The 447,812-nt window shown below is 61.9% G+C and carries 438 protein-coding genes, 10 tRNA genes and 2 riboswitches (2 of these 450 only partly in view); of the genes, 287 read left to right on the forward strand and 161 right to left on the reverse strand.

Features of this window, described 5'->3' with window-relative positions; translation table 11 throughout:
• The 3 genes from KI612_RS01310 to KI612_RS01320 form a co-directional block, all read right to left on the reverse strand.
• Window positions 1-3,273: the 5' portion of an indolepyruvate ferredoxin oxidoreductase family protein gene (locus KI612_RS01310; RefSeq protein ID WP_226442049.1), read on the reverse strand. It extends 204 nt beyond the left edge of the window; 3,273 of the gene's 3,477 nt are visible here — the first part of the coding sequence; the start codon lies at window positions 3,271-3,273; its stop codon lies off the left edge, out of view.
• A gap of 121 nt (window positions 3,274-3,394) precedes the next feature.
• Entirely contained in the window at window positions 3,395-5,260 is a 1,866-nt protein-coding gene (locus KI612_RS01315; protein WP_226442050.1) for a HAMP domain-containing sensor histidine kinase, read from the reverse strand.
• Between the two features lie 39 nt (window positions 5,261-5,299).
• Window positions 5,300-6,688, reverse strand: a complete 1,389-nt coding sequence (locus KI612_RS01320) for an FAD-binding oxidoreductase (protein WP_226442051.1) — start codon at window positions 6,686-6,688, stop codon at window positions 5,300-5,302.
• Window positions 6,689-6,808: 120 nt separating this feature from the next.
• On the opposite strand from KI612_RS01320, the gene KI612_RS01325 reads away from it, so the two are divergent.
• From KI612_RS01325 to siaD, 9 genes are all read left to right on the forward strand, one after another.
• A complete protein-coding gene (locus KI612_RS01325) occupies window positions 6,809-8,194 on the forward strand; it encodes a branched-chain amino acid ABC transporter substrate-binding protein (protein ID WP_226442052.1) in 1,386 nt (461 codons plus the stop codon).
• 69 nt (window positions 8,195-8,263) lie between these two features.
• Window positions 8,264-9,187, forward strand: coding sequence for a branched-chain amino acid ABC transporter permease (locus KI612_RS01330; RefSeq protein ID WP_226442053.1), 924 nt, complete (start codon window positions 8,264-8,266; stop codon window positions 9,185-9,187).
• A complete protein-coding gene (locus tag KI612_RS01335; RefSeq protein ID WP_226442054.1) occupies window positions 9,184-10,245 on the forward strand; it encodes an ABC transporter permease subunit in 1,062 nt (353 codons plus the stop codon). The genes KI612_RS01330 and KI612_RS01335 overlap by 4 nt, the downstream gene beginning before the upstream one ends.
• Window positions 10,242-11,003, forward strand: a complete 762-nt coding sequence (locus KI612_RS01340; protein ID WP_226442055.1) for an ABC transporter ATP-binding protein — start codon at window positions 10,242-10,244, stop codon at window positions 11,001-11,003. The genes KI612_RS01335 and KI612_RS01340 overlap by 4 nt, the downstream gene beginning before the upstream one ends.
• Complete coding sequence (locus KI612_RS01345; RefSeq protein ID WP_226442056.1) at window positions 10,996-11,700, forward strand: ABC transporter ATP-binding protein; 705 nt, start codon at window positions 10,996-10,998, stop codon at window positions 11,698-11,700. The genes KI612_RS01340 and KI612_RS01345 overlap by 8 nt, the downstream gene beginning before the upstream one ends.
• A gap of 85 nt (window positions 11,701-11,785) precedes the next feature.
• On the forward strand, window positions 11,786-13,780 hold the full coding sequence (siaA, locus tag KI612_RS01350; protein ID WP_226442057.1) for a biofilm regulation protein phosphatase SiaA: 1,995 nt from the start codon (window positions 11,786-11,788) through the stop codon (window positions 13,778-13,780).
• 12 nt (window positions 13,781-13,792) lie between these two features.
• Window positions 13,793-14,335, forward strand: a complete 543-nt coding sequence (siaB, locus tag KI612_RS01355) for a biofilm regulation protein kinase SiaB (RefSeq protein WP_226442058.1) — start codon at window positions 13,793-13,795, stop codon at window positions 14,333-14,335.
• A 23-nt stretch (window positions 14,336-14,358) separates the two neighbouring features.
• Window positions 14,359-14,736 (forward strand): biofilm regulation phosphoprotein SiaC, encoded by a 378-nt coding sequence (gene siaC, locus KI612_RS01360; RefSeq protein WP_226442059.1) that lies wholly within the window; start codon window positions 14,359-14,361, stop codon window positions 14,734-14,736.
• Entirely contained in the window at window positions 14,729-15,535 is an 807-nt protein-coding gene (siaD, locus tag KI612_RS01365; RefSeq protein WP_226442060.1) for a biofilm regulation diguanylate cyclase SiaD, read from the forward strand. The genes siaC and siaD overlap by 8 nt, the downstream gene beginning before the upstream one ends.
• Window positions 15,536-15,614: 79 nt before the next feature.
• Here the strand turns inward: siaD and fdhE are convergent, their stop codons facing one another.
• From fdhE to fdnG, 5 genes are all read right to left on the reverse strand, one after another.
• A complete protein-coding gene (fdhE, locus tag KI612_RS01370; RefSeq protein WP_226442061.1) occupies window positions 15,615-16,505 on the reverse strand; it encodes a formate dehydrogenase accessory protein FdhE in 891 nt (296 codons plus the stop codon).
• Between the two features lie 20 nt (window positions 16,506-16,525).
• Window positions 16,526-17,407 (reverse strand): formate dehydrogenase accessory sulfurtransferase FdhD, encoded by an 882-nt coding sequence (fdhD, locus tag KI612_RS01375; RefSeq protein WP_226442062.1) that lies wholly within the window; start codon window positions 17,405-17,407, stop codon window positions 16,526-16,528.
• 73 nt (window positions 17,408-17,480) lie between these two features.
• Window positions 17,481-18,101: a formate dehydrogenase subunit gamma gene (locus KI612_RS01380; protein ID WP_226442063.1), complete on the reverse strand. Its 621-nt coding sequence runs from the start codon at window positions 18,099-18,101 to the stop codon at window positions 17,481-17,483.
• Window positions 18,098-18,985, reverse strand: a complete 888-nt coding sequence (gene fdxH, locus KI612_RS01385) for a formate dehydrogenase subunit beta (protein ID WP_226442064.1) — start codon at window positions 18,983-18,985, stop codon at window positions 18,098-18,100. The genes KI612_RS01380 and fdxH overlap by 4 nt, the downstream gene beginning before the upstream one ends.
• 12 nt (window positions 18,986-18,997) lie before the next feature.
• Complete coding sequence (gene fdnG, locus KI612_RS01390) at window positions 18,998-22,045, reverse strand: formate dehydrogenase-N subunit alpha (protein WP_226444092.1); 3,048 nt, start codon at window positions 22,043-22,045, stop codon at window positions 18,998-19,000.
• Window positions 22,046-22,432: 387 nt separating this feature from the next.
• On the opposite strand from fdnG, the gene KI612_RS01395 reads away from it, so the two are divergent.
• Together KI612_RS01395 and KI612_RS01400 are read left to right on the forward strand one after the other, a co-directional pair.
• A complete protein-coding gene (locus KI612_RS01395; RefSeq protein WP_226442065.1) occupies window positions 22,433-23,791 on the forward strand; it encodes a sigma-54-dependent transcriptional regulator in 1,359 nt (452 codons plus the stop codon).
• Window positions 23,791-25,782 (forward strand): sensor histidine kinase, encoded by a 1,992-nt coding sequence (locus tag KI612_RS01400; RefSeq protein WP_226442066.1) that lies wholly within the window; start codon window positions 23,791-23,793, stop codon window positions 25,780-25,782. The genes KI612_RS01395 and KI612_RS01400 overlap by 1 nt, the downstream gene beginning before the upstream one ends.
• A gap of 21 nt (window positions 25,783-25,803) precedes the next feature.
• Here the strand turns inward: KI612_RS01400 and KI612_RS01405 are convergent, their stop codons facing one another.
• Window positions 25,804-26,820, reverse strand: a complete 1,017-nt coding sequence (locus tag KI612_RS01405; RefSeq protein WP_226442067.1) for a CDP-6-deoxy-delta-3,4-glucoseen reductase — start codon at window positions 26,818-26,820, stop codon at window positions 25,804-25,806.
• A gap of 33 nt (window positions 26,821-26,853) precedes the next feature.
• Between KI612_RS01405 and KI612_RS01410 the strand changes: the two genes are divergently transcribed.
• The 7 genes from KI612_RS01410 to KI612_RS01440 all read left to right on the forward strand — a co-directional run bounded on the left by KI612_RS01410 (window position 26,854) and on the right by KI612_RS01440 (window position 32,056).
• A complete protein-coding gene (locus tag KI612_RS01410; RefSeq protein WP_226444094.1) occupies window positions 26,854-27,738 on the forward strand; it encodes an SDR family oxidoreductase in 885 nt (294 codons plus the stop codon).
• The gene (locus tag KI612_RS01415) at window positions 27,732-28,148 is read left to right on the forward strand and encodes a CopD family protein (RefSeq protein WP_226442068.1); all 417 of its coding nucleotides are present in this window, start codon (window positions 27,732-27,734) and stop codon (window positions 28,146-28,148) included. The genes KI612_RS01410 and KI612_RS01415 overlap by 7 nt, the downstream gene beginning before the upstream one ends.
• Window positions 28,145-29,293, forward strand: a complete 1,149-nt coding sequence (locus KI612_RS01420) for a THUMP domain-containing class I SAM-dependent RNA methyltransferase (protein ID WP_226444096.1) — start codon at window positions 28,145-28,147, stop codon at window positions 29,291-29,293. The genes KI612_RS01415 and KI612_RS01420 overlap by 4 nt, the downstream gene beginning before the upstream one ends.
• 105 nt (window positions 29,294-29,398) lie before the next feature.
• Window positions 29,399-30,694 carry an acetyl-CoA hydrolase/transferase family protein gene (locus tag KI612_RS01425; protein WP_226442069.1) on the forward strand — a complete coding sequence of 432 codons (1,296 nt, stop codon included), beginning with the start codon at window positions 29,399-29,401 and terminating at the stop codon, window positions 30,692-30,694.
• 16 nt (window positions 30,695-30,710) lie between these two features.
• Entirely contained in the window at window positions 30,711-31,037 is a 327-nt protein-coding gene (locus KI612_RS01430) for a hypothetical protein (protein WP_226442070.1), read from the forward strand.
• Window positions 31,038-31,149: 112 nt separating this feature from the next.
• Window positions 31,150-31,497, forward strand: a complete 348-nt coding sequence (locus KI612_RS01435; protein WP_226442071.1) for a hypothetical protein — start codon at window positions 31,150-31,152, stop codon at window positions 31,495-31,497.
• Between the two features lie 28 nt (window positions 31,498-31,525).
• A complete protein-coding gene (locus KI612_RS01440) occupies window positions 31,526-32,056 on the forward strand; it encodes a glycine zipper family protein (RefSeq protein ID WP_226442072.1) in 531 nt (176 codons plus the stop codon).
• Between the two features lie 22 nt (window positions 32,057-32,078).
• On the opposite strand, the gene lipA is transcribed toward KI612_RS01440, so the two are convergent.
• The 6 genes from lipA to KI612_RS01470 are packed head-to-tail and all read right to left on the reverse strand — an operon-like array spanning window position 32,079 to window position 36,907.
• Window positions 32,079-33,050, reverse strand: a complete 972-nt coding sequence (gene lipA, locus KI612_RS01445; protein ID WP_226442073.1) for a lipoyl synthase — start codon at window positions 33,048-33,050, stop codon at window positions 32,079-32,081.
• Entirely contained in the window at window positions 33,043-33,660 is a 618-nt protein-coding gene (gene lipB, locus KI612_RS01450) for a lipoyl(octanoyl) transferase LipB (RefSeq protein ID WP_226442074.1), read from the reverse strand. The genes lipA and lipB overlap by 8 nt, the downstream gene beginning before the upstream one ends.
• 6 nt (window positions 33,661-33,666) lie before the next feature.
• The gene (locus KI612_RS01455) at window positions 33,667-33,936 is read right to left on the reverse strand and encodes an HP0495 family protein (protein ID WP_226442075.1); all 270 of its coding nucleotides are present in this window, start codon (window positions 33,934-33,936) and stop codon (window positions 33,667-33,669) included.
• A 1-nt stretch (window position 33,937) separates the two neighbouring features.
• Window positions 33,938-34,825, reverse strand: coding sequence for a D-amino acid aminotransferase (locus tag KI612_RS01460; protein WP_226442076.1), 888 nt, complete (start codon window positions 34,823-34,825; stop codon window positions 33,938-33,940).
• Between the two features lie 4 nt (window positions 34,826-34,829).
• On the reverse strand, window positions 34,830-35,969 hold the full coding sequence (locus tag KI612_RS01465) for a D-alanyl-D-alanine carboxypeptidase family protein (protein ID WP_226442077.1): 1,140 nt from the start codon (window positions 35,967-35,969) through the stop codon (window positions 34,830-34,832).
• 35 nt (window positions 35,970-36,004) lie between these two features.
• Window positions 36,005-36,907 carry a LysR family transcriptional regulator gene (locus KI612_RS01470; protein WP_319002974.1) on the reverse strand — a complete coding sequence of 301 codons (903 nt, stop codon included), beginning with the start codon at window positions 36,905-36,907 and terminating at the stop codon, window positions 36,005-36,007.
• 110 nt (window positions 36,908-37,017) lie between these two features.
• On the opposite strand from KI612_RS01470, the gene htpX reads away from it, so the two are divergent.
• From htpX to KI612_RS01495, 5 genes are read left to right on the forward strand one after another with little or no spacing between them, the layout of a single operon-like run.
• Entirely contained in the window at window positions 37,018-37,893 is an 876-nt protein-coding gene (gene htpX, locus KI612_RS01475) for a protease HtpX (protein ID WP_226442078.1), read from the forward strand.
• Window positions 37,894-37,934: 41 nt separating this feature from the next.
• Window positions 37,935-39,173: a TolC family protein gene (locus tag KI612_RS01480; protein WP_226442079.1), complete on the forward strand. Its 1,239-nt coding sequence runs from the start codon at window positions 37,935-37,937 to the stop codon at window positions 39,171-39,173.
• Complete coding sequence (locus tag KI612_RS01485; RefSeq protein WP_226442080.1) at window positions 39,170-40,309, forward strand: efflux RND transporter periplasmic adaptor subunit; 1,140 nt, start codon at window positions 39,170-39,172, stop codon at window positions 40,307-40,309. Before KI612_RS01480 ends, KI612_RS01485 begins: the two co-directional genes overlap by 4 nt.
• Window positions 40,306-43,416, forward strand: coding sequence for an efflux RND transporter permease subunit (locus KI612_RS01490; protein ID WP_226442081.1), 3,111 nt, complete (start codon window positions 40,306-40,308; stop codon window positions 43,414-43,416). Before KI612_RS01485 ends, KI612_RS01490 begins: the two co-directional genes overlap by 4 nt.
• A gap of 13 nt (window positions 43,417-43,429) precedes the next feature.
• Window positions 43,430-43,771 (forward strand): P-II family nitrogen regulator, encoded by a 342-nt coding sequence (locus tag KI612_RS01495; RefSeq protein WP_226442082.1) that lies wholly within the window; start codon window positions 43,430-43,432, stop codon window positions 43,769-43,771.
• A 51-nt stretch (window positions 43,772-43,822) separates the two neighbouring features.
• On the opposite strand, the gene KI612_RS01500 is transcribed toward KI612_RS01495, so the two are convergent.
• The 3 genes from KI612_RS01500 to lgt form a co-directional block, all read right to left on the reverse strand.
• The gene (locus KI612_RS01500; protein ID WP_226442083.1) at window positions 43,823-44,587 is read right to left on the reverse strand and encodes a hypothetical protein; all 765 of its coding nucleotides are present in this window, start codon (window positions 44,585-44,587) and stop codon (window positions 43,823-43,825) included.
• Window positions 44,588-44,594: 7 nt separating this feature from the next.
• Window positions 44,595-45,071: a VOC family protein gene (locus tag KI612_RS01505; RefSeq protein ID WP_226442084.1), complete on the reverse strand. Its 477-nt coding sequence runs from the start codon at window positions 45,069-45,071 to the stop codon at window positions 44,595-44,597.
• A 73-nt stretch (window positions 45,072-45,144) separates the two neighbouring features.
• Entirely contained in the window at window positions 45,145-45,933 is a 789-nt protein-coding gene (gene lgt / locus KI612_RS01510; protein ID WP_226442085.1) for a prolipoprotein diacylglyceryl transferase, read from the reverse strand.
• 90 nt (window positions 45,934-46,023) lie between these two features.
• Here lgt and ilvD point away from each other — a divergent pair, with 90 nt between their 5' ends.
• The 48 genes from ilvD (at window position 46,024) to rplQ (ending at window position 80,651) form a co-directional block, all read left to right on the forward strand.
• Window positions 46,024-47,880, forward strand: a complete 1,857-nt coding sequence (gene ilvD, locus KI612_RS01515; RefSeq protein WP_226442086.1) for a dihydroxy-acid dehydratase — start codon at window positions 46,024-46,026, stop codon at window positions 47,878-47,880.
• 199 nt (window positions 47,881-48,079) lie between these two features.
• On the forward strand, window positions 48,080-48,388 hold the full coding sequence (locus tag KI612_RS01520) for a c-type cytochrome (protein WP_226442087.1): 309 nt from the start codon (window positions 48,080-48,082) through the stop codon (window positions 48,386-48,388).
• Window positions 48,389-48,485: 97 nt separating this feature from the next.
• Window positions 48,486-48,570: transfer RNA gene (locus tag KI612_RS01525), tRNA-Tyr, on the forward strand.
• Window positions 48,571-48,611: 41 nt separating this feature from the next.
• Window positions 48,612-48,685: transfer RNA gene (locus KI612_RS01530), tRNA-Gly, on the forward strand.
• 29 nt (window positions 48,686-48,714) lie between these two features.
• A tRNA-Thr gene (locus KI612_RS01535) sits at window positions 48,715-48,789 on the forward strand.
• A 53-nt stretch (window positions 48,790-48,842) separates the two neighbouring features.
• Complete coding sequence (tuf, locus tag KI612_RS01540; RefSeq protein WP_226442088.1) at window positions 48,843-50,033, forward strand: elongation factor Tu; 1,191 nt, start codon at window positions 48,843-48,845, stop codon at window positions 50,031-50,033.
• Window positions 50,034-50,093: 60 nt separating this feature from the next.
• Window positions 50,094-50,169, forward strand: a tRNA-Trp gene (locus tag KI612_RS01545).
• Between the two features lie 24 nt (window positions 50,170-50,193).
• The gene (gene secE, locus KI612_RS01550; protein WP_226442089.1) at window positions 50,194-50,547 is read left to right on the forward strand and encodes a preprotein translocase subunit SecE; all 354 of its coding nucleotides are present in this window, start codon (window positions 50,194-50,196) and stop codon (window positions 50,545-50,547) included.
• Complete coding sequence (nusG, locus tag KI612_RS01555) at window positions 50,544-51,077, forward strand: transcription termination/antitermination protein NusG (RefSeq protein ID WP_226442090.1); 534 nt, start codon at window positions 50,544-50,546, stop codon at window positions 51,075-51,077. The genes secE and nusG overlap by 4 nt, the downstream gene beginning before the upstream one ends.
• 108 nt (window positions 51,078-51,185) lie before the next feature.
• Window positions 51,186-51,617 carry a 50S ribosomal protein L11 gene (rplK, locus tag KI612_RS01560; protein WP_226442091.1) on the forward strand — a complete coding sequence of 144 codons (432 nt, stop codon included), beginning with the start codon at window positions 51,186-51,188 and terminating at the stop codon, window positions 51,615-51,617.
• Between the two features lie 2 nt (window positions 51,618-51,619).
• Complete coding sequence (gene rplA / locus KI612_RS01565) at window positions 51,620-52,315, forward strand: 50S ribosomal protein L1 (RefSeq protein WP_226442092.1); 696 nt, start codon at window positions 51,620-51,622, stop codon at window positions 52,313-52,315.
• Between the two features lie 231 nt (window positions 52,316-52,546).
• Window positions 52,547-53,044 carry a 50S ribosomal protein L10 gene (gene rplJ, locus KI612_RS01570; RefSeq protein WP_226442093.1) on the forward strand — a complete coding sequence of 166 codons (498 nt, stop codon included), beginning with the start codon at window positions 52,547-52,549 and terminating at the stop codon, window positions 53,042-53,044.
• Between the two features lie 38 nt (window positions 53,045-53,082).
• Complete coding sequence (rplL, locus tag KI612_RS01575; RefSeq protein WP_226442094.1) at window positions 53,083-53,454, forward strand: 50S ribosomal protein L7/L12; 372 nt, start codon at window positions 53,083-53,085, stop codon at window positions 53,452-53,454.
• Between the two features lie 205 nt (window positions 53,455-53,659).
• A complete protein-coding gene (gene rpoB / locus KI612_RS01580) occupies window positions 53,660-57,943 on the forward strand; it encodes a DNA-directed RNA polymerase subunit beta (RefSeq protein WP_226442095.1) in 4,284 nt (1,427 codons plus the stop codon).
• A gap of 21 nt (window positions 57,944-57,964) precedes the next feature.
• Entirely contained in the window at window positions 57,965-62,167 is a 4,203-nt protein-coding gene (gene rpoC, locus KI612_RS01585) for a DNA-directed RNA polymerase subunit beta' (protein ID WP_226442096.1), read from the forward strand.
• A 154-nt stretch (window positions 62,168-62,321) separates the two neighbouring features.
• Window positions 62,322-62,699 carry a 30S ribosomal protein S12 gene (gene rpsL / locus KI612_RS01590; RefSeq protein WP_066879509.1) on the forward strand — a complete coding sequence of 126 codons (378 nt, stop codon included), beginning with the start codon at window positions 62,322-62,324 and terminating at the stop codon, window positions 62,697-62,699.
• Window positions 62,700-62,810: 111 nt separating this feature from the next.
• Entirely contained in the window at window positions 62,811-63,281 is a 471-nt protein-coding gene (gene rpsG, locus KI612_RS01595; protein WP_226442097.1) for a 30S ribosomal protein S7, read from the forward strand.
• A 17-nt stretch (window positions 63,282-63,298) separates the two neighbouring features.
• On the forward strand, window positions 63,299-65,392 hold the full coding sequence (gene fusA, locus KI612_RS01600) for an elongation factor G (protein WP_226442098.1): 2,094 nt from the start codon (window positions 63,299-63,301) through the stop codon (window positions 65,390-65,392).
• Window positions 65,393-65,409: 17 nt separating this feature from the next.
• Complete coding sequence (gene tuf, locus KI612_RS01605) at window positions 65,410-66,600, forward strand: elongation factor Tu (protein WP_226442088.1); 1,191 nt, start codon at window positions 65,410-65,412, stop codon at window positions 66,598-66,600.
• Window positions 66,601-66,662: 62 nt separating this feature from the next.
• On the forward strand, window positions 66,663-66,974 hold the full coding sequence (rpsJ, locus tag KI612_RS01610; protein ID WP_011286086.1) for a 30S ribosomal protein S10: 312 nt from the start codon (window positions 66,663-66,665) through the stop codon (window positions 66,972-66,974).
• A gap of 109 nt (window positions 66,975-67,083) precedes the next feature.
• Window positions 67,084-67,722, forward strand: a complete 639-nt coding sequence (gene rplC / locus KI612_RS01615) for a 50S ribosomal protein L3 (RefSeq protein ID WP_226442099.1) — start codon at window positions 67,084-67,086, stop codon at window positions 67,720-67,722.
• 10 nt (window positions 67,723-67,732) lie between these two features.
• Window positions 67,733-68,356, forward strand: a complete 624-nt coding sequence (rplD, locus tag KI612_RS01620) for a 50S ribosomal protein L4 (RefSeq protein WP_226442100.1) — start codon at window positions 67,733-67,735, stop codon at window positions 68,354-68,356.
• A complete protein-coding gene (rplW, locus tag KI612_RS01625) occupies window positions 68,353-68,655 on the forward strand; it encodes a 50S ribosomal protein L23 (RefSeq protein ID WP_226442101.1) in 303 nt (100 codons plus the stop codon). The genes rplD and rplW overlap by 4 nt, the downstream gene beginning before the upstream one ends.
• Window positions 68,655-69,482, forward strand: a complete 828-nt coding sequence (gene rplB, locus KI612_RS01630; protein WP_226442102.1) for a 50S ribosomal protein L2 — start codon at window positions 68,655-68,657, stop codon at window positions 69,480-69,482. The genes rplW and rplB overlap by 1 nt, the downstream gene beginning before the upstream one ends.
• 10 nt (window positions 69,483-69,492) lie before the next feature.
• Window positions 69,493-69,768 carry a 30S ribosomal protein S19 gene (gene rpsS, locus KI612_RS01635; RefSeq protein ID WP_066879986.1) on the forward strand — a complete coding sequence of 92 codons (276 nt, stop codon included), beginning with the start codon at window positions 69,493-69,495 and terminating at the stop codon, window positions 69,766-69,768.
• Window positions 69,769-69,777: 9 nt separating this feature from the next.
• Entirely contained in the window at window positions 69,778-70,107 is a 330-nt protein-coding gene (gene rplV / locus KI612_RS01640) for a 50S ribosomal protein L22 (RefSeq protein WP_168657806.1), read from the forward strand.
• Window positions 70,108-70,116: 9 nt separating this feature from the next.
• Entirely contained in the window at window positions 70,117-70,902 is a 786-nt protein-coding gene (gene rpsC / locus KI612_RS01645; RefSeq protein WP_226442103.1) for a 30S ribosomal protein S3, read from the forward strand.
• Window positions 70,903-71,316, forward strand: a complete 414-nt coding sequence (rplP, locus tag KI612_RS01650) for a 50S ribosomal protein L16 (RefSeq protein ID WP_150429715.1) — start codon at window positions 70,903-70,905, stop codon at window positions 71,314-71,316.
• Window positions 71,317-71,318: 2 nt separating this feature from the next.
• Window positions 71,319-71,513 carry a 50S ribosomal protein L29 gene (rpmC, locus tag KI612_RS01655; RefSeq protein ID WP_027456670.1) on the forward strand — a complete coding sequence of 65 codons (195 nt, stop codon included), beginning with the start codon at window positions 71,319-71,321 and terminating at the stop codon, window positions 71,511-71,513.
• Window positions 71,510-71,776 carry a 30S ribosomal protein S17 gene (gene rpsQ / locus KI612_RS01660; RefSeq protein ID WP_226442104.1) on the forward strand — a complete coding sequence of 89 codons (267 nt, stop codon included), beginning with the start codon at window positions 71,510-71,512 and terminating at the stop codon, window positions 71,774-71,776. Before rpmC ends, rpsQ begins: the two co-directional genes overlap by 4 nt.
• Before the next feature lie 154 nt (window positions 71,777-71,930).
• Entirely contained in the window at window positions 71,931-72,299 is a 369-nt protein-coding gene (rplN, locus tag KI612_RS01665) for a 50S ribosomal protein L14 (protein ID WP_028994194.1), read from the forward strand.
• 10 nt (window positions 72,300-72,309) lie between these two features.
• The gene (rplX, locus tag KI612_RS01670; protein ID WP_226442105.1) at window positions 72,310-72,627 is read left to right on the forward strand and encodes a 50S ribosomal protein L24; all 318 of its coding nucleotides are present in this window, start codon (window positions 72,310-72,312) and stop codon (window positions 72,625-72,627) included.
• Window positions 72,628-72,636: 9 nt separating this feature from the next.
• Window positions 72,637-73,176 (forward strand): 50S ribosomal protein L5, encoded by a 540-nt coding sequence (gene rplE, locus KI612_RS01675; RefSeq protein WP_226442106.1) that lies wholly within the window; start codon window positions 72,637-72,639, stop codon window positions 73,174-73,176.
• A gap of 7 nt (window positions 73,177-73,183) precedes the next feature.
• Complete coding sequence (gene rpsN, locus KI612_RS01680) at window positions 73,184-73,489, forward strand: 30S ribosomal protein S14 (RefSeq protein ID WP_226442107.1); 306 nt, start codon at window positions 73,184-73,186, stop codon at window positions 73,487-73,489.
• A gap of 14 nt (window positions 73,490-73,503) precedes the next feature.
• Complete coding sequence (gene rpsH / locus KI612_RS01685; protein ID WP_226442108.1) at window positions 73,504-73,899, forward strand: 30S ribosomal protein S8; 396 nt, start codon at window positions 73,504-73,506, stop codon at window positions 73,897-73,899.
• 10 nt (window positions 73,900-73,909) lie between these two features.
• Window positions 73,910-74,440, forward strand: coding sequence for a 50S ribosomal protein L6 (rplF, locus tag KI612_RS01690; RefSeq protein ID WP_226442109.1), 531 nt, complete (start codon window positions 73,910-73,912; stop codon window positions 74,438-74,440).
• A 9-nt stretch (window positions 74,441-74,449) separates the two neighbouring features.
• A complete protein-coding gene (gene rplR, locus KI612_RS01695; protein WP_226442110.1) occupies window positions 74,450-74,806 on the forward strand; it encodes a 50S ribosomal protein L18 in 357 nt (118 codons plus the stop codon).
• 26 nt (window positions 74,807-74,832) lie between these two features.
• Entirely contained in the window at window positions 74,833-75,360 is a 528-nt protein-coding gene (gene rpsE, locus KI612_RS01700) for a 30S ribosomal protein S5 (protein WP_226442111.1), read from the forward strand.
• A gap of 3 nt (window positions 75,361-75,363) precedes the next feature.
• Window positions 75,364-75,546: a 50S ribosomal protein L30 gene (gene rpmD / locus KI612_RS01705; protein WP_226418153.1), complete on the forward strand. Its 183-nt coding sequence runs from the start codon at window positions 75,364-75,366 to the stop codon at window positions 75,544-75,546.
• 3 nt (window positions 75,547-75,549) lie between these two features.
• Window positions 75,550-75,984, forward strand: coding sequence for a 50S ribosomal protein L15 (gene rplO, locus KI612_RS01710; protein ID WP_226442112.1), 435 nt, complete (start codon window positions 75,550-75,552; stop codon window positions 75,982-75,984).
• Window positions 75,985-76,001: 17 nt separating this feature from the next.
• Window positions 76,002-77,324 carry a preprotein translocase subunit SecY gene (gene secY, locus KI612_RS01715; protein WP_226442113.1) on the forward strand — a complete coding sequence of 441 codons (1,323 nt, stop codon included), beginning with the start codon at window positions 76,002-76,004 and terminating at the stop codon, window positions 77,322-77,324.
• Window positions 77,325-77,330: 6 nt separating this feature from the next.
• The gene (gene infA, locus KI612_RS01720; protein ID WP_226442114.1) at window positions 77,331-77,549 is read left to right on the forward strand and encodes a translation initiation factor IF-1; all 219 of its coding nucleotides are present in this window, start codon (window positions 77,331-77,333) and stop codon (window positions 77,547-77,549) included.
• A 73-nt stretch (window positions 77,550-77,622) separates the two neighbouring features.
• On the forward strand, window positions 77,623-77,736 hold the full coding sequence (gene rpmJ / locus KI612_RS01725; RefSeq protein WP_028994206.1) for a 50S ribosomal protein L36: 114 nt from the start codon (window positions 77,623-77,625) through the stop codon (window positions 77,734-77,736).
• Between the two features lie 52 nt (window positions 77,737-77,788).
• Window positions 77,789-78,151, forward strand: coding sequence for a 30S ribosomal protein S13 (gene rpsM / locus KI612_RS01730; RefSeq protein ID WP_117607664.1), 363 nt, complete (start codon window positions 77,789-77,791; stop codon window positions 78,149-78,151).
• Window positions 78,152-78,163: 12 nt separating this feature from the next.
• On the forward strand, window positions 78,164-78,553 hold the full coding sequence (gene rpsK / locus KI612_RS01735; protein WP_011286111.1) for a 30S ribosomal protein S11: 390 nt from the start codon (window positions 78,164-78,166) through the stop codon (window positions 78,551-78,553).
• Window positions 78,554-78,565: 12 nt separating this feature from the next.
• On the forward strand, window positions 78,566-79,195 hold the full coding sequence (gene rpsD / locus KI612_RS01740) for a 30S ribosomal protein S4 (protein WP_226442115.1): 630 nt from the start codon (window positions 78,566-78,568) through the stop codon (window positions 79,193-79,195).
• A gap of 24 nt (window positions 79,196-79,219) precedes the next feature.
• Window positions 79,220-80,194, forward strand: a complete 975-nt coding sequence (locus tag KI612_RS01745) for a DNA-directed RNA polymerase subunit alpha (protein WP_226442116.1) — start codon at window positions 79,220-79,222, stop codon at window positions 80,192-80,194.
• A 58-nt stretch (window positions 80,195-80,252) separates the two neighbouring features.
• Window positions 80,253-80,651 carry a 50S ribosomal protein L17 gene (rplQ, locus tag KI612_RS01750; RefSeq protein ID WP_226442117.1) on the forward strand — a complete coding sequence of 133 codons (399 nt, stop codon included), beginning with the start codon at window positions 80,253-80,255 and terminating at the stop codon, window positions 80,649-80,651.
• Between the two features lie 64 nt (window positions 80,652-80,715).
• On the opposite strand, the gene KI612_RS01755 is transcribed toward rplQ, so the two are convergent.
• From KI612_RS01755 to KI612_RS01770, 4 genes are read right to left on the reverse strand one after another with little or no spacing between them, the layout of a single operon-like run.
• Complete coding sequence (locus KI612_RS01755; protein WP_226442118.1) at window positions 80,716-82,257, reverse strand: SpoIIE family protein phosphatase; 1,542 nt, start codon at window positions 82,255-82,257, stop codon at window positions 80,716-80,718.
• Window positions 82,258-82,272: 15 nt separating this feature from the next.
• Window positions 82,273-83,181, reverse strand: a complete 909-nt coding sequence (locus KI612_RS01760; RefSeq protein ID WP_226442119.1) for a response regulator — start codon at window positions 83,179-83,181, stop codon at window positions 82,273-82,275.
• Window positions 83,174-85,903 (reverse strand): CHASE domain-containing protein, encoded by a 2,730-nt coding sequence (locus KI612_RS01765; RefSeq protein ID WP_226442120.1) that lies wholly within the window; start codon window positions 85,901-85,903, stop codon window positions 83,174-83,176. The genes KI612_RS01760 and KI612_RS01765 overlap by 8 nt, the downstream gene beginning before the upstream one ends.
• 34 nt (window positions 85,904-85,937) lie before the next feature.
• Window positions 85,938-87,752 carry an ABCB family ABC transporter ATP-binding protein/permease gene (locus KI612_RS01770; RefSeq protein ID WP_226442121.1) on the reverse strand — a complete coding sequence of 605 codons (1,815 nt, stop codon included), beginning with the start codon at window positions 87,750-87,752 and terminating at the stop codon, window positions 85,938-85,940.
• Between the two features lie 98 nt (window positions 87,753-87,850).
• Between KI612_RS01770 and KI612_RS01775 the strand changes: the two genes are divergently transcribed.
• The 4 genes from KI612_RS01775 to KI612_RS01790 are packed head-to-tail and all read left to right on the forward strand — an operon-like array spanning window position 87,851 to window position 90,840.
• Window positions 87,851-88,252 (forward strand): acyl-CoA thioesterase, encoded by a 402-nt coding sequence (locus tag KI612_RS01775; RefSeq protein ID WP_226442122.1) that lies wholly within the window; start codon window positions 87,851-87,853, stop codon window positions 88,250-88,252.
• Between the two features lie 56 nt (window positions 88,253-88,308).
• Complete coding sequence (locus KI612_RS01780; RefSeq protein WP_226442123.1) at window positions 88,309-89,469, forward strand: OmpP1/FadL family transporter; 1,161 nt, start codon at window positions 88,309-88,311, stop codon at window positions 89,467-89,469.
• Window positions 89,470-89,473: 4 nt separating this feature from the next.
• Window positions 89,474-89,992, forward strand: a complete 519-nt coding sequence (locus KI612_RS01785; RefSeq protein WP_226442124.1) for a DUF2802 domain-containing protein — start codon at window positions 89,474-89,476, stop codon at window positions 89,990-89,992.
• 8 nt (window positions 89,993-90,000) lie between these two features.
• Entirely contained in the window at window positions 90,001-90,840 is an 840-nt protein-coding gene (locus KI612_RS01790; protein WP_226442125.1) for an SPOR domain-containing protein, read from the forward strand.
• A gap of 9 nt (window positions 90,841-90,849) precedes the next feature.
• Here KI612_RS01790 and KI612_RS01795 read toward each other — a convergent pair whose 3' ends face one another.
• The 3 genes from KI612_RS01795 to KI612_RS01805 all read right to left on the reverse strand — a co-directional run bounded on the left by KI612_RS01795 (window position 90,850) and on the right by KI612_RS01805 (window position 92,192).
• Entirely contained in the window at window positions 90,850-91,194 is a 345-nt protein-coding gene (locus tag KI612_RS01795; RefSeq protein WP_226442126.1) for a hypothetical protein, read from the reverse strand.
• 105 nt (window positions 91,195-91,299) lie between these two features.
• Window positions 91,300-91,758 carry a DUF2846 domain-containing protein gene (locus tag KI612_RS01800; protein WP_226442127.1) on the reverse strand — a complete coding sequence of 153 codons (459 nt, stop codon included), beginning with the start codon at window positions 91,756-91,758 and terminating at the stop codon, window positions 91,300-91,302.
• Between the two features lie 107 nt (window positions 91,759-91,865).
• Window positions 91,866-92,192 carry a tetratricopeptide repeat protein gene (locus tag KI612_RS01805; RefSeq protein WP_226442128.1) on the reverse strand — a complete coding sequence of 109 codons (327 nt, stop codon included), beginning with the start codon at window positions 92,190-92,192 and terminating at the stop codon, window positions 91,866-91,868.
• 52 nt (window positions 92,193-92,244) lie between these two features.
• Here KI612_RS01805 and KI612_RS01810 point away from each other — a divergent pair, with 52 nt between their 5' ends.
• Together KI612_RS01810 and recG are read left to right on the forward strand one after the other, a co-directional pair.
• Window positions 92,245-92,625 (forward strand): RidA family protein, encoded by a 381-nt coding sequence (locus tag KI612_RS01810; RefSeq protein ID WP_226442129.1) that lies wholly within the window; start codon window positions 92,245-92,247, stop codon window positions 92,623-92,625.
• Complete coding sequence (recG, locus tag KI612_RS01815; protein WP_226442130.1) at window positions 92,625-94,688, forward strand: ATP-dependent DNA helicase RecG; 2,064 nt, start codon at window positions 92,625-92,627, stop codon at window positions 94,686-94,688. Before KI612_RS01810 ends, recG begins: the two co-directional genes overlap by 1 nt.
• On the opposite strand, the gene KI612_RS01820 is transcribed toward recG, so the two are convergent.
• From KI612_RS01820 to ccoG, 3 genes are all read right to left on the reverse strand, one after another.
• Entirely contained in the window at window positions 94,678-95,568 is an 891-nt protein-coding gene (locus tag KI612_RS01820) for an alpha/beta fold hydrolase (protein WP_226442131.1), read from the reverse strand. The genes recG and KI612_RS01820 overlap by 11 nt on opposite strands.
• Before the next feature lie 86 nt (window positions 95,569-95,654).
• The gene (locus KI612_RS01825) at window positions 95,655-95,795 is read right to left on the reverse strand and encodes a hypothetical protein (protein WP_226442132.1); all 141 of its coding nucleotides are present in this window, start codon (window positions 95,793-95,795) and stop codon (window positions 95,655-95,657) included.
• A gap of 96 nt (window positions 95,796-95,891) precedes the next feature.
• Window positions 95,892-95,969, reverse strand: a riboswitch (cyclic di-GMP riboswitch).
• Window positions 95,970-96,084: 115 nt separating this feature from the next.
• Window positions 96,085-97,491 (reverse strand): cytochrome c oxidase accessory protein CcoG, encoded by a 1,407-nt coding sequence (ccoG, locus tag KI612_RS01830; protein WP_226442133.1) that lies wholly within the window; start codon window positions 97,489-97,491, stop codon window positions 96,085-96,087.
• Window positions 97,492-97,554: 63 nt separating this feature from the next.
• On the opposite strand from ccoG, the gene KI612_RS01835 reads away from it, so the two are divergent.
• The 4 genes from KI612_RS01835 to KI612_RS01850 all read left to right on the forward strand — a co-directional run bounded on the left by KI612_RS01835 (window position 97,555) and on the right by KI612_RS01850 (window position 102,208).
• Window positions 97,555-98,076: an RrF2 family transcriptional regulator gene (locus KI612_RS01835; RefSeq protein ID WP_319002975.1), complete on the forward strand. Its 522-nt coding sequence runs from the start codon at window positions 97,555-97,557 to the stop codon at window positions 98,074-98,076.
• 3 nt (window positions 98,077-98,079) lie between these two features.
• Window positions 98,080-98,283, forward strand: a complete 204-nt coding sequence (locus KI612_RS01840) for a hypothetical protein (protein ID WP_226442134.1) — start codon at window positions 98,080-98,082, stop codon at window positions 98,281-98,283.
• A gap of 1 nt (window position 98,284) precedes the next feature.
• Window positions 98,285-98,842, forward strand: a complete 558-nt coding sequence (locus tag KI612_RS01845; RefSeq protein WP_226442135.1) for an HPP family protein — start codon at window positions 98,285-98,287, stop codon at window positions 98,840-98,842.
• A gap of 585 nt (window positions 98,843-99,427) precedes the next feature.
• The gene (locus KI612_RS01850) at window positions 99,428-102,208 is read left to right on the forward strand and encodes a type I restriction enzyme HsdR N-terminal domain-containing protein (RefSeq protein ID WP_226442136.1); all 2,781 of its coding nucleotides are present in this window, start codon (window positions 99,428-99,430) and stop codon (window positions 102,206-102,208) included.
• A 177-nt stretch (window positions 102,209-102,385) separates the two neighbouring features.
• On the opposite strand, the gene KI612_RS01855 is transcribed toward KI612_RS01850, so the two are convergent.
• On the reverse strand, window positions 102,386-103,279 hold the full coding sequence (locus KI612_RS01855; RefSeq protein ID WP_226442137.1) for a LysR family transcriptional regulator: 894 nt from the start codon (window positions 103,277-103,279) through the stop codon (window positions 102,386-102,388).
• A gap of 144 nt (window positions 103,280-103,423) precedes the next feature.
• On the opposite strand from KI612_RS01855, the gene KI612_RS01860 reads away from it, so the two are divergent.
• The 20 genes from KI612_RS01860 (at window position 103,424) to KI612_RS01955 (ending at window position 123,130) form a co-directional block, all read left to right on the forward strand.
• Window positions 103,424-104,419 carry an aldo/keto reductase gene (locus tag KI612_RS01860; RefSeq protein ID WP_226442138.1) on the forward strand — a complete coding sequence of 332 codons (996 nt, stop codon included), beginning with the start codon at window positions 103,424-103,426 and terminating at the stop codon, window positions 104,417-104,419.
• Window positions 104,419-105,885 carry an MFS transporter gene (locus KI612_RS01865; protein WP_226442139.1) on the forward strand — a complete coding sequence of 489 codons (1,467 nt, stop codon included), beginning with the start codon at window positions 104,419-104,421 and terminating at the stop codon, window positions 105,883-105,885. The genes KI612_RS01860 and KI612_RS01865 overlap by 1 nt, the downstream gene beginning before the upstream one ends.
• 44 nt (window positions 105,886-105,929) lie before the next feature.
• A complete protein-coding gene (locus tag KI612_RS01870) occupies window positions 105,930-106,784 on the forward strand; it encodes a (R)-mandelonitrile lyase (RefSeq protein WP_226442140.1) in 855 nt (284 codons plus the stop codon).
• A gap of 38 nt (window positions 106,785-106,822) precedes the next feature.
• The gene (locus KI612_RS01875) at window positions 106,823-107,893 is read left to right on the forward strand and encodes an alpha/beta hydrolase (RefSeq protein ID WP_226442141.1); all 1,071 of its coding nucleotides are present in this window, start codon (window positions 106,823-106,825) and stop codon (window positions 107,891-107,893) included.
• Between the two features lie 102 nt (window positions 107,894-107,995).
• A complete protein-coding gene (locus KI612_RS01880) occupies window positions 107,996-108,985 on the forward strand; it encodes an alpha/beta hydrolase (RefSeq protein ID WP_226442142.1) in 990 nt (329 codons plus the stop codon).
• Window positions 108,986-109,341: 356 nt separating this feature from the next.
• On the forward strand, window positions 109,342-109,653 hold the full coding sequence (locus tag KI612_RS01885; RefSeq protein ID WP_226442143.1) for an ArsR/SmtB family transcription factor: 312 nt from the start codon (window positions 109,342-109,344) through the stop codon (window positions 109,651-109,653).
• The gene (gene aas, locus KI612_RS01890; RefSeq protein WP_226442144.1) at window positions 109,653-111,794 is read left to right on the forward strand and encodes a bifunctional acyl-ACP--phospholipid O-acyltransferase/long-chain-fatty-acid--ACP ligase; all 2,142 of its coding nucleotides are present in this window, start codon (window positions 109,653-109,655) and stop codon (window positions 111,792-111,794) included. The genes KI612_RS01885 and aas overlap by 1 nt, the downstream gene beginning before the upstream one ends.
• Window positions 111,794-113,026: an amidohydrolase family protein gene (locus KI612_RS01895; RefSeq protein ID WP_226442145.1), complete on the forward strand. Its 1,233-nt coding sequence runs from the start codon at window positions 111,794-111,796 to the stop codon at window positions 113,024-113,026. Before aas ends, KI612_RS01895 begins: the two co-directional genes overlap by 1 nt.
• Window positions 113,023-114,903: an MFS transporter gene (locus KI612_RS01900; RefSeq protein ID WP_226442146.1), complete on the forward strand. Its 1,881-nt coding sequence runs from the start codon at window positions 113,023-113,025 to the stop codon at window positions 114,901-114,903. Before KI612_RS01895 ends, KI612_RS01900 begins: the two co-directional genes overlap by 4 nt.
• A gap of 24 nt (window positions 114,904-114,927) precedes the next feature.
• Window positions 114,928-115,152 (forward strand): hypothetical protein, encoded by a 225-nt coding sequence (locus tag KI612_RS01905; RefSeq protein ID WP_226442147.1) that lies wholly within the window; start codon window positions 114,928-114,930, stop codon window positions 115,150-115,152.
• The gene (locus tag KI612_RS01910; RefSeq protein ID WP_226442148.1) at window positions 115,149-115,895 is read left to right on the forward strand and encodes a prolipoprotein diacylglyceryl transferase; all 747 of its coding nucleotides are present in this window, start codon (window positions 115,149-115,151) and stop codon (window positions 115,893-115,895) included. Before KI612_RS01905 ends, KI612_RS01910 begins: the two co-directional genes overlap by 4 nt.
• 14 nt (window positions 115,896-115,909) lie before the next feature.
• Window positions 115,910-116,110: a hypothetical protein gene (locus KI612_RS01915; protein ID WP_226442149.1), complete on the forward strand. Its 201-nt coding sequence runs from the start codon at window positions 115,910-115,912 to the stop codon at window positions 116,108-116,110.
• Between the two features lie 11 nt (window positions 116,111-116,121).
• Entirely contained in the window at window positions 116,122-116,805 is a 684-nt protein-coding gene (locus tag KI612_RS01920; protein ID WP_226442150.1) for a tetratricopeptide repeat protein, read from the forward strand.
• Entirely contained in the window at window positions 116,802-117,335 is a 534-nt protein-coding gene (locus KI612_RS01925; RefSeq protein ID WP_226442151.1) for a tetratricopeptide repeat protein, read from the forward strand. Before KI612_RS01920 ends, KI612_RS01925 begins: the two co-directional genes overlap by 4 nt.
• Window positions 117,332-118,756 (forward strand): radical SAM protein, encoded by a 1,425-nt coding sequence (locus KI612_RS01930; RefSeq protein WP_226442152.1) that lies wholly within the window; start codon window positions 117,332-117,334, stop codon window positions 118,754-118,756. Before KI612_RS01925 ends, KI612_RS01930 begins: the two co-directional genes overlap by 4 nt.
• Window positions 118,757-118,875: 119 nt before the next feature.
• A complete protein-coding gene (locus KI612_RS01935; protein ID WP_226442153.1) occupies window positions 118,876-119,814 on the forward strand; it encodes a diguanylate cyclase in 939 nt (312 codons plus the stop codon).
• A 37-nt stretch (window positions 119,815-119,851) separates the two neighbouring features.
• The gene (gene ubiA, locus KI612_RS01940; protein WP_226442154.1) at window positions 119,852-120,742 is read left to right on the forward strand and encodes a 4-hydroxybenzoate octaprenyltransferase; all 891 of its coding nucleotides are present in this window, start codon (window positions 119,852-119,854) and stop codon (window positions 120,740-120,742) included.
• Window positions 120,739-121,173 carry an SAM-dependent methyltransferase gene (locus tag KI612_RS01945; RefSeq protein ID WP_226442155.1) on the forward strand — a complete coding sequence of 145 codons (435 nt, stop codon included), beginning with the start codon at window positions 120,739-120,741 and terminating at the stop codon, window positions 121,171-121,173. Before ubiA ends, KI612_RS01945 begins: the two co-directional genes overlap by 4 nt.
• A complete protein-coding gene (ubiD, locus tag KI612_RS01950) occupies window positions 121,170-122,645 on the forward strand; it encodes a 4-hydroxy-3-polyprenylbenzoate decarboxylase (RefSeq protein WP_226442156.1) in 1,476 nt (491 codons plus the stop codon). Before KI612_RS01945 ends, ubiD begins: the two co-directional genes overlap by 4 nt.
• Complete coding sequence (locus KI612_RS01955) at window positions 122,642-123,130, forward strand: GNAT family N-acetyltransferase (RefSeq protein WP_226442157.1); 489 nt, start codon at window positions 122,642-122,644, stop codon at window positions 123,128-123,130. Before ubiD ends, KI612_RS01955 begins: the two co-directional genes overlap by 4 nt.
• A 28-nt stretch (window positions 123,131-123,158) precedes the next feature.
• Here KI612_RS01955 and KI612_RS01960 read toward each other — a convergent pair whose 3' ends face one another.
• From KI612_RS01960 to KI612_RS02000, 9 genes are all read right to left on the reverse strand, one after another.
• Window positions 123,159-123,770, reverse strand: a complete 612-nt coding sequence (locus tag KI612_RS01960) for a YitT family protein (RefSeq protein WP_226442158.1) — start codon at window positions 123,768-123,770, stop codon at window positions 123,159-123,161.
• Complete coding sequence (gene dacB / locus KI612_RS01965) at window positions 123,767-125,221, reverse strand: D-alanyl-D-alanine carboxypeptidase/D-alanyl-D-alanine endopeptidase (RefSeq protein WP_226442159.1); 1,455 nt, start codon at window positions 125,219-125,221, stop codon at window positions 123,767-123,769. The genes KI612_RS01960 and dacB overlap by 4 nt, the downstream gene beginning before the upstream one ends.
• A gap of 68 nt (window positions 125,222-125,289) precedes the next feature.
• Window positions 125,290-127,374, reverse strand: coding sequence for a methyl-accepting chemotaxis protein (locus tag KI612_RS01970; protein ID WP_226442160.1), 2,085 nt, complete (start codon window positions 127,372-127,374; stop codon window positions 125,290-125,292).
• Between the two features lie 168 nt (window positions 127,375-127,542).
• On the reverse strand, window positions 127,543-128,526 hold the full coding sequence (locus KI612_RS01975) for a GGDEF domain-containing protein (RefSeq protein WP_226442161.1): 984 nt from the start codon (window positions 128,524-128,526) through the stop codon (window positions 127,543-127,545).
• Complete coding sequence (locus tag KI612_RS01980) at window positions 128,526-129,140, reverse strand: chemotaxis protein CheC (RefSeq protein WP_226442162.1); 615 nt, start codon at window positions 129,138-129,140, stop codon at window positions 128,526-128,528. The genes KI612_RS01975 and KI612_RS01980 overlap by 1 nt, the downstream gene beginning before the upstream one ends.
• Window position 129,141: 1 nt before the next feature.
• Window positions 129,142-129,516 (reverse strand): response regulator transcription factor, encoded by a 375-nt coding sequence (locus KI612_RS01985; protein WP_226442163.1) that lies wholly within the window; start codon window positions 129,514-129,516, stop codon window positions 129,142-129,144.
• Between the two features lie 290 nt (window positions 129,517-129,806).
• Entirely contained in the window at window positions 129,807-130,142 is a 336-nt protein-coding gene (locus KI612_RS01990) for a hypothetical protein (RefSeq protein ID WP_226442164.1), read from the reverse strand.
• Between the two features lie 149 nt (window positions 130,143-130,291).
• Complete coding sequence (gene mobA / locus KI612_RS01995; RefSeq protein ID WP_226442165.1) at window positions 130,292-130,882, reverse strand: molybdenum cofactor guanylyltransferase MobA; 591 nt, start codon at window positions 130,880-130,882, stop codon at window positions 130,292-130,294.
• A gap of 360 nt (window positions 130,883-131,242) precedes the next feature.
• On the reverse strand, window positions 131,243-131,548 hold the full coding sequence (locus KI612_RS02000; RefSeq protein WP_226442166.1) for a hypothetical protein: 306 nt from the start codon (window positions 131,546-131,548) through the stop codon (window positions 131,243-131,245).
• Between KI612_RS02000 and KI612_RS02005 the strand changes: the two genes are divergently transcribed.
• Both KI612_RS02005 and KI612_RS02010 read left to right on the forward strand, forming a co-directional pair.
• A complete protein-coding gene (locus tag KI612_RS02005; protein WP_226442167.1) occupies window positions 131,522-132,343 on the forward strand; it encodes a response regulator transcription factor in 822 nt (273 codons plus the stop codon). The two genes, KI612_RS02000 and KI612_RS02005, sit on opposite strands and share 27 nt — an antisense overlap.
• 128 nt (window positions 132,344-132,471) lie before the next feature.
• Window positions 132,472-132,864, forward strand: a complete 393-nt coding sequence (locus KI612_RS02010) for a hemerythrin domain-containing protein (protein ID WP_226442168.1) — start codon at window positions 132,472-132,474, stop codon at window positions 132,862-132,864.
• Between the two features lie 175 nt (window positions 132,865-133,039).
• Here KI612_RS02010 and KI612_RS02015 read toward each other — a convergent pair whose 3' ends face one another.
• From KI612_RS02015 to KI612_RS02045, 7 genes are all read right to left on the reverse strand, one after another.
• Window positions 133,040-133,408: a hypothetical protein gene (locus KI612_RS02015; RefSeq protein WP_226442169.1), complete on the reverse strand. Its 369-nt coding sequence runs from the start codon at window positions 133,406-133,408 to the stop codon at window positions 133,040-133,042.
• Window positions 133,409-133,448: 40 nt separating this feature from the next.
• Window positions 133,449-133,700: a hypothetical protein gene (locus tag KI612_RS02020; RefSeq protein ID WP_226442170.1), complete on the reverse strand. Its 252-nt coding sequence runs from the start codon at window positions 133,698-133,700 to the stop codon at window positions 133,449-133,451.
• Window positions 133,701-133,723: 23 nt separating this feature from the next.
• The gene (locus KI612_RS02025) at window positions 133,724-133,969 is read right to left on the reverse strand and encodes a DUF2798 domain-containing protein (protein ID WP_226442171.1); all 246 of its coding nucleotides are present in this window, start codon (window positions 133,967-133,969) and stop codon (window positions 133,724-133,726) included.
• Between the two features lie 165 nt (window positions 133,970-134,134).
• Complete coding sequence (locus KI612_RS02030; protein ID WP_226442172.1) at window positions 134,135-134,452, reverse strand: YggL 50S ribosome-binding family protein; 318 nt, start codon at window positions 134,450-134,452, stop codon at window positions 134,135-134,137.
• Between the two features lie 428 nt (window positions 134,453-134,880).
• On the reverse strand, window positions 134,881-135,336 hold the full coding sequence (locus tag KI612_RS02035; RefSeq protein WP_226442173.1) for a helix-turn-helix transcriptional regulator: 456 nt from the start codon (window positions 135,334-135,336) through the stop codon (window positions 134,881-134,883).
• A gap of 535 nt (window positions 135,337-135,871) precedes the next feature.
• Window positions 135,872-136,213, reverse strand: a complete 342-nt coding sequence (locus KI612_RS02040) for a hypothetical protein (RefSeq protein ID WP_226442174.1) — start codon at window positions 136,211-136,213, stop codon at window positions 135,872-135,874.
• A gap of 49 nt (window positions 136,214-136,262) precedes the next feature.
• Window positions 136,263-136,571 (reverse strand): hypothetical protein, encoded by a 309-nt coding sequence (locus tag KI612_RS02045; RefSeq protein WP_226442175.1) that lies wholly within the window; start codon window positions 136,569-136,571, stop codon window positions 136,263-136,265.
• A gap of 464 nt (window positions 136,572-137,035) precedes the next feature.
• Between KI612_RS02045 and KI612_RS02050 the strand changes: the two genes are divergently transcribed.
• The 12 genes from KI612_RS02050 (at window position 137,036) to KI612_RS19915 (ending at window position 144,785) form a co-directional block, all read left to right on the forward strand.
• On the forward strand, window positions 137,036-137,233 hold the full coding sequence (locus tag KI612_RS02050) for a hypothetical protein (RefSeq protein WP_226442176.1): 198 nt from the start codon (window positions 137,036-137,038) through the stop codon (window positions 137,231-137,233).
• Between the two features lie 94 nt (window positions 137,234-137,327).
• A complete protein-coding gene (locus KI612_RS02055) occupies window positions 137,328-137,822 on the forward strand; it encodes a hypothetical protein (RefSeq protein ID WP_226442177.1) in 495 nt (164 codons plus the stop codon).
• A gap of 111 nt (window positions 137,823-137,933) precedes the next feature.
• Entirely contained in the window at window positions 137,934-138,140 is a 207-nt protein-coding gene (locus KI612_RS02060) for a helix-turn-helix transcriptional regulator (protein ID WP_226442178.1), read from the forward strand.
• Window positions 138,141-138,148: 8 nt separating this feature from the next.
• Window positions 138,149-138,481, forward strand: coding sequence for a helix-turn-helix domain-containing protein (locus KI612_RS02065; protein WP_226442179.1), 333 nt, complete (start codon window positions 138,149-138,151; stop codon window positions 138,479-138,481).
• On the forward strand, window positions 138,478-138,630 hold the full coding sequence (locus tag KI612_RS02070; RefSeq protein ID WP_226442180.1) for a hypothetical protein: 153 nt from the start codon (window positions 138,478-138,480) through the stop codon (window positions 138,628-138,630). The genes KI612_RS02065 and KI612_RS02070 overlap by 4 nt, the downstream gene beginning before the upstream one ends.
• A 1-nt stretch (window position 138,631) precedes the next feature.
• Entirely contained in the window at window positions 138,632-139,423 is a 792-nt protein-coding gene (locus KI612_RS02075) for a helix-turn-helix domain-containing protein (RefSeq protein ID WP_226442181.1), read from the forward strand.
• The gene (locus KI612_RS02080) at window positions 139,420-139,953 is read left to right on the forward strand and encodes a hypothetical protein (protein ID WP_226442182.1); all 534 of its coding nucleotides are present in this window, start codon (window positions 139,420-139,422) and stop codon (window positions 139,951-139,953) included. Before KI612_RS02075 ends, KI612_RS02080 begins: the two co-directional genes overlap by 4 nt.
• The gene (locus KI612_RS02085; protein WP_226442183.1) at window positions 139,950-140,882 is read left to right on the forward strand and encodes a DnaB-like helicase C-terminal domain-containing protein; all 933 of its coding nucleotides are present in this window, start codon (window positions 139,950-139,952) and stop codon (window positions 140,880-140,882) included. The genes KI612_RS02080 and KI612_RS02085 overlap by 4 nt, the downstream gene beginning before the upstream one ends.
• On the forward strand, window positions 140,882-141,172 hold the full coding sequence (locus KI612_RS02090; protein ID WP_226442184.1) for a hypothetical protein: 291 nt from the start codon (window positions 140,882-140,884) through the stop codon (window positions 141,170-141,172). Before KI612_RS02085 ends, KI612_RS02090 begins: the two co-directional genes overlap by 1 nt.
• Window positions 141,173-141,466: 294 nt before the next feature.
• Window positions 141,467-144,007: a phage tail tape measure protein gene (locus tag KI612_RS02095; protein WP_226442185.1), complete on the forward strand. Its 2,541-nt coding sequence runs from the start codon at window positions 141,467-141,469 to the stop codon at window positions 144,005-144,007.
• Window positions 144,008-144,025: 18 nt separating this feature from the next.
• Window positions 144,026-144,325 carry a hypothetical protein gene (locus KI612_RS02100; protein WP_226442186.1) on the forward strand — a complete coding sequence of 100 codons (300 nt, stop codon included), beginning with the start codon at window positions 144,026-144,028 and terminating at the stop codon, window positions 144,323-144,325.
• A gap of 133 nt (window positions 144,326-144,458) precedes the next feature.
• Window positions 144,459-144,785, forward strand: a complete 327-nt coding sequence (locus KI612_RS19915) for an HGGxSTG domain-containing protein (RefSeq protein ID WP_404818089.1) — start codon at window positions 144,459-144,461, stop codon at window positions 144,783-144,785.
• A gap of 453 nt (window positions 144,786-145,238) precedes the next feature.
• Here KI612_RS19915 and KI612_RS02105 read toward each other — a convergent pair whose 3' ends face one another.
• The 3 genes from KI612_RS02105 to KI612_RS02115 all read right to left on the reverse strand — a co-directional run bounded on the left by KI612_RS02105 (window position 145,239) and on the right by KI612_RS02115 (window position 146,824).
• Window positions 145,239-146,453 (reverse strand): tyrosine-type recombinase/integrase, encoded by a 1,215-nt coding sequence (locus KI612_RS02105; protein WP_226442187.1) that lies wholly within the window; start codon window positions 146,451-146,453, stop codon window positions 145,239-145,241.
• A 208-nt stretch (window positions 146,454-146,661) separates the two neighbouring features.
• Window positions 146,662-146,746 (reverse strand) — tRNA-Leu (locus KI612_RS02110).
• Between the two features lie 2 nt (window positions 146,747-146,748).
• Window positions 146,749-146,824, reverse strand: a tRNA-Val gene (locus tag KI612_RS02115).
• A 143-nt stretch (window positions 146,825-146,967) separates the two neighbouring features.
• Between KI612_RS02115 and KI612_RS02120 the strand changes: the two genes are divergently transcribed.
• Together KI612_RS02120 and gluQRS are read left to right on the forward strand one after the other, a co-directional pair.
• Window positions 146,968-147,684 (forward strand): 2'-5' RNA ligase family protein, encoded by a 717-nt coding sequence (locus KI612_RS02120; protein WP_226442188.1) that lies wholly within the window; start codon window positions 146,968-146,970, stop codon window positions 147,682-147,684.
• Window positions 147,677-148,588 (forward strand): tRNA glutamyl-Q(34) synthetase GluQRS, encoded by a 912-nt coding sequence (gene gluQRS / locus KI612_RS02125; RefSeq protein WP_226442189.1) that lies wholly within the window; start codon window positions 147,677-147,679, stop codon window positions 148,586-148,588. Before KI612_RS02120 ends, gluQRS begins: the two co-directional genes overlap by 8 nt.
• Here gluQRS and clsB read toward each other — a convergent pair.
• The 3 genes from clsB to nadA are packed head-to-tail and all read right to left on the reverse strand — an operon-like array spanning window position 148,563 to window position 151,627.
• Window positions 148,563-149,774, reverse strand: a complete 1,212-nt coding sequence (gene clsB, locus KI612_RS02130) for a cardiolipin synthase ClsB (protein WP_226442190.1) — start codon at window positions 149,772-149,774, stop codon at window positions 148,563-148,565. The genes gluQRS and clsB overlap by 26 nt on opposite strands.
• A complete protein-coding gene (locus KI612_RS02135; protein ID WP_226442191.1) occupies window positions 149,764-150,522 on the reverse strand; it encodes an endonuclease/exonuclease/phosphatase family protein in 759 nt (252 codons plus the stop codon). The genes clsB and KI612_RS02135 overlap by 11 nt, the downstream gene beginning before the upstream one ends.
• 4 nt (window positions 150,523-150,526) lie before the next feature.
• Window positions 150,527-151,627: a quinolinate synthase NadA gene (gene nadA, locus KI612_RS02140; protein ID WP_226442192.1), complete on the reverse strand. Its 1,101-nt coding sequence runs from the start codon at window positions 151,625-151,627 to the stop codon at window positions 150,527-150,529.
• A 54-nt stretch (window positions 151,628-151,681) separates the two neighbouring features.
• On the opposite strand from nadA, the gene KI612_RS02145 reads away from it, so the two are divergent.
• Genes KI612_RS02145 through KI612_RS02155 form a run of 3 tightly spaced genes read left to right on the forward strand, consistent with a single transcriptional unit; the run spans window position 151,682 to window position 156,034 of the window.
• Complete coding sequence (locus KI612_RS02145; protein WP_226442193.1) at window positions 151,682-154,828, forward strand: CHAT domain-containing protein; 3,147 nt, start codon at window positions 151,682-151,684, stop codon at window positions 154,826-154,828.
• Window positions 154,829-154,840: 12 nt separating this feature from the next.
• A complete protein-coding gene (locus tag KI612_RS02150; protein ID WP_226442194.1) occupies window positions 154,841-155,278 on the forward strand; it encodes a hypothetical protein in 438 nt (145 codons plus the stop codon).
• Window positions 155,279-156,034, forward strand: a complete 756-nt coding sequence (locus KI612_RS02155) for a hypothetical protein (RefSeq protein ID WP_226442195.1) — start codon at window positions 155,279-155,281, stop codon at window positions 156,032-156,034.
• Between the two features lie 4 nt (window positions 156,035-156,038).
• On the opposite strand, the gene KI612_RS02160 is transcribed toward KI612_RS02155, so the two are convergent.
• Window positions 156,039-156,491: a rhodanese-like domain-containing protein gene (locus KI612_RS02160; RefSeq protein ID WP_226442196.1), complete on the reverse strand. Its 453-nt coding sequence runs from the start codon at window positions 156,489-156,491 to the stop codon at window positions 156,039-156,041.
• A gap of 47 nt (window positions 156,492-156,538) precedes the next feature.
• Here KI612_RS02160 and KI612_RS02165 point away from each other — a divergent pair, with 47 nt between their 5' ends.
• The 4 genes from KI612_RS02165 to KI612_RS02180 all read left to right on the forward strand — a co-directional run bounded on the left by KI612_RS02165 (window position 156,539) and on the right by KI612_RS02180 (window position 161,481).
• Window positions 156,539-157,726, forward strand: a complete 1,188-nt coding sequence (locus KI612_RS02165; RefSeq protein ID WP_226442197.1) for a cation diffusion facilitator family transporter — start codon at window positions 156,539-156,541, stop codon at window positions 157,724-157,726.
• 180 nt (window positions 157,727-157,906) lie between these two features.
• A complete protein-coding gene (gene glnA / locus KI612_RS02170) occupies window positions 157,907-159,322 on the forward strand; it encodes a type I glutamate--ammonia ligase (protein ID WP_226442198.1) in 1,416 nt (471 codons plus the stop codon).
• A gap of 111 nt (window positions 159,323-159,433) precedes the next feature.
• Window positions 159,434-159,895, forward strand: a complete 462-nt coding sequence (locus KI612_RS02175) for a DUF4124 domain-containing protein (RefSeq protein ID WP_226442199.1) — start codon at window positions 159,434-159,436, stop codon at window positions 159,893-159,895.
• Window positions 159,896-160,008: 113 nt separating this feature from the next.
• The gene (locus KI612_RS02180) at window positions 160,009-161,481 is read left to right on the forward strand and encodes an IS1182 family transposase (protein WP_226440886.1); all 1,473 of its coding nucleotides are present in this window, start codon (window positions 160,009-160,011) and stop codon (window positions 161,479-161,481) included.
• A 117-nt stretch (window positions 161,482-161,598) separates the two neighbouring features.
• Here KI612_RS02180 and KI612_RS02185 read toward each other — a convergent pair whose 3' ends face one another.
• Window positions 161,599-164,739, reverse strand: coding sequence for an efflux RND transporter permease subunit (locus KI612_RS02185; protein WP_226442200.1), 3,141 nt, complete (start codon window positions 164,737-164,739; stop codon window positions 161,599-161,601).
• 4 nt (window positions 164,740-164,743) lie between these two features.
• On the reverse strand, window positions 164,744-165,838 hold the full coding sequence (locus KI612_RS02190; RefSeq protein WP_226442201.1) for an efflux RND transporter periplasmic adaptor subunit: 1,095 nt from the start codon (window positions 165,836-165,838) through the stop codon (window positions 164,744-164,746).
• Window positions 165,839-165,920: 82 nt separating this feature from the next.
• Here KI612_RS02190 and glnL point away from each other — a divergent pair, with 82 nt between their 5' ends.
• Genes glnL through KI612_RS02245 form a run of 11 tightly spaced genes read left to right on the forward strand, consistent with a single transcriptional unit; the run spans window position 165,921 to window position 178,670 of the window.
• Entirely contained in the window at window positions 165,921-166,991 is a 1,071-nt protein-coding gene (gene glnL, locus KI612_RS02195) for a nitrogen regulation protein NR(II) (RefSeq protein WP_226442202.1), read from the forward strand.
• 58 nt (window positions 166,992-167,049) lie between these two features.
• On the forward strand, window positions 167,050-168,459 hold the full coding sequence (ntrC, locus tag KI612_RS02200; protein ID WP_226444102.1) for a nitrogen regulation protein NR(I): 1,410 nt from the start codon (window positions 167,050-167,052) through the stop codon (window positions 168,457-168,459).
• 45 nt (window positions 168,460-168,504) lie between these two features.
• On the forward strand, window positions 168,505-169,296 hold the full coding sequence (locus tag KI612_RS02205) for a biotin--[acetyl-CoA-carboxylase] ligase (protein ID WP_226442203.1): 792 nt from the start codon (window positions 168,505-168,507) through the stop codon (window positions 169,294-169,296).
• Window positions 169,293-170,009, forward strand: a complete 717-nt coding sequence (locus KI612_RS02210; protein WP_226442204.1) for a type III pantothenate kinase — start codon at window positions 169,293-169,295, stop codon at window positions 170,007-170,009. Before KI612_RS02205 ends, KI612_RS02210 begins: the two co-directional genes overlap by 4 nt.
• Before the next feature lie 23 nt (window positions 170,010-170,032).
• On the forward strand, window positions 170,033-171,346 hold the full coding sequence (locus tag KI612_RS02215) for an HD-GYP domain-containing protein (RefSeq protein ID WP_226442205.1): 1,314 nt from the start codon (window positions 170,033-170,035) through the stop codon (window positions 171,344-171,346).
• Window positions 171,327-173,015, forward strand: a complete 1,689-nt coding sequence (locus KI612_RS02220; RefSeq protein WP_226442206.1) for a putative bifunctional diguanylate cyclase/phosphodiesterase — start codon at window positions 171,327-171,329, stop codon at window positions 173,013-173,015. The genes KI612_RS02215 and KI612_RS02220 overlap by 20 nt, the downstream gene beginning before the upstream one ends.
• Window positions 173,016-173,072: 57 nt before the next feature.
• Window positions 173,073-173,474, forward strand: coding sequence for a DUF350 domain-containing protein (locus KI612_RS02225; protein WP_226442207.1), 402 nt, complete (start codon window positions 173,073-173,075; stop codon window positions 173,472-173,474).
• Between the two features lie 17 nt (window positions 173,475-173,491).
• The gene (locus KI612_RS02230) at window positions 173,492-174,496 is read left to right on the forward strand and encodes an SPFH domain-containing protein (protein WP_226442208.1); all 1,005 of its coding nucleotides are present in this window, start codon (window positions 173,492-173,494) and stop codon (window positions 174,494-174,496) included.
• 10 nt (window positions 174,497-174,506) lie between these two features.
• Window positions 174,507-176,441: a DUF4178 domain-containing protein gene (locus tag KI612_RS02235; RefSeq protein ID WP_226442209.1), complete on the forward strand. Its 1,935-nt coding sequence runs from the start codon at window positions 174,507-174,509 to the stop codon at window positions 176,439-176,441.
• The gene (locus tag KI612_RS02240) at window positions 176,441-176,587 is read left to right on the forward strand and encodes a hypothetical protein (RefSeq protein WP_226442210.1); all 147 of its coding nucleotides are present in this window, start codon (window positions 176,441-176,443) and stop codon (window positions 176,585-176,587) included. The genes KI612_RS02235 and KI612_RS02240 overlap by 1 nt, the downstream gene beginning before the upstream one ends.
• Window positions 176,588-176,615: 28 nt before the next feature.
• Window positions 176,616-178,670 carry a diguanylate cyclase gene (locus tag KI612_RS02245; protein WP_226442211.1) on the forward strand — a complete coding sequence of 685 codons (2,055 nt, stop codon included), beginning with the start codon at window positions 176,616-176,618 and terminating at the stop codon, window positions 178,668-178,670.
• 18 nt (window positions 178,671-178,688) lie between these two features.
• Here KI612_RS02245 and KI612_RS02250 read toward each other — a convergent pair whose 3' ends face one another.
• Complete coding sequence (locus KI612_RS02250) at window positions 178,689-179,366, reverse strand: glycine-rich domain-containing protein (RefSeq protein ID WP_226442212.1); 678 nt, start codon at window positions 179,364-179,366, stop codon at window positions 178,689-178,691.
• Window positions 179,363-180,817 (reverse strand): NAD-dependent succinate-semialdehyde dehydrogenase, encoded by a 1,455-nt coding sequence (locus KI612_RS02255; protein WP_226442213.1) that lies wholly within the window; start codon window positions 180,815-180,817, stop codon window positions 179,363-179,365. The genes KI612_RS02250 and KI612_RS02255 overlap by 4 nt, the downstream gene beginning before the upstream one ends.
• A 63-nt stretch (window positions 180,818-180,880) precedes the next feature.
• On the opposite strand from KI612_RS02255, the gene KI612_RS02260 reads away from it, so the two are divergent.
• Window positions 180,881-181,381: a C40 family peptidase gene (locus tag KI612_RS02260; RefSeq protein ID WP_226442214.1), complete on the forward strand. Its 501-nt coding sequence runs from the start codon at window positions 180,881-180,883 to the stop codon at window positions 181,379-181,381.
• Between the two features lie 4 nt (window positions 181,382-181,385).
• On the opposite strand, the gene KI612_RS02265 is transcribed toward KI612_RS02260, so the two are convergent.
• Window positions 181,386-182,255 (reverse strand): HDOD domain-containing protein, encoded by an 870-nt coding sequence (locus tag KI612_RS02265; RefSeq protein WP_226442215.1) that lies wholly within the window; start codon window positions 182,253-182,255, stop codon window positions 181,386-181,388.
• Between the two features lie 99 nt (window positions 182,256-182,354).
• Between KI612_RS02265 and KI612_RS02270 the strand changes: the two genes are divergently transcribed.
• Window positions 182,355-182,431, forward strand: a tRNA-Arg gene (locus tag KI612_RS02270).
• Between the two features lie 154 nt (window positions 182,432-182,585).
• Here KI612_RS02270 and KI612_RS02275 read toward each other — a convergent pair.
• From KI612_RS02275 to KI612_RS02290, 4 genes are all read right to left on the reverse strand, one after another.
• Window positions 182,586-182,765, reverse strand: coding sequence for a hypothetical protein (locus KI612_RS02275; RefSeq protein ID WP_226442216.1), 180 nt, complete (start codon window positions 182,763-182,765; stop codon window positions 182,586-182,588).
• Between the two features lie 82 nt (window positions 182,766-182,847).
• Window positions 182,848-184,695: a TolC family outer membrane protein gene (locus KI612_RS02280; protein WP_226442217.1), complete on the reverse strand. Its 1,848-nt coding sequence runs from the start codon at window positions 184,693-184,695 to the stop codon at window positions 182,848-182,850.
• A 32-nt stretch (window positions 184,696-184,727) separates the two neighbouring features.
• Window positions 184,728-186,461 (reverse strand): Ig-like domain-containing protein, encoded by a 1,734-nt coding sequence (locus KI612_RS02285; protein WP_226442218.1) that lies wholly within the window; start codon window positions 186,459-186,461, stop codon window positions 184,728-184,730.
• A gap of 50 nt (window positions 186,462-186,511) precedes the next feature.
• Complete coding sequence (locus tag KI612_RS02290) at window positions 186,512-186,997, reverse strand: retention module-containing protein (protein ID WP_226442219.1); 486 nt, start codon at window positions 186,995-186,997, stop codon at window positions 186,512-186,514.
• 668 nt (window positions 186,998-187,665) lie between these two features.
• Here KI612_RS02290 and KI612_RS02295 point away from each other — a divergent pair.
• Window positions 187,666-189,360 carry a two-component system response regulator gene (locus tag KI612_RS02295; protein WP_226442220.1) on the forward strand — a complete coding sequence of 565 codons (1,695 nt, stop codon included), beginning with the start codon at window positions 187,666-187,668 and terminating at the stop codon, window positions 189,358-189,360.
• On the opposite strand, the gene KI612_RS02300 is transcribed toward KI612_RS02295, so the two are convergent.
• The 5 genes from KI612_RS02300 to KI612_RS02320 all read right to left on the reverse strand — a co-directional run bounded on the left by KI612_RS02300 (window position 189,353) and on the right by KI612_RS02320 (window position 195,087).
• A complete protein-coding gene (locus tag KI612_RS02300; RefSeq protein WP_226442221.1) occupies window positions 189,353-190,804 on the reverse strand; it encodes a TolC family protein in 1,452 nt (483 codons plus the stop codon). The two genes, KI612_RS02295 and KI612_RS02300, sit on opposite strands and share 8 nt — an antisense overlap.
• Complete coding sequence (locus KI612_RS02305) at window positions 190,801-192,966, reverse strand: peptidase domain-containing ABC transporter (RefSeq protein WP_226442222.1); 2,166 nt, start codon at window positions 192,964-192,966, stop codon at window positions 190,801-190,803. Before KI612_RS02305 ends, KI612_RS02300 begins: the two co-directional genes overlap by 4 nt.
• A 24-nt stretch (window positions 192,967-192,990) precedes the next feature.
• A complete protein-coding gene (locus KI612_RS02310; RefSeq protein WP_226442223.1) occupies window positions 192,991-194,202 on the reverse strand; it encodes an HlyD family secretion protein in 1,212 nt (403 codons plus the stop codon).
• 137 nt (window positions 194,203-194,339) lie between these two features.
• Entirely contained in the window at window positions 194,340-194,558 is a 219-nt protein-coding gene (locus KI612_RS02315; protein ID WP_226442224.1) for a hypothetical protein, read from the reverse strand.
• Window positions 194,559-194,895: 337 nt separating this feature from the next.
• Complete coding sequence (locus tag KI612_RS02320; RefSeq protein WP_226442225.1) at window positions 194,896-195,087, reverse strand: hypothetical protein; 192 nt, start codon at window positions 195,085-195,087, stop codon at window positions 194,896-194,898.
• A gap of 565 nt (window positions 195,088-195,652) precedes the next feature.
• On the opposite strand from KI612_RS02320, the gene KI612_RS02325 reads away from it, so the two are divergent.
• The 21 genes from KI612_RS02325 (at window position 195,653) to KI612_RS02425 (ending at window position 213,731) form a co-directional block, all read left to right on the forward strand.
• Window positions 195,653-197,782 (forward strand): PAS domain S-box protein, encoded by a 2,130-nt coding sequence (locus KI612_RS02325; RefSeq protein WP_226442226.1) that lies wholly within the window; start codon window positions 195,653-195,655, stop codon window positions 197,780-197,782.
• Window positions 197,779-198,144, forward strand: coding sequence for a response regulator (locus tag KI612_RS02330; RefSeq protein ID WP_226442227.1), 366 nt, complete (start codon window positions 197,779-197,781; stop codon window positions 198,142-198,144). The genes KI612_RS02325 and KI612_RS02330 overlap by 4 nt, the downstream gene beginning before the upstream one ends.
• 81 nt (window positions 198,145-198,225) lie before the next feature.
• Window positions 198,226-198,390, forward strand: a complete 165-nt coding sequence (locus tag KI612_RS02335; protein WP_226442228.1) for a Flp family type IVb pilin — start codon at window positions 198,226-198,228, stop codon at window positions 198,388-198,390.
• Window positions 198,391-198,470: 80 nt separating this feature from the next.
• Window positions 198,471-199,037, forward strand: coding sequence for a prepilin peptidase (locus KI612_RS02340; protein ID WP_226442229.1), 567 nt, complete (start codon window positions 198,471-198,473; stop codon window positions 199,035-199,037).
• Entirely contained in the window at window positions 199,030-199,464 is a 435-nt protein-coding gene (locus KI612_RS02345; protein ID WP_226442230.1) for a TadE/TadG family type IV pilus assembly protein, read from the forward strand. The genes KI612_RS02340 and KI612_RS02345 overlap by 8 nt, the downstream gene beginning before the upstream one ends.
• Before the next feature lie 37 nt (window positions 199,465-199,501).
• Window positions 199,502-200,440 carry a Flp pilus assembly protein CpaB gene (cpaB, locus tag KI612_RS02350; RefSeq protein WP_226442231.1) on the forward strand — a complete coding sequence of 313 codons (939 nt, stop codon included), beginning with the start codon at window positions 199,502-199,504 and terminating at the stop codon, window positions 200,438-200,440.
• 5 nt (window positions 200,441-200,445) lie between these two features.
• Window positions 200,446-201,831, forward strand: a complete 1,386-nt coding sequence (locus KI612_RS02355; protein WP_226442232.1) for a type II and III secretion system protein family protein — start codon at window positions 200,446-200,448, stop codon at window positions 201,829-201,831.
• A 19-nt stretch (window positions 201,832-201,850) separates the two neighbouring features.
• Window positions 201,851-203,050 carry a hypothetical protein gene (locus tag KI612_RS02360; protein ID WP_226442233.1) on the forward strand — a complete coding sequence of 400 codons (1,200 nt, stop codon included), beginning with the start codon at window positions 201,851-201,853 and terminating at the stop codon, window positions 203,048-203,050.
• An 11-nt stretch (window positions 203,051-203,061) separates the two neighbouring features.
• Entirely contained in the window at window positions 203,062-204,363 is a 1,302-nt protein-coding gene (locus tag KI612_RS02365) for a CpaF family protein (protein ID WP_226442234.1), read from the forward strand.
• Complete coding sequence (locus tag KI612_RS02370; protein ID WP_226442235.1) at window positions 204,360-205,280, forward strand: type II secretion system F family protein; 921 nt, start codon at window positions 204,360-204,362, stop codon at window positions 205,278-205,280. Before KI612_RS02365 ends, KI612_RS02370 begins: the two co-directional genes overlap by 4 nt.
• A gap of 12 nt (window positions 205,281-205,292) precedes the next feature.
• Complete coding sequence (locus tag KI612_RS02375; RefSeq protein WP_226442236.1) at window positions 205,293-206,234, forward strand: type II secretion system F family protein; 942 nt, start codon at window positions 205,293-205,295, stop codon at window positions 206,232-206,234.
• On the forward strand, window positions 206,231-207,010 hold the full coding sequence (locus tag KI612_RS02380; RefSeq protein ID WP_226442237.1) for a tetratricopeptide repeat protein: 780 nt from the start codon (window positions 206,231-206,233) through the stop codon (window positions 207,008-207,010). Before KI612_RS02375 ends, KI612_RS02380 begins: the two co-directional genes overlap by 4 nt.
• Window positions 207,011-207,081: 71 nt before the next feature.
• The gene (locus KI612_RS02385) at window positions 207,082-207,735 is read left to right on the forward strand and encodes a response regulator (RefSeq protein WP_226442238.1); all 654 of its coding nucleotides are present in this window, start codon (window positions 207,082-207,084) and stop codon (window positions 207,733-207,735) included.
• Window positions 207,725-208,018, forward strand: coding sequence for a DUF3613 domain-containing protein (locus KI612_RS02390; RefSeq protein WP_226442239.1), 294 nt, complete (start codon window positions 207,725-207,727; stop codon window positions 208,016-208,018). The genes KI612_RS02385 and KI612_RS02390 overlap by 11 nt, the downstream gene beginning before the upstream one ends.
• 12 nt (window positions 208,019-208,030) lie before the next feature.
• Window positions 208,031-209,671, forward strand: coding sequence for a TadG family pilus assembly protein (locus KI612_RS02395; protein WP_226442240.1), 1,641 nt, complete (start codon window positions 208,031-208,033; stop codon window positions 209,669-209,671).
• Window positions 209,672-209,830: 159 nt separating this feature from the next.
• Window positions 209,831-210,193, forward strand: a complete 363-nt coding sequence (locus KI612_RS02400; RefSeq protein ID WP_226442241.1) for an ArsR/SmtB family transcription factor — start codon at window positions 209,831-209,833, stop codon at window positions 210,191-210,193.
• Window positions 210,190-210,663: an arsenate reductase ArsC gene (locus tag KI612_RS02405; protein ID WP_226442242.1), complete on the forward strand. Its 474-nt coding sequence runs from the start codon at window positions 210,190-210,192 to the stop codon at window positions 210,661-210,663. Before KI612_RS02400 ends, KI612_RS02405 begins: the two co-directional genes overlap by 4 nt.
• 51 nt (window positions 210,664-210,714) lie before the next feature.
• On the forward strand, window positions 210,715-211,767 hold the full coding sequence (gene arsB, locus KI612_RS02410) for an ACR3 family arsenite efflux transporter (protein WP_226442243.1): 1,053 nt from the start codon (window positions 210,715-210,717) through the stop codon (window positions 211,765-211,767).
• Between the two features lie 5 nt (window positions 211,768-211,772).
• A complete protein-coding gene (sigZ, locus tag KI612_RS02415) occupies window positions 211,773-212,330 on the forward strand; it encodes an RNA polymerase sigma factor SigZ (RefSeq protein ID WP_226442244.1) in 558 nt (185 codons plus the stop codon).
• Window positions 212,331-212,433: 103 nt separating this feature from the next.
• Complete coding sequence (locus tag KI612_RS02420) at window positions 212,434-213,489, forward strand: permease (protein WP_226442245.1); 1,056 nt, start codon at window positions 212,434-212,436, stop codon at window positions 213,487-213,489.
• An 11-nt stretch (window positions 213,490-213,500) separates the two neighbouring features.
• The gene (locus KI612_RS02425; protein WP_226442246.1) at window positions 213,501-213,731 is read left to right on the forward strand and encodes a thioredoxin family protein; all 231 of its coding nucleotides are present in this window, start codon (window positions 213,501-213,503) and stop codon (window positions 213,729-213,731) included.
• Window positions 213,732-213,749: 18 nt separating this feature from the next.
• Here KI612_RS02425 and KI612_RS02430 read toward each other — a convergent pair whose 3' ends face one another.
• Window positions 213,750-217,232, reverse strand: a complete 3,483-nt coding sequence (locus KI612_RS02430) for an ATP-binding protein (RefSeq protein WP_226442247.1) — start codon at window positions 217,230-217,232, stop codon at window positions 213,750-213,752.
• 334 nt (window positions 217,233-217,566) lie between these two features.
• A riboswitch (guanidine-I (ykkC/yxkD leader) is annotated at window positions 217,567-217,707 on the forward strand.
• 55 nt (window positions 217,708-217,762) lie between these two features.
• Here KI612_RS02430 and KI612_RS02435 point away from each other — a divergent pair.
• The 7 genes from KI612_RS02435 (at window position 217,763) to atzF (ending at window position 227,439) form a co-directional block, all read left to right on the forward strand.
• Entirely contained in the window at window positions 217,763-218,812 is a 1,050-nt protein-coding gene (locus KI612_RS02435; protein ID WP_226442248.1) for an ABC transporter substrate-binding protein, read from the forward strand.
• Between the two features lie 7 nt (window positions 218,813-218,819).
• The gene (locus KI612_RS02440) at window positions 218,820-219,632 is read left to right on the forward strand and encodes an ABC transporter permease (RefSeq protein ID WP_226442249.1); all 813 of its coding nucleotides are present in this window, start codon (window positions 218,820-218,822) and stop codon (window positions 219,630-219,632) included.
• Window positions 219,629-220,477: an ABC transporter ATP-binding protein gene (locus tag KI612_RS02445; protein ID WP_226442250.1), complete on the forward strand. Its 849-nt coding sequence runs from the start codon at window positions 219,629-219,631 to the stop codon at window positions 220,475-220,477. The genes KI612_RS02440 and KI612_RS02445 overlap by 4 nt, the downstream gene beginning before the upstream one ends.
• On the forward strand, window positions 220,474-221,265 hold the full coding sequence (locus tag KI612_RS02450) for an urea amidolyase associated protein UAAP1 (protein ID WP_226442251.1): 792 nt from the start codon (window positions 220,474-220,476) through the stop codon (window positions 221,263-221,265). The genes KI612_RS02445 and KI612_RS02450 overlap by 4 nt, the downstream gene beginning before the upstream one ends.
• Window positions 221,266-221,274: 9 nt before the next feature.
• Complete coding sequence (locus tag KI612_RS02455) at window positions 221,275-221,928, forward strand: urea amidolyase associated protein UAAP2 (RefSeq protein WP_226442252.1); 654 nt, start codon at window positions 221,275-221,277, stop codon at window positions 221,926-221,928.
• Between the two features lie 95 nt (window positions 221,929-222,023).
• Window positions 222,024-225,623, forward strand: coding sequence for an urea carboxylase (gene uca, locus KI612_RS02460; RefSeq protein ID WP_226442253.1), 3,600 nt, complete (start codon window positions 222,024-222,026; stop codon window positions 225,621-225,623).
• A gap of 1 nt (window position 225,624) precedes the next feature.
• Window positions 225,625-227,439, forward strand: coding sequence for an allophanate hydrolase (gene atzF / locus KI612_RS02465; protein ID WP_226442254.1), 1,815 nt, complete (start codon window positions 225,625-225,627; stop codon window positions 227,437-227,439).
• Between the two features lie 4 nt (window positions 227,440-227,443).
• Here the strand turns inward: atzF and KI612_RS02470 are convergent, their stop codons facing one another.
• Both KI612_RS02470 and KI612_RS02475 read right to left on the reverse strand, forming a co-directional pair.
• On the reverse strand, window positions 227,444-227,950 hold the full coding sequence (locus KI612_RS02470) for an OmpA family protein (RefSeq protein ID WP_226442255.1): 507 nt from the start codon (window positions 227,948-227,950) through the stop codon (window positions 227,444-227,446).
• Window positions 227,951-228,036: 86 nt separating this feature from the next.
• Entirely contained in the window at window positions 228,037-228,540 is a 504-nt protein-coding gene (locus KI612_RS02475) for a MarR family winged helix-turn-helix transcriptional regulator (protein WP_226442256.1), read from the reverse strand.
• Window positions 228,541-228,662: 122 nt separating this feature from the next.
• Between KI612_RS02475 and KI612_RS02480 the strand changes: the two genes are divergently transcribed.
• The 9 genes from KI612_RS02480 to KI612_RS02520 all read left to right on the forward strand — a co-directional run bounded on the left by KI612_RS02480 (window position 228,663) and on the right by KI612_RS02520 (window position 236,199).
• Entirely contained in the window at window positions 228,663-229,883 is a 1,221-nt protein-coding gene (locus KI612_RS02480) for a cation:proton antiporter (RefSeq protein ID WP_226442257.1), read from the forward strand.
• Entirely contained in the window at window positions 229,876-230,655 is a 780-nt protein-coding gene (locus KI612_RS02485; protein WP_226442258.1) for a gamma-glutamyl-gamma-aminobutyrate hydrolase family protein, read from the forward strand. Before KI612_RS02480 ends, KI612_RS02485 begins: the two co-directional genes overlap by 8 nt.
• 31 nt (window positions 230,656-230,686) lie before the next feature.
• A complete protein-coding gene (locus KI612_RS02490; RefSeq protein ID WP_226442259.1) occupies window positions 230,687-231,967 on the forward strand; it encodes a cation:proton antiporter in 1,281 nt (426 codons plus the stop codon).
• Window positions 231,964-233,097, forward strand: coding sequence for a YbdK family carboxylate-amine ligase (locus KI612_RS02495; protein WP_226442260.1), 1,134 nt, complete (start codon window positions 231,964-231,966; stop codon window positions 233,095-233,097). Before KI612_RS02490 ends, KI612_RS02495 begins: the two co-directional genes overlap by 4 nt.
• A gap of 16 nt (window positions 233,098-233,113) precedes the next feature.
• On the forward strand, window positions 233,114-234,355 hold the full coding sequence (locus KI612_RS02500; RefSeq protein WP_226442261.1) for a serine hydrolase family protein: 1,242 nt from the start codon (window positions 233,114-233,116) through the stop codon (window positions 234,353-234,355).
• 226 nt (window positions 234,356-234,581) lie between these two features.
• A complete protein-coding gene (locus KI612_RS02505) occupies window positions 234,582-235,127 on the forward strand; it encodes an NADPH-dependent FMN reductase (protein WP_226442262.1) in 546 nt (181 codons plus the stop codon).
• Between the two features lie 64 nt (window positions 235,128-235,191).
• Window positions 235,192-235,374 (forward strand): hypothetical protein, encoded by a 183-nt coding sequence (locus KI612_RS02510; RefSeq protein ID WP_226442263.1) that lies wholly within the window; start codon window positions 235,192-235,194, stop codon window positions 235,372-235,374.
• Window positions 235,375-235,447: 73 nt separating this feature from the next.
• Window positions 235,448-235,783 carry a hypothetical protein gene (locus KI612_RS02515; RefSeq protein ID WP_226442264.1) on the forward strand — a complete coding sequence of 112 codons (336 nt, stop codon included), beginning with the start codon at window positions 235,448-235,450 and terminating at the stop codon, window positions 235,781-235,783.
• Between the two features lie 140 nt (window positions 235,784-235,923).
• A complete protein-coding gene (locus tag KI612_RS02520) occupies window positions 235,924-236,199 on the forward strand; it encodes a hypothetical protein (RefSeq protein ID WP_226442265.1) in 276 nt (91 codons plus the stop codon).
• Between the two features lie 33 nt (window positions 236,200-236,232).
• Here the strand turns inward: KI612_RS02520 and KI612_RS02525 are convergent, their stop codons facing one another.
• A complete protein-coding gene (locus KI612_RS02525) occupies window positions 236,233-236,682 on the reverse strand; it encodes a cupin domain-containing protein (protein ID WP_226442266.1) in 450 nt (149 codons plus the stop codon).
• 360 nt (window positions 236,683-237,042) lie between these two features.
• On the opposite strand from KI612_RS02525, the gene KI612_RS02530 reads away from it, so the two are divergent.
• From KI612_RS02530 to KI612_RS02595, 14 genes are all read left to right on the forward strand, one after another.
• Window positions 237,043-238,653, forward strand: a complete 1,611-nt coding sequence (locus tag KI612_RS02530) for an ABC transporter substrate-binding protein (RefSeq protein WP_226442267.1) — start codon at window positions 237,043-237,045, stop codon at window positions 238,651-238,653.
• Window positions 238,654-238,716: 63 nt separating this feature from the next.
• The gene (locus KI612_RS02535; protein WP_119492266.1) at window positions 238,717-239,670 is read left to right on the forward strand and encodes an ABC transporter permease; all 954 of its coding nucleotides are present in this window, start codon (window positions 238,717-238,719) and stop codon (window positions 239,668-239,670) included.
• 13 nt (window positions 239,671-239,683) lie between these two features.
• The gene (locus KI612_RS02540; protein ID WP_226442268.1) at window positions 239,684-240,580 is read left to right on the forward strand and encodes an ABC transporter permease; all 897 of its coding nucleotides are present in this window, start codon (window positions 239,684-239,686) and stop codon (window positions 240,578-240,580) included.
• Window positions 240,577-241,641: an ABC transporter ATP-binding protein gene (locus tag KI612_RS02545; RefSeq protein ID WP_226442269.1), complete on the forward strand. Its 1,065-nt coding sequence runs from the start codon at window positions 240,577-240,579 to the stop codon at window positions 241,639-241,641. The genes KI612_RS02540 and KI612_RS02545 overlap by 4 nt, the downstream gene beginning before the upstream one ends.
• Window positions 241,638-242,618 (forward strand): ABC transporter ATP-binding protein, encoded by a 981-nt coding sequence (locus KI612_RS02550; RefSeq protein WP_226442270.1) that lies wholly within the window; start codon window positions 241,638-241,640, stop codon window positions 242,616-242,618. The genes KI612_RS02545 and KI612_RS02550 overlap by 4 nt, the downstream gene beginning before the upstream one ends.
• The gene (locus tag KI612_RS02555) at window positions 242,618-243,334 is read left to right on the forward strand and encodes a GntR family transcriptional regulator (RefSeq protein WP_226442271.1); all 717 of its coding nucleotides are present in this window, start codon (window positions 242,618-242,620) and stop codon (window positions 243,332-243,334) included. Before KI612_RS02550 ends, KI612_RS02555 begins: the two co-directional genes overlap by 1 nt.
• Window positions 243,331-244,920, forward strand: coding sequence for a gamma-glutamyltransferase family protein (locus KI612_RS02560; protein WP_226442272.1), 1,590 nt, complete (start codon window positions 243,331-243,333; stop codon window positions 244,918-244,920). Before KI612_RS02555 ends, KI612_RS02560 begins: the two co-directional genes overlap by 4 nt.
• A 45-nt stretch (window positions 244,921-244,965) precedes the next feature.
• A complete protein-coding gene (locus KI612_RS02565) occupies window positions 244,966-245,940 on the forward strand; it encodes a bile acid:sodium symporter family protein (protein ID WP_226442273.1) in 975 nt (324 codons plus the stop codon).
• Window positions 245,941-246,276: 336 nt separating this feature from the next.
• On the forward strand, window positions 246,277-249,075 hold the full coding sequence (locus KI612_RS02570) for a DEAD/DEAH box helicase family protein (protein WP_226442274.1): 2,799 nt from the start codon (window positions 246,277-246,279) through the stop codon (window positions 249,073-249,075).
• Between the two features lie 28 nt (window positions 249,076-249,103).
• Window positions 249,104-249,961 carry a DNA damage-inducible protein D gene (gene dinD, locus KI612_RS02575; RefSeq protein WP_226442275.1) on the forward strand — a complete coding sequence of 286 codons (858 nt, stop codon included), beginning with the start codon at window positions 249,104-249,106 and terminating at the stop codon, window positions 249,959-249,961.
• Between the two features lie 63 nt (window positions 249,962-250,024).
• Window positions 250,025-251,725, forward strand: a complete 1,701-nt coding sequence (locus KI612_RS02580; protein ID WP_226442276.1) for a type I restriction-modification system subunit M — start codon at window positions 250,025-250,027, stop codon at window positions 251,723-251,725.
• Entirely contained in the window at window positions 251,722-253,230 is a 1,509-nt protein-coding gene (locus KI612_RS02585; RefSeq protein WP_226442277.1) for a restriction endonuclease subunit S, read from the forward strand. Before KI612_RS02580 ends, KI612_RS02585 begins: the two co-directional genes overlap by 4 nt.
• A 6-nt stretch (window positions 253,231-253,236) precedes the next feature.
• Window positions 253,237-255,018, forward strand: coding sequence for a restriction system-associated AAA family ATPase (locus tag KI612_RS02590; protein WP_226442278.1), 1,782 nt, complete (start codon window positions 253,237-253,239; stop codon window positions 255,016-255,018).
• On the forward strand, window positions 255,018-256,160 hold the full coding sequence (locus tag KI612_RS02595; RefSeq protein WP_226442279.1) for an HNH endonuclease: 1,143 nt from the start codon (window positions 255,018-255,020) through the stop codon (window positions 256,158-256,160). The genes KI612_RS02590 and KI612_RS02595 overlap by 1 nt, the downstream gene beginning before the upstream one ends.
• 253 nt (window positions 256,161-256,413) lie before the next feature.
• On the opposite strand, the gene KI612_RS02600 is transcribed toward KI612_RS02595, so the two are convergent.
• Together KI612_RS02600 and mltA are read right to left on the reverse strand one after the other, a co-directional pair.
• Window positions 256,414-257,616 (reverse strand): ammonium transporter, encoded by a 1,203-nt coding sequence (locus tag KI612_RS02600; protein WP_226442280.1) that lies wholly within the window; start codon window positions 257,614-257,616, stop codon window positions 256,414-256,416.
• A 158-nt stretch (window positions 257,617-257,774) separates the two neighbouring features.
• Window positions 257,775-259,019 (reverse strand): murein transglycosylase A, encoded by a 1,245-nt coding sequence (gene mltA / locus KI612_RS02605; protein ID WP_226442281.1) that lies wholly within the window; start codon window positions 259,017-259,019, stop codon window positions 257,775-257,777.
• A gap of 45 nt (window positions 259,020-259,064) precedes the next feature.
• Between mltA and KI612_RS02610 the strand changes: the two genes are divergently transcribed.
• A complete protein-coding gene (locus tag KI612_RS02610) occupies window positions 259,065-259,949 on the forward strand; it encodes an ATP-binding protein (RefSeq protein WP_226442282.1) in 885 nt (294 codons plus the stop codon).
• On the forward strand, window positions 259,946-260,890 hold the full coding sequence (locus tag KI612_RS02615; protein ID WP_226442283.1) for a Nudix family hydrolase: 945 nt from the start codon (window positions 259,946-259,948) through the stop codon (window positions 260,888-260,890). Before KI612_RS02610 ends, KI612_RS02615 begins: the two co-directional genes overlap by 4 nt.
• Before the next feature lie 18 nt (window positions 260,891-260,908).
• Here KI612_RS02615 and KI612_RS02620 read toward each other — a convergent pair whose 3' ends face one another.
• From KI612_RS02620 to KI612_RS02640, 5 genes are read right to left on the reverse strand one after another with little or no spacing between them, the layout of a single operon-like run.
• The gene (locus KI612_RS02620; RefSeq protein WP_226442284.1) at window positions 260,909-261,106 is read right to left on the reverse strand and encodes a DNA gyrase inhibitor YacG; all 198 of its coding nucleotides are present in this window, start codon (window positions 261,104-261,106) and stop codon (window positions 260,909-260,911) included.
• A complete protein-coding gene (gene zapD, locus KI612_RS02625; protein WP_226442285.1) occupies window positions 261,106-261,864 on the reverse strand; it encodes a cell division protein ZapD in 759 nt (252 codons plus the stop codon). The genes KI612_RS02620 and zapD overlap by 1 nt, the downstream gene beginning before the upstream one ends.
• Before the next feature lie 59 nt (window positions 261,865-261,923).
• Window positions 261,924-262,547 carry a dephospho-CoA kinase gene (gene coaE / locus KI612_RS02630; protein ID WP_226442286.1) on the reverse strand — a complete coding sequence of 208 codons (624 nt, stop codon included), beginning with the start codon at window positions 262,545-262,547 and terminating at the stop codon, window positions 261,924-261,926.
• Entirely contained in the window at window positions 262,544-263,221 is a 678-nt protein-coding gene (locus tag KI612_RS02635; protein ID WP_226442287.1) for an SPOR domain-containing protein, read from the reverse strand. The genes coaE and KI612_RS02635 overlap by 4 nt, the downstream gene beginning before the upstream one ends.
• Before the next feature lie 3 nt (window positions 263,222-263,224).
• Window positions 263,225-264,589, reverse strand: coding sequence for a TrpB-like pyridoxal phosphate-dependent enzyme (locus KI612_RS02640; protein ID WP_226442288.1), 1,365 nt, complete (start codon window positions 264,587-264,589; stop codon window positions 263,225-263,227).
• A 171-nt stretch (window positions 264,590-264,760) separates the two neighbouring features.
• On the opposite strand from KI612_RS02640, the gene KI612_RS02645 reads away from it, so the two are divergent.
• Window positions 264,761-265,303, forward strand: a complete 543-nt coding sequence (locus KI612_RS02645) for a DOMON-like domain-containing protein (RefSeq protein ID WP_226442289.1) — start codon at window positions 264,761-264,763, stop codon at window positions 265,301-265,303.
• A 2-nt stretch (window positions 265,304-265,305) separates the two neighbouring features.
• A complete protein-coding gene (locus KI612_RS02650; protein ID WP_226442290.1) occupies window positions 265,306-266,523 on the forward strand; it encodes an exo-beta-N-acetylmuramidase NamZ family protein in 1,218 nt (405 codons plus the stop codon).
• A 62-nt stretch (window positions 266,524-266,585) separates the two neighbouring features.
• Here the strand turns inward: KI612_RS02650 and KI612_RS02655 are convergent, their stop codons facing one another.
• The 5 genes from KI612_RS02655 to ftsY form a co-directional block, all read right to left on the reverse strand.
• Window positions 266,586-269,435 carry an EAL domain-containing protein gene (locus KI612_RS02655; RefSeq protein ID WP_226442291.1) on the reverse strand — a complete coding sequence of 950 codons (2,850 nt, stop codon included), beginning with the start codon at window positions 269,433-269,435 and terminating at the stop codon, window positions 266,586-266,588.
• Between the two features lie 104 nt (window positions 269,436-269,539).
• On the reverse strand, window positions 269,540-271,174 hold the full coding sequence (locus tag KI612_RS02660; RefSeq protein WP_226442292.1) for an FAD-dependent oxidoreductase: 1,635 nt from the start codon (window positions 271,172-271,174) through the stop codon (window positions 269,540-269,542).
• Window positions 271,167-272,066 carry a permease-like cell division protein FtsX gene (gene ftsX, locus KI612_RS02665; protein WP_226442293.1) on the reverse strand — a complete coding sequence of 300 codons (900 nt, stop codon included), beginning with the start codon at window positions 272,064-272,066 and terminating at the stop codon, window positions 271,167-271,169. The genes KI612_RS02660 and ftsX overlap by 8 nt, the downstream gene beginning before the upstream one ends.
• Window positions 272,063-272,716: a cell division ATP-binding protein FtsE gene (locus tag KI612_RS02670; RefSeq protein WP_226442294.1), complete on the reverse strand. Its 654-nt coding sequence runs from the start codon at window positions 272,714-272,716 to the stop codon at window positions 272,063-272,065. Before KI612_RS02670 ends, ftsX begins: the two co-directional genes overlap by 4 nt.
• A 75-nt stretch (window positions 272,717-272,791) precedes the next feature.
• Complete coding sequence (ftsY, locus tag KI612_RS02675; RefSeq protein WP_226442295.1) at window positions 272,792-273,766, reverse strand: signal recognition particle-docking protein FtsY; 975 nt, start codon at window positions 273,764-273,766, stop codon at window positions 272,792-272,794.
• Window positions 273,767-273,893: 127 nt separating this feature from the next.
• On the opposite strand from ftsY, the gene KI612_RS02680 reads away from it, so the two are divergent.
• The 5 genes from KI612_RS02680 to KI612_RS02700 are packed head-to-tail and all read left to right on the forward strand — an operon-like array spanning window position 273,894 to window position 277,859.
• On the forward strand, window positions 273,894-275,246 hold the full coding sequence (locus KI612_RS02680) for a M16 family metallopeptidase (RefSeq protein ID WP_226442296.1): 1,353 nt from the start codon (window positions 273,894-273,896) through the stop codon (window positions 275,244-275,246).
• A 10-nt stretch (window positions 275,247-275,256) separates the two neighbouring features.
• Window positions 275,257-276,552, forward strand: coding sequence for a M16 family metallopeptidase (locus KI612_RS02685; protein WP_226442297.1), 1,296 nt, complete (start codon window positions 275,257-275,259; stop codon window positions 276,550-276,552).
• Window positions 276,549-277,091, forward strand: a complete 543-nt coding sequence (gene rsmD / locus KI612_RS02690) for a 16S rRNA (guanine(966)-N(2))-methyltransferase RsmD (protein ID WP_226442298.1) — start codon at window positions 276,549-276,551, stop codon at window positions 277,089-277,091. The genes KI612_RS02685 and rsmD overlap by 4 nt, the downstream gene beginning before the upstream one ends.
• Complete coding sequence (gene coaD / locus KI612_RS02695; protein ID WP_226442299.1) at window positions 277,088-277,576, forward strand: pantetheine-phosphate adenylyltransferase; 489 nt, start codon at window positions 277,088-277,090, stop codon at window positions 277,574-277,576. Before rsmD ends, coaD begins: the two co-directional genes overlap by 4 nt.
• Window positions 277,577-277,601: 25 nt before the next feature.
• The gene (locus KI612_RS02700; protein ID WP_226442300.1) at window positions 277,602-277,859 is read left to right on the forward strand and encodes a YfhL family 4Fe-4S dicluster ferredoxin; all 258 of its coding nucleotides are present in this window, start codon (window positions 277,602-277,604) and stop codon (window positions 277,857-277,859) included.
• Between the two features lie 72 nt (window positions 277,860-277,931).
• On the opposite strand, the gene KI612_RS02705 is transcribed toward KI612_RS02700, so the two are convergent.
• Together KI612_RS02705 and mutM are read right to left on the reverse strand one after the other, a co-directional pair.
• Window positions 277,932-279,884, reverse strand: a complete 1,953-nt coding sequence (locus KI612_RS02705; RefSeq protein WP_226442301.1) for a dynamin family protein — start codon at window positions 279,882-279,884, stop codon at window positions 277,932-277,934.
• A gap of 68 nt (window positions 279,885-279,952) precedes the next feature.
• On the reverse strand, window positions 279,953-280,786 hold the full coding sequence (mutM, locus tag KI612_RS02710) for a bifunctional DNA-formamidopyrimidine glycosylase/DNA-(apurinic or apyrimidinic site) lyase (protein ID WP_226442302.1): 834 nt from the start codon (window positions 280,784-280,786) through the stop codon (window positions 279,953-279,955).
• An 89-nt stretch (window positions 280,787-280,875) separates the two neighbouring features.
• Here mutM and KI612_RS02715 point away from each other — a divergent pair, with 89 nt between their 5' ends.
• From KI612_RS02715 to KI612_RS02755, 9 genes are all read left to right on the forward strand, one after another.
• Window positions 280,876-282,594, forward strand: coding sequence for a tetratricopeptide repeat protein (locus KI612_RS02715; RefSeq protein ID WP_226442303.1), 1,719 nt, complete (start codon window positions 280,876-280,878; stop codon window positions 282,592-282,594).
• Window positions 282,591-283,166: a lipoprotein insertase outer membrane protein LolB gene (gene lolB / locus KI612_RS02720; RefSeq protein WP_226442304.1), complete on the forward strand. Its 576-nt coding sequence runs from the start codon at window positions 282,591-282,593 to the stop codon at window positions 283,164-283,166. Before KI612_RS02715 ends, lolB begins: the two co-directional genes overlap by 4 nt.
• Complete coding sequence (gene ispE / locus KI612_RS02725) at window positions 283,163-284,008, forward strand: 4-(cytidine 5'-diphospho)-2-C-methyl-D-erythritol kinase (RefSeq protein ID WP_226442305.1); 846 nt, start codon at window positions 283,163-283,165, stop codon at window positions 284,006-284,008. Before lolB ends, ispE begins: the two co-directional genes overlap by 4 nt.
• 78 nt (window positions 284,009-284,086) lie before the next feature.
• Window positions 284,087-284,163 (forward strand) — tRNA-Gln (locus KI612_RS02730).
• A gap of 93 nt (window positions 284,164-284,256) precedes the next feature.
• Complete coding sequence (locus KI612_RS02735; protein WP_226442306.1) at window positions 284,257-285,207, forward strand: ribose-phosphate pyrophosphokinase; 951 nt, start codon at window positions 284,257-284,259, stop codon at window positions 285,205-285,207.
• 126 nt (window positions 285,208-285,333) lie between these two features.
• A complete protein-coding gene (locus KI612_RS02740; protein ID WP_226442307.1) occupies window positions 285,334-285,936 on the forward strand; it encodes a 50S ribosomal protein L25/general stress protein Ctc in 603 nt (200 codons plus the stop codon).
• Between the two features lie 69 nt (window positions 285,937-286,005).
• Window positions 286,006-286,584: an aminoacyl-tRNA hydrolase gene (gene pth / locus KI612_RS02745; protein WP_226442308.1), complete on the forward strand. Its 579-nt coding sequence runs from the start codon at window positions 286,006-286,008 to the stop codon at window positions 286,582-286,584.
• A gap of 10 nt (window positions 286,585-286,594) precedes the next feature.
• Window positions 286,595-287,686 (forward strand): redox-regulated ATPase YchF, encoded by a 1,092-nt coding sequence (gene ychF, locus KI612_RS02750; protein WP_226442309.1) that lies wholly within the window; start codon window positions 286,595-286,597, stop codon window positions 287,684-287,686.
• Between the two features lie 24 nt (window positions 287,687-287,710).
• Window positions 287,711-289,492, forward strand: coding sequence for a putative bifunctional diguanylate cyclase/phosphodiesterase (locus KI612_RS02755; RefSeq protein WP_226442310.1), 1,782 nt, complete (start codon window positions 287,711-287,713; stop codon window positions 289,490-289,492).
• Here the strand turns inward: KI612_RS02755 and KI612_RS02760 are convergent.
• A complete protein-coding gene (locus KI612_RS02760; RefSeq protein ID WP_226442311.1) occupies window positions 289,489-290,988 on the reverse strand; it encodes a polyamine aminopropyltransferase in 1,500 nt (499 codons plus the stop codon). The genes KI612_RS02755 and KI612_RS02760 overlap by 4 nt on opposite strands.
• A 141-nt stretch (window positions 290,989-291,129) precedes the next feature.
• On the opposite strand from KI612_RS02760, the gene KI612_RS02765 reads away from it, so the two are divergent.
• From KI612_RS02765 to KI612_RS02795, 7 genes are all read left to right on the forward strand, one after another.
• A complete protein-coding gene (locus tag KI612_RS02765; protein WP_226442312.1) occupies window positions 291,130-291,699 on the forward strand; it encodes a YceI family protein in 570 nt (189 codons plus the stop codon).
• Between the two features lie 150 nt (window positions 291,700-291,849).
• Window positions 291,850-292,950 (forward strand): bifunctional 3,4-dihydroxy-2-butanone-4-phosphate synthase/GTP cyclohydrolase II, encoded by a 1,101-nt coding sequence (gene ribBA / locus KI612_RS02770; RefSeq protein WP_226444127.1) that lies wholly within the window; start codon window positions 291,850-291,852, stop codon window positions 292,948-292,950.
• 3 nt (window positions 292,951-292,953) lie between these two features.
• The gene (gene ribH / locus KI612_RS02775) at window positions 292,954-293,427 is read left to right on the forward strand and encodes a 6,7-dimethyl-8-ribityllumazine synthase (protein ID WP_226442313.1); all 474 of its coding nucleotides are present in this window, start codon (window positions 292,954-292,956) and stop codon (window positions 293,425-293,427) included.
• The gene (nusB, locus tag KI612_RS02780; protein WP_226442314.1) at window positions 293,424-293,912 is read left to right on the forward strand and encodes a transcription antitermination factor NusB; all 489 of its coding nucleotides are present in this window, start codon (window positions 293,424-293,426) and stop codon (window positions 293,910-293,912) included. The genes ribH and nusB overlap by 4 nt, the downstream gene beginning before the upstream one ends.
• Window positions 293,913-293,916: 4 nt before the next feature.
• Complete coding sequence (gene thiL, locus KI612_RS02785; protein WP_226442315.1) at window positions 293,917-294,885, forward strand: thiamine-phosphate kinase; 969 nt, start codon at window positions 293,917-293,919, stop codon at window positions 294,883-294,885.
• Between the two features lie 4 nt (window positions 294,886-294,889).
• A complete protein-coding gene (locus tag KI612_RS02790) occupies window positions 294,890-295,375 on the forward strand; it encodes a phosphatidylglycerophosphatase A family protein (protein ID WP_226442316.1) in 486 nt (161 codons plus the stop codon).
• A gap of 56 nt (window positions 295,376-295,431) precedes the next feature.
• Window positions 295,432-295,704, forward strand: coding sequence for a type II toxin-antitoxin system HicA family toxin (locus tag KI612_RS02795; RefSeq protein ID WP_226442317.1), 273 nt, complete (start codon window positions 295,432-295,434; stop codon window positions 295,702-295,704).
• Window positions 295,705-295,783: 79 nt separating this feature from the next.
• Here KI612_RS02795 and KI612_RS02800 read toward each other — a convergent pair whose 3' ends face one another.
• Window positions 295,784-296,353: an OmpA family protein gene (locus KI612_RS02800; protein ID WP_226442318.1), complete on the reverse strand. Its 570-nt coding sequence runs from the start codon at window positions 296,351-296,353 to the stop codon at window positions 295,784-295,786.
• A gap of 177 nt (window positions 296,354-296,530) precedes the next feature.
• Here KI612_RS02800 and KI612_RS02805 point away from each other — a divergent pair, with 177 nt between their 5' ends.
• The 5 genes from KI612_RS02805 to hemA all read left to right on the forward strand — a co-directional run bounded on the left by KI612_RS02805 (window position 296,531) and on the right by hemA (window position 301,667).
• On the forward strand, window positions 296,531-297,529 hold the full coding sequence (locus KI612_RS02805) for a sulfate ABC transporter substrate-binding protein (protein ID WP_226442319.1): 999 nt from the start codon (window positions 296,531-296,533) through the stop codon (window positions 297,527-297,529).
• Window positions 297,530-298,405 carry a sulfate ABC transporter permease subunit CysT gene (cysT, locus tag KI612_RS02810; RefSeq protein WP_226442320.1) on the forward strand — a complete coding sequence of 292 codons (876 nt, stop codon included), beginning with the start codon at window positions 297,530-297,532 and terminating at the stop codon, window positions 298,403-298,405. It abuts the gene before it with no gap.
• On the forward strand, window positions 298,402-299,268 hold the full coding sequence (gene cysW, locus KI612_RS02815; RefSeq protein ID WP_226442321.1) for a sulfate ABC transporter permease subunit CysW: 867 nt from the start codon (window positions 298,402-298,404) through the stop codon (window positions 299,266-299,268). The genes cysT and cysW overlap by 4 nt, the downstream gene beginning before the upstream one ends.
• Entirely contained in the window at window positions 299,265-300,329 is a 1,065-nt protein-coding gene (locus tag KI612_RS02820) for a sulfate/molybdate ABC transporter ATP-binding protein (RefSeq protein WP_226442322.1), read from the forward strand. Before cysW ends, KI612_RS02820 begins: the two co-directional genes overlap by 4 nt.
• Window positions 300,330-300,416: 87 nt before the next feature.
• Window positions 300,417-301,667, forward strand: a complete 1,251-nt coding sequence (gene hemA / locus KI612_RS02825; protein ID WP_226442323.1) for a glutamyl-tRNA reductase — start codon at window positions 300,417-300,419, stop codon at window positions 301,665-301,667.
• A 1-nt stretch (window position 301,668) separates the two neighbouring features.
• On the opposite strand, the gene KI612_RS02830 is transcribed toward hemA, so the two are convergent.
• A complete protein-coding gene (locus KI612_RS02830; protein WP_226442324.1) occupies window positions 301,669-303,291 on the reverse strand; it encodes a GGDEF domain-containing response regulator in 1,623 nt (540 codons plus the stop codon).
• 131 nt (window positions 303,292-303,422) lie between these two features.
• On the opposite strand from KI612_RS02830, the gene prfA reads away from it, so the two are divergent.
• The 3 genes from prfA to grxD are packed head-to-tail and all read left to right on the forward strand — an operon-like array spanning window position 303,423 to window position 305,665.
• On the forward strand, window positions 303,423-304,505 hold the full coding sequence (gene prfA, locus KI612_RS02835; RefSeq protein WP_226442325.1) for a peptide chain release factor 1: 1,083 nt from the start codon (window positions 303,423-303,425) through the stop codon (window positions 304,503-304,505).
• A 2-nt stretch (window positions 304,506-304,507) separates the two neighbouring features.
• Window positions 304,508-305,329 carry a peptide chain release factor N(5)-glutamine methyltransferase gene (gene prmC / locus KI612_RS02840; protein ID WP_226442326.1) on the forward strand — a complete coding sequence of 274 codons (822 nt, stop codon included), beginning with the start codon at window positions 304,508-304,510 and terminating at the stop codon, window positions 305,327-305,329.
• 12 nt (window positions 305,330-305,341) lie between these two features.
• Window positions 305,342-305,665, forward strand: coding sequence for a Grx4 family monothiol glutaredoxin (gene grxD, locus KI612_RS02845; protein ID WP_226442327.1), 324 nt, complete (start codon window positions 305,342-305,344; stop codon window positions 305,663-305,665).
• A gap of 51 nt (window positions 305,666-305,716) precedes the next feature.
• Here grxD and KI612_RS02850 read toward each other — a convergent pair whose 3' ends face one another.
• From KI612_RS02850 to argH, 13 genes are all read right to left on the reverse strand, one after another.
• Entirely contained in the window at window positions 305,717-306,808 is a 1,092-nt protein-coding gene (locus tag KI612_RS02850) for a protein-glutamate methylesterase/protein-glutamine glutaminase (protein WP_226442328.1), read from the reverse strand.
• Window positions 306,790-307,323, reverse strand: a complete 534-nt coding sequence (locus KI612_RS02855) for a chemotaxis protein CheD (RefSeq protein WP_226442329.1) — start codon at window positions 307,321-307,323, stop codon at window positions 306,790-306,792. The genes KI612_RS02850 and KI612_RS02855 overlap by 19 nt, the downstream gene beginning before the upstream one ends.
• Complete coding sequence (locus tag KI612_RS02860; protein WP_226442330.1) at window positions 307,316-308,152, reverse strand: CheR family methyltransferase; 837 nt, start codon at window positions 308,150-308,152, stop codon at window positions 307,316-307,318. The genes KI612_RS02855 and KI612_RS02860 overlap by 8 nt, the downstream gene beginning before the upstream one ends.
• 14 nt (window positions 308,153-308,166) lie before the next feature.
• Window positions 308,167-308,700, reverse strand: a complete 534-nt coding sequence (locus tag KI612_RS02865) for a chemotaxis protein CheW (RefSeq protein WP_226442331.1) — start codon at window positions 308,698-308,700, stop codon at window positions 308,167-308,169.
• Window positions 308,701-308,703: 3 nt separating this feature from the next.
• A complete protein-coding gene (locus KI612_RS02870; RefSeq protein ID WP_226442332.1) occupies window positions 308,704-310,314 on the reverse strand; it encodes a methyl-accepting chemotaxis protein in 1,611 nt (536 codons plus the stop codon).
• Window positions 310,315-310,402: 88 nt separating this feature from the next.
• Window positions 310,403-312,817, reverse strand: a complete 2,415-nt coding sequence (locus tag KI612_RS19865) for a methyl-accepting chemotaxis protein (protein ID WP_319002979.1) — start codon at window positions 312,815-312,817, stop codon at window positions 310,403-310,405.
• Between the two features lie 5 nt (window positions 312,818-312,822).
• On the reverse strand, window positions 312,823-314,961 hold the full coding sequence (locus KI612_RS02885; protein WP_226442333.1) for a chemotaxis protein CheA: 2,139 nt from the start codon (window positions 314,959-314,961) through the stop codon (window positions 312,823-312,825).
• Entirely contained in the window at window positions 314,958-315,278 is a 321-nt protein-coding gene (locus KI612_RS02890) for an STAS domain-containing protein (RefSeq protein ID WP_226442334.1), read from the reverse strand. The genes KI612_RS02885 and KI612_RS02890 overlap by 4 nt, the downstream gene beginning before the upstream one ends.
• A 27-nt stretch (window positions 315,279-315,305) precedes the next feature.
• Window positions 315,306-315,674 (reverse strand): response regulator, encoded by a 369-nt coding sequence (locus KI612_RS02895; RefSeq protein WP_226442335.1) that lies wholly within the window; start codon window positions 315,672-315,674, stop codon window positions 315,306-315,308.
• A 16-nt stretch (window positions 315,675-315,690) separates the two neighbouring features.
• Window positions 315,691-316,884, reverse strand: a complete 1,194-nt coding sequence (locus tag KI612_RS02900; protein ID WP_226442336.1) for a methyl-accepting chemotaxis protein — start codon at window positions 316,882-316,884, stop codon at window positions 315,691-315,693.
• Complete coding sequence (locus tag KI612_RS02905) at window positions 316,881-317,486, reverse strand: MerR family transcriptional regulator (protein ID WP_226442337.1); 606 nt, start codon at window positions 317,484-317,486, stop codon at window positions 316,881-316,883. The genes KI612_RS02900 and KI612_RS02905 overlap by 4 nt, the downstream gene beginning before the upstream one ends.
• A gap of 338 nt (window positions 317,487-317,824) precedes the next feature.
• Complete coding sequence (locus KI612_RS02910; RefSeq protein ID WP_226442338.1) at window positions 317,825-318,202, reverse strand: OsmC family protein; 378 nt, start codon at window positions 318,200-318,202, stop codon at window positions 317,825-317,827.
• 144 nt (window positions 318,203-318,346) lie between these two features.
• Entirely contained in the window at window positions 318,347-319,735 is a 1,389-nt protein-coding gene (argH, locus tag KI612_RS02915) for an argininosuccinate lyase (protein ID WP_226442339.1), read from the reverse strand.
• 45 nt (window positions 319,736-319,780) lie between these two features.
• Between argH and KI612_RS02920 the strand changes: the two genes are divergently transcribed.
• The 5 genes from KI612_RS02920 to KI612_RS02940 all read left to right on the forward strand — a co-directional run bounded on the left by KI612_RS02920 (window position 319,781) and on the right by KI612_RS02940 (window position 323,310).
• On the forward strand, window positions 319,781-320,794 hold the full coding sequence (locus KI612_RS02920) for a sensor histidine kinase (protein ID WP_226442340.1): 1,014 nt from the start codon (window positions 319,781-319,783) through the stop codon (window positions 320,792-320,794).
• Window positions 320,773-321,552 carry a LytR/AlgR family response regulator transcription factor gene (locus tag KI612_RS02925; protein WP_226442341.1) on the forward strand — a complete coding sequence of 260 codons (780 nt, stop codon included), beginning with the start codon at window positions 320,773-320,775 and terminating at the stop codon, window positions 321,550-321,552. Before KI612_RS02920 ends, KI612_RS02925 begins: the two co-directional genes overlap by 22 nt.
• Window positions 321,553-321,580: 28 nt before the next feature.
• Window positions 321,581-322,099, forward strand: coding sequence for a glutaredoxin family protein (locus KI612_RS02930; RefSeq protein ID WP_226442342.1), 519 nt, complete (start codon window positions 321,581-321,583; stop codon window positions 322,097-322,099).
• A gap of 205 nt (window positions 322,100-322,304) precedes the next feature.
• A complete protein-coding gene (locus tag KI612_RS02935; protein WP_226442343.1) occupies window positions 322,305-322,802 on the forward strand; it encodes an ankyrin repeat domain-containing protein in 498 nt (165 codons plus the stop codon).
• Window positions 322,803-322,809: 7 nt separating this feature from the next.
• Window positions 322,810-323,310 carry a DUF411 domain-containing protein gene (locus tag KI612_RS02940; protein ID WP_226442344.1) on the forward strand — a complete coding sequence of 167 codons (501 nt, stop codon included), beginning with the start codon at window positions 322,810-322,812 and terminating at the stop codon, window positions 323,308-323,310.
• A 6-nt stretch (window positions 323,311-323,316) separates the two neighbouring features.
• On the opposite strand, the gene KI612_RS02945 is transcribed toward KI612_RS02940, so the two are convergent.
• The 5 genes from KI612_RS02945 to KI612_RS02965 all read right to left on the reverse strand — a co-directional run bounded on the left by KI612_RS02945 (window position 323,317) and on the right by KI612_RS02965 (window position 329,162).
• Window positions 323,317-324,576 (reverse strand): FAD-dependent oxidoreductase, encoded by a 1,260-nt coding sequence (locus tag KI612_RS02945; protein ID WP_226442345.1) that lies wholly within the window; start codon window positions 324,574-324,576, stop codon window positions 323,317-323,319.
• Between the two features lie 7 nt (window positions 324,577-324,583).
• Entirely contained in the window at window positions 324,584-327,184 is a 2,601-nt protein-coding gene (gene pepN, locus KI612_RS02950; protein WP_226442346.1) for an aminopeptidase N, read from the reverse strand.
• Window positions 327,185-327,305: 121 nt separating this feature from the next.
• Complete coding sequence (locus KI612_RS02955; protein WP_226442347.1) at window positions 327,306-327,794, reverse strand: hypothetical protein; 489 nt, start codon at window positions 327,792-327,794, stop codon at window positions 327,306-327,308.
• Window positions 327,795-328,056: 262 nt separating this feature from the next.
• Entirely contained in the window at window positions 328,057-328,839 is a 783-nt protein-coding gene (locus KI612_RS02960; protein ID WP_226442348.1) for an SDR family oxidoreductase, read from the reverse strand.
• Complete coding sequence (locus tag KI612_RS02965; protein ID WP_226442349.1) at window positions 328,836-329,162, reverse strand: nuclear transport factor 2 family protein; 327 nt, start codon at window positions 329,160-329,162, stop codon at window positions 328,836-328,838. Before KI612_RS02965 ends, KI612_RS02960 begins: the two co-directional genes overlap by 4 nt.
• 124 nt (window positions 329,163-329,286) lie before the next feature.
• On the opposite strand from KI612_RS02965, the gene KI612_RS02970 reads away from it, so the two are divergent.
• The 3 genes from KI612_RS02970 to KI612_RS02980 all read left to right on the forward strand — a co-directional run bounded on the left by KI612_RS02970 (window position 329,287) and on the right by KI612_RS02980 (window position 333,060).
• A complete protein-coding gene (locus tag KI612_RS02970) occupies window positions 329,287-329,631 on the forward strand; it encodes a winged helix-turn-helix transcriptional regulator (protein ID WP_226442350.1) in 345 nt (114 codons plus the stop codon).
• 294 nt (window positions 329,632-329,925) lie between these two features.
• On the forward strand, window positions 329,926-331,938 hold the full coding sequence (locus KI612_RS02975) for a TonB-dependent receptor (RefSeq protein WP_226442351.1): 2,013 nt from the start codon (window positions 329,926-329,928) through the stop codon (window positions 331,936-331,938).
• 9 nt (window positions 331,939-331,947) lie between these two features.
• A complete protein-coding gene (locus tag KI612_RS02980; protein ID WP_226442352.1) occupies window positions 331,948-333,060 on the forward strand; it encodes a PepSY-associated TM helix domain-containing protein in 1,113 nt (370 codons plus the stop codon).
• 9 nt (window positions 333,061-333,069) lie between these two features.
• Here KI612_RS02980 and KI612_RS02985 read toward each other — a convergent pair whose 3' ends face one another.
• Entirely contained in the window at window positions 333,070-333,693 is a 624-nt protein-coding gene (locus KI612_RS02985; RefSeq protein WP_226442353.1) for a methyltransferase domain-containing protein, read from the reverse strand.
• A gap of 42 nt (window positions 333,694-333,735) precedes the next feature.
• Between KI612_RS02985 and hemC the strand changes: the two genes are divergently transcribed.
• From hemC to KI612_RS03010, 5 genes are read left to right on the forward strand one after another with little or no spacing between them, the layout of a single operon-like run.
• Window positions 333,736-334,671 (forward strand): hydroxymethylbilane synthase, encoded by a 936-nt coding sequence (gene hemC / locus KI612_RS02990; protein ID WP_226442354.1) that lies wholly within the window; start codon window positions 333,736-333,738, stop codon window positions 334,669-334,671.
• Window positions 334,668-335,450: a uroporphyrinogen-III synthase gene (locus KI612_RS02995; protein ID WP_226442355.1), complete on the forward strand. Its 783-nt coding sequence runs from the start codon at window positions 334,668-334,670 to the stop codon at window positions 335,448-335,450. Before hemC ends, KI612_RS02995 begins: the two co-directional genes overlap by 4 nt.
• Before the next feature lie 35 nt (window positions 335,451-335,485).
• Entirely contained in the window at window positions 335,486-336,469 is a 984-nt protein-coding gene (locus KI612_RS03000) for a uroporphyrinogen-III C-methyltransferase (protein WP_226442356.1), read from the forward strand.
• Entirely contained in the window at window positions 336,466-337,653 is a 1,188-nt protein-coding gene (locus KI612_RS03005; protein WP_226442357.1) for a heme biosynthesis protein HemY, read from the forward strand. Before KI612_RS03000 ends, KI612_RS03005 begins: the two co-directional genes overlap by 4 nt.
• A gap of 28 nt (window positions 337,654-337,681) precedes the next feature.
• A complete protein-coding gene (locus KI612_RS03010) occupies window positions 337,682-337,921 on the forward strand; it encodes a hypothetical protein (protein WP_226442358.1) in 240 nt (79 codons plus the stop codon).
• 86 nt (window positions 337,922-338,007) lie between these two features.
• On the opposite strand, the gene hemF is transcribed toward KI612_RS03010, so the two are convergent.
• From hemF to KI612_RS03060, 10 genes are all read right to left on the reverse strand, one after another.
• Window positions 338,008-338,925: an oxygen-dependent coproporphyrinogen oxidase gene (gene hemF, locus KI612_RS03015; protein ID WP_226442359.1), complete on the reverse strand. Its 918-nt coding sequence runs from the start codon at window positions 338,923-338,925 to the stop codon at window positions 338,008-338,010.
• Window positions 338,918-340,561 carry a sensor domain-containing diguanylate cyclase gene (locus KI612_RS03020; RefSeq protein WP_226442360.1) on the reverse strand — a complete coding sequence of 548 codons (1,644 nt, stop codon included), beginning with the start codon at window positions 340,559-340,561 and terminating at the stop codon, window positions 338,918-338,920. Before KI612_RS03020 ends, hemF begins: the two co-directional genes overlap by 8 nt.
• A 12-nt stretch (window positions 340,562-340,573) precedes the next feature.
• Window positions 340,574-341,851 carry a phosphoribosylamine--glycine ligase gene (gene purD / locus KI612_RS03025; protein ID WP_226442361.1) on the reverse strand — a complete coding sequence of 426 codons (1,278 nt, stop codon included), beginning with the start codon at window positions 341,849-341,851 and terminating at the stop codon, window positions 340,574-340,576.
• A 132-nt stretch (window positions 341,852-341,983) separates the two neighbouring features.
• Window positions 341,984-343,576 (reverse strand): bifunctional phosphoribosylaminoimidazolecarboxamide formyltransferase/IMP cyclohydrolase, encoded by a 1,593-nt coding sequence (gene purH / locus KI612_RS03030; RefSeq protein WP_226442362.1) that lies wholly within the window; start codon window positions 343,574-343,576, stop codon window positions 341,984-341,986.
• 141 nt (window positions 343,577-343,717) lie between these two features.
• Complete coding sequence (locus KI612_RS03035; protein WP_226442363.1) at window positions 343,718-343,951, reverse strand: Fis family transcriptional regulator; 234 nt, start codon at window positions 343,949-343,951, stop codon at window positions 343,718-343,720.
• Window positions 343,948-344,964, reverse strand: a complete 1,017-nt coding sequence (gene dusB, locus KI612_RS03040) for a tRNA dihydrouridine synthase DusB (RefSeq protein ID WP_226442364.1) — start codon at window positions 344,962-344,964, stop codon at window positions 343,948-343,950. The genes KI612_RS03035 and dusB overlap by 4 nt, the downstream gene beginning before the upstream one ends.
• Before the next feature lie 118 nt (window positions 344,965-345,082).
• Complete coding sequence (locus tag KI612_RS03045) at window positions 345,083-346,228, reverse strand: FAD-dependent monooxygenase (RefSeq protein WP_226442365.1); 1,146 nt, start codon at window positions 346,226-346,228, stop codon at window positions 345,083-345,085.
• Complete coding sequence (locus tag KI612_RS03050) at window positions 346,221-347,519, reverse strand: aminopeptidase P N-terminal domain-containing protein (RefSeq protein WP_226442366.1); 1,299 nt, start codon at window positions 347,517-347,519, stop codon at window positions 346,221-346,223. The genes KI612_RS03045 and KI612_RS03050 overlap by 8 nt, the downstream gene beginning before the upstream one ends.
• Entirely contained in the window at window positions 347,516-348,211 is a 696-nt protein-coding gene (gene murU, locus KI612_RS03055; protein ID WP_226442367.1) for an N-acetylmuramate alpha-1-phosphate uridylyltransferase MurU, read from the reverse strand. The genes KI612_RS03050 and murU overlap by 4 nt, the downstream gene beginning before the upstream one ends.
• Before the next feature lie 87 nt (window positions 348,212-348,298).
• The gene (locus KI612_RS03060; RefSeq protein ID WP_226442368.1) at window positions 348,299-349,312 is read right to left on the reverse strand and encodes an aminoglycoside phosphotransferase family protein; all 1,014 of its coding nucleotides are present in this window, start codon (window positions 349,310-349,312) and stop codon (window positions 348,299-348,301) included.
• A 133-nt stretch (window positions 349,313-349,445) separates the two neighbouring features.
• On the opposite strand from KI612_RS03060, the gene KI612_RS03065 reads away from it, so the two are divergent.
• From KI612_RS03065 to KI612_RS03085, 5 genes are read left to right on the forward strand one after another with little or no spacing between them, the layout of a single operon-like run.
• Complete coding sequence (locus KI612_RS03065) at window positions 349,446-351,935, forward strand: LPS-assembly protein LptD (protein ID WP_226442369.1); 2,490 nt, start codon at window positions 349,446-349,448, stop codon at window positions 351,933-351,935.
• Window positions 351,936-351,943: 8 nt separating this feature from the next.
• Window positions 351,944-353,254: a peptidylprolyl isomerase gene (locus tag KI612_RS03070; protein WP_404818072.1), complete on the forward strand. Its 1,311-nt coding sequence runs from the start codon at window positions 351,944-351,946 to the stop codon at window positions 353,252-353,254.
• Entirely contained in the window at window positions 353,254-354,249 is a 996-nt protein-coding gene (pdxA, locus tag KI612_RS03075; RefSeq protein ID WP_226442371.1) for a 4-hydroxythreonine-4-phosphate dehydrogenase PdxA, read from the forward strand. The genes KI612_RS03070 and pdxA overlap by 1 nt, the downstream gene beginning before the upstream one ends.
• Window positions 354,246-355,013, forward strand: a complete 768-nt coding sequence (rsmA, locus tag KI612_RS03080; RefSeq protein ID WP_226442372.1) for a 16S rRNA (adenine(1518)-N(6)/adenine(1519)-N(6))-dimethyltransferase RsmA — start codon at window positions 354,246-354,248, stop codon at window positions 355,011-355,013. The genes pdxA and rsmA overlap by 4 nt, the downstream gene beginning before the upstream one ends.
• A 48-nt stretch (window positions 355,014-355,061) precedes the next feature.
• Window positions 355,062-355,706, forward strand: coding sequence for a DsbA family oxidoreductase (locus tag KI612_RS03085; RefSeq protein WP_226442373.1), 645 nt, complete (start codon window positions 355,062-355,064; stop codon window positions 355,704-355,706).
• Window positions 355,707-355,764: 58 nt separating this feature from the next.
• Here the strand turns inward: KI612_RS03085 and KI612_RS03090 are convergent, their stop codons facing one another.
• The 6 genes from KI612_RS03090 to KI612_RS03115 all read right to left on the reverse strand — a co-directional run bounded on the left by KI612_RS03090 (window position 355,765) and on the right by KI612_RS03115 (window position 360,863).
• Window positions 355,765-355,956, reverse strand: a complete 192-nt coding sequence (locus KI612_RS03090; protein WP_226442374.1) for a YgaP family membrane protein — start codon at window positions 355,954-355,956, stop codon at window positions 355,765-355,767.
• A 73-nt stretch (window positions 355,957-356,029) separates the two neighbouring features.
• Window positions 356,030-356,695, reverse strand: coding sequence for a Crp/Fnr family transcriptional regulator (locus tag KI612_RS03095; RefSeq protein ID WP_226442375.1), 666 nt, complete (start codon window positions 356,693-356,695; stop codon window positions 356,030-356,032).
• Window positions 356,696-356,702: 7 nt separating this feature from the next.
• Window positions 356,703-357,467, reverse strand: coding sequence for an exodeoxyribonuclease III (gene xth, locus KI612_RS03100; protein WP_226442376.1), 765 nt, complete (start codon window positions 357,465-357,467; stop codon window positions 356,703-356,705).
• Window positions 357,464-357,952: a glutaredoxin family protein gene (locus tag KI612_RS03105; RefSeq protein WP_226442377.1), complete on the reverse strand. Its 489-nt coding sequence runs from the start codon at window positions 357,950-357,952 to the stop codon at window positions 357,464-357,466. The genes xth and KI612_RS03105 overlap by 4 nt, the downstream gene beginning before the upstream one ends.
• 19 nt (window positions 357,953-357,971) lie before the next feature.
• On the reverse strand, window positions 357,972-360,026 hold the full coding sequence (locus KI612_RS03110; RefSeq protein ID WP_226442378.1) for a M3 family metallopeptidase: 2,055 nt from the start codon (window positions 360,024-360,026) through the stop codon (window positions 357,972-357,974).
• Window positions 360,027-360,089: 63 nt separating this feature from the next.
• On the reverse strand, window positions 360,090-360,863 hold the full coding sequence (locus KI612_RS03115; RefSeq protein ID WP_226442379.1) for a DUF2189 domain-containing protein: 774 nt from the start codon (window positions 360,861-360,863) through the stop codon (window positions 360,090-360,092).
• A gap of 125 nt (window positions 360,864-360,988) precedes the next feature.
• On the opposite strand from KI612_RS03115, the gene KI612_RS03120 reads away from it, so the two are divergent.
• Both KI612_RS03120 and KI612_RS03125 read left to right on the forward strand, forming a co-directional pair.
• Window positions 360,989-361,564: an ORF6N domain-containing protein gene (locus tag KI612_RS03120; RefSeq protein ID WP_226442380.1), complete on the forward strand. Its 576-nt coding sequence runs from the start codon at window positions 360,989-360,991 to the stop codon at window positions 361,562-361,564.
• Between the two features lie 79 nt (window positions 361,565-361,643).
• Window positions 361,644-361,937 (forward strand): hypothetical protein, encoded by a 294-nt coding sequence (locus KI612_RS03125; protein WP_226442381.1) that lies wholly within the window; start codon window positions 361,644-361,646, stop codon window positions 361,935-361,937.
• 91 nt (window positions 361,938-362,028) lie between these two features.
• Here the strand turns inward: KI612_RS03125 and KI612_RS03130 are convergent, their stop codons facing one another.
• The 4 genes from KI612_RS03130 to KI612_RS03145 form a co-directional block, all read right to left on the reverse strand.
• Window positions 362,029-362,961 (reverse strand): phosphoribosylaminoimidazolesuccinocarboxamide synthase, encoded by a 933-nt coding sequence (locus KI612_RS03130; protein WP_226442382.1) that lies wholly within the window; start codon window positions 362,959-362,961, stop codon window positions 362,029-362,031.
• Between the two features lie 38 nt (window positions 362,962-362,999).
• Window positions 363,000-364,313 carry a DUF3422 family protein gene (locus KI612_RS03135; protein ID WP_226442383.1) on the reverse strand — a complete coding sequence of 438 codons (1,314 nt, stop codon included), beginning with the start codon at window positions 364,311-364,313 and terminating at the stop codon, window positions 363,000-363,002.
• A 55-nt stretch (window positions 364,314-364,368) separates the two neighbouring features.
• Window positions 364,369-365,325: a LysR family transcriptional regulator gene (locus KI612_RS03140; protein ID WP_226442384.1), complete on the reverse strand. Its 957-nt coding sequence runs from the start codon at window positions 365,323-365,325 to the stop codon at window positions 364,369-364,371.
• 138 nt (window positions 365,326-365,463) lie between these two features.
• A complete protein-coding gene (locus KI612_RS03145) occupies window positions 365,464-366,837 on the reverse strand; it encodes a ribulose-bisphosphate carboxylase (protein ID WP_226442385.1) in 1,374 nt (457 codons plus the stop codon).
• Between the two features lie 367 nt (window positions 366,838-367,204).
• Here KI612_RS03145 and KI612_RS03150 point away from each other — a divergent pair, with 367 nt between their 5' ends.
• The 4 genes from KI612_RS03150 to KI612_RS03165 are packed head-to-tail and all read left to right on the forward strand — an operon-like array spanning window position 367,205 to window position 371,368.
• Complete coding sequence (locus tag KI612_RS03150) at window positions 367,205-368,233, forward strand: ABC transporter substrate-binding protein (protein ID WP_226442386.1); 1,029 nt, start codon at window positions 367,205-367,207, stop codon at window positions 368,231-368,233.
• Window positions 368,234-368,254: 21 nt separating this feature from the next.
• A complete protein-coding gene (locus KI612_RS03155) occupies window positions 368,255-369,052 on the forward strand; it encodes an ABC transporter ATP-binding protein (protein WP_226442387.1) in 798 nt (265 codons plus the stop codon).
• Between the two features lie 26 nt (window positions 369,053-369,078).
• Complete coding sequence (locus tag KI612_RS03160) at window positions 369,079-369,831, forward strand: ABC transporter permease (protein ID WP_226442388.1); 753 nt, start codon at window positions 369,079-369,081, stop codon at window positions 369,829-369,831.
• 55 nt (window positions 369,832-369,886) lie between these two features.
• Entirely contained in the window at window positions 369,887-371,368 is a 1,482-nt protein-coding gene (locus tag KI612_RS03165; protein ID WP_226442389.1) for a class I adenylate-forming enzyme family protein, read from the forward strand.
• Here KI612_RS03165 and KI612_RS03170 read toward each other — a convergent pair.
• Complete coding sequence (locus tag KI612_RS03170; protein ID WP_226442390.1) at window positions 371,353-372,120, reverse strand: HAD family hydrolase; 768 nt, start codon at window positions 372,118-372,120, stop codon at window positions 371,353-371,355. The two genes, KI612_RS03165 and KI612_RS03170, sit on opposite strands and share 16 nt — an antisense overlap.
• A 182-nt stretch (window positions 372,121-372,302) precedes the next feature.
• Here KI612_RS03170 and KI612_RS03175 point away from each other — a divergent pair, with 182 nt between their 5' ends.
• From KI612_RS03175 to KI612_RS03205, 7 genes are all read left to right on the forward strand, one after another.
• The gene (locus tag KI612_RS03175) at window positions 372,303-373,376 is read left to right on the forward strand and encodes a class 1 fructose-bisphosphatase (RefSeq protein WP_226442391.1); all 1,074 of its coding nucleotides are present in this window, start codon (window positions 372,303-372,305) and stop codon (window positions 373,374-373,376) included.
• A gap of 23 nt (window positions 373,377-373,399) precedes the next feature.
• A complete protein-coding gene (locus KI612_RS03180; protein WP_226442392.1) occupies window positions 373,400-374,272 on the forward strand; it encodes a phosphoribulokinase in 873 nt (290 codons plus the stop codon).
• Window positions 374,273-374,294: 22 nt separating this feature from the next.
• Window positions 374,295-376,325: a transketolase gene (tkt, locus tag KI612_RS03185; RefSeq protein ID WP_226442393.1), complete on the forward strand. Its 2,031-nt coding sequence runs from the start codon at window positions 374,295-374,297 to the stop codon at window positions 376,323-376,325.
• Between the two features lie 81 nt (window positions 376,326-376,406).
• Complete coding sequence (gene gap, locus KI612_RS03190) at window positions 376,407-377,426, forward strand: type I glyceraldehyde-3-phosphate dehydrogenase (RefSeq protein ID WP_226442394.1); 1,020 nt, start codon at window positions 376,407-376,409, stop codon at window positions 377,424-377,426.
• 13 nt (window positions 377,427-377,439) lie between these two features.
• Window positions 377,440-378,477 carry a class II fructose-bisphosphate aldolase gene (gene fba / locus KI612_RS03195; protein ID WP_226442395.1) on the forward strand — a complete coding sequence of 346 codons (1,038 nt, stop codon included), beginning with the start codon at window positions 377,440-377,442 and terminating at the stop codon, window positions 378,475-378,477.
• Between the two features lie 76 nt (window positions 378,478-378,553).
• Entirely contained in the window at window positions 378,554-379,255 is a 702-nt protein-coding gene (rpe, locus tag KI612_RS03200; RefSeq protein WP_226442396.1) for a ribulose-phosphate 3-epimerase, read from the forward strand.
• Window positions 379,256-379,339: 84 nt separating this feature from the next.
• The gene (locus KI612_RS03205) at window positions 379,340-379,507 is read left to right on the forward strand and encodes a hypothetical protein (RefSeq protein WP_226442397.1); all 168 of its coding nucleotides are present in this window, start codon (window positions 379,340-379,342) and stop codon (window positions 379,505-379,507) included.
• Here the strand turns inward: KI612_RS03205 and fba (KI612_RS03210) are convergent.
• The 12 genes from fba (KI612_RS03210) to KI612_RS03265 all read right to left on the reverse strand — a co-directional run bounded on the left by fba (KI612_RS03210) (window position 379,471) and on the right by KI612_RS03265 (window position 393,328).
• Entirely contained in the window at window positions 379,471-380,535 is a 1,065-nt protein-coding gene (fba, locus tag KI612_RS03210; RefSeq protein WP_226442398.1) for a class II fructose-bisphosphate aldolase, read from the reverse strand. The genes KI612_RS03205 and fba (KI612_RS03210) overlap by 37 nt on opposite strands.
• A 111-nt stretch (window positions 380,536-380,646) precedes the next feature.
• Complete coding sequence (pyk, locus tag KI612_RS03215) at window positions 380,647-382,077, reverse strand: pyruvate kinase (protein ID WP_226442399.1); 1,431 nt, start codon at window positions 382,075-382,077, stop codon at window positions 380,647-380,649.
• A 22-nt stretch (window positions 382,078-382,099) separates the two neighbouring features.
• Window positions 382,100-382,453 carry a four helix bundle protein gene (locus KI612_RS03220; RefSeq protein WP_226442400.1) on the reverse strand — a complete coding sequence of 118 codons (354 nt, stop codon included), beginning with the start codon at window positions 382,451-382,453 and terminating at the stop codon, window positions 382,100-382,102.
• Between the two features lie 34 nt (window positions 382,454-382,487).
• The gene (locus KI612_RS03225) at window positions 382,488-383,672 is read right to left on the reverse strand and encodes a phosphoglycerate kinase (RefSeq protein WP_226442401.1); all 1,185 of its coding nucleotides are present in this window, start codon (window positions 383,670-383,672) and stop codon (window positions 382,488-382,490) included.
• A gap of 19 nt (window positions 383,673-383,691) precedes the next feature.
• Window positions 383,692-384,732: a type I glyceraldehyde-3-phosphate dehydrogenase gene (locus KI612_RS03230; protein ID WP_226442402.1), complete on the reverse strand. Its 1,041-nt coding sequence runs from the start codon at window positions 384,730-384,732 to the stop codon at window positions 383,692-383,694.
• Between the two features lie 23 nt (window positions 384,733-384,755).
• Entirely contained in the window at window positions 384,756-385,172 is a 417-nt protein-coding gene (locus KI612_RS03235; protein WP_226442403.1) for a hypothetical protein, read from the reverse strand.
• A 72-nt stretch (window positions 385,173-385,244) separates the two neighbouring features.
• Complete coding sequence (gene gap, locus KI612_RS03240) at window positions 385,245-386,273, reverse strand: type I glyceraldehyde-3-phosphate dehydrogenase (RefSeq protein WP_226442404.1); 1,029 nt, start codon at window positions 386,271-386,273, stop codon at window positions 385,245-385,247.
• A 25-nt stretch (window positions 386,274-386,298) separates the two neighbouring features.
• Window positions 386,299-388,305 carry a transketolase gene (gene tkt / locus KI612_RS03245; protein WP_226442405.1) on the reverse strand — a complete coding sequence of 669 codons (2,007 nt, stop codon included), beginning with the start codon at window positions 388,303-388,305 and terminating at the stop codon, window positions 386,299-386,301.
• A gap of 116 nt (window positions 388,306-388,421) precedes the next feature.
• Window positions 388,422-389,120 carry a hypothetical protein gene (locus KI612_RS03250; protein WP_226442406.1) on the reverse strand — a complete coding sequence of 233 codons (699 nt, stop codon included), beginning with the start codon at window positions 389,118-389,120 and terminating at the stop codon, window positions 388,422-388,424.
• 44 nt (window positions 389,121-389,164) lie between these two features.
• Window positions 389,165-390,178: a class 1 fructose-bisphosphatase gene (locus KI612_RS03255; RefSeq protein ID WP_226442407.1), complete on the reverse strand. Its 1,014-nt coding sequence runs from the start codon at window positions 390,176-390,178 to the stop codon at window positions 389,165-389,167.
• A gap of 34 nt (window positions 390,179-390,212) precedes the next feature.
• Entirely contained in the window at window positions 390,213-392,627 is a 2,415-nt protein-coding gene (locus KI612_RS03260) for an EAL domain-containing protein (RefSeq protein ID WP_226442408.1), read from the reverse strand.
• Between the two features lie 143 nt (window positions 392,628-392,770).
• Window positions 392,771-393,328 (reverse strand): thioredoxin family protein, encoded by a 558-nt coding sequence (locus tag KI612_RS03265; protein WP_226442409.1) that lies wholly within the window; start codon window positions 393,326-393,328, stop codon window positions 392,771-392,773.
• A 41-nt stretch (window positions 393,329-393,369) separates the two neighbouring features.
• Here KI612_RS03265 and KI612_RS03270 point away from each other — a divergent pair, with 41 nt between their 5' ends.
• The 5 genes from KI612_RS03270 (at window position 393,370) to KI612_RS03290 (ending at window position 398,598) form a co-directional block, all read left to right on the forward strand.
• Window positions 393,370-394,104, forward strand: coding sequence for a 16S rRNA (uracil(1498)-N(3))-methyltransferase (locus tag KI612_RS03270; protein ID WP_226442410.1), 735 nt, complete (start codon window positions 393,370-393,372; stop codon window positions 394,102-394,104).
• Window positions 394,105-394,162: 58 nt separating this feature from the next.
• Complete coding sequence (gene pap, locus KI612_RS03275) at window positions 394,163-395,671, forward strand: polyphosphate:AMP phosphotransferase (protein WP_226442411.1); 1,509 nt, start codon at window positions 394,163-394,165, stop codon at window positions 395,669-395,671.
• Window positions 395,668-396,987 carry an amino-acid N-acetyltransferase gene (gene argA / locus KI612_RS03280; protein ID WP_226442412.1) on the forward strand — a complete coding sequence of 440 codons (1,320 nt, stop codon included), beginning with the start codon at window positions 395,668-395,670 and terminating at the stop codon, window positions 396,985-396,987. The genes pap and argA overlap by 4 nt, the downstream gene beginning before the upstream one ends.
• 13 nt (window positions 396,988-397,000) lie before the next feature.
• Entirely contained in the window at window positions 397,001-398,257 is a 1,257-nt protein-coding gene (locus tag KI612_RS03285; RefSeq protein ID WP_226442413.1) for a voltage-gated chloride channel family protein, read from the forward strand.
• Window positions 398,258-398,325: 68 nt separating this feature from the next.
• Window positions 398,326-398,598, forward strand: coding sequence for an oxidative damage protection protein (locus KI612_RS03290; RefSeq protein ID WP_226442414.1), 273 nt, complete (start codon window positions 398,326-398,328; stop codon window positions 398,596-398,598).
• Window positions 398,599-398,658: 60 nt separating this feature from the next.
• Here KI612_RS03290 and KI612_RS03295 read toward each other — a convergent pair whose 3' ends face one another.
• Window positions 398,659-398,829 (reverse strand): hypothetical protein, encoded by a 171-nt coding sequence (locus tag KI612_RS03295; protein ID WP_226442415.1) that lies wholly within the window; start codon window positions 398,827-398,829, stop codon window positions 398,659-398,661.
• Window positions 398,830-398,975: 146 nt separating this feature from the next.
• Here KI612_RS03295 and KI612_RS03300 point away from each other — a divergent pair, with 146 nt between their 5' ends.
• Window positions 398,976-401,000 carry a methyl-accepting chemotaxis protein gene (locus KI612_RS03300; RefSeq protein WP_226442416.1) on the forward strand — a complete coding sequence of 675 codons (2,025 nt, stop codon included), beginning with the start codon at window positions 398,976-398,978 and terminating at the stop codon, window positions 400,998-401,000.
• A gap of 57 nt (window positions 401,001-401,057) precedes the next feature.
• On the opposite strand, the gene KI612_RS03305 is transcribed toward KI612_RS03300, so the two are convergent.
• Complete coding sequence (locus KI612_RS03305; protein WP_226442417.1) at window positions 401,058-401,291, reverse strand: hypothetical protein; 234 nt, start codon at window positions 401,289-401,291, stop codon at window positions 401,058-401,060.
• Window positions 401,292-401,480: 189 nt separating this feature from the next.
• On the opposite strand from KI612_RS03305, the gene KI612_RS03310 reads away from it, so the two are divergent.
• Complete coding sequence (locus KI612_RS03310; protein WP_226442418.1) at window positions 401,481-403,307, forward strand: GGDEF domain-containing protein; 1,827 nt, start codon at window positions 401,481-401,483, stop codon at window positions 403,305-403,307.
• A gap of 39 nt (window positions 403,308-403,346) precedes the next feature.
• Here KI612_RS03310 and KI612_RS03315 read toward each other — a convergent pair whose 3' ends face one another.
• Window positions 403,347-404,369 carry a patatin-like phospholipase family protein gene (locus KI612_RS03315; RefSeq protein WP_226442419.1) on the reverse strand — a complete coding sequence of 341 codons (1,023 nt, stop codon included), beginning with the start codon at window positions 404,367-404,369 and terminating at the stop codon, window positions 403,347-403,349.
• Window positions 404,370-404,487: 118 nt separating this feature from the next.
• Between KI612_RS03315 and KI612_RS03320 the strand changes: the two genes are divergently transcribed.
• Window positions 404,488-405,525 carry an RNA methyltransferase gene (locus KI612_RS03320; RefSeq protein ID WP_226442420.1) on the forward strand — a complete coding sequence of 346 codons (1,038 nt, stop codon included), beginning with the start codon at window positions 404,488-404,490 and terminating at the stop codon, window positions 405,523-405,525.
• Between the two features lie 62 nt (window positions 405,526-405,587).
• On the opposite strand, the gene KI612_RS03325 is transcribed toward KI612_RS03320, so the two are convergent.
• Window positions 405,588-406,154: a hypothetical protein gene (locus KI612_RS03325; RefSeq protein WP_226442421.1), complete on the reverse strand. Its 567-nt coding sequence runs from the start codon at window positions 406,152-406,154 to the stop codon at window positions 405,588-405,590.
• A 62-nt stretch (window positions 406,155-406,216) separates the two neighbouring features.
• Complete coding sequence (gene rpiA, locus KI612_RS03330) at window positions 406,217-406,885, reverse strand: ribose-5-phosphate isomerase RpiA (RefSeq protein ID WP_226442422.1); 669 nt, start codon at window positions 406,883-406,885, stop codon at window positions 406,217-406,219.
• Window positions 406,886-406,993: 108 nt separating this feature from the next.
• On the opposite strand from rpiA, the gene KI612_RS03335 reads away from it, so the two are divergent.
• The 9 genes from KI612_RS03335 (at window position 406,994) to KI612_RS03375 (ending at window position 414,321) form a co-directional block, all read left to right on the forward strand.
• Window positions 406,994-407,596: a hypothetical protein gene (locus KI612_RS03335; RefSeq protein WP_226442423.1), complete on the forward strand. Its 603-nt coding sequence runs from the start codon at window positions 406,994-406,996 to the stop codon at window positions 407,594-407,596.
• Between the two features lie 89 nt (window positions 407,597-407,685).
• Window positions 407,686-408,687, forward strand: coding sequence for a PstS family phosphate ABC transporter substrate-binding protein (locus KI612_RS03340; protein WP_226442424.1), 1,002 nt, complete (start codon window positions 407,686-407,688; stop codon window positions 408,685-408,687).
• Between the two features lie 100 nt (window positions 408,688-408,787).
• Entirely contained in the window at window positions 408,788-409,723 is a 936-nt protein-coding gene (gene pstC, locus KI612_RS03345; RefSeq protein WP_226442425.1) for a phosphate ABC transporter permease subunit PstC, read from the forward strand.
• Complete coding sequence (gene pstA / locus KI612_RS03350; RefSeq protein ID WP_226442426.1) at window positions 409,723-410,646, forward strand: phosphate ABC transporter permease PstA; 924 nt, start codon at window positions 409,723-409,725, stop codon at window positions 410,644-410,646. Before pstC ends, pstA begins: the two co-directional genes overlap by 1 nt.
• 11 nt (window positions 410,647-410,657) lie before the next feature.
• On the forward strand, window positions 410,658-411,437 hold the full coding sequence (gene pstB / locus KI612_RS03355; protein ID WP_226442427.1) for a phosphate ABC transporter ATP-binding protein PstB: 780 nt from the start codon (window positions 410,658-410,660) through the stop codon (window positions 411,435-411,437).
• Window positions 411,438-411,450: 13 nt separating this feature from the next.
• Window positions 411,451-412,140, forward strand: a complete 690-nt coding sequence (gene phoU / locus KI612_RS03360) for a phosphate signaling complex protein PhoU (protein ID WP_226442428.1) — start codon at window positions 411,451-411,453, stop codon at window positions 412,138-412,140.
• Window positions 412,137-412,823 (forward strand): phosphate regulon transcriptional regulator PhoB, encoded by a 687-nt coding sequence (gene phoB, locus KI612_RS03365; protein ID WP_226442429.1) that lies wholly within the window; start codon window positions 412,137-412,139, stop codon window positions 412,821-412,823. The genes phoU and phoB overlap by 4 nt, the downstream gene beginning before the upstream one ends.
• Window positions 412,824-412,828: 5 nt before the next feature.
• Window positions 412,829-414,121 (forward strand): phosphate regulon sensor histidine kinase PhoR, encoded by a 1,293-nt coding sequence (gene phoR / locus KI612_RS03370; protein ID WP_226442430.1) that lies wholly within the window; start codon window positions 412,829-412,831, stop codon window positions 414,119-414,121.
• 124 nt (window positions 414,122-414,245) lie between these two features.
• Window positions 414,246-414,321, forward strand: a tRNA-Met gene (locus KI612_RS03375).
• Window positions 414,322-414,670: 349 nt separating this feature from the next.
• Here KI612_RS03375 and purT read toward each other — a convergent pair.
• Window positions 414,671-415,885 (reverse strand): formate-dependent phosphoribosylglycinamide formyltransferase, encoded by a 1,215-nt coding sequence (purT, locus tag KI612_RS03380; RefSeq protein WP_226442431.1) that lies wholly within the window; start codon window positions 415,883-415,885, stop codon window positions 414,671-414,673.
• Between the two features lie 140 nt (window positions 415,886-416,025).
• Here purT and KI612_RS03385 point away from each other — a divergent pair, with 140 nt between their 5' ends.
• The 13 genes from KI612_RS03385 (at window position 416,026) to KI612_RS03445 (ending at window position 431,124) form a co-directional block, all read left to right on the forward strand.
• Window positions 416,026-417,648, forward strand: coding sequence for an ArnT family glycosyltransferase (locus tag KI612_RS03385; RefSeq protein ID WP_226442432.1), 1,623 nt, complete (start codon window positions 416,026-416,028; stop codon window positions 417,646-417,648).
• Complete coding sequence (locus tag KI612_RS03390) at window positions 417,645-418,445, forward strand: phosphatase PAP2 family protein (RefSeq protein ID WP_226442433.1); 801 nt, start codon at window positions 417,645-417,647, stop codon at window positions 418,443-418,445. The genes KI612_RS03385 and KI612_RS03390 overlap by 4 nt, the downstream gene beginning before the upstream one ends.
• A 65-nt stretch (window positions 418,446-418,510) precedes the next feature.
• The gene (locus KI612_RS03395; protein ID WP_226442434.1) at window positions 418,511-419,296 is read left to right on the forward strand and encodes a UDP-2,3-diacylglucosamine diphosphatase; all 786 of its coding nucleotides are present in this window, start codon (window positions 418,511-418,513) and stop codon (window positions 419,294-419,296) included.
• Window positions 419,297-420,481 (forward strand): glycosyltransferase, encoded by a 1,185-nt coding sequence (locus KI612_RS03400; RefSeq protein ID WP_226442435.1) that lies wholly within the window; start codon window positions 419,297-419,299, stop codon window positions 420,479-420,481.
• A 166-nt stretch (window positions 420,482-420,647) separates the two neighbouring features.
• A complete protein-coding gene (locus KI612_RS03405; RefSeq protein ID WP_226442436.1) occupies window positions 420,648-421,349 on the forward strand; it encodes a PepSY-associated TM helix domain-containing protein in 702 nt (233 codons plus the stop codon).
• Window positions 421,350-421,366: 17 nt separating this feature from the next.
• Window positions 421,367-421,882: a DUF2271 domain-containing protein gene (locus KI612_RS03410; protein ID WP_226442437.1), complete on the forward strand. Its 516-nt coding sequence runs from the start codon at window positions 421,367-421,369 to the stop codon at window positions 421,880-421,882.
• 19 nt (window positions 421,883-421,901) lie between these two features.
• On the forward strand, window positions 421,902-422,726 hold the full coding sequence (locus KI612_RS03415) for a DUF4198 domain-containing protein (protein WP_226442438.1): 825 nt from the start codon (window positions 421,902-421,904) through the stop codon (window positions 422,724-422,726).
• Window positions 422,727-422,884: 158 nt separating this feature from the next.
• Window positions 422,885-424,222 carry a sulfite reductase subunit alpha gene (locus tag KI612_RS03420; protein ID WP_226442439.1) on the forward strand — a complete coding sequence of 446 codons (1,338 nt, stop codon included), beginning with the start codon at window positions 422,885-422,887 and terminating at the stop codon, window positions 424,220-424,222.
• A gap of 164 nt (window positions 424,223-424,386) precedes the next feature.
• Window positions 424,387-426,687 carry a TonB-dependent receptor gene (locus tag KI612_RS03425; protein WP_226442440.1) on the forward strand — a complete coding sequence of 767 codons (2,301 nt, stop codon included), beginning with the start codon at window positions 424,387-424,389 and terminating at the stop codon, window positions 426,685-426,687.
• 83 nt (window positions 426,688-426,770) lie between these two features.
• On the forward strand, window positions 426,771-427,448 hold the full coding sequence (locus tag KI612_RS03430; RefSeq protein ID WP_226442441.1) for a Fe2+-dependent dioxygenase: 678 nt from the start codon (window positions 426,771-426,773) through the stop codon (window positions 427,446-427,448).
• Complete coding sequence (locus tag KI612_RS03435; protein WP_226442442.1) at window positions 427,445-428,554, forward strand: alpha-hydroxy acid oxidase; 1,110 nt, start codon at window positions 427,445-427,447, stop codon at window positions 428,552-428,554. Before KI612_RS03430 ends, KI612_RS03435 begins: the two co-directional genes overlap by 4 nt.
• A 131-nt stretch (window positions 428,555-428,685) precedes the next feature.
• Window positions 428,686-430,842: a TonB-dependent receptor plug domain-containing protein gene (locus KI612_RS03440; protein ID WP_226442443.1), complete on the forward strand. Its 2,157-nt coding sequence runs from the start codon at window positions 428,686-428,688 to the stop codon at window positions 430,840-430,842.
• A gap of 60 nt (window positions 430,843-430,902) precedes the next feature.
• Window positions 430,903-431,124 (forward strand): hypothetical protein, encoded by a 222-nt coding sequence (locus KI612_RS03445; RefSeq protein ID WP_226442444.1) that lies wholly within the window; start codon window positions 430,903-430,905, stop codon window positions 431,122-431,124.
• Here KI612_RS03445 and KI612_RS03450 read toward each other — a convergent pair.
• Both KI612_RS03450 and KI612_RS03455 read right to left on the reverse strand, forming a co-directional pair.
• A complete protein-coding gene (locus KI612_RS03450; protein ID WP_226442445.1) occupies window positions 431,094-431,468 on the reverse strand; it encodes a Crp/Fnr family transcriptional regulator in 375 nt (124 codons plus the stop codon). The two genes, KI612_RS03445 and KI612_RS03450, sit on opposite strands and share 31 nt — an antisense overlap.
• A 92-nt stretch (window positions 431,469-431,560) precedes the next feature.
• Window positions 431,561-432,244, reverse strand: coding sequence for a hypothetical protein (locus KI612_RS03455; RefSeq protein ID WP_226442446.1), 684 nt, complete (start codon window positions 432,242-432,244; stop codon window positions 431,561-431,563).
• 101 nt (window positions 432,245-432,345) lie between these two features.
• On the opposite strand from KI612_RS03455, the gene KI612_RS03460 reads away from it, so the two are divergent.
• Complete coding sequence (locus KI612_RS03460; RefSeq protein WP_226442447.1) at window positions 432,346-432,762, forward strand: diacylglycerol kinase; 417 nt, start codon at window positions 432,346-432,348, stop codon at window positions 432,760-432,762.
• Window positions 432,759-433,886: a glycosyltransferase family 4 protein gene (locus tag KI612_RS03465; RefSeq protein ID WP_226442448.1), complete on the forward strand. Its 1,128-nt coding sequence runs from the start codon at window positions 432,759-432,761 to the stop codon at window positions 433,884-433,886. The genes KI612_RS03460 and KI612_RS03465 overlap by 4 nt, the downstream gene beginning before the upstream one ends.
• Before the next feature lie 76 nt (window positions 433,887-433,962).
• Here the strand turns inward: KI612_RS03465 and gloA are convergent, their stop codons facing one another.
• The 6 genes from gloA to glyQ are packed head-to-tail and all read right to left on the reverse strand — an operon-like array spanning window position 433,963 to window position 439,417.
• Window positions 433,963-434,346, reverse strand: coding sequence for a lactoylglutathione lyase (gene gloA, locus KI612_RS03470; protein ID WP_226442449.1), 384 nt, complete (start codon window positions 434,344-434,346; stop codon window positions 433,963-433,965).
• 16 nt (window positions 434,347-434,362) lie between these two features.
• On the reverse strand, window positions 434,363-435,082 hold the full coding sequence (locus KI612_RS03475; RefSeq protein WP_226442450.1) for a M48 family metallopeptidase: 720 nt from the start codon (window positions 435,080-435,082) through the stop codon (window positions 434,363-434,365).
• Window positions 435,060-435,812, reverse strand: coding sequence for a lysophospholipid acyltransferase family protein (locus KI612_RS03480; protein ID WP_226442451.1), 753 nt, complete (start codon window positions 435,810-435,812; stop codon window positions 435,060-435,062). Before KI612_RS03480 ends, KI612_RS03475 begins: the two co-directional genes overlap by 23 nt.
• Window positions 435,809-436,360 (reverse strand): D-glycero-beta-D-manno-heptose 1,7-bisphosphate 7-phosphatase, encoded by a 552-nt coding sequence (gmhB, locus tag KI612_RS03485; RefSeq protein WP_226442452.1) that lies wholly within the window; start codon window positions 436,358-436,360, stop codon window positions 435,809-435,811. The genes KI612_RS03480 and gmhB overlap by 4 nt, the downstream gene beginning before the upstream one ends.
• A 14-nt stretch (window positions 436,361-436,374) precedes the next feature.
• Window positions 436,375-438,483, reverse strand: coding sequence for a glycine--tRNA ligase subunit beta (glyS, locus tag KI612_RS03490; protein WP_226442453.1), 2,109 nt, complete (start codon window positions 438,481-438,483; stop codon window positions 436,375-436,377).
• Between the two features lies 1 nt (window position 438,484).
• Window positions 438,485-439,417: a glycine--tRNA ligase subunit alpha gene (gene glyQ / locus KI612_RS03495; protein WP_226442454.1), complete on the reverse strand. Its 933-nt coding sequence runs from the start codon at window positions 439,415-439,417 to the stop codon at window positions 438,485-438,487.
• 361 nt (window positions 439,418-439,778) lie between these two features.
• Here glyQ and KI612_RS03500 point away from each other — a divergent pair, with 361 nt between their 5' ends.
• Window positions 439,779-440,477 carry a transglycosylase SLT domain-containing protein gene (locus KI612_RS03500; RefSeq protein ID WP_226442455.1) on the forward strand — a complete coding sequence of 233 codons (699 nt, stop codon included), beginning with the start codon at window positions 439,779-439,781 and terminating at the stop codon, window positions 440,475-440,477.
• Between the two features lie 3 nt (window positions 440,478-440,480).
• Here the strand turns inward: KI612_RS03500 and lnt are convergent, their stop codons facing one another.
• The 5 genes from lnt to miaB are packed head-to-tail and all read right to left on the reverse strand — an operon-like array spanning window position 440,481 to window position 445,522.
• A complete protein-coding gene (lnt, locus tag KI612_RS03505) occupies window positions 440,481-441,947 on the reverse strand; it encodes an apolipoprotein N-acyltransferase (protein ID WP_226442456.1) in 1,467 nt (488 codons plus the stop codon).
• Window positions 441,925-442,776, reverse strand: a complete 852-nt coding sequence (locus KI612_RS03510; RefSeq protein WP_226442457.1) for an HlyC/CorC family transporter — start codon at window positions 442,774-442,776, stop codon at window positions 441,925-441,927. The genes lnt and KI612_RS03510 overlap by 23 nt, the downstream gene beginning before the upstream one ends.
• A gap of 5 nt (window positions 442,777-442,781) precedes the next feature.
• Window positions 442,782-443,231: an rRNA maturation RNase YbeY gene (gene ybeY / locus KI612_RS03515; RefSeq protein WP_226442458.1), complete on the reverse strand. Its 450-nt coding sequence runs from the start codon at window positions 443,229-443,231 to the stop codon at window positions 442,782-442,784.
• Window positions 443,203-444,150, reverse strand: a complete 948-nt coding sequence (locus KI612_RS03520; RefSeq protein ID WP_226442459.1) for a PhoH family protein — start codon at window positions 444,148-444,150, stop codon at window positions 443,203-443,205. Before KI612_RS03520 ends, ybeY begins: the two co-directional genes overlap by 29 nt.
• Window positions 444,151-444,184: 34 nt before the next feature.
• The gene (gene miaB / locus KI612_RS03525; RefSeq protein ID WP_226442460.1) at window positions 444,185-445,522 is read right to left on the reverse strand and encodes a tRNA (N6-isopentenyl adenosine(37)-C2)-methylthiotransferase MiaB; all 1,338 of its coding nucleotides are present in this window, start codon (window positions 445,520-445,522) and stop codon (window positions 444,185-444,187) included.
• A gap of 130 nt (window positions 445,523-445,652) precedes the next feature.
• Here miaB and KI612_RS03530 point away from each other — a divergent pair.
• A tRNA-Met gene (locus KI612_RS03530) sits at window positions 445,653-445,729 on the forward strand.
• A 52-nt stretch (window positions 445,730-445,781) separates the two neighbouring features.
• On the opposite strand, the gene slmA is transcribed toward KI612_RS03530, so the two are convergent.
• The 3 genes in view from slmA to argB are tightly spaced (at most 59 nt apart) and all read right to left on the reverse strand, a layout consistent with a single transcriptional unit that may run on beyond the window.
• Entirely contained in the window at window positions 445,782-446,393 is a 612-nt protein-coding gene (gene slmA, locus KI612_RS03535) for a nucleoid occlusion factor SlmA (protein ID WP_226442461.1), read from the reverse strand.
• Between the two features lie 37 nt (window positions 446,394-446,430).
• Window positions 446,431-447,069: a pyrimidine 5'-nucleotidase gene (locus KI612_RS03540; protein WP_226442462.1), complete on the reverse strand. Its 639-nt coding sequence runs from the start codon at window positions 447,067-447,069 to the stop codon at window positions 446,431-446,433.
• Window positions 447,070-447,128: 59 nt separating this feature from the next.
• Window positions 447,129-447,812, reverse strand: partial view of an acetylglutamate kinase gene (gene argB / locus KI612_RS03545; RefSeq protein ID WP_226442463.1) — the 3' portion only. The gene runs 204 nt beyond the window's last position; only the last 684 of its 888 coding nucleotides appear in the window; its start codon lies off the right edge, out of view; the stop codon is at window positions 447,129-447,131.

Below are 447,812 nucleotides of genomic sequence, written 5' to 3' on the forward strand. Positions count from 1 at the left end.
TTGCCAGGGATCGAGCCAGCTGCCGCGTAAGCGGCGGGCCTTGGCCATGACTTTGAAGAGCGGTAGCAGCCAGGCGCCGAAGCGCAGCTTTTTCGGCCGGCCGTCGGGGCCGGGGCGGCTCAGGCCGGGCGGGGCGAGGTGGAAGCTGAGGCGCAGTTCGCCGTCGAAACGCTCGTTCAGGCGCTTCAGGAAATCGGTCTGCGCGTACAGGCGGGCGACTTCCCAGGCGTCCTTGGGCGCGAGCAGGCGGGCGTACTGGGTGGCGACGGCGCGCGTCAGTTCGTCATCGCCGAGTTCGCGGATGCGTTCGACGCGGCCGGCGTAGCGCGCCGCGAGGCGGGCGTCCTGGTAGGCGGTGAGGTGTTCGACGCGGCTGGCGATCAGTTCGTCCAGCGTTTGTTCTGCCGGGTTGGGGCGGGCGGTTTTGGCCCCGACGATGGCGTCGACCGCTGCGCCCTGGGCGGCGGCGCGGCGGCCCCACAGGAAGGCCAGGCGGTTGGCGTCGACGCTGGTGCCGTTGAGCACGATGGCCTGGTCGAGCGCCGCCGCGGAGACCGGCACCAGACCCATCTGCCAGGCGTAGCCGAGGAGCAGCATGTTGCCGTAGAGGGCATCGCCCATCAGCGCCGTGGCGAGCTGGTTGCTGTCGATAAACTGGACATGCTCGGTGCCGAGCGCCGCACGCAGTTGCTGCTGCAGGCCGGCGAGCGGGAATTGCCAGTCGCGCTGGCGCGTGAAGTCGGCGGTCGGCGTCGCGGTGCAACTGACCACGGCGCGCGTGCGGCCTTCGAGCATCTTGGCCATGGCTTCCGGGCTGGCGCTGACCACGAGGTCGCCGCCGAGCACGGCATGCGCTTCGCCGGTGGCGATGCGCGCGGCGTGGATGTCCTCGGGGCGGTCGGCGATGCGCAGATGCGAGAAGACGGCGCCGTATTTCTGCGCCAGACCGGTCATGTCCAGGGTCGAGATGCCCTTGCCGTCGAGGTGGGCGGCCATGCCGACCAGCGCGCCCAGCGTGATGACGCCCATGCCGCCGACGCCGGTGATCAGCAGGTTGTAGGGGCGTGCGGTGGACGGCAGTTGCGGCTCGGGCAATTCGGGCCAGTCTGTACGGTCGACCGTCTGGGAACGGCCTTTTTTCAGCGTCGCGCCTGCAACGGTGACGAAGCTCGGGCAGAAGCCCTTGAGACAGGAGAAATCCTGGTTGCACGACGACTGGTCGATCTGGCGCTTGGTGCCGAAGGCGGTTTCGACCGGCACCACCGACAGGCAGTTGGATTGCACCGAACAGTCGCCGCAGCCTTCGCAGACGGCTTCGTTGATGACGACGCGCTTGTTCACCGCCGGCATCTTGCCGCGCTTCCTGCGCCGGCGCGCTTCGGTGGCGCAGACCTGGTCGTAGATGAGGACCGAGACGCCGGGGAACTCGCGCAGTTCGCGCTGCACGGCGTCGAGTTCGTCGCGGTGGCGGACCGGTACGTTCGGCGCGAGATCGGTGATTTCGGCGTATTTCTCCGGTTCGGCGGCGACGATGACCATCCTGCCGACGCCTTCGGCTTCCAGTTGCCGCGTGATGCGGGCGACGCTGAGCACGCCGTCCACGGGCTGGCCGCCGGTCATGGCGACGGCGTCGTTGTAGAGGATCTTGTAGGTGATAGCCACCTTGGCGGCGATCGATTGGCGGATGGCGAGCAATCCGGAGTGGAAATAAGTGCCATCGCCGAGATTGGCGAAGATGTGCTTCTCCTCGGTGAATGGCGCCTGCCCGACCCAGGGCACGCCTTCGCCGCCCATGTGGGTGAAGGTCGACGTGCTGCGATCCATCCAGGTCACCATGTAATGGCAGCCGATGCCGGCGACGGCGCGCGAGCCTTCCGGCACTTTCGTGGAGGTGTTGTGCGGGCAGCCGGAACAGAAGTGCGGCTTGCGCTCGGCGAGCACGACGGGCATTTTTGCGGCGTGTTGCTTGGCTTCCAGCATCTTCAGGCGCGCCGCGATGGCCGGCGAGGTGAAGAAACGGCCGATACGTTCGGCGATGACGCGCGCGATGCTCGCCACCGGCAGTTCGCCGGCGGCCGGCAGCAGCCAGTCGCTGTGCGCCAGGTAGCCGGCTTCGCCAGCGGTCCACTCGCCTTTTTCGTCGAATTTGCCGACGATGCGCGGGCGCACGTCATCGCGCCAGTTGTACAGCTCTTCCTTGAGCTGGTATTCGAGCAGTTGCCGTTTTTCCTCGACGACGAGGATTTCCTCCAGCCCTTCGGCAAAGTGGCGCACGCCTTCCGGTTCGAGCGGCCAGACCATGCCGACCTTGTACAGGCGGATGCCGATCTGTGCGGCGAGCGCCGCGTCGATGCCGAGTTCGTCCAGCGCCTGGCGCACATCGAGGTAGCTCTTGCCGGCAGTCAGGATGCCGAGCCGGGGTGCCGGCGAATCGATGATCACGCGGTCGAGCTGGTTCGCCCGGCAGTAGGCGAGCGCGGCGTAGAGCTTGTGGTTGAGCAGGCGGGCTTCCTGGACCAGCGGCGGGTCCGGCCAGCGGATGTTGAGGCCGTCGGGTGGCAGGCTGAAATCGGCCGGAATTTTGATGTCGACCGCTGCGGCATCGATGTTCACCGAGGCCGAGGTTTCGACCGTGTCGGCCAGTGCCTTGAAGGCGACCCAGCAGCCGGAATAGCGGCTCATCGCCCAGCCGTGCAGGCCGAAGTCGAGATATTCCTGGACGTTGGCCGGGTAGAGCACCGGCATCATCACCGCCTTGAAGACATGCTCGGTCTGGTGCGGCAGCGTTGAGGACTTGGCGGCGTGGTCGTCGCCGGCAATCACCAGCACGCCGCCGAACTTCGCCGAGCCGGCGGCATTGGCGTGGCGGAAGACGTCGCCGCAGCGATCGACGCCCGGCCCCTTGCCGTACCACAGGCCGAACACGCCGTCGTACTTTGCTCCCGGAAACAAGCCGACCTGCTGGCTGCCCCAGACGGCGGTGGCGGCGAGGTCTTCGTTGATGCCGGGCTGGAAGCTGATGTGGTGGCTGGCGAGATGTTCCTTCGCTTTCCACAGGCCGAGATCGAGATTGCCGAGCGGGCTGCCGCGGTAGCCAGAAACGAAGCCGGCGGTGTTGAGTCCGGCGGCAAGATCGCGTTCGCGCTGCAGCATGGGCAGGCGGATCAGCGCCTGGGTGCCGGTCAGGAAAACGCGGCCGGTGTTGCGGCTGTATTTTTCGTCGAGCAGTGCTGACGAACCGGCAAGCGCAGCCGGTGGCAGGGGGTGACCCATGTTTGTCTCCATTTTTTGTCGCCTTGTGGGCGGTTGTGTTCAGCCCGTGCCGGGGGTGGTGGCAAGGGCTGCGTTGGAGATTGGATTGTGCCGGCCGGCGATTGTTCCGGCAAGTCAGGGTTTACGCCGGTAGCGCGAAGGGCAGCGTGAAGCGGAAGGTGCTGCCGACGCCGACCTCGCTGTGCAGCGAGATTTCGCCGCCCATCAGTTCGACCAGCTGTTTCGAGATGGTCAGGCCGAGGCCGGTGCCGCCGTAATGGCGGGTGGTCGAGCCGTCGGCCTGGGCAAAGGCGTCGAAGATGGCTTCCTGGCGGTCGGCCGGAATGCCGATGCCGGTATCGGCCACCGTGAAGGCGATGACGCAGGCCTGGTTGGCCTGGCTGAGCAGTTCCAGCCTCACATCGATGCTGCCCAGCTGCGTGAACTTGATGGCATTGCCGATCAGGTTGAGCAGGATCTGGCGCAGGCGCAGCGCGTCGCCGAGCAATATCTCGGGGATGCTGGGCGGCAGTTCGAGGTGGTACTGCAGACCTTTTTCGCTGATGCCGGCGGCCATCAGGCCGAGAATGTCGTCGATCAGTTCGCCCGGAGCGAAGGGGATGGCGACGATCTGCAGTTTGCCGGCTTCGATTTTCGAGACGTCGAGGATGTCGTTGAGGATGCCGAGCAGGCTTTCCGCCGAATGGTGGGCGATCTTGACCAGCTCGCGCGTCTGGTCGTCGAGCGGGTGCATCAGCGCCAGGTCGATGGTGCCGATGATGCCGTTCATCGGGGTGCGGATTTCATGGCTCATGTTGGCCAGGAACTGGCTCTTGGCACGGCTCGCGGCTTCGGCGGCATCTTTCGCCTGCGCCAGGTTTTCCATGATGCGGGTGCGCTCGGTCTCGCTCGCGGCGAGGGCTTCTTCAGCCTGGTTGCGGGCGGCGAGAAACTCGTTGAAGGCGGCGGCCACGCTGCGCACTTCGCTGCTGCCCGATTCGGTCACCGGCTCGGCCGGCTGGTGCGGCTGCATGGCGGCGGCGCGCTGGCGCATGGCTGTCGCCAGTTTTTCGAAAGGCTCGACCAGCCGGCGCGAGATCGACCAGAGCAGGGGAATGCAGAGGAGAGTCAGGGACAGGGTGATCAGCGCCATGTTCTGCCGGATCCGGCCGATCGGCTGGAAGGCCTCCTCGCTCGGGATGACCGAGGCGAGAATCCAGCCGGTGCTTTGCATACGCTTGAACGTGAACAGGCCTTGCACACCGTAGCTATTCACGCCTTCCTGGGTGCCTTCGAAACCATGCACCGCCCTGTCGAGTGCCGGGTTTTCGGTCTTGCTGGCGATCGGCTGCATGATGCGGGCGCGATCGGGATGGGAAATCAGCAGGCGTTCGCGCGAAACCAGATAAAGGTAGCCCTTCTCGCCGATCTTGCGCTGGCTGAGTTCGCCAATCAGGTTGGGTTTGTAGAGGTTGAGCACGCCGCCGACGATGGCCTGCAGCTTGCCGTCGGCCGCGAGGACCGGCGCGGCGAGCACCACGATGGGTTGTTTGGTGGCCTTGCCGAGGATGGGTTGCGAGATGCAGCCGCGCAGCGTGCTGCGCACGCACTGGATGTAGTCGCGGCCCGACATGTCGAGCGTACGCCGGCCGGGTTTGACCGGCCAGTCGACGAGCAGTACGCCCGCGGCATCGAAGATGTAGAGATCGTCGAACAGCGTCAGCAGCGCCGTCTTGCCCTGCAGGTGCTTTTCCAGTGCGGCGAGGTCGCCGAGCTTGTCGGACGGGATCGATCTGGCCGACTGGCTGAGCGCCAGCAGGCGTTCTTCCATCTTGTCGTCGAGATGGCCGGCCAGCGTGCTGAGCAGGGTGAACTGCTCATCCTGGATGCGCACCGACAGTTCGCTGCGCAGCGCGTAGAACTGCACGAAAGACTGGACGAGCAGCAACAGGATGCCGATCGAGATGGCGCCGAGCGTGAGTTTCAGGCGGAGGCTGAGCGGGGACATGTGGCGGTGGCGGGCTGGTTTCCTGATCCGTGCGGCCGCTTAAAGCGGCAGTGGCGGCAGGATCTTGCCGGGGTTGAGCAGGTTGTGCGGATCGAGCGCCATTTTCAGGCTGCGCATGACGTCGACCGCTACGGCGCCGTGTTCCTTCTCCAGATACTTGCGCTTGCCGAGGCCAATGCCGTGCTCGCCGGTGCAGGTGCCTTCCATGGCAATGGCACGTTCGACGACGCGGCTGCTGATCCACGCGGCTTCTTCCATTTCCTTGGCGTTGTCGGTGTCGACCAGGACGACCAAGTGGAAATTGCCGTCGCCGACATGGCCGAACAGCGCAATCGGAATCGATACCTGGGCGATGTCTTCATAGGTCGCGGCAACGCATTCGGCGAGGCGCGAGATCGGCACGCAGACGTCGGTCGGGAAGCAGCGGCAGCCGGGCTTCAGTTGCAGGCAGGCGAAATAGGCGTCGTGGCGGGCCTGCCACAGGCGCGTGCGGTCTTCCGGCCGGGTTGCCCACTCGAAGTTGGCGCCGCCCAGTTCGTCGGCGATGGCCTGCACGGTTTCCGCCTGTTCCTCGACCCCGGCCGGGCTGCCGTGGAATTCGAAGAACAGCGTGGGTGCTTCCGCCAGTGTCGTCTTGCTGAACTTGTTGATGGCCTGCAACGACAGTGTGTCGAGCAGTTCGATGCGCGCCACCGGCACGCCGAGCTGGATGGTCTGGATCACCGTCTGCACCGCCGACTCGATGTCGGGGAAGGTGCATACGGCGGCCGAGATGGCTTCCGGGATCGGGTAGAGCTTGACGGTCAGTTCGGCCATGATGCCTAGCGTGCCTTCCGAGCCGACCAGCAGGCGGGTCAGGTCGTAGCCGGCCGAGGACTTGCGGGCGCGCCCGCCGGTGCTCATGACGCGGCCGTCGGCAAGCACGGTGGTGGTCGCCATGACGTTGTCGCGCATCGTGCCGTAGCGCACGGCGTTGGTGCCGGAGGCGCGGGTCGCGGCCATGCCGCCCAGCGTTGCGTCGGCACCCGGATCAATCGGGAAGAAGAGGCCGGTGCCCTTGAGCGCGTTGTTCAGCTGCATGCGGGTGACGCCGGCCTGGACCGTGGCGTCGCCGTCTTCGGCATGGATCGCGATGACCTGGTTCATGCCGGAAAGGTCGAGCGAGATGCCGCCCTGCGGGGCGAGGACATGGCCTTCGACCGAGCTGCCGACACCGTAGGGGATGATCGGTACGCCGTGTTCGGCGCAGAGTTTTACGGTCAACACGATTTCAGCGGTGTTTTCCACGAGCACGACGCCTTGCGGCGGTTGCGGCTGGTGTACGGACTCGTCGCGACCGTGTTGCAGGCAGGCGGATTCGCCGCGCGAGAAGCGTTGGGCAAAGTGGCGGTCGAGCGCTTCGACCAAGGGGGCAGGCAGTAAAGGCATCAATAAACTCCGTTAATCCGTGAGACTATAGCGCAGCATGATTGACGGACCGAGAGTCGATCGGGAGAATCGTCACGTCGCCCCCATTCCTCGTCACCCCACCGAACAGGAGATCCATCGATGCAAGCCAAGCTTTCCGTAGTTGCCCTCTCCGTTGCCGCAGTGTTTGCCCTTGGCGCCTGTGGTGAAAAAGAAGAAGCGAAACCGGTCGCCGTACCGGCCGTCCCCGCCGCCAAGCCCGAAGTTGTCGTCAAGCTCGGCCACGTTGCGCCGATGACCGGCCCGCAGGCTCACCTCGGCAAGGACAATGAAAACGCTGCCAAGCTGGCGGTCGACGAGCTGAACGCCCAGGGGATGGAAATCGGCGGTGCCAAGGTCAAGTTCGAGCTGCTCGCCGAAGACGACGCAGCCGACCCGAAACAGGGTGCCATCGTTGCCCAGAAGCTGGTCGATGCCAAGGTGAACGGCGTGATCGGCCACCTCAATTCGGGCACCACGATTCCGGCTTCCAAGCTCTATTTCGATGCCGGCATTCCGCAGGTTTCCGGCTCGGCGACCAATCCGAAATACACGCAGCAAGGTTTCAATACCGCCTTCCGCGTCATGGCCAATGACGTGCAGCAGGGCAAGGCACTCGGCGAGTTTGCCGCCAAGCAGGGCGTCAAGACGGTGGCCGTGGTCGATGACCGCACCGCCTACGGCCAGGGCCTGGCCGACGAGTTCCGCAAGGCTGCCGAAGCTTCCGGCCTCAAGATCGTGGCCAACGAATACACCAATGACAAGGCGACCGACTTCAAGGCCATCCTGACCAAGATCAAGGGCAAGAAGGCCGACCTCGTGTTCTACGGCGGCATGGATGCCCAGGGCGGCCCGATGGCCAAGCAGATGAAGGAACTCGGCATCAAGGCCAAGTTCCTCGGCGGCGACGGCGTATGTACGCCGGAGTTCATGAAGCTGGGTGGCGATGCGGCCGAAGGCCATTACTGCTCGCTGCCGGGCATGCCGCTGGAAAAACTGGCCAAGGGTCCGGAATTCCGCGAGAAGTTCACGAAAAAATTCGGCGCTGAAATCCAGCTCTACGCACCGTATGTCTACGACGCCGTGATGGTTGTCGCCGATTCCATGAAGCGTGCCGACTCCGTCGAACCGGCCAAGTATCTGCCGGCGATCGGTCAGACCAAGCTGGACGGCGTCACCGCCCTGATCGAGTTCGACCAGTTCGGCGACCTGAAGGGCGGCGCCATTTCCGTCTATCAGTACAAGGGCGGCAAGCTGGAATACGTCGAAACGCTGGGTGGCGGTGCTGTCGCTACCGCGCAGGCCGAGGTCAAGGAAGCCGTGGCCGAAGTCAAGGATGCCGCCAAGGCCGTCGCCGGTGCTGCTGCTGAAGCCGGCAAGGACGCACTGAAGGCCGGTGCCGAAGCGGGCAAGGATGCCGTCAAGGCCGGTGCTGAAGCGGTCAAGGACGCAGCCCAGGCCACCAAGGCTGCAGTCGAGAAGAAATAAGGCCAATCCGGCCTGGGGAAACGGCACCGCGAGGTGCCGTTTCCATATGCAGCGGTCGACTTACACAAAATGGATATTTTCCTCCAGCAAATCATCAACGGGCTTGTCCAGGGCAGCATCTACGCGCTGGTCGCGCTGGGCTACACGATGGTCTACGGCATCATGGGCCTGATCAATTTTGCGCATGGCGAAGTGGTGATGATCGGCACCCTGGTCACCATCACGGTGGCCGGCATGTTGATCAAGGTCGGCATGCCGGTCGCCCTCGCCGGGCTGGCCGGGCTGATCGCGGCCGTCACCGTGTGCATGGCGCTCGGCTGGGGACTGGAGCGCATCGCCTATCGTCCCTTGCGCAACGCACCGCGTCTGGCACCGCTGATCACCGCGATCGGCATGTCCATCGTGCTGCAGAACCTGGCGATGATGATCTGGGGGCGCAATTACCTCGTTTTCCCGTCCTTGCTGCCCAAGATCGACTTCGAGTTTGCCGGGGCCAATTTCACCTCGGTGCAGATCATCATCGTGCTCGTCTCGGCGCTGACCATGGGCGGCCTGTTGCTTCTCGTCTATCGCACCAAGCTCGGCATGGCGATGCGCGCCACCTCGCAGAACATGCCGGTGGCCAGCCTGATGGGCGTCAATATCAACCGCGTCATCGCCGCCGCCTTCGTCATTGGCTCGGCGCTCGGCGCGCTGGCCGGCATCATGGTCGGCACCTATTACGAAAACGCGCATTACCAGATGGGTTTCATGCTCGGCCTGAAAGCCTTCACCGCCGCCGTGCTCGGCGGCATCGGCAACCTCGCCGGCGCGATGCTGGGCGGCGTGCTGCTCGGCATCATCGAAGCGCTCGGCGCCGGCTATATCGGCGACCTGACCGGCGGCTTCCTCGGCAGCCACTACCAGGACATCTTTGCCTTCGTCGTGCTGATCATCGTGCTGATGTTCAAACCCTCAGGATTGTTTGGTGAAAAAACAGGGGACAGAGCATGAAAAACCTGTTTTCCATACGGTCGACCGCCGGAATCGGCCTGATTTCCGTGGCGTTGCTCACCCTGCCATTCGCTGCCGCGCTGGCCGGTCAGGCCTGGGTGCGCATTCTCGACTACGCGATTCTTTACGTCTTCCTGGCACTCGGCCTGAACATCGTGGTCGGTCTGGCCGGCCTGCTCGATCTTGGCTACATCGCCTTCTACGCGGTCGGCGCCTACAGCTGGGCGCTGCTCGCCAGCCCGCATTTCGGGCTGCATCTGCCGTTCTGGCTGATCCTGCCGATCGGCGCGCTGGTTGCCTGCTTCTTCGGCGTGCTGCTCGGTTCGCCGACCCTGAAGCTGCGCGGCGATTATCTGGCGATCGTGACCCTGGGTTTCGGCGAGATCGTGCGCATTTTCATGAACAACCTGAACGCGCCGATCAACATCACCAACGGGCCGCAGGGCATCACCCTGATCGACCCGGTGGCGATCGGTGCTTTCAAGTTTTCGGGCACGACGCAGATTTTCGGCTTTTCGCTGAGTGGACCGCTGAAGTATTACTACCTGCTGCTGGCGCTGGTCAGCCTGGTCATCGTCGTCAATCTGCGCCTGCAGAATTCGCGCATCGGCCGCGCCTGGCAGGCGATCCGCGAAGATGAAATCGCTGCCAAGGCGGTCGGCATCAACACGCGCAACCTGAAGCTCCTTGCCTTCGCGATGGGCGCCAGTTTCGGCGGTATCGCCGGCGGCGTTTTCGCCGCCATGCAGGGCTTCGTGTCGCCGGAGAGCTTCTCGCTCAACGAGTCCATCATGATCCTCGCCATGGTCGTGCTTGGCGGCATGGGCCACATTCCCGGCGTGATCCTCGGCGCGGTGCTGCTCAGTATCCTGCCGGAAGTGCTGCGCTACGGCGTCGGACCGCTGCAGATGGCGCTGTTCGGCAAGCAGTTGCTCGATCCGGAAAGCCTGCGCCTGCTTGTCTTCGGCCTCGCGCTGGTCCTCGTCATGCGCTTCAAACCGGCCGGCCTGTGGCCGTCGCCGGAGCGCAAGCGGGAGCTGACGGAGGCGACGCGATGAGTGAAATCCTGCTCGAAGCCAAAGCCATCGCCAAGCATTTCGGTGGCGTCAAGGCGCTGCGCGACGTTTCGCTGACGATACGCCAAGGCGAGATCTACGGCCTGATCGGCCCGAACGGCGCCGGCAAGACGACCTTCTTCAACTGCATGACCGGTCTCTATGTGCCGGACGGCGGCGGTTTCACCTTCGCCGGCGAAGCGCTTGTCGCCGATGCGCCGCAAAAGGCGGCGGCGCGCGGCATTGCGCGGACCTTCCAGAACATCCGCCTGTTCGGCAACATGACAGCGCTGGAAAACGTCATGGTCGGGCGGCATGTGCGCACGCAGGCCGGCGTGTTCGGCGCGATCTTCCAGAGCGCGGCGAACAAGGCCGAGGAAGCGGCGATTCGCCAGCGCGCGGTCGACCTCCTGCATTACGTCGAAATCGCCGAGCGTGCCGACGACCTTGCCAAGAACCTGTCCTACGGTGACCAGCGGCGTCTGGAAATCGCCCGCGCCCTGGCCACCGAGCCGAAGCTGCTCTGCCTCGACGAACCGGCGGCCGGCATGAACGCCACCGAAACCGAGGAACTGCGCGAGCTGATCGAAGGCATTCGCAAGGACGGCACGACCGTGCTGCTCATCGAGCACGACGTCAAACTGGTCATGGGCCTGTGCGACCGCGTCGCGGTGCTCGATTACGGCGCTCTCGTCATCGAGGACGTGCCGGCTGTCGTGCAGAAAGATCAACGTGTCATCGAGGCTTACCTAGGTGCTTGAAGTTACCGGACTCCACGTCGCCTACGGCGGCATCCAGGCGGTGCGCAGCATCACCTTCCACGTCAATCAGGGCGAGATGGTCGCGCTGATCGGTGCCAACGGCGCCGGCAAGACCAGTACGCTGAAGGCGATTGCCCGCGTCATCGATGCGGTCGGGGGCGATGTGCATTTCTGCGGCGAGAAAATCGGCCGCATTGCGCCGCACGACATCATCCGCAAGGGCATTGCGCTGGTCCCGGAAGGGCGCGGCGTCTTCCCGCGCCTGACGGTGGCCGAGAACCTGGCAATGGGCGCCTTCATCCGCGACGACAAGGCCGAAATCGCCATCGACCTGGCCAAGGTCTACGGCTATTTCCCGCGCCTCAAGGAGCGCGAAACCCAGCTCGCCGGCACGCTCTCGGGCGGCGAACAGCAAATGCTGGCGATCGGCCGTGCCCTGATGAGCCGGCCCAAGTTGCTGTTGCTCGACGAACCGTCGATGGGCCTGGCGCCGATCATGGTCCAGAAAATTTTTGAAGTCGTCCGCGCCGTGGCCGCCGATGGCATGACCACGCTGCTCATCGAACAGAACGCCAAACTGGCGCTGCAGGTCAGCCAGCGCGCCTACGTCATGGAAAGCGGGGCGATCACCCTGCATGGCGATTCGGTCGACCTGCTCGAAGACCCGAAAGTCAGGGCAGCCTACCTCGGCGAGTGAGCAGCGGCCGGGCATCCCCGGGCGGGCCGGCTGAGCGGTTAGAATCCAGCCTGCTGCGCTGTGGCATGAAAATAAAGGAATAAACATGGCAACCTGGGGATTCGGCCTGCGCGCCAAGTCGTTGCTGGCCTTGGTGCTGGCCTGCGCTTTCGCGCTGCTGCCGGCCGGGCTGATCGGCTGGCAAGTGCTCGACGGGGTGCGCAATCACTTCGGCGAGGCGTATGCGCGCAATTTCGCGCAGTTGAAGCGGCAGAGCATCCTCGCGCCGGTGGCGCGCGATCTCGCCTTGTCGCAGCGGCTGGCCGATTCGGTGGTGGTCCGGCAGTGGCTGCTCGATGAGGAGAACCCGGCCAAGAAGGCCTTGTTCTTCGAGGAAGCCGAAGGCTACCGCAAGGTTTTCCGTGACCATGCCTATTTCCTTGCCAGTGCCGGCAGCGGGCATTTCTACGCCAACGACAACGACAAGCCGTTCAGCGATCAGGCGCGCTATACGCTGGTCGCCGACAAGGCCGACGACTCCTGGTTTTTCAATTCGCTGGCGCAGGACGACGACTACAACATCAACGTCAATTACGACGCCCATCTCAAGGTCACCCGCGTCTGGCTCAATGTCAGCATTCGCCAGGATGGCCGCAAGATCGGCGTGGCCGGGGCGGGCATCGACCTGACCGGCTTTCTCAAGGACTTCATCGATACCGAGGAGGTCGGCGTGACGCCGATCATCATCAATCAGGCCGGTGCCATCCAGGCGCATCGCAACCAGGCGCTGATCGCGATCAACCAGACCAGCGGTGCCGCCGCATCGGAGCAGACCCTGCTCGGGCAATTGTCGGATGCCGGGGCCGGGGCTGCCCTGACCCAGGCCATGCAGCAGGCGGTGGCCGCGCCGGGCCAGGTCAGCCTGCTGCACGCCGTGCTCGACGGCAAGCCGCAACTGCTCGCCCTGTCCTATATCCCCGAATTGAAATGGCACGTTGTTACGGCGGTCGATCTGCAGGCGGCGCATGTGCTCGACAAGAACTGGCTGAACACGGCCATCGTCGCGCTGGTCGTGCTGATCGGCATACTCCTGCTGGCCTTCGGCTATGCCGTCGAAAAACTGGTCCTGCAGCCCTTGCGCAAATTGCAGCTGTCGGCCTCGGCGATGGCCAAGGGCGATTTCGCGGTATCGCTGCCGCCGCCCAGCCGCGACGAGCTGGGTGACCTGAGCCGGGCCTTCGGCGTCATGGCCGAGCAGATCCGCAGCAATACCGAAGAGCTGGAAAACAAGGTGCAGGCGCGCACGCATGCCCTCGCCACGGCGAACCAGGAAATGCAGCGGGCGCATCAGCAGATCAACGATTCGATCGACTACGCCAGCCTGATCCAGCGCGCCATCCTGCCTGACCAGCAATTAAGCCTGCTGCTCGGCGCCCATCATTTCGTGCTGTGGCGGCCGCGTGACGTGGTCGGTGGCGATTTCTACATTTTCCGTGCTGACGGTGAACGCTATCTGGTTGGCGTCGTCGATTGCGCCGGCCACGGTGTGCCCGGCGCCCTGATGACCATGCTCGCCCGTTCGGCGCTCGATCACGCCATGAACCAGGTCGGCATCGCCAGCCCGGCAGCCGTGCTCGCCCACACCGACAGCACAATGCGCGGCATGTTGCAGCAGTGCGAGTTGCCGCGCGCGATTGCGACCAACATGGATGCCGGCCTGGCCTATGTCGACCGGGAAAAGCGCAGCCTGCGCTATGCCGGCGCCAAGATCAGCCTGTACTGGAGCGACGGGCGCGAGGTCGGTGAAATCAAGGGCGGCCGGCGCGCGATCGGCGACCGTCGGCAGGGCAGCTATGTCGATAGCGAAATCAGCCTGCAGCCGGGCTTCACCTATTACCTGGTCACCGACGGTTTCCTCGATCAGGCTGGCGGCGAACTGGGCTATGGCTTCGGCGACACGCGTTTCGCCCAGCTCCTGATGCAGCATGCCGCCCTGCCCATGGCGGAGCAGGCCAGTGCCCTCGACCAGGCGCTGGAGACTTATCGCGGCGACTACCCACAACGTGACGACATCACGATATTATCTTTCCGCTTCGAATAATCAGGGATCGCCATGGACTCGATGGATTTCTTTGCACTGAGAGAGCTGTTCAACCGCAGCCGCATCCTGCTTTGTTTCAACGGCCCGATTTCGCGCAGCCTGATCGAGGAAATCGGCAATGCGCTGAAAAATTACCTGCAGGCCGATAACGCGCTGCCGGCGGCGGCGATGGACGTTTTTGGCGTGTATATCGAAATGACCCAGAATATTCGGCACTACGCGCTGGCCATGGGCTACGATGATCTCGACAGTTCGGCGACGGTGGTCGTAGCACGCGACGGCGACGGGCGTTATCTGGTGCAGGCCGGCAACCTGGTCGAACCGGCTGATGGCGCGGCACTGATGCAGCGTGTCAATGAACTGGCGGCGCTGGACAAGACCGAGCTCAAGGCTGCCTACAAGGCTCAGTTGCGCCAGCCGCGCGACGAAAATGCGCGCAGTGGTGCCGGCCTCGGCCTGATCGACGTGGCGCGCAAGTCGGCGCAGCCGCTCTGTGCCAGCCTGTCACCGGTCAATGAAGGTCGCGCTTTCTTCAGCCTGCGCGCCGTTATCTGAATTTTGTTGGAGTACCGAGACAAATGAATGCTTTGAATATTCCGGCCGGCTCTTCCACCCCGGGCGTCACCGCCGATTGGGAGGCTGGTTTGCTGGTCATGCGTGGCGACTCCTATCCGGAAAATTCCTTCGAGTTCTTCGGTCCGGTGATCGACTGGATCGAGCGCTACCTCAAGGAAAGCGCCGCGCCCTTGCGTCTCGAACTGCATTTGGTCTACATGAACACGTCCTCGGTCAAGGCGATGATGGACATTTTCGATCTCCTCGAGGAGTCGCATGCGAAGGGGCGCCAGGTCAGCGTGGACTGGATCTACGATCCGCGCAACGAGAGGGTGCTCGGACTTGCCGACGAGTTCCGCGAGGATTGCAGTTTCCCGTTCTCGATTGCCGTCGATGGCTGACCGCAGCTTGCTGCATCCGGCCGAACGCGACCTGCTTGAGCAGGTCGAGCGTCTCCTGGCCGATCCGGCAGAGCAGGACAATTCGCTGCGTGCCGCGCTCGCCGCCTTGTTTGCCTACAGCGAGTTGCAACGCGAACGTCTGGAGCGCGTGGTGCGCATTTCCGACGGCTACCAGCATGTGACGCGGGGCGAAAAGCAGAGCCTTGTCGATCAGTACGACCGGCAATTGCGCCGCCTGGAAAAGCTGGCGCGGATTTCCGATCGCTACCAGAACAGCCTGCGTGAAATGAGCGAAGCCCTGCGCGATGCCGCCCTGCACGATACGCTGACTGGCCTCGGCAATCGCCGTTTCCTGATGGAGCGGCTCAAGGACGAAACCGAAAGAGCCAGCCGCAAGGGGCAGCTTTACGCGGTGGGGATACTTGATGTCGACCACTTCAAGCTGATCAACGATCGATTCGGGCACGAGGCTGGCGACCAGGCCCTCTGCCTGATTGCCAATGCGATCAAGGATGCCCTGCGCGAGTATGATCAGTGCGGACGCTGGGGGGGCGAGGAGTTCCTGATCATCCTGCCCGATACCTCGCTCGAGTTTGCCGTGCAGGTGGCCGAACGCGTTCGCCTCGCGATCAGGAATACCGGGTTCGACTTCATCGAAGGCGGCGGGGGCGTAACCGCCAGTATCGGCATCACGATCTACCAGCCGGGCGAGCCCTATTCCGCAGCGGTCAACCGGGCCGACAGTGCCTTGTTGCAAGCAAAAGAGCTTGGTCGCGATCGCGTCGCTGCGGCCAGCTGAGCGCGCTGTATCGTAGCGGTTTGCCGCGACTCGGGTGGTGGGGCAGGGGACGAAGTCGCCGCCCCCCGGTCGCCGACCTTCAGGCCGCCTCGCCTTCGCCGAGGAAGAGGTTGGGCAGGGCGCGCGCATAGCCCTGTTCGCCGACCAGCACGTCGAGCGCCAGCGTTGCCAGGTCATCGGCGAGCGGATCGACGTTGATATCCTTGTCCTGGAAGAAGGTCTTGATATAGCCGTGGCAATGCTCGCAGGTTTCGGCCTGGACCGCGCCGCTGCTGCCTTCGAGGCCGAGGTAATCGACCCGGCTGCCCTCGGTGCACAGCGTGCAACGGGCACGCACGGCATTCCAGCGTGTCGCGCACAGGCTGCATTCCTGATAGCGCAGGCCGGCGGCACCGTCACCGGCGCGCACGATGCTGCCGAGCGCGGCGCTGCCGCAGCAGGGGCAGCTTTCCGGTTCGCTGTCCAGGTGGCTGCTGGCGGGCAGGCCGAGATGGCGGGCGGCACCGCTCCAGACAACTTGCAGGGCTGCGGCGACGATCAGGTCCACCGTGTCGCGGCCGGCGGCGACGGCCTGTCCGGCGGCAAGTTCAAGGCAGGCGGCGGCGCGTTGTTCGAGACTGGCGCTGGTTTCTGCCTGTAAATCGACGTTGACCGCTGCGGCCAGACTGGCGCAGATCGCCGGCCAGGTCTGGCGCAATGCTGTTTGCCCGGCATGCAGCACGGGGTGGTGCGGATCGAGCGTGGCAGCCTGGCGCAGGCCGCTGTCGGCGAGGCCGGTCAGGGCCTGTTGCTGCGCATCCGCCAGGTCAGCCAGCCACAACAGCCAGGGCGCCATGCTGTGGCCGCCGGCGAGATGACGCAGGCGGGCGGCACGGCGGGCGAAGAGATCGGCGGCCGGGGCGAGCAGGGCGGGCGGGGTGACGGTCGAGGGCAGGATTTGGGGTGGCAGATTCGGGGGCGGCAGGTTCATGGTGGCTGGTTGGGACATGCTTAGATGACGGGGTGGAGCAGGTTTTCGGCCTGCGTGCCGAGGCGTTCGCTGTGGCTGTAGGCGACGAGCTGGCCGGGGCGGGCGAAGCCGAGCAGCATGATACCGGCGGCTTCGGCCTGGCGGATGGCGAGTGAGGTCGGCGCGGAAATCGCGACCAGGGTGATGATGCCCGCAGTGGCTGCCTTCTGCACCATTTCATAGGAAGCGCGGCTGGTGACCAGCGCGAAGCCGGCACCGCGCGGTGTTTTCTGGCGGGCGAGGGCGCCGACCAGCTTGTCGAGCGCATTGTGGCGGCCGACATCCTCGCGGCAGCACTGGATGTTGCCCGCGAGATCGGCCCAGGCCGCGCCGTGTGCCGAGCCGGTCTGGCGGCGCAGCGGCTGCCAGTCGTTGAGCTGTTGCAGGCAGCGGTCGATGGCGGCGAGGCTGACCTGTTGCTCGCCCGTTGTTGCGAGCGCGGCCGGCATGCGCGCAACGTCGGCCAGGCTTTCGACGCCGCACAGGCCGCAACCGGTGCGTCCGGCCAGATTGCGCCGGCGTTCCTTGAGTTGCAGGAAACGTTGCGGCGCGATGTCCATTTCGATGCTGATGCCGTTGCAGGTGTTGCGTACTTCGAGGTCGTACAGCTCGCGCCGATGCGCCAGGATGCCTTCGCCGAGACTGAAGCCGAGGGCGAAATCCTCGAGGTCGGCCGGCGAGGCCAGCATCACGGCCTGCGAAATGCCGTTGTAGACGAGCGCGACCGGGACTTCCTCGATCACTTCATCGTCGCTGGCCGCGGCGACGCCGCGGCAGACGCGGACGACATCGTGCAGGGCGGCAGTCGGCGGCAGAACGGAATCGTCATCGGACAGTTCGGGGCGGATCAGGAAATCGGCCATGCTGCGGTCCTTCCTCAAAAAGACGGGGGGCACGGCGTCGCCGCCATGCGCCCCCAAAGCGCAAGGTAAAGCTTTACTTGCCGGTGACCTGACGGTACCAGCCACGGTGGTGCTGCTTGGCCCAGGCGCGGGTGACCGTGCCGTACCACATGGCGCGTACCGTGCCCTTGACCCAGATCGCGGCATAGACGTGCACCATGATCAGGCCGATCATCACCGCGCCGGCCGCGGCATGCACCACGGCGCCGAGACGGACAAGGGTGATGTCGAAACCGAACCAGGCCCGCCAGATGGCGAGGCCGGATAAAGTCATCAGCAGCATGCAGGCGGCGAGCGCCCAGAACATGACCTTCTGGCCGCCGTTGTACTTGCCCTGTTCCGGCATGTCGTGGTCGTTGCCGTCTACCATGTTCTTGGCCTTGGCCAGCCATTCCTTGTCGGCCGGCGTCATCTTGTTGAGATGCTTGAAGCGCAGGAAGATGACCAGGAAGGCCGCGGCCATGATCACCCCGATGTAGGGGTGAATGATGCGCGCCCAGACCGGGCCGCCGAACAGCTGCGTCAGCGGGAAGAAGGCCGGGTGGAAGAAGGCCAGGCCGGAGAGGGCGAGCAGGATGAAGCTGATGCCCACCGTCCAGTGGTTGGCGCGTTCGGAAGCGTTGTAGCGCTTCAGGTCTTTCGGGTCGCGAATCATTGTGCGTCCTCCTTTTCGATCTCATCTTCGATCTCTCGCGAGACCTCGTTCGGACCCTTGGTCACGTAGTGGAACAGGCTGCCCAGCGCGACAGCACCCAGCGCCAGCGTGGCGAGCGGCTTGGTGAAGCCCTTCCAGAGCGAGACCAGCGGGCTGATCGACGGGTTGGCCGGCAGGCCGCTGTAGAGGTCCGGCCGGTCGGCATGGTGCAGCACGTACATCACGTGCGTGCCGCCAACGCCTTGCGGGTCGTAGAGACCGGCATTCTCGTAGCCGCGCCGCTTGAGGTCGGCGACCCGACCGCCGGCATAGACCTTCATGTCTTCCTTGCTGCCGAACTGGATGGCACCGGTCGGGCAGGTCTTGACGCAAGCCGGCTCCTGGCCGACTGCGACGCGGTCGGAACACAGCGAGCACTTGTAGGCCTTGCTGTCTTCCTTGGAGATGCGCGGCACATTGAACGGGCAGCCGGTCACGCAGTAGCCGCAGCCGATGCAGTTTTCCTGGTGGAAATCGACGATGCCGTTCTTGTACTGGATGATCGCGCCGGGCGCCGGGCAGGCTTTCAGGCAGCCCGGATCGGCACAATGCATGCAGCCGTCCTTCCTGATCAGCCATTCGAGCTTGCCCATCTCCTCGGTTTCGGAAAAGCGCATGACCGTCCAGGCCTTGGCGTCGAGGTCGACCGGGTTGTCGTAGACGCCGATGTTCTCGCCGACGTCGGCGCGGATGTCATTCCACTCCGAGCACGCTACCTGGCAGGCCTTGCAGCCGATGCAGGTGGTGACGTCGATGAGCTTGGCGATTTCCATTGTTTCGCGCACCTGCGTAGACGGAGTTGTCGTCGCCGAGCGCTGTTTGATGTCCAAAGATTGCAATGCCATGTCTACGCTCCCTTATGCTTTCTCGACGTTGACCAGGAAGGCCTTGTATTCCGGGGTCTGCGCATTGGCGTCGCCGATGCCCGGGCTCAGGGTGTTGGCCAGGAAGCCCTTGCGGGTGTTGCCCTCATAGCCCCAGTGGCAGGGAATGCCGATCTGCTCGACTTCCTGCCCCGCCACCTGCAGCGTCATGACGCGCTTGGTCACCACTGCCTTGCCGCGGATGAAGCCGCGCTTGCTCGATATCTTGACCATGTCGCCGGCCTTGATGCCCTTCTTGCCGGCCAGCTTCTCGCTGATCTCGACGAACTGCTCGGGCTGCACAATGGCGTTGAGGCGCGAGTGCTTGGTCCAGTGGCGGAACATTTCCGTGATCGAGTAAGTGGTCGCCACGTAGGGGAATTCCTCGCGGGTGCCGAAACGCTCGGCGTCGGCCTTGAAGGAACGTGCCACCGGGCTGCGGCTGACTTCCGGATGCAGCGGGTTGGCCGGCAAGGGGCTTTCCGTCGGCTCGTAGTGCTCCGGGAAAGGGCCGTCGTTCATGGCGCCGACCGAGAACAGGCGGCCGAGACCTTCCGGCAGCATGATGAAGGGCGGTACGTTGGCTTCCGGCGCGGCGGTCGCCGCGTAGTCGGCAACGTCGGCACCGGTCCATTGCTTGCCGTTCCAGTGGATCAGCTTGCGGTGGGCATCCCAGGGTTTGCCGGCGGGATCGAGTGAGGCGCGGTTGTACAGCACGCGGCGGTTGAGTGGCCAGGAGAAGGCCCAGCCCGGCGTGTTGCCGAGGCCGACGTCGGTATTGTCGCGGCGCGCCATCAGGTTGCCGGCTTGCGTCCATTGGCCGGTGTAGATCCAGCACAGGCTGCTGGTCGTGCCGTCGTCGCGCAGGTGGGCAAAGCTCGACAACAGATCGCCCTTTTTGGCGATCTGGTTGCCCTTGTCGTCGAACAGGTCGGCCAGGGCGTAGCCGTTGGCTTCCTTGGCGACTTCCTGCGGATGCGGATCGGCCGGGTCGTGGTAGTTCCAGTTCAGGTTGAGGATCGGGTCGGGGAAGGCGCCGCCTTCCTTCTTGTACAGCTCGCGGATGCGGGTGAAGATGCCGCCGAGGATGCGGCCGTCGTGGCGTGCTTCGTACGGCGGGTTCTGCGCCGCCCAGTGCCATTGCAGCCAGCGTCCGGAGTTGGCGATAGAGCCGTCCTCTTCGGCGAAGCAGGAGGAGGGCAGGCGGAACACCGTAGTCTGGATCTTGGTCGGATCGACATCGTTGAATTCCCCGTGGTTCTGCCAGAACGAAGAGGTTTCGGTCTGCAACGGATCGATCACCACCATCCACTTGAGCTTGGCCAGCGAATCGCGCACCTTGCGTGAATCGGGCATGGCGGCGACGATGTTGAAGCCCTGGATGATGTAGCCGTTGACCTTGCCCTGGTGCACGAGGTCGAAGTAGGAGAGCAGGTCATAGCTGCGGTCCCATTTTGGCAGCCAGTCGTAGCCCCAGTTGTTGTCCGCGGTGGCGGCATCACCCCAGAGGCCTTTCATCAGGCTGACGAAGAATTTCGGCGTGTTTTTCCAGAAGTTCACCGAGTTCGGCGTCTGCGCCTTGGGCGTGCGCTGCTCCAGGTAGTCCTTGAGCGTCTGCTGCTTGTCCTGCGGCAGCATCAGATAGGCCGGCAGCATGTTGGCGAGGATGCCGATGTCGGTGAAGCCCTGCACGTTGGAATGGCCGCGCAGTGCGTTGATGCCGCCGCCGGGCATGCCGATGTTGCCGAGCAGCAGCTGGACCATGGCGGCGCAGCGGATGATCTGGGCGCCGGCGGTATGGTGTGTCCAGCCCAGCGCATAGAGGATGGTGGCGGTGCGATCCGGTACGCTGGTCGCGGCCATGGTCTCGCAGACCTTGATGAAGGCCGCCTTCGGCGTGCCGGTGATCGAGGCGACCATGTCCGGCGTGTAGCGCTCGACGTGCTTTTTCAGCAGGTTGATGACGCAGCGCGGGTGCTGCAGCGTATCGTCGCGTTCGGCCATGCCGTCCTTGTCCAGGACGTAGTTCCACGAGGCTTTGTCGTAGCTGCGCTTCTCGGCATCGTAGCCGCTGAAGATGCCCTCGTTGAACTCGTAGTCCTCGCGCACGATCAGTGCCGCATTGGTATAGGCCTTGACGTACTCGTGCTGGATCTTGTCGTTGTTCAGCAGATAGCTGATCAGGCCGAGCAGGAAGGCGGCATCGGCGCCGGCCCGGATTGGCGCGTAGAAATCGGCAACCGCGGCGGTCCGGCTGAAGCGCGGATCGACCACCATCAGCGTGGCATTGTTGTGCGTTTTCGCCTCGATTACCCACTTGAAACCGACCGGGTGGGCTTCGGCCGGATTGCCGCCCATGACCAGGATTACGTTGGCGTTCTTGATGTCCACCCAGTGATTGGTCATCGCGCCGCGCCCGAAGGACGGGGCCAGTGCCGATACCGTCGGGCCGTGGCAGAGACGGGCCTGGTTTTCGACCGACGCAATGCCGAGGCCGCGCGCGAACTTGAAGTCGAGGAAGCCGGTTTCGTTGCTGGCGGCGGAAGAGCCGAGGAAGCCGGTGCTCAGCCAGCGGTTGACGGTGGCGCCGGCGGCATTTTTCTCGATGAAGTTGGCGTCGCGGTCATCCTTGATCAGGCGGGCGATGCGTTTGTTGGCCTCGTCCCAGGTGATGCGCTTCCATTCGTTGCTGCCCGCTTCGCGTACCTCGGGGTATTTCAGGCGCTGCGCACTGTGGATGTAGTCGAGCACGCCGGCCCCCTTCGGGCACAGCGAGCCGCGGCTGACCGGATGATCCGGATCGCCTTCGACGTGGATGATCTTCTTTTGCGCGTTCTTGGCGCCATCGCCCAGACTGTAGATGAGGATGCCGCAACCCACTGAGCAGTAGGTGCAGTTGTTGCGCGTTTCAGTAGCGCGGTACAGCTTGTACTGGCGCACTTCGGCGCGCGCTGCTTCGGGTGCCATGCCGAGCACGGCGAGGCCGGAGCCGCCGAGACCGGCGGCGGATATCTTGAAGAACTGGCGGCGGTTGACCCGCAGGCCGGTTCCTGATTTTTCCTTGCTTTCCATTCAGATCTCCTCTTGCCCCGGCTTGCCCGCCGGGAACCCCTGTCAATGGCCGGTGCAACGCCGGCATTTCCCCTTGTGCCGCCGGCTTGATGGGCGGCGACGATGCAACTGTTGGCGGCTACATTTGCAAGCTGCGTGCCTGCTGCCCAATTCCTTAATAAGCAATGAGTTGAAAAAAAGACCCTGCCAGCGGGTGGGTCAAAATGTCCCGGGGTGGGACAAATTGACCCGGGGGGCTGAGCCGGTGTGGCTTGCCAGCGGAGCGCCTGAGCCTGTACTGCGGACGACCCGGCATGGCCGGGCCGGGAAAGCGTGCGAGAATTGCCGCGCCTCCATCACGCGCAACTCTTCACGGCAATGAACGAACTTCCGGCAAGCGAAAGCAAATCTCCCTGGCAGCAATATTCCGTGCTGATCGTCGATGACGAGGTCGGCATGGTCAGCTTCCTGCAGCGGGCGCTGAGCAGTCGCTGTGGCGTCGTCGATAGCGCCGGCAGTGTCGAAGCGGCGCGGCCGTTGCTTGAACGCAGTCGTTACGACCTGATCGTGCTCGACATCGCATTGCCCGGCTGTTCCGGCGTCGACTGGCTGCACGAGTTGCGCGAGGAGGGCTATGCCGGCGATGTCGTGCTGATGACTGCCTATGCTGATCTCGACACGGCGATCGAAGCCCTGCGCGCCGGTGCCGCCGATTTCCTGCTCAAGCCCTTTTCGCTGGCCCTGGTGCTCAATGCCATCCAGCGCTGTTTCGAGCGCTCCCGGCTGGCGCGCGAGAATTTCGTGCTGCGCCGCGAAGTCGGCCCGCGTGCTGCGGATGTCGAGGGGGTGATCGGTCAGTCCGAGGCGATGTTCAAGGTCTGCGAACGCCTCAAGAAAATTGCGCCGAGCGCGGCGACCGTGCTGCTGAGCGGCGAGTCTGGCACCGGCAAGGAGGTCGCGGCACGTGCCCTGCATGCGCTGAGTGCGCGCGCCGACGGACCGTTCGTGCCGGTCAATTGCGCGGCAATCGCCGCCGAACTGATCGAGTCGGAATTGTTCGGCCACATCAAGGGGGCCTACACCGGCGCGCAGCAGCGGCGCGAGGGGCTGTTCTACTACGCGCGCGGCGGCACGCTCTTTCTCGACGAAATTTCCGAACTGCCCTTGTCGGCGCAGGCCAAGCTGCTGCGCGTGCTCGAGGAGAAGCGCATCCGGCCGGTTGGTTCGGAGCAGGAAATCGCCGTCGATGTGCGGGTCATTGCCGCTACCAACCGCGATCTCAAGATCGAGGTCGGCGAGCAGCGCTTCCGTCAGGATCTCTATTACCGCCTGCAGGTCTTCGAGGTCATGCTGCCGCCCTTGCGCGAGCGTCCGGAAGACATTCCGCTGCTGTTCGATCATTTCGTCGCCCAGCTGGCGCCGAGTCTGGGCGTGCCGCCGCTGCACCTCGATGCACGCACCCTGGCCCGCCTGGCCGATTACGACTGGCCCGGCAATGTGCGCGAATTGCGCAACCTGATCGAGCGTTCGCTGATTCTCGGCTGGTTCGACATCGGCCATGAGCCGGAGGTTGCGCCAGGAGCGTTTTCCTGCGCCGATGAAACGCTGGAGGCAGTCGAAAAATCGCACATTCTCGCCGTGCTCGCCGCCTGTGATGGCAACAAGTCGGAGGCCAGCCGGCGGCTTGGCATCTCGCGCAAGACGATGGACAGGAAGTGCCAGGCCTGGGGCGTCTGATGCGCTTCGGCCGGCGCTCGATCCGCGTTCGCCTGCTGTTGCTGGCGCTGATCCCGCTCGGCTTCGTCCTGCCGCTGACCATCTCGGTGCTGGCCTACTGGGGAGGCGACTACTTCAACCAGTTGCTGGTCACCAAGGTGCGCAGCGATCTGGCAATTGCGCATGGCTACTATGAGCGGGTCAGCGAGGGGGTTGGCGGCTCGGTGGCCAGTCTGGCCGACTCGGCGCGCCTGGCGCGGGTTTTGGGGGCGCTGCCGCGACGGCATGACAAGGCGATTGCTGCCGTGCTCAATGCCGTGCAGCAGGAGCAGAAGCTTGATTTTCTCTATTTTCTCGACGTCGACCGTAGCCGCGCCGATGCGCGCGCCTGGCCGGTCGTTGCATCGGCTCTGGATGGTCAGGCGAAAACCGCGACCGAGGTTTTTTCTGGCGCCCAGCTTTTTGCGATCAGTCCGGCGCTGGCCGAGCGGGCACGCACGCCGGTACTGGTCACGGCCAACGCGCGTGCCGATCAGCGCGAGGTCGAAGTGCGCGGCCTGGTCATCCACGCTGCTGCGCCGGTGCACGATGCGAGCGGACGCCTGCTCGGGGTGCTCAGTGGCGGCATCCTGCTCAACAAGAACCTGAATTTCATCGATCGCCTGAATGCCATCGTCTATCCCGAGGGCGCTCTGCCTTTCGGTAGTGCCGGTACGGCGACCTTGTTCCTCGACAGCGTGCGGGTCGCTACCAATGTGCGCCTGTTCGGCAGCACGCGCGCCATCGGCACCCGCGTCTCGGCCGCGGTCGATGCGGCCGTGCTCGGCGAGGGACGGACCTGGCTGGACCGCGCCTTTGTCGTCAGCGACTGGTATGTCTCGGCCTATGAGCCATTGCTCGACAGCCGGCAGCAGCGCATCGGCATGCTCTATGTCGGCTTCCTCGAAGGCCCTTTCGTGACTGCCCGGCAGCACGCCTTTGCCGCGATTGCCGGTGTCTTCCTGCTCGCCATGCTGGTTGCCGGGGTTTTTGCGATCTTCTGGGCGCGCAGCGTCTTCCGGCCGATCGAGCGCATGCATTCGACCATGCACGCCATCGAGCAGGGCAATGTCGATGCCCGCGTCGGGCCGCTGTCCACGCCGGACGATCTCGGTATCGTCGCCGCCCACTTCGACCGCATGCTCGATCGTTTGCAATCGCAGGCTTCGTCGCTCAAGCGCTGGGGCGAGTCGCTCGATGCCAAGGTGGCAGAGCGCACCGCGGCGCTCGAACAGGCGGTGGCCGATCTCAAGGCGGCGCAGTCGCAACTGGTGATGAACGAGAAATTGGCCGCGATCGGGCAGTTGACCGCTGGCGTTGCGCATGAAATCAACAATCCGGTCGCCGTCATCCAGGGCAATCTCGACGTCCTGCGCGATCTGCTCGGGCCGCAGGCCGAGCCGGTCGAGCCCGAGATCAAGCTGATCCAGGAGCAGATCCACCGCATTCGGCTGATCGTTGCCAAGCTGCTGCAATTTGCCCGGCCGCAGGACTATGTTGGTTATCTCGAGCCGGTGGCGGCCGGGCCGTTGATCCAGGACAGCCTGCTGCTGGTTCGCCAGTTGCTCAAGACCAACAATATCGCCATCGAACAGCACCTTGATTCGCAGCGCCAGATCACCTGCAACAAGAACGAGTTGCAGCAGGTCATGGTCAATCTGCTGGTCAATGCCATCCAGGCCATGCCGGATGGCGGCCTGCTGACCATCGCGGCCGAGGACTGGGATGCTGCCGACATGCCGCTCGGCATCCGGCTGATCGTTGCCGACTCCGGGCACGGGGTCAGTGATGCCGATCGCGAACACCTGTTCCAGCCCTTCTACACGGCGCGCAAGCCGGGCGGCAATGGGCTGGGACTGTGGGTCAGCAAGTCGCTGATCGAGCGCTATGGCGGCAACATCACGATCGAGAATCAGCCCGGGCAAGGCGCCCGCTTTGTCGTCTGGCTGCGCCTCGAGCCGCAGGGGCTGTAGCGCGGCGCAGCCAGCGCGCGATCAGTTGGTCGCGAAGGTGAAGGCGTCGGCGAAGAACTCTTCTTCCGGCAGGGCGCACTTCTCGATGAAGTCACGCCGGGCGGCATCGATCATGACCGGCGAGCCGCAGGCATAGACCTGGTAGCCCGAGAGATCCGGGAAGTCGGTGACGACCGCCTGATGCACGAAGCCGGTGCGACCGTTCCAGGCATCATCGGCCGCCGGTTCCGAGAGGACCGGCACGTACTTGATGTGCGGATGTTCGGCCGCCCATTTCTCCGGCAGCGCATGCATGTAGAGGTCGGCCCTGGCCTTGGCGCCCCAATAGATGTGCAGCGGGCGTTCCGACTGGTCGGCGATGGCCTTTTCGACGATCGCCTTGAGCGGCGCGAAACCGGTACCGCCGGCGAGCAGGACGACCGGCTTCTTCGAGTCCTGGCGCAGGAAAAAGCCGCCCTGCGGCCCTTCGAAGCGCAGGATGTCGCGCACCTTGAGGCTGTTGAATACCTGTTCCGTGAACAGGCCGCCCGGCACCAGGCGGATGTGCAGTTCGATGATGCCGTCGCTGCGCGGCGCGTTGGCCAGCGAATAGCTGCGTCGCTTGCCGTCCTTCAACAGGAAGTCGATGTACTGGCCGGCGAGGAACTGGAACTGCTCGCTGCCCGGCAGACGCAGGTGCATGTCGATGACGTCGGGCGCTAGGCGCTCGAGCTTCTCGATGCGGGCCGGCAGGATCTTGATCGGGAAATCGTTGGCCGAGCTCATCTGCTTGCATTCGATGACCAGGTCGCTCTTGGCCGTGGCGCAGCAATACAGGGTCAGGCCGGCGGCCTTGTCGGCATCGCTGAGCGCGTGCGCCTGTGACTTGCCGTGGTCGACGCTGCCTTCGACGACCTTGCCCTTGCAGGCACCACAGGCGCCGTCCTTGCAGCCGTAAGGCATGGTCAGGCCCTGGCGCAGAGCGGCTTCGAGCAGGGTTTCATCGGGTTCGGCGGCAAACTGGCGGCCGCTCGGCTGGACGGTAATCTGGTGGCTCATCGGTTCCCCTTGTTGGTCGGCTACAATGCAGCCGTGCAAAAAATACTGATCGTCGGCAGCGGAGACATTGCCCGCCGCATTCTTTCCCGCCTTGCTCACCGCAGTTGCGTCCATGCCTTGTTGCGCGATCCCGGTCGTGCCGCCGAATGGCGCCTGGCCGGTGCCCGGCCGGTGCTGGCCGATCTCGACCAGCCGGCCAGCCTGCAGCGCCTGGCCGGTCTGGCCGATAGCGTGCTGCATCTCGCACCGCCGCCCGGCGAAGGCCTCCACGACTCGCGCACCCGGCATTTGCTGGCTGCCTTGAGCAAGGGCAAAAGTCTACCACGCCGCCTGATCTACGTTAGTACGACCGGGGTGTACGGTGATTGCGGTGGCGAGATCATCGACGAAACGCGTCGCCTGCAGCCGGAAAGCAGCCGTGCCGCGCGTCGCGTTGACGCCGAGCGCTGCCTGCGCACCTGGGGGCGGCAGAACGGCGTGAGCGTTTCCATCCTGCGCGCACCGGGCATCTACGCCGCCGATCGCCTGCCGTTCGAGCGCCTGAAAAAGGGCCTGCCGGCGCTGTGTACCGCTGACGACGTGTATACCAACCATATTCACGCCGAGGATCTGGCCAGTGCCTGTGTTGCCGCGCTGCGCCACGGCCGGGCCAATCGCGCCTACAATGTCGTTGATGATTCCGACCTGAAAATGGCCGACTATTTTGATCGGGTGGCGGATGCTTTTGCCCTGTCCCGGCCGCCGCGCCTGAGTCGTGGCGAAGCCGCCCGCCAGCTTTCACCGGTGCAGATGTCCTTCATGCGCGAATCGCGCCGGATCGGCAATCGGCGAATCAAAGAAGAATTCAAACTGCGCCTCGCGTACCCGACAGTTGATGCCGGGATAGCAGAGGCGCTCGCAAGGAGAAACGCATGTTGATCGTCAAGGCCCTGCATATATCGCTGGTCGTCGCCTGGTTTGCCGGCTTGTTCTACCTGCCGCGCATTTTCGTGAATCTGGCCATGGTGCCGGACGACAGTCCGGCCGAGCGCGACCGCCTGCTGCTGATGGCCGGCAAGCTGTTCAAGTTCATGACGCCGCTCGGCATCCTCGCCGTGCTGCTCGGTCTGTGGTTGTGGTTCGCCTATAATTTTTCCGGTGGCTGGCTGCATGCCAAGACTTTCCTGGTCGCCCTGCTGGTCGTCTATCACGTGCATTGCGGCATGACGCTCAAGGCTTTCCGCCTCGGGCGCAATACCCGCAGCCACGTCTGGTTCCGCTTTTATAACGAAATGCCCGTGCTCGTGCTGTTTGCCGTGGTCTTTCTTGCCGTCCTGAAGCCTTTCTGATGAACAAATATTTCGCAATTTGCCCGCGCGGCCTCGAAGAACTGCTGCTTGAAGAACTGCGCGCCGTCGGCGGCGAGGATCTGCACGCCATTCATGGTGGTGTCTTCTTCTCCGGCGAGTGGAGCGTCTGCTACCGGGCCAATCTCGAATCGCGCCTGGCGACACGCATCCTCAAACATGTGGTCAAGGGGCCGTACGCCAGCGAAGAGGACATCTACCGCCTCGCCGTGCGTCAGCTGTGGCCGAATCATTTCGCGGTGACCCGCACCATGCGCGTCGTCACCACGGCGATCAAATGCCCGCTCAAGTCGCTCGATTTCGTCACCCTGCGCGTCAAGGATGCTGTCTGCGACCGCTTCCGCGAGGACAAGGGCGAGCGGCCGAACATCGATACCCGGCATCCCGATGTCAGCGTGCATGTCTTCCTGACCGAGAACGAATGCACGCTGTATCTCGATACTTCCGGTCAACCGCTGTGGCAGCGCGGTTTCCGCAAGGCCAGCGTGGAAGCGCCGCTGAAGGAGAATCTCGCGGCCGGCATCCTGAAAATGACCGGCTGGCAGCCCGGCATGGCCCTGGTCGATCCGATGTGCGGTAGCGGCACCTTCCTGCTCGAAGCCGTGCAGATGGCCCTTGATCGCGCGCCCGGCCTGGATCGCGGTTTTGCCTTCGAGCTGTTGTCGAGCTTCGAGGCGATGAACTGGGCCAACATCCGGCAAGCCGCGATGGCGCGGGTCAAACCGGTCGAGCCGATGGACATCCGTGGCTACGACATCGACGAAACCGCCGTGCGTGCCACCCGGCGCAATCTGCAGGAAGCCGGTTTCGCCAATGCCGTGACGGTCGACCGTGCCGATATCCTGGAAACCCAGCCGCTCACCGAGAACGGCATCATGGTGACCAATCCGCCCTACGGCGAGCGGATCGGTGAACAGGACGAGCTGGCCTGTCTGTACCCGCAACTCGGTTCGGCGCTGAAAAAGCACTGGGCCGGCTGGAACTGTTTCTTCTTCACCGCCGACCTGCGTTTGCCCAAGCTGGTCGGTCTGCGCCCCAGCCGCAAGACGCCGCTGTTCAACGGGCCGCTCGAATGTCGCCTGTTCGAAATCCGCATGGTGGCCGGCAGCAACCGCAAACCGGCGTGAGAGGAATGCCTTGGGCATCGATTTTTTTTGATCCTGGTCAGTCTTCTGGTCTGGCCAATGTGCGAGCATCCGTTTTTTTGAAAACAATACTTGGAGGAGAAAGCAATGTCTGTTCAGGCCCTATACCAACAAAAACGCATGTCGGCCGCCGATGCCATTCGTGTCGTCAAGAATGGCGATACCATCGTCGTGCCGACCGCGGTCGGCGAGCCGCCGTCCTTGCTGACGGCATTGTCCGAAGCACGTCGCGATTTCCGCGATGTCACCGTGTCGCAGATCCTGCCTGTACGCAAGTACGCCTATTTCGATCCGGAAACCGTTGAAAACATCCGCCACACCGCCTACTTCTTCAGCGGTGCCTCGCGCCAGGGCGGCCAGGAGGGCTGGATCGACTTCATTCCGGCCTATTTTTCGGAACTGCCGTCGCTGATCAGCAACAACCTGAGCCCGGCCGATGTCGTGTTCACGATGGTTTCGCCGATGGACGAGCACGGCTATTTCTCGTTGTCGCTGGCCCCGGACTACACCATGGCGGCGATCGCCAAGGCGCGCGCCGTGGTCCTCGAAGTCAATCCGAACGTGCCCTTTGCCAACGGCAATTGCCACATCCACATTTCGCAGGTTGCGGCGCTCACCGAGAGCAATGACCCCATCCTCGAGGTCGGTCTGCCCAAGATCGGTCCGGTCCAGCAGGCCATCGGCAAATACGTCGCCGACATGATCCCGGATGGTGCCACGCTGCAGATCGGTTACGGCGGCATTCCCGATGCGGTGGTGATGCAGCTGACCCACAAGCACAATCTCGGCATTCATACCGAAATGGTCGGCGATGGCATCATGAGCCTGGTCGAGGCTGGCGTGGTTGATAACAGCAAGAAGAACTACGGACGTGGCAAGATCCTCGCCACCTTTGCCCTCGGTTCGAAGAAGCTGTATCAGTTCATGGACCGCAACCCGGCCCTCGAAATGCATCCGGTCGACTTCACCAACGACCCGTATCTGGCTGGTCAGAACGACAACCTGCACGCCATCAACGCGACCATGCAGATCGACTTCATGGGCCAGTGCGGCTCGGAAAGCCTCGGTTCGGCACCGTATTCCGGTACCGGCGGCCAGGCTGACTTCGTGCGCGCAGCGAATCGTTCGAATGGCGGCAAATCCTTCATTGTCCTGCCGTCGACCGCCAAGGACGACACCATCTCGCGCATCGTGCCGACCCTGTCGACCGGCACGCACGTGACGACCAGCAAGAACGACATCAACTATGTCGTCACCGAGTTCGGTGTCGCCCAGTTGCGCGGCAAGACCGCCAAGCAGCGCACCGAAGCCCTGATCGGCATTGCCCATCCGGACTTCCGTGGTGAACTGCGCGAGGCGGCCAAGAAGATGAAGCTGCTCTGAGATCGGGGAGGTCCGCATGATTCTGCAACGCCGCTTTTCCGACCAGGAACTCGAGCAGATCATCGAGGAGGCGACCATCTACATGTGCGCCTGTCCCGGTCAGGTGGCGGTGCAGCTGCGGACCTTGCGCGAGCTGTTCCGTTACCAGGGCAAGTGCGAGATCGAGCCCGGCAACGATGTGGCCGTGCATCAGGCGATCGCTGCCGCGACCATCAAGGCCTATGCGGTGATGGAAGATTGCCTCGATCAGGTGCTTGAGCTTGAAGGCTGGGACCGGGCAACGCTGCAAATGCCCGAGGGCTTGCGCCGCAAGCGTGCGGAAATGCTCGATCGCGACGACTGAGCGGTCTGCCGGTGCAAGCCGCCGGCCATTACATACTGTTGCAATTGAATACGCCCGATCTGCCGATAATTCGCTATCTTGAAAGCGTGATTACGGAAGATCGGGTGTACCCATGAAATTACTGAAATCCCTGTTGTTGCTGGCGCTTCTGGTCATGGCCGGAGCGGGCAGTGCCTGGGCGCATGGCAGTCGTGTCGGCGTTTATGTCGGCCCTTACTGGGGTTATCCATCGCCCTGGTTCTATCCCCCTTATTACCGGCAGGAAGTGATTGTCGTGCAGCCGGCGCCGCCGCCGGAACCGACCGTCTATATCGAGAAGCAGGAAAGCGTTGTGTCCGAGCCGGCCCCGGCGCCAGCCCAGCAATACTGGTATTACTGCGCGGCCAGGAAGGGCTATTACCCCTATGTCAAGGAATGTCCTGGCGGTTGGCAGAAGGTTCTGCCGCAACCGGAAAAGTGAGCAAAGCATGAATATGCAGAAAAAATCCATGATGCGACTTTTGCCGCTGGCCGGTTTCCTGGCGCTCGGTGCCTGCACCGTCATGCCGACCGGGCCGAGTGTGATGGCCCTGCCCGGTAGCGGGCAGTCGATTGAGCGCTTCCGTGCGGATGATGTCTATTGCCGCCAGTTTGCGCATACCCAGATCGGTGGCAAAACGGCCGAAGAAGCGTCGCAGAAGTCGGCCGTGACCAGTGCTGCGGTCGGAACGGCAGTCGGTGCGCTGGCCGGTGTGGCGATCGGTGGTGATTCACGTGGTGCGGCGATTGGTGCCGGTACCGGGCTGCTGCTCGGTACTGCAGTAGGTACCGACGCGGCGCGGGCTTCCGGTGTCGGTACCCAGCGCCAGTACGACAATGCCTACGTGCAGTGCATGTATGCGCAGGGACATCGCGTCCCGGTGCCGGCCAGCATGGCGACGCCGCGTGCCGTTGCGGCGCCCGCAACGGCTGTACGCGCCGACGATGCCGGCATTCCGCCGCCTCCGCCGGGTTTGCCCCCGCCGCCGCCAACCCGATAGGTCGGCGCTTGCCGGCGTTTGCTCAGGCGACGCCGGCGCTGTGCGCCTGCTGGTCCGCCCAGTAGCTGGAGCGGACCATCGGAGCGCAGGCGGCACCGGTAAAGCCCATCTTTTTCGCTTCTTCCTCGTACATCTTGAAGGTGTCGGGATGCACGTAGCGTGACACCGGCAGATGATGGCCGGACGGCGCCAGATACTGGCCGATGGTCAGCATTTCGACGTCGTGGGCGCGCAGGTCGCGCATGACTTCGAGAATTTCCTCATCGGTTTCGCCGAGACCGACCATCAGGCCCGACTTGGTGGATACCTTCGGGTAGCGCGCCTTGAACTGCTTGAGGAAATCCAGCGAGTGCTGGTAGTCGGCGCCCGGACGTGATTGCTTGTAGAGACGGGGTATCGTTTCCATGTTGTGGTTGAGCACGTCGGGCAGGGCGCCGCCGAGCACGTCGAGCGCCACGTCCATGCGACCGCGGAAATCCGGCACCAGGGTTTCGATGGTCGTGGTCGGTGACAGTTCGCGGGTGTGACGGATGACATCGACGAAGTGCTGGGCGCCACCGTCGCGCAGGTCGTCACGGTCGACGCTGGTAATCACGACATATTTGAGTTTCAGGGTCGCCACCGATTCGGCCAGTTCGCGCGGCTCATCCGGGTTGGGCGGCAGCGGTTGACCGTGGCCGACGTCGCAAAACGGGCAGCGCCGCGTGCAGATGTCGCCGAGGATCATGAAGGTCGCCGTGCCGCGGCCGAAGCATTCGCCGATGTTCGGGCAGGTCGCTTCCTCGCAGACGGTGTGCAGCTTCTTCTCGCGCAACATGGTCTTGATCTCGCCGAAGCGGCCGGCGCTGTTGCCGGCCTTGACGCGGATCCAGTCGGGTTTGCGCAGCGCTTCGGCAACCGGCACGATCTTGATCGGAATGCGCGCCGTCTTGAGTTCGCCCTTTTGCTTGACGCCCTTTTGCTTGGCGCTGCCCTTGATCTCGTTTTCAGCCATGTTGTCTTTCCAGTTGCAGCAGCAGTTGCTGCGAGAGTTGCTCGCCCGCCTCGCCGGCGGTGAGCGGAATGTTCAGGTCCCTGGTCTGCACGATCTGCAGGCCGGGGTAGCCGCAGGGATTGATCGCGTCGAAGGGCGTCAGGTCCATGTCCACATTGAGCGAAACGCCGTGGTAGGAACAGCCGTTGCGGATGCGCAGTCCGAGCGCGGCGACCTTGGCGGCGCCGACATAGACGCCGGGCGCACCATCGTGCCGTTCGGCCGTGACGCCGTAGTTGCCGAGCAGGTCAATGACCGCCTGTTCGATGGCTGTGACCAGTTCGCGTACCTTGATTTTCAGGCGCGCCAGATCGAGCAGCAGGTAGATTACGACCTGGCCGGGGCCATGGTAGGTGACCTGACCGCCGCGGTCGATCCGGACCAGCGGAATGCCGACGTCGCGCAGGATGTGTTCCGGCTTGCCGGCCTGACCCAGGGTGTAGACCGGCGGGTGTTCGACGATCCACAGCTCGTCCGGCGTTGCGGCCGTACGGCTGGCGGTGAACGCCTGCATGGCCTGGAAGGTCGGCTCATAGTCGACCCGACCCAGGTATTTGACGGTGGGGGTCACGGCGGCTTAGAGGACGACCTTGATCAGCGGATGGCCGCTCAGGTCGGTGTACAGCGCGTCGAGCTGCGGCTTCGAGGTGGCGATCACGGTGCAGGTCAGGCTGATGTAGTTGCCGCCGGAGCTGGCGCGCATTTCCATGCTTGCCCCGTCGAAATCGGGGGCGTGCTGGGTGACGATGCTCAGTACCACCTGGGAAAGCTCGTCGTGCGCCTTGCCCATGATCTTCAGGGGAAACTCGCAGGGAAATTCGAGTAGGGTGTCCTTGTAGGATGCCATGTCAGCCTTTACGCATTACCGTGTTCTTGAAGTCCTGATACCACTGCCACATCTGTTCGCCGTACGGGCCGGGTCGGCCGGCATTTTTGCCATGTCCGACCGGTTGACCGTCCAGCGTCGTGATCGCCAGGATTTCCTTGGTCGATGAGGTCATCCAGACCTCGTCGGCGGCGCGAAGTTCAGTTTCGCTGATCTCGCGCACTTCCAGCGCCTGCCCATGTTGGGCTGCGAGTTCGAGGATCACGTCGTAGGTGATGCCGGGCAGCATCAGCTGCGTCTTGGGCGGCGCGAGCAGCACGCCGTCCCTGACCACGAAAATGTTCGAGGCGGCGCCTTCCTTGAGCCAGCCGTCGCGCAGCAGCAGCGCTTCGGCACAGCCCTGTTCGACCGCCTGCTGGCGGGCCAGCACATTGGCGAGCAGCGAGATGACCTTGAGATCGCAGCGGCTCCAGCGCAGGTCGGGCACCGTGATCGCGGCAACGCCTTTGGCCCTGAGCTCGGCCGGCGTGGTGAGCAGCGGCGAGGCGAAGGCAAAGGCGGTCGGCGCGACAGTGGCCGGCGGGAAGGCGTGGTCGCGCTTGTCGTCGGCGCCGCGCGTTACCTGCAGGTAGATCGACTGGTCATCCCAGGGTGCGCTGGCGATCAGCTTGAAAATGACCTCTTTCCAGGCGTCGACCGCTAGCGGATTGGTCAGCTTGATGCCGTCCAGCGTCGCCTGCAGGCGCTTGAGGTGTTCATCGATGCGAAAGGCGCGCCGGGAATAGACCGGAATGACTTCATAAACCCCGTCGCCGTACAGGAAACCGCGGTCGAGCGGCGAGATGCCCGCCGCAGCAAGCGGCAGGAACTGGCCATTCAGGTAAACCGGGTCGGCAACGTAAGGGGTCATGGGGTCAGTTGAACCAGAGGCGGATGGTGTCGAGGATACGGATGAAGATGTTGCCGATTTCGATTTTTTCAAGAGCGACAACCGGATATTCGCCATACGGCTTGCCGTCGACGCTGACTTTCAGCGTGCCCAGCTTCTGGCCCAGTTCGATCGGTGCAATCAGACGCGGCTCGGCGACGAAGTCGGACTTCACCGATTCGGCATAGCCCTTGGGCACGGCAATCGTCATGTCGTTGGTGAAACCGGCCTTGACCTGGCTTTGCTGCCCCTTCCAGACGCGCAGCGCGGCGACCGGCTGCTCTTTCGTGAACAGCGTCACGGCATCGTAAGAGAGGAAGCCCCAGTTGAGCAGCTTGAGCGACTCCGTGGCGCGCGCCGAGTCCGAAGCCGTGCCGAGCACGACCGAGAGCAGGCGGCGCTTGTCGCGCAGGGCCGAGGAAATCAGGCAGTAGCCGGCAGCATCGGTATGGCCGGTCTTGACGCCATCGACGCTGGGGTCGATGAAGAGCAGGCGGTTGCGGTTCGGTTGGGTGATGCCGTTGTAGGTGAATTCCTTCATCGAGTAATACTTCTTGTATTCCTCGGGGAAATCGCGGATCAGGGCGCCGGCCAGCAGCGAAAGGTCGCGCGCCGTGGTGTAGTGCTCGGGATCGGGCAGGCCGGTCGAGTTGCGGAAGCTGGAGGACTTCATGCCCAGGCGTTGTGCTTCGCGGTTCATCATCTGCGCGAAGTTCTCTTCGCTGCCGGCGATGGCTTCAGCCAGCGTGACGCAGGCGTCGTTGCCGGATTGCACGATCATGCCCTTGATCAGGTCTTCGACCGGAACTTGCGTATCGACCCGCACGAACATCTTGGAACCGCCGGTACGCCAGGCCTTTTCGGAAACCGGCAGGGGCTGGGTGAGGGCGATGGTCTTCTTGTGGATGGCCGAGAAGGTCAGGTAGGCCGTCATCAGCTTGGTCAGCGAGGCGGGTTCGAGGCGCTCGTCGGGCTTCTCGGCGGTCAACATCTGGCCGGAGCCCATTTCCAGTAGCAGCCACGATTTGGCGGCCAGGGCGGGAGGCACGGGTTGTTGCTGGGCGAGCGCCGAGCCGGAACAAACGAGGCTCAGGGCAAGGACAAGAATATTGCGAAACAGCGGCATGGTTTTTTTGCTTTGTTTTACGTTGGGGGCGGAAATTATACCCCCGGCGTCGCGGCGCTCAGTGGCGAGGCGGCACAGAGAACCTCGATCGCCGGATGGCGGATGCGGCGTTCGTTGGAGATTGCATAGATCTGTTCGCTGACTGCCTCCATTGCGCCGAGCGGGCGGGCGTTGAAAGAGGCTTCGATCTGGTCGGCGAGAACCAGCGGTGCCGGAAAAATGCCCAGGCCACCGCGGCCGAAGGTGTTGAGCAGGGCGCTGTCCTCGAATTCGCCAACGATTTTGGGGCGGATGCCGATGCTCTCCAGCCAGCGGTCGATGCGGCCGCGCAGTGCATTGTGGCGGGTGGGCAGCAGCATCGGCGCACCGTCGAGGCTGTTGGGAAAACCCGGTGCGTAGCGGTCGACCAGTTCCGGAATGGCAAAAAGCCCGGTCGCGAAATCGCCGAGGCGGGTGCTGAAAACTTTCAGGTTGCCACCGACCGGTGCGGCGCGATCGGTCAGCACGACATCGAGGCGATGCAGGGCGAGGTCGGCGAGCAGGGTTTCGAACTCGCCCTCGTCGCAAACCAGGCGGATATCGACCGGCATGCTGGTCACCGAACTGAGCAGCCGATAGGCAAGCAGCTTGGGTATGCCATCGGTGATGCCGGCGCGCAGACGCAGCGTCGACTCGCTGTCGGAATTGCGTACCGCCTCGCTCAAGGCATCGCCCAGCTGGAAAATCTGGTCGGCGTAACCGAGCGCCAGGCGCCCGGCGTCGCTCAGGACGAGGCCGCGTCCCTGGCTGTTGAACAGCGCCTTGCCGAGCTGGCGCTCAAGCAGCGACAATTGCCCACTGATCGTCTGGACGGCAACGCCAAGGCGCTCGGCGGCGCGCGTGATGCTGCCTTCCTGGGCGACGACCCAGAAGTAATGAAGATGTTTGTAGTTGAGCATAGAAATTCGTTCTGCAGAAAAAACCGAAGTGTTTATCAATTTTGCTCCGGTTTTTTGGTTTTGTGCAACGCAATAGAATGCGCCCCTCAGTTTATTTTCGGGAGTTCACCATGAAACGTGTTCTGCTCTTCCTTGCCACCAACTTCGCCGTGATGCTGGTGCTCAGCCTGGTTACCAGCCTGCTCGGCGTCAATCGCTTCCTGACCGCCAACGGTCTCAATCTCGGCATGCTGCTTGTGTTTGCGGGTGTGATTGGCTTTGGCGGCGCCTTCATTTCTCTGCTGATGTCGAAAAGCATGGCCAAGTGGAGTACCGGTGCCCGCGTCATCGAAGCACCGTCTTCCTCGACCGAGGTCTGGCTGGTCGACACCGTTGCGCGTCTTGCCGAGCGGGCCGGCCTGCCGATGCCGGAAGTCGCCATCTATGACGGCGAGCCGAACGCCTTCGCAACCGGCGCCACGAAGAACAGCTCCCTGGTCGCCGTATCGACCGGCTTGCTGCAGGGCATGACGCGCGAGGAAGTCGAAGCGGTGCTGGCGCATGAGGTCGCCCACATTGCCAATGGCGACATGGTGACGCTGACCCTGATCCAGGGCGTGGTCAATACCTTCGTCGTCTTCCTGTCGCGTGTCGTCGGCTACGCGGTCGACTCTTTCCTGCGCCGCAATGACGAGCAAAGCAGCGGCCCGGGCATTGGCTACATGGTGACCAGCATGATCTGCGAAGTGGTATTTGGCCTGCTCGCGAGCATCATCGTCGCCTGGTTCTCGCGTCAGCGGGAGTTCCGCGCCGATGCCGGTGCTGCGCAACTGCTGCGCTCGCCGCTGCCGATGCAGAACGCATTGCGTCGCCTGGGCAACATGCATACCGAACCCCTGCCGCAGAGCATGGCCGCATCCGGCATTGCCGGCGGTCAGGGCTGGATGGCGCTGTTTTCCAGCCATCCGCCGCTGGAAGAACGTATTGCTGCGCTGGGAGGTCGTTAAGCGCCGCGCCTTGATGGCATGCGGATTGCTAAACAAAACCCATGATGCAATTTAAAAAAATACTGATTCTGACTTGCGGGCTGAGTGCAACGCTGGCTTTTGCCCAGCCCGAATATGACCTGAGTCAGCTTGAGACGCTGGCCATGGAGTCGAGCCGCTCGATCATGGCGGCACGTGACCAGGTGACGGCGGCGCGCTATGCGGTGGACAGTGCCAGTGCCTTTCCCAATCCCGAACTTGAATATCTGGGTGGGACGGCACGGGCGCGTAGCCCGGGTGGCAACACCGGCGATGCGCGCAGTGTCAGCCTGACCCAGCCGCTCGACATGCCCTGGAAACGCGCGGCACGGATCGATACCGCGCTGGCCAGCCTGGAAGTGACAACCGCCGGTAACCGGGCATTCGAGGCCGATCTGCTGGCCCGTTTGCGCAGCCGCTATTTCGAATTGCTGCGTCGCCAGGCTGAGTTATTGAATGCCCGGGAAGATGCCAAGTTGATGGAGGATGTGCGCTCGCGCATCGCCAAGCGGGTTGAAGTCGGCGAAGCGCCACGCTTCGAATTGATCAAGGCTGATGCGGAAGCACTCAATGCGCTAAAGACCTCGCAGGCTGCGGCCTTCCGCGTGCAGCAAGCGCGTTCGCTGTTGCGTCAGATGGTTGGTGCTGCCTTGCCTGAAGATTTTGCGGTCAGCGGCAGCTTGCGCAATGTGCCGGCCTTGTTGCCGCTCGAAGGTTTGCAGAAGCAACTGACGGATTCCAGCCCCGATCTGGCGCGTGCGCGCGCCGAAATGGTGCGTGCCCAGCGCCAGCTTGATCTGGAGCGTGGCCAACGCTGGCCGAATCTTGCCCTCAAGGCGAGTTACGACGAAGACCCCGACATGCGCACCTCGAAGTTCGGTGTCGTGGTCTCCATTCCGATCTGGGATCGGCGTAGCGGTCCGGTCGGTGAAGCGGCCGCGCAGCTGTCCCGCGCCCGCAACGAGCTGGAGGCGCAGCAGTTCGCGCTGGCCCAGACGCTGGAAGTCGCCGTGCAGCAATACGAAATTGCCCAGACCCAGGTGACCGCCCTGGAGTCCGGTATCGTCCGTCAGGCCGAGGCGGCACTGAAAGTTGCCGAAGCCGCCTATCGTTTTGGCGAACGGGGTTTCATCGAAGTGCTGGATGCGCAACGCGTATTTCGCGCCGCGCGGGCTGAGCTGATTGCCGCGCGGTTTGAACTGGCCGCGGCCTGGGTCGAAATCGAAAGACTGCGGGCATTGCCCGGGGGAAGCAAGGAATGAAAAAAGCACTTCTGGTGATGTTGACCGCTGCGCTGCTGGCAGGTTGCAACAAGGAAAATGGCAAGTCCGTGGCGGCTCCGCCGGCTGATCCGGCCCTGGTTACGCCGGGCCAGGAATTGCTGGGTCAGCTCAAGCTGGCCGATGTGAGCAAGCAACCGGTCGCGGAGACCTTGCGGGTTGCCGGTCAGATCGGTTTTGACGAGCAACGCCTGGCGCGTATTGGCGCGACCATTACCGGCCGCGTTACCGACATCGATGCCCTGCTCGGCCAGTCGGTCAAGAAGGGCGATGTGCTGGCCAGTCTGAACAGCAGTGAGCTGTCCAGCCAGCAACTGGCTTATCTCAAGGCGCGTGCCCAGCTTGAACTGAACCGGCGCAATGCCGAGCGGGCCAAGGCCTTGTTCGAGGCCGACGTGATCGGCGCCGCTGAATTGCAGCGCCGCGAGAGCGAACATCAGATCTCGGTCGCCGAAACGCGGGCAGCAGCCGACCAGTTGCAGTTGCTTGGTGTGTCACCGGCTGCGATCGAGCGCCTCGGCAAGCAGGGGGCGGTCAATTCCGTGACGCCGGTGGTGGCGACCCTGAGTGGTGTCGTCGTCGAGCGCAAGCTGGCCCAGGGCCAGGTAGTGCAGCCGGCCGACGCATTGTTCGTGGTGGCGGATCTGTCGCGCTTGTGGGCAGTCGCCCAGGTGCCGGAACAGCAGGTCAGCCAGGTCAAGGAAGGGCAGGCGGTGAGTATCGAGGTGCCGGCCCTGGGGCATGAAAAACTGGTCGGCAAGCTGATCTACGTCGGCCAGACCATCGATCCGGAAACCCGTACGGTGCTGGTGCGGACCGAGCTGGATAACCGTGCCGGTCGTCTCAAGCCGGCCATGCTGGCTTCGATGCTGATCGAGGCGAAGCCGGTCGAGCGTCTGGTTGTGCCGGCCAGTGCCGTGGTCCGCGAAAGCGACGAAGACCATGTCTTTGTCGCCGAGGGTGATGGCGTGTTCCGCTTGCTCAAGGTCAAGCTGGGTGTCGAGCAGGGCGGGCAGCGCGTCGTCCTTTCCGGCCTCAAGGGGCAGGAAAAGATTGTCGTCGAAGGCGCTTTCCACCTGAATAACGAACGCAATCGCAAGGAAATGGAGGGCTCGTGATCGAATCACTGGTTCGTGCGGCGCTCAAGCAGCGCCTGATTGTCGCGGTGATTGCGGTCATCCTGCTGTTTTTCGGGCTGGATGCGGCGCGCAAGCTGTCCGTGGATGCCTTCCCCGATGTCACCAATATCCAGGTCCAGATCGCGACCGAGGCGCCGGGACGTCCGCCGGAAGAAGTCGAGCGTTTCGCCACCGTGCCGCTGGAAGTCGCGATGACCGGCTTGCCCGGTCTCGAGGAAATGCGCTCGCTGAACAAGCCGGGCCTGTCGCTGATCACGCTCGTCTTCAATGACAAGACCGACGTCTATTTCGCTCGCCAATTGGTCATGGAGCGTCTGCTCGAAGTCGGCTCGCGCTTGCCGGAAGGCATCACGCCGGTGCTCGGGCCGGTGTCCACCGGTTTGGGCGAGGTCTATCAATACACCTTGGAACGCCCGGATGACGGCGATCGTACTCTGAGCCAGGAGGAGCTGATGCAGCGCCGGACTGCCCAGGACTGGGTGGTCCGTCCGCTGTTGCGTTCGATTCCCGGCGTCGCCGAAATCAACTCGCAGGGCGGTTTTGCCAAGCAGTATCAGGTACTGGTCAATCCCGACAAGTTGCGTCACTTTGGGCTGTCGGTCGGCGATGTTTATCAGGCGGTCGGCCGCAACAACGCCAATGCCGGCGGCGGCGTGCTGCCGCAATATGCCGAGCAGTACCTGATCCGCGGTGTCGGTCTGGTGCGCGATCTGGAAGATCTGCGCGCCATCGTGCTCAAGGAAAAGGACGGTGTGCCGGTCTATGTCCGCGACGTCGCGGAGGTGCAGATCGGCCACGAAGTCCGCCAGGGCGCCGTGATCAAGAACGGCACGACGGAAGCGGTCGGCGGCGTGGTGATGATGATTGCCGGCGGCAACGCCAAGGCTGTGGTCAGCAAGATCAAGGAGCGGGTCAACGAGATCAACGCCAAGGGCATGCTGCCGGATGGCCTGAAAATCGTTGCCTATTACGATCGCTCCGAATTGGTCGATGCGGCGCTGTGGACCGTCACGAAGGTGCTGCTTGAAGGCGTTGTGCTGGTCATTGTCGTGCTCTTCCTCTTCCTCGGCGATGTGCGTTCCTCGTTGATCGTTGTCGCGACGCTGGTCCTGACGCCGTTGCTGACCTTCTTTGCGATGAACAAGCTTGGTATTTCGGCCAACCTGATGTCGCTCGGCGGTCTGGCGATCGCCATCGGTCTGATGGTCGACGGCTCGGTGGTGGTCGTCGAGAACGCCTTCCTGCAACTCGGGCGCCAGGCCAAGACCGGCGAAAGCCAGTTGCGGGTGATCCTGCGCGCCGTCGTCGAAGTGGCGACGCCGGTCATCTTCGGGGTCGGCATCATCATCCTCGTTTTCCTGCCGCTGATGACCCTGCAGGGCATGGAAGGCAAGATGTTCGCGCCGCTCGCCTACACCATCGCCATCGCACTGGCCATTTCGCTGGCCCTGTCGATGACACTGACGCCGGTGATGTCGACCTACCTGCTGAAGCCGCCGGCGCATGATGGCGATCACGATACGCGCCTGATCCAGATCATGAAGCAGCGTTATCTCAAGATGCTGCACTGGGCGCTGGGTAACGAGAAGAAGACGGTGGCCGCTGCGGTCGGGGCGTTTGCGCTGACCGTCGCCGTGCTGCCTTTCCTCGGAACCGCCTTCATTCCGGAAATGAAGGAAGGCTCGGTGGTGCCCGGCATCAATCGCGTGCCGAACATCTCGCTTGAAGAATCGATCAAGATGGAAATGGAGGCGATGCGCCTGGTCATGCAGGTGCCCGGCGTCAAGTCGGCGGTTTCCGGGGTCGGGCGCGGCGAGTCGCCGGCCGATCCGCAGGGGCCGAACGAATCGACGCCGATCGTCAGCCTCAAGCCGCGCAGCGAATGGCCTTCGGGCTGGACCCAGGACGACATCCAGGATGCCATGCGCGACAAGCTCAAGGCGCTGCCCGGTGTGCAGGTGGTGATGGCGCAGCCGATTTCCGACCGCGTTGATGAGATGGTCACCGGCGTGCGTTCCGATATTGCCGTCAAGGTTTTCGGCGACGATCTCGATCAGCTGAAAAAGCTCGCCGGCCAGATCGGCAAGGTCGCGCAGACCCTGCAAGGTGCGCAGGATCTGCGCATCGAGCGGATCAGCGGTCAACAGTATCTTTCGGTCGAAATTGACCGGCAGGCGATTGCCCGTCTCGGCCTCAATGTCTCCGACGTCAACGACGTGCTGGAAACGGCGATCGGCGGCAAGGAAGCAACCGAAATCTTCGAGGGCGAACGGCGTTTCCCGGGGGTCGTGCGCTTGCCGGAAAGCTTCCGCAACAATGTCGAGGCGATCTCGAATGTCCTGATCACCTCGCGCAACGGCGCCCAGGTGCGCCTGACCGACGTCGCCAGGATCAGCGTTGTGGACGGTCCGGCGCAGATTTCGCGTGAGCTGGGCAAGCGCCGCATCGTGGTTGGCGTCAATGTCAAGGATCGCGACCTCGGCAGTTTCGTTGCCGAGTTGCAGCAGAAGGTCGAGCATCAGATCAAGCTGCCGGAAGGCTATTACCTCGAGTGGGGCGGCCAGTTCCAGAACATGGAGCGGGCGCTCGGTCACCTGATGGTGATCATCCCGATCACCATCGCGGCGATCTTCTTCCTGCTCTTCCTGCTCTTCAATTCGCTGCGCTTTGCCACGCTGATCATCACCGTGCTGCCTTTCGCCTCGATCGGCGGCATCATCGGCCTGTTCGTCAGTCGCGAATACCTGTCGGTGCCGGCTTCGGTGGGCTTCATCGCGCTGTGGGGCATCGCCGTGCTGAACGGCGTCGTGCTCGTCTCCTACATTCGCGGCTTGCGCGAAGAAGGGCGCAGCGTGCGCGATGCCGTGGTCGAAGGGGCTACCTTGCGTTTCCGGCCGGTCATGATGACGGCGACGGTCGCCATGCTCGGCCTGATTCCCTTCCTGTTCTCGAGCGGGCCGGGTTCGGAAGTGCAACGTCCGCTGGCCATCGTGGTCATCGGCGGGCTGATAACATCGACCTTGCTGACGCTGGTGGTCCTGCCGACCATCTATCGCTGGTTTGATGAAGAGAAGGTCGAAGCATGAGAGAGGGGAAGCGATGAAAGAGATCAAGGCGGTGATCCGCCCCAACAAACTGGCGGCCTTGCGTGATGCATTGATTGTCCTGCCGGGTTTTCCCGGCATGACGGTGAGCAAGGTCGAGGGCTGCAGCGCGCCCAGTCGGCATGTCGCGCGCAACAAGATCAAGGACGAACTGACCGATTACACGCCCAAGGTGCGTATCGAGATTGTCGCGCCCGACGAGGTTGCCGAGGATATTTTCCGGCGTATTACCGAGGTTGCCCAGACCGGGCATTACGGCGATGGTCTGGTATGGATGGTTGAAGTCGAGCGTGCCGCCTTCATCTTCAAGACCATGCCGGGTAGCCCGGAGCTTTAGGCGATCAGCGGTCGCCGGGCAAAATCCGGCGGCCGTGATTTTCGGTCTTTTTCAGACGTCGACCGCTGCGATCGCGGTTTCGAGCTGATGCAGCAAATCCTGCATCGTCTGGCGCAGTTGCGGCTGGTCGAGATCGCCGGTGCCATCCTGGCCGGGAATCGTTCGCTCGATCTGGCGGGCCAGATGCACGATGCCAAAAAGCTCCAGATGCTCGGCCTGCTGTGCGATTTCATCGGCTTCGAGCTTGAGGGCGTAGGCATCCGGCGGCAAGGCGGCGAGTGCGTCATGCATGCGCTCGAGGCGTTCGCTGGCTTCGCCGACGAACAGGCGGTCAAGCACCGGAGAGCGCTGGTTGCCGCTGGCCGAAGGCGCCATGCTGCTCTCAAGGCGCTGTGCGAAATGCCGGGCGCGTTCGGCAAACAGCACGTGTTCAAGTCCGCCTTCTTCCGCCAGGCATTCGATGGTAGCGGTCAATGCTGCGATCAGGCGTGGCGCCGGGTTGCCTTCCTCCAGCAGATCGCTCGCACTGGCCAGCGCTTCGCCGAGATGCAGGCAATCGGCATCGGCGGTTTCCAGGGCAATGCCGTAGAGGGCGAAAATGGCCGGCCGGGTGTCGTCGACCGTCTGGCCGTGGCGTTCCGACCAGGCGATGGACAGGCGGCAGGCGGCGGCGACCCAGCGCTGGTTGAGCTTCTCGTCGAAGCGCAAGGGCCGCGGCTTGGCCACCCAGGGCAGGATCGCGGCTGCCGCTTCCAGGGTCGGCGCCAGCGCCGCCCGGGAATCCTCGAGGTCGTCCTCGGGGAGCTCGTCGTTCATGTGTTGCTTATTGCGCAGCCAGTTTGGCGAAGGCCGAAACGACTTCCGGCGGTGCCTGGACCAGTTCGATCAGGACGCCTTCGCCGCCGATCGGGAATTCCTCGTTGCCCTTCGGGTGCAGGAAGGTGATGTCGAAACCGGCGGCGCCCTTGCGGATGCCGCCCGGTGCGAAACGCACACCGTTGGCGGAGAGCCATTCGACGGCCTTGGGCAGGTCATCGATCCACAGGCCAACGTGATTGAGCGGGGTGGCGTGTACGGCCGGCTTCTTTTCCGGATCGAGCGGCTGCATCAGGTCGACTTCGACCTTGAACGGGCCGGTGCCCATGGCGCAGATGTCTTCATCAACGTTCTCGCGCTCGGAGACGAAGGTGCTGGTGATTTCCAGGCCGAACTTTTCGACCCACAGGGTGCGCAGTTTTTCCTTGGACGGACCGCCAATGGCGATTTGCTGGATGCCGAGAACCTTGAAGGGACGTGTCATGACTCGATTCCTGTCTGTATGGATAACGTAATCCATAATTATAAAGTCTTCGCCGGCGAGCGGAAGTGCCGTTTCAGGTCCGTTTCCGGTAGGCCAGGACGAGCAGCAGGATGCCGACGGCGATCATCGGCAGCGACAGCCACTGGCCCATGCTGATCGTGTAGGACTGCCCGAAAATGCCGGCATCCGGTTCGCGGAAGTATTCGGTGATGAAGCGGAAACAGCCGTAGCCAACCAGCCCTGCACCGGTCAACGCGCCGCGCGGGCGGTTTTTGCCGGCGTAGAGCCAGAGGATGAGAAACAGGGCAATCCCTTCAAGGCCGACATGATAGAGCTGCGACGGATGGCGTGGCTGCAGGTCGCCGGCCTGCGGGAAGACCATCGCCCAGGGCAGGTTGGCGTCGGCAACGCGGCCCCACAGTTCGCCATTGATGAAGTTGCCGACGCGCCCGGCGGCCAGGCCAAGCGGCACCAGCGGGGCGACAAAGTCGGTGACGGCGAGCCAGTTCAGGTTCTGCTTTTTCGCCCACAGGCCGAGCGCGATGACGACGCCAAGGAAGCCGCCGTGGAAACTCATGCCGCCTTTCCAGACGGCAATGATCTCGAGCGGATGCGAGAAGTAATAGCCCGGTTCGTAAAACAGCACCTGGCCGAGTCGACCGCCCAGAATGACGCCGAGCATGCCGTAAAACAGCAGGTCGTCGAGTTGTTCGGCGCTCATGATCGACGGTCGGGTTTTGATCCGGTAACGCCCGAGCAGGATGAACTGGGCGAAGGCAAGCAGGTACATCAGGCCATACCAGCGGATCGGCAAGGGGCCGAGCCAGATGGCGACGGGGTCGAACTGGGGGTGGATAAGCATCGGGGGCGCAGAGTGGGCTAGAATTAGCCGATTATAGTTCGCGCCTTTTGTTACACGACTTCGGGCGCCATGTTTCAGATGGAGATTCCCATGCCGCAATACCGCTCACGTACTTCCACCCACGGTCGCAACATGGCTGGTGCCCGCTCTCTGTGGCGCGCTACCGGCATGAAGGATGGCGATTTCGGCAAGCCGATCATTGCCGTGGTCAACAGTTTCACCCAGTTCGTGCCGGGTCATGTGCATCTGAAGGACATGGGCCAACTGGTGGCGCGCGAGATCGAAGCGGCCGGCGGTGTTGCCAAGGAATTCAACACCATCGCCATCGACGACGGCATCGCCATGGGCCACAGTGGCATGCTCTACTCGCTGCCCAGTCGCGACCTGATTGCCGACTCCGTTGAGTACATGGTCAATGCGCACTGTGCCGATGCCATGGTCTGCATCTCCAACTGCGACAAGATCACCCCGGGCATGCTGATGGCCGCGATGCGCCTCAACATCCCGGTCATCTTCGTTTCCGGCGGGCCGATGGAGGCTGGCAAGGTCACGCTGCAGGGGCAGGTTGTCCATCTCGATCTGGTCGATGCCATGGTCAAGGCGGCCGATCACTCGGTTTCCCAGTCCGACCTCGATGAGATCGAACGTTCGGCTTGTCCGACCTGCGGCTCCTGTTCCGGCATGTTCACCGCCAATTCGATGAATTGCCTGACCGAGGCCTTTGGTCTGAGTCTGCCTGGCAATGGCACGGTGGTCGCCACGCATGCAGACCGCAAGCAACTTTTCCTGCGTGCTGGTCGCCAGATCGTCGAACTGTGCAAGCGCTACTACGAACAGGATGACACCTCGGTGCTGCCGCGCTCAATCGCCACCAAGGCTGCTTTTGAAAATGCGATGACGCTGGACGTTGCGATGGGTGGCTCGACCAATACCGTGCTGCACATCCTGGCTACGGCCCAGGAGGCCGGCGTTGACTTCACGATGGCCGACATCGACCGCATTTCGCGGGCAGTGCCCTGTCTGTGCAAGGTTGCACCGATGACCGACAAGTACCATATCGAGGATGTGCATCGTGCCGGCGGCATCATGGGCATTCTTGGTGAGCTGGATCGGGCGGGTCTGATCACGCGCGATGTGCCGACCGTGCATACCAAGAATATCGGTGAAGCCATTGATCGTTGGGATGTGGTGCGCGAACACGACGTGAAGGTGCATGAGTTTTTCAAGGCTTCGCCGGGGGGTGTGCCGACGCAGGTCGCCTTCTCGCAGGATCGCCGCTTCAATGAGCTTGATCTGGATCGTACCCATGGCTGTATCCGCAACAAGGCCAATGCCTTCTCGCAGGAGGGCGGCCTGGCTGTGCTTTACGGCAACATTGCACTCGACGGTTGTATCGTCAAGACGGCAGGTGTCGATGAGTCGATCTGGAAATTCAGTGGCCGTGCCCGTGTTTTCGAAAGTCAGGATGCAGCGGTCGACGCCATTCTGGGCGAGAAAATCGTCGCCGGCGACGTGGTCGTGATCCGCTACGAAGGCCCGAAGGGCGGCCCGGGCATGCAGGAAATGCTCTATCCGACTTCCTATCTGAAGTCGATGGGCCTCGGCAAGGCTTGCGCACTGCTCACCGATGGCCGTTTCTCCGGTGGTACTTCTGGTCTGTCGATCGGTCACGCCTCGCCGGAAGCGGCCGATGGTGGTGCGATCGGCTTGGTGGAAGAGGGCGATACGATAGAAATCGATATCCCGAATCGTCGCATTCATCTTGCCGTGTCCGAGGCTGATCTGGCAAAGCGTCGGGCAGCAATGGAGGCGCTTGGTGATGCTGCCTGGAAGCCGGTTGAGCGTGAGCGCGTTGTTTCTGCTGCCTTGCAGGCATATGCGCTGATGGCGACCTCTGCCGACAAGGGGGCGGTGCGTGACATCAAGCAGATTCAGCGTCGCAAGTAACATGCAGGGGTTCTTGACCGGCATTGTCTTTGTTTTGCCGGTCAACGCTGTGTAACATGCTGCGTTAAATGTCTGTGACCAGAAAAGACCGATGCTGACTCCCGTGTGCTGCAATGTGAAAAGCGGTTTGCACGGGAGTTAAAAGGGTTTTATCATCACATGCTGATTTACCCACCAACCCGACAATCGGAGCGAGATAATGAAAGCTGTTTATATTGCCATGATGGCAGCCGCAGGCATCGTGATGGCCGGCCAAGCACAGGCCGACGAAGCCCTGGCAAAAGCAAAGAACTGCATGGCTTGCCATGCCATCGACAAGAAGCTGGTCGGTCCGGCTTACAAGGAAGTTGCCGCCAAGTACAAGGGTGACAAGGCTGCTCCGGCCAAGCTGGCTGCCAAGGTCAAGGCGGGTGGTAGTGGTGTTTGGGGTCCGACTCCGATGCCGCCGAACAACGTTACCGAAGATGAGGCCAAGAAGCTGGTTACCTGGGTTCTGTCCCAGAAGTAATTTGCGCTTGGAAGCAGAAAGCCGGCCATGGGCCGGCTTTTTTGTTTTCATAGGTGTTGACACGGGCTTGTGTAGTCAGGATAATCTTGCGTTCTCCGGAGGGATACCCAAGCGGTCAACGGGAACAGACTGTAAATCTGTCGGCTCTGCCTTCGAAGGTTCGAATCCTTCTCCCTCCACCAGATTGAATGCTGTAGCGGCCTGTGCTGCGGGCAAAGGATAAGCGGGTGTAGCTCAATGGTAGAGCTGAAGCCTTCCAAGCTTAAGACGAGGGTTCGATTCCCTTCACCCGCTCCATGTGCGGTACAGCTGGAGTTTTAAGGTAGGCCCATGTGGCTCAGTGGTAGAGCACTCCCTTGGTAAGGGAGAGGTCGGCAGTTCGATCCTGCCCATGGGCACCACCGATTGGCTTGGATTCTGGATTTTTTATTTATCTGATTATTGAGGAACTAGAATGGCTAAGGAAAAATTCGAGCGTACCAAGCCGCACGTAAACGTCGGCACGATTGGTCACGTTGACCACGGCAAGACGACGCTGACGGCTGCGATCACCACGGTGCTGGCTGCCAAGTTTGGTGGTGCTGCCAAGGCATACGACCAGATCGATGCGGCGCCGGAAGAAAAGGCTCGTGGTATTACCATCAATACCGCCCACGTCGAATACGAAACCGCAAATCGTCACTACGCCCACGTTGATTGCCCGGGTCACGCTGACTACGTCAAGAACATGATTACCGGTGCTGCCCAGATGGACGGCGCCATTCTGGTCTGTTCCGCTGCTGACGGCCCGATGCCGCAAACCCGCGAACACATCCTGCTGGCTCGCCAGGTTGGTGTGCCGTACGTTCTGGTGTACATGAACAAGTGCGACATGGTTGACGATGCCGAGCTGCTCGAGCTGGTCGAAATGGAACTGCGCGAACTGCTGTCCAAGTACGATTTCCCGGGTGATGACACCCCGATCGTTCATGGTTCCGCTCTGAAGGCCCTCGAAGGCGACCAGTCCGAAATTGGCGAGCCGTCGATCTTCCGTCTGGCCGATGCGCTGGACTCCTACATTCCGACCCCGGAGCGTGCTGTTGATCTGCCGTTCCTGATGCCGGTTGAAGACGTCTTCTCGATCTCTGGTCGCGGTACCGTGGTGACCGGTCGTATCGAGCGTGGCGTTGTCAAGGTTGGTGAAGAAATCGAGATCGTCGGTATCCGTCCGACCGTCAAGACCACCTGTACCGGTGTTGAAATGTTCCGCAAGCTGCTTGATCAAGGTCAGGCTGGCGACAACGTTGGCGCGCTGCTGCGTGGCACCAAGCGTGAAGATGTTGAACGTGGTCAAGTGCTGTGCAAGCCGGGTTCGATCACCCCGCACACCCACTTCACTGGCGAAGTGTACGTTCTGTCGAAGGATGAAGGCGGTCGTCATACCCCGTTCTTCAACAACTACCGTCCGCAGTTCTACTTCCGCACGACCGACGTGACCGGCGCGATTTCGCTGCCGGAAGGCGTTGAAATGGTTATGCCGGGTGACAACATCCAGATGACGGTCAAGCTGATTGCGCCGATCGCCATGGAAGATGGTCTGCGCTTCGCTATCCGCGAAGGTGGTCGTACCGTTGGCGCCGGTGTTGTCGCCAAGATCATCGAGTAATCGCTGGTTTTTGTAATTGAGGCGCTTCGGGAAACCGAGGCGCTTTGGTTTTTCTGCCGCAGGGGTGTAGCTCAATTGGTAGAGCAACGGTTTCCAAAACCGTAGGTCGGGGGTTCGATTCCCTCCGCCCCTGCCACTCTCTTTAAAGATCGCGAACGTCATGGCTGACAAGATCAAGTTTGCGCTGGCGCTGGTTATTCTGGCGGCTGGCGTGGCTGGTTTCTACCTGCTCTCCGAGCAGGCATTGATTTTGCGCGTCCTTGCGGTTCTCGTCGGGCTGGCGCTTGCAAGTGCCGTGGCCTGGAAAACTGAGCCGGGTCAGCGTTTTTTTGCATTTGCCAACGAGGCTGTTGTCGAAGCAAAAAAGGTGGTGTGGCCTTCTCGCAAGGAAACCATGCAGACAACAGGTGCTGTATTTGCCTTTGTTGTTGTTATGGCCTTGTTTCTCTATCTGACTGACAAGAGCCTCGAGTGGGTTCTTTATGATCTCGTGCTGGGCTGGAAGAAATCATGAGTAAACGCTGGTATGTCGTACATGCCTACTCCGGCTTCGAGAAAAGTGTAATGCGCGCCATTCAGGAGCGCATTACCCGCTTGGATATGCAAGATAAATTCGGTCGGATTCTGGTTCCGGTTGAAGAAGTCGTCGAGATGAAGGGTGGTCAGAAATCCATTTCCGAGCGCAAGTTCTTTCCGGGCTATGTGCTGTGCGAAATGGAAATGGATGATGACTCCTGGCACTTGGTGAAAAACACGCCAAAGGTGACCGGTTTTGTTGGCGGGACTGCCAACCGTCCGACGCCGATTTCCGAAAAGGAAGTTGAAAAGATTATGCAGCAGATGCAGGAGGGGGTTGAAAAGCCACGTCCGAAAGTGCTGTTTGAAGTTGGTGAGGTTGTTCGTGTCAAGGAAGGTCCGTTCACGGATTTCCATGGCTCGGTCGAGGACGTGAATTACGAAAAAAATCGCTTGCGTGTGTCTGTGACCATTTTCGGTCGTGCCACGCCGGTTGAGCTGGAGTTTGCTCAGGTCGAGAAGTCCTGAGTCAGGGATTCAAGGGTCAGCCGGAGACCCGTTGTTCCGGCAAGAGGAGCGTGAGTAAGTTGATTGTTTGACTGAAAGCGCGCTACAACTCACGAGTTAGGAGTCATTATGGCCAAGAAAATTATTGGCTACATCAAGCTGCAAGTGCCGGCAGGCAAAGCAAATCCGTCCCCCCCGATCGGTCCGGCGCTGGGTCAGCGCGGTCTGAATATCATGGAATTCTGCAAGGCATTCAATGCCCAGACGCAAGGCGTTGAGCCGGGTCTGCCGATTCCGGTCGTGATCACTGCTTTTGCCGACAAGTCTTTCACTTTTGTGATGAAGACTCCGCCGGCAACGATCCTGATCAAGAAGGCTGCCGGCATCAAGTCCGGTTCGGCCAAGCCGCATACCGACAAGGTCGGCAAGATCACCCGTGCCCAGGCTGAAGAAATTGCCAAGACCAAGATGCCCGATCTGACGGCTTCCGATATGGATGCTGCTGTTCGTACGATCGCTGGTTCCGCCCGCTCCATGGGTATCACGGTTGAGGGTCTGTAATCATGGCTAAGCTCACGAAAAAACAAAAGGCCCAACAGGGCAAGATCGTCGCAATGAAGCTCTATCCGGTGCAGGAAGCACTGGCGCTGGCCAAGGAAACTGCGACTGCCAAGTTCGATGAATCGATCGACGTTGCTGTCAACCTCGGTGTTGATGCTCGCAAGTCGGATCAAGTGGTGCGTGGCTCCGTCGTGTTGCCGGCTGGTACCGGCAAGTCGGTGCGTGTGGCTGTTTTCGCCCAGGGCGAAAAGGCTGAAGCAGCCCGTGCTGCTGGTGCCGAAGTCGTCGGTTTTGACGATCTTGCCGCTGACGTCAAGGCCGGCAAGCTGGATTTCGACGTTGTGATCGCAACGCCTGATGCCATGAAGGTCGTTGGTCAACTCGGTCAGGTTCTGGGTCCGCGTGGCCTGATGCCGAACCCGAAGGTTGGCACGGTGACCATGGATGTGGTTACCGCCGTCAAGAATGCCAAGGCTGGTCAGGTTCAATACCGTACCGACAAGGCCGGCATCATTCACGCCACGATCGGTCGTGCTTCCTTCTCGGTCGAAAATCTCGAAACCAACCTCAAGGCGCTGATTGATGCGCTGCAGAAAGCGAAACCTGCTACCTCCAAAGGTCAGTATCTTCGCAAGGTTGCTGTTGCTGCCACGATGGGCCCCGGCGTTCGCGTCGATCAGGCTACGCTGGTTGGCTAAAAAGTACTTTGGGCTGTTGGCAGTCGTTTAACAACGGTTGCCAGCAGATCGTCAAAGACCGCAGGCGCCCCGGTAACGGAGCTTAATAGCGAGAGCACCCTGCGCAGACGGTGTCCCAGAACAAGATTTTCTGCTGGCCGGTAACGGGCAGCATAGCTTCTGGTTCAGGTCGCCGTAGGTGCGGCGGGAAATTCTTCCCGTCGTGTTATGACTTGAAAGGAGGAAAGACCTGTGGGTCTCAATCTGAACGACAAAAAAGCGGTTGTAGCTGAGGTGTCGGCACAAGTGGCCAACGCAGAGACTATCGTGATTGCCGAATACCGTGGCATTGAGGTTGTTGACCTCACCGTGCTGCGCAAGAAGGCACGCGAGTCTGGTGTGTATCTACGTGTGTTGAAGAATACCTTGGTTCGTCGCGCGGTCGCGGGCACTTCGTTCGCCGACCTGGCTGACCAAATGGTCGGTCCGCTGATCTATAGCGTATCCGCCGATCCCGTGGCTGCTGCGAAGGTTCTTAACGACTTCGCAAAAACCAACGACAAGCTCGTGCTCAAGGCTGGCTCTTACGCTGGCAAGGTGCTCGACAAAGCCGGTGTGCAGGCTCTCGCCTCCGTGCCGAGCCGCGAAGAGTTGCTCTCCAAGCTGTTGTACGTCATGCAAGCTCCGGTTGCCGGCTTCGTCCGCGGCCTCGACGCTCTGGCAAAACAACGCGAAGAAGCTGCCGCTTAATCCTCACCGCATACGAACTGATTTAGGAGTTTATTGAAATGGCAATTAGCAAAGAAGACATCCTGGAAGCCGTTGGCTCCCTGACCGTTATGGAACTGAATGACCTGGTCAAGGCATTCGAAGAGAAGTTTGGCGTTTCCGCTGCTGCCGTCGCCGTTGCCGGTCCGGCTGCTGGTGCCGCTGCCGCTGCTGAAGAGCAGACCGAATTCACCGTCATGCTGCTCGGTCCGGGCGACAAGAAGGTTGAAGTCATTAAGGTCGTTCGTGCTGTTACCGGCCTGGGCCTCAAGGAAGCCAAGGATCTGGTCGACGGCGCTCCGAAGGCTGTCAAGGAAGGCGTCTCGAAGGCTGATGCAGAAGCCCTCAAGAAGCAACTGGAAGAAGCTGGCGCCAAGGTCGAAGTCAAGTAATCGACTTGCGCTATCCGGGCTGGCGGTTTACCGCCAGCCCTTTTGTGCTTTGTAGTACAGGCCTTACTAAACCAGAAACGAACTTGAATAACGCCAACTGGCAAACGCAAGCGATGCTTTCCTCTTCCCCAAAAGGGAGGCGAGCCCGTTTGCGTTTGCCTGTTTCGACAGGTTCCATGTTTGATTTCATCCTCACGGAGTTACCATGACTTACTCCTTCACCGAGAAGAAACGCATCCGCAAGAGTTTTGCCAAGCGCGCCAGCGTACTTGACATTCCCTTCCTGCTTGCGACCCAGCTCGAGTCCTTCACCGCTTTTTTGCAAGCGGAAGTCCCTGCTGAAAAGCGCAAAAACGAAGGCTTGCAAGCCGCGTTCACCTCGATTTTCCCGATCGTTTCTCACTCCGGCAATGCGCGTCTTGAGTTCGTCAGCTTTATGCTGGGCGAACCGGCATTCGATGTTACCGAGTGCCAGCAACGCGGCCTGACTTTCGCTTCTTCCCTGCGTGCTCGCGTGCGTCTGGTGATCATGGATCGCGAAGCGCCCGATACGGTCAAGGAAGTGAAGGAGCAGGAAGTGTACATGGGCGAAATTCCGCTCATGACCACCAATGGTTCCTTCGTGATCAATGGTACCGAACGCGTCATCGTCTCGCAGTTGCATCGTTCTCCCGGCGTGTTCTTTGAGCACGATCGCGGCAAGACACACAGCTCCGGCAAGTTGCTTTTTTCGGCACGGGTTATTCCTTACCGTGGCTCATGGCTGGATTTCGAATTCGATCCGAAAGATACGCTCTTTTTCCGTGTCGACCGTCGCCGCAAGATGCCGGTTACGACGCTGCTCAAGGCGATCGGCATGTCCTCCGAAGAAATCCTCAGCGAGTTCTTCGACTTCGATACCTTCCTGCTTGGTCAGGAGAGCGTCGAGTTCACATTGGTTCCCGAGCGTTTGCGTGGCGAGGTTGCCCGTTTCGACTTCGTCGGGCCGGATGGCAAAGTCATTGTTGCGAAAGACAAGCGCATCACCGCGAAGCACATTCGCGACATCGGTGCCGCCTCGCTGAAGCAGATCGTTGTACCGGAAGACTTCATCATTGGCCGGGTGATTGCCAGAAACATCATCGACAAGGCAACCGGCGAGGTCGTTGCCAATGCGAATGACGAGATCACGGAAACCTTGCTGGCCAAGCTGCGTGAAGCTGAAATCACCACCGTCGAGACGTTGTACACGAACGATCTGGATCGCGGTGCTTTCATCTCCAATACGCTGCGCGCCGACGAAACGGCTTCGCGTCAGGCTGCCCGTGTCGCGATCTATCGCATGATGCGTCCGGGTGAGCCGCCGACGGAAGAAGCTGTTGAAATCTTGTTCAACGGCCTTTTCTATTCTGATGAGCGTTATGACCTCTCCGGCGTTGGCCGGATGAAGTTCAACCGTCGCCTGGCTCGCCAGGATGTCATTGAATACAAGGTCATGGTCCGCAGTCTGGCCTCCAAGGCTGAAGCCGCCCTGCGCAATCTCGCTGAGGGTTCCGGCTTCCCGCTGGCCGCCATTCAGGATCTGGTTGGCCTGATGCCTTACGGTCCGCGTGCTCTCTCCGAGAATCTGACCAAGGAAGCTGCAGAAGCGCTAGCTGCAAAGATCAAGCCGCTTGGTGCGAATGTCGAAGTGCGCGAACAGCTGACCCTCTCCCCGCGCGACATCGTTGAAGTCATCAAGATTCTCGTCGAATTGCGTAATGGTCGCGGTGAAATCGACGACATTGACCACCTTGGCAACCGTCGTGTTCGTTCCGTCGGCGAATTGGCCGAGAATCAGTTCCGTGCTGGTTTGGTGCGTGTCGAGCGTGCCGTCAAGGAGCGCTTGTCGCAAGCCGAGTCCGATAACCTGATGCCGCATGACCTGATCAACGCCAAGCCGATCAGTGCTGCCATCAAGGAGTTCTTTGGTTCCAGCCAACTGTCGCAGTTCATGGACCAGACCAATCCGCTGTCGGAAATTACCCACAAGCGTCGTGTTTCCGCTCTTGGCCCGGGTGGTCTGACCCGCGAACGTGCCGGTTTTGAAGTACGTGACGTGCATCCGACCCACTATGGTCGCGTCTGCCCGATCGAAACGCCGGAAGGTCCGAATATCGGTCTGATCAATTCGCTGGCTCTGTTTGCTCGCGTCAATGATTACGGCTTCATCGAGACTGCCTACCGCAAGGTCAATGACGGTCAGGTGACCAACGACATCGAATATCTGTCGGCGATTGAAGAAGGTAATTACGTTGTCGCCCAGGCCAATGCCGCGCTCGACGAAAACAACCGTCTGTCCGATGATCTGGTGACTTGCCGCGAAAAGGGTGAAACCATTCTGGCCGAACCGGCTCGCGTCCAATACATGGACGTGGCTCCGGGCCAGATCGTTTCTGTCGCTGCCTCGCTGATTCCCTTCCTTGAGCACGATGACGCGAACCGCGCGTTGATGGGCGCCAACATGCAACGTCAGGCCGTTCCTTGCCTGCGTCCGGAAAAGGCGCTGGTTGGTACTGGCATCGAGCGTACTGTGGCTGTCGACTCGGGTACTGCCGTTGTCGCTCGCCGCGGCGGTATGGTTGATTACGTTGATGCCGGCCGTGTCGTGGTTCGCGTCAATGACGACGAAACCGTAGCCGGTGAAGTCGGTGTCGATATCTACAATCTGGTGAAGTACACCCGCTCCAACCAGAATACCAACATCAACCAGCGTCCGCTGGTCCGCGTTGGTGACAAGATCGCCCGTGGTGATGTGGTGGCCGACGGTGCGTCGACCGACAAGGGCGAACTCGCTCTCGGTCAGAACATGCTGATCGCCTTCATGCCGTGGAATGGCTACAACTTCGAAGACTCGATCCTGATCTCCGAACGCGTCGTTGCTGAAGATCGCTACACCTCGATTCATATCGAGGAACTGACGGTTGTGGCTCGTGACACCAAGCTCGGTCCTGAAGAAATCACCCGCGACATCGCTTCGCTGGGTGAGTCGCAGCTGTCCCGCCTGGATGATTCCGGCATTGTGTACATTGGTGCCGAAGTTGAAGCTGCCGATGTACTCGTCGGCAAGGTTACGCCCAAGGGCGAAACCCAGCTGACGCCGGAAGAAAAGCTCTTGCGCGCCATCTTCGGTGAAAAGGCTTCCGACGTTAAGGACACCTCGCTGCGCGTGCCGTCCGGCATCGCCGGTACCGTGATTGATGTCCAGGTCTTTACCCGTGAAGGCATTGAGCGCGACAAGCGTGCCCAGTCGATCATCGACGAGCACCTGCGTCACTACAAGCTCGATCTGGCTGACCAGATGCGTATTGTCGAGCGCGACGCTTTCGCCCGTATCGAACGTCTGATCGTTGGCAAGAAGGCCAATGGCGGTCCGAAGAAGCTGGCCAAGGGTTCAACCATTGACCAGGCCTACCTGGACGGAATGGATCCGCATCACTGGTTTGACATCCGTCTGGCTGACGACGAGATTGCTCAGCAGTTGGAGCAGGTCAAGGATGGTCTGGAACAGGCCCGCAAGGACTTTGACTCCGCTTTCGAAGCCAAGCGCAAGAAGCTGACGCAAGGTGATGAACTGCCGCCTGGCGTGCAGAAGATGGTCAAGGTTTATGTCGCCGTCAAGCGTCGCCTGCAACCGGGTGACAAGATGGCCGGTCGTCACGGTAACAAGGGTGTTGTTTCACGCATCCTGCCGGTTGAAGACATGCCGCACATGGAAGATGGCAGCCCGGTCGACATCGTGTTGAATCCGCTTGGTGTACCGTCGCGGATGAACGTCGGTCAGATTCTTGAAGTTCACCTTGGTCTCGCTGCCAAAGGCCTTGGTCACCAGATCAATGCCATGCTGCGCCAACAGGTTGCCGTGAGCGAACTGCGCGCATTCCTCGACAAGATCTATAACGCCAGCGGCAAACAGGAAAACCTGGATGAACTGAGCGATGCTGAAATTGTCGAAATGGCGGGCAACCTGACTTCCGGTGTGCCGTTTGCGACGCCGGTGTTCGATGGCGCCAAGGATAGTGAAATCAAAGCCATGCTGGCTCTGGCCGGTATGCCGTCTTCCGGTCAGATGACCCTGTTTGATGGCCGTACTGGCGAGCCGTTTGAGCGTCAAGTCACGGTTGGCTACATGCACTACCTGAAGCTGCATCACCTGGTTGATGACAAGATGCACGCCCGTTCGACCGGCCCGTACTCCCTGGTCACCCAGCAGCCGCTGGGTGGCAAGGCACAGTTCGGTGGTCAGCGCTTCGGTGAAATGGAAGTGTGGGCCCTCGAAGCCTATGGCGCATCTTATGTGCTGCAGGAAATGCTGACGGTGAAGTCCGATGACGTGAATGGCCGGACCAAGGTCTACGAAAACATCGTCAAGGGCGAGCACAGGATTGAAGCCGGCATGCCGGAATCCTTCAATGTGCTGGTCAAGGAAATCCGTTCGCTGGCGATCGATATCGATCTGGAACGTTACTGATTTAGGGCTGGGAGTTAAACGATGAAAGCATTGCTCGATCTATTCAAGCAGGTAACCGCCGAAGAGGAATTCGACGCGATTACCATTGGTCTCGCCTCGCCCGAAAAGATCCGTTCCTGGTCCTACGGTGAAGTCAAGAAGCCCGAAACCATCAACTACCGCACCTTCAAGCCGGAGCGTGACGGCCTGTTCTGCGCCAAGATCTTTGGCCCGATCAAGGATTACGAATGCCTGTGCGGCAAGTACAAGCGCCTCAAGCATCGTGGCGTGATCTGCGAAAAGTGCGGCGTTGAAGTGACGCTGGCCAAGGTGCGTCGTGACCGTATGGGTCACATCGAACTGGCCTCGCCGACCGCTCACATCTGGTTCCTGAAGTCGCTGCCGTCCCGTCTTGGCATGGTGCTCGACATGACGTTGCGCGACATTGAACGCGTCCTGTACTTCGAAGCCTATGTCGTGACTGATCCGGGCATGGTCTCGAATCTGCAACGCAGCCAGTTGCTGACGGAAGAACAGTATCTGGAAATGATGGAAGAGCATGGCGATGAATTCCATGCCCTGATGGGTGCCGAAGGTATCCGTGAACTGCTGCGCAACCTCGATCTGCCGAGCGAAGTCGAATCGCTGCGCGCCGAACTCGAAGTCACCGGTTCGGAAGCCAAGAACAAGAAGCTCGCCAAGCGCCTGAAGATTCTTGAAGGTTTCCTGAAGTCCGGCATCAAGCCGGACTGGATGGTCCTTGAAGTCCTGCCGGTGCTGCCGCCGGATCTGCGTCCGCTGGTGCCGCTGGATGGTGGTCGTTTCGCCACCTCCGACCTGAACGATCTGTATCGTCGTGTCATCAACCGCAACAACCGTCTGAAGCGTCTGCTCGAGCTCAAGGCCCCGGAAATCATCGTGCGCAACGAAAAGCGCATGCTGCAGGAGTCGGTTGACTCCCTGCTCGACAATGGTCGTCGCGGCAAGGCAATGACTGGCGCCAACAAGCGTCCGCTCAAGTCGCTGGCCGACATGATCAAAGGCAAGGGCGGTCGTTTCCGTCAGAACTTGCTGGGTAAGCGCGTCGACTACTCCGGCCGTTCGGTCATCGTGGTCGGTCCGCAGCTCAAGCTGCATCAGTGCGGCCTGCCCAAGCTGATGGCGCTCGAGTTGTTCAAGCCCTTCATCTTCCACAAGCTGGAAGTGCTCGGCTACGCCACCACCATCAAGCAAGCCAAAAAGATGGTCGAAGGCCAGGAACCGGTCGTCTGGGACATCCTCGAAGATGTCATCCGCGAACATCCGGTCATGCTGAACCGTGCGCCGACGCTGCACCGTCTGGGTATCCAGGCGTTCGAACCGACCCTGATTGAAGGCAAGGCCATCCAGCTGCACCCGCTCGTCTGTGCGGCCTTCAATGCCGACTTCGACGGTGACCAGATGGCTGTCCACGTTCCGCTGTCGCTCGAAGCGCAGATGGAAGCCCGGACCCTGATGCTGGCCTCCAATAACGTGCTGTCGCCCGCCAACGGCCAGCCGATCATCGTGCCGTCGCAGGATATCGTGCTGGGTCTGTACTATGCGACCCGTGAAAAGGTGAATGGCAAGGGCGAAGGCATGTACTTTGCTAATACCAATGAAATCGAACGCGCCATGGCGGCCGGTGAGCTCGATGTGCACTCGCGCATCTCGGTTCGTATTCCGCAATATGAGCCCGCAGCGGTCGACGGTGAATGGGACGAGAAAATCGTTCGCGTTGAGACCACTGCCGGTCGTGCGTTGCTCTCCAAGATCCTGCCGAAGGGCATGCCGTTCAAGAGCATCGATCGCGCGCTGAAGAAGAAGGAAATCTCCAAGCTGATCGACGAATCCTTCCGCCGTTGTGGTCTGAAGGAAACGGTGGTTTTTGCCGACAAGCTGATGCAGAACGGTTACGCCCTGGCGACCCGTGCCGGTATCTCCTTCTGTTCCGACGACATGCGTGTTCCGGCCAAGAAGCACGAGATCATTGCTGCTGCCGAAGCCGAAGTTAAGGAAATCGAGATCCAGTACACCAACGGTCTGGTGACCAATGGTGAGCGCTATAACAAGGTCGTCGATATCTGGGGTCGTACCGGTGACCAGGTCGCCAAGGTCATGATGGACGAACTCGGCCACGAGGAAACCATTGATCGTCACGGCAAGAAGGTCAAGCAGGACTCGTTCAACTCCATTTACATGATGGCCGACTCCGGTGCTCGCGGCTCCGCAGCCCAGATTCGTCAGCTGGCCGGTATGCGCGGCCTGATGGCGAAGCCGGATGGCTCGATTATCGAAACGCCGATTACGACCAACTTCCGCGAAGGTCTGAACGTTCTCCAGTACTTCATCTCAACCCACGGCGCTCGTAAGGGTCTGGCCGATACGGCACTGAAGACCGCCAACTCCGGTTACCTGACGCGTCGTCTGGTCGATGTGACGCAGGATTTGGTTATTACCGAAGACGACTGCGGCACCAAGAACGGCTTTGCCGTCAAGGCGCTGGTTGAGGGCGGTGAAGTGATCGAGGCGCTGCGCGAGCGGATTCTTGGTCGCGTTACGGTCGACGATCTGGTTGATCCTGAAACCCAGGAAACAGTCATTTTCTCGGGCACCATGCTCGACGAGGATCTGGTTGATCTGATCGACAAGCTCGGTATCGACGAAGTCAAGGTCCGCACGCCGCTGACCTGCGATACGCGTTACGGCTTGTGCGCCAAGTGCTACGGTCGTGACCTCGGTCGCGGCTCGATGGTCAATGCAGGGGAATCGGTTGGTGTTATCGCCGCCCAGTCGATCGGCGAGCCGGGTACCCAGCTCACCATGCGTACCTTCCACGTCGGTGGTGCGGCCTCCCGGGCGGCTGTTGCTTCCCAGGTCGAGTCGAAGTCGGCCGGTACGGTCCGCTTTACCGCGACCATGCGCTATGTCACCAGCGCCAAGGGTGAAAAGGTCGTCATTTCCCGTTCCGGCGAAGTGTTGATTACCGACGATCATGGTCGCGAGCGCGAACGCCACAAGGTTCCGTACGGCGCCATGCTGTCTGTCGACGATGGCAAGGTCGTCAAGGCTGGCGTCAAGCTGGCCACCTGGGATCCGCATACCCGTCCGATCGTTACCGAGTATGCCGGTACCGTTCGCTTCGAAAATGTCGAAGAGGGTGTCACTGTTGCCAAGCAGGTTGACGATGTGACCGGCCTCTCGACGCTGGTTGTCATCGACAACAAGCGTGGCGGCAAGGCTGCAACCAAGGGGCTGCGCCCGGTGGTCAAGCTTCTCGACGAAAATGGTCAGGAAGTTCGTATTGCCGGCAGCGATCATCACGTCTCCATTGCCTTCCAGGTTGGCTCGATTATTTCGGTGCTGGATGGACAGCAGGTTGGCGTTGGTGATGTGCTGGCACGTATGCCCCAGGAATCTGCCAAGACTCGTGACATTACCGGTGGTTTGCCGCGGGTTGCCGAGTTGTTTGAAGCCCGTACGCCCAAGGATGCTTCTGTCCTGGCTGAATACACGGGTACGATCAGCTTCGGCAAGGACACCAAGGGCAAGCAGCGTCTGGTGATTACCGATCTGGACGGCAATGTTCATGAGTTCCTCATTTCCAAGGACAAGCATGTCCTGGTTCACGATGGTCAAGTTGTGAACAAGGGCGAGAAGATTGTCGAAGGCGAACCGGATCCGCACGACATCTTGCGTCTGCAGGGTGTCGAGGCTCTGGCGCGCTACATCACTGATGAAGTTCAGGACGTTTATCGCTTGCAAGGCGTGAAGATTAACGACAAGCATATTGAAGTGATCGTCCGCCAGATGCTGCGTCGGGTTGCGATTACCGAGCCGGGTGACACCAAGTTCATCAAGTCTGAACAGGTGGAACGCGCAGAGTTGCTGGCCGAAAATGATCGCGTCCTCGCTGAAGGCAAGCTGCCGGCCAACTTCGAACACATGCTGCTCGGTATCACCAAGGCCTCCTTGTCGACCGATTCCTTCATCTCCGCCGCTTCCTTCCAGGAAACGACACGCGTCCTGACCGAAGCTGCAATCATGGGCAAGCGCGATGAACTGCGCGGTCTGAAGGAAAACGTCATTGTTGGCCGCCTCATCCCGGCTGGTACCGGTCTCGCTTATCACCGCGCCCGGAAGGCCGCGGCGGCTGGCGATACCTCGGCTATTCGCCTCGAAGCAGCAGACGAAGTTGTTGTTCAGGAAGCTGATCAGGCATCCTGAGTTAGTAAGCAACCCCCATGTTTCGTTGACATGGGGGTTGATCAACCATAAAATCTATGGTCTTTGTCGGCGGTGACTAATCATTGTCTCCGCTTTGGATAACAAAATTGCCGTCGTGCACCGCTGGGTGCCCGGCCGTTGAAGGAAGTTCGATATGCCGACTATCAACCAGCTCGTGCGCAAGCCGCGCGTTGCCGAGGTCACCAAGAGCAAGGTGCCTGCTCTGGAAAAATGCCCGCAAAAACGTGGCGTTTGCACCCGTGTTTACACCACTACCCCGAAAAAGCCGAACTCCGCTCTCCGCAAGGTTTGCAAGGTTCGTCTGACGAATGGCTTTGAAGTCATTTCGTACATCGGCGGTGAAGGCCACAATCTGCAGGAACACTCCGTGGTTCTGATTCGTGGTGGTCGTGTCAAGGATTTGCCGGGTGTGCGTTATCACACCGTGCGTGGCTCCCTGGATACCCAGGGCGTCAAAGATCGTAAGCAGTCCCGTTCCAAGTACGGGGCCAAGCGTCCGAAGGCTGCCTGATCCATTAGGTAGCTTAAGTAAGTGGCCGTCCTTTTGGGCGGTCGGGAGAGGCCGGGAGGGTAAAACCCTAGCCCGGCTTTTCAACTGAATCGTGTTTATTTAGAGGTCAATATGCCCCGTCGTCGTGAAGTACCCAAGCGTGACATTCTGCCGGATCCGAAGTTCGGTAATGTCGAAGTCTCCAAGTTTGTGAATGCCATCATGCAAAGCGGCAAGAAGTCTGTTGCCGAGCGTATTGTTTATGGTGCTTTTGAGATCATTGCCACCAAGGGTGGCAAGGATCCTCTTGAAGTGTTCAGCGCTGCCATGAGCAACGTCAAGCCGATGGTCGAAGTCAAGTCCCGTCGCGTCGGTGGTGCCAACTACCAGGTGCCGGTTGAAGTTCGTCCGGCTCGTCGCGCTGCTCTGGCCATGCGTTGGTTGCGTGAGTCCGCTCGCAAGCGTTCGGAAAAGTCCATGGGTCAGCGTCTGGCCGCCGAAATGCTGGAAGCTGCCGAAAATCGTGGCGGCGCTGTCAAGAAGCGTGACGAAGTGCACCGTATGGCCGAAGCCAACAAGGCTTTTGCTCACTTCCGCTTCTAATTTCAAAGGGCTCTAACGTGGCACGTAAAACTCCCATCGAGCGCTACCGCAATATCGGTATCAGCGCGCACATCGACGCCGGCAAGACGACGACGACTGAACGTATCCTTTTCTACACCGGTGTTAATCACAAGATCGGCGAAGTTCATGATGGTGCAGCCACCATGGACTGGATGGAGCAGGAGCAAGAGCGCGGTATTACCATTACTTCCGCTGCGACTACCTGTTTCTGGAGTGGCATGGACAAGCAGTTCCAGCCGCACCACATCAATATCATCGATACCCCGGGGCACGTTGACTTCACCATTGAAGTTGAGCGCTCCATGCGTGTTCTCGACGCTGCCTGCATGGTTTACTGTGCGGTCGGTGGCGTGCAGCCGCAGTCGGAAACCGTGTGGCGCCAAGCCAACAAGTACGGCGTGCCGCGTCTGGCCTTTGTGAACAAGATGGACCGTTCCGGTGCCAACTTCTTCAAGGTGGTTGATCAGCTCAAGCTGCGCCTGAAGGCCAATCCGGTGCCTATCGTTATCCCGATTGGTGCTGAAGAGAAGTTCGAGGGTGTTGTTGATCTGATCAGAATGAAGGCAATCTTCTGGGATGAGGCTTCGCAGGGTATGAAGTATGAAGCCCGCGATATTCCTGCTGATCTGGTTGATGATGCCAATGCTTGGCGCGAGCAGATGGTTGAGGCTGCTGCAGAAGCATCAGAAGAGCTGATGAATCGCTACCTGGAAAATGGCGAGCTTTCCGAAGCCGACATCATTCTTGGTCTGCGCACCCGCACTCTCGCTTGTGAAATCCAGCCGATGCTGTGCGGTACCGCCTTCAAGAACAAGGGCGTTCAGCGCATGCTTGATGCGGTGATCGAGTTGCTGCCGTCGCCGATCGACATTCCGCCGGTCAAGGGCATTCTCGAGAACGAAACCGAAGGCGAGCGTCGTGCTGCCGACGACGAAGCTTTCTCCGCTCTGGCTTTCAAGATCATGACCGATCCGTTTGTTGGTCAGCTGATCTTCTTCCGCGTCTATTCGGGTGTGATCAACTCTGGTGACACCGTTTACAACCCGGTCAAGGGTCGTAAGGAGCGTCTGGGTCGCATCCTGCAGATGCACGCCAATCAGCGCGAAGAAATCAAGGAAGTGCGCGCTGGCGATATTGCCGCTGCCGTGGGTTTGAAGGAAGCCACCACTGGCGATACGCTGTGTGATCCGGCCAAGGTCATCACCCTTGAGCGCATGGTTTTCCCGGAGCCGGTGATTCACGTTGCCGTCGAGCCGAAAACCAAGGCTGACCAGGAAAAGATGGGTCTGGCACTGGGTCGTCTGGCGCAGGAAGATCCGTCCTTCCGTGTGCGTACCGATGAGGAGTCCGGCCAGACCATTATTTCCGGTATGGGCGAATTGCACCTTGAAATTCTGGTTGACCGTATGCGTCGCGAATTCAATGTTGATGCTTCCGTCGGTGCGCCGCAGGTGGCTTATCGCGAATGCATCAAGAAGTCGGTCGAGCAGGAAGGCAAGTTCGTCAAGCAGTCCGGTGGTCGCGGTCAGTTCGGTCACGTCTGGCTCAAGATTGAGCCGAACGAAGCCGGCAAGGGTTACGAGTTCGTCGATGCCATCAAGGGTGGTGTTGTTCCTCGCGAATTCATCCCGGCGGTTGACAAGGGGCTGCGCGATGCCGTGACCAGTGGTGTTCTGGCTGGCTTCCCGGTTGTTGATGTCAAGTTCACGCTGTTCGATGGTTCCTACCACGACGTTGACTCGAACGAAAACGCATTCCGTATGGCTGCCTCCATGGCTTTCAAGGAAGGCATGAAGAAAGCCAGCCCGACGCTGCTCGAGCCGATGATGGCGGTTGAAGTCGAAACCCCGGAAGATTACATGGGTAACGTTATGGGCGACCTTTCATCCCGTCGTGGCATCGTCCAAGGCATGGAAGATCAGGTTGGTGGCATCAAGCTTGTCAAGGCTGAAGTGCCGCTGTCCGAAATGTTTGGTTACTCGACCTCCCTGCGCTCGTTGTCGCAAGGTCGCGCTACCTACTCGATGGAATTCAAGCACTACACCGAAGCGCCGAAGAACGTCGCCGAGGCTGTCATTAACAAGAAGTAATTGCTGGAGAACCGATAATGGCAAAAGAGAAATTTGAACGTACCAAGCCGCACGTAAACGTCGGCACGATTGGTCACGTTGACCACGGCAAGACGACGCTGACGGCTGCGATCACCACGGTGCTGGCTGCCAAGTTTGGTGGTGCTGCCAAGGCATACGACCAGATCGATGCGGCGCCGGAAGAAAAGGCTCGTGGTATTACCATCAATACCGCCCACGTCGAATACGAAACCGCAAATCGTCACTACGCCCACGTTGATTGCCCGGGTCACGCTGACTACGTCAAGAACATGATTACCGGTGCTGCCCAGATGGACGGCGCCATTCTGGTCTGTTCCGCTGCTGACGGCCCGATGCCGCAAACCCGCGAACACATCCTGCTGGCTCGCCAGGTTGGTGTGCCGTACGTTCTGGTGTACATGAACAAGTGCGACATGGTTGACGATGCCGAGCTGCTCGAGCTGGTCGAAATGGAACTGCGCGAACTGCTGTCCAAGTACGATTTCCCGGGTGATGACACCCCGATCGTTCATGGTTCCGCTCTGAAGGCCCTCGAAGGCGACCAGTCCGAAATTGGCGAGCCGTCGATCTTCCGTCTGGCCGATGCGCTGGACTCCTACATTCCGACCCCGGAGCGTGCTGTTGATCTGCCGTTCCTGATGCCGGTTGAAGACGTCTTCTCGATCTCTGGTCGCGGTACCGTGGTGACCGGTCGTATCGAGCGTGGCGTTGTCAAGGTTGGTGAAGAAATCGAGATCGTCGGTATCCGTCCGACCGTCAAGACCACCTGTACCGGTGTTGAAATGTTCCGCAAGCTGCTTGATCAAGGTCAGGCTGGCGACAACGTTGGCGCGCTGCTGCGTGGCACCAAGCGTGAAGATGTTGAACGTGGTCAAGTGCTGTGCAAGCCGGGTTCGATCACCCCGCACACCCACTTCACTGGCGAAGTGTACGTTCTGTCGAAGGATGAAGGCGGTCGTCATACCCCGTTCTTCAACAACTACCGTCCGCAGTTCTACTTCCGCACGACCGACGTGACCGGCGCGATTTCGCTGCCGGAAGGCGTTGAAATGGTTATGCCGGGTGACAACATTCAGATGACGGTCAAGCTGATTGCGCCGATCGCCATGGAAGATGGTCTGCGCTTCGCTATCCGCGAAGGTGGTCGCACCGTTGGCGCCGGTGTCGTCGCCAAGATCATCGAGTAATTCGTTCTTTTTGAAAATTCGGGGTGAGGGCAACTTCACCCCATCGTTCTTTGGAAAACAAAATGGCAAACCAGAAAATCCGTATCCGTCTCAAGGCTTTTGACTATCGCCTGATTGATCAATCCGCTCAGGAAATCGTTGAGACGGCCAAGCGCACTGGCGCTGTTGTTCGTGGTCCGGTGCCGCTGCCGACCCGTAAGCAGCGTTTCGATATCCTGCGTTCGCCGCACGTCAACAAGGCTTCGCGTGATCAGCTGGAAATTCGTACCCATCTGCGTCTGATGGATATCGTTGATCCGACCGATAAAACCGTCGATGCGCTGATGAAGCTGGATCTGCCGGCTGGCGTGGACGTCGAAATCAAGTTGCAGTAATAAAGGGTTGCGGATATAATCCGCGCCTTTCGGGGGTGGCCGTAACTGGCTGCCCATTTGTTGTTTTACATCGACCGGCCAATCGCAGCCGGCGATGAGGAGAATAACCATGAGTCTAGGCCTTGTTGGTCGCAAGGTTGGCATGACTCGCATTTTTGCTGAGGATGGTGCTTCCATTCCGGTAACTGTGCTTGACGTGTCCAACAATCGCGTGACCCAAGTAAAAACGCCGGAGATCGATGGCTACGCAGCCATTCAGGTCGGTTTCGGCAAGCGCCGTGCCTCCCGCGTTTCCAAGCCCATTGCTGGCCATTTGGCCAAGGCGGGTGTGGAAGCCGGGCATGTCCTCAAGGAATTCCGTATCGATGCTGAGCAGCTGGCCACTTTCAAGGCTGGTGATCAGATTGCTGTCACTATTTTTGCTGAAGGGCAAAAAGTTGATGTGACCGGCACTTCTATCGGTAAGGGTTTCCAGGGCGGCATCAAGCGTCACAACTTCAGTTCCAACCGTGCTACCCACGGTAACTCGCTGTCGCACAATGCGCCGGGTTCCATTGGTATGGCGCAGGATCCGGGTCGTGTTTTCCCGGGTAAGCGCATGGCTGGCCATATGGGTGATGTGCAGTCCACGATGCAGGGCTTGACGGTTGTTCGCGTCGATGCTGAGCGTCAGCTTCTGCTGGTTCGCGGCGCCGTTCCGGGTGCCAAGGGTGCCGACATTGTCGTGCGTCCGGCAGTCAAGGCTTAAGGGGGGCGACATGGAACTCAATGTAATTAACGAGCAGGGACAGGAAGCTGCCAAGTTGCAGGCTTCTGACGTGCTTTTCGGTCGCGACTTCAATGAAGCGCTGGTGCATCAGATCGTCGTGGCTTATCAGGCCAATGCGCGCTCCGGTGATCGTCAGCAGAAGGATCGCTCGGAAGTTCGTCACACTACCACCAAGCCGTGGCGCCAAAAGGGTACGGGTCGTGCCCGTGCTGGTAGCAATGGCAGCCCGTTGTGGCGTGGGGGCGGTCGGATCTTCCCGAATTCGCCTGAAGAAAATTTCAGCCAGAAGGTTAACAAGAAGATGTTCCGCGCCGGTATGGCTGCGATTCTCTCCGAGTTGGCCCGTCAAGGTCGTCTGGTCGTCATCGATGATCTGACCATTGATGCTCCCAAGACCAAGCTCTTCTCGCAAAAGCTGAAGACCCTGGGTTTGGAAGGCAATCTTCTGGTGGTTACGGATGTGCTCAGCGAGAATCTGTACCTCTCGTCGCGCAACCTGCCGAATGTTCTGGTGCTTGAAGCTCAAGAAGCTGATCCGGTCTCTCTGGTTCGCTTTGCCAAGGTTCTGGTTACCAAGAATGCAGTGGCCAAGTTCGAGGAGATGTGGGGATGAACCAACAACGTCTGATGCAGGTGCTGCTGGCGCCGCAAATCTCCGAGAAGGCTACCTATATTGCCGAAAAGTATGAGCAGGTGATTTTCCGTGTTGCTTCCGATGCTACCAAGCCGGAAATCAAGGCCGCGGTTGAATTGCTGTTCAAGGTTGAGGTTGAGTCCGTTCAGGTCGCCAACGTCAAGGGCAAGGTCAAGCGTTTCAAGGGTTCGGTTGGTCGTCGCAAGGGCTGGAAAAAAGCCTATGTGAGCCTGAAGCCGGGCCAGGAAATCAATTTCGTTGAAGGGGGGAATGCCTAATGGCACTCGTTAAAGTCAAGCCGACTTCCCCCGGCCGTCGCGCCGTGGTGCAGGTCGTCAATCCGAATCTGCACAAGGGCAAGCCGTTTGCTGCTCTGGTTGAGGCGAAGTCGGGTAATGCCGGTCGCAACAACAACGGTCGTATCACGGTTCGTCACCAAGGTGGCGGTCACAAGCAGTCCTATCGTGTCATCGATTTCAAGCGCAACAAGGACGGGATTCCGGCCAAGGTTGAGCGTCTTGAATACGACCCGAACCGCACTGCGAATATCGCTCTGGTTTGCTACGCAGATGGCGAGCGTCGCTACGTCATTGCCAATAAAGGCATGGTTGTCGGTCAGCAGATCATGAGTGGTTCCGAAGCTCCGATCAAGTCCGGTAATGCTCTTCCGATCCGCAACATTCCGGTCGGTACCACCATTTGCTGCGTCGAAATGATGCCGGGCAAGGGTGCTCAGTTGGCTCGCTCAGCCGGTACTTCGGTTCAGCTGCTGGCGCGTGAAGGTACTTATGCGCAGATCCGTCTGCGTTCTGGCGAAGTGCGTCGCGTGCATGTTGAATGTCGCGCCACAATCGGTGAAGTTGGTAACGAAGAAAACAATCTGCGCAAGTTCGGCAAGGCCGGTGCGATGCGTTGGCGTGGTATTCGTCCGACTGTTCGTGGTACTGCCATGAATCCGGTTGATCACCCGCACGGTGGTGGTGAAGGCCGTACTGGCGAAGGTCGTGTGCCGGTTAACCCGTGGGGTCAGCCTACCAAGGGTTACCGCACTCGCAGCAACAAGCGCACGGACAGCATGATCGTTCAGCGCCGTCATAAGCGTTAAGGGGTAGGAAATGGGACGTTCTCTCAAAAAAGGCCCGTTTGTTGATGCGTATCTGATCGACAAGGTCGAAGCAGTTCGCGCCACAAGCGACAAGCGCCCGATCAAGACCTGGTCGCGTCGTTCGACGATCCTCCCCGAGTTTATCGGTCTGACGATCGCTGTTCATAATGGCAAGCAGCATATTCCGGTGTTTGTCACCGAGAATATGGTCGGTCACAAGCTCGGCGAGTTCTCGCTGACCCGGACGTTCAAGGGTCACACCGCCGGCAAGAAGGCCAAGAAGTAAGGAGCTGACATGGAAACTCGTGCAAGTCTGCGGGGCGTACGCCTCTCTGCGCAAAAAGGTCGCCTCGTTGCTGACCTGGTGCGTGGCAAGCCGGTTGGTCAGGCTCTGAACATCCTGGCATTCTCCCCGAAAAAGGGGGCTGGTATCGTCAAGAAGGTTCTGGAGTCGGCTATCGCCAACGCCGAACACAATGACGGCGCTGATATCGACGAACTCAAGGTGAAAATCATCTACGTCGAAAAAGGCATGGTGCTCAAGCGCTTTACGGCGCGCGCCAAGGGTCGTGGCAATCGGATCGTCAAACCGACCTGCCATATCTATCTGACCGTTGGTAACTAAGGAATAGCCATGGGACAGAAAATACATCCGACTGGCTTCCGTCTGGCCGTCACCAAGAACTGGAGTTCGCGCTGGTATGCTGCCAGCAAGGACTTCCCGGGCATGCTGAACGAAGACATCAAGGTTCGCGAATACCTCAAGCGTAAGCTCGCTCACGCTTCGGTTGGTCGCGTCCTGATCGAGCGTCCGGCCAAGAATGCTCGCGTAACCGTTTTCTCGGCTCGTCCGGGTGTGGTTATCGGCAAGAAGGGTGAAGACATCGAGCAGCTGCGTACGGATCTTCAGCGCATCATGGGCGTTCCTGTCCATGTGTCGATCGAAGAAATTCGCAAGCCGGAAATCGATGCTCAGCTGATTGCTGACTCGATCGCTCAGCAACTCGAAAAGCGCATCATGTTCCGTCGTGCCATGAAGCGTGCGATGCAAAATGCCATGCGTCTTGGTGCCCAGGGCATCAAGGTGATGAGTGCTGGTCGTTTGAACGGTGCTGAAATCGCCCGTAGCGAATGGTATCGCGAAGGTCGCGTGCCGCTCCATACGCTGCGTGCAAATATCGACTATGCAACCTCTGAAGCTTTGACCACGTACGGCATCATCGGTATCAAGGTCTGGGTTTACAAGGGTGACATGCTTGATCGCAACGAGCAGCCGGAAGTTGTTGAGCCGGCCGCTGATGATCGCAAGCCGCGTCGTAATCCGGGTAAGCCGGAAGGCGACAAGCCGCGTACCCGTACGGTGAAAAAGCCGGAAGGCGACGGCGCTCCGGCCAAGCGTGTAAGAAAGGCAGGTGCCTAAATGCTGCAACCGAATCGTCGCAAGTTCCGCAAGGAACACAAGGGCCGTAATGAAGGTCTGGCGACCCGTGGTACGAAGGTTTCCTTCGGCGAATGGGGCCTCAAGGCCATTGGCCGTGGTCGTCTGACTGCGCGTCAAATCGAAGCAGCCCGTCGTGCCATGACCCGTCACATCAAACGTGGCGGCCGTATCTGGATCCGTATTTTCCCGGACAAGCCGATTTCCAAGAAGCCGGCAGAAGTTCGTATGGGTAACGGTAAGGGTAACCCGGAATATTGGGTTGCCGAGATCCAGCCGGGCAAGGTGCTTTATGAGATGGATGGTGTCAATGAAGCGCTGGCTCGCGAGGCGTTTGCCCTTGCTGCTGCCAAGTTGCCGATTGCTACCACCTTCGTGACTCGTCATCTGGGGTAATCATGAAAGCTAGTGAACTGAGAACCAAGAGCGTGGACGAGCTCAACAAGGAATTGCTGGACCTTCTGAAGGCCCAGTTCGGTCTGCGTATGCAGCTTGCTACCCAGCAGCTGTCCAATACCAGCCAAATGTCCAAGGTGCGTCGCGACATTGCTCGCGTCCGCACGCTTATCCGTGAAAAGGCGGTGCAGCAATGAGCGAGACCTCCAGTATCAAGCGTACTCTGATCGGTCGCGTTGTTAGCGACAAGATGGAGAAGACGGTTACCGTCCTTGTCGAACGTAAGGTCAAGCACCCGATGTACGGCAAGATTATGGTCCGTTCGAAAAAGTATCACGCCCATAACGAAGGCAACACGGCACGTGCAGGCGATCTCGTTGAGATCGTTGAAACCCGCCCGATGTCCCGTACCAAGACCTGGGCAGTGACCAGCGTTCTGGAAAAAGCGATCGTCGTCTGACGAAAGTTTCCATAAACGCTTGCGTAGTTTAAAAGAGGCCGGTATAATCCGGCTTCTTTTTTGCTGCTGGCCAGTTCTGGGCACGGCAAAGGTGTTCGACCCGTACGGGTTCCAAGACTGACCGCGCAGGCGGATTAAGTTGGAGTAAATTTAAATGATTCAGATGCAGACAACGCTGGATGTCGCCGATAACACCGGTGCACGTTCAGTAATGTGTATCAAAGTGCTGGGTGGATCCAAGCGTCGCTATGCCGGCATTGGTGACATCATCAAGGTCAGCATCAAGGATGCTGCCCCGCGTGGTCGTGTCAAGAAGGGTGATGTTTATAACGCCGTGGTGGTTCGTACCGCCAAGGGTGTTCGTCGTCCGGATGGCTCGCTGGTGCGCTTTGACGGCAATGCCGCCGTTCTTCTCAACAACAAGCTCGAGCCGATTGGCACGCGCATCTTTGGCCCGGTAACCCGCGAACTGCGTACCGAGCGCTTTATGAAGATCGTGTCCCTGGCTCCTGAAGTGCTGTAAGGAGAAATACATGGAAAAGATTCGTAAGGGTGACGACGTTGTCGTCATTACCGGTAAAGACAAAGGCAAGCGCGGTACTGTGCTGAGTCGTGTCGGTGAAGAGCATGTGCTTGTTGAAGGTGTCAATCGTGCCAAGAAGCACGTGAAGCCGAATCCTGTTAAGGGTGTGGCTGGTGGCATCGTCGACAAAGATATGCCGATTCATCTCTCCAATGTTGCGCTCTTCAATCCCGCGACCAAGAAAGCCGACCGTGTTGGCTTCAAGGCGCTCGAAGATGGCCGCAAGGTTCGCGTGTTCAAGTCGAACGGCGAACTGGTAAACGCATAAGGAGCAGTCATGGCGCGTTTGCAGCAGTTTTACAAAGAAACCGTCGTTGGCGATATGTCGAAGCAGTTCGGCTACAAGTCAGTGATGGAAGTGCCGCGCATTACCAAGATTACCCTGAATATGGGTGTTGGTGAGGCAGTGGCTGACAAGAAAGTTCTCGAGAACGCCGTTGGTGACATGCAGAAAATCGCAGGTCAAAAGCCGGTTACGACCAAGGCTCGCAAGTCCATTGCAGGCTTCAAGATTCGTGATGGTTATCCGATTGGTTGTATGGTCACGTTGCGTGGTCCTCGCATGTTTGAGTTCCTGGATCGTCTGGTTACCGTTGCGTTGCCGCGTGTTCGCGACTTCCGTGGTATTTCTGGCAAGGGCTTCGATGGCCAGGGTAACTACAACATGGGCGTCAAAGAACAGATCATTTTCCCGGAAATCGAGTACGACAAGATCGATGCTCTTCGGGGTATGAATATCAGTATCACCACGACCGCAAAGACCGATGCAGAAGCGAAAGCTCTGCTCGCAGCGTTCAAGTTCCCGTTCAAGAATTGAGGCAGTCATGGCAAAACTTGCTCTGATCAACCGTGAAGAAAAGCGCCGCAAAATGGTAGCGCAGTACGCAAAAAAGCGTGCAGCACTCCAGGCGATTATCAACGATGCGAGCCTCTCTGACCAGGAGCGTTATGACGCTCGTCTGAAGTTTCAGGCTCTGCCGCGTAATTCGAGCCCGTCTCGTTTGCGCAACCGCTGCCAGCTGACCGGTCGTCCGCGTGGTGTTTTCCGTAAATTCGGTCTGTGCCGTCACAAGATTCGCGAACTCGCCTTCAACGGCGAAGTTCCGGGTGTTGTTAAAGCCAGCTGGTAAGAGGAGATTCAGAAATGGCTATGAGCGATCCTATCGCGGACATGCTGACTCGCATCCGTAACGCCCAGCTCGCCGAGAAGGCGTCTGTCTCCATGCCGTCTTCCAAGGTGAAGGTTGCTATCGCAGCCGTGCTGAAGGACGAGGGTTACGTTGATGAGTTCGTTGTTCGCGAAGCTGATGGTAAGGCAACTCTTGAAATTGGTTTGAAGTACTACGCAGGTCGCCCGGTTATCGAGCGTATCGAGCGCGTTTCCAAGCCTGGTTTGCGTATTTACAAGGGTTGTGACGATATTCCCCGTGTCATGAATGGTCTTGGTGTGGCTATTGTTTCCACGCCCAAGGGTGTCATGACTGATCGCAAGGCTCGTGCCAGCAAGGTTGGCGGCGAAGTTCTTTGCATCGTGGCGTAACGGAGGAACCATGTCTCGTATTGGTAAGAATCCTATTGTCGTCCCCGCCGGCGTTGAAGTGACGGTTGGTGAGCAGATTACGGTCAAGGGCCCCCTGGGTGTCCTCAAGACCGCGGCACACCCTTCTGTTCAGGTTGTCGTTGAGGGGCAAAGCGTCCAGGTTTCCAAGGTTGAAGGTGCTGTCAATGGCAGCGCTATGTGGGGCACCATGCGTGCCAACCTCAACAACATGGTGACCGGTGTTTCCAAGGGTTTTGAAAGAAAGCTGCAGCTGGTTGGCGTGGGTTACCGCGCCCAGGCTCAGGGCGACGTCCTGAACCTCTCGCTCGGCTTCTCGCATCCCGTGGCGCACAAGATGCCCGTTGGTGTGAAAGTTGAGTGCCCGACCCAGACCGAAATCCTGATCAAGGGTTCGGACAAGCAGCAGGTCGGCCAGGTTGCCGCCGAAGTTCGTGCGTATCGCAAGCCAGAGCCCTATAAGGGCAAGGGCGTTCGGTACTCGGACGAAGTGGTGGTCATCAAGGAAACCAAGAAGAAGTAAGGGTGGCATATGTTTAACAAGAAACAAGCGCGTCTGCGCCGTTCCCGCCAAACCCGGGCCAAAATTGCCGAGCTCAAGGCTGTGCGTCTGTGCGTTAATCGCACGAACCTGCACATCTATGCACAGATCATTTCCGCCACTGGTGGCGAAGTTCTGGCTTCGGCTTCCTCGCTGGATAAGGACGTTCGCAAGGACCTCCCGAACGGCGGTAACAAGGCTGCTGCCACCAAGATTGGCACGCTGATTGCCGAGCGCGCCAAGGCCGCCGGTATTGAGCAGGTGGCTTTTGATCGTTCCGGTCTTCAGTACCATGGTCGTGTTCAGGCGTTGGCGGAAGCTGCGCGTGAAGCCGGTCTGAAGTTCTGATCGCCGCGAAAGGATAAGGTTAGAAAATGGCTAAACCTGAAAGAAACAAGAAGCCGCAGCAAGCTGAAGAGCGTGATGACGGCATGCGCGAAAAGATGGTTGCGGTTAACCGCGTCACCAAGGTGGTGAAGGGCGGTCGTATCCTCGGTTTCGCAGCTTTGACGGTTGTCGGCGACGGCGACGGTGGTATCGGCATGGGCAAGGGCAAGTCCCGTGAAGTGCCGGTCGCCGTTCAGAAGGCAATGGAAGAGGCGCGTCGCAAGATGGCCAAAGTCAGCCTGAAGAGCGGTACGGTGCACCATACTGTCATGGGTCGTCACGGTGCTACCACCGTCATGATTCAGCCGGCTCCGGACGGTACCGGCATCATCGCAGGCGGCGCAATGCGTGCCGTCTTCGAAGTCGTCGGTGTGACGAACGTTGTTGCCAAGGCTCACGGTTCGACCAATCCCTACAACATCGTGCGTGCCACCATCGACGGTCTGTCGAAGGTTAATACGCCGGCCGAAATCGCCGCCAAGCGCGGTCTCTCGGTCGAACAGATCCAGGGGTAAGTCATGGCTGACAAGAAAATCAAAGTGACGCTCGTCAAGAGCATCATCGGCACCAAGCAGGATCACCGCGCCACTGTGCGTGGGCTCGGCTTGCGCAAGCTGAACAGTTCCGCTGAACTGGAAGATACGCCGGCTGTCCGCGGCATGATCCAGAAGGTTCAGTATCTCGTTAAGGTTGAGGGTTAAGCCATGCGTCTGAATACCATCAAGCCCGCTGAAGGCTCCAAGAAGGCTGCCAAGCGCGTTGGTCGCGGTATCGGTTCCGGTCTCGGCAAGACTTGTGGCCGTGGCCACAAAGGCCAGAAGTCGCGTTCCGGCGGCTTCCACAAGGTCGGTTTCGAAGGCGGTCAAATGCCTTTGCAACGTCGTCTGCCCAAGCGCGGTTTCAATTCCATGACCCGTGCCCGTCATTACGAAGTTCGTCTGACGGATCTGGATCGTCTGCCGATCGAAGAAATCGATCTGCTGGCCCTGCAGGCTGCCGGCATTGTTCCTGGTGATGCACTGGCCGCCAAAGTCATTTTGTCGGGTGCCATCACCCGTAAGGTGACGCTCAAGGGCGTTGGCGCAACCAAGGGTGCCAAGGCTGCTATCGAGGCCGCCGGCGGCGCGGTCGCTGAGTAATACGAAGAGGTAGAACGTTGGCAGCAAATCCCAATACTGTTGGCAAAGGCGGCAAATTCGGCGATCTGAAGCGCCGCCTTTGGTTCCTGCTCGGTGCTCTGGTTGTGTATCGCATTGGCGCGCACATTCCGGTTCCCGGGATCGATCCCAACGTTCTTTCCGATCTCTTCAATACGCAGAAGGGCGGCATTCTGGGCATGTTCAACATGTTCTCGGGTGGTGCCCTGTCGCGTTTCACCATCTTTGCTCTTGGGATCATGCCGTACATTTCGGCCTCGATCATCATGCAGCTGATGAGTGTCGCCAGCCCGCAGCTGGAAGCGCTCAAAAAGGAAGGTGAAGCCGGGCGTCGCAAGATCACGCAATACACCCGCTACGGTACGCTTGCGCTCGCAGTTTTCCAGGGCTTGGGCATCGCCGTTGCACTGGAAGCTCAGCCTGGCCTGGTTTCCGATCCCGGTTTCCTGTTTCGTTTGACGACGGTCACCACGCTGGTGACTGGAACGATGTTCCTCATGTGGCTCGGTGAACAAATTACCGAGCGTGGCCTGGGTAACGGCATCTCGATCATCATTTTCGGTGGTATCGCCGCCGGCTTGCCGAACGCCATTGGTGGCCTGCTCGAACTGGTTCGTACCGGCGCCATGCATCCGCTGACCGCGCTGGTCATCTGCTTGCTCGTAGTGGTTGTGACCGCTTTCGTGGTATTTGTAGAGCGTGGCCAACGCAAAATCCTGGTTAATTACGCCAAGCGCCAGGTTGGCAACAAGATTTACGGCGGTCAGAGTTCGCATCTGCCGCTCAAACTGAACATGTCGGGTGTCATTCCGCCGATCTTCGCCTCGTCCATCATCTTGTTCCCGGCAACGGTTGCAGGCTGGTTCGGTTCCAGCGACTCGATGCACTGGCTGAAGGACGTCGCAGGTACCCTTTCGCCGGGTCAGCCTATCTATGTGATGTTGTATGCTGCCGCGATCGTGTTCTTCTGCTTCTTTTACACGGCGCTGGTCTTCAACTCCAAAGAAACCGCAGACAACCTCAAGAAAAGCGGTGCCTTCGTTCCCGGTATTCGTCCGGGGGAGCAGACGGCTCGTTACATCGACAAGATTTTGATGCGCCTGACACTGATTGGTGCTGCATACATTACGGTCGTTTGTCTGTTGCCCGAGTTTTTGATTCTCAAGTGGAACGTGCCGTTTTATTTCGGTGGCACTTCACTTTTGATTATCGTGGTCGTGACCATGGACTTCATGTCCCAGGTTCAGGCTTATGTCATGTCGCACCAATATGAAAGTCTCTTGAAGAAAGCCAATTTCAAGGGATCACCAATGATCAAGTAAAAACGTATGGCCAAGGAAGATTACATTGAAATGCTGGGCGAGGTTGTTGAAAACCTCCCGAATGCCACCTTCAAGGTGAAGTTGGAAAATGGCCATATCGTGCACGGTTTTATCTCCGGGAAGATGCGCATGCACTACATCCGCATCCTTCCTGGTGACAAAGTCACCGTGCAACTGACGCCTTACGATTTAACCAAGGCGCGGATTGTTTTCCGCGCCAAGTAAAGATTCTCTACGCAATAAACCGCAGGGCAAGGAAACACGGCTGCTTCCAAGCCCCGCAGACGAGGAGTGAAACATGAAAGTGCAACCTTCAGTGAAGCGCGTATGCCGCAACTGCAAAGTCATCCGTCGCAAGGGTGTCGTACGTGTCATTTGCAAGGACCCGCGTCATAAGCAGCGTCAAGGTTAATTCCCTGACATTGTCCGGCATTTGTTAATTTTCGAAATAGTGGAGTGATTCAATGGCCCGTATTGCAGGGGTAAACATTCCGAACCATCAGCATGCAGAAATCGCTCTTACTGCGATTTTTGGCATCGGCCGTACCCGCGCACAGAAAATCTGTGACGCGGCCGGTATCGTTCGTTCTACCAAAATGAAAGACCTGTCCGATGCGGACATGGATCGTCTGCGTGATGAAGTAGGCAAGTTCACTGTTGAAGGTGATCTGCGCCGCGAAGTCACCATGAACATCAAGCGTCTGATGGACCTCGGTTGCTACCGCGGTCTGCGCCATCGCAAGGGCTTGCCCTGCCGTGGTCAGCGCACCCGTACGAATGCACGTACCCGCAAGGGCCCGCGCAAAGCCATCGCTGGCAAGAAGTAATAGGGACAGAACATGGCTAAGACTGCTACCAAAGTTCGCAAAAAAGTTAAGAAGAACGTGGCCGAGGGCATCGCCCACATCCACGCCTCTTTCAATAACACCATCATTACCATTACCGACCGTCAAGGCAACGCACTGTCTTGGGCAACGTCCGGTGGTGCCGGCTTCCGCGGTTCGCGCAAGTCGACCCCGTTCGCTGCTCAGGTTGCTGCTGAAGCCGCCGGTAAGGCCGCTCAGGAATGTGGCGTCAAGAACGTTGAAGTTCGCATCAAGGGCCCCGGTCCCGGTCGTGAATCCTCTGTCCGTGCGCTCAACGCACTGGGCATGAAGATCACCTCCATTTCCGACGTGACGCCGGTGCCGCACAACGGTTGCCGTCCGCCCAAAAAGCGCCGCATTTAAGGAGAAAGACAAGTGGCTCGTAATCTCGATCCGAAATGCCGTCAGTGCCGCCGCGAAGGCGAAAAGCTTTTCCTCAAGGGCGAAAAGTGCTTCACCGACAAGTGCGCCATTGAGCGTCGTTCTTATGCACCTGGTCAACACGGCCAGAAGTCTGGTGCCCGTCTGTCTGACTACGGTGTTCACCTGCGTGCAAAGCAGAAAATCCGTCGTGTCTATGGCGTGCTGGAAGGCCAGTTCCGCAGGACTTTTGCCGAAGCTGATCGCCGCAAGGGTCAGACCGGTGAAAACCTTCTGCAACTGCTCGAAGCCCGTCTGGACTCCGTTGCTTACCGCATGGGCTTTGGCGCCTCGCGCACCGAATCCCGTCAGATCGTCCGCCACAACGGCGTTCTGGTTAACGGCAAGCGCGTGAACATCCCGTCTTTCCTGGTCAAGCCGGGTGACGTGGTGCAACTGACTGACCGTGCCCGCGCTTCCCTGCGTTGCAAGGCTGCTCTCGAAGCCGCCGAGTCCCGTGGTTTCCCGGAATGGGTTGCCGTGGATGTCAAGGAAGGCAAGGGAACGTTCAAGGCCATGCCGCAGCGCTCCGAGCTGCCGTCGACCCTGAACGAAGGTCTCGTCATCGAACTTTACTCGAAGTAATCACTGAGCTGAGGAATTTAGCCCATGCAAAGCAGTGGACTTCTGAAACCCCGCATTATCGACGTGCAGAGCGTTTCGCCGGTGCAAGCCAAGGTTGTGATGGAGCCGTTCGAACGCGGCTACGGTCACACCCTGGGCAATGCCCTGCGTCGCATCCTGCTGTCGTCCATGCCGGGTTACGCACCGACCGAAGTCGGTATCGAGGGTGTGCTTCACGAGTACTCCACCGTTGATGGTGTTCAGGAAGATGTCGTCGACATCCTTCTGAACCTCAAGGGTATCGTGTTCAAGTTGCACAACCGCGATGTGGTAACGCTCAATCTGGTCAAGGAAGGTGAAGGCGCTGTTCGTGCCGGCGATATCGAATTGCCGCATGACGTCGAAATCATCAATCCGGAACACGTGATCGCTCACCTTTCTCCTGGCGGCAAGCTGACCATGGATATCAAGGTCGAGAAGGGTCGCGGTTATGTCCCGGGTAACGTCCGTAATCTGGGCGATTCCAAGACCATCGGCAAGCTCGTGCTGGATGCATCGTTCAGCCCGATCCGTCGCGTTGCCTACGCTGTTGAAAGCGCTCGCGTCGAACAGCGTACCGATCTGGACAAGCTGATCGTTGATATCGAAACCAACGGTGTTGTCGAGCCGGAAGAAGCCATCCGTTACGCTGCCCGCGTGCTGATGGAACAACTTTCCGTCTTCGCCGATCTGGAAGGTACCGCTCCTGTGGCCGAGGCTTCCAAGCCGGCCCAGGTTGATCCGGTCCTGCTCCGTCCGGTTGATGATCTTGAACTGACCGTTCGCTCCGCGAACTGTCTCAAGGCCGAGAACATTTACTACATCGGCGATCTTATTCAGCGTACCGAGAATGAACTTCTCAAGACCCCGAATCTGGGTCGCAAGTCGTTGAACGAGATCAAGGAAGTGCTCGCCGCACGTGGCTTGACTCTAGGCATGAAATTGGAAAATTGGCCGCCCGCCGGTCTGGAAAAGGTCTAAAGACCTTTTCCGGCTCGGGCCGTCAAGGGACGCCTGCAGAACATAGAAAGGATTAACCATGCGTCACCGTTTGGGACTTCGCAAACTCAACCGTACCAGCAGCCATCGCCTGGCGATGCTGCGCAACATGACTGTTTCCCTGCTCAAGCACGAGGCCATCAAGACCACGTTGCCGAAGGCCAAGGAACTGCGCCGTGTTGTTGAACCGATCATCACCCTCGGCAAGAAGCCGACGCTGGCTAACAAGCGTCTGGCCTTTGACCGTCTGCGTGACCGCGAAATCGTGGTCAAGCTGTTCGCCGAAATCGGCCCGCGTTACGCAACGCGTCCGGGTGGCTACCTTCGCATCCTGAAGTGTGGCTTCCGCGTTGGCGACAATGCACCGATGGCTTTTGTCGAGCTGCTTGATCGTCCGGAGCCTGCAGAGGCTGTGGAAGTGGATGAAACTGCTGAATAAGCATTTCAGACAAAATTGAAAAGGCCGGGAATTCCCGGCCTTTTTTTCGTTCACATTTCCCGTGTCACGGGCAATCAATGACCATCAGCGAAACGTCATCGGTCGCCAGCATCCCGTCAAGGTGCTTGGTTAGCGCAGCGTCGATTTGTTCGAAGCGGGCACTTGGCGAGGTGTTGGCGACGGCGTTGGTGATTCCGGCAACCTCGAATTGGGCGCCTTCCCGGTTGCGTGCTTCGAGCAGGCCATCCGAACAAAGGACGATCTGGCTTTCTGCGCTCCAGGTGAAGTTGACCGGCTGGCAATCCATCTCTTCGTTATTGACGATCCCCAGTGGCAAGTTTGCCGGCGCAAAGACTTTTTCCGTACGTCCCCAGCGGTCGAACATGAATGCTTCCGGGGTGCCGCCCACCCATATTTCGCCGGTTCTAGCCTCTTCATCCAGGCAAACCAGGGTCGCCGCAACGAAACGTCCAACCGGCATTGATTCCTTCAGTTGCTGGTTGAGTTCGAGAATGATGTCGCGCACGGTATGGTTGCGTCTGGCCAGCCGATAAAAAATTGCCAGAACGGGTAGCGCACTGATCGCCGCCGTCAGGCCGTGGCCGGTTGCGTCGGCGAGAAGGGCGTAAAACCGTCCTTCCGGGGAGCGACTTGCGGCGACGATATCGCCGCTGAAGCTCTCCGCCGCGATGACTTTGTACTTCAGCCGTTCATCGGTCAGCCCATGTCGATGCAACTGCTTCTCCATCAGGCGCATCGCAAGATGCTGTTCGTTCTGGGTCTGGTCGTAATAGGCCTGCAGCAAGCGTGCATTTTCATGCAGCTTTTGTTCGGCGATCTTGCGATCCGAAATGTCCCGGATGACGCCGATGAACATCCTCTTGTTGTCGAGAATAATCTCGCTGATGCCCAGCGTCACGGGAAAGTGGTGACCATCCTTGTGCAGGGCTTCGACCTCGCGCTCGGCACCAATGACAGTGCCAAGACCCTTGGCGGTATAACGCGCCATGTAATTTTCATGCTCGCTGCCGTAGGATTCCGGCATCAGCATCTTTACGTTCTGGCCGATCAATTCGCTGACCGACCAGCCGAATGTTCGAACCGCGGAGCGGTTGACCGACGCGATGATGCCTTTTTCATCGACCGTGATGATGGTATCCAGAACGTTGTCGGAAATGGTCTGAACCCGGCGCAACGAATCGATGGATTCCTGTTGCATGCCGAGCGAACGCTGCACCGAGCGCAACTTGGCTTCAAGTACGACAAAGTTGATCGGTTTGGTCAGGTAATCATCGGCACCGGCATCAAGTCCTTCGACCAGGTTTTCGTCACGATTGAGTGCTGACAGGAAGATGATCGGCGTCCACCGCTCACGGGTCATTCCCTTGATGCGGCGAGCTGCCTCGAAGCCATCCATGATCGGCATCATGATGTCGAGCAGGACCAGGTCCGGCGCATCGGCTTCAAAGCGACGGACAGCTTCTTCCCCGTTTTCGGCAAGAATGACGTCGTGTCCCAGTTTCTTCAGAAAGACCTGAAGAATATGCAGGTTGGTCCGGTTGTCATCAACCGCCAGCACCTTCATCTTGTTCATAACCTGACTCATGATTGGCAGTGAATCCTAATTCTTTGGAGAGTCGGAAGAGATGGTGGCTACCGCGATATTGCCGCAGCCTTCATACCTGATGCTGGCGAAGCTCATCATGCGGGCGAGGGCAATGCCCCGGCCATTCGGATCGCAGGCACGTTCGGGCGAGAATTCAAGAAAATCTTGCCAGGCAAAACCGCTGCCTTCATCGGTGATGCGCAGGGTGATGTCGTTCGCACTACGCAAGAAATTGATTCTTACCCGCTTGCCGACATTGTCGGGGTGCGCCAGGCGGCGATCGATTTCCGCTTGCCAGTTGTCTTCGAGTTTGAGTGTCGATTTTTCCTGGTAACTCAAGCCCAGGTTGCCGTGTTCAACGGCGTTGATCAGCAATTCCGAGATGCCGAGAACGGCACGGTCAGCATCGGGACAAGCCTGGGCAATGAAGGATGCGAGTTGGCCGGCTTCTTCGATGGTGCGAATGGAAAAGTCGCCCTGGGTCAGGAACTGCAGCGAATTGATGTGGTCGTTCAGCCGCCGGCGCAAGGAGTCATGGGCTTTGGCGTCAGTCAGCGCGGCATGCACGATCGCGAACAGTGCATCTCGCCGGTAAGGCTTGGTCAGGTAGTAATAGGCCCCGGCTTCCAGCCCCTCGCGAATCTCGCTGGCGGTGTCGGCTGCGGTTTGCAGGATGACCGGGATGTCGGACAGGCGCGGTGTTTCCTTGATGCGGCGGAGCAAACCGATGCCGTCCAGACCTGGCATCATGCGATCGAGCAGGATGACATCAAAGCTTTCGGCCGGATCAAGCAGGATTTGCCAGGCAGTCTCGCCGTCACAGGCAGTGCGCAAGGAAAAATTGCTTTCACTGTCGAAGTATTCGCAAAGAATCTCGAGGTTCAACTCCTCGTCGTCTACAACCAGTACCCGTGATTTATTCATGTTGGCCCGACTGATCTGTCCAGGGATTGAGTGGCAAGGTAACGGTAAAGCAGGCTCCGGCCCCGGCGCTGTTTTCGGCAACAATCGTACCACGGTGCAGCGCAACTATCTCCCGGCAGATCGCCAGCCCGAGGCCGGTACCGCCCGCTCCGGTCTTGGTGAGCCGGCTCTGGACGAACTTGCCGAAAATGCTCTCCAGCTCGTCAGGCGGAATGCCGAGGCCCTGATCAATGAAACGGATACCCAGTGCTGGCTGGATTTTGCCATTTTCGTCGGGTTGACCGCCGGGAAGCTGGCTCGCGAACAGTTGTACCGCGATGTGGCCTCCGGCAGGCGAGAACTTGATCGCATTGGCCAGCAGATTGTGGATCACCTGCTCGATGCGCAATGGATCGCAGACAATTTCGCTGTGCGGCGTTACGCAGTCGATCGCCAGCGTCAGTTTGCGGGCCTGCAACAGGGAGTCGAGTTGGGCGCCGGCGTGTCTGATCAAAGCCAGCAACTCGGTACGCGTGTGGTTGAGGTTGGAGCGTCCAGCCTCCAGCTTGGCCAGGTCGAGCAGTTCGTTGATGAGTGCCAGAAGGCGCTGGGCGCTGTGGCCGATCCGGTCGAAATACTGGGCGAGCTTGTCGTGATTGCTGGCGTCTGCCCTGTCCTTGCCCAGTTCGGAAAAGCTCAGGATGGCATGCATCGGGGTGCGCAACTCGTGCGACATGTTGGCGAGAAACTCCGATTTGGCGATATTGGCGGCCTGGGCCTGGCGGAGCGCTTCATCCAGCCGGATGGTCCGTTCGGCAACGAGATCCTGCAGATGGTCACGGTGCAGTTGCAGCTCGCGCAGCGCTTCCTTGCGTTCCGAGATGTCGACGGCAATGCCCAGATAGCCGCAGATTTCGCCGGCGATGTCGCGTTGGGCGGTAACCACGAGAGCCACCGTCAAACGCTGGCCATCCTTGCGGAGATAGCTCCATTCGCGCTGCTCGGACTCGTGCCGCCGGGCGATTGCGACAAAAGCGGCAAAACCTGCAACAGGTTCGCCAAGTTCGCGGCTCAACTCGTCTGCGCGCTCGGCGACCTCCTGCGGATCATGGATGATCAACGGTGTTTGTCGGCCGAGCATCTCCGTGGCGGAATAGCCGAGCATCTTTTCGGCGCCTTTGTTGAATACGGTAATCAGGCCGTCCGGCTGACAGGAAATGATGGCAACTTCGGTTGCTGCATCGAGGACGGATTGCATCAGCAGATTGGCCGCCAGCAGCGCGGCCTCGAAATGCTTGCGCTCGGTAATGTCGGAGACTGATCCGGCGATCCGGACGGGCTTGCCGGTGCCGTCGCGTACCGCTTCGCCCCTGACGCGTACCCAGCCTTCTTCGCTGTGCGGCTTGATGATGCGTAGTTCGACATCGAACGCTGTGTTCTCGCGGAAGTGACGGCGCAGGGCAAGTCTGCGTTTGCTGGCGTCGTCCGGATGAATGCGCTGGATGTAGGCGGCAACCGAGTCCGGCATGGCCGTGGCGGGAATGCCGAATATTTCCGCCATGCGGGGAGACATGTACTCTTCGCCGGTCTGCAGGTTCTGATCCCACAGGCCGTCGTTGGAGCCGGCATTGGCCAGGCGAAGGCGCTCTTCCGACTGTCTCAGGTCGGTCGTGATTCGCCGGACATAGCGTTCTGCCCGCTGGCGTTGGTTCGCCTGATGGAAGACCAGAAGGGCGAGCGACAGGCTGGCTAGCAAGCCACCGTAGAGGATCAGCTTGGCCGTATCGAGGCCCCTTGTGGCGGCAGGTTCAAGTGCCTGGCCGTAATGCAGTATCCAGTTGCGGCCGCCGAAATCGATCTCGTGATGCAGGATCTGCTCGCTTGTCTCCCCTTCGCTGGCGGTTTGCGAAGTGAACATCAGTTGCGGAGGAACCGGCGGATCGGGGCGGTAATTGCCGCCGTCATCGTATATCTTCAGGCCGAACTGGCTGTGCCAGTTGTGACTGAGCGAAGCAATGAACTCATCGACATGGTAGGCGCAGAGCACGATGCCGCTGAAGGCACGGCGCCGTTCAGCCACGTTGTTGAGCGGCATGCCGGGACGGTAGACCGCCTGAATCAGCTGAAAACTGGTGCGCCGGGTCTTCTGGTCGGTGATTAGCGTGATGGGGCCGGACAGGGTGATGTCGTGGCTGGCGATGGCCTGTTCGATCGCTTCTCTCCGGACGTTTTCGGAGAGCAGGTTGAAACCGATGGCCGAGCGCAGATCCTTGTTGTCTGGCGCGATAAAAGTGATGGGTAATGCAAGCTCATTGCCCGGCGGCGGATGGATTTCGAAATTACGCTGTCCGCTTGCCGCGTGGGCCGCAAGGAATTTTGCCCGTTGAGCAGGGTTGACCGCTGGCGCATAGGCAAATGCAAACAGCCCGGTCAGATTGCGGGCAATGTCGATTTCCTTGGTGAAACGTTGCCATGCGGCAGGGTCCTGGCCGCCACTCGCGGTTGCAAAGGCTTGCAGCGAGCGCAGAAACTGGCCTTGCAGGCGCAGGTGATTGCGGATCTCGGCGGTTTGGGCTGCGCTTTCGCGGATATGGCTTTCCTCGCGCGCCGTGTTGGCGATATCCGATTGCCAGCGCCAGGCGGCCAGCGTCGCACCAGCCAGCAGTGCGAAGACCAGCAGTGACCACAACCAGCGCGCCGCGTTGCGTCGATCACTTGCTGTGGTGACTAGGTGGCGGGACATTGACGGGGCGGGTTCCGAAATCCTCAAACCGCGATTATCGCGCGTCCGGTGTGGTCTGGTCTTCCTGTTGCTGCATGGTCCACATGCGGGCATAACTGCCGCCGGCTTCAAGCAGTGCGCCGTGGGTGCCGCGCTCGATGATGCGGCCATCGCTCATGACCAGGATTTCGTGCGCGTTCATCACTGTCGACAGGCGGTGTGCGATGGTCAGGGTCGTCCGGCCGACGGCGGCCAGTTCGAGCTGGCCCTGGATGGCGCGCTCGGTGGCTGAGTCTAGGGCCGAGGTGGCTTCGTCAAAAATCAGGATGGGCGGATTCTTGAGCAGGGCGCGGGCGATTGCGACGCGCTGCTTTTCGCCGCCGGAGAGCTTGAGGCCGCGCTCGCCGACCCTGGTTTCGTATTTGTTGGGCAGCGACTCGATGAAATCGTGCAACTGCGCTGCACGTGCTGCCGCAATCACTTCCTCGCGGCTCGCCTCGGGGCGACCGTAGTTGATGTTGTAGAAAATGCTGTCATTGAACAGCACGGTGTCCTGCGGCACGATGCCGATCGCGGCGCGCAGGCTGGTTTGTTTCAGGCTGCGCAGGTCGAGCCCGTTGATCCGGATGGCGCCGCCGCTGACGTCGTAGAAGCGATAGAGCAGGCGCGACAGCGTCGATTTGCCGGCCCCTGAGTGGCCAACCACGGCCACGGTCCGGCCCGGCTCGACGGCAAAACTGAGTTTTTTCAGGATCGCCCTTTCCGGTTCGTAGGCGAAGTCGACCGCATCGAAATTGATCTGCAGCGGGCCGGGCGGCAGGTCGCGCGCATCGGGGGCATCGGCGATTTCACGATCGGTCTTGAGCAGGTTGAACATGCGCTCGATATCGGTCAGTGCCTGACGGATTTCGCGGTAGACGATGCCGAGGAAGTTCAGCGGCATGTAGAGCTGGATCAGGAAGGCATTGACCAGTACGAGATCGCCGATCGTCATCGTGCCGGCCACGACGCCGCTCGCGGCGCGCCACATCATGGCGGTGACGCCGAGCGCGATGATCGCCTGCTGGCCGAGATTGAGGAAGGCGAGCGTGGTCTGGCTGCGGGTTGCCGCGTCTTCCCATTTGAGCAGTTGCTCGTCGTAACGGCGGGCTTCCCAGGCTTCGTTGTTGAAGTACTTGACCGTTTCGTAGTTGAGCAGGCTGTCGACCGCCCGGCTGTTGGCTGCGGAGTCGTTTTCATTGACGGCACGGCGGATGTCGATGCGCCAGTTGCTGACCTTGATCGTGAACACGATGTAGGCGAGCAGCGAAACGAGGGTGATCAGCACGTAACCGCCGTCGTATTTGACAAAGAGAATGCCGAGCACCAGGCCGATTTCGACCAGGGTCGGCAGGATGGAATACAGCGTGTAGGAAATCAGGCTGGAAATCGAGCGCGAGCCGCGCTCGATGTCGCGCGACACGCCGCCGGTCTGGCGCTCGAGATGAAAGCGCAGGCTGAGCGAATGCAGGTGGCCGAAAACTTCCAGCGAAACCTGGCGGACGGCGCGCTGGGTGACGCGGGCGAAGAGGATTTCACGCAGTTCGGTGAACAGCGCCGTGGAAAAACGCAGCAAGCCGTAAAGCGCGAGCAGCAAGGCCGGCAGGGCGAGCAGCTGTTGCGGACCGGAGAGGCCGTCGATCATCTCCTTGAAGATCATCGGTACGCCGACATTGGCCACCTTGGCGCCGACCAGGCAGGCGAGTGCGGCGAGTACACGCAGGCGATAACGCCACAGATAGGGGAACAGCGTGCGCAAGGTCAGCCAGACATGGCGCTCGGGCAGGGGCTGGCCAGCCGGTGGCTTGGGGAGGGCGGTGCTGTGACGCATGGGGAAATCTGCTTTGCTGGAATTTGCTTGACTCGCCAGTATATGAAAACTGGCCGCTTTCCGCGAAAATCCGCTTTTATTTTGAATTTGGGCAAATCATGGACGTCGACCGCCTCACCCTGCCGGAAAAGCATTCCACCCTGCGTGTCGTGCCGATGCCGGCCGATCTCAATCAGAACGGCGACGTTTTCGGCGGCTGGGTCATGGCCCAGGTCGACGTGGCCGGTGCGATTCCCGCCATGCGCCGGGCGCGCGGTCGGGTGGCGACGGTTTCCGTGCACTCCTTCCTGTTCAAGCAGCCGGTGTCGGTTGGCGATATCGTCAGTCTTTATGCCGATATCGTGCGGGTTGGCGCCACCTCGATTACCGTCAAGGTCGAGGTCTATGCCGAGCGCAATTACGCCGATCCGGTTGTCGTCAAGGTGACCGAGGCCGAGCTGACCTACGTGGCGATCGACGCCGCCGGCAAGAAGCGCCAGCTGCCAGCCGAAAAAGATTGAAAATGTAATAAAATCGGGCGGTTAATCAATATGCCCGCCTTCGAGGGAGTGAAGTAATGAAGAAAATGACGTTGCGTACCGTGCCGGCCCTGTTGCTGATTGCCTTTTCCGGCGCCGCTTCGGCCTCGGCTTTTCAGCTCTGGGAGCAGAATGCCAGCGGTCTGGGCACGGCGTATGCCGGTTCGGCAGCGGTGGCCGACAACGCCAGTACCATTTTCTTCAATCCGGCCGGCATGACGCAGTTGTCGGGCTTCCAGTTTTCCGCCGGGGTCAATGGCGTGAAGCCGAGCTACAAGTTCCGTAGCGGTGCGGGCGGCAGTAATGACGGTGGCGATGCCGGCAGCTGGGCGGCTGTGCCGAATGGCTATCTGTCCTGGCAAGTTGCGCCGGACTGGACGCTGGGTTTCGGCATTTCGGCACCTTTCGGGCTGTCGACCGAGTACAAGGACAACAACTGGGTTGGTCGCTTCGAGTCGCTGAAATCCGAAATCAAGACCGTCAATTACAACCCGTCGGTGGCCTATCGCGTCAATGACAAGGTGTCACTCGGTTTTGGCCTGAATTACCAGACGATCGATGCGGAGTTGACTACGGCCGCTTCCCGACTGAAAGGCAGCGATTCTGCTTTGGGGTGGAATGTCGGTGCTTTGTTCACCCTGTCACCGGCCATGCGCGTCGGTGCTTCCTACCGTTCGGCGATCAAATACACACTGGAAGGTGACGCTGCTGGCGCAGGTCCGGTGCGTGCCGATCTCAAGCTTCCCGACACGTTCATTCTTTCCGTCTGGCAGCAGGTTTCCGACCGCTGGGAAGCGATGGGCGATGTTTCCTACACGCGCTGGAATTCGTTGAAGTCGCTTGATGTCTATAACCGCGATACTGGTGCCCTGATCACCAGCGAAACCTTCAACTACAAGAACGCCTGGCGCCTGGCCTGGGGTGCGGCTTATTTGCTGAACGACACGACCAAGCTCAAGTTCGGTATTGCCTACGACAAGACGCCGGTCCGCGATGCCGATCGGTCTGCCCGCGTTCCCGACAACAGCCGTCTCTGGTTGTCGCTCGGCGCGCAATGGAATGCCGGTGCGCATGGCAAGGTCGATGTTGGCTACTCCTATCTGCACGTGAAGGATCCGAGTATCAACCAGGGGTTGCTGGTTGGTCGCTACGATGCCAGCGGTCATGTTGTCGGCGCCCAGTATTCGGTAGGGTTCTGATTCCTTGTCGCTGGAGATGGGCGGCGTGATGCTGGGGATGCGTGAAGCAGTCATTGTGCTGATCGCCCTGGTTGCGCTGTACATGGTTTTTGTCCTGTTGCGCATGCGCCACCTGCGAGGTACTGCCGAGCAGAAGCTTGAGAAGGCGAGCGTCGAGACAAAGCCGGCTGAGTCTTTCGCCGACGAGGCGCCGGAAATTTCCCTTCCTGCTTCAGCCCCCGAACCGTGGCCGCCGGCCTCTCCCAGTCTTGCCGATGCTGCCTTGCAGCAGGGGCTGGAACAGGAAGTTGCCCAATTGCGCGAAGAACTCGACTCGATTCGTGGCGAACTGGCTGCGCTGCGGGAAGACATGTTGAACGAACTGGCACATCTGCGTGCCACGCAATCGGTTTCGCCGATTTACGGCGATGCGATGCAGATGGCGGCCGCCGGTTACGAACCCGCGATGATCGCAGACCGCTGCGGTATCGCCCGCGCCGAGGCCGAGCTGGTCGTGGCGCTGGCCAAGAGTCAGGAACGGTGAGGTAGGCAATGACGGACAAGCCTGAAAATTCGGAAAACGAAGACAGTGCCGGCGAGCTGCGCAACAAGCTGATCCAGCGTCTGGCTGTCGCCGGCGTCATGGTGGCGCTGCTGCTAGGTGTGCTGGCTTTCTTCGATTATCTGTCGACGCCTCAGGAAGAACCGGACGAGCCGGTGTTTACCAGCCCGGTCCCGGTCGCCCCGAAAAAGCCGCTTTCGCAGCCGGTAACGACCAGCAACGAATTGCCGGAGCCGCCAGTGCCGGCGCCGGTGATTGCAGAAACACCGCCGCCTCCGCAAGTCGCCGTCCAGCCTGCCGTTGTCGAGGTTGCCAAGCCGGAAGCACCCAAGCCGGAGCTTCCCAGGCCTGCGCCCGTACCGGAAAACCGGCCGGCGCAGCCGTCGACCGCTGGGGCCGCGAAGCCGCCGGCCAGTGTGCCTGCGCCAACGCCTGTACCGTCGGTGCAAAGGCCGTCACGTCCGGTCCCGGAATCGACAGCGGCGCCGAGCCAGGTTCCTGTGCAGCCGGAGCCCGCTCCGACGACTCTCGCACCCAATCCCAAGCCCAGTGTCCGGGTTATTGAAACGCGCCAGACGCCGGTCGAGGCGCCGAGTGGCGCATCGCGTCTTTTCTCCGGTTTCCTGCTCCAGGCCGGCGTTTTTGCCAGCCCGCAACGAGCAGAGGAATTGCACGCCAAGCTGACCCTGAGCGGTGTACCTTCGACACTCGAGACCCGGGTTCAGGTTGGCCCCTTCCGTACCCGGCAGGAGGCGGAGCTGGCCCAGGCAAAACTCAAGGAACTGGGTGTTGAAACGGTGCTCGTGCCGCCCAAGGCCGGCAAGCACTAGTTTTATTGATCAAGGCATGCCGGGCAGGCGCGGCAGGCCAAGGCTGCGCCGGACATCGCGATGGACGCGCGCGGCATCTTCGAGTGGCGAGTGGCTTGGTCGGCGGTTATCGTAACGGCGATCGTCATAGCGGCGATCATCGCGGTAATAGTCCTGCCGATAATTGCCTCTGTACCCCTGTTCGTACTGGTAATAGACGCTCGGTGGAGCACTGCGATACGCCGGATAGCTTTCGACATAAACCGGTGCCGTCCGATAGCCCACCGGGTACACCGGTGCGACAGTGCAGGCGCCCAGGCTGCCGAGCAGTGCAACGGCAAGGGTCAGGCGGGCGATGGTGCGGGAGAGGGGCATGTCGGCAGGTCCGGTGTTGTTGTAAGTACATAACGCGGCTGCCACCGGCCCGGCCTACTTCATGGCCGGGTCTTTTTGTAACGAGATATTAAAGCTGTAAGGCAGCTAGTTGATAACTGCTTCTACCAACTCGGCATTTTTGACGCACTCTTTGCCTTCTTCAGCCTTGATTTCATCGATTACTCCCCTGCCAGCCAAAACGCCAGGAACAACCCATGTTTGGAAAAATTTCTGTTCTCCCCCGGCTAGCTTGATTTCCATCACTGATTCGTGCTCGGGAGTTTTGGCTACTATGCGATAACTTCCCGCAGGCAGTTCTGTATAGGCGTAAGTGCTGGTTGCAATAGTGGCGAGTGGGTTGTTGTTGATTTCGATGTGCGGTCGCATACCCATGCCAAAAATGCTTCCATTTCTGCAGACGTAGATTTGGGCGGTATCGACTTTCTGGTTGAATTTCTTAATTTCAGCGCTACGCAAGGGATCGCCGCGCTGGATGCTTGCGCAACCTGTAGTCAGCGAAGCGACAATGGCCATCATGGCGGCCAGTTTCAGAAAAGATTTCATGTTTCTCCCTCGGCGTTTTATTGATCGAGGGCGGAGCGTAGCGCAATTGATGCCAATTGACTTGATCTGGCTCGGGAAAACTTTGCTTTTCCTTGCAGCAAGAGCATCTATGAATTTTTCAATGAGTGGATTCGTTTAACGAACACGCTCATTTCCTTGGCCGCCTGAATATCGCCGCGCGCCTCGGCAACCGCAATTCCCTGCTCATAGGCGGCGACTGCGCCGGCCGCATCGCCGGCTTCATTGAGTGCCTTGCCGAGCGCTTTCCACGCGGCGGAATAGTTCGGGTCGCGGTCGACTGCGGCCTGAAAGCATTTTCCGGCGGCGGCCGGATCGCCGGTCTTGAGGTATTCATTGCCCAGCGAGAAGCGGAGCAGGGCGCCGTCGCGCGGGCCATCCAACATTTTTTCCAGGGATTCGATGCGTGGGTTCATGGCAGGTCAGGTCTAAAATAGCGTTTTCGAATTTTCAGGACAGGAAGCAGACATGGCCAAGACCATCATCGCCACCCCGAACGCACCGGCCGCCATCGGCACCTACTCGCAAGCCGTGCGTGTCGGCGACACCGTGTACCTGTCGGGGCAGATCGGCCTCGATCCGGCTTCCATGCAGATGGTAGACGGTATCGACGCGCAAATCGTTCGCGTTTTCGAGAATCTCAAGGCGGTGGCCGAAGCGGCCGGCGGCTCGCTGGGCGATGTCGTCAAGCTCAACGTCTTCCTGACCGACCTGGGCAATTTCGCCAAGGTCAATGAAACCATGACCAAGTATTTCAAGGAACCGTTCCCGGCGCGCGCCGCCGTCGGCGTCAAGGAACTGCCGCGCGGCGCACTGGTCGAGGCCGACGCGGTGATGGTCATCGGCTGATGCCGGACGCCGGGGCTGCGGCCCCTGCCGTGCCGCCCGGCTCGCCGGCGATCCGGGCGTCGGAAGCGCTGCTCAAGAAGCTCGCCAAGATCGGCCTCCATAGCGAGGCCGATTTGCTGGTGCACCTGCCGCTGCGCTACGAGGACGAAACGCGGATCACGCCGGTGGCGCATGCGCCCTGGGGCGAAGCGGTACTCGTCGAAGTGGTGGTCAGCAGCTGCGAGGTGCAGTACCGGCCGCGCCGGCAGATGGTCGTGCATGCCGTGGACGATAGCGGCGAGCTGGTCATGCGTTTCTTCAGCTTCTACCCGAACCAGCAGGCGGCGCTTGCGGTCGGGGCGAAAGTGCGCGCTTTCGGCGAGGTGCGCGGCGGCTTCTTCGGCGCCGAGATGGTGCACCCGCGCTTTCACAAGGTGCGCGACGACGAGCCGTTGCCTGACGAAATGACCCCGGTTTACCCGTCGACCGCTGGCGTCGCCAATTCGGCGCTGCAAAAGCTGATCGGCAAGGCGCTACAGGTTGGTGATCTGTCTGACACCCTGCCCGACGAACTTCGCCAGCGCCTGAAACTGCCGGCCCTGGCGCGCAGCCTGCGCTTTTTGCACCGGCCGCCGCCGGGTACCGATCTCGACACCCTGCATGCGCGCAATCACCCGGCCTGGCGCCGGGTCAAGTTCGACGAGGTGCTGGCGCAACAGATGTCCTTGCGCCGCGCCTACCTCGCCCGCCGCGAGCAGGGCGCGCCGGTGCTGGTGGCGCGCGACGATCTCGGTGCCCGCCTGGTCGACAGCCTGCCCTTCGGCCTGACCGGCGCGCAGTTGCGGGCGATGGCCGAGATTGCCGGCGACCTCGCCCAGCCCTACCCGATGCAGCGTCTGCTGCAGGGCGACGTCGGTGCCGGCAAGACCATCGTCGCCGCGCTCGCCGCCTGCCAGGCGATCTCGGCCGGCTGGCAGGCCGCCTTCATGGCGCCGACCGAAATCCTCGCCGAGCAGCACTACCTTAAACTCAAGGACTGGCTGGAACCGCTTGGCATCAAGGTCGCCTGGCTGTCGGGCAGCCTGAAGACCAAGGCCAAGCGCGAACAGCTGGCGGCAACCGCTGCCGATGCGCAACTGGTGGTCGGCACACATGCGCTGATCCAGGATGGCGTCGATTTCGCCAAACTGGGTCTGGCCATCGTCGACGAGCAGCACCGTTTCGGCGTTGCACAGCGCCTGGCGCTACGCAAGAAGGGGGCGAACCCGCACCAGTTGATGATGTCGGCGACGCCGATCCCGCGCACGCTGGCGATGAGCTATTACGCCGATCTCGACGTCACCGTGCTCGACGAACTGCCGCCCGGCCGGACGCCGATCAAGACCCGCCTGGTCGCCGACAACCGGCGCCAGGACGTGGTCGGTTTCGTGCAGAAACTGGTCGAGGAGGGCCGTCAGGCCTACTGGGTCTGCCCGCTGATCGAGGAGTCGGAAGCCCTGCAGTTGCAGACGGCGCAGGAAACCTACGAAACGCTTTCGGCCGATTTGCCGGGGTTGACCGTCGGCCTCGTGCACGGCCGTCTCAAGGCCGACGAGAAACAGGCCGTGATGAGCGCGTTCGCCGCCGGCGAGATCGACGTGCTGGTGGCGACGACGGTGATCGAGGTCGGCGTCGATGTGCCCAACGCCAGCCTGATGGTCATCGAGCATGCCGAGCGCTTCGGCCTGTCGCAGCTGCACCAGTTGCGCGGCCGGGTTGGCCGTGGCCAGTACGAATCAAGCTGCGTGCTGATCTATGCAGGGCCGCTCGGCGAAATCGCGCGGCAGCGCCTGAAGATCATTTTCGAGAATACCGACGGCTTCGAGATCGCCCGCCAGGACCTGCAGATCCGCGGTCCCGGCGAGTTCGTCGGTGCCCGCCAGAGCGGCGTGCCGCTGCTGCGCTATGCTGACCTCGAAATGGATGCCGACCTGGTCGAGATGGCGCGTGAAGTCGCCGAAGAAATGCTGACCCGGCATCCCGATCTCGCCGAACGCCATCTCAAGCGCTGGCTCGGGGCGCGTGAGGAACTGCTCAAGTCGTAAACCAGGTCTCGATCAGGTGCGCCACCTCGGCCGGCTGGTCGTGGTGCAGCATGTGGTCGGCCTCGTCGATCCAGGCTTCCTCGACGTTTGCGAAACAGGCCTGGCGCGCTTCCCAGTCGCCCGGCCGGGCGGCGAAATCGCGCACCACCCAGGACTGGCGGCCGGCCACCCAGAGCACCGGGCAGGTGATCTGCCTCCAGATCGCCATCGACTCCTCGAGACGGAACAGGTAGGGGGCGGGTGCCTTGTGCCAGGCGTCGCCGTTCCAGATGATTCCGTGCCGGCGCTGGCCGCTCTTGGTCTCGCCATTGCCGATGCGGGCAAGGTGGCGCGCCAGGTAGGTGGCGCGCTCCGGCGTCAGGAAGCGGTCGCTGGCCAGCAGGCGGCGGGCAAAGGCGGCACGGTCGGCATAGGCGTGCATGCGCGGTGGCTGGCGCAGTGCGCCCAGCCACTGGCCGTAGCGTTCCGGCGCCATGTCCGGCGTGGTCGGCGCGATGCCGAAACCTTCGAGGGTGATCAGCTTTTCGACGCGCTCGGGCCGGATGCCGGCGTACAGGCAGGCGAGGATGCCGCCCATGCTGTGCCCGGCCAGGCGCACCTGGCCCTCCGGCGCATAACGGTCGAGGATGGCCTCGAGATCGCCGATATGTTCGGCGAAGAAATACGGCCGGTTCAGCCATTGCGAATTGCCAAAGCCGCGCCAGTCCGGGGCGACGATGTTCCAGTCGCGCGCCAGTTCGTCGACGACGAACTGGAAGGAGGCGGAGACGTCCATCCAGCCGTGCAGCAGGAAAAGCATGGGCGCCTGCGGGTTGCCCCAGCGGCGGATATGCAGACGGACGTCGGGCAGGTCAAGGTATTCGGAACGGGAGATACGCATGGGCGGGTCGGTTTTCGGGCTTTTCGGACGGTCGACCGCTGGCGGCGGCCGTTTTTCAGTTGCCGATTCTAGCAGTCGCCGATGCCTCAGATGGTTCGCTCGACGATGCTCAGGCCCTCTGTCACTTGGCTGAACAGGCCGCTGACTACGTTGTCGTAAGCTGGCGCGAACTCGAGGACGAGCACGATGGTGGCGACTCGGACGATGAGTTCTGGGAGAAATTTCATGATCTTTCCTTTTTCTGTCTGACCCGGAAAGACCACCTGCGAGGCGCACCTTCGGTGAAGGCGCATTCTCGGCGGATGGCCGAGACCTCTGGCTGATTTTGCAACCCCGCTGTCTGGCAAGCCAGATCGGAAGCTTTGCGTCCCTGCGTCACCGCAGGTTTGCCATCGATCACGGTTTTAATGCTAATTTGATAAATTCGAACAGTCAACGAATTTTGTTTGAATTTATCAAATAAATTTTCGTATTGCCTGGTTGATTTCATTTTTTGGCAATTTTGCCGGTCGACCGCTACGGCATCCAGAATTTGGAATGTTCAACAACGCTGACCTGCGGCTCGTTCTCGTCGGTAATCGTGAAGCTGATCGCAGTTGCTCCGGCCTGGCTGGCGCCGGGAGCAGCGCTGACAATCGCCGTCTGGATGCCGATTTCGCCGCCGGCGACAGTCAGTCGCTCGCTGCTCGTCAGACGGACGCCGTCGAGGCCGGTGACGCTGATCCGGAAACTGCGTGTCTGGTCGCCGGTATTCATGATCTGCAGGCGATAGGCATTTTCGATGGAGCCGTCGTCGGCCTCGCGTGACAGCACATTGCGGTCTTTCAGCACATTGACCTTGAGCGGGATGCGTGACGCCAGCGACCAGGCCGTCGCGGCGGTGAGCAGGACCAGGATGGCGGTGTAGAAAATGACGCGCGGCCGGACGGCGCGGCGCAGGATCTCGGTCGGTGTGTAGCGCATGCTGACCGCGTTCTCGGTCGAATAGCGGATCAGGCCGCGCGGGTAATTCATCTTGTCCATGACCTGGTCGCAGGCGTCGATGCAGGCGGCGCAGCCGATGCACTCGTTCTGCAGGCCGTTGCGGATATCGATGCCGGTCGGACAGACCTGGACGCAGATGCCGCAATCGATGCAGTCGCCAAGGCCGAGAGCCTGCTGGTCGCTGCCCTTGGCGCGGGCGCCGCGCGATTCGCCGCGTGCCGTGTCGTAGGCGATGATCAGCGTGTCCGGGTCGAACATCACGAACTGGAAACGGGCGTAGGGGCATATCTGGCGGCACATCTGGTCGCGCAGGAAGCCGGCGTTGCCGTAGGTCGCGAAGGCGTAGAACACCACCCAGAAGGCGGCCCAGGGGCCAGGGGCGAAGGCGAGCAGATCGGCAATCAATTCGCGGATCGGCATGAAATAGCCGACGAAGGTAATGCCGGTCCACAGCGAAAAAATCAGCCAGACGGCATGCTTGGCCGTCTTCAGCGCCAGTTTGCGACGCGTCCAGGGGGCGGCGTCGAGCTTGATACGCTGCGGCCGCTCGCCTTCGATGACTTTCTCGAACCAGAGGAAGATCGAGGTATAGACCGTTTGCGGACAGCTATAGCCGCACCACAGGCGCCCGGCCACGGCGGTGAACAGGAAGAGCGCGAAGGCGCCGAGAATCATCAGCAGGACGAGATAGATCGTGTCCTGCGGCCAGAGCACCAGGTCGAAGAAATAGAACTTGCGCGTGTCGATATCGAACAGCACCGCCTGGCGGCCATGCCAGGGCAGCCAGCACAGGCCGTAGAAAACGGCCTGGGTCAGCCAGACGAAAATCCAGCGCCAACTGGTATAGGGGCCGCTCACCGAGCGTGGATAAACCTTGCCTTCGGCGCCGCCGACCGGTTTGATGGCGATCACCTTGCGTGGGGTGGAACGAGTGGACATGCAGCCTTCCGGCGCGACGAGGCGCGACTCAGGCCCGGGCGGGCCTGATAAGGTGTAAATAAAATGAATCTTGATCTTAGCAAGCTCGGCTGCTATAAGCAATATTTCACATGCACCTTATTGTTCGTCATGCGCCTGAGCAACTTTTCCGACTACAGCCTGCGTGTCCTGATGTATCTCGCCGCCGATGCCGACCGCTTGGCGACGATCAGCGAGATTGCCGCCGGCCACGACATTTCCGAAAATCACCTGATGAAAGTCGTGCACCAGCTCGGCCGTTACGGTTATCTCGAAACCGTGCGCGGCAAGGGCGGTGGCATGCGCCTGGCTCGCTCACCCGGCGAGATCGTGGTGGGTGAGGTTCTGCGCCAGACCGAGACTGATTTCACCCTGGCCGAATGCCTGGGCAGCGACGCTGCTTGCCGCATCCAGGCCGCCTGCGGCCTGAAGCGTATTTTCAACGAGGCGCTCAGTGCCATGTTCCTGGTTCTCGACAGCTATACGCTGGCTGACTTGTTGCACGATCCGCGCGGCCTGGTGCCGGCTGCCCGGACGCCGGCTGCCGTGCAGGTGGCTGACGCCTGAGCCATGAGCGAGTCAGCGCCAACCCGCCGTGCAGTGGATAACGCCCTCGAACTCGAGCTTTCCGACGAGGACATTCTCGACGCCCTGGCGCACGTCTCGGGCTATATCGACATCAGCACCGAGGATTTTCGCACGGTCTACCATCTCGCCTGGCGGCATGCCGTGGCACGCCTGACGGCGCTTCCGTCCGATCCGCCGGAGGCCTGAGGTGCTGGAAAAAAGCTGGCGCGCCTACTGGCGCAAGATGCGCGGCACGACGCGGGGTAGCCCGCCACGCGTCAGTAACGAGGAAATCTTCTGGTCCTGGCTTGGTGCCCTGCTTGGCATCGGCTTGCTCGCCTGGCTGGCGCAACTGCTGTTCACCGGCTACGACCTGATCCTGATGATCGGCTCCTTCGGCGCCTCGGCGGTGCTGGTCTACGGGGCGGTGCGCAGTCCGCTCGCGCAACCGCGCAACCTGCTTGGCGGGCATCTGCTCTCGGCGCTGGTCGGCGTCATCTGCTGGCAATTGCTGCACCCGTTGCCATTGCTGGCGCCCGCCGTGGCGGTGGCAAGTGCCCTGGCCTTGATGCATGCGACCCGCACCCTGCATCCGCCGGGTGGAGCGACGGCGCTGATCGCCGTGGTCGGCTCGCCGGAAATTCACCGTCTTGGCTACTGGTACGTGCTGGTGCCAGGCACGCTCGGACCGCTGATCCTGCTTGCGGTAGCCCTGCTGATCAATAATCTGCCGACTTCCCGGCGTTATCCCGAAATCTGGTTCTAGCCGGGCTCGCTCCCGCCGCGGCGCCTGTTCATCGGATATGCTGCTGGTGAGGCGGTCAGAACCCAAAAAACGTTTGTGAACCAATCGCTTGGTTTCGTTGTTTGAATTGAGGAATTGGCAATTCAAATGGCGGATACGCAGGCGCTCTCGTCCGCAGCTTAAGTTGAGATAGAGGCCCCTTGTATTCCGGTGTTCGCTGTTGAGTCTCGCAAACCTAGGTCATCACGCTTTTGCACGTTAAGTTGAGATTTTTCCGGTTCTCCGCAATTCAACTTGAGCCTCGGTTTGTTTAGTCACCCTGTAATCGCCTGAAACATTGCGGACTTCGTCGGATGCATGGCTGATTAACCAGCTTCCGCTGATCGGCCTTAGCTGACGTTGTGGTAGATCACTGTCAAAGGCAGCAACCTAGCGTTCAGCGGTCGTATCCTGCCAAGTTGGTCACTATGACTGCTTCGCCGTATGGGTTACGGCCGGACCCGATTTGTCATACCGATTTTATGACGTCAAAGCAGCCGGTGATACTCTTCCTAGAAATAAGGTTAGACAGCCATTCCGTGAGAATGGCGCGCAAGGGAGATTCCGATGATTATCAATGCTTGGGGGAAATTGGCAGGTGCCGCGGCGGCAGATGAAGCAACTGTCGAGTTGCAGCTTGTGCTGCCACTCTTGGAGTTGCTTGGCTATGTAAAGGAGGACATTGCGCCCAAGCACTCGGTCATATTCCAGCAAGGACGAAGAGGTCGCCCACACGAGGCAGATTTTGCCATCTTCAATGGCGGGGGTAGGTCGAAGGATAACGCCCTGCTAGTCGTGGAGGCAAAGAAGGCCGGTGAGTCCCTAGCCGATGCTCGGCAACAAGCGGAATCCTACGCAGCCAACCTTGGTGCGCCGCTCCTCCTTTGCACGAATGGCGAAACCATTGAGGTTTGGCAGATGCAGCCCGCCGGTACGAGCAAGTGTGTGGTTGTCGGCCAGGTATTGGATGTCCTCTCACTCCAATCCAAGCTGGAGGTTGTGCTTCGGAAAGAAGCTGCGATTGAGTACAAGCGCCAGATTCAGCATCCTTCTCTCGTAGACAAAGGCCCCGACCTCTCCGACTACTTAAAGCAACAGCTTGAAGCGTTCAAAGACCATGGAATTGAACGCAGGCTCAAGTTTGGCCAGTCGACCATAGTCATGTCAGGCGAACTGCTCAGCCAGTACGCTCGCGGCTGTATTGTCGAAGGTCCGTCGGGGTTTGGTAAGTCAACACTTGCAGCATCGCTCATGAACAAGCTGGTGCTGGAGCATGCACAAACCAGAAAAATTCCAATACATGTTTGGCTCCCAGATGCATTTCGTCCTGGAATTTACTTCCGTGGCTTCCTTGTGGACCGCATTCGTTCCCATTGCCCTGCCGTCGTGGAGAGCGTCCTGCTGGAAGCGTTCCGAGCTAACGGTGGGTGGCTCGTCCTGGACGGAATGGAGCGCCTTTCCGAAGAGAGCGTAGAGGCGCTCTCCACTGAGCTTCGCCTGCTTCAGCAAGACTTTCCGCGTTTGGGGGGCGTCGTTTTGGGTCGGCGCCAGCGACTCGCGGATTCTGTTTTACCTGTTCTTACTCTCTGCGAACTCAATGAAGAAGAGCAGCGTCAGGTTGCAATGCTGACCTTCAATAACGAAGGCTTGTGCAGCAGCTTCTTCGGCCTAATGCCATCGTCGTTTCGGCGGCTCACAGGTGTGCCGCTGCTGCTTGTGCGCTTTGCAAAGGGCTACGCCGAAAGTGGACGCATTCCGCTTCGTGCCGAAGAGCTTTTTTCCGACTGGCTAACACTGCTGCTTAGCAAAGGAGGAAGTCGACCGAGTAGTCAAGTAACTATGTTTACACGAGCAATGGACGAGGTCGCATGGATGACGCGAGCCGGACCGATTCGCAGCGAGGACGCGATTCACGCTATTGAGGCTGCGGGGATTGCTGCAAGCGCCTTCGACGAGTTGGTTTCCCTTGGAGCGATTGCCGGCAATCAATGTGCGGTGGAGCTGATTCACGAGGCTCTCGCGGACTACCTCCGGGTTCGGCGGGCATTGAGTAGTCGGACTCTCTTGGAGGTGGAACTTGAGAAACTCAACGAAACGTCCGATGGTTTTTTCCCCATCCTTCTTGCTGCGCTTGCTCCCGATAAAGAAGTTGCCAGACTTATTTGGCAGGCTCTGCGGCACTGTAACCTTGATGTAATTCTCCAATGCGTTCGATTCAACGCAGCGATGGGACCTGACAGTAAAACGACGAATCTTGACGAGGCGAGCGAGGAGGTTGTTCAGGAGTTCGCATGGTCGTTGGACTGTTTCCTCGACCGTTTTCCAGCGTTACGAAGCTCTGTGATTGGCTTGCTTTCCGGTTCGCAAGGCAAAGAGGGATTCCGTCTTATTGGCGCCTTAGAAGGGCATGTGAGCGCTCTATCATGGCAAGTCCAGCCGATCGAATCGGGCTATGAATATCAAGCGCGTAGCGCAGAGCGCAGCTTCAGGATTCTTCACGGGTCAAACATTGACATTCACGAGAGTCGTGACCGTGGAATGCTTTTGGGCGCTGAGCACACTTTGAAGTCGCTGCTTGAACTTGCCCAGCATCGGCGATTGCAGGGTGGGTCAATCTACGTGGAAGAGCGGCTGCTATCCAGGCTACAGTGCCTTGAATTGGAGGAACGCGGAATTCCTCTTTGCGGGTATCGATTTGATGACATTTTTCGGTGGCTAGCCCCACATCGCGGCGAGGTCGTCGGGTCGCCCTTTGGCAGGCAATTCCTCATCGATGAGGTGCTGACAGATGTGCAGTTCCTGAGGTCGCTGGGCCAGTCGTCCGTATCCGCATGGTGGTGGGACTACTTGGACCCAATGTCCATGGTGCCTCGCGATGATTCGGCAGTCGTTGCGTATTTCAAGGAAAAGTATAAGCGCATCGTGTTTGGATACCGAGAGGTCTGCGAGGCGAGCCTTGCTGGACATTTACAGAATCTTGGTATGTACCGAGCGTTGCCGATGCGTTGGCGCGTAGTCGTTGCACGGGGAGCCGACGGGCGGTCATTTCGTACAGATGCGACCTGGCGTCCCGTACAAAACTGGGGCGAAGTTGAGTGCGATGTCGAGCTTGTGGAGGAGATTGAATACAATTGGTCAAATGATGATGAACTAATCCATGGGCTAGTCGAACTTGGGCGCTATGCGGGCAGGCACCTGCTGATCGGTGCAGGGAATTTTGCTGTTCAGTTTGTACAGTCAAACGCGTACAAGGCTTCCGCAGGCGAGTCCGTCGTGCTTACCGAGATTTCGGACTGGATCGCAAAGGATATCGATAGCCTGTTCCGTGAATTCGGCCGACCGTCCTGACATGTCTGGCCTCTAACCGGCACATTGCTGCCTGAGTCTGACCAGAGGAGCAATGTCTGCAAAGGCCGATGTGCTGCCTGTTGCTGCTGGCATGAGACCGGATCTCGGCCTTTTCAAACGTTCACCGGGTTAGCCGTAGACGACAGAAATGTGCCTGGTACCGGACATCGAGACTATTCAATTCCGGTATCTCAAACAGTCCACCAATAGTTGAAACGCCGGAGAAGATTGCCGGCTTGTCGGGTAGTAAAGGTGATATCCAGGGTAAGGCTGGCACCAATCGTCCAGCACGGAAATGAGCTTCCCGCTGGCGATTTCCTCTTTCGCCATGTCTGCTGGCAGGTATGCCAGGCCGCAACCAGCCACCGCAGCTCGAAGAATGTGAGACCCCATGTTGAACGTCCACTGCCCCTCGACGTGAGCCTTCACGGAATTCCCCTTTTTCTCGAACTCCCAAACCATGTAGCTATCGTGGGTCGGTAGTCGGAGGTTGATACAGTTGTGGCTGGATAGGTCTTGCGGGGATTGTGGCCGTGGATGGTGCGCGAAATAGTCCGGTGAGCCGACAACGGCAACCCGCAGGTCAGAGCTGATTCGCACTGCCACCATGTCTTTCTCGACTTGATCCCCCAGGCGTACGCCGGCGTGAAAACGCTGCGCAACGATATCAGTCATTCCGTAATTGACGTTTATCTCGACCCTGATTTCGGGGTAGTCCCGCAAAAATTCCTGCAGTCGAGGCCAAAGCACCGTATTGGCGGCGTGCTCGGCTGTTGTGATGCGGATCAGGCCGCTGGGCTTGTTTCTCAACTCGCTTAACGCAGATAGTTCGTTATTGATTTCTTCTAATCGTGGTGCGACGGCCTCCAGCAATCGGACGCCTTCTTCGGTCGGCGATACGCTCCGCGTGGTACGGGCCAGCAGACGGACGCCAAGCCGCGTTTCCAGGCTACGAATGGTGTGACTCAGCGCGGATTGCGAAATTCCTAACTGAGCCGCTGCACGGGTGAAGTTCCTTTCCCGTGCTACTGCAATGAACGCAACAAGATCACTAAAATCGCCGGCAGCCATTTATCAGTTTCATGCATAAACCCATGCTGATTTTAGCGTATTAACAAATCAATCTGCAGAACTTACATTGACGAACATCAGCACACGGAACGCGCCCTCATTCGAGACAGCGGTGTGCGCCTGAATGGATATAGGAGATTCGTCATGAAAAAGCGCATTCTGGGAAACGGTGGCCTTGAGGTATCAGCACTGGGCCTCGGTTGCATGTCCATGAGTTCAGCCTACGGTCCGGCCGGCGATAAAGCGGAAATGATCGCGCTGATCCGCAAGGCAGTCGATTTGGGTGTCACCTTCTTCGACTCTGCCGAAGTTTATGGCCCGTTCGTCAACGAGGCGTTGCTGGGCGAGGCACTGGCACCGTTCAAGGGGCAGGTGGTCATCGCCACCAAATTCGGTTTTGATCTCGATCCGGCGACAGCGCAGCGTACCGGAGGCCTTGACAGTCGCCCGGCGCACATCAAGGCCGTCGCCGAAGCATCACTGAAGCGCCTCAAGGTCGAGGCGATTGATCTTTTTTACCAGCATCGTGTTGATCCCAGTGTTCCTATCGAGGACGTCGCTGGTGCCGTGAAGGAGTTGATTGCCGAAGGCAAGGTCAAGCATTTCGGCCTCTCCGAGCCGGGTATTCAAACGCTGCGGCGCGCCCATGCCGTTCAGCCGGTGACCGCCGTACAAAGCGAGTATTCCTTGTGGTGGCGAGGTCCGGAAAGTGAGTTGCTGCCGACGCTGGAAGAACTGGGCATCGGCTTTGTCCCGTTCAGCCCACTCGGCGCTGGCTTCCTGACCGGCAAGATGGACGAGAACACCCGCTTCGACAGTTCCGACTTCCGCTCGCAAGTCCCGCGCTTCTCTCCGGAGGCCCTGAAAGCCAATGTCGCACTGGTCAGTCTGGTTCGGGATGTCGCCGAAGCCAAGGGCGTGACACCTGCCCAGATCGCACTTGCCTGGCTGCTGGCACAAAAGCCCTGGATCGTTCCGATTCCTGGCACCACGAAACTGCATCGCCTGGAAGAAAACCTGGGGGTCATCACAGTTGAACTGACTACCGATGATTTACAACAGATCGACTCAGCCGCCTCGAAGCTGCACTTGGAAGGTGCGCGCTTGCCTGAGTACGCGCTGAACATGACCGGGCTGTAATGGCTGCCATGGATCATCTTTCACCAGCAGAGATCAAGCAACGGCAGGGTGTGGTGCTCACCATCATCATGGTGAGCTACCTGATGATTGTCATCGACATCTCGATCGTCATCACCGGGCTTCCAAAAATCAAGGATGCGCTCGGTTTCTCGCCCGTAACCCTGTCCTGGGTGCAGAACGCCTATACCTTGGCATTCGGTGGTCTGCTGCTGCTTGGTGCTCGCGCTGGCGACCTGCTGGGCCGCCGCCGAATGTTCATCTGGGGGCTTGGACTATTCACCAGTGCCTCCCTGGTGATCGGGGTAGCCCCATCCCCTGCCTGGCTGCTGGCATTTCGCGCCATTCAAGGCGCCGGGGCGGCCATTCTTGCACCTTCAACGCTGGCACTTCTCGCCATGTACTTTCCCGAAGGACCGGAGCGTACTCGGGCGCTTTCGTATTACGCGGCGGCCGCCGGTATAGGAGCGACACTGGGCCTGGTTCTGGGCGGCTTTTTTGCAGATCTGTTGTCCTGGCGCGCCGGTTTTTTCATCAACCTGCCCATCGGCATCGCGTTGATGCTGGCGGCGCGCCGGTTTATTGCGGAGACGCCGAAGCATGTCGGCCATTTCGACATTGCCGGTGCCGTAAGTTCGACCTTGGGCATGAGTTCGCTGGTTTTTGGCATCGTTCATGCAGCGGAGGAAGGCTGGGCCCATCCCTTGACGGCTTGGGCTATCAGCGCCGGAGTTGCCTTGATGCTCATGTTCGTCGTCATTGAGCGGCATGCCAAGCACCCCGTTCTGCCCCTGAGGCTGTTTGCCAGTAAGTCGCGCTGTGGAGCATATGTAGCCCGCATGCTTTTCTTGGGCGGTATGGTGGGTTTCTGGTTTTTTGCTACCCAGTTTCTCCAGGGCGTCTTGGGCTACAGCCCACTGGAGGCCGGGGTCGCATTTTTGCCGACGACGCTGCCTCAGCTGGTCGTTGCCATGAGCGTTCCGAAGTTCGTCCGCAAGTTTGGCACTGCCAGTCTTTTGGTGGGGGGCCTGGTCTTTTGTGTGGCCGGCTTGGTCTGGCTCGGTCAAGCCACAGCCCATACGACCTATCTGACGGGCGTCGCACTCCCGATGATTCTGCTCGGGATCGGCCAAGGGGCCGCACTGGGTCCGCTCACCATCTCAGCCGTGACCGGTGTTGCAGCCGAAGATGCTGGCGCGGCCTCCGGCTTGGTCAACGTAGCTCATCAATTAGGTGGTTCGTTGGGTCTTGGTGTGCTAGTCGTAGTTTATTCCGCAGCATCTTCCGTGTCGGCGAAAGGCACGGAAATCCTGGCACATCGCATTGCCTCAGTCATGGATGCCAGCGCAGTCATGCTTGGCCTGTCCTTGCTGGCGGTGTTGGCCTTGATTCTTCCCGCTCAACGCCAGCCGGTCGAAAGATCTCACCTCGATTCAGTCGGCCTCAATCCTGAACCGGACCTCATTTAATGCCATCCATGCTCCGCACCAATGAACCAGGAAAGGTATCCATCATGAAAACATCGTTTCTCCTCCTGCTATTGATACCGCTTGTCTCGTCGGCATTCGCTGAAACAAGTAGCAGCGATAGGGAGGCTTCTGTCAAAAAGCATGAGCATGCTGTCGCGGCAAGCATTTCGCGGAGCGCGTCACGAACGCCATACGACGCGCCACCCGAGCATTTCACCGGCAAAGCCCGCGTCGCACCGCTCTTTTCGCCGACTGCACCGGCCAGGGCCTCGGCTGCCTATGTCACCTTTACGCCTGGCGCACGCACCGATTGGCATACCCATCCGTTGGGGCAGACGCTGGTTGTCACTGAAGGTAGCGGACTGATCCAGTTCTGGGATAGCCCCATTCAGCGCATCGAGCGTGGCGATGTGGTATCGATCCCGCCTGGCCAGAAGCATTGGCATGGGGCATCGGCGACAGCGGCGATGACCCACCTGGCCATCCAGGAGCAAGTCGATGGAAAATCGGTGGCCTGGCTGGAGAAGGTCGGTGATACCCAGTACCGCAATACGCCCTCGGCCAAGGAGAGCGCTGCACCCGCCGCGCAGCCGTCCCGGGCCCAGCAGTTGATGGGCGATTTTGCACCGAAGCTGGCCGAATTGACCGACAACGTGCTGTATGCCGACATCTGGGAACGTCCCGGGCTGTCGAAACGGGACAGAAGCCTGGCGACGGTCAGTGCGCTGATTGCAATGAATCGTCCTGACCAGCTCCGCTCGCATCTCGCGCTGGCAATTCAGAATGGCCTGACGCGAGAAGAGCTCGCCGAAGCAATCACCCATCTGGCTTTTTATTCAGGTTGGCCTAGTGCTGTCTCGGCGGTTTCGGCTGCCAAAGAAGTGCTGCCAGCCAAGTGAACCATTCAACTGAAGGAGTTTCAATCATGACTTCAAACTTGCGCAAGACCGTGCTCGCATTGGCAGGCTGCATGCTGTTTGCGGCCGGACTCTCCGTGGCGGCCCCGCAGAAGCACGTTGCACCGCTGGTGATCCAGGAGCAAGGCAGTTTCTCCGTGGGTGGAACGGTCATCCAGAGCCCCGGCAGCTACGACCCGCTCAATCTGACTTCCGGCGGTCAGACACTTCATGGTGACCATGCCCGCGTGTTCTATCAGGTGCCGGTCAAGGCTCGCAAATTGCCCTTGGTGATGTGGCATGGCTTTGGCCAATCCACCAAAACATGGGAATCGACGCCGGATGGCCGTGAGGGCTACCAGAACATCTTTCTGCGCCGCGGCTTCGCGACCTATGTACTGGATCAGCCTCGTCGCGGTTCTGCGGGGCGAAGCAGTGTGGCCGGGACAATCAGCGCGACGCCGGATGATCAGCGCTGGTTTGACACCTTCCGGGTCGGTATCTGGCCGAACTACTTCCCTGGCGTCCAGTTCTCCCGCTCGCCGGAGGCTCTGGATCAGTATTTCCGGGCCATGACGCCGGACACCGGTCCCATCGACACCAACCTGACCAGTAATGCCGTATCGGCCTTGTTCGACAAGATTGGCGCCGGCATTCTGGTGACCCATTCGCACAGTGGCGGTATGGGTTGGCTGGCCGCAATGAAGAATCCGCGTATCCGAGCCATCGTTTCCTACGAACCGGGGAGCGGCTTTGTTTTCCCGGAAGGCGAAGTGCCGGCAGCGATGCCCAGTGCCGCAGGCTCGCTGGAGGGCACCAGTATCCCGCTGCCCGAGTTCATGAAGCTGACTCGCATCCCGATTGTTATCTACTACGGCGATTTCATCCTCAAGGAACCCGTCGCTAATCCCGGTCAGGATGGCTGGCGCGTACGCCTCGCCATGGCTAAACAGTGGGCAGATACGATCAATCGCCACGGCGGAAATGCGAAGGTCGTCCACCTGCCGGAGATCGGCATTAAGGGCAATACGCACTTTCCGTTTTCCGATCTCAACAATGTCCAGATTGCCGACCTGATGTCGCAATTCCTTGCCGAAAAGCATCTCGACTGATTCGACATTCAACTCAAGCTTTCAGGAGGTTTCACAATGAAATCGACATTGATTCGAGGGGCAGCACTTAGCGCAATCATCAGCGCCCTATCGGGAGTCACCATGGCCGCAGACTACAAACAAAATCCATTCACGCTGGCCTACGATGGCGCGATCACCGAAAACGTCAAAGGCAGAGTCAAGATTCATCCCGTGAATTACAAGCTGAATGGTCTTGATATCTCAGCCAACGTTTACACCCCAGCGAACTACGATCTCCACAAGAAATACCCGACGGTCGTGGTTGCCCACCCGAATGGTGGCGTGAAGGAACAAGTTGCTGGTTTGTATGCCCAGCGTCTGGCCGAGCAAGGCTATATCACCGTCACGGCGGATGCGGCCTATCAAGGCGCCAGCGGCGGCATGCCTCGCAATGTGGACAAGCCCGCCTACCGGATCGAAGACATCCACGGCATGGCCGACTTCATCAGCCAGTACGCCGGTGTCGATACTGCGCGCCTTGGCTTGCTCGGTATTTGCGGTGGCGGCGGCTATTCACTCGCTGCCGCTCAAACCGACAAGCGTTTCAAGTCGATTGCGACGGTGAGCATGTTCAACTCCGGGCGCGTTCGTCGCAATGGCTACGTGGATTCAGCACTGAACACGATTCAGACACGTATGCAGCAGGCCTCGGCTGCTCGCGCACAGGAAGCGGCGGGCGGTACGGTGCTCTATTCCGGCGATGCCAACCTGACCGATGAGCAGATCGCCAAGTTGCCGTTTGATCTGTATCGGCAGGGTTACGAGTACTACTGGAAGACGCATGCGCACCCCAACTCGACCTTCAAATACACCACGAGCAGTTTGCTGGATTTGATGCGTTTTGATGCCACCAACCAGATCGAACTAATCGACAAGCCTTTGCTGATGATTGCAGGTAGCAAGGCTGACAGCCTGTACATGACAGAGGATGCGTTTGCCAAGGCGACAGGAGCAAATGACAAGGAACTGTTCAAGATCGAGGGCGCAACACACATCGAAACCTATTGGGTGCCGATGTATGTCAATCAGGCATTGGAAAAACTGACACAGTTTTTCGGCAGAACGCTCTGAGTACATTTTGAACGTTCGGATATCGGCTGAGCGGCAGGTATGCAACAGATTACAGACTGTAATGGGCGGACATGTGAATGACCGCTTTGGCCGATATCCCGCCTAATAGAGTGCCATTCTTGATTGGACTCTAGTCGGTTGGAAAAGTAGGCCTTCTCAAACGTGTTCGCAAAACTCAAGTCCCCAGATTTACTTGATTCTGCGGCTCTCAGCGGTTGAGAACCCTTGGAAACCATTGTGGCACCGATGTTTGCTATCTCGACCTAAGCTGCGAAAGTCTCAACTTAAGCTGCGGACGAGAGGCGCAAGCAAAAAATACTTGACCACATCATGTCGATATAACTAAGATTATCGACATGAGAAATGACTACACGCGCGCCATCCCCCCCGAGTGGCAAGACATGTCCCGCATTTTCGTCGCGCTGGGCGACGAGCACCGGCAGCGCATGCTGCTCTTGTTCGAGCCGGGCGAGCGGCTCAATGTCGGGCAGATTGCCGAAGTGTCGACGCTGGCGCGGTCGACCGTCTCGCACCACCTGAAAATCCTGCACGAATCCGGGGTGCTGGCTTCCGAGAAGATCGGCAAGGAAGTCTGGTTCTGGATCAATCGCGATGCCCTCGAAAACACGCTGGGCAATGTGCTCGACTACCTCAAGGAAAACACCTGATGCGCACTCTTCTGCGGCCGCTGTTGCGCGGCCTGGCCCGCCTGCTGTTTCGTCTCGAGATTGATGTCCGGGGCGCGAATTTCGCGCATGAGCGCCTGCTCATCGTCGCCAATCACGAGTCCTTTCTCGATGGCCTGCTGATCGGCCTGTTCCTGCCGGTCGACCCGGTTTTCGTGATCAATACCGCGATCGCCAATCGCTGGTATTTCCGTCTGCTGTTGTCGCAGGTTGATTACCTGACGGTCGATCCGGCCAGCCCGATGGCGATGAAGAAGGTCATCCGCCTGATCGAAACCGGTCGCCCGGTGGTGATCTTCCCGGAAGGCCGCATCACGCTGACCGGCAGCCTGATGAAGGTGTACGACGGCCCCGCCTTCGTTGCCGCCAAGACTGGCGCCACGGTTGTGCCGGTGCGCCTTGAAGGCACGGCGCGCAGCTATTTTTCGCGCCTGTCCGGCAAGCATCCGCGTGCGCTGTTCCCGAAAATCCGCCTGACCGTGCTGCCCGAGCGCGTTTTCCCCATGCCCAAGGCATCGACCGCCAAGCTGCGCCGGCGCAAGGCGGGCGAGGCGATGCGCCGCCTGATGCAGGAGATGGTCTTCATCTCGCGCCCGGCGCAGACGCTGTACTCGGCGCTCTGCGATGCCGCCGCGATTTTCGGGCATGGCCGGCGCCTGCTCGAGGACATCAAGCAGGTCGAGTACTCGTACAAGGACCTGTTCAAGATGGCGCTGATCCTTGGTCGCCAGGTAGAGCGCTTTACGACGCCGGGCGAGAAGGTCGGCCTGCTGTTGCCCAATGTCGTGCCGACGCTGGGCCTGATCTTCGGCCTGACGGCGCGCCGGCGCATTCCCGCGATGCTCAATTACACGGCCGGCGTCGATGCCATGCAGACCGCCTGCGATGCCGCCGAGATCCGCAACATCGTTACCTCACGCGCCTTCGTCGAGCAGGCCAAGCTGGCCGGCAAGCTGGCGGCGCTGACGGGCGTGCAACTGCATTACCTTGAGGACATCCGCGAAAGGATCAGCCTCGCCGACAAGCTGTGGCTGGTGCTGTGGGCGGTCCACTTCCCGCGCGCCTACGAATTGCCGGCGGCGCCCGAGGATGCCGCGGTGGTGTTGTTCACGTCGGGCTCCGAGGGCAAACCCAAGGGCGTCGTGCTGCCGCATCGGGCGATCCTCGCCAATGTCGCGCAGATCCGTTCGGTGATCGATTTCTCGGTGTACGACAAGTTCCTCAACGCGCTGCCCATCTTCCATTCCTTCGGCCTCACCGCCGGCGCGCTGCTGCCGGTGCTCAACGGCGCCAGTCTCTTCCTCTACCCGTCGCCGCTGCATTACCGGGTGATTCCCGAACTCGCCTACGACCGCGGCTGCACCGTGCTGTTCGGTACCTCGACCTTCCTCGGCAATTACGCCAAGTTCGCGCATCCCTACGATTTCTATCGCCTGCGCTATGTCGTCGCCGGCGCCGAGAAGTTGTCGCTGGCCGTGCGCGACCTGTGGTTCGAGAAATTCGGCCTGCGCATCTTTGAAGGCTACGGCGCCACCGAAACCGCGCCGGTCCTGGCGGTCAACACGCCGATGGCCTACAAAACCGGCACCGTCGGCAACCTGCTGCCCGGTATCGAGCACCAGCTGGTGCCGGTGCCCGGCATCGAACAGGGCGGCATGCTGCATGTGCGCGGTCCGAACGTGATGGCCGGCTACCTCAAGGGTGATCAGCCCGGCGTGCTGCAACCGCCGACCTCCGACCTCGGCGACGGCTGGTACGAGACCGGCGACATCGTCGATATCGACGAGGAAGGCTTCGTGAAAATCGTCGGTCGCGTCAAACGCTTCGCCAAGATCGCCGGCGAGATGGTCAGCCTGGAAGTGGTCGAGAAACTGGCGGTCGCCGCCTCGCCGGGCGCGCAGCATGGCGCCTCGAGCCAGCCCGATCCGGGCAAGGGCGAAGCGCTGGTGTTGTTCACCACCGACCCGGCGCTGGGCCGCGAACAACTGGCGGCGAGCGCCCGCGAACTGGGTTTGCCCGAGCTGGCCGTGCCGCGCAAGATCGTGCGCGTCGATGCGCTGCCGCTGCTCGGTACCGGCAAGGTGGATTACGTGAGCCTGAAGAAAATGGCGGAGGCCGTCTGATGCTCGCAAATGCTTCCCGCCGTCGTTTCGTCGGCTGGCTCGGCGGCGCGGCCGCCTTGTCGGCGGCCGGCTGGAGCAGCGCGAAACCGGTGCTGGTGAACAAATGCCGCGTCGCCATTCCGGCGGCACTCAACGACAGCCCCTGGCTCAGCCAGGTCTGGGACGGCATCGATCCGGCGCAGCTCTGGGATTGTCATGTGCATCTGGCCGGGCTGGGCGATGGCGGCAGCGGCATCGAGATCGGGCCGCAACTGGCTTCACCGCTGCATCCGCTGCATTACGCGCAGCGCCTGTTCTACATGAATGCCGGCTGCGCCCACGATGCGCCGGGCAAGGTCGATCAGGCCTACGTCGCCCGCCTGCTCAATCTGTGCGACGCGATGCCGGCCGGCTTCAAGGTCATGCTCTTTGCCTTCGAGCGTTTTCACGACGGACGCGGCGACGCGCATCCCGAGCATTCGGCTTTCTACGTACCGAATGCCTGGGCGGCGCAACTCGCCAGGGATTTCCCGGCGCGTTTCGAATGGGTCGCCTCCTTGCATCCGTATCGCGCCGATGCGGTCGACCGTCTGGAAACGGCGATTTCCGGCGGCGCCCGCGCCGTCAAATGGCTGCCGGCGGCGATGGGCATGGATCCGGCCGATGCGCGCTGCGATGCGTTCTATCGCGTGCTTGCCCGCCGCGGTACGCCGCTGATCGTGCATTGCGGCGAGGAAAAGGCGGTCGAGGGCAGCAACACGCAGGCCCTGGGCAATCCGCTGCGCTTGCGCCGGGCGCTCGACGCCGGGGTCAGGGTGGTGGTCGCGCACTGCGCCTCGCTCGGCGATGATGTCGACGACGACGGCAAGGTTCGCCGCAGTTTCGATCTCTTCCTCAAACTGATGGCCGAGCCGCGCGCCAGGGATTTGCTGCATGGCGACATCTCGGCGATCAGCCAGCGCAACCGCCAGCCGGCGATCATCCGGACCCTGCTCGAACGCAGCGACCTGCATGACCGCCTGCTGCACGGTTCCGACTACCCGCTGCCCGGTGTCGTGCCGCTGACTTCGCCGGCGGCGCTGGCCCGCGCCGGGCTGTTGCCCAAGGCAGCCGTTCATGATCTCGACATCCTGCGCCAGCACAATCCGCTGTTCTTCGACTTTGCCCTCAAGCGCCTGTTGCGCTGGCAAGGCCATTCCTTTTCTCCGGCGGTCTTTGCGACCCGCCGCCTTTTCGCTGCGAGCCAAGCATGAGCGGACAATTCGGACTTCTCAAGGAGAAGCGCTTCGCGCCCTTCTTCGTCACCCAGTTTCTCGGGGCCTTCAACGACAACCTGTTCAAGAATGCGCTGGTCGTGCTGCTCACCTTCCAGGCGGCGCAATGGACGACGCTCAAGGTCGAGTTGCTCGCAAACCTGGCGGCCGGCATCTTCATTCTGCCTTTCTTCCTCTTTTCGGCGACCGCCGGCCAGTTGGCCGACAAGTACGACAAGGCCTTGCTGGCGCGCCTGGTCAAGGTGCTCGAGATGGTGATCATGGGCGTCGCGGCGGCCGGCTTCTTCCTGCACAGCCTGCCGGTGCTGATGGGGGCGCTGTTCCTGCTCGGCTGCCACTCGACGCTGTTCGGGCCGGTCAAGTACGCGATCCTGCCGCAGCACCTGCATAACGACGAACTGGTCGGCGGCAATGCGCTGATCGAGGCAGGCACCTTCGTCGCCATCCTGATCGGCACGCTGGCCGGCGGCCTGCTCGCCGGTTCGGTCGAACATCCGGCCTGGATCGCGCTCGGCGGCTTCGTCGTCGCTGCCGCCGGCTACCTGAGCAGTCGCGGCATTCCGAGCGCGCCGGCGCCCGAGCCGGGGCTGACGGTCAACCTCAATCCGCTGTCGGAAACCTGGCGCAACATCGCCTTTGCCCGCCAGAACCGTACGGTCTTCCTGTCGATTCTCGGCATCTCCTGGTTCTGGCTGTACGGCGCGCTGTTTCTCGCGCAGTTCCCGGCCTACGCCAAGAACGTGCTGGGCGGCGGCGAATCGGCGGTGACGCTGCTGCTCGCGACCTTCACGGTCGGCATCGGGATTGGCTCGATGCTCTGCGAACGCCTGTCCGGCAAGCATGTCGAAATCGGCCTGGTGCCCTTCGGCTCGATCGGCCTGACCCTGTTCGGCCTCGACCTGTTTTTTGCCTCGCCGAGCGGGTTGACCGGTACGACGCCGCACGAGCTGCTCGCGCTGCTCAGCCTGCCGGCCGTCTGGCGCGTGCTGTTCGACCTGGTCATGCTCGGCGTCTTCGGCGGCTTCTTCATCGTGCCGCTCTACGCGCTGGTGCAGTTGCGCAGCGCCGCCGGCCATCGCGCCCGCATCATCGCCGCCAACAACATCCTCAACGCCTTGTTCATGGTGGTCGGCGCGCTCGGTGCCGGCGCGCTGCTCGGCGCCGGCCTGTCGATTCCGGCGCTGTTTGCCGGCGCGGCGGCGCTCAATGCGCTGGTCGCGCTCTACATCTACGGCCTGGTGCCGGAATTCCTGATCCGCTTCGTCGCCTGGCTGCTGATCAAGGCCGCCTACCGGCTGCGCAGCGCAGGCACGCAGCACATTCCGGAAGAGGGCGCGGCGCTGCTCGTCTGCAATCATGTCAGTTTCGTCGATTCGCTGGTCGTCATGGGGGCGGCGCCGCGCCCGGTGCGCTTCGTGATGGATCACCGCATCTTCCGCATCCCGCTGCTCAATTACGTCTTCCGGCACAGCGGCGCGATTCCCATCGCGCCGGCCAAGGAAGACCCGGCGCTGATGGAAAAGGCCTTCGCCGAGGTGTCGACCGCCCTGGCCAACGGCGAGCTGGTCGCCATCTTCCCGGAAGGCGGTCTCAGCCCGGACGGCGAGTTGCAAGCCTTCCGGCCCGGCATCACGCGCATTCTCGACGCCAACCCGGTGCCGGTCGTGCCGATGGCGCTGTCCGGCCTGTGGGGCAGTTTCTTCTCACGCATTGACGGCAAGGCGATGCAGAAGCCGTTCCGGCGCGGCCTGTTCGCGCGCATTTCGCTGAACGTCGGCGCGCCCGTGCCGGCCGACCAGGCGACGCCGGAAGCGTTGCGCCAGCAGGTTGCCGCGCTGCGCGGTACACCGGCCTGAACGGTCGATTTTCAAGGAGAGAACATGCAGATCGTAGCCATCCTGTTGAAGGTATTCGTGCTCGCACTTGGTTTGACGATGATCGCCGGCGGCCTGTTTTGCAGCGCAATCGGCATCGAGTCCTCGTCCTACGGTTTCATCGCCGTGATCGGTGTCGCCTCGGTCGTGCTTGGCGCGCTGTTTTTCTATCTCGCGATCCGCAGTCTGCAGGGCAAGCCGGCCGCACCCGAGGAGCCGCCGCAGCCATGATTCCCGTTGAATACGCGGCGGCGGTGCACGGCTTTTTCGAGATGCTGGCGCTCGGCGTCGGCACCGCCTTCTATCGCTACCTGCGCCGGCGCGATGCTTCCGCCAGCGTGCTGCACGGGCCGGAGTTCGCGGTTGCCGCCGGCTGCATCTTCGGCGCGGCGTTGGGCAACAAGGCGGTGTTCTGGATCGAGATGCCGCACCTGCTGGCGCAATACTGGAATACGCCGACTGTCTGGCTGGGCGGCCAGTCCATGGTCGGCGGCCTGCTCGGTGGCCTGATCGGGGTCGAGATCGCCAAGAAAATGGCCGGTGTACAGCGGTCGACCGGCGACGCCTTCGTGTTTCCCATCCTGCTCGGTCTGATCATCGGCCGCATCGGCTGCTTCCTGGCCGGCCTGGCCGACGGCACCTTCGGCAATCCGAGCGATCTGCCCTGGGCCATCGATTTCGGCGACGGCATCCCGCGCCATCCGACGCAGTTGTACGAAATTCTTTTTGCCGGCGGCCTGTGGTTCGTCTTGCAGCGTTTGCAGTCCCCGCTCGCGAATCGGCCGGGGCTGCTCTTCAAATTGCTGCTGGTTGCCTATTTGTTGTGGCGCCTGGCGGTCGACGCCCTGAAACCGGTGCCTTTTGCCTATCCGCTCGGTTGGTCGGGGATTCAATGGGTCTGTCTGCTGGCGCTGCTCGCCTATTTGCCGGCGTTGTGGCGACAATGCCGGGGTGGGACGCCGGTCGTGGTTTGAACAGGGAGAGGACAATGGGGAATTTGTTTGCGAAGGCGCTGATTCTGCTGCTCGGTGCCTGGCTGATTACCAGCGGCGGCCTGTGTGCAATCAGCGCGGGCTTCAGCCCGTGGGCGCTGATCGGCATCGGTTTTGCCGCACTCGGCATCTGGATCATCAGGATCGTGTTCCGGCCGCCGGGCGAAAACGAGCCTGAGCTGAAGGACAAGGAATGAACGGAGTTTGCATGCATCAGGATGAAGTCATCAGTCGGCGCGGCCGGGTAGCCCGCCGTCTGGTGCTGGCAGTCGGTCTGGCCGGCATTGTCGGCCTTGGCTGTGCGACGATCACACTGGCGCCGCCGACCGATGAACGGGCGGCGAAGCAGTTTCTGCCCGCGGCCGAGCAGGGCGATCCGGTCGCGCAATACCAGCTAGGCTTGAGCTATCGCTACGGCACTTCGGGCTTGCCGCGCGATCCGGCCAAGGCGGTAGCGTGGTTGCGCAAGGCGGCTACCACCGGCAATGCCGATGCGCAGTTTGCGCTCGGCGATCTTTACCTGAACGGCAACGAAGGCCTGGCGGCAGACCCGGCGCAGGCGCTGAGCTGGTTCCACCAGGCGGCTGCGAAGAATTCGGGCAATCAGCTGTGGCTTGCCGATCTTCTGGAAAAGGGTCGGCCCGGTGTTCTCCCGGCTGATCCGGCCGCGGCGCGGGCGCTGTATGTGCAGGCGGCACCACGCAGCCGGCTGGCCTGCCAGCGTCTCGGTCAGATGGCCGAACGCGGCAGCGGCGGCGAGTCGGGGCCGCTGGCCGCCTTGAAATGGTATGTACTGGCCGGCTCAGCGGTCGACATCGCGCGCCAGGAGAAAATGCTCAAACCGGCCGAAATTGCCCGCGCCCGGGCTGAAGCCGCGGGGTGGCAGCGATGAAATCCCTGCTTCTTTTGCTGTTCCTGCCGCTCGCCGGCTGCATCAGCGTGCGTCAGACGCCGTTGCCCGCCAATCAGGCGGTGGCGGTCGATTATCCGGCCACCGTGGCCGGCGACCGCAAGGCCGAATTGCGCCTGGCGAACAGTTTCCGTTATGGCAGTGGCGGCGTTGGCCGCAATGAGGCGGAAAGCCTGCGCCACTGGCTGGATGGTGCCGAAGCCGGCAATGCCGACGCGCAAATGGCGCTCGCCAGCCATTACCGGACGAGCGATCGCGAGCGGGCCGCCTACTGGTATCTGCGCGCCGCCGAAGCCGGCAACCGGCAGGCGCTCGGCGCTCTGGCAACTCTCTATGGCGACAGCCGCAACGGCACGCCGGATTACCCGGCGGCGCTGAAATGGGCTTACGCGGCCGGCAACGCCTACCAGATCAACCTTTATCAGAAGCAACTGACGCCGGAGGCCCAGGCCGACGCGAAACGTCAGGCCGAAGAATGGAAAAGCCGCCAGCCGGCGAAGGAAAAACAATGAGCCGCAAGAACCGCCCCTGGCTTTTCTACGACACCACGGCCTCGGTATGCACGACCTGCCTGCGCCAGGTCGAGGCCAAGATCGTCATCAAGGACAACGCGGTCTTCCTCGACAAGTGGTGCCCGGCGCACGGCACCGAGCGCGTGCTGATCGCCGACGATGCCGAGTATTACCGCCTCGGTCGCGAGGTCTACGTCAAGGCGCCGGAAATGCCCGACCAGTTCAATACGCGCATGCTGCATGGCTGCCCCTACGATTGCGGCCTGTGCCCGGACCACATGCAGCATTCCTGCCTGTCGGTGGTCGAGATCACCGAGCACTGCAACCTGCGTTGCCCGGTGTGCTACGCTGAATCCGGCCCGGAGAAGCAGAATCACCGGACGCTGGCCGAAGTCGAGGCGATGTTCGACGCCATCGTCGCCAACGAGACCGAGCCCGACGTGGTCCAGCTCTCCGGCGGTGAACCGACCCTGCACCCGGATTTCTTCGCGATCCTCGATGCCGCCAAGGCGCGTCCGATCCGCCACCTGATGATCAATACCAACGGCCTGCGCATCGCGCGCGAGCCGGAATTCGTCGCGCAACTGGCGACTTACAAGCCGGGCATCGAAATCTACCTGCAGTTCGATTCGTTGCACGACGACGTGCTGCAGCAGATGCGCGGCGCCGACCTCGCGGCGCTGCATGAGCGGGCGCTCGCCAACCTGGAAGCGCACGGCATCTCGACGACGCTGGTGATGACCGTCAAGCGCGGCGTCAACGACCAGCAGATCGGCGAAGTCATCCAGCACGGCCTCAAATACCGCTGCGTGCGCGGCGTGACCTTGCAGCCGGTGTCGGACGCCGGGCGCAATCTCGATTTCGATGCCGCCCGGCATCGCCTGACGATCAGCGAAGTGCGCCGCCGCGTCGCCGAGCAGTCGGGGATTTTCACGCTCGACGACATCGTGCCGGTGCCCTGCAACCCGGATACGCTGGCCATGGGCTACGCCGTCAAGCTGGCCGGCGAGGTGTTGCCGCTGACCCGTCATCTCGGCCCCGAGGCGCTGTTGGCCGGGCCGCGCAACACCATCGTCTTCGAGCGCGATCCGGCAATGAAGGAAGCGGTGTTCAAGCTCTTCTCGACCAACCATTCGCCGGTGTCGCAAGCCAACTGCCTGTCGGCGCTGCTCTGCTGCCTGCCGAGCATTGCGGCGCCCGATCTTGGTTACGAAAACGTCTTTCGCGTGCTGATCGTGCAGTTCATGGACGCCGCCAACCTCGATCTGCGGGCGCTGAAGAAATCCTGCGTGCACTTTGCCCAACCCGATGGCAAGCTGATTCCCTTCGAGGCCTACAACCTGTTCTACCGCGGCGAGCGGGCGGCCAAAACCCGAGAAATCCAGGCCGAAATCGTCGCCGCGACCGAGCGTCGGCGCTGAGGTCCGGGGCGAGCGGGATGCTCCCTATATCCATCTTCGCTGCCTCTCTGTATGCTTCGTCATGGACTACGCCATTGGTCATAGATTAATGCGGCTTTTTTGAGGCGACGGACGAAGCAATGAAGATTCTGCTGGTGGATGATTCAAGGGCCATGGCGATGGTGACGACGGCGCGCCTCGAATCCTTCGGGCATGAGGTGGTGCATGCCATCGACGGGCCGGCGGCGATTGCCCATTTCCAGCAGACGCCGTTCGATCTGATCCTGATGGACATCGAAATGCCGGGCATGAACGGCTTCGAGGCAACGACCCGGATTCGCGCGCTGGAAGGCAACGAACTCTGGGCGTGGACGCCGATCATTTTCGTCACGGCCACCGATACGCCGACCAATCTGGTGACGGCCATCGAGGCCGGCGGTGACGATTTCATTTCCAAGATGGCGCCGGAAAACGTGCTGCAAGCCAAGATGAAGGCGATGTCGCGCATTGCCGCGATGCGTTCGCGTCTGGCCCAGGCCAATTCCCGCTTGCAGAGCCAGGCCAATCGCGATGGCCTGACCGGCCTGCTCAATCGGCGGGCAATGGACATGCAGATCGACCAGCTCTGGGAAATGGCGCTTGCCAGCGGCAAGGCGTTCAGCCTGATGATGATCGACGTCGATAACTTCAAGAAATACAACGACCACTATGGTCATCTCGCCGGTGATGACTGCCTGCGCTCGGTTGCCAACTGTCTGGCTCATACGGTGCAGCAGGCCAACGATGACAAGGTGGCGCCGGGCGCCTTTGTCGCGCGCTATGGTGGCGAAGAGTTTTGCGTGGTGATCCCGGATTCGGCGCCTGGCGTACATGTCGGCGTCGGGCTGGCGATTGTCGAGGCGGTGGCAGCCTTGCAGCTGACGCACGAGAAGAATGCCGACTGGGGCGTCGTCACGGTGTCGCTCGGTTGCGTCTGCGCCCATCCGGCGAGCGGTGCGGTTGGCAGCCTCTTCCGCCAGGCCGATACGCTGCTCTACAAGGCCAAGGAAGCCGGGCGTAATCGCTGCGAAGCCGCCTGAGCACGGTCGACCGCGCCAGACGGGGTAAAATCGCCGGATGAACTGGCCCGCCCTTAAAGAAAAACTCGATCTCTACGAAAAGTTGATGCGGCTCGACAAGCCGATCGGCATCCTGCTGCTGCTCTGGCCGACGCTGTGGGCGCTCTGGTTGTCGGCACAGGGCCGGCCGGAATGGACCATAGGCGTTGTCTTCGTGCTCGGTACCGTGCTGATGCGCTCCGCTGGCTGTGTCATCAACGACTACGCCGACCGCGATTTCGACAAGCATGTCGAGCGTACCAAAGAGAGGCCGCTGACCGCCGGCCGGGTGAGTACGAAAGAGGCGTTGCTGCTCTTCGCCTTTCTGTGCCTGCTTTCCTTCACGCTGGTTCTCGTGCTCGGCAACAATCTGGTCATCTGGCTGTCGGTGCCGGCGGTGTTTCTCGCCGCGAGCTATCCCTTCACCAAGCGCTTCTTCGCCATTCCGCAGGCCTATCTCGGCATTGCTTTCGGCTTCGGCATCCCCATGGCCTACGCGGCGCATCTCGACACGGTGCCGGCCGAAGCCTGGTGGCTGCTGCTCGCCAATGTCTTCTGGGCGGTGGCCTACGATACCGAATACGCCATGGTCGACCGTGACGACGACCTGAAAATCGGCATCAAGACCTCGGCCATCACCTTCGGCCGTTTCGATGTCGCCGCGGTGATGTTCTGCTACGTGATGACGCTCGCCATCATCGCCTGGGTCGGCTGGAACAATGCGCTGGGCTGGCCGTTCTACGCCAGCCTCGGCGTTGCCGCCGGCATCATGGGCGTGCATTACACCTGGATCCGCGGTCGTGAGCGCATGCCCTGTTTCAAGGCCTTCCTGCACAACAACTATGTCGGTGCGGCGATCTTCGTCGGCATCGTGGTCGATTTTCTGGTTTCGGGAAGGAGTTTCGGATGAAGATCCGCGTTTTCCCCCTTTTTCTCGCGTTGACCGCTGGCGCCGGGCTGGCCCTGGCCGAAGACACGCGAACCCTGGCCGTCTTGCCGGCCCCCGCCCAGGAAACCCTGCGTCAGGAAATGCTCGACAACCTGCTTGCCGTCAACGAAGTGATTGCGCTGCTCGCGGCCGGCAAGGTCCGTGAGGCGGGCGAACTGGCCGAGCTTCGTCTGGGCCAGTCGGCGATGGGCAAGCATCGCGGCAAGCCGTTCGATGCCATGCCCGGCCCGAACATGCCGCCGGCCATGCACCGCATCGGCATGGACGGGCACCGGGCGGCCAGCGAGTTCGCTGCTGCCGCCAAGTCCGGCGAGCGCGACAAGGCGCTCGCCCTGTTACCCAATCTCACGGCAACCTGCGTTGCCTGTCACGCGGCCTACCGTACCCGATGAAATATCACGACTTGCGCGACTTCATGTCGCAACTGGAAAAGACCGGCGAACTGAAGCGCGTGGCGGTCGACGTCGATACGCGCCTCGAAATGACCGAAATCTGCGACCGCGTGCTGCGCGCCGAGGGGCCGGCCATTCTCTTCGAGCAGCCGGTGAGCGGGACGACGCGGCACGACATCCCGGTCCTCGCCAACCTGTTCGGCACGCCCAAGCGCGTCGCGCTCGGCATGGGCGAGGAGTCGGTGCAGGCGCTGCGTGAGGTCGGCAAGCTGCTCGCCTACCTGAAGGAACCGGAGCCGCCGAAAGGCCTCAAGGATGCCTGGGACAAGCTGCCGATTCTCAAGCAGGTGCTGAACATGGCGCCGAAAACGGTGTCGAGCGCGCCGTGCCAGGAAATCGTCTGGGAAGGCAAGGATGTCGATCTGGCGCGCCTGCCGATCCAGCATTGCTGGCCGGGCGACATCGCGCCGCTGATCACCTGGGGCCTGGTCGTGACCAAGGGGCCGCACAAGAACCGGCAGAATCTCGGCATCTACCGCCAGCAGGTGCTCGGCCCGAACAAGGTGATCATGCGCTGGCTGGCGCATCGCGGCGGCGCGCTCGATTTTCGCGAGCATCAGCTGGCCAATCCCGGCCAGCCTTTCCCGGTCGCCGTCGTGCTCGGCTGCGATCCGGCGACCATCCTCGGCGCCGTGACGCCGGTGCCGGATTCGCTGTCTGAATACCAGTTCGCCGGCCTGCTGCGCGGCGGCAAGACCGAGTTGATCAAGTGCATCGGCTCCGCCCTGCAGGTGCCGGCGTCCGCCGAAATCGTGCTGGAAGGCGTGATCCATCCCGGCGAGACGGCGCTTGAAGGGCCGTACGGCGACCACACCGGCTACTACAACGAGCAGGCCGAATTTCCGGTCTTTACGGTCGACCGCATCACCATGCGCAAAAAGCCGATCTACCACAGCACCTATACCGGCAAGCCGCCCGACGAGCCGGCCATTCTCGGCGTCGCGCTGAACGAGGTGTTCGTGCCGCTGCTGCAGAAGCAGTATCCGGAGATCGTCGATTTCTACCTGCCGCCGGAAGGCTGCTCCTACCGCATGGCCATCGTCAGCATCAAGAAACAGTATCCCGGCCACGCCAAGCGCATCATGTTCGGCATCTGGTCCTTCCTGCGCCAGTTCATGTATACCAAGACCATCATCGTGGTGGATGACGACATCGACATCCGCGACTGGAAGGAAGTGATCTGGGCGATGACGACGCGCATGGATGCGACGCGCGACACGACGCTGGTCGACAACACGCCGATCGACTATCTCGATTTCGCGTCGCCGGTCGCCGGCCTCGGCTCCAAGATGGGCCTGGATGCGACCAACAAGTGGCCGGGCGAGACGACGCGCGAATGGGGGCGGCCTATCGTCATGGACGACGGCATCAAGAAAAAGGTCGATGCGATGTGGCAGGAGCTTGGGCTATGAGTCTCACGGTGCTTCCCCTCGATCTCTCCGATCTGGCGCAGGCCGAAATCTGGCTGCAACTGCTCGATCACTACGCGCAGGACCCGATGGGCGGCGGCGACGGCCTGTCCGACTACGCCAAGCTCAACCTGGTGGCAACCATGCGCGAGGTGCCGGGTTTCCACGGGGCGCTGGCCTGGCTGGACGGCAAGGCGGTCGGCTTGATCGACTGTTTCGCCGGCTTCTCGACCTTCGCGGCGCGGCCCCTGCTCAATGTGCACGACGTCGTGGTGCACCGCGACGTGCGCGGCCGCGGCGTCGGTCAGGCGCTGCTTGCCTGGGCCGAAGCGCGCGCCCGCGAACTGGGTTGCTGCAAGCTGACGCTGGAAGTGCTGTCGAACAACACGCGCGCCATGCGCAGCTATGAACAGGCCGGTTTCGCGCCTTACGTGCTCGACCCGGCGGCCGGGCACGCGCTGTTCCTGCAGAAATACCTCGCCGACTGAGGTCTACCGGTCGACGCCGGAAAAACGCCTAAATTCCCATGTAGCGGCCGGCCTTGTGGTTGACCGCGATGACCAGGTTGAGGGCGACGGCACCGAGGATCGAGAGCGCGATGCTGGCCGGATCGCGCACGAAAAAGGCCGCCGCGAGTATGCCCAGGTCGGCCGCCATCTGCAGCTTGCCGGCCCGCCAGCCGCGACTGTTCTGCAGGTGGATGGCGAGGATGCCGATGCCGCCCAGGCTGGCCTTGTGGCGGATCAGCATGAGCAGGCCGACGCCGGCCATGAAGCCGGCCATCACCGCAGCAAACACTCGGTTCACTTCGCCCAGCGTGATCAGGCCGGGTAGCACTTCGGTGTAGACGGCGAGCAGGCTGACCGCGATGAAGGTCTTCAGCGTGAAGGTCCAGCCCAGCGCGCGCACGCCGAGGTAGTAGAAGGGCAGGTTGATGGCGAAAAGCAGCGGCCCGATCGGCCAGTCGCCGACGTAGTGGAGCAGGAAGGCGATGCCGACCGTGCCGCCGGTGAGCAGCCCGGCCTGGCGGAAGAGCAGGATCGCGAAGGCGACGAAAAGCGGCGCGACGAGCAGCGCCTGCGCATCCTCGAACAGGGTGTGGCGAACGACCGGTGCTGTCTGGCTCATTCCTTCTCCAGCACGATGTTCTTCTCACCGGCATGCCGTTCGGCAACCCAGACGAGCAGGGCATCGATCGCGGCCGCACCGGCCTGGGCGCGCGGATGATTGATCAGGAAGGTCACGGCGTGGCGACGTCCTTCGCCATCCAGCGCATAGCCGGCGGCTGTCTTGACGCCGTCCAGCGTGCCGGTCTTGATGTGGGCGCGGCCGGTCGCCTGCGAGCCGTTGAGGCGCTTCTTCATGGTGCCGTCGATGCCGACAATGGGCAGGCTGGAAATCAGCTCGGGCATCACCGGATTCTTCCAGGCATCCTGCAATAGGCGATTCAGGCTGCCGGCACTGATCCGCTCCAGGCGTGACAGGCCGGAGCCGTTTTCCAGCGCCAGTTCGGGAAAGCGCAGGTTGCGCCCGTTCAGCCAGTCGGTGATGCGCTGGCGGGCGCGTTCTGCGGTCGCCGGTCCCGTGGCATCCTTCGGGGCGTCGTTGCCGAGGGTCAGGAAGACCTGGCGCGCCATGACATTGTTGCTGTACTTGTTGATGTCGCGCACGGCATCGGCGAGCGGCGCCGACTCGTGCGTCGCGAGCAGGCGGCTGCCAACGGCGACGTTGCCGCCGCGCACCTGGCCGGTCAGCGTGCCGCCCAGTTCCTGCCACAGGCTGCGGATCAGGCCGCTGGCCTGGGTATCGGCCGGCAGGGGCGACAGGTTGAGTGTCTTCTCGCCGCACAGCGCGCTGTAGCTGCCGGTGAACTCGAGGCGGTTGCCATCGTTTTCCGGGATCAGACGGACGTTGATCAGGTCCTTCCAGTTGCTGCTGCAGGCATTGCCGTCGGCCTTCAACAGGTTGTCGAGGCGGAGGCCGGCGGCCGGGGTTTCGAGCAGCAGGCGCGGTCGACCGTTGTCGGGCAGTAGCGTGAAGCGCAGGGCGCGGAAGTTGATCAGCAGGCCGTCCGGGCCGACGTTGTAGGGCCGCATCGGCTTGTCGTCGAAGGCACCGGGATCGATGCTCGGGACATTGAAAACCGTCCGGTCGAGCACCACGTCGCCGGCAATGTGGCGGATGCCGCGCACGCGCAACTGGCGCAGCAAACCGCTCAGGTGTTCGATCGCGAAACGCGGGTCGCCGCTGCCCTTGAGGTACAAATTGCCGTTCAAAACGCCGTCGACCGGTGAGACATCGATCCAGGCCGTCGTCTTCCAGGTGTAAGCCGGGCCGAGCAGGTCGAGCGCGGCGTAGGTGGTGACCAGCTTCATGACCGAGGCCGGGTTCATCGCCTGGCTGCTGTTATGGGCGACCAGCGCGCTGTTGCTGTCCACTGGCTGGACAACGACGGCGACGCTGGCGGCGGGAATCTGCGCTGTCTTGAGCGCCTTGAGCACGGAGGGCGGCAGGCCGTCGGCGAGTGCGGTCAGGCTGAGGCTGCCGAGCAGGGCGCTGACGAAGATTTTCTTGAGCATCGGTTTCTGTCGGGGAGGGGGCGAAAAAAAGGGAGGCCGCGGCCTCCCGTCATTCTAAGTGGCTTGGCTCAGTTGCGGTAAAGCTCGAAGCCGGCGATCAGGACGTCGAGCTGGTGCGCGGTGCACAGCAATTCGTCGGCCGCGATTTTCGCCGCCTGCGCCGACTGGGTATTCTGCTCGATGAGGTCGGTGATCTGCTGCATGCTGCCCGCCACTTCTTCGCTGGCGACACCTTGCTGACGCGCCGCATCGGAGATCTGGCCGGCCATTTCCGAAACGTGGCTGGACGAGTGCGTGATGCTTTCGAGGCCGGAAACGCTCTGGCGCAGCATGCCGATACCGGTCTCGACTTCTTCGGCGGCCAGTTCCATGCTCGCCACGGCTTGCGAAGTGACGCTCTGGATTTCGTTGACCGTGATGTTGATGTCGGCCGTCGAGCTGGTGGTGCGTTCGGCGAGCTTGCGCACTTCGTCGGCGACAACGGCAAAGCCGCGTCCCTGCTCGCCGGCGCGGGCTGCCTCGATCGCGGCATTGAGCGCGAGCAGGTTGGTCTGGCTGGCAATTTCGGCGATGACGCGGGTGATGTCGCCGATTTTCTTGATCGAATGATTGAGCTGGTCGATGGTCTTGTTCGAGGCATGCACGGCATCGACGACCCGGTTGGTCGCCGCCATGCTCTGGTTGATGCTGGTGTTGCTGGCGCTCACCTGATCCTGGGATTCGCGTGCGGCGGAAGCCGCTTCCTGGGCGTTGCTCGCGACTTCCTGCACCGACTGGCTGAACTCCTCGGTGGCGGCAGCGACGCCTTCGACACTGGATTGCTGCTGCTGCGACTGTTCGGCGACCATCGCCATCTGCGCTTCGAGTTGCTTGCTGCGGCTGTCGATGGCATGCGAGGCCGTGCTGATTTCGTCGAGCATGGCTTTCAACGAGCCTTGCATGCTCGCCAGGTTGCACATCAGCAGCCCGGTTTCATCGCGACCGTCGATCTCGATGTCGTCGGTCAGCTTGCCTTCGGCGATGCGTCCGAAATAGCTGACGGCCCTGTTGATGGGCCGGACGATGGCCGCCACCAGCATGGCGCCGCCGATCAGCCCGAGGAGCAGGGCAAGGGCGAGGCTGCCGATGGTGACATTGCGGACGCTTTGGTAGCGTGCTTCAGCCTCGGCGAAATTCGCTTCGGCAGAGTGGGCCAGCTCGTTGATAAGTGTCTCTCCGGCCTTTTGCATTTCGCTGTACAGCGGGTTGATCTTGAGCAGAAGCAACTCGTTGGCTTGCGTGTACTTGCCCTCGGCCAGCAGGCCGCGGGCGATATTGATGCCCTCCTTGGAGAAGCGTTCGCGGGCTTCGCTGAACTTGGCGAGCAGCACTTTTTCGCTCTCCGACAAGGGCAGCTTTTTCAAGTTGTCGAGCAGGGTGTTGATCGCCTCGCGGTTTTTCAGGGTTGCTTCGATATGCCTGTCGAGCGGGTGGTCATGCAATTTCGAGTTCGGGTTGAGCGGATCGTGCTGCAGGCCGAGCATGACTTGCGAGCGGTTGTCGGAAAGCAGGGCCAGCATCTGATTGATTGTGTTCGACGGGAGCAGTTTCTCGCGGTACATGCGGTCGAGCTGGCCATTGGTTTCGGCAACGCCCTTGATCCCCAGGAAACCGATCACGCTCATCAGGGTCAGGATGATGCCGATCGCTGCCCACAGGCGGGCGCGTAGAGAAATGCCCGGTTTGCCTGTGGTCGGCAGGCTTCCCTTCTGGCCCGCGGCGGCGTAGGCAGCTTCGGCAGCGGCCCGCTTGTCGCGGCGGGCCGGGGTGCGGACCGACATGTAGCCGGTGACCTGGCCATCCTTTTTGAGCGGCACGACAAAGGCTTCCACCCAGTAATAGTCGCCGTTCTTGCAGCGGTTCTTGACCAGGCCGCGCCAGGGCAGTCCTGATTTTACGGTCGTCCACAGGTCGCGGAAAGCCGCTTCCGGCATGTCCGGGTGACGAACCAGGTTATGGTTCTGGCCGATCAGTTCTTCGCGCGTAAAGCCGCTGATTGCGACGAAGGCATCGTTGGCATAACTGATGCAGCCCTTGAGATCGGTACGTGAGACGAGATAGGAGTTCGGGGGGAAGGCAATTTCACGCTGGGTGACCGGTTGGTTGTTTTTCATCTTTTCTTTTGCTTTGTTGCGCAGGTAAGGCAGCGGCAAGGTCGCTAATCTGCTTCAGGGCAAGGTTTTGCTAAAGGAATAGTGTAATTGGTTTTGCTATTACTTTAGCTATAGATATGTTGCCCGAGCCTATGTTTGGTGGGCAAAAATATGCCTTGCCGTCCTGGTTTAATCGCAGCGTTTGAAACTGCCGTCGTCAGGCGAAAAGTAGATGGCGCGGTTGCGTCCGTCATGCTTTGCCTGATAAAGGGCGACATCGGCCGACGAAAGCAGGGTATGGATGTCGGTTTCCCCATCCGGCAGCATCACGGCGCAGCCAATGCTGACGGTCAGGTGGGCGGCAACGCTCGATGCCACATGGGCGATGGCCAGGGTAGCGACGCGCAGACGCAGTGTTTCGGCCAGATGGACGATGTCGCTTTCGCTGAGTTCCGGCAGGATGAATGCAAACTCATCGCCGCCATAACGCGAGAGCAGATCAATGCCCGGGCGGACTGTCTCCTTGAGCAGCCTGGCCAGCTCGCTCAGGCGCGCATCCCCCTGGTCGCGGCTGTAGTGGCCGTTGTAGGCGCTGAAGTGGTCGATGTCGATGATCATCAGGCCGAGCGACTGCTTGCTGCGCTGCGCCTTGAGAAACTCGGCGGCCAGTGTTTCGTCGAACTGGCGCCGGTTAGCGACGCCAGTCAATGCGTCCTGGGTGGTCGCCCGGCGCAGGGTTTCGCTTTGTTGCCGCAACAGCCGTTCACGCGAGATGTTGGCAGTCATGTCGCTGATCTGGATCAGGCAGGCCGCCTTCGGGTCGGCATCGCGCAGGGGCATGACGTGGATCATCTGCTGCATGCGCCGTTCCCGGTCACGGTCTTGCGGGGTCTGGTAGAGGGGCAGCAAGGTGCCGTGCAGGGCGGGCGAGAGGAGCGAGGGAAGGCGGTCACGGATGGCGTGTTCGATTGCCTGTTCGAGACGGCTGCCGCGTGCGGCCGGGAAGGTCTCGACAAATGGCCGGCCGAGCAGGGCTTCCGCCGCCAGGCCGCTGCGCCGGGCCAGCCAGCGGTTGCTGTGCAGCACGCAGGCATGGGCGTCGAGAATGACAACGCCGACTTCCAGGGTGTCGAGTACGGTGCAAAGGCTGCCAATGCCCAACTGCTCTGACATCAGGCCAGCCCCTGTTCGTTCAGATAGCGGTCAAGACAGGCGAGCAGGCTGCTCATCGAGGCGACGCTGAGCAAAAACAGGATATGCCCCTGGATGCGCTGCTGGCTGATCACCATGTCGACCTGCAGCAACAGCACCATCTGTTCGTCGCCCCCCTCGAGGATGGGCAGGTTTTCGGTATTGCCGAAGCGATGCAGTGGTAGCGTGCTGTCGAAACTGATGTGGAAAATGTCTGCCAGCGAACTCATGCAGGCATTGAGGATGATGTTGCCGATTTCGCACATCGCTTCCTGCTCGAACTCCGAGAGTTCTTCGATGCTCATGTGCGGGCCGACCATCAGGCGAACGATTTCCAGGGCATTGCTTTCCGGGAAGACGAGCATCGCCTGTGCGTCGAAAGGGCCGGAAAAGGTCTGGCTGACCGTGCTGAACTGGTCGAGTTCGGCGCTAAGCAGAATCCGGGTGGCCTGGTCACGATGCACCAGCGAGACTGAAGGTGCGGTGAGCAGCACTTCATCATTGACGATCAGGCTGAGGCTGGAAGCGGCGCGTCCGACACCAATGTTGAAGATTTCACCCAGCGCGTCGAGTTGCAGTTCGTTCAGGCTGACCACGTCAAGCCTCGAAAAAGGCGATGGCATCGGCCACCGACTGCGCAGTAATCGGTTTGGCGACGAAATGGATGCCAGCGCGGGCCGCCGCTTCTCGCGTGCTTTCCTGGATGTTGGCCGTGCACAACGCGATGCGGGTTTCCGGATGCCGCATGCGGATGCGGCCGGCAGCCTCCAGGCCGCTGATGCCGGGCATGTTGACATCCATGCTGACGAAGTCAGGGCATTCCTTCTCGATGGCGAGGAGTGCCTCGTCGCCGCTGATCGCTTCGGCGATACGCCAGTTGGGGCGGCTGTCGGCAACGATGGCGCGGATCAGCATGCGCGACATGCGGCTGTCATCAACGATCAGCAGCAGGGGGGCAGATAAGTTTTCCATCCCGTGATTATGATCAATATCGGCGATGTTTTTAACCGGGAAATGTAAATTTCCCTGGTCGGGCATTTTCCTTGCCGGCCAGCGGTCGACCGCCTGGAGGTCGGGTTTTTGCCGTGCGCTGAAAAGGCGAAAGCCCCGCAGGGGGGGGCGGGGCTTTCGGGCGGTGGCCTCAGGGGGAGGTGGCCACCTAGGCTGTTGGGGTTCAGCGCATGGATGCAAGATACGGCCAGACGGATGGCAACTCAAGTAACGGTTTGCGACAGGAAGTATCTGTTTGTTCGCCGGGCGGCTCAAGCCCGGGGCGCGTGGGCGGCGCTCAGTTTTTCCGAGACGAACTCGGCGCGCGAGGTCGAGTTGTTTTCCTGATTGTTGGCAAGGCACCAGGCGCTGAATTCTTCCGGAACAATCTGGCATTCCAGGGCGAGAACGCCGGAGCGCTGGAAGTTCCGGCGGGCGGCGACAGCCATGGCTTTCCATTTGGCAAAGGAATCCTCGAAGCAGTCGGGGTCGGTCGCCGTGGCCTTGACCCGGGCCCAGGTTTCCTCGGTGTACCAGGTAACGCCGATGACCAGCGACTGGCTGCGGCGTTTGGCTTTCAGGCTTTGATAAAGGGTCGGTTTTCTCATGCTCGGGATCCGTGTTGCGCAGTTGCAAGATGAGGCGATCCGCATGCAAGACACGCGCCAAAGATCAATCGCTTGCAAATCAGATGCTTGGCGGAAAGATGTTGCGTCGGATTTGCAACAAAAGCGCTTCGCCGATAACGCAGCCGTCTTCAGGTGTTCTCGAAGCGGGACAGCTCTTCACGCGTATTGATGTTTTCGAAGGCTCCCGCGACATCGTCGAAAGGCACCTCGACGCTGTTCAGGGTCGAATACCAGCGCTCGAACTTGCGCTGGCCGCTGGCGAGATAAGCGGTCAGGTGCGGCAGCAGTTCGCGCCGGCAAAGGCAGAACACCGGATGCGGCTGGTCGAAGGTGCGGGCAACTGCCAGTTCGGCCCGGCTGGCGGTCAACGCTTGCTGCAGGCGGAAAACCAGGTCGCTCGGCAGAAACGGCGAGTCGCACGGAGCCGTGGCCACCAGCGGGTGCGTGGCCGCCGACAGGGCGGCATGCAATCCGGCGAGGGGGCCGGCGAAATCGGGAATCCGGTCGGCAACGACGGGGTAACCGAAGCTGGCGTAGCGCTCGCCATTCTGGTTGGCATTGATCAGGAGTTCATCCACCTGCGGCGCCAGGCGGGTGATGACCCAGTGCGCCAGCGGCTGGCCGCGCAGTTCCTGCAAGCCCTTGTCGATACCGCCCATGCGCCGGCCGAGGCCGCCGGCGAGGACAACGCCGGTAATTTTCTCGTTCATTCTGGCCATTGCTCCTTGCCGGTACTCGTGTGTTCAGTCCATCCGGTTGCCGGCATGGCTGATCCGCTGTTGGGCTGGCCAGTTTTTTTGCTCGTCATGGCCGGCATTGTACGCGTCCGCTTTATTCGGTCACTCCGGAATCCTTCGGCTGTTGTCCGTGGCAAATCGGGCCGGCCCCGTCTTTCCCGTCTGTGCGATTTGTCTGTTCGTCGTGCCTGGAATGCTCGGAGCGGGCTTCCTTGCCGGCCGCAAAATCGCATCGTCGATTTTCGCGAAATCCTTGTCCGGCATTTGTTTCTGCCCGTCTCACTAAGATTAGCGATAGCGCGGCATATGACGGCTGTTATGATTTTGACAGCCTATAAAAAACTAGAAAAAATATTTCATCATGCTGATCGCCCTGGTTCCGGATTTGCCGTTTTTTAATGCGGTGCCGGTTGCTGCGTCGATGCCGAGTCTCTCGTGAACTCCATACTCTGTATTGATCCTTCCCGCAGTTTTTGCGGCTTGCTGTGCAGTTTGGCCAGTGAATCCGGTTTGCAGGCGGTTCTCTGTCATGACGCCGAGGAAGCCCGGTCGCACCTGGATAGTCCACTCCCTTTCATTTTGATGATTGTCGCGAATGATCTGGGGGGGGGCGAGGATGGCATGCGCCTGATTGAACAGGCGCGGCACCAGCCCAAGCGGGCCACGATGCCGATTGCCTACGTGATGCAGGATCGCGACCTTGAGCTGGCGCACGAGGCCTTCCAGGCCGGTGCAACCGAGGTTGTGCTGCGCGACGACGATGACCTGATCCGGCATTTCATTCTCGAGGCGGCCAATTCCCGTTACAAGTCCTTGCAGCCGGGGCGGGTCCTGCTGGTTGAGGACGAAAACTGCCAGGCGGAACATCTGGAAGAGGTGTGCGCCCTGCAGGGGCTGACCGTCGATCGCTGCATTTCGATGGAGGAGGGCGTCGCCCGCTTGCAACGCGGCGAATACCAGCTGGCGATCATCGATATCCTGCTCAAAGGCATGGGCAGCGGTTTGTCGCTGGTCCGCCACATTCGGCAATTGCCGCCGCCGCGATCGCTGGTGCCCATCCTGGTGATTTCCGGCTTTGATGATGTGGCTCGACGCGTCGAGGCCTTGCGCATCGGTGCCGACGACTTTCTCGCCAAACCGTTTGCCGAGGAAGAACTGGTCTGGCGCCTGCAAAGGATTACCCAGGGACGCCCCGGCAGCGAGCCGGAGGTGTTGCGCGCGGCCATCCCCGACATGGCGTTCTGGCAGCAACACGGTCTTTCGTCGCGCGAAAGCGAGATTTGCGAGGCCCTGATCCGTGGCGTGAACGACAAGCAGATCGCCAGTGATCTCGATATTTCTTTCTGGACGGTGCGCACGCATATTTCCCGGATATTTTCCAAACTCGGGGTGCTCAACCGGCGTGAATTGATGGCCCGCTATCTGCCGAGCATGGGCGGTTAGCCAATCGTGACTTCAACCCTTCCTTATCGAGCGCGCACAATGTGCCTGAACAGCCCTTCCCTTGAGCTCCATCGTTGCCTTGCACCGGTCTGTCATTGTTGTACCGGCCAGAAACTTGAGGTGCTGGCGTGAAGGGCGAATTTTCCGGGCTTTCGTTCAACAGCGACCATGCCGACCTCGATGTCCAGCACAAGAAGCTGCTCGCCCTCTGTGAGCGGGCCGCTGAGCTTCCCGAAGATGATACGGCGTCATCCAGCGAGAAATTTCACATTCTGCTCAACGACCTGGCGATTTATGCCCGCGCCTACTTCTCTGCGGAGGAGGAGCGCCTGCGGCAAACCAATCCGCTGTTGCTCGCCGAGCACCAGGAAGAGTACATCAGCTATGAGCAGCAGCTGACGGATCTCCTGATGGCCGCCAGTCGTGGGATTCTTGACCGAATCGGCCTGCTCCAGTTGTTGACCGCATGGCGCGACTCGCGCGTGGCGCGACCGAGCGTTCGCTACTGGTCGCCAAAATAGCGCGCACCAGCGAGCAAAAAAAGCCCGGCATTTTGGGTGCCGGGCTAACAGGGGGATTCTGATGCACTCAGGAGATGGGCCTGAGAAACATCAGCTTAGCGAGTGCCGTCCCCTGTTTCCGTGCGCTGGCGCGCACAGCGCACAGCCCGCGAAATTGTCCTGGAGAGCTTGTCGGCTATTTGACCGGAGGCTCGGATGCCTCGCCGGCCGCTGGCGTGATCTCGGTCAGGGTCAGGAAGCCGTCGGGCGACTTGACGATCTTGTAGACCGCGTCGGGCTTTTCACTCGATTTCTTGAGAACGTTCTGCCACTCGACCTCGGCGCTCTTCAGTCCGTCGATTTTTTTGTGTACTGAAGCGATGCTGTCGGCCAGGTCGCTCTTCAGGCTTTCGTTGAATTGTTCAACCTTGCTCGCCGTCGGATTCAGCACCAGCAGAACGGTGTTGGCCAGCGACAGTGCGAAGGCGCCGCCGGCGAGAATGGTCACCAGCTTGGACGGGCCGGCTGACGCGGCTTTGGGTGACTCGGTGATATCTGCGGACATGCTTGTCTCCTTGATTGTCGGTCTGCGCTGATCCCGCGGATCACCTGCCGGTCAGTGCTGCCCAGGCCGCCAGATCGGTGCGCTCGATGAAGGTTTCCAGGCGATTGATATTGCCCGGCAACTGTCGGCCTTCCCATTGTTCGGTAGCCCAGCGTTTGACGTTGGCGTGCAACTCGCCGTGCTCGATGGCGCGGGCCAGCATCACTTCTGCATCATGCTCCGAAATCAGGCCGCTTTCCAGACTCTTTGCCGCTGCGGCAAGGCTGATGCTGGTCGGGGTGTGGGTGGTCATTGCTTGCCTCCTGAGGATAGGGATTAAGCCTGGCGGTGGTCGGCGCCCAGCCACGCGAGAATCCTGCCGGTCAGCTTCACCGACACCGGAATGGCGAGAAAAGCCGTACAGGCGGCAATCGGCCAGGCGACGATGAAGGCATGTGTCCATAGCGCAAGGAAGTTCCCGGGCAGGCCGAGATTGAGCCAGGTGACAAATCCGGTCATCAGTCCGGCCATGATGCCGGACATGATGATCGGCTGGATATGCTTGGGTTTGAGTCGTGACATGGAAATCCGTGGTGATTTGGCGGTGGACCGTAACGCCAGCCGCAAATATGCAGGAGTCGGGCGGTGCCGTCAAAGTGCGGCGCCCGGGAACGGTGGACGAAAAAAAGGCCGGAAGCCCGAAGTCATCGGGATTGTCCGGCCGTTTGCGGCGCCTTGCGCTGGCGCTTATTGCCAGGCGTCGACCAGTTCGCTGACTTCCGCCGACTTGATTTCGGCGCGGGCGGCCAGCCAGTCGCGTACGGCGATGCGGTCTTCGTCCGAGGCATCGCAACGCGTGTCGCGGCAAACGAAGCCCCAGGAGAAACTGCCGCCGCACATCAGCTTGCGAGCTTCAATGACTTCGCTGATGAAGGCTTCGAGCAGCGCAGCGTGGGCGGCCGTATCCAGCTCTTCGTGGAATTCGACGGCAAAGGTGAAGCCCAGCTCCTTGTACTCCCCGAGGTGAAGTTTCTTGCGCTGGCGGTGATTGTGGTTCTTGGACATGGCGGGGGCTCCGGATGGGTGCAACATGGGCGAAAAAAAAGCCAAAACCCTCGATTCATTCAAGTGTTTCGGCTTTCTTCCGACTGCTTGTACTTGGTGCCTGGGCGGGCACCGAACAAAGTGTGTAATCGATTGCGAGAGAAGCGTCTACGTTTTCCGATTTTTGGAGTTACCCCCAAAGTTACCCCCGCCAAGATGATGCTGCCCTCTTGGGAGGGATCGAAGGGGGCGGATTGTATCAGGGGTTGGGCATCAGCTTTGGATGCATGCGCGTACTACTTTTGTTGTATTTCTTTGGCATTGTGGCGCGAGCATAATCGATCCATGATTGATCTCATCATTCTCTCAGCGCTTCTCATCGTTGCCGCGATCGGTCTGGTTGTTCATCTGGCAGGGAAGCTCCGCCCCCACGATGAGCGGCGGTTCCGCTAGTTCCCGCTCAGATCAACACCGCACATTTTCAGCCGGGCATACATCCGGCCGATGATCACCTCGCCCTTGCTGTTGGTGTGAAACTGCCACCGGTTATTGGTCAGCCAGGCCACTTGATCGTGGGTGGTCATGTGGCCGGTGATCTTCGTTATTTCATCCGGCCGGAGTAGCTCGGTGCCAATGGGGGCTTTGATCATTTCTGCTGTTGTGGCGAAGGTAGTAAAGGCCTGTGTAGGCACGAATGCCTTTTCGCTCTTGGTGTGATTGTCTGACTGGTGGCCATCCTGTTTTTGAATCCAGTCTTCAATTTCCGACAAAGTCCAGCCAGAGGCGTGCTTGCCGAGCTTTACCTGCGCCGGAAACTCCCCGGCCTTGATGCGGCGGTAGATGGTCGCTGCGCTTAGGCCGACAGCGTTCTTCACCTCCGGCAAACGGATAATTCTCTTTTCCACGATTGATTCTCCTTGGGGGGGCGGTGAGCACGCCCTTCCTGGCGCGTGCTCTTTCGATAGCCGTGGCGTATCCGGTTAAAAGGACTCGCCGTCTCGCCGTACTGCCATTGCGACGACCTCGGGCCGAGTGTCCATTTCGCGCCGGGCTACCGCCCAAGCATTCCGCTTGGTCATTGAGTTTCCAAGCCGAACGGCTCGGCCGGCTGGAATGTTGTCATTGCTTGGGACATCGACAACGACCCAAGGCGCCCACATCGGCAAGTTGCTGATTGGAATCTCTGGATGGTGGCAGTAGGCAGATGAGGTTTCCATGGCTTTCTCCATGAGTTGGTCAAAATCGGGGGGCTTGGTCAGTCGATGTAAACGATGGCTGGGCCGTACTTGGCCGCCAGTAGTTCGCGCGCAACGTGTGCCCTGCTGCGCGAGCCGAACCAAGGGGAACTGTGCTCTTTGCCATCTTTCAGGTAGAGAACACAAAAGCGCTGAGTGCCGAGGTGGGCAATCGACTGCTTTGCAGCTCGTTTTATGGCGTGTCTCACAGTTCACCCCCTTCGCTGTCGGTGATTCCGGCGGCCTGCGCTTCGGCCTGGCGAAGCGATGCCGACAGCAATGCGCACTTGGCCCGCAGTGCTTCCAGCTGATCGGCGGTACCAACTGCATCACGCAGGGCAGGCCCGATGACTTCACAGAACGCCGTCTTTCGGGCTTCGCATTCCTCAATGCGGTTTTCAATGGCCAAGGCAATGATTTCGCTGATGGCGTCATTCAACTGCCCTGTCGGGATGTCGCCCTCTTCGATGGATAACAGCAGCGAGCGTGCATCGGCTTGGCCGGCAGCGCCCGCCTCGGCCGGGTTGAATCGCATACGTTCGTTCATGATCAATCCCTCATGGTTGCCGCCGCCCAGGTGAGCGGCGGAGATTCGATTACAGCGCGTACAGCCGGCCGGAGGTGGTCGACGTGGTCTTCGTGCACTTCAAGAGCTGGGCCGGTGTGAGGAAGGTTTGCGCCAGAGCAGAGTCAAGGCGCTTGCCGGTCACGGTGGCGACCATGAACTTGTGGGCATTGCCGAAATAGACACCTTCGCCCTGGTACTTGAGCAGGTCGACCAAGTTGTCGGCCTCGGTTTCGAGGTTGGCGATTTGTGCCTTGAGGGCGGCGAGCTTGTCGACCGTGCGCTTGATCTGGTTGGTAGTGAGCGCAGCGGCGACGGCGGTAGAATTGGTCTTAGCCATGATTGATCTCCTGTTGATCAGTTTCGGTCAGAGGCCCGGAGGTGGTGAGACACCCCCGGGCTTCGTTGTTTGTGGCATCTGGGCGCTAGCTGGGCTCCCGGATAATCACCGGCCTACCATGCGCATTTCCCTGGTGCCATCCAGACATTTGCGGCGGTCTGGTAGCCGTCAAATCCCTCTGTGTTCTGCTGCGCTCGCGGTGCGCATTGGCAGCGGCCAGATACCGGGTGATGCGGGCTTTGATCCTGGTTTGCTTAAAGAACGGTGTTTCGATCAACTGCGGCTTGAAGGCTCGGTGTCTTGGTTCCCTTCACCCCTGGGGCCTTGTTCTGGCCTTACTGGTTTGCGGCTACGTTGTTTGCTGCCATGGGTGTAATGTATATCGTAGGTTGTGCGATGTCAAGCATGTATTGCGATATGCGATACGGTGTTACCATGTCGGCAACAAATGGAGGGAACCAGAAATGGCACTATCGAAAACACAGCAGGCCTTGAAGTTCGTGTCAGATGGCGTGGCAATCAAAGCAGCAGCAGAGAAAGCTGGTATCGCTGAAAGCACCTTGAGGATGGCTATCGGGCGAACCAAAGGCAAAGAGCAGTGCCCATGCTGCGGCCAAGTGGTGCGCGAAGGCTTCGAGATCAACCAGAGCGTTTTGAAGTAGAACCGAGCAAGCCGCCCCCTAGCCCGGCCAGGCGAAAAGCGGAGTCCTTCACCGCTTGGGGGCGGCACCCAACGAAGGGCGCGGAAGGAGCGCTATGGAAAACAGGAAATGCCCAACGCTCGCTGATATTGAAGCCGGCAATGTCGAAGCCGGCGAGCTTGCCGAATACACCGGGCAAATGAAGCGAATGGCCGACGCAGCGCAGAGTGCGATGGACGCTGTTCGACCTTTGAAAGACGAGGCAAAGCTGCTTTTTGACAGGCTATTTGACCTTGGCTTGCCTGAAATTGAAGAGTACATCGCAACCAATCCACCTAGCTCGGGGGCGATTGCCTTCCTGATTTTTCAATCTATTTCACGTTACAAAACCGCTCACGGACGGAAAGCATCCGATGCATTGCATTCAAAAAAAGGAGGCAGTCGAGAAAAGGCCGAAGCGATTCGCAACTTGTGGAGTAGCGGAAATTACAGCAGTAGAGACATTTGCGCCGAACAGGAGTTTGCCGGCCTTAAATGGAATTACGCCTCTGCGCGTAAGGCTCTTCGCAATACACCAGACCCTGCCCCCTGGCCTGCAAAAGGCAAGTAACGGCCACTTAGCCTATGCATGCACAGGCTAGCCACTGCATGCATAGGTAATTCAAAGCCTTTTCTGGACAAACGAGGATTGCACCGTACTAACCAAGACGGAGCAATCCAAATGAAACAACTGCCAGAAAGCGGCTTTCTTCGCCTGCCGCAAATCATCGGCGACGCAAAGCGCAATATCCCTGCATTAATCCCCGTCAGCAAATCGGCATGGTGGTGCGGGGTAGCGTCGGGAAAGTACCCCAAAAGCGTAAAACTTGGCGCCCGCACTACCGTGTGGCGAGTGGAAGACATCCGCGCCATGATCTCTGCGGCGTAGGGGCGGCCATGGTCCCCGACAACAAACCTACGGCGCCGATGGTCACCGGGCAATGCGCCCAGGTGCTCGGCCTGATTCGCGAACAGCAGCCGGTCCTCTCCTTCACCCTGACCGCTGACCACGCAATTCCAGAGACGGCCGCCCGTGTGCATGACCTCCGGGCCGCCGGTTTCAACATCCTGACCACGATCCATCCTGCCGTCGAGTTTCGCGGTTCTGTTCGGCGCAACGTGGCCAGCTACTCGCTCGGCTCTCCTGAGTGGCCGCGCCCCGGCTTCCTTGATGACCATCCTGCTGCTGGCCAGATCGAGATTGACCTTAACCAGGGGGCGGCGCAATGACCGCCCGCAACCTGAATATTCCGTCCTTCGGCCATGGCTACGCGGCGTATGAGGCTGCGAAACAGTGGATTTCGACAAACATGCCGCACTTGACCGCCGAGCAATACGCAATGGCGTGCGTGATGGCCGCGAAGGCTGCAGGGGTCTGAAATGAGCGTTCGCACCATGGCGCGCGTGTGGGAAAGCAGCCAGCACGCCGGCAGTGACCTTCTCATGTTGCTCGCAATCGCAGATTTCTCGGACGATGACGGAAATGCCTATCCGGCAGTGGCGACGCTGGCGGCCAAATGCCGAATGAAAGAGCGTAATTGCCGGTACATCCTGCGCACGCTTGAGGGCTCCGGTGAATTGTCCATCAAATCGAATGCCGGGCCGCACGGGTCAAACCTGTACCGCGTAAATCTGACTAGGCTAGGGCTGCAACACAGTGCAGGGGTGCAAAGCTTTGCAGGGCTGCAACACAGTGCCGCCACCCCTGCAAAGGATTGCCGCCAACCCCTGCAACACAGTGCAGCCAATCCATCAGTGAACCACCAAGAACCGTCAACACGACACGACGCGGCAAAACAGCGTCGTGTTTGCTCACCTTCGGCGAGCGAGTCGGCAGATGATGGCTTCGCCACTTTCTGGGCGCAGTACCCGAAGAAGGTAGCCAAGCCCCAGGCCTTGAAGGCTTGGAAGAAGATCAAGCCAGCCGGCCAATTGCTGGCCAGCCTGATGGCAGCCTTGGATAAACAGAAGGCCTCTGCCGACTGGCTGAAGGATGGCGGCCAGTTCATCCCGCACCCGGCAACCTGGCTAAACGGCCGGCGCTGGGAAGACGAAGCGCCGCAGGCTGCTGGTCAGACACCGGCCACCACTTCGCCGAAGCCAGGCGATATCAGAAAGCGCTGGGGCGCTGACGAAATTTTCGATGAGACCATGGGATGGATTCCAGCATGAGAGCCCAGAGTCTCCCCTACGGCGCCGCCGAGATTGTCGTCTTGCGTTCCACCGGAAAGCGGCCGGCCGACATGCTGCTGGTTTCCATGATCGGACCGCTGCGCGAAACCAACCCGGTGATCATTGCCCAGGCATCGCGCAGCTACGACTGGCGCTTTGTGGTGGCCCTGCCGGTCCTGATCGTGGCGAGCACCGACACACCGCACCTTGCCGGCATCGTCAAGGCGATCGATACCGCGGCGCCTTCTTCCTTGTCGGTCTGGTTCGCCGATCGGCAGGACGGCATCAACGTACTACTCGACGGCTACCGCCCCCGGACAAAAGCCGGCCGGCGCATGGGCGCAGCGCAGCGTGCGGCACTCGCCGGGCTGGGCTCAAGCGAAACAGCCAGCGACTGCCTGCAGCAGATTGCCGAACAGGTGAAACGCCGGGCGATGGCGAACGCTGACCGATTCGAGTCTGCCCTGGTTGAGATGGCTACCGCCGGCTTCCGCCGTACCTTCGGCGCAGCCTGGGGGGCGGCAGCATGAACGTGATCGACGACACCTTCGATTTCGACGCCTACCTGCAAGGCCCTGACGAATCAGCAATGGTGCTGCCGGCCTCCGCCTGGGTGGATGAGGTAATCCAGGCATTCGAGCGGCCGGCCGCCGTCACCGGCGCCGCTCTGCCTTGGAGCCGGACCCATAACACTGTCCGCCTGCGCCGCGGCGAACTGAGCATCTGGCCCGGCATGTCTGGCCATGGGAAAAGCGTGCTGATCGGCCAGGTAGCTTTGGGGCTGATGGCCCAGGGCGAGAGGGTCTGTGTCGCTTCCATGGAAATGAAGCCGGCGGCAACGATGCAGCGGATGTGCCGGCAGGCCTTCGCCAGCAACTCACCACTGGCGCGCGACGTCCGCGACTTGCACGCTTGGACCGATGGCCGCCTCTGGCTCTATGCCCAAATGGGTGAAGTCAGCCCTGAACGGATCTTGGCCGTTGCCAGGTACTGCTGGGAGCAGCACGGGGTGACTCATTTCGTCATCGACAACCTGCTCAGTTGCGGTATTGCCGAAGACGGTTACGACGCGCAGAAGAAGTTCGTGCTGGCGCTGGCCACTCATGCCCACGACACCGGACAGGCTGTTCATCTGCTGGCGCACAGCCGGAAAGGGGCCAATGAACTGACGCCCCCGGGCAAATTCGACGTGCGCGGCTCAACCTCGATCACCGATCTGGCCGACAACGTTTTCAGCGTCTGGCGCAATCGCGGCAAGGAGTTGGCGCAAGAGGAAGGGCGACACGACAAGGATGCCGAACACGACGCTTTGATGATCGTCTGCAAGCACCGCCACGGCGAATGGGAGGGGCGCATTCCCCTCTGGTTCGACCGCAGCAGCCAGACCTACCTGCAATGCGCAGCAGATCAACCCAAGGCCATGGCGCTGATGGCTGAAACCGATGAGGTGGAATTCTGATGGCGACTGTCACCCGAAAATTTCGCGACGACTTCGACACGTGGGCGGTCGACCGCGTGCGCAGGGGCGAATTCACGCCGGCCGACATGGAGGACTTCAAGGAGATGCTGCGCCGCGACCTGGCGCCGGGCCCCGATCAGTTGCGAGCCGGTTACACGGTGATTGTCGCGGCGGGTGTCGAAATCCCGGCGGCCATCGACGACCACGAAGAGCGCTACAGCCTCTGGGCTGACTTCTTCCATATCGAGGCCGAGGCCATCCGGATCAACACCAAGGAGGCTCAACGATGAAGTGCAACGCAGTGCCCCAGACCATCACCGCCGGCCAGGTACCGCCCTACTGCTACCTGCTGCCGGAAAAGTCTGCAGAAGAGGGGGCGGTTGGGGCAATCAAGGCTCTCAACATTTCACACCCTTGCGATGCATTGGCGTTGCTCTGGAAATTGCGCCGCGTGGCGTGTGGCGGCCAAACGGATGGGCGCGCACCCAAGGGCGCGGCCCGCCCCCAGAAAAACCAACCAAGGCCCACTGTGCAAGCGGTAGGCCTGTTTAATCGGGGCGATGCCCCAGAAAAGGAGTAGCACCATGGGAGCAGCCCAACAAAACGAGATCGATGTCCGGATCTCGGCGGAAACGTCCGGCCTCAAGCCGGGGATGGATGGCGCGGCAAATGATGTTGAAAAATCGACTGAGCGAATTCGGCAAAGCCTTGATCGGCTAAGTTTTGCACTTGCGGATCAGGCCTCGAAAATTTCGGGGAGAATGTCCCAAATGGCTGGCGACGTGAAAGCCGCGAACGATGAGAACAGCAGGTCATTTGAAAGTGTTGTCGAGTCGTCCGGGCGGGCCGGGGTATTGATCGGCGCCGCCTTTGTTGCAGTCTCCGGAACAATTGCCGTAGCAGCTAAAGGTGCAATTGACTCCATGGACGACATGAACGATGCGGCCGAGCGCGTAGGCATGACGACCGAGGCGTTGTCCAGGCTTGGCTATGCGGCAAAGCTCTCCGGCGTGGAATTCGGCGAATTGAGCGGTGCCATGTCGAAGATGTCCGCGAAAATGCAGGATGCTCTTTCTGGCGACAAGGCAGCGGTAGCGTGGTTCCATGATGTTGGTGTGTCGGTTGTGGATACGTCTGGCAAGCTGAAGGCAGTCGAAACGGTTGTCGAAGAGGTTGCCGATCGATTCTCGAAATTCGAGGATGGCGCAGCAAAAACGGCCCTGGCTGTTGATGGCTTCGGCAGGGCAGGCGCGCGGCTTGTTCCTCTGCTTAACCAAGGCCGCGACGGTATGCGCGAGCTGTACGACGAGTCCGACCGACTGGGTGCAACGATTGGCGGGAAGGCGGCCGCAGAGGCCGGGAAATTCAATGATCAGGTGGACAGGCTGAAGGCGCAAACTGCAGGCGCCGCGCGCACCATGGTCTCCGACCTGCTCCCCGCACTAAATGAAGTGATCGAACGTTTCCGGATTGGGCAGAAGGTCATCGGTGATTTTGTTGGCGGGTTGTCCATGGCTTTTGGTGGCAGCGGGAACGCTCGCGAAAAAATCAACTCGCTGACCGGCGAGCTTAACGACCTGCTTGATGCGCGAGACAGGTATCTGAAGTCAGGTGCCGAGACTTCGGGTATCGACACAGCCATCATTGCAATCCAGCGAAAGATCAAGGCCTACAAGGAGCTGGAGGTTGCACGCGCACTGTCCAGCGCCGGAGAAAACTACGGCAACGAAGGGCGCGGCCAGATGGCGTCCGACGAAGGCAAGATCGACATCAAGAGAACGCCGAGTCCATCCCCCAAAAAGCCAGAAGCGGAGAAGTCGCGCATGCCTGCATGGGAGGCGGGGCTTTCAAACATCAAGGCGGGATTTTTGGAGGACCACCAGTTCTACGAAATGTCCCTTGCTGACGAAAAGAAGTATTGGGACGAGCTGCTCAACAGAACGGACCTAAGCCAGCAGGAGCGCGGGCAGATTGAAAAAAAAGCATCGGAAGTTCGTTTGCAGTCTCTACGGAAGGCGGTTGTAGAGGAAAAGGGGCTTAGCCTGGAAAAAATCGAGGAAAAGCAGCGCGTGTCCGCGAATCTTGTCGATATTGACCAGCAGGCCGCCGAGCAGGCCTATGACATGGGTGAAATCAATGCCGAGCAGCTTCTGCAACTCGACAGCCAGTTCGAACAGCAGCGCTACGAAATCACTCGCAAGGCAATAGAAGAGCGGGCCGCGTTGATGCAAAAAGACCCGAGCCATGATCCTGTTGCCTATCAGAAGCTGCAGAACCAACTGCTCGAAATTTATCGGAAGTACCAGATGGACAAGCGGTCCATCGAGGGAAAGATTGATGTTGCCCAGGCCATGCCGGCAAAGAACATGTTTGCATCGATGGAGAATTCGTTCTCGGGGGCGCTGACCGGCATGCTGACCAAAGCGCAAACCTGGCGGCAGGCGCTGGCTGGGGTCTATCAGTCTCTGACCCAGATGTTCGTCCGTGATGTTGTCGTCAAGCAGGGTGTCGATTACGCGGCTGGGTTGCTCAAGCAAACCGCGCTCTACAGAACGTTCTTCACAACGAAACAAGGCCTCGATACAGCCGGCGCCGCCGTCCATGCATCAACAGAGACGGCCAAAACAGCGGCAACCGTAGCGGGGGTGACCACCCGGACGACGGCCGAAACCGTGGCGTCAGGACAGTCGGTAATGATGCGCCTTGGTTCGGCAATCAGTTCGATCATGATCAGCGCCTGGGAAGCCATGGCCGGGGCGTTTGCTGCAATGGCCAGTATCCCTTACGTCGGCCCGTTCCTCGCGGTTGGCGCGGGCGCTGCGGCCTTCGCTGCGGTCGCCGGCATCGTCGGCAATCTGCCATCAGCAGCGGGGGGCTACGACGTGCCGTCTGGCGTCAATCCGATAACCCAGATTCACGAAGAGGAAATGGTGTTGCCTCGGGAGCATGCCAACACGATCCGGCGCATGTCTGGTAATGATGGGGGATCATCTGGCGGAGGAACGGTTCATATCCACAACCATATCCAGTCTTGGGACAGCCGGGACGTGAAGAGCTTCCTGATCGGGAACAAGTCCGGGCTGGTTGCCGCTCTCAAAGAAGCGCAGCGCACCAGAAACGTCTAACCATAGGAGTAATACAAAATGACCAATATCAGCAAACTTCCAGACCGTCCGGTTCGCGAGTGGAAGGTATTCGAGGGCGATATTTCCCGATTCATGCGGGCCAATGGTGCGAGCGACGACGAAGTACAGCACGTTTGTACCCGGCTTCGGCCGGCATTCATGAAAGTGGCAGCGGACAACGGGCGGGAGATTGAAGCCAAAACGCCCGAGGAAGCAGTTCATGCGGTGAATGCCTACTTCCACAAGGTGACATCCGGTCTACTTGACGAAATGGCCGCTCTCGCTCTTGAAAACTACCGGCTGGGAGGCGGCGAGTAATGGCAACGGGTGGAAAGCGATTGCCAGAAGCCTTGTCCAGCCAAGGCAATTCAATTCCACCCATTCCCGCGCACAGGCGGTTTTTACCGTCTATAAAAAGCGAGGTGTTCGGGAAAACTCACGTTGGCGCGAAATGAGCACAAGGGAGCAGCGTTTGCGTCTGGTCGAGCACTATCGACAATGTGATGCCATCGCCGAGGATTGGCGGCACCGAGGTTTTTCCTACCCGCCCCCGAGGTTTCCCCGCCTAGCTGTGGATCTTGCCGGCTTGACGTGCGGAGCGAAGACAAGGGCCGGAACGCCATGTAAGCAGACGGCTCTCGGAGTTGGTGGGCGGTGCAAGTGGCACGGCGGGTGTTCAACCGGACCAAAGACCGATGCCGGCAAGGAACAGGCTCGAATCAATGGGCGGAAGGGTGGGCGGCCGAAGAAGCAAAACCCAAGTCATACACCTGGATAAAACTTGATTTCAGGGTTGGCCTCGGGGCAGGATTGAATCCAGGCCCGAGGTGCGCAGCCCGGTACGCAGCAAATCGACGGGTTTCCAAACGCGAGGTATCCACTTCGGTATCCACGGAATCCACCATATCCGAACGGATACTGATTGATGCCGGAGTCCGGCAAAAAGGACAATCAGGACAGTAAAAAAAGGGTTTGAATTTTTATCAATGAAAATCAAACGCCATCGACCCTGAAAGCAGTGCGGCGATGATACTTAGTGCGATATTAGTGCCATCGTGACCGACGGGAGGCAGCAAAAGTAGCAGGTTGCAACCCAAAAAAAGCAGAGGCAAACCGTACAATCCGTACAGCAAAAGGGTGGCGAAATGTGACAGATGGAACGTCTTCTCGCACAGTTCGCACAACATAAAAAAGGGGGCGAAAGAGCCGCTTTCCTATCGATGGGCGGCGATCATGCTGCGCTTCCGTGCAGCGGAATGACCTCTGCCCCCGCCTTGAGCTTGTCAAGATAGTCCGCCCATAGCTGCATCATCGCTTTGCGTTCTTTGAGGAACTTGGTGCGGTTGTAGGCCGTGCCCAGGGCATCAGATACTTGGTGCGCCAGCTGGTGTTCGATGACTTCCGGTTTCTGGTGCAGCTCTTCATGCAGGATGGTGCGGGCCATTGCCCGGAAGCCATGGCCGGTGATTTCGGTCTTGGTGTCGTAGCCCATCCGGCGAAGGGCTGCATTTACCGCTGCATCGCTCATTGGCTTTTGTGGGTCTCGCCCCGGGAAAACATAGCGGCCGTGCCCGGTCAGTGCGTGCAGTTCTCGCAGGGCGGCCACGACTTGCGAGGCGAGGGGCACCAGATGCTCTGTCTTGGTCTTGGTGACGAAGTAACGCCATTCCGCTTTGTCCAGGTCGAAGCTTGCCCATTCGGCCTTGCGCAGTTCGCCGGGGCGGGTGAATACCCGCGGGGCAATCTCGAGCGCGCACTTCACGACGAACGTGCCTTGGAATCCATCGATGGCCCGCAGCAGTTCGCCGACGTGCGCCGGCTCTGTGATCGATGGCAGGTTCTCTGTCTTGGGGGCGGGAATGGCGCCTTTCAGGTCAGGGCATGGGTCACGCTCGGCGCGGCCGGTGGCGATGGCGTAGCGGAAGCACTGGCTGATTTCGCTTTTTGCTTTGTGGGCGGTGTATCGGGCGCCTCTCTCGTCGATGCGGCGCAGCACGGCCAGCACTTCGGGAGCGGTAATGTCGGTTATAGGCCGTTTGCCCATCCAGGGAAACACATCCTTCTCCAGGCGGGCCAGTGCCTTTTTGTACTGCGCTTCCTCGATGTTGCTCCGCTTGTACTCCAGCCATTCGCGGCAGATCACCTCGAAGCTGTTGGCTGCAAGTAGTTCTCTCGTCGCCTTGGCTGCTTTCCTGTGCTGGCTGGGGTCAATCCCTTCGGCCAGCATCGTGCGGGCCTTGTCGCGCTCTTCGCGGGCCTTCTTCAGTCCGATTTCCGGATAGGTGCCGAGGGAAAGCAGCTTCTCCTTGCCGTCGACCCGGAATTTCAAACGCCACCATTTCGAGCCGTTCGGGTTGAGCAGCAGGAACAGCCCTTTTTCGTCGGCCAGCTTGTAGGGCTTTTCGGCTGGTTTGGCGGTGCGGATGGCGGTATCGGTCAGAGGCATGGCGGTCGCTCCAGGTGACGCCGTAGCCTGTGGGGGTAAGTGCTTGGGGGTAACACCCTTGGGGGTAGGTGCTGTTACCCCCAGAGTTACCCCCACAAAGGCCCGGATTTGGTAAGACGATGCTAGACGAATCTGGACGAAAAACCAACAAAAAACCCGCACAGAGGCGGGTTTTGCGGACTTGCTTGGACTTCTTTGAACTGCTTATTGGTGCTCTGGGCGAGACTCGAACTCGCACACCTTACGGCACTACCCCCTCAAGATAGCGTGTCTACCAATTTCACCACCAGAGCCCTGGTGCGTCCTGACGGGGTCGAACCGCCGACATTCGCCTTGTAAGGGCGACGCTCTACCAACTGAGCTAAGAACGCGAAAGGGCGCGGATTATAGCCGGTAAGGCGGGGTGTTCGTCAAGATTATTGACCGAACGGGCCAAATTTATTCCGGCGCGGGATAATGCCCGGCCGCGCCGCACCTTCCTGCTGCGCCCGGCAATCTTCCGGAGATCCTTGTCTTGCCTGAATCCGCCGAACTTTTGACGCAGCCCAGCGAAGCGCGCGACTTTGTCGAGTGGCGGCGCGGCCGGACGCGTTATGCGGTATGGGCGCTCGACGTCGACGTGCCGGAGGTGTGCCAGCGGGTCGCTGCCGCCTGTGCGCCGGTGGCTGAGCAACTGCTCCCCGGCTATTGCCGACAGCCGCACCTGACCGTGCATTTGTGCGGCTTCCCGAAGGCGCAGGCTGATTTTGCCGATGATTACGGTGTCGACCGCCTGGCGGCCGAGGTCGCGGCGCTGCGCCGGGTGCGGCCGGCGGCCTTCGCCATTGAAATCGGTGCGCCGGCCAGTTTTGCCTCGGCCGCCTACCTGGCGGTGCGCGATCCGGCCGGCGGCATTGCCGGCCTGCGCCGGAGCCTTGGTTCGGCGGCCGGCGAGCCTGGTTTCTCCTACACGCCGCACGTCACCATCGGCCTGTATCGCGGCGCTTTTCCGCTCGCCGCGACGGTCGACCGTCTGGCGCAGGGCAAAATCGATATTCCTTGCACGTTGACCGTTGGCCGCCTGGCTTTGATGACTTACGCCGCTGCCGTCATCGGCGGGCCGCTGGCGACGGTGGCCGAGTTCGATTTCGCCAGCGGCGAGTTGCTGGTGCGCGATGCCCGCCAGATGCGGGAATTTTTCGGCGAGCATTGGCCGGCGCGTCTGGCTGCGGGAAAATGCGCCGATGAATAGCGTTTACCGCGGGCGCTTCGCCCCTTCGCCGACCGGGCCGCTGCATTTCGGCTCGCTGGTGGCTGCCGTCGGCAGTTATCTCGATGCGCGCACGCAGGGTGGCGAATGGCTGCTGCGCATGGAGGATGTCGATACGACGCGCAACGTGCCGGGCGCGGCCGACAGCATTCTCGCCACGCTTGAGGCTTTCGGTTTCGCCTGGGACGGCCCGGTGCTCTGGCAGAGCACCCGCCTCGAGGCCTACGCGGCGGCGCTTGAACAGTTGAAAACGGCCGGCCTGGCTTATCCCTGCGCCTGTTCGCGCAAGGAGATCGCCGACTCGGCAACGCGTCCGGCGGCCGACGGCGGCATGGTCTATCCCGGCACCTGCCGGGCCGGTTTGGCGCCGGGACGGGCGGCGCGAGCCTGGCGTCTGCGCGTTGAAAATGCCGCGATTTCCTTCGTCGACCGGGTGCAGGGCCGGCAGGAGCAGCAACTGGCGCGCGATGTCGGCGATTTCGTGCTGCGCCGCGCCGACGGCCTGTTCGCCTACCAGCTGGCCGTGACGGTCGACGACGATTTTCAGGGCATTTCCGACATCGTGCGCGGGGCCGATCTGCTTGCCTCGACGCCGCGCCAGATCTGGCTGCAACGCTGTCTCGGCTTCGCCACGCCGGCTTACGCGCACCTGCCGGTGGCGAGTAATGCGGCTGGCGAGAAATTGTCGAAGCAGACGCTGGCGCCAGCGCTCGAGCAGGCGGCCGCGGCAGCCAGCCTGTGTGCCGCCCTGCGTTTTCTCGGCCAGCCGGTGCCGGCAGAACTGGCACGGGCGTCGGTGCCGGAAGTCTGGGCCTGGGCTTTTGCCCACTGGTCGTTTGCGGCGCTGCCGCGCACGCCGTCTATTGTTCCGGCGGCTCCGGGCTGAGCCCCGGCGTTTCCTCGTCGGCCCGCCAGTGGCGCGGGCCGTAGCCGGTCAGACCGACCAGCAGGCGGACCATGCCGTAGCTCAGCCAGCGCAGCAGCTTGGAGTGGAAGGGCTGGCGGGCAAAGCCGTCGGCCAGCACCTCGCGGGCGCCGTCGGCGAGCGCGGTGTTCAGGCTGGCGCGCAATTCATTGGCAAACCCGGCATCGCGCACGAAGAGATTGGCTTCCTTGGCGAGCAGCAGGCTGAACGGGTCGATGTTGGAGGAGCCGACCGTCGCCCATTCGCCGTCGATGACCGCGACCTTGGCATGCATGAAGCTTTTTTCGTACTCGAAGATGCGGATATTGCTCTCCAGCACGGCAACGTACAGTGCCTGCGTTGCAAAGCGCAGCAGCGGATGGTCGGTCTTGCCCTGGAGCAGCACGGTGACCTTGACGCCGCGCCGTGCCGCCGCCTGCAGCGCCAGCCCGAAGCGGAAGCCGGGCAGGAAATAGGCGTTGGCGATCAGGATCTCGTGCTGCGCGTCGTTGATCGCCGCGATATAGGCATTGAGGATGTCGTTGCGATGCCGGATGTTGTCGCGGACCAGGAAGGCCGCAGCCTGCGTTCCGGCCGCTTCGCAACAGGCGGTGAGCGGCGCGGCGAGGCGCAGGCGGCGCTTGAAATTGACCCAGGCGACGATTTCCCAGAGGCGGCGCACGGCCCGGTGCACCTGCTCGAGAACCGGGCCTTCGACGCGCACCGCGTAGTCGTAGCGCGGCCGCATCTCGTCCGGCGCGTTGTTGTCGTCGACGATGTTGATGCCACCGACGAAGGCGATGCGCGCATCGATCACGACCAGCTTGCGGTGCAGGCGGCGCAGGCGATGACGGCGGAAGTGGAAGGGGCCGATTTCCTTGCGGTAGAGCATGGCGCGCACGCCGGCGGCGGCCAGGCGCGGCATGAAGTCGTGGCTGAAATTGCGCCCGCCGAAGCCGTCGACCGTCACGCTGACCTGGACGCCGCGTTCGGCGGCGCGACACAGCGCATCGGCGACAGCATGGCCGACTTCGTCGTCGGCGAAGATGTAGCTTTCGAGATAGATCTCGCTGCGCGCTGCCGCGAGCTCGGCGAGCAGGGCGGGGAAATAGTCCGCGCCCGAGTTGAGCAGCCGCAAGCGGTTGCCCGGGACGAACTCAGTCGGCATGCCTGGTCAGCGAGGCCGACAGCGCGGCGTGGTCGGAAATGCTCGACCACGGATGGCCGTGATGTACCTCGGTGCGCACGACATTGAAGCCGCGCACGTAGATGCGGTCGAGGCGGAACATCGGCAGCGCCGCCGGGAAGCTGCGTGCCGGCGTGCCCTTGCTGTTGCTGAAGATCTCGGTCAATTCGAGACGCTGGGCGAGATGGTCGCCGGCCCGGTTGCGCCAGTCGTTGAAGTCGCCGGCGATGATCAGCGGTGCGTTCGGTTCGCAACGCTTGTCGAGATAATCGGCGAGTGCGGTGAGCTGGCGCTGGCGCGAATAGCCGAACAGCGACAGGTGCACGCAGACACAATGCGCCGCCGGGCCGCTCGGCAGTTCGATGCGGCAATGCAGCAGGCCGCGCTTTTCGAACTGCAGGTGGGTGACGTCCTGGTTGTGTGAGTGCAGGATGGGAAAGCGCGACAGGATGGCGTTGCCGTGGTGGCCGTGGTCGTAAATCATGTTGCGGCCGTAGGCGCAGTCCGGCCAGACATCCTCGGCGAGGAATTCGTGCTGCGGTTCGCCCGGCCAGTTGTCGTGGTTTTCGGCATGGCCGAGGTGCAGGCCCTGCACTTCCTGCAGAAAGGCGATGTCGGGGTTGAGGTCGCGCAGGCGCTCGCGCAACTCATGCACCATCATCCGCCGGTTGAACTGGGAAAAGCCCTTGTGGATGTTGAAGGTGGCGATATGCAGGGCGGGCTGGGTCATTGGCTCAGGAGATCGCCAGCATGCGGTCGAGGGCGAGCTTGGCGAGGACCGCTTCGTGTTCCGGCACCTTGATCGCATTGACGACCTTGCCGTCGACCAGGTTTTCCAGCGTCCACGCCAGATGCTGCGGGTCGATGCGCTGCATGGTCGAGCACATGCAGATGGTGGTCGCCATGAACTGGACGATCTTGTTCTGCGGCAGGACTTCCTTGGCCAGGCGGTCGACCAGGTTGAGTTCGGTGCCGACCAGCCAGCGCGTGCCTTCCGGCGCTTCCTTGATGATTTTGACGATGTGTTCGGTCGAGCCGACGTAATCGGAGGCGGCGCAGACTTCGAAATTGCATTCCGGGTGGGCGATGACCTTGCCTTCCGGATACTTGGCGCGGAAGGCGTCGATGTGCGACTTCTGGAACATCTGGTGCACCGAGCAATGGCCTTTCCAGAGCAGGATCTTCGCCTTCTTGATCTGGGCCGGGGTCAGGCCGCCGAGTTCGAGGTCGGGGTCCCAGACGACCATCTCGTCCATCGGAATGCCCATGTTGTGGCCGGTCCACCGTCCGAGATGCTGGTCGGGGAAGAACAGCACTTTCGGACGACGCTCGAAGGCCCATTTGGCGATGGTGCCGGCATTCGATGACGTGCAGACGATGCCGCCATGCTCGCCGCAGAAAGCTTTCAGATCGGCCGCCGAGTTGATGTAGGTGACCGGCGTGACTTCCTCTTCGGCATTCAGCACTTCGTTCAGTTCGCGCCAGCAGCGTTCGACCTTGGCCAGGTTGGCCATGTCGGCCATCGAGCAGCCGGCCGCGAGATCGGGCAGGATGGCGGTCTGGTGCGGTGCGGTCATGATGTCGGCGACTTCGGCCATGAAATGCACGCCGCAGAAGATGACGTATTCGGAATCGGTCTGCGAGGCGAGGCGCGACAGCTTCAGCGAGTCGCCGGTCAGGTCGGCGTGCTGGTAGATGTCGGCGCGCTGGTAGTGATGGCAGAGGATGACCGCCTTCTTGCCGAGCTTGGCGCGGGCAACGCGGATGCGTTCCTGGCAGGCCTCATCGGACAGGTTGTTGAAGGGGGCGAATACGAGGGGCTGATCGGCTTGCATTGGATTCTTTTCGAAGGTTAAGCTGCCAGAATGACGGCGCCTAGGAGAGGCAACATGCTTGGGGAAAGATTCTATCATCGCTGTTTCGCTGCCATGCTGCTGGCCGCCGGGCTGAGTGTCCAGGCTGCCGAGCTGGTAGCCGAGCCCGGCGTCGATGAAGCGGCGATTCGGCCGCCGCCGCGTTCGATCAACGACATCACGCGGATGCTGGCCGACTACCGGCAAAACGATGATCTGCTGCGCAAGTTGCGCGCCGTGGCCGAGGCGCCGGTGCCGCAGGGCGAGGATCGCAAGCAGTTGTTCGACTTCTACTGGCGGCGCGCCCAGGCGGCAGCGGAATTGGGCCAGGTGCAGCAGCAGATCGACGACCTGACGCTTGCCATCCAGTATGGGCAAAGCGGTGATCCGGAGTTTTCCCGTGCCATGCGCGGCCTGGCCCAGGCCGAGCGCCTGGGCGGCAATTTCCTGTCGGCGCAGCGCTATGCCGAGGAAGCGCTCAAGCACGTACCGCAGAACAATCAGGGGCAACTGATCGGCGCCTATGGGCAGATGGTGGGTATGGCGTCGCAGATCGGCGATTTCGAGATGGCGAAGCAGAGTCTCGACAAACTTGAGGCAACGCTCAATGCACTCCGGACCAGCAAGAGCTGGACGAGCCGTTCGCATTTCTGGTTGAGTTCCTACGAGAAGGCGCGCGGCGAATATTTTGCCATGGCCGGCAAGACGGTCGAGGCCGTAGCGGCTTTCCGCAAGAGTCAGCGGGAAAACCAGCTAGCCCTGGCCGATTTGCCGGCGCTGCGGGCGGCCGGCCGCGATGCGCCGTCGCCGGAAGGAATGCAGCAGTCGGCCGAGGGGCTGGAGCGCAGCCTGGCGCAAGTGCTGCTCAATCAGGGCAAACTGGTCGAGGCCGAGGCGATGGCGCGGTCGGCGATCGAACACACGTTGAAGCGGGCCGGCCGCTCGTCGCCGGATGTGGCGCGCGGTCTGCGCGTGCTGGCCAGTGTTATCGCCGAGCAGGGGCGTTACGCCGAATCGGCCAAACTCTCCGAGGCGGCCCTTGATACCGTCCTGGCGAGCGGTGCGGCGCCGCATTCACTAGCTGTCCTCGGCGCCTTGCGCGCCAATCTGGCGGCGCAGGTGGCGCTGGGCAACGATGCCAAGGCGCTGCAGATTTACGAGAGGATCCGCAAGGCGGCCGAGAATACCCCGGAGCTGCTGGCTCAGGTGGCACGCGGTGATCTTGACGTGGTGCAGGCGTATTTGCGCAGCGGCAAACCCGAACTGGCGGAGCGCATGGCCTCCGAGATGCTGGAGCGGACGCGCAAGCAGATGGGTGAAAAGGCTTTGCGTACCTCCGAAATTCGCGCCTTCTACGCGATGGCGCTGGCTGATCAGGGCAACCGGGTGACGGCGCTGGCGGCCTTCCGTCAGGCCCTGCCGGTGCTGGTCGAGCGCCTGCGCAGCGACAGCGAGGCGGAAACCGGCAGCCTGCGCCGGCAGCAGCGCCTGATCGGCATTCTCGAGCGCTATATCCGCCTGCTCGCCGACATGCAGGGCACGGCCAGCCTGCCGGATGGCTTCGATGCCGCCAACGAGGCTTTCGTGATGGCCGACCTGGCGCGTGGCAGTTCGGTGCAGCGGGCGTTGACCCGCAGTGCGGCGCGCGCCTCGATCAGCGACCCCGATCTTGCCCAGCTGGCGCGTGACGAACAGGACGCCCAGCGCCGCAGCAATTCCCTCAATGATCTGCTCAGCCAGTTGCTTTCGGCCTCGCCGGAACAGCAATTGCCGGCCATTCAGGCCAAGATCCGGGCCGATATCGAGAGCCTCAAGCAGACGCGGAGCCGGCTGAAGAAGGAAATCAGCCAGCGTTTCCCGGAATACGCCCGTCTGGTCGATCCGCCACCGGTCAACATGCTGGATGTGAGCAAAATGCTGCATCCGGGCGAAGTGATGCTGTCCTGGTATTTCGGCCAGAAAGGCGCGCAGGTCTGGGCGATTGCCGCCGACGGGCGCAGCCGCTTTGCCGCCTTGCCGACTGATCAGGCGAAGATGGCGGCGGCCGTCGCCAGGCTGCGTCGGGCACTCGATGCCGAGGCGCCGACCGTCGAGCAGATTCCGGCTTTCGACACGGTGCTGGCACATCAGCTCTATCGCGATCTGTTTGGTCCGGTCAGCGAATTGCTGCACGGGGCGACGACGCTGCTCGCCGTGCCGCACGGTGAGCTTGGCCAGTTGCCGCTTTCCCTGCTGGTCACGGCGGCAACGCCGCAACCGGCGAAGGGCGGCGTGATCTTTGCCGGCTATCGCCAGGTGCCCTGGCTGATGCGCCTGATGGCGGTGGCGCAACTGCCGTCGGTGACGGCGCTGGCCAGCCTGCGCCGCTTGCCGCCCGGGGCTGCCGACCGGCTGCCTTTCATCGGTTTCGGCGACCCCTATTTCAGTGAAGAGCAGGCGAGCGAGGCCGGCAAAATGGCCGCAAAAAAGGCGTCGACCGTACAGGTGGCAATGCGCGGCCTGCCGCTGCAACGGCGCAACGTGCCGCGCACCCAGGCGGTCGACTCCGCCGAACTGGCTCTTTTGCCGCGCCTGCCCGATACCGCCGAGGAAATTCGCGAGATTGCCAAGGCGCTTGGTGCCGATCCGGCGCGCGATATTTTCCTCAATCAGAGCGCCAGCGAAAAAGCTGTTTTTGCCGCCAACCTGGCCAATCGCCGGGTCGTCATGTTTGCCACGCACGGCCTGGTTCCCGGCGAACTGAATGGCCTGAGCCAGCCGGCGCTCGCCCTGAGCGCACCGGGGGTCAGCGGCGGCAGCGGCGATGGCCTGCTCACCCAGGAGGAAATCCTCTCGCTCAAGCTCAATGCTGACTGGGTCGTGCTTTCGGCCTGCAATACCGCGGCCGGCGAAGGCTCCGGCAGCGAAGCGGTGTCCGGCCTCGGGCGCGCCTTTTTCTATGCCGGCGCGCGCGCCTTGCTGGTCTCCAACTGGCCGGTCGAAACCGAGGCGGCGCGCGGCCTGATGACCGACCTGTTCCGCCGGCAGTCGGCTGATAATGCCCTGGGCAAGGCAGAGGCGCTGCGCCAGGCGATGCTCGCCATGGTGGACGGTCCCGGCAAGCTGGACGGCAAGACGGGCAAGCCGCTTTTCAGTTATGCTCACCCGCTGTTCTGGGCCCCCTTTGTCCTGGTGGGCGATTGAGAGGAGTAGCAAATGTCGACATTGAAAATGCTGGGTGCCGGCCTCGCTGGTTTGCTGTTTGCCCTTTCGGCCGAGGCCGTGACCCTGATCAAGGCCGATGAGGCCAAATTGCCGGCCGGAGCTGGTGTGCTGGCGACGCGCGGCATCACGCGCGGGCCGGCAATCAAGGTGTTGACGCCTGATCTGGCCAATCTCAGCTCGCCGTTCGACCTGAAGGTGGCTTTTGAAGCCCGTGGCGGCGCCAAGATCGATCCGGCGGCGACCAAGGTGATCTATCTCAAGGCCAAACCGGTCGACCTGCTGCCGCGGGTCAAAACCGGCCTCAGCGAAAGCGGCCTCGATCTGCCGGGGGCCGAAACGCCACCCGGCGAACACCAGATCCAGATCATTGTGCAGGACACCGAAGGTCGCAGCAGTCAGGTCGTACTGATGCTCAACGTGCTCAAGTAGATGAAGTGCCCGTACTGCGCCTCGGAAATCGCCGACGAGGCACTGGTTTGCGCCGTTTGCCGGCGTGATCTTTTCCTGGTCAAACCGCTGCTGGAGCGCATTGCCGATCTGGAGGCACAGCTCGCGGCGCGGCCTGTGCAGGCTGAGTCTGAGGTTGCCGGTTGCGCCGCGGTTGGCGCGCCAGGCGCCGAAGCCGCACCGGTCGCCCCTGTGCGGGCGTTGCCGACGGCGCTGGTCTGTCTGCTGTTGCCGCTGCTACTCCTTTTGCTCGGGCATTGGTTGCTGGTGTTTGTCTACGATGCCAAGGTGCTTTACCTGCGGGTCTTTGCCTTGCTGCTGCCGCTGCCCTTCGGCTTTTTCTTCGCCCGGGCCAGTCGTTTGAGCTTGCTACCCGGCGTCCTGCTGGCTTTTGTGGTCGCGCTGCTCGCCGTGTTCGGCATGAGTGCGATCACCGCCCTGATCGATCAGGTTCCGCTCCTGCCGCAGGATGCAGTCGAGATCCGCGAGTTCATCGAGTTTGCCGCCAGCATCGGCCTTAGTTTCGTCACGGGGCTCTGGCTCTATCACTGGCTTGAACAGCGCATCCACAAGCGGCAGGATGCGCTTCAACGCCTGCGTGCTGCCGGTATCAGCGGTCTGGGCAATGGCGATCTGACCGAGTCGCTGACCCGCTGGAGCGATCTGGGCAGCGCCGCCGTCGCGCTATGCACGACGGCAATGTCGATTTACACCGGTCTGAAGGGCCTGGGCGGATGATTGCTCAGCCCTGCATCCAGGGCAGACGGGCGTGGCGCCAGCCGCCGACGGTATTGCGATGGCCGTGCGCATCCTTGTCACCCTCGAAGCCTTCGAGGATGTTGTAACAGTCGCCGTAGCCGTTCTCGGTAGCCAGCTGTGCCGCGCCATCCGAGCGGGCGCCGCTGCGGCAGAGGAACATGACCAGTGCCTCGCGGTCGACCTGACGCTGCAGTTCGGCGAGGAAATTAGGGTTGCGCACGCCGCCCGGATACTGGTTCCACTCGATCTCGACGGCATTCGGCACGCGGCCGACCCAGTCCCATTCGGCCCGGGTGCGGACGTCGACCAGCTTGGCGCCGGGGGCGAGACGGAGCAGGTCGTACGCTTCGGCTGGCGTCAGCGCGCCCTTGTAGGGCAGGCCGAGGGCCTTGGCGCGCTCGCAGGCGAGGTTGATGATCTCGGTCAGTTTTCCCATGGTCTTTTGATTGCCTGAAGTTGGTCGCAACAGTATAAGGTAGAGGCATGACAGACAGCGATCATCCCGTGCCGCCGGTGGTGGCAAGCATGGCCGAGCGGGCCGCCGAGGCGCAGCATGCGACCTGGATCAGTGTGCTCGTCAATCTGATGATGACGGTGCTGCAGCTGCTGGTCGGCTGGCTGGCGCATTCGCAATCCCTGGTTGCGCATGGTCTGCATTCCTTTTCCGATCTGCTCTCCGATTTTCTGGTGATTTACGCCAGCCGGCAAAGTGCCCAGCCGGCCGATCGCGAGCATCCGTATGGCCACGCCCGGGTCGAGACCGCGGCGACGCTGATCCTTGGCGCCTCGCTGGCCCTGATCGGTGGCGGCATCCTGTGGCAGTCCGGCATGCGACTGCAGCATGTTGAAGCCTTGCCGCCCATCGAGATGTGGGCCTTCTGGGTCGCGGTCATCACGGTGCTGGCCAAGGAGGGGCTCTACCACTATCTGATTCGCGTTGCCGAACGGCAGCGCTCGCAACTGCTTATTGCCAATGCCCTGCACACGCGGGCTGACGCGGCTTCGGCACTGGTTGTCGTGGTTGGTATCGGTGGCGCCCTGCTGGGCTGGGCTTTCCTCGATCTGCTGGCCGCGGCGCTGATGGGGTTCATGATCCTGCGCATGGGGGCGGTGCTGGCCTGGGGGGCGCTCAAGGAATTGATCGACACCGGCCTGGACGAGGCGCAAGTGGCCGCCATCCGCCAGACGCTGCGGACGACGCCCGGCGTGCTCGGCTTGCATGCCTTGCGCACGCGGCGCATGGCGCACCAGGCCCTGGTTGATGCGCATGTTCAGGTCGATGCCCGGATCAGCGTTTCCGAGGGGCACCGGATTGCCGAGTCGGTGCGGGCCAGGGTGCTGGATGCGCATCCGGAAGTGCTTGATGTGCTGGTGCATATCGATCCCGAGAATGATGCCGGCAGCGATGTCGCCGTTGTCCGTCTGCCGGGGCGCGCCATGGTGTTACAGGAGCTGGCCCCCTTGCTGCTCGACTTGCCGGAGCCCGAGAAGCTGGTGCTGCATTATCTCGGTGGCCGGATCGAGGTCGAGGTGTTTTTCCCCAGTGGCTTTTTTGCCGATGGTGAGATGGTTCAGAAAGCTGCGCTGCGCTTTGCCGGGTTCGCGGATTCGCATCCGGAAATCCGGCGTATTTCATTGAATTGCTCGTTTGCACCAAAACAGTGCGCATAGTTCTGTTTTTTGCACGCTGATGGTGCGTTAAATCTTTGCTTAAACCCCGCATCTCGTTGTGGCAAAATACAAAACTTGGTCGCCGACCTTTGGCACGCTTTCTGCTAATTCCCTCGCGATTCGATTTATTGATTGTCGCCGGATCGTCCGGCAACTTGTTTTCTTAGGAGACTGACGTTTATGGCAACCCCGCAAGACGTGATCAAGCTGATCAAGGAAAATGACGCAAAGTTCGTTGATTTCCGCTTCACCGATACCCGTGGCAAAGAACAGCACGTCACCGTGCCGGTTTCCGCCTTCAGCGAAGACAAGTTCGAAAACGGTCACGCTTTCGACGGTTCGTCCATCGCTGGCTGGAAGGGTATCCAAGCTTCCGACATGCAACTGAACCCGGATCCGTCCACCGCCTACATCGATCCGTTCTTCGACGAAACCACCGTCGTCCTGACCTGTGACGTGATTGATCCGACCGATGGCCGTGGTTACGACCGCGACCCGCGCTCCATCGCCAAGCGCGCTGAAGCCTACCTGAAGTCCTCTGGCATTGGCGACACCGCCTACTTCGGTCCGGAACCCGAATTCTTCATCTTCGACGGCGTCGAATGGAATGTCGACATGTCTGGCTGCTCCCTGAAGATCCATTCTGCTGAAGCGGCTTGGGGTTCGGGCGAAAAGAACGACGGCAACGGCGCCACCGGCCACCGTCCGACCGTCAAGGGCGGCTACTTCCCGGTTCCTCCGGTCGACAGCCTGCACGACATCCGTTCGGCCATGGTGCTGACCCTGGAAGCCCTCGGCTGCCCGGTTGAAGTTCACCACCACGAAGTCGCCACTGCCGGTCAGTGCGAAATCGGTACCGTGTTCAACACCCTGGTCAAGCGTGCCGACCAGACCCAGATCCTGAAGTACGTGGTGCACAACGTTGCTCACCAGTACGGCAAGACCGCCACCTTCATGCCGAAGCCGATCGTTGGCGACAACGGTTCGGGCATGCACGTTCACCAGTCCATCTGGAAGGATGGCAAGAACCTGTTTGCTGGCGACGGCTATGCCGGTCTGTCTGAAACCGCCCTGTTCTACATCGGCGGCATCATCAAGCACGCCAAGGCCCTGAACGCCATCACCAATCCGGGTACCAACTCCTACAAGCGTCTGGTTCCGCACTACGAAGCTCCGGTCAAGCTGGCTTACTCCGCCAAGAACCGTTCTGCTTCCATCCGCATTCCGTACGTCGCCTCGACCAAGGCCCGTCGTATCGAAACCCGCTTCCCGGATCCGATCGCCAATCCGTACCTGTGCTTCTCGGCGCTGCTGATGGCCGGTCTGGATGGTATCCAGAACAAGATCCACCCGGGCGAGCCGGCTTCCAAGAACCTGTACGACCTGCCGCCGGAAGAAGATGCAGCCATCCCGACCGTCTGCGCTTCCCTCGAAGAAGCTCTGGCTTCCCTGGCCGCTGACCACGAGTTCCTGACCCGTGGCGGTGTCTTCTCCAACGAATGGATCGAGTCCTACATCGAACTGAAGATGGACGAAGTCAACAAGGTTCGCATGACCACCCACCCGGTGGAATTCGACCTGTACTACAGCTGCTAAGCGACTGGGTATCTGAAAAAGGCGGGGTTTCCCGCCTTTTTTTTGTCCACCATTTCAGGGAGGCGGACGTTAAAGTCCGGTACACTTGAAGGCTTGCGAGGATTGATGACAATGACACGTAGCGTACTTGCCCTGTTTGTTGCGACGCTGGCTTTGCCGGTTGCAGCGCAGACCATCTACAAATGCCCGGATGCCAATGGTGGCAGTCCCGTGATTTCGAATTCGCGTCTCGACAAGAACTGCAAGGCCGTGGTCAATTCGGAAACAACGACGGTGGTGCCGGCTCCCAAGGTCGGTGCGAAGCCCGCCGGTGCAGCGGCAACGCCAACGCCGGCCGGTTTCCCCAAGGTACAGGACGATACGCAGAAGGCGCGCGACGGTGATCGCAAGCGCATTCTCGAGCAGGAACTGGCGACTGAGCAGCGCAATCTTGAGCAGGCGAAGCGCGAGCTGGCCGAGCAGGAGCGGACGCTGGGCGACAAGAGCGAGCGTCTGTTGCCTTATCGGGACAGCGTTGGCCAGCACGAACGCAATATCCAGGCGATCCAGAAGGAACTGGGTAATTTGAAGTAGCTGCCAGCTATCAGGGTTGAGCTTTTAATAAAAACTAGAGGGCGCCTTGGCGCCCTCAGACCGCTGACAAAGCCTCCAAGCGATTGGGGGCTTTATTTTTTTATAATGCAGGCATGCTCAAGCCTGCCTACCCTGCCCAAACGGAACTGGAGATGGTGACGTTGGAGCAATTGGTCCCGAAAGACCACTTGCTCCGGCTGCTCGACCAGCACATCCGGTTTGATTTCATTCGTGAAGCGACCCAGCACCTGTATTGCGAGAACAATGGCCGACCGGCGATTGATCCGGTGGTGTTGTTCAAGATGCTGTTCATTGGCTACCTGTTCGGGATTCGCTCCGAGCGACGGCTGGTGAAGGAAATCGAGGTCAATGTGGCTTACCGCTGGTTTCTCGGCTTTCGGCTGACGGACAAAGTGCCGGATGCCTCGACGCTGTCGCAGAATCGGCGTCGCCGCTTTGTCGGGACGGACATTGAGCAACGCATCTTTGACGGGATTGTCGAGCAAGCCATTGAGCACAAGCTGATTGGCGGGCGGGTGCTTTACACGGACAGCACGCATCTGAAGGCGAATGCCAACAAACGGCACTTCGAGGTGCATCAGGTCGAGCAAACGCCGGCGGCCTATTTGGCCGAGCTGGATGCAGCCATCGAAGCGGATCGTGCCGCCGCGGGCAAGAAGCCGCTCAAGCGTGATGACGATGATTCGACACCGCCACTGAAGGAGGTCAAGGTCAGCACGGTCGATCCCGACGCAGGTTTCATGGCCCGCGACAACAAGCCGACCGGCTTCTTCTATCTGGATCACCGGACTGTCGATGGCGTGCATGCCCTGATCGTCGATACCCATGTCACGCCGGGCAATGTCCATGACAGCCAGCCCTATCTGGCCCGCCTGGACCGGGTCATGGAGCGCTTTGATCTGGCCGTGGGCGCCGTCGGGCTCGATGCCGGGTATTTCACCCCGCAAGTCTGCAAGGGCATTCTCGAGCGGGCACTGTTCGGGGTGATGGGCTACAAGCGACCCACACACCGCGATGGCTATTTCTACAAGCGGGACTATCTCTACGATGCGGTCCAGGACTGCTACCGCTGCCCGGCCGGGGAGGTTCTGCCGTACCGGACGACCAACCGGCTGGGCTATCGGGAATATGCCTCGAATCCCGCCCGTTGCGCTGATTGTGGCGTGCGCGGGCAGTGCACGCAGAGCCGGAATCATCAGAAGCTCGTGACCCGGCATCTCTGGGAAGGTTTCAAGGAAGCGATCAACGCCAATCGCCTGAGCGACCTGGGCAAACGGCTGTACGCCCGGCGCAAGGAAACAGTGGAGCGCAGCTTTGCCGATGCCAAGGAGTTGCACGGCCACCGTTACGCCCGCTTCCGCGGCTTGGCCAAGGTGCAAGCGCAGTGCCTGCTCTCGGCGGCCTGTCAGAACATGAAGAAGATGGCCCTGTTGCTGGCCCGCAAGGCGGCAGCCTTATTGGCCAAAATCCTCGGGCAGGCCCTGTTTGCGGCCGACTTCGCCCGCAATTACCTGCCGATGGCGCTCCACCACGAGAATTCCAGAATCCGCCTTGTTTCGGCCTGAATCCGAAAAACGCCCGAATTCCAAAACAGAAAAACAAAACCCCCGAAAAATCGGGGGTTCGTCAGCAGTCTGAGGGCGCCTTGGCGCCCTCTGGTTTTTGCTGGGTCCTGAGGGCGGTTAACCGGCTTTCACCTTGTACCAGGCCGCATACAGGGCCGGCAGGAAGAGCAGGGTCAGGGCGGTGGCGACGATCAGGCCACCCATGATGGCGACCGCCATCGGCCCGAAGAAGTCGTTGCGCGACAGTGGCACCATGGCCAGCACGGCTGCGGCGGCCGTCAGCACGATCGGGCGGAAACGGCGCACCGTCGATTCGACTATGGCTTCCAGGCGTGCCTTGCCTGCGGCGAGATCCTGCTCGATCTGGTCGACCAGGATCACCGAGTTGCGCATGATCATGCCGAACAGCGCGATGGTGCCAAGCAGCGCCATGAAGCCGAAGGGCTGGCGGAAGACGAGCAGGAACAGCGCAATCCCGATGATGCCGAGCGGCGCGGTGAGTAGCACCATGACGACGCGCGAGACGCTCTGCAGCTGGATCATCAGGATGGTGATGACGGCGAGCAGGAAGATCGGGATGCCGGCCATGACCGACGTGGAGCCCTTGGCCGACTCCTCGACAGAGCCGCCGGTGACGATGGCGTAACCTTCCGGCAGGGTGGCGCGGATGGCGTTGATCTGCGGCGCGATGCGGTCGACGATGGTGGCCGGCTGTGTCTTGCTGTACAGGTTGCCACGTACGGTGATGGTCGGCAGGCGGTCGCGCCGCCAGACCAGACCCGGTTCGAAGCTCGACTTGAGACGGCCGATCTGGGCCAGCGGCACGCTCCTGCCGCTGCGCGTCGGTACCGACAGGTCGGGCAGGCTGACGAGATGGGTGCGTTCCGCGCGGTCGCCGCGCAGCACGACATCGATGCTCTTTTCGCCTTCGCGGAAGCTGGTGATCGTGTAGCCGTTCAGCGACATGTTGAGCAAGGCTGCCAGGTCCTGGCTGGAGACGCCGAGCAGACGGGCCTTGTCCTGGTCGATCTCGATCTCGACGCTCTTCGAAAGCTCGCTCCAGTCGAAATTGATGTTCGACAACTCCGCTTCCTGGCGCATGACGTCGGCGATCTGGCCGGCGATCTTGCGCAGGGTGGGCAGATCTTCGCCGCTGACCCGGTATTGCACCGGGTAGCCGACCGGCGGGCCGTTTTCGATGCGCGAGATATTGCCGCGGGCGTTGAAGCCGTCATTTTCGAACAAATGGATCAGTCGACCGCGCAGCGCTTCGCGGGCTTCGACGCTGCGCGACAGGATGACGAACTGGCTGACATTGCTGGCCGGCAGTTGCTGATCGAGGCCGAGGTAGTAGCGCGGCGAGCCGGCGCCGACATAGGTGATGTAGTGCTCGAACTGGTCGAACTCTGCCTTGTCCTTGTCCAGCCAGTCCTCGAGGCGTTTTGCCTCGGCGTCGGTGGCAGCGACCGAGGCGCCTTCGGGCAGACGCAGTTCGACGTTGAGTTCGAGACGGGTCGAGTTCGGGAAGAACTGTTTCTGCACCTTGCCCATGCCGACGATGGCCAGTGCAAACATGCCGATGGTGATGCTGATGACCAGCCAGCGATGCCCGACGCACCAGGCGACGAGGCGGCGGAAGTGACTGTAGAAGGGCGTGCCATAAACGTCGTGGTCTTCGGCGTGCGGCGGGCCGCCGACACCGAGTCTGGCGAGGCGGTGAGCGAGGCGCGGCAGGCGACGTTCGAGCAGGTTGGGGGCGCGTGCCGCGCGCGGGTCGGGCAGCAGCTTGTAGCCTAGCCAGGGAATCGCGATCACCGCGGCCAGCCAGGAAATGAGCAGGGCGATGACGTTGATCTGGAAGAAAGCGAAGGCGTATTCGCCGGTCGCCGACTTGGCAATGGCGATCGGGATGAAACCGGCCACGGTGACCAGCGTGCCGGACAGCATCGGGCCGGCCGTGCTGGTGTAGGCAAACGAGGCGGCGCGGGTGCGTTCCCAGCCCTGTTCCATCTTCACCCACATCATCTCGACAGCGATGATCGCATCGTCGACGAGCAGGCCGAGGGCGAGGACCAGGGCGCCGAGCGAGACCTTGTGCAGGCCGACGTTGAGCAGGTCCATGGCGAGGAAGGTGGCGGCCAGGACGAGCGGGATCGAAATGGCGACGACCATGCCGGTGCGAATGCCGAGGCTGATGAAGGTGACGAGCAGGACGACGATCACCGCTTCGGCCAGGGATTGAACGAAGGCGTCGACCGAGCGCTTGACCGCATCCGGCTGGCTGGCCGCTTCGCCGATCTCGACGCCGAGCGGCAGGGTGGCCTGGATTTGTGCAATGCGTGCCTGCAGGGCCTTGCCCAGCAATATGACGTCGCCGCCCTTGGCCATCGCGACGCCGATTGCCAGCGCCCGTTTGCCACCGTAACGGACCTGCGTCGCCGGCGGGTCGATGGTGCCGCGCCGGATAGTTGCGATATCGCCGAGGCGGAAGCTGCGGCTACCGGAACGGATCAGGGTGTCGGCCACCGCCTGCACGCTGTCGAAGGCGCCGCCCGGACGAATCTGGATGCGCTCGCCCGGTGTCTCGAAGTAGCCGCTGCCGGCGACCGCATTCTGCTGGCCGAGGGCGGCGGTGATGGTGTTGAGGTCGATGCCCAGCGTCGCCAGCTTGGCATTCGAGAGTTCGACGTAGATCTTCTCGTCCTGGATGCCGAAGATTTCCACCTTGCCGACATTGGGCACGTGCAGCAGTTCGTCGCGCAGACGTTCGGCAATGTCCTTCAATTGCGGGTAATCGAGGCCCTCACCGGTCAACGCGTAAATATTGCCAAAAACGTCGCCGAACTCGTCGTTGAAGAACGGTCCCTGGATACCGGCGGGCAGGGTGTGGCGGATGTCGCCGACTTTCTTGCGGACCTGGTAATAAACATCGGGGACCAGCGCCGGTGGCGTGCTGTCCTTGGCAAAGAACATCACGGTCGACTCGCCGGGGCGGGAAAAACTGGCAACGCGGTCGATGTAGGGCGTTTCCTGCAGCTTCTTCTCGATCTTGTCGGTGAGTTGCAGTTCGACTTCCTGCGCCGTGGCGCCCGGCCAGTTGGTGCGGATCACCATCAGCTTGAAGGTGAACGGCGGGTCTTCCGCCTGGCTCAGCTTGCCGTAGGCAAAGACGCCCATCAGGGCGAGGGCGAAGAGGAAATAACCGACCAGGGTGCGGTGGTGCAGTGTCCAGTCGGACAGGTTGAAACGATGGCTCATCGGATCAGTGCTGCCGTTCGGGCGGGTTGGCCGTCTTCGGCGTCACCGCCTGGCCGGCGACCAGCTTGCCGGCGCCGGCGATGACTACCAGTTCGCCGGCCTTGAGGCCCTCGCCGATCACGGCACCGTCTTCCTGGAAACGGACCAGCTTGACCGGGCGCGGCATCGCCTTGCCGTCGGCGACGACCCACACCAGTGGTCCCTGCCCCTGGTCGAGGACGGCGCCGAGCGGTACGCGCAGGTTTTCCTCGCCGGCCGTATCGAGTGCGACGCGCGCCGTCATGCCGAGGCGCATTTCTGGCGGCGGGTAGGCGATGCGGATGCGGGCGGCGTAGGTGCGGGTCAGCGGGTCGGCGGCTGGCGACAATTCGCGCAATTCGCCGTGCAGGGTGATTTTTGGGTCGGCCCAGAGGTTGACCGCTATGGATTTCGCGGCGCGCATTTCGGCCAGCCGGCTCTCCGGCACTGCGATCGCCACTTCCTTTTCTTCCGGCCGCGCGATGCGCAGTACGGCCTGGCCGGCGCTGACTACCTGACCGGCTTCGGCCAGCACGGCGGTAACGACGGCCGGGAACTCGCTGCTCAGCGTGCCGTAGTTGTTCTGGTTGCTGCTGATCTGGTGCTGGGCGCGCGCCTGTTCCAGCTTGGCCTGGGCGCTGTTGCGGGCGTTGTCCTTGGCGTCGAAGGCGGCCTGGCTGACGAACTTCTTGCCGAGCAGGCCGGCGTAGCGCTCGCGCTCGGCGCTGGCGGTGGCGGCTTCGCTTTCGGCGGCGCTCAGCTGGGCACGTGCCGCTGCGGCGGCCAGTTGCAGGTCGGCCGGGTCGAGGCGGGCAAGCGGCTGGCCGGGCTTGATTTCGGCGCCGGCGTCGACGAGGCGGGCGGCGAGCTTGCCGCCCACCCGGAAGGCGAGGTCGATCTCGTGGCGGGCGCGGATTTCACCGGTGTAGATGCCGCTGCCGGTGCCGCTGCTGACGGCCGGCTGGACCAGCACGGAGCGGGCGGCCGGGGCTTGCGGCGTTTCGCCGCTGCAGGCGGCGAGCAGTACGCAGCAGCCGAGAAGCATCAATGGGTGGTGGCGGGTCAGGGCGGGCATTTTCATGGCTTCGGTGAGGATTGTCGATGATAATGAACGTTCGGTCATTAACGCAAGTTATCCTTGTGCCGCCCTGCCATTCGCTACAATGGCGGCCATGGATGCCAATTACGCTTCGTTCGCCGGCCTCGATCTGCTGGCTTCTGCGGTGCTGCTGATCGATGAAGGTCGGCTGATCCGCTACATCAATCCGGCCGGTGAAAACCTGCTCGCCGTTAGTTCGCGCTCGGTCGCCGGCAAGACCATGGATGCGGTCTGCACCTGTTCGGCGACGCTGCAGTCGGCGCTCGACAATGGTCTGAACAACAACTGGGGCTATACCGGCCAGAATATCCAGTTGAAACGCAGTGACGGTGAAATCCTGCACATCAACTGCACGGTCACGCCGTTGCGCCCCGAACTGGCGGCCGGGGTGCGTCTGCTGCTCGAGTTGCAGCCGATCGAGCACCATCTGGCCGCAACCCGCGAGGAACGCCTGATCGAGCAACAGCAGGCCAGTCGCGAATTGATCCGCAATCTGGCGCACGAGATCAAGAATCCGCTGGGCGGCATCCGCGGTGCGGCGCAACTGCTTGAGCATGAACTGGCCAATCCCTCGCTCAAGGAATACACCCAGGTCATCATCAAGGAAGCCGACCGCCTGCAGGATCTGATGCAGCGCCTGCTCACGCCGCATCGGGCGATGCTGCCGACGACGGTCAATATCCACGAAATCCTCGAGCGGGTGCGCAGCCTTTTGACCGCCGAATTTCCCGGGTCGCTGCACATGCAGCGCGATTACGATACCAGTCTGCCGGAGCTGGTCGGCGACCGCGAACAACTGATTCAGGCGGTCCTCAATATCGCCCGCAATGCCGCCCAGGCGATGGGCGGTGAAGGGGAAATCATTCTCCGGACACGTTCGCTGCGCCAGATCACCCTGGTCAAGAAGCGCTATCGCCTGGCCATGGAAATCAAGGTCATCGACAACGGCCCGGGCATTCCCGACGATATCCGCGAGCGCATGTTCTATCCGCTGGTTTCCGGGCGCGAAGGCGGCAGCGGTCTGGGGCTGACCATTGCCCAGAACTTCGTGCAGCACCATCACGGGACCATCGACTGTTCCAGCCGGCCGGGCAATACCGTGTTCACGCTGCGTTTGCCCGTGGAGCAGGCCTGAGCGGGCTTGAGTCTTGCTTTGGTCTGGGCATACCAATGACAAGATGAGCCAAACAAACATGAAACCGGTCTGGATTGTTGACGACGATCGTTCCATTCGCTGGGTGCTGGAAAAAACCCTGTCCCGCGAGGGCATTCCGTTCAAGAGTTACGCCTCGGCCAGCGAGGCAATTTCGCAGCTGGAACAAGGCATCGAACCGCCGCAGGTGCTGATGTCCGACATCCGCATGCCCGGCCAGTCAGGCCTGGAGCTGCTGCAGGAAGTGAAAACCCGTTTCCCGTCGGTGCCGGTGATCATCATGACCGCCTACTCCGATCTGGAAAGTGCAGTGGCGGCCTTCCAGGGCGGTGCCTTCGAATACCTGCCGAAACCCTTCGACGTGGATCAGGCAGTGGAACTGATCCGGCGCGCCATCGATGAATCGATGCACCAAAGCGGTGCGGCTGAAGAAGAAGGCCTGGTGCCGGAAATTCTCGGTCAGGCACCGGCCATGCAGGAAGTCTTCCGGGCGATCGGTCGCCTCGCCTTGTCGCACGCCACCGTGCTGATCACCGGCGAGTCCGGCTCCGGCAAGGAACTGGTGGCGCGTGCCCTGCACCGGCATAGCCCGCGCGCCGACAAGCCTTTCATTGCAATCAATACCGCAGCCATTCCCAAGGATCTGCTCGAATCCGAACTGTTCGGGCATGAACGTGGCGCGTTCACTGGCGCCCAGGCACAACGGCGCGGCCGTTTCGAACAGGCCGAGGCCGGCACGCTGTTCCTCGACGAAATCGGTGACATGCCGTCCGAGCTGCAGACCCGCCTGTTGCGCGTCCTGTCCGACGGGCATTTCTATCGCGTCGGCGGCCATTCGCCGATCAAGGCCAATGTCCGCGTGATTGCCGCGACCCACCAGAACCTCGAAACGCGCGTCAAGGACGGCCTGTTCCGCGAAGACTTGTTCCATCGCCTGAACGTCATCCGCATCCGTCTGCCGTCGCTGCGTGAACGGCGCGAGGATATTCCGCTGCTCACCCGCCACTTCCTGCAGAAGAGTGCGCGCGAGCTAGGCGTTGAAACCAAGCGCCTGTCGGATACGGCGATCAAGTATCTGAGCGGTCTGGACTTCCAGGGTAACGTGCGGCAGTTGGAAAATCTCTGCCACTGGCTGACCGTGATGGCACCCGGTCAACAGGTTGAAATCGGCGATTTGCCCGGCGAATTGCGCGATGCCGTGCCGACCATGCTGGCAACCGATTGGGAAAGTGCCCTCGAAGGCGAGGTCGACCGCCTGCTGGCGCGTGGTCTCGGCGATGTGCACGGTGTGCTGACCCAGACCTTCGAACGCATCCTGATCTCGCGGGCGCTGGCGCATACCGGCGGTCGCCGGATCGAGGCGGCACAGGCGCTTGGCATCGGCCGCAACACGATCACCCGCAAGATCGCCGAGCTTGGCATCGACGGCAGCAAGGAAGTCGCCGAGTAAAGCGGCTTTTTTCGGCATGTGGCGAACTGGCATACAATTCGCCGCATGCCCCTGATTGATCCCGTCCTGCTCAAATCCCGGCTCGGCTTGCTGGCCGGGCGTTTCGATGTCGATGCATTTGAAGAGTGCGACTCCACCAGCAGCGAGCTGATGCGGCGTGCCGATCTGGGCGCGCCGGCCGGTACGGTGATTGTCGCCGACCGGCAATCCGCCGGGCGGGGACGGCGCGGCCGGCAATGGTTGTCGGCGCCCGAAGCCAGTCTGACCTTTTCCCTGCTCTGGCGTTTTTCCTGCCCGCCGGCGCGGCTTGCCGGCTTGTCGCTGGCGGTTGGTGTCGCACTGGCGCGTGCCCTCGAAAGCCTAGGTGCGCAAGGGATTTGCCTGAAATGGCCGAATGACGTCCTGCTCCGCCAGGGCGATGATTACGCCAAGCTGGCCGGCATTCTCGTCGAGCTGGTCAGCGACCGGCGCGGCATCCAGGCGGTGATCGGCATCGGCATCAATCTGTCCGCGCCGACGGCTGATCTGCCGCAGCCGGTGGCCGGGCTGGATCAGACCATGGCCGCCTTGCCCGAACGGCATCTGGTTCTGGCTTCAGTTCTTTCCGCATTGGCCGGCGTGCTGGACGTCTTTGCGGTCGACGGCTTCGCCGGCTGCAAAAGCGAATGGCAGCAGCGCCATGCCTGGCAGGATGCGGCGGTGCAACTGCTCGATGACGGCAGCGCGCCGCTCAGCGGACGTTGTGCCGGCGTCGATGCTGACGGCGCCTTGCTGCTGGAGACGGCGAGTGGCATGCAGCGCATTTTTTCCGGCGATGTCAGCCTGCGCCGCGCATGATCATCTGTATCGACAGCGGCAATAGCCGCATCAAATGGGGGGCGCATGACGGCAATGCGTGGTGCGAACAGGGCAGCGTGACGCATGCCGGGATCGGAGAGCTGGCAGAACTCTGCCTGCGCTGGCCGCAGCCGGCGCGCGCCATGCTCGCCAACGTGGCCGGGGCGGTGGTCGGTGAGAGCTTGCGGCAGGTGCTGGCGCCATGGGCGGAAGTGCTGCGCGAGGTCAAAGCCGGAGCGAATCAGGCCGGAATTACAAATCTTTATAAAAATCCTGCCCAGTTGGGAGTCGACCGCTGGTGCGCCCTGGTCGGCGCGCGTCAGCTTGGTTCGACGCCGCGTCTCGTGGTCATGGCGGGCACCGCAACCACCATCGACAGCCTCGATGCCGCCGGCAATTTTCTTGGCGGCCTGATCCTGCCCGGCCTGGAAACCATGCGCCGGGCGCTGTTTCAGGGCACGGCTGCCCTGCCTTTTGCCGATGGCGTGCATATGGCATATCCGCGTGCCACTGCCGATGCCATTGTCACTGGCTGCGTCGAGGCGCAGGTCGGTGCCATCGAGCGCGCTTTTGCCCGTCTGGCCGGGCGTGATGCCTGTTGCATCCTGTCCGGCGGGCATGCCGAAGTACTAAGTGGCTTCCTTGTTATTCCCCATCTGGTGGCGCACAATCTTCCACTGGAGGGGCTGCTTCGCCTGGCCCCGGAATCCTAGCCTCAGTATCGAAAGAAGCACCCATGGAGATTGTTGCGGTAGCCGACCTGAAGATCGGCATGTTCGTTGCCGAACCGGACTGCGCGTGGACCGAATTTTCGTTTGCCTTGCAGGGGTTCGTGATCTCCAGCCCGGAGCAGGTCGAGCAGTTTCAGCAAAAATGCCGCTTTGTTTACGTCGACCGTAGCCGCTCATTGAACGAGTTCCATCTGGTCAAGGATTACGGGCGTGATTACGCCTTGCGCCCGCCGGTTGACAGTGGCGCTGTCGCCGAGCCCGAGCCGCCAGTCCGGCGCCGGCAGCCGTTGTTCGAGATGCAGGCCGACAGCGACAAGCGGCAGCAGCGGCGACGTCGTTTCCTGACCTTTCTGCAGCGCCAGAATGATTCCGAACATTCGCTGGCGCTGGCCCGCGAGCTTTCCTACATGGAGCCGCGCTTCGACGATCTGCAGAATGCGCTGCAACGCAGCTTCCAGGCCGTCAGCCTGGAACGCTCGATGGATGTCGGGTCGGTGCGCGAAGGTGTACGCGACATGTCGGGCAGCCTGCGCCGCAACCCGGATGCGCTGATGTGGCTGTTGCGCCTGAAGCGCATGGATCAGTACAGTTTCGACCACGCCATGGATGTGTCGGTGTATTTGCTGATGCTCGGCGCGCATATCGGCTGGCGCGGTTTGCCGCTGCTGGAACTCGGCATGGCCGGCCTGTTGCAGGATGTCGGCAAGACCCAGGTGCCGGTCGATATTCTGGCCAAGACGGAACCGCTGACGCCGGAAGAAAGGGAGCTGGTCCGTTCGCATGTCGCCAGTTCGCTGGAGTTGCTGTGCAGCCAGAGTCATATTCCCGAAAACGTGCTGCTGACGATTGCCCGTCACCACGAGCGCTGGGATGGCAGCGGCTATCCGCGCCAGCTCAAGCTCGACGAGCTTGGTCTGGCGGCCGAGATGGCCGGTCTGGTCGATTCGTTCTGCGCGATGCTGAAAAACAAGCCTTATCGCAGTGCGCTCGGCCATCAGGAGGCGCTCGAGGAACTCTACAAATTGCGCGACCATCAGTTCAGCCCGGGCTTGATGGAGCAGTTCGTGCAGTGTGTCGGCCTTTATCCGGTCGGTACGCTGCTTGAGCTGAGTAGCGGCGAGGTCGGCATCGTCATCCAGCAAAACCGGGTGCGCCGCTCGCGGCCGCGCGTGCTGATCATGCTCGATGCCGACAAGCAGGAAGTGCGCGGCTATCGGGTGATCGACCTCAACGAGCCTGCCCATCAGGCTTGCAAGGTTGCCCGGGCGCTGCCGCACGATGCGTATGGACTGGCCTCGCATGACTATTACCTCGGTTGACCTTAGCCTCGGGCTCGAACCGGCCCAATTCGGGCTGAGCGACGAGGCGCTCGCCTCGTTTTCGGCGATCGCACCGCTCTGGCAGTCGGCTGTCCACCAGGCGCTTGCCGAAGAAGCCGATGACCCGGTGCTTGCCGAGTTCGCTGCAATTTCTGCCCGCATGGCGAGTGCGCTGGGCGATCCGCAATGGCAGCAGGAGTGGTTGTCGGCCTGGCACAAACTGCATGGCTGCGGGTTTTCGCTGACGGATACGCTGAGTTTCTTTTTCCGTGTCGTCGGACTCTGCGAGCACGCGCTGTTTGGCGAGGCCGTATCGGTCAACCGTCTCTACCTCGATCTTTTTTCCATCCTGCGGCGCAGCGTTTTTACCGCGGTCATCGCGGCAGTCGAACTCGGTGAAGAGGCCGGCCTGGCCCGCACCGGCATTCCCGGCGAACTGGCTGCCCTGCACGCGCTGCGCGAATTGGCCGTACGGGCCGAGCCGGTTGCCGTACTTTCCCTTGTCCTGACCAATCGCAATCGTTTCGGACAGCTTGCGGCCAGCGATCTGCAAAGTTTGCCCGGTGTCGTGGCGGAGCGTTTGCGCTTGCTGTTGCGGCCGGCGGACAGGATATTTTCCGGGCGTGAGGACGAGTGGTTATTGCTGTTGCCCGGTGTGCAATCGATGGCGGCGCCGACGCTGGTAGCGGCCCATATCGGGCAGGCCTTTGCCGAACCGCTCGGTTTGCTGAGCGGGCGCAGTGTGCCCCTCGAGTCCAGTATCGGTGCGGCCATGCTGCCCGAGCATGGCGCCGATGCGGAGTCCATTCTGCAGGCGGCTCGTCTGGCGCGCTGGGAGTTGCAGCCGACGCGTGAGCCATTTGGCTGGTTCCGGCCGGAAATGCGCCGGGATTGGCAGCATCGTTTCGACATGGCGGAAGAGCTGCGCCAGGCCTTGCATCATGAGACGCTGACGCTGCATATGCAGCCGCAAGTGGACGCGCCTTCCGGTGAATGCACCGGGGCGGAGTTGCTGTTGCGCTGGCAACGGGCAAATGGCGAATGGGTGCCGCCGCCACTGATCATCGAGATGATCGAGGAAAATGGCTGGCGCCATCTGTTCACCGACTGGCTGATCCGCAATGCGCTGCATGTAGCCACCGAAATGTCGGCGAAGGGGATCGATATTCCCCTGTCGATCAATCTGACCGCCGATGATCTGCTCGATACCGATTTGCCGGAACTGTTCGCGCAGCGCCTGGAAACCTGGCAGGTGCCGGGCAGCCGCTTCACCATCGAACTGACCGAATCGGCGATGCTCAGTGATCCGGAACGTTGCCTCGAAGTCATGCGCCGTCTGCGTGCCCTGGGCATGCGCCTGGCGCTGGATGACTTCGGTACCGGCTATTCGTCGCTGAGTTATCTGGTCAACCTGCCGCTCAACGAAATCAAGATCGACCGCTCGTTTGTCGTGGCGATGACGACTTCGGAAGAGCATCTGCGTATCGTCCGCACCATCATCGATCTAGCCTGGGACCTGGACATGATGCCGCTTGCCGAGGGGGTCGAGGATCCCGTCCAGGTCGCGCAGTTGCGCCGGCTGGGCTGTAACCGCATGCAGGGCTATCTGTACGCCAGACCGTTGGCGCCGGAGGCATTCGCCGCCTGGTACCAGGCACGTCTGGCTTGAGTTGCGGCGGGCTTGCGGTGACAATACTTCGCTGTCATCCTGCTTCAGGGGAATTCAATGTTTGATCCGGTCATCAGCGGTTTGCCAGCCTTTGCCAGTTTCTTTGCGACGGGCATCGTACTGTTGGGCGTGTTTTTTGCGCTTTATGTACTGATCACGCCTTATAACGAATTGCAGCTGATCCGCGCCGGCAACGAGGCCGCCGCCGTCAGCCTGGGCGGTGCGGTGATCGGTTTCGCGCTGCCGCTCGCCGTGTCGGTCGCGGTCAGCCACAACCTGTACGCGATGGTCGGCTGGGGTGTGGTTGCCGGCATCGTGCAGCTGCTCGTTTTCGCGGTTGCCCGCATAGCGCTGCCGCGCATCAACGAAAGCATTCCCCAGGGGCGCATGGCCTCGGGCATTTTCCTCGCATTACTCTCGATCGCGGTCGGCATTCTCAACGCCGGCTGCATCGCCTGACCCTTTAGGAGGTAGTGATGGCACTGATGGACTTCATCAAGAAGCAGTTTATCGACATCCTGCAGTGGACCGAGGATGCCGACGGTACGCTGGCCTGGCGTTTTCCGATGGCGGAAATGGAAATCCAGAACGGCGCCAGCCTGACCGTGCGCGACTCGCAACTCGCGCTCTTCGTCAACGAGGGCACGGTGGCCGACGTCTTCGCGCCCGGCATGTACAAGCTGACGACGCAGACGCTGCCCGTCCTGACCTACCTCAAGAACTGGGACAAGCTGTTCGAGTCCCCGTTCAAGTCCGACCTCTATTTCTTCTCGACGCGCCAGCAGCTCGACCAGAAGTGGGGCACGCCGAACCCGATCACCATCCGCGACAAGGAATTCGGCATTGTCCGCATGCGTGCCTTCGGCATCTATTCCTGGCACCTGGTGGATGCCAAGACCTTCTACCAGAAGATTTCCGGCACCCGCGACAGCTACGGTCGCGATGAACTCGAAGGCCAGTTGCGCAATACCCTGGTCGCCGGTCTGACCGATCTCTTTGCCGAATCCGGCGTCGCCTTCATCGACATGGCGGCCAACCAGGACGAGTTCGGCAAGGCGATGTTTGCCAAGGCGCAGCCGATGTTTGCCGAATACGGCCTGGCGCTCGATACGCTGGTCGTGCAGAACGTCTCGCTGCCGGAAGAACTGCAGAAGATCCTCGACCAGAAGATCGGCATGAACATGATCGGCGACATGCAGCGCTACACGCAGTACCAGGTCGCCAACAGCATTCCCGATGCAGCGAAGAACGAGGGCGGCCTGGCGGCAATGGGCGTCGGCCTCGGTGCCGGCGTCGGTTTCGGCCAGGTGGTCGGGCAGTCGCTGGGTGCCGCGCTGCAGCAGCCGACGGCAGTGGCCAGCGTGTCGCCCGACGAGGTCGTGGCGACCCTGGAAAAGCTGCATGGACTGGTCGAAAAAGGCATTCTCAGCCAGGCCGAGTTCGATGCCAAGAAGGCGGAATTGCTCAAAAAACTGAGTTGACCGCCGCCGCGTGGCCATAACTGCTTCCTGCCCTTCCTGTGGCGCGCCGGTTGTCTTCCAGTCGGCGTCCTCGGTCTTCGCGGTCTGCGCCTATTGCAGCAGCACGCTGGTCCGGCACGACCAGAATCTGGAAGACATCGGCAAGATGGCGGCGCTGGTCGAAGACCGTTCGCCGCTGCAGCTGGGCACGGAAGGCAGCTACAAGGGCGTGCATTTTGCCCTGATCGGGCGCATCCAGATCAAGTACGAGCAGGGTATCTGGAACGAATGGCATCTGCTGTTTGACGACATGCGCACCGGCTGGCTGTCGGAGGCTGGCGGCGAGTATGTGCTCACTTTTGCGCAGTTCGTGCCGGATGCGCTGCCATCGTTTGAGTCTTTGAAAATCGGCCAGCGTTTCGTGCTCGCCAGCCAGACCTGGACGGTGAGCAATATCGCCCAGGCCGAGTGCATTGCCGGTCAGGGCGAGCTGCCGTTCAAGGTCGGCGCCGGTTATCCGGTCGCAGCGGTCGACCTCAGAAACGGGGCCAATTTCGCCACCCTCGATTACTCCGAAACGCCGCCCCTAATGTTCATCGGCGAGGCGGTCGAATTCTCTGCGCTGCGCCTGGCCAATCTGCGTCAGGGCATGGCGCAACCGGAGAAGACGGTCGCTGCGCAGGTCTTTCGCTGTCCGAGCTGCGGTTCGCCGATGGCGGCCCGTTCGCCGGAAATTCTTGCGGTCGGCTGCGTTGCCTGCGGTGCGGTGGTCGATACGGCCGACCGCAATTACCAGCTCCTGTCGAAGGCGCTGGGCAGTCGCGACGAAAAATACGTGCCGCGCCTGGCGCTCGGCAGCAAGGGCAAGCTGGACGGTCGACCGGTCGAAGTGATCGGTTTTCTCGTCAAGCAGTGCGTCAGCGCGGGCATTTTCTACGACTGGCGAGAATACCTGCTGGCCGGAGAAAACGGCACTTATCGCTGGTTGACCGAGTACAACGGTCACTGGAACGTCGCCGACGTGTTGTCCAGTCCGCCGACCAGCAGCGGCGCCATGGAACTTGCCGATGTGCGCTGGAACGGCCAGAGCTTCCGGCACTTCACGACGACGCCGAGTGCCGAGGTGATCCAGGTCGCCGGCGAATTCACCTGGCGGGTGCGGCGCGGCGAGTGCAACCGGGTGGTCGATTACGTCGCGCCACCGCTCATGCTGTCGCGCGAAAGTACCGACAACGACCTCAACTGGTCGCAGGGCACCTATGTCGAGCCGGCGGAGATTGCCAGCGCCTTCGCGTTGAAGCAGGCCTTGCCCGAACCGATCGGCGTCTTCGCCAACCAGCCCAATCCCTGGGAAGAGACGCATCGCAGCGTCTGCCGGCTGTTCTGGCGTCTGGCCCTGCTCGCCGTCGTGGCCCAGGTCTTGTTCATGCTGTTCGCCGGCGGCGGCAAGCTGCTGCTGCGCCAGGACTTCGACTTTGCTGCGCCAGCGGTCGACGAGCTGCAAAGCCGCGAATTCGTGATTGACGAGCGGGTGCGCCGGCTCAAGGTGCGCAACACGACCAGCCTGGACAACAACTGGATAGGCCTCAACCTGACCCTGGTCGACAAGAGCGGCAATGCGGCCTGGCCGGCCAGCCGCGAGCTCGCCTATTACTACGGCTACGACGGCGGCGAAAGCTGGTCGGAAGGCAATCGCCAGGATGAGGTGGTCTTCCCCGACATTCCGCCCGGCACTTATTACCTGACGGTCGACGCCGATCTGGCACCGGAAAAGCCGGTGCCGGTGCACGACCGCATGGAAGTCATGAGTGTCGGTGCCGGCTGGTCGAATTTCGTGCTGCTGCTGGTTTTTCTCGCCATCTTCCCGATCTTCACGCGCCTGCGCCACGCTGCCTTCGAAGTACGGCGCTGGGCCGAGAGCGACCACGCGCCGGTAGCGGCCGACGATTCCGGAGACGACGACTGATGTTCCGCAAATTCAACCTGCTTGCCGGCCTGCTCGCGTTGCTCCTTTTCGCGCACGCGCAAAATCAGGGCTGGAACCTGTTCGATGATGTTGCCGACTCCCGTTCCGGCAATTCGCGCGGCAGCGGTCGCACCTATCACAAGTAAGCGGCTTCCCGCCGGATCGATTTCCACCATGCGCGTTGTTGCCTTTCTCCTCCTCTGCCTGATCCTGTCGCCTGTCTATGCGCTGGAAAAGGTCAGCATCCAGCTCAACTGGAAGCATCAGTTCCAATTTGCCGGCTATTACGCCGCTATCGAGAAGGGTTATTTCCGCAATGCCGGCTTCGAGGTCAGCCTGCACGAGCTGGCCGAGGGAAGCGACCCGATCGACGAGGTGCTCAAGGGCAAGGCCGATTATGGTGTTGCTGCGTCGGAGCTTGCCTTGCGCCGTGGTCTGGGACAGCCGGTGGTGGCGCTCGCCGTCATCGTGCAGCATTCGCCGCTGGTCTTGCTGGTCAACCGGCGCAAGATTCCCAGCATCGATGCCCTGGCCGGGCAGCGCATCATGCTCTTGCCGCATGAGGCCGAACTGCTCGCCTATCTGCGGCGTGAGGGCGTCGCAAACTACGTGACGGTGCCGCACCGTTTCGAGCTGGGCGAACTGCTCGCCGGCAATGTCGATGCCTATTCCGGCTACTCGACCGACGAGCCTTTCCTGCTTCGCCAGGACAATTTTCCCTACCTGGCGTATTCGCCGAGCGCCGCCGGCATCAATTTTTACGGTGACACGCTGTTCACCTCCGAGCGCCACCTCAAGTCTTCGACCAGGGCCGTGCGCGACTTCCGGGAAGCCGTCCTGCGCGGCTGGGAATATGCCATGGCGCATCCGGACGAAATTGCCGAGCTCATCCTGCAACGCTATTCGACGCGCCACAGCAGGGCGCATTTGCTGTTCGAAGCCGCCGAAATGAAGCGTCTGATGCAGCCCGAACTGGTTGAAATCGGTCAGATGTCCGCCACCCGCTGGCAACAGATTGCCCAGACCTACGCCGAGCAGGGCATGCTGCCAAGTGGTTTTGCGCTGGATGGCCTGGTCTACGACAGCGCGCCGCGCCGTCTGCCTGCCTGGGTGTTGCCGGTGCTGGGCGGCGCCGTCGTGATCTTCATCTCGCTGGCCTTGCTCGCCATCTATTTCGCGCGCCTCAATCGGCGTTTGCAGAAGGAAATCGATATCCGGCAGGCGACCGAACTGGCCCTGGGCGAAAGCGAGGAGCGTTATCGCCTGCTTGCCGAACAGAGCAAGGATGTGATCTGGATGCTCGATGTGGCCAGTCTGCGCTTCACCTACATCAGTCCGGCAGTCGAGAAATGGCGGGGTTTTACCGCGGCCGAAGCGATGCAGCAGTCGTTGGTCGAGGCGCTGACGCCAAGCTCGCTGGAGCGCATCCAGGCATTGCTGCAGGATCATCTCGGCCGTCTGGCGGCGGGTGACAAGAGCGCCATGTCGGCAATGTACGAGATCGAGCAGCCGCACAAAAACGGCAGCATCGTTTCCTCCGAGGTGGTGGCCAGTTTTCTGCTCGATCATGCCGGGCTGCCGGCGACTGTCCTTGGCATTTCGCGCGACATTTCCGAGCGTCGGGTGGCCGAGGACAGACTGCGCATCGCCAATGAGGACTTGCGCCGGCAACTGGAGGAGATCGAGCATCTGCAGGTGGCTTTGCAGGAACAGGCCATTCGCGACAGCCTGACCGGTTGCTTCAACCGGCGCTATCTCGACGAAACCCTGGAGCGCGAACTGTGGCGCGCCCGGCGCGAGGGCTATCCGCTGGCTCTGGTCATTCTCGATCTCGACCACTTCAAGCAGATCAACGACACCTACGGCCACCAGGCCGGTGACGAGGCGCTACGCGAGCTGGCGCGCAGCCTGCAGGCCGACATTCGCCACGAAGACGTGCTGTGCCGCTACGGCGGCGAGGAATTTGTCATCCTGATGCCACGCATGCCGCTTGCGGTGGCCGCCGAGCGGGCCGAACGCTGGCGTACGACGATTGCCGAGATTCGTGTCCGGTTCGGCAATTTCACGCTCGCTTTCACCACCTCGCTCGGTGTCGCCGCCTATCCCGAACACGGCAAGATGCCCGACGAACTGACCCAGGCGGCCGACCTGGCGCTCTATATCGCCAAACATGAAGGGCGCAACCGGGTCGTCGTGTATTCGCCGCCGGCGCGGGACGGTACGGTTTAGCAGATTGCGTTTCCGGCGTTAATCGCCACCGCCCCCGCAGCCGCCTCCACCATCGCCACCCCCGTCCGAGCCGCTGCTGTCCGAGCTGTCGCCGGCGCAGCCGCCACCACTGCTGCCGCCGCAGCCCATGTGGCTGGCACAGAAAGTCGTGTCGCCAGTGGCACTGGCCTGGCCTGCGGCCAGGCAATCGAGTTGATAGACAAAGCCGCCGGCAATGCCCAGCTTTGCATCGAGCGCGAACAGGCGGGGCAGGCGTTGCGGCTTTTTCGGGTCGATCTGCTCGTGTGCGCAGGCCAGGCGCCACGCACGGCGCAGGCCTTCGCTCGCCTGCGTCGGCGATTGCATTGCCTCGGCCGGCGTGTGGTGCAGGAAGCGGCCGAAGGCGGCGCGGCAGAACTTGTCGTAATGGCGGGTGAACAGAATGAACTCGTGCCAGGCATCGTCTGCTGCCTGCGAGGGCATGGCCACCATGCGCCGCTCGGCGCGGCGGCAGAGCACGAAGTAATCGCTTAGCGCAGCGAAGACCTCGGCCCGTTGTTCCGCGGTCAGCTCCGGGCGGCGGGCCGCCAGCCGCCGGTCAAGGAAGCGGGCATAGGGGTAGGCCGCGATATAGCCGGCCTGCCGTTGCCGCGCCCAGTTGCGCCAGAGCAGGCCGGCGAGCAGGGCGAGGCTGGCGATGATGACGAGCTTGATCATCCGTTGATGTCGAAGCAGAGATATTTCACTTCGAGGTAATCCTCGATCCCGTACTTCGAGCCTTCGCGGCCGATGCCCGATTGCTTGATGCCGCCGAAGGGCGCCACCTCGTTCGAGATCAGGCCGGTGTTGATGCCGACCATGCCGTACTCGAGCGCTTCGCCGACGCGCCAGCAGCGGGCGACGTCGCGCGTGAAGAAATAGGCGGCAAGACCGAACTCGGTGTCGTTGGCCATGGCAATGGCCTCGGCTTCCGTTTCAAAGCGGAAGAGCGGGGCGACCGGGCCGAAGGTTTCCTCCTTCGCTACCTGCATGGCGCTGGTGATGTCGGCGAGCACGGTTGGCTCGTAGAAATTGCCGCCCAGTGCGTGGCGGCGGCCGCCGCAGAGGACGCGTGCGCCCTTGCCGACGGCGTCGGCGACATGCGCCTCGACCTTGGCCAGCCCGGCGGCATTGATCAGCGGTCCCTGGACGACGCCCGGCGTGGTGCCGGGGCCGACCTGCATCTGGGCAACACGGGCCGCAAACTTGCTGGCGAATTCGTCATAGACACCGGACTGCACGAGGAAGCGGTTGGCGCAAACGCAGGTCTGGCCGGTGTTGCGATATTTGGCCGTAATTGCCTGGTCGACCGCTGCGTCGATATTGGCATCGTTGAAAACGATGAAGGGGGCGTTGCCGCCGAGTTCGAGCGAGACCTTCTTGACGGTCGGGGCGCATTGCGCCATCAGCAGGCGACCGACGCCGGTCGAGCCGGTGAAGGAGAGCTTGCGCACGATCGGATTGGCGGTCAGCTCGCCGCCGATTGCCTGCGGGTTGCCGGTCACCACGTTGAAAACGCCGGCCGGGAAGCCGGCCTGCTCGGCGAGGACGGCGAGGGCGAGGGCGGTCAGCGGCGTCGCCTCGGCTGGCTTGACGACGACCGGGCAGCCGGCGGCGAGCGCCGGTGCGACCTTTCGCGTGATCATTGCGAGCGGGAAGTTCCACGGCGTGATCGCGGCACAGACGCCGATCGGCTGCTTGACGACGAGCAGGCGGTTGCTGGCGGCCGGACTGGGAATGCTTTCGCCGTAAGTGCGCTTGCCTTCCTCGGCAAACCATTCGACGAAGGAGGCGCCGTAAAGCACTTCACCCTTGGCCTCGGCGAGCGGCTTGCCGCCTTCGGCGGTAACGATTTGCGCGAGGTCGTCGACGTTGTCGATGATCAGCTTGCACCAGGCTTGCAGCAACTGGGCGCGACGACGGGCAGTGAGGGCGCGCCAGGTCGGCCAGGCAGTGTTGGCGGCATCGATGGCGCGCCGCGTTTCGTCGGCGCCGCAGCGCGGCACGCTGCCGAGCACGGCACCGCTGGCCGGATCGAGCACGTCGAAGGTCGCCAAGTCATCGGCGCCCGTCCATTTTCCGGCAATAAAGTTGGTCGACCGCAGCAATTGCTCGTTCTGTAATTTCATGGCCTTGAAAAATCCTGTAAAAACTGTAAGTTGAGAAGTGTTCCAAGAAAGTACATCAACTTCATGCGCCTTCCCGTCCTGCTTGTTGCCACGCTGATCTCTGCCTTGCTGGCGGCCTGCGGCAGCCCGTCGCCGCGTCCGGGCGGCACGCCGGAAACTATAACGCATGCGCCTTTGCCGGTCAGCGAGAAAGGCAACGAGGTGGCTTTCTATGCGCTCGGCCTGATCGACACCGGCTACCGTTTCGGCGGCAAGAACCCGGAGGCCGGCCTCGATTGCAGCGGCATGGTCAGCTACATCTACGCCCAGGCGCTCGGCCTCAAGGTGCAAGGCAGCGCCGCCGACATCGCGCGGAGCGGTCGACCGCTCGAACCGGGCAAATTACGTCCGGGCGACCTGGTCTTCTTCAATACGCGCAACCAGCCTTTCTCGCACGTCGGCGTCTATGTCGGCGATGCGCGTTTCGTACATGCGCCATCGTCCAACGGCCGGGTCCGCATCGATCGTCTGAACGACCGTTACTACGCGCAACGCTTCGAGGCGGCGCGCACCTTTTTCGACTGAATGTCTAGTTAGCCGTCTCGGCCACGGCATCTGCGACCCGGTTGCGCAGGTCATCCAGATCGCTCTCCGAAATGCCCAGGTGATCGAGTGCCCGTGCAAACAGGTTTGTGCCAACTTCGAGATCGCAGTCGTCGAGCAGTTCCGCGAGCAGATGCTCGGCAACCTGGGTGACGGCAATCAAGGACAGTGCGCCGCCGGGCAGGGTTTTATCCGAGACGTCGTAGGCATCCGCTTCGTGATGGAAACGGATGGCTTGCCCGAGAATCGGCGGCAGGCCCCAGTTGCGCACCAGCAAAGAGCCGATGATCGGATGGGTGCAGGGAAAGTAATTGTCTTCGGCATCGACCAGCATCAGGTTTTCACGCCGGCATTTTTCCAGTACTTCGCCGTAGTTCGGGAAGCGCTTCATCATCAGCGGAATGGCGGCGTCGTGAAACAGCGCATAGGTGTAGGAGGCATCCGGCGAAATGCCGTACTGGCGCCGGGCGATCAGGCTGGACACAACGGCCATCAGCGTCGTACGTTTCCAGAACTGCTCCAGCCAGGCCGCCGGCAGGCCGGTCATGCTGGCGCGCAGGGCGACGGCGACCACGACGCAGACGATGTTTTTCGTGCCGAGACGCTCAACCGCCTTGCGGACGCTGGAGATGCGCGTGCTGGCGCCGTACAGCGGCGAGTTGGCCAGTTTGAGCGCGGCGGCCGACATGCCGGCATCGCCGGTGATGATGTCGGCCAGACGCTTCAGGTCCGGTTCATCCCTTTGCGCTTCCTGCATGGCGTCGGTAACGAAAACCGGGCAGGCCGGGATGTCGACCGTTGCCATGACCTTTTGCACATCTTCATGGGAGAGTTCGTAATTTTTTTCCTGGGGCATGGTTCGACTTTTCATCGTTGTCTGTGGTCTGGCCGTCAGCTTATTGGTTTTGATAACATGGACGCAAGTCTCTGTAGCAGGTAGAATCCTGCCTCCCATGCGCCCGTAGCTCAGCTGGATAGAGTACTGCCCTCCGAAGGCAGGGGTCGGGGGTTCGAATCTCTCCGGGCGCACCAAGATTCAAGCAAAAGAGCCATCCCTTGGGATGGCTCTTTTGCTTTGTACGGAATCGATACGGCTGGCTGCCCGCTGTCAGCTTTCTATCAGTGCCGTATCTCTGGCGACAAGGGGCGAGCTTTCTCCGCCCCTGACTCCTGTGTGGAGCCGGCGTCAGCGAGGCTGGGGCTCGTTGTCGCGGAGATATTGCCAGTTAACTCTGGCCGGGTCGAGTTTTCCCGAAGTGACTTCGAAGGCGATGAGTGCCAGATAGCGCAAGACGGCATCCCTGGTTTCATCTGTCTGTTGCCGCATGCGTGACAGGCAACGAATGGGTGGAAAGCGTTTTTCCATGGCAGCGGTCGATGTTTCTGATCGCCCTCCTGCGATGTCTGCAGGAGGGCTGGTTGCTTTCGCAAATGCGGTGCGTTGCGGGTTATTTGCCGGCTTTGCAGCCGCCTACGGTATTGCCTATGCAGGGCACTGAATCTTCACGATTGATCAGCCACTTATTGCCGACCAGTATCATTTCCAGGGTCTTCTGCGTCACATCGCTGAACTGTTTTGAGCGATAGGTCTGGCGGAACTGGACACGAGCCCTATCCTTTCCATCCGGTCGAACCTGCAAGTCCTGGATGTCGATGCTGATGTTGTCACGATTGGATATCCGGCTGCGGCGCAGCTGGGCCCAATCCTCGCGATTCAGGCCGCCGCCAGGTATGAAGCTGGGTGCGTAGAAACCGACATAATCGGAATAGTTTCTGGCCGCCCAGGCTGCATTCCAGCCCATGACCTGGCGTGTGACATCGCTTTCCGGGGTGGCCGTGGCAGGGGGAGGAGACGGTGGCGCGGCTCGTACCTCAAGTTTTGCCAGCGCTTTTGCATTCAGTGCGGCATAGTCGGTAGCCTGCGTGTCGACCGGTTCATTCGGGCAGAGCTGGCTACTGTCGCTTGGGGCGAGTTCTTGGGGTTCCGGGTCACGTACCTCGAGTTTTTGCAGCCCGAGGTACTCGAGTAGCGTGCCCATGCCGGCATAGGTACGCAGGTAGGCAAGGCTAAGGTCGGTGTCGGCATTGACTGCATTGCGGCGGGCGCTGAGCAGTTCGTTCTCGGTGTCGAGCAGATCGAGCAGGGTGCGTTGGCCAACGTTGAACTGATCGCGGTATGCGTCGCGCGTTTTTTCCAGCATGCTGACCTGGGTTGCCAGATAGTTTGATTGTTCTTTCAGCCGCAGTACATCGTTGTAGGCAATCGACAGGGTTTGGCGCGTGTCGCGGCAAGCTTTTTCGCGCAGGTCGAGTGCAATGTTCTTGCGCTCTGCATATTGCCTTTCTCGGGCGCGGTCCGAGCCGCCGTTGAAGAGATTCCAGTTGATGACCAGTTCGGCCACGTTCTGCACCCGATTGCCGTCAACACCGAGATAGTTGTTGATGTGGTCGGTGCGCGCGCGGAAATCGAGCTTCGGAGAGTAGGCGGCGCGGCGAACCTCCATGTCATGCTGGGCTGCCTCGATGTTCTCGATGGCGGCAAGCAGGGTCGGGTTTTTCTTGTACAGGGTTTCCTGGGCCGCCTTCTGACTGGCCGGCAAGGCGTTGCTCAACTGGGCAGGCGGGATGACCGAGCCTGGCGGTTGGCTGTTGACCAGGCGTTGATAGCGCGCCGTCACGTCATGCAGGTTGGCGGTTTCCGTGGTCAAGTTGATTTCGGCCAGGGCCAGACGGCTGCCTGCCTGTTCGAGATCGACGCGGCGTCCGACACCAGACTGGGTGCGCCGGATCAGTTGTTCGTGGGTGGCTTTGTGCTGGACATAGTTGTCTTCGGCCAGAGTGACCAGGAAGCGGTAACGCAACACGTCGAGATAGGCGCGCGCTGCTTCGAGGGCGATGTTTTCAGAGGCGTCGAGCAACTCGTAGTAGCGCACCAGGCGGGCCTTGTCGAGACGCTTGACTTCACTGTGGGTGGCGAAGCCATCGAACAGCATCTGGTTCAGGCTGAGGCCGTAATTGCTGCGGGTGTAGTTGTTGCTCTGGCCTGCTGGCGGTTGTTTCAGGCTTTCTCGACCGGTGCCGGCGGTCAGGTCGACGCGTGGCAAAAAGCTGCCACGTGCAACACCGATTTCTTCTTCTGCCGCCTTCAGGTTGTGCCATTTCGAGGTAACTTCTGGGCTGCTCAGTACGGCCTGCTGTGCAACCTCCTTCAGTGTGGCGGGCGCGCCAGCGGGGGCTGCTGCAGCAAGCAGGGGAAACGAGGTCAACAAGGCGAGCAGAATGGCATTTTGTTTCATGAGGTTCGGTCCTGAATAGTGTGTTGGCGTGTTCAGTCGGTCAGCAACTTGCCGTTTTGCAGCAGGTTCTGGATGATTAGTGCATCCGAGCCGAGAGCGCCGCTGTGAGACAGATCGACGCCGTAGAGAACAATTTCCTGGGTTACGTTGCCGCCCATGCCGGTCAAAATGTCCTTGCCCTGGTTACCAAGCAGGATGTTGTTCTTGCCATCGCCGCTGATGCTGTCGTCGCTGCTTGTGCCTGTCGTTACATTTTCAGGCTCGGCACCGTTGAGCAGGCTAAGGTCGAGCAGCGTGCCAATGTCAGCCGTGTCGCTTGCGCCGTAGGCGTCGGTAGCGGTAATGGTGGCACCTTCGAGGATGTTCAGATTGAGCAAGGCATCCCCGGTACGTAGCGTCGATAGCAATTCCTTGATGCTCAGATTGTCGATGACCGGGTGAGCCGGGTCGAGGGAGGTGATGGTCAGCGTGAAATGGCTGCCCAGTCCGAGCAGGCCGGAGTCGTTGATCAACACGACCTTGAGGCCCAATGCACTGGCCAGTTCCTGTGACCAGGTCAGGACTTCATCGCCGCCCAGGTTGATGCTGAGCAGTGCTCCAGATTCGATTACCAGCTGGGTGATGTTGTTGTTGGCATCACTCGCCTGGTATTGGTCGCCACTCAAGTCGATCAGGTTCAGTGCATCAATGCCGACCAGGCCAAGCAGACTGTTGCTGAAGGCATGGACATCCGGCGCGACATTGTGACTCGCTGGCGTGTTTTCGCCGGAAAGAGTGAAATAGATTCCGTTGTCGCTGTGCGGGGTTATTTCAGGGGCCGAACTGATTTTCGGCATGTCGTCTTCGATGTGGATGGTGAGCGTGGCTTTGCTGACGTTGCCAGCCTTGTCTGTGGCCTGGACATCGATATTCAAATCCCTGGCATCCTCACCCTGTGTCGGGTGATCAATCGGTTTGGATAGCGTCGTGGTGATCTTGCCCTGATCATCCAGTGTTACGACGATCACTTCCTGCTGTCCTGTCGGCGTATCAATGTAGCCGATCAGCTTGTGACCACCGGTTTCCAGTATCCAGTCAATCTGTTTGCCACCTGATGAGAAAGACGGATTCTGTGGAGGCGTGAGCAGGCTGAGGTGGGCGCCTTTATCGTCAAGTGTCAGCGTAGTGCTGGCGCTCCGGAAGTTGGTATTGTCGGGGGAGCCGCCAGTGTCCTGGTTCCCGCCAGGCAGTCCTTCTTCGGAGACCGAAGTGCCGAGTGGGTCGATGCTGATAGTTGGGGGCGTGGTGTCTAGCGTGTAAGTCAGGCTGGTGTCGACGCTGGCGATATTGCCGGCCTTGTCGGTCGAGGTAACCCTGGCCTCGATAGTCAGGTCGGGATCGGCGGCGAGTTCCTTGCCCGGGACGTCGACGCTGAAGCCGAGCGTCGTCGCGTTGCGCTGGATGACGGTGGTCAGGTAATCGTGGCCGTTGATGGTGACGACGATCGGGTCGCCGAGCTTGGCGTCGCCGCCGACGGTGCCGGTCACGGCAATCGCGGCTGCGGTGGATTCGGTGAGGTTGATGATGCCGTCGCCGGCAAAGTTGGCATCGAGCGCGATGGACGCTTTCGGCAGGTCGGTCGCCAGGCTGTAATCCTGGGTGTCGAAGGCGGTGGCGCTGTTGCCGGCGGCATCGACGCCGCTGGCGACGACTGTATAGTTGTCTTGGCCGAGCGGGGCGGTGACGTCGACGGCGAAACTGCCATCGCCCTTGACCGTGGTGTTCACCGTCTGTACCAAGCCGGCACTGTCGGAGATGGTCAGCGCGAAGGTCGAGGTCAGGATCGGGGCGCCGTTGCCGGCCAGGTTGCCGCTCCGGTTGCCCGTGCGTCGAATTGGTAGCCATTCGCTCCGCTCAAGGTTTCGGCGATGCGCAGCAGTTCGACGAAGGTGTAGCCCTCGTTGTCGCCGCCGGCAGCCGGTGCATCCTCGTCGAGCAGGGTGTCGAGATTGCCGCCGCTACTCAGTGCCTTGGCGATTTTCTGGAAGCCTTTCTTGCTGACGTTCAGCGCGCTGTCCGTGCCATCCGGCTTGATCATCGCCGCCACTTCGCTGTCGAGCTTGGCCGGCAATCCTGGACGGACAAGCAGATCGCGGCCGTCGGCCAGCTTGAGCATGGCTTCCGAGCCGTCGGTCGCGCTGACCGTCTCGCCTTCGCGGATGACGTCGCCGGTTTTGAGACGGCGAGTGTTGCCGGCGTTATCGCGGGCAAAGGCAGCGCCCGTTAGGGAAGTCACTCTTCCGATGATTTGAGCTTGGGCCATGTTTGTACTCCAGACACACTTATTGATGCGGGCTATGCCAGAAAGCTGGTTTGCGGTACTGCTTGGTGACAGGTGATTGCATGGAGAGGGTCGCCAAGAGGTGTTTCATATTATACAAACAAATTGAAACATGTTATTTCAATTTATTCAAATAGTATTAATTTATGCCTGCTTGAGACTGGTGGCCTGATCATTTTTCAGGATGGTTTGGTGATTTTGTTGTTGAGCAAGAGCGTGGCAAGCGATCGGTTTTCCTCAAGTTCCCTTTTTGCTGTCATTGGCTTACCACCTTCTGTCAGCATGGTCGGTGTCGCAGCTTATGCTTTAAGTTGTTGTATTTATTGGGCGTTGCGCCTGTGTTTTGTTCCGGTCTCGTCTGGGGTGCGGACAAAAGTTGAGTCGCCGTCACCTTGACTCATGCCAGTCATGGGCTTGGGTTTGGGTTTTGATGGTGGTGCAGCAGTAAAAATTGATAACAAATTTGATAGTTTCGTTATAATCAAGGATGCCATCGTTCTGGCTGGTTGCAGTTCGGTGATGGCCGGAGGGCGATGGATTTCGACTTGAGTGTTCGCTTGCAGGATGGGCTGTTTCAGCGGGCGCCTCGATGTTTGCCCTATACGCGATAGAGGGCCTTACTTCCGACAACCTACTGGATGCTCATCGGCATGGCTGAAGCGCTTGTGATTCAAGGTGACGCAGGGGATCGCCCGAGTATTTTGGCGGTTGATGACACGCCCGCAATTCTCCAGTTATTGCAGGTGCTGCTCTGCGATGACTACGATATTGTCATCGTAGATTCCGGCTTGGCGGCGGTAGAAGCTTTTGCCAGGAAAACTTTCGATCTTGTGCTGCTCGACCTGCTGATGCCGCAAATTGACGGCTTCGAGACACTGAAGCGCCTTAAGCAATTGCCAAACTTTGCTTCGACACCGGTTATCTTTCTCACGGCAATGGACGACTTGGCGAGTGAGCGTTGCGCCCTTGAGTTGGGCGCTGATGAGTACATCGTCAAGCCTTTCAAGCCAATGCTGGTGCGTTTGCGCATCGATAACCTGCTACAGCGCGTGCATTTGCAGCGTCAGCTTGAAATGGCCCTGGCCAGTGCCGACAAAGGACTTTGGGAATGGGATCTGCGCACTGGTCGGGTGAGCATTGATGCTTGCTGGGGGGAGCGCCTCAGTCTTGTGCGTCATGACAGGAACGATGATCCCGTTCGTTGGGAAGACTATTGCCATCCGGACAGTGTGTGTCTTATTGATGAGGCAAAGGCGGACTATCAGGCCGGTCGTCTGCCGGCGTTCGATGTCGATGTGCAATTGCTTAACGCCAATGAGCAGTGGGTCTGGATCAATCTCTACGGCAAGGCTGTGATGACCTCTGCAGAGGGCGATTTTGTCCGGCTCAAAGGAACTTACCGAAACATCGAACGCCGCAAGCAGGCTGAGATCGCCCTCCAGAAAAGCGAAGAACGTTTCCGCTTTGTCATGGAAACGACTGGAGAGGGAATTTGGGACTGGCGAGTTGTATCCGGTGAAGTTGTCCACAATGCTTCGTTCTCGCGCATTCTGGGTATGGAGGAACACAATCTGGAGCACGCAGCCTCCTTCATCCGGTCGTTGATTCATCCTGATGATTTGGCATCTGCCATGGGCCAGATGGCGGCCTGTCTGGATGAAGGTAAGGATTTTGTCAGTGAGCACAGGATGCGCCATGTTGACGGGCACTATGTCTGGGTCGCCGAGAAGGGGCGGGTCGTCGAGCGGGGAGCGGCTGGGCAGCCGATACGTGCCGTTGGCTCGCTGCGCGATATCAGCGAACGTAAGGCGCTCGAGGCGGAGTACAAGCGTTTGGCTCTCTATGATCCTCTGACAGGGCTGCCCAACCGGCGTCTATTGGTCGACCGCCTGCGCCAGGCAATTATCCAGAATCGCCGGAACAAGGAGTGCGGTGTGCTGATGTTCCTGGATATGGATCGATTCAAGCAAATCAACGATACCTTCGGTCATGAGTCCGGCGACATGCTGTTGATCGAAGTGGGGTGTCGCCTGAGCTCCTGCATGCGGGAAACGGATACCGTTGCCAGGCTGGGAGGAGATGAATTTATTGTCATGCTGACCGAGTTGCCTGATGAGCGCATGGTGGCCCGCTACGATGCCGAGCGGGTAGGAAACAAGATTCTTGATGTGCTGAATCAGCCTTACCAGCTTGGGCAAAATATTTGCGAAAGCACCCCGAGCATCGGTCTGACCTTGTTTGGTGGAGATGCGACCGAGTCTGTTGAGGCCATCATCAAGCGTGCAGATGGTGCAATGTATGAAGCCAAGATGGCCGGTCGTAACCGCCTGCGTTTCTCTATCTGATTGCCCAAAGACCGAGTTTTCCGATATTGGCGGCCAGTTTCAGGCGAGCCGTGTGCCAGTTGGAGACTGACTTGATGCGCTGCTGTTCGGCGCCGGCGACGGCGCTTTGTGCGCTGAGAAGTTCGAGGATATTGCCGACACCGGCTTTGAAGCGACCCTGGGCGACCAGGAAGGACTGGCGGGCGCTCGAGACAAGGACATCGGCAGCCTTCATGTTTTCATTTTCAGTGCGCAGTGCTTGATAGCTTTTCCATACTTCCAGGGATATCTGCTGTTCGAGGCGGGAGAGTTCGGCGGCTTTGATCTCGGCTTGTCCCTGTGCCGTCTGCGTACGGTAATTTCGGCCAAATCCCTCGAATAACGGGATATTCATCTGTATCCCGAGACTGTTGGTGCGGTTGCTGATATCGGTTGGAGAATAGCCGACCGCTGGCGGTTGATTTTCCTGTTCGGTACGGCCTAATTCTGCGGTCAGCGTCACGGTGGGCCGGCCTTCGGCCCGGGTTGCGGCGATCTTGGCGCGAGCTGCTGTGACTTCGGCTTGAGCGGCAAGCAGCGTTGGATGATGTTGTTTTGCCTCTTCGATCAGTTCATCCGCTGGCTTGACGAAGGCTGTGTCAGGGAGCCCTTCACGCCGGCGCGGCAGCACCAGATTGGTGGTCGCGCTGAGGCCCATGGCAGTGGCTAGTGTGCCTTGGGCATTTTTTAGCTCACCTTCTGCCGAGACTCGTTCCAGGCTGGCTTTCGAGTAGGCGACCTGAGCCTGCAACTGGTCGGTGAGGGCGCCAATGCCGGCTTTGTATTTGGCCGCGGCAGCATTGAAGCTTTCACGTGCCGCGTTTTCCGCCTCGCGGCTCGCTTCCAGTACTGCCTGCGCCGTCTGGGTGTCAAAGTAGGCCTGGGCGGCGTTGACGAATGCAATTTGCAGCGCGGCGTCATGGCTGGCATTGGCGGCATCCAGCAAGGCCATGGCCTGATCCAGATTGGCGCTGCGCAGACCGAAGTCAGTCAGCACCTGGCTCATTTTAAGGTTGCCACTGGTCAACGTTGGTTTAGCCTCGGAATTGAGCGGTGCATAGCGACTGTCACCGTAACGCGTGATGTTCTTTTGCTTGTTGTAGGCGAGTGTCGCGCCAATCGCCGGCATGTAGGCAGAGCGGGCAACGCCAAGCTGGGCAGTCTGCATCTTGGCGCCAGCCCAGGCGGCGCGGGTCTGCGGGTTGTTGCACAGGGCACGCTCAACTGCTTCCGGGAGTTCGAGCGGCTGGGCCGGTGAGGCAAAAACGCAGGGGGTGCTGGCATCATCATCGAGCATGCTGCCGGTGACTGAGCGGGCGATCTTGCCGTGCGTCAGGAAAGGGTCGATGCCGCCCGCGCTGGCGTTGCCGAGCAGAATGAACAGGATGATCGCCAGGCCTGCCCGGCGATAGCGAAAATTGCTCATGCCCAGCCGCCCGCGTGCGCCAGTTGCTTGAAGTCGATGCTGTCGGGGGTGATGTCGCGGACAACCCGGCCATTATCAAGCACAATGACGCGGTCGGCTGAGGCGATGGTTTCCGGACGATGGGCGACGATGATGCGGGTGATCGCGAGGTGCTTGATCGCATCGTTGACCATCGTTTCACGGGCGATGTCGAGGTGGCTCGTCGCTTCGTCGAGGAACAGGATGCGCGGCCTTTTGTAAAGCGCCCGGGCCAGCAGGATGCGCTGTTTCTGACCGCCGGAAAGGGCTGTGCCCATGTCGCCGATCAGCGTGTTGTAACCCATCGGCGTCGCCATGATTTCCTCGTGGATGGCCGCCAGGCGGGCGCATTCCTCAATCCGGGCGAGATCGGTCTGGTGGTCGAAGAAACAGATATTGTCGGCGATCGAGCCGGCAAACAGTACGTCGTCCTGCATTACCGTGCCAACCATGCTGCGCAGGGTCTCAAGGCCGACCTGGCTGACGTTGATGCCGCCGATCAGCACATCGCCCTCGTTGGGCTTGCGGATGCCGAGCATGGCGTTGATCAGCGTCGATTTGCCGCAACCGGAGGGGCCGATGATGGCGACCGATTCGCCGGCTGCAATCTTGATATCGACGCCGTCGAGTACCCAGGGCTCCTGATCGGCGTAGCGGTAGCGCAGGCCTGCGACCTCGATGCTGGCTTCGAGCGGCTGATCCTGGCCGCTGGCGGAAAAGTTCTTGGCGCTGGTGTCTTCCGGCTCGGCCAGCACGATGTCGGCCAGGCGTTCGCCCTGCAATTGCAGCATCTTGACCTCGACCACCTTGTCGATCAGGGCGCTGACCCGGCTGTCGAACTGGTCCTTGTAGGCGCTGAAGGCCATGAACACGCCAACCGTGAAATTGCCGTCGAGCACCAGCTTGGCGCCGAGCCAGATGATCAGCACGCGTTCCAGGCCGAACAGCACGCCGTTCAGCAGGCGATAGAGAATCTGCAGCTTCTGGCTGCGCAGGTCGGCATTGATCTGGTCGACCAGCAGGGTCAGCCAGGTCGAGCGGCGCTCGTCCTGGCGCTGGAAGAGCTTGATGCTGCGTACGCCGCGCACCGTCTCGAGGAAGTGGCTTTGCTGCTTGGCGGCGTGTACGATCTGTTCTTCGGTTGCGTTGCGCAGCGGCCGGTACCAAAGCCACCGACCGATCGCGTAGAGCACCATGGCGCCGACCGCGATCCAGGCGAGCGGAGGGCTGTAGAGGAACATCATGAGCAGCGTGACCAACGTCATGGCACCGTCGAGGATGCCTTCGACGAAGGTCGTGGTCAGCGTCTTCTGGATATTGTCGATGGCGCTGAAGCGCGAGACGACGTCTCCAAGGTGCCGTTTCTCGAAATATTCGACGGGCAGGCGTACGAGGTGGGTGAATACATTGGCCCGCCACTGCACGTTGAGGGTCGTCGACATGTGCATGATGACCCAGGAACGCAGGGTGCCGACTCCCTGCTGCATGAGCATGAGCAGGCCGAAACCGACGGCTAGCGTGGTCAGCAGGTCGCGGTCGGCGGACACGATGACGTTGTCGATCACCCACTGCAGGAAGAAGGGGCTGACCAGGGCGAAGACCTCGAGCGCCGCGGCGAGCAGCAGGATCTGGCCGAAGGAGCGGTAAAGGCCGGTGACATGGCCCATCAGCTCGCGCAGCTTGATGTGCTGCTTGTAGGTGGCCTTCTTGAAGCCGGTGTTGGGCCAAAGTTCGAGGGCGACGCCGGTGAATTGCTTCGACACGTCGTCCAGCGAGAGTTTGCGCAGACCGTAGGCCGGGTCGTGGATGGTCACGGTATTGCCTTTGACCTCCTTGAGCACGACGAAGTGGTTGAAGTTCCAGTGCAGGATGCACGGCATGCGCAATTGCGGCAGGTCTTCGAGCAGCAGTTTGACCGGGCGCGGCGCCAGGTTCAGCGCGCTGGCCATCTGGATCAGATGGCCGAGCGTCGTGCCCTTGATCGAGACCAGGAACAGCCGGCGCATGGTCGCCAGGTCGGTACGAAAGCCGTGGTAGGCGGAAACCATGGCCAGGCAGGCCAGTCCGCATTCGGTGGCCTCGGTCTGCAGGATCAGCGGCAGCTTGCGGCGCAGGCCGAACGACAGGTGCTCAAGAAAAGACATGGGATGGATTTCGGGGAAAAGGTTTCAGAGCTTGCCGGTCAGGCTGAGTAGGGGTTCGAGTACCCATTCATAGAGACGTCGGGTGTCCTGCAGCACGTCGGCGTCGAGCAGCATGCCGGCCTGAAGGGATTGCGGCTGGCCATAGGCAGTGATGCTCTGGCTGTCGAGGCTGACGTTGATGCGGTAGAGCGGCTCGCTGTTCTGACCATTGCCACCGATATTGCCGAGCGCGGAAATTTCGTTGCTTGGCAGCGCCGTTTTTGCCACCGACAATACCTTGCCGCGGGCATGGCCGAATTTCTGGTAGGGGTAGGCCTGGTAGCGTAGCAGCACGGCATCGCCGGGCCGGATGAAGCCGACGGCGCGACTCGGTGCATAAAGTTGGGCCTGCAGCACGGCACCGGTCGGCACGATGCTGACCAGTGGCCGGCTGCCGTCGACAGCCTGGCCGACTTCGGCGATGACGGCGGTGGCCGTGCCCTCGGTCGGCGCGGTGATGACGAGGCGGCGCTTGCCTTCGCTTTCGGTGAGTTCCTGGTCGACCGTCGAAATGCCGCGGTCGATCTGCGCCAACTGGTTCTGGTGCTTGAAGGAGAGGCCTGCGGCCTCCTTTTGCCGTGTCGCCATTTCACGGCCGACGGCGATCTGTTCGCGCTCCATGCTTTGCAGGCGGGAGCGCTGATCGAGCAGTTCTTCCTGCTTTTGCTGCACCTGTTCGCGTGAAATGTAATCCTGGCCGAGCAGGCCCTGATAGCGGGCGACCGTATCTTCGCTAAGTTTCACGCGACTGCGCTGGCCGTCGATCAGGTTGTCGAGCTTCTGCATCTCGGCTGCCAGGCCTTCGATGCGTTTGAGCAGGGATTCGCGTTCATCCTGTTGCAGACGCCGCGTCTTTTCCATTTCTTCCTGCAGCGACAGGCGGCGAGACTCGACCTGGTGGCTGATGTTGGCCTGGATCGAGCCCAAGGTGCTGCTCTGTCGTTCGCTGGAGAGGACATAGAGAATCTGCCCGGCGCTGACACTCTGGCCCTCGCTGACGTGCTTTTCGAGGACGATACCGAGTTGCGGCACATAGACCTTGACCAGGCCGGAGTCCGGCAGCAATTGCCCGATCACTGTGCTGCGCTTGGTATAACTGCCCCAAGTGAAAAAGATCACGACGAGCAAGGCGCAACCAGCAGCAATGCTTGTGAGAACTCGATAACTGAGCGGGCGGATCAGAATGATGTCGCCCAAGGTCTTGGTTTGCTGGGCGCTGATTGCTGCGTGCCGAAAAAGTGGTTGTTCTGCCATGCCTTGCCAACGGTGGAATAGTCGGCGCTATGCCGGAAGGCGGCACGATCGCCTTGACGGGTCGTGCCGCGGGCTCTTGCTTAGAGCTTGATGCTCAGTTTGAGGCTGCTCAACAGGCCGCCGACCAAGCCGGTGACACCGCTGACCAAGCTGCCAACCAAACCAATCACCGGGGTCAGGACGGAGCTCAGGGTAAGGCCGAGAGTAAGCCCCAGGCTAATGCCGAGGACTTCGAGGGAGAGGCTGGTGCCGCCGGCTACAGTGGAAAGTTCGGTCTTCTTCAGTTCCTGAATGGCCATGATGTACATAACTCCATAGTGGTAAAAAAATGCCGCCGATCAGCGGCGGGTGATGCCTTTGGGAGGGCATTTGGGCGCGGCGGGGGGCTTCCTGGCAACAGGAGCTCGACTCACCTGAAGAGGACGACTGCGGGGTTGTTATTGGAGCAACTTGGATGAGCATGTGGGCTGGCGCCGATAAGTTCTTCGTGGCGGGTGGTCATGCAGGTGCAATCGTTTGTGATGACGAATGGTGGGGGGGCTCGGTGTGTGTTTTCTGTTTGGCTTGTCTGTAGCAAGCTCGGAAGGACAGCGGTGCGGAAAGGGTCTCAGGGGCCACACCGCTGTCAGGCTGCTGTTACTCGAACAGGCCGCCCAGCAGACCACCCAGCAGGCCGGTCACGGTCGTCAGGATGCCGCCAACCAAGTTCAGGACCGGGGTCAGCAAGCCCAGGACCGGGTTCAGGATGGAGCCGAGCAGACCGCCCAGATCCAGTGCACCGCCGGAAACAACGCTGACTTCAGACTTGCTAAGTTCTTGAATTGCCATGATTAAAACTCCATGATAGGTCATTCGATTGCCACCGGTTGGTGGCTTCTTATTGCCCGTTGCCGGGCAATTCCTTTGGTTCGGGGAGGCAGGCCTTCCCGGGCCGTATTTCTCGCAAGAGCAAGTAATGCCCCTAGTCTTTATTGAAGGTTGTGATCATATTAATCAAAAAAATCATAATTGCAACGTTTTGCTGTGTTTTTGTTTGTTTTTTTTGCGATTAAAAATTGCACGACTCCCTGTTGTTTGTAATATATTGTTTAATATTCATATGGTTACTATTATTCTGTTGAGGTTGCTGCTTGGTTGTGCGGTGTTTTGAATTAACCAAATTAAGCGGATTGTTTCATATTTGCGTGGTTTTGCTTGTGTTTTTCGCGTCTTCCCTGTAGCTTTCTGCCGCGTTCGGGCTTCTTTTCTGTTGTCTGTGGTTGTGCTTAGAAAAGGCATCGTGTGACGGTGCCCGGTGAGTTTGTTGCTTGTAGTTGTGCTGCCTTGCTGGTGCGCCTTGGGGGCGCCAGGTCGTGCTCTGTCCTTTGTGCATGAGTTTCGAACAGATACGCTGTTGATCGCCAGGCAAGATATTTCTTCTTCTCTTCTTGACTTGGATCAGGGGTGTTTTCAGGGGCTTGTTTATCTTTTGATCATGACGACTATTGCTGCCCTGTTGTTTTTTCTGTTGGTCTGCTTTTGGGCCGTTCATCGCCTGTCACGTGTCGAGTTGGCGTTGCAGCGTTTTGGTGAGGGTGATTCGAATAGCCGGGCCGGTTTGCGGGGCTGGGATCCGATTGCCCGGTTGGGTAGGCGTTTTGACCGAATGGCGGAATCGATGGCTATCGAGCGAGGTCATTTGGCTGAGAGTGAGGAGCGCCTGAAGTTTGCGTTGCGTGGAAGTGATATTGGTATCTGGGACTGGCATCTGGAGGGTGGGCGCACCTACTACTCGCCGCGTTGGAAAAGTCTGCTCGGTTACGCAGAGGACGAGTTGCTAGCGCACGCCGAAGAGTGGTTGAAGCGCGTTCATCCCGAAGATCTGGCGGTGGTCATGGATCGCCTCAAGGAGCACATGGCCGGGCAGAGCGAGTTTTTTATCAGTGAACACCGTCTGCGTTGCAAGAACGGCAGCTATCTCTGGGTGCTTGAGCGTGGCGTGGCAATCCGTAATGCAGAGGGGGGAGCTGTGCGCATGGTTGGTGCCCTGTCCGATATTTCCCGGCGGAAGGCTGTTGAAGCCGCCTTGTTGCGCAGCAAGGAAGAGTATCGCTCGGTAATCGAGGGGGTTACGCAGATCATTTTTCGTAGTGATGCCCGTGGTCGCATGGTCTTCCTGAATCCGGCATGGACCGAGTTGACCGGCTTCCCGGTTGGCGAGTCGCTCAATAGTGGTCTGGCTGATTTTATTCACGGCGATGATCGCCTGCGCATCATGACCCTGTTTCGCGATACTGCAGAAGGACGCTTGCCGACTTTGGCATGTGAGCTGCGTCTGCTCTGTATTGATGGTCGGTCGCGCTGGTTTTCGTTGCATGCCCGTGCGGGGCTCGACGCAGAGGGGGGGGTGATCGTTGCCGGTGTGCTCAGCGATCTCGATGCGCAAAAAACAACCGAAATGGCGCTTACCCGTAGTAATGGCGAGCGAAATGCCATTCTTTCGTTAAGTCCGGATGGCTTTGTGTTGATCGACAAGGATGGGCGAGTGGCTTATGTCAATCCGGCCTTCCTGGCAATGACGCAGTTCGTGCCGGCTGAAGTGATCGGCTTGAGTCTGCACTTGCTTGAGCGGCGGATGGCTCAGCTCGCTGAGCCCGCCAGGCCATTGCCGACTTTTGCCGGCATGCGGGAGGGGCGTGCATATACGCTTAACCTGCAAAAGCCGGCCAAACTGGTCATTCGTTCGCTGGTTCGCAATATTCCCAATGACATGGGGGGCTTGCATGGTCAGGTCATGTATTTCCGGGATATTACCCAGGAAAGTGAGGTTGACCGTATCAAGAGTGAGTTCCTGTCTACGGCTGCACACGAATTGCGGACTCCGATGGCCAGTATTTTCGGTTTCTCGGAATTATTGCTGGCTCGGGAGTTCGATGCGGCGACGCAGCGAGACCTGATCCAGACTATCCATCGTCAGACTCAGAACCTGATCAACCTGGTTAATGAGCTGCTCGATCTGGCGCGCATCGAGGCGCGCGGTGGCAAGGCATTCAAGATGCAGGAGCAGGAGTTGAGCCCTTTGTTGCTCAATGCGTTGGCTGGTCAGTATGTGCCGCCGGAGACGCACCGCCTGGAGCTTGATTTGCCGAAAAAATTGCCGCGAGTAATTGTCGATGGCGAAAAATTTCAGCAATGCCTGGCTAATGTTCTGAGCAATGCCATCAAGTATTCGCCGCAGGGCGGCGAAGTTCGGATTTCCGTTATGCGGCGCCAGGCTGGGCCGGGTGAGCAGGTCGGTCTGGCCATTCGCGACCAGGGGCTGGGGATGACGCCTGACCAGATCAGCCACATTTTTGACCGTTTCTATCGGGCTGATGCATCGGGGGCGATTCCCGGGTCCGGTCTGGGCATGTCCTTGGTCAAGGAAATCATGGACATATTCAATGGCGAAGTCAGTGTAAGCAGTCGGCCGGGCGAGGGTACCGAGGTTGTCCTCTGGTTGCCGGTGCCGTTGTCGGTGACAACCGGGGCGGAAGTGCCATGAGTCGACGTTTGATCTTGATCGTCGATGATCAGAGCGAATTACGCAAGCTGATCCGGATGACTCTGGAGCCGTTGGATTGTGACCTGCATGAAGCGGCAAGTGGTCTTGAGGCCTTGGCCAAGGTGCGTACTCTGCGCCCGGCAGTGGTAATTCTCGACGTCATGTTGCCGGGGGGGATTGATGGCTATCAGGTCTGTCAGGCGATCAAGTCTGATCCGAAAACACAGCAGACACGGGTCATCATGGTTACCGCGCGTGGTCAGAAGACTGATATTGAAGAGGGGCAACGGGTTAAGGCTGATTGCTATCTGGTCAAGCCATTCAGTCCGATGCAGCTGATTAGGGAAGTTGATAACTATTGAATCGTTGAAAAATTGATAATGGCATGTTAGTGTCGAACATTGGTTTTTCTGGCCTTATAGTCTTTTTCGAGGAGCAGCAATATGTGGCAAGCAGCCAAAAAATTCATTTGTGACGAAGAGGGGGCTACTGCCGTTGAGTACGGTCTGATTGCCGCCTTGATTGCCGTCGCGATCATTTTGTCGGTAACCGGCGTTGGCGAAAAGCTCAAGTCTGTATTTATCGCCATCAAGGATGCACTGCCATAAGTTTGCCAACGGGGGGATTTTTGTCATTTTCTAATCAAACGAAATGATGAAAACGATACCGTGGTGTAAGGGTGGGTTTTTTGGCTATTTTGCCCTGTCAGAAAAGCATGACGCCTGGCGGCCATGAGGGAATAGTGACGGTGATCGTGAGTTTGGCGCTGGGTGTCTGGGCGAGTGGTTTGGTATATCAGGACTGGCGCTGGCGGCGATTGCCCAATGCGCTTTTGCTTTGTGGTCTCTTGCTTGGTGCTGTGCATTGGCTGGTTTTCGGTTTGATGCCTTTCGGTTGCGCACTGAGCGAAGGTTTGCTGGCTGCGATGCTTGGCTTGGCGCTCTTCCTGCCTTTTTATGTCGCCGGCTGGATGGGGGCTGGAGACGTCAAATTGATGGCGGTAATTGGCTGGCTGGGGGGACTCAAGGTGTTGTTCGTGGTGATCCTTTGTGGCTCTTTGCTCGCTGGCATGCTGGCAATCCTGCTGCTGTCTCCGGTTTGTCGTGACTACATGTCTAGTCGGCAGATTGAGTCCCGATTGCGCGGACGTATTCCGCTAGGTGCCGGGTTGGCTGTTGTCATGATCGGACTGGCGCTGGGCTGGTTGGATGCCGGGGTGGTGCTGGGCTGGTGGCCGGGGATGGCGCATGCGTGAGTCGCTCTGTCCGGGCGCTGGTCAGCGCGGGGCGGTAGCCATTGAGTTTGCCCTGGTTTTCGTGCTCTTTTTCATGGTCATGTACGGCATCGTTGCTTACGGCATGGTCTTTGCAGTGCAGCATTCACTGACCCAGGCTGCCAGCGAGGGGGCGCGGGCGGCGGTAAGAGATGTCGGTGGTTTACCGGAACGTATGGCGCTGGCAAAGGCTACCTCGGCCACAGCTATCGCCTGGCTTGGAGGGCGGGCGCCGGTGCCGCAGATTACTTCGACGCCATGCGCGGCTACGCCGTTTGTTTGCGTCAAGGTACTGCTGGTTTACGACTATTTGAATAATCCGCTCGTGCCGGCTCTGCCTGGGTTGGGGGTTGCATTGCCTGCCCGCCTGACGGCCCAGGCAACAGTACAGCTGGATGCGGTTTATTGAGTGGCGTTGCCGCCGTTGATAGAGGGATGAGCAAAAAGTGGGCAAGACACAAAGAATTCTGGGCGGCGTGCTAATCCTTCTGGCCTTGGCGCTTGCCGCCTATGCATGGGTGTTGAGCGAACGTATGACGGCCGAGCAGCGGGAGAGCGAGGCACGTTTGCAGCCGGTGGTCGTCGCCACAATGCGTATCGTCGCCGGTACGGCGATCCTTCCGGAAATGGTTCAACTGACCGGTCTGCCATCGCGACCACCTGGCAGTTATGGCGATACCAAGGCCGTGCTCGGTAAACTCACCGCTTCCGATATCGCTGCCGGGGAGCCTCTGCTTCAGGAGCGGATCGAGGGAAATGCCCGTGCCATGCAGCAACGCCTGGAAGAAGGCGAGCGGGCGGTCGCGATACGTGTTGATGATGTGGTTGCTGTCGGCAATCGCTTGAGCCCGGGGGATCGGGTTGATGTTTTCGTCACCTTGCGGCGAAACAGCGAAGAAATTCCTGATACCCAATCCAGATTACTGCTTGAGAAATTGCGCGTACTGGCTTTTGGCAGCAAGGATGCTGCGCTCACCAAGGAAGGTGGTGCATCGTTGCGCAGCAACGCTGAAACTCCGAAGACGGCTGTGCTCGCTGTGCGCTTGGCGGATGTCGACAAGCTCGCGCTGGCTGCCGAAAGTGGCCGCCTGCTGCTCGCCCTGCGGCCGCAGGACGCCGTGCCTGACAAAGCGCCAGAGGGGGGGGCTTTGCCAGGCCCATCCCCGGCACCAATTCAGGTTTCAGCAAGCCAGGTTCCGTCGTCGGTGCTGACCTTGCGTGACTTGGTCGGTGCAGGCAAAAGTGCTCAGCGGGGCTTGGGGGTTCCCCTGAATCCGCCTGCTGGCAAGGGTGTGCCAGGTCCAGGGACTGCAGTCAGCGTGCTACATGGCCTGAAGGAAAAAACGGTGTACCTGAATGCGAAACAAAGTGAGGCCCGGCAATGAAAACAATGGCTAGCAAGCAACAAGGCTGCGATTGCCTGGTGAGCAAGGGCGGATTTTGCGCGGCCTTGCGCCTGGCTATCCTGCTTCTGACAAGCGCTAGCCCGCTGTGGGCCGGAATGGCGCTCGCCGGAGAAGATGGCGGGGCCATCGAAATATCCGCAGGAGGGCAGCATTTGCTGAAACTGGCCAAGCCCGTCCGGCGTGTGGCTGTTGGCAGTGGTGATGTTGTCGAGGCACGCGTGCTGAGTACCCAGGAGGTGTTGCTGCAGGGCAAGCGCCCGGGTGATACGACGTTGCTGGTTTGGCTCAAGGGCGTGCCGATGGCGCAAAATTACCGTCTGCAGATCAACAAGGGAGTTGCTTCCCTTCCGCGCGATGCGGGGAGCGAGATCCGCCTGAAGGCCGCGGGCGATCTGAGCATACTCGAAGGGAGGGGAGCCGATATGCGTCAGCTTGAGGCTGCCCGCCAGGTCGCGCAGCATGCGGCCGGAGATACCAAGGGTGTGTTGCTCGATAAAACAACGCTGCCATACAGTGGCGAGGTACAAATTGATGTCAGGGTTGTTGAGTTCAGCCGCAAGATATTGAAGAAGGCAGGTTTGAGTCTGCTGTCCAACAAGTCCGGTTTCACCTTTGGCACCTATGCGCCGAGCAGTCTGACCAAGGTGCAGCTAAGCAATGGTGCGATTTCCTCCGAAGCTACTTTGCCGATCAATCAGGCTCTTAATCTGGTTGTTGGCAATTCCTCGAACAGCCTGCTTGGGGTACTTAGCGTGCTGGAAGGCAACGGCTTCGTACGTACGCTGGCCCAGCCGACCCTGGTCGCCCAGAGCGGCCGTACTGCCGATTTCCTGGCTGGTGGCGAGTTTCCGGTGCCGGTGCCGCAGGCGCTGGGCCAGACGACGATCCAGTACAAACCCTATGGTATTCGTCTGGAGGTGTCGCCGACAGTGCTAGCCGAAAACCGGATCGCGCTGACTGTTGCTCCGGAAGTCAGCGACCTCGATTTCGAGAACGCCATCACCATTAACGGCGTTACCGTCCCCAGCCTGACCACGCGTCGGGCCGGTACGAGTATCGAACTGGGCAATGGCGAGAGCTTCGTCATCGGCGGTCTGGTTAGCCAGAGCGTGATGAAGAATGTGAACAAAATTCCCGGACTTGGTGACATTCCCGTGCTCGGTGCTTTTTTCAAGAGCATCAGCCTGTCGCGGGAGGACAAGGAACTGCTGTTCATCGTCACGCCGCGCCTGGTCCGGCCGCTGGCCGAGGGGGCTGTGCTCGGGCCGATGCCGGGCGAAGACAAGGCCAATTACAACCCGAGTTTGTGGGGCACTCTATTGTTGTCCGATGACGATGAAAATGCCCGGTACACCGGCTTTTCCAAATAAAAGCAAGGGTGGACTGATCATGGAGCACCGTTTCATTGTCGTGACTGAGCAGGAAACTCGTTTTGCTGAACTTAACGAAGCTCTGCAGAACCTGGGGGTTGCTGTCTGGCTGCACTGGAATACCGATGTGCTGGCCCAGTTGGTTGGTTCTCTCGGCACCAATATTGTTTTCGTTGAATTTTCCGGTGACAACACACAGAAGGCTGGCGAGTTGGCCAGCAATCTGTTGTCCGTCTATCCCCGTCTGTGGATCGTCGGCTTTGCATCACGTGCCGACAATGGATTGATCATCGAGGCGATGCGTGCCGGAGCTCGCGATTTTGTCGAACTGCAGGCGTCGCGTGAAGAAATTCGTCGTTCTGTACAGCATGTTCTCGAGCAGTCGCCGAGCCTGCCCGCCCAGTCGTCCGGTAACATGATTACCCTGCTCGGCGCGCGGCCTGGGGTCGGTACCTCGACTGCGGCAGTGCATCTGGCTCTGCTGCTGAAGCAGGAAGTGATGCCGGGCGAACCGGTTCTGCTCCTTGATTTTGGCTATCCGGCCGGTGATGCGGCGCTGTATCTCGACACCAAGGTTGGCTTCAATTTCTGTGATGCGGTGCGTAGCCTGCGCCGTTTTGATCATGCTTTGCTCAATACTGCGTTTGCGCACCACAAAAGCGGTCTGGCCATTCTTTCCCTGCCGCACAATCTGGCCGACCTGCGCGATATTTCACCTGTTGATGCAATGACCTTGCTCAGCTTGTTCAAATCCTATTTCAAGGTGGTTGTTGTTGATCTTGGCGGCTTTGCCGGCATGGACCTGTTGATGTACGCGTTGGGTATTTCTGATCGCATCATGCTGGTTTCCGAACAGACGTTGCCCTCGGTATTCTCGGCGCGCCAGTTGTTGCAGAACCTGCGCGAGCGCGGGTTCGAGACCGAGCGTATCGGCCTGCTGACGGGCAAGTACGATGCCCGTATTGACATGACGCCGCAGCAGATCGCCCAGAACCTGCAACTGCATTGCATCGATAATCTGCCGCAACGCACCGACAAGATGATCGCCTGTGCCAATCTGGGAAAACCCTTGCTAGAAGTGGCGCCCAAGGATCCCTATCTTGAGGTGTTGCGCGGGATCGCCGGTAGCCAGGTACGGGTTGCCGCAGAACGGGGGAGCGAAGGAGCTTCGGCTGCAGACTCCTTCCTGCGCCGCCTGTTTTATCCATTGCTCAAGTAAGGAAGTCGGTCATGGATTTCGATTTTGCTTTGGGCACCGATCCACACAGCGAGTTTCACCAGTCCGATGAGTTCCAGGATATCAAGGGGGTGATGCACCAGAAACTGGTTGAGCGAATCGAAGAACTTGGTGCCGATTTCGTCAATTGGCCGCTGAATGTTGTCCAGCGTTTCGTTGCCCAGGAGGTTGAGGACTTTATCGCCAATCACCGGGTGCCGCTCAATGCGACTGATATCCAGCTGGTCGTCAAGGATCTTACCGACGAACTGACCGGCCTCGGCCCGCTGCAGGAACTGATGAACGACGATGGCGTGGCCGACATCCTGATCAACGGTTACAAGGAAGTGTTTATCGAAAGAAATGGCTTGCTGCAACGCAGCAAGATCCGCTTCATCGACAACAAGCACCTGATGCGTATTGTCCAGCGCATGATTGCGCCGCTCGGGCGACGTGTCGACGAAGGCAGTCCGATGGTTGATGCCCGTCTGCCTAATGGTGGTCGACTTAATGTGATCATTCCGCCGGTTTCGCTAAATGGCCCGGTAGTTTCGATCCGAAAATTTCGCAGCCATCCGTTGCAGGCTTCCGACATGCTGGCCTACGGCACGTTGAATCAGGAAATGCTGGATTTCCTTGCGCATGCCGCTGAAATGAAATGCAATATCCTGATCAGCGGTGGCACCGGCTCGGGCAAGACTTCTTTCCTCAATATGCTGGCCCAGTTCATCCCCGATGGCGAGCGCATCATTACCATTGAGGATGCTGCCGAACTGCAGTTGCTGCATGAACATGTCGTCCGCCTCGAGTCGCGGCCCGGTGGGCTGGAAGGCGTTGCCGAAGTAACCGCGCGCGATCTGCTGCGAAACAGCTTGCGCATGCGACCGGACCGCATCATCGTCGGTGAAGTGCGCGGTGGTGAAGCTGTCGAGATGTTGCAGGCGATGAACACTGGTCACGATGGCTCGATGTCAACGATTCATACTAATTCGCCGCGCGAATGTCTGCACCGGCTGGAAATGCTGCTGCATTTCGGTGGCTGGCAGGGGGGGGAATTCAACCTGCGCCGGCAGATTGTCGGTGCCATCAACTTGATCGTCCAGTTGGCCCGACTGCCGAATGGTATGCGGCGGGTGATCTCGATCAGTGAGCTGACCGGCGTTCAGGATGAAGTGGTGGCCATGCAGGAGTTGTTCCGCTACGAGCCGGTCGTTAATAATGGTCGGGAAGGTTGGGTCAATACCGGTTGTCATCCCAAGACGCCGAAGCTAAAGCGCTATACCAGCAACCCGATTTTCCTGCTGGGTGGCTCGTGAGCGAACTCAGCATCCTGCTCGGGCTGGCCGTGCTCTGCATGCTCGGAGCTGCGGCACTGTTGCTGCAGGGGGGCAAGGGCGAGCAGCGCCATGCCCGCGGATTGTTGCGTCTAAACTCGGCACTGGCCCGGCTCGAATCGGTGCACGATTTTGTACCTGCTCCTGCCAATAGCGGCTGGTTGCCGCCATTGCTCGGCGATTATCTGCAGCGTAGCGGCTTTGTCATCAATCGGCGCTTCTATGTTCTGCTTGCGTTGCCGGGGTTGATACTGCTCGTCCTCGGTCTGCTGCTGCTTGGTTTGGGGCGTGGCCTGTTGTTTTTTGTCGTCGCTTATCCCCTGCTCGTCGCACTTTTTATCAACTGGCGCAGCGAACATTTTCGTGAGCAGGTGGTGGCTCAATTGCCCGGTTTTCTCGAAGCCATTTCCCGGATACTGAGCGTCGGTTGCAGTCTGGAGTTGGCTTTTCGCAATGCCGGTGAGGAGTGTCAGGAGCCCTTGCGCGGCATCGTTTCCCAGGTGCTGTTGCGGACCCGGGCCGGATTGGCCCTTGAAGATGCGATGAATCAGGTGGCGGAGACCTACGCCATCCGCGAACTGAATTTCATGGCCTCGGTCTTTTATCTCGGCGTGCGTTATGGCGGCAATGCCCAGGCCATTCTCGAACGCATCACGCTGACCATGCGCGAGCGTCTGCGCAGTCGCAAGGAGCTGCTTGCGATGACCGCGGAAACCCGTGCCAGTGCCTGGATTCTCAGTGCCTTGCCGGTGGTTGTCGGCTTGCTGACCTTGTCGTCGAATCCCGGGTACCTGATCGGTATGTGGCAGGACGATACAGGGCGGCAATTGTTGCTGGTGGCAGCTGGTTTGCAGGTGAGCGGCATGTTCCTGCTCTTTCGCATGGCACGCCTGCAATGAGGGACGACTGAAATGCATCTGATTCCCTGGTTGGTTGCAGCAAGTGTGGCCATGGCTGTGTGCGGGGTTGGTGGTGTTGCCTACGGCTATTTCATGCGTGCCCAGCGCGAAATCCGACGCCGGCGCCAGATGAGCCGTCTCGAACAGATGCTCGGTTTCAGCCCTGGCGAGTTCGAACGGGAATTGGATGAAGCGCCACTATTCGAACGCATAGCTTTATTTGTCTCCGGTCGTGGAGAGGGGGATGGCTTGCCCGAGCAGAACTCCGAAGAACGCATCCTGCTGGTTCGGGCTGGTTTCCGCAGTATCCGGGCGCTACTCCTTTTTCAGGTGCTGCGCCTGGCGTTGCCGCTGACAGGGGGGATCCTGGCTGCCGGCTATGCACTGCTTGCCGGCAATGAAGATGGCTGGCTGAAACTGGTGGCAGTTTGCATCATCCTCTATCTGGCACCCAAGTATGTGCTGGCCTTTCTTGCTCGCCGACGCTGCCGGCAATTGGCCGACGAGTTGCCTGCGTTTGTCGATTTTCTACGCATGATGCACAGCGTCGGGATCAATTTTGAACAGTCGATCCTGCTCTTCGCCGAAGATGGTCGTCTTGGTTTGCCGGTGCTGGCCAGCGAGTTTCGGGCGGTTAACCTGGCTATCCGCAGTGGCCGCTCGCGTAGTGAGGCTCTGCAGCAGATGGCGCGCCAACTTGATGTCGAGGAACTCGGTGAACTGGTTGCCCTGGTCTGCCAGACCGACCGCTATGGTGCCGGCGTACAGGAGCCCTTGCGCCAGTTCTCGCAGCGCCTGACGGAGAAAAAACGTTTCGAGATGCAGGAATTCGTTGGCAAGATGGCTACCAAGATGGTGGTCGTCATGGTTATTTTCCTGTTGCCGGCTTTGATCATTATTACTGCCGGTCCCGGCTTTCTCTCGCTGTTCAAGGCCTTGGGCAATCTGACATGAAAACTGCCAAACCTTACCTGTTGCATTTCTTCCTGCTGTTGGGCCTGTGTGCAGGAAGCGCCCCGCTGCGGGCCGAGATTCCAGCCCGTCAGGTTGCGGCCGAGGGGGCTGCGCGCCAGGGGGAAAACGAGAACGATCCGGAGTTTTACCTGCAATTGATCGGCAACATGCAGGAAAAGAAGCTCTATTTTGCCTCTATCGCCCATCTCGACGCCTTCGACCTGCGCTGGCCTGGTGATTCCCGGGCAGCCTTGTTGCGGGGTGATGCCTTGCGTGAGGTTGGCTATCTTGATCGAGCTCGGGCGATTTACCAAAACATGCTGAAAACGGCGCAGTCGGCTGGTGCCTATCACGGGCTAGGTATCGTTGCCAGTCGTCAGGGCGACTCGGCGGGGGCCCTGGTGGCGTTGGTCAAGGCGAATCAGTTGGCTCCGACCAGTAGTGCCATCCTCAATGATCTGGGTTATGCACAATTGCTTGCCGGGCAACTCGATGATGCCCGCCTGAGTCTGCATAAGGCGAGCGAGCTGGAGCCGAAAAATGGCCGGGTTGGGGCCAATCTGGCATTGCTCTATGGTGTGATCGGGCAGCTTGAGAAGGCGCAGAGCATCATGAACTGGTATCAGTTTCCAGAGGCCCAGCGCCAGGAGATTTCCCGGAAGGCCGGCGAAATTGCCTACGGACGCGAGAAAAAAGTGCTGGATTCAGTCAAATTACCGGATGGCAGACAAAAAATTGATAGAGTTGAGGGTGCCACCCCGAGTCTGCGGGAATGAGCGAAGCCGGTGAAAGGATCGTCCTGAGCTGTGCCAAGTTCATCAAGGCTGGCCCAATGAGATGACTGAAAATGAATAAATTAAAAACCACGAACAAGCCCGATGATTCCGAGGTCTATTGCACAACGCGCGAAGCAGCCGACATGCTGCATGTTTCGCTGCGTACCGTGCAGTTGTGGGTCGAGGCAGGTGTTCTCCGCGCCTGGAAGACGGATGGTGGCCATCGGCGGCTGCCCTTGAGTTCGGTCAAGGAATTGATTCAGGAACGTATGGGCAAGGGCAGTATCGCCCCCGCCCCGGTTGTTGAATCGACGCGTGAGAGTTTCAGCGTGCTGGTCCTCGAAGACGATGAAGACATGCTCAAACTCTACCGGCTGACCATGTCCGCTTGGCAGATGCCTATCCAGCTGACTTTTGTGAGTAGCGTTTTCGAAGCGCTGGTAGTCATTGGCCGCTGTCCACCTGATTTATTGATCACGGATTTGCGGATTTCCGGTGTTGATGGTTTCGAGATCATCAAATTGCTGCGCAACGATCCGGTATTACGCAGTCTCAACATCGTTGCCGTGACCGGAATGAGCGCTGAAGAAATCGAGGAAAGAGGTGGTCTTTCCTCTGAGATTACCGTATTTACCAAGCCGGTTTCGTTCGACCAGTTGCAGGGCTATGTCAAGGCCTGTCTGGCGCACCGGCTCCTTGTCGATAGGCAGAAAAATGAAACCTGAAAGCAATATCCTGGTTGGCCTCTGTATGGTGGCTGGCGTGGCTTTTTCCGGGGCTTTGTTGGCTGATGAAAGCAAGGAAAAGCCGCAGGAAATCGGGGCTGCAACCAGCGCCCTGCTTGAGTTGCAGCGCTCAGGTTCTGCCGCCGGCAAGGCGCAACCAGTGAGCGGAGATGTTGCAAGCCGTTCCTATCAGCGTTACCTGGAAGGGTTTACCCAGCCGCTGCCGGAGTCGAAGGATAGTGCCAGCAATTCGACCAAGCCGTCCGCCCCTCGTTCCCGCTGACGGCCTTCGTTGATGTTTTTCAGCTCCTGGCGTTCGGCAGGGCGCTCCTGGCAGCGCGGTGCGATCAGTACCATGGCTGCCAGCGGCCTTGCCTTGATTATCGGAGCCGGGCTTCTGGCGGTCGATCTTGGTAGCTTGTTCCAGACCAAACGGCAATTGCAGAACGTGGCTGACATGGCTGCCCTGTCAGCGATCAACGATATTGCCGCCGCACCGGCGGTGGCGCTTGATAGCGCCGCACTTAACAATTTTGCCGTGCCGGGGGGGCGCAACAACCGCTTGGTCAGCGTTGTCGGTGCGTACGATTTTCGCGCCAAGGCCTTTACTGCCGGAGGGGGGGCTGCCGATCTGAATGCGGTGCAGGTCACGGTAACAACGACCCAGCCTTATTTCTTCATGTTCGGCAGTCGTGACGTCAGCGCAACGGCTATCGCGGCGAGCAGCGATATTGCCGGTTTGTCGATCGGCACGGCGCTACTCGACATCGACACGCAAAAGTCCGTGCTGCTCAATGGCCTGCTCGGCAAGCTGCTGCATACCTCGCTCGATCTCGGCGTCGCCTCTTTTCGGGGGCTGGCCACGACCAGCGTGCGTTTGCTTGATCTGGTCAAGGCGCAGGCTTCGGTCGGGACGGTCGACAAGCTTCTGGCACTCGATTTGACCCTGGCAGACCTTCTCAAACTGACCGCCACCGCGTTGACTCAGACCGATCTGGCAACCGTCGATGCGACGGTGATCGATACCCTGAATTTGTTGGCCCTGAAATCTGGTGGCGATCTCTCGCTGAAGCTGGGTGACTTGATCGATGCCTCGTTGGCACCGGGCAATAGCGCAGCCGAGGCAAATATCAATTTGCTGCAACTGGTGACCTTGGCTGCACAAGTCGCGAATGGCAAAAACTTCATCAATATACCGGCGCTCGGTCTGGATCTTGGTGGCCTGGCCAAACTCGATGTCGCCCTGACCATGATCGAGCCACCCAGTATCGCCATTGGTCCGCCTGGTCGCGGTGCCGATGGTAACTGGCGTACCCGGGCCCATACATCGCAATGGCGCCTGAAATTGCATCTGGTGATTGGCGAGGTGCTCGGCGGTTTGGTCAACTTGCCTCTCTACCTCGAAGTTGCGGCTGGCGATGCCTGGCTGAAGAGCATCGATTGCCGCTATCCAAGAGATAGCAGCATCGTCAATGTCGGGGTTGCCGCCAGTGCGGTGCGCGCCTATGTCGGCAACGTCAATGCCGATGCGATGACCAATCGCAGTTCGGCGGCCACGGTGAGCAAGGCTACCATTCTTAATGTTCTTGGCTTGGTGACGGTGGATGCCCGGGCTGAGGTCAATCTGCCGGGGGGGGCGGCAGACCTCGCATTCAGCGGGCCGTTCAACGCGGGCAATACCCAGTCTGTTGATGGCCTGTCGACGACGGGTTTGTTCAATGTGCTCGCGAGCAGCCTGATTCTGGACGTCAAATTGCTTGGTCTGGATCTGAAACTGGGAACCCTGCTTGATGCGTTGCGCGGGGTCCTGAACCCGGTCTTTGCCCTGCTTGACGCTATTCTTGCCCCCGTGTTGTCGCTGCTCGGCATTCAGATCGGTATTGCCGATGTCTCCGTTTTCACTCTGACCTGTGGTGCGCCGCAACTGGTACGTTAAGTGCGTTGGCATGGGCGGCTGATCGGGATTGCAGAGTAGGGGACGAGTTCGCCTGGTTCGCACCAAGTTAGAAGCTTCTTGCAGCCAATGTTTACTGCTTTCGCTTTTACCTTGGCAGGGCATGCTTTGTTATTTCAATATTTGTTGTAATATCGAAGTATGGAAAAAAATGCTGCCATCGCCGTTTTCGAATCCCTGTCCTCGCCGATCCGGCTCGACGTTTTTCGCCTGCTGGTCAGGCAGGGGCCGGCCGGTCTGGTTGCCGGCGATATCGCCGCCAGCCTCGATCTGCCGCCGTCCAACCTGTCCTTTCACCTGAAGGCCCTGAACCAGGCCGGTTTGTTGACGGTGGTGCAGGAGGGGCGTTTCCAGCGCTACCGCGCCAACATGGGCCTGATGCAGACGGTGATCGACTATCTGACCGCCGAGTGCTGCGCCGGTCATCCTGAACAATGTGGCGATCTGCGCCTGAGTGCGGTCTGCGGGCCGGCTGATGGCGGTTCGCCGGGAGTGGAAAAATGAACATTCTTTTTTTGTGTACCGGTAATTCCTGTCGCTCCATCCTCGCCGAAGCCACCTTCAATCACCTGGCGCCGGCCGGCTGGCGGGCGATCAGTGCCGGCAGCAAGCCGACCGGACAGGTGCACCCGCGTTCGCTCGCCTTGCTGGCGCGTGAAGGGATTGCAACGGCGGGGTACGCCAGCAAGTCCTGGGAAAACCTGCCGCTGACGCCGGATATCGTGATCACCGTCTGCGGCAGCGCCGCCGGCGAAACCTGTCCGGCCTACCTCGGGCAGGTGGTGCGCAGCCACTGGGGCGTCGAGGACCCGGCGCATGCCGTGGGCACGGATGCGGAAATCGACGCCGCCTTCATGACGGCCTATCGCATCCTGCGCCGCCGTATCGAGGCTTTCCTCGCCTTGCCGCTGGCCGAACTGATTGGCGAGCGGGCACGCCTGCAGGCCGAGCTGGACCGGATCGGTACGCTCTAAGCATAGTTTTCAACAAGCGAAGCCGTGCCGGGTTTCGCGTGGGAGCAGGACATGAGTGCAGTCAGCAAGAAACTTTCCTTCCTCGACCGTTACCTGACGGTGTGGATTTTTGCCGCGATGGCCCTGGGCATCGCGCTGGGCTATTTCGTGCCGGGCACGGAGGCTTTCATCAACCGCTTCCAGGTCGGGACGACCAATATCCCGATTGCGCTCGGCCTCATCGTGATGATGTATCCGCCTTTCGCCAAGGTGCGCTACGAGGAATTGCCCGACGTTTTTGCCGACAAGAAGGTGCTCGGCCTGTCGCTGGTCCAGAACTGGATCATCGGGCCGATCCTGATGTTCGCGCTGGCCGTGATCTTTCTGCCGGACCAGCCGGAATACATGGTCGGCCTGATCCTGATCGGCCTCGCCCGATGCATCGCCATGGTCATCGTCTGGAACGACATCGCCAAGGGTTCGACTGAATACGCCGCCGGCCTGGTTGCCTTCAATTCGATCTTCCAGGTGCTCTTCTTCAGCATCTATGCCTGGTTTTTCGTCACCGTTTTGCCGCCTTTTTTCGGGTTGACCGGCATGGTGGTCGATATCTCGATCGGCCAGATTGCCGAAAGCGTCTTCATCTACCTCGGCATTCCCTGCGTCGCCGGCGTGCTGACCCGCGTCATCATGCTGCGCTACGTTTCGAAGGACTGGTACCACACGCATTTCGTGCCGAAGATCGGGCCGCTGACGCTGGTCGCACTGTTGTTCACCATCGTCGTCATGTTCAGTCTCAAGGGTCAGCTCATTGTCAGCATTCCGCTCGACGTCGTGCGTATCGCCATTCCGCTGCTGATCTATTTTGTCGTCATGTTCCTCTTCTCGTTCGCGATGAGCCGCAAGCTCGGGGCTAATTACAAGAAGTGCACGACGCTGTCCTTCACTGCCGCCAGCAACAATTTCGAACTGGCGATCGCGGTGGCGATTGCCGTCTATGGCATCAATTCCGGCGCTGCCTTCGCCGCGGTGATCGGGCCGTTGGTCGAGGTGCCGGTGATGATAGCGCTGGTCAGCCTGGCGCTGTGGTTCAAGACGCGCTTTTTCGCCGGCGAGGCCGACTGAGCAAAATGGCCGTTCCCTGCCTGTTGACCGCCTGGCAAGCCCATGTCGGCGAATTGCGCGCCTACCTGCACCGGCACGGCGCGCCGGCCGACGAGGTCGATGATGTCCTGCAGGAAGTCTTCATCAAGGCGCTGCGCCAGGACGCCAAGTTCTGCCGTATCGAGAATGCGCGCGCCTGGCTCTTCGAGGTAACGCGCAACGCGCTGCTCGATCGTCTGCGGCGCAGCCGCGAGCATGTCGAACTGCCGGCCGACATTCCGGCGCCGGGGGCGGAGGCGGCACCCGTCGTCGATGCGCTGAGCCAGTGCCTGCCGCGCGTACTGTCCGAACTGTCGGCGGCCGACCGCCTGGCGATCACCTTGTGCGATCTCGAAGGCCAGACGCAGCAGGTGCTGGCCGAGCGCCTCGGCATCTCGCTGCCCGGCGCCAAGTCGCGCCTGCAACGGGCGCGCCGGCGTTTGCGCGCGCAACTGGTCAGTGCCTGCCAGGTCCGTTTCGATGCCGATGGCGAAGTCTGCTGCTTCGTGCCGCGCCCGCCGCTGGCAGATTCGGGCGAGTCGTAGCGGTCGACCGGTTCCGGTCGGCATAAATTAAATGCACCTCCCTGCATCCTTTCGCGGCATGCTGCGTCTTCCGTTCATCTGAACAGAATTCCGGATCGCAACCATGGGCTCTGCCGACCTCCCTGAAAACTCCCGTCCGTCCCTGCGCGTCTGGCTGCTCGGCCTGGCCGTGGCGACGCTGCTCTGGTTTGCGGTCTACAGTCATCTGACCGAGTTTGCCGATGCCGTGATTGCCGCCCTCGGTCTGGCGCATGGCACGCCGCTCGGCGAAGCGGTGCATTTCTTCTTTTACGACACGCCCAAGGTCCTGCTCCTGCTGACCGGCATCGTCTTCCTGATGGGCATCATCCAGACCTTCTTCTCGCCCGAGCGCACGCGTGCGCTGCTCTCCGGCAAGCGGGTCGGCGTCGGCAATGTGCTGGCGGCCTTGCTCGGTATCGTGACGCCCTTCTGCTCCTGCTCTGCGGTGCCGCTCTTCATCGGCTTCCTGTCGGCCGGCGTGCCGCTCGGCGTGACCTTCTCCTTCCTGATTTCGGCGCCGATGGTCAACGAGGTGGCGCTGGTCCTGCTCTTCGGCATGTTCGGCTGGAAGGTGGCGGCGCTCTACCTCGGGCTCGGCCTGACGGTGGCGATCATTGCCGGTCTGGTGATCGGTCATCTGAAAATGGAGCGCCATCTCGAGGACTGGGTGCAGGGCATCCTGGCCGGCTCGGCGCCCGAGTTTGCCGGCGAGCAATTGGGCTGGCGCGAGCGCTTCACGGCCGGCGCTCGCCATGTCCGCGAAATCGTCGGCAAGGTCTGGCCCTACATCCTGGTCGGTATTGCGCTCGGCGCAGCGATCCATGGTTACGTGCCGGAAGACTTCATGGCCTCGTTCATGGGCAAGGATGCGCCCTGGTGGTCGCTGCCCGCCGTCGTGGCGCTCGGCGTGCCGATGTATACCAATGCGGCCGGCGTCATTCCGATTGTCGAGGCGCTGATCGGCAAGGGCGCGGCGCTCGGCACCGTGCTCGCCTTCATGATGAGCGTCATCGCGCTCTCGTTGCCGGAAATGATCATCCTGCGCAAGGTGCTGCGCCTGCCGCTGATTGCCACCTTCGTCGGTGTCGTGGCGGCCGGCATCCTGCTCGTCGGCTACGTATTCAATCTCGTACTTTAAGGAGTTGTGCCATGAAAGACATCAAGGTACTCGGCACCGGCTGTGCCAACTGCAAGAACACGGTTCGCCTGATCGAGGAAGTGGCGGCCGAGAAGGGCGTCAGCATCAGCCTGTCCAAGGTCGAGGATCTGCCCGAAATCATGAAATACGGCGTGCTGTCCACGCCGGGCGTGGTGGTCGATGGCAAGGTCGTGCATGCCGGCGGTGTGCCCGAGCGCAGCAAGGTGGCCGGCTGGTTGTAAGCCTGCTGAATTACTGGTTCAGGCAGGTGTGGTCTGGCGCTCCGGCCGGGCATGCTGGCGGAGCATTTTGAGCAATTCTTCGAGGTCGACCGGTTTGGCGAGATGGCCGATCATGCCGGCGGCCAGGCACTTGTCGCGCTCTTCGCTGAAGGCGTGTGCCGTTTGCGCGATGATCGGCAAGTCGGGCGCCAGTTCGCGAATCAGCCGGCTTGCCTCGTAGCCGTCCATTTCCGGCATCTGGATGTCCATCAGGACATAGTCGTAGGCGGCACCGCCATCCCGGGCAATGCGTTCGACCGCTTCGCGCCCGTTGCTGACCACGACCACCGTCGCACCATCCTCGATCAGGTTGGCTTCCAGTATGGTCTGGTTGATCGGCTCGTCTTCGGCGACCAGGAAGGACAATCCAAGCAGCGGTTTGCCGGCGCTTGCGGCTGGCTCGGCGGCTTTTTCCGGCTCGGCTTCCGTCGGCGCGAAAATGTAGGGCAAAAGGATGTCGACCGTTGTGCCGACATCGGGCTGGCTCTGCACTTCAATGCTGCCCTGCATCAGTTCGAGGATGCGCTTGCTGATCGCCAGCCCGAGGCCGGTGCCACCGAACTTGCGGGTTGACGAGGCGTCGGCCTGGTGGAAGGGGTTGAACAGGTCACCCAGTTGCGCCGCTGTCATGCCGATGCCGGTATCGCTGATCCGGAATGCGAGCTGATCGCCGCGCACCGAGGCGCTCAGGCTGACATGCCCGTGGGCCGTGAATTTGATCGCGTTGGAGAGCACATTGAGCAGCACCTGGCCGAGCCGCAAGGGGTCGCTCAGGCAACTCTCCGGCAGGTCGGCGGCGAGTTCGGTATGCAGTTCTATTCCTTTTGCTTCGGCCCGGTCGCGCAGCAGATCCAGCGTGTGTTCGATGACTTCGCCGAGATGGACCCGCGTCTGCTCGATATTCAGTTTGCCGGCCTCTATTTTCGAAAAATCGAGCACATCGTTGATGACGCCAAGCAGGCGCTTGCCGGAAAGCTGGATCTTGGCGAAGGCGTCGCGCGCCTTGGCCGGGTTCTCGCAATTGCGGAAACCGATGTCGGCAAAGCCGAGCACTCCGTTGAGCGGCGTGCGGATTTCATGACTCATGTTGGCGAGAAACTCGCTGCGGATACGCGCCAGGTTCTCGGCGGCCATCAGGGCCTGTTCGCGGGCCTGGGCGGTGGCCCGTTGTTCGCTCATGTCGACGAAGCTGATCACCGCGCCTATCGTCCTGCCGTCGGCCAGCATGGGATGTATGGCATACATCACCGGCACGGCATGGCCATCGGCATGCCAGTAGACCTCGTTGTCGGCACGCATCTTGATACCCTGGCACAGGGCGTTGTGACTCGGGCACTCCTCCAGCGGATAGGGGCTGCCGTCCGGCTTGCTGTGATGGAAGAGGGCGTGGCCAGCCTGGCCGATGACCTGTTCGACCGTGTAGCCGAGCATTTCACAGGCGGCCGGATTGATGAAGGTGATCAGGCCTTTGGCGTCTACGCCGTATAGCCCGTCGGCACTCGACTGGAGGATGTGTGTGGCGCGCGCTTCGGTTTCCATCAGCGCCGTGGTGCGCTGCTGCACCAGTTCTTCCAGATGGCGCCGGTGCAACTCGAGTTCGGCTTCGTTGCGCTTGCGCTCGGTGATGTCGCGGGTGACAGCGAGGATGGAGGTGATCCGGCCTTCGTTGTCACGCATCGGCACGGCATGGGTTTCCATCTGGCGATGTCCGCCCTTGAGCCCGATGATTTCGAATTCGAGCGAGCCGGCCTTGCCTTGCATGACGCCGTCGTTGAGGGCGCGGAAGGCGGCACGGTCCTGCGGCGCGATGACGGTGAGGATGTCGCAGCCAAGTACCTGCTCGGCCGAGTTGGCCTCGATCATGCCCAGCCCGGCGCGGTTCATCTGCAGCAGCCGGCCATCCGGTGTCAGCAGTTTGACGCACTCGGGCTCGGTGTCGATGATGGTCTGCAATTGCCGCTCGTTGCTGGCCAGCAGCTGTTGTGCCTGCTCGCGTTCGATGGCCGAGCCGACCCAGCGCGCCAGCAGGGCCATGAATTCGCGGTCGGTGTCGTCGAATTCGCGATGGTAGGGCGTGGGGGAACTGAAATTGACGGTTCCGTACGCCTTGCCATTCACCAGGACCGGTGCGCCGATGTACGACTCAAGCCGGAATGCGGTATAGCAGGGATGGCGGGCATGGCTTGAGCTACCCATACGGGAGATGGCAACGACGCATTCACCTTGCAGCGTGATGTTGCAATAGGTGTTGCCGAAGGGAAACTCCTGACCGTCCTGCAGGACGTTGTCCGGCGAGACTTGCGAGACTATATGGTAGATGTCGCCGCTGACCTGGCTGATGATGCCAAACTCGAGTTCCAGCAGCTTGCTGCCTGCCGTGAGTGCCTGCTGCAATTGTTTGTCGAGCGGCAAATGCGAGAGCGCGGCGATTTCGTTGAGGCGGCGCAGGCTTTCCTGCTGGCGCAGGCCATGTTCGACGCTGTGGTTGAGCATTGCCTCGCGCAGCTGGGTCAGGCTCAGCTGGCGCAGCATGAAGTAGCCGGACAGGGCGGACAGCAGCATGAAGGCAAGCGCCATCGCCGAAGTCTGGTAAAGCTCGGTACGCCAGTCCGCCAGATAATCCTCGCTGGCGGCGCCGGCGACAACGATCATCGGTGCCTTGACAAGGCGCCGGTAGGTCAGCTGACGATCCTGCCGATCGGGACCGTTCGGGGTGTGATAGCTCGCTGTTGCGATACCGGACTCGACGAGTTGCCGGAGTTCTGCCGAGACACTGCGGTTGCCGACCTGGCCTGCCGGTTGATCGGGGATGGCTGGAAACCGCGTGATCAGGCCCAGCTTGTCGTCACGCAGCACGATGGTGCCGTGTGGTCCGAGATCGAAACGGGAAACGATTTTGGCAAAGTGACTGAGCGCAATGGGCGCCGAAATCACCCCGGCAAAGCTGCCGTCCGGTTTGTTGTAGCGGCGTGAAAAACCGATGATGTATTGCTGGGCGACGCGCCCCATGCGTGGTTCGGCAATGTGCAGCGTGCTGTCGCTGTGGTCGCGGTGATAAATGAAGTAATCGCGGTCAGCCCAGTTGATCCTCTTTTCCTTGACCAGGCCCTTGCCGAGAATGACCAGACCGTCTGCATCGGATACCCGGAAGGCTTCGACCTCGGGCAGGCGCTGTTCGTGCCGGGTCAGGAAGGCCGTCATGCCGGCCTCGTCGATTTTCTTGCCGGCCAGCTGGCGCTCGAGTTCGTCGGCCACCGTGCGCAAAGCCAGATCGATGCGGGTAATGCTGCCGGAAACGTCCTGATCCAGCGCGCTGGCGATGTTCTGGGTCAGCGATTCGGCGCGCTGTTCATACTGTTCGCGGCTTTGCTGCAGCGAGAAAATACACAGCAGAACCACCAGCAAATTGGTAAGCACCAGGCTGGAGAGCAGCAGTTTGCGCAGGTTTTGGGGAGGCCTCATGTTCTTGTTCGGGCGGCGGATCTGGCCTGTGCGATGGTGCTATGCAAGGGAAATTTCCGTAGCTTCATGATTTTTATCGGTCGACGCCTGAATACTACGTCTTTTGGCATAGGTATAACGAATTTTTCAAAGGATAAGCTGCACCAAAGTGGTGCTTTTTGTAATCCAGGGCACCACGATGCAACGCGGTGCGCTGGCCGGGTCTCCTTTTTGATGTGTCGCAGAAAGTTATTCGACTGTTTTTAAATGACAATTTTTGCACCGCGTTGCTTGGCATACGACGTGCTAAATAGACTGTCGAGAGGGGCGGAACTGTTGTAGCGCGTTCGCTTCTTCGAAGGGTAGCTAGGGTTCCGGTTTCGTCAGTCGATCGCAAGGTCGGGCGGGATGTCTGGTCCGAGAGCTGCCGGTCATGAAATGCCGGACTCGTTGTCGGCAAGGCATGGCTCCACGGAGGGATAAAAGCCCGGGAGGATCGCTTTGACGAAGCGCCCTCTCGCCCATTTATCCGATCCGCAAGGGAGTCAGTCATGCACAATCTCGCAGCCCGTTCCGCCCGCCGCTCCATCCTCTCCGGCGAGGCCTCGCAAGTTTCTTCCGTTTTCTCCCGCCTGCGCCAGGGCGCCGTCGCGCTCGGCGTCGGCTTGTCGCTGATCGCCACCTCGGCGCCGGCGCTGGCCGAAGTCAAGGTCGGCGTGTCCGACTGGCCGGGCTGGGTGGCCTGGTACGTTGCCGAGCAGAAGGGCTTCTTCAAGAAGCACCACGCCGACGTCAAACTGGTCTGGTTCGCCAACTACACCGACTCGATCTCGGCGCTGTCCTCTGGTCAGCTCGATGCCAACTCGCAAACCTGGTCCGACACCATGGGCCCGCTCGCCAAGGGCGTGCCGGTCAAGGCCGTGCTGGTCAATGACAACTCGGCCGGCAACGACGCGCTGATGGTCAGCCCGAAGATCAAGGGCTTTGCTGATCTCAAGGGCAAGCGCATCGCGCTCGAGGAGTTCAGCATCTCGCATTTCGTGCTCGCCACCGCGCTGGCCAAGAACGGCATGAGCCAGAAGGACGTCAAGGTCGTCAATCTGTCGGCTGGCGATGCTGCTGCCGCCTTCATGTCCGGTCGCGTCGATGCCGCCGTGGTGTGGAACCCGTGGGTCAACCAGATCGAGAAGAGCGGCAAGGGCAAGGCGCTGTTCACCTCCAAGGACATGCCGGGCCTGATCCCCGACCTGCTGGTCGCGCAGGACAAGGCGATCAAGGCAAAGCGCAAGGACCTGGTCGGCATGATCCGCGCCTGGTTCGACACCGAGAAGTTCATCCGCGAGAACCCGGATGAAGCCGCTGCGATCATGTCCAAGGTGGTCAGCATGAAGGCCGACGAATACAAGGTCTTCCTGCCCGGTACCAAGTTCTTCGATGCTGCCGCCAACCAGGCTGCTTTCAATGCCGCCGATCCGAAGTCGTTGCAGACCGTGGCGCCGACCATTGCCAAGTTCCTGCTCGACAACAAGCTGATCGATGGCAAGCCGGATGCGGCCAAGGGCATCGATGCCTCGCTGCTGACCGAAGCCCTGGCCAAGTGAGCTTGCGATGAGCCGGACTTCGCGCGGCAGTTCGCTGTGGCAGATCCGCACCGCCATCGACCGGCGCCAGTACTGGCTGCTGGCCGTGGCCGGGCTGGTCGCGCCGCTGCTCGCCTGGGGCCTGCTGGGCAGCCTGGACGGGGTGGACAAGATCTTCCTGCCCGGGCCGCTCGACGTGCTCAAGCGGGCGCTCGCCTGGGCGACCGAGGACGACCTGGCGCACGACGTCGCGATCAGTACCTGGCGCGTCGTCGCGGGCTGGGCGCTGTCCGCCCTGTTCGCGCTGCCGATCGGCCTCTACATCGGCACCTACCGTGCCGTGCAGGCGCTGCTCGAGCCGCTCACCGACTTCATCCGTTACATGCCGGCCGTCGCCTTCATTCCGCTCGTCATGCTGTGGGTCGGCATCGACGAAGGCTCGAAGGTGGCGATCATCTTCATCGGTACCTTCTTCCAGATGGTGCTGATGGTCGCCGAGGATGTCCGCCGGGTACCGCTGGCGCAGATCGAGGCGGCGCAGACGATGGGCGCGACGCGCGGCGAGATCGTCGACAAGGTGATCATCCCGTCATCCAAGCCGGCCTTGCTCGACACCCTGCGCATCACCATGGGCTGGGCGTGGACCTACCTGGTCGTTGCCGAGCTGGTTGCCGCCAATTCCGGGCTCGGCTACGCCGTGCTCAAGGCGCAGCGCTTCCTGCAGACCGACAAGATCTTCGCCGGCATCCTGATGATCGGCCTGATCGGCCTGGTCATCGACCAGAGCTTCCGGCTGATCCATCGCAAGGCCTTTCCCTACCTGAACGGAGGTCGTTCATGAGCGCCAGCATTGAAATCCGCGGCGTCGGCAAGACCTTCGGGCGCGGACCGGGGGCGATCACCGCCTTGCAGAACGCCGACCTGCAGATCGGCCGCAACGAGTTCGTCACCTTCGTCGGCGCTTCCGGCTGCGGCAAATCCACGCTGTTGCGCATGATTGGCGGCCTGGAAACGGTCAGCGTCGGTGAAATCGCCGTTGATGGCAATCCAATCGAGGGGCCGGGCGTTGACCGTGCCATGGTCTTCCAGCACTACAGCCTCTACCCGTGGTTGACGGTGATCGAGAACATCAAGTTCTGCCGCCAGCTCAAGGCGCACATCGCCAATCGCACCGATGCCGACGTCGAGAAGGCCTCCGGCCGCGCCGACGCGCTGCTCCGCCTGATGGGCCTGGCGCACGTCGCGCATGCCTATCCGAACCAGTTGTCGGGCGGCATGCAGCAACGCGTTGCGATCGCCCGCGCCCTGATGAGCCGGCCGCCCATCCTGCTCATGGACGAACCGTTCGGCGCACTCGATGCGCAGACGCGCGAAGTCATGCATGACCTGATCCGGCATGTGCATCGCATCGAGGGCAGCACCATCGTCTTCGTCACGCACGACGTCGAGGAGGCGATCTACCTCGGTCAGCGCATCGTGCTGATGGCGCCGCGTCCGGGTCGCATCGACACGGTGTACGAGGTGCCGCTGCCGGCCGCACGGCAGCAGGAAATGAAACTCGCGCCCGAGTTTCTGACGCTGAAGCGGGAGATTCTCGACCGCATCCGCGAGACCTCGGGCATGAAAACCGATCTCGAGCAGCTTGAACGCCTGTCGGCGCAGGCTGCCGTGGAGGAAAACGCATGAATACCGCTTTGCAGAAAGCCCGCGCCGCCGTCGATATCGACCAGCGCTGGCAGCAATTTGCCCCCGATCTGGAGGTCGACCGGGTGCTTTTCTCCGACGTCATTCCCGGCGGCTGCCACTGGTCGTGGCTGCTGCCGCGCGGCGTCACGCTGCGCCTGACCGCGCTCGACGCCGGCGCCAACCTGTCGCTGGTGCTCTACAACGCGCGCCAGAAGCTCGAGCGCTATAACCCGCCGGACACGCTGAAGGCGCAGCACACCGCGCACTTCACGCGCGGTCACGTGCTGATGAGCGACATGGGCTGTTCCCTGGCCTCGATCACCGCCGACAGCCTGGGCTGGCACGACCCGCTCGGCCTGCTGCTCGACGCCGAGCGGATGCACGCCAAGTACGGCGATCACAATTACCAGCAGTTCCGCAACGGCATGTACCGCTCCGGGCGCGACGGCCTGTTGATCGAGATCGGCAAGTACGGCCTCGGCCGGCGCGATCTCGTGGCGCCGGTCAATTTCTTCAGCAAGGTCAGCGTCGATGAGGAAGGCCGTTTCGCCTTCGCCGAGAAGCATGCCAAGGCCGGCGACTACGTCGATCTGCGCCTCGACATGGACGTTATCGTCGCCGTCTCGGCGGCGCCGCATCCGCTCGATCCGCGCCCGGGCTACGCACCGGCCCCGGTCGGCGTCGCTGCCTGGCGTTCCGGCCCGGCTGCGGCCGACGACTACTGCCGTGCCTTCCGCCCGGAAGGCGCCCGCGCGCTGCACAACAGCGATATGCAATACCTGATCTGAGGAGCCGCGATGACCGCCACCGCCATGTGCATCCAGGAAAGCCCGCTCGACCCGGCCGCCGCCGTCTACGACGTCACGCTGCCGGCCGGCGAACCCTGGCTGCATGAAATCCGCAAGGGCCAGACCCTGCGCATCGTCGATGTCGAAGGCAACCAGGCTGCCGACATCATCTTCTACAACCGGCACGACACCGCCGAGCATTACAGCGTCAGCAACACCATCCTCGGCCAGGGCGGCATCTACCTGACCACCGGTTCGGTGCTGCGCAGCAACGAGGGCCGGCCGCTGCTGACCATCGTCGCCGACACCTGCGGCCGCCACGACACGGTCGGCGGGGCCTGTGCCGCCGAGAGCAACACGGTGCGCTACGCGCTCGCCAAGAAGTTCATGCACAGCTGTCGCGACAACTACCTGCAGGCCATCCAGAACTCGGACGCCGGGCTGGACAAGGCCGATATCGTGCCCAACATCAATTTCTTCATGAACGTGCCGGTCACCGCCGACGGCCAGCTCACCTTTGCCGACGGCGTCTCCGGCCCCGGCAAGTATGTCGAGCTGCGTGCCGAGATGGATGTCTGGGCGCTGCTCTCGAATTGCCCGCAACTGAACAATCCCTGCAATGCCTACAACCCGACGCCGGTCCGCCTGCTGATCTGGGACTGACGCAAGAATCAGCGCTCCGGCTGCGCCGGCCCCCGGGACGACCCGGGCGGAACAAGAAGAAAGCGGGACGACCCGCGCTCTAGCGAGATAACACCATGTTCAGCAAAGTCCTCATCGCCAACCGCGGCGCCATCGCCTGCCGCGTCATCCGCACGCTGAAGAAACTCGGCATCGCTTCCGTTGCGGTCTACTCCGAAGCGGATGCCAATTCCCTGCACGTTGCGCTGGCCGACGAGGCCGTCTGCATTGGCCCGGCCCCGGCCGCCGAGAGCTACCTGCGCGCCGACAAGATCCTCGCCGCGGCGCAGCAGACCGGCGCCCAGGGCATCCACCCCGGCTACGGCTTCCTCTCCGAGAACCCCGATTTCTCGGATGCCTGCGCCGCCGCCGGCATCGCCTTCATCGGCCCGACCAAGGCGCAGATGCTCGCTTTCGGCCTCAAGCACACGGCGCGCGAACTGGCCGAAGAAGCCGGCGTGCCGCTGCTGCCGGGCAGCGGCCTGCTCGCCGATGTCGGGCACGCGCGCGCCGAAGCGGCGCGCATCGGCTACCCGGTGATGCTCAAAAGCACGGCCGGCGGCGGTGGCATCGGCATGCGTCTGATCTGGTCCGCGGACGAACTCGGCGAAGCCTACGCATCGGTCGACCGCCTGGCGCGGGCCAATTTCAAGGAAGCCGGCATCTATCTCGAGAAATACGTCGAAGCGGCGCGCCACATCGAGGTGCAGGTTTTCGGCGACGGCGCCGGCCGCGTGCTGGCGCTGGGCGAGCGCGACTGCTCGGTACAGCGCCGTAACCAGAAGGTGATCGAGGAAACGCCGGCGCCCGGCCTGTCGACCGAACAGCGCGCCAGCCTGGCGGCGACCGCGGTGCGCCTGATGGAATCGGTTGCCTACCGCTCGGCCGGCACCGTCGAATTCGTCATGGATGCCAACAGCGGCGCCTTCTATTTCCTCGAAGTGAATACGCGTTTGCAGGTCGAGCACGGTGTCACCGAGGAAGTGACCGGCGTCGATCTCGTCGAATGGATGGTGCGTCTCGCCGCCGGCGATCTCGAACTGCCGGCCGCCGCGCCGGCACCGCAGGGCGCCTCGATCCAGGTCCGGCTCTATGCCGAAGACCCGGCCAAGAGCTTCCAGCCGTCCTCCGGCCTGCTCAGCGAAATCGCCTTCCCGGACGGCGTGCGCGTCGAGACGGCGGTCGCCACCGGCTCGGAAGTACCGCCGTACTACGATCCGATGGTCGCCAAGATCATCGTTCATGCCGACAGCCGCGAAGCGGCGACCGACCAGCTGATCGCCGCGCTCGACGCGACGCGCGTGCATGGCATCGAAACCAATCTCGCCTACCTGCGCCAGATCCTCGACGGCGAGGTGTTCCGCGCCGGCCGCCAGACGACGCGCTATCTGAACGCCTTCCACTACCGGCCGAACACCATCGACGTGCTCGAATCCGGCGTGCAGACCTCGGTGCAGGACTGGCCGGGCCGCGTCGGCTACTGGGATGTCGGCGTGCCGCCTTCGGGCCCGATGGACGATCTGGCGCTGCGTGCCGCGAATCGTCTGGTCGGCAATCCGGAAGGCGCGGCCGGCCTCGAATGCACGATGAGCGGTCCGAGCCTGCGCTTCAACTGTGACGTGGTTTTTGCCCTGACCGGCGCGTCGACCGCTGCGACCCTCGACGACCAGCCGCTCGCCTTCTGGCAGGCGCATGTCGCCAAGGCCGGCTCGGTTCTCCGGATCGGCGCGGTCAGCGATGCCGGTTGCCGCAGCTATCTGGCGATTGCCGGCGGCTTCGACGTGCCCGATTACCTGGGCAGCAAATCCACCTTCACGCTCGGCCAGTTCGGCGGCCACGCCGGCCGCACGCTGCGTCTGGGCGACGTGCTGCACGTCACGCCGTGCAGCGAATTGCCGGCAGAAACCCCGGCCTATGTCGCGCCGGACTACGGCCATCACTGGGAAGTCGCGGTCATGTACGGCCCGCACGGCGCGCCCGATTTCTTCACCGATCCCGACATCGCCACTTTCTTCGCGACCGACTGGGAAATCCACTACAACTCGAGCCGCACCGGCGTCCGCCTGATCGGCCCGAAACCGCAGTGGGCGCGCAGCGACGGCGGCGAGGCCGGGCTGCACCCGTCGAATATCCACGACAACGCCTACGCGATCGGCGCCATCGACTTCACCGGCGACATGCCGGTCATCCTCGGCCCGGACGGCCCCAGCCTGGGCGGCTTCGTCTGCCCGGCCGTGGTCATCCAGGCCGACCTGTGGAAGCTCGGCCAGTTGCGTCCGGGCGACACGCTGCGTTTCGTGCCGGTCAGCGCGGCGAGTGCCGCGCAACGTCTGCGTAATGCTGATCTTGCCCTGCGCACGCCGGGGGCGGCTTTGGCCGCGCCGCTCGTCGCCGAACCGGACAGCGTCACGACGCCGGTGCTGGCCGACCTGCCGGCCGCCGGCGACCGCCCGCGCGTCGTCTATCGCCAGGCCGGCGATGCCTACCTGCTGGTCGAATACGGCCCGCTGGTGCTCGACATCGAACTGCGCTTCCGCGTGCAGGCGTTGATCAACTGGCTGCAGGCGAATCCGCAGCCGGGCATCATCGACCTGACGCCGGGCATCCGCTCGCTGCAACTGCATTTCGACGCGCGCCGCACCGACCGCGCCGCCTTGCTTGCCGCGCTGGTCGCCGCCGAGGATCTGCTGCCGGCGGTCGACGACATGGAAGTGCCGAGCCGCACCGTCTATCTGCCGCTGTCCTGGGACGACCCGGCGACCAAACTGGCGATCGAGAAGTACATGCAGTCGGTCAGGAAGGACGCGCCGTGGTGCCCGTCCAACATCGAGTTCATCCGCCGCATCAACGGCCTGGACTCGGTCGAGCAGGTATTCAACACGGTGTTCGAGGCGAGCTATCTGGTGCTCGGCCTGGGCGACGTCTATCTCGGCGCGCCGGTCGCGACGCCGGTCGATCCGCGGCATCGCCTGGTCACCACCAAGTACAACCCGGCCCGCACCTGGACGCCGGAAAACGCGGTCGGCATCGGCGGCGCCTATATGTGCGTCTATGGCATGGAAGGCCCCGGCGGCTACCAGTTCGTCGGGCGCACCGTGCAGATGTGGAACCGCTGGCAGAAGACGAAGGAATTCAGCAAGCCCTGGCTGCTGCGCTTCTTCGACCAGGTGCGTTTCGTGCCGGTGAGCGAGGCCGAGCTGCTGCAACTGCGCAAGGACTTCGTTGCCGGGCGCGCCTCGTTGCGCATCGAGGAAGGCACCTTCCGCCTCGCCGATTACCGCCGTTTCCTGGCCGACAACGCGGTACCGATCGGCGAATTCAAGGCGAAGCAGCAGGCCGCTTTCGAGGCCGAGCGCGAGCGCTGGAAGGCGGCCGGCCAGGCCGATTACATCAGCGAGGCCGACATCGCCGCGGCGGCGCCGGATTCCGAACTCGACCTGCCGCCGGGCGCGCGCCTGGTCGCCAGTGAGGTGCCGGGCAATGTCTGGAAGGTGCTGGTCGAACCCGGCCAGCAGGTCAAGGCCGGCGAGACGCTGGTCATCGTCGAGTCGATGAAGATGGAGTTTTCCATCCTCGCACCGGTCGACGGTGAAATTTTGCAGGTTTTCAGCCGCGAGGCGACGCCGGTCGCGGCCGGCCAGGACCTGCTCGTACTGCAAGCCGCCACGGAGAACTGAGATGAACGCCACCACTCTGCCCGCCAGCCTCGATCTCGCCACGCTGGCTGCCGCCTACCGCGCCGGCCTCAAGCCGTCGGCGCTGTTCGCCCATCTGCACGATCTGGCTGCCGCCGATGATCACCACGCCTGGATCAGCCTGCTGCCGCGCGGCGAACTGCTCGCCCGCGCCGCCGCGCTCGATGCCGTCGATCCGGCCAGCCTGCCGCTCTACGGCGTGCCCTTCGCGGTCAAGGACAACATCGACCTGGCCGGCCTGCCGACCACGGCTGGCTGCCCCGACTACGCCTACGACCCGGCCGACTCGGCGGTCGTCGTGGCGCGCCTGCTCGCCGCCGGTGCGATCCCGCTCGGCAAGACCAATCTCGACCAGTTCGCGACCGGCCTGAACGGCACGCGCTCGCCCTACGGCGCCTGCCGCAACGCCTTCAAGCCGGAGTTCATTTCCGGCGGCTCGAGTTCCGGCTCGGCGGTCGCCGTCGCCGCCGGCCAGGTCAGTTTCTCGCTGGGCACCGATACCGCCGGCTCCGGCCGCGTGCCGGCTGCCTTCAACAACCTGGTCGGGCTCAAGCCGAGTTGCGGCGTGCTGTCCTCGCGCGGCGTCGTGCCGGCCTGCCGCTCGCTGGATTCGGTGTCGATTTTCACGTTGACCGCTACGGATGCCGCCGCCGTCTTCGCCGTCGCCCAGGCCTTCGATGCCGAGGATGCCTACAGCTGGCCGCTCGCGCCGCACGGCCGGCGCTTCCCGGCCGGGGCGCCGTTCCGCTTCGGCGTGCCGCGCCGCGAGCAGCTCGCCTTCTTCGGCGATGCCGAAAACCCGGCGCTGTTCGACGCCGCCGTGGCGCGCCTGACTGCGCTGGGCGGTACACCGGTCGACCTCGATTTTTCGCCCTTTCTTGAAACCGCGCGCCTGCTCTACGGCGGGCCGTGGGTCGCCGAGCGTTACCACGCGATCAAGGATTTCATCGAGCGCCAGCCCGAGTCGGTCTTCCCGGTGACGCGCGAGATCACGCTGGGCGGCGGCAAGGCGACTGCCGTCGAAGCCTTCGACGCGGCCTACCGCCTGAAGGCCTTGAAGCGCCGCTGCGATGCCGTCTGGCAGGACGTGGATCTGGTCATCACGCCGACCGCCGGCCTGCATCCCACCATCGCCGCGGTCGAGGCCGAGCCGCTGCGCATCAACACCGATCTCGGCTATTACACCAATTTCATGAACCTGCTCGACTACGCCGCGGTCGCCGTGCCGGCGGCCATGCGCAGCGACGGCTTGCCGTTCGGCGTGACGCTGTTCGCGCCAGCCTTCCAGGATCTGCCGCTGCTCGAACTGGCCAACCGCTGGCAGCAGGACAGCGGCCTGCCGCTCGGCGCCAGCGGTCAACCCTTGCCAACGAGCGAAATTGCCGCGCCGGGCGTGCCCGACGGCATGCTGCGCGTCGCCGTGTGCGGTGCGCACCTGTCCGGCCTGCCGCTCAACTGGCAACTGACCCAACGCGGCGGCCGCCTGATCGGCGCGGTGCGCTCGGCGCCGGAATACCGGTTTTATGCCCTGGCCGGCGGTCCACCGCTACGCCCGGGCATGGTCCGCGTCGCCAGCGGCGGCGCCGCGATCGAGATGGAAATCTGGGAGCTGCCGGCCCGTGAATTCGGCAGCTTCGTCGCCGGCATCCCGGCGCCGCTCGGCATCGGCAAGGTCAAGCTCGCCGACGGCAGCCAGGTCAGCGGTTTCGTCTGCGAAAGCGCCGGCCTGGAAGGCGCCGAGGACATCACGCACTTTGCCGGCTGGCGCAGCTGGCTGGCGAGCCGCAGCCAGGCGTAGCGGCTCAGTCGGCGGCGAAGATCAGCTCGACGCGGCGCATCTTCTGCAGGCAGGCCGAGCTCTTGCAGGTGGGCGGGGTCTGCTCGCGCGGCGCAAAGCCCTTGCGCACCTGGCGCGTCGGGACGCCGAGCGCCTTCAGGTAGCGGGCGACCGCATTGACGCGCTGGTCGGCGATCGCCAGGTTGTAGGCGCGGCTGCCGGTGTTGTCGGTGTGGCCGACCAGGGTCACGATCTGTTCGCCGTCTTCCTTGAGACGGGCGGCGTGCCGGCGCAGCTTGTCCTTTTCGTCGCGGCTCAGCGTGCTGGAAGCGAGCATGAAAAAGACGTTCGTCTCTTCGTCGGGGGCGATCTCAGGCTTATCTGCCTGGTGCGTATTGGCTGCCGGGGCTGGCGCCGGACTGGGGGCGACGACCGGTTCGCTTGCCGGCGCGGGGGCTGGTTGCGAAGCGCAGCCGGCGAACAAGCCGAGGACGACAAAAAGGGCGGTGATCCGGGAGGTGTTGATGGACATGTGTTGCATCCTCTTCTGGTGATGGCATGACTGCGACAGGGCGATTAGCCGGCATCTCCGGGAAGGATTTGCCAGCGGCGTTTCGTTCATTTGTTCCGGTTGCCGGCTTTGCCGAGCATATCGGCCAGGGGCGTTGCGGCAAAAGTCTCGTCATGGCCGGGGAGGTGCTGAATCAATTCATCTAGATTGATATGCAATGTTTTAAGGGCGACTTCCGGGATGTTGGCGAGTGCCTGTGGCAGTACGCCTTCGGCCGGGCCGGGCAGGGCTGCGATCGCCAGCCGGCCGGCTTCGTCCAGGCAAAGGCCGACCCGCCGCTGGTCGGTGCTCAGGCGTTGCTTGCTCAGGTATTTCTTGTCTACCAGCCGGTCGACCAGTTGGCTGCAGGTCGACTGGTGAATGCCGAGGCGGCCCGCCAGTTCGGTGATTCCGATTTCCGGATGGCGCTCGACCTCCTGGATCAGCCACATCTGCGAGCCGGGCAGACCGCAGCATTCCTCCAGTTCGCGAAAGTACTGGCGCATGGTGCCGTAGATGACCCGGAACTGCTGCAAGACTTCCAGGGTCAGGTGGGGAGAAGGTTCGCTCATCGAATGAATGCTTGCGCTGGATTGAGGCGCAAATTATATTGCTAAGCAATTCAGTTTTGTGCTGAATTTATTACAATCCTTATCGATGAGGGTTTTGCAGGGGGCTTGCCCCCCTTTTTTTCATGTTCAATTCGATTCAGCTTTTCGGTCTGGTTTTGCTCGGCGGCCTGCTCGCCGGCGAACTTGCACGTCGATTGTGCGCCTTGCCGCGAACGACCGGTTATGTGTTGTTCGGTTTGCTGATCGGGCAAAGCGGTCTGCAATGGGTGACCCCGCTCCACATCGAGTCGGCGCAGTTGTTCATCGATCTGGCGCTGGGCCTGATCCTTTTCGAACTTGGCTACCTGGTGCCGCGCAGTTCGCCGCAGTCCGGGCGCCGGCGCTTGCTGGCCGGCAGCCTCCTGTCCTTGCTGGCCGGATTGCTGGTCCTGCTACTCTTTGTCAGTTGGGGATTTTCCGTCGGTTCGGCTCTGTTCGCCGCGGCGCTGTGTCTGGCAACGTCGCCGGCCATCACGATTGCCACCTGCAGTGATGTCGGGGCCCGCGGCGAGCGTACCGGCCTGCTTTACAGCATGGTGGCGATCAACGGCGCCGCAGCCTTTGCGCTCGTCGTCATGCTCGTTCCCTTCCTCATCGACAGCCAGCCGCTCAGCATTTTCCAGCGGGTCAGCGGGGCCCTGGGCAGCATCTTCGGTTCGCTGCTGCTGGGCGGCGCATGCGCCGGCCTCGTCCTGCTTGGGGTCGATAAACTGGAAAAGCAGGCAGAACATCATCATTTGCTGATCCTGGGCTGCATTGTGCTCGGCGTCGGGACAGCAATTTATCTCGATATTTCGGTATTTCTGCCCATGCTGGTATTCGGCTTGCTGGTCAGCAACATCGATCGCGAGCAAAAAGTCATCGCCCTGCGCATCGCCAGCGACGCCCGGGTTTTCCTGGTGATCACCTTCGTTCTTGCCGGCGCCGCACTTGATATCGCCTATTTGCGGGATTACTGGTTTCCGGCCCTGCTGATCGCGCTGGCCCGTTTCGCCGGGCAGCTGTTTTCGCTTCTGCTTTGTCGGCGCGAGCTTGGCCTGTCCCCGAAGGAGGTTGTCCTGATGACGGTCGGCCTGCAGCCGATGTCGAGTATCGCGCTGGTTTTGCTGGTCAATACGCAATTGCTTTACAGCGGCATGGAGGCCGAGTTGGTCGGCATGTTGATGGCGACCATCCTGTTGATGCAATTGTTCGGCCCTTTCGCCACCCAGACCGCAATCAAGGGGTTCGGCGAGGCAACGCGCCTGCGCGGCAGACAGCAATCTGTCGCCGAGGCACCAACCACAGGAGGCGGATATGGCTAGAAGTCCGTTGCGGATCGGTCTGTCCGCCCGAATATTTCATCCCCAGGCCGGGGCAACCGGTTTGCAGTCCAAGTCGCTGCAATATCTCGAACAATCGGTGGCGCACTGGGTCATGTCGCGCCAGGTCATGGTCTTGATGATTCCTGCGGTGAGCGGCGATGGCCTGGTGCATCGCAGCAGCATCCGTCTTTCCGATTATGCACATTATCTTGATGGCCTGGTCCTGCAGGGCGGTGCGGATATCAGTCCGCAATCCTACGGCGAGCAGGCCTTGCAGCCGGCATGGGCCGGCGACCGTCAGCGCGACGCCTACGAAATGGAGTTGCTGCACGAGTTCATGGAAGCCGGCAAGCCGGTGCTCGGTATCTGTCGCGGTGCGCAACTGATCAATGTCGCGCTGGGCGGAACCCTGTATCAGGATGTCGCGACCCAATACGAGGCACCTGTACTGCATCTCGATGCCAGCTATGACAAGTTCGCCCACGCGGTAAGCTGGGATGGCGCCTCCGGTCTGGCCCGGCTCTATCCCGAGCAGGGTGGTGGCAATGTTATTTCCATTCATCATCAGGGCATCAAGGCGCTCGGCAAGGGCTTGCGCTGCGAAGCGCAGAGCGCGGATGGCCTGATCGAAGCCGTTCGGCTTGAGGGGAAACCGTATGTGCTCGGCTTGCAATGGCATCCGGAGTTTCATCCGCCCGGCAGTGGCGAGTTGCTGGATTGCAATCCCATTCTGGACGAGTTCCTGACGGCAGCACGAGGCCGCCGATGGTGATACCTATGGTCGCCGAGCGGGAGTCAGCCTGATGATTGAACTGCTTGTTTCACCCTTGCGCTCCTTGTGGGAAAACCTGCTGGTGCGCCTCTTCTTCCTGCCGCCCTTTCCCGAAACTATCGATTCGCTGGCCCTCTTCAGCCTGCTGGTGGTGGTCGGCCTGCTCATCGGTGAATGGCTGCACGCCAGGTTCGCCTGGCCAAAGGTTATCGGCTATGTCCTGGCCGGCATGCTGTTTGGTCCTTCCCTGCTTGGCTGGATCAGCATCGAAGCCCTGGCGCAGGCCCGCCCGATCGCTGATGCCGCGCTCGGGTTGCTCATGATGGAGGTCGGCCGGCGTCTCGATCTGTCGTGGTTGAGCCGCAATGCCGAACTGTTGCGCAGTACCTCGAGCGACATCGGCCTGTCTTTCGTGCTGATCTTCCTCTTCGCTTTCTTCGTGGTCGGCCTGTCGCCGGCCTGGGCGGCGGCCACCGCGGCGGTGACGATGGCCTCGGCGCCGGCCGTCGTGCTGCTCAGTGTCGAGGAGGCCAAGGCTCAGGGGCAGGTCACCGAACGTATCATCCTGCATACGGCGCTTGGCTCGGCTGCATCCTTCGTCGCATTTGCCATCGTGCTCGGTGTCGTGCACGCCGAGCAGAATGACGACTGGCTGAGCGCATTGGCGCATCCGCTCTGGGTTGCGATTGGCGCCTTGTTGCTCGCAGCCGCCGGGGCCCGCCTTGCGCTCGCGATTGCACACCGGCTGCCCAAGCGTTCGCTGGCCCAGGTCTTCGTTCTCATGGCATCGGCGATGCTGACGGTCGGGGTGGCGCGCATGCTTGCCATACCGGTCTTTCTGACCCTGTTCCTGATGGGGGTCCTGCTGGCGTCGCGCGATCGGCGCCAGACCCTGCGCTATACCGAGTTGCCGGATGCCCACTGGTTGCTGGCTATCGTGCTTTTCGTCGTGATTGGCGCGTCTCTGCCCTGGTCCGACTTTTCCTGGCTGATCGGCGCCCAGGCAGTGGGCTTGCTGGTGGTGCGGGCGGTCGCGAAAATCGGCGCGCTGGCCTGGTCCGGTGGCAGCCTGGCCTTGCCCAAGCGTTTGCTGGTCGGGATCGGTATTCAACCCCTGTCGGCAACGGCCGTGTTCATGGCTTATGAAATTGCCAGTCTTTATCCGGAAGTCGGGCGCTCGGCGCTCAGTCTCCCCTTGTTTGCCGCGGCAATCATGGAACTGGCCGGGCCGGCCTTGTGCCGGCTGGCGCTGCAACGCTCCGGCGAGGGCGAGAACGAACGCCGGGCCGCCGGTGACGGAGGAATTGCATGAGTAAGCAAGCACTTGGCGAATTCTCGCGCAGCGCGTCGTTCAGCCTGGGGGTCGAACTCGAGTTGCAACTGGTCTCGCGGCGCGATTTCGATCTGACGCGAGGGGCGACCGACTTGCTGGACAGTCTTGATTACGATGGCCGTTACGGCGAAATCAAGCTGGAAATCACCGAGAGCATGATCGAAATCAGCACGCTGGCCCGTTCGACGGTAGACGAGATCGCGGCAGACCTTGGCGGCCTGCGCGATATCCTGATCCGGCAATGCGCCCGCAACAACATTGCGGTTTGCGGTGGTGGCACGCACCCTTTCCATCGCTGGCCGGAGCGGCGCATTTGCCCGGGGGAGCGCTTCGACGACGTGTATCGGCGTTACGGTTATCTGGCGAAGCAATTCACCGTTTTCGGCCAGCATGTCCATGTCGGTTGCAGTTCCGCCGACGATGCGATCTGGCTGACCCAGGCGCTCGGCGTCTATGTTCCCGTGTTCATTGCCCTCTCCGCCTCGTCGCCCTTTGTCGACGGGGTCGACAGCTTTTATCAGTCGGCCCGGCTCAATGCCGTTTCGGCATTTCCGCTCAGCGGTCAGTGTCCACCGCTGGCGGACTGGCAGCAATTCACCGAGCACTTTGCTTTCCTGCAGGCCTGCGGCATTGCCGAAGGGATCAAGGATCTGTACTGGGATGTGCGGCCCAAGCCGGAGTTCGGCACGGTCGAGATACGTGTCTGCGATACGCCCCTGAGCCTCGAGCAAGCCTGCGCGCTGACCGCTCTGGCCCAGTCGTTGGCGCGCTGGTTGCTGCGCGTGCGGCCACCTTTGCATACCGCGGCGGAGGCTCTGGTTGCCCGTTACAACAAGTTCCAGGCCTGTCGCTACGGTTTGCAGGCCATGATTTCCGATCCGGTTGCCCAGTGCCAATACCCGCTGCAGGAGCGTCTTGCCGTGCTCCTCGAAAACATCGGCGAAGATGCCCGGGCGCTTGGTTGCGAGCATTGGTTGCAAGGCCTTCGGGCGACATCCGGGGAAAACCCGGGCGATGCAGACTGGTTGCGGGCCCGTCAGGAAATGCACGGCAATTTGAACGATTTGGTGCGCGATGCCTGCGAACGGCTGCAGGGTAAAGCGAGTTAGCTCAGGAGAAGAAGCAATGATTCGCCGTCTGTCAGTCGTATCCATCCTGTTCGCGGTCAGCGGCATGTGTTCTGCGGCAGCGCCGGCCTGTCAGTTCGAACGTTTGCCGGTCGGCGCCCAGAAACTGGGGGCGTGGATCGACAAGAGCAACTGGCTGGCGCTCGAACACCAGCGCCTCACTTTGCAGTACGGCGAAGTATTCATGCCGGCCTGGCGTTTGCAGCCGCCGGACAAGGTCGTGCCGCCACCAGCCAGATTGCGGCCGATTGACGATTTCCCGGCGCTCGATCCGCTCGACGGTCGCCCCAACAAGCTGGCTTTCCTGCTCGACAGCCGCCTTTACGCCGACGGTCTGGTTGTCCTGAGTAACGGTCGCCTCGTTGCCGAGCGTTACCGCAACGGCCTGCAGCCCGAGAAGCCGCGCCTGCTGCTCGAAGCGACCCGGCCCTGGCTCAATTTGTTGGGGGCGATCAGCATGAGCACCGGCAAGCTGGCGGCCGACAAGGCAGTCAGCCGTTATCTGCCGGCCTTCAACGGGGCGGCGGGCTTGCGCAAACTGTCGGTGCAGCGCCTGCTCGAAAACGAGGAAGCGCATGCCTGGTCGGCGGAGGACCTGCGCAGTTGGTGGCAGGCAGCCGGTTGGGTCGGAGCCCAGCCGGCCGCCGTGCGCCCCTGGCTGATGCAAGCGGGGCGTTGGGACAAGCCGCTGGCCGAGCGGCAAGGCAATGATCCGGGCGCCGGTCCGGACGATGAGCTACTCGCCTGGTTGTTGGCCGAAAGCAATCGGCAGGCACTTTCCCGCCTGTTCTGCGAACAACTGATGGTGCGCAATCGGCCCGAGCATCCCGTGCTCTGGCTGAGCGATGCCGAAGGGGTGGAGTTGGCAGCCGGTCTGGCCATGTCCCTGCGCGATTTTGCCAAGCTGGGGCAGGAACTGATCGAGGCGCGGGGCAGCCGGGGTCGTATCCCGGCGTGGTTCATCGAAACCCTGACCGCCTCTTCAGGGCTGCGTTCGGGCGAGATCAAGGGGCTCGCCAAGGGCAGCGAAGCGCGCTACGGCTTCGTACACCTGGGCGGGACGGCGAACCGGGTGGCCTTGATCGGCAGTTACGGTAGCAGCCTCTATATCGATTTCGACCAGCGTTTGGTCGTTGCCATCTATGCCAGTTATCCCGGCGCAAATACGCCGAGTTTGCTGGCGACCCTGAGCGAAGTCTGGAAAACGCTCCGGCATGAAATTCCGAAACGAGCTCCCTGAGGCAGCGATTGCCGGGCCGCGTAGCGGTCGACGGCCAAAAAAAGGCTGTTTTCGTGCCGCTCAAGACATGTGTCATCGCATGCGGGATGTCTGTCCGTTTTTGGCGGACAAACAAGGAGCCGCGTTTCGTTTGCAGTAAGGTCGATCATGAGTGGTGAGCAGATATCCGGAACGAAAGCCGGATCTTCCCGTCCCAGTGCAGTGCAACGCTTACAAGGAGAAAACGATGGCGATCAAACTTCTCGGTCTGGCCGGCAGCCTGCGGCAAAAGTCCGCCAACAAGGGACTGCTCAGGGCCGCCCAGGCGGTTCTGCCGGCCGATGTCAGCATGGATCTTGCCGATCTGTCCGACGTGCCGTTCTATAACGCCGATCTCGGTGAAAAGCCGGCGGCCGTGGCGCGCGTGCTGGCGCAGATCGGCGCCGCCGATGCGCTGGTCCTCGCCTGTCCGGAGTACAACTACTCGCTGGCACCGGCGCTGAAGAACATTCTCGACTGGGCCTCGCGCGAACCCGACAACGCGCTGCTCGCCGGCAAGGCGGTGGCGATCATGGGCGCCGGCGGCGGCATGGGCACCTCGCGCGCCCAGTACCACCTCCGCCAGGTCTGCGTCTTCCTCGACCTGCATCCGCTCAACAAGCCGGAAGTCTTTGCCAATGCCTTTGCCGGCGCCTTCGACGCCGACGGCAACCTGACCGACGCCCGCCTGCAGCAATTACTCGCCGAGCAGATGCAGGCGCTGCTCAAATGGAGTGCAAAAATCCGTTCATGACTGACGCGGGCGTGCAATGCAGGTAAAGTTCACGCCCTGCTGACCAATATCACCAAGCCAGATCATGAAACTTGCCAAACGTCGTTACCGTTACCCCGCGCTGTCCATGTCGTCCGAAATCCAGTCCGTGCTCGACGCCGACATCGAAAGCCAGGGTTACAGCAATTACCCGCCGGCCATGGCCGCGTGGTCGGCCTGGCTGGCCCGCTCGATCGCCTTCGAGCGCAAGCAGGCGACCGGTCGCTGAAAGCGCCGGCAGGAAGCTGATTCCTGCCCGGCGCTTTGGCTTTTTCTCCCGCCCCTCACCGGAATCCCTCACCATGGAACAGACGCTCCCGGAAGATCACCCGGACATGCTCCGGATCGTGCAGGCCGCACACCGCGACCTGGCGCCCAAACCCGCGCAGGGCGAGGGCAAGTCGCTGGCCAGCGCGCTCGCCTCGGCCCTGGGCAAGACGCCGGGCTGCCCCGAGGATCTCGAGAACATCGAGTTCCTGGTCTATGTCCTGTCGGTCAATCGTGCTGCCGGCGAAATCGACGACGAAGCCTTCGAACGCCTGTTGCAGCGGATTGAAACCTGCGCCGGCCGGGCTGAACTGGCGGCCAGGTTCGCCGACGAGCTGGAAGCCGAACACGGCTACGAAGACGAGACCTGAGCGCGAGGCCTGAACGCGAGACCTGAGCGGATGTCATCGATGGTGACAGTGTCGTTACACGTCGCTACACGATAGACGTCAGCGCAAATGTGGAGATGATCGTTAAGCAGACATAGCAACCAACCATCTGCGAAGAGATCATGATCCACAACCCGAACATCGAATCCACCCGCTTCATTGAATCACTCAAAGGCGCTGGCGTCGCGATCAGCAAGGAACACGAAGTGATCGAACGTCTGGAAGAAGCGCGGGAATGGCACTACGCGTTCAACACGCTGGTGCAGCAGGGCCAGCGCATCGGCATCAGCTTCATCGCCAGGCCGGGCGTGCAGTCTGCCGAAATTCAACGCCTGTTCGCGCAGTTCCGCTTTCCGGAACAGGCCGAATCGACCTTCGAGGCTCACCTGCTGCACTGAGTTGCCCAACGCGGACGGGCTCCAGCCCGCCCGCTATTGAGCGTTGTCTGGACGGAGCGGTGGCTCCGTTTTTTCCAGGACAACGTTTTCCGTGCCGTCCGCACCCATATGCACGGAAAGAATGCGCACCACGTCGCTGCCCAGGTTCAGGCCCCGGTGCGCGGCATGCATCGCTTCCATCAAGGCATCGCCCTGGCGATACACGCGCTTGCCGTAACTGCCGTAATCGACGGTTAATTCGCCGGCCAGGATGTAGGCGAACATCGGCGCCGGATGCCGGTGAACGATGGTTTCCGCACCTGGCGCGATGGTCACGATATTGGCCTTGATCCGGGCCGGACCGGTGGTCGGATAACTGATCGTCTCGCCGATCACACTGCTTTGCGTATTGAGCAACTCGCGGCTGGGATACGCCTGCGCCCAGCCGGTGAGCGGGGTGGCCAGGGCGAGGCCGAGCATGACGGCAAGCAAGGGGGATTTCATACACGACTCCATGTGTTCTGACGTGGCGAGCGGCGGTGGCGGCGGGCCGGGAATGCTTCGGATGTTATACCTGCCCGCGTTTTTGCGGGCACGCTCTGCCCGTTTTGAATGATCGCCGGCGTCTGTTGTCGCGCCCCATACTGGTCATTTTCTGCAGCGGGATGCCCCGCTTGAGTGCATTTTGCATGCAATCCCGCAGGGCCTTTTCCTGGCAGGCTCCTTCTTCCCGATTTGGCTGCAAAGAACAATCCATCAAATTTTTTATACCGAACAGTTCGTTAGGAAATACATTCCGAAAACCGCTTGAATTGGCACATTGCATGCAATCTCTCCAGTGCTTTCACCACTCTGGAGATCTACATGAACCCCCAATTCACCAAGCTTTCACGCTGGCTGGCGGCGCTTCCCCTGGCGCTCACCCTGCATAGCGGTTTGCATGCAGAAACCGTCGCCCGCTACGGCATTTCCATGGCCGACATCCCGCTGACCACCGGTCAGCCGGATCGCGGCGCCGGCGCCTACCAGTTCACCGGCCACACCCTGTACGACCCGCTGGTCGCCTGGGAGGCCAACGTCGGCAATCGTCCGGGCAAGCTGGTGCCGGGCCTGGCCAGCGAGTGGAAGGTCGATGCCAAGGACAACAAGAAGTGGGTCTTCACGCTGCGCAAGGGCGTCAAGTTCCACGACGGTTCCGAGTTCAATGCCGACGCCGTGGTCTGGAACCTCGACAAGGTGCTGGCCGACAAGTCGCCGCAGTTCGATGCCAAGCAGAGCGCCCAGGTGCGCCCGCGCATTCCGTCGATCGCCTCCTATCGCAAGGTCGGTGACTACTCGGTCGAAATCACGACCAAGGATATCGACGCGCTGTTCCCCTACCAGTTGCCGTGGTTCCTGATTTCCAGCCCGACGCAGTGGGAAAAGATGGGCAAGGACTGGAACAAGGTCGCCAGCAAGCCGTCCGGCACCGGTCCCTTCAAGCTCGACAAGCTGGTGCCGCGCGAGCGGGCCGACCTGGTCAAGAACACCGCCTACTGGGACAAGGCGCGCATGGCCAAGACGGATCGCATCGTGCTGGTGCCGATTCCCGACGCGATGACCCGTGCCAATGCACTGCTCAACGGCCAGGTCGATATCATCGAAACGCCGCCGCCCGATGTGCTGCCGCAATTGAAGGGTGCCGGCTTCAAGCTGGTGCAGAACGTTACGCCGCATGTCTGGCCGTATCACTTCTCGACCCAGCCCGGCTCGCCATGGACCGACATCCGGGTGCGCAAGGCCGCCAACCTGGCGATCGACCGTAGCGCCGTGGTCAGCCTGATGAGCGGGCTGGCAACGCCGGCCAAGGGGCAGCTTGACCAGACCAGCCCGTGGTTCGGCAAGCCGGCCTTCAAGATCGGCTACGACCTGCCCGCCGCGCGTGCCCTGATGGCCCAGGCCGGTTACAGCCAGGCCAAGCCGCTCAAGGCCAAGGTCATCATCGCCCAGGGCGGTACCGGCCAGATGCTGTCCTTGCCGATGAACGAGTTCATCCAGCAGAGCCTGGCTGAAATCGGCATCCAGGTGACTTTCGAAGTGGTCGAGCTGGAGAACCTCTACCTGCACTGGCGTAGCGGAGCCAAGGCCGACATGAACGCCGGCAAGGGCATCTCCGCGATCAACCTCGGTTACGTTACCGCCGACCCGTTCTACGCACTGACCCGCTTTGCCGACAGCCGTTACGTCGCACCGAACGGCGTGAACTGGGGTGGCTACAACAACCCGAAGGTCGATGCCGCGATCGACCAGATTCGTACCACCTTCGATACCAAAAAGCAGGACGGGCTGCTCTCCTTCGTGCATCAATCCATGGTCGACGACGCACTGATGCTGTGGGTGGTGCATGACGTCAATCCGCACGCCATCTCGCCCAAGGTCAAGGAATTCATCCAGGCCCAGCACTGGTTCCAGGACTTGACCACCATCCGCATGTGATCCACCGGGCCGGGGTTCGCCCCGGCCATTCACCGGCCCCGGCCGGATTGAAGAAAGCGCCTCATGTTTGCCTACATCATCAAGCGTCTGATTTACGCCATCCCCATCGCGCTGAGCGTGACGGTGGTTTCCTTCGTGCTGGTCTACCTGGCACCGGGCGATCCGCTCAACGCCATCGCCCCGGCCGATGCGCCGGAAGAAGTCATCGTCGCCCTGAAGAGCGCCTACGGCCTCGACAAGCCGGTGCCGGTGCAATACGGCCTGTGGCTGCTGCGCGCCGTACAGGGCGATCTCGGTACCTCGATCGCCTCCGGTCGCGCCGTCACCGCCGAAGTGCTGAGCGCCGTCAGCAACACGCTGCTGCTCGCCGGCATGGCCGCGCTGGGCGGCGTGCTGATCGGCTGCATCCTCGGCGCCCTGGCCGGCTACCGCCACGGCACCTGGATCGACCGCGTCGCCACCGTGATTTCGGTGATCGGCGTCAGCATTCCCCACTACTGGCTGGGCCTCGTGCTCACCATCGTCTTCTCCATCTGGCTGCCCTGGTTTCCCGCCATGGGCGCCGGCCCCGGCGGTTCCTCGGAATGGCTGTGGGATGTCGAGCACCTGCGCCACCTGGTGCTGCCGGCGCTCACCCTGTCGGTGATCCCGATGGGCATCATCACCCGCACCGTGCGCGCCCTCGTTGCCGACATGCTGGAACAGGAATTCGTCACTGCGCTGCGCGCCCGCGGCCTGTCCGGCGTCGCCGTCTTCCGTCACATCGCCAAGAACACGGCGCCGACCGTGCTCGCCGTCGCCGGCCTGCAGATCGGCTACCTGATGGGCGGCTCGATCCTGGTCGAAACCGTCTTCGCCTGGCCGGGCACCGGTTTCCTGCTCAATACCGCGATCTTCCAGCGCGACATCCCCCTGCTGCAGGGAACCATCCTCGTGCTCTGCATGTTCTTCGTCGTCCTCAACCTGCTGGTGGACATCCTGCAACCGCTGATCGACCCGCGCATGGGCCGCGGCTAAACGGAGACTATCGATGTCTGCTTCTCTCGAACTTTCCCTGCCGGCCGCCGCCGTAGCCGCTCCGGCGCCGAGCCGCAGCTACTGGCTGGTCGTCTGGCGCCAGCTGCGGCACGATCCGATGGCGCTGGCCGCCGGCCTGGTCCTGCTGATCATCATCGGCGCCGCCGTCTTCGCGCCCTGGCTGGCGCCGGCCGATCCCTTCAAGGCGAGCATGATCAAGCGCCTGCTGCCGATCGGCAGCCCCGGCTTCCTGCTCGGTACCGACGAACTCGGCCGCGACATGCTGACACGGCTCATGTACGGCGGCCGCCTGTCGCTGCTCATGGGCGTCGTGCCGGTACTCGCCGCCTTCGGCATCGGCACCGCGATCGGCCTGTTTGCCGGCTACGTCGGCGGCAAGGTCAACATGGTCATCATGCGCGTCCTCGACGTGTTCTACGCCTTCCCCTCGGTGCTGCTCGCCGTGGCGATTTCCGGCGCGCTCGGGCCGGGCATGAGCAACAGCCTGCTGGCGCTGACCCTGGTCTTCGTGCCGCAGGTGGTGCGGGTCGCCGAAAGTGTCACCACCCAGGTGCGCCAGCTCGACTACATCGAGGCGGCGCGGATGAGCGGTGCCGGCGCCTTTTCGATCATTCGCGTGCATGTGCTGGGCAACGTGCTCGGCCCGGTCTTCGTCTATGCGACCGGCCTGCTCAGCGTCAGCATGATTCTCGCCTCCGGCCTCTCCTTCCTTGGTCTCGGCGTCAAGCCGCCGGAGCCGGAATGGGGCCTGATGCTCAACACGCTGCGTTCGGCAATCTACGTCAATCCCTGGATCGCGGCGCTGCCCGGTGCCCTGATCTTCGTCACTTCAATCGCATTCAATCTGCTCGCAGACAGCGTGCGCTCGGCCATGGACATCCGTCGATGAATACCTCCTCCTACTCCCAGGCCCCGGTTCAGGACCGGGGCGGTCCGGCCCAGCCGCTGCTGGTCGTGCGCAATCTCAGGAAATACTTCGCCGTACGCGGTCAACCGCTGGAAAAGAGCAAAAAGTTCGTCCATGCCGTCGATGGCGTCAGCTTCTCGGTGCCCAAGGGCAAGACGCTGGGCATCGTCGGCGAATCGGGCTGCGGCAAATCGACCACCGCCCGCCTGATCGCCCGGCTGATGGCGGCCGATTCGGGCAACATGGTGTTCGACGGCGAAGGCGTCGATGAATTCGGCGGCATCCGTTTGAAGGAATTCCGGCGCAGCCTGCAGATGGTTTTCCAGGACTCCTTCGCTTCGCTCAACCCGCGCCTGACCATTGCCGAAACCATCGCCTACGGCCCGCGCGTGCACGGCATGCCGGCCGCCGAGGCGATGCGCCAGGCGCACGCACTGCTGGCGCGCGTCGGCCTGGAACCGGCGCAGTTCGCCAGCCGTTATCCGCACGAGTTGTCCGGCGGCCAGCGCCAGCGCGTCAATATCGCCCGCGCCCTGGCCTTCGATCCGCGCCTGGTCATTCTCGACGAGGCCGTCGCGGCACTCGACAAGTCGGTGCAGGCGCAGGTGCTCAACCTGCTGCAGGAACTCAAGGCCGAGCGTCAGCTGACCTACCTGTTCATCTCGCACGACCTGCACGTGGTGCATTACATCTCCGACTACGTGATGGTGATGTACCTCGGTCAGGTCGTCGAAACCGGCCCGGTTGAGCGCATCTACGGCCAGGCGGCGCATCCCTACACGCGGGCGCTGCTCTCCGCCGTGCCCTCGATGGACCCGGACAACCGGACGCAGGCTTCGCCGCTGGCTGGCGATCCGCCCAACCCGATCAATCCGCCGAGCGGCTGCCGCTTCCACGATCGCTGTCCGCATGCGCATCCGGTCTGCGCCGCCAAGGCGCCGCTGCTGATCGGCCTGCCCGGCGACCCGGCGCATCAGGCCGCCTGCCATCTCAACGACCCGAGTTCGGGTCATCCCGCTGCCCTTACGGAGGTTCAGCCATGACTACCCCCCTGGTTTCCCTGCAGGATCTGTCGGTGCAATTTTGTGGCAGCCGTACCGCCAGCGCGCTGAACGAGGTCAACATCGAACTCGGCGCCGGCGAAGTGCTCGGTCTGCTCGGCGAATCCGGCTCCGGCAAGAGCGTCACGCTGCGCACCCTGCTGCGCCTGCACCCGGAACGGACGACGAAAATCCTGGGCAAGATGCTGGTCGACGGCCAGGATGTGCTCGCCCTCAAGGGCCGGGCGCTCGATCTGTATCGCGGTGGCACGGTTTCCATGGTCTTCCAGGAACCCGGCCTGGCTTTCGATCCGGTCTACACCATCGGCCAGCAGATTACCGAGGCCATTCGCGCCCATGCCGCGGTCGATGAACAGGCGGCACGCGCCCAGGCCCTGCAGATGCTCGAACGGGTGCAGATTCCGCAGGCAAAACGGCGTTTCGACGCCTATCCGCACGAACTGTCCGGCGGCATGCGCCAGCGCGCGATGATCGCGCTGGCCTTGGCCTGCCAGCCCAAACTGCTGCTCGCCGACGAGCCGACCACGGCGCTCGACGCCACGGTGCAGATCCAGATCCTGCTGCTGTTGCGCGAACTGCAACGCGAAACCGGCATGTCGGTGATTTTCGTGACGCACGACATCGCCGCCGCCGTCGAAGTCGCCGATCGCATCGCCGTCATGTACGCCGGCCGCATCGTCGAACAGGGGCCGGTCAGCCAGATCGTCCGCGCGCCGCGGCATCCCTATACGGCCGGCCTGCTGGCCGCGACGGTCGGCACCGAGAACCGCGGGCAGCCGCTCCTGGCGGTGCCCGGTGCGCCGCCCAATCTGGCCGCATTGCCGCCCGGCTGCAGTTTCGCGCCGCGCTGCGTGCACGCCAGCGAACAATGCCGGCGCGAAGTGCCGCCCCTGCAATCGGTTGGCACGCAGGCGCTGGCTTGCTGGCATCCGCTCATGCCGTTGGCGGAGGCTGCCTGATGAGCGTCCTTTCCTTTGAAGATGGCCGCGGCCGGGGCGGTCTGGCCGATGATGTCTGCCGCCGTATCGCCGATGAAATCGTTCTCGGCAACCTGGCACCCGGTTCGCGTCTCGACGAAGTCAGCCTGGCCGCCCGTTTCAACGTCTCGCGGACGCCGGTGCGCGAAGCGCTCAAGCAACTCGCCATCATGGGCCTGGTCGATACCCGGCCGAACCGCGGTTCGGTCGTTGCCGAACTGACCGTCGACCAGCTCGACCAGATGTTCGAAGCGATCGGCGAGCTGGAGGCCGCTTGCGCCCGGCATGCCGCGCTGCGCATGACCGAGGAGGACCGCAGCCGCATGCGCGAACTGCATGCGGAGGGCAGGGCGGCGATGCAGGCTGGCGATATCGATCGCTACGATGCGGCCAACCTGGAGCTGCACGCGACCATCATCCGCGGTTGCTACAACCCGGTACTGATCGAACTGGCAACCAGCCTGCGCCACCGCGTCTCGCCCTTCCGCCGGACGCAGTTCCGCAATCTCGAGCGGATGGGCGAATCCTTCGAAGAGCATTCGGTGATCGTCGAAGCCATCCTTGCCCACGATGTCATCACCACTTACCGGGAGATGCGTTCGCATCTGCTCTCGGCACGCAGCGCCACCAATCGTGTTGCGCCGGCCTGGGGTCTCCCGTCCACCAGCAAACAAAACTTGAAGGGCGAATCGGCATGAAACCCATCCTCGCAACCCGTGGCGCCGTTGTCGCCTCGCATTCCCTCGCGGCCCAGGCCGGCCTCGACATCCTGCGCGACGGCGGCAACGCCATCGAGGCGACCATCGCCGTCGCCGCCACGCTGGCAGTGGTCTATCCCCACATGACCGGCATCGGCGGCGACGGCTTCTGGCTGATGCATGCGCCGGGCCAGCCGATGCGCTCGATCGATGCCTGTGGCGCGGCCGGTGCCGGCGTTACACGCGAACTTTACTGCAGCTTGACGAGCATTCCCTGGCGCGGCCCGCTGGCTGCCAATACGGTGGCCGGTACGCTCTCCGGCTGGGGGGCGGCCTACGAATTCAGCCGCCGCGAATGGGGCGGTCGACTGCCTTTCGCCCGCCTGCTCGAAAGCGCCATCCACTATGCGCGGGAAGGCTTCCCTGTCACTCACAGCCAGGAAGAAAACACCCGCAACAAATTGGCGGAACTGCAGGCCCAGCCCGGCTTTGCTGACGCATTCCTGGCCGATGGCAAGGTCCCGGCCTATGGTCAGCGGCATCGTTTCCCGGCTCTCGCGGCGACGCTCGAACAACTGGCGCGAGCCGGTGCCGACGATTTCTATCGCGGCGAACTGGCGCAGCAGATCGGCGCCGACCTGGCCGCCGTCGGCAGTCCGATTACCGCAGCCGATCTCGCCCGCCACCAGGCCGAAATCAAGGCGCCGCTCGAGGTGCAGTTGTCCTGCGGCAAGGTCTACAACATGGCGCCGCCAACCCAGGGCCTGGCGTCGCTGCTCATCCTCGGCATCTACGACCGCATTCGCCAGGCCGGCTGGAGCCCGGACAATGTCGAAGGCATCCATGCGCTGGTCGAAGCCACCAAGCAGGCCTTCATCGTGCGCGACAAGTACGTCACCGATCCGGCGGCGATGCAGATCGATCCATCCGGCCTGCTCGGCGACTCGACCCTGGATGCGCTGGCTGCCGCCGTGCCGCTCGGCAAGGCCAGTCCGTGGCCGGCGCCGAACTCGGACGGCGATACCACCTGGATGGGCGTCGTCGATGCCGAAGGCCGTGCGGTGAGCATGATCCAGAGCATCTACTTCGAATTCGGCAGCGGCGTTGTCCTGCCGCAGACCGGCATCTGGTGGCAGAACCGCGGCTGCTCCTTCGACCTGCGGCCGAACCAGTTGCGCAGCCTGGCGCCGGGGCGCAAACCCTTCCACACGCTGAACCCCGCGATGGCGCGCCTCGACGACGGTCGCCTGCTGGTGTACGGCACGATGGGCGGCGAAGGCCAGCCGCAGACGCAGGCGGCCGTCTTCTCGCGTTACGTCTGGGGCGGCCACAATGTCCGTTCGGCGGTTGCCGCGCCGCGCTGGTTGCTGGGCCGGACCTGGGCGGAGCAGAGTACGAGCTTGAAGCTGGAGTCGCGCTATGCGCCGGAAATCATCGACAAATTGCGCGCGCTGGGCCACCCGGTCGAAGTGGCGGGCGATTTCGACGAGCGCATGGGGCACGCGGGGGCGCTTGTCCTGCATCCGGACGGCTGGATCGAGGGCGGCGAAGATCCGCGCAGCGACGGCTGCGTCGCGGCCTGGTAGGCTGCCGCGCCCGGACTTCATCGAACCCCAACAAGGTCATTCAACATGAAATTCAAATTCGACTGGTTTCTCAAAGGCATGCTGGTCGCCGTCGCCCTTGCCTTCATCTGGCCGGCACCCGGCGCCAAGGGCGGCTTCCTGCATCCGGAACTGCTCAACAAGATCGGTATCGCCCTGGTCTTCTTCCTCAACGGCCTGGGCCTCTCGCTGGCCTCGCTCAAGGACGGCGCCTTGCGCTGGAAGGTGCATCTGCTGATCCAGACCAGCACCTTCCTCGTCTTCCCCGTCCTCGGCTGGCTGCTGCTCAAGGCTTCCGGCGGCTGGATGGCGGCCGATCTGCAAACCGGCTTCTTTTACCTGTGCGCGCTGCCGTCTACCGTTTCCTCATCGGTCGCGCTCACCGTGGCGGCACGCGGCAACGTGCCGGTTGCCGTTTTCAACGCCACCCTGTCGAGCCTGCTCGGCGTCGTCCTGACGCCGTTCTGGATGGCCTGGATACTTGGGAGCGGCGGGGGCGGCTTCGACGTCTGGCCGGTCATCATCGACCTGCTGCTCTGGCTGGTGCTGCCCCTGGTGCTCGGTCAGCTCTCGCGTCCGGCACTCGCTACCTGGGCCAGCCGCAATAAAGGCCGTATCCAGATCGTCGACCGGCTGACCATCCTGACCCTGGTCTACACCTCCTTTGCCGATACGGTGAAGGAGGGCGTCTGGTCCAACTACGGCCCGCTCATCCTGCTCGAAACCATCGTCGGCAGTACGCTCCTGTTCGCGATCGTCCTCGCCCTGACCCGCCTGCTCGGTCGCCTGCTCGGCCTGCCGATCGAAGACCGGATCGCCGCCGTATTCTGCGGTTCGAAAAAAACGCTGGCCTCCGGCGTGCCGATGGCCCATCTCATCTTCGGTGCCAATCCGGCGCTCGGCCTGATCCTGATGCCGATCATGATCTACCACCCCCTGCAACTGGCGGTCGGCGGCGTGCTGGCGCAGCGCTGGGCCGGGCGGGATACACCGGCGTCCTAGTTGTCCGGCCGGCGATCGACAAAAAGCCCCGCACTTTTGGCGGGGCTTTTTCATTTGGATCATCGGGCGTATTTATAGGGCATATGTCGCGTAGAGGTATGGTCTGTTGGGGTCTGATATTCGGCCTAAGCGGCCATCCAATCGCACTCTTCGCCCGGCATTTTCGTTGTGGTACAGACGTTCAACGCGATCCACAAAACTTCGGCCGATTTGGATCGGCATGCGGAGACACTTCGCTATCCCTGTTCATTCAATTAACATGCCCCCTTTACCAACGGTTTCGTAGGCGAACGGGTCTCCAAATGCGTCAGCGGTACATAGCCAGCCAGGTAAGTCATGAGCAAATCTGAAGCACAAACCCGCTCCGATCTTATTGACCAGCATCTGGCCCTGTCCGGCTGGAACGTCAAGGACCCTACGCAGGTCGTGGAAGAGTTCGACATTCTGACCGCGCTTCCCGAAGGTGTAGCCGAGCCGCGTTCCCGCTACGAAGGCCATCAGTTCAGTGACTACGTTCTGCTAGGCAAAGACCGCAAGCCACTCGCCGTTGTCGAAGCCAAGAAGTCCAGCCGTGATGCCGCCATTGGCCGGGAACAAGCCAAGCAGTACTGCTACAACATCCAGAAACAACTCGGTGGCGAGTTGCCATTCTGCTTCTATACCAATGGCCTGGAAACCTATTTCTGGGATCTGGAAAATGCCCCGCCGCGCAAGGTCGTCGGCTTTCCGACTCGCGACGATCTGGAACGCTTTGCCTACATCCGACGTAATCGCAAGCCGCTGACACAGGAATTCATCAACACCTCCATTGCCGGGCGTGACTATCAGATTCGCGCCATTCGCTCGGTGCTCGAAGGCATTGAGCAAAGAAAACGCAATTTCCTGCTGGTCATGGCCACCGGTACGGGCAAGACCCGAACCTGTATCGCCATGATCGATGCGCTGATGCGTGGCGGGCATGCCGAAAGGGTGTTGTTTCTGGTTGATCGTATTGCTCTACGGGAACAGGCGCTAGGCGCTTTTAAAGAGCACATGCCCAACGAGCCACGCTGGCCGAACCTGGGTGAAAAGCTGATCGCGAAGGACCGGCGTATTTATGTCGCCACCTACCCGACGATGCTCAACATCATCCGGGACGAGGTACAGCACCTTTCGCCACACTTCTTCGACTTCATCGTGGTCGATGAAAGCCATCGCTCGATCTACAACACCTACGGCGACGTACTCGACTACTTCAAGACCATTACTCTGGGTTTGACGGCGACACCGACCGACATCATCGACCACAACACCTTCCAGCTATTCCATTGCGAAGACGGCCTGCCGACTTTTGCCTATACCTTCGAAGAAGCCGTCAACAATAAGCCGCCCTACCTCTGCAATTTTCAGGTCATGAAAATTCAGACCAAGTTCCAGATGGAAGGCATCAGCAAGCGCACCATTTCGCTCGAAGACCAGAAAAAGCTGATCCTGCAAGGCAAGGAGGTTGAAGAAATCAACTTTGAAGGCTCTCAACTCGAAAAGCAGGTGATCAACAAGGGTACCAATACGTTGATCGTCCGCGAGTTCATGGAAGAGTCAATCAAGGACGCCAACGGCGTGCTGCCGGGCAAAACCATCTTCTTCTGTGCCACCAAGGCGCATGCCCGGCGGATGGAAGAAATTTTCGACAAGCTCTACCCGCAATACCACGGCGAACTGGCCAAGGTGCTCGTCTCCGACGATCCGCGCGTATACGGCAAGGGTGGTCTGCTCGATCAATTCACCAACAATGACATGCCGCGCATTGCGATCAGCGTGGATATGCTCGATACCGGCATCGACGTGCGCGAGATCGTTAATCTCGTATTCGCCAAACCGGTCTATTCCTACACCAAGTTCTGGCAGATGGTTGGACGCGGCACCCGCCTGCTGGAAAGCAACAAACCCAAGCCCTGGTGCACCGAGAAGGATGTTTTCCTGATTCTCGATTGCTGGGACAACTTCGAATATTTCAAGCTCAATCCCAAAGGCAAGGAACTCAAACCGCAGTTGCCTTTGCCGGTCCGGCTGGTCGGCCTGCGGCTCGACAAAATCGAGAAAGCCGTCGACAGTGGCCTGGCCGACATTGCGGAGCGCGAAATCACCAAACTTCGCCGGCAGATTGCCGCGCTGCCCAAGACCTCAGTCGTCATCAAGGAGGCCGCTGCTGCGCTGTCACGGCTAGAAGAAGAAAACTTCTGGATCAGCCTTACCCACCAGAAGCTCGAATTCCTGCGAACCGAAATCAAACCGCTGTTCCGCACCGTTTCCGAAGCCGACTTCAAGGCCATGCGTTTCGAGCGCGACCTGCTCGAATACTCGCTAGCCTTGCTTAACGAAGAAAAGGAACAAGCAGCGACCATCCAGGAGGGCATCGTCGAACAAATCAGCGAACTGCCGCTCTCGGTGAGCTTCGTCAAACAGGAAGAAGCCCTGATTCGCGCCGCGCAATCCAGCCACTACTGGGCCAAAGCCGATGAAGACGCCTACGACGAACTGGTGATCAAACTTGGTCCGCTAATGAAGTTCCGTGAACAGCCAACGGGAGAGGGCCAGACGCATCTCGATCTGGTCGACGAACTGCACAAGAAGGAATGGGTGGAGTTCGGCCCGCAACACGAGGCGGTCAACATCGCCCGTTACCGGGAAATGGTTGAAGTCCTGATTGCCGAGCTGACCGATCACAACCCGGTACTACAGAAAATCAAGAACGGCGAAACGGTGAGAGCCGACGAGGCCGATCAACTGGCCGAGCTCCTGCACGAAGAACACCCACACATCACCGAAGACCTGTTGCGCCAGGTCTACAAAAACCGCAAGGCACGTTTCATCCAGTTCATCCGCCATATCCTTGGCATCGAAACCCTGAAAAGCTTTCCGGACGAAGTCAGTGCAGCCTTCGATCAATTCATTCGCGCCCACACCACGCTGAGCAGCCGCCAGATGGAGTTTCTCAAGCTGCTCAAGGACTTCATCATCGAGCGCGAACGGGTAGAGAAGAAGGACCTGATCAGCGCACCATTCACTGTCATCCACCCGCAAGGCATCCGTGGCGTGTTCAGCCCGGCTGAAATCAACGAAATTCTTCAACTCACTGAGCGTCTTGCCGCTTAACAACAAACAGGAATAAAAGGGAGTCACTATGCAATCTGGCGCGATTCAATTACTGACTAACCAATTTGACGCCCTGGCCCAGCAGACTCCGGACGAAGGCATTGAATTCTGGTTCGCTCGCGATCTCATGGAGCCGCTTGGCTACAACCGCTGGGAGAACTTTCAGAATGCGATCAACCGCGCCATCGAGTCCTGTGAAACCACTGGTTACGCGGTTAGCGACCATTTTCGTGGCGTCACGAAAATGGTCAGACTTGGTAGCGGCGCCGAGCGTCTCATCGACGACTACATGCTCACCCGCTACGCCTGCTACCTGATCGCCCAGAACGGCGACCCGCGCAAGGAGCCGATCGCCTTTGCCCAAAGCTACTTTGCCATCCAGACCCGCAAGCAGGAACTGATCGAAGATCGCATGCGCCTGCAAGCCCGGCTTGATGCCCGCGAGCGCCTGCGCGAATCGGAAAAGACACTTTCCCAGAACATCTATGAACGCGGCGTCGACGATGCCGGTTTTGGCCGTATCCGCTCCCAGGGCGACGCGGCGCTCTTCGGCGGCCATACCACCCAGGCCATGAAGGACCGTTTTGGCATCACCAAGACCCGCCCATTGGCCGATTTCCTGCCCACCCTGACCATTGCGGCCAAGAACCTGGCGACCGAAATCACCAATCACAACGTCAGCCAGGACAACCTGCAAGGCGAGCGCGCCATCACCCGCGAGCATGTGCAGAACAACGAAAGCGTACGCGACATGCTGGGTCAGCGCGGCATCAAGCCGGAACAACTGCCGCCGGAAGAAGACATCAAAAAGCTGGAACGCCGCGTCAAATCCGAGGAAAGGAAGCTCGTCCAGCAATCGGGTACACTGCCGGCCCCGAAAGAATAAGTCGCTCGCGCGCCATCGCCATCTGCCGGTCAGCGTACACGCTACCGGCCAAGGATCATCAACATGCTGCAAAACAACCCCGAACTCAGAGGCAAGATCGAACAGCTCTGGAACAAATTCTGGAGCGGCGGCATCAGCAATCCGCTGACTGCCATCGAGCAGATCACCTACCTGCTGTTCATGAAGCGCCTCGACGAGCTGGACTTGAAGCGCCAGTCCGACGCTGAATTTACCGGCGAGCCCTACCAATCAAAGTTCGTTGGCTCGTGGATTCCACCCGAATACCGTGCGCGGCGCGAAGATAATGATAGCGATGCCGATTGGGCCAGGAAGCAGGAAGACGAAAAGCGCTACGCCATCGACAGGCGCCGCCTGCGCTGGAGCGAATTCAAGCGCATGCAGGCCGAAGACATGCTGCAGCATGTCCAGAGCAAGGTTTTCCCCTTTCTCAAGGACTTGAACGGCGCCGAATCCAACTTCACCCACCACATGAAGAATGCGGTGTTCATCATCCCCAAGCCAATGCTGCTGGTGGAAGCGGTGAAGACCATCGACGAAATCTTCGAGGTCATGGAGCGCGACTCGCGGATCAACGGCCAGGCCTTCCAGGACATTCAGGGCGATGTCTATGAAATGCTGCTTTCCGAAATCGCCACTGCCGGCAAGAACGGTCAGTTCCGCACCCCACGCCACATCATCAAGCTGATGGCCGACCTGGTGCAGCCGCAACTCGGCCACAAGATCGCCGATCCGGCCTGCGGTTCCGGCGGCTTTCTGCTCGGTGCCTACCAGTACATCGTCACCCAGCTCGCCATCCGGGCAGACACAAAAAATCTTGTCCCCGATGAAGACGGTTTCGTCCGCACTTCGGTTGCCGCCAGCCTCACCGCCGACGCCCAGAAAATCCTACAGGAATCCCTCTGGGGCTACGACATCGACGCCACCATGGTGCGCCTGGGGCTGATGAACCTGATGATGCACGGCATCGACGAGCCGCATATCGACTACCAGGACACGCTCTCCAAGGGCTACACCGAAGAAGCTCAATACGACATCGTGATGGCCAACCCGCCCTTCACCGGCAGCATCGACAAGGGCGATATCAACGAAAACCTGCAACTCGCCACCACCAAGACCGAACTGCTCTTCGTCGAGAACATCTACCGCCTACTGAAAAAAGGCGGCACCGCTTGCGTCATCGTGCCGCAAGGCGTGCTCTTCGGTTCCGGCGGTGCCTTCAAGACCCTTCGTCAACTGCTGGTCGAACGCTGCGATCTCAAGGCCGTCATCACTCTACCCAGCGGCGTCTTCAAGCCCTATGCCGGGGTTAGTACCGCCATCCTGCTCTTCACCAAGGTTTATGGGGCGAAGGACAAGGTCGACCGACCAGCCACCGAACAGGTCTGGTTCTACGGAATGCAGGCCGACGGCTACGACCTCGACGACAAACGCAGAAAACGGGAAGGCTATGGCGACCTGCAGGATATCGTCGCCAGATACCACGCCCGTCATGCCGCAACCGACAACGAGCGCACGGCCCAATGCTTCATGGTGCCGCGCAGCGAAATCGAGGCAGAAGGCTACGACCTCTCGCTTTCCCGTTACAAGGAAGACGTGTTTGAGGAAGTGCAGTACGACGCGCCCGGCGTGATTCTGGATCGGTTGATTCGGGCCGAGGTAGGGGATGTAGACGAGATTGAACTTGCCAAGGTGCAGAGCGGGATTGTGCGGGAACTCTTGGAATTAAAAGGAATGGTTGGATGACTCCGCTCCTGCTCGGTGATTTGTTTGAACTGAAATATGGGAAATCGCTCCGCAAAGATCAGCGAAACGAAGGTGCGGTTCCTGTATTTGGCTCAAATGGGCAGGTTGATAGCCACAATGAAAGCTTAATCAATTTCCCAACGATTATTGTTGGCCGCAAAGGCTCGATTGGGGAGGTTCATTTCGTCAAGACACCCAGCTGGCCTATCGATACCACTTATTTCGTAGAACCTCGTGGCGAGCATGAGTTCAGCCTTGATTGGCTCTATCGTCTTTTGCGGACATTACGTCTACAAGAACTTAATCGCTCAGCCGCTATTCCTGGGTTAAATAGAGATGACGTCTATCGCATTCCAGTTCTTCTTCCATCTTTCGAAGACCAAATCCGCATCGCCCACCTGCTAGGTAAGGTGGAAGGGCTGATCGCCCAGCGTAAACAACACCTGCAACAACTCGATGACTTGCTCAAGAGCGTATTTCTGGAAATGTTTGGCGACCCTATCGTTAATCCGAAAGGATTTCCCATAAGGCGCTTATCGGATTTCTACGTTAATCCGAAAGAAGGAACCAAATGCGGCCCATTCGGTAGCGCCTTGAAAAAGGAAGAGCTTGTCGAGTCAGGCATCCCCGTCTGGAACATGGACAACATAGGTCCCGCTGGGCAAATAGCTTTGCCTTTCCGCATGTGGATCACCTCCGACAAATACGCCGAACTAGCTGCGTACAATCTACAAGATGGCGACATTGTCATTTCTCGCGCCGGAACTGTTGGCAAAATGTGCGTGGTACGCATGCAGGGGCAACCGGCCATCATCAGCACCAATCTGATCCGCCTTCGTCTTGGTGCTGAACTTCGTCCCCTACATTTCGTTTCGCTAATGCTTTACTGCAAGGGCCGGGTGGGACGTTTGAAGACAGGGGCTGACGGGGCGTTCACCCATATGAACACCGGGGTCCTGGATTCTCTCGAATTCCCGTATCCGCCCATCAAGCTGCAAGATCAATTTGCTGAAGTTGCCCACAAGGTTGAGGAGATTAAATCCAGCTACCAGCAAAGCCTCGACCACCTTGAAACCCTCTACGGCGCCCTGAGCCAGAGGGCCTTCAAGGGCGAACTGAATTTGTCTTTGGTAAATATACCAGGCCAAAAAACACAGGCAAACAATCCAAAAGACAACAATCAACAGTCACCAGACCACGAACAGCACTTAAAGCACGAGAATTCACGTTTGCTGGCAACCCTTGAGGGCAGAATCAAACTCCTTCGCCAAATGTTTGACGACGCAATTAATGAGTTGTGGCGTGGTGGTGACTTTGATGTCGACATGTTTTGGATTGACGCATTATCCGATTCGCTTGAATTTGTTGATGAGAATAGTGAACCGTTTGGAGTAGCGGAATGCGAGCACTTGAAGAAATGGGTTTTTGAAATGCTTGACTCTGGTCACCTTGAACAGCGTTATGACGAATTTCTTGGATTGACACTATCAAAATCGGCAAAGTAGATACCAATGAAGCTGCTGAGGATTAAAATCACAGACCCAGTGGGCTTTCGCAGCCTGCCCTGTGGCTTTGAGCACCACTTCCGCAATGAATGGACGCTACAGGATGAACTGGCCCGGCCCGCCGACTTTTCCCCTTTCGTCTGCGCCGGCCCCAATGGCAGCGGCAAATCCAATCTACTCGAAGCCCTGGCGGCGATCTTCTATCAGCTCGAAGTGCTGCGCGTACGCCGCAGCTTTCTGCCCGAAGCCCTGCAGGGTGAAAACCAGGATTCCTCGCCCACGGCTTTTGAGATGGATTATCTGATCCGGGTGCCGGCGCAATATCGACGCCAGGATGGCCCGGCGTGGGCCAGGGTTAGTGTCTGGAGAAACCCCGGCGAGTCCGTACGCTTTCGCTGGGATAACCAGGCAGATTTCAGTGCCGACCCGAATGAAGCCTTCAAGGGCGGGCACGCCGACATTCTCTTGCCCGAGTATGTGCTGGGCTATTCATCGGGCGAAAACGAAATCCTCAGCCTGCCTTTCTTCAAAATGCGCTTTGTGCAGTACGACGAATACTGGCAGGCACTTGCACAGCAACTGCCTTATCCTGGCCACCCGGAAACGCGCCTGGCCTATCTCGACAACGGTTTCAGCCAGGCCATCCTGCTCTGCAACCTGTTGTTCCAGGACGAAGCGAGCTTGCAGCCTTTCCGTGAAGATGTCGGCGTCGAGACGCTGAAGGAATTCCGCATCATCATCCGGCGCAGCATTGAAGTAACGGCCAAGCAGGCGGCGCAATTGACTTCCGGCGACTATGTCTTGCCAAATGAGTCGCAAGACAGCCGCTTCGCCGACAACCCAGCGATTTCCTTAAACCCAGAAAGCGGCGGCTACATCGTCCATCTGACGCAGCGCCTGGAAAGCGACGAACGCACCTCGATCATAGAAAAGCTCAAGCGCTGCGCGACCTTGAGCTACAGAGATGAGGAAACCGATTCACTGATCTTCGACTATTGGGTCAATAACGCCACCAGGGCGGCATTTCGCAACAATTTCGATGACTCGGCGCTGTCCCTGTTCCAGGCCTTTCAGGTATTGCTGACACTGAACCTCTATGCGGTCAGCGAAGAACTCAAGACCGACATTTATCGCTCCAACAGCCATTACGTCAGCGAAACGGTTCCAACCCTGGCCTCCGATCAGCGCATCATGCGCTTCAAGTTCGTCAAGTTCACGAAGCAAGGCGCCAGCGAACCGATGATGCTCAAGGAACTCTCGGATGGCGAACATCAATTACTGCACAGCCTAGGGTTGTGCCTGTTGTTCCGCAACACCAACAGCCTGTTCCTGCTCGACGAGCCGGAAACCCATTTCAACCCGGACTGGCGGGCCAACTTCATCAGTCAGTTGCGCCAGTGCCTGCCGGGCAATGGCGATGTCGGGCAGGAAATGCTGATCACCACCCACACGCCGTTCCTGATCTCGGACAGCAAGCCGGACAAGGTGCTGATCTTCAAGAAGGACAAGACCAGCGGCGCGGTCAGCATCAGCAAGCCCGAGTACAACACTCTGGGTGCCTCGATCAACAAGATCACCATGAGCACCTTCGGCAAACGGGAAACCATCGGCGGGCACGCGCAAGCCTTGCTGGAGGCCTTGCGCGCTCGCTTTGAACATGGCGGCGAGAACGAAGAAGAACTGATCGCCGAAATTCAGCGCGAACTGGGCGACTCGGTGGAAAAGGTCCTGTTGATCAATGCCATTCTCGACCGCCAGGAGAGAAAAGGCCGAGCGGAGCAAGGCTGATGCTGTTTCCCTACACCTATGTGCCGCACCAAATGGAGAAGATGCAGAAGTTCATCGATTTCATCTTCTTTGAGGTGTGGAGCAAGGCGCCGATTGGGCAGGAATTCCACACGGACCTTTTCATCGGCGAGCCAGACCTGCAAGAGGTCATGTCAGAGTTTGGTTTTTCAAAGCACGCGCCAGAACGGGGAAAAGCGTTTTACAAGGACGTCAAAGCGATTTATCAGTTGTTTTCATCTCTGCCGCCGCAGGAGATAGACCAGTTCAAGCAGTGGTACTTGGGAAATAACGATATTGAAAAGATCTGCGCCAACGATCCTGCAACGCCACTCACTTGCTATGCAGACATTCCTGCCGCCCACAAAGATCTGACAGAAAAGCTTAAGTTATTTTTCAAAGAGCTCTATTCGCCGCGTTCCTTGCTCGATTTGGCCGCACTAAGGGCAAAAATAGGAAACATCGACGACCACTATCGCGCCTTCTCGTCCGTCAACAAATCGGGCAAATGTCCGTTCTGCGGAATCAGCTATTTACTGGGTGAGAATCACACCCCGCGCGAAGCCTACGACCATTACCTGCCAAAAGCACTCTATCCTTTCAATTCCATCAACTTCAGAAATCTTGTTCCCGCCTGCCACCACTGCAACAGCAGTTACAAGACCAGCAAAGATCCGGCGCATGAGAAGAAACCTAGCGCTGGAGGAGCAGTCCGCCGCAAGATTTTCTACCCGTTCGCAACAGCACCCTACGCCATAGATGTGCAGGTGACGTTCGATCACGCGAATATCGAAAAACTGACGCCTACAGAGATCAAACTCACGTTCGGTCCAGCCGCTCTGGTCGAACAGATCGAGACCTGGAAAGATGTTTATGGCATCGAAGAGCGGTACCGGGGAAAGCTATTGAGTGGAGACGGTAAGGCCTGGCTGGAAGAGGTTTTTACTGAATGGCGTTGGCACGATAAATTTGCAGGGGCGGAAGGACAAACACCTGACAAATACCTGCAAGTCGTGAAGCGCCACGCGGAGCAATCGCCCTATGCCAATGAAAATTTTCTGAAGAATGGTTTTCTTCAGGCCTGCAAAAATGCGGGGGTATTCGTACCGATTGCGAAACAAGAAGCTGCGCCTCAAATACCCTGACGGGATACCAGCTTGATGGGGCGATGGGACATTCGATCAAGTTCTCTGGCGTTGTATTCGATTCCTATATCACGAGGTCAAAAGGCAGAAATCCAACCGATTGCCGTCATTCTCCTAGACACCGGCTGCCGGCAGCTATTGGCCGAATAGCTGAAGTTGAAAAAGAGAGGCCCGGCAATCGCCGGGCCTCTCTTACATCGACAGTCCGACAGGCTTTACACGCGCCTGACAGACATTATTTCCAACCAGCGCTTTACCAGTTCGGTTCGCGCTCCGGCGTTGCCGTGATCTTGTGGATGCTGAGGTCGGCGCCGTCGTATTCTTCTTCCTGGTCGAGGCGGATGCCGAACAGGCGCTTCAGGGTGCCGTACACCAGTGTGCCGCCGATCAGGGCGACGCAGATGGCCATCGCGGTCATGATCAGTTGTGGCATGAAGGCGATGCCGCCGGCGCCGCCGAGGGCCTTGCTGCCGAAGATGCCGGCGGCGATGCCGCCCCAGGCGCCGCACAGGCCGTGCAGCGGCCAGACGCCGAGCACGTCGTCGATCTTCCAGCGGTTCTGGGTCAGCGTGAACATGATCACGAACAGGGCGCCGGCAATGCCGCCGACGGCCAGGGCACCGATCGGGTGCATGATGTCGGAGCCGGCACATACTGCAACCAGGCCGGCGAGCGGGCCGTTGTGTACGAAGCCGGGGTCGTTCTTGCCGAGCACCATGGCGACCAGCGTGCCGCCGACCATGGCCATCAGCGAGTTGAGGGCGACCAGGCCGGAGATCTTGTCGAGCGTCTGCGCACTCATGACGTTGAAGCCGAACCAGCCGACGGTCAGGATCCAGGCGCCGAGCGCCAGGAAGGGAATCGATGACGGCGGGTGGGCGGAGATGCGGCCATCCTTGCTGTAGCGGCCGTAGCGTGGCCCGAGCAGGAGCACGGCGGGCAGGGCGATCCAGCCGCCCATGGCATGCACGACAACAGAGCCGGCAAAGTCGTGGAACTCTTCACCGAAGGTCGCTTTCAGCCAGGCCTGGATGCCGAAGGCCTGGTTCCAGGCGATGCCTTCAAAGAACGGATAAACGAAGCCGACGAGCAGGAAGGTGGCGGCCAGTTGCGGGTGGAACTTGGCGCGCTCGGCGATGCCGCCCGAGATGATGGCCGGGATGGCGGCGGCGAAGGTGAGCAGGAAGAAGAACTTGGTCAGTTCGAAGCCGTTCTTTTCCATCAGCGTTTCGACGCCGGTGAAGAAATGCGTGCCGTAGGCGATGCCGTAGCCGATGAAGAAATAGGCGATGGTCGAGATGCCGAAGTCGGTCAGGATCTTGACCAGGGCATTGACCTGGTTTTTCTTGCGGACGGTGCCGACTTCGAGAAAGGCAAAGCCGGCGTGCATGGCCAGCACCATGATGGCGCCGAGCAGGATGAACAGCACGTTGCTGCTGGATTGATACGCTTCCATGAAACCCCCGATTCAAAAGACCGGGGGAGGAAAGCAAGCACCATTCCAGTGCGTGCTTTCCTTTTCAAATCAGTGCGTTATTTTTCCGTGCTTGATGAAATAAGCACCGACATGGTGCGTTTTTTAACTAATGTGCAATCGATTGGTGCGCGCTTGCCTTATTTGAGTGCAGCCTCGGGCGGCAGCAGCAACCAGATGCGTCCGGACTGTTTCATGCGTCCGGCCTGTTCGCCCGCTTCCTTGCCGAAGCCCCAGAAAAAGTCGGCGCGTACGGCGCCCTTGATCGCCCCGCCGGTGTCCTGCGCCATCACCAGGCGGTTCAGCGGCTGCGCCGAATTGGGGCGGGTGGTGGCGAGGAAGGCCGGCGTGCCGAGTGGCACCGAGCGCGGGTCGATGGCGATGCTGCGCTCGGGCGTGAGTGGTACGCCGAGGGCGCCGACCGGGCCGTCCTTGCTGTTCGGCACTTCACGGAAGAAGACGTAGCTCGGGTTGCTGTTGAGCAGGTCGTTGAGGCGGGCCGGATTGGCGCGCGCCCAGTTCTGGATGCCCTGCATCGAGGCTTCTTCAAGCTTCAGTTCGCCACGCTCGACCAATACCCTGCCGATCGACTGGTAGGGGTGGCCGTTCTGGTCGGCGTAGTTGAGGCGGACCTGGCTGCCGTCCTGGAGCTGGACGCGGCCGGAACCCTGGACCTGCAGGAAGAAGAGCTCGACCGCATCGTCAACGTAGAGCAGGGTGCGGCCGGGCAGACGGTCGCCACGCGCGGTGATTTCGGCGCGCGACCAGTAGGGCACGACCTTGTTGCCTTCGAGGCGGCCACGCACGCGCTTGTCCTTGAGTTCGGGGAAGACGGCGGAGAGGTCGATGGTCAGCAGATCGTCCGGCACGCCGCGCACCGGCTGCTCGAAGCCGCGCGTCGCCTGCCGGCTGCCGCGCAGCAACGGCTCGTAATAGCCGGTGACCAGGCCATTCGGGTTCGCGTCGGCGGCGAGGATGGCGTAGGGGCGCAGGTGGTTTTCGAAGAACTGGCGGGCGTCCTTGCTGCTCAGGCTGGGGCCGGCGGCTTTGGCCAGGTCGCAGACGCGCTTCCAGGCCGGGCCGTGCGGCTTGCTCGCCATGCCGCGGCAGGATTGCAGGAAGGCGGGCCAGGCGGCAGCGTGGTCGTCCTCGGCCCAGCCCGGCAGCTCGTTCCAGGTGCCCGCTTGCAGGCTGCGCGAGAAAGCGGTGGGGGCGGTTGGCGCCGGGGCGGGTGCCGATGTGGCGACGGCGGGCGGGCAGCTCGGGCAGGCGGCGCAGGGCGCGCAGGCGGCTGGTGCTTCACTGAACGGAATGCTGCTGCAGCCGGCGAGCAGGGCGGCCGCGAGTACGGTCAGGGAGAGAAATGCAGCTTGGAGTTTTGGCATGGCTTTCGTTAGAGTTCGCAATTCGCCGCGAAGTATAAAACGATCATGCCCAACACTCCTCCGCTTGAACGCCTGCTTGCCCGGGCCGAAGCCGTCCTTGCCCGTTTCGAGGCGACCCTGCCGCCGCTTTCGCCGCTGCCCGACTGGAATGCCGCCGTCGCCTTCCGCTGGCGCAAGCGCGACGGGCGCGGCTGGCTGCAGCCGGTGCCGCATCCGCACCCGATCCGTCTCGCCGATCTCGAGAACGTCGACGACCAGAAGGCGCGCATCACGCTCAACACGCAGCAGTTCGTCGCCGGCCGCGGCGCCAACAACGTCCTGCTGACCGGCGCCCGCGGTTGCGGCAAGTCGTCGCTGGTCAAGGCGGTGCTCAACGAGTTCAGCGCCCAGGGCCTGCGCCTGATCGAGGTGGACAAGGACGATCTGGTCGATCTGCTCGATATTGTCGATGTGCTGGACGGTCGACCGGAAAAATTCATCATTTTCTGCGACGACCTCTCCTTCGAGGCCGGCGAAACCGCCTACAAGGCGCTGAAGACGGTGCTCGACGGCTCGATCGCGGCGCCGCCCGACAATGTGCTGATCTACGCGACCTCGAACCGGCGTCACCTGTTGCCGGAGTATTTCTCCGAGAACCTGGAGACGACGCGCGTCAATGAGGAAATTCATCCCGGCGAGGCGACCGAGGAGAAGATCTCGCTGTCCGAGCGCTTCGGCCTGTGGATTTCGTTTTACCCGTTCAGCCAGGACGATTACCTGGCCATCGTCTATCACTGGCTGCGCGAGTTCGGCGTCAGCGAGACGGTGATTGCCGCCTGCGAGCGCGATGCACTGAACTGGGCGCTCGGTCGCGGCTCGCGTTCCGGTCGCGTCGCCTGGCAGTTCGCGCGCGATCTCGCCGGCCAGCAGGCGGGGACGGCTGCGCGATGAGCAAGATCGTCCAGGTTGCGGCCGCCGTCATGTTGCGTGCCGACGGGCGCGAGTTCCTGCTGGCGCAACGCCCCGAAGGCAAGGTCTATGCAGGCTACTGGGAGTTTCCCGGCGGCAAGGTCGAGCCGGGTGAAAATTATCGTCAGGCGCTGATCCGCGAATTGCACGAAGAACTCGGCATCACGGTGACCGAATGTTCGCCCTGGCTGACGCGCGAATTCACCTATCCGCATGCAACGGTGCGCCTGGAATTCTGGCGTGTCACGGCGTGGACCGGTGAGATCGGCATTACCGCGCCGCTGGAGCACTCAGCGGTCGACTGGCTGGAAATGGGCAAAACGCCGCATGTCGCGCCCATCCTGCCGGCCAATGGTCCGATCCTGAAGGGCCTGGCCTTGCCGACCAGCATGGCGATCACGCAGGGCGAAGTCGAAGGTGTCGAGCGTCAGCTCGAGCGCCTCGAAGAAGCCCTGGCTGGCGGCTTGCGCCTGATCCAGGTGCGTGACAAGGGCTGGCCGGCGGCGCAGCGCCTGTGGTTCGCCGAAAGCGTCGTACGTCTGGCGCATGAGCATGGCGCGCTGGTCGTCATCAACGATAGCGAGGAAATCGCCCGCATGGTCGGGGCGGACGGTGTGCATTTGTCGGCGACGAGTCTGGCCGCCTGTACGACGCGCCCCGATTTCACCTGGGTCGGGGCTTCCTGCCACACGGCTGCGGAAATCCGCCGGGCCGGCGAGCTGGAGCTCGATTACGCGCTGTTCGGCCCGGTTTTGCCGACGCAGACGCATCCGGAGGCGAGCGGGCTGGGCTGGGATGAATTCGCCCGTCAGCTGGCCGGCAATACGATTCCGGTCTTTGCGCTGGGCGGGATGCAAAAGGCCATGCTGGGCGAAGCGCAGGCACATGGGGCGCATGGCATCGCCATGCTGCGCGGCTGGTAATTGCCGGGGGCGACCCGGTCAGCCGCGGTCGTCGTCGGGAACGGTCAGCGCCGGATCTTCGGGATCGACCGCAACCGGAATCCGGTAGCTTTCGCTGGCCCAGGCGCCGAGATCAATCTGCTTGCAGCGCTCGGAGCAGAACGGGCGCCACGGGTTTTCCGGGGCCCACAGCGCATCCTGGCCGCATTGCGGGCAGCGGACTTTGCGTGCTGTCATCAGAGATTGCAGAAGGTGAGTTTGAAGCTGACGTCGCGGTCGCAGCCTTTGGCCTTGATTTCCCCGGTCGGCGGCTTGGTGAAGCGGATGTTCAGGAAATACTTGTTGGCGCTGACTTCGGGGATGGCCTGTTCTTCCGACTCGAGCGTGACGCGCACCATCTGCGCGGCCGAGCCGCCGAGGTTGAGCTGGAACTGGCCATGCACGGCGGCGTGCTGTTTCGGGCTGCCGCTCGAACGCAGCAGGCGCAGCACGATGGCGGCGGCGTCGCGCAGTGGCAGCAGCGGCTTGGTCCAGCCGTCGAGTGATTCGCGGCGGGCATCCGGGCTGCGGTGCAGCCACCAGTGATAGGACGGCAGATCGAATTCGCAGACGCCACCGGGAATCACGGCGCGGCTCTTGATGCCCATCAGCCAGTCGTTTTCACGCAGGTACTGGCCGATCTTGCCGGTCATGCTGAGCAGGGCGGCGGAAGACTGTTCGATTTCGTAGAGGGCGCCGGACAGCGCTTCTTCGGAAATGTCGGGGTTGTTGCGGTAGGCGAGCAGCGTCTGGCGCTGGCGTTCGAGTTCCTGGATCAGGTCCATCTTGAGGTCGGCGCGGCCGGCCACTTCAAGAATTTCGAACAGGGTGACGAGGGCTGTGTGGTGCTCCAGCTGGCCATCGGCCTGAGCGAAATGGGCGGTTTTTTCGAACAGATCCTCAAGGCGCAGCAGGGTGCGGATGCGCTCGTTGAAAGGATATTCGTAAGTAATCACGCGACCTTGGGTCCGAAGATGGAAAATTGTCCTAATTCTGAGCTATTTGCAGGCAAATCTCAACAGTTTGCTTTAGCTATTTCTGCCGATAGTCGTAGATACTTTGCGTGCAGGCGGGAAACCTGTTGCTGCAGGTTGATCAGGTCGGCGTCGTTGTGCACCACGTCGTCCGCCACGCGCAGGCGTTCAACCCGCGTTGCCTGGGCGGCCATGATCGCGGTGACCTCGGCTTCGCTCAGGCCATTGCGGCTCATCACCCGGTGTACCTGCAGGCTTTCCGGGCAATCGACAACGACAATGCGCTGGCAGCGTTCGCGATAGCTGTTGCTTTCAACCAGCAGCGGCACGGCGAGAATCACGTAGGGCGTGCTGGCCGCTGCGCAGCGCTCGGTCGAGATCTGGCGGATCAGCGGATGCAGGATGTCTTCCAGCTGCTTGCGCGCCGTGGTGTCGGAAAAGATCAGCTGGCGCATCGCATTGCGGTCGAGCGCGCCGCTGGCATCCGCCACGGTCGGGTCGAAGGCGGCGAGCAGCAGCGGCATTGCGGCGCCGCCCGGTCCGGTCAGTTCGTGCGCGATGGCGTCGGTGTCGACCAGCGCTGCCCCGGCGGCGACAAAGAGATCGCTTACCGTGCTCTTGCCGCTGCCGATGCCGCCGGTCAGGCCGACGATGAAGTCGCTCACTTGCAGTCCTCGGGCGGCGGCTTGATCTTGCTGGCCGCAATCAGGGCGTCGCGTTCGGCGAGCGGGCCGCTGGCTTCGACGCGGACACTGCTGTCCTTGCCCGGGCGCGGCCCCGTGCGGGCCGATCTGACGCCCTTGCCCTTCAACTCGGTCAACCTTTCCTGGGCGCCTTTTTCCGCCGAGAAGACGCCGAGCGAGATGCCGTACTGGCTGGGGCCGCTTTCCTGGATGATGAAATAGTCCTCGACACCCAGCTGGCGCAGTTCGCCGGCCTTCTTTTCCGCATCCGCCTTGCTCGGCAGGGGCGGAATGAAGACCCACCAGCCATTGCCTTCGCCGGCGATGGTTTTCTTGCTGCTCTTGAAGGCGGTGAATTTCTCGCCGATCAGTGTGCTCAGGCGATCGGCGGCGGCCGGCGCCAGGTTGTCCCAGCGCAGGCAGGTCTTCTCGATCACCGGTTCCGGCTTGGCTTCCGGTTCCGGCGCCGGGGCGGCCGGTGCTTCGGCTGCTTTGACCGGCGGTGCTTCGCCGCGCGAGACCAGGTGCATCTTGTCGGGCGCGACCTGCTGGTCGACGCGGGCTGCGTCCGGGTTGTCGGAGTGACCGAAGTAGCCGCTGCTGAAGGCGTAGAACAGCAGGTTGGCGAGAACGAGCAGGAAGACGAGGGCTTTCACGGCTTAACCGACCTGGGGCAAGTGCTTGAGCGACTCGGTGATGGCGGCTTCCGGGTAGGAGTAATCCTCGAGCTGGCCGGAGAAGTACTTGTCGTAGGACGCCATGTCGAAGTGGCCGTGGCCGGTCAGGCAGAAGAGGATGGTCTTGGCCTCGCCGGTCGCCTTGCAGCGCAGGGCTTCGTCGATTGCGGCGCGGATCGCGTGGCAGGATTCCGGCGCCGGGATGATGCCTTCGGCGCGCGCGAACTGGACGCCGGCTTCGAAGGTGGCGACCTGCGGCACGGCGATGGCTTCGAGCTTGCCTTCATGCAGCAGTTGCGAGACCAGCGGCGAATCGCCGTGATAGCGCAGGCCGCCGGCATGGATGCCGGGCGGCATGAAGTCGTGACCGAGCGTGTACATCTTCATGATCGGCGTGTAACCGGAGACGTCGCCGTAGTCGTAGGCGTAGTGGCCCTTGGTCAGCGTCGGGCAGGAAGTCGGCTCGACGGCGACACAGCGCAGGTTGGTGGCGCGCTTGTCGCCGGCCGCCTTGTCGGCGAGGAAGGGGAAGGCGATGCCGCCAAAGCTGGAGCCGCCACCGCAGGGCCCGAAGATCACGTCCGGGTAGAGGCCGATCTTGTCGAACTGCTTCTTGGCTTCGAGGCCGATCACCGTCTGGTGCAGCAGCACATGGTTGAGTACCGAACCCAGCGTGTAGCAGGTGCCGGGATCGGCGGCAGCTTCCTCGACCGCTTCCGAGATGGCCAGGCCGAGCGAGCCCTGGTTGTTCGGATCGGCGGCGAGTGCGGCGCGGCCGGCGTTGGTCAGGTTGGTCGGGCTGGCGAAAACCTCGGCACCCCAGGTCTGCATCATCGAGCGACGGAAGGGCTTCTGCTGGTAGCTGACATTGACCATGAAGACGCGCACCGGCAGACCGAACATCTGGCCGGCGTAGGCGATGGACGAACCCCACTGGCCGGCGCCGGTTTCGGTAGTCAGCTTCTTGGTGCCGGCCAGCTTGTTGAAATAGGCCTGCGGCACGGCGGAGTTCGGCTTGTGCGAACCGGCTGGCGAAACGCCTTCGTACTTGAAGAAAATTTTGGCCGGCGTGCCGAGGGCGCGTTCCAGACCAAGGGCGCGGCAGAGCGGCGCCGGGCGCCATTGCGCGTAGATCTGGCGCACTTCCTCGGGAATCGGAATCCAGCGTTCGGCGCTCATTTCCTGTTCGAGGATGGGGTCAGGGAAGATGGCGGCCATCGCTTCCGGCGGCACCGGCTTGCCGTCCGGCCCGAGCGGCGGCGCCGGCGGGTTGGGCATGTCGGCAACAACGTTGTACCAGTGGGTGGGGATCTCTTCTTGTTCGAGATTGATCCGCAGCGGCGTCATATTTTTCTCTCCCTGATGCGATTCGGCAAAGGCGGTAAATTACCCCAAAAGCCAGGTCGGACCAAGGCCGGCGCGGGCATTTTGTGCCTTTTTGCCGGGTCGACCGCTGCCCGGCGCGAAGACTGCGGGTAAAGTACGGCCTGCGCCATTTCTTCGCCCGAAACCCACGCCTTGTCTGCCCAGAATACTCATTCCCTGCTCTGCCATCCGGCCAGTCCGTGTGCCGGCGTTTTTGCTGTCGAAGTAGCGGCGAACCTTGATGCCCATGGGGATTTGGCGCTGTGCTATCGCCTGGGTGCGGCACCAGCTGCGCTGCGCCTGCCGGCACCACGGCCGCCCGCCTTTGCCGACGGCTTGTGGCAACACACCTGCTGCGAGTTGTTCGTAGCGGTCGACGCCGAAAAATACCGCGAATTCAATTTCTCGCCCTCCGGCGAATGGGCGGTTTATGACTTTGCCGGCTACCGCGAGCGTATCGATTCAGCCATTTCGGTAGCGCCGCAGATCAGTCTGGTGCAAGCGGATGCGGCGGTCGAACTGCGCGTGTTGATTCCGGCTGCCCTGTTGCCGGGCGGTGCGGCGCTGCAGGTCGGCCTGACGGCTGTGCTCGAAGCGGCCGATGGCAGCAAGACTTACTGGGCGCTGGCGCATGCCGCCGCGCAACCCGATTTTCATTTGCGGCAGAGCTTTACGCTGACCCTGAAAGCCTCTTGATCATGACTGCTCCCATCCTCTTCGGTATCGACCGCCTGCTCGCCGAGCCGGAACTGCGCCGGCCGCTCGCCGGCCGCCGTGTCGCGCTGCTCGCGCATCCGGCTTCGGTGACTGCCGACCTGACACACTCGCTCGACGCTCTGGCCGCGCTGCCCGACATCACCTTGAGCGCTGCTTTCGGCCCGCAGCACGGCTTGCGTGGCGACAAGCAGGACAACATGGTCGAGTCGCCCGACTTCCTCGACCCGCAGCTCGGCATCCCGGTGTTCAGCCTGTACGGCGAGGTGCGCCGGCCGACCGACGCGATGCTGGACAGCTTCGACGTGCTGCTGGTCGACCTGCAGGATCTCGGCTGCCGCATCTACACCTTCATCACCACGCTGCGCTACGTGCTCGAAGCCGCCGCCAAACATGGCAAGACGGTCTGGGTCCTTGATCGCCCGAACCCGGCTGGTCGCCCGGTCGAGGGCCTGAGCCTGCGCGCCGGCTGGGAAAGCTTCGTCGGTGCCGGCCCGATGCCGATGCGGCACGGCCTGACCATGGGCGAACTCGGCCTGTGGTTCATCGACCAGCTCAAGCTCGACGTCGATTACCAAGTCATCGCAATGCAGGGCTGGCAGCTGGAAGCGGCACCCGGTTACGGCTGGCCGCTCGGCGAGCGGACCTGGATCAACCCCAGCCCGAATGCGCCCAACCTGTGGATGGCGCGCGCCTATGCCGGCACCGTCATGCTCGAAGGCGCGACGCTCTCGGAAGGGCGTGGCACGACGCGCCCGCTCGAACTGTTCGGCGCGCCGGACATCAATGCCCGCGCCGTGCTCGCCGAAATGCGCGCCTTCGCGCCGCACTGGCTGGCCGGCTGCATGCTGCGCGAGATCTGGTTCGAGCCGACCTTCCACAAGCACGCCGGCAAGCTGTGCAACGGCATCCAGATCCATGTCGAGGACGCCCGCTACGAGCACGCCGCCTTCCGCCCCTGGCGCCTGCAGGCGCTCGCCTTCAAGGCGATCCGCCGGCTTTGTCCCGATTACCCGCTGTGGCGCGATTTTGCCTACGAATACGAGCATGACCGTCTGGCGATCGACCTGATCAACGGCTCGCCGCTGCTGCGCGAGTGGGTGGATGATCCATCCGCCGGGCCGGAGCAGCTTGATGCGGCGACCTGCTGCGACGAAAAGGCCTGGGAAAATACCCGGAAAGCTTTCTTGCTGTATCGCTGAGGCGGCAGGAAGTTTTGGGGCGGGAGTGCAACCCCGCCCGATTTTGCGCAATTGCCCCGGGGTCAGGTCTTGTCCAGATATTCTGCAAATTGTTCTGCCGGTAATGGCCGGCTGAACAGATAGCCCTGGAAGGCATGACAGCCATGGAAATCGAGAAACGCCAGCTGCTCTTCATTCTCGACGCCCTCGGCGATTACGTCCATGTCGAGACCCAGGCCCATGGTGATGATCGTGCGCGCAATGGTTTCGTCGTTTTTGCGGCCCGGCAGGTTGCGCACGAAGGATTGGTCGATCTTGAGCTGATCGAGCGGCAACTGTCCGAGATAGGAAAGGGATGAATGGCCGGTGCCGAAATCGTCCAGCGAGAACTTGACGCCCAGCCGCTTGATGGCGTGCATCTTTTCGATACTGTCGCGGACATCCTCGAGCACCAGGCTTTCCGTCAGCTCGAGCTTGAGGCGGGCTGGATTGGCTGCACTGGCCAGCAGCGTGTTTCTGACCAGGGCAACGAAGTCCGACTGACGGAACTGGCGGGCGCTGACATTGACGGCCAGTTGCAGCTTGCGGGTGCTTGGGGCGTTTTCCCAGATTTTGAGCTGGGCGCAAGCGGTTTCCAGGACCCATTGCCCGAGCGGCAGGATCAGGCCGGTATCTTCAGCCAGTGGAATGAAGTCACCCGGCGCGATCAGTCCGCGTGTCGGATGCTGCCAGCGCACCAGCGCTTCGGCCCCGATGACACGCCGTCCGGCATCGAGTTGCGGTTGGTAATGCAGCAGCAGCTCGCCATTTTTGAGAGCCAGCCGCAGATCGGCCTCGAGGGCACTGCGCCGGTCCAGTGCTGCCTGCATGGCCGGGTCGAAGAAGCGCAGGGTGTTGCGCCCGGCGTTCTTGGCCTGATAGAGCGCCAGATCGGCCTGCTTGAAGAGGTTCTCGACCGTGTCCTGCTGGTGAAACATGCTGACGCCGATGCTCACCCGGCAATGGTGTTCGTAGCCTTTGAGGATGAAGGGCTGGTCAATGGCAAGGCGCAGTTTTTCACCTAGCGTGTTGGCCAGGCGGGCAGCTTCCTCCGGATTGCTGCCCATGTTCTCCATCAGGACCACGAATTCGTCACCGCCCTGGCGCGCCACGGTGTCGCTGGCACGGACGGCAGCGGACAGGCGACGGGCGACCTCGACCAGCAGCAGGTCGCCGACATCATGGCCGCGGGTGTCGTTGAGCGCCTTGAAGTTGTCCAGGTCGATGAAAAATATCACGCCGTACTGGTCGCTGCGGGCCGCGGCAATGATCGCCTGGCCGAGGCGATCGAGCAGCAGGCGGCGATTGGGCAGGCGGGTCAGGGAGTCGTAATAGGCCAGGCGATGAATTTCGGCCTCGGCCTCCTTGTCTTCGGTGATGTCGGAAAAATTCCCGACAAAGTGGGTGATGCCGCGGTCAGGCGTGATGACCGCGGTAATGGTCAGCAACTCGGCGTAGATCTGGCCGTTTTTGCGCTTGTTCCAGATTTCGCCCTGCCAGTAGCCTTTTTCCTGCAGCGACTGCCACATCCGCTGGTAAAAGAGCTTGTCCTGCCGGCCGGAGTTGAGCAGGGCCGGGGTCTGGCCGATGGCTTCCTCTGCCGTGTAGCCAGTCAGGCGGGTAAAGGCCGGATTGACTCGCAGAATGACGCCGGCGGCGTCGGTAATGACCATTCCGCTTTGCGAGGCAAAGGCAATGGCGGCGATGCGCAGTTCTTCCTCGGCCTGTTTCTGCCCGCTGATATCGGTAATGAATCCATGCCAGAGTGTCGAGCCGTCGGCCTCACGGTGCGGCAGGGCGTTGCCGAACAGCCAGCGTACCGTGCCGTCATTGAAGCGGACCCGATACTCCTTGCGCCAGGGCTCGAGAGTTCTGGCTGATTGCAAGATGGAGGCCTCGACGTCAGCAAGGTCTTCCGGGTGCAATATGGCGAAAACCGCGCTTGCATCGTCACGCACCTCTTCCGGGCTGACCCGGTAGACCTGGCGGATGGCGTCGCTGGCGAACGGAAAGCAGGCGCTGCCATCGGGCCGCAAACGGTATTCATAGACGACACCGGGGGCCCGGTCGGCAATGTTTTCAAGGCGGCTCAGCGCTGCTGCCTGTGTCGCAGCCATGCGCTTGCGCTCGGTGATGTCACGGGTGATGCCGATGAAGTGGGTCAGCTGCCCGGCGCCATCGTGGATTGGCGAGATGTTCAGCTCGTTCCAGAAAGGCTCGCCGCTTTTCCGGTAATTGAGCAATTCCCCGGAAAAGTTGCTCTCCTTGCGCAAGGCTTCGCGGATTGCCCCGACCGTCTGCGGATCGCTCAGTGCACCTTGCAGCAAGCGGCAGTTTTTCCCGAGGACTTCATGGAGTGCATACCCGGTGATCGACAGAAATGCTGCGTTGGCCGTAATGATTTCCTGATTCGGCCCGGTGATGATGACGCCTTGCGAAATGGCTTGCAGGGCGATATTGCTGATGCGGAGTTCGGCCTGGGTTTGCTTGATGCTGGTGATGTCGGTTACCAGGACGACAAAGCCGGCCACTTCGCCGGCTACCTTGTGGGCGATGTACTGGGTCCAGGTATGCCTGACTTGACCATCCGTCTTGATCAACTGGCGCTCGAATTGCTGGTCCTCGCCGCGCAGGGCCGCCTGGATGTGAGCGTGGTTGTCCTGGAACAGGTTCTTGCCGAGCAGTTCCTGCATGGGCAGGCCGAGCATCTGCTCGGACGTTCGGCCAAACCAGGCAAAATATTGTTCATTGGCGAAGGCACAGCGCAAGTCCTTCGTCCAGTAGGCCACCAGCCCCGGCAGATGGTTGGCAATTGTCCTGGCGAACAAGGCGGGTTCCTCGAGGTTCCCTTCCGCGCCGGGATGAGCGAACAGCGGCTTTTGTTGTAGGTCCATGGTGCTCCGGGAAGCGTTCGATGTGCCTGGGGCGGTGTCTGCGACGTGAAAGTTCGCGCCGTCTCTACCGGGGCGAGCCTCTGTGTTCTGCTCAGCACCGAGGATCAGTTGGTGAGACCTGCCGACTTCATGATTCGTTCCGCAGCCATGATGCCACGATCCATCGCTTCCTCGAATAGTGAAAAACCCGACAGGTCGGCGTGCGCCAGTGCGATGCGCGGGCTGCGAAAACCGGCCAGTTTTTCGCGTTGACCGCCGAACAGGCTGCCCGGTGTCGGGCGGCGCATGGCGTGGCCGTTGCGGAAGATGTCGAGGCGGGTGGTCTGGCGGCGGATGTCGGGGTGTACCCGTTCGAGTTCGGCGAGGATGCCTTCGGCCCAGGTTTCGCGTGGCGTTTCGAGCAGCAGGCGGCGCCCGGCGGCCGGTGCCATGTCATGCAGGGCGCGGTAATACGTGAATACCGTGCCGCGCTGCTGGCGGCGGATCAACTGGTGGGTGGCGACGATATAGCCGAGGCCGGGGCTGTCGTGGAGCACGTTGTCCCAGGCCAGCGGCGCGCCGTGGCGCTCCTCCGGGAAGTCAGCGAGGTGCAGGTTGGCAGTCAGCCAGGGCGAGTATTCGCCGGTCTGCGCCGCTGCTTTCAGCTCGCCCGGCATGTCCGGCCAGACGCGCGGCAGGATGAAGGCCGGTGCCGCCCAGATCAGTTGGCGTGCCTGATAGCGGATGCTTTTATCGTTTTCCAGCACGTCGACCGTCAGGCCGTGCTTGTCTTCCGTGATGCGCCAGACCAGGCTGTTGCTGCGGATGCGTTCGCCCGCGCTGGCTGCCAGGCCGCGCGCTAGCCAGGCATTGCCTTCGGGCGCAGTGAGCACGGCGTCGGGGGCGGCGTTGGTCGCTTCGCCGTTGCGGCAGGCAAAGTAATGCAGGCCGGCCCAGGCCGAGGTTTGCCGGTAGTCGCTGCCGTAATCGTCGCGGCAGGCGTAGTTGGCCAGCCAATGCAGGCTGGGGGCGGTGTAACCGTTGGCGTTCAGCCACTGGCTGAACGGTATGCGGTCGAGGGCGAGCCAGTCGGGGTCGCGGCTGGACAAGGCCATGGGCAGCGCAAAGCGGCGCCGGCCATCCTTGCCGCGCGCCTGCTTGAGCTCCTGCATGTGCGCGTGAAAGCGCTGCTGCTGTTCGCGTTCGTCAGCTGCCAGGCCGCGTTGCGGCAGCAGGCCTTCCTGCCACAGGCCGTTGCGGTAGATGCGCTCCTGCGGCGTGGCGCATAGGTAGCGCTCGTCGTAGACCGGTTTGGCGGCGCCCGGGTCGCCTTGCAGGACGCCGAGTTCGGCGAGCAGTTCGCGCAAGTCGCGGGCCTCGGGGCCGGGCAGCGGCAGGTAGTGGGCGCCCCAGGGATAGGCGACGAGCGGACTGTGGCCGGCGCGCGAATTGCCGCCGGCTTCGCTTTCCATTTCGAGCACCAGGAAGTCGTCGACCGCTGCGCGCGCCAGTTGTCTGGCGGCAGACAGGCCGGAGATGCCGCCGCCGACGATCAGCACGCCGGTATGGCGGATTGCATCGGGGGCGGGAAAGTTGCCGCCGAGCAGGCGGTGGCCGAGGGCTTGCGACATGCCAAAGGTTTCGCCTGGCGGCAGCGCCGGTTTGCCGGCCGGGGCGCAGCCGGCGAGGGCGCCGGCACCCAGGGTGCAGAGAAAGTCGCGGCGGCTGAAGCCGCCACGGGCTGCAACCGGCTTAGTCAAACTTCCTGAGCGACAGGCTGACCGAGAGCTGCGCGCCGAGCCAGCCGAGGAAGGCACCGGCACCGGTCAACACGCCAATCGCGGCAAATCCTGGCGCACGCAGGCTGAAGCTCGCGCCGTAGAGGCCGGCCAGATCGCCGACCGGACCGGCCAGCAGGCGCAGCGCGCCGATCACCAGCAGCGCGGCAAGCAGGCCGCCGAGCGCGCCCTGCAGGGCGCCGAAGTAGTAGAAGGGGCGGCGGATGAAGGCATCGGTGGCACCGATCATGCGGGCGACCTCGATTTCGGCGGCCTGTGCCATGACCTGCAGGCGGATGGTGTTGAAGGTGACGGCAACCAGACCGGCGCCGAAGATGCCGGCGAGCATCCACAGCGCCAGCTTGCCGAGCTTGAGGAAGGCGTCGAAACGCTTGACCCAGGCCGAGTCGAGCTGGACATGGGCAACCTTGGGCCAGCTGGTGATTTCGCGGCGCAGGATTTCCAGCTTTTCCGGTTCGGTATTGGCCGGCTCGATGATGAAGGCGTCGGGCAGCGGATTGCGCGGCAGGCTGGCGACGATGTCGGCCATGCCTTCGCTGGTCTGCATGCGCTTGAGGGCTTCTTCCTTGGGCACGAAACGCCAGGTGCTGTTCGGGGCCTGGCGCAGGCGGGTGGAAATTTCATCGACATCCTTCTTGCTCGCATCGATCTGCATGAACAGGCTGATCTGCTGCACGCCGGAGGCGTTGCGGCCGAGGTCGCGCAGGTTGTCGAGCAGGACGTAGCCGAAGCCGGGCAGGGTCAGTGCGATGCCGATGACGAGCAGCGAAAGCAGCGTGTTGAGCGGTGTCGACCAGAGGCGGCGCAGGGCCGAGGCGAGAGCAGCCTTGTGCTGGGAGAGCCAGGCGTTCATGCGACGACCCTCCCGTGATCGAGGCGCAGCACGTTCGGATGGTAGCGCTCGACCCAGCTTTGATCGTGGGTGGCGACGACGACGGTGACGCCGACCTGGTGGAAGGCGGAGAAAATTTCGAGGATGGCGCGGGCCGATTCGGCATCGAGATTGCCGGTCGGCTCGTCGGCAAGCAGGATGGTCGGGCGATTGACCACGGCGCGGGCGATTGCCAGGCGCTGTTGTTCACCGCCGGAAAGGGCAATCGGCATCGCCTTTTCGCGGGCGAGCAGGCCGACCTTGTCGAGCGCGGCGCGGGCACGGCGGACCGCTTCGCGATGCGGCAGGCCGACGATCTGCAGCGGCAGCAGCACGTTGTCGAGGGCGCTGCGGTCAAACAGCAGCTTCTGGTCCTGGAAGACCAGGCCGAAGTTGCGCCGCAGGTAGGGAATGGCGCTGCGGCGCAGGGCCGACAGATTCTGGCCATTGACCACCAGGCTGCCCGAGGTCGGGCGTTCGACCGACGCCAGCAGCTTGACCAGCGTTGTCTTGCCGGCACCGGAGTGGCCGGTGATCAGCGTCATCTGGCCGGCCGAAATTTCGAAGCTGACTTCGCGCAGCGCCTCGTGGCCGCCGGGGTAACGCTTGGAAAGATTGCTGGCGAGAATCATTTTTTAGTTGTTAGCTATTAGATGTTAGGGGGTGAGCTAAAAGCTTACTCGATCCTCTATCCTGGCAGCTCGATCCTACTCAAACAGCGCCTCGACAAAATCCCTGGCCGAGAAGGGGCGCAGGTCGTCGATCTGTTCGCCGACGCCGATGAAGCGGATCGGCTTCGGGCACTGGCGGGCGATGGCGGCGACCACGCCGCCCTTGGCCGAGCCGTCGAGCTTGGTCAGGACGAGGCCGGTGACGTTGATCGCCTTGTCGAAGGCCTTGACCTGCTGCAGTGCGTTCTGGCCGATGTTGGCGTCGAGCACGAGCAGGGTTTCGTGCGGGCCGCTCGGTTCGACCTTCTGGATGACGCGGCGCACCTTGGCGATTTCTTCCATCAGGTGCAGCTGGGTCGGCAGGCGGCCGGCGGTGTCGGCGAGCACGACATCGATGCCGCGCGCCTTGGCCGCCGAGATGGCGTCGAAGACGACGGCGGCCGGGTCGCCGTTGTCCTGGGCGATGACCGTGACGTTGTTGCGTTCGCCCCAGGTTTCAAGTTGCTCACGCGCGGCGGCGCGGAAGGTGTCGCCGGCGGCGAGCAGCACGCTCTTGCCCCGGTTCTGGAAGTATTTGGCGAGTTTGCCGATCGAGGTCGTCTTGCCGGCGCCATTGACGCCCGCGATCATGATCACGAAGGGCTTGTGCGTGCCGACGTCGAGCGGCTGCTCGAGCGGCTGCAGCGTGGCGAGCAGGGCGTTGGCGAGGGCCTGCTGGATGGCGTCAGGGGTGTCCAGCTTGTCGCGCTTGGCGGCTTTTTTCAGTTCGTCGAGCAGGTGCTGCGTTGCTTCGACGCCGCAGTCGCTGGTCAGGAGCAGGGTTTCGAGTTCTTCGAGGAGTTCGTCGTCGACCTTGCCGCGGGCGAAGATGGATTTGAGCTTGCCCCCCAGCTGGGCCCGTGTCTTGGCCAGGCCCTTGAACAGGCGTTCGCGCCAGGAAGGGGCGGCTTCCGCCGGGGCCTGTGCGTCGGCCTTGGTTTCGGGAGCGGATTTTTTCAGGAAACTGAACATGGGGGAAGTGGTCTCAAGCCTTGCTGACAGGCGGGCGGCAAGCCGTTAAGATGCCGTCCGATCGATGCGGAATCAGCGTCCGATTTTAGCAGAAAGACCTCACAGAAAGCCCCGCAATCCCATGCGTATGCAACAACTTCTCCCCTTTTTGCTGGCGCCGTGGCTGTTGACCGCTGCACACGCCAACCCCTTCGAGACGACGCTGCAAAACGGCCTGCGCATCATCGTCAAGGAAGACCACCGGGCGCCGACCGCGGTGCAAATGGTCTGGTACCGGGTGGGCAGCATCGACGAGGTGGATGGCGCATCGGGCGTTGCGCACGTGCTTGAGCACATGATGTTCAAGGGCACGCCCAGCGTCGGGCCGGGCGAGTTCAACAAGCGGGTCGCCGCCGCCGGCGGCAAGGACAATGCCTTCACCAGCCGCGACTACACGGCCTATTTCCAGCAGGTGCCGAAGGAAAAGCTGGCCGACGTGATGCAGCTCGAAGCCGACCGCATGCGTCACCTCAATGTCGACGCCAAAGAGTTCGCGCAGGAAATCAAGGTGGTCATGGAAGAGCGCCGCATGCGCACCGATGATGCGCCGGAAGCCAAGCTCTTCGAGCAGATGAATGCCGTCGCCTTCCAGGCGCATCCCTATCGCCGGCCGGTGATCGGCTGGATGAGCGATCTCGAGCAGATGACGGCGGCCGACGCCAAGGCCTGGTACGACACCTGGTATGTGCCCAACAACGCCTACGTGGTGATCTCCGGCGATGTCGAGCATGCCGAGGTGTTTGCACTTGCCGAACAGTATTACGGCCGCCTCGAAGGGCGCGATCTGCCGCGCCGCAAGTCGCAGATCGAACCGCAGCAGGAGGGCGAACGGCGGATCACGGTCAAGGCGCCGGCCGAACTGCCGGTCCTGATCATGGGCTACAAGGCGCCGGTGCTGCGCGATGTCGAGAAGGAAAGCGAGCCTTACGCGCTGGAAATGCTGGCTTCCGTGCTCGATGGCCACGATGCGGCGCGCTTCAACAAGAAGCTGGTGCGCGAAGACAAGGTCGCGCTCGAGATCGGCATCGAATACGAAGCCACGGCGCGCGGTCCGGGCATGTTCTATTTTTCCGGCACGCCGTCCGAAGGCCATACGGTGGCTGATCTCGAAGCCGCCATCCGGGCCGAGATCGCGCGCGTGCAGAAAGAAGGCATCAGCGAGGCCGAACTGAAGCGGGCGCGGGCGCAACTGGTGGCCAGCCAGGTGTACAAGCTCGATTCGATGTTCGGCCAGGCGATGGAAATCGGCCAGACCGAGTCGGCGGGCATTTCCTATCGCCAGATCGAGCGCATGCTCGACAAGTTGCAGAAGGTTACGGCGGCCGAGGTGCAGGCTGCTGCCCGCAAGTATTTCACCGACGACCGGCTGACCGTCGGCAGCCTCGACCCGCAGCCGCTAGACAGCAAGCCGCGCCGGTCCGCCTTCGCCACCCGTCACTGAATTGCGCAAAATGAGCCTGAAAAAACTGTTGACCGCTGCGCTGGCATTTTTTGCCATGCAGCTTGCCGAGGCCGGCGTGGCCATCGAGCATTGGGTGACGCCCGCCGGGGCGCGTGTCTATTTCGTCGCCAGCCGGGTGTTGCCGATGCTCGATGTGCAGGTTGATTTCGCCGCCGGCTCGATGTTCGACCCGGCCGGCAAGTCGGGGCTGGCCGCGCTGACCCGGGCGGCGCTCGATCTCGGGGCGGGCAGTCGCGACGAGAGCGAGATTGCCGAACAGCTTGCCGACCTCGGCGCCACGCTTGCCGGCGGCGCCGATACCGATCGTGCCAGCATCTCCCTGCGCACCTTGTCGGCACTGGACAAGCGCGGTGAGGCGCTCGACGTCCTGCGTGCCGTCCTGCAGGCGCCGCGCTTCGACGCCGCCATCGTGGCACGCGAGCAGGCGCGCACCATCGCCAGCCTGAAGGATGCGGCGACGCGGCCGGATGCGATTGCCGGCAAGGCCTTCTGGGCGGCCATGTATCCGAAGCATCCCTATGGTCGCCAGGCGACGCCGGAGTCGGTGGCGACGCTGAGCCGTGAGGATCTGATCGCTTTCCATGCGCGTTATTACAACGCCGCGAATGCGACGATCACCCTGGTCGGCGACCTGTCGCGGGCCGAGGCGGAGGAAATTGCCGAGTTGCTGGCGGCCGGTCTGCCGCAGGGTGAGGCCGCCGTCTTGCCGGCGCCGCCGCAGAAGGTGCGCGGCAGCGTCACCAAGATCGCGCACCCGGCCAGCCAGGCGCATGTCTATATCGGTCTGCCTGCGGTCGAACGCGGCAATCCCGACTACTTTCCCTTGCTGGTCGGCAATTACACCCTGGGTGGCGGCGGCTTCGTGTCGCGCCTGATGCAGGAAGTGCGCGAAAAACGCGGCTACGCCTACAGCGTGTACAGCTATTTTTCGCCGCTGCGCCAGGCCGGCCCCTTCCAGATCGGCCTGCAGACCAAAGGCTCGCAGGCGCGTGCGGCAAGCCGGCTGGCGCGCGACGTGCTCGAAGGCTTCCTCAAGGTCGGTCCGAGCGAAGAGGAGCTGGCGGCGGCCAAGGCCAACCTGAGCGGCAGCTTCCCGCTGCGTCTGGACAGCAACAAGAAACTGCTCGACAACGTCGCGGCGCTCGGCTTTTACGGCCTGCCGCTCGATTATCTCGAGCAATATCAGGCAAAAGTGCAGGCGGTAACGGTCGACCAGGTAAAACAGGCGTTTTTCCGCCATGTCAAACCGGTCGATCTGATGACCGTGACGGTGGCCGGCGAATGAACTCTGTACGCATCATCGGCGGCCAGTGGCGCCGTCGTGTCCTCAAGTTCCCCGACAGCGAAGGCTTGCGCCCGACGCCGGACCGGGTGCGCGAAACCTTGTTCAACTGGCTGGGGCAGGATCTCGACGGCTGGCATTGTCTCGATCTTTTCGCCGGCAGCGGCGCCCTGGGTTTCGAGGCGGCATCCCGCGGCGCGGCAAAAGTGGTGATGATCGAGCAGGCGCCGCGCGTGCTCGCGGCGCTGCACGCCAATGCCGAAATGATCGGCGCTGCGAGCGCGGTAGAGATACGGCGCGGGGATGCGATACAATATTTATCCTCGACGAAAGTGAAATTTGATCTGATCTTCCTCGATCCGCCCTATAACAAGGGTTGGATTCCGCGCCTGGAGCCGCTTTTGCCCGGTGTCTTGAACGAAGGTGCAGTGCTCTATGTCGAAGCAGAACATGAATTGGAAGCCTTGGGGGAGTGGCGCACGGTGCGCCACGGCAAGGCGGGTGAAGTGCATTTTCACTTGATGCGGCGGGCAGACGTTTGAACAAACTCAATCATCGCGTAGCGATCTATCCGGGGACTTTCGACCCGATCACCCGCGGCCACGAGGACCTCGTGCGGCGGGCGGCCGGTCTGTTCGATCGCCTGATCCTGGCGATCGCCGAAAGCCCCTCGAAACAGCCGCGCTTTGCGCTGGCTGACCGTGTCGCGATGGCCAGCGAGATTCTGGCCGATGTCGGCAATGTCGAGATTGTCGGTTTCAACACGCTGCTCATGGACTTTGTTCACGCGCAGGGTGCCAAGGTTGTTGTGCGCGGTCTGCGTGCCATTTCCGACTTCGAGTACGAGTTCCAGATGGCCGGCATGAACCGCAGCGTTTATCCGGAAGTCGAAACGGTGTTCCTGACACCCGGCGAGCAATACATGTTCATCTCCGCCACCATGGTTCGCGAAATCGCGCGCCTGGGCGGCGATGTCAGCAAATTTGTCCAACCTTGTGTAGAAAAGCGCCTGCGGGCGAAAACCTGAGTTTATTGAGAGAGGAAGAAAGACCATGTCTTTGATCATCACCGACGAGTGCATCAATTGCGATGTCTGCGAACCGGAATGCCCGAACGAAGCAATTTCGCAGGGTGAAGAAATCTATGTGATCGACCCCAACAAGTGCACCGAGTGCGTCGGTCACTACGACGAACCGCAGTGCGTCCAGGTCTGTCCGGTGGATTGCATCCCCAAGGACGAGAACCATGTCGAAACCCAGGACATGCTCTGGACCAAGTACGAAAAGCTGACCGGCAACAAGCGCGCCTGAGTTGTTTTTCCGGCCAACAAAAAACCCGCGGATTTCGCGGGTTTTTTGTTGTGGACCGGTGCGCGCTGTCGTTCAGGCGGCGCGCAGCTCCTGATTGCCTTTGACCGGTTGCAGCATGTCGCGGACGTGCGCGGTGATGTCTTCCAGCGCCTGGCTTTGCTGCATCAGGTTGTTCTCGACGACTTGCAGTTCGGCGATGCGGTCTTCCAGCGTGTCGGTGGCCTGGTGGATGCGCTTGATGCTTTCGAGGCGGCGCTTCAGCTGGATCTGGTGTTCGCGGACCTGCGTTTCCATCGGCGCCATGATCGTGCGCAGCCAGGTTTCGGCATCGCGGTTGGCGTGTTCGAAGGCGCGGCGGACCTGGATGGCGACTTCGTCGAAGAACTTCTGGGTGATGTTCTTCTTGTCGTGCGTGAGCAGGCTGACCATGTTGCTGAGGTGCGTGTCGCACCAGGCTTCCAGGCGATCCAGTTCCTTTTCGTAACGGAGCAGCGAGAAGGCGGTCGGCGTGCCGAGCTTGAGGCCGTGTTCGACGGCGAAGCGCTTGTACACCGCTTCCATCATGGCGAGGATTTCGCTGATTTCGCCATTTGATTTGCGCAGCGCCTCGCGTGACTGCCCGAAGAAATTGGCCATCGCTTCGGACAGGGTGCGCGAGAAGACGGCGTCCTGCATGGTCGAGCGGGTGTCGCGGGTAAGCTGGCGCAGGCTGTCGATGCCAAGGTGGCCGAACAGCTTGTTGGTCAGCGTCGAGAAGACGCTACGCACGGCGTAATAGCGTTGCAGGCCGGATTCGAACTCTTCCTTCTCGGCGCGGATCTTGCCCATCATGTATTCGACGACGCCCTTGTTCTTGCCGCGCAGCTCGGTCAGTTCGGCCAGTTGCTCGCGCAGGCCGGCGAGGCGGGAATCGAGCAGGCCGAGGGCGCGCTGGCTGACGTCGGAGAACTCGCTGCTGGTGCTTTCGCTGACGATGTCGCGCTTGGCCGGAATCAGTTCGTCGGAGAGGGCGGCTTCGAGCAGCGGCAGGCGGCTGCGTTCGAGCAGTACGTCGTCGCCGTTGATCTTGGCGACCAGGCCCTTTTGTGCCGACACCGGGAAAACCTGGCTGGCCGGCAAATCGAGAATGGCGGCGCTGGTTTCGACCTGTTTCTGGATCTCGGCCTCGATTTCGGCTTCGCCCTTCAGTTCGTCCCACTGACCGTCGATCTTGTTGAGGACGACCATGCGGCCGCGCTTGGTGGTGCCGCCGCCGCAAATGTGTTCCTTCCAGATCGCCAGATCTGACTGCGTGACGCCGGTGTCGGCAGCGAGAATGAACAGCACGGCATGCGCATTGGGGAGCAGCGACAGGGTCAGTTCCGGCTCGGCACCGATCGCGTTGAGGCCCGGTGTGTCGAGGATGACCAGGCCCTGCTTCAGCAGCGGGTGCGGGAAATTGATCACGGCGTGGCGCCAGCGCGGGATTTCAACCAGGCCGTCGTCGCCGACGCGATACAGATCGATTTCGCCGGCGCCGACCTCGAAGCCGAGACGGGCGGCATCTTCCGGTGCGACACGGGTTGTTTCGCTGACGTGGCGCAGGGCATCCTGCATGGCTTCGGGGGATTCGGTGTCGAGACGGACCGTGGTCCATTCGTCGGCGAAGCCCTTGTATTCGGTGACGCTGGAGTTCGAGGCGCGCGTCTGGATCGGCAGCAGTTCGATGCAGGGCCGCTTGTTGGCGTCGAAGAGTAGTTCGGTCGGGCACATCGTCGTGCGGCCGGCCGAGGAGGGCAGCATGCGGTTGCCGTAGTCGGCAAAGAAGATGGCATTGATCAGTTCCGACTTGCCGCGCGAGAACTCGGCGACGAAGGCAACGTTCAGGCGGTCTTCGCGCAGGCGCTCAAGCAACTGGTTGAGACGCAGGTCGGTCTGGGCGTCGGACAACTCGTTATGCGACAGCCAGCTCTGGAATTCGCCGATATAAACGGCGAGGCGGGCGCGCCAGGAGGAGTAGGCGGCGAATTGGTTGGCTAACGACATATTGAGAGCACCGTAGATGCGATCGGACGTTTCAATTTAGCATAAATACATGGGCTTGCCGTCACAAATTAATGTTGGCAGCCGGGGCAGTAGAAGGTGCTGCGGCCAGCCTGGCGGACTTGTCTGACGACGCCGTCGCAGCGGATGCAGGGTTGGCCATCGCGGCCGTAAACCGCGACCTGGATCTGGAACCAGCCGCTGCTGCCATCGCTGTGCATGTAGTCGCGGATGGTGGTGCCGCCCGCCGCGATGGCTTCGCTCAGCGTTTCGCGAATGGCCGGGACGAGCAGTTCGTAGCGCGCCCGGCTGATCCGGTTGGCCGCACGCAGCGGCGAAATGCCTGCCCGGAACAGGCTTTCGGCGGCATAGATGTTGCCGATGCCAACAATATGATGGCTATCCATCAGCACCGGCTTGATCGGTCCGCTGCGCTTCGAATTTGCCGCGTACAGCCAGTCGACCGTAAAGGCGTCGGAAAGTGGCTCGATGCCCTGGCTGGCGAGCAACGGATGGCGCTCTGTCGTTTCCGGCGGGCCGGGTTGCCAGAGCACGACGCCGAAGCGGCGCGGATCGGTGAAGCGCAGGATCTGGTCGGGCAGGAGCAGGTCGAAATGGTCGTGTTTTTCCGGGGCGCTGCCGGACGGCATGAAGCGCAGCTTGCCCGACATGCCGAGGTGAATGATCAGGCTACCCTCGACGCCGTCGCGCCGGCAGTCGATCAGCAGGTATTTGCCGCGCCGGCGCACGGCAAGCATGCGGCAACCCGGCAACAGTTCGGCCAGTTCGGTCGGAATCGTCTGGCGCAGCTTGGGCGCCCGGATGACAACGCCCTTGATCAGGGATTTTTCCAGCGTCGGCTGCAGGCCGCGCCGACACACTTCCACTTCCGGCAATTCCGGCATTGCTTGTTCCCTCGTCGATTCCCAAATAACATCGCAAACTTAACGGATTTTATGCGCTCCAATGCGCAAGCCCTCATCGAAAGCTCGCCATGCAACCGAAGTTCATCGTCGCCGCCCTGACTCTCGCCCTCGGTCTGACCCATGCGGTCCCCGGGCTGGCAGCCGGCGAGGTCACGGCCAAGGCTGGCAAGCGGGCTTCGGCGCAGGGGGCGGCGCAATCCTCCGAAGATCTCCTGGCGCGCAGTGTATTCCAGGCGCTGGTGGGTGAGTTTGCCTTGCAGCGCGGCGATATCCGTTTTGGGCTGGATGCCTGGAACGATCTGGCGCGGCGTACGCGTGATCCGAAAGTGATCGAACGCGCGGTTGAAGTTGCCGGCTTTGCCCGCCAGTATGACCAGGCTCTCGAGCTGGCCAAGCTCTGGCAAGAGGTCGAGCCGGATTCGGCCAAGGCGCAGCAGGCGCAATCCTCCCTGCTGGTCATGGCGAATCGTCTCGACGATCTGGCGCCGCAACTGGCCAAGCTGATCGCCGAGGATCAGCCGAATATCGCGGCCAACCTGATGCAGCTCAATCGCATGCTGGCCCGCCAGCCTGACAAAAAGGCCGTGCAGCAACTGGTCGACCGTATCGCCGCACCCTACGACACTCTGCCGGAAGCGCATTTCGCGATGTCGCAGGCAGCCGCCAATGCCGGCGATCATGCGCGTGCCCAGAGCACGGTGGAAAGGGCGCTGCAACTGCGCCCGGACTGGGAGGCGGCAGCGCTGGTACGGGCCCAGTTGCAGGTGCGTCTGTCGGCGGCGCAGGCGATCGACGGGCTGCAGGTTTTTGTCGGGCGTTATCCGGCGGCACAGGATGCCCGGCTGATGCTGGCCCGTCTGCTGATTACCGAAAAGCGCTACAGCGAGGCGCGCGGTCACTTCGACCGTTTGCTCAAGGAGGCGCCGGACAGCCCCGAGGTGATCTACCCGGTGGCCATGCTGGCACTGCAGCAGGGCGACGTGGCGACCGGTCGCCAGCAGCTGGAACGCTTGCTGCAGACCGCCTTCCCCGACAAGAGCGCGGTACATTTCTTCCTTGGGCAGCTCGACGAAGAGCAGGCCAAGCCCGATGCCGCGCTGGCGCACTATCGCCAGGTTACGGCCGGCGATCAATACCTGACGGCGCGTTCGCGCGCCGCCCAGATCCTGCGGCAGCAGGGCAAGATCGAGGAGGCGCGCGAGTTCCTGCATAACGCCGGGACGACGCCGGCGGAAAAAGTCCAGTTTCTGCTGGCCGAAGCGCAATTGCTGCGCGAAGCCGGTCGCGAAGCCGATGCCCTGGCCTTGCTGGAAAGCGCCCTGCAGCGCCAGCCGGACAATCTCGAATTGCTCTACGAAACCGCCTTGCTCGCCGAGCGCCAGGGCAAGCCGGAGGTGCTCGAGAAACGTCTCAAGCGCCTGCTCGAACTGAAGCCTGATCACGCGCATGCGCTCAATGCGCTGGGGTATTCCTGGGCCGACCGCAACATCCATCTTGCCGAAGCCGAAGCCCTGCTCGTCAAGGCCGTGCGTCTGGCGCCGGAAGATCCCTTCATCATGGACAGCATGGGCTGGGTGCTCTTCCGTCAGGGCAAGCTCGCCGAGGCCTTGCAAACGCTGGAACGCGCCTATGCGATCAAGGCCGATCCGGAAATCGCCGCCCACCTGGGCGAAGTGCTCTGGCGTCTCGAGCGCAAGGACGAGGCGCGGCGCCTGCTCAAGGAAGCCGTGGGGCGCAATCCGGATAGCGACGTCCTCGCCGCCGTCATCAAGAAACTGCAGCCTTGATCCGGCGTCTGCTTGCCGGGCTGGCCGGCTGCCTGCTGCTGGTCGGTTGTGCCAGTGTGCCGCGTTCACCGTTGCCGGCCCGCCAGGATGTACGCGATTTTGCGCTGGAAGCCCGCTTTGCCCTGCGCGTGGCGCAGCCCGGCCAGGCGGTGCAGAGTTCAGGCGGTCGACTCTCCTGGGAGCACAAAAATGCCGGTGACCGTATCCTGCTCGCCAATCCGCTCGGCATCGGCATGGCGGAAATCGAGGTGACACCGGCGCTCTCCCGCTTGCGTACTGCCGATGGCCGCACTCGCGAAGCCGTTGATGCGGATGCCCTGCTCGAGGAAGTCAGCGGTCAGCGTCTGCCGGTTCGGCGTCTGCCGGCCTGGCTGCTCGGTCAGGCAGAGCAGCCGCAGGACATGGCGCTCGATGCCCAGGGCCGTCCGCTGCGCCTGCGCGAGGCGGGCTGGCAGATCGACTACGCCTATGACGACGAAGCGCCGGCGGCCTTGCCGGTGCGCCTGACGCTGCTGGGTGAGGGCGGCGTCGAACTGCGCCTGCGCATCGAGGAATGGAAGGATTTGCCGTGAGTACCTGGAACTGGAACAGCAGCTGGCCGGCGCCAGCCAAGCTCAACCTTTTTTTGCACGTCGTCGGTCGGCGTGCCGATGGCTACCATTTGCTGCAAACCGTTTTTCGCTTTATTGACCGCGTCGACCGTCTGCGCTTTGCGCCGCGCACCGACGACCGGATCGTGCTGGAAACCCCGATTCCCGGCGTGCCGCCGGAAAGCGACCTGACCGTGCGCGCTGCCCGTCTGCTGCAGGCGGCCACCGGTTGCACGCAGGGCGCCAGCATCCACCTGGAAAAGAATCTGCCGATGGGCGGCGGCCTCGGCGGTGGCAGTTCCGATGCGGCGACCGTGCTGCTTGCCCTCAATCACCTCTGGCAAACCGGCTTGTCGCGGCAGCGCCTGGAGGAAATCGGTCTCGCCCTCGGTGCCGACGTGCCGGTATTCATCCACGGCCGCAACACTTTTGCCGAAGGTGTCGGTGAGGCATTCACCGATGTCGAACTGCCGCCGGCCACCTATCTGGTCCTGCAGCCACCGGTCAACGTGCCGACGGTGGCCATTTTCGGCGCGCCCGACCTGTGTCGCGACACGCCGCCGATCAAGCCGGCCGACTGGCGGCCGGGTGATGGTCACAATGATCTGCAGGCGGTTGCCTGTGACCGTTTTCCGGTCGTGGCGGAATATCTGGCCTGGCTGCGGCAGTACGCGCCGGATGCGATGATGACCGGCTCCGGCGCCTGCGTGTTTGCCTCCTTTGCCCGGCGCGATGCCGCAGAGGCTGCGCTGGCCTGCCTTCCCACTGGCATGACCGGCTGGCTGGCGGAAGGTCTGATCGAGCATCCGTTGGCAAAAATTTAAAAAAAGTACTTGCTTTTGTCGCGTGCGCTGGCTATGATGCGCGCCTCGTTTGTACACGAAACCGTACGAACGACCCGCTGGGGAGTCGCCAAGTTGGTCAAGGCACCGGATTTTGATTCCGGCATTCGAAGGTTCGAATCCTTCTTCCCCAGCCAGGTTTCCTTCGGGCAGGTTGCAAAGCCTGCCCGATTTCATTTTCGCCAGGCAAAACACGCAGTGCGCATGCGCGGCCCCCAAGGGATGTTGAAATGGCCTACAACAGCTTGATGGTCTTTACCGGTAATGCCAATCCGAAACTGGCAGCCGATGTCGCAAACCAGCTCAACGTCGATCTTGGCCGTGCCAATGTCGGTCGCTTCTCCGACGGGGAAGTCAGTGTCGAGCTGCAGGAACATGTCCGCGGTCGCGACATCTTCGTCCTGCAATCCACTTGCGCCCCGACCAACGACAACCTGATGGAACTGCTGGTTATCGTTGATTCCCTGAAGCGCGCCTCGGCCGGCCGGATCACCGCCGCCATCCCGTATTTCGGCTACGCCCGCCAGGATCGCCGCTCGCGTTCGTCGCGCGTGCCTATCGCTGCCAAGCTGGTTGCCAACATGCTCGTCGCCTCCGGCGTCGACCGCGTGCTGACCATGGACCTGCACGCCGAACAGATCCAGGGCTTCTTCGACATTCCGGTCGATAACATCTACGCCCTGCCGATTCTGCTCGACGACATCAAGAAGCAGAATTACGAAAACCCGATGGTCGTTTCGCCTGACCACGGCGGCGTCGTCCGTGCCCGTTCGCTGGCCAAGCGCCTCGAATGCGATCTGGCCATCATCGACAAGCGTCGTCCGAAGGCCAATGTTTCCGAAGTGATGAACATCATCGGTGAAGTCGATGGTCGTACCTGCATCATCATGGATGACATGGTCGACACCGCCGGCACCCTGTGCAAGGCAGCCACCGCGCTCAAGGCGCGCGGCGCCAAGCAGGTCGTCGCCTACTGTACGCACCCGGTGCTGTCCGGTCCGGCGGTCGAGCGCGTCAATACTTCCGACCTCGATGCCCTGGTCGTGACCAATACCATTCCGCTGCGTGACGATGCTGCTGCTTCGTCGCGCATCCGCCAGCTCTCGGTTGCCGAGATCATGGCTGAAACGATTCGCCGCATCAGCAACGACGACTCCGTTTCGTCGCTGTTTATTGATTAGGATTGAGGATCGAGTTGCTTAGGGGCTAGAGCTTTTAGCTCAAAACCCTAGGCAACCCGATCCTCAGCAACTGTTTTTTTAACCTTCCCGATCTGGTCGCGGACCGGGAAAAACTGGAGTATCACCATGTCTTTTGAACTGATCGCGCAAGCGCGTACGCTGCAGGGAACGAGTGCGAGCCGCCGCCTGCGTCGTGCATCCAAGGTCCCGGGTATTGTTTACGGTGGCAACATTGCCGCCCAGGCCATCGAAGTTGACCACAATGACCTGCTGCTGAAGCTGAAGAAGGAAGCTTTCCATTCTTCGATCATCAGCCTCGTCGTCGATGGCAAGAAAGAAGCCGTCCTGCTGCGCGATTACCAGGTGCACGCCTACAAGCCGCTGGTTCACCACATCGACTTCCAGCGCGTTGACGCCGAGCACGAGCTGCACATCAAGGTGCCGCTCCACTTCATCAACGAAGAAGTTGCCCCGGGCGTCAAGCTCAATGGCGGCCTGGTCAACCACGTCATCACCGAAGTGGATGTCCACTGCCTGGCCAAGGATCTGCCGGAATTCGTCGAAGTCGACCTGTCCGCACTGAAGATCGGCGACAGCATTCACCTGTCCCAGCTCAATCTGCCGGCCGGCGTCAAGCTGGTTGCCCACGCTACTGACGACGTCGTCGTCGGCGTCGTCGGCAAGGGCGGTTCTTCCGAAGCTGCTGAAGGCGAAGCTGCTGCCGAGTAATTTCGGACAGCTGCTCGTTACGGCCGCCGCTGGCAATTTGCCGCCGGCGGCTTTTTCGCGCTTGTCGCCATGAATCCTCCCCGCCTCATCGTCGGTCTCGGCAATCCCGGACCGGAATACGAAGCCACCCGGCACAATGCCGGCTTCTGGTTTGTCGACCAGCTCGCCGACAAGCTGAAGGTGACGCTCGCCCCGCAGGCCAAGTTCTTCGGCAAGGCCGGGCGCAGCGGCGAAACCTGGCTGCTGCAGCCGACCACCTTCATGAACCGTTCCGGTCAGGCGGTCGCGGCGCTGGCCAATTTCTACAAGATTCCCGCCAGCGAGATTCTCGTCATTCACGACGAACTCGACCTGCCACCGGGCGGTATCCGCTTGAAGCAGGGTGGCGGCAACGGTGGCCACAACGGTCTCAAGGACATCCAGGCCAAGCTCGGTACGCCGGACTTCTGGCGCCTGCGCCTCGGCGTCGGCCATCCGCGCACGCTCGGACTGGCCCAGCAGGTGGTGGACTTCGTGCTGCACCAGCCGCGCAAGGAAGAACTGCCGGAAATCGAACACGCCCTGGCCCGCTGCCTGCTGGCCTGGCCCAAACTTGCGGCCGGTGATTTTGCCGGCGCCCAACAACAGTTGCACGGCAAAGCCGTCTAAGGAAATATCCATGTCTCTCAAATGCGGCATCGTCGGCCTGCCCAACGTCGGCAAATCCACCCTCTTCAACGCCCTGACCAAGTCGGGCATCGCGGCGGAAAATTACCCCTTCTGCACCATCGAGCCGAACGTCGGCATCGTCGAAGTGCCGGACAAGCGCATGGCCCAGCTCGCCGAGATCGTCAAGCCGCAGCGCATGCAGCCCGCCATCGTCGAGTTTGTCGATATCGCCGGTCTGGTGGCTGGCGCGTCCAAGGGCGAAGGCCTGGGCAACCAGTTCCTCGCCAACATCCGTGAAACCGATGCCATCGTGCACGTCGTGCGCTGCTTCTCCGACGACAACGTGATTCACGTTTCCGGCGGTGTCGATCCGCTGCGCGATATCGAAGTCATCGATACCGAACTGGCCCTGGCCGACATGGCCTCCGTCGAAAAGGCGCTCAACCGCTACCGTCGTCCGGCCAATTCCGGTGACAAGGAAGCCAAGATCCTGGTTGCCGTGCTCGAACGCTGCTTTGCCCAGCTCGACCAGGCCAAGGCCATCCGTGCCCTCGATTTCTCCAAGGAAGAGCTGGCGCTGTTGAAGCCGTTCTGCCTGATCACCGGCAAGCCGGTGCTCTACGTTGCCAACGTCGCCGAAAACGGCTTCGAGAACAATCCGCTGCTCGACGCCGTGCGCGCCCATGCCGCGACCGAGAAGGCTGAAGTCGTCTCGGTCTGTGCCGCCATCGAAGCGGAAATCGCCGACCTCGACGACGAGGAAAAGCAGATGTTCCTGGCCGACCTCGGCCTCGAAGAGCCGGGCCTCGATCGCCTGATCCATGCCGGCTACAAGCTGCTCGGCCTGGCCACCTACTTCACCGCCGGCGTCAAGGAAGTGCGCGCCTGGACCATCCATCAGGGCGACACCGCGCCGCAGGCAGCTGGTGTCATCCACACCGACTTCGAACGCGGCTTCATCCGCGCCCAGACCATCGCTTTCGACGATTTCATCGCCTACAAGGGTGAAGCCGGTGCCAAGGAAGCAGGCAAGATGCGCGCCGAAGGCAAGGAATACGTCGTCAAGGATGGCGATGTGCTGAACTTCCTGTTCAACGTCTGACGCAGTAGCCAGGAGGGCGGCGCGATGCAAGCGGATCGACCGGGGGCGGCTGCCCCCTTGTCTGACGAGGTCGGTCCCGCCCTCAGTGGCGAGGTTCTGCAACGTGTTTTCCTGCAGAGCCACGAGGCGGTTCTGGTGTGTGACGCTGCCAATCGCATCGTTGCCGCCAATCCTGCCTTCGTCAGGCTGACCGGTTACACGCTGGCCGAAGTGGCCGGGCAGGACCCGAAGTTTCTGGCCTCCGGGCGGACCGATCCGCTGGTCTATGAGTCGATGTGGCAGGCGCTGCAGGAAACGGGTTTCTGGCAGGGCGAAATCTGGGACCGGCGCAAGGACGGCAGTGTCTTTCCCAAATGGGTCAGCATTTCGGCCCTGCGCGATGCTGCCGGTGCCATCCTCAACTACGTTGCCAGCTTCACCGATGTCAGCGAAAGCCGCGAAGCGGCCGACCGCCTGGTCCATCTCGCCTATCACGATCCGCTGACCCACCTGCCCAATCGCCTGGCTTTCGAGTCGCAACTCGAGCTGGCGCTGCGCACCTGCGAGCGCGACAACAGCCAGATCGCGCTGATGCTGATCGACCTCGATCGCTTCAAGAACATCAACGACACGCTCGGTCACCACGTTGGCGACGGCTTGCTCCGGCAGGTCGCGTTGCGCCTGCGCGAAAGCGTGCGGGCCAGCGACATCGTCGCCCGCCTGGGGGGTGACGAATTTACCGTCGTGCTGCCCGACATCGATTCGGCGCTGACCGCAGCCAGCGTGGCCGGCAAGCTGCAGCGCGCCCTGGCCGGCAGTTACCAGGTCGGCGAGCACACCTTGTACGCGACACCGAGTATCGGCATCAGTGTGTTTCCGAGCGATGGCCGCGACGGCGAGACCATGCTGCGCAATGCCGATACGGCGATGTACCACGCCAAGAATGCCGGGCGCGACAACTACCAGTTCTACGCGGCGCGCATGAACGAGGCGGCGGGTGAGCGCCTGCAGATGGAAAATGCACTGCGTCATGCCGTTTCCAGCATCACGCCGACCTCAAGCCAGTTTTCGCTGCACTTCCAGCCGCAGATGCACATCGAGTCCGGGCGCATTGTCGGTCTCGAGGCGCTGGCGCGCTGGAATCATCCAACGCTGGGGCAGGTGCCGCCGACCCGCTTCATCGCCATTGCCGAAGAAACCGGCCTGATCCTGCCGCTCGGCGACTGGGTTTTCTGGGAAAGTTGCCGTCATGTCAGTGCCTTGCGCAAGGCGGGCATCGCCGACATTCGCGTCGCGATCAACATCTCGGCGCAGCAGTTGCGCCATGAGAACCTGCCCTTCGTCGTGCGCGGTGCGCTCGCTTGCTACGACCTGCAGCCGTCCGATATCGAGCTGGAGATCACCGAGAGCACGGCGATGCAGAATCCGGAAGTGACGCTGGAAATTCTCAACCAGTTTTCCGACATGGGCATCGTGCTTGCCATCGACGACTTTGGTACCGGCTACTCGTCACTCGCCTATCTCAAGCATCTGCCGATTCACCGCTTGAAGCTCGACCGCTCCTTCGTCAAGGACATCGAGACCGATATCAACGACAAGGCGATCTGTTCCGCGACCGTGGCGCTCGGCCACAATCTCGGTCTTGAACTGGTTGCCGAAGGCGTCGAGACGCTGGAGCAGCGCGACTTTCTTGCCCGGCTGGGTTGCGACGTGCTGCAGGGCTTCCTATACAGCAAGCCGATGCCGGCCGAGCTAGTGGTCGATTACCTGCGCGGCATGGCCGAGCCGGGTGTCTGTGCGGCCAATGCCGTGCCCAGGCAGGGCTAGCGGATCACCTTGCGCCACTCGGCTTCGAAGTAGCGCACCAGCACCTGGTTGTTCAGGCGGTTCACCTCGGCCGGCAGGCGTTCCATGTCGGCCGGGAAGGTGAACAGGGCGGGCTGCGTTTCCGGCGTCAAAAAGCGGGTTTTTTGCCGGTCGACCGGTGCGGGAACGAATTCCTGGCGACCGGCGATGATGAAGCCCCATTCCCCGAAGGACGGCACCAGCGCGTGGTAGGGCGCCGTCTTCAGGCCGACATCCTCAAGTGTCGCGACCACGCACCAGAAGGATTGTCGCGCATAGAGCGGCGACGTCGACTGGACGACGAGCAGGCCGTTGGCTGACAGGCGCTTTTCCAGCAGGCGGTAGAAGGCGGCGGTGTACAGCTTGCCGATGGCGAAATTGCTCGGGTCGGGAAAGTCGACGACGATGAAGTCGAAATAGTCGTGGCTGTTTTCCAGCCATTGCAGCGCATCGGCATTGATTACCTCGACGCGCGGCGACTTCAGCGCGTTTTCGTTGAGCGCGGTCAGCGCCGGTGCGGTCGAGAAAAGATGGGTCATGGCCGGATCGAGATCGACCAGGGTGACTTTCTCGATCGCCGGATATTTCAGGATTTCGCGCACCGCCAGGCCGTCGCCGCCGCCCAGCACGAGCACGCGACGCGCCGCCGGCAGGCTGGCCAGGCCGGGATGGACGAGGGCCTCGTGGTAGCGGTATTCGTCGTGCGACGAGAATTGCAGGTTGTTGTTGAGGAAGAGACGCAGGTCGTCGTGCCAGCGGGTGACGACGATGCGCTGGTAGGGCGTGGTTTCGGTGTGGATGATGTCGTCGGCGTAGAGATGGGCCTCCGCCATTGAAGTCAGCTGGCCGGCGCCGGCAAAACCGGCGACGAGCAGGGCGAACACGCTCCACGATTGCAATGCCAGCCAGCGTCGCGCCGGCAGCTGGGCGCGGAAGAGGTGCAGCGCCCAGAGCGCAACGCCAACATTGAGCAGGCCGAAGAGCAGGCCGGTGCGGACCATGCCGAGATGCGGCGCGAGGACCAGCGGAAACAGGATGGAGACCACCAGCGCGCCGAGATAGTCGAAAGTGAGCACTTGCGACACGAGATCCTTGAAGTCGAGATCGCGCTTCAAGATGCGCATGACGAGCGGGATTTCCAGACCGACCAGGACGCCGACGCCGAATACGGCGAGATAGAGCAGCAGCTTGAACGGCCCGGTCAGCCACGTGAACACGAGAAACAGGCCGATTGCCGAAAAGCCGCCGAGCAGGCCGACCAGCAGCTCGATCTGGATGAAGCGGCCGATCAGGTCGCGCGTGATGTATTTCGACAGCCAGGAGCCGGCGCCCATCGCGAACAGGTAGGTGCCGATCACCGTCGAGAACTGCATTACCGAATCGCCGAGCAGGTAGGACGCCAAGGCGCCGGCGATCAGCTCGTAGGCCAGGCCGCAGGAGGCGATGACGAAAACCGAGAAGAGCAGGGCGTGGCGCATGGACGATGACGAAGGGATGGCTCGGGCCGATATTGTGCCCCGAATCGGGAACGCCGCCGCCGGCTTTCGGTCAGAAACAGCATCAGCACCAAGCTCTGCGTCGGAGCTTTTCCGGATTTTGCCCTTTTGCGAGCGTCGACCGTGTCCATCAGACTTTTCCTGGTTTCCCTGCTTGCCGCTCTGTCCATGCCCTCGCTGGCGGCCGAGTACGTGATCGATTCGACCCACACCTACGCCAGTTTTGAAATCGACCACATGGGTTTTTCCACCCAGCGCGGGCGTTTCAACCGGACCTCCGGCAAGGTCAGCTTCGACGAAGCGGCGGCGGGCGGCAGTATCGACATCCGCATCGAGGCGGCGTCGCTCGATACCGGCTTCGCGCTGCGCGATGACGTGCTGCGCGGCGAGCAATGGTTCAATGCGGCGAGCTTTCCCGATGTGCTGTTCCGCAGCCAGCGCTTTGTCTTTGACGGTGCGCGCCCGGTCGCGGTCGAGGGCACGCTGATGCTGCTCGGCGAAATCCGGCCGCTGCGTCTGGAAATCAGCCGCTTCAAGTGCGGCTTCAATCTGCTGTTGCGCCAGCGCGGTTGCGGCGCCGACGCGCAGGGCGTGCTGCGCCGCTCCGATTTCGGCATGAATACGGGCCTGCCTTTCATCGGCGACGAAGTGCGTCTGCGCATCCAGGTCGAGGCCTACCAGAGCGGCAGCTGATTCGCGGTTTTTGCCTGTTTTTGCCGGTCGACCGGTGGCAACGGGCAGATACCGGAATGCTCGGGCGCCTTACTAAAGTCATGTGCTATCAGCCTGTTTCTGCGAAAATAGCACCCCCCCATTTGCTGTATCCGGAAACCCATGTCCCCGTTGCCTGCCATTGCCAATACCGCCGAAATCGTTGCCGAGCTCAAGGCCGGCCGCATGGTCATCCTGGTTGATGAAGAAGATCGTGAAAACGAGGGCGACCTCGTCATGGCCGCCGAGCACATCACGCCGGAAGCGATCAATTTCATGGCCAAGTTCGGCCGCGGCCTGATCTGCCTGACCCTGACCGAAGCACATTGCAAGAAGCTCGGCCTGGTCCAGATGGCGCGCAACAACAAGACCCAGTACGGCACCGCCTTCACCGTTTCGATCGAAGCCGCCGAAGGCGTCACCACCGGCATTTCCGCGGCCGACCGCTCGCACACCATCCGCACCGCCGTGGCCCGCAACGTGGTCGCCGACGACATCGTGCAGCCTGGTCACGTCTTCCCGATCACTGCCCGCGAAGGCGGCGTGCTGGTCCGCGCCGGGCATACCGAAGCCGGTTGCGACCTCGCCGGCATGGCCGGCCTGCAGCCGTCCTCGGTGATCTGCGAGATCATGAACGACGACGGCACGATGGCCCGCCTGCCGGAATTGATCGAGTTCGCCAGGGAGCACGGCCTGAAGATCGGCACCATCGCCGACCTGATCCACTACCGTGCCGCTTCCGAAACCCTGGTCGAGCGCGTCACCAGCAAGCCGGTGCAGACCGCCCACGGCGAATTCACGCTGCACGCCTACGTCGACCGCGCCAGCGGCGCCACTCACCTGGCCCTGGTCAGGGGCGAGATCCCGGCCGGCGGCGAGACCCTGGTCCGCGTCCATGAGCCGCTTTCGGTGCTCGACTTCCTCGATCCGTCGAGCAAGCAGCAGTCCTTCTCGATCGATCAGGCGCAAGCTGCGCTGGCCAAGAATGGCCACGGCGTCATCGTCCTGCTGCACCGGCCGGAAGACAGCGAGGCGCTGCTCACCCGCCTGACCGGCAAGACGCCGCAGGCGCCCGCCAAGTGGGATCCGCGTACTTACGGCATTGGCGCACAGATCCTGCGCGATGTCGGCGTCACCAAGATGCGCCTGCTTTCCAGCCCGCGCAAAATGCCTTCCATGACCGGCTTCCAGCTTGAAGTTACCGGTTTCGTCACCTCACCTGCGGAGCTCTAAACCATGGCCCGGTTCGACAATATCTACGAGTACGACAACAATCTGGACGGCGCCGGCCTCAAGGTTGGCATCGTGATGTCCCGTTTCAACCTGCCGGTCTGCGAAGGCCTGCTCTCGTCCTGCGTCAACGAGCTGAAGCGGCTCGGCGTCGCCGATGCCGACATGGCGATCGCCAACGTGCCGGGCGCGCTGGAAATCCCGCTCGTCCTGCAAAGCATGGCGCAGAGCGGTTGTTTCGATGCGCTGGTGGCGCTCGGCGCGGTCATTCGCGGCGACACCTACCACTTCGAAGTGGTTTCCAATGACGCCTGCCGCGCCATCATGGAAGTCCAGCTCGATACCGGCGTGCCGATCGCCAACGGCATCCTGACCTGCGATACCGACGAGCAGGCCGAAGTCCGCATGCAACCCAAGGGCGCCGATTGCGCCCAGGCCGCCGTCGAGATGGCCAATCTTCAGAAGGCACTTTTCGAATGACCACTTTCCTCAGCGACAGCGAACATCCCCACGACGTCAAGGCGCCGCCCAAGTCGGCCCGCCGCCGTTCCCGCGAATTCGTCCTGCAGGGCCTCTACCAGTGGCGCGTCGGCGGTGCCGACGAGGCCGCCATCGAAGCCTACGCCCCGGAGCTGGAAGGCTTCGCCAAGGCCGACCGCGAATTCTTCGTCGGCACGCTGCGCGGCGTCATCGCCCAGCGCGAGGCGCTGGTGTCGCAGATCACCGCCCACCTCGACCGGCCGTTCAGCGAACTGTCGCCGATCGAAGCCTGCGTGCTGATGCTCGGCTGCTTCGAGATGCTGCATCATCCGGAAACGCCGTACCGCGTCATCATCAATGAGGCGATCGAGCTGGCCAAGGCCTTCGGCGGCACCGACGGCCACAAGTACGTCAATGGCGTGCTCGACAAGGTCGCCCTCGGCGCCCGTGCCGAAGAAGTCGCCGCCAAGAAGAAGGCCAGCTGAAACGATGGCCGGTGAGTTCGCGCTGATCGACCGCTACTTCGCCCGGCCGACGCCCTCGGCCGTGCTTGGTCCCGGCGATGATTGCGCGCTGCTGCAGCCGTCGCCCGGCATGCAGCTCGCGGTGACCACCGACATGCTGGTCGCCGACACGCATTTTCTGCCCGATACCGATCCGAAGAACCTCGGCTGGAAGGCGCTTGCCGTCAATTTGTCTGACCTCGCCGCGATGGGGGCCAAGCCGCGCTGGGTGACCCTGGCCGGTGCGCTGCCGGCGGTCGACGAGGCGTGGATAGGCAAATTCGCCGAAGGCTTTTTTGCCTGCGCCAGTGAATACGGCGTCGATGTGGTCGGTGGCGATACCACCAGGGGGCCGCTCAACCTGTGCGTCACCGCCATGGGCGAAGTTGCCCCCGGCCAGGCGCTGCGCCGTGATGGCGCGCAGCCCGGTGACCAGATCTGGGTTTCCGGCCGGCCTGGCCTGGCCAGTCTCGGCCTCGCCCTGCTCCAGGGCCGCATCGAACTGCCCGAACCCTGGCCGCGCCTGTGCATCGGCGCGCTGGAAAAGCCGCGGCCGCGCGTTGCACTCGGCCTGGCGCTGCGCGGCGTGGCGAGCGCGGCGATCGATGTCTCGGACGGCCTGCTCGCCGATCTCGCGCACATTGCCGAACGTTCCGGCTGCGCTGCCAACGTCAAGCTGGTCCAGTTGCCGCACCTGCCCAAGGGCGAGAGCTACGATGCGGTGCTGCGCAAAATGGCCCTCGAATGCCAGTTGACCGGTGGCGACGACTACGAACTCTGCTTTACCGCGCCGTTTGCGCAGCATCTGGCGCTCGGCCGGATTGCCGCCGAACTCGAATTGCCGCTGTGGTGCATCGGCGAAATGACGGCCGGCCCGGCCGGTACGGTCACCGTCCTTGATCCGGACGACAAGCCGGTCGAGTTCGACAGCAAGGGTTACGACCACTTTGCCTGAGAGCATGCGACCCGCGCCCAGCCGCAAGTTCCTGCTCGCCAGCCCGGCCCACTTCCTGGCGCTCGGCTGCGGCAGCGGCCTGGCGCCGAAGGCGCCGGGGACTTTCGGCACCCTGTTCGCCTGGGGCAGCTTCCTGCTCTTTCGCCCGTATTGCAGCGATGCGCTGCTGCTCGGCCTGTTCGCGGCGGCCTACCTGCTCGGTATCTGGATCATCGACATCACCGGGCGCGCCCTCGGCGACCCCGACCATGGCAGCATCGTCTGGGACGAGATCGTGCCCTTCTGGCTGGTGCTCTTGCTGACGCCGGATACCTTCTTCTGGCAACTGGCGGCCTTCATGCTGTTTCGCTATTTCGACATCACCAAGCCGCAGCCGGCGCGTTATTTCGATACGCACGTCAAGAACGGCTTTGGCGTCATGGCCGACGATCTTGTTGCGGCCGGCTATACATTGCTCGCCCTGGCCCTGGTCAAAATCGCACTTTCCTGAGCGTCGACCGCCGGGCGGCATAGAATGGCCGTATCCATTTCGTCAGGAGCCCAGCCATGAGCCACAAGCATGCCCACCTGATGCGCAGCATCTTCCAGGACCCGCCCTCAGCCAATATTCACTGGCGGGAAATCGAATCCCTGCTCAACCACCTCGGTGCCGAGGTCGAACCGGCGCACGGGCGCTGCAAGGTGACGCTGAACAAGGTCGAGACTTTCCTGCATCCGCCGCATGGCGGCAGCACCTGCAGCCGGACCGACATCAAGGCGGTGCGCGAGATGCTGCTGCACGCCGGCATCACGCTGGCGGCTTATGAGAGTGGCAGTTAGTTAGCGGCAAATGAAAAGGGCGCCGCAGCGCCCTCAAATATCAACTAATAGCTGGATCCTCAATCCCGGATCCTGACGCTCAGTCTTCCTTCTCGTACACGACGTCGGCGCGACGGTTTTCGGCCCAGGACTCTTCGTCGTGGCCCTTCAGCTTCGGCCGCAACTCACCCAGGCTCTTGATCCTGACCTGCTTTTCCGCAGCGCCGTTGCTGATGATCGCCTGGCGGACATTGTCGGCGCGTTTCTGGCCGAGGCGGGCGTTGTAGCCGGCCGGGCCGCGTTCGTCGGCATTGCCTTCGATGCGCACCTGCGCGGCCGGGTGGCTGGCCAGGTAGCGTCCGTGCGCCTGTAGTGCCGGCTCGAATTCAGCCTTGACGGCCGCGTTGTCGAGATCGAAATAAACGCTGCGCTGCGTGCGCAGGCCGGTTTCATCCATCTTGATCGGGGCGTCGTCGGTCGCCTTGGCCACGGCACTGGCCGGGGCGCCTTCACCTTGCAGTTCGGCCGGCACCGGCTGGCCGAGCAGGCCGGGGTGCACGCGCAGCGCGCCGCTTTGCGAAATATGCTTGCTGACCGGGATATCACTGGTTGAAGCGCAGGCGGTCAACAGGGCGGAAAGCAGTAGGGTGGCAGGCAGGGTGGCGCGCATGGTGGATTCGGCTGCGTATAGGAAGGCGAATGATAGCTGCTTGGGGGGCTTACGAACAGGCCTGCTTGTGCCTGTTGCGGCTTTATATTCTTTGTCGGGATAAACAAATTCGAAAGCTGTCTTTGTGGCTATAAGGATGTCGTCTAAATTGGCGTTCATTAATTCATGAGGTGAACCATGACCCGATTCCATCGTTCCATTTCCGGCCTGCTGCTTGCCCTGGTTGCCGGTGCCGCCCTGGCTGATGCCAGCCTGCTCAATTCCTCCTACGACGTGGCCCGCGACGTCTACAAGGACTACAACCCGCTGTTCCAGAAATACTGGAAGCAGAAGACCGGTGAAACGCTCGAGCTGAAACAGTCGCACGGCGGCTCGTCGAAGCAGGTGCGTGCCGTTGCCGACGGCCTCGAAGCCGATGTGGTGACCATGAACCAGGCCAACGATATCGAATTCCTCGCCGAGAAGGGCCTGGTCGCCAAGGACTGGACGAAGAAATTCCCGAACAACGCCTCGCCCTATACCTCGGCCATGGTCTTCATCGTGCGCAAGGGCAACCCGAAGGCGATCAAGGACTGGTCCGACGTTGCCGCACCGGGCGTGCAGATGATCATTCCGCATCCGAAGAACACCGGCAACGGCCGCAATACCTATCTCTCGGCCTGGGCCTGGGCGCTGCGCCAGAAGGGCGGCAATGACAAGACGGCGCAGGAGTTTCTCGGCAAACTGCTCAAGAATGCCCCGCTCTTCGCTGCCGGTGGCCGCGATGCGACGACGACCTTCATGCAGCGCGGTCTGGGCGACGTGCTGATCACCTTCGAATCCGAGGCCGAAATGATCGCCAAGGAATTCGGCAAGGGCAATTTCGAAGTGGTCTATCCCAGCCTGACGCTGCAGACCGAGTTCCCGGTCGCCGTGGTCGAGAAGGTCGTGGACAAGAAGGGCACCCGCAAGCAGGCGCAAGCCTACCTGGAATACCTGTGGTCCAAGGAAGGCCAGGAAAATGCCGCGCAGAACTACCTGCGGCCGCGTGATGCCGAACTGCTCAAGAAGTACGCCGCGCAGTTCCCGCCGGTCAAGACCTTCACCGTCGATGAAGTGTTCGGCGGCGCCAACAAGGCGTTTGCGACCCACTTCAAGGATGGCGGCAGCTTCGACCAGATCTACGTGCAGAAATAAATGACGACAAAAACCCACCGCGTGTTGCCCGGCTTCGGTCTGGCGCTGGGCTACACGCTGGTCTATCTCTCGCTGCTCATCCTGCTGCCGCTCGGCGGCATGATTCTCAAGGCTTCCGAACTCGGTTTCGGCCAGATCATCGACATCGCCCTGGGCGAACGTTCGCTGGCCGCCTTCCGGGTAACCTTCGGCGCCTCGCTGCTGGCCGCCGGCATCAATGCCTTTTTCGGCCTGATCGTGGCCTGGATCCTGGTGCGCTATCCCTTCCCCGGCAAGCGTTTCGTCGATGCCCTGGTCGATCTGCCCTTCGCCCTGCCGACGGCGGTGGCCGGCATCACGCTGGCGACGCTCTACGCCGGCAACGGCTGGCTCGGCCAGTACATCGAGCCGCTCGGCTTCAAGGTTGCCTACACGCCGCTCGGCATTGTCGTCGCGCTGACCTTCATCACCCTGCCTTTCGTCGTGCGTACCTTGCAGCCGGTGATCGAGGACATCGAAACCGAAGTCGAGGAGGCGGCTGCCTCGCTCGGCGCCTCGCGCTGGCAGACTTTCGTCAAGGTGATCTTCCCGGCCATCTTCCCGGCCCTGCTCACCGGTTTTGCGCTGGCTTTCGCGCGCGCCGTCGGCGAATATGGCTCGGTGATCTTCATCGCCGGCAACCTGCCGCTGATTTCGGAAATCACGCCCTTGCTGATCATCTCCAAGCTCGAGCAATATGACGTGCTGGGTGCTACGGCGCTGGCCGTGGTCATGCTGGCGCTGTCCTTCATCCTGTTGCTGACGGTGAACCTGCTGCAATGGTGGGCGGCCAATCGCCACAAGAACAACGAGCCGCTCGAAGCCGCCGCCGGCCGGGCGGCGGGAGGTGCGCAATGAAATCGACGCGTGCCACGCAGGAACCGGTCTGGGTTCGCTATACGCTGCTCGCCATCGGCCTCGGCTTCCTGTTCTTCTTCCTCGGTCTGCCGCTGCTCGCCGTTTTTGTCGAGGCACTGGCGCAGGGCGTGCCTATCTATCTCGAGGCCTTGAAGGAGCCGGAAACGGCTTCCGCCATCGGCTTGACCGTCGGCATCGCGCTCGCCGTGCTGCCCTTCAACATCGCCTTCGGCGTCGCCGCCGCCTGGGCCATCGCCAAGTTCGAGTTCCGCGGCAAGGCGCTGCTGATCACGCTGATCGACCTGCCGTTCGCGGTCAGCCCGGTCGTCGCCGGCCTGATCTTCATCCTGCTCTTCGGTTCGCAGGGCAGCTTCGGGCCGTGGCTGTCCGAGCACGACATCAAGATTGTCTTCGCCGTGCCGGGCATGATCCTCGCCACCTTGTTCATCACCTTCCCCTTCATCGCGCGCGAGCTGATTCCGCTGATGCAGGCGCAGGGCAAGGATGAAGAGGAGGCGGCGGTGTCGCTCGGTGCTTCCGGCTGGCAGATGTTCCGTCGCGTCACGCTGCCCAACATCAAGTGGGGGCTGCTCTACGGCGTGATCCTGTCGAACGCCCGGGCGATGGGCGAGTTCGGCGCGGTATCGGTGGTCTCCGGCCACATCCGCGGCGAAACCAACACCCTGCCGCTGCATGTCGAGATTCTCTACAACGAATACAACGCCATCGGCGCCTTTGCCGCGGCTTCCATCCTCGCCCTGCTGGCGCTGGTCACGCTGGTCGCCAAGACCATCGTCGAATGGCGCATGAAGAAGGAGACGGAAATGCTGACCACCGTACTGGCGCCCGAGAAAACATCATGAGCATCGAAATCCGCAACATCTCCAAGCGCTTCGGCAATTTCGTCGCGCTCGACAATATCAACCTCGCCATTCCGACCGGCGAACTGGTCGCGCTGCTTGGCCCGTCCGGCTGCGGCAAGACGACCCTGCTGCGCATCATCGCCGGCATGGAAAGCGCCGACCAGGGTGACATCCTGTTCTCCGGCGCCGAGGCGACCCACCTGCATGCGCGCGAGCGCGAGGTCGGTTTCGTCTTCCAGCATTACGCGCTGTTCCGCCACATGACGGTGTTCGAGAACGTCGCCTTCGGCCTGCGCGTCAAGCCGCGCAAGGAGCGGCCGAACGAGGCCGAGATCAAGCGCCGGGTCATGGAATTGCTCGGTCTGGTCCAGCTCGACTGGCTGGCTGATCGTTACCCGTCGCAACTCTCCGGCGGTCAGCGTCAGCGCATCGCGCTGGCCCGCGCGCTCGCCGTCGAACCGAAGGTACTGCTGCTCGACGAGCCGTTCGGCGCGCTCGATACCAAGGTGCGCAAGGAACTGCGCCGCTGGCTTCGCCGTCTGCACGACGAGATGCATATCTCTTCTGTGTTCGTTACGCACGACCAGGAAGAGGCGCTCGAAGTCGCCGACCGCGTCGTCGTCATGAATCATGGCCATATCGAACAGATCGGTTCGCCCGACGAGGTTTATTCGAATCCGGCGACGCCCTTTGTTTACCAGTTCCTCGGCAACGTGAATGTGTTCCACAGCCGCGTCCAGGATGGCTATGCCGAAGTCGAGCGCAGTGAGTCGGCCGACAAGGCAACCGCCTTCGTCCGGCCGCACGATATCGATATTTCGCACCAGCCGGTGGCCGAGGCGCTGCAGGCCAGCGTCCAGCATGTGCACCCGATCGGGCCGCTGGTCCGCGTCGAATTGCTGCACGGCAGCGAGATCGTCGAGGTCGAACTGTCGCGCGAACGACACGAATCGCTGCAATTGGCGGTCGGGCAGCAGGTCTGGTTCCGGCCGCGCCAGATGAAGGTGTTCGGTGCGGAGGCTGTACGGTCGACCGGCGAAAAACAGGCATTTCTGTTCTAACCGGAAGCCCGGGTCGAGCGGCTGCCGGAGCGGCTCGACCCGGATGCTATAATCGCCCCCCGTTTACCCGCGCCTCGGCTTATTCCGGTGATCTTTACCCTCGGCATCAACCACCATTCGGCACCGCTTGCCATCCGCGAGCGGGTGGCTTTTGGCGCTGAAAAGCTGCAGCATGCGCTGGCCGACCTGACGCGCAGCCAGCCGGTGCGCGAGGTGGCGATCCTCTCGACCTGCAACCGGACCGAGATCTACTGTTCCGCCGAGACGCCCGAGGTGGTGATCGACTGGCTGGCCCGCTACCACGGCGTCGAGCGCAGCGAGATCGCACCCTATCTCTACACGCACGATCAGCCGGAAGCCATCCGCCACGCCTTCCGCGTCGCCAGCGGTCTCGACTCCATGGTCATCGGCGAGCCGCAGATCCTCGGCCAGATGAAGGATGCCGTGCGCGCCGCCGAAGAGAGCGGCACGCTCGGTTCGCAATTGCACAAGCTCTTCCAGCGTTCCTTTTCGGTCGCCAAGGAAGTGCGCAGCACGACGGCGATCGGCGCCAATATCGTGTCGATGGCAGCGGCCGGTGTGCATCTCGCCGAGCGCATTTTCGAGTCGGTCGGCGAGCAGCGCATCCTGTTCATCGGCGCCGGCGAAATGATCGAGCTGTGTGCCGCGCATTTCTGCGCCCGCCAGCCGAAGCAGGTGACCATCGCCAATCGCACGCTGGAACGCGGTCGCGCCCTGGCCGAGCGCTACAACGGCACCGCCATCCGTCTCGATGAACTGGGCGAGCACCTGGCGCAGCACGACATTGTGGTTTCCTGTACCGCCAGCCCGTTGCCCATCATCGGTCTGGGCATGGTCGAGCGCGCCGTCAAGGCACGCCGGCACCGGCCGATGTTCATGGTCGACCTGGCCGTGCCGCGTGACATCGAGGAAGAAGTCGGCGAACTCGATGACGTCTTCCTCTACAGCGTTGACGATCTGGCGCAGGTCGTCGAAAGCGGTCTCGAGTCGCGCCAGGCCGCTGTCGTTGAAGCCGAAGACATCATTGCGGCGCGGGTCAGGGATTTTCAGGCCTGGCTGCAGGCGCGCGACACCGTCCCGGTGATCCGCTCGCTGCGCGACTCGGCCGAGCGCATGCGCCGGCACGAGATGGAACACGCCATGAAGCTGCTGGCCAAGGGCGAACCCGCCGACAAGGTGCTCGAGCATCTGTCGCATCGCCTGACCAACAAGTTCCTGCATACGCCGACGCAGGCGCTCAATCTTGCCGACGACGTCGAGCGCAACGATTTGCAGAGCGCCGCCTCAAGACTTTTCGGCCTGCACGCCGGTGACTGACTCAGCCTTCCTTGCCGGGGGCGAGGACCAGTCGGTTGCGTCCCTTGCGTTTGGCTTCGAGCAGTGACTCATCGGCGGCGCCGATCAGGTCGGAAACACTGGAGTAATCGGGCAGGGCAGCGACGCCGCAACTGAAGGTGGCGCGCAGGGTGCCCTGGGCATGGGTGTGCGGCAACTGCGAAAAATCCTCGCGGATCTGTTCGAGCAGCGCAATGGCGCGCACCAGGTCGACATCGGGCAGGGCGATGATGAACTCTTCCCCGCCGTAGCGGCCAATCAGGTCGGTGTTGCGCAGGCGACCGCGCAGCAGCCAGGCCAGGCTGCGAATCACCTGGTCGCCGACCGGGTGACCAAAGGTGTCGTTCACCATCTTGAAGCGGTCGATGTCGATCATCGCCACGACCAGCTTGCCACTCTGTTCCGCGTCGTGGAGCAGGCGTTCGATCTGCTCTTTCGAGGTCGAGTGATTGAGCAGTCCGGTCAGGCTGTCATGCTGACCGGAGTAAAGCATCTCGCGGTAGCGCTCGATCTTGGTCTTGACCACCGAGGCCAGGATGATCGGGTTCACCGGCTTGGTCAGGAACTGGTCGCCGCCCAGGCGCAGCGCTTCGACCTGCTGCACGATGTCGGTCTCGCTCGACAGGTAGATCACCGGCAGCGACTGGTAGTCGCGGATCTGGCGCAGGGCGCTGGTCACTTCGACGCCGGTGCAGAAGGGCATGTACATGTCCATCAGGATCGCGTCCGGCCGGTATTCGGCAGCGGCTTCGAGGAGCAGGCGCGGGTCGTTGATGGCGCGGCTGTCGATGCCATGCTGCGACAGCGAGCGACGGATGTGGGCGACGGCGGTGGCCGAATCCTCGACGACCAGCACGCGGTGCATTTCCTGTTCACGCATTTCGACCAGGTCGAGTATGCGCGACAGTACGTCGCTGACCTTGTTGCCGACCGGCACGCAGGCGTCGGCGCCGGCGCGCTGCAGCAGCACGATGCTCTGCAGGTTGGAGGGCACCGCCAGGCAGTAGAAGTAGCTGGTCGGAAAGCGGGTGCGCAGGGCGACGATGGCGGCGATTTCGGCCGGCGGATAGGCGCGGCCTTCGCGATCCGGAATGAAGGCAAAGGCGAGCGCCGGTTCGTTGTCCGCCGGCTGCTCGCCCCAGCGCAGGTATTCCGGCGTGAAGCCGAAGAAGCTCAATTGCTCGCCGAGCGAGCCGGCCCACGGATGATCGGCACGTGAAACCAGGATGACCCGGCGTGGCCGGTTCCAGGTGTCCTCACAGTGTCCCTCGGGCGCGTCGAGCACGCGTCGGGCGAGGACTGCCGGGGTTTCGTGGCGCTGCAGTTCGGCCAGGATGATGTTCAGCTTGCGCTCGATGCCGTTGGCCTGGTCGAGCGGCACCGGATGCATCGAACTGTCCGCGAACAGCGACAGCGCCGTGTTTTCGAGTTCCTGACAGGCGCGGACAAGCCCCGGCAAATGCTGGCGGTTGAGGTGCTCGGTCAAACCGTTCAGCGACAGGGTGAATTCGACAAAGGCATCGAATTCGCCATCGGCACGATAGGTTTCCCAGCCTCGCTCCAGCGTTTGAGCCAGGGCAATGATGGATTGGGGGAAGTGGAACATCAGGTCTTTTTCAGAATCGCGCAATTATGCTGATGGAACGTTCCCGTGGCAATCACGTTCGCTCGCCGGGAGATGCTGAACTCGGTTACCATTACGCCCCTTCGAACCCCCCGGCTGGTCGGCCAAACGCAATGAAATCGAGCATTCGCCAAAAACTGGATCTGCTGGTCGATCGTCTCGACGAAATCGACCGCATGCTGTCGGCCCCGAGTACGGCTGGCGACATGGACCAGTTTCGCAAGCTGTCGCGCGAACGGGCCGAACTCGATCCGGTCATTGCCCAGTTTAACGCTTTTCGTCAGGCCGAGAACGATCTGGCTGAGGCCGAAGCGATGCGCGCCGATCCGGAGATGCGCGATTTTGCCGAAGAGGAAATCGCCGCGGCCAAGGCGCGTCTGCCCGAACTCGAAATCGAGCTGCAGAAGCTGCTGCTGCCGAAGGACCCCAACGACGAGCGCAGCGTGCTGCTCGAAATCCGCGCCGGTACCGGCGGCGACGAATCGGCGCTGTTCGCCGGCGATCTTTTCCGCATGTATTCGCGCTTTGCCGAGCGCCAGCGCTGGCAGGTCGAAGTGATGTCGGCCAGCGAATCGGAACTGGGCGGCTATCGCGAAATCATCTGCCGCATTGCCGGCAACGGCGCCTATTCGCGCCTCAAGTTCGAATCGGGCGGGCATCGCGTGCAGCGCGTGCCGGAAACCGAAACCCAGGGCCGCATCCATACCTCGGCGTGCACCGTGGCGATCATGCCGGAAGCCGACGAGGTCGAGGACGTCAATCTCAACCCGGCCGATCTGCGCATCGACACCTTCCGCGCCTCGGGCGCCGGCGGTCAACACATCAACAAGACTGATTCCGCGGTGCGCATCACGCACATCCCGACCGGCATCGTCGCCGAATGCCAGGACGGCCGCTCGCAGCACGCCAACAAGGCCTCGGCCATGAAGGTGCTGGCGGCACGGATCAAGGACGTGCAGGTGCGCGCGCAGCAGGCGCATATCTCGAGCACGCGCAAGAGCCTGATCGGCTCCGGCGACCGCTCCGAGCGCATTCGCACCTACAATTTCCCGCAGGGCCGGATCACCGATCACCGCATCAACCTGACGCTGTACAAGATTGCCGCGATCATGGACGGCGACATGGACGAACTGCTCGGTGCGCTCGCTGCCGAACACCAGGCCGACCTGCTGGCGGAACTCGCCGAGCAGAATTGAAAATGACGCTTTTTGAAGCGTTGACCGCTGCGCGGCAAAAAATCGACCGGCTCGATGCCCGCCTGCTGCTGCAATACGCCACCGGCTGCACTCACACCGATCTGCTGGCGCGCCCGGAAATGCCGGTGATTGCGCCGGCTTGGGCGCAATTCGCCGAGTGGGTCGAACGCCGCGCGGCCGGCGAGCCGCTTGCCTACCTGGTCGGCGAAGCCGAATTCCGCGGTCGCGTCTTCCAGGTTTCGCCCGAGGTGCTGATTCCTCGCCCGGAAACCGAGGTGCTGATCGAACTGGCACTTGAACGCCTGCAAGGTCTTGAACAGCCGCGTATTCTTGATCTCGGCACCGGCTCCGGCATCGTCGCCATTTCGCTGGCGCTGGAATGTCTTGGCGCGCAAGTCATAGCGGTCGACCTGTCGGCGGGGGCGATTTCCGTCGCCCGCAACAATGCCGGCCGGCTTGGTGCCCGGGTCGATTTCCGTGCCGGCAGCTGGTTCGACCCGCTGCCCGGCGAACGCTTCGACCTGATCGTCTCCAACCCGCCCTACATCGCCGATGGCGACCCGCATCTGGCGCTGAATGGCTTGCCTTTCGAACCGCAGATGGCGCTCACCGATCAGGAGGCGGGTGGCAACGGTCTGGCTTGCATCCGGGCGATCGTCGCCGGCGCCGCCGCGCATCTGAACCCCGGCTGCTGGCTGCTTTTCGAGCATGGCTACGATCAGGGCGCAGCGAGCCGGAACTTATTGGCCGCTGCCGGGTTCAAAGCGGCGTTCACTCATCCCGACCTGGCCGGCATCGACCGGGTCAGCGGCGCCCATCTTTAATCAGGAGCAAGCATGTCCGACGTACAAAAACGCATTCACGATACCGTGACTTCCAACCCGGTTGTCCTTTACATGAAGGGTGACGCCCGCTTCCCGCAATGCGGTTTCTCGGCGACCGTCGTGCAGATTCTCAAGGTCTGCGGCGTCGAGGACTTCGTTACGGTCAACGTGCTGGCCGACGAGGAAATCCGCAACGGCGTCAAGGAATACGCCAACTGGCCGACCATTCCGCAGCTCTACATCAAGGGCGAATTCGTCGGTGGTTGCGACATCGCCAAGGAAATGTACCAGACCGGCGAACTGCAGCAATTGCTGGAAGGCATTGCCAAGGTCTGAGCCCCGGCTCGCACCAAAGACAAAGCCCGCCAATCGGCGGGCTTTGTCTTTTCAGCCCTTGCGGCTGATCCGGCCGAGGATGGCTTCCGGAATGTTTTTCAGGGGTAGAACCTTGTCGACCGCGCCGAGTTTGACGGCTTCCTTCGGCATGCCATAAACGACGCAGCTGTCTTCATCCTGGCCGATCGTCCAGGCCCCGGCATCGTGCATTTCCTTGAGCCCCTTGGCGCCATCGTCACCCATCCCGGTCATGATGATGCCGACCGCGTTCTTGCCGGCAAAACGGGCTGCCGAGCGGAACAGCACATCGACCGACGGGCAGTGCCGGCTGACCGGTGGACCGTCGACGACATCGACCACGTACTGGGCACCGCTGCGCTTGAGCAGCATGTGCTTGCCGCCCGGTGCGATCAGGGCGCGCCCGGCCATCACCCGGTCGCCGTGCACGGCTTCCTTGACCTCGATCTGGCACAGGCCGTTCAGGCGTTGCGCGAAGGCGGCCGTGAATTTTTCCGGCATGTGCTGGACGACGACGATGCCGGGGCAGACGCGGGGCAAGGCGGTCAGTACGACTTCCAGGGCCTGCGTGCCACCGGTCGAGGTGCCGATCGCGACGATGCTCTCGGTGGTCTGCGCCATGGCCTGATTCTGGCCGCCAGCGGCGAGAATCACATCGGCCGACAGTTTCGGGGTGGTCGCCAGCAGCGGCGTCAGCGGCCGGGCCGGGCCGAGGCGCTTCAAGTTCGCCTTCGAGGCAGCCTTGATGGCATGAATCAGTTCACTGGCACTTTCGATCAGGAACTGGCGCAGCGCCGTCTTCGGCTTGGTGACGATGGCGAAGGCTCCGGCGGCGAGGACCTGCATGGCCGTTTCCGAGCCGCGTTCGGTGAGCGTCGAGCAGATGACGACCGGGGTCGGGCGGGTCGCCATGATCTTTTTCAGAAAAGTCACGCCATCCATGCGCGGCATTTCGACATCGAGCACGATGACGTCGGGCCAGGCCTTCTGCATCTTCTCGAGCGCGAAGATCGGATCCGGCGCGGTAGCGATGACCTCGATTCCGGCATCTTCGTCCAGACTGGCCGATAGCACCTGCCGGACAACGGCGGAGTCATCGACGATCATTACCTTGATTGCTGACATGCTTTGCGTCCTGTGAGTTTGTTTTTTTCGGGGGTGATGGTCGAGTGTCTGAGATGGACGTGGCCGCTCCAGACATCGAACAACAGGTTGCGATGGCCATAGCCTTCGACATGCGATGCGACACAGGTCAGGCAGTGGTTTTTCATCAGGGCGAGGGCGGCTTCGACATTTTTCTGGCCGATGTGGCGATCATGGCGCCGGGTCAGTTCGGGAAACATGTTGCCGCCGCCAAAAATGCGCAGGCGGAAGGCGGCCGGGTTGAGCCCGGTCGCGTGGATTTCGCCCAGCATCAACTGCATCGCCTCGTCGGCATAGCGCCCGTCCGGGCCATTGCTGCTGCGACAGCCGCGGCTCGGCAACATGAAGTGGCACATGCCGCCGACCAGTTCCTGCGGATGCCAGAAAACCAGCGAGACGCAGGAACCGAGTACGGTGCGCAGGCGTGTGTAGCGATCACCGAAGTAATGCTCGCCGGGTTGCAAGAAGATTTCGATGACACCGTCGGGCTTACGCATCGGGCTTGCGGTAGATCGAAGGACGTACTGTTTTCAGCGCATCGGTGATGCCGTTCAGGTTTTCCGAATGGCTGATCATGAAATAGCCGCCGGGGCGGAGAAGCGGCAGGATGCGTTCGATGACCCGGCGCTTGGTGTCGATGTCGAAATAGATCATCACGTTGCGCAGGAAGATGACATCGAAGGTGCCCAGCTTGGGCAGGGCGTTGTTCAGGTTGATCTGGCGGAAGCTGATGCGCTCGCGCAGGTTCGGATTGATCAGTACGCTGCCCTCGTGCTGGCCGATGCCTTTCAGGCAGTGCTTGTGCAACAGATGACGCGGAATGCCGGAGCAGTCTGCCAGCGGATACAGGCCGCCCTCTGCTTCCTGCAGGACGCGGCTGCTCAGGTCGGAAGCAACGATTTCCCAGGGGCGCTGGCCGAGCACGTCGGAGAGCACCATGGCAATCGTGTAAGGCTCTTCGCCGCTCGAGCAGGCCCCGCTCCAGACGCGGAACGGGCCGCGTCCGATCGCCTCGGGCAGGATCTGGTCGCGCAGGAAATCGAAATGCTTGGGTTCGCGGAAAAAATAGGTTTCGTTGGTCGTCAGCAGGTCGATGGTGACCTGCAATTCCTGCCGGTCACTTTGTGCCCGGCGGAAATACTCGATATAGCTGCCGATTTCGAGCTGGCGCAGACGTTTTGACAAGCGTCCGGCCACCAGTGGCTTTTTGGCATCGCTCAGACTGATGCCTGCCTGCTCGTAGATCAGCTTGCGAAACAGCTGGAACTCGTTGTCACCGAGTCCCAATCCACTGTTGCCCGTAGCCTTGTTGCTTGCCTGCGCCATGTTCATGCCCCGGATCAGGCGGCCAGCGAGGCCGGCTCTTGCCGCTCGGACAACGAGGAGAGCATGGACAGCTCGTCGACCGACAGCACCTGTCCCATATCGAGCAGGATGACAAAGCGACCGGCGATCTTGCCCATGCCGGAGATGAAGTCAGCCCGGATACGGGCACCGAAGGCCGGCGGCGGCTCGATTTCGGAGGGCGGTATCTCGAGCACTTCGCTGACCGTATCAACGACGATACCGATTACCTGGTGCTCGTCTGCGGCCCCGAGTTCGATGATGACAATGCAGGTGCGCCGCGTCACTTCGGTCGCCGGCGCGCCGAAGCGCGCCTTGAGGTCGATGACCGGGACGACCGCGCCGCGCAGGTTGATGACGCCGCGGATGCTGGGCGGCATCATCGGTACGGCGGTGATCTGGCCGTATTCGATGATTTCCTTGACGCTCAGCGTTTCGACCGCAAACATCTCGCCGCCCAGCGTGAAGGTCAGGTACTGGCGTGGTTCGGCCGCTGCTGCCGGAACTGAGGTGGTAACAGGCGCATTCATGGTTTAACCCTCGAATTGAACGAATTCGGCATGCGAGAAAGCTTGCTGTTTGGTCTTGCTTTTTGCCGTTGCCGGAGCCGGGTTGCGCGGGCTGCGGCTGGACGATGCGTGGCGCTTGCCGTTATCGACCCGGAAGAAGGCCATGAGCTGCGACAGACTTTCGGCTTGCGAACTCATTTCTTCGGCGGTGGCGGCAAGTTCTTCCGAGGACGACGCGTTCTGCTGCGTGGTCTGGCTGAGTTGGGTCATGGCGGCGTTGATCTGGCCGACACCGGCATTCTGTTCGTCGGAAGCCGAGGAGATTTCCTGGACCAGGTCGGAGGTCTTGGTGATGCTCGGGACAATTTCGTCGAGCAAGGCAGCAGCCCGCTCAGCCAGGGCAACGCTGTTCTTGGCGGTCTCGCTGATTTCCTGGGCGGCAATCTGGCTGCGTTCGGCCAGTTTGCGCACTTCGGCGGCAACCACGGCAAAGCCCTTGCCATGTTCGCCGGCACGGGCCGCTTCGATGGCGGCATTGAGGGCGAGCAGGTTGGTCTGGTAGGCGATGTCATCGACGATGCCGATCTTGTCGGCAATGCTCTTCATTGCCGCCGTCGTGGCACGCACGGCTTCGCCACCTTCGATGGCTTCCTTGGCGGCCTTGCTGGCCATGCCATCGGTCAGCTTGGCGTTGTCGCTATTCTGGGTCACCGAGGCCGCCATTTCTTCCATCGAGGCCGAGGTTTCCTCAACCGAGGCAGCCTGTTCCGAGGACGACTGCGACAGGCTTTGCGCCGTTGCCGAGACTTCTTCCGAGGCGCTGGACAGGGATTCTGCGGTGCCGCGCACTTCGGCAATGGTCGAGGCCAGACGCTCGACCATGCCGCCCAGGTTGAAGAGCAGACTGTCGCTGTCGCCCGGCTTGGTATCGACACGCACCGTCATGTCGCCCTCGGCCATGGCTTTGATGATATCGGCGGCATATGCCGGCTCGCCACCCAGTTGCTGCATCAGGCTGCGGGTAATGAAGAAGCCGATCAGGCTGACGGCGACGAGTGTTGCCAGACCGGTGATGATGGCGACCCAGCGGGCGCTTGATTCGGTAGCGGCGGCTTCGTCGGACGCCTTCTTGCCGAGTTCGGCGTTGTACTGACGGTGATCCTCGAAGGCATCCCAGAGGCGGGCCATGAGTGCCTGGTTGGCCATCGCCAGGTCGCGCGCTTCTTCCATCTTGTTGACCCGCGACAGTACATAAATTTTTTCCCGCAACTGATCGTATTCGTTCAGTGCCGCCCGATCGGCAGCCAGCATGCTTTTGTCCTTGTCATCACTGAGCAGGGCTTCGTAGGATTTCAAAGCTTCATCCACCTTCTTGCGGTTGGCACTGATCCGTTCTTCGAGCTGCTGCATGGTCTTTTCATCCGATGCCGTAATGTGTTGCCAGAGCTGGGTACGCATGGCGGCCATCGGCGAGAATGCCTGGTCCAGGGCCAGGATGCTGGGCGCGGTATTGACATTGCCGTAATTGGCAGAGTTATAGACCCGGTTCATCTGGGTCAGGCCGAGAACGGCAAGGAGGATGATGCCGAATGCTGCGGACAGCACGAGGAAGATCATTTTTTTGGTGACGGTCATGATGGGCTCTCTTGAGAGTTTATCTGCCGCGCCAGGCGGCGCTGGCGGACGGAAGACTTTGAAAATGGATTAGGTGACGTTGCGTGCTTCAGCCTTCGAAGCTGATAAAGCCGGGACTGGAATGGCTGCGGGGGTTATGGCCGGGGCGTTTGCTGCGACTGGCCTGGCGTGGTTTCTCATGCGCTGTTTCGGTGTTGTCGCCAACCCGGAAAAATTGCATCAGTTGTTGCAACTGCTCGGCCTGGCCGCTCATTTCTTCCGAGGTGGCAGCCAGCTCTTCCGACGCCGAAGCGTTCTGTTGCGTTGCTTCGCTCAGTTGGACGATGGCGCTATTGATCTGCGAGGCTCCGGTGGTCTGCTCCTCGGATGCAGAGGCAATTTCCTGAACCAGGTCGGAGGTCTTGGCAATGCTCGGCACGATTTCGTTGAGCAGGGCGCCGGCCCGTTCTGCCAGATGCACGCTGCTCTTGGCGGTTTCACTGATTTCCTGGGCGGCAACCTGGCTGCGCTCGGCCAGCTTGCGGACTTCGGCGGCAACCACGGCAAAGCCCTTGCCATGCTCGCCGGCACGGGCCGCTTCGATGGCGGCATTCAAGGCCAGCAGATTGGTCTGGTAGGCGATGTCGTCGATGATGCCGATCTTGTCGGCGATGCTCTTCATCGCGGCCACCGTGCTCCTGACTGCTTCGCCGCCTTCGCCGGCTTCCTTCGAGGCCTTGCTGGCCATGCCGTCGGTGAGTCTGGCGTTGTCGCTGTTCTGGCTGATCGACGAGGTCATTTCTTCCATCGCCGCCGAGGTTTCCTCAACGCTGGCGGCCTGTTCGCTTGCCGATTGCGACAGGCTCTGGGCGGTGGCGCTGACCTCTTCCGCCGAGCCGGAGAGCGAGTTGGCGGCGTCGCGCACTTCGCCGATGATTTCGGCCAGCTTCTGCTGGGTCTGATTCACCGAGTTCTTCAGTTCGAGCAGGCTGCCCTGATAATTGCCGGTAATGCTGCGGCTCAGATCGCCGCCTTCCATCGCTTGCATGACGCTCATCGCTTCGTTGAGCGGCAGCACGATGGCATCGAGAGTGCCGTTGATGCCGTCGATGATGCGGAAAAAGTCGCCGCGATGGCGGCTGGCATCGGCGCGTACGTCGAGTTGGCCGGCGTGGGCGGCCTGGGCCAGCATCTGGGTGTCGGCGACCAGCGCCTTGATGTTGGCGCGCACCTGCTCGACGGTATCGTTGATGAAAGCCTTCTTGCCCGGGAACTGTTCGAGCGGGGCATCGCAATTGCCTTCGCCGAACTCCCTGATGCAGGCCATGGCCTTTTTCTTGACATTGATGTGGCCGGCGACCATGTCATTTACGCCCTGTGCCATGAACTGGAAGTCGCCCTTGAACTTGCCGGTGTCGATCTGAACGTCGATGTCGCCCTTGTCGTGCTCGGCGCTCATGTGACGCATGTCGGCGATGAAGGCCTGCAGGTTGCGCCGCATCTGTTCGATGGTGTCGTTGATGAAGGCCTTCTTGCCCGGGAACGGTTCGAGCGGTGCTGCGAAATTGCCTTCGCCGAACTCCTTGATGCAGGCCATGGCTTTCTTTTTGACGGCGATATGGCCGCCGACCATGGCATTGACGCCCTGTGCCATGAACTGGAAGTCGCCCTTGAACTTGCCGGTGTCGATCTGGACGTCGATGTCGCCCTTGTCGTGCTCGGCGCTCATGTGGCGCATGTCGGCGATGAAGGTCTGCAGGTTGTCGCTCATCTCGCGGATGGCGGCCATCAGGCTGCTTGTATCGCCGGCCTTCAGTTCGATCGGCGTACTCAGATCGCCGGCGGCGACGCGGCGAGCAATGGCCGCTGCCTGATCAGGCTCGCCGCCGAGCTGGCGCAACAGGTTGCGGGTGATCAGCAGGCCGATCACGCTCAACGCACCCAGGGTGAGGACGAGCACGGCGGACAGCATGACCAGAGCCTTCTGTTCAGTGGCGGCGGCATTTTCCGCTGCCGTCCTGGCCAGTTCGACGTTGTACTGCATGTGTTCGTCGAAAGCGGCATTGATCTTGTGGGAAAGAGCGGCCGTCAAATTGAGTTGGGCTTTTGCCTCGTCGATTTTGCCGCTTTCCCGAAGAACCGCGAATTTCGCCAGAGCTGCTTCATATTCAGCGAGTGCGGTACGGTCGGCAGCAAGCAGAGCGCGGTCCTTTTCGTCTGAAATCAGGCTTTCGTATTTTTTCAGGGCGGCAAACAACAATTCACGATTGTTATTGCCTTTTTCCTGTTCCTGACTGCGTTCGACATCACTTTCGGCCTGGCGCAGGCGATAGATGCGGACGCGCCAGCGGCCGAATTGTTCGACCGCCTGGCTCAGCGTCACGATGCTCGGGACGCTGTTCAGATTGGCGTAATTTGCCGCCGTGAACACCTGTCTGGTCTGAAATATGGCAATGCCGGCCAGAAGCAGGGCGCCGATGATGCCGGACAAGACGAGCAGGATCATTTTCTTGCTGACGCTCATGGTGCTTACTCCTTGGTGGCGATACATGCTTCCTGGGCTGCGCCAGGAACATGTTGGTTGATTGCGGTGGTCTGTTTGATCAGGCCGGGAATGTCGAGAATCAGCGCGACTTCGCCGCTGCCCAGGATGGTCGAACCGCCGATGCCACGGATCTGGCTGAAGACCTTGCCGAGCGGCTTGATGACGGTCTGGAATTCGCCCATCAGGCGATCGACAACGAGCCCGGCGCGTTGTCCGGCGTACTGGACGACCACGACGTTCTCGCGTGCCGGGGCGGGGGCGGCGACCTCGAATTGCTCGCGCAGCCGGACGAAGGGGAGCACGCCGCCACGCAGATTGAGATAGTCCGGTGCCTTCTGCTCGCTGACCGGGGGCGGCGGCAGTTCGATGCACTCGACCACCATGTCGAGCGGCAGCACGTAGGATGCCGCGCCGACGCCAACCATGAAGCCGTCGATGATGGCCAGGGTGAGCGGCAGGCGGATGCGTACCGTGGTCCCGACACCTTCGATGCTTTCAATGTCCACCGTGCCGCGCAGGGCCTGGATGTTGCGCTTGACGACGTCCATGCCGACGCCGCGCCCGGACAGCTTGCTGACCTGTTCGGCGGTGGAGAAACCGGGTTCGAAAACCAGGTTGAAGATTTCCTTGTCGGACAGGCTCTGGTTTTCGCTGACCAGGCCGCGTTCGATGGCCTTTTGCAGGATGCGGTCCTTTTTCAGGCCGCCGCCGTCGTCGCTGACTTCGATGACGATGCTGCCGGATTCGTGGAAGGCATTCAGGCGGAGCTGGCCGACTGCCGGTTTGCCGCGGGCGAGGCGAACGTCGGCCGCTTCGATGCCGTGATCCATCGAGTTGCGGACGATGTGGGTCAGCGGATCGCCGATCTTTTCGACGACGGTCTTGTCGAGTTCGGTGTCGCCGCCGCGGATGTCGAGCTCGATGTCCTTGCCGATTTCCCTGGCGACATCGCGTACGACGCGGCGGAAACGATTGAAGGTGGCGCCGATCTGCACCATGCGCAGGGTCAGTGCCGAGTCGCGGACATTCTCGACCAGGCGCGAAACCTGCGCCGTTGCTTCAGTGAGTTCGGGCGCCTTGAACTTGCGGGCAACCATGCTGGCACCGGCACCGGCGATGATCAGTTCACCGACCAGATCGATCAGCTGGTCGAGCTTGGCGGCATCGACCCGGATCAGGCTGGTTTCGGCGGTCCGGCTCTCCTTGCCCGGCGCATCGGCTGTTTCACTGCCTGCTTCAGGCTGGCTGGTCCCGACTTCATCTTCCGGCGCATCGAGGCGGATGATCTCCTCGGCATTCAGACTACCCAGCGCCAGCAGGATTTCACGCATGTCCGGGTCCTTGCTCAGCGCGCCAACCATCTGGCGATATTCGGCCAGAGGTGCGTGCGGCGCGATCAGGTGGATCAGACAGTCGTCGCGGATGAAGTCGAAGGCGCCGTCGATTTCGGCGCGGCTGCCCGGGCTGGCCAGGGCCAGTTCGAAGCCGAGATAACAGGCTTCCGGATCAATTTCGGCGAGCATGGGCACGGCATCGGTGATGCTGCGGATGGCCGTGATTTCGCCCTGGGTTGCCAGATAGCGCAGGATGGACACGGGGTCCATGCCCTGGCGCAGCACATCCGGGCCAAAACGCAGGGAAACGTGCCAGTTGGCATTGGCGACGCCCGCTATATCGGCAGCTGACACGGCGCCGGATTTCTCCGCACAGGCATCGGTGACGATTGCTGTGCCGAGGTAGGTTTCCAGACTGCTCACCAGCGCCTGGCCGACGGCATTGACGGAAGCGTCCGGGGTCTGGTGGGCAGCCAGCAGTTCGATCAACTGGCCCATGTAGTCGCCGGCCTTGAGCAGCAGGGCGCCGAGTGCCTCATCGAGTTTGATCTCGTTGTTGCGGACGCGATCAAGCACGCTTTCGGCAACGTGCGTGAAGGCGACAATGTGGTCGAGTCCGAACAGGCCGGCACTGCCCTTGATGGTGTGGGCGGCGCGGAAGATGGCATTGATCGTTTCCGGATCGTTTGGCCGGCTTTCCATGTCGAGCAGGGCTTCTTCCATCTGCTGCAGCAATTCGCGGCTTTCGGCAATGAAGGTCTGCAGGGCGTCGTCGAGATCCATGCTCATGGTTGTTCCCCGTGGCCGAGACTTTGCATGTTCACGTTCAGGGACTGCATCAGCTGGGCAAAGTCGAGCAGGGCACGGACGACCGAGCTGCACTGGCCGAAATGCAATTGGCGTCCTTCCCCGGCGGCCTGGCGCTGCACGGCGAGCAAAAGTTGCAGGCCGGCGCTGTCGATTTCGCTGACCTCGGCAAGTTCAAGCCGGATGTCGTCATTGCCGGCCATTTCATTGACCAGCTTGTCCCGCCATTCGCTGGCGGTGTATATGGTCAGCTCGCCGTTGATGAAAATCTGGCGGCTGCCTTGGGCGGACTCGTTCATGATGGTTTCTCCGTGGGGCCGGGGTGATCAGGGCAGGATCAGCTTGCCGACCGCGGCAAGCATCTGGGCCGGCTGGAAGGGCTTGACCACCCAGGCCTTCGCCCCGGCCGCCTGGCCGGCCTGTTTCTTGGTGTCGCCGGCTTCGGTGGTGAGCATGATCACCGGCGTGAATTTGTAGGCCGGCAATTGCTTGCTTTCCTTGACGAAGGTGATGCCGTCCATGTTCGGCATGTTTACGTCGCTGATGATCAGGTGGATCTTGCGGCCGTCGAGCTTCTTCAGGCCGTCGACGCCGTCGCAGGCTTCGATGACGTCGTAACCGGCGCCCTTGAGGGAAATGCTGACGACTTGCCGCAGCGAGGCGGAGTCATCGACGATCAGGATGGTTTTTGCCATGGGATTTCTCCGTATTTCAGAAAAAGGTGATCTCGTCGGCAGCAGCGGCGCCGGGCTTGGCGCCGCCGTGCTGGAGCTGGTGCTGTTCGGGGGTGGTGAATTTCTCGGCCATTTCGGCCAGCCAGGCGGTGCTGTCGATTGCGCCGGCCGGGCGGCCAGCGGCGGCCTCGCGGCTTGCGTTGAGTACGCGGTCTTCAAGGCGGCGCAGATCGTTGCGGACATGGTCGAGCACCTGTCCAACGCGGTCCTGGAATTGCAGGGCAACCAGGACTTCGCCGATTTCCTGGCCAATATGCTCGCCTTCGCGGGTCAGCGTGTTGGCGTTTTCCACCAGTACATCTGCCGCATCGCGAAACCGTGCCACGACATCGCCGATCTGCTGGCCGGAGTTGCTGAGCAGCTTGAGTTCCTGTTCGGCGTACTGCTGCGAGGTGTCAAGCGTGTTGCTGATGCTGCGATTGACGACGGCAACCGTCTCGGCGATCTTGCGGCCGGTGTCGCCGGACAGCGAGGACAGTTTGCGGACTTCATCGGCGACCACGGCGAAGCCGCGTCCGGCTTCGCCGGCCCGGGCGGCTTCGATGGCGGCATTGAGGGCCAGCAGGTTGGTCTGCTTGGCGATTTCGCCGACACCGCGGGCCATCGATTCGAGTTGACTGGTCATGCCGGACAATTCGCGCATCTGTTGCAGCAGGATGTCCTTGTTGGCCAGCGTGCCCTGCAGGTCGGTGATGATGCCGTTGAGTTCGGCCTCGCTGCTGGCCAGAAGACTGACCATGTCGACGCCGTCGTCTGAGCGCACCGTGCTGACCGCACTCTGGATGCGTCCGGAAAGATCGGCAAAACGGCTGCTCAGGGCGGTGATCGAGTCCTCGGTCTGGGTGTGCACGATATCGATCTGGCTGGCCCACAAGGGCAGCACCTGCGAGCACAATTGATCTAGACCCTGCAGGCGCTGGGTTGCCGCCGCATCGAGTGCTTCTTGCGTTGATGCCGTGGCCTGGTCGTTCCAGGCGCGGCGGGCCGTCTTTTCGCCGTGGCGCAGCCAGAACATGCCGCCAGCCGCAGCAAGCAGGATCGCGCCGACGCTGAGCAGCATGCTGCCGGAAAAGCCATCGCGCAGGATGCTGCTCAGGCAGCCGGCCAGTGTCGGCAGGGCGAGGGAAAACGCCATCGTCCGGGTCAGTGATGGCAGCGTTTGTTTGCTCATGCTTTTCTCCGATGGTTTTGGCGCCCCTGGATAAAAGCGCGAATCAAGCGTTGCAGTTCATCTTTGGCGGGCGGTTTGCCGAGCAGGATGAATTCGCCCGGTAACTGCCGGCGCAGTTCGGCCATGGCGGCGTGATCGGGCGCGAGGGCAATGAGCAGGGTGCCGGCGAGATGGGATGTGCCGGATTCGCGGTCGTGCTGCTGCAGGCTTCCGACATCGAGGGTGGCGAGGTTGGCGATCAGGACATCCGGCGTTTTCTCGCCGAGGCTGAGCAGGCTTTCGAAGGCCGTCGCCGAAAGCTGGACCTTGCTGTTCGGGAAGGCGGCGAGCAGTGCCTCGCCGAGATCTTCACGTTCGTCCTGTCCGGTTTCGATGACCAGGATGGAAAGTGCTTCCTCGCTTCCCTGGTCGGTCGCCAATTTTTGCTGCTCGACGATCAGGGCGAGTGAACTGCGCAGGATGCGACGATGCCCGCCCGGGGTTTTCCAGGCTTGCAGCAGGCCGTTTTCAACCCAGAGCTGGGCGGCGCGCACGCTGATGCCGAGAATCCTGGCGGCTTCGCTGGTGGAGCAGGTAGCAGGGATGGCGGGTTTGGTTGTCATGGTTTCGCTTGTTAGTTTTGTTCATATTAACAGATTTGTTGAATTTAACAATAGTTTATAGTTTTTACAGTTATTAATATTTTCTCGGGTGGCCGTAAACGCAGAAAGCGCCTTGCAGGAAGGCGCTTTCGCGGTGGAAAAATTTTTTCAGCGGGGCTTTGCGTCAGGGGGTTTCTGATCGCACCATGATCAATCCGGATGGCTGTCGTAGCGGCCGCGTCGGAAAAGGCGGGGGCTGACGCGGCCCCATGGCTGGTTTGCGGCACGCCATAAAAGAAAAGCCCGCCGATTGGCGGGCTTGGCGACGGCTTGCGGGCTGCCGGCAGGCAGCCTGACGATCAGACTTCGGCGACCTGGAAGTCGATGTTCGGACCGTCCTGAACAACTTCCTTGACAGCACAATGTGTAATGCTCTCGAGCACGGCGGCTTTTTGCTCGGCGGTGAAGCCTTCCGGGAAGCGGACGTCCGTCTTGAATTTCGCCAGCGAGAGCGGACCCTGAGTACCGGCGAAGGGCTTGCAGTTGATCTCGATGCCGGCGGCGGAAATGCCCAAACCCTTGCAGGCTTTCTTGGCAAAAACGGCGGCGCAGGCGGCAAGCGAGGCGTAGAAGGCTTCCAGCGGGTTCATCAGCGAGCCGTCGAGCGAATAGCTGGCTTCGTACTTGCTGGTGGTGACTTTGATGAGCGGGGTGCTGTCGACAACGGTGGCGTACATGCTGATCTTCCTTGATGTTGGTTTTCTGGTTCTGGCGGGTGATCTGGCGATCACGACGTCACAATATAATAAACCGCTAATATGTTTGGCGCAAAAAAAGACCGTCGGCAGTTGCCGGCGGTCTTTGCGTCTGCTGGCGGAAAATCAGGCCAGACGGGCGCGGGCGCGGGCGATGGCGGCCCGGACCTGGTTCGGGGCGGTGCCGCCGATATGGTTGCGCGAGGCGAGCGAGCCCTCAACGGTCAACACGGCAAAAACGTCATTTTCCACCTGCGGGCAGAAGGCGCGCAGTTCTTCCAGGCTCAGTTGCGGCAGGTCGACGCCCTTCTGTTCGGCGGCCTTGACGGCGTGGCCGACGGCTTCGTGCGCGTCGCGGAAGGGCAGGCCCTTCTTGACCAGGTAGTCGGCGAGGTCGGTGGCGGTGGCAAAGCCCTGGGTCAGCGCGGCCTGCATGTTCTCGGCACGCACCGTGATGCCACCGGCCATGTCGGCGAAGATGCGCAGCGTGTCGGTGACGGTGTCGACGGCGTCGAACAGCGGCTCCTTATCTTCCTGGTTGTCCTTGTTGTAGGCCAGCGGCTGCGACTTCATCAGGGTCAGCAGGCTCATCAGCTGGCCATAGACGCGGCCGGTCTTGCCGCGCGCCAGTTCCGGCACGTCCGGATTCTTTTTCTGCGGCATGATCGACGAGCCGGTGCAGAAGCGGTCGGCGATCTGGATGAAGCCGACGCGCGGGCTCATCCACATCACCAGTTCTTCCGACAGGCGGCTGATGTGCATCATCAGCAGGGCGCAGGCCGAGGTGAATTCGATGGCGAAATCGCGATCCGACACGGCATCCAGCGAGTTCTCGCAGACGCCTTCGAAGCCCAGCTGTTCGGCGACATATTCGCGGTCGATCGGGTAGGTCGTGCCGGCCAGTGCGGCAGCGCCGAGCGGCAGGCGGGCGACGCGCTTGCGGCAGTCGGCGTAGCGCTCGGCATCGCGGCCGAACATCTCGAAATAGGCCAGCATGTGGTGGCCGAAGGTCACCGGCTGGGCGACCTGCAGGTGCGTGAAGCCAGGCATCGGCGTTGCTGCTTCCTTCTCGGCCAGATCGACCAGGGCCGAGCGGAAGGCCTTGATCAGGACCAGGATGTCGTCGATCGAGTCACGCAGGTAGAGGCGGATGTCGGTGGCGACCTGGTCGTTGCGCGAACGGCCGGTGTGCAGGCGCTTGCCGGCATCGCCGACGAGGGCGGTGAGGCGCTTCTCTATATTCAGATGCACGTCTTCGAGATCGAGCGACCATTCAAACTTGCCCGATTCGATTTCCTCGGTGACGATCGCCATGCCGCGCTCGATGTCGGCCAGGTCGGCGGCGGCGATGATGCCCTGCTTGGCCAGCATGCGGGCGTGCGCCAGCGAGCCGCGGATGTCCTGACGCCACATGCGCTGGTCGAAGTCGACGGAAGCGGTATAGCGTTTGACGAGATCGGAAACCGGTTCGGAGAAACGGCCGGCCCAGGTGTATTGCGTGGCGTTGGAAGTCATGTCTTTGGTCTAGAATCGGGAAATCAGGCGCAAATTGCACAGAGAATGACAAGTATACGGCACTTTCCCGCGACTCACCCCCTGCCCGACTGGCGCAATTTCGGGGTCATGTTGCGCGTGCTGCTCGGCATCAATGGCCTGGCGCTGCTCGCCGCGCTCGTCATGGCGCCCGATATCGCCGGCTGGCCGGGGCGTTTCATCGAACTGACGGCGGTCGTCGAGCCCTTGCTGCTGATCGGCCTGGCTTCGCTTGCCTTCCTGCGCGATGTGCTCTGGCGCCTGCCGCTACGGCTCGGGCAGTTTCTCGTTTTGGCCCTGGTCGGCGGGTTGACCGGTGGGCTGTTCATTTACTGGCAGTCATTGATGCTCAGCGAAGGCGGCAGTCCGGGCCGCGCCATCCTGCTCGCGCTGGCCGCCACGGCGCTGTTGCTGCTCTATTTCGAGCTGCGCGCCCGCGCCTTTTCGCCGGCGCAGAGCGAAGCCCGGCTGGCGGCGCTGAATGCGCGCATCCGGCCGCATTTCCTGTTCAACTCGCTGAATGCCGTGCTGTCGCTGATCCGCGCCCGGCCGCAGCAGGCCGAGGCCGCGCTGGAGTCCCTGTCCGACCTGTTCCGTGCCGCGATGCGCGATCCCGGCGAACTGGTCAGCCTGGCCGACGAAATCGCCCTCGGCAAGCAATACCTCGAACTCGAATATCTGCGCCTGGGCGAGCGCCTGGCGGTCGACTGGCAAATCGGGGCGGTTTCCATGGCCTTGCCGATTCCGCCGCTGATGCTGCAGCCCTTGCTGGAAAATGCCGTCTACCACGGCATCGAGCCGGCACCGGAAGGCGGCACGGTACGCATAGGGCTGGCGCAGCGCGGCGACGAATTGCACATCAGCATTGCCAACCCGACCGTCGGTCAGACCGCGCACGCCGCCGGCAACCACATGGCGCTGGCCAATATCCGCGAACGCCTGGCCTTGTATTACGATCTTGAGGCCCGTCTCGAAATCGAAACCGGCGATCACCGCTACGAGGTTCGCATCGTCCTGCCATGCCGTCAGAAAATCCGCTGAAAATCCTCATCGTCGATGACGAGCCGCTGGCCCGCGCCCGCCTGCGCGAGCTGCTCGGCGACATTGCCGTCCAGTTGCCGAGCGCGGTGGTCGGCGAAGCGGTCAACGGTCTCGCCGCCCTCGATTTCCTGCGCGAGAACCCGGTCGACGTCGTGCTCGCCGACATCCGCATGCCGGGCATGGATGGCATCGAGCTGGCCGGCCATCTCGGCGCCCTGGCCAAACCGCCGGCCATCATCTTCACCACCGCCTACGACAACTACGCGGTGCAGGCCTTCGATCTCAACGCCGTCGATTACCTGTTGAAGCCGGTGCGCGCGCAACGCCTGCTTACCGCGCTGCACAAGGTCGCCGCCGCACCGCCGCTCAACCCCGAATTGCTCGGCAGCATCGGCCAGGCCGTGCGCGGCAGCGGCCGCACCCATCTTTCCTGCCAGGAGCGCGGCCGCCTGCTGCTGGTGCCGGTCGCCGAAGTGCTCTACTTCAAGGCCGATCTGAAATACGTCACGGCGCGCACGATCGAGCGTGAATACCTGCTCGACGAGGCGCTGACCCATCTCGAAAACGAATACGCCGAGCGTTTCATCCGCCTGCACCGCGCCGTGCTGGTTGCCCGTTCGGCGCTGGCCGGTTTTGAAAAAGCGGCCGGCGACGATGCCGAAGCCTACGGCTGGGCCTTGCTGCGCGGCGTGCCGGAGAAGCTGCCGGTCAGCCGCCGGCAATGGGCGCCGGCCAAGGCGCTGGTCAAGAGCGCCTGATCACACTTAACGAAAGCGAGCGCCTGCCATGCTCCCGATTTGCCCCCATTGCGGTCATGCCCGCACCGCCAATGCCGAGGTGCCCGACTGGCAGTGTCCGGCTTGTGGCAAGGCCTACGCCAAGGTCGACGCGCACCTGTCTCCGGCTGAGCGCCGTCAGTACGGCCGCATCGAGGTGCCGGAAAACCGGGGCGGCGGTAGCAAATGGCTGCTCTTGCTGCTGGTTTTCGGTGCGCTGCTGTGGTTCACCCGTCCGCTCTGGCAGGCACGGGTCAAACCGCCGGAGCCGGTCGTTGCCATCGGCCAACCCGCGGTGCATCTCTATGCCACCGACTGGTGCGGCTATTGCAAGGCGAGCCGCGAGTTCTTCCACACCAACGGCATCCGCTATACCGAGCACGACATCGAAAAAAGCACGGAAGCGCTCAACACGCATCGCAAGCTGGGCGGTAACGGCGTGCCGCTGATCGTCGTCGGCGACGAGGTGGTCAATGGCTACAACGAAGACCACCTGCGCCAGTTGTTGCGGCCCTGGATCAGGGGCTGAACGCAGGCGGCGCCTGACGGTGAACCGCGGAAAACAGGCGATTTCCGGCAGTTGACCGCTGGCCGGGGGCGCCGTGCCCCGACTTTGGCGACAGGGCGGGCCGGCCCGTCGGCGATTCCGGAATAACTTGTTGTAAAACAATTTTTTCCCGATTCTTCGGTCGCATAATGCCCTTCCCCTGATGACTTGCTGGATCTTCTGCATCATGCAAAGCGCAAACTCCCTGTTGTCCCTGTGTCTCGCTGTTTCCCTGCTTTTCTCCGGACCGCTGGCCGCCGGCGAATTGCAGGCCAGTTCGGCCGACCAGCCGATCCACGACGCGGCGCGCGCCGGTTCTGGCCAGGCGGTCAGCGCCCTGCTCAAGGCCCAGCCGGCCAGCCGCGACGCGCGTACCGCCGTGGGTTCGACGCCCTTGCACCTGGCAGCGACCAATCCCGATCTCGGTGCCATCAAGGCGCTGATCGCGGCCGGCGCCGATTGCAATTCGCGCGATCTCGACGGCCTGACCCCGCTGCACATGGCGGCCTATACGCAGAACGCGCGCCAGGCCCGGTTGCTGCTCGAATGCGGCGCCGACCCCTATGCCAAGACCAATGCCGGGCGCGATCCGACCTCGATGGCGCGCAAGACGATGTCGAACGAAGTGGCCGGTGTCATTTCGCTGTGGCTGCTCAAGGGCTGCGTTGCCGGCAAGCCGTGCTGAGATGAACATGCTGCTCCGACTCTGCCTTGCCCTCGGCCTGTGTGCCGCCTTGCCCGCGCTCGCCGCCGATCCGGTCGACCGTCCGGAAATCGAGATTTTCATGCCTTCGCCCTGCCTGGCCTGCATCGACTGGGGCGCCTACCTGGCCGATAACGGTTTCCGCGTCAGCTACAAGGAGACGGCCGACATGGCTGCGGTCAAGAAACGCTGGCGCGTGCCGGCGGCGTTGCAATCGACGCATACGGCGGTGGTCGCCGGCTATTTCGTCGAAGGCCACGCGCATGCCGAGGATATCCAGGAACTGCTGCGCGAGCGGCCCAAGGCGCGTGGCATCACGGTGCCGGGCTGGCCGCGCGGTGCGCCCGGGCGCGAACTGTCGAATCCGACCTGCGAAACGGCGTGCACGACGCTGGACAACACCACTGGCGAGCGCGAAGTGCGCCGCGATCTCTACGAAACCCTGCTCGTCAAGCCGGACGGCTCAACCCGTACCTGGGCCCGGCACTAGCCGGCCCTACAGGCCGAGTTCGGCGAACATCGCGCTCGCCCAGCGCCGGTCTTCATCCTCGGCCTGCGGGAAGTGAGTCTGCTTGACCGTCTGCTGGATCAGGCCGTCGGCGCGGAAGCGGAAATCGGTATCGATGCGGCTGATCTCGAGCGGGCTGACCCGGCGCACGACATAGCAACTGCTTGACGGCAGGCTCTTGCCCGGCACCTTGCCGGCGGCCCGCGTCGCAATCTCCTGTGCTGCGATGGCGCCCTGGCGCGCCGCGATCTGGCCGGTCTTCGGGTAGAAGCCGAACAGCGGCGAAGCCTTGTCCACCATGTCGCCGACCAGGAAGACGCGCTCGTCGCCGGGGACATGCAGATGCACCGGGTCCTGCGCCGCCCAGCCGCTCGTCTTGCCGTCCTTGCCTTGGCCGACCAGGCCGGCCTGCCAGGCAATGTCGGCGGTCTGTTGCGGCGGCGCGAGGATGGCGTCGGCGAAATCGATGGTCTCGAAATCGGTAGTCAGGCGTTTTTTGTAGGGGTCGAGCGTATTGATCCGCGCCTGCGGGAAATAGCTGATCTGCTCGCTGTAACTGTCGCGGAAGACGCGGTCGAAGGCGAGCGCCGGCTGGTTCGGGTCGAGCACCAGCAGGCGGCCCTTGATGCGCTTTTCCTTGAGCCACCAGGCAAGCATCACGGCGCGTTCGTAAGGCGCCGGCGGGCAGCGGTAGGGCATGGGCGGGATGGTCATCACCAGGTCGCCGCCCGTGAAGGTTTCCAGGCGCGCCTTGAGGCGCAGCAGTTCGTCGCCGCCGGTGAAGGCCGAACCGAAATGCTGGCGGGTATGGCTGGCGGCGGCAGCATCGTCGCCGAACCAGCTCGTGAAATCCTCGCGGATGCCGGCGGCGAGCACCAGCCAGTCGTAGTCGAGCGTCTCGGTGCGGGTGACGACCTGGCGCCGCGCGCGCTCGATGGCGATCACCTCGGCCTGCAGGAAGCGATAGCCGTGGCGGCTGGCGGCGGCCGCGTAGTCGTAGACCAGCGGCTCATTGCCGGCGAGGCCGACCAGCCAGCGGTTGGACAGCGGTAGCGAGCGGAACTCGGCGTTGCGCTCAAGCATGACGACTTCGAGGCCCGGCGCCAGCTGGCGCAATTGCCGGGCCGCGGCGAGGCCGCCCCAGCCGCCGCCGACGATGACGACGCGCCCGCTGCGGGCGCGCACCAGCGGCGTGGCGGCGAGGGCGCCGAGCGCGAGCCCGGCTTGCAGCAATTGGCGGCGTTGCATGCCGGGCTCAGCCGAGGGCGCGCGTGACCACTTCGAGCACGTCGCGCGACAGGCCGGCGTGATCGCGGATGCGTTCGAGCGCGGCGCGGGCGTGGGCCTGGCGGCCGGCGTCGAACTTCTTCCAGCGGTCGAAGCAGCGCGCCAGGCGCGAGGCAACCTGCGGGTTGCGGTCGTGCAGGGCGATGACTTGGTCGGCGATGAAAGCGTAGCCGCTGCCGTCGGCGGCGTTGAAGCGGACAAGATTGGCGCCGAAAGCGCGGATCAGCGCGTAGATCTTGTTCGGATTGCCGGCGTCGAAGGCCGGATGTGCCGTCAGCGCCTTGACCGTGGCCAGCGTGTCGGGGCGGCGGCTGGTCGATTGCGCCTGCAACCACTTGTCGACGACCAGCGCTTCGTCCTTCCACTTGGCGTAGAAGTCGGCGAGCGCCTGTTCGCGCTGCGGGCAGTCGGCGGCATTGACGTTGGCCAGCGCGGCGAGCGCGGCGAACTGGTCGGTCATGTTGTCAGCTGTCTTGAACTGCTGCAAGGCGAGCTGGCGGACGGACAGGGTGTCGAGTTCGAGCAGGTAGGACAGGCACAGGTTGCGCAGGGCGCGGCGGCCGGCCTGCTCGCTGCTCGGTGCGTAGGCTTCCTGTACGGTCAACCCGGCGTAGAGGCCGGAAAACTCGCCTTCGAGCTGTTCGGCGAGATGCCGGCGCAGGCCGTTGCGGGCGGCGTGCAGGGCGTCCGGATCGACGACCGTCATCAGTTCGGCGAGCGTCGTTTCGCCGGGCAGGGTCAGCGCTTCGGCGACGAAGGCGGCGCCGCGCTGGGCTTGCGTCTGGAGCAGCTTGCGCGCGGCATCGACGAAACTGGCCGGCCAGACCGGCTCCTGACCGGCGGCGATGGCCGCGGCGGCGTCGAGGATCAACTGCGTTGCCAGGCGCTGGCCGGCTTCCCAGGCATTGAACGGGTCGGATTCGTGCGCCAGCAGCACGGTCAGCTGTTCCGGCGTGTAGTCGAAATCGAGATAGACCGGCGCCGAGAAGTCGCGCAGCAGCGACGGCACCGGCTCGGCGGTGATCTCGTTGAAGACGAAGGACTGCGTCGTCGCGGTGAGCTGCAGCAGGCGTTCGCTGCCCGGCAGCAGCGTGCCATCTTCGCTGAACAGCGCGACGCGGATCGGGATCAGATAAGGCGAGTCATCGCTGGCGCGCGGGTTGGCCTGCGTGCAGGTCAGCGTGTAGGTCTTGCTTTCGGCATCGAAAAAGCCGTCGACCGTGACGCGCGGCGTGCCCGGTTGGCGGTACCAGCGCATGAACTGCGTGAAGTCGAAGCCGGAGGCGGCGGCCATCGCCGCGACGAAATCCTCGCAGGTCACGGCCTGGCCGTCGTGGCGGCGGAAGTATTCGTCCATGCCGGCGCGGAAGCCGTCGCGGCCGATCAGCGTCTGGATCATGCGGATGACTTCGGCGCCTTTTTCATAGACGGTCGCCGTGTAGAAATTATTGATTTCGACGAAGCTCTCGGGCCGGATCGGGTGCGCCATCGGGCCGGCATCTTCCGGGAACTGCCCGGCGCGCAGGCCGCGCACCTCGCGGATGCGGGCGGTCTGCCGGTTGTGCAGGTCGGCGCCGAATTCCTGGTCGCGGAAAACCGTCAAACCCTCCTTCAGCGACAGCTGGAACCAGTCGCGGCAGGTGACGCGGTTGCCGGTCCAGTTGTGGAAATACTCGTGCGCGACGACGCGGTCGATATTCTCGAAGTCGACGTCGGTGGCAACATCGCTGCGCGCCAGCACATACTTCGTGTTGAAGATGTTGAGGCCCTTGTTCTCCATGGCGCCCATGTTGAAATCGCCGACCGCGACGATCATGTAATGGTCGAGATCGCATTCGAGGCCGAAGCGTTGCTCGTCCCACTGCATCGATTTCTTGAGCGCTTCCATCGCGTGCGGGCACTGGTCGAGCTTGCCCGGCTCGACGTAGATGGCGAGCTGCACGCTGCGACCGGAAGCCGTCTGGAAAGTGTCGAACAGGCCGTCGAGCTTGCCGGCGACGAGCGCGAACAGGTAGGCCGGCTTCCTGAACGGATCGGCCCATTTTGCCCAGTGGCGGCCGTCGGCTTCCTCGCCGCTGGCCACCGGGTTGCCGTTGGCGAGCAGGATCGGGTAAGTCGCCTTGTCGGCGTGCAGCGTGGCCGTGTAGGTGGACATCACGTCCGGGCGGTCGAGGAACCAGGTGATCCGGCGGAAACCCTGCGCCTCGCATTGCGTGAAATAGCCGTCCTTGGAACGGTACATGCCGGACAGACGGGTGTTGCCGTCCGGCTTGATGCGCACGACCGTCTGCAGCGTGAAGCTGGCCGGCAGATCAGTAATGGTCAAGGTGCTGGCTGTCGCGGAAAACGGCACTTCGGCACCGTCGACCGTGATGGCGATGGTTTCCAGTTCTTCGCCATCAAGCACCAACGGCTGCACGACAACTGCCGGATTGCGGCGCATGGCCAGCGTGGCGGTGACGACGGTGCTGCCGGTTTCGATGCTGAAATCGAGGTCGACCGTGTCGACCAGGTAAGCGGGCGGGGTGTAGTCCTTGAGATAGACGGTCTGCGGGGTATCGGTTTTCATGGTTTGACGCTGCGGGGGACGAGAACGCCCGATGATACGTCAAGCCGCCGCTGCCTGCCCCAATGCAAAACGCCCCGGCCGGTGGGGCGGGGCGTTTGTTCAGGCAAGCGCGGACGGGGGCTCAGTCGCGACCATGACCTTTGCCATGGCCGTGGTCACCGCCACCGCGCCGGTCGTCACGACGGTCCTCGCGGAAGTCACGGCGATCGTCGCGTCGGTCTTCCCGGTAATCGCGGCGATCATCCCGGCGCTCATGGCGAAACTCCTGGCGGCTATGGCCATGCTGTTCGCGGTAGCGCGGTGCGTATTCGTTGCTGTACCAGTCGTCGCGCACGAAATAGACGCGCTCGCCACAGGCCCGGTAACGCCCGCAATATTTGCCCCAATGCTTGGCATGGCCGGGCGGTACGCGCAGGTAAAGCGGCGGACGTCCGACCGGCACCCGCTGGATCATCACCGGTTGCGGGAAGAGCAGGGCCGGCTCCGGGAAGCCGCCGATATCGATACGGCCGTAGAAGCCGGGCTGGCCAATGCTGACCGAAACCTGGGCGGTGGCGGGGGCGCTGAAGACCGCGGCGCCAAGGGTAAGCGCCAGAAGCAGACGTTTCATTTTGTTTTCCTTATGGGGTAGTGCCCGATTAACGCAGCAAGGCGTTGAGTCGCCGACAACGGGGTTGCAACAGATTGTAAGGGCGATTTTCTCGTTGGCGCCCAATCCGGTCTGTCGCTGCTGCGCACACTCTTGGGCGGGGCGCTGAGTCAAGTCGCCGACGCCAAGACGACAAGAGGTGGTGCTTCATCGTCTCTTGTCAGCCCCCGCGCCGCCGCTACGCATGCACTGCTCGATCATGGCATCAGCGGCGCTCTCGGAGTCATGCCGTCGGCACCGTCCCTCCATCAATAACGTACTCGGTGCCGGTGATTGAGGCGGCGCGCGGGGAAACCAGAAAAGTGATCAGGTCGGCGACCTCTTGAGGCCGGGCTGGGCGGCCGAGCGGTATGCCACCCAGCGAATCCATGATGATCTTCTTGCCACCTTCATAGTCGGTCCCTGCCTGATCCGCGAGCCGCCGGGCGAGCTGAACGGCCGCCTCTGTCTCAATCCACCCCGGTGAGACGCGAACGACGCGGATGCCTTTCGGCGTAACTTCCTTCGACAGGCTCTTGCTGTAGGTTGATAACGCCGCTTTCGCCGCCGCATAGGCGGTAGTCGATTCCGCCAGTGGCAGTTCGCGCTGTATCGACGTGACGTGAATGATGACCCCCGATCCCTGCGCGATCATCGAGGGAAGCAGCGCCCGGTCGAGACGCACGGCAGGCATCAGATTCTGGTTGATCGCGGCATCCCATTCACTGTCGTTCAGGGCCAGGAAACCGCCGCCAGGTGCGCTTGAGCCGCCGAGAACGTTGACAATGACATCAATGCCGCCGAGACGGTCGAGAACAGTGTCCGCCACGACCTGGCATCCCTCTGCCGTCATCAGGTCTGCGGCGAGATAGATGACGCCCTCTGGCGAGCTGTCAGGAACCGAACGCGCCGTGGCGACGACCGTCACGCCGGCATTGCGCAAGGACTCGACGACTGACGCGCCAACACCTTTTGTGCCGCCGGTAACGAGTGCTCTGCTGCCGGCAAGTTCAAGGTCAAAGCTCATAGCGTGATTTCCAGGGACGCGATTTTATGGCTTTCGAGTCCGAAGAAAAATCGAAGGTTGACAGGACTGCCGGGGAAGTTGCCAGTAACCCGACAGGTGACGATGGTCTTGCTGCCACTGTCTTCGCATGCAAAGGGCTCGCTCGTGTAGGCGTACTTCTTTGACGAGGCCGCTTTCCATTGCTTGATGGCGGCCAGACCGTTGTGGGTTCGGCCTTCATCCTTTACGACGGCATGCTCAGTGAAGCACCGGGCAATAAACTCTTCGTCATCGCTGCCTGCAGTGAAATAGCGGTCAATGGGCGGGGGTAGTTTGATAGGCATGTGCTTGGCTCCTTCGTGAAAGATCGAATCACCCGGTACGATCCGGATTGCTTAGAAAGAAGGATGTGGGCAAACTCCCAAAACAACAAGAACGCACGAAAAAGTAAGGTACACACTAAACGGTATGGCAAAAGAATGGACGCCCACCTCAGCCGCCGATGGCGTCGAACAGGCTCTCAAGATTCTTGAAGGAAAGTGGAAGCTGGTTATCCTGTTTCATCTGTTCGGCGGCAATTTGCTGCGATTCTCCGAACTGGAAAGGGCGATCCCTGCCATCACGCAGAAGATGCTGATCCAGCAACTTCGGCAAATGGAAGTGGACGGGGTTGTTCGGCGGATCGTCCACCATCAGGTGCCACCAAAAGTCGAATACGGCCTGACCGAATGGGGCCAGGCACTATGCCCTGCACTTGACGCGCTGCTGAAATGGGCCGATCTGCGCCAGGATGGAAATAAGAACGACAGGTGACTGGGCGAAGCCGTTCTCTGAATGGCTGCTTCTGCGGTGCTGAGAGCACGAAAGTCGACCGTGGTTTATTGATTTCATTCCTGTTCCAGCGCATCAGCCATGCTGAAGAAGCAGTATGTCCCCCCTTGCTGCTCTACTAGCTCCCGAAAATGTCCTGAATCCCGCCGTCAACCGTTGCGGCTGCGGCGATATGTCGCAGGGTCTGTCGTGTCAGGCTCTATAGAATCGCGCCTTCTTTTATTCTAATTAAATCAGCATGTTAGTGTTTTCTAATGCTGGTTTTTGGGGGCGGCGGTGTTCAGGATCAAATCTTCTGTTTGCATGGTGTTGCTGGCCTTGGGGTCGCTGGCCCAGGCGGTTGAAAGTGGCGAGGATTCCGCCGTGACGCTGGGTGAGGTTCGCGTCCAGAGCGCGGCGGGCGGCTTGCCGGCGCGCAGCGTGCTGAGTTCGGTCAATCTGCTCGGCAGCGACCAGATCGAGAATCAGAACATCAAGGCGCCGTGGCAGTTGTTCAACCTGATGCCGGGCGTGATGATGACCGAGTTTGGTATGGGCACGACCTCGGGCAAGCTGTCCTTCCGCGCCTTCAACGGCGAGGGCGAGGTCAATGCGGTCAAGCTGCTGATCGACGGCATTCCGAGCAACAGCAACGACGGCAACATGCCTTATCTCGACATGCTGGCACCACTCGATATCGAGTCCATCGAACTGGTCAAGGGCACCAACGATCCGCGCTATGGCCTGCACAACATCGCCGGCAACGCCAACCTGACGACGCGGATCGGCGGCAACTACACCCGTGCCCGCATCGGCCTGGGCAGTTTTGCGACGCGCGACCTGCAACTGAGCAAGGGCATCGAGGAAAACGGCCTGGCCCAGAACTATTTCCTTGCCTACCAGGCGGGTGACGGCTGGCGTGACCATGCCTTCTCGGAGAAGTTTTCCGGTGCCGGCAAGTGGTTCTTCAGTCCGAACGAGGGGCGCAGCAATTTCGGCCTGATCGTGCGCGCCTACCAGCAGGTGGCGCAGGAGGCCGGTTACCTGAGCCCGGCCCAGCTGCGCGCCGACCAGCGTCAGTCGCCGGCGATCAATGAAACCGACGGCGGCGAACGCAAGATGCAGCAGGTCAGCCTGCATGCCGACCACCAGTTTTCGGACCGGCTGTACGCCAGTGCCAAGGCCTATCTGAACCACATCGACGACCGCCGCTGGCTCGATTACGGCCAGGGCACGACGCCGCAGGAACGCGCCATCCAGGAAACCCACAAGGGCGTGATCGGCACGCTGACCTGGCGACCGGTGGTCAGCGGCTTGTACGACCTGGCCATCGAGAGCGGCGTCGATGCCGAGTGGCAGGACAACAGGAGCCAGCGCTACACCATCAGCCAGCGCGTTCGCCTCGCCCAGACGCGCGACCAGCAGTTCGACTTCAACATCGCCGGCGCCTTCGTGCAGGCGGTGATCCGGCCGACCGAGAATCTCAAGATCGTGCCTGCCTACCGGGTCGATACCCTGAACGGTTCCTACCTCAACCAGCTGACCGGTGTGCGTTACGACATGAACGACTATGGCGTGATCGGCCAGCCCAAGCTGAGTGCGCTCTATACCTTCGCGCCGGGCTACAGCGTGTACGGCAATGTCGGGCGCAGCTTCCAGGTGGGCGTCGGCACCGGCAGCTATCACCTGAGCGCGCTGGCCGCCCAGGAGCCGTCGCTCAACGACGGCTGGGAGGCCGGTTTGAAGTTCAAGCCGCTGGCCGGTGTTGAAGGGCGGCTGGCGTTGTGGGAGCAGGTTGCCTCGAACGAAATGCGCCGCATGCTGATGGGCGCCTCGAACGATGTCGAGGCGATCGGCAAGACGCGTCGCCAGGGTATCGATCTCGAACTGTCGGTGCGGGCCGGCGAGAACACGCGTATCTGGGCCTTCTATTCGCACCAGGATTCGAAGATCCTGCAGGCCGGTGCCACCGAGCCGGCCGCGCAGGGGCGCCAGATCGACCATGTGCCGCACTACATCGTGTCGGCCGGCGTCGAGCATCGCCTGCTGCCGGCCCTGCGTGTCTCGGCGACGGTCAACGCGCAAGGGGCTTACTATCTTGAGCGGACCAACGTGACCGAAAAATTCGGTGCCTACACGCTGCTCAACCTGTCGGCCAATTACCAGCTCAATCGCACGACCAGCCTCGACTTCCAGGTGCGCAACGCGACCGACGAGCAGTATGACTACGTCTGGTATTCCGCCGGCAACACCTTCCATTCGCCGGGCGAAGGGCGCAGCTTCTTTGCCGCCCTCAATCTTGCCTACTGAGGCCGGGGCATGACGCGGCAGCGTCGGCGCCGCTTCTGGCTGGCGCTGCATCGCTGGCTCGGCCTGTCGGCCGGGCTGGCTTTCGCGCTGCTCGGGCTGACCGGCAGCATCTTGTGCTTCTACCAGGAGATCGATCTCCTGCTCAATCCGTTGCCGCACCCGATGGCGGCAGTGACGGCCGACTATCGCTGGCAGCCGGTGGCCGATGCCTTGCGGGCCAACTACCCGGACTATGCCGGGCCGTGGCGCATCGAGGTGCCGCTCGCCGCCGGGCGGCCCATCGTCGCCCGCTACTACCGGCCGCCGGAACGCGCCGGCCGCGTCTTCGCGCCGCGCCTGGTGGCGCTTGACCCGACGACGCTGGCTGTGGTCCAGGACCGCTACTGGGGCGATTTCGCGACGACCTGGCTGTTCGACCTGCATTACACGCTGCTCGCCGGTGTGACCGGGCGGGTCGTGCTGGCCTGGTGTGGCGCCGCGCTGCTCGTGGTGCTGGGCATCGGCCTGTGGCTGTGGTGGCCGGCGCCGGGGCGCTGGCGCGAACGCATGCGCCCGCAGCTGCGTCCGGGCAGCGTACGGACGACCTACGACCTGCATGTGCTGAGCGGCGTGTACGGTCTGCCCTTGCTGCTCGTGCTGGTGGTGACCGGGATCGTGCTCGAAGTGCCGGATACCGTGCAGCCGGCGGTCGAATTGCTCGGGCCATTGACCAAGGCGCCGGGCGCCTTGCCGGCCGGGCCTGCGCCTTTGTCGCTCGACGCCGCGCTGGCCGTCGCCCGCAGCCGCTTTCCCGATGGCCGGCCGCGCTGGCTGGAGACGCCGGCACGGCACGGCGGGGTGACGCGGATCAGGCTCGAGCGGCCGGGCGAGCCAAGCCGGCGCTTTCCGCAAAGCACGGTCTGGGTCGGGGCGGCGGCCAGTCCGCTGGCGGTGCGCGATATTGCGGCCGATTCGCCGGCCGACCGTTTCATGGCCTGGCAGCATCCTCTGCACAACGGCGAGGCCTTCGGCCTGCCCGGCCGGATTGCAGTTGCTGTGGCCGGGTTGCTGCCTTTGCTGCTCTTTGTCAGCGGTTTGCTGCGCTGGCGCCAGAAGCGCGCTGCCCGCGCCGGTCGGGACTGAAAGCCGGCCTCAGCGCCGCTGCCAGACCTGCCAGCGTTCGCGTCCGGAAAAGACTGCAATCGAGTCGTCGACCGCTGCATCTTCGATCCGCACGAAATTGGGCGTCAGCAGGGCGTCGAGTTCGTCCGGCAGGATGCCGAAGGGCGGGCCTTTCGGTTGTTCGCAGATGAAGAAGAAACCGGCGAGCAGGGCGCCGCTCGGCAGCAGTTCGGCGACGCGCCGGCCCCAGTCGGCCCACAGTTTGCGCGGCAGGGCGCAGAGGAAGGCGCGTTCGTAGATCAGCTCGAACGGTCGACTGCCGGAAAAGGTGAAAAAGTCGGCGCAGACGAGGTCGACCGCTGTGTCGCCCAAAACTTCGCGCGCCGTGGCGACGGCGACCGGCGAGAAGTCGAGCGCCGTCACCGGCCAGCCGGCGTCGGCCAGATGCACCGCTTCCCAGGCGCTGCCGCAGCCGGGAATCAGTGTGTTGAGCGGCGTCGACCGCTGGCCGACGAAAGCGGCGAGGGCGTTCGGCACCTTGCCGGCATCCCAGGGCGTGACGCCTTCACCGAAGCGCTTGCACCAGAAGTCGGGGTGTTCCGGGCGTTGATGGTCTGCTTTGCTCTGTGCCGGGGAAGTCGGGCTGTCGCTCATGCTAAGATTGCCCTCTTCCCAACCCTTGCTGCGTGCCGTTTCATGTCCGCTCCTTCTAAGATAGTCATCGCTTCCCGCGAATCGCGCCTTGCCATGTGGCAGGCTGTTCATGTCCAGGGCCGTCTGGCCAGTCTGAATCCGGGGGCTGAGGTCGTCATTCTAGGCATGACGACCCAGGGTGACCAGATTCTTGACCGGCCGCTCGCCGAAATCGGCGGCAAGGGTCTGTTTATCAAGGAACTCGAAGTCGCGATGCAGGAGGGCAAGGCCCACCTCGCCGTGCATTCGATGAAGGACGTGCCCATGGTGATGCCGGAAGGTTTCGTGCTGGCCGCCATTTCGGCGCGCGAGAATCCGCGTGACGCCTTCGTTTCGAACAAGTATTCCGGGTTGGACGAGCTGCCGGCCGGCGCCGTGGTCGGTACCTCCAGCCTGCGCCGCGAAGCCATCCTGCGTTCGAAGTACCCGCAGCTGGTGATCAAGAGCTTGCGCGGCAATCTCGATACCCGCCTGAAAAAGCTCGATGCCGGCGAGTACGACGCGATCATCCTGGCTGCCGCCGGCCTGATCCGCCTCGGCCTGGAAAACCGCATCAAAACGGTGTTGACCGCTGAACAGTCGCTGCCGGCTCCCGGCCAGGGCGCGCTCGGCGTCGAACTGCTCGACGGCGCCGCCAACATGCTCGATGTCGTCGCACCGCTCAACGATCCGGAAACCGCCCACTGCGTCAAGGCCGAACGCGCCTTCTCGCGCGCCCTCGGCGGTTCCTGCCAGGTGCCGCTGGGCGGCTACGCGATCATCGACAACGGCCAACTGTGGCTGCGCGGTTTCGTCGCCACTGCCGATGGCAAGGAAATGGTCAGTGCCGAGTTGCGTGGCAATCCGGCCGACGACGAGGCGCTCGGCCTGCAACTGGCCGCCACCCTGCGTGCCCAGGGCGCCGACGCCATCCTGGAAAAGCTCGCCCACTGCAAATGAGTTCCGCCGGCCCGCTTGGCGGCCGAACCATCGTTGTTACCCGGCCCAGGGCGCAGGCAGCGCCGCTGGCCGAGGCGATTGCCGCCGCCGGCGGTAATCCGCTGATCTTCCCCCTGCTCGAAATTGCGCCGGCCGCCGATCCGGCGCCGCTCGCCGCGGCCATTGCCGATTTGCCGCAATACAGCCTCGCCGTTTTCATCAGCCCGAATGCGGTCGACCATGCCGTACCGGCCATTTTGGCCCGCGGGGCGTGGCCGGCCGGCTTGCGTCCGGCCGCGGTCGGGCCGGGCACGGTCAAGGCCTTGGCGGCGCATGGCATTGCCAACTGCCTGGTGCCGGCCGAGCGTTTCGATTCGGAAGCCCTGCTTGAGTTGCCGGAACTCGCCGCTGCAGCGGTCGACGGTCGGCGAGTGGCCATTTTCCGCGGTGACGGCGGTCGCGAATTGCTCGCCGCCACGCTGCGCCAGCGTGGCGCGACGGTCGATTGCATCACCTGTTATCAACGCTCCGGCCCGACGGCCGGCGCCGACGAATTGCTCGCCGCCTGGCGCGCCGGGCGGCTTGACGCGCTCACCGTGTCGAGCAGCGAAGGCCTGCGCCATCTGTGCGAATTGCTCGACGGCGCAGGCATGGCCTGCCTGCGCGCCACGCCGCTTTTCGTGCCGCATGCCCGTATTGCCGAAAGTGCGCGCGCCCTCGGCCTCGACAAAATTATCCTCACCGCAGCAGCGGACGCCGGCATCATCGCCGGCTTAGTTGCTTATAATTGGCTGGCATGATGTCCGAAAACGATCAAACTCCCCCTCCCGCCGCGATGCCTGTTTCTGCTCCCGCTCCCGTTGCCGCGCGTTCGGCCCGCTCCGCGATCGCCCTGGCAATTGCCGTCATCGCGCTGCTGCTGGCCGGCTGGCAATGGTTTGAAAGCCGTGCGCGGCTGGCCGATGTGACTGCCGCCAGCCTGGAAGCGCGTGGCGCGCAAAAGGAAGTGCACGAGCAGTTCGAGGCGCTGCAAGTCCGGATGGGCGCGCTCGAAGCGCGGCTGACCGAATTCCAGGGCCAGGGCGCTGCCTTGCAGGGGCTTTACCAGGAAATCGCACATAACCGCGAGGATGCGACCCTGCTCGAAGTCGAGCAGGCCATCACGCTGGCCAGCCAGCAGCTGCAACTGGCCGGTAATGTGCCGGTCGCGGTGCTCGCCTTGCAGACCGCCGACCTGCGTCTGGCGCGTCTCGATCCGGCCCGTTACCTGCCGCTGCGCAAGGCGCTGGCCAAGGATCTGGCGCAATTGAACGGCCTGGTCATGGTCGATGTGCCGGGCATCAGCCTGCGTCTCGAGCAGGTCCTGCTCAATGCCGACAAGTTGCCACTGGTGGCTGACGGTCGACCCGTCGTCAAAGCCGAAAATGCCGCCCCGGCCGCGCCGCTGACCTGGTGGCAACGCCTGGGTGCTGCCGCCGGCGAAGAGTTCAAGGGCCTGGTGCGTATCCAGCGCTTCGACCGCAGCGAGCCGGTCCTGCTGGCACCCGGCCAGGACTTCTTCCTGCGCGAAAATCTCAAGCTGCGCCTGCTCAATGCCCGTCTGGCATTGCTCTCGCGTGATTCCTCCACCTTCCGCGCCGAACTGGCGGTCGCCCAGTCCTGGCTGACCCGCCATTTCGATGCCGCCGACAAGGCCGTACAGGCAACCCAAGCCAGTCTGCGCCAGATGGCCGGCAGCGAGCTGAATGCCGCACTGCCCGACCTCGGTGCCAGCCTGTCGGCCGTGCGTGCCCTGCGTACCGGCAAGGAAAAGCGGTGAAGAGCCTGTTCTGGATCCTGGCGCTGTTTGCCGCCGCCGTGGCCTTGGCGCTCGGCGCGCGCATGAACGACGGCTACCTGCTGCTGGTGCTGCCGCCCTGGCGCATCGAAATCTCGCTCAACCTGTTCATCCTGCTGCTGGTGCTGGGTTTTGTCGGTGTCTATGCCGCCCTGCGCACTTTCTTCCTGACTGCCGGCATGCCGCAGCGGGCCCGCGAATATCGTGAGCGCCGCCAGAAGGAGCGCGCCAGTCTGGTTTTCCAGGATGCCGTCCGCCTGCTCTTTGAAGGCCGTTTCGGCCAGGCCCTGAAAAAGGCGAGCGAAGCGCATGCGGCTGGTACGGCGCCTGGCCTGTCGGCCCTGATCGCGGCACGTGCCGCACAGCGCATGCGCGAAGGCGGCAAGCAGCGAGGCTGGATGCAGCGCGCCAAGCTTGACGATCCGCGCACCGAAGCGGCGACGCTGATGCTCGAAGCCGAAATGATGAACGAGGCGCGCCGCTTCGATGAGGCGCTGGTCGCGCTCGAACGCCTGCAGGCGACGCATGGCCGCCATATTGCCGCCCTGCGTCTGGAGCTGCGGGCGCGCCAGGGGGCGGGAGACTGGGATGGCGTGCTCAAGCTGGTGCGCCAACTTGCCAAACGCGATGCCTTGCCGCTCGAAGTGGTCAGCGAAATCAAGGTGCAGGCGCATCTCGCCAATATTGCCCGGCATGCCGCTGATCTCGGCGAGTTGAGCGCATACCTGCGCGGCATTGCTGCTGACGAGCGCGACTGGCGCATTATTTTGGCTGCGGCGCGGGCGTTGACCGCGCAGGGCGCTGATGCCGAAGCGCAGAAGCAGATCGAGTCGGTGCTTGTCGATGCGGCTCCCGAGTCCGCCTGGCAGCCTGAATTGCTGGTCATCTACGGTCGCCTGGCCGGTGGCGAGCAGACGGCGCGCATTGCCCGTGCCGAAGCCTGGCTGCGCCAGCATCCGGATGATGCCGTGCTGCTCCTGGCGCTGGGCCGGATGTGTTTGCGCCAGCGCCTGTGGGGCAAGGCGCAGAGTTATCTCGAAGCATCACTGGCGGTGGCGGAGTCGCAGGAGGCGCATCTGGAACTGGCCCGCCTGTTCGATCTGCTGGAGCGCAGCGAAGAAGCCAACCAGCATTACCGGGCGAGTGCCGGATCAGAAGTGCATTAGCCTGAAATAAAACAGGAGCGAGGGGAAAATGCTGAATATCGACATGCGCAAGATTTACAACTTTTACCCGCTCGATCCGGCGCCCGATGCCGCCAATCTGCCGAGCGGCGGCGATCTCTACTACGAATGCACCGAGTGCCAGGTCATCGTCAATTCGGTGCCGCACATCAAGTCTGCCTGCGCCTGCGGCAACCTGGCCGGCAGCGGTGGCAAGCTGGACGTGAAAAACCCGGAACAGGTCCGGGTTGTGCGGGGCAAGCTGAAGTAGGATCGAGGATCGAGGATCGAGGATCGAGGATCGAGGATCGAGGGCGGGTCTGCTTTTGCTAACAGCTCGATCCTGAATCCTGGATCCTAAATAGCTACCCAGTCCTGAGGTTTGAGGAAGACCTCATACAACTCGGCTTCCGGCGTGCCGGCTTCCGGCTGCCAGTCGTAGCGCCATTTGACGATGGGCGGCAGCGACATCAGGATGGATTCGGTGCGCCCGCCCGACTGCAGGCCGAACAGCGTGCCGCGGTCCCAAACCAGGTTGAACTCGACATAACGGCCGCGCCGGTAAGCCTGGAAGTCACGTTCGCGCTCGCCGTAAGGCACGTCGCGCCGCTTGGCCAGTACCGGCAGGTAAGCCTGCGTGAAGGCGTTGCCGACCGCCTGGGTCAGGCTGAAACAGCGCTCGAAATCGCCTTCGTTGAGGTCGTCGAAGAAAACGCCGCCGACGCCGCGCGGCTCGTTGCGGTGTTTGAGGAAGAAATACTCGTCGCACCAGGCCTTGTACTTCGGATAGACCGCGTCGCCGAAGGGCGCCAGCGCATCCTTGCAGGTCTGGTGAAAATGGACCACATCTTCGCGTTGACCGTAATAGGGCGTCATGTCCATGCCGCCGCCGAACCACCAGACATCGGCTTCGCCTTCCTTGCGTGCGACGAAGCAGCGCACGTTCATGTGCGCCGTCGGGCAGTAGGGATTGCGCGGATGCAGGACCAGCGAGACGCCCATCGCTTCCCAGGAACGGCCGGCCAGTTGCGGCCGGACGGCGGTTGCCGAGGCAGGCAGAGAGCTGCCGGTGACGTGCGAAAAATTGACACCGCCGCGCTCGAAGAAATTGCCTTCCTCGATCAGGCGCGAGGTGCCGCCGCCGCCTTCCGGGCGAACCCAGCTGTCGGTGCGGAAGGCTTGGCCATCGAAGGCTTCCAGTTCAGCAACGATGCGGGCCTGCAGGCCGGTGAAGAAATCCTTGAGGCGGGTGGTGGGGACGCTTTGTTCAGACATGTTTGCTGCCGGTAAGGTGGGAGGAGGCGCTATAAACTGCGTAGCGATTGCGTCCGGCCGCTTTGGCGCGATACATCGCCACGTCGGCCTGGCTCATCAACTGGCTGGCGGTCACTGATTCGGCCTGCTGGATTTCGCAGATGACAATGCCGATCGATGTGCCGACGGACAGTGCCAGGTCGCCGATCACGACTGGCCTGGACAAGGCGAGCAGGCATTGCTCGGCGACTCTTTCTGCCGCTTCGAGTGGATTGTCGGCCGGGCTGAGCAGGATCAGGAATTCGTCGCCGCCCAGGCGGCCGACCGTATCCGCGGCGCGTACGCAGAGCCGCAGGCGGCGGGCGATCTCGATCAGCAGCAAGTCGCCGATCTGATGCCCATGATTGTCGTTGACCTTCTTGAAGTCATCGAGATCGAGGAAAAGTACGGCCAGGCTGTGCTGGGCACGCGGCATCTGCTTGATGCCGTTTTCAAGGCGGTCGGTGAGCAGCAGCCGGTTGGGCAAGCCGGTCAGGATGTCGTGATGCGCCATTTCGGCGAGGCGGTATTCCTGCTCCTGCAGTTTGCCCTGCAGGCGATTGAAGCTGTTGGCGACGTCGGCCACTTCGTCGGCGGAGCGGGTTTCGACCGGGTGCATCGCGCGGGTGCCTTCCGCCATGTCGCGCAGTTCGCCGGCCAGCGTGGCGAGCGGCTGCAACAGGCGGCTCAGTGCGGCGAGCAGCATGATCACAATCGGCAGTGCGAGCAGGGCGGTGATCAGCAGCAGATTGCGCAGGGTGTTGGCAACGGCTGCGAAGGCCTCGTTGCCCGGCTGGCGGGCGATCAGCAGCCAGCGCGGCTGGGGCACCTCGACAATGGTGACGAGTTCTTCCTCGCCGGCTGCATTGGCAATGATGCGGATGCCGCGCCTGCCATCGATGGCCTGCTCGATCACCGGGTCTTCGCCGGCGTCAGGCAAGGGTACTACCGTTGTGTTCTTGTCCGAGGTCAGCGCAAAAATCCGGTGGCGTGGCGAGATCAATTGGTAACTGCCCTGGGTGCCCGGCCTGACGCCCTGGATCAGGTCGAGAAAGCCGGGCGTGGCCAGCGGTGTCACGCCGGCCAGGATGCCGAGCAGGTTGTTCTGCGGGTCGAAGATGGGGACCGCGACAACCAGTGCCGGTTCTTTCGTGGCACGGGCGATCAGGGGCTTGCTGATGACCGCTTCGCGGCTGGCGATGACGTCGATGAACCAGTCGCGGTCAGTAAAGGATTTGGGGCGGGTTTTCAGGCGCGGCGTATCGGCCAGCGGCGGGCCGCCATCGGGTGGAATGACGATCAGCCCGGTCGGGAACAGGGTGTGGATGGCCTTGCGGTCCTCCAGCCAGGTTTGCAGCGCTGCCGGATCAGTAAACAGCTCGGGTGGCATGTTGAGCGCCACACGCTTCAGGCTTTCGCGACGCAATGTAATCTTGCCGTCGATGTCGCGGGCAATGTAGTTGGCGGCGGTCAGTTGCTGCTGCGAGACAAGATCCTGCATGTCGTCATGCAGGATCTTGGTGGCAAACAGCGATATCAGCGTGATGCCGGCCAGAAACAGCAGGCCGGCAACGACAGCAATCCGTGTCTTGAGACTGCTGCCCAAGTGCAAGGTCATTACGCCGGCAACTTAGCGGGAAATGGCGCGGTAGCCAATGTCCTTGCGGAACTGCATGCCGTCGAAATGGATCTGCACCGCCGATTCGTAAGCCAGCTTCTGGGCCAGCTTGACGTTCTCGCCCAGCGCCGTGACGCAGAGCACGCGGCCACCGCTGGTCACGACCTGGCCATCGGCCTCGGTGGTGCCGGCGTGGAAGACGTGGGCATCCTCGCCGAAGCTGTTGCCGTTCGGCAAGCCGGTGATCTGGTCGCCCTTGCGCGGGGTGTCCGGATAGTTGGCGGCAGCGAGCACAACGCCGAGCGCGACGCGGCGATCCCATTCCGCTTCGACCTGGTCGAGCTTGCCGTCGATGGCGTGTTCGAGCAGATCGACGAAGTCGGACTTCAGGCGCATCAGGATCGGCTGGGTTTCCGGGTCGCCCATGCGGCAGTTGAATTCCAGGGTCTTGACCGAGCCGTCCTTGTTGATCATCAGGCCGGCGTAGAGGAAGCCGGTGAACGGAATGCCGTCGGCCGCCATGCCGCGTACGGTCGGCAGGATGATCTCGCGCATGGCCTTGGCGTGCACTTCCGGCGTCACGCACGGGGCCGGGGAGTAAGCGCCCATGCCGCCGGTGTTGGGGCCGGTGTCGCCGTCGCCGATGCGCTTGTGATCCTGGCTGGAAGCCAGGGCGAGCACGTTCTTGCCATCGACCATGACGATGAAGCTGGCTTCCTCGCCGTCGAGGAATTCCTCGATGACGACGCGGGCACCGGCCTCGCCCAGCTTGTTGCCGGACAGCATGTCGTCGATCGCGGCATGCGCTTCTTCCAGGCTCATCGCAACGACGACGCCCTTGCCGGCAGCCAGGCCGTCGGCCTTGATGACGATCGGTGCGCCCTTGGCGTCGATGTAGGCGTGCGCAGCGGTCGACTCGGTAAATGTGGCAAATTCCGCGGTCGGAATGTTGTGGCGGGCCATGAAGCGCTTGGCGAAATCCTTCGAGGATTCGAGCTGGGCCGCTTCCTTGGTCGGGCCGAAGATCTTCAGGCCACGGGCGCGGAAAACATTGACCACGCCGGCAGCGAGCGGCGCTTCCGGGCCGACCACGGTGAGGTGGATCTTGTTCTGCTCGGCAAAATCCGCCAGCGCCACCGGATCGGTGATGTTGATGTTTTGCAGCTCATGCTCGCGCGCCGTGCCGGCATTGCCCGGTGCGACGAAGACCTTCTGCATGCCGGGCGTCCTGGCGAGGCGCCAGGCCATGGCGTGCTCGCGGCCGCCGGAACCGATGACTAGTAGATTCATGGGGTGTTTCCTTGTCGTTATATCCGAGGCGATTTCGTGGCCGGCAAGGCCGTGACGCGAAGACGAGCCGAAGACAGTGCTGTTGCACGGCGAGGCGAAGTCGACAAAGTCACGGCGTGGCCGGGCGCGAAATCAGTGGCGGAAGTGGCGGGCGCCGGTGAAAACCATCGCAATGCCGTGTTCGTCGGCGGCTGCAATGACTTCCTCGTCGCGCATCGAGCCGCCCGGCTGGATGACGGCCTTGGCACCGGCTTCGGCCAGCACGTCGACGCCGTCACGGAACGGGAAGAAGGCGTCGGACGCGACGACCGAGCCGGCCAGGTCGAGACCGGCATGCTGCGCCTTGATGCTGGCAATCTTGGTCGAATCGACGCGGCTCATCTGGCCGGCGCCAACGCCCAGCGTCATGCCATTGCCGCAGAAGACGATGGCGTTGGACTTGACGAACTTGGCGACGCGTTCGGCGAAGAGCAGGTCTTCGATTTGCTGCGCGGTCGGCTGCACCTTGGTGACGATCTTCAGGCCGGAGGCCTGGGCCGTGAAATTGTCCGGCGTCTGGACCAGCAGGCCGCCGCCGACGCGCTTGTATTCAAGGGCGTTGAGTTGGCGCGAGATCGGCACGACCAGCACGCGCAGGTTGGCCTTGGCGGCCAGCGCAGCCTTGGCTTCGGCGGTGAAGGCCGGGGCGATCAGCACTTCGACGAAGTGCTTGCGTTCATTCATGGCGTTGACGACGTCGATGCCGACTTCGCCGTTGAAGGCGATGATGCCGCCGAAGGCCGAGGTCGAATCGGTCTTGAACGACTTTTCGTAGGCGCCGAGCAGCGTGCCGTCGATGGCGACGCCACACGGGTTGGCATGCTTGACGATGACGCAGGCCGGGGCGTCGAAGGACTTGACGCATTCCCAGGCGGCATCGGAGTCGGCGATGTTGTTGTAGGACAGTTCCTTGCCCTGCAGTTGGGTGTAGGCGGCGATGCTGCCGGCAACCGGGTTGGTTTCGCGGTAGAAGGCGGCCGACTGGTGCGAGTTTTCGCCGTAACGCAGGATTTCCGTGCGGTCGAAGGCGAGTTGCAGCTTGGCCGGGAAGATGGCCGGGACCGGCGCGGCTTCGGCCGGCTTGGCTTCGGCGCCTTCGGCTAGGCCGGTCAGCCAGTTGGCGATCATGCTGTCGTAGCGGGCGGTGTGGGTGAAGGCCTTCTTGGCCAGACCGAAACGCGTCGCCAGTTGCAGGGCGCCGCCGTTGGCTTTCATCTCGGCGAGCAGCGGGGCGTAGTCTTCCGGATCGGTGACGATGGCCACGCCGTTGTAGTTCTTGGCCGAAGAACGGACCATGGCCGGGCCGCCGATGTCGATGTTCTCGATCGCGTCTTCCAGCGTCACGCCGGCCTTGGCGATGGTCGCCGCAAACGGGTAGAGATTGACACAGACCAGGTCGATCATCGGAATGCCGTGCTGTTCGATGGTCGCCAGGTGTTCCGGCAGGTCGCGTCGGGCCAGGATGCCGCCATGCACCTTCGGGTGCAGGGTCTTGACGCGGCCGTCGAGCATTTCCGGGAAACCGGTGTAGTCGCCTATTTCGGTCACGGTCAAGCCGGCATCGCGCAGCATTTTCGCGGTGCCGCCGGTGGACAGCAGCTTGACGCCTTGGGCGGCAAGGCCCTGGGCGAATTCGAGAACACCCGTCTTGTCGGAGACGGAAATCAGCGCTTGTTTGATGGTCATATTAGGATCGAGTGATTAGGAATTAGGAACGAGTGGTCAGGATGCAGGATCGAGCGATTAGGATTCAGGATCGAGTTGCCCAGGAGTTAGGGGGCCTACTAACAGCTAATGGCTGGATCCTCGATCCTGGAAGCTTGATCCTTAGAGCAACTGGTGTTCGGTGAGTTTCTTGCGCAGGGTGTTGCGGTTGATGCCGAGCATCTCCGCCGCCAGCGTCTGATTGCTGCCGGCCTTGGCCAGAACGACCTCGAGCATCGGCTTTTCGACGCTGCGCAGGACCATGTCATAGATCGCGCCCGGTTTTTCCCCATCCAGGTCGCGGAAGTACTGCTCCAGTGCGTTGATCACGCACCGCCCCAAATCATGTTGGCTCATGCTGCCAACGCCTCCTCTGAAATATATTTAAGATGTTCGTGCGCTTCTGCCTGTTGGTGGAAGAAGTCGTTCACTGCCTGCATCTGTTGTTCGATGCTCGGCAAAGTGTTCATTTCCTTGCGGAAGGCCGCTGAGCCAACCAGCCCCTTGGTGTACCAGGAGATGTGCTTGCGGGCGACCTTGAAGCCGGTTTCCGGGCCGTAGAAGTCGTACAGGTCGACCAGGTGGGCCTTGAGGATTTCGTGAATCTCGGTGACCTTGGCCGGCGGCAGGTGCTCGCCGGTTTTCAGGTAGTGCTCGATCTCGCGGAACAGCCAGGGGCGGCCCTGGGCGGCGCGACCGATCATGACGCCGTCGGCACCGGTGACGTCGAGTACGTGCCTGGCCTTTTCCGGGCTGGTGATGTCGCCGTTGGCGATGACCGGGATGTTGATCAGCGTCTTGACCATGGCGATGGTGTCGTACTCGGCTTCGCCGGTGTACTGCTGGCAGCGCGTCCGGCCGTGGATGGCAACGGCGCGCACGCCGGCCGCTTCGGCAATACGGGCGATGGTCGGCGCGTTGCGGTTGGCGAGATTCCAGCCGGTACGGAATTTCAGCGTCACCGGGGTGTCGGGAATGGCGCCGACCACGGCATCGAGGATCTGGCCGACCAGCTTTTCGTCCTGCATCAGCGCCGAGCCGGCCATCACGTTGCAGACCTTCTTGGCCGGGCAACCCATGTTGATGTCAATGATCTGGGCGCCGTTGTCCACGTTGTGGCGGGCGGCCTCGGCCATCATCTTCGGATCGGCGCCGGCGATCTGCACCGAGATCGGCGCGACTTCACCCTGGTGATTGGCGCGGCGCAGCGTCTTGGCGCTGCCGTAAAGCAGCGAGTTGGACGTGACCATTTCGGACACGGCCAGGCCGGCGCCCATCTTCTTGCACAACTGGCGGAAAGGACGGTCGGTCACGCCAGCCATGGGCGCGACAAACAGGTTGTTGCGAAGCGTGAAACCGACAAAATCCATGGGCGAGCGAGGGCGCGAGGCGAATCAAGGGAAGCCGCACATTTTACCCGAGTCGGCGCTTAAAAAATAGTCAATTTGTAAAGTCGGGAGATCGGTGCTGCGATCTCCCCACTGATCTCTACGGCCAGGCGCGGGCGCCCCAGATCATGCGTTTGGCAACGAAATGGCGGGCTGGCGGGCACAGGTCGAGCGCGAGCAGGCCGAGGCCGCGGGCCAGTTTGAGCGGCCCGAAGTCGTTCGAGAAGGCGCGCACGATCTTGTCGGTAAAAAAGGCGCTGCCCTGGCGGTCGAGCTTGCGGCTGGCGGCATAGCGGGCCAGTGCTGCACGGTCGACGCCGTCGGCGAGCAATATTTCGGCGAGTTGCCAGGCATCGCGGATGCCGAGGTTGAAGCCCTGACCGGACACCGGGTGCAGGGTTTGCGCCGTGTTGCCGATCCAGACTTCGCTGCCTTTGACCAGCGTGTCGCGCAGGCGCAGGTAGAGCGGGAAACGGCTGCGCTTGCCGGGCTTGGCAAAAGTCATGCGCTGGCCGAACTGCTTTTGCAGGGCGGCGATGAAAGCCGCGTCGTCGAGGGCCATGACGGCATCGGCTTTTTCCGGCGGCAGCGTGAACACGATGGAAAACTCGTTGCCAAGCGGCAGCAGGGCAAGCGGGCCATCCGGCGTGAAGCGCTCCCAGGCGCGCTTGTTGTGGCCCGGCGTCGGCGTGACTTCGCAGATCACGGCGTGCTGCACGTAGTCGCTGACCGTTACGCCCGGCTGGTCGCCCGGCGTGCCTTCGGCGTGCGCCAGCAGCCGGGTGCGGAGCTGGCGAATGGCGCCGGCGTGGCGCAGCGTCACGTCGACGTGCGCGTCGCCGGCCTGGATCTCGATGATTTCGCTGCCGGCCAGCACGGCATCGGCCGCGAGATTCTTGCTCAGGGCGGCGCTGAGGTCGCGATAGCGCACGACGTAGCCGAGCGCCGGCAGCTTGTAGTCGTTGCGATCGATGACGGTGCGCCCGAAACCGTCCTTTTGCGAGACATGGATGGTTTCGATCGGCGTTGCGGCGCGTGTCGGCCAGCTGTCGATCTGTTCGAGCAACTGGCGGGCGCCGTGCGACAGGGCGAGGGCGCGCGGGTCGTCCTGTTGCGCGTCCAGCGGTCGACGGTCGAGAAGCAGCGATTTCTGCCCGCCGGCGGCGAGCGCCAGGTGCAGCGTCTGGCCGACCGGGCCGGCGCCGATGATCAGGATGTCGACGTGTTCGATGGCGGCTTCAGTCATGGCGCATGACTTCCTCGATTTCGGCGACTGTCTTCGGCGCCGTGGTGAAGACATGGCAACCCGCTTCGGTAACGCGCACGTCGTCCTCGATGCGGATGCCGATGCCGGCCAGGGCGGGCGGAATGTCGGCGCCGGGGCGGATGTAGAGGCCGGGCTCGACGGTCAGCGTCATGCCCGGTTGCAGCGTGGTCCAGGCGTCGCCGACCTTGTATTCGCCGGCGTCATGCACGTCGAGGCCGAGCCAGTGGCCGGTGCGGTGCATGTAGAAGCGCTTGTAGTCGCCTTTTTCGATCAGGTTGTCGAGATCGCCGCTGAGCAGCTTGAGGTCGATCAGGCCCTGGGTCAGCACGCGCAGGGCGGCGTCGTGACCTTCCATGAAGTGGCGGCCGGGCGCGGTCGCCTTGATCGCCGCATGCTGCGCGGCGAGGACGATTTCATAGACGTCCTTCTGTGCCGCGTTGAAGCGGCCGTTGACCGGGAAGGTCCGGGTGATGTCGGCGGCGTAGCCGGCGACTTCGCAGCCAGCGTCGATCAGGACCAGCGTGTTGTCGTTGAGGATCTTGTTGTTCTCGACGTAATGCAGCACGCAGGCGTTGGCGCCGCCGGCGACGATGGGCGTGTAGGCGTGCGCGTCGGCGCCGCGTTTCCTGAATTCGTAAGTCAGTTCGGCTTCCAGTTCGTACTCGGCCATGCCGGGGCGACAGGCATGCATGGCACGGGCGTGGCCGGCGCTGGCGATGTCGGCCGAGCGCTGCTGGATTTCGGCTTCGGCGGCATCCTTGATCAGGCGCATGGCGTCGAGCTCGAAACGCAGGTCGTGGATCGCGCGCGGTGCCCGCTTGCCGGCCCGGCTCTCGGCGCGCACGGCATTCAGCGCCCTGGCGATGCGCGCATCCCAGGTGTCGTCGTGGCCGACGGCGTGCCACAGCGTGTCGCGGTCGACGAGAAATTCGGGCAGTTTTTGGTCGAGCAGTTCGATCGGGTAGGCGGCGTCGAATCCGAAGGCGGCTTTGGCGGCCTTCGGGCCATAACGGTAGCCGTCCCAGATTTCGCGTTCTTCATGCTTCTCGCGGCAAAAAAGGATGGATTTCGGACGTCGACCGCCGACCAGCACGACGACCGCTTCCGGTTCCGGAAAACCGCTCAGGTACCAGAAGTAGCTGTCGAAGCGGAAGGGGTGATGCGCATCGCGGTTGCGCACGACTTCCGGCGCGGTCGGAATGATTGCGACGCCGTCGCCGATGGTCTTGAGGAGGCGCTTGCGGCGGGCGATGAAGTGGGCGTGGTTCATGCGTTTCTCAATTCGGTATCCAGTTCCGCCAGGCGTTGCGGTGTTCCTACATCGACCCAGCGGCCGTCGTAACGTTCCCCGGTCAGCGCGCCCGCGGCGATTGCGGCATCGAGCAGCGGGCGCAGTTTCATGATCGTGCCGGCTGGCACGTCGGCAAACATGGCCGGCGAAAAGACGCCGATGCCGGCGTAGGTGAGTGTTTGCTCACCCTGCGCGTAGATGACCCGTTCGCCGTCGAGACTGAAGTCGCCGCCGGCATGATGCGCCGGGTTGGCGACGAAGAGCAGGCGGGCGCCGCCGGCGGGGCATTTTGTGGCATTTTCAGCGGTCGACCGGGAAAAACGGGCGAAATCCACATCGCAGTAAACATCGCCATTGACGACCAGAAACGGCTCGCTGTCGAGCAGCGGCAGGGCGCTTGCGATACCGCCCGCGGTTTCCAGCGCGCCCGGCGGTTCCGGCGAGTACTGGATATGCAGGCCCCAGCGCGCGCCGTCGCCGAGCGCCGCCTCGATTTGCGCACCGAGATGGGCGTGGTTGATGACGATGTCGCGAAAGCCCGCCGCCGCCAGACGCTCCAGGTGCCAGACGATGAGCGGCTTGCCGCCGGCTGCGAGCAGCGGCTTCGGTGTGTGGTCGGTGAGCGGTCGCATGCGTTCGCCGCGACCGGCGGCCAGGATGAAGGCTTTCATTTCAGGATCGAGGATAGAGTTGTCAGGATTCAGGGGCGAGTGGTCAGGGCGGGTTTTCACTCGATCCTGACTCCTCGATCCTGATCGCTATCGCCGGTAGCCGATCTGCTCGGTATTGCCTTCCAGCTTGTCGAGCAGGTTGAGCAGCGGCTTGAGCTGGAGGTAGCGGTGCGCCGTCTTGCGGGCGTAGTTCATGAAGCGCGGCAGGTCTTCGCTGTATTTTTCCTTGCCGTCGCGGTACTTGAGGCGGCAGAAGATGCCGAGCACCTTGAGGTGGCGCTGCAGACCCATCAGTTCGTAATCGCGCCAGAAGTCGCCGAAATCCTCGCGCACCGGCAGGCCGGCGGCGCGGGCCTTTTCCCAGTAGCGGACGACCCAGTCGAGTTCCTGCTCTTCTTCCCAGGAGATGAAGGCGTCGCGGAAGAGCGAGACGACGTCGTAGGTGATCGGGCCGCAGACGGCGTCCTGGAAGTCGATGATGCCCGGCGTCAGGTGCTCGGCGCTCTCGACGACCATCAGGTTGCGCGGCATGAAGTCGCGATGCACGAAGACCTTGGGCTGGGCGAGCGCCGAGTTGATCAGGAACTTGAAGGTCCGGTCGAGCATCAGCTTTTCGTTGTCATCGAGCTGTACCCCGAGGTGGCGGCCGATGAACCATTCCGGGAAAAGGTCGAGTTCGCGGCGCAGCAGCGTCGCGTCGTAAGGCGGCAAGGTGCTGGCTTTGGATGACAGTTGCCACTTGATCAGCACGTCGAGGACCGGGCGGATCAGCAGGTCGGCCAGCGACAGGTCGGCATTCAGCGCATCGAGATAGCCGATGCGGCCGAGGTCGGTGAGGACCAGGAAGCCGTTGTCGAGATCCTTGTCGAGGATGCGCGGTGCGGCGAGATCGGCCTTGGCGAGCAGGCCGGCGACGTGGATGAAGGGTTTGCAGTCCTCTTTTTCCGGCGGCGCATCCATCAGGATGCGTGTGTTGCCGTCCGGCCAGGTCAGCCGGAAATAGCGGCGGAAGCTGGCATCGGCCGAAGCGGGGGTGATCTGGACGGTCTGGCCGGGGAAGCGACTGGCAACCCAGTCGGTAACAAGTTGATCGCGCGACATCTGCCTGGAGTGGGTTCGTTGTAAAATGGCGCGATTTTAACACCCGGGTTCCAGCCGTTCCGGTGTTGCCCACCAACTGATCGCCCAGATGACTGGTTTTGCCCGCCGCCCGCTTGCCGTTTTTGTTTGTTGCATGTTTACTGGAATGCAGACCAGTCATGCCGCAATCGACACGGCGCGCCTGCCTTTGCCGCAAGGCGAGACAGTCGCTCCGACGCCGCTGCAGGCAGACGACGCCCTGCTGCTGGCCGCCAACGACACCCCGGTGCGCCTGCGCGTCGAGCGCAAGTTCAATGTGCTGGGCAAGAAGAAGGCGGCACCGCTGCCGGTGGTCGGGATCAAGCACCCGGTCGATTTGAACAAGGATGACAGCTACCCGCTGTTCATCGTCGCCGACAATATTGAAGGGCGAGCGGGAGACGTTACCGAGGCGGAGGGTAGTGTCGAGTTGCGTCGGGCCGGGGAGCTGGTTTTTGCCGACAAGCTGACCGCCTGGCCGCTCGATGACGAGATCGAGGCAAGCGGCAACGTCCGCTTGTTGCAGGATGGTGCAGAGATCGAGGCACCCTATCTGCGTATGAAGATGTCGGAACAGATCGGCTTTGCCAAGGATGCCGACTATCACATCGTGCGGGAAGTGAAAAGTACGTTCTATCAGCCAGAGCAGACTCGCTTGCGAGTGAATGGCCGGTCGGGTACTTCGACTTCCGGGGCGCCGATGATGTTGAATGTCTCGAACGCCTACGGTCTGCCCACCACTGTGGCGCCGACCCGCCCGACCGAGGGCAGTGGTCATGCCGAGCGTATCGACTTCGAGGGCGAGAATCAGATCCGTTTGGCGACGGCGACCTATTCGACCTGCAAGCCGGGTGAGCATGACTGGTATTTTCGCGCTTCCGAGTTCCACCTCGACTATGACCGCAAGGTTGGCGATGCCAGGAACGCCACGCTCTGGTTCGAAGGGGTGCCGCTGTTCTATACGCCGGTCGCTTCTTTCGGCCTGGACCGGGAAGGCCATACCGGTTTCCTGCACCCGCATTTTTCGACCTCAACGAAAAATGGTTTCGATGTAAATGTGCCGTTCTACTGGGCGATTGCCCCCAATTACGATGCGACCTTCTATCCACGTTACATGAGCAAACGCGGCTTCCAGTTGGGGGCCGAGGCGCGCTACGTCGATGAATATACGACTCACGTGACGCGGGGTGAATACCTGCCTGATGACGACGAAGCGAAGCGTAGTCGCTATGCATTGCGTATACAGCATTATCAGAATCTCGGCCGGGGTTTTTCTGCCACCGTGAACTGGAGCGAGGTATCGGACAAGTATTACTGGGAAGATCTCTCGTCGCGCCTCCTGCAAACCTCGCAGGTTCAGCTGCCGCAACAACTGGCCCTGAATTATTCACCCGTTTCCTGGTTGAACAGCAGCCTGCAGATGCGGCATTACCAGACGCTGGAACTCGATTCGACGATTAAGCGCCCCTACTTCCTTGATCCGCAATTTACGGTGGTCGGCTACAAGCCCGATTTCCTGAAAACCGACCTCAGCCTGATCGGGCAGTATTCGAAATTCACGCATCCGACCCAGGATCAGGGCAGTCGTTTCGTCTTCTATCCGCAGTTGTCGCTGCCGATTGTCAGTCCGGCCTTCCGGATCACGCCCAAGGTCGGCCTGCACATGAGCAAGTACGATATCGACCGGCAGGAAAATCCGGGGGAGCCGACCAGTTTCAGTCGCGCCATCCCGACCTTCACGCTCGATGCGACGGCGGTTTTTGAGCGTGACAGCAACTGGCTGGGCAGCGATTACATCCAGACACTGGAGCCGCGTCTCTATTACGTCAATATTCCCAACAAGGATCAGAGCCGGATCCCGGTATTCGACTCGGCATTGACTGACTTCAATTTTGCCCAGATCTTTGCCGAGAATCGCTACAGCGGCTTCGACCGGATCAACGATGCCAATCAGCTGACCGCCGCCGTCACCAGCCGCCTGATCGATGCCAAGACCGGCGTCGAGCGGGTCAAGGCCATGCTCGGTCAGCGTTATTACTTCAAGGACCAGCAAGTCACGATTCCTGGCGAAACCGCCCGCTCCTCCAGCTTTTCCAATCTGGTCGCAGCGGTCAACGGCACGGTTTTGCCGAAAACCTATGTCGATGTGGCCTGGGAATACAACTATCGGGATGGCATCAGCGAGCGTTTTTCCGCCGGGATGCGTTACCAGCCGGAGTTGGGCAAGGTGCTCAGTGCCAGCTACCGCCTGACGCGTGATCCGCTGACCAAGGCCTCGACTGTCGACCAGATCGATATCGCCGGCCAGTGGCCATTGAGCTCGCAATGGTATGCGGTCGGGCGTTACAACTACTCGCTGCGCGACAATAAAATGCTGGAAGCGATTGCCGGTTTTGAATACAACGCCAGTTGCTGGTCGGCGCGCTTTGTCGCGCAGCGCCTGGAAGCGACCTCCACGACGGCCAATACCTCGCTCTTTTTCCAGCTTGAGCTCAGCGATTTCGGTAGTATTGGCGCGAATCCGATCGGCCTGCTGCGGCGTACCATTCCCGGCTATGGCAAAACCAACGAACTGCCCACCAGCGGCAGCCTGCTCTCCCCTTGATGAATACCATGTCCAATCCAATTAGCCGTTTGCTTGTCCTGATTTCCTGCCTGAGCGGATTCCTTGCCCAGCCGGTATGTGCCGCGCCGCAGGAGCCGGTCGAGGCTGACCATATTGTGGCTGTGGTCGGCAACGAGGTGATCACCTATTACGAATTGCGCAGCCGCCTCGAAACGGCGCTCAGGCAATTGCAGAAACAGGGAACGCCGCTGCCGCCGCAGGATGTGCTGGAGCGCCAGATGCTCGAGCGGGTGATCATGGATCGGGCGCAAGTACTTTACGCTCGCGACACCGGCATGCTGGTCGATGATGTCCAGCTCGATCAGGCGATTGGCCGGATTGCCGCCAACAACAAGATGGATGCGAAGCAGTTCCGGCAGGCGCTGGAAAAGGATGGCATCGAATACAGCAAGTTCCGCGAGGAGATCCGCACCGAGATGCTGATGGTGCGCCTGCGCGAGCGCGAAGTGGATAGCAAGCTGGTCATTTCCGATGGCGAAATCGACAACTACCTGGCTAATCAGCCGGCTGGTGCTGCTGCCAAGGAAGAATATCAAATCGCTCACATCCTGCTGCGGGCGCCGGAGTCGGCCAGCCCCGAGCAATTGCAGAAACTGCGTCTGCGCGGTGAGCAGGCGCTCAAGCGCGCCCGCGCCGGCGAAAACTTCGCCGAACTGACCGCCGCTTTTTCCGATGCGCCCGATGCGCTGAAGGGGGGCGACCTCGGCTGGCGGCCGCTGGATCGCCTGCCGGCGCTCTATGCCGAGAGCGCGGCGCGTCTGCAGGCGGGCGGGGTCAGTGACCTGTTGCGCTCCTCGGCCGGCTTCCATGTCATCAAGCTGCTTGGCAAGCGTGGCGGTGCCGGTCCGGCTTCCGTGCAACAGACGCATGCCCGCCATATTCTGGTCCGCATCAACGAAGTCGTTTCCGAAGGCGAGGCGCGGCGCAAGCTGGAAAATGTGCGCGAGCGCATCGTCAATGGCGTCGATTTCGCCGAACAGGCCCGCCTTTATTCGCAGGACGGTTCCGCTGCCAAGGGCGGCGATCTCGGTTGGCTGAGCCCGGGCGACACCGTGCCGGAATTCGAGCGTGCCATGGATGCCCTGAAACCGGGCGAACTGAGCCCGGTCGTCCAGTCGCCGTTCGGCATGCACCTGATCCGTGTCGATGAACGCCGCGAGCGCGACGTCTCGGTCGAACGCGAACGCGGTGCGGCCCGCCAGGCCCTGCGCGAGCGCAAGCTCGACGAAGCCTACCAGGACTGGCTGCGCCAGCTGCGCGACCGGACCTACGTCGAAAACCGGTTGCAAGAACAGTAATGCGGCCGTTGATCGCCGTCACCAGCGGCGAACCGGCCGGGATCGGACCGGAAATCTGCCTGCGCCTGGCCGGCCACGCCAGCGCAGCCGATGTCGTGATTCTCGGCGACAAGCGCCTGCTCGCCGAGCGCGCGGCCCAACTCGGGCTGGCGGTCGAACTGCGCGATTATTGCCCCGGCCAGGCGGTCGACCGTCCGGAATCGGCCAATTCGCTCGCCGTGCTCGACATCCCGCTCGCCGTGCCGGCCGTTGCCGGACAGCTTGATGCCGCGAACGGCCCTTACGTGCTGGCCATCCTTGATCGCGCGCTGGCCGGCTGCCAGTCCGGCGAATTCGCGGCGATGGCGACGGCACCGGTGCACAAGGGCGTGATCAACGCGGCTGGTGTGCACTTCACCGGCCACACCGAATATCTCGCCGAAAAGACCGGCACGCCGCTCGTCGTCATGATGCTGGCCGGCAATACCGAGCGCGGCCCGCTGCGCGTCGCGCTGGCCACCACGCACCTGCCGCTCAAGGACGTGCCGGCGGCGATCACCGCCGAGGTGCTGGAGCGGACGCTGCATATCCTGCATGCCGATTTGCAAAGGAAATACGGTCTGGCCGCACCGCGCATCCTGGTTGCCGGCCTCAATCCGCATGCCGGCGAAGGCGGTTACCTTGGCCGCGAGGAAATCGAGGTCATCACGCCGGTACTCGACAAGCTGCGCGGCGAGGGCCTGCTGCTCTCCGGCCCGTATCCGGCCGATACCATGTTCACGCCGCCGATCCTTGCGCAGGGCGATGCCGTGCTCGCCATGTACCACGACCAGGGCCTGACCGCGCTCAAGTACGCGACCTTTGGCCAGGGCATCAATGTCACTCTCGGCCTGCCCATCATCCGGACCTCGGTCGACCACGGCACGGCGCTGGAACTGGCCGGCACGGGGCGAGCCGATCCCGGCAGCCTTTTTGAAGCGGTCGCCGAAGCGGCCAGAATGGCGGTAAAGCAATGAAAGAACACGTCGCGCGCAAACGCTTCGGGCAGAATTTCCTCGTCGACCAGGGCATCATCGGTGCCATCGTCTCGGCGATCAATCCGCAGCGCGGCGATACCGTGGTCGAGATCGGCCCCGGCCTCGGCGCCATCACCCGGCCGCTGCTTGATCGCGTCGATCACCTGCATGTCGTCGAAATCGACCGCGACCTGATCGCCCGCCTCAAGAAACAATATCCGCGCGAGCGCATGACCATCCACGAGGGCGACGCGCTCGCCTTCGACTTTGCGACTATCGGCGGCAAGCTGCACCTGGTCGGCAACCTGCCCTACAACATCTCGACGCCGCTGCTCTTTCACCTCGCCGAATATGCCGAGTCGGTCTACGACATGCACTTCATGCTGCAGAAGGAAGTCGTCGAACGCATGGTGGCGACGCCGGGCGATGCCGATTTCGGCCGCATGTCGGTGATGCTGCAGTACCGCTTCCATCTCGAATGGCTGATCGACGTGCCGCCGGAAAGCTTCGACCCGGCCCCCAAGGTGCAGTCGGCCGTCGTCCGCCTGATCCCCAAGGATGTCGCCGAGCTGAATGCGAAAAATCACGAGAAGTTCGCCCAGATCGTGCGGATCGCCTTCGCGCAACGCCGCAAGATGCTGCGCAACACGCTCAAGGGCACGCTAAGCGATGCGGATTTCGCCGAACTCGGCATCGATCAGACGGCACGTCCGGAAGACCTGACGGTCGAAGACTACGTGCGCATCGCCAATCATCTTTCCTGAGCGTTGTTCCCTGTCTGCGGCGATGACGGGCAGGGGGCGGAGAAGTTCATGCTGAATATCGAGATTGTTTCGGACATCGTCTGTCCCTGGTGTTTCATCGGCACCCGTCGCCTGGCGACCGCCATCGCGCAGGTACGCACGACGCATCCCGATTTCGTCTGTCGCAAGGTCTGGCGGCCATTCTTCCTGAATCCCGATACGCCGCCGCAAGGCGAACCCTATCTGCCCTTCCTGATCGAGAAATTCGGCAGCCGCGAACGTGTCGAGTCCATCTTCGCGCATGTCCGCAATGCCGGGCAGGCCTACGCTCTCGATTACGCCTTCGAAAAAATCCAGGTGCGCGCCAATACCCTGCAGGCACACCGGCTGATCGCCTGGGCGCAGGCCGACGGGGACGATGCGACACCGTTGGTTGAAGCCCTGTTTGCAGCGCAATTCCAGCAGGGACGCAATGTCGGCGATCGCGGCGAACTGCTCGCCATTGCCACGGCCTGCGGCTATCCGGCAGAGGCCGTCCGCACTTTTCTTGCCGGGGATGACAAGACGGCCGAAGTGCGCGCGCTCGAACGCGAGGGCCGCCGGCTCGGCATCAACATGGTGCCGACCTTCATTCTCGACGGCCGGCGCATCATCGTCGGTGCCGAAGATCCGGCCGTGCTGGCGGCGGGCATTCGCGAAATTCTCGGTGGGTGAAAACAAAAATGGCGAGCACCGTTGCCGGGCTCGCCATCTGACGCCAGTAAAAGCGTGCTTATTTCTTGGTCGGGCAGGTGCTCAGGCCGAGCAGCGGATACAGCGGGCACCAGCCCATCAGGCCGGTAGCCAGCGGCACGATGCCGATGTAGCCCCAGACCGGCAGGGCGCCGGCGACGGTGGCGCCGATCAGGCCGAGGCCGACGACGATACGCAGGATTTTATCGATACCGCCAACATTGCTTTTCATGCTGAGTTCTCCATCTGGTTAGTGAGTATGGGCGAACTTTAGCGGCTGGAGATGACGGGGTATGTAACCTGAGTCACACAGCCGCAAGTTTTTGCAGGCCGGCGCGGTCGCTGACGGTCAACTGCTCGCGCCCGAGCAAAACCAGGCCCTGCGCGGCAAAGCCCTTCAACAAGCGGCTGACGATTTCGCGCACGCTGCCCAGTTCATCGGCCAGTTGCTGGTGGGTGACGTTGAGCACGTCGTCCTGGCGGGCCAGGATCAGTCTGGCGAGACGCTGGTCGAGGCGGCTGAAGGCGACTTCCTCGACCAGTTGCATCAGTTCGCCGATGCGTTCGGCAAACAGGTGAAAGACGAAGTCGCGGAAGGGCGCATGTTCCAGCATCAGGCTGGCAAAGACCGGTACCGGCAGGGCGAGCAGGGTGAGCGGGGTTTCGGCAATGCCGCGCGCGTTGTAGTCGGTATGGCCGAGCAGGCAGCTTGAGCTGATGATGCACGAGCCGCCCGGCGCGACGCGATAGAGCATCAGTTCGCGTCCGCTGCTGGCCAGCTTGATGACCTTGATGCTGCCCGCCAGCAGCAGCGGAAAGCCCTGGCAGGGCTGGTGTTCGGCAAAGACCTGGGTGCCGGCCGGCAATTGCATGACGGCCTGCGGCTGGAGCAGGGCATCGAGCCGCCCGGCCGGCAGGCCGGCGAGGGCTGGGTACAATTTTAGGACTTCAGCGCGGTCGACCGTTGGCATGGCCGTGTCAGCCTAGGTTTGCCCACACCGGGGCGTGGTCGGAAGGGCGTTCGCGCTTGCGCGGCGCCCGGTCGACGCCGGCCGCAGTGCATTTTTCGGCGAGCGGTGGCGAGAGCAGGATGTGGTCGATGCGCAGGCCCTGGTTCTTCTGGAAGCCGAGCATGCGGTAATCCCACCACGAGAAGGTCTTTTCCGGCTGCTCGAAGAGGCGGAAGCTGTCAGCGAGGCCGAGGGCGAGCAGGCGCTGGAAGGCGGCGCGCTCGGGCGGCGAGACCAGGATGCAGTCGTGCCAGCGCTTCGGATCGTGCACGTCGCGATCATCCGGTGCGATGTTGTAGTCGCCGCACAGCGCCAGTTGCGGATGCGCCGCCAGTTCCTGTTCCAGCCAGACGGCCAGTGCGTCCAGCCAGCGCAGCTTGTAGTCGTACTTGTCGCAGCCGACTTCCTGGCCGTTCGGCATGTAGGCGCCGATGATGCGCACGCCGTCCACGGTGCCGCTGATCAGGCGCTTCTGCTCGTCGGGAAAATGCGGGTTGCCGAGCACGACGTCCTCGATCGGCGACCTGGCGAGCAGGGCGACGCCGTTGTAGGTCTTCTGGCCGGAGAAGGCGACGTGATAGCCGGCCGCCTCGATCTCGGCGCGCGGGAAGTTGTGGTCCTCAAGCTTGAGCTCCTGCAGGCACAGCGCATCCGGCTGCGCTTCGGCGAGCCAGTCGAGCAGGTGCGGCAGGCGGACCTTGAGCGAATTGACGTTCCAGGAAGCAATCTTCACTTGCCGCTCCCGCCGGCCGGCTTGCTGCCATAGGGCGCCGTCTTCGGGTAGCCGGCCAGGTCGAGCAGGTTGTTGTAGCCGGCTGCATTGAGGCCGCGACTGGTTTGTGTGCCGACCTTGAGGGTAGGGACGAAGCTGTCGCCGATCAGTTTCTTCAACTCTTCTACATCCTGCGCTGTCTTCAGCACTTTCTCGGTGAACGGGATGCCGCGTGAGTTCAGCAGGTCGCGGGCCTGCTTGCTCTCATTGGTATTTTCCGGATCGGTGTACAGCGTGACCGGGAATTTTTCCATGGCGCGTTTGACGGCAAACGGCAGGTTGTCGCCGCTGCTCGCCGCTTCCTCCGTCTTCGCCACGCCCTGGGTCTTGCCCGGTGGCGGTGTGTCGGAAAAGACGGTGCGGCCGGACGAGTCGATCCAGCGGTAGGTTTGCCCGAAGGCACTGGTACAGATCAGGATCAGGCTGGCGATGAGCAGGCGACGCATAGGATTCTCCCTGGACAAATCAGGCGGCAACCATGCCGCTGTGGCGGAGCAGCGCATCGACGCTCGGCTCACGCCCGCGGAAGGCCTTGAAGGATTCGATGGCCGGGCGCGAACCGCCGACCGACAGGATCTCGTCGAGGAAGCGCTTGCCGACCGTCGCATCGAACGGACTGCCGGCTTCCTCGAAGGCAGCGTAGGCATCGGCCGACAGCACTTCCGCCCACTTGTAGCTGAAGTAGCCGGCACCGTAGCCACCGCCGAAAATGTGCGAGAAGCTGTTCGGGAAGCGCTGCCATGCGGGCGGCAGCAGTACGGCAACTTCCTTGCGCACGTCGTTGAGCACATCCATGACGGTCAACCCGGATTTCGGGTCGAAATCCGAATGGATCAGCATGTCGAACAGCGAGAACTCGATCTGGCGCACCATCATCATGCCGCCCTGGAAATTGCGGGCGGCCAGCATCTTGTCGAACAGGGCGCGCGGCAGCGTGGCGCCGGTGTCCACATGCGCGGTCATCCCCTCGACGACTTCCCATTCCCAGCAATAGTTTTCCATGAACTGCGAGGGCAGTTCGACGGCATCCCATTCGACGCCGTGGATGCCGGAAACGCCCAGCTCTTCGCCGCGCGTCAGCAGGTGATGCAGACCATGCCCGGTTTCGTGGAACAGGGTATTCACTTCGTCGTGCGTGAAGGTAGCCGGTTTGTCGCCGTTCGGGCGGGCGAAATTGCAGTTCAGGTAGGCGATCGGCTTCTGGATGCCGCCGGCCGTGCGGCGACGGGCCCGCGCCTCGTCCATCCAGGCGCCGCCGCGCTTGGTTTCGCGGGCGTAGAGGTCGAGGTAGAACTGGCCGACCAGCTCACCGGTCGACGTCTCCAGACGGAAGAATTTGACGTCCTCGTGCCAGACCGGCGCCGTGTCCGGCTTGACCTTGACGTTGAACAGGCTCTCGATGACCTTGAACAGGCCGCCCAGCACCTTGGGCTCGGTGAAGTACTGCTTCACCTCCTGTTCGGAGAAGGCATAGCGCGCCTGCAGCAGCTTTTCGGAAACATAGGCGGCATCCCAGGGCTGGAAGTCGTCCATGCCCAACTCGTCCTTGGCGAAGGCGCGCAGTTCGGCGATGTCCTTCTCGGCGAAGGGCTTGGCCTTGGCCGCCAGTTCGCGCAGGAAGGCGAGCACCTGGGCCGGGCTGTCGGCCATCTTGGGTGCCAGCGAGACTTCGGCAAAATTGTTGAAACCGAGCATTTGCGCATCTTCCTGACGCAGTTCCAGCATCCGCTGCATGAGCGGCGTGTTGTCCCATTCCGGCTTGCTCGTGCCGTCGGTGAATTCGGCGGCGCGCGTGCCGTAGGCGCGGTAGAGGCGGGCGCGCAGCTCGCGGTTGTCGGCGTACTGCATGACCGGGCCGTAGGACGGCGCGTGCAGCGTGAATTTCCAGCCGGCGACGCCGGCTTTCTCGGCAGCGGTTTTGGCGGCGGCGAGTGCATCTTCCGGCAGGCCGGCGAGCAGGGCTTCGTCGGTGACGATTTCGGCGAAGGCGTTGGTCGCATCGAGCAGGTTTTCCGCGAATTTGGCGGAGAGCTGCGACAGTTCTTCCATGATCGCCTGGAAGCGCGGCTTCTGTTCTTCCGGCAACTCGGCGCCGGAGAGGCGGAAGTCGCGCACCTCGTTGTCGACGACCTTCTTCTGCTCGACGGTCAACGTCGCATATTCGGCACTTTCGCGCAGCGCCTTGTATTTCTCGAACAGCTTCAGGTTTTGGCCAAGCTCGGCGTAGAAGCGCGAGACTTCCGGCAGCATCTCGTTGTAGGCCTCGCGCCAGGCCGGCACGTCATTGACCGAGTGCAGGTGGCCGACGATACCCCAGGCGCGGCCGAAGTCTTCCAGGCCGTCGGCGAGCGCCCCGGCGAAGTCGGCCCAGGTGGCCGGCGTGCTGTCGGCGGTCAGGCGTTCGATCAGGGCACGCCCATCGGTCAACAACGATTCGATGGCCGGTTTGACGTGTTCGGGCTGCACCAGGTCGAAGCGGGGCAGGTCGGAGAAATCGAGCAGGGGATTGGCGGTCGTCATTTTTATATTCCAGGCAAGAAAAACGGGCGGTCAGGCCGCCCGTTGAATCTGGGGGCAGAACCCCTATTCTACAAGCTCGCGGTAGGCATGCCACGAGGCATGGCCGAGAATCGGCATGATCAGGACCAGGCCGAAGAGCAGGGTGGCGAACCCGAGCAGGGTCAGGGCCACCAGCATTGCCGCCCAGAGCAGCAGCGGGACGACGTTGTGTACAAAGGCGCGCAGACTGCACAGCATGGCGCTGGCCACGTCGGCATCGCGGTCGAGCATGAGCGGCACCGCAACGACACTCAGCGCATAGACGAAGAGCGCCAGCACGCCGCCGAGCAGCAACCAGGTGGCGGTGAACGCCAGGTGTTGGCCGGCGAACAGGATTTCGTTGAGATAGGCGCTGGCTACCGGCGCCGAGGTGGCCCCGATCAGGGCGAAGGCGACGGCGGAAAAGCGCTCCCAGAGCAGCATGACCAGCGCCAGGATCAGGCCGAAAAAAGCCAGCGACTGGCCATTGCGCCGGAAGCATTTGAGCGAGTCGATGAACAGGATTTTCTCGCCGGCTTCTGTTCGCCGGCTCAACTCGTAAAGCCCGGCCGCGAGCAGCGGTGCGACAAGGAAAAAGCCGGAAATCGAAACCGTGAGCAGATGCGGGCTCTGCAGCAGGGCGAGGATGATCAGGTCGCCGCCGAGCGCGAAGAGCAGGCCGTAGGCCAGCGAGGGCAGCGGGTTCGCCTTGACGTCCCGCCAGCCGGCACGCAGCCAGTGCCAGGGACGGTCGGCGCCGATGCGCCGGATGTGGGGCAAGGGCATCCCCTGGGCGGGGAAATCGGACAGCGGATTCATGGTGGCCTCCTCGGTCAGGGTTACGGATATTTGACCGGGGGGAGGGGGCGGGGTTCAGTTGAAGGGTGTCGAAGATACGGCATAGGCCCGGCTTTCGTGGGTAAAATATGACAGGAGGGCGCGAAATGAGTGTGGGTCAAACAACCATCCCGGTCCAGTCTTTGATCGGCAGTCGTATTCTGGTGCTGCGTGAACAGCGGGCAATGCTTGATAGCGATTTGGCCGAACTTTATGGCGTCGAAACACGCGTCCTGGTGCAAGCAGTGAAACGCAATCCTGATCGGTTTCCGGAAGATTTCATGTTTCAGCTTGATAATCAGGATATTGTGGCTTTGCGATCACAATCCGTGATCTCAAAGCCCGGGCGCGGTGGTCGCCGGACAGCTCCCTACGCCTTCACCGAACAAGGCGTTGCCATGCTTTCGTCAGTATTGAACAGCCCGCGTGCCATCGCGATCAATATCGAAATCATGCGCACCTTCGTGCGTGTGCGCGAACTCGCCAACACGCACGGCGACTTGGCCAAGCGGCTGAATGAACTGGAAGAAAAAACCGAAGTCCTGGCATTGCAGCAAGACAATTTTGCGCACAACACCCGCGCTCAACTGAAACAGGTTTTCGCGGCAATTCGTGAATTGATGACCCCGCCGGAAGCGCCGAAGCGGCCGATCGGGTTCGTGAAGCCAGAAACAAAAGGCTGAGGGAGAATCTGTGGTCTGGCCCCGTTATTCTTCTTCGTCGCTGAAACGACCTGTTCGGCAAGCTTGCTAGGCCCCTCACATGATTACGGCGCTCTTCGCCACCTCTTTTGCCCTGATTGCCATCTTCGCCGGCATGCATGGCTACCAGCGTGCAGCGAGTGAAAAACCTTCGCGTGGCGGCTGGTACGGGCTGGCCGGTATCGCCCTGCTTTTTTTCGGCCTGTGGCTGGCCGGCCAGGCGGGCAACAAATCGCTTGCCTACGGATTCGGCATCACATTGATGCTGGTGCTGCCGGCCATGCTCTTGGCTGGTGTTGCTGGTGCTATTGGCTCGGCACTGGGCCGGCGCGGAAACAGGAACAGGCAGGGCTGAGCAAAACACAGGTGCTTGGCTTTTCCCGGTTCGGTATCGCCCAACAAAAACGCCCGCATTGCGCGGGCGTTTTTTATGAAGCGACTGTCGCTTACAGCGTCTTGCCGGTGAGCTTTTCGTAGGCTTCGATGTACTTGGCGCTGGTCTTGGCGATGACGTCAGCCGGCAGGGTCGGGCCGGGGGCGACTTTGCCCCAGTCCAGGGTTTCGAGGTAGTCGCGGACGTACTGCTTGTCGTAGGACGGCGGGTTCTTGCCTTCCTCGTACTGGTCGGCCGGCCAGAAACGCGAGGAATCCGGGGTCAGGGCTTCGTCGATCAGGTGCAGGGTGCCGGCGGCGTCAATGCCGAATTCGAACTTGGTGTCGGCGATGATGATGCCGCGCGTTGCGGCGAAGACGGCCGCTTCCTCGTAGAGGCGGATGGCCGCATCGCGGGCTTCGGCGCAGAGCTGGGCGCCGGTCTTGCCGGTGCCCTTGAGGGCGTCGGCGAGGGTGGCGTCGCAGTTGGCGGCGGCCTGCTCGTAGGAGACGTTTTCGTCGTGGTCGCCGACTTCGGCCTTGGTGGCCGGGGTGAAGATCGGGGACGGCAGCTTCTGGGCCATCTTGAGGCCGGCCGGCAGGGCGATGCCGCAGATGGCGCCGGTTTCCTGGTAATCCTTCCAGCCGGAACCGATCACGTAGCCACGCACGACGGCTTCGATCGGCAGCGGCTTGAGGCGCTTGACGACGACGGCACGGCCGCGCACCTGGTCGCGTTCGTTCTCGGCGACGACGCTTTCCGGATCAATGCCGGTCAGCTGGTTGGGCACGACGTGGCCGAGTTTTTCGAACCAGAAGTTGGCAACGGCTTGCAGCACTTCGCCCTTGCGCGGAATCGGGTCCGGCAGGATGACATCGAAGGCCGACAGGCGGTCGGTGGTGATAATCAGCAGTTTGTCGGCGTCGACCGCGTAGATGTCGCGGACCTTGCCCTTGGAGAGCAGTTGCAGGCTGGTGATGGAAGACTGGAAGAGAGGTGCGGTCACGGTCGTGTTCCCGAAAGCTAAAAAGGAAGGATTATAAATTAATGCGCGCCGCCTTCTTCAGCGGCGAGTTTTTTCCGCATCTGGCGGGTGCCCCAGAACACCAGGCTGGCGATCAGCGGGATCGAAATTGCGGTGATCACGTCGGTGTTCAGGTGATGCAGCTCCTTCGTGCCTTTGGCCAGATACTGCACGAGCTGCGATCCGTAATAGGTGAGGACGACGACGGAGAGGCCTTCGACCGTTTCCTGCAGGCGAAGTTGCAATTTGGCGCGCCGGTTCATCTGCGACAGGAGCTCCTGGTTCTGGCGCTCGAGTTCGATATCGACGCGGGTGCGCAGCAACTGGCTGTTGCGTGCGACGCGGCTGGAGAGCTCTTCCTGGCGACGGCTGATTGCCTGGCAGGTGTTCATCGCCGGCAGCAGGCGGCGCTGCATGAATTCGAAAAAGGTCGGCAGGCCGGAGATGCGGCTTTCGCGCAATTCCTCGATGCGCTGCATGACCAGGCCGTGATAGGCGTGCGCCGCGCCGAAACGGAAGGTGGTGCGCGCCACCGAATGTTCGACTTCGGCAGCGAGCGCCGACAGTGTGCCGAGCACGGTGCGCTCGTCGTCGGGCGAGCGCGCCTGGCCGATGCGGTCCATCAGCTCGGCAAGCTGCTTTTCGCCGGTGTACAGCCAGCGGCTGACTTCCTTGGCGACGGGCAGGCCGAGCAGGGCCATCATGCGGTAGGTCTCGATCTCGCACAGGCGCTGCACGGTGCGCCCGGTCTGGCGCTGCGTCATGCCGGCATTGAGGATGAGAAAGCGCGAGAAGCCGTTGTCGATCTTGAAGTCGCTGAAGATCCAGGCCGATTCGTCGGCCACCTTGGCGGCGACCATGGTGCGGCCGTTCGGGGTCAGGCTGGCGAGTACCGATTCCGGGCTGATTTCGTCGGTCGACCGCAGCTCGACGTGACAAGCGACGATCAGCTTGCCGGGAATGCCGGCCAGCCATTCCGGATTGACCGCGTCGAAGGCGGTGACGTCCGGATCGAGCAGTTCGCCGCTTTCGAGCGGCCGGTAGAAGGTGTAGCTCGAGAATTCGGTATGCAGCTCCCAGCGCACGCGAAAGGCGCCGGCATCGAGCATCATGTGCGCGTCCGAACTGTCGATCGAGTTGCAGAGATGGTTCTGGCACAGCTTGCCGAGATTTTCGCGCTCGGCCGGAGCGGTCGTCGCGCTGTGCTTGAAGACGAGGTGCGAGACCAGCATCGCGCCGATCAGCGGCACTGGCGGGCGGGCGTGGAACTCGTTGTTCAGGCGCTGGCGGAGCGGGTGCTCCTCAAGCTCGGCGGCGGCTAATCGGGGATGCATGGATTCTCTTGGTAAACAAGTCCGGCAGGACGGATGGGTGGGCGGATTCTAGCATTCAGGAGGCCGCTGCTTCCGGGCGGCGCAGATGTACCCCGTACTCCTGCTCGAGGCCGGGCGCGGCGTGATCAAGCAGGAAGGAGCGGAACTTCTGGCCGGCCGGCAGCAGGCGCTTGCTGTTCATATGCACGACATACCAGGTGCGCTCGATCGGCGTGCCCTGCACGTCGAGGACGCTGATCTCGCCGGTCTTCAGTTCGAGCGGCAGGGTGTGCAGCGAGAGCAGGCTGACGCCCATGCCGGCCATCACCGCCTGCTTGATCGTCTCGTTGCTGCCCATGCTGATCGTGCGCGCCGGTGTGAACAGGTGGTTCTTGAACATTTCCTCGACGACGCGACGCGAGCCCGAGCCTTCCTCGCGCAGCAGGAAGGTTTCATGGCGCAGCTCCTGCAGGTCGAAGTCGCGCGCCGCGCGCAGCGGGTGGTCGGCCGGTGCGATCAGCACGTATGGGTGGCTGGCCATCGGCTCGGCGTGCGCGTCGATCTCGACCGGGATGCGGCCCATGACGGCGAGGTCGATTGCGTTGTCCTGCAGCTTCTGCAGCAGACCGGCCCGGTTGCCGACGGTGAACTGCACTTCGACGCCCGGATTGTCCTGGGCGAACTTGGCGAGCAGGCGCGGCATGAAATACTTGGCGGTGCTGACCAGGCCGACCGAGAGCTGGCCCGTCTCGGCACCGAGCAGGCCCTGCAGGTTGGCTTCGGCATCCTTGATTTCGCCGAGGATGCGCTGCGCGTGATGGACCAGCATTTCGCCCGCTCCGGTCAGCGCCACGCCGCGTCCGAGCCGCTCGAACAGCGGCAGGCCGACGTTGTCCTCGAGCTGCTTCAACTGCATCGAAACGGCCGGCGGCGTCAGGTGCAGCTCCTCGGCGGCGCGCGCGTAGCTCAAGTGGCGGGCGGCGACGACAAAGATCTGCAACTGGCGCAGGGTCAGGCTGCGAACGAAATTCACGCGCGGGATTTCCTGAAAAATGGAGCGGTCAAAGTAAAGACTGGTTTAACTGTAGGGCTTTGTCCTGAGCCGGTCAAACCCGCCGGCCGGCCACATGAAAACCCCGCCGCAGCGGGGTTGACCGGTAGGAATCCGCTTTCATGCCGCGAGCTTTTGGCGCCAGCCGGGATAAAGCGCATCGGCATCCTGCGGAAACGATGCAAAGGCCCGCGCGAATTCGTGGTGCTCCCTGGCCCAGTCGAGCGGATCAGCCCCCGCCTTCCAGCATTCGTAGGCCTGGCGCAGCGAGCGCGCGCCGGCGGCCGGCGAATCGAGATGGCCGTAGGCGCCGCCGCCGGCCGTGTTGATCACGTTGCCGTGCCCGAGATTGGCGAAAAAGCCGGGCAGGCGCAGCGCGTTCATGCCGCCCGAAATGATCGGCGTCGTCGGCTTCATGCCGTACCACTCCTGGTGATAGGCCGGGCCGGTGTAGCTGTCGCGCTCGATGATGTAGGCGATGGCGCGGTCGTCCTTGTCGCCCTCCATCTTGCCGTAGCCCATGGTGCCGACATGGATGCCGGAAGCGCCCTGCAGGCGGCTCATCTTGGCCAGAACGTAGGCGGTGTAGCCGCGCTTCGACGAGGGCGAGGTGACGGCACCGTGGCCGGCGCGGTGGTAATGCAGGTACTGGTTCGGGTACTGGCGGCGCGCCGTGGTGATCATGCCCGGCCCGCCGACGTAGCCGTCGACGAGGAAGGCCAGCTTGTCGGCATCCGGGCCGAAGGTTTCCAGCGCGAAGTCGGCGCGCGCGCACATCTCGAAATGGTCATCGGCGGTGATGTTCATCGAGAACAGCTTGGCCTCGCCGGTTTCGTCCATGGCGCGCTTCATCGCGTCATAGACGAGCGGGATGGTCTGCTTGAGCGGCGCGAAGACCTGGTTGCCCTGCGGCTCATCGTTCTTGATGAAGTCGCCGCCCAGCCAGAACTCGTAGGCGGCGCGCGCGAAGGGCTCCGGGCGCAGGCCGAGCTTGGGCTTGATGATGGTGCCGGCGATGTAGCCGCCATCCCTGACCGGCCGGCCGAGCATGCGCCAGAGATCGGCGATGTCCTTGGCCGGGCCGTCGAACAGCTCGATGGCGCGGCGCGGCATGTAGAAATCGTACATCTTGGCGTGCTCGATGTCGCCCATGCCCTGGTTGTTGCCTATGGTCAGGGTGAGGAAGGAGGCGAGCATCATGCGCCCGTCCGTCATGTTGCGGTCGAAGAGGTCGAGTGGGTAGGCGATGCGCATCTCCTCGCTCGCTTCATCGATCAGATAGACCAGCGCATCGACCCCCTTGGTGAAGTCGTCGGTGGTGCATACCTCGACATTGGTCCCGGTCGACGACTCGGCGGCAAAATGCGCCGCCGCCTCGAGATAGCCATGCCCGGCCTTGGGTTTCATCTTGTAGGCACACAGGATGTGCCGGCCGCCGGCAATCAGCTCGGCCTCGCGCAGGCTCAGGTCGGCATAGCGTTTTGATTGGTCCATCGTCTCTCTCCTTCAGCATTGGTCTGGAATGGCTGCGGTGCTGGAAGGAATGCTAGGGCTGACAATAGATAAACAAAAGTCAAATATTTTTATCGAAAAGATAAGTTATATCTTAATTTATGTGGGCATAGCTTGATTAAGCGCCTGGGCAAGGCTTCTATTAGTCGTGATGCGCTTCGGTTGTCGGACGAGTTTTGATTAGCCGTGGCTGGCTCAGTTTCGATTGCCTCGGGCTTGAGCCAAGAGCAACGCAGAGCTATTCACAAGACGTTTCTCGGGTAAAGTTCAGGAATATTCTAGGCGGCTGTGGTAATTCCGGTACAACTTGGCGCTTGACGTCAACGCAAGCCACCGTAATGGGGGTTTTATGGAGTTCGATCTGAACGATAGGGGGCTGCCGAGCAGTCCTGCACGCCGCAAATTGTTGGGGCAGGGGGCAGCTTTTGCACTGGCGACGATAGTCCCGTCGCAGCAAGTACGATGTGCGACGCGGCAGGCGTGGCGGCATGGCATCGTTCAGGCCAAGGGTGATTCCGGCTTTTTCTACATGGCGCAACGCCAGGGGTACATGGAACGCCGCGGTCTCCTGGTTGAGATATTGGAATTTAAGGGCGGTAAAGACGTTGTTCGCGCCCTGCTTGCCGGCGAACTCGATAGTGCTGATATAGAAGCCGTCGAAACCTTGTCGGCGGTTGAAAAGGGGGCATCCCTGCGCTTTGTCGGTTCAAGCATTCTCGGCTTTCCTTATGCGCTGTTTGTTCGGCCCGAAATTACCAGTTGGCAACAACTGGCAGACAAACGTTTTGGCATATCAGCGCCCGGTTCTACGCCCCACGTGATGTCGCTTGCCATGCTGCGCGCCAAAGGTGTGAGTGCTGCCCGGGTACAGTTCATGAATGCGGGGGGAAGTGCCGGCCGGATCAAGGCACTTGCTGCCGGGCGCCTTGACGCGGTTGCCGCTTCAAGTGAGTTTATTCCGCTGGCCCAGCAACTTGGAATCAAGGTTTTTATTCATTCCCGGGACATCGTTCCAGAGTTTCCCCGCTTTTTCGTTGTGGCGAGCGCGAAAACCTTAAAAGCCCGTCCCGAACAGACCATTCAGTTCCTGGCTGGCTATCTCGAAGGCTTGCGTTACTGTGCCGAGCATCGTGACGCCACCATCAAACTAGCTGCGGAGATCGACGGTAGTGGCGATACCGTTAGGTACGCTTATATTTTTGACGAAGTGACTCAACGGAAATTGCTCTCCCTCAACATGGAAATTCCGGTTGATCGTATTCGCTGGGTACATGACCTGATGCTCAATCTTGGCGAGTTGTCCGGGCCGCTCAACGTCAATCCATTGGTGGTAGGGCAATATCGGGAGGCCGCTTTGAAACTGCTTCAAAGCGCCTGAATGTCGAGCTTGAGATAAGTGATGGAATTCGGAGCTGACGGCATTGCCATTCGTGTTCGAGATGTCGGCATGCGTTTTACACTGGCCGACGGATCAGAGCGAACCGCCCTGGAGGGGATTTCTTTTGATTTGCAGGCCGGTGCATTTCTTGCCGTAATTGGCCAGAGCGGTTGTGGGAAAAGTACCTTGTTGCGACTCTTGATGGGGCTTGCCCAACCGAGTGAGGGCTCGATCCGGATGTTTGGTGCCACGTCGCTTGGGCGAAAATTGCGATGTGCCATGGTGTTTCAGCATGCTGAACTTTTTCCCTGGCGAACGGCGCTCGGCAACATTGAGTTTGGTTTGGAAGTCGCGGGGGTGCCGGCTGATCTGCGAAGAAAGCGGGCTTGGCTACTGTTGGAGCAACTGGGTTTGCAGAGCGCAGCTGAATTGAGGCCACACCAGTTGTCAGGTGGTATGCGACAACGTGTCGGGCTTGCCCGCGCGCTCGCCACCGAGCCGGATATTTTGCTCATGGATGAGCCGTTCGCAGCGCTGGATGCTTGTACCCGTGCCGATCTGCAGGTCGAGTTGAATCGTCTTCACGAGGGGTCAAAGAAGACTGTTGTCTTCGTCACGCACGATGTTGATGAGGCCTCCGCTCTGGCTGATTCCATTCTTGTGATGACCCCTCAAGGGCGGGTGATGAGTCACGTTGCTACTGGTTTGCAACGTCCCAGAGGTGACCTCGAGAAGCTCAGAACCAGCAGTGATTTTGCGCAAATGAGATACATGACGGCGCAGTTGCTTCGTCGTCCGGAAAGCGGAGAGATTTTGTGAGGACAGCTTTTGTTGGGCAATTGGCCTTGAAACGCTGGGTTTTGCCAGTTACTTCCTTCGCCATGTTTTTGCTGCTTTGGGAAATTTGGGGGCGGGGTGGCGATCCCATCATCTCCTCCTGTCCAAGCGCTGTCTGGTCTGCATTCATTCATGATCTTGCCAGCGGGCAACTGATGCGTGCGATTGCTCAATCGCTACCGGCCCTGTTGGCCGGTTACGCGCTGGCAGTCATGCTCGGTGTGCCAATCGGAATATTTCTTGGTCGCTCGTCCCGGGCTGAAGAGATGTTTGGCTTTTACTTCGTTGGTCTGGATGCTTCTCCGCTGATTGCCTTTGTTCCTCTCTTTGTTCTCTGGTTTGGGCTGGGAGTGGAAGTGAGGTTGATGATGGTCCTGGTTTTTTGCATAACGCCCATCGTCATTAATACGTGGCGCGGCGTACGTGCCGTTCCAGTAACGCTGATTGATGTTGGCAAAGCCTTCGGCGCAAGTGCCGCTCAAATAACCAGCAAAATTGTTTTTCCTTCTGTACTGCCTGCTGTTTTGACAGGCCTGCGTTTGGGAATTGGTCGAGCCGTTATTGCGACAGCCATTTCGGAAATTTTTACGGCGATGACCGGCCTCGGCGGGTTGCTGCTGCGTCGTTCCGAAAGTTATGACATGGCCGGGTCGTTGGTGCCGGCCCTTGTGTTGATGAGTATGGGAATAGTCTTGACCAGTTTGCTGGCGGCAATCGAGCGGAGTTTGTTCGCGTGGTCTTGCAACCGGAATACGCTTTAACGCCGAGTTCTGACAGTCTGGTGGTGAATGAGTCTTGGCAGGAGGATTGGACGGTATGAACGTAGCGGACTTGCTGGCGCGTCAAGCGGTAAAAATGCCCCATGCAACGGCGGTTATTCAGGCAGAAAGAATATTAAGCTTTGCCGAATTTGACGCCCTGGTGTGGGGCCTGTGCCGTTGTTTTCGTGAAAATGGCTTGCTGGTTGGTGATGTTGTGGGCGTACATGTGCAGAATCCGCTTTTGCACCTGGCCACAATCCTTGCTCTCGCGCGTTCAGGCATGGTCAGTGTTGCCATATCGACGCTTGGCAGTGATGGTCAGGCCAGCCGGAATATCCTGCTGCGGGCCGCTGTCTCTGCCGTCATCGATGATGCGGGCAGCCTGAACTGGGGATGCCAGAAACAAATCAATCTTGATCCTGTGCATGCGCTTAATCTCCAGGGGGAGCACGATGAAAGCCTGAGAGTCGATCTGCCCAATGCCCGGATGATGTTGAGGACATCATCCGGGACCACAGGTCTGCCAAAGATCGTCGAAGCGACTCATGCAAGCATGATCGCATCGATCCGGCGCGAGATTGCCTGCATTGGTTACCCGGTGGGCGAGCGTTATCTGACACCCGTTGCCTTGCAGTTTGACGGACCACGGCGGCGTTATCTGTCATGCCTGGCCTCCGGTGCGACTGCGGTAATGCCTTCGGGTGTGCCGAGCTTTACCTCGCTTTTTGCGTTGATCGATCAACACGATATACGGCATTTTTCCTGTGTGCCGAGCCAAGCCTATCAAATGGCATTGTCAGTGCCTCCCGGCAAGCAACGCTTTCCGCAGATGCGCTGTTTCCGTCTCAGTGCAGGCCCCTCGGAGGCTCAGCTCCACCAGTTTTTGCGTGAGCGATTGACGCCCAATATATGCATTAGTTACGGTTGTACCGAGTTGGGGCCTCTTACGGTTGCCAAGCCGGATTTGGTCACGAGCAAACCGCAATCGGTCGGCTACGCGATGCCGGGAATTGAACTGGAAATTGTGTCTGCCAACGATGATCCAGTGCCGGCGGGCGCTGTTGGCATAGTTCGGCTCCGCACCGAAGGAATGCCTGCGGGCTATCTCGGCGACCCGGCGGCGACTGAGAAATATTTCAGAAATGGTTGGTTCTATCCCGGTGATCTGGGCTCGATCGCGGAGGATGGTCTGGTCTTTCACTTGGGGCGAGCCGATGACATGATGATCATGAACGGGGTCAATATCTATCCGGCCGAGATCGAGCAGGCAATGATGTCTCATCCTGCGGTGGTTGATGCTGTTGCAATGCCACTTAAGCACAAGGTTGTTAACGATATTCCCGTTTGTGTGCTGGCTCTTGGGGCTGGTCAGGCCTTATCCGAACAGGAGTTGCTGGTGTTTGCCCGCAGGCGCCTTGAATCACATAGTCCCAAGAGGATTTTTGTTCTGGATGAAATCCCACGAAATGAGCATGGCAAGGTGAAGCGTCCGGAGTTGATACAAACAATCGTTTCGAGGCTTCAGGCTGAAACGTAAGATGACGCTGGATGGTTTGGGCTGGCGCGATTCTTCGAATCGGGGATGGCTTTCGCCTGATCCAGGTATTTCACCGTCAGTATTTCCTGTTGTCCCAGTACCTGTAGCGCCCCGGAAAAATCCTGGTTGGCCGTGTATTCCCCCGGCGTGACCAGGCAGCGCAGGCTGGCGGTCAACGCCGCTTGCAGGCCGTTTTCCGAGTCTTCGATGGCGAGGCAATTCGCGGCTGGCAGTTTGAGGCGGGTGAGGACCCAGTGGTAGATGTCGGGGGCGGGTTTCTTGTTGGGGACGCAGTCGCCGGCACCGATGACTTCGAACCAGCCGGGCGCGTCCGGGCCCAGGCTGGCGCGCAATAAGGCGGTGACGTTTTCCGGCGAGGTCGTGGTGGCGATGGCGAGGCGCAGGCCGGCGCTGTGGGCGGCGGCGATCAGCTCGGCGACGCCGGGGCGCAGCGGCAGTTGGCCGACGGCGACGCGCTGCAGGTAATGCGCGGTCTTGGCGGTGTGCATCTGCTTGACCAGGGCGGCGAAATCGTGGCGCGCGGCGCAGGCCGGATCGTGGTGCTCGGCGTAGTGGCGGATGCGTTCCTTGCCGCCGGTGACGGCGAGCAGTTCGCCGTACAGTTTTTCATCCCAGTGCCAGTCCAGGCCGCAGTCAGCGAAGGCGGCGTTGAAGGCGGGGCGATGGCCGTCGCGCTCGGTTTCGGCGAGCGTGCCGTCGACATCGAAGATCAGGGCGTGCAGGCGGTTCATGCCGGCGACGATAGCGCGCGGCGGGCGGGCGGCGCCAGTCAGGATTGCTGAAGGGTGGATTCAGTGCTGCTTTGGTCAGCGATCACTGAATCGGTCGGTAAAAAATACTGACTGTTGCTTAACAAAGAATACACATATTGTCGCTTCCATCGCAGCACAAAAATAACGATGGAGACAACATCATGCAATTCGGACGAACGACGCTTTCCAAGTTTGTCATCGAGCAGACGCGCGTCCAGCACGCCCAGCTCGGGGCACTGCTGATCGACGTGGCGGCGGCGGTGAAGACCATCTCGGCGCTGGTCGGCAAGGGCGCCCTGAGCGGTTTTTCCGGTGCCCTGGAGTCGACCAACGTGCAGGGCGAGGTGCAGAAGAAACTCGACGTGCTGACCAACGAGGCGATGCTGCGCCATTGCGAATGGGGCGGCCAGCTGGCCGGCATGGCGTCGGAGGAGATGGACGAGCCCTACGCGATTCCCGCCGATTATCCGCGCGGCCGCTACCTGCTGCTGTTCGATCCGCTCGACGGTTCGTCGAACAGCGATGTCAATGTCTCGGTCGGGAGCATTTTCTCGATTTTGCAGCGGTCGACCGCTGGGGATGCCGAAAATGCCGATTTCCTGCGTCCCGGCCTCGAGCAGGTCGCTGCCGGCTACGCCATCTACGGCCCGTCGACGATGATGGTGCTGACCCTGGGCAACGGTACGCATGCTTTCACGCTCGACCGCGAGAGCGGCAATTTCATCCTGACCCACCCGAATATCCGCATTCCCGAGGAGACGCGCGAGTTCGCGATCAATACCTCGAACGAGCGCTTCTGGGAGCCGCCGGTGCTGCGCTATGTGAGCGAGTGCAAGGCCGGGCGCAGCGGCGTGCGCGGCGCCGATTTCAACATGCGCTGGATCGCCTCGCTGGTCGCCGAGGTGCATCGCATCCTGATGCGCGGCGGCATCTTCATGTATCCCAAGGACAACAAGGACCCGGCCAAGCCGGGCCGGCTGCGCCTGCTCTACGAGGCCAACCCGATGGCGATGCTGGTCGAGCAGGCGGGCGGCGCGGCGAGCACGGGCCGGGCGCGCATCCTCGAGGTGATGCCGGACGGCCTGCACCAGCGCATCCCGGTGATTCTCGGCTCGCGCCACGAGGTCGAGCGCGTCGCGCGCTACCACGCCGAATACGACGCCGGCACCGACCGCCCCTTCGTCTCGCCGCTGTTCGCCGAGCGCTCGCTGTTCCGCGACGAGTCGCGCCGCTGAATTCATCGTCCAGGGAGAAAGCCATGTCCGTCAAACACCCCATCATCGCCATCACCGGTTCGTCCGGCGCCGGCACCAGCACGGTGATGCAGAGCTTCCAGCACATCTTCCGGCGCGAGCAGCTCAAGGCGCAGATTGTCGAGGGCGATTCCTTTCACCGCTACGACCGGCTCGCCATGCGCGCCGAGATGAAGGCGCAGGAAGAGCGCGGCAATCTCAACTTCAGCCATTTCGGGCCGGAGGCCAACCTGCTCGAGGAGTTGCAGGATCTCTTCGTCAGCTACGGCCGGACGGGCACCGGCCAGGTCCGCAAATACCTGCACGATGCCGCCGAGGCCGAGCCCTGGGGGCAGGCGCCGGGCACCTTCACGCCCTGGGGCGAGATCGCCGCCGACACCGACCTGATGTTCTACGAAGGCCTGCACGGCGCCTACGCCGACGACCGGATCGACATCGCCAAGCAGGTCGACCTCTGCGTCGGCGTCGTGCCCATCATCAACCTGGAGTGGATCCAGAAACTGCACCGCGACCAGAAGATGCGCGGCTATTCGCAGGAGGCGGTGACCGACACCATCCTGCGCCGCATGCCCGACTACGTCAGCCACCTGTGCCCGCAGTTCAGCCGCACGCATGTCAATTTCCAGCGCGTGCCCATCGTCGATACCTCCAACCCCTTCATTGCGCGCGACATCCCGAGCGCCGACGAGAGCATGGTGGTGATCCGCTTCGCCAACCCCAAGGGCATCGACTTCCAGTACCTGCTCGGCATCCTGCACGGCTCGATGCTGACCCGGCCGAATACGCTGGTCGTGCCCGGCGGCAAGATGGGCCTGGCCATGCAGATGATCTTTACGCCGATGATCCTGCGTCTGATGGACCAGAAGCGCCGCGCCTGATTCGAAAAAAAGGGAGAGAGACATGACCGACATTACCCGCCGCGACCTTGCCAATGCCATCCGCTTTCTGGCGGTCGACGCCGTCGAAAAGGCAAAATCCGGACATCCCGGCGCCCCGCTGGGCATGGCCGACATTGCCGAAGCCCTGTGGCGCGGCCCGCTCAAACACAACCCGCTGAACCCCGCCTGGCCGGACCGCGACCGCTTCGTGCTGTCGAACGGGCATGCCTCGATGCTGCTCTACGCGCTGCTCCACCTCAGCGGCTACGCGCTGGAACTGGCCGAGCTGCAGAACTTCCGCCAGTTTGGCAGCCGCACGCCGGGGCATCCCGAGGTCGGCCACACGGCCGGTATCGAGACGACTACCGGGCCGCTTGGCCAGGGGCTGGCCAACGCCGTCGGCATGGCGCTGACGGAAAAACTGCTCGGCCAGCGCTACAACCGCCCCGGATTCCCGGTGGTCGACCATCGCACCTGGGCATTTCTCGGCGACGGCTGCCTGATGGAAGGCATCAGCCACGAAGTCTGCTCGCTGGCCGGCGTCTGGGGCCTGGACAAGCTGGTCTGCTTCTACGACGACAACGGCATTTCGATCGATGGCGACGTCGCCGGCTGGTTCCGCGACGACACCGCGGCCCGTTTCCGCGCCTACGGCTGGAACGTGCTCGGGCCGCTCGACGGTCACGACGCGGCGGCGCTCGATGCCGCTATTGCCGGCGCGCTTGCCGGCAACGGCAAGCCGACCCTGATCATCTGCCGCACCACGATCGGCTGGGGCTCGCCGGGCAAGGCCGGCAGCCACGACGTACACGGTGCACCACTCGGTGCGGCCGAAATTGCCGCGACGCGCGCCGCGCTCGGCTGGCCGCACGCGCCTTTCGAGATTCCTGCCGCGATCCGTGCCGCCTGGGACCAGCGTCTCGCCGGCGCTGCCGCCGAAGGCGAATGGCAGGCGCTGTTCGCCCGCTACCGCACCGCCTATCCCGAGCTGGCGGCGGCTTTCGAACGCAGCGCCGGCGGCGGCCTGCCCGCCGACTGGCCGCAGATCCGGCGCGCCCTGCTCGAGCAGGCGGCCGGGCGCGAAGGCGCCGTGGCAACCCGCAAGTCCTCGCAAAATTGCCTCGATTTGCTGGTCGACCGGGTGCCGGAACTGCTCGGCGGTTCCGCCGACCTGACCGGCTCCAACCTGACCGCCGGCCGGCACAGCCGACCCTGGCACGCGGCGGCCGGCGGCGTGCCGAATTATCTGTCCTACGGCGTACGCGAGTTCGGCATGGCGGCGATCATGAACGGCGTCGCGCTGCACAAGGGGCTGATTCCCTACGGCGGCACCTTTGCCGTGTTCTCCGACTATTCGCGCAACGCGATCCGGATGAGCGCACTGATGCAGTTGCGCGTCGTGCATGTGCTGACCCACGACTCGATCGGCCTCGGCGAGGACGGCCCGACGCACCAGCCGGTCGAGCACGCCGGCTGCCTGCGCGCGATTCCCGGTCTCGACCTGTGGCGGCCGTGCGACGAGCTGGAAACGGCGGTTGCCTGGACGCTGGCGCTGGAGCGCCAGGACGGCCCGTCTGCCCTCATGCTGTCGCGCCAGAACCTGCCGCAATACAGCGCCGCGGCCGGCCGCGCCGACGATATCTGGCGCGGCGGCTACATCCTGAGCGAGGCCGAGGGGCCGCTGCAGGCGGTGATCATCGCCACCGGCTCGGAAATCATGCTGGCCTTGGCGGCGCAAGCCGAGTTGCAGCAGCAAGGCGTCGGTGTGCGCGTCGTGTCGATGCCCTGCACGCGGCGTTTCGACCAGCAGCCGGTCGCCTGGAAAAAACAGGTATTGCCGGAGGAGGTGTGCCGGATTGCCATCGAGGCGGCGCTGCCCGATTTCTGGTGGAAATACGTCGGTCTCGACGGCGCCGTGCTGGGCATTGGCGAATTCGGCAGGTCGGCGCCAGCCGCCGAGCTGTTTGTGCATTTCGGCCTGAGCGCCGGTCATCTGACCCAAACCGTCCTGCGCACCATCGCCCGCAACAGCGCGAGCGACGGGGACTACTAGCGCTTGGCTCGAGCTTGCTGGCTGCCAGCAAGAGCGCTCTTCCCAATCCTGGATTCTGGATCCTAAACAAGGAGTTTTCCCATGCCAATACGGGTGGCAATCAACGGCTTCGGCCGTATCGGGCGCATGGCCTTGCGCGCCATCGTCGCGGAGGCCGAGTTTTCCGAACTCGAGGTGGTCGCAGTCAACGACCTGCTCGAGCCGGATTACCTGGCTTACCTGCTGCAACACGATTCGGTACACGGGCAATTTGCCGGTGAAATCAGCGTCGACCGCAACGAGCTGCTGGTCGACGGCCGGCGCATCAGGCTCAGTGCCTGCAAGAACCCGGCCGAACTGGCCTGGGGCGAGCTCGACGTCGATGTCGTGATCGAGGCGACCGGCTTGTTCCTGACCGGCGCCAGCTGTGCCGGCCATCTCGCGGCCGGTGCCCGCAAGGTGGTGCAGTCGGCGCCGGCCAGGGACGATACGCCGCTCTTCGTGTACGGCGTCAATCACCTGGGCTATGCCGGCGAGGCCGTTGTCTCGGCCGCTTCGTGTACGACCAACGGCCTGGCGCCGGTCGCCAAGGTGCTCAACGATCGCTTCGGCATCCGGCGCGGCCTGATGAGCACGGTGCACGCGGCGACCGCCACCCAGAAGACGGTGGACGGCCCGTCCGGCAAGGACTGGCGCGGCGGGCGCGGCATCCTGGAAAACATCATCCCGGCCGCGACCGGCGCGGCGCAGGCGGTCGGCAAAGTGATTCCGGCGCTGGCCGGCAAGTTGACCGGCATGGCCTTCCGCGTGCCGACCTCGGATGTCTCGGTGGTCGATCTGACCGTCGAGCTGGCAACGCCGGTCAGCTATGCCGACATCTGCGCCGCGATGCGCGCCGCCGCCGATGACGGGCCGCTGCGCGGCGTGCTCGGCTATACCGAGGCCAAGGTCGTGTCGACCGACTTTCGCGGCAATCGCCGGCCCTCGATTTTCGACGCCGGGGCCGGCATCGCGCTCGACCCGACCTTCGTCAAGGTCGTCGCCTGGTACGACAACGAATACGGCTACACCTGCAACCTGCTGCGTCTGCTGCGTCACATCAGCCAGCCGCAGCTGCACTGAAAGGAGCATCCCCATGGCCCTGATTTCCCTGCGCCAGCTGCTCGACCATGCGGCCGAGCACAGCTACGGCCTGCCCGCCTTCAACGTCAATAACCTGGAGCAGATCCAGGCCATCATGCAGGCCGCCGCAGCCTGCGATTCGCCGGTCATCCTGCAGGCCTCGGCCGGGGCGCGCAAATATGCCGGCGAGCCCTTCCTCCGGAAACTGGTCGAGGCCGCCATCGAACAGTACCCGGACATTCCCGTCTGCCTGCACCAGGATCACGGCACCTCGCCGGCCGTCTGCCTGCAGGCTATGCGCAGCGGCTTCTCCAGCGTCATGATGGACGGCTCGCTGGGCGCCGATGGCAAGACGCCGACGACTTATGCCTACAACGCTGAAACGACCCGTCAGGTCGTTGAAATGGCGCACTGCATCGGCGTTTCGGTGGAAGGCGAACTCGGTTGTCTCGGCTCGCTGGAAACCGGCGAAGCCGGCGAGGAAGACGGCATCGGCGCCGCCGGCAAGCTCGAGCATGCGCAATTGCTGACCAACCCGGAAGAGGCCGCCGACTTCGTCGCCAGGACCGGTGTCGATGCGCTGGCCATCGCGATCGGTACCAGCCACGGCGCCTACAAGTTCACCCGCCCGCCGACCGGCGAAATTCTCGCTATCGACCGCATCAAGGCCATCCACGCCCGCATTCCCAATACCCATCTGGTCATGCATGGCTCAAGCAGCGTGCCGCAGGAATGGCTGGCGGTCATTCGCCAGTACGGCGGCCAGATGAAGGAAACCTGGGGCGTGCCGGTCGAGGAAATCGTCGAGGGCATCAGGCACGGCGTGCGCAAGGTCAATATCGACACCGATATTCGTTTGGCGATGACCGGCGCCATGCGCAAGGCGATGGCCGACAAGCCGGAGGAATTCGATCCGCGTGCTTTTCTCAAGGCCGCCGTGGTGGCGGCGCGCGACCTCTGCCAATTGCGTTTCGACGCCTTTGGCTGCGCCGGTCAGGCCAGCCGCATCAAACCCGTGTCACTGGAAAAAATGGCCGCTGCCTACCGCTGACCAAACCGAGCATCACTCTGCTGTATCTTGCGTTTTGCGGCCCCGAAGTCTGGGGCCGTCTTTTTTCGGAGGTGCCATGCGCCAACCAGATTTCGTCATCGCCCCCAGCATTCTCTCCGCCAATTTCGCCAGGCTCGGCGAGGAAGTCAGCAACGTCATCGCCGCCGGCGCCGACTGGATTCACTTCGACGTCATGGACAACCACTACGTCCCCAACCTGACCATCGGCCCGCTGGTTTGCCAGGCCATCCGGCCATGTACCACGGCGCCAATCGACGTGCACCTGATGGTCAAACCCGTCGACCGCATCATCCCCGACTTCGCCAGGGCCGGCGCCAACATCATCACCTTCCACCCGGAAGCCTCCGACCACGTCGATCGCAGCCTGTCGCTGATCCGCGAGGCCGGCTGTCAAAGCGGCCTGGTCTTCAACCCGGCGACGCCGCTCGACTACATGGATTACGTCCTCGACAAGATCGACGTCATCCTGCTGATGAGCGTCAACCCCGGCTTCGGCGGCCAGAAATTCATCCCCGGCACGTTGGCCAAGGCAAAGCTGGCAAGAGCCAAACTCGACGCCTACGAACGTGAAACCGGTCGTCGCATCCGCCTCGAGATCGACGGCGGCGTAAACACTGCCAACATCGCCGACATCGCTCGCGCCGGCGTCGATGCCTTCGTCGCCGGTTCGGCGGTCTATGGTGCCGGCAAGGACAGCGATCCGCATCGCTACGACACGATCATCGGCGAACTGCGCCAAGAGCTGGCAGGGGTGTGAACGGGACGCTACGCTTCGACCTTCCCTGGAATTGGCTAGCGCCCGGGCTTGGAGTCCAATCCCGGACGGAAGGGGAGACAGGACATGAAGAAAGGCTTTACTGAAGAGCCGGTCGTTGTCTTCCTGCCCTTCTTGTCGTTGCCGGGCAAAAGTCATTTCCGCACGCAAAAAAGCCGCCCGCAGGCGGCTCTATCGGTCAACCCGGAAAAATGGGCTTATTTGACGATCTGGTTCAGCTCGCCCTTGGCGTAGCGCTCGGCCATCTTTTCCAGCGGGATGACCTTGATCTGGCTGGCGCGGCCGGCACAGCCGAAGGCTTCGTAGCGGGCCAGGCAGATCTTCTTGGCGGCTTCGCGGGCCGGCTTGAGGAAGTCGCGCGGATCGAATTTGCCCGGGTTCTCGAACATGTAGCGGCGGACGGCGGCCGTCATGGCGAGGCGGATGTCGGTGTCGATATTGACCTTGCGCACGCCGTGCGCGATGCCCTTGACGATTTCCTCGACCGGCACGCCGTAGGTTTCCTTCATGTCGCCGCCAAACTCGCGGATTTCGGCGAGCAGTTCCTGCGGCACGGAGGACGAGCCGTGCATGACCAGGTGGGTGTTCGGGATGCGCGCGTGGATTTCGGCGATGCGGTCGATGGCGAGGATGTCGCCGGTCGGGCGCTTGGTGAACTTGTAGGCGCCGTGGCTGGTGCCGATGGCGATGGCGAGCGCGTCGCAGTTGGTCTGCTTGACGAAGTCGGCAGCCTGGTCCGGATCGGTCAACAGCTGTTCGCGGGTCATTTTGCCTTCGGCGCCGTGACCGTCTTCCTTGTCGCCCTGCATGGTTTCGAGCGAGCCGAGCACGCCGAGTTCGGCTTCGACGGAAACGCCGATCGAATGCGAGAACTTGACGACTTCCTTGGAGACGGCGACGTTGTAGTCATAGGAGGCAGTGGTCTTGCCGTCGGCTTCGAGCGAGCCGTCCATCATCACCGAGGTGAAGCCGGACTTGATCGCGGCCATGCAGACGGCCGGGCTCTGCCCGTGGTCCTGGTGCATGACGATGGGCAGGTGCGGATAGGCTTCGAGCGCGGCCAGGATCTGGTGGCGCAGGAAGGCTTCGCCGGCATATTTGCGGGCGCCGGCCGAGGCCTGCATGATGACCGGGGCGTCGATCTGGCTGGCGGCTTCGCAGATGGCCCAGACCTGTTCCATGTTGTTGACGTTGAAGGCGGGCAGACCGTAGCCGTTTTCGGCGGCATGGTCGAGTAGTTGGCGCATGGAGACGAGCGGCATGGGAAAACTCCAGGGGAAATTATTATGAAAGGGTAGATTCTATAGGATCGAGGATCGAGGATCGAGGATCGAGCTCTTTACTCTAGCTCCTAGGCAACTCGATCCTTGATCCTAGCAAGAGTGTTCTCCGACGCGGACGATCTTCAGCGTATTGGTGCCGCCGCTCGAGCCGATCGGCTCGCCGATGGTCAGGGCGATCAGGTCGCCCTTTTCGACGACGCCGCGGTCGATCAGCAGTTGTTCGGCTTCGGCGAGCAGCAGTTCGCGGTCGGTGTGCTGCTGCTTCATCGGCAGCGGGCAGACACCGCGGTAGAGCACCATGCGGCCGACCGATTCGGCATCCGGGGTCAGCGCGTAGATCGGCACGCCGGAGTTCATGCGGCTCATCCACAGTGCAGTCGAGCCGGACTGGGTGAGGGCGGCAATCGCCTTGACCTTGAGGTGATGCGCCGTCCAGATCGCCGCCATGGCGATCGACTGGTCGATGCGCGTGAACACGCGGTCGAGGAACTCGCGCTCAAGCGTGAGATCGGCCGAGCGCTCGGCTTCGACGCAGATGCGCGCCATCGACTCGACGGTTTCGACCGGATACTTGCCGGCGGCGGTTTCGGCCGACAGCATCACCGCATCAGTGCCATCGAGCACGGCATTGGCGACGTCGGAGACTTCGGCGCGGGTCGGTACCGGCGAGGTGATCATCGATTCCATCATCTGCGTCGCGGTGATGGTCAGCTTGTTCATGTCGCGTGCCATGCGGATCATCTTCTTCTGCAGCGCCGGCACCGCCGCATCGCCGACTTCGACGGCGAGATCGCCGCGCGCGACCATGACGCCATCCGAGGCGTCGAGAATCTCGGCGAGGTTTTCAACGGCTTCGACGCGCTCGATCTTGGCGATCAGCACGGCGGAGCTGCCGGCGGCACGCAGCAGCTGGCGCGCCATGTACATGTCGGCAGCGCTCTTGGGGAAGGAGACGGCAACGAAATCGACGCCGATTTGGGCCGCTGTCTTGATGTCGTCCATGTCCTTGCCGGTCAGCGCCGGTGCGGTCAGGCCGCCACCCTGGCGGTTGATGCCCTTGTTGTTCGACAGGTCGCCGCCGACGATGACGCGGGTGTGGATTTCCTGGCCGCGCACGCCGGTGACTTCGAGTTTGAGACGGCCGTCGTCAAGCAACAGGATGTCGCCATTGACCACGTCCTTGGGCAGGTCCTTGTAGTCGAGCCCGACGCGCTCCTGGTTGCCGAGCGTGCATTGGGCATCGAGGATGAAGCTGTCGCCGATGACCAGCGTGATCTTGCCCGACTCGAACTTGCCGACGCGGATCTTCGGCCCTTGCAGGTCGCCGAGGATGCCGACGGTGCGGCCGTATTTGGCTGCCGCGGCGCGGATGCCTTCGGCGCGTGCCTTGTGGTCATCGGCCGTGCCGTGCGAAAAATTCATGCGGACGACGTCGACGCCGGCCTGCACCATGCGTTCGAGAACTTCCTGCGTGGATGAGGCGGGGCCCAGCGTGGCAACGATCTTGGTATGGCGGCTCATTTTAGGATCCAGGAGTTAGATGTTAGGTGTTAGTGAGCGAAGTTTTTAGGCCGCTCAGCATGCGGCCGATTTCATCGGTGCTGGCAAGTAGGGTTAGTGATGTCTCTCCGGTGCAAAAGCCGAGCCGTTCGGCCAGCGTGATTTGGGTTTCGAGTTCGGCCAGCGAGCCGGCGGCAATCGAAAGGTGATTCACAAAAGCCCCGGTGCTTTTTCGAGCGTGGCCTTCAGCAATATTGCTCGGGATCGAGACTGCGGCTCGCTGCATTTGTGAGACCAGGGCATAACGTTCCGCAGCGGGAAAGCTCTGGCAAAGGCGATAGATTTCAACTACCAAATCCATCGCCTTCTGCCAAACAACGAGATCGCGGTAAAGCACGCCCACTCGATCCTAGGCAACTAAATCCTCGATCCTAGCCAGCAGCTCGTTCTTCGAGAATGGCAATCGCCGGCAGGGTCTTGCCCTCCAGGAATTCCAGGAAGGCGCCGCCGCCGGTCGAGATGTAGCCGACGTCGTCGGCAATGTGGAACTTGGCGATGGCGGCCAGCGTGTCACCGCCGCCGGCGATGGAGAAAGCTTCGGAGTGGGCGATGGCCGAGGCCATCATCTTGGTGCCGCCGGCGAACTGCGGCAGTTCGAAGACGCCGACCGGGCCGTTCCAGACGATGGTGCCGGCGTTGGCGATGATCTGCGACAGCATGGCGGCGGTCTTCGGGCCGACGTCGAGGATGCGGTCATGGACATGCACGTCGTCGACCGAGATCTTGTTGGCGCGGGCCAGGGCGGAGACTTCGTCGGCAACGACGACGTCGACCGGCAGCGGCACTTCGGCGCCGCGTTCCTTCATGATGTCCATGATGGCGTGGGCTTCCTTGACCAGATCGGCTTCGGCCAGCGAGTCGCCGATGCGCTTGCCGGAGGCGAGCAGGAAGGTGTTGGCGATGCCGCCGCCGACGATCAGCTGGTCGACCTTGCTGGCCAGCGACTTGAGGATGGTCAGCTTGCTGGAAACCTTGGAGCCGCCGACGATGGCGACCAGCGGGCGCTTCGGTTCGTGCAGGGCCTTGGTCAGGGCGTCGATTTCGGCGCCCATCAGGATACCGGCGCAGGCGACCGGCGCGTATTTGGCGATGCCGTGCGTGGTGGCTTCGGCGCGGTGCGCGGTGCCGAAGGCGTCATTGACGTAGACGTCGCACAGCTTGGCCATCTTCTGGGCCAGTTCGTCGTTGTTCTTCTTTTCGCCCTTGTTGACGCGGCAGTTTTCGAGCAGGACGACTTCGCCCGGCTTGACTTCGAAATCGCCATCGACCCAGTTCTGGATCAGGCGGACCGAGGTGTGCAGCATCTGGCCGAGGCGCACGGCAACCGGCATCAGGCTGTCTTCGTGATTCAGCTCGCCTTCGGTCGGACGGCCGAGGTGGGAGGTCACCATGACGGCGGCGCCCTTTTCCAGGCAGTACTTGATCGACGGCAGCGAGGCACGGATGCGGGTGTCTTCGGTGATGTTGCCGGCTTCGTCCTGCGGTACGTTCAAGTCGGCGCGGATGAAGACGCGCTTGCCGGAAACGTCGAGGTCGGTGAGTTTGATAACGTTCATGGATATCTCCTGATTTGGCTTAAGTAGTGGATTCTTGCGTCCAGTGCTGTGACCAGTGGTCGGCCACTTCGAGCATGCGGTTGGCGAAGCCCCATTCGTTGTCGAACCAGACAAAGAGGTTGAGCAGGCGCGGCCCGGCGGTGCGCGTCTGGCTGCCGTCGACGACGGCCGAATGGGGGTCGTGATTGAAATCGATCGAAGCGTGGGCGGCTTCGGAATAGGCGACCAGCTTGTGCAGCGGGCCGGTGGCTGCGTTGGCCAGCAGCGCATTGATCTCGGCGGCGGAAACGTCGCGCCGGGTGGTCAGGGTGAGGTCGATCGCCGAGACATTCAGCGTCGGGACGCGGATCGCCTTGGCGTGTACGCGCCCGGCCAGTTGCGGCAGGAGGCGCTCGATGCCGCGCGCCAGACCGGTCGAGACCGGGATGATGGACTGCATCGCCGAGCGCGTGCGGCGCAGGTCGGTGTGGTGATAGCCGTCGATCAGCGGCTGGTCGTTCATCACCGAGTGCAGCGTGCTGAGCATGGCCTGTTCGATGCCGATTTCGCGGTCGAGCAGGTCGAGGATGGGGACGATGGCGTTGGTCGTGCACGACGCAGCCGAGACCAGGCGCTCGTCGCCGCGCAGGCTGGCGTGGTTGATGCCGTTGACGATGGTGGCATCGACATCGCTGCCGGACAGGCCGGGATGCGAGAGGAGCAGGCGCGGGCAGCCGGCATCGAGAAAACGGCTTAATTCGGCACGTCGACCGTAGCAGCCCGATGACTCGATCAGCAGGTCGATGCCGAGTTCCTGCCAGGCGACATCTTCCGGCTTGCGGGCATGGCTGACCGCGAGCGGGCGGCCATCAATCAGCAGCTGGTCGCCGGCAACCTCGACCTGGCCGGGAAAGCGGCCGTGCGTCGAGTCGAAGCGGGTCAGGTAGGCCATGCTGTCGAGGTCGGCCGGTTCGTTGATGGCGACGACCTGGAGATTGTGTGCAACCGGTGATTCAAGCAGTGCGCGCAGAAAACAGCGACCGATCCGGCCGTAGCCGTTGATGGCGAGACGTAGAGGCATGTCGGGTCGGTCGTTTTCCTGGATTATTTCGGCTGTTCGCCGGTGGCTTCGGGGTTGTATTCGATATAGGTCAGGTCGAGCGGGGTGCTGCCCTTGCAGATGCGGAAGGGGTACATGCTGACGCTGGCGTTGAAGTCGAGCTTGCCCATGCCCTTGAACCAGGCTTCGGCATGGCCGCGGTCGTCACCGAAATAGAACGGGATGTTCTGCTTGCCTGTGCACCAACTGGATTCGCTGGTCGGCTTGCCGACGATGGCGATGACTTCGTCGTACTTCATGCCGATTTTCAGTTTGCCGAAGGGATGGTCGGCCGGCGGATTGCCGACGATGACCGGTTCAGTCGTGCCCTCGGCAGCAGCCGGTTCTGCCAGCGCCGGGGTCGCCAGACAGGCGGCGCTGGCAATCAGGGTGACAAAGGCAAGGCGGTTGGCTTTAAGCATCTTGATTCTCCTGAAGTGGTCGGCGGTTGAAACAAAAGGGGCCTTGCGGCCCCTTTTGCGAAACGAACGGTCTTACTTGGCGTTGATCCAGGCACGTGCGGCATCGAGCATGCGGCAGGAATAGCCCCACTCGTTGTCGTACCAGGCGAGGACCTTGACCAGTACGGAACCGTCTTCGCCCTTGATGACGCGGGTCTGCGTGGCATCGAAGGTGGAGGAAACGGTGGTGTGGTTGAAGTCGCTCGACACCAGCGGTTCGTTGTTGACGTCGAGGATGCCCTTCATCGGACCGTTCGCGGCGGCCGTCATCAAGGCGTTGATTTCTTCCTTGGTGGTGGCGCGGTCGGCGGTGAAGGTCAGGTCGACCAGCGAGACATTGATGGTCGGGACGCGCAGCGCAAAGCCATCGACCTTGCCGACCAGTTGCGGCAGCACCAGGCCGACGGCCTTGGCGGCGCCGGTCTTGGTCGGGATGATGTTGGCAGCAGCGGCACGGGCGCGACGCAGGTCCTTGTGGCGGACGTCCACGGTCACCTGGTCGTTGGTGTAGGCGTGGATGGTGGTCATCAGGCCTTGCTTGATGCCGATGTTGTCGGACAGCACCTTGGCAACCGGGGCCAGGCAGTTGGTCGTGCACGAAGCGTTGGAGACGACGGTCATGTCGGCCTTCAGCACGTTTTCGTTAACGCCGACGACGATGGTGGTATCGACGTCATCACCGCCCGGGGCGGAGATCAGGACGCGCTTGGCACCCTGGTCGAGCAGGGCCTGGGCCTTGGCCTTGGTGGTGTAGGCACCGGTGCATTCGAGCAGGACGTCGACGCCGTGGCTTGCCCAATTGACGCCCTTCGGGTCCTTGGTCGAGTAGAAGGCGATCTTCTTGCCGTCGATGATGATGCAGTTTTCGCCTTCGGTTTCAACGCTGGTGCGGAAACGGCCGTGCGTGGTGTCGTACTTCAACAGGTGGGCGTTGGTCGTCAGATCGCCGGAGGCGTTGATGGCGACGACTTCGAATTCATTCTGCAAACCCTGTTCGTAGATGGCGCGCAGCGTACAGCGACCGATACGACCAAAACCGTTGATAGCAACCTTGATAGCCATGAGTGAGTTTCTCCTCTTTATTGAATCAGGACAGCAGTGCCTTGGCCGTCGAAACGACGTTGGCAACCGTAAAACCGAACATTTCGAACAGTTGACCGGCGGGCGCGGATTCGCCGAAGCGGTCGATACCGATCACGGCGCCGTGCAGGCCGACGTATTTGCGCCAGAAGTCCGGATGTGCCGCTTCAATGGCAATGCGCTTCTTGCAGGTGCCGAGCACGGCGGCCTTGTAGTCGGCGCTCTGGCGGTCGAAGACGTTGGTGCAGGGCATCGAGACGACGCGGGCAGCAATGCCTTCGGCCTTGAGCGCAGCCTGGGCGTCGAGTGCCAGCTTGATTTCGGAGCCGGTCGCGATCAGCGTCAGCTGTGCTTCGCCATCGGCTTCGGCGAGCACGTAGCCACCCTTGCGGATGTCTTCGTCGGCGATGTTCTGCGTCACGGTCGGGAGGTTCTGGCGCGACAGGGCGAGCAGACTCGGGCCGTCGGCACGGTCGACCGCTGCGGTCCAGGCGATGGCCGTTTCGGTCGCGTCGGCCGGGCGCCAGACATCCAGGTTCGGGATGATGCGCATCGACGGGATGTGCTCGACCGGCTGGTGGGTCGGGCCGTCTTCGCCGAGGCCGATGGAGTCATGGGTATAGACCATGATCTGGCGCTGCTTCATCAGCGCCGCCATGCGGATGGCGTTGCGGGCATAGTCGGAGAAGACCAGGAAGGTCGCGGTGTAGGGGATCAGGCCGCCGTGCAGGGAAATGCCGTTGGCGATCGCCGTCATGGCGAATTCGCGCACGCCGTAGTAGCAGTAGTTGCCGCCTTCGGTGCGGGTTACGCCCTTGCTGCCCTTGACGAAGGTCAGGTTGGAGCCGGCCAGGTCGGCCGAGCCGCCGAAGATTTCCGGCACGGCCGGGACCAGCGCGGCGATGGCGTTCTGCGAGGCCTTGCGGGTGGCAATGTTCTCGGCTTTTTCACGGCAGGCGGCGAGGTAGGCCGCCTTGGTCGCTTCCCAGGAGGCCGGCAGTTGGCGCTGCATGACGCGCCGTTCGAATTCGGCGGCTTCGGCCGGGAAGGCGGCCTGGTAGGCCTTGAAGCGGTTCGTCCAGTTTTCTTCGAAGGCGGCGCCGGCTGGCTTGCGATTCCAGGCGGCGTAAATGTCGGCCGGGATTTCGAAGGCCGGATGGTTCCAGCCGATGTAGGCGCGGGCAGCGGCAATTTCATCCTTGCCGAGCGGCGCACCGTGACAGTCGTGCGAGCCCTGCTTGTTCGGCGAGCCGGCACCGATCGTGGTCTTGCAGCAGATCAGGCTGGGCTTGTCGGTGACTGCCTTGGCGGCGAGCAGGGCGCGTTCGATGGCGTCGCTGTCGTGGCCATCGACATTGGCAATGACATGCCAGCCATAGGCTTCGAAGCGGCCCGGCGTGTTGTCGGTGAACCAGCCTTCGACGTGGCCGTCGATCGAGATGCCGTTATCGTCCCAGAAGGCAATCAGCTTGCCCAGGCCGAGCGTGCCGGCGAGCGAACAGGCTTCGTGCGAAATGCCTTCCATCAGGCAGCCGTCGCCCATGAAGGCGTAGGTGTGGTGATTGACGATCTCGTGGCCGGGCTTGTTGAACTCGGCGGCCAGCACCTTTTCCGCCAGCGCGAAGCCGACGGCGTTGGTGATGCCCTGGCCGAGCGGGCCGGTCGTCGTTTCAACGCCGGGCGTGTAGCCGTATTCCGGGTGGCCCGGGGTTCTGGCGTGCAACTGGCGGAAATTCTTCAGGTCATCGATCGAAAGATCGTAGCCGGTCAGGTGCAGCAGGGCGTAGATCAGCATCGAGCCGTGGCCGTTGGAGAGCACGAAACGGTCGCGGTCGGGCCACTGCGGGTTGGCCGGGTTGTGGCGCAGGTGACGCCGCCAGAGCACTTCGGCAATTTCCGCCATGCCCATCGGGGCGCCCGGATGGCCTGAATTGGCCTGCTGCACGGCATCCATGGCCAGAGCGCGGATGGCGCCGGTCAGGGGAGAAAACTTGGGGAGATTGCTGACGCTCATGATCCGGAAATCCAGCCTGCTGAAAAGCTGAAATTATCCGGGAAAAGGCCCTCTTTGGGTAGGGCGATGTTGCCTTCCGGCGGCTAAAAAGCCCGCCGGAATGGCTTCTCTGCTACTTATTGCATCTTCGGGTCGTAATTGATCATCATCAGGACGCCCTGGCCGCCACCCATGCCGCCCCCGGTATAGGCGACACTGCCCTGTCCCGCGTAAACCGCCTCGTAGCGGTGGCTGTCGGTTCCGAAATAGAAGGGTATCCAGGCCTTGGCGGTGACGTAGCCGCGGATGTTCGAAGTGACGCCGAGAATGCGCTCGACTTCGGACTGGTGCATGCCGATCTGCAATTTGGCCCACTTGCTGTTGGGCGGAATGTTGCCGTACACCTCGCCCTCGAAGGTGCCGTCACGCGATTTCATGATGCGCGGCTTGCCGGCTTCGGTCGGTTTGGCTGCTTCGGCTGGTTTGGCTGCTTCCTTGGCCGGGGCGGCTGCGGGGGCTGCCGCAGGTGCCGGTGCCGGAGCAGGTTCGGCGGCCTTGGCTGGCGCGCTTGCTGTCTTCGGCTTGGCTGGTTCGCAATCGGTGTTTGCCGTTTCACCCTTTTTCGCGGCTTTTGTCTTGCTCGTTGCCTTGGTCGTTTTTTTCTTGCCGGTCGCTTCGGGCGGGCATTCCGGCTTGGCGGCTACCGGTGCGGCGGCTGGAGCTGGTGCGGCGGCCACCGGTGCTGGTGTTTCGGCTTCGGGCTTCTTTTCGTTGCTGACGCAGCCGGCCGCGAAGGCGGTTGCGGCAATGACTAGGGCGAGAGTACGCGGATGCATTGCAGGATTCCTTTACAGGTAAGGGTGATGCAATTTACATGAATTCAGGCGCTGTGGTAGCCGCTGACCCGGTCGACTTCGTTTTTCGAGCCCAAAATGACCGGCACGCGCTGATGCAGGTGCGTCGGCGTGATGTCGAGAATGCGCTGGCGACCGGTGGTCGCGGCGCCGCCCGCCTGTTCGACCAGGAGCGCCATCGGGTTGGCCTCGTACATCAGGCGCAGCTTGCCGCCCTTGTCCTGCATCTTGCTGTCGAGCGGATACATGAAGATGCCGCCGCGCGTCATGATGCGATGCACGTCGGCGACCATCGAGGCAACCCAGCGCATGTTGTAGTCCTTGCCGAGCGGGCCTTCCTTGCCGGCCACCATTTCGTCGACGTAGCGCTTGACCGGGGCTTCCCAGAAACGCTGGTTCGACATGTTGATGGCGAATTCCTTGGTGTCAGCCGGAATCTGCACGTTTTCCTGGGTCAGCACGAAGCTGCCCTGCTCGCGGTCGAGCGTGAATACGGCGACGCCGTCGCCAACAGTCAGTACGAGCAGCGTGGTCGGGCCATAAACGGCATAGCCGGCGGCAACCTGTGCCGTGCCGGGTTGCAGGAAAGCGGCTTCGGCGGCTGCCGGCGTGCTCAGGTCAGCACCTTCCGGGCACTTGAGTACGGAGAAGATGGTGCCGATCGAGACATTGACGTCGATGTTGGAGGAGCCGTCGAGCGGGTCGAAGGTGAGCAGGTATTCGCCCTTGGGGAAGCGGTGCGGCACCAGATGTGGCAGGTCCATTTCCTCGGAGGCCATGGCGGCGAGGTGGCCGCCCCATTCGTTGGCGTCGAGCAGGATGTCGTTGGACAGGACGTCGAGTTTCTTCTGCGCTTCGCCCTGTACGTTGTCGCTGCCGGCTTCGCCGAGAACGCCACCGAGGCTGCCCTTGCCGATGGCGACCGAAATGGCCTGGCAGGCGCGCGAGACGATTTCGATCAGGAATTTGAGATCGGCGGTGATGACGCCCTTGTTGCGCTGTTCCTCGGTGAGGTAGCGTGCCAGCGTGCGCTGAACCATGTTGACTCCCTGCTGCAATGACAAAGGCGCGATTTTACTCCGGGTGCTGCCTTGCGTGCAGAAAGGCGAAGGCCGCTGCACTGTCGAGCGGCTTGCTGAAGAAGTAGCCCTGGACCTCGTCGCAGGTATTGCTGCGCAACAGTTCCAGCTGGTCTTCGGTTTCGACGCCTTCGGCGATGACATTGAGGCCGAGCGAGTGCGCCAGGGCGATGGTGCCGAAGGCGATGGCACGATCGTTGAGGTCGGTTTCGATGTCGGCGACGAAGGAGCGGTCGATCTTCAGATGGTCGATCGGGAAGAGTTTGAGATAGGCCAGCGAGGAATAGCCGGTGCCGAAGTCATCGATGGCCAGCGAGACGCCCATGCGGCCGAGGCGCTGCAGGATCTGGATGGCTTCGTCCGGATTTTCCATCACCGAACTTTCGGTGATTTCGAGCTCCAGCAATTCGGGCGGCAGGCCTGAATCGGCGAGGGCGCCGGCCACTGTCTCGCAAAAGTCGCGGCGCCGCAGCTGGCGGGCCGAGACGTTGACGGCAATGCGGATCGGACCGAGTCCGTCATCAAGCCACTGCTTCATCGTGCGGCAGGCATTGAGTAATACCCACTCGCCGATTTCGACAATGATCCCGGTTTCTTCGGCGACCGGAATGAAGCGTACCGGCGAGATCATGCCATCGCTCGGGTGATGCCAGCGGACCAGCGCTTCGACGCCGGTCGGGCGCGAGCCATCGGCCCTGAACTGCGGCTGGAAGCAGAGCGCCAGCTCGTTGCGGGCAATCGCATGGCGCAGCTTGCGTTCGATGTCGAGGCGTTCGGCCGAGGCGAGATTCATGTCGGCCGCGAAGAACTGGTAGTTGTTTCGCCCGGTCGCCTTGGCGTGATACATCGCCGTATCGGCGTTTTTCAGGATGGTGTCGCCGTCCGGTCCGTCGTTCGGGAAGATGCTGATGCCGATTGACGGACTGGTGTGCAGTTCGTGGCCTTCGGCGTGGATCTGGGTGGACAGTGCCGCGATGATCTTGCCGGCCACCAGTGCGGCATCGGAAGGGGTGGAAATGCCGGGCAGGATGACGACGAATTCGTCTCCGCCCAGACGGGCGACGAAATCGGTTTCGCGCACGACATTGGACAGGCGGCAGGCCACTTCACGCAACAGGTCGTCACCGACCTGGTGGCCGAGCGTGTCGTTGATGATCTTGAAGCGGTCGAGGTCGAGGAACATGATCGCCACCTGCCATTCGTGGCGGCGCGCTTCGGGCAGCAGCTGGGCGAGGCGCATGAGCAGGGCAAGGCGATTGGGCAGGCCGGTCAGCGCATCGTGCTGCGCGATGTGGCGCATGCGTTCTTCGGCTTCGCGGCGTTCGGTGATGTCGGCAAGAATCCAGATGTAATGAGCTGGCTGGCCGCTTTGCGGATCATCTACCCGGCTGACCCGGATACCGGCCGGAAACGGTTCGCCGGATTTCGGGGTGAGTTCCAGTTCGCCATACCATGAGCCGCCGCTGTTCAGCTTTTCCTGAAAGGATGCCGGCGTCAGCGCCTGGCTTGCGGCGATCAGGGAAAAAACCGTCTTGCCGAGCAGTTCCAGCGGCTCGTAACCCGTCATCAGTGTGGTGGCCGGGTTGGTCGACAGAATGTGGTGCGCTTCGTCGGTGAAGATGATGCCGGTTGGTGTGTGATTGAACACCTTCTGGGCCAGTTCTTCGCGTTCCGCACTGGCGCGGCGTTCCGAGATGTCGGTGTAAATGGTGACCAGGCCGCCGTCGGCCAGCGGCACGCCGCGGATGTCGAGGGTCGTGCCATTCGGGCGGGTACGCTCGAAATGGTGTGCCTGGTGTTTCTGGCTGCGCGCCAGCATCTGGCTGACCATGCTTTCGGTGTCGCCATCTCCGTATTCTCCGCGTTCGGCATTGAAGCGGAAAATCTTTTCCAGCGTCACCGGGCTGTCTTCGAACAGGGACTCCGGCAGGTCAAGCAGACGCAGGAAGGCCTGATTGTGGAGGGCCAGTTCCTGGTCCTTGTTGAACAGGCTGAGCGCGCTCGGGACATTCTCGATGACCGATTCGAGCAGACGGTGCTGGTGCCGCAGTTCGTTTTCGGCGGCCTTGCGTTCGGTGATGTCGGTGTAGGTGGTGACGAAGCCGGCCAGTTCGCCCTCGATGAACAGCGGTTCCCCCTGAACGAGATGAGTACGGCCGCTCGGGCGCAGGCGCTCAAAGCAGTGGGCCTCGAATTTGAGCGCCTTGGCGGTGATCCGGGTCACCTGTTCTTCGATATCGCCGGGGCCGTATTCGCCGCGGCCAGCCGTAATCCGGATCAGTTCGGAAAAGGGGACGCCGTCGTACACTGCTTCCGGTGGCAGATCGAGCACCTCTAGAAAGCCGCGATTCCAGACGCGCAGACGCAGGTTTTCGTCAAAAACGCTGATGCCTTGCGGCATGCTGGCCATGACTCCTTCCAGATAGGCGTGCCGGCGACTGGGATCGCTAGCAACGCTGGCAGTAGGCTGAGTGGTCGGGGTGCGGTCCACGCGGAGATGGCTTCTGGATAAAGGATGATCATAGCCGAAGGCGTTTCGGCCTTCCAGCGACTTCAGTCAGCTCGCCATTTGATCGAACAGCCGATCGAAGCCCGCTGTTCCAGCGGTCCTCGGCCGGTTTGAGCAATATTTCGCATGGCCTCGAACAGTTCGCGGCGGGCGTCGCCAGGTCCTGGCGTACGCTCCGAGGCGTCGAGGCGGCCGCGGTATTGCAACTCGAGTTTGCCGTTGTAGCCGAAAAAGTCCGGCGTGCACACGGCGCCGTAGGCACGGGCAATCTCCTGCCCGGCGTCAACCAGGTAAGGGAAGGGAAAATCCAGTTCGCTTGCCCAGTGCTGCATGTTTGCCGGCGAATCTTCGGGATAGGCGGCAAAGTCGTTGCTCATGATCGCGACGCAGCCGATGCCTTCGCCGGCCAGCTCACGGCAGTCGCGCACCAGGCGATCAATGATCGCCTTGACGTAGGGGCAGTGGTTGCAGATGAACATCACCAGCAGGCCGTTCGGGCCGCGACAGCTGGCCAGTGTGTGCTGCCGGCTATCTGTGCCGGGCAGGTCGAAGTCGATTGCCGGCCGGCCGAAATCACACACCGGCGGATGCAAAGCAGCCATGATTGCGCTCCAGAAGCCTATTTTCGCCCATAATAGCACCGATGAATCTACCCCGTTTTTACTGCCGCGAAGCCCTCTCGCCGGGGGCGCACATTGATCTGCCCGAGCCGGTGGCTCGTCATGCCGTGCGTGTCTTGCGTCTGCCGCCGGGCGCTTCCGTCGTTCTGTTCGACGGGCGTGGCGGGCAATACGAAGCCTGCATCGAGCGCATCGAAAAAAACCGCGTCGTTGCCTCGCTCGGTGCCTGGCAGGATGTCGAGTGCGAGTCGAAACTTGCGGTGACGCTGATCCAGGCGGTGCAGTCCGGCGACAAGATGGATTTCACCATCCAGAAGGCGGTTGAACTGGGCGTCGGCAGTATCGTGCCGGTCGATAGTCGGCGCAGCGTCACCAAGCTGGTTGGCGAGCGTGCCGGCAAGCGCGTCGCGCACTGGCAGGGGGTTGCAGCATCGGCTTGCGAGCAATGCGGGCGCAACCAGGTGCCGCTGGTGGCGCCGCTGGAAAAACTCGAAAACTGGCTGGCCCGGCCGGCCGGTGAAGGCTTGCGCCTGATCCTGGCGCCGGATGCCGAGTTTGCGCTGGCTGATCTGCCGCCGGCGACCCATGTCCAGATGCTGATCGGCGCCGAGGGGGGCCTTGATCCGCAGGAAATCGTTGCGGCAAGACAGGCCGGCTTCCAGCCGGTTCGCCTGGGGCCGCGCGTGTTGCGCACGGAAACGGCGGCGCTGGCAGCGTTGGCAGCAATGCAGGCTTTGTGGGGTGATTTCAAGGGTTAGGTCAGGCGTGATCTTGTGTCACGCATGATCTGTAAAGTAAAAACAAGGGAGAGAGCAAATGTTCGAATCGGCAGAACTGGGTCACAAGATCGACAAGGCGACGTTCAAGAAAGAGGTGCCGAAACTGCGCGCCGAATTGCTCGACGTGCAGTACGACATGTTGCAGAAGAAGGAATTCCCGGTTGTCATCCTGATCAGCGGTGTCGACGGCAGCGGCAAGGGCGAGACCATCAACCTGCTGTATTCCTGGATGGACCCGCGTCACATTTCGACCCTGGCCTTTGCCGCGCCGAGCGACGAGGAGGTCTCCCGCCCCTACATGTGGCGCTACTGGCGTGCCCTGCCGCCCAAGGGCAAGGTCGGCATCTTTGCCGGCTCCTGGTATTCGCAGCCGATTACCGACCGCATCACCGGCAAGATGCGGCGTTCCGAAATGGACGAGCAGCTCGACGACATCAACCGCTTCGAAGCCATGCTGGTCAATGAAGGGGCGCTGGTCCTCAAGTTCTGGTTCCATCTCTCCAAGGATGGCCAGAAGACGCGCCTGAAGGCGTTGGAAAAGAATCCGCATACTGCCTGGCGCGTCACCAAGGAAAGCTACGACCGCCTGAAGACCTACGACAAGCTGCAAGCAGTCGCTGGCCACGTCCTGCGTGTTTCCAATACTGCACATGCGCCGTGGATCATCGTCGAGGGGACCGATGACGAATACCGCTCGCTGACCGTCGGCCGCATCGTGCTCGAAGCCATGAAGCGCCGCCTGCAACAGGAAGGCCGGCAGCAGGTGCCGGTGGCACCGCCGATCGTGCATGCCATTGATCAGAAGAACGTCCTCTCCGAGCTCAATCTGACGCAGAAGCTGGAAAAGAAGGATTACGAGGCGCAGCTGGCCAAGTACCAGTCGCGCCTGTCGGAACTGGTGCGCGATCCGCGCTTTGTCGGTAAACGCTCGCTGGTGCTCGTTTTTGAAGGCTCGGACGCGGCCGGCAAGGGTGGCACCATCCGCCGCATCGGCGCTGCGATGGACGCCCGGCAATACCAGATCGTGCCGATTGCCGCGCCGACCGAGGAAGAACGGGCGCAACCGTATCTGTGGCGTTTCTGGCGGCATCTGCCGCGCCTGGGCCGGGCGGCGATCTTCGATCGCTCCTGGTATGGCCGCGTGCTCGTCGAGCGGGTCGAAGGTTTCTGTACCGAGGCCGACTGGCTGCGCGCTTACGCCGAAATCAACGATTTCGAGCACCAGATGGTCGATGCCGGCGCCATCGTCGTCAAATTCTGGCTGCAGATCAGTGCCGACGAGCAGTTGCGCCGCTTCAAGGAGCGCCAGGACACCGAGTTCAAGCGCTTCAAGATCACCGACGAGGACTGGCGCAACCGCGAGAAATGGGACGACTACGTGTCCGCCGTCTGCGACATGGTGGACCGGACCTCGACCGGTCTGGCACCGTGGACGCTGGTCGAGGCCAACGACAAGAACTTTGCCCGGGTCAAGGTGTTGAAGACCCTGTGCGAGCGCATCGAAAATGCGCTCAAGGACGACAACGGAAAATACAGCGAGAAATGAGCGAAACCCCTTACGACGAGCACTTCGTCTCCTGGTTCCGGGCGGTCACGCCCTACATCAACGCCTTTCGCGGCAAGACCTTCGTTATTGCCTTCGGTGGCAAGGCGGTGGCCAGCGAGTTCGCCAAGACGCTGGCCTACGACGTCAATCTGCTGGTCAGCCTGGGCATCCGCCTGGTGCTGGTGCATGGGGCGCGGCCGCAGATCGAGGAAGAACTGGCGGAAAAGAATCTCGAGTCGATCTATCACCGCGGCTACCGGGTGACCGATGCGGCGGCGCTCGATTGCGTGCTCGACGCAGTGGGCAGCGTCTATCTCGAAATCGAGGCGATGCTGTCGCAGGGCTTGCCGAACACGCCAATGGCGAACAGCCGGATCCGCGTCATCGGGGGGAATTTCATCACCGGCCAGCCGATCGGCGTGCTCGACGGGATCGACATGCAGTACGCCGGCAAGGTGCGCAAGGTCGACGCCGAGGGCATCAACGCCCAGTTGGGACTCGGCAACATCGTGCTGCTCAATTGCGAAGGGCCGTCGCCGACCGGCGAGATCTTCAACCTGCAGATGGAAGAAGCGGCCGAAGCCGTGGCCGTTGCGATCCGCGCCGACAAGCTGGTCTATCTGACCGACAGTCGTGGTGCGACGGATCAGGCCGGCGAGTTGATCGACGCGATGACCGCCGACGAGGTCGCCGAGCTGCTCAGCGGTGGCGAATGGCTGTCGCCCGACATCCGCCGCTATCTGCCCTGCGCCGTGCGCGCGACGCGGACCGGCGTCGGCCGGGTGCATCTGATCAGTTACGAGCAGGATGGGGCGCTGCTGCGCGAGTTGTTCACGCACGATGGCGTCGGTACCGTGGTCACTCGCGAATCGCTGGAGAACATCCGCGAAGCCAAACCGGACGACATTGCCGCCCTGATCGCGCTGATCGAGCCGATGGAAGAAGAAGGCATCCTGGTGCATCGGCCGCGCGAACTGCTGGAGCGCGAAATCGAGCATTTCTCGATCATGCTGCACGACGGCATCATCGTCGGCTGCGCGGCGCTTTACCGCCACTCCGACGAAGAGGCCGAGCTGGCCTGCCTGGCGGTCAGCCCGGAACATCGCGAATGGGGGTACGGCGAGCAGTTGATGACGCGCATCGAAAAGCGCGCCAAGAAGCTCGGCATCAAGCGCCTGCTGGTGCTGACGACACGTACCGAGCACTGGTTCGTCGAGCGCGGTTTCAAGCTGGGCAATGTCGACGACCTGCCGGCCAAGAAGCGTGACATGTACAACTATCAGCGGCGCTCCAAGGTGCTGTTCAAGACGCTTTGACGATGGGGCGCGCATGACCGAGCCGAGCCGTCCGGAAGCGCTCGCCCTGCTCGCTTATCTCGGCAAGTGGATTCTGCTGGCGCTTGCCGTTGCTGCGCTGGCCGGTTCGGCTTCGGCCTTTTTCCTGTTCGCACTGGACTGGGCCACCGCGACGCGCAGCGCGCACCGCTGGCTGATCTGGGGCCTGCCGTTCGCCGGCTTTGGCGTCGGCTGGCTCTACCTGAAATTCGGTCAACGGGTCGAGGCCGGCAATAATCTGCTGATCGACGAAATCCACGATCCGAAGAGCGTCGTGCCCCTACGCATGGCGCCGCTGATCCTCGGTGGCACGGTCATCTCGCATTTGTTCGGCGCCTCGGTCGGGCGGGAAGGCACCGCCGTCCAGATGGGCGGGGCGCTGGCCGATCAACTGACCCACCTGTTCAGGCTGCGCCATGATGATCGCCGCATCATCCTGATGGCCGGGATCAGTGCCGGTTTTGCCTCGGTGTTCGGGACGCCGCTGGCGGGGGCGATTTTCGGCCTGGAAGTGCTGTCGGTTGGCCGGCTGCGCTACGACGCCATCCTGCCCTGCATGGTGGCGGCCATCGTGGCTGATCAGATCGGCTTGCTCTGGGGCGTGCAGCATACCCATTACGTGATTTCCTCGATTCCCCATCTGTCGGCCTGGGCCCTGGCCGCCATGGTGATTTCGGGGGCGATTTTCGGGTTGACCGGCAAGGCGTTTGCCGAGGCTACGCACGCCCTGGGCGGCTGGATGAAACAGCGCATCGCTTACGCACCGCTGCGTCCGCTCGCCGGCGGCGTGGTGCTGGCCTGCATCGTCTGGTTCCTGGGCGCTGAGCGCTATATCGGCCTGGGCATTCCGACCATCATCGAAGCTTTCGAGCAGCCCCTGCCGGCCTATGACTTTGCCGCCAAGATGTTGCTCACCGTGGCTTCGCTGGGCAGTGGCTTCAAGGGCGGCGAGGTGACGCCGCTGTTCTATATCGGCGCGACCCTGGGCAATGCGCTGGCGCCCGTGCTTGACCTGCCCTTTCCGCTGCTCGCCGGGGTCGGCTTCGTCGCCGTATTTGCCGGGGCGGCAAATACCCCGATCGCCTCGACGCTGATGGCGATGGAGATATTCGGGGCGGAAATCGGTGTTTATGCCGGTATTGCCTGCGTCGTCAGTTTCCTGTTCTCCGGGCATAGCGGCATTTACCGGGCGCAACGCCGGAGCCATGCCAAGCACCGGCAAGCCCCAGCGGAAACCCGGCCGGGCGATTAGCCGGCCGGCTGCTTCACAGATCCTGTTCAGACCTTATAATTCGCGCATCAACCCCCACGGAGTTTCACATGGCACGTACCGTCAATTGCATCAAACTTGGTCGCGAGGCCGAAGGCCTGGATTTCCCGCCGTATCCGGGCGCGCTCGGGCAGCGCATTTTCGAGAATGTTTCCAAGGAAGCCTGGCAGCAGTGGATCAAGATGCAGACCATGCTGATCAACGAAAATCGCCTGAACCTGGTCGATGCAAAGCATCGCAAGTACCTGTCGGAACAGGTTGAAAAGCATTTCTTCGGCGATGGCGCCGACCGTATTCAGGGTTACGTGCCGCCGGCTGCCTGAGCCAGTTGCCTGACCGATGTAAAAAATCCCGCTGCGGCGGGATTTTTTTCGGGCTGCTTTTCAGGCGGCCTTGCTTAGCGCAAAAAGCAGCAGGGCACTGCCGGGAATGGCAATGGCTGCCAGGCGGACGCTGATGCGGCGGATGCCTTCGCCGAGTTCGTCAATGAATTGTTCCATGCCGTCGAAGAGTTCGGGAAAGGCGGCAACATCGCTGCGGCAGTTCTTGTCCATGCTGTCCTCCAGAAGTTCGGTTGATGCTGCCTACTATCGCTAGCGAATGTTGCAAGCACATGAAGGTCAGGGGGCGCAGCCTGTCACACAGGCTTAACACGCCTGCCATAGCCTGCGGCCATCGATTTCAAGAATGCGGTGGCCCCTTGCTGAAAAAATGTTTTGCCCTGCTGTTTGGCGGACTGGGTTTTCGCGGTCTTTTCATCCTGATCGGCGCAGTCTCGATGCTGGCGTTTCTGGCTGTCGCCCTGCCGCATCTGCTGTTGCGTCTGGAGAGCATGCAGACGGCCGCAGCGCGGCTGGCCGCGATCTCCCGCGTGGAACCCCTGCACGCGCTGATCGGCGAGCTGCGGCAGCAGCGCTTGCACCTGTTCCTGATCGGGGCGGGTGATACATCATTGAGCATTTCGCCCCCGAAAACGCCGTTGACCGTTGCCGCCGGTTCGCCGGTCGGCGAACGTCTGCCGGCCTTGCTGGCCAGCACGCCGGAGCAAAGCAGCGGCCGCCAGCGTCTGGCGCTCTTTTCCGAGTACCGGGAAGTGCTCGACGGCTTGCAGCAATCCCTGGTCGAGCAGGTCGAGCAGCCGGGTGGTGCTTCCGGCGGACGGGATGTGGCGGCATTGAATGCGGTCTGGCTGGAAGACCTGCCTTTGCTGAGCGAAATGCTGGCGCGGCTTGAGGTGCTGGCCGGTGTTGCCCAGCGCGAAGGATTGGTGGCGGAACGTCTGCGCCCGGAATTGTCGGCGGCAGTCGCGGTTGCCGGGCACGCCCTGGAGCAGCTGAAGAAGCATCTCGCTGCGCTCGATGCCAGCGATCCGGCGTTCGCCGGATTGCTGGAGCAGGCTGCTGATCTGGATAACCGCTTCGCACTGGCCTTGACCGTGGCCAACGGCCTCGCCTTGAGCAATACCGTCTATTCGCTGCCGGAAATCGAGAATGCCCTGAGCCAGCCGCTGGCCGCAGCGAATGCGCTGGCCGGCTTGAGCCAGACGGCGCTGGTTGCTGCGCTCGACGATGAACTGGCGCGCGCCCGCCAGCATCTGCTGGTGACCGTTTTCCTGGTCGTCGGCAGTCTGCTGCTTTCCGGTCTGGGTCTGTACAGCGCCTATCTGCGGCTGGCCGGTAACATCGATCTTCTCGCCAGGGGAGCCAGCCAGCTGGCCACCGGCGATCTGTCGGTGGCGATCGAACTGGAAGGGCGCGACGAACTGCAACGCATTGCCGGCTCCCTGTGTGAAGTGCGGGACGGCATGCGCCGTCTGGTGGGGGAGATTGTCAGCAGTGCGCAGGCGCTGACCAGCGGTTCGCTGACCGTGGCGCAGGCAACTGCCGCTTCGGCCGGGCGCGCCCGGCAGCAGGAGCAGGACACCCGCCAGGTCGTGCAGGCAGTGGCGTCGGTTGGCCAGCAGGTCGGCGAGATTGTCCTGGCCGCCGGCGAAACGGATGGCGTGGCGCGCAATTCCGACCAGCTGGCCAGTTCCGGCATGGCTTCGGTCAGTCTCGCCAAGCATGTGCTTGAGGGCATGAGCAGCGATATTCTCCAGGCGACGGCTTGTCTTGATCGCATGGAAGCCGAGACGAAGCAGGTGGCGACCGTGGTTGCGGTGATCAGTTCGATCGCTGAACAGACCAACCTGCTGGCGCTGAATGCGGCCATCGAGGCCGCGCGCGCCGGGGAGAGTGGTCGCGGCTTCGCCGTCGTCGCCGACGAAGTCAGGAAACTGGCCGAGCGCACGGCACTGAGCACGCGCGAGATTGGCCAGATGATTGATCGCATGCAGGGCATTGCTGGCGAGACGGCGGAGGCGGTACGCACCGCCGCCAGCCATGTCGCACAGAGCAATCAGCAGGCCGGCGAGGCCGAGGCGGCGATGGGCCGGATGCGCGACCAGGCGCGCCTGGTCGAGGCGGCGAGCGCCCGGATCACGCGGGCACTCGGCACGCACAGCGAAGAAACCGGGCGCATTGAACAACTGGTCAAGGGGATTGCGCAGTTGTCGGCAGAAAACGGCGAAGTGCTGGCGGCTGCGTCCGATTCGGCGCGTTTGCTGGAGGTGCTGGCGGGCGATCTGCGTCTGGCGACCGGCAAGTTCCGGCTGACAGAAAATGCCCTGCCGCAGCGGTCGACCGCTGGAAAAGGGCATTTTTCGCTGCAGGCAGCGCTGGCCTGAACGCTTCAGGCGTCTGGATCAGCCGGCAGCGAGTGCCGGCTCGTTCTTCTCAGTCGTTCAAACGCAGCGTTCGGGGCGCAGCAGGCTGAGGCGCTCGGCCGCGTGGCGGGCCGCTTCCCGGTTGATTTCAGTTTGCTGGCGGCCGAAGGCGTCGCGTTCCTTGGGCTTGCAGGCCGCCGCTTCGATGCTGCGGATGCAGCGCCAGCGGTCGCCAAGCTTGGTCGGGAAGAGACGCATTTGATCCTTGGGGTGGTGTACCCGGCAACAGTAGCAGAACAGCATTTCCGTCATCGCAACCTCGTCGCATTGGGAATCATCATGGCTCTCAGCATGATAGGCCTATATTGCAGGCGCATGACAAATAAAAAATGGCGTTTTCCGGCCTGAATCCGATCTGTCGCGGCTTTGTCACAGAACTGAAATGGCGGCTTTTTAAACTGACCATCCTGTTCACTTGAGATGATCCCGATGATAGTTCTGATGGATGACGAAGCTGTCGAACTCCGCCGTATCCTGGCCGAGCGGCTGCTCTATCCAGTCTTCCAGCCGATCATCGATTTTCGTGTGCGGGCGATACTCGGTTACGAGGCGCTGATTCGCGGTCCGGAAGGCTGTGCCCTGCACCGGCCTGACGAATTGTTTGCCGCCGCCCGCCGCGCCGGTTTCTCGCTTGAACTCGAGCATGCCTGCCGCGAGGTCAGCCTGCGTGCCTTTGCCGGTCAACGTCTGCCCGGGCGGCTTTTTCTCAATGTCACGCCGGGTTGCCTGCTCGATCCGCAGATGATGAACGGCCATACCCGCGAGTTGCTCAGTGAACTGGGCATTGCTCCCAACCGCATCGTCATCGAACTGACCGAGAACCAGCAGATCACCGACATGCCGGGCATCCAGGAGGCGCTGCTACACTACCGCGGGCGCGGTTTCCAGATCGCCATCGACGATCTCGGCGAAGGTTTTGCCAACCTGCGCATGTGGTCGGAGCTGCGTCCGGAGTTCGTCAAGATCGACAAGCATTTCGTGCATGGCATTGCCGACGACCGGATCAAATACCACTTCGTGCGGGCGATGCAGGATCTTGCCGAGATCTGCAATGCTTCGCTGGTCGCCGAAGGCATCGAGCGGCCCGACGATTTTGCCTGCATCCGCGACATGGGCATCGCCTGCGGTCAGGGCTATTTCATCGCGCATCCCGATGTCTATCCGGCTCGCCAGCTGGCGTCCGGCGTGGTTGCCGCGCTTGCCCAGCAACGCCTGTCGCTGTCGCCGATGGCCGCCAGTGCCGGCAAGATGCCGACGGCGCGCAACCTGCTGCGGCCGATCGAGCCGGTGCCCTTCGCAGCCACCAATGCGATGGTGATCGAACGTTTCGAGGCCGATCCGGAGCTTGACGTGCTGCCAGTGGTGCAGGACGGGCAGCCGCTCGGCATGATCAACCGGCACAGCATGATCGACCGCTTTGCGCGACCGTTCCGCAAGGAACTGTTCGGGCGCAAGAGCTGCGAGATGTTCATGGACCACGCGCCGCTCGTCGTCGACCAGAACGCCACCATCCAGGAGCTGGCGCTGATGCTGGCGCTGGCGCCCAAGCATTACCTGTTCGACGGCTTCATCGTCACCGGTGATGGCCGTTATCTTGGCGTCGGCAGCAGCCACGACCTGATGGCGACGATCACCGAGATGCAGATCAGCGCGGCGCGCTACGCCAATCCGCTGACCCAGTTGCCAGGCAATGTGCCGATCAACGAACACATCGACCGCATGCTCACCGCCGGCAGCGATTTTGTTGCCGCCTACATCGATATCGACAATTTCAAGCCCTACAACGACACCTTCGGCTATCGGCGCGGCGACGATGTGATCCAGTCGCTCGGCCGGCTGATCTGCGAGGCGACCGACGAGCGCCAGGACTTCGTCGGCCATATCGGTGGCGATGACTTTTTTGTTGTCTTCCAGAGCAGCGACTGGGAATTGCGCTGCTGGCAGCTGGTGCGCAGCTTCGCCGAAACGATGGACGCCCAGCTCAGCCCGGAAGAGCGGGCGCGTGGCGGTTACATGGCGGAGAACCGGCGCGGCGAGATTGCCTTCCACCCGTTGCCGACGCTCTCGATCGGTGCCGTCAAGGCCGCGCGCGGCGAGTACGAGTCACACCGCGAAGTGGCCGCCGCCGCTTCCGCCGCCAAGAAACAAGCCAAGAAAAAGGCGAAAAGCGCCGACAGCGAAACCCTGCTCGGCGGCAGCCTGTTCATCGAACGGCGGCGTCCGGGCAGCGTCGAGGCGATGCGCCAGGCCTTGCGCACGATCAACTGAGCGCCCGCCGGTCGACGCCGGAAAAACGGCAAAAACCGTTCAGTAGAACAATTTTCCCAGGTCGAGCGTCGATTGCCGGCCAAGGCTGGGCCAGTAGCTGGCCAGCCAGGCGCGCGCGTGTTCGCGGCCGTCGTCGCGCAGGCTCTCGAAGAATTCGATATTGACCGTCAGCTTGCTCTCGGCGGGCAGCGCGCCGAGCAGGGCATCGGCGCTGATCGCATGGAAGCGCTGGCGTTTCAGGCGCTGCTCGAAGCGGTTGAGCGGCAGCCAGTCGGGCAGCCAGGACTCGCCGACCTGGTCGCGCAGGTGCGCGAACATCCGCATCTCGCGCAGGAAGGTCGCGTTGAAGGCCAGTTCGCGCAGGCGCACCCGGATGTCCTGCGCCGTTTCCGGCGTTTCGCTGTAGCGCAGCGGGGTCAGCAGCACGAGCATGATGTCGGCAGCGGTACACTCGTAAAAAAGCGGGAAAACCGCCGGGTTGGCGCTGTAGCCGCCATCCCAGTAAGGCTCGCCGTCGATGATCACGCTGCGGTGGATGGTCGGCAGGCAGGCCGAGGCGAGCAGGGCGTCGACCGACAGTTCGTGGTTCTTGAAAATGCGCAGCTTGCCGGAGTTGGCATGCGTTGCCGCGATGAACAGCTTGACCGGGCTTTCCCGGCGCAGGCGGGCGAAGTCGATCTGCTGGCCGATGATGTCGCGCAGCGGGTTGAGATCGAGCGGATTGAGCTGTTCCGGCGACAGGTGCTCGGTCCATTGCAGCATCATTTTCATCGCCGGCGCCATGCCGGCGCTCTGCCGGCCCTGGTCGAAGGGCGAGCTTTTCGCCACCGCTGTCCAGAAATCGGCCAGCGCCTGGCGGGCGCCGTCGCGGCCGCCGGCCATCAGGCCCTGCGCCAGGCAGGCCGCATTCATGGCGCCAGCGCTGGTGCCGCTGACCCCTTCAAAACTGACGCGGCCGTCGGCGAGCAAGCCGTCGAGGACGCCCCAGGTAAAGGCACCGTGCGCGCCGCCGCCCTGCAGGGCGAGGTTGAGCACGGCCGGGGTGGAGGATGTGATGGTCATGACTGACTTTCCGAAAGGCGGTGCAGAGAGGTGCATCTTGCGGTCGACCGGCAAAAAAGGCAAAAAATGCGCGTCGACCGCTGGCGGTGGAGCGGCAGTGTTAACATTCGCCCCTCCTATGCGTATCGAACATATCCGGGCCCGCCTGCAGGCATGCGGCGCCAAAACCTGCCACGAAGACCGCGTGCTGCGCGCCTGGACCCAGGTCGTCGGCCTCGACACCCGGCACCGCAAGGCCGAGAGCTTTTTGCCGCTCGCCGTGCGCAATGCCCTGTCTGAACTGTTTGCCGATCTCGACGGCCTCGCCCGGCTGCGCGCCGAGCATCCCGGCGAAGACGGCTCGGCGCGCCTGCTCGTCGAGCTGGGCGACGGCCAGACGGTGGAAAGCGTGCTCCTGCCGCGCGACGGCCTGTGCGTGTCGACCCAGGTCGGCTGCGCGGTCGGCTGCCTGTTCTGCATGACCGGCCAGGATGGTCTGCTGCGCCAGGTGGGCAGTGCCGAGATCGTCGCCCAGGTGGTGCTCGCCCGGCGCAAACGCCCGGTCAAGCGCGTCGTCTTCATGGGCATGGGCGAGCCGGCGCACAATCTCGACAACGTGCTGGAAGCCATCGACCTGCTCGGTACCATCGGCGGCATCGGTCACAAGAATCTCGTCTTCTCGACGGTCGGTGACCGCCGCGTCTTCGAGCGTCTGCCGCAGCAGACCGTCAAGCCGGCCCTGGCGCTGTCGCTGCACACGACGCAGGCCGAACTGCGCCGCCGCCTGCTGCCCAAGGCCCCGGACATCGCGCCGGACGAACTGGTCGAACTCGGCGAGCAATATGCACGCGCCACCGGCTACCCGATCCAGTACCAATGGACGCTGCTTGAAGGCATTAACGACAGCGATGCCGAAATCGACGGCATCATCCGCCTGCTCAGCGGCAAGTACGCGATGATGAATTTCATCCCCTACAACAGCAACGAAGGCCTCGGCTTCAGTCGGCCGTCCTGGGAGCGCGCCGGCGAACTCGCCTGGCGTCTGAATCGGCAGGGCATCCTGACCCGGCTGCGCAATTCGGCCGGGCAGGATGTCGATGGCGGTTGCGGCCAGTTGCGGGCGCGGGCGCGCGGCGAACAGGTGGTCGCCGCACCGGTCCACCGGCCGGCGCAATAAAAAAAGCCCGGTCGGACCGGGCAAAATGGAGAGAGCTGGGGCGGCTTCCAGACGACAGCCGGTCAATGTGCCCTGGAGCGGCTTCGAGCGGGCGCCTTGGGCTTTTGTACGGGTTGTTCGGCCAGCGTCTCGCTGATCTGGTGCACTTCGTTTTCGGCGATGCTGACCGTTTCGACGGCGGCAATGCTCATGCCGCGCAGCGTGTTTTCGGCGGTTTGCAGCGTCGTGCGCAAGGCGTTCAGCGCAATTTCGCTTTCCCAGGGGCTGCTTTTGACGGCCCGGTTGAGACTGGCGAAGACGATTTCATCAAACGCGCGGACCTGGGCTTCGGCGCTCTGGATCAGGACCTTGTGGGTTTCGCCGAGGATCTCGCAAGCCTGGTCGAGCAGCTTGCTGCTGCGGATGCTGTGTTCCAGCCAGAAGCTGGTCGGAAACTGGCTCAGGGCATCGAGTTGGCCGTGGCCGAAGCGGTTCAGGTGCTGGCTGCCGGCATGCAGGGTGTCGCGTCCGGCGCCGGCAAAAAGCTCGCTGAAGCGCTGGCCGGCGATTATGCAGGCGGTGGAGAGACCGAGCAGGTTGTTCAGGGCGTGATCCCTGCTCTGGGCGATTTCATGCGGCGTCACGTACATGGGGCGCTCCCGGCGACTGGAAATGTCGCCAGACTAGCGCCCCGATGTGACAGCCAAATGACTCAGATGATGGTTTTTACACCCGCGGCGGTGCCGAGCAGCAAGACGTTGGCCGGGCGGACTGCGAACAGGCCGTTGGTGACGACGCCGGTGATCTGGTTGATCTGCGCTTCCAGCCCCTTGGGATCGGTGATGGCAAGATCATGCACGTCAAGGATCAGGTTGCCGTTGTCGGTGACAAAACCGGCCCTTTCCACCGGTCGACCGCCCAGTTTGGCCAATTCCCGCGCGACGTGGGCGCTCGCCATCGGGATGACTTCGACCGGCAGCGGGAACTTGCCCATCACCTCGACCAGCTTCGAGGCGTCGCAGATGCAGACGAAGGTCTTGGCCACGGCGGCAACGATCTTCTCGCGCGTCAGCGCACCGCCGCCGCCCTTGATCATGTTGAGGCCGGCATCGATTTCGTCGGCACCATCGACGTAGACCGGGATGTCGCTGACGTCGTTGAGGTCGAGCACCTTGATGCCGTGCCCTTCGAGGCGTTTGCGGGTGGCTTCCGAACTGGCGACGGCGCCCTGGTATCTGTCCTTGAGCGGCGCCAGGGCGTCGATGAAGAAATTGGCCGTCGAGCCGGTGCCGACGCCGATAATGCTGCCGGCGGGGGCGTTGGCGGCAACGTAGTCGGCGGCGGCCTGGGCAACGGCCTGTTTGAGTTCGTCCTGGGTCATGGTGGGCTTCCTGAATGGGGTGGGGTGCATTTTAACCTGTCAAAAAAGTTTAACTTTACGAACTGGATAAATCGCTAAACTGCATACATCGTTTTTAGGGAGAACAAGATGAGCGATCAAAAGAAAACTGCGCCAGTGAAAACCGCCCCTGCAGCCAAGTCGACCGCTGCGCCGAAGCCGCCGAAAAAGCTGGTGCCGCGCACCGCGCCGAAGCCGGCTCCGGAGGTCGTGGTTGCCGCAGCGGCCGAGCCGGTCGTGGTGCCGGAAGTTGTTACCCCGGCCCCGGCTGAAGTGCCGGCGACTGCCGCCGCCGTCAAGGCCAAGCCGGCGCGCAAGCCGTCGCGGGTAGATGAAACGGTGAGCAAGCATCAGAAGGTGCTGGCCGATGCGCTGGTCAAGGCACAGGCTATCAAGTACGACAAGCCGGCCGTGGTCAAGGCCGAGCCGCCCAAGGCGGGCAAGGCCGCCAAGGCGGAAAAGCCGGTGCGCCAGAAAAAGCCGAAGCTGGTGCGCGACAGCTATGCCATGCCGGAAGATGAGTACGCCCAGATCGGTGCCCTCAAGAAGCGTCTGGCCGGACTGGGGCGCGAAACCAAGAAGAGCGAACTGCTGCGTGGTGGCATTGCCCTGCTGGCGGCTCTCAACGATGCCGAACTGACGGCGGTCATGGGTCGTGTCGAGCGCATCAAGACGGGGCGTCCGGCCAAGTAAGCGAATTATTACAGTTCGTCATCTGGCTGTAACAAACCGGGACTAACCTGCACATCGTTGTCTAACTCAATCATGTGCAGGAGTTCCCCATGTTCAAGCTTTCCAAGATTGTTTCCGCACTGGCTGTCGCCGGTGTTGCCCTGTTCGGTGCCCAGGCCGTCCAGGCCCAGGTCATCAAGGTTGACGGTTCTTCGACCGTTTATCCGATCACCGAAGCTGTTGCCGAAGAATTCCAGAAGGCCAAGAAGAACGCCATCAAGGTGACGGTCGGCATTTCCGGTACCGGTGGTGGTTTCAAGAAGTTCTGCCGTGACGAAACCGATATTTCCAATGCCTCCCGCCCGATCACGGCGAAGGAAATGGAAGACTGCAAGGCTGCCGGCGTCCAGTACGTTGAAATGCCGGTTGCCTTCGATGCCCTGACCATCGTCATCAACCCGAAGAACAGCTTCCTGAAACAGGCTACTGTTGCTGAAATGAAGACCTTGTGGGAGCCGGCTGCCCAGGGCAAGGTCATGAAGTGGAACCAGGTCAATCCGGCCTGGCCTGACGCACCGGTCAAGCTGTTCGGCGCCGGTGCCGACTCCGGTACCTTCGAGTACTTCACCGAAGCCATGGTCGGCAAGGCCAAGTCTTCGCGCGGCGACTACACCGCATCCGAAGACGACAATGTGCTGGTCCAGGGCGTCTCGCGTGACGTCAATGCGATCGGTTACTTCGGCTACGCCTACTACGCCGAGAACACCGCCAAGCTGAAGGCCCTGGCCGTCGTCAATCCGAAGACCGGCAAGGCCGTCGAGCCGTCTGCTGCCAACGTTGAAAACGGTACCTACGCCCCGCTGTCGCGTCCGATCTTCATCTACGTCAAGGCCAAGTCGCTCGAGAAGCCGGAAGTCAAGGAATTCATCGAGTTCTACATGAAGAACGGCGCCAAGCTGACCAAGGAAGTGAAGTATGTGCCGCTGCCGGCTTCTGCTTACACGGGCAATATCGAGCACATGAACAAGAAGAAGCTCGGCACCGTCTTTGGCGGCCATAACGAAATCGGCATCACCATCGACGAGTTGATGAAGCGCGAAGCAAAGAACTAAGCTTTGCCCTGGCGGTGCAATAATCGCCTGCTGTCGAAGCCCGGCCCTGCACGGGGTCGGGCTTCCCGTTTATGGAATTCTTGATGTGAATTCACACGCTATGTCTGCAAACAACGCTTCTGACCTGCACACGGTCAGCGATCGCCTGGCAAAGAATGCCATGCGCAATGTCAGCGAGAGACTGATCGAGGGGCTGCTGTTCAGCGCCGCGGCAGTCTCCGTGCTGACCACGATCGGCATCATGTATGTGCTCATTTCCGAGTCCATCCATTTCTTCGCCAATGTCAGCATCGTCGACTTCCTGACCGATACGCAATGGACGCCGCTCTTCGACGACGCCCACTTCGGCATCATGGTGCTGGTTTCCGGGACGCTCGTTTCCTCAGCCGTGGCGCTGCTGGTCGCCGTGCCGATGGGTACCATCATCGCCATCTATCTTTCCGAGTTCGCCAACGGCAAGGTGCGTGAAGTTGCCAAACCGATCCTCGAACTGCTCGGCGGTATTCCGACCATCGTCTTCGGCTATTTCGCCCTGCTCATGGTCACCCCGCTGCTGCAGAAACTGTTTCCCGAATTGCCCGGCTTTTCGCTGCTCTCCGCCGGCCTGGTGATGGGCATCATGATCGTGCCCTACATCGCCTCGCTGTCCGAGGATGCGATGCGCTCGGTGCCGATGAGCCTGCGTGAAGGGGCTTATGCACTCGGCTCGACCAAGCTCTATACCGCGATTCACGTTGTTGTCCCGGCGGCCTTCTCGGGTATTGCCGCGGCTTACATCCTGGCCATCTCGCGTGCCGTTGGCGAAACGATGATTCTCGCCGTCGCCGCCGGCATGCAGCCGAACCTGACCTGGAATCCGATGGAGCCGGCTGCCACGATTACTTCCTACATCGTCCAGGTGGCGCTGGGTGACCTGCCGCATGGCTCGATCGGTTACCAGACCATTTTTGCTGCCGGCCTGACCCTGATCCTGATCACCCTGGTCTTCAACATCCTCGGCCAGTGGCTGCGCGCCAAATTCCGGGAGAACTACTGATGCAACCGCTGACTACCGAGCAAATCCGCTCCCTGATCGCCAAGGGAAAATTGCGCGATGCCATCTTCAAGGGCCTGGGTATTTTCTGCCTCGCTGTCGCCCTGCTGGTCATCATCCTGCTGGTGTCCGACATGGTCGAGAAGGGCTCCGAGCGCTTCACGGTCGATTTCTTCATGAACTTCGCCTCGCGGCATGCCAATCAGGCCGGTATTCTCTCGGCCTGGGTCGGTTCGCTGCTGGTGATGACAGTGACCGCCCTGGCTGCCGTGCCGCTTGGCGTCGCCGCCGGTGTCTATCTGGAAGAGTATGCCAAGCGTAACTGGATTACCGAGATCATCGAGATCAACATCACCAATCTGGCCGCCGTGCCGTCGATTGTGTATGGTCTTCTGGCTCTCGGCATCTTTGTGTACCAGTTCGGTTTCGGCCAGAGCATCCTGTCGGCCGGCCTGACCCTGGCGCTGCTGATCCTGCCGATCATCATCGTATCGACCCGCGAAGCGATCCGTGCCATTCCGGCAATGATCCGCGAAGGCTCGATGGCGGTTGGTGCGACGCGCTGGCAGACCTGCCGCTACCACATCATTCCGTATGCCATGCCCGGCATCCTGACTGGTGTGATCATCGGCCTGGCCCGTGCCATCGGCGAAACGGCCCCGATCATCACGATCGGCGCGCTGACTTTCATCGCCTTCCTGCCGCCCGCCCCGTTCATGGGCGAACCGGCGGCCGGCCTGTTCGACTGGGTGATGGCCCCCTTCACGGTGATGCCGATCCAGATCTTCAACTGGACCTCGCGTCCGGACCCGGCTTTTGAAGTCAATGCTGCCGCCGCCGGCTTCGTGCTGATGGCCATGGTGCTGTCGATGAACGGCATCGCTATCTACCTGCGCTACAAGATGCGCAAGAACATCAAGTGGTAAAAGGATAAATCATGCAAATCCAGGACAATCCCCAACTCAAGGCCGAAGCCCGCAACCTCAACTTCTATTACGGTGAGGCCAAGGCGCTCAAGGGCATCAACATGCCGATCTACGACAAGAAGGTCACCGCACTGATCGGTCCGTCCGGTTGTGGCAAATCGACCTACCTGCGCAGCTTCAACCGCATGCACGATCTCTACCCGGGCAACCGTTACGAGGGCGAAATCCGCTTCTTCCCGGACAACACCAACCTGCTGGCGCAGGAAGTGGATCCGATCGAAGTGCGCATGCGCGTCGGCATGGTTTTCCAGAAGCCGAATCCGTTCCCGAAGTCGATCTACGAAAACGTTGCCTACGGCCTGCGCGTGCGCGGTGAAAACAACCGTCGTGTGCTCGACGACAAGGTCGAGCAGGCCCTGCGTGGCGCGGCGATCTGGGACGAAGTGAAGGACCGCCTCAACGAACTGGCTTCCAATCTGTCCGGCGGTCAGCAACAGCGTCTGTGCATTGCCCGTGCCCTGGCAACCGATCCCGAACTGCTGCTTTTCGATGAGCCGACTTCGGCGCTTGATCCGATTGCCACCGCCGCCATCGAGGAACTGGTGCATGAGCTGAAGAAGCGCGTCACCATCCTGATCGTGACGCATAACATGCAGCAGGCTGCCCGCGTTTCCGATTACACGGCCTACATGTACCTGGGCGAACTGATCGAATTCGGCAAGACCGACGAGATCTTCATCAAGCCGCAGGACAAGCGTACTGAAGACTACATTACCGGCCGCATGGGTTAATCAGGGGAACGACATGAACGAAAGCCAACACCTTTCCAGCCAGTTCGACGAGGATCTCAGCCGTCTGCGCACGCATGTGCTGCAAATGGGCGGTCTGGTCGAAACCCAGGTTTCCGCTGCCATCGATGCCTACACCACGGGTGAAGTCGCCAGCGTGAAGAGCATTGTCGAGACCGACCGCAAGGTCAATGAGCTCGAGAAGGCCATCGACGACGATTGCGCCCACATCATCGCCAAGCGTCAGCCGACGGCATCCGATCTGCGCCTCGTGCTCGGCATCAGCAAGATCGTTACCGATCTCGAGCGGGCTGGCGACGAAGCCAAGAAAATCGCCAAGGGCGTGCGCCGGATTTATGAAGGTGGTCACATGCCGTCGCAATACGGCGTCGGCATTCGCCATCTGGCCGAGGCCGCGCTGGTCATGGTGCGGCAGGCGCTTGATGCCTTTGCCCGTCTCGATACGGCGCAGGCCGCCAGCGTGATTCGTGCCGACACCGAGGTCGATACTGAATTCAAGTCGATCATCCGTCAGCTGATCACGCACATGATGGAAGATCCGCGTACGATCACGACGGCGATCGACATCATCTCGATCGCCCGTGCCATCGAACGGATCGGCGACCATGCGAAGAATGTTTCCGAGCAGGTGGTTTATGTCGTTGAGGGACGTGACATTCGTCATACCAAGGAGCTCACCAAGTGACACCGACGATTCTGGTCGTTGAAGACGAACCAGCCATCCAGGAACTTGTTGTCATCAATCTCAAGCACGCCGGCTTTCTGGTGGTGCGGGCGGGTAGCGCCGAGGAAGCCGAGTCGGCGATCCGCGCAGCGCTTCCCGACCTTGTGATCCTCGACTGGATGCTGCCCGGACAGTCCGGCGTGGCGCTGGCCAAGAAGATTCGTGCTGACGAGCGGACCCGTGAATTGCCGATCATCATGTTGACGGCGCGGGTGCATGAAGAAGACAAGGTGCAGGGTCTCGAGGCCGGGGCCGACGATTACGTCACCAAGCCGTTCTCGCCCAAGGAGCTGGTTGCCCGCGTCCGTGCCGTGCTGCGTCGCCGGGCCCCGCACCTGGCTGGTGAAGCGATCGAAGTGGGTGATCTGGCGCTCAATCCGGCAACTCACCGTGTGCTGGCGGGTGGTCAGCCGGTCGAGTTGGGGCCGACCGAATTCCGTCTGCTCTTTTTCTTCATGACGCACTCGGAGCGGGTATACACCCGTGCCCAGCTGCTTGATGAAGTCTGGGGTGACCACGTTTTCATCGAGGAGCGCACGGTCGATGTGCACATCCGCCGCTTGCGTGCCGCCCTTGAGCTTTCGGGTCATCACGAGCGCGTCGAGACGGTGCGCGGCACCGGTTATCGCTTCCGGGGAGCCTGAAGCGGGTGTCAGCGCAACTGATCAGGGCTTTGCTGCTCGCCTTGCTGGCTGCCGTCGTTGCTGTGCCAGTCGGATATTTCGTTGCGATCTGGGCCGGTTGGGCAGTCTTTTGTGCCGGTTTCGGCTTGCAGCTGGCTTTTCATTTTCGCAACTTTGCCCGGCTTGAGCGCTGGTCGCGGGCACCGGTCGTGGATAGCAGCCTGGAGGGCGAAGGTGCCTGGGATGGCGTTTTTGGCCGTCTCTATCGGCACGAAAAGGAGCTGCGGGCGCAGATTGCACGCCGCGATGACGAAATCGCCATGCTGATAGCTGCCGGCCAGGCGCTGACGGATGGCGTGGTGCTGCTCGACGAGAACAACCATATCCTGTTCTGCAATACCACGGCGGAGGCGCAGCTCGGTTTGGTGGTGCGGACCGACCGTGGGCAGCCGGTGGTCAATTTGGTCCGGCAGCCCGAGTTTGTCGGCTATCTGACCGAGGCGGACTTTTCCCGACCTTTGACCCTGCGTTCCGATCGTAGCGAAGATCGCGTGTTTTCGATCTATGTCCTGCCTTATGCCGGCAACCGGCGCCTGATGCAGGTCAAGGATGTCACCCAGACGGATCGTCTCGATCGCATGCGGCGTGATTTCGTCGCCAATGTCTCGCATGAGTTGCGTACGCCGCTGACGGTTCTGGCCGGTTTTCTTGAAACCCTGCAGGAAATCGAGGTCGACCGTGAGGAGCAGGCGCGCTATCTGGCATTGATGGCTGAGCAGTCTCAACGCATGCAGTCCATTGTCCAGGACTTGCTGACGCTGTCTTCGATCGAGTCGGCGCCACCGCCGGCCAACCAGCCCGTTGATATGCCCAGCCTGATCGACAAGTTGCGCCGGGATGCCGAAGCGCTTTCCAACGGGCGTCACCAGATTGTTGTCGAAACCAATGCCCAGGCCGACCTGCGCGGTTCCGAGCCGGAGCTGGTCAGTGCCTTCGGTAACCTGGTAGCCAACGCTGTGCGCTATACGCCGGCTGGCGGCACGATACGTATCATCTGGCAGGCCAATGCCCAGGGGGCAGAGTTCGCAGTCGAGGACACTGGCATCGGTATCGAGGCCAAGCATATCCCGCGTCTGACCGAGCGCTTTTATCGTGTAGACCGGGGGCGTTCGCGCGATGCCGGCGGTACTGGCCTGGGCCTGGCGATTGTCAAACACTCGCTGAATCGTCACCAGGCACAGCTGGAGATCAAGAGCATGCCAGGTGTGGGAAGCCGCTTTTCCGCCAAGTTTCCGGCCAATCGGGTGGTCGGCGTCTGAATTCGGTCTTTTTGCCGAGTCGACCGGTGCAGAAAACCGGCCCGGTCTTGCCCTGTGTTGCAGCCACTGGAAATAAACATTGACCTGAGCGGGGCTTTGCTGGATAGTGCGCACCTCTGACGGACGCGGGGTGGAGCAGTTGGCAGCTCGTCGGGCTCATAACCCGAAGGTCGCAGGTTCAAGTCCTGCCCCCGCAACCAATGAATGAAATCAAGGATCAACAGCGCATGCTGCTTGGTCCTTTTTTTTCGCTTGCTTCGTCTGTTCCGGCGTTAATTTCTACGATTCTTGCAGTGTGGCGGCGGGCGATGATGCAAGTCTGATCCAGAAGCTGCTCGACAATGCCAAACTGAGGGTTGACTAGCCGGATGCGGTTGGCGGCAGTTCCCGGTCAGGGGCTGCCGCCAGTCGGCAATGGGCGCAACGTGAGCGAATTGCTTGCTCGCGTTGCGCCCATTCTTTTTTCAAGAGAAAGGAGCGATTCATGAAATCCGGCAATCCTGGCGGTCGACCGCTAAAAATCGGCCAAAATGCCCTGCTGCGCGGAATTCAGTTCTTGACGGGCTTGACCCGGCTGGCAGCGAGCTTGGCACGGCCGCGCGCTTCGTCGGTATCGTCGCCGTTGGCGACGGCAACGCCCATGCGGCGTTTGACGAAGGACTCCGGCTTGCCGAACAGGCGGATGTCGCTGCGTGGCACCGACAAGGCTTCGGCCACCCCTTCGAAGGCGATGCCTTTTTCTTCCATGCCGCCATAAATGACGGCCGAGGCGCCGGGTTCGCGCAGCGCGGTGTCGACCGGCAGGCCGAGGATGGCGCGGGCATGCAGTTCGAATTCGGAGAAGCGTTGCGAGCACAGCGTGACCAGACCGGTGTCGTGCGGGCGCGGGCTGACTTCGGAGAACCAGACCATGTCGCCCTTGACGAACAATTCGACGCCGAACAGGCCGCGCCCGCCGAGGTTGCCGGTGACGGCGGCGGCAATTTCCTGGGCGCGTTGCAGTGCGCCCGGCGTCATTGCCTGCGGCTGCCAGGATTCGACGTAATCGCCGGACACCTGAACATGGCCGATCGGCTCGCAGAAATGGGTTTCGACCTCGCCGGAGGCGCCGCGGGCACGTACCGTGAGCAGGGTGATTTCGTAATCGAAATCGATGAAGCCCTCGACGATGATGCGCCCGGAATTGACCCGGCCGCCGCTGGCGGCATAGTCCCAGGCTTTCTGCACGTCGTCCGGGCCGCGCAGCAGCGACTGGCCCTTGCCGGACGAAGACATCACCGGCTTGATGATGCACGGGTAGCCAATGCCTTGTTCACCATTGGCGCCATCAATGGCGGCCTGCAGTTCTGCAAGGGAGTCGGCAAACTGGTAGGGCGAGGTGGCCAGGCCGAGTTCTTCGGCGGCGAGGCGGCGGATGCCTTCGCGATTCATGGTCAGTTTGGTGGCGCGCGCGGTCGGGATGACCTCGGCGAGGCCGGCGGCCTCGATCTCGACCAGCATGTCGGTGGCGATGGCTTCGATTTCCGGCACGATCAGGTGCGGCTTTTCCAGTTCGACCAGGCGGCGCAGCGCAGCGCCATCGGTCATCGAAATGACATGGGCGCGGTGCGCCACCTGGTGGCCCGGTGCATCCGGGTAGCGGTCCACGGCGATCACCTCGACGCCCATACGCTGCAATGCTATGATCACCTCCTTGCCGAGCTCGCCTGAGCCGAGAAGCATGACGCGCAGGGCGCTGGGGGAAAGCGGGGTGCCGAGTTTCATTGGGTTCTCCTGGTAGGTGCCGGTTCAGCCGGTTTCCGGCTGAAAATCAGCCCCCGAATTTATGTGCAGCGCGGCAGCGAGTCAAGGCGGTTTGGGGATCTTTCTTGCAAACCCTAATGTCTGTTCAACCAGCTCGTTCCATGTCCCTTACTCTTCCCCGCACCATCGAGCGCTTCCTGCTGTCACCCTGGTCATTGCTGCTGGCGGTGCTGCTTGCCTTCGTCCTGAACAGCTATTCGCTGCCGCTGACCGATGTCGATGAAGGGGCTTTTTCCGAGGCGACGCGCGAGATGCTCGAGCGCGGCAACCTCGTTTCGCCGACCCTCAACGCGCAACCGCGCCACGACAAGCCTATCCTGATCTACTGGGCGCAGGCGGCCACGGTCAGCCTGCTCGGGCCGACCGAGTTCGGTTTCCGCCTGCCCTCCATTCTCGCCGCGATGCTCTGGATGTGGGCGCTCTACCGCTTCTGCCTGCGTCATGGCGACCGCACGACGGCGCTGGTCGCGACGCTGGCGATGGCCTTGTCCCTGCAGGTCGGGCTGATCGCCAAGGCGGCGATTGCCGATGCCTTGCTCAATCTGTTCATCTGCCTGGCGCTGTTTGGCGTTTACGACTATTTCGTTGCGGTGCGGGCCGGGCAGGGCGTGCGTGAAAGCCGCCGCCTGCTGGCGTGGACCTATGCCGTGCTCGGCCTCGGCTTCCTGACCAAGGGGCCGGTTGCGGTGATGTTCCCGCTGCTGATCGGCAGCCTGCTCTTCATTTCGGCCGGCCACTGGCGGGCCTGGCTGCGCGCCTTGTTCTGGCTGCCCGGCTGGGCGCTCTTCCTGGCCATCGTCGTGCCCTGGCATGTGATGGTTTACCTCGATCAGGGCGATGCCTTCTTCCGCGGTTTTTACCTGAAACACAATGTCGACCGCTACACCAGTACGCTCGAAGGCCACGGCGGCAATCCCTTCTATTACCTGATCGCGCTGCCTTTCGTACTGTTGCCGTTTACCGGCTGGCTGCTGGCGATCAGCGGCAAGCTGTGGATGGGTATGCGCAGCAAGTTGCCGGAAGGCGATTTCGAGCGTTTCCTGCTCATCTGGTTTGGCGTCGTTTTCGTGTTTTTCTCGTTCTCGCGCACGCAGTTGCCGCATTACCTGCTTTACGGCTGCACGCCGCTGTTCATCCTGCTGGCACGGCACCGCCTCGATAGCGAGCGGCGCCTGCTCGCTTTCCTGCCGCAGATCCTGTTCGGTCTGCTGCTCGCTTTCCTGCCGCAGATTCTCGATTTTGCCGCGAGCCGCACGACGCGACCGCTGGAAATGGCCTTGCTGAACGAGTTGACCGCTGGCTTTGCCGATGCGTCGCGCTGGTTGCTCGCCGGCTTTGCCGTGCTGGTCGCGGCTCTGGCCTTCTGGCGTCGCCTGCCGGTCTGGCAAGGCTTGGTGCTGGCCGGTTTCCTGCAGGCGCTGGTGGTGTTCGGCGTCGTTTTCCCGGTCGTGCTCAATGCGACGCAGGGGCCGGTGCGCGAGGCTGGGCGAGTGGCCCGGCAGAGCGGCGAAAAAGTCGTGCTCTACAAGCTGTATCAGCCCAGTTTCAGCGTTTACCGTCAGGCGGTGACGCCGTCCGGCAAGCCGGAACTTGGCGAACTGGTTCTCGTGCGCAGCGATCGTTATGTCGAGTTGCAAAAGGATGTGGCGCCGCTGCGGATCGACGAAGTGTACAAGCGCGGTTTCCTTGTTCTTGGTCGCGTGGTTGCCGGTCCGGCCCAATGAGCGACTACGGCCGCACTGACAACGAACGACTGTTGCCCTGGCTGGCGCTTTGTCTGGCGCTGCTGACCGGCGTTTTCGTTCTGACCCAGGGCTGGTTTGGCGGCTTTCGCGAAGCGCAGGCACTGAGCAATCATTTGCCGGGCTGGTTCTGGCAGTCGCTGACGGTGCTTGGCGACGAGCGCGTACTGCTCGCGCTGATGCTGCCGTTTTGCCGGCGTTATCCGCGGGTCTTCTGGAGCATCATCGTGGCGGCGGTGATCGGCGGGCTGGTTTCGCGCGGCATCAAGATCTGGCTGGAAATGCCGCGACCGGCGGCGATGTTTGCGGCCGACCAGATCAACATTATTGGTATTCGCCTGACCAGCAAGAGTTTTCCGTCCGGGCATACCGTGTCGGCGTTTTCCTTTGTTTCCGTCTGGCTCGCCATCGGTGGCTGGCGGCTGTGGCCATTGTTGCCGCTCGCCGTGCTGGCCGGTTTCTCGCGTGTGGCGGTTGGCGCCCACTGGCCGTTCGACGTGCTGGTTGCTGCCTGTATCGGCGTGCTCGGTGCCTGGTTCGGTGTCAAGCTGGCCCGCCGCTGGCGCTGGGGTCTGCGCGTTCGGCCGCATCGCGGCCTGGTTTGCATTGCAGCGCTGGCGGTGGCGACCCTGCCGTTCGAGAGCCAGGGCTATCCCGACTCTTTGGCGGTGCGCCTGCTGGTCTGTGTCTGGGGGCTGAGCGCTTTTGCGATCCACTACCTGCTGCCGCTGCTGCGTGGTGGCTGGCGTGGCGGCGTGCAGTCGGACAGCGAAGCCTAGTTCCTGTAACAAAAGCTTAATCGCCACGTCACCCGGCTTTCATCGCCGGGTTCTATCGTGGCGACATGCCACGGGTCAGATCAGTCTTTTTATCCGATATCCACCTGGGTACGCGAGCGTGCCAGGCGGATCGTCTCCTTGATTTCCTGCGCGAGTATTCCGCCGAGCAGACCTACCTGATCGGCGATATCGTCGATTTCTGGTCGATGAGCCGCGGCATTCACTGGACGCAGGCGCAGAACACCGTCGTCCAGAAGCTGCTGCGCCGGGCCCGTCACGGCGAGCGTGTCGTCTTCATCCCCGGCAATCACGACGAGGCGCTGCGCGACTACTGCGGCATCATCTTCGGCGAGATCGAAGTGGTCGATGAGCTGATCCACGAGACGGCCGACGGCCGCCGCTTCCTGCTCATCCACGGCGACGTCTTCGATCAGGTGACGCGGCATCATCGCTGGGTCGCCGTGCTCGGCGACAAGGCCTACGACCTGCTGGTCCGCCTCAATCACTGGCTGTCCTGGTGTCGGCGCAAGCTCGGTCTGGCCGGTTACTGGTCGCTCGCCGGCTACGCCAAGCGCAAGGTCAAGACGGCGCTCAATTTCATTTTCGATTTCGAGGAATCGGCCATCCATCACGCCAAGGAGCGGGGTCTGGACGGCGTCATCTGCGGCCATATCCATTGGGCGACGATCCGCGAAATCGACGGACTCAGCTACGTCAATTGCGGCGACTGGGTCGATTCCTGTACCGGCATCGTCGAGCATTTCGACGGTCGCCTTGAACTGGTTGCCTGGGGCATGCAGGCGGCGCAGCCCGCGCTGGCGGCGCCGGTCGCTGAAACTGCGGAGGTCTGAATGCGTGTCCTGATGGTGTCCGATGTCTATTTTCCGCGGGTCAACGGGGTGTCGACCTCGATCGAGACCTTCCGCCAGTGCTTGCGCGAACTCGGGGTCGAGGTGCGCCTGGTCGTGCCGCGCTATGGCGACGAACCGGATGAGCCGGGCATCATTCGCGTCGCCGGCCGGCCGGTGCCGGGCGATCGCGAAGACCGCCTGGTCGGCTGGCGCGCCATGCACAAGGCGGTGCTGGCCGCCGCGGCGGATTGCGACCTGATCCACATCCAGACCCCCTTCATCGCCCATTACGCCGGCCTCAAGGCGGCACGTCGCCTCGGCCTGCCGGTACTGGCGACTTATCACACGCTGTTCGAGGAATACCTGCAGCACTACGCGCCTTTCCTGCCCGGTGACTGGTTGAAGGGTCAGGCGCGCGCCTTCTCGCGGCGCCAGTGCAATGCGCTGGATGCGGTGGTCGTGCCGTCTACGGCGATGCAGCAGCGCCTGCTCGCTTATGGTGTCACCGCGCCGCTGCATGTGCTGCCGACCGGCATTCCGCTCGCCCGTTTCGGGCGCGGCAACGGGGCTGCCTTTCGCGCCGAGCATGGCATTCCTCTCGGCCAGCCGGTGGCGCTGTTTGTCGGGCGTGTCGCGCACGAGAAGAATATCGGTTTCCTGCTCGAAGCCATGCTGCGTACCCGCGACATGCGTGCGGACGCGCTGCTGCTGATCGCCGGCGAAGGCCCCGCAATGAACGATCTCAAGGAGCGGGTGCGACAGTTCGGCCTGCTTGATGCGGTGCGTTTCATTGGTTATCTCGATCGCCAGCAGGCCTTGCCGGACTGTTATGCGGCAGCCGATGTCTTCGTTTTTGCCTCGCGCACCGAAACCCAGGGCCTGGTCCTGCTCGAAGCGATGGCGGCCGGTTTGCCGGTCATCGCGCTTTCGGAAATGGGGACCACCGATATTCTCGCTCCGGGGCGCGGCGCTTACTCGCCGCCAGCCGACGCAGCGGCTTTCGGCGAAGTGCTGGGGTACTTCTTCAATCAGCCGCTTGCCTGGCGATACCTGGCAGAAGAAGCGCCGGCCTATGCTGCGGAGTGGTCCGATGCGGCGATGGCGGCGCGACTTGCGGCGCGTTATCGCGAACTCGCCGGGCGGGAAAATGCCCTTGCCGAGACGTTGACCGTTGCGGCGACCTGATCGCCGTGGCAACTTTCCGGCAGTTGGCAGCTGCCGGAAAAGCTTGTTATTAAGAACTGTTCGCATTTATAATCGCTTCAGCCAGCCAGAACTCTGATCGCTGACGGAGAATTTCTCCGTCCTGCCGGTCCGGGATGCCAGCCAGACATCCCTTAGACGAGTTGCCATGGCTGCCAAATTTTCCCTGCGTTTCCTTTGTCCGTCGCGCGCCTTTGCCGCGGTTGCCGGCTCACAGCCGTCCGATCCGGAACTGGCCGCAGCCCAGCGGCGCAGTGCCTGGCGAAAACTCCTGCTCAAGCTGCACTGGATCAGCTCGGCGCTGTGCCTGCTCGGCATGCTCCTGTTCAGCGTCACCGGCATCACACTCAATCATGCCGCGCAGATCGAGGCCAAGCCGCAGATCACGCGCAGTACGCTGCCTTTGCCGGCCGACTTGCTGCCCGGCTTGCAAGGCCTGGCGGAAGCAGCGCCGGCGCGTCTGCCGCCAGCGGTCGACGCCTGGTTGGGCGCCAATTTCCACGTTGACCTGAGCGCAGCCAGTCCGGAATGGTCGGCCGAGGAAATCTACCTGCCGCTGCCGCGCCCGGGCGGCGATGCCTGGCTGCGCATCGGACTCGAAGACGGCGAGGTCGAATACGAACTGACCGAGCGCGGCTGGATTTCCTGGCTCAACGACCTGCACAAGGGGCGCCATACCGGCGGCGTGTGGAGCCTGTTCATCGATCTCTTTGCGCTGGCCTGCCTGTTCTTCTCGGTCACCGGCTTGCTGCTGCTCCAGATGCAGGCCGGACAACGGCCCTCGACCTGGCCGCTGGTCGCTTTCGGTTGCCTGCTGCCGGTCCTCATTGCCCTGCTTTTCATTCATTGATCCCCACGGAGAATTTCATGCAAAAACGCAAACTCCTGCTCGCGGCCGTGCTGGCCAGCGCGCTGCCGGCGCTGGCGGCGGAGTTGTCGGTCAAGATCGACATTCCGCAACTGGCGGTTGCCGAATACCACCGGCCCTACATCGCCATGTGGCTGGAAAAGGCCGACGGCGGTCAGGTCACGCAACTGGCCGTGTGGTACGACCAGAAAAAGAAGGACAACGGCGGCACCAAGTGGCTCAAGGACATGCGCCAGTGGTGGCGCAAGGGCGGCCGCGACCTCGAAGTGCCGCTCGATGCGGTGACCAGCGCGACGCGTGCGCCCGGCCTGCATAGCCTGACTTTCGTTGCCGGCAAGGCGCCGCTCGGCCAGTTGGCAGCCGGCGAATACACACTGTTTGTCGAAGCCTCGCGTGAAGCGGGCGGCCGCGAAGTCGTCCGCGTGCCGCTCACCTGGCCGCCCAAGGAAGCTCGCTCGACCGGCAGCAAGGGCCAGGAAGAGCTGGGCAATGTCACCGTGCAACTGAAACCCTGATTTCTTCGGAGGAAACACCATGCATTCCCTGACTCGCTCCTTTCTCGCCGTTGCCCTGCTCGCTTCGGTTTCGGCGGCGCACGCGCATCGCACCTGGCTGCTGCCCTCGGCTGCCCAGGTGGAAGGCAAGGATCCCTGGGTAACGGTAGACGCTGCCGTTTCCGAGGATTTGTTCGAACTCGGCGCCAACGCTCTCAAGCTCGATGGCCTGAGCATCACCGATCCGGATGGCGGCGCCGTGCAGCCGAACCAGACCTTTGCCGGAAAATATCGCAGCAGCCTGGACCTCAAGCTGGCCAAAAGCGGTACCTACCGGATTTCCCTGGTCAGCGAGACGGCCATGGCCAGCTACAAATTGAACGGCGAGATGAGGCGCTGGCGCGGCAATGTTGCCGATCTGAAAAAGGAAGTCCCGGCCGGGGCGGAAGAGCTGTCGGTGAGCACGACGCTTGGCCGCCTGGAAACCTTTGTCACCGCTGGCAAGCCGAACGCCACTGCGTTGAAACCCGTGGGTAGTGGCCTGGAACTGATTCCGCTTGATCACCCGAGCGAATTCCTCGCCGGCCAACCGGCCCGTTTCCGCCTGCTGCTCGACGGCCAGCCCTTGCCCGGTCTGACTGTTGCGGTGGTGCCGGGCGGCGTCAAGTATCGAGGCGTGCTCAAGGAAACGGCGCTGACCACCGATGCCAAGGGCGAATTCACCGTCAATTGGCCGATGCCGCAGATGTACTGGATCAACGCCGGCTACCCGGCGCGCGTCACTGTGCCGGAAGGCCAGCCGCGCCCGCCGATGCCGGCCAAACGCTACAACTACAGTGGCACTTTCGAGGTGCTGCCGCAATAAGTCTGCGTTACGGGCGCGTCCGGCTGCGGTCGGCGCGCCCATTTGCATGCGTGCTTGCTTGATGCGGCCAAGCCCGGGCATGCGCGCGTGCTCCTCCCGTTTTTTCCGCTTCGGTCGGCCACTGTCTGCCGTTCTCGATAGCGTTTCCTGGATGTTCGATGCTCTGGATGCTTGAACCGGCGCGCGGTGTCGCTGCCGCGCTGCTGACCCTGGCCTATCTTGGCTTGTGCTGGTGGGCCTGGCGGCGCCGGGCGCCGTTCCCTTTGCCTGCAGCAAATGCCGACTGGACGGTGGTCTACGCCAGCCAGACCGGCACGGCGCAGGCCCTGGCGCAGCGTACAGCGCTGGCGCTCGAGCGCAGTGGCGCGACGGTGCGCTGCCTGCCGCTCGACCTGCTCGCGGCGGCCGAACTGCAGGCCGGCGGGCGTTTCCTGTTTGTCGTCAGCACGAGCGGCGAGGGCGATGCGCCGGATAACGCGCGGCGTTTTGTCCGCGACCTGTTTTCCGAAAACCTCGAATTGGCCGGCGTCGAATTCGCGCTGCTCGCGCTGGGCGACCGCAACTACCGGTATTTTTGCGGCTTTGCCGCACGCCTCGAAGACTGGCTGCTGGCGCAGGGCGCGCGGCAGCGTTTTGCCCGCATCGAGGTCGATCGCGGCGACGCGGCGGCGCTCGCTGCCTGGCGCGAACGTCTGGCCGAACTCGGTGCGGCCGATGAGTTTGCCGCAGCGGCCGATGATTTTTGCTCCTGGCGGCTGGTCGACCGGCAGCACCTTAATCCGGGCAGCGCCGGTGGCGAGGTTTATCAGCTCGATTTTGCCGCGAATGGTGCAACGCCGAATTGGGCGGCCGGCGATCTGGCACAGATCCGGCATGCCGCCGATGCCGCTTGCCGGCGCGACTACTCGCTGGCCTCGCTGCCCGAAGAAGGCGGTTTGGTGCGTCTGCTCGTCCGCCGTCACATCCGGGCCGACGGTGCCAGCGGCCAGATGTCCGGCTGGCTGACGCGGGATCTGCCGCTGGGCGGCGAGGTCGCCTTGCGCCTGCGCCCGCATCCGGCCTTCCATCTCAATGCCAACCGCTTCCGGCCATTGATCTGCATCGGCAACGGCGTCGGCCTGGCCGGCCTGCGCGCCCTGCTCGCCAGCCGGATTGCGGCGGGCGTCGACGACAACTGGCTGCTCTTCGGTGAACGCCACGAAAAGCACGATTTTCACTGGCGCAGCGAGTTGACCGGCTGGCAGAGCGCCGGCTTTCTCGCCCGGCTCGACACGGCATTTTCACGCGATGCCGGCGACGGGCGCTACGTGCAGGATTGCCTGGCCGCCAACGGCGATTTGTTGCGGCAGTGGCTGGCACGCGGTGCGGCGGTCTATGTCTGCGGCAGCCGGCTGGGCATGGCGGAGGGCGTGGACGGGGTGCTGCGTGATTTATTGGGTAAAGAAGGCGTCGACCGTCTGGCGGACGAAGGGCGTTACTGCCGCGATGTTTTTTGACCAACAATTTTTAACGGCTCGTTACAAATCGTTGCATGTGCGGATGAGAATCGTTATCATGTGGGCCGTTAAGTAAATCAGCCAGCCATCTGCCAAGGGCCGCCTCGCGCGGCAAGCGCGGAACGCCAGCCAAATCCGGTTAAATCATCAATAGGAAAAGGCTCATGGCGCACATCCGCAGTCGCAAGCACCCCAACCCGTCCCATCTTCTCGCCCTGTTCGCGGCAACCTTGCCGGCAGCGGCCATGGCCCAGGAAAGCGAAACCTCGCTGCCGCCGCTGACAGTAACGGCCGAGGCCGAATCGCCGTACAAGGTTGAAAGGGCTGCTTCGAGCAAATTTACCGCGCCATTGGTTGATACGCCGAAGACGGTGACGGTGATTCCGCAAGAAATCATCAAACAGACCAATGCGGCCAGTCTGCAGGAAGCCTTGCGCGCGACGCCCGGTATTACCTTCGGTATGGGTGAAGGCGGTACGCCGGAAGGCGACAACCCGATCATTCGTGGCTTCAGCGCCCAGGCCAATACGTTCATTGATGGTTTGCGTGATCCGAGTTCGCAATCCCGTAACATGTTTGCCGTTGAGCAGATCGACGTCGTCAAGGGAGCTGACTCCGCCTTCAGTGGCGGCGGTGCGGTCGGTGGCAGCATCAATCTGACCAGCAAGTCAGCCAAGCTGGGCAATTTCAACGAAGCCTCGCTGGGCGTCGGGACGGATAATTTTGTTCGCACGACGGCTGATTTCAATCGGCAGATTTCCGAGACCTCAGCCTTGCGCATCAACTTGCTCAAGGAGACTGGCGACGTGCCGGGGCGCGACCATGTTGATTTCGACCATATGGGCGTCAATCTGTCGGCGGCATTTGGTCTTGGTACGCCGACGCGCGCGACGGTCGGCTTCTATCATTACGAAACCGATGACATGCCGGATTACGGCGTGCCTTACAGCAATCCTTATACGACGGCACCCAATACCCAATACAACGGCGACGGCAGTCCTCTCAAGGTCAAGCGCAGTAATTTCTATGGCCTGACCGGCCGCGATTTCCGCAAGACGGAAGTTGATAGCGGCACACTCAAGCTCGAACATGACATCAACGACAAATGGACGATTCGTAACTCGACTCGCTTTACGAAGTCGCTGAATAACTACATTGCGACAAATCCTGGAGATTCGAGTGGGGTCAATATCACACCGGGCAATATCACGGTGTCAGGTACGACGATTCCTGCCGGTTACCTGAATCGTTCCAGCAAGAACAGGTATTCGGAAGGCGAGGGGTTTGTTAATGCAACCGAGCTGGCTGGTGAATTCATGACTGGTCCGGTCAAGCACAACGTTTCTACCGGTTTCGAGTTCAGTCATCAGGAAACCGATAGTCGTGGTTATCTGATTACCGGCGCCAATATCAACGGCGTCCAGATTGCCGGTGCGCCGCTGGCAAGTATTGATGACCCCGACCCAACGCAGGCCTGGCTGGGCACCATCCGTCGTTCAAACGTCGGTACTTTGTACAAAACGACGAGTCATGGTGCCTATATATTCGACACGCTGACCCTGAGCAAACAGTGGCTGGTCAATCTGGGCGTGCGGCGCGATTCGTTCAGTACGAATGTCGGGACTTATTCGACCAACGGCTATGCCGCAAACACTGCCGCCCTGCCGAATAACACCAACCCGTTTGTGCCGGTCAGCGTCAAGAGCGATGCTAGCTTTACCAGCTATCAGGCGGGCCTTATTTTCAAGCCCCTGGAAAACGGCAGCGTCTATCTCAATTACGCAACGGCCGCCAACCCGTCTGGGATGACGACGGGCGATGGTACGGACAATCTGGGCACCAGTGGCGCTACCTTGTCCTACGCTGATCTGGAGCCGGAAAAGGTCCGCAACATCGAACTGGGGACCAAGTGGAACGTGCTCAACAACAAGTTGGCGCTCTCCGCGGCAATCTTCAAGCTCGACAAGACCAACGCCAAGGTTCAGGTTGATGCCAGCACGTATGCGACGGTTGGGCGTCAGGAAACCGAAGGTTTCGAACTCGGTTTCGCGGGGGCCTTGACCGACAAGTGGCAGGTGTTCGGCGGTTACACCCATCTCGACAGCAAGCTGGCAGAGGTCGGGCCGCTGGCGGCCAACCAAGCCAACAAGGGCAACCAGTTCCCGAATACGCCGAAGGACAGTTTCAGCCTCTGGTCGTCGTACAAAGTGTTGCCCAAGCTGACCGTGGGTGGCGGCGCAAACTACGTTTCCAAGGTCTATGGCAATGTCGCCAATACCAAATGGGTGCCTGAATACTGGTTGTTCAACGCAATGGCCAGTTATGAATTCGATCGCAGTTTCAGTCTGCGTCTGAACGTGACCAACTTGTTCGACAAGACTTATTACGATCGCGCCTACACCACCCATATGGCAACGGTGGGAGCGGGACGACAAGCCATCTTGACCGCCAACTACAAGTTCTGATCTACCCATGTTGCTGCCCGGCCTCCTGAGCCGGGCAGCTTTTTCGCCTGAATCGGTCGTTGACCGTCTCAAGGAGTATTTCGATGCTGCTACATGTCCCCAATGTCCTGACGCAAGAGCAGGTTGCCGAGTGCCGCAGGTTGATGGCCGAAGCCGAATGGGTGGATGGTGCGACGACAGCCGGGGTGCAGGCGGTGCAGAGCAAGCGCAACCGGCAACTGCCGGAAGGCACGCCCCTCATCGAGTACTTGCGGGAAATGATGGTCACGGGCTTGATGAAAAATCCGCTTTTCTTCTCGGCGGCGCTACCCAAAACCATTCTGCCGCCCTATTTCAACAGCTATCAGGATGGCGGCTACTACGGCAATCACATTGACAATGCGATCCGCTATGCACACGGCAGCAAGCAGGCGATCCGCACCGACGTGTCGACTACGATTTTTCTCTCCGAGCCCGACGAATACGAAGGCGGCGAGCTGATCGCCGAGGACAGCTACGGTTGTCACGAGGTCAAGCTGGCGGCCGGCGATGCCATCGTCTATCCGTCGACCAGCCTGCACCGCGTCGAGCCGGTGACCAAGGGCGTGCGCGTCGCTTCCTTTCTGTGGACGCAGAGCCTGGTGCGCGATGCCTGGCGGCGTGCCATGCTGTTTGATCTCGACATGAACATCCTCAAGCTGCGCGGCCAGCTCGGCGACACACCCGAAGTCGTCGCGCTGACCGGGCATTATCACAAGCTGTTGCAGCAATGGGCGGAATGAACATGCCCTTGCCGCCGCTTGATCTCATTCCGCATGACCTGGTTGCCGCCTGCGACTACGAGGCACGTGCCCGCCAGCATCTCGACGACAACGCCTGGGCCTACCTGCAGGGCGGGGCAGCCGACGAGCTGAGCCTGCGTGGCAACGGCGAAGCATTCCAGTCGATTTCGCTGCGTCCGCGCGTGCTGCGCGATCTGACGCAAGGTCACACCCGCTGTTGCCTGTTCGGGCAGGAGCTGGCGCATCCGCTGCTGCTGGCGCCGGTCGCCTATCAGCGTCTCTTCCATCCGGACGGCGAGCTGGCAAGCGTCCTTGGCGCCAGCGTGATGGGCGCCGGCATGCTGGTCAGCACGCTGGCCTCGACCCGTCTTGAAGATATCGCCAGCCAGGCTGGTTCGCCGCTCTGGTTCCAGCTGTACTGGCAGGGCGGGCGCGACGCCTCGCTGGCCCTGGTCCGGCGTGCCGAGGCGGCCGGCTACCAGGCGCTGGTGCTGACTGTCGATGCGCCGCTCAGCGGCATCCGCAACCGCGAACAGCGCGCCGGCTTTGCGCTGCCGCCCAAGGTCGCAGCGGTCAACCTCGCTGAAACACCGAAAATGCCGCTGCTCACGCCCAATGACAGCCCGGTCTTCGCCGGCATGATGGCGCTGGCGCCGACCTGGGCCGATATCGAATGGCTGCGGGCGCAGACGCGCCTGCCGCTCCTGCTCAAGGGCGTGCTGCACCCGGAAGATGCCGCACAGGCAGTCAGTTGCGGCGTCCACGGCCTGGTCATTTCTAACCACGGCGGGCGCGTGCTCGACACGACGCCGGCGCCGCTCGACTTGCTGCCGGAGATGCGCGCCCGGGTTGGTGCCAGCGTCACGCTGCTGCTCGACGGCGGCATCCGGCGCGGCAGCGATGTCTTCAAGGCGCTGGCGCTGGGTGCCGACGCGGTGCTGCTCGGGCGGCCCTACGTGCATGCGCTGGCGGTTGCCGGTGCGCTTGGCGTCGCCCACCTGATCAAGCTGCTGCGCGAGGAACTCGAAGTCTGCATGGCGCTCTCCGGTTGCGCCACGCTGGCCGAAATCACGCCCGACCGCCTGTGGCTGGACGGTTTGAATTGAGGTTTTTTGCAACTGCTTTGTAAAAGTTTTAAGCATTCGTAAGCACACGACTTTTCTGTCTTGTGCGTTGTTATGCTGCGTTTTCCGCAGCCAGCCATATAGCCAGCCAGCAACAACATCTGGAAAACAAAATGACTGACTCCCCCTTCCGTTGCGGCCGCGCGCTGCTTCCCCTCGGTTTCCTGCTGACGCCCATGGCCGCAGCCATCGCCCAGACGGCGCCGCTTGAAGAGCGCGTGCTCTCGGAGGTCAGCGTCAGCGCCAAAAAGACGCAAAGCCAGGAGCTGCGCCGCAATGCGACCGCCGGCAAGATCGTTATCGACCGCGAGGAACTCGATACGATCGACGCCTCGTCGATGGCCGAACTGCTCTCCAAGCTGCCGGGCGGCGGCAATTTCACCGATATGGACGGTGGACCGCGCGGCAAGCAACGCGGCCCCGACCGCAACATGCCGCAGATCCTGGTGGACGGCCAGCCGCTGCCAGGCGGCGGGCGTAACCCGATGGCCGCCTTGCGCCTGCCGGTCGAGCTGATCGAGCGCGTCGAAATCATCCGCAACAGCACGGCCGAATTTCCGGTGCTCAGTCCGGGTGGCGTGATCAACCTGATCCTGCGCGACGTACCCAGCCAGCTGACGCGCAGCGCCAAGGTCGGCATCGGCTTCACCGACGGCGAGCCGTCGTATCGCCTGGAGGGCCAGTACGGCGAGCCGGATGCCGGCGATTTCGGCTACCTGCTGTCCGGCGCCTTCAACAGCCGGCCGGTGGTCGGTACGCAGGAGATGCAGGCGAAAACCTACACCGGCGGCGTGTTGACCGATACGATCCGCGAGAAGGCAACGCAGACCGGGCACGACAACAATCTGACGCTGAGCCCGCGCTTTTCCTGGAATCTCGGCAGCGGCAACCGCCTGACCCTGACTCCCTTCCTGACCTATACCGACAGCTTGCGCGACTCGACCATAGCGCGCGACACCTCCGGCGTCGCTTCGACCGATCGCCTGCGCCAGGAAACGACGCGCGCTACCGGTCGACTCGCCGCCGAGTGGCGAAACCAGGGCGCCGGCGGCAGCGAAACCACGGCGCGCGTGATGCTGCAGGGCGAGCGCGACGACAGCGAGCGGACGACGCGCAAATACGATGCTGCCGGCAGTCTGACCGCCAACCAGCGTGACAAGACCGTGCGCGAGGAAAGCGAAATCATGCTCGAACTGCGCCGCAAGCAACTTGTCTTCGACAGCCACTTGCTGACCGGTGCCGTCGAGTGGCGCGACAAATCGACCGACGACAACCAGCAACGCACCGGCGGTGGCAGCAGCAGTTCGGCGCATCTGACCGAAAGCCGCGTCGTCGGCTGGTTGCAGGACGAATGGCAGGTCGCCGAGCAGCATGTGCTGACGCCGGGCCTGCGTTTCCAGGTGCTGCAGACGAAGATCGACGACAGCAGCAACGGCCGCATCGAGCGCAATTACAACTCGGTCGATCCGTCGCTGCACTACCTGTGGCAGGTCACCGATGCATGGAATTTCCGCGCCAGTATTGCCGGCAATACCCGCCAGCCGCAGACGCGCGATTTGAGCCCCATCGTGCGCGAGGCGAATGGCGTCAATTCGTCCGCCAATCCGGATCGCGGCGGCAACAGCCAACTGGCGCCGGAACGCCTGCGCAGCATCGAACTGGGCATCGAGCACTATCTCGCCGGGCGGGGCGGCACCATCGGCTTTTCGGTCTTCGACCGGACCATCGACAACTACGTCCAGCGCCTGATCGAAAACGAAGCCGGGCGCTGGGTCGAGCGGCCGCGCAATGTCGGCAAGGCGCAACTGCGCGGCGGCCTGGTCGATTTCAAGGCAAAGATGGCCGCCATCGGCCTGCCGAGTCTGACCCTGCGCGGCAATCTTGCCTACACCGATACCAAAATGCTGGAGCAGGTGGCGGGCCTGGGCGCCGGCGAAGGGCCGCGCAAAAGCGCCAATCTCGGCATCGATTACGAGGTCCCGTCCTGGCGCCTGACGTTGGGCGGCAATTACAGCTATTCGTCGGCGCTCGACCGCGAAAGCAGCGCCACCGTCCGCCAGCAGCAGGGTGAGCGCAAGCAGCTCGACCTCTATGCGCTGTACAAGATCAGCAGCCAGACGGCCTTACGTTTTTCGGCGCAGAACGTGACGCGCGAAGAGCGCACCAACTGGTTGCAGGAAGTCGACATCAACGGTCTGGTCAGCCGGACCGAAACCGACCGGATGCCGGGGCTGGCCAGCTATTTCCTGACCCTTGAAACAAAGTGGTAATGGCCTAAGCAGGAATTGCCGTGGATAATCGGTCAACCCTTGCCGATTGAAGAAAGCCCCATGAGCGAAGCCTTTGAAGCCAGTTGCAGCCAGTGTCGATATTTCAAGGCAGCCGACGCGCTGAATGGCGCCTGTCACCGTTTTCCGCCGGTCTTTGCCGGTGAAAGCTCACCGCGGGAAACGCATCACTGGCGTTTCCCGGCGGTCAGCGTGCATGCCTGGTGCGGCGAGTTCCTGCCGCCGCACGTTGATCAGATATCCTCGACCGGCGTCACCATCTGATTGACGGCGCGCAGGCGTTCGGCCATGACGCGCATGACTTGGGTGGCGAAGAAGGGTGTCTGCTGTACCAGGTAGTTGAAGCGCTTTTCGTCGATCGCGACGAATTCGCAGTCGCTGGTCGCTACGACCGTCGCCGAGCGCGGTCCGGGCGAGACGATGCCCATTTCGCCGACGATATTGCCATGCTGCAATTGCTCGACAACCCGGTTGTTGACGATGACTTCAGCCGTACCGGTGGTCAGTACGTACATCTTGTGACCATCGTCGCCCTCGGAAAACAGCGGCTGGCCGGTAGCAACGCGGACGATGTCGGGATTGTTGGCGAACAGTTCAAAGAAAACCATGGACGTGCTTCCGCTAATGAGGAGGTAGTACTTTTAGCATAGCGGAGCCGGTGCTTTCGTTACCGCCGGGTTACAAGTGCGCGCTTCTTGACCTAAAACAAGGCCGGCGAGATCAGGCGCAGACCGATCGAGATCCAGCGCTCTTCTCGCAGGTGGCTGAACTGGCTGCCGTAGGTGGTGTCGATCTGCACGCGGTTGGGCACGATCCAGTAGCGCAGGCCGGTCTGGAAGTAGGCGTTGCCCTTGTCCTGGCCGTAGGTTTCGGCGATCACGTAGAGCCGCTCGGTTGCCTGTAACTCGGTGCCGATGCCCCAGGTCAGGCGGGTCTGGTGATTCTCGCGCTCGCGGGTGTAGCCGAGATTGGTATGGATGACGACGCGGTCGTCGGCAAACGAGAAGCTGGTCGGCACGTAGAAATAGGGCGCGCCGGAATGGCCATTGCCGGGCTGGGTGGCATAGCCTGCAGCCAGGCCGATGCCCCAGCCATTGGTGTCGAGCTGCTTGAACAGGGTCTTGCCCTGGATGACCTGGGCGCCGCTCTGCATGGCGCCTTGCGAATAGGCCAGCGCACCACCCACGGTCAACTCGAAATTGCCGCCCGGATTGCAGGCGGGCAGCGCCCACCATTCCTTTTGCTGGCCGTGCAGGTGTAGCCAGGTCTCGACCTGGCAGGCCTGGGCGTCGGTCAGGCGGGCGTCGTCGGTGGTCATCGGTCGCGCGGCGTGGGCCGGCAGACTGAAGGCGAGGGGAAGCAGAAAGGTCAGGAAGCGGCGCATGGGGGCGCGATGGTAGCGGAGATTTCTGACATTTTGGTGACAACGGCTGTCATCAAAGCTTAGCGCAGTCTGATTACCGTGGGCGCTTTCATGGAGATGCCATGCAGGAACCTACGCCGCACGAACTCGGGCTGGACCCGAAGCACGAGTCGCCCTTCAAGGGCAAGACCGGACTGCGCCGGGTCTGGAATGCCTTCAACTACTCGGTCGCCGGTCTCAAGGCGGCCTACCTGTGCGAAGACGCTTTCCGCCAGGAAGTCTGGCTCGCCTTGTTGCTGATTCCTACGGCCTTCCTGCTACCCGTGCCCTGGTTGGGGCGCGGCCTGATGATCGCCAGCCTGCTGTTGGTGCTGATCGTCGAATTGCTCAATTCTGCCATCGAGGCGGTGGTCGACCGGGTGAGCTTGGAAAACCACCGTCTGGCCAAGCGCGCCAAGGATATCGGCAGCGCCGCGGTACTCGTCTCGCTGGTCAATGTGATGGTGGTCTGGGCTTGCGTCTGGCTGGCGGCATCATGACCCGCCTCGATATCGCCTTTGTGACTGAAACCTTCCCGCCCGAGGTCAATGGCGTGGCGATGACGGTCGGACGTCTGGTTGCCGGTCTGCGCGAGAGCGGGCACCGGGTCAGCGTCATCCGGCCGCGTCAGGGCGCAGCGGATTTTGGCAATGAACACGAGTTGACCGTCAGCGGCCTGCCGCTGCCCGGTTACCCCGGCCTGCGCCTCGGCCTGCCGGCCGGACGCCGGCTGACGCGCCAGTGGCGGCATCAGCGGCCGGATCTGGTGCATGTCGTCACCGAAGGCCCGCTCGGCTGGTCGGCGGTCAATGCGGCTCGCCGGCTCGGCATCCCGGTGACTTCGGCCTTTCATACCAATTTCGACCGCTACAGCGTGCATTACGGCGTCGGCTGGATGCGGCCGGCCGTGGCCGCCTACCTGCGTACGCTGCATCGGCGCACGCGTGCGACCATGGTGCCGACCGCTGCCCTGGCGGCCGATCTGGCCGGCGAAGGGATCAGCGGTGTGCGCGTCGTCGGGCGCGGCGTCGATACCAGGCTGTTCAACCCGGTGCGGCGCAGCGAAGCGATGCGCGCCAGCTGGGGCGTCGGTGTTGCCGGTCCGGCCTGTCTCTATGTCGGCCGGCTGGCGGCGGAGAAAAACCTGGCGCTGGTGCAGAAAAGTTTTGCCGCAATCAAGGCCGAGCATCCGGCGGCGCGCATGATCTGGGTCGGCGATGGTCCGTCGGCGGCGCAACTGGCGCGCCAGCATGCCGACCACCATTTTGCCGGTGTGCGCCTTGGTGAGGATCTGGCGGCGCATTACGCCAGTGCCGATCTCTTCCTTTTCCCCAGCCTGACCGAAACCTACGGCAACGTCGTTGCCGAAGCCATGGCCAGCGGCCTGCCGGTCGTCGCCTATCGCAGCGCGGCCGCGGCCGAACTGGTGCAGCATGAAGAAAACGGCACGGTCGCCTCGCCGGGCGACGAAAGCGGCTATCTCGCCGCGGCGCTGTGGATGCTCGGTGACGGCAAGCGCCTCAGCCGGCTGGCTGAAGCGGCGCGGCAGACCATGTTGCCGCATAGCTGGGCCGGCGTCGTCGCCAGTTTTGAAAGCGTCGCCCGCGAGGCGATCGCCGGCTGAGAACCGCCGGCTAAACCCTGCCGGCTGAAAATGCCCGTAAAAATCCGGTCGACCGCCTGGGCGACCGGAAAATGCCTCAGGCGTGCTGGATCAGTTCGATCTTGTAGCCGTCCGGATCATCAACGAAGGCGATGATCGTCGTGCCGTGCTTCATCGGGCCGGCTTCGCGTACCACCTTGCCGCCGCGTGCCTTGATCGCGGCGCAGGCCGCTGCTGCATCCGGCACGGCGAGCGCGATATGGCCGTAGCCGTTGCCCAGTTCGTAGCTCTTGGTATCCCAGTTGTGGGTCAGTTCGAGCACGGCGCCGTTCTCTTCCGGACCGTAGCCGACGAAGGCCAGCGTGAAGCGGCCTTCCGGGTAATCGTTGCGGCGCAGCAGCTGCATGCCGAGGACTTCGGTGTAGAAGGCAATGGATTTGTCGAGATCGCCGACGCGGATCATGGTGTGCAGAATGCGCATGCTGTTTTCCTGATGCTTATAGTTGGGGGATCTGCCGGCCAAGCTGGCGCAGTTCAATGCGCAGCGCCCGCCAGTCCGGACAGAGTTGCTCCACCACAGACCAGAAGCGCGGGCTGTGGTTCATTTCCTTGAGATGCGCCAGTTCGTGGCAGACGACGTAATCGACGACCGGCAGCGGCATGAAGATCAGCCGCCAGTTGAGCGAAATGCCGCCGTGGTGGCTGCAACTGCCCCAGCGCGTGCGTGCCGACGACAGGCGCAGGGCCGGCGAGGCGACGCCGAGGCGCGGTGCATGCAGCGCCAGGCGGTCGACGAACAGGGAACGGGCTTTTTCGCGCAGCGCCTTTTCCAGCAATTGATTGGCGTTGACCGTGGCCGATGGCCACAGATGCAGCTTGGCATCGACGAATTGCCAGCGCGCCCGGCCGAGCGGTGTGACGGTGACGGTCAACGTCTCGCCAAGGACGGAAATGATGCTGCCGTCGACGATTTGTGTTTTTTCCGGGGGCGGCCGCTCGCGCCAGTTGGCGAGCTTGTCGAGCACCCACTGGCCGTGCTCGCGGATCAGTTTTTCGATATCGCCGAGGCGGGCACGCAACGGCGCGGCGACGCGCAAGCCGCGCTGGTCGATGGCCAGGCCGATGGTGCGGCGTTTGCTGCGCCGCAACTGGTAGCCGACTTCTTCGCCGGCCAGTGCAATACGGTGGCTGGTCTCAGCTGGCGTCGTGGTGGACATCCGAATAGCGATGCGGCGAGATGCGCTGCATTTCGCCTTCAATCCATTCCTCGGTGCGCTGATTGACCTCGGCCTCGGTCATGCCGGTCGCGTCGAACGCCGGGCCGATGCTGATCGTCACGGTGCCCGGTTTTTTCAGGAAAGCCTGGCGCGGCCAGAGTTCGCCGGCATTGTGCGCAATCGGCACGACCTTGCAGCCGACGTGGGTGGCGAGATAGGCGCCGCCCGGCTTGTAGCGCTTTTTCTGGCCCGGCGCGACGCGCGTGCCTTCCGGGAAAATGATTACGTAGTAGCCCTGCTGCAGGCGCTCGCGCCCCTGGACGACGACCTGGTCCAGGGCGTTCTTGCCGGCGCCGCGGTCGATCGAGATCATCTTCATCGCGGCCAGGCCCCAGCCCATCAGCGGAATGCGCAGCAATTCCTTCTTCAGCACGAAGACGCAGTAAGCGCCTTTCGGCACGTAATCCTGGATGGTCATCGTTTCCCAGGCCGACTGGTGCTTGGAAAGAATGACGCAGGGCTCTTTCGGCATGTTTTCCAGACCGATGACCTTGGGCCGGATGCCGAGCATGTTCTCGACGCCGAACTGGATGCCGAGGCGCCACAGCTTGCCGGCGTGGTAGCCCCAGCGCCCGCGCAGGAGCAGCGCCGCGCCGACGACGAGCGGCGCGGTAAGAACCGACCAGAGCAATGCCCAGGCCATGAAGACGGTGGAACGAATGGCGATCATGCCTTTTTGCCTGCCAGAATGAAGTCGACCGCTGCCGACAGGTTGGCGAACTCCAGCGTGCCTGCCGGCAGATTGCCTTCGGCACTGGTCTTGTCGCCCTTGCCGGTGTGCACCAGAATCGGCTGGCAACCGAGCACGGCGCTGGCCTGCAGGTCGCGCAGCGAATCGCCGATCGCCGGCACGCCCTTCAGGTCGGCGTTGAGCGTTTCCGCGATGCGCTTGAACATGCCCGGCTTGGGCTTGCGGCAATCGCAGTCGGAGTCGGCCGGATGCGGGCAGTAGAACACGGCATCAATGCGGCCACCGACACCAAACAGCGTCTTGTGCATCTTTTCGTGGATGCTGTTCAGGGTATCCATGTCAAACAAGCCGCGCCCGACGCCGGACTGGTTGGTGGCGACCACCACCTTGTAGCCGCTCTGGTTGAGGCGGGCGATGGCTTCCAGACTGCCGGGAATCGGCTTCCACTCGGCCGGGTTCTTGATGAACTGGGCCGAGTCGAAGTTGATCACGCCGTCGCGATCAAGAATGACGAGCTTGGTTGGCATGGCGGCTCTCCGGATCAGGCAGAAAGCTTGGAAAGGTCGGCAACGCGGTTCATCGCTGCGTGCAGATGGGCGAGCAGGCCGAGCCGGTTGGCGCGCAGGGCCGGGTCCTCGGCATTGACCATGACGCCGTCGAAGAAGGCATCAACCGGCGCACGCAGCGCGGCCAGGGCCTGCAGCGACTCGGTGTAGTCGCCGGTCTCGAAGGCGGCATCGGCTTGCGGCACGACATCGACCAGCGCGGCATGCAGGGCGATTTCGGCCGGCTCGACGAGCAGGGCGGCAACCGCGGTCGGTTCGACCGGGTTTTCGACCTTCTTCAGGATATTGCCGACCCGCTTGTTGGCGGCGGCCAGCGCGGCAGCTTCCGGCAGGGCGGCAAAGGCGCGCACGGCAGCCAGGCGCTTCGGGATGTCACCCAGGCGCTGCGGCCGCTGCGAGACCACGGCATCGACTTCCTGCGCCGTGTAACCCTGCTCGCGCAGGTTGCCGGCGAGGCGGTCGTAGATGAAGTCGGCGAGCGCGCTTTCTGCTGCCTTGAAACCGTCGACCGCGGCAAAAGCCTGGGCCGCAACGGTCAACAGGCTGTCGAGGGGCAAATCCAGATTGCCTTCGGCGAGCATGCGGATGGTGCCCAGTGCATGCCGGCGCAGCGCGAACGGGTCGCGGTCGCCGGTCGGGATCTGGCCGATGCCGAACATGCCGACCAGGGTTTCCAGCTTGTCGGCCAGCGCGACGATGGTGCCGACGCGACCGCGCGGCAGGCTGTCGCCGGCAAAGCGCGGCTTGTAGTGGTCTTCAATGGCATCGGCGACGTCGGCGTTCAGCCCGTCGTGCTGGGCGTAGTAGCGGCCCATGATGCCCTGCAGTTCGGGGAATTCACCGACCATGTCGGTCAGCAGGTCGGCCTTGGCCAGCACGGCAGCCTGTTCGGCATGCTGCACCAGCTCGCCGCCGCCGAGATGCTCGGCGATGGCGCGGGCAATCGCCGCGACGCGCTGCATGCGCTCGCCCTGGGTGCCCAGCTTGTTGTGATAGACGACCTTGGACAGGCCGATGACACGGCTTTCCAGAGACTTCTTGCGATCCTGGTCGAAGAAGAACTTGGCATCAGCGAGGCGTGGGCGCACGACGCGCTCGTTGCCGCCGATCACCGCGCTCGGGTCGGCCGGGCTGATGTTGCTGACGACGAGGAACTTGTTGGTCAGCTTGCCGGCCGCGTCGAGCAGCGGGAAGTATTTCTGGTTGGCCTTCATGGTCAGAATCAGGCATTCCTGCGGTACGGCGAGGAATTCTTCTTCGAACTGGCCGACCAGCACGTTCGGGCGTTCGACCAGCGCAGTGACTTCGTCAAGCAGGGCATCGTCCTCAATCGGCTTGCCACCAGCGGAGGCGGCGGCAGCGGCGAGCTGGCGCGCGATTTCGGCGCGGCGTTCGGCGAAGGAGGCGATCACGGCCCCGTCGGTCGCCAGCTTGGCAGCGTATTCGTCGGCGTTGGCAAAAACGACCGGATCGACGGCGGCTTCAAAGCGGTGGCCATGCGTTGCGCGACCGGAAGTCAGGCCGAGGATGGCGAGCGGCACGACGTCGGCGCCGTGCAGGGCGACCAGACCATGCGCCGGGCGCACGAAATTGACGCTGCTCCAGCCGTCGGCCAACTGGTAGCTCATGACCTTGGGAATCGGCAGTGCGGCGAGCGCGGCTTCGAGGGCCTTCTGCAGGCCTTCGGCCAGCGTTGCGCCCTTGGCCAGGCTTTCGTAGAACAGCACCTCGGCCTTGCCGTCATTTTCGCGGCGCAGGTTGGGCACGCAGGAGGCATCGGCACCGAGCGCGCCGAGCTTCTTGAGCAGGGCGGGCGTGGCATTGCCAGCAGCGTCGAGACCGACGGCGACCGGCATCAGCTTCTGCACGACCGGCTTGTCGGCGGCAACCGCAGCAACATCGGTGACGTGCGCGGCGAGGCGGCGCGGCGAGGCATAGGCAGTGACCGTAGCGGTCGACGCGGCCAGACCGGCGTTTTTCAGCGAGGCGGCCAGGGTCTGGGCAAAGACTTCACCCAGTTTCTTGAGTGCCTTGGGCGGCAGTTCTTCAACGAACAGTTCGACGAGGAGATTCTTGGTCGACATATCAGGCAACTTTCTTTTCAATCTGGGCGAGAACTTCGGCGGCCCATTCCTTCGGGGCCATCGGGAAGCCGAGGCGGGCGCGCGAGTCGAGGTAGGCTTGCGCCACGGCGCGGGCCAGGTTGCGGATGCGGCCGATGTAGGCAGCACGTTCGGTGACCGAGATGGCGCCGCGCGCGTCGAGCAGGTTGAAGGTGTGGGCGGCTTTCAGGACCTGTTCGTAGGCCGGCAGCGCGAGCTGGGCGCCCATCAGGTGTTGCGCCTGCTTCTCGTGTGCGCCGAAGGCGTGGAACAGGAAGTCGACGTCGGAATGCTCGAAGTTGTAGGTCGATTGCTCGACTTCGTTCTGGTGATAGACGTCGCCGTAGGTCAGGCCGTCGGTCCAGGTCAGGTCATAGACGTTCTCGACGCCCTGCAGGTACATGGCGAGGCGTTCGATGCCGTAAGTGATTTCGCCGGTGATCGGCTTGCAGTCGATGCCACCGACCTGCTGGAAGTAGGTGAATTGCGTCACTTCCATGCCGTTCATCCAGACTTCCCAACCGAGACCCCAGGCGCCCAGCGTCGGGTTTTCCCAGTCGTCCTCGACGAAACGCACGTCGTTCTTCTTGAGATCGAAGCCGAGGGCTTCGAGCGAGCCGAGATAGAGTTCGAGAATGTTGTCCGGCGCCGGCTTCAAGACCACCTGGAACTGGTAGTAGTGCTGCATGCGGTTCGGGTTTTCGCCGTAGCGGCCATCTTTCGGGCGGCGTGACGGCTGCACGTAGGCGGCCTTCCACGGCTCCGGGCCGATGGCGCGCAGGAAGGTGGCGGTGTGGCTGGTGCCGGCGCCGACTTCCATGTCGTAGGGCTGGAGCAGGGCACAGCCCTTGTCGCTCCAGTATTGCTGCAGGCGCAGGATGATTTCTTGGAAACTGGGTTTCTTGCTGGTGGTCATGGGACGCACTTGGAAAGACGGAAAGCCGTGATTTTACTGCCTTTTGCGGTGATCCGGCAGGGTGGCCGGCCGGCAAGGGGCGGAGCCGGATTGCACGTCTTGTCGGCCCGGCTTTGGGGGTGGTTTGTTGTTGCGACGCAACACTTTTGCTTGCCCATGTTTTGGCTCGATTTGACAAAGTTCAATCAAATCAATAAACTGCGATTTATGTTGCGGTGCAACACCGGGTTTTTTGGCGGCTGGACCAGCTGCCCTGCGGGTTTCGGGACGTTCCTCGTCCGCCCTTTTCGGTGTCGTATCCCCCTGTAACCGTTCGCTGTCGAAGATGTTTTTTCGCAGTGGCAACAGTGAAGGAGGTCACATGATCGCTTCTGCTACCCTTTCCCCCGCACTTCAGCGGGCTTGTTCTGTCCTCTATCTGGCGCTCAGGAAATTCCTGATGCTGGCCGGACTGATTTTCATCATCGCCCTGATTGGCCAGCAAAGTGGCCGCTATGACCTGCTGGCAGGTTTCCGGGCCGTCGTTCCTTCGTCCGAAGCTGCTACCCTGCTCGGTGAAGAGGAAGCTGTCGATATTTCTGCCGAGCCGTCGCTGGTTTCCCTCAGCCCGCGCATGCGTGGTGCGCTGGATTACGTATCCAAGCGTTACCGGGTGGCCGACGAGGCCCTGCTGCCGATTTTTTCGACAGCGCAGGCCACGGCGCGCGAGTTGCATCTTGATCCGCTGCTGATCATCGCGGTCATCGGTGTCGAGTCCGGCTTCAATCCGTTCTCGCAAAGCGTCGTCGGCGCCCAGGGCTTGATGCAGGTCATTCCCCGCTTTCATCTCGACAAGCTGCCGGAAGAGATCCCCAGTGCATCCTTTCTCGACCCGGTGACCAATGTCCAGGTCGGTGCCCGCGTGCTCAAGGAGTCGATCCGTCGCAACGGTGGTCTGGAAGAAGGCCTGCAGCAGTTCGGCGGGGCGGTCAGCGATCCCGAGCGGCGTTACGCCGGCAAGGTGCTGGCCGAGAAGCAGCGTCTGGAGCAGGCCGCGCTGCGCCTGCGCACGACGACCTGAGTTCTAACGCCGGCGCGGCCAGCGGCTGGCGAGCACAAACAAGCCGGCGAGCAGCAGGAAACCGTAATTGCCGTAACGGATGAACGGCGTCGTGCCGCTGCGGGCGACGACCTCGCCCTGCAGCACGCCGGTCGTGAAGGCCGGCAGCACGGCCTGGATGTCGCCGCCGGCGGCAACGATGGCGGTCATGCCGGTATTGGTGGCGCGCAGCATCGGGCGGCCGGTTTCGGCGGCGCGCAGCTGCGCGATCTGCAAATGCTGCGGCTGGGCCAGCGAATGGCCGAACCAGGCGGTATTCGACAGGTTGGCAAGAATGCCGGCCTGGGGCAGGGCGCGGATGATTTCCTCGCCGAAAACGTCCTCGTAGCAGATGTTGACCGCTACGTGCTGGCCGGCCACGGCCAGTGGCGGCTGGCTTTCCGGGCCGCGCGAGAAGGCGGACAGCGGAATGTTGGCCTGCGCCATGATCCAGGCAAAACCGGCCGGGATGAATTCGCCGAACGGCACCAGGTGCTGCTTGCTGTAAACCTGGCTCGCTGAGGAACCGAGACTGACCGCGCTGTTCCAGTAATGGTCGAGGTCGCCGGTCAGTGTGCCGGTGATCAGGTCGCCGCCATGCGCGCGCACGCTGCGCTGCAGCTCCTGCACATATTCCGGTGGCAGCTGGTCGATGAAGACCGGTAAAGCAGTTTCCGGGAGTATGGTCAGTTGCGCCGGGTGCTGTTCGATCAGTTGCTGATACAGATCGAGTGTCCGGAAGAAGGCTTCCGGACGGAATTTCATTTCCTGCGGCACATTGCCCTGCACCAGCGCGACGCTGACCGGAGTGCCGACCGGCTGGGTCCATTCGATCTGGCGCAGGCCAAAGCCGCCAGCGGCAAGAATGCAAAGTACCGGAACGCCGATGCGCCAGCGCAGCAGCAGGGCGCCGGCCAGTGCGACAAGCAGGCTCAGGCCGTGCACGCCGAGCAGTGGTGCAAAACCGGCGAGCGGGCTGGGCGGCGCTTGCGAATAACCGAGGGCGAGCCAGGGGAAGCCGGTGAAAAGCCAGGTTCTGACCCAGTCGACCGTTGCGATCAGCGCGGCGAAGTAAAGCGCCTGTTGCCAGAAGGCCTCAGGTTGCCAGCGCTTGAACAGCCCGCCGGCCAGGGCGGGAAAGAGCGCCAGTACGGCACAGAACAGGAACGCGGCGGTGCCGGCCAGCCACCAGGGCATGCCGCCGAAGACCGAGAGACTGACATAGACCCAGGAAACCCCGGTCAGGAAGAAGCCGAGGCCGAAGGCGAGGCCGTTCAGCGCGGCCTGGCGGGTGTTGTCGGCGGCGACGAAAAGCGCAAACAGCACCAGCCAGACGACAGGCGCCAGCCAGAACAGCCCGAAGGGTGCGAAGCAGAGTACGCCGGCCGCACCGGTCAGGGCGGCCAGGGCCAGGCGGCGCGCGGCTCGCTCAGGCAGCCGGCTGATCAGCACCGGTCTGGGGCTTGATGACGTCGACGAGCAGCGTGTACAGCCGGCGGCTGTCGGCACGCAGAACCTGGAAGCGGATGCCGTCGATGTCGATGATTTCGTTGCGCTTCGGCACACGACCCAGGTGGCGCAGGATCAGGCCGCCGACGGTGTCGAACTCCTCGTCGGAGAAGCTGGTCGTGAAGGCGGCGTTGAAGTCCTCGATCTCGGTACGCGCCTTGACGCGGTAGCGGCCGGTGGAGTCGAGGCGGATGTTGTCGTGCGCCTCGTCGAAGTCGTATTCGTCCTCGATGTCGCCGACGATCTGTTCGAGCACGTCTTCGATGGTGACCAGGCCGGCGACGCCGCCGTATTCATTGACGACGATGGCCATGTGGTTGCGCGAGACGCGGAATTCACGGAGCAGCACGTTGAGGCGCTTCGATTCCGGAATGAACACGGCCGGGCGCAGCCAGTCGCGCAGGTCGAAGCTTTCTTCGGTCTGGATGCGCAGCAGGTCCTTGGCGAGCAGGACGCCGAGCACGTTGTCGCGGTCGCCGTCGACCACCGGAAAGCGCGAGTGCGCTGCTTCGATGACGACCGGGACGATTTCGCTGAGGGGATCTTCGACGTCGATGACGTCCATCTGGGCCCGCGGGATCATCACGTCGGTGACGCGGGTGTCGGAAGCGGCAAGCGCCCCTTCGATGATGGTCAGCGCATCGGCGTCCATCAGGTTGCGCTCGTAAGCGCCATGCAGGATTTCCAGCAACTGCTCGCGGTCATCAGGCTCGCGCAGCAGCAGGGAAGTCAGTCGTTCGATAAAGCCGGGTTTATTACTGTCACTGTCCATAATGTTTAAACCGCATACGGGTCTGGATAACCCATCGCGGCGAGAATCTCCTTTTCTTCATCTTCCATGGCTTCGGCATCAGCGTCGTTTTCGTGATCCCAGCCCTGCAAATGCAGCATACCATGCACCACCAGATGGGCGTAATGCGCCGCCAGCGGCTTGTTCTGCTCGCTGGCCTCGCGCGCCACCACCGTCGGACAGATGACCAGGTCGCCCATCACCAGTGGTTCGGTGTCGTACGGAAAGGACAGCACGTTGGTCGCGTAGTCCTTGCCGCGATACTCGTTGTTCAACGACTGACCTTCGTCAGCATCGACCAGGCGGATGGTCACTTCGCCGCCGCCGACTAGCGCGGCGCGCGCCCAGCGGACAAAATCCGCCCGCAAGGGTAAGCCCTCGCGGTTACAGGCATATTGCACGGAGAGGTTAAGACGTTTGCTTGCTGTGGGATTCATAGGCGGCAACGATGCGGGCAACCAGCGGGTGGCGCACGACATCTTCCTTCTGGAATTCGGTAAAGGCCAGGCCGCGGACATTCTGCAGGATGTCGCGCGCTTCGCGCAGGCCGCTCTTGTGACCCTTGGGCAGGTCGATCTGGGTGATGTCGCCGGTGACGACGGCCTTGGCGCCGATGCCGATGCGGGTCAGGAACATCTTCATCTGTTCCGGCGTCGTGTTCTGCGCCTCGTCGAGGATGATGAAGGCGTGGTTCAGCGTGCGGCCGCGCATGAAGGCGAGCGGCGCAATCTCGATCGCATGCTTTTCGTAGAGTTTGCTGACCCGGTCGTGACCCATCAGGTCGTACAGCGCGTCGTAGAGCGGGCGCAGGTAGGGGTCGATCTTCTGGGTCAGGTCGCCGGGCAAAAAGCCGAGGCGTTCGCCGGCTTCAACCGCCGGCCGGGTCAGGATGATGCGCTCGACGAGGTCGCGCTCGAAGGCGTCGACGGCGGAAGCGACGGCGAGGTAGGTCTTGCCGGTGCCGGCCGGGCCGATGCCGAAGGTGATGTCGTGCTCCTGGATCGCCTTCAAGTAGGCGACCTGGCGCGGCGTGCGGCCGTGCAGGTCGGTCTTGCGCGTGATCAGCTGCGGGCCGTCGGTGATGCTGCCCGGCGTGATGCGGCGGACCGGGCCGTTGGTGAATTGCACCAGACCGAGCTGGATTTCATCGACCGACAGCGGTTGGCGCGCCATGCCGTAGAAGTGGCGCAGCGCGTCAGCGGTCAACTGGGCTTTTTCGCCCGAAATGCTGAAGCGCTCGTTGCGCCGGCGAATGACGACATCGAAACCGGTTTCAATCTGGCGGATATTTTCGTCGAGCGGGCCACACAAATTGGCCAGCAAAACGTTGTCGACCGGTGCGAGCGCAAACGTCACCGGTTTCTGCTTCGGGGCGCTCGCCCTGGTGGCGCTACTCTTCGCGGATGACAATTTCGCCCCTCAGGGTATGCGACAGCACGCCGGTGATGCGGACATCGACGAAGGTGTTGATTAGACGGGGATTGCCGCCGAAATTGACGATGCGATTGTTGTCGGTGCGTCCGGCCAGTTCGTGTACGTCCTTCTTCGACGTGCCTTCGACCAGCACGCGCTGGACGCTGCCGACCATGGCCTGGCTGATCACCTGCGACTGCTCGTCGATGCGCTTCTGCAGGCGCAGCAGACGCGCCGACTTGACCTCGGTTGGCGTCGTGTCTTCCATCTCGATCGCCGGCGTGCCGGGGCGCGGACTGTAGAGGAAGGAGAAGGAACTGTCGAAGCCGACGTCGTCGATCAGCTTCATCGTCTTCTCGAAGTCGTCGTCCGTCTCGCCGGGGAAGCCGACGATGAAGTCCGAGGAGATCGAAATGTCCGGGCGCGCCGCGCGCAGCTTGCGGATGATCGACTTGTACTCGAGGGTCATGTAGCCGCGTTTCATCGCCGCCAGCACGCGATCGGAGCCGGCCTGCACGGGCAGATGCAGGTGCGAGACCAGTTTCGGTACGGTGCGGTAGGTGTCGATCAGGCGGTCGGACATCTCGCGCGGATGCGAGGTGGTGTAGCGGATGCGCTCGATGCCGGGGATTTCGGCGATGTACTCGATGAGCAGCGCGAGGTCGGCCTTCTCTTCGCTGCCTTCCATGTCGCCGCGATAGGCATTGACGTTCTGGCCGAGCAGCGTCACTTCGCCGACGCCGTTCGCAGCCAGGTCGGCCACTTCGGTCAGGACGTCGTTGAACGGCCGGGAAACCTCGCCGCCGCGCGTGTAGGGCACGATGCAGAAGGTGCAGAACTTGGAGCAGCCTTCCATGATCGAGACGAAAGCCGAGGCGCCCTTGATTTCGGACGGCGGCATCGCATCGAATTTCTCGATTTCCGGGAAGGAGACATCGACCGCCGCCTTGCCGCTGCTCTTGCGGTCGGCAATCAACTGCGGCAGGCGGTGCAGCGTCTGCGGCCCGAACACGATGTCGACGTAGGGCGCGCGCGCCACGATGGCGTCGCCTTCCTGGCTGGCAACGCAGCCGCCGACGCCGATCACCAGATTCGGGTTGAGCTTTTTTAGGTGGCGCACCCGGCCCAGATCGTGGAAAACCTTCTCCTGCGCCTTCTCGCGCACCGAGCAGGTGTTGAACAGGATGATGTCGGCTTCTTCCGGGTTGTCGGTCTTGACGATTTCCTCGGAGGCGTTGAGCACGTCGGCCATCTTGTCCGAATCGTACTCATTCATCTGGCACCCGAAAGTGCGGATGAACAATTTTTTTACCATGGATAAACTACTTTGCAATCAGGGGTTACCGGCGCAGCGGATGGCAACCGGGAAAGGTCGCCATTATAACCGAGCAAAACTCGTTGACCGGACAACGCCTGCCAAACTATAATCCGCGCCCTTGAAGCGTGGTGATGTAGCTCAGACGGTTAGAGCGATGGATTCATAACCCATAGGTCGGCAGTTCGATTCTGCCCATCACCACCAGAAATACAAAAAGCCCGCTGATCCGTCAGCGGGCTTTTTCGTTAACTTGCGATCAATCGCTGCCCGGTGTTCCCGATTGCGACAGGCAGGCGAAGTAGAGCATGGTCCATTGTTGTTGCCACTGGGCCAGCGGTTCGCGGGAAAAGCCGCTGCGTGCGTATTGTTCCCAGCGGCCGACGACGTAGCAGCGCAGCAGGTTGGCGAGGGCGCCGAAATCGGCGTCGGCCTTCAGGTTTTCCTGGGTGGCGGCGATGCGCAGGGCCTGCTTGAGGGCGGCTTCGACCTTGTCGAGCAGGGCGTTGATGCGCTGCTGCAGGCGCTCGTTTTCATTGACCAGCGCGTCGCCGATCAGGACGCGCGTCATGCCGCGGTTTTTCTGGGCGAAGCGCAGCAGCAGGGCGATGATCTGCTCGACCTGCTTGAGGCCTTCGCTTTCGTCCGTGGTGATCTGGTTGATGACGCCGAACAGGCTTTGTTCGATGAATTCGATGAGGCCTTCGAACATCTGTGCCTTGCTGGCGAAGTGGCGGTAGAGCGCGGCTTCGGAGCAATCCAGCTTGGCGGCGAGGGCGGCGGTGGTGATCTTTTCCCCTTTCGGGGTTTCGAGCATGCCGGCCAGGGTTTGCAGGATGTGCAGGCGGCGTTCGCCGGGTTGGATTGCCATGTTTGCCCCCAGATCTGTTTTGGTTTTGGTCTGAAAATTATAGTCGACCGCTGCGCGAAGGTAACTCCAATACGGACCTGATTTTGACGTCTACAAAGGGCGATTGGCGTAAGCCAGCGCTCACCCACACAGTCTTCATGCCGAGTTTCTTGGCAGTGACCAGGTTGGCCAGACTGTCTTCGACCATGATGCATTGCCGGGCCTGCAGGTGTTCGGCGCGGAGCAGGGCATGAAAGCCGCTGCGCATCGGCTTGGGCCGGAAGCCCAGGCTTTCGACCGAATAGGCGGCGTCGAAATGGCGCCACAGGCCGGTGATCCTGAGTACGGCGTCCATGTAGTGGCGCGGCGCATTGGAGTAGATGATCTTGCGCCCGGGCAGGCGGCGGAGGGCGTGCAGCGTTGCCGGCTGGAAGACCAGCTTGGCGGCGAGGTCGGGGAACTGGTGCGTCTCGCGCAGGAAGTGGTGCGGATCGATCGGGTGGTGGCGGATCAGGCCGAGCAGCGTGGCGCCGTAGCGTTCCCAGTAATGCTGGCGGATCTGGTTGGCAGCTTGCCGGTCGAGGCCAAGGTGGCGCTCAATGTAATCGCGCATCGCCCGGTTGATCTGCGGAAAGATATGCGGGCTGGCATCATGCAGCGTGTTGTCGAGGTCGAACAGCCAGGTCGGGTTGTCCATCGTGCGGCTTATGGAAAAAAAGCCCGCAGGGCGGGCTTTTTGAAGATAACGGTCGACACTCAGTGCGACTTGATCATGGTGCCGACGCCGTGGTCGGTCAGGATTTCAAGTAGCAGCGCATGTTCGACGCGGCCGTCGATGATATGCACGCCCTTGACGCCGTTGCGCGCGGCATCGAGTGCCGAGCCGATCTTCGGCAGCATGCCGCCGGACAGTGTGCCGTCCTCGACCATTTCGTCGATCTGCTTGGGTGTGATGCCGGTGATCAGTTCGCCGTCCTTGTCGAGCACGCCCGGCGTATTGGTCAGCAGCACGAGCTTTTCGGCCTTGAGCACTTCGGCGATCTTGCCGGCGACGACGTCGGCGTTGATGTTGTAGGTTTCGCCATCCTTGCCGACGCCGATCGGGGCGATGACCGGGATGAAGGAACCCTTGTCGAGGTGGTCGATCAGGGTCGGATCGATGGAGACGATTTCGCCAACCTGGCCGACGTCGATCAGGTCGCCCGGATGGTCCTTGTTCTCCAGCATCAGTTTCTTGGCGCGGATGAAGTTGCCATCCTTGCCGGTCAGGCCGACAGCCTTGCCGCCGGCCTGATTGATCAGGTTGACGACATCCTTGTTGACCTGGCCACCGAGCACCATTTCGACGACTTCCATGGTTTCGGCGTCGGTGACGCGCATGCCCTGGATGAATTCGCCCTTCTTGCCGACGCGGGCCAGCAAATTCTCGATCTGCGGGCC

Source organism: Quatrionicoccus australiensis, from assembly GCF_020510525.1.
GTDB classification, from domain to species: domain Bacteria; phylum Pseudomonadota; class Gammaproteobacteria; order Burkholderiales; family Rhodocyclaceae; genus Azonexus; species Azonexus australiensis_B.

What these genes read in the sequence shown, in the direction of transcription:
- fdhD (WP_226442062.1), bottom strand. Translation starts at nt 17,407, where the DNA reads ATGGCCGATTTCCTGATCCGCCCCGAACTGTCCGATGACGATTCCGTT.
- KI612_RS03295 (WP_226442415.1), bottom strand. Translation starts at nt 398,829, where the DNA reads ATGGACAAGAACTGCCGCAGCGATGTTGCCGCCTTTCCCGAACTCTTC.
- KI612_RS01800 (WP_226442127.1), bottom strand. Translation starts at nt 91,758, where the DNA reads ATGAAATCTTTTCTGAAACTGGCCGCCATGATGGCCATTGTCGCTTCG.
- KI612_RS02870 (WP_226442332.1), bottom strand. Translation starts at nt 310,314, where the DNA reads ATGACCGTCACCAAAAAAATGATCTTCCTCGTGCTGTCCGCAGCATTC.
- KI612_RS02180 (WP_226440886.1), top strand. Translation starts at nt 160,009, where the DNA reads ATGCTCAAGCCTGCCTACCCTGCCCAAACGGAACTGGAGATGGTGACG.
- rsmA (WP_226442372.1), top strand. Translation starts at nt 354,246, where the DNA reads ATGAAAGAACACGTCGCGCGCAAACGCTTCGGGCAGAATTTCCTCGTC.
- KI612_RS02920 (WP_226442340.1), top strand. Translation starts at nt 319,781, where the DNA reads ATGACAAGTATACGGCACTTTCCCGCGACTCACCCCCTGCCCGACTGG.
- KI612_RS02540 (WP_226442268.1), top strand. Translation starts at nt 239,684, where the DNA reads ATGTCTGCTTCTCTCGAACTTTCCCTGCCGGCCGCCGCCGTAGCCGCT.
- KI612_RS03415 (WP_226442438.1), top strand. Translation starts at nt 421,902, where the DNA reads ATGCATTCCCTGACTCGCTCCTTTCTCGCCGTTGCCCTGCTCGCTTCG.
- KI612_RS02250 (WP_226442212.1), bottom strand. Translation starts at nt 179,366, where the DNA reads ATGATCAAGCTCGTCATCATCGCCAGCCTCGCCCTGCTCGCCGGCCTG.
- KI612_RS02220 (WP_226442206.1), top strand. Translation starts at nt 171,327, where the DNA reads ATGACTATTACCTCGGTTGACCTTAGCCTCGGGCTCGAACCGGCCCAA.
- KI612_RS02455 (WP_226442252.1), top strand. Translation starts at nt 221,275, where the DNA reads ATGACCGCCACCGCCATGTGCATCCAGGAAAGCCCGCTCGACCCGGCC.
- KI612_RS02760 (WP_226442311.1), bottom strand. Translation starts at nt 290,988, where the DNA reads ATGCGCCACGCCCTGCTCTTCTCGGTTTTCGTCATCGCCTCCTGCGGC.
- mltA (WP_226442281.1), bottom strand. Translation starts at nt 259,019, where the DNA reads ATGCCAAAACTCCAAGCTGCATTTCTCTCCCTGACCGTACTCGCGGCC.
- nadA (WP_226442192.1), bottom strand. Translation starts at nt 151,627, where the DNA reads ATGCAAGCCGATCAGCCCCTCGTATTCGCCCCCTTCAACAACCTGTCC.
- KI612_RS02790 (WP_226442316.1), top strand. Translation starts at nt 294,890, where the DNA reads ATGCGACCCGCGCCCAGCCGCAAGTTCCTGCTCGCCAGCCCGGCCCAC.
- KI612_RS02820 (WP_226442322.1), top strand. Translation starts at nt 299,265, where the DNA reads ATGAGCATCGAAATCCGCAACATCTCCAAGCGCTTCGGCAATTTCGTC.
- pap (WP_226442411.1), top strand. Translation starts at nt 394,163, where the DNA reads ATGTTCGAATCGGCAGAACTGGGTCACAAGATCGACAAGGCGACGTTC.
- KI612_RS02560 (WP_226442272.1), top strand. Translation starts at nt 243,331, where the DNA reads ATGAAACCCATCCTCGCAACCCGTGGCGCCGTTGTCGCCTCGCATTCC.
- KI612_RS02055 (WP_226442177.1), top strand. Translation starts at nt 137,328, where the DNA reads ATGGAAAACAGGAAATGCCCAACGCTCGCTGATATTGAAGCCGGCAAT.
- KI612_RS02615 (WP_226442283.1), top strand. Translation starts at nt 259,946, where the DNA reads ATGAGCAAGATCGTCCAGGTTGCGGCCGCCGTCATGTTGCGTGCCGAC.
- lgt (WP_226442085.1), bottom strand. Translation starts at nt 45,933, where the DNA reads ATGCTTATCCACCCCCAGTTCGACCCCGTCGCCATCTGGCTCGGCCCC.
- KI612_RS01835 (WP_319002975.1), top strand. Translation starts at nt 97,555, where the DNA reads ATGAATCTTGATCTTAGCAAGCTCGGCTGCTATAAGCAATATTTCACA.
- rplV (WP_168657806.1), top strand. Translation starts at nt 69,778, where the DNA reads ATGGAAACTCGTGCAAGTCTGCGGGGCGTACGCCTCTCTGCGCAAAAA.
- KI612_RS03320 (WP_226442420.1), top strand. Translation starts at nt 404,488, where the DNA reads ATGCGTATCGAACATATCCGGGCCCGCCTGCAGGCATGCGGCGCCAAA.
- KI612_RS01870 (WP_226442140.1), top strand. Translation starts at nt 105,930, where the DNA reads ATGAAAACATCGTTTCTCCTCCTGCTATTGATACCGCTTGTCTCGTCG.
- KI612_RS03230 (WP_226442402.1), bottom strand. Translation starts at nt 384,732, where the DNA reads ATGCCTCTACGTCTCGCCATCAACGGCTACGGCCGGATCGGTCGCTGT.
- KI612_RS03225 (WP_226442401.1), bottom strand. Translation starts at nt 383,672, where the DNA reads ATGAACGTTATCAAACTCACCGACCTCGACGTTTCCGGCAAGCGCGTC.
- KI612_RS03175 (WP_226442391.1), top strand. Translation starts at nt 372,303, where the DNA reads ATGCAATTCGGACGAACGACGCTTTCCAAGTTTGTCATCGAGCAGACG.
- KI612_RS01430 (WP_226442070.1), top strand. Translation starts at nt 30,711, where the DNA reads ATGATTCTGCAACGCCGCTTTTCCGACCAGGAACTCGAGCAGATCATC.
- KI612_RS03170 (WP_226442390.1), bottom strand. Translation starts at nt 372,120, where the DNA reads ATGAACCGCCTGCACGCCCTGATCTTCGATGTCGACGGCACGCTCGCC.
- KI612_RS01895 (WP_226442145.1), top strand. Translation starts at nt 111,794, where the DNA reads ATGCTCGCAAATGCTTCCCGCCGTCGTTTCGTCGGCTGGCTCGGCGGC.
- KI612_RS01770 (WP_226442121.1), bottom strand. Translation starts at nt 87,752, where the DNA reads ATGCGTCACAGCACCGCCCTCCCCAAGCCACCGGCTGGCCAGCCCCTG.
- rpoB (WP_226442095.1), top strand. Translation starts at nt 53,660, where the DNA reads ATGACTTACTCCTTCACCGAGAAGAAACGCATCCGCAAGAGTTTTGCC.
- KI612_RS03155 (WP_226442387.1), top strand. Translation starts at nt 368,255, where the DNA reads ATGGAATTCGGAGCTGACGGCATTGCCATTCGTGTTCGAGATGTCGGC.
- KI612_RS02485 (WP_226442258.1), top strand. Translation starts at nt 229,876, where the DNA reads ATGGCTAGAAGTCCGTTGCGGATCGGTCTGTCCGCCCGAATATTTCAT.
- KI612_RS02295 (WP_226442220.1), top strand. Translation starts at nt 187,666, where the DNA reads ATGGCTGAAGCGCTTGTGATTCAAGGTGACGCAGGGGATCGCCCGAGT.
- siaD (WP_226442060.1), top strand. Translation starts at nt 14,729, where the DNA reads ATGGCTGACCGCAGCTTGCTGCATCCGGCCGAACGCGACCTGCTTGAG.
- KI612_RS02700 (WP_226442300.1), top strand. Translation starts at nt 277,602, where the DNA reads ATGTCTTTGATCATCACCGACGAGTGCATCAATTGCGATGTCTGCGAA.
- KI612_RS02585 (WP_226442277.1), top strand. Translation starts at nt 251,722, where the DNA reads ATGACTCCGCTCCTGCTCGGTGATTTGTTTGAACTGAAATATGGGAAA.
- infA (WP_226442114.1), top strand. Translation starts at nt 77,331, where the DNA reads ATGGCCAAGGAAGATTACATTGAAATGCTGGGCGAGGTTGTTGAAAAC.
- KI612_RS01945 (WP_226442155.1), top strand. Translation starts at nt 120,739, where the DNA reads ATGAAGATCCGCGTTTTCCCCCTTTTTCTCGCGTTGACCGCTGGCGCC.
- KI612_RS02135 (WP_226442191.1), bottom strand. Translation starts at nt 150,522, where the DNA reads ATGACCCAGCCCGCCCTGCATATCGCCACCTTCAACATCCACAAGGGC.
- KI612_RS01325 (WP_226442052.1), top strand. Translation starts at nt 6,809, where the DNA reads ATGCAAGCCAAGCTTTCCGTAGTTGCCCTCTCCGTTGCCGCAGTGTTT.
- KI612_RS02515 (WP_226442264.1), top strand. Translation starts at nt 235,448, where the DNA reads ATGGAACAGACGCTCCCGGAAGATCACCCGGACATGCTCCGGATCGTG.
- KI612_RS02680 (WP_226442296.1), top strand. Translation starts at nt 273,894, where the DNA reads ATGCAACAACTTCTCCCCTTTTTGCTGGCGCCGTGGCTGTTGACCGCT.
- KI612_RS01745 (WP_226442116.1), top strand. Translation starts at nt 79,220, where the DNA reads ATGCAAAGCAGTGGACTTCTGAAACCCCGCATTATCGACGTGCAGAGC.
- prfA (WP_226442325.1), top strand. Translation starts at nt 303,423, where the DNA reads ATGAAATCGAGCATTCGCCAAAAACTGGATCTGCTGGTCGATCGTCTC.
- KI612_RS02100 (WP_226442186.1), top strand. Translation starts at nt 144,026, where the DNA reads ATGACCAATATCAGCAAACTTCCAGACCGTCCGGTTCGCGAGTGGAAG.
- KI612_RS01495 (WP_226442082.1), top strand. Translation starts at nt 43,430, where the DNA reads ATGAAAGAGATCAAGGCGGTGATCCGCCCCAACAAACTGGCGGCCTTG.
- KI612_RS02530 (WP_226442267.1), top strand. Translation starts at nt 237,043, where the DNA reads ATGAACCCCCAATTCACCAAGCTTTCACGCTGGCTGGCGGCGCTTCCC.
- KI612_RS03475 (WP_226442450.1), bottom strand. Translation starts at nt 435,082, where the DNA reads ATGTCCACCACGACGCCAGCTGAGACCAGCCACCGTATTGCACTGGCC.
- KI612_RS01780 (WP_226442123.1), top strand. Translation starts at nt 88,309, where the DNA reads ATGAAGAAAATGACGTTGCGTACCGTGCCGGCCCTGTTGCTGATTGCC.
- KI612_RS01760 (WP_226442119.1), bottom strand. Translation starts at nt 83,181, where the DNA reads ATGAATAAATCACGGGTACTGGTTGTAGACGACGAGGAGTTGAACCTC.
- KI612_RS01990 (WP_226442164.1), bottom strand. Translation starts at nt 130,142, where the DNA reads ATGAGAAAACCGACCCTTTATCAAAGCCTGAAAGCCAAACGCCGCAGC.
- pepN (WP_226442346.1), bottom strand. Translation starts at nt 327,184, where the DNA reads ATGAAAACCGATACCCCGCAGACCGTCTATCTCAAGGACTACACCCCG.
- pyk (WP_226442399.1), bottom strand. Translation starts at nt 382,077, where the DNA reads ATGAGCCGCCATACCAAGATCGTTGCCACGCTGGGCCCCGCCTCATCC.
- KI612_RS02280 (WP_226442217.1), bottom strand. Translation starts at nt 184,695, where the DNA reads ATGAAACAAAATGCCATTCTGCTCGCCTTGTTGACCTCGTTTCCCCTG.
- KI612_RS02040 (WP_226442174.1), bottom strand. Translation starts at nt 136,213, where the DNA reads ATGAACGAACGTATGCGATTCAACCCGGCCGAGGCGGGCGCTGCCGGC.
- purD (WP_226442361.1), bottom strand. Translation starts at nt 341,851, where the DNA reads ATGAATCTACTAGTCATCGGTTCCGGCGGCCGCGAGCACGCCATGGCC.
- KI612_RS02595 (WP_226442279.1), top strand. Translation starts at nt 255,018, where the DNA reads ATGCTGTTTCCCTACACCTATGTGCCGCACCAAATGGAGAAGATGCAG.
- glnL (WP_226442202.1), top strand. Translation starts at nt 165,921, where the DNA reads ATGGCGGCCATGGATGCCAATTACGCTTCGTTCGCCGGCCTCGATCTG.
- KI612_RS02755 (WP_226442310.1), top strand. Translation starts at nt 287,711, where the DNA reads ATGCAAGCGGATCGACCGGGGGCGGCTGCCCCCTTGTCTGACGAGGTC.
- KI612_RS03180 (WP_226442392.1), top strand. Translation starts at nt 373,400, where the DNA reads ATGTCCGTCAAACACCCCATCATCGCCATCACCGGTTCGTCCGGCGCC.
- tuf (WP_226442088.1), top strand. Translation starts at nt 65,410, where the DNA reads ATGGCAAAAGAGAAATTTGAACGTACCAAGCCGCACGTAAACGTCGGC.
- KI612_RS03165 (WP_226442389.1), top strand. Translation starts at nt 369,887, where the DNA reads ATGAACGTAGCGGACTTGCTGGCGCGTCAAGCGGTAAAAATGCCCCAT.
- KI612_RS02525 (WP_226442266.1), bottom strand. Translation starts at nt 236,682, where the DNA reads ATGAAATCCCCCTTGCTTGCCGTCATGCTCGGCCTCGCCCTGGCCACC.
- hemC (WP_226442354.1), top strand. Translation starts at nt 333,736, where the DNA reads ATGTCCGCTCCTTCTAAGATAGTCATCGCTTCCCGCGAATCGCGCCTT.
- KI612_RS03120 (WP_226442380.1), top strand. Translation starts at nt 360,989, where the DNA reads ATGAGTGTGGGTCAAACAACCATCCCGGTCCAGTCTTTGATCGGCAGT.
- KI612_RS02885 (WP_226442333.1), bottom strand. Translation starts at nt 314,961, where the DNA reads ATGAGCATGGATCTCGACGACGCCCTGCAGACCTTCATTGCCGAAAGC.
- KI612_RS01865 (WP_226442139.1), top strand. Translation starts at nt 104,419, where the DNA reads ATGGCTGCCATGGATCATCTTTCACCAGCAGAGATCAAGCAACGGCAG.
- KI612_RS02715 (WP_226442303.1), top strand. Translation starts at nt 280,876, where the DNA reads ATGCAACCGAAGTTCATCGTCGCCGCCCTGACTCTCGCCCTCGGTCTG.
- KI612_RS01915 (WP_226442149.1), top strand. Translation starts at nt 115,910, where the DNA reads ATGGGGAATTTGTTTGCGAAGGCGCTGATTCTGCTGCTCGGTGCCTGG.
- KI612_RS03050 (WP_226442366.1), bottom strand. Translation starts at nt 347,519, where the DNA reads ATGAACCACGCCCACTTCATCGCCCGCCGCAAGCGCCTCCTCAAGACC.
- KI612_RS02345 (WP_226442230.1), top strand. Translation starts at nt 199,030, where the DNA reads ATGCGTGAGTCGCTCTGTCCGGGCGCTGGTCAGCGCGGGGCGGTAGCC.
- KI612_RS02890 (WP_226442334.1), bottom strand. Translation starts at nt 315,278, where the DNA reads ATGAACGAGTCCGCCCAAGGCAGCCGCCAGATTTTCATCAACGGCGAG.
- ubiD (WP_226442156.1), top strand. Translation starts at nt 121,170, where the DNA reads ATGAAATATCACGACTTGCGCGACTTCATGTCGCAACTGGAAAAGACC.
- KI612_RS02080 (WP_226442182.1), top strand. Translation starts at nt 139,420, where the DNA reads ATGAGAGCCCAGAGTCTCCCCTACGGCGCCGCCGAGATTGTCGTCTTG.
- KI612_RS01820 (WP_226442131.1), bottom strand. Translation starts at nt 95,568, where the DNA reads ATGCGTATCTCCCGTTCCGAATACCTTGACCTGCCCGACGTCCGTCTG.
- fba (WP_226442398.1), bottom strand. Translation starts at nt 380,535, where the DNA reads ATGCCGCTCGTCTCCATGCGCCAACTACTCGACCATGCCGCCGAAAAC.
- rpmC (WP_027456670.1), top strand. Translation starts at nt 71,319, where the DNA reads ATGAAAGCTAGTGAACTGAGAACCAAGAGCGTGGACGAGCTCAACAAG.
- KI612_RS02375 (WP_226442236.1), top strand. Translation starts at nt 205,293, where the DNA reads ATGCATCTGATTCCCTGGTTGGTTGCAGCAAGTGTGGCCATGGCTGTG.
- KI612_RS02900 (WP_226442336.1), bottom strand. Translation starts at nt 316,884, where the DNA reads ATGAGCAAACAAACGCTGCCATCACTGACCCGGACGATGGCGTTTTCC.
- KI612_RS02860 (WP_226442330.1), bottom strand. Translation starts at nt 308,152, where the DNA reads ATGGCGCAGGCAAGCAACAAGGCTACGGGCAACAGTGGATTGGGACTC.
- KI612_RS03390 (WP_226442433.1), top strand. Translation starts at nt 417,645, where the DNA reads ATGAGCGACTACGGCCGCACTGACAACGAACGACTGTTGCCCTGGCTG.
- KI612_RS01755 (WP_226442118.1), bottom strand. Translation starts at nt 82,257, where the DNA reads ATGAGTCAGGTTATGAACAAGATGAAGGTGCTGGCGGTTGATGACAAC.
- KI612_RS03325 (WP_226442421.1), bottom strand. Translation starts at nt 406,154, where the DNA reads ATGTACGTGACGCCGCATGAAATCGCCCAGAGCAGGGATCACGCCCTG.
- pstA (WP_226442426.1), top strand. Translation starts at nt 409,723, where the DNA reads ATGCAACCGCTGACTACCGAGCAAATCCGCTCCCTGATCGCCAAGGGA.
- KI612_RS03010 (WP_226442358.1), top strand. Translation starts at nt 337,682, where the DNA reads ATGCTGAATATCGACATGCGCAAGATTTACAACTTTTACCCGCTCGAT.
- KI612_RS03020 (WP_226442360.1), bottom strand. Translation starts at nt 340,561, where the DNA reads ATGACCTTGCACTTGGGCAGCAGTCTCAAGACACGGATTGCTGTCGTT.
- tkt (WP_226442393.1), top strand. Translation starts at nt 374,295, where the DNA reads ATGACCGACATTACCCGCCGCGACCTTGCCAATGCCATCCGCTTTCTG.
- KI612_RS02065 (WP_226442179.1), top strand. Translation starts at nt 138,149, where the DNA reads ATGGTCCCCGACAACAAACCTACGGCGCCGATGGTCACCGGGCAATGC.
- KI612_RS03085 (WP_226442373.1), top strand. Translation starts at nt 355,062, where the DNA reads ATGCTGAATATCGAGATTGTTTCGGACATCGTCTGTCCCTGGTGTTTC.
- KI612_RS02535 (WP_119492266.1), top strand. Translation starts at nt 238,717, where the DNA reads ATGTTTGCCTACATCATCAAGCGTCTGATTTACGCCATCCCCATCGCG.
- KI612_RS03260 (WP_226442408.1), bottom strand. Translation starts at nt 392,627, where the DNA reads ATGGCCAGCATGCCGCAAGGCATCAGCGTTTTTGACGAAAACCTGCGT.
- KI612_RS02555 (WP_226442271.1), top strand. Translation starts at nt 242,618, where the DNA reads ATGAGCGTCCTTTCCTTTGAAGATGGCCGCGGCCGGGGCGGTCTGGCC.
- KI612_RS02175 (WP_226442199.1), top strand. Translation starts at nt 159,434, where the DNA reads ATGACACGTAGCGTACTTGCCCTGTTTGTTGCGACGCTGGCTTTGCCG.
- ntrC (WP_226444102.1), top strand. Translation starts at nt 167,050, where the DNA reads ATGAAACCGGTCTGGATTGTTGACGACGATCGTTCCATTCGCTGGGTG.
- KI612_RS02795 (WP_226442317.1), top strand. Translation starts at nt 295,432, where the DNA reads ATGAGCCACAAGCATGCCCACCTGATGCGCAGCATCTTCCAGGACCCG.
- rplN (WP_028994194.1), top strand. Translation starts at nt 71,931, where the DNA reads ATGATTCAGATGCAGACAACGCTGGATGTCGCCGATAACACCGGTGCA.
- KI612_RS01400 (WP_226442066.1), top strand. Translation starts at nt 23,791, where the DNA reads ATGCGCTTCGGCCGGCGCTCGATCCGCGTTCGCCTGCTGTTGCTGGCG.
- KI612_RS02300 (WP_226442221.1), bottom strand. Translation starts at nt 190,804, where the DNA reads ATGAGCAATTTTCGCTATCGCCGGGCAGGCCTGGCGATCATCCTGTTC.
- KI612_RS02030 (WP_226442172.1), bottom strand. Translation starts at nt 134,452, where the DNA reads ATGTCCAAGAACCACAATCACCGCCAGCGCAAGAAACTTCACCTCGGG.
- KI612_RS01460 (WP_226442076.1), bottom strand. Translation starts at nt 34,825, where the DNA reads ATGACCCCTTACGTTGCCGACCCGGTTTACCTGAATGGCCAGTTCCTG.
- dinD (WP_226442275.1), top strand. Translation starts at nt 249,104, where the DNA reads ATGCAATCTGGCGCGATTCAATTACTGACTAACCAATTTGACGCCCTG.
- glnA (WP_226442198.1), top strand. Translation starts at nt 157,907, where the DNA reads ATGGCAACCCCGCAAGACGTGATCAAGCTGATCAAGGAAAATGACGCA.
- KI612_RS03340 (WP_226442424.1), top strand. Translation starts at nt 407,686, where the DNA reads ATGTTCAAGCTTTCCAAGATTGTTTCCGCACTGGCTGTCGCCGGTGTT.
- KI612_RS02305 (WP_226442222.1), bottom strand. Translation starts at nt 192,966, where the DNA reads ATGTCTTTTCTTGAGCACCTGTCGTTCGGCCTGCGCCGCAAGCTGCCG.
- rplQ (WP_226442117.1), top strand. Translation starts at nt 80,253, where the DNA reads ATGCGTCACCGTTTGGGACTTCGCAAACTCAACCGTACCAGCAGCCAT.
- KI612_RS01465 (WP_226442077.1), bottom strand. Translation starts at nt 35,969, where the DNA reads ATGCCGCTGTTTCGCAATATTCTTGTCCTTGCCCTGAGCCTCGTTTGT.
- KI612_RS03480 (WP_226442451.1), bottom strand. Translation starts at nt 435,812, where the DNA reads ATGATCGCCATTCGTTCCACCGTCTTCATGGCCTGGGCATTGCTCTGG.
- KI612_RS02165 (WP_226442197.1), top strand. Translation starts at nt 156,539, where the DNA reads ATGACAGACAGCGATCATCCCGTGCCGCCGGTGGTGGCAAGCATGGCC.
- clsB (WP_226442190.1), bottom strand. Translation starts at nt 149,774, where the DNA reads ATGCCGACTGAGTTCGTCCCGGGCAACCGCTTGCGGCTGCTCAACTCG.
- KI612_RS02360 (WP_226442233.1), top strand. Translation starts at nt 201,851, where the DNA reads ATGGAGCACCGTTTCATTGTCGTGACTGAGCAGGAAACTCGTTTTGCT.
- KI612_RS03405 (WP_226442436.1), top strand. Translation starts at nt 420,648, where the DNA reads ATGGCTGCCAAATTTTCCCTGCGTTTCCTTTGTCCGTCGCGCGCCTTT.
- recG (WP_226442130.1), top strand. Translation starts at nt 92,625, where the DNA reads ATGCCGGACGCCGGGGCTGCGGCCCCTGCCGTGCCGCCCGGCTCGCCG.
- KI612_RS02420 (WP_226442245.1), top strand. Translation starts at nt 212,434, where the DNA reads ATGGGCTCTGCCGACCTCCCTGAAAACTCCCGTCCGTCCCTGCGCGTC.
- KI612_RS03270 (WP_226442410.1), top strand. Translation starts at nt 393,370, where the DNA reads ATGAATCTACCCCGTTTTTACTGCCGCGAAGCCCTCTCGCCGGGGGCG.
- rpsN (WP_226442107.1), top strand. Translation starts at nt 73,184, where the DNA reads ATGGCAAAACTTGCTCTGATCAACCGTGAAGAAAAGCGCCGCAAAATG.
- pth (WP_226442308.1), top strand. Translation starts at nt 286,006, where the DNA reads ATGAATCCTCCCCGCCTCATCGTCGGTCTCGGCAATCCCGGACCGGAA.
- nusB (WP_226442314.1), top strand. Translation starts at nt 293,424, where the DNA reads ATGACCACTTTCCTCAGCGACAGCGAACATCCCCACGACGTCAAGGCG.
- KI612_RS02600 (WP_226442280.1), bottom strand. Translation starts at nt 257,616, where the DNA reads ATGGAAGCGTATCAATCCAGCAGCAACGTGCTGTTCATCCTGCTCGGC.
- KI612_RS02960 (WP_226442348.1), bottom strand. Translation starts at nt 328,839, where the DNA reads ATGAGCTTTGACCTTGAACTTGCCGGCAGCAGAGCACTCGTTACCGGC.
- KI612_RS03385 (WP_226442432.1), top strand. Translation starts at nt 416,026, where the DNA reads ATGTCCCTTACTCTTCCCCGCACCATCGAGCGCTTCCTGCTGTCACCC.
- KI612_RS02025 (WP_226442171.1), bottom strand. Translation starts at nt 133,969, where the DNA reads ATGTCACGACTCAAACCCAAGCATATCCAGCCGATCATCATGTCCGGC.
- KI612_RS02425 (WP_226442246.1), top strand. Translation starts at nt 213,501, where the DNA reads ATGAAAGACATCAAGGTACTCGGCACCGGCTGTGCCAACTGCAAGAAC.
- rsmD (WP_226442298.1), top strand. Translation starts at nt 276,549, where the DNA reads ATGAACTCTGTACGCATCATCGGCGGCCAGTGGCGCCGTCGTGTCCTC.
- KI612_RS01975 (WP_226442161.1), bottom strand. Translation starts at nt 128,526, where the DNA reads ATGTCAGAGCAGTTGGGCATTGGCAGCCTTTGCACCGTACTCGACACC.
- gluQRS (WP_226442189.1), top strand. Translation starts at nt 147,677, where the DNA reads ATGAATAGCGTTTACCGCGGGCGCTTCGCCCCTTCGCCGACCGGGCCG.
- KI612_RS03460 (WP_226442447.1), top strand. Translation starts at nt 432,346, where the DNA reads ATGCAGGAACCTACGCCGCACGAACTCGGGCTGGACCCGAAGCACGAG.
- KI612_RS02315 (WP_226442224.1), bottom strand. Translation starts at nt 194,558, where the DNA reads ATGGCCATTCAGGAACTGAAGAAGACCGAACTTTCCACTGTAGCCGGC.
- KI612_RS02640 (WP_226442288.1), bottom strand. Translation starts at nt 264,589, where the DNA reads ATGACGCCGCTGCGGATCAATCTCGAACAAGAAGAGATCCCCACCCAC.
- KI612_RS03290 (WP_226442414.1), top strand. Translation starts at nt 398,326, where the DNA reads ATGGCACGTACCGTCAATTGCATCAAACTTGGTCGCGAGGCCGAAGGC.
- KI612_RS03510 (WP_226442457.1), bottom strand. Translation starts at nt 442,776, where the DNA reads ATGGACAGTGACAGTAATAAACCCGGCTTTATCGAACGACTGACTTCC.
- ribH (WP_226442313.1), top strand. Translation starts at nt 292,954, where the DNA reads ATGGCCCGGTTCGACAATATCTACGAGTACGACAACAATCTGGACGGC.
- gap (WP_226442404.1), bottom strand. Translation starts at nt 386,273, where the DNA reads ATGGCTATCAAGGTTGCTATCAACGGTTTTGGTCGTATCGGTCGCTGT.
- KI612_RS02440 (WP_226442249.1), top strand. Translation starts at nt 218,820, where the DNA reads ATGAGCCGGACTTCGCGCGGCAGTTCGCTGTGGCAGATCCGCACCGCC.
- KI612_RS02335 (WP_226442228.1), top strand. Translation starts at nt 198,226, where the DNA reads ATGTGGCAAGCAGCCAAAAAATTCATTTGTGACGAAGAGGGGGCTACT.
- secE (WP_226442089.1), top strand. Translation starts at nt 50,194, where the DNA reads ATGGCTGACAAGATCAAGTTTGCGCTGGCGCTGGTTATTCTGGCGGCT.
- KI612_RS02570 (WP_226442274.1), top strand. Translation starts at nt 246,277, where the DNA reads ATGAGCAAATCTGAAGCACAAACCCGCTCCGATCTTATTGACCAGCAT.
- KI612_RS01455 (WP_226442075.1), bottom strand. Translation starts at nt 33,936, where the DNA reads ATGGCATCCTACAAGGACACCCTACTCGAATTTCCCTGCGAGTTTCCC.
- cysW (WP_226442321.1), top strand. Translation starts at nt 298,402, where the DNA reads ATGAAATCGACGCGTGCCACGCAGGAACCGGTCTGGGTTCGCTATACG.
- KI612_RS02480 (WP_226442257.1), top strand. Translation starts at nt 228,663, where the DNA reads ATGTTCAATTCGATTCAGCTTTTCGGTCTGGTTTTGCTCGGCGGCCTG.
- KI612_RS02590 (WP_226442278.1), top strand. Translation starts at nt 253,237, where the DNA reads ATGAAGCTGCTGAGGATTAAAATCACAGACCCAGTGGGCTTTCGCAGC.
- hemF (WP_226442359.1), bottom strand. Translation starts at nt 338,925, where the DNA reads ATGTCTGAACAAAGCGTCCCCACCACCCGCCTCAAGGATTTCTTCACC.
- KI612_RS01500 (WP_226442083.1), bottom strand. Translation starts at nt 44,587, where the DNA reads ATGAACGACGAGCTCCCCGAGGACGACCTCGAGGATTCCCGGGCGGCG.
- mobA (WP_226442165.1), bottom strand. Translation starts at nt 130,882, where the DNA reads ATGGCCAGAATGAACGAGAAAATTACCGGCGTTGTCCTCGCCGGCGGC.
- KI612_RS02005 (WP_226442167.1), top strand. Translation starts at nt 131,522, where the DNA reads ATGCGCCTGATTGAACAGGCGCGGCACCAGCCCAAGCGGGCCACGATG.
- KI612_RS03440 (WP_226442443.1), top strand. Translation starts at nt 428,686, where the DNA reads ATGACTGACTCCCCCTTCCGTTGCGGCCGCGCGCTGCTTCCCCTCGGT.
- KI612_RS02230 (WP_226442208.1), top strand. Translation starts at nt 173,492, where the DNA reads ATGGCACTGATGGACTTCATCAAGAAGCAGTTTATCGACATCCTGCAG.
- tkt (WP_226442405.1), bottom strand. Translation starts at nt 388,305, where the DNA reads ATGAGCGTCAGCAATCTCCCCAAGTTTTCTCCCCTGACCGGCGCCATC.
- KI612_RS02395 (WP_226442240.1), top strand. Translation starts at nt 208,031, where the DNA reads ATGTTTTTCAGCTCCTGGCGTTCGGCAGGGCGCTCCTGGCAGCGCGGT.
- KI612_RS02435 (WP_226442248.1), top strand. Translation starts at nt 217,763, where the DNA reads ATGCACAATCTCGCAGCCCGTTCCGCCCGCCGCTCCATCCTCTCCGGC.
- siaC (WP_226442059.1), top strand. Translation starts at nt 14,359, where the DNA reads ATGAATGCTTTGAATATTCCGGCCGGCTCTTCCACCCCGGGCGTCACC.
- prmC (WP_226442326.1), top strand. Translation starts at nt 304,508, where the DNA reads ATGACGCTTTTTGAAGCGTTGACCGCTGCGCGGCAAAAAATCGACCGG.
- rpmJ (WP_028994206.1), top strand. Translation starts at nt 77,623, where the DNA reads ATGAAAGTGCAACCTTCAGTGAAGCGCGTATGCCGCAACTGCAAAGTC.
- KI612_RS02940 (WP_226442344.1), top strand. Translation starts at nt 322,810, where the DNA reads ATGCTGCTCCGACTCTGCCTTGCCCTCGGCCTGTGTGCCGCCTTGCCC.
- KI612_RS01320 (WP_226442051.1), bottom strand. Translation starts at nt 6,688, where the DNA reads ATGCCTTTACTGCCTGCCCCCTTGGTCGAAGCGCTCGACCGCCACTTT.
- KI612_RS01795 (WP_226442126.1), bottom strand. Translation starts at nt 91,194, where the DNA reads ATGCCCCTCTCCCGCACCATCGCCCGCCTGACCCTTGCCGTTGCACTG.
- KI612_RS02355 (WP_226442232.1), top strand. Translation starts at nt 200,446, where the DNA reads ATGGCTAGCAAGCAACAAGGCTGCGATTGCCTGGTGAGCAAGGGCGGA.
- KI612_RS01775 (WP_226442122.1), top strand. Translation starts at nt 87,851, where the DNA reads ATGGACGTCGACCGCCTCACCCTGCCGGAAAAGCATTCCACCCTGCGT.
- KI612_RS02935 (WP_226442343.1), top strand. Translation starts at nt 322,305, where the DNA reads ATGCAAAGCGCAAACTCCCTGTTGTCCCTGTGTCTCGCTGTTTCCCTG.
- KI612_RS02985 (WP_226442353.1), bottom strand. Translation starts at nt 333,693, where the DNA reads ATGAGCGACAGCCCGACTTCCCCGGCACAGAGCAAAGCAGACCATCAA.
- KI612_RS02805 (WP_226442319.1), top strand. Translation starts at nt 296,531, where the DNA reads ATGACCCGATTCCATCGTTCCATTTCCGGCCTGCTGCTTGCCCTGGTT.
- KI612_RS01810 (WP_226442129.1), top strand. Translation starts at nt 92,245, where the DNA reads ATGGCCAAGACCATCATCGCCACCCCGAACGCACCGGCCGCCATCGGC.
- rpsC (WP_226442103.1), top strand. Translation starts at nt 70,117, where the DNA reads ATGGGACAGAAAATACATCCGACTGGCTTCCGTCTGGCCGTCACCAAG.
- rplL (WP_226442094.1), top strand. Translation starts at nt 53,083, where the DNA reads ATGGCAATTAGCAAAGAAGACATCCTGGAAGCCGTTGGCTCCCTGACC.
- KI612_RS01850 (WP_226442136.1), top strand. Translation starts at nt 99,428, where the DNA reads ATGATTATCAATGCTTGGGGGAAATTGGCAGGTGCCGCGGCGGCAGAT.
- KI612_RS01480 (WP_226442079.1), top strand. Translation starts at nt 37,935, where the DNA reads ATGATGCAATTTAAAAAAATACTGATTCTGACTTGCGGGCTGAGTGCA.
- KI612_RS01505 (WP_226442084.1), bottom strand. Translation starts at nt 45,071, where the DNA reads ATGACACGTCCCTTCAAGGTTCTCGGCATCCAGCAAATCGCCATTGGC.
- fdxH (WP_226442064.1), bottom strand. Translation starts at nt 18,985, where the DNA reads ATGGCATTGCAATCTTTGGACATCAAACAGCGCTCGGCGACGACAACT.
- KI612_RS03000 (WP_226442356.1), top strand. Translation starts at nt 335,486, where the DNA reads ATGCCTGTTTCTGCTCCCGCTCCCGTTGCCGCGCGTTCGGCCCGCTCC.
- KI612_RS02365 (WP_226442234.1), top strand. Translation starts at nt 203,062, where the DNA reads ATGGATTTCGATTTTGCTTTGGGCACCGATCCACACAGCGAGTTTCAC.
- KI612_RS02145 (WP_226442193.1), top strand. Translation starts at nt 151,682, where the DNA reads ATGCTTGGGGAAAGATTCTATCATCGCTGTTTCGCTGCCATGCTGCTG.
- KI612_RS01855 (WP_226442137.1), bottom strand. Translation starts at nt 103,279, where the DNA reads ATGGCTGCCGGCGATTTTAGTGATCTTGTTGCGTTCATTGCAGTAGCA.
- KI612_RS02330 (WP_226442227.1), top strand. Translation starts at nt 197,779, where the DNA reads ATGAGTCGACGTTTGATCTTGATCGTCGATGATCAGAGCGAATTACGC.
- KI612_RS02275 (WP_226442216.1), bottom strand. Translation starts at nt 182,765, where the DNA reads ATGGAAAAACGCTTTCCACCCATTCGTTGCCTGTCACGCATGCGGCAA.
- gap (WP_226442394.1), top strand. Translation starts at nt 376,407, where the DNA reads ATGCCAATACGGGTGGCAATCAACGGCTTCGGCCGTATCGGGCGCATG.
- ybeY (WP_226442458.1), bottom strand. Translation starts at nt 443,231, where the DNA reads ATGAATCCCACAGCAAGCAAACGTCTTAACCTCTCCGTGCAATATGCC.
- KI612_RS01335 (WP_226442054.1), top strand. Translation starts at nt 9,184, where the DNA reads ATGAAAAACCTGTTTTCCATACGGTCGACCGCCGGAATCGGCCTGATT.
- KI612_RS02910 (WP_226442338.1), bottom strand. Translation starts at nt 318,202, where the DNA reads ATGTACGCCACCGTTGTCGACAGCACCCCGCTCATCAAAGTCACCACC.
- KI612_RS03115 (WP_226442379.1), bottom strand. Translation starts at nt 360,863, where the DNA reads ATGAATCCGCTGTCCGATTTCCCCGCCCAGGGGATGCCCTTGCCCCAC.
- aas (WP_226442144.1), top strand. Translation starts at nt 109,653, where the DNA reads ATGCGCACTCTTCTGCGGCCGCTGTTGCGCGGCCTGGCCCGCCTGCTG.
- KI612_RS02980 (WP_226442352.1), top strand. Translation starts at nt 331,948, where the DNA reads ATGACGCGGCAGCGTCGGCGCCGCTTCTGGCTGGCGCTGCATCGCTGG.
- murU (WP_226442367.1), bottom strand. Translation starts at nt 348,211, where the DNA reads ATGAAAGCCTTCATCCTGGCCGCCGGTCGCGGCGAACGCATGCGACCG.
- purH (WP_226442362.1), bottom strand. Translation starts at nt 343,576, where the DNA reads ATGACCATCAAACAAGCGCTGATTTCCGTCTCCGACAAGACGGGTGTT.
- KI612_RS02970 (WP_226442350.1), top strand. Translation starts at nt 329,287, where the DNA reads ATGGCAAAAGAATGGACGCCCACCTCAGCCGCCGATGGCGTCGAACAG.
- KI612_RS02185 (WP_226442200.1), bottom strand. Translation starts at nt 164,739, where the DNA reads ATGAGCCATCGTTTCAACCTGTCCGACTGGACACTGCACCACCGCACC.
- rplK (WP_226442091.1), top strand. Translation starts at nt 51,186, where the DNA reads ATGGCCAAGAAAATTATTGGCTACATCAAGCTGCAAGTGCCGGCAGGC.
- KI612_RS02090 (WP_226442184.1), top strand. Translation starts at nt 140,882, where the DNA reads ATGGCGACTGTCACCCGAAAATTTCGCGACGACTTCGACACGTGGGCG.
- KI612_RS02670 (WP_226442294.1), bottom strand. Translation starts at nt 272,716, where the DNA reads ATGATTCTCGCCAGCAATCTTTCCAAGCGTTACCCCGGCGGCCACGAG.
- KI612_RS02215 (WP_226442205.1), top strand. Translation starts at nt 170,033, where the DNA reads ATGGAGATTGTTGCGGTAGCCGACCTGAAGATCGGCATGTTCGTTGCC.
- rpsL (WP_066879509.1), top strand. Translation starts at nt 62,322, where the DNA reads ATGCCGACTATCAACCAGCTCGTGCGCAAGCCGCGCGTTGCCGAGGTC.
- KI612_RS02445 (WP_226442250.1), top strand. Translation starts at nt 219,629, where the DNA reads ATGAGCGCCAGCATTGAAATCCGCGGCGTCGGCAAGACCTTCGGGCGC.
- KI612_RS02495 (WP_226442260.1), top strand. Translation starts at nt 231,964, where the DNA reads ATGAGTAAGCAAGCACTTGGCGAATTCTCGCGCAGCGCGTCGTTCAGC.
- rplO (WP_226442112.1), top strand. Translation starts at nt 75,550, where the DNA reads ATGCGTCTGAATACCATCAAGCCCGCTGAAGGCTCCAAGAAGGCTGCC.
- KI612_RS03150 (WP_226442386.1), top strand. Translation starts at nt 367,205, where the DNA reads ATGGAGTTCGATCTGAACGATAGGGGGCTGCCGAGCAGTCCTGCACGC.
- KI612_RS02020 (WP_226442170.1), bottom strand. Translation starts at nt 133,700, where the DNA reads ATGACCACCCACACCCCGACCAGCATCAGCCTTGCCGCAGCGGCAAAG.
- KI612_RS01440 (WP_226442072.1), top strand. Translation starts at nt 31,526, where the DNA reads ATGATGCGACTTTTGCCGCTGGCCGGTTTCCTGGCGCTCGGTGCCTGC.
- KI612_RS01405 (WP_226442067.1), bottom strand. Translation starts at nt 26,820, where the DNA reads ATGAGCCACCAGATTACCGTCCAGCCGAGCGGCCGCCAGTTTGCCGCC.
- KI612_RS02260 (WP_226442214.1), top strand. Translation starts at nt 180,881, where the DNA reads ATGCGCCTTCCCGTCCTGCTTGTTGCCACGCTGATCTCTGCCTTGCTG.
- rpsE (WP_226442111.1), top strand. Translation starts at nt 74,833, where the DNA reads ATGGCTAAACCTGAAAGAAACAAGAAGCCGCAGCAAGCTGAAGAGCGT.
- KI612_RS02470 (WP_226442255.1), bottom strand. Translation starts at nt 227,950, where the DNA reads ATGTCCATCAACACCTCCCGGATCACCGCCCTTTTTGTCGTCCTCGGC.
- KI612_RS02210 (WP_226442204.1), top strand. Translation starts at nt 169,293, where the DNA reads ATGATCATCTGTATCGACAGCGGCAATAGCCGCATCAAATGGGGGGCG.
- KI612_RS02740 (WP_226442307.1), top strand. Translation starts at nt 285,334, where the DNA reads ATGTCTTTTGAACTGATCGCGCAAGCGCGTACGCTGCAGGGAACGAGT.
- tuf (WP_226442088.1), top strand. Translation starts at nt 48,843, where the DNA reads ATGGCTAAGGAAAAATTCGAGCGTACCAAGCCGCACGTAAACGTCGGC.
- arsB (WP_226442243.1), top strand. Translation starts at nt 210,715, where the DNA reads ATGAGTGCAGTCAGCAAGAAACTTTCCTTCCTCGACCGTTACCTGACG.
- KI612_RS01790 (WP_226442125.1), top strand. Translation starts at nt 90,001, where the DNA reads ATGACGGACAAGCCTGAAAATTCGGAAAACGAAGACAGTGCCGGCGAG.
- KI612_RS03430 (WP_226442441.1), top strand. Translation starts at nt 426,771, where the DNA reads ATGCTGCTACATGTCCCCAATGTCCTGACGCAAGAGCAGGTTGCCGAG.
- KI612_RS03265 (WP_226442409.1), bottom strand. Translation starts at nt 393,328, where the DNA reads ATGGCTGCTTTGCATCCGCCGGTGTGTGATTTCGGCCGGCCGGCAATC.
- rpsH (WP_226442108.1), top strand. Translation starts at nt 73,504, where the DNA reads ATGGCTATGAGCGATCCTATCGCGGACATGCTGACTCGCATCCGTAAC.
- KI612_RS03540 (WP_226442462.1), bottom strand. Translation starts at nt 447,069, where the DNA reads ATGGACAACCCGACCTGGCTGTTCGACCTCGACAACACGCTGCATGAT.
- KI612_RS03500 (WP_226442455.1), top strand. Translation starts at nt 439,779, where the DNA reads ATGATCGCTTCTGCTACCCTTTCCCCCGCACTTCAGCGGGCTTGTTCT.
- KI612_RS03335 (WP_226442423.1), top strand. Translation starts at nt 406,994, where the DNA reads ATGAGCGATCAAAAGAAAACTGCGCCAGTGAAAACCGCCCCTGCAGCC.
- KI612_RS01955 (WP_226442157.1), top strand. Translation starts at nt 122,642, where the DNA reads ATGAGTCTCACGGTGCTTCCCCTCGATCTCTCCGATCTGGCGCAGGCC.
- rpe (WP_226442396.1), top strand. Translation starts at nt 378,554, where the DNA reads ATGCGCCAACCAGATTTCGTCATCGCCCCCAGCATTCTCTCCGCCAAT.
- nusG (WP_226442090.1), top strand. Translation starts at nt 50,544, where the DNA reads ATGAGTAAACGCTGGTATGTCGTACATGCCTACTCCGGCTTCGAGAAA.
- fba (WP_226442395.1), top strand. Translation starts at nt 377,440, where the DNA reads ATGGCCCTGATTTCCCTGCGCCAGCTGCTCGACCATGCGGCCGAGCAC.
- KI612_RS01315 (WP_226442050.1), bottom strand. Translation starts at nt 5,260, where the DNA reads ATGTCCCCGCTCAGCCTCCGCCTGAAACTCACGCTCGGCGCCATCTCG.
- grxD (WP_226442327.1), top strand. Translation starts at nt 305,342, where the DNA reads ATGTCCGACGTACAAAAACGCATTCACGATACCGTGACTTCCAACCCG.
- KI612_RS03410 (WP_226442437.1), top strand. Translation starts at nt 421,367, where the DNA reads ATGCAAAAACGCAAACTCCTGCTCGCGGCCGTGCTGGCCAGCGCGCTG.
- rplA (WP_226442092.1), top strand. Translation starts at nt 51,620, where the DNA reads ATGGCTAAGCTCACGAAAAAACAAAAGGCCCAACAGGGCAAGATCGTC.
- KI612_RS02505 (WP_226442262.1), top strand. Translation starts at nt 234,582, where the DNA reads ATGGCGATCAAACTTCTCGGTCTGGCCGGCAGCCTGCGGCAAAAGTCC.
- KI612_RS01985 (WP_226442163.1), bottom strand. Translation starts at nt 129,516, where the DNA reads ATGGAAAACTTATCTGCCCCCCTGCTGCTGATCGTTGATGACAGCCGC.
- KI612_RS02850 (WP_226442328.1), bottom strand. Translation starts at nt 306,808, where the DNA reads ATGTCAGCAATCAAGGTAATGATCGTCGATGACTCCGCCGTTGTCCGG.
- KI612_RS19865 (WP_319002979.1), bottom strand. Translation starts at nt 312,817, where the DNA reads ATGAGCGTCAGCAAGAAAATGATCCTGCTCGTCTTGTCCGGCATCATC.
- KI612_RS03145 (WP_226442385.1), bottom strand. Translation starts at nt 366,837, where the DNA reads ATGGACCAATCAAAACGCTATGCCGACCTGAGCCTGCGCGAGGCCGAG.
- ychF (WP_226442309.1), top strand. Translation starts at nt 286,595, where the DNA reads ATGTCTCTCAAATGCGGCATCGTCGGCCTGCCCAACGTCGGCAAATCC.
- miaB (WP_226442460.1), bottom strand. Translation starts at nt 445,522, where the DNA reads ATGGTAAAAAAATTGTTCATCCGCACTTTCGGGTGCCAGATGAATGAG.
- KI612_RS03070 (WP_404818072.1), top strand. Translation starts at nt 351,944, where the DNA reads ATGTCCAATCCAATTAGCCGTTTGCTTGTCCTGATTTCCTGCCTGAGC.
- sigZ (WP_226442244.1), top strand. Translation starts at nt 211,773, where the DNA reads ATGGCCGTTCCCTGCCTGTTGACCGCCTGGCAAGCCCATGTCGGCGAA.
- KI612_RS01380 (WP_226442063.1), bottom strand. Translation starts at nt 18,101, where the DNA reads ATGATTCGCGACCCGAAAGACCTGAAGCGCTACAACGCTTCCGAACGC.
- KI612_RS02405 (WP_226442242.1), top strand. Translation starts at nt 210,190, where the DNA reads ATGAACATTCTTTTTTTGTGTACCGGTAATTCCTGTCGCTCCATCCTC.
- pstC (WP_226442425.1), top strand. Translation starts at nt 408,788, where the DNA reads ATGTCTGCAAACAACGCTTCTGACCTGCACACGGTCAGCGATCGCCTG.
- gloA (WP_226442449.1), bottom strand. Translation starts at nt 434,346, where the DNA reads ATGCGCATTCTGCACACCATGATCCGCGTCGGCGATCTCGACAAATCC.
- ccoG (WP_226442133.1), bottom strand. Translation starts at nt 97,491, where the DNA reads ATGTCCACTCGTTCCACCCCACGCAAGGTGATCGCCATCAAACCGGTC.
- KI612_RS02045 (WP_226442175.1), bottom strand. Translation starts at nt 136,571, where the DNA reads ATGGCTAAGACCAATTCTACCGCCGTCGCCGCTGCGCTCACTACCAAC.
- KI612_RS02855 (WP_226442329.1), bottom strand. Translation starts at nt 307,323, where the DNA reads ATGCGTAAGCCCGACGGTGTCATCGAAATCTTCTTGCAACCCGGCGAG.
- KI612_RS02865 (WP_226442331.1), bottom strand. Translation starts at nt 308,700, where the DNA reads ATGAATGCGCCTGTTACCACCTCAGTTCCGGCAGCAGCGGCCGAACCA.
- KI612_RS01905 (WP_226442147.1), top strand. Translation starts at nt 114,928, where the DNA reads ATGCAGATCGTAGCCATCCTGTTGAAGGTATTCGTGCTCGCACTTGGT.
- KI612_RS03435 (WP_226442442.1), top strand. Translation starts at nt 427,445, where the DNA reads ATGAACATGCCCTTGCCGCCGCTTGATCTCATTCCGCATGACCTGGTT.
- KI612_RS03090 (WP_226442374.1), bottom strand. Translation starts at nt 355,956, where the DNA reads ATGAAAAGCAATGTTGGCGGTATCGATAAAATCCTGCGTATCGTCGTC.
- KI612_RS02160 (WP_226442196.1), bottom strand. Translation starts at nt 156,491, where the DNA reads ATGGGAAAACTGACCGAGATCATCAACCTCGCCTGCGAGCGCGCCAAG.
- ilvD (WP_226442086.1), top strand. Translation starts at nt 46,024, where the DNA reads ATGCCGCAATACCGCTCACGTACTTCCACCCACGGTCGCAACATGGCT.
- pdxA (WP_226442371.1), top strand. Translation starts at nt 353,254, where the DNA reads ATGCGGCCGTTGATCGCCGTCACCAGCGGCGAACCGGCCGGGATCGGA.
- KI612_RS02060 (WP_226442178.1), top strand. Translation starts at nt 137,934, where the DNA reads ATGAAACAACTGCCAGAAAGCGGCTTTCTTCGCCTGCCGCAAATCATC.
- slmA (WP_226442461.1), bottom strand. Translation starts at nt 446,393, where the DNA reads ATGGCAATCCAACCCGGCGAACGCCGCCTGCACATCCTGCAAACCCTG.
- KI612_RS03105 (WP_226442377.1), bottom strand. Translation starts at nt 357,952, where the DNA reads ATGCGTCGCCTGCTCATCGCCAGCCTGATCCTGATCTGTACCAGTGCC.
- KI612_RS01340 (WP_226442055.1), top strand. Translation starts at nt 10,242, where the DNA reads ATGAGTGAAATCCTGCTCGAAGCCAAAGCCATCGCCAAGCATTTCGGT.
- KI612_RS02685 (WP_226442297.1), top strand. Translation starts at nt 275,257, where the DNA reads ATGAGCCTGAAAAAACTGTTGACCGCTGCGCTGGCATTTTTTGCCATG.
- KI612_RS01885 (WP_226442143.1), top strand. Translation starts at nt 109,342, where the DNA reads ATGAGAAATGACTACACGCGCGCCATCCCCCCCGAGTGGCAAGACATG.
- KI612_RS02580 (WP_226442276.1), top strand. Translation starts at nt 250,025, where the DNA reads ATGCTGCAAAACAACCCCGAACTCAGAGGCAAGATCGAACAGCTCTGG.
- ftsX (WP_226442293.1), bottom strand. Translation starts at nt 272,066, where the DNA reads ATGAACGCCTGGCTCTCCCAGCACAAGGCTGCTCTCGCCTCGGCCCTG.
- KI612_RS02070 (WP_226442180.1), top strand. Translation starts at nt 138,478, where the DNA reads ATGACCGCCCGCAACCTGAATATTCCGTCCTTCGGCCATGGCTACGCG.
- KI612_RS02800 (WP_226442318.1), bottom strand. Translation starts at nt 296,353, where the DNA reads ATGCGCGCCACCCTGCCTGCCACCCTACTGCTTTCCGCCCTGTTGACC.
- KI612_RS02430 (WP_226442247.1), bottom strand. Translation starts at nt 217,232, where the DNA reads ATGAGGCCTCCCCAAAACCTGCGCAAACTGCTGCTCTCCAGCCTGGTG.
- KI612_RS03125 (WP_226442381.1), top strand. Translation starts at nt 361,644, where the DNA reads ATGATTACGGCGCTCTTCGCCACCTCTTTTGCCCTGATTGCCATCTTC.
- argA (WP_226442412.1), top strand. Translation starts at nt 395,668, where the DNA reads ATGAGCGAAACCCCTTACGACGAGCACTTCGTCTCCTGGTTCCGGGCG.
- rplW (WP_226442101.1), top strand. Translation starts at nt 68,353, where the DNA reads ATGAACCAACAACGTCTGATGCAGGTGCTGCTGGCGCCGCAAATCTCC.
- KI612_RS01935 (WP_226442153.1), top strand. Translation starts at nt 118,876, where the DNA reads ATGAAGATTCTGCTGGTGGATGATTCAAGGGCCATGGCGATGGTGACG.
- rplD (WP_226442100.1), top strand. Translation starts at nt 67,733, where the DNA reads ATGGAACTCAATGTAATTAACGAGCAGGGACAGGAAGCTGCCAAGTTG.
- rpsJ (WP_011286086.1), top strand. Translation starts at nt 66,663, where the DNA reads ATGGCAAACCAGAAAATCCGTATCCGTCTCAAGGCTTTTGACTATCGC.
- rpmD (WP_226418153.1), top strand. Translation starts at nt 75,364, where the DNA reads ATGGCTGACAAGAAAATCAAAGTGACGCTCGTCAAGAGCATCATCGGC.
- KI612_RS19915 (WP_404818089.1), top strand. Translation starts at nt 144,459, where the DNA reads ATGAGCACAAGGGAGCAGCGTTTGCGTCTGGTCGAGCACTATCGACAA.
- KI612_RS01920 (WP_226442150.1), top strand. Translation starts at nt 116,122, where the DNA reads ATGCATCAGGATGAAGTCATCAGTCGGCGCGGCCGGGTAGCCCGCCGT.
- rpsG (WP_226442097.1), top strand. Translation starts at nt 62,811, where the DNA reads ATGCCCCGTCGTCGTGAAGTACCCAAGCGTGACATTCTGCCGGATCCG.
- KI612_RS01825 (WP_226442132.1), bottom strand. Translation starts at nt 95,795, where the DNA reads ATGAAATTTCTCCCAGAACTCATCGTCCGAGTCGCCACCATCGTGCTC.
- rplE (WP_226442106.1), top strand. Translation starts at nt 72,637, where the DNA reads ATGGCGCGTTTGCAGCAGTTTTACAAAGAAACCGTCGTTGGCGATATG.
- KI612_RS02290 (WP_226442219.1), bottom strand. Translation starts at nt 186,997, where the DNA reads ATGGCCCAAGCTCAAATCATCGGAAGAGTGACTTCCCTAACGGGCGCT.
- KI612_RS03205 (WP_226442397.1), top strand. Translation starts at nt 379,340, where the DNA reads ATGAAGAAAGGCTTTACTGAAGAGCCGGTCGTTGTCTTCCTGCCCTTC.
- KI612_RS03425 (WP_226442440.1), top strand. Translation starts at nt 424,387, where the DNA reads ATGGCGCACATCCGCAGTCGCAAGCACCCCAACCCGTCCCATCTTCTC.
- KI612_RS02085 (WP_226442183.1), top strand. Translation starts at nt 139,950, where the DNA reads ATGAACGTGATCGACGACACCTTCGATTTCGACGCCTACCTGCAAGGC.
- dacB (WP_226442159.1), bottom strand. Translation starts at nt 125,221, where the DNA reads ATGCTCAAGAAAATCTTCGTCAGCGCCCTGCTCGGCAGCCTCAGCCTG.
- KI612_RS01330 (WP_226442053.1), top strand. Translation starts at nt 8,264, where the DNA reads ATGGATATTTTCCTCCAGCAAATCATCAACGGGCTTGTCCAGGGCAGC.
- KI612_RS02550 (WP_226442270.1), top strand. Translation starts at nt 241,638, where the DNA reads ATGACTACCCCCCTGGTTTCCCTGCAGGATCTGTCGGTGCAATTTTGT.
- KI612_RS02650 (WP_226442290.1), top strand. Translation starts at nt 265,306, where the DNA reads ATGACTGCTCCCATCCTCTTCGGTATCGACCGCCTGCTCGCCGAGCCG.
- KI612_RS02995 (WP_226442355.1), top strand. Translation starts at nt 334,668, where the DNA reads ATGAGTTCCGCCGGCCCGCTTGGCGGCCGAACCATCGTTGTTACCCGG.
- KI612_RS01925 (WP_226442151.1), top strand. Translation starts at nt 116,802, where the DNA reads ATGAAATCCCTGCTTCTTTTGCTGTTCCTGCCGCTCGCCGGCTGCATC.
- glyS (WP_226442453.1), bottom strand. Translation starts at nt 438,483, where the DNA reads ATGTCGACCAAGAATCTCCTCGTCGAACTGTTCGTTGAAGAACTGCCG.
- KI612_RS02475 (WP_226442256.1), bottom strand. Translation starts at nt 228,540, where the DNA reads ATGAGCGAACCTTCTCCCCACCTGACCCTGGAAGTCTTGCAGCAGTTC.
- KI612_RS01900 (WP_226442146.1), top strand. Translation starts at nt 113,023, where the DNA reads ATGAGCGGACAATTCGGACTTCTCAAGGAGAAGCGCTTCGCGCCCTTC.
- gmhB (WP_226442452.1), bottom strand. Translation starts at nt 436,360, where the DNA reads ATGCCAACCAAGCTCGTCATTCTTGATCGCGACGGCGTGATCAACTTC.
- KI612_RS03445 (WP_226442444.1), top strand. Translation starts at nt 430,903, where the DNA reads ATGAGCGAAGCCTTTGAAGCCAGTTGCAGCCAGTGTCGATATTTCAAG.
- KI612_RS01470 (WP_319002974.1), bottom strand. Translation starts at nt 36,907, where the DNA reads ATGCTCAACTACAAACATCTTCATTACTTCTGGGTCGTCGCCCAGGAA.
- rplR (WP_226442110.1), top strand. Translation starts at nt 74,450, where the DNA reads ATGTTTAACAAGAAACAAGCGCGTCTGCGCCGTTCCCGCCAAACCCGG.
- KI612_RS03095 (WP_226442375.1), bottom strand. Translation starts at nt 356,695, where the DNA reads ATGCCAACGGTCGACCGCGCTGAAGTCCTAAAATTGTACCCAGCCCTC.
- KI612_RS03035 (WP_226442363.1), bottom strand. Translation starts at nt 343,951, where the DNA reads ATGAGCCAACATGATTTGGGGCGGTGCGTGATCAACGCACTGGAGCAG.
- KI612_RS01805 (WP_226442128.1), bottom strand. Translation starts at nt 92,192, where the DNA reads ATGAACCCACGCATCGAATCCCTGGAAAAAATGTTGGATGGCCCGCGC.
- KI612_RS02735 (WP_226442306.1), top strand. Translation starts at nt 284,257, where the DNA reads ATGGCCTACAACAGCTTGATGGTCTTTACCGGTAATGCCAATCCGAAA.
- htpX (WP_226442078.1), top strand. Translation starts at nt 37,018, where the DNA reads ATGAAACGTGTTCTGCTCTTCCTTGCCACCAACTTCGCCGTGATGCTG.
- KI612_RS01765 (WP_226442120.1), bottom strand. Translation starts at nt 85,903, where the DNA reads ATGTCCCGCCACCTAGTCACCACAGCAAGTGATCGACGCAACGCGGCG.
- KI612_RS02095 (WP_226442185.1), top strand. Translation starts at nt 141,467, where the DNA reads ATGGGAGCAGCCCAACAAAACGAGATCGATGTCCGGATCTCGGCGGAA.
- ftsY (WP_226442295.1), bottom strand. Translation starts at nt 273,766, where the DNA reads ATGTTCAGTTTCCTGAAAAAATCCGCTCCCGAAACCAAGGCCGACGCA.
- KI612_RS02225 (WP_226442207.1), top strand. Translation starts at nt 173,073, where the DNA reads ATGTTTGATCCGGTCATCAGCGGTTTGCCAGCCTTTGCCAGTTTCTTT.
- KI612_RS03305 (WP_226442417.1), bottom strand. Translation starts at nt 401,291, where the DNA reads ATGACGGAAATGCTGTTCTGCTACTGTTGCCGGGTACACCACCCCAAG.
- KI612_RS02190 (WP_226442201.1), bottom strand. Translation starts at nt 165,838, where the DNA reads ATGAAAATGCCCGCCCTGACCCGCCACCACCCATTGATGCTTCTCGGC.
- thiL (WP_226442315.1), top strand. Translation starts at nt 293,917, where the DNA reads ATGGCCGGTGAGTTCGCGCTGATCGACCGCTACTTCGCCCGGCCGACG.
- KI612_RS03455 (WP_226442446.1), bottom strand. Translation starts at nt 432,244, where the DNA reads ATGCGCCGCTTCCTGACCTTTCTGCTTCCCCTCGCCTTCAGTCTGCCG.
- KI612_RS02905 (WP_226442337.1), bottom strand. Translation starts at nt 317,486, where the DNA reads ATGACAACCAAACCCGCCATCCCTGCTACCTGCTCCACCAGCGAAGCC.
- KI612_RS01970 (WP_226442160.1), bottom strand. Translation starts at nt 127,374, where the DNA reads ATGAAAAACAACCAACCGGTCACCCAGCGTGAAATTGCCTTCCCCCCG.
- KI612_RS02520 (WP_226442265.1), top strand. Translation starts at nt 235,924, where the DNA reads ATGATCCACAACCCGAACATCGAATCCACCCGCTTCATTGAATCACTC.
- KI612_RS03395 (WP_226442434.1), top strand. Translation starts at nt 418,511, where the DNA reads ATGCCACGGGTCAGATCAGTCTTTTTATCCGATATCCACCTGGGTACG.
- KI612_RS02075 (WP_226442181.1), top strand. Translation starts at nt 138,632, where the DNA reads ATGAGCGTTCGCACCATGGCGCGCGTGTGGGAAAGCAGCCAGCACGCC.
- KI612_RS03465 (WP_226442448.1), top strand. Translation starts at nt 432,759, where the DNA reads ATGACCCGCCTCGATATCGCCTTTGTGACTGAAACCTTCCCGCCCGAG.
- KI612_RS02830 (WP_226442324.1), bottom strand. Translation starts at nt 303,291, where the DNA reads ATGTTCCACTTCCCCCAATCCATCATTGCCCTGGCTCAAACGCTGGAG.
- KI612_RS03135 (WP_226442383.1), bottom strand. Translation starts at nt 364,313, where the DNA reads ATGCATCCCCGATTAGCCGCCGCCGAGCTTGAGGAGCACCCGCTCCGC.
- uca (WP_226442253.1), top strand. Translation starts at nt 222,024, where the DNA reads ATGTTCAGCAAAGTCCTCATCGCCAACCGCGGCGCCATCGCCTGCCGC.
- fdhE (WP_226442061.1), bottom strand. Translation starts at nt 16,505, where the DNA reads ATGAACCTGCCGCCCCCGAATCTGCCACCCCAAATCCTGCCCTCGACC.
- lipA (WP_226442073.1), bottom strand. Translation starts at nt 33,050, where the DNA reads ATGGCTGAAAACGAGATCAAGGGCAGCGCCAAGCAAAAGGGCGTCAAG.
- KI612_RS02655 (WP_226442291.1), bottom strand. Translation starts at nt 269,435, where the DNA reads ATGGACCTACAACAAAAGCCGCTGTTCGCTCATCCCGGCGCGGAAGGG.
- rplP (WP_150429715.1), top strand. Translation starts at nt 70,903, where the DNA reads ATGCTGCAACCGAATCGTCGCAAGTTCCGCAAGGAACACAAGGGCCGT.
- KI612_RS01520 (WP_226442087.1), top strand. Translation starts at nt 48,080, where the DNA reads ATGAAAGCTGTTTATATTGCCATGATGGCAGCCGCAGGCATCGTGATG.
- KI612_RS02050 (WP_226442176.1), top strand. Translation starts at nt 137,036, where the DNA reads ATGGCACTATCGAAAACACAGCAGGCCTTGAAGTTCGTGTCAGATGGC.
- rpsQ (WP_226442104.1), top strand. Translation starts at nt 71,510, where the DNA reads ATGAGCGAGACCTCCAGTATCAAGCGTACTCTGATCGGTCGCGTTGTT.
- KI612_RS03250 (WP_226442406.1), bottom strand. Translation starts at nt 389,120, where the DNA reads ATGCATCCGCGTACTCTCGCCCTAGTCATTGCCGCAACCGCCTTCGCG.
- KI612_RS03420 (WP_226442439.1), top strand. Translation starts at nt 422,885, where the DNA reads ATGCTCTGGATGCTTGAACCGGCGCGCGGTGTCGCTGCCGCGCTGCTG.
- KI612_RS03065 (WP_226442369.1), top strand. Translation starts at nt 349,446, where the DNA reads ATGTTTACTGGAATGCAGACCAGTCATGCCGCAATCGACACGGCGCGC.
- KI612_RS02400 (WP_226442241.1), top strand. Translation starts at nt 209,831, where the DNA reads ATGGAAAAAAATGCTGCCATCGCCGTTTTCGAATCCCTGTCCTCGCCG.
- KI612_RS03045 (WP_226442365.1), bottom strand. Translation starts at nt 346,228, where the DNA reads ATGACTGAAGCCGCCATCGAACACGTCGACATCCTGATCATCGGCGCC.
- rplC (WP_226442099.1), top strand. Translation starts at nt 67,084, where the DNA reads ATGAGTCTAGGCCTTGTTGGTCGCAAGGTTGGCATGACTCGCATTTTT.
- KI612_RS01930 (WP_226442152.1), top strand. Translation starts at nt 117,332, where the DNA reads ATGAGCCGCAAGAACCGCCCCTGGCTTTTCTACGACACCACGGCCTCG.
- KI612_RS02320 (WP_226442225.1), bottom strand. Translation starts at nt 195,087, where the DNA reads ATGGCAATTCAAGAACTTAGCAAGTCTGAAGTCAGCGTTGTTTCCGGC.
- KI612_RS03450 (WP_226442445.1), bottom strand. Translation starts at nt 431,468, where the DNA reads ATGGTTTTCTTTGAACTGTTCGCCAACAATCCCGACATCGTCCGCGTT.
- rplB (WP_226442102.1), top strand. Translation starts at nt 68,655, where the DNA reads ATGGCACTCGTTAAAGTCAAGCCGACTTCCCCCGGCCGTCGCGCCGTG.
- KI612_RS02390 (WP_226442239.1), top strand. Translation starts at nt 207,725, where the DNA reads ATGAAACCTGAAAGCAATATCCTGGTTGGCCTCTGTATGGTGGCTGGC.
- KI612_RS02255 (WP_226442213.1), bottom strand. Translation starts at nt 180,817, where the DNA reads ATGAAATTACAGAACGAGCAATTGCTGCGGTCGACCAACTTTATTGCC.
- ubiA (WP_226442154.1), top strand. Translation starts at nt 119,852, where the DNA reads ATGAACTGGCCCGCCCTTAAAGAAAAACTCGATCTCTACGAAAAGTTG.
- rplX (WP_226442105.1), top strand. Translation starts at nt 72,310, where the DNA reads ATGGAAAAGATTCGTAAGGGTGACGACGTTGTCGTCATTACCGGTAAA.
- mutM (WP_226442302.1), bottom strand. Translation starts at nt 280,786, where the DNA reads ATGCCGGAATTGCCGGAAGTGGAAGTGTGTCGGCGCGGCCTGCAGCCG.
- KI612_RS01960 (WP_226442158.1), bottom strand. Translation starts at nt 123,770, where the DNA reads ATGAGCCAGACAGCACCGGTCGTTCGCCACACCCTGTTCGAGGATGCG.
- KI612_RS02490 (WP_226442259.1), top strand. Translation starts at nt 230,687, where the DNA reads ATGATTGAACTGCTTGTTTCACCCTTGCGCTCCTTGTGGGAAAACCTG.
- KI612_RS03235 (WP_226442403.1), bottom strand. Translation starts at nt 385,172, where the DNA reads ATGCTTAAAGCCAACCGCCTTGCCTTTGTCACCCTGATTGCCAGCGCC.
- pstB (WP_226442427.1), top strand. Translation starts at nt 410,658, where the DNA reads ATGCAAATCCAGGACAATCCCCAACTCAAGGCCGAAGCCCGCAACCTC.
- dusB (WP_226442364.1), bottom strand. Translation starts at nt 344,964, where the DNA reads ATGGATTTTGTCGGTTTCACGCTTCGCAACAACCTGTTTGTCGCGCCC.
- KI612_RS02240 (WP_226442210.1), top strand. Translation starts at nt 176,441, where the DNA reads ATGTTCCGCAAATTCAACCTGCTTGCCGGCCTGCTCGCGTTGCTCCTT.
- KI612_RS01425 (WP_226442069.1), top strand. Translation starts at nt 29,399, where the DNA reads ATGTCTGTTCAGGCCCTATACCAACAAAAACGCATGTCGGCCGCCGAT.
- rpoC (WP_226442096.1), top strand. Translation starts at nt 57,965, where the DNA reads ATGAAAGCATTGCTCGATCTATTCAAGCAGGTAACCGCCGAAGAGGAA.
- rplF (WP_226442109.1), top strand. Translation starts at nt 73,910, where the DNA reads ATGTCTCGTATTGGTAAGAATCCTATTGTCGTCCCCGCCGGCGTTGAA.
- KI612_RS02705 (WP_226442301.1), bottom strand. Translation starts at nt 279,884, where the DNA reads ATGTCGTTAGCCAACCAATTCGCCGCCTACTCCTCCTGGCGCGCCCGC.
- KI612_RS02245 (WP_226442211.1), top strand. Translation starts at nt 176,616, where the DNA reads ATGCGCGTTGTTGCCTTTCTCCTCCTCTGCCTGATCCTGTCGCCTGTC.
- rpsK (WP_011286111.1), top strand. Translation starts at nt 78,164, where the DNA reads ATGGCTAAGACTGCTACCAAAGTTCGCAAAAAAGTTAAGAAGAACGTG.
- KI612_RS02965 (WP_226442349.1), bottom strand. Translation starts at nt 329,162, where the DNA reads ATGCCTATCAAACTACCCCCGCCCATTGACCGCTATTTCACTGCAGGC.
- rpsM (WP_117607664.1), top strand. Translation starts at nt 77,789, where the DNA reads ATGGCCCGTATTGCAGGGGTAAACATTCCGAACCATCAGCATGCAGAA.
- KI612_RS02155 (WP_226442195.1), top strand. Translation starts at nt 155,279, where the DNA reads ATGAAGTGCCCGTACTGCGCCTCGGAAATCGCCGACGAGGCACTGGTT.
- KI612_RS03310 (WP_226442418.1), top strand. Translation starts at nt 401,481, where the DNA reads ATGGATGACGAAGCTGTCGAACTCCGCCGTATCCTGGCCGAGCGGCTG.
- KI612_RS02450 (WP_226442251.1), top strand. Translation starts at nt 220,474, where the DNA reads ATGAATACCGCTTTGCAGAAAGCCCGCGCCGCCGTCGATATCGACCAG.
- KI612_RS02265 (WP_226442215.1), bottom strand. Translation starts at nt 182,255, where the DNA reads ATGCCCCAGGAAAAAAATTACGAACTCTCCCATGAAGATGTGCAAAAG.
- KI612_RS02620 (WP_226442284.1), bottom strand. Translation starts at nt 261,106, where the DNA reads ATGACAGCACGCAAAGTCCGCTGCCCGCAATGCGGCCAGGATGCGCTG.
- KI612_RS02545 (WP_226442269.1), top strand. Translation starts at nt 240,577, where the DNA reads ATGAATACCTCCTCCTACTCCCAGGCCCCGGTTCAGGACCGGGGCGGT.
- KI612_RS01860 (WP_226442138.1), top strand. Translation starts at nt 103,424, where the DNA reads ATGAAAAAGCGCATTCTGGGAAACGGTGGCCTTGAGGTATCAGCACTG.
- KI612_RS01840 (WP_226442134.1), top strand. Translation starts at nt 98,080, where the DNA reads ATGAGCGAGTCAGCGCCAACCCGCCGTGCAGTGGATAACGCCCTCGAA.
- KI612_RS02930 (WP_226442342.1), top strand. Translation starts at nt 321,581, where the DNA reads ATGCTCCCGATTTGCCCCCATTGCGGTCATGCCCGCACCGCCAATGCC.
- KI612_RS02925 (WP_226442341.1), top strand. Translation starts at nt 320,773, where the DNA reads ATGCCGTCAGAAAATCCGCTGAAAATCCTCATCGTCGATGACGAGCCG.
- KI612_RS03060 (WP_226442368.1), bottom strand. Translation starts at nt 349,312, where the DNA reads ATGTCGCGCGATCAACTTGTTACCGACTGGGTTGCCAGTCGCTTCCCC.
- KI612_RS02105 (WP_226442187.1), bottom strand. Translation starts at nt 146,453, where the DNA reads ATGCCTCTGACCGATACCGCCATCCGCACCGCCAAACCAGCCGAAAAG.
- glyQ (WP_226442454.1), bottom strand. Translation starts at nt 439,417, where the DNA reads ATGACCACCAGCAAGAAACCCAGTTTCCAAGAAATCATCCTGCGCCTG.
- KI612_RS02510 (WP_226442263.1), top strand. Translation starts at nt 235,192, where the DNA reads ATGAAACTTGCCAAACGTCGTTACCGTTACCCCGCGCTGTCCATGTCG.
- KI612_RS03110 (WP_226442378.1), bottom strand. Translation starts at nt 360,026, where the DNA reads ATGACGACCGCCAATCCCCTGCTCGATTTCTCCGACCTGCCCCGCTTC.
- KI612_RS02610 (WP_226442282.1), top strand. Translation starts at nt 259,065, where the DNA reads ATGCCCAACACTCCTCCGCTTGAACGCCTGCTTGCCCGGGCCGAAGCC.
- KI612_RS02380 (WP_226442237.1), top strand. Translation starts at nt 206,231, where the DNA reads ATGAAAACTGCCAAACCTTACCTGTTGCATTTCTTCCTGCTGTTGGGC.
- KI612_RS02500 (WP_226442261.1), top strand. Translation starts at nt 233,114, where the DNA reads ATGATTCGCCGTCTGTCAGTCGTATCCATCCTGTTCGCGGTCAGCGGC.
- KI612_RS01485 (WP_226442080.1), top strand. Translation starts at nt 39,170, where the DNA reads ATGAAAAAAGCACTTCTGGTGATGTTGACCGCTGCGCTGCTGGCAGGT.
- KI612_RS02385 (WP_226442238.1), top strand. Translation starts at nt 207,082, where the DNA reads ATGAATAAATTAAAAACCACGAACAAGCCCGATGATTCCGAGGTCTAT.
- KI612_RS02015 (WP_226442169.1), bottom strand. Translation starts at nt 133,408, where the DNA reads ATGTCCGCAGATATCACCGAGTCACCCAAAGCCGCGTCAGCCGGCCCG.
- KI612_RS03315 (WP_226442419.1), bottom strand. Translation starts at nt 404,369, where the DNA reads ATGACCATCACATCCTCCACCCCGGCCGTGCTCAACCTCGCCCTGCAG.
- rpiA (WP_226442422.1), bottom strand. Translation starts at nt 406,885, where the DNA reads ATGACCCAGGACGAACTCAAACAGGCCGTTGCCCAGGCCGCCGCCGAC.
- KI612_RS01880 (WP_226442142.1), top strand. Translation starts at nt 107,996, where the DNA reads ATGGCCGCAGACTACAAACAAAATCCATTCACGCTGGCCTACGATGGC.
- KI612_RS02955 (WP_226442347.1), bottom strand. Translation starts at nt 327,794, where the DNA reads ATGAAACGTCTGCTTCTGGCGCTTACCCTTGGCGCCGCGGTCTTCAGC.
- KI612_RS03255 (WP_226442407.1), bottom strand. Translation starts at nt 390,178, where the DNA reads ATGGTTCAGCGCACGCTGGCACGCTACCTCACCGAGGAACAGCGCAAC.
- siaB (WP_226442058.1), top strand. Translation starts at nt 13,793, where the DNA reads ATGGACTCGATGGATTTCTTTGCACTGAGAGAGCTGTTCAACCGCAGC.
- KI612_RS03400 (WP_226442435.1), top strand. Translation starts at nt 419,297, where the DNA reads ATGCGTGTCCTGATGGTGTCCGATGTCTATTTTCCGCGGGTCAACGGG.
- KI612_RS01415 (WP_226442068.1), top strand. Translation starts at nt 27,732, where the DNA reads ATGTTGATCGTCAAGGCCCTGCATATATCGCTGGTCGTCGCCTGGTTT.
- KI612_RS02205 (WP_226442203.1), top strand. Translation starts at nt 168,505, where the DNA reads ATGCCCCTGATTGATCCCGTCCTGCTCAAATCCCGGCTCGGCTTGCTG.
- KI612_RS02150 (WP_226442194.1), top strand. Translation starts at nt 154,841, where the DNA reads ATGTCGACATTGAAAATGCTGGGTGCCGGCCTCGCTGGTTTGCTGTTT.
- phoU (WP_226442428.1), top strand. Translation starts at nt 411,451, where the DNA reads ATGAACGAAAGCCAACACCTTTCCAGCCAGTTCGACGAGGATCTCAGC.
- KI612_RS01435 (WP_226442071.1), top strand. Translation starts at nt 31,150, where the DNA reads ATGAAATTACTGAAATCCCTGTTGTTGCTGGCGCTTCTGGTCATGGCC.
- KI612_RS01910 (WP_226442148.1), top strand. Translation starts at nt 115,149, where the DNA reads ATGATTCCCGTTGAATACGCGGCGGCGGTGCACGGCTTTTTCGAGATG.
- KI612_RS02895 (WP_226442335.1), bottom strand. Translation starts at nt 315,674, where the DNA reads ATGGCAAAAACCATCCTGATCGTCGATGACTCCGCCTCGCTGCGGCAA.
- KI612_RS03285 (WP_226442413.1), top strand. Translation starts at nt 397,001, where the DNA reads ATGACCGAGCCGAGCCGTCCGGAAGCGCTCGCCCTGCTCGCTTATCTC.
- rpsS (WP_066879986.1), top strand. Translation starts at nt 69,493, where the DNA reads ATGGGACGTTCTCTCAAAAAAGGCCCGTTTGTTGATGCGTATCTGATC.
- KI612_RS02945 (WP_226442345.1), bottom strand. Translation starts at nt 324,576, where the DNA reads ATGCAACGCCGCCAATTGCTGCAAGCCGGGCTCGCGCTCGGCGCCCTC.
- KI612_RS02565 (WP_226442273.1), top strand. Translation starts at nt 244,966, where the DNA reads ATGAAATTCAAATTCGACTGGTTTCTCAAAGGCATGCTGGTCGCCGTC.
- atzF (WP_226442254.1), top strand. Translation starts at nt 225,625, where the DNA reads ATGAACGCCACCACTCTGCCCGCCAGCCTCGATCTCGCCACGCTGGCT.
- cysT (WP_226442320.1), top strand. Translation starts at nt 297,530, where the DNA reads ATGACGACAAAAACCCACCGCGTGTTGCCCGGCTTCGGTCTGGCGCTG.
- KI612_RS01395 (WP_226442065.1), top strand. Translation starts at nt 22,433, where the DNA reads ATGAACGAACTTCCGGCAAGCGAAAGCAAATCTCCCTGGCAGCAATAT.
- siaA (WP_226442057.1), top strand. Translation starts at nt 11,786, where the DNA reads ATGGCAACCTGGGGATTCGGCCTGCGCGCCAAGTCGTTGCTGGCCTTG.
- argH (WP_226442339.1), bottom strand. Translation starts at nt 319,735, where the DNA reads ATGACTTCCAACGCCACGCAATACACCTGGGCCGGCCGTTTCTCCGAA.
- purT (WP_226442431.1), bottom strand. Translation starts at nt 415,885, where the DNA reads ATGAAACTCGGCACCCCGCTTTCCCCCAGCGCCCTGCGCGTCATGCTT.